The organism is Streptomyces sp. NPDC044704 (genome assembly GCF_056433525.1).
The window spans coordinates 171,344-622,401 of the sequence record NZ_JBWKGY010000003.1 but is presented as its reverse complement, the minus strand read 5'-3'; the positions used below and the strand labels follow the sequence as shown (position 1 = coordinate 622,401).

Annotated in this window: 431 protein-coding genes, 1 tRNA gene, 3 pseudogenes and 1 riboswitch (2 of these 436 running past the window's edge); of the genes and pseudogenes, 271 read left to right on the top strand and 164 right to left on the bottom strand. The window is 71.9% G+C overall.

All coding sequences use genetic code 11. The annotated features are described in order from the left end of the window. The 7 genes from AC07B0_RS10395 to AC07B0_RS10365 form a co-directional block, all read left to right on the top strand. Positions 1-170 carry the 3' portion of a MaoC family dehydratase N-terminal domain-containing protein gene (locus AC07B0_RS10395; RefSeq protein WP_356871060.1) on the top strand. Its footprint begins 283 nt before the window's first position, so the window shows 170 of its 453 coding nt (coding positions 284-453); its start codon lies beyond the left edge, outside the window; its stop codon occupies positions 168-170. Position 171: 1 nt separating this feature from the next. After that, positions 172-600: a MaoC family dehydratase gene (locus AC07B0_RS10390; RefSeq protein WP_356871058.1), complete on the top strand. Its 429-nt coding sequence runs from the start codon at positions 172-174 to the stop codon at positions 598-600. Between the two features lie 1,097 nt (positions 601-1,697). After that, positions 1,698-2,309: a TetR/AcrR family transcriptional regulator gene (locus AC07B0_RS10385; protein WP_478897555.1), complete on the top strand. Its 612-nt coding sequence runs from the start codon at positions 1,698-1,700 to the stop codon at positions 2,307-2,309. Positions 2,310-2,403: 94 nt separating this feature from the next. Then, complete coding sequence (locus tag AC07B0_RS10380; protein ID WP_478897553.1) at positions 2,404-3,903, top strand: DHA2 family efflux MFS transporter permease subunit; 1,500 nt, start codon at positions 2,404-2,406, stop codon at positions 3,901-3,903. Positions 3,904-4,036: 133 nt separating this feature from the next. Next, positions 4,037-4,435, top strand: a complete 399-nt coding sequence (locus AC07B0_RS10375; protein ID WP_356871054.1) for a DUF3291 domain-containing protein — start codon at positions 4,037-4,039, stop codon at positions 4,433-4,435. A gap of 1 nt (position 4,436) precedes the next feature. Further along, positions 4,437-5,537 carry a UDP-N-acetylmuramate dehydrogenase gene (locus AC07B0_RS10370; RefSeq protein WP_478897551.1) on the top strand — a complete coding sequence of 367 codons (1,101 nt, stop codon included), beginning with the start codon at positions 4,437-4,439 and terminating at the stop codon, positions 5,535-5,537. A 1-nt stretch (position 5,538) separates the two neighbouring features. Then, positions 5,539-5,955: a hypothetical protein gene (locus AC07B0_RS10365; RefSeq protein ID WP_478897549.1), complete on the top strand. Its 417-nt coding sequence runs from the start codon at positions 5,539-5,541 to the stop codon at positions 5,953-5,955. Here AC07B0_RS10365 and AC07B0_RS10360 read toward each other — a convergent pair. After that, the gene (locus AC07B0_RS10360; protein WP_356871048.1) at positions 5,945-6,964 is read right to left on the bottom strand and encodes an adenosine deaminase; all 1,020 of its coding nucleotides are present in this window, start codon (positions 6,962-6,964) and stop codon (positions 5,945-5,947) included. The genes AC07B0_RS10365 and AC07B0_RS10360 overlap by 11 nt on opposite strands. Before the next feature lie 188 nt (positions 6,965-7,152). Continuing rightward, positions 7,153-8,379, bottom strand: a complete 1,227-nt coding sequence (locus AC07B0_RS10355; RefSeq protein ID WP_356871046.1) for a pyridoxal phosphate-dependent aminotransferase — start codon at positions 8,377-8,379, stop codon at positions 7,153-7,155. A gap of 191 nt (positions 8,380-8,570) precedes the next feature. Between AC07B0_RS10355 and AC07B0_RS10350 the strand changes: the two genes are divergently transcribed. The 11 genes from AC07B0_RS10350 (at position 8,571) to AC07B0_RS10300 (ending at position 22,962) form a co-directional block, all read left to right on the top strand. Further along, positions 8,571-8,643, top strand: a tRNA-Trp gene (locus tag AC07B0_RS10350). 105 nt (positions 8,644-8,748) lie between these two features. Then, the gene (gene secE / locus AC07B0_RS10345; RefSeq protein ID WP_030298162.1) at positions 8,749-9,030 is read left to right on the top strand and encodes a preprotein translocase subunit SecE; all 282 of its coding nucleotides are present in this window, start codon (positions 8,749-8,751) and stop codon (positions 9,028-9,030) included. A gap of 84 nt (positions 9,031-9,114) precedes the next feature. Next, positions 9,115-10,056 (top strand): transcription termination/antitermination protein NusG, encoded by a 942-nt coding sequence (gene nusG, locus AC07B0_RS10340; RefSeq protein WP_356871044.1) that lies wholly within the window; start codon positions 9,115-9,117, stop codon positions 10,054-10,056. Positions 10,057-10,226: 170 nt separating this feature from the next. Then, on the top strand, positions 10,227-10,661 hold the full coding sequence (gene rplK, locus AC07B0_RS10335) for a 50S ribosomal protein L11 (protein ID WP_030230579.1): 435 nt from the start codon (positions 10,227-10,229) through the stop codon (positions 10,659-10,661). Between the two features lie 86 nt (positions 10,662-10,747). Next, entirely contained in the window at positions 10,748-11,476 is a 729-nt protein-coding gene (gene rplA, locus AC07B0_RS10330; protein WP_356871041.1) for a 50S ribosomal protein L1, read from the top strand. A 192-nt stretch (positions 11,477-11,668) separates the two neighbouring features. Further along, complete coding sequence (locus tag AC07B0_RS10325) at positions 11,669-12,565, top strand: SCO4651 family lipoprotein (RefSeq protein ID WP_478897547.1); 897 nt, start codon at positions 11,669-11,671, stop codon at positions 12,563-12,565. Between the two features lie 71 nt (positions 12,566-12,636). Continuing rightward, positions 12,637-13,581: an SCO4651 family lipoprotein gene (locus AC07B0_RS10320; protein WP_478897545.1), complete on the top strand. Its 945-nt coding sequence runs from the start codon at positions 12,637-12,639 to the stop codon at positions 13,579-13,581. Positions 13,582-13,886: 305 nt separating this feature from the next. Next, positions 13,887-14,417 (top strand): 50S ribosomal protein L10, encoded by a 531-nt coding sequence (gene rplJ, locus AC07B0_RS10315; RefSeq protein ID WP_272259900.1) that lies wholly within the window; start codon positions 13,887-13,889, stop codon positions 14,415-14,417. Between the two features lie 110 nt (positions 14,418-14,527). Next, a complete protein-coding gene (gene rplL, locus AC07B0_RS10310) occupies positions 14,528-14,911 on the top strand; it encodes a 50S ribosomal protein L7/L12 (RefSeq protein ID WP_386505837.1) in 384 nt (127 codons plus the stop codon). A gap of 571 nt (positions 14,912-15,482) precedes the next feature. Further along, a complete protein-coding gene (gene rpoB / locus AC07B0_RS10305) occupies positions 15,483-18,965 on the top strand; it encodes a DNA-directed RNA polymerase subunit beta (RefSeq protein WP_356871034.1) in 3,483 nt (1,160 codons plus the stop codon). Between the two features lie 97 nt (positions 18,966-19,062). Beyond that, positions 19,063-22,962 carry a DNA-directed RNA polymerase subunit beta' gene (locus tag AC07B0_RS10300; RefSeq protein ID WP_356871032.1) on the top strand — a complete coding sequence of 1,300 codons (3,900 nt, stop codon included), beginning with the start codon at positions 19,063-19,065 and terminating at the stop codon, positions 22,960-22,962. An 86-nt stretch (positions 22,963-23,048) separates the two neighbouring features. On the opposite strand, the gene AC07B0_RS10295 is transcribed toward AC07B0_RS10300, so the two are convergent. After that, on the bottom strand, positions 23,049-25,535 hold the full coding sequence (locus tag AC07B0_RS10295; protein WP_478897543.1) for a YfhO family protein: 2,487 nt from the start codon (positions 25,533-25,535) through the stop codon (positions 23,049-23,051). Positions 25,536-25,947: 412 nt separating this feature from the next. Here AC07B0_RS10295 and rpsL point away from each other — a divergent pair, with 412 nt between their 5' ends. The 4 genes from rpsL to tuf all read left to right on the top strand — a co-directional run bounded on the left by rpsL (position 25,948) and on the right by tuf (position 30,308). After that, positions 25,948-26,319, top strand: a complete 372-nt coding sequence (gene rpsL, locus AC07B0_RS10290) for a 30S ribosomal protein S12 (protein WP_007265893.1) — start codon at positions 25,948-25,950, stop codon at positions 26,317-26,319. 2 nt (positions 26,320-26,321) lie between these two features. Beyond that, positions 26,322-26,792, top strand: a complete 471-nt coding sequence (gene rpsG, locus AC07B0_RS10285) for a 30S ribosomal protein S7 (RefSeq protein ID WP_007265894.1) — start codon at positions 26,322-26,324, stop codon at positions 26,790-26,792. A 39-nt stretch (positions 26,793-26,831) separates the two neighbouring features. After that, positions 26,832-28,964, top strand: a complete 2,133-nt coding sequence (gene fusA, locus AC07B0_RS10280; protein ID WP_478897541.1) for an elongation factor G — start codon at positions 26,832-26,834, stop codon at positions 28,962-28,964. 150 nt (positions 28,965-29,114) lie between these two features. Beyond that, a complete protein-coding gene (gene tuf / locus AC07B0_RS10275) occupies positions 29,115-30,308 on the top strand; it encodes an elongation factor Tu (protein WP_356871014.1) in 1,194 nt (397 codons plus the stop codon). Between the two features lie 120 nt (positions 30,309-30,428). On the opposite strand, the gene AC07B0_RS10270 is transcribed toward tuf, so the two are convergent. Further along, positions 30,429-30,884, bottom strand: coding sequence for a hypothetical protein (locus AC07B0_RS10270; RefSeq protein WP_478897539.1), 456 nt, complete (start codon positions 30,882-30,884; stop codon positions 30,429-30,431). Between the two features lie 111 nt (positions 30,885-30,995). Between AC07B0_RS10270 and AC07B0_RS10265 the strand changes: the two genes are divergently transcribed. From AC07B0_RS10265 to glmM, 37 genes are all read left to right on the top strand, one after another. Beyond that, on the top strand, positions 30,996-32,186 hold the full coding sequence (locus tag AC07B0_RS10265) for a hypothetical protein (protein WP_478897537.1): 1,191 nt from the start codon (positions 30,996-30,998) through the stop codon (positions 32,184-32,186). A 468-nt stretch (positions 32,187-32,654) separates the two neighbouring features. Continuing rightward, positions 32,655-32,963, top strand: coding sequence for a 30S ribosomal protein S10 (gene rpsJ / locus AC07B0_RS10260; RefSeq protein ID WP_003948644.1), 309 nt, complete (start codon positions 32,655-32,657; stop codon positions 32,961-32,963). A 14-nt stretch (positions 32,964-32,977) separates the two neighbouring features. Further along, the gene (gene rplC / locus AC07B0_RS10255; protein WP_007265899.1) at positions 32,978-33,622 is read left to right on the top strand and encodes a 50S ribosomal protein L3; all 645 of its coding nucleotides are present in this window, start codon (positions 32,978-32,980) and stop codon (positions 33,620-33,622) included. Between the two features lie 4 nt (positions 33,623-33,626). Next, positions 33,627-34,277 carry a 50S ribosomal protein L4 gene (gene rplD, locus AC07B0_RS10250; protein WP_327254486.1) on the top strand — a complete coding sequence of 217 codons (651 nt, stop codon included), beginning with the start codon at positions 33,627-33,629 and terminating at the stop codon, positions 34,275-34,277. Next, a complete protein-coding gene (gene rplW, locus AC07B0_RS10245) occupies positions 34,277-34,600 on the top strand; it encodes a 50S ribosomal protein L23 (protein WP_007265901.1) in 324 nt (107 codons plus the stop codon). The genes rplD and rplW overlap by 1 nt, the downstream gene beginning before the upstream one ends. Before the next feature lie 39 nt (positions 34,601-34,639). Next, entirely contained in the window at positions 34,640-35,476 is an 837-nt protein-coding gene (rplB, locus tag AC07B0_RS10240; RefSeq protein WP_008739715.1) for a 50S ribosomal protein L2, read from the top strand. Positions 35,477-35,488: 12 nt separating this feature from the next. Then, complete coding sequence (gene rpsS, locus AC07B0_RS10235; protein ID WP_008739713.1) at positions 35,489-35,770, top strand: 30S ribosomal protein S19; 282 nt, start codon at positions 35,489-35,491, stop codon at positions 35,768-35,770. Positions 35,771-35,813: 43 nt separating this feature from the next. Next, entirely contained in the window at positions 35,814-36,161 is a 348-nt protein-coding gene (gene rplV, locus AC07B0_RS10230; protein ID WP_007265904.1) for a 50S ribosomal protein L22, read from the top strand. After that, positions 36,161-37,003, top strand: a complete 843-nt coding sequence (gene rpsC, locus AC07B0_RS10225; protein ID WP_008739710.1) for a 30S ribosomal protein S3 — start codon at positions 36,161-36,163, stop codon at positions 37,001-37,003. The genes rplV and rpsC overlap by 1 nt, the downstream gene beginning before the upstream one ends. A 5-nt stretch (positions 37,004-37,008) precedes the next feature. Continuing rightward, a complete protein-coding gene (gene rplP, locus AC07B0_RS10220) occupies positions 37,009-37,428 on the top strand; it encodes a 50S ribosomal protein L16 (protein WP_030026326.1) in 420 nt (139 codons plus the stop codon). Continuing rightward, a complete protein-coding gene (rpmC, locus tag AC07B0_RS10215) occupies positions 37,428-37,652 on the top strand; it encodes a 50S ribosomal protein L29 (protein ID WP_008739703.1) in 225 nt (74 codons plus the stop codon). Before rplP ends, rpmC begins: the two co-directional genes overlap by 1 nt. After that, positions 37,652-37,933: a 30S ribosomal protein S17 gene (gene rpsQ / locus AC07B0_RS10210; protein ID WP_030008467.1), complete on the top strand. Its 282-nt coding sequence runs from the start codon at positions 37,652-37,654 to the stop codon at positions 37,931-37,933. The genes rpmC and rpsQ overlap by 1 nt, the downstream gene beginning before the upstream one ends. Before the next feature lie 109 nt (positions 37,934-38,042). Continuing rightward, positions 38,043-38,411, top strand: coding sequence for a 50S ribosomal protein L14 (rplN, locus tag AC07B0_RS10205; RefSeq protein ID WP_008739701.1), 369 nt, complete (start codon positions 38,043-38,045; stop codon positions 38,409-38,411). 2 nt (positions 38,412-38,413) lie between these two features. Next, a complete protein-coding gene (gene rplX / locus AC07B0_RS10200; protein WP_150258782.1) occupies positions 38,414-38,725 on the top strand; it encodes a 50S ribosomal protein L24 in 312 nt (103 codons plus the stop codon). Then, positions 38,725-39,276, top strand: a complete 552-nt coding sequence (rplE, locus tag AC07B0_RS10195) for a 50S ribosomal protein L5 (RefSeq protein WP_030388859.1) — start codon at positions 38,725-38,727, stop codon at positions 39,274-39,276. Before rplX ends, rplE begins: the two co-directional genes overlap by 1 nt. A 5-nt stretch (positions 39,277-39,281) precedes the next feature. After that, the gene (locus AC07B0_RS10190) at positions 39,282-39,467 is read left to right on the top strand and encodes a type Z 30S ribosomal protein S14 (RefSeq protein ID WP_003956452.1); all 186 of its coding nucleotides are present in this window, start codon (positions 39,282-39,284) and stop codon (positions 39,465-39,467) included. 223 nt (positions 39,468-39,690) lie between these two features. Beyond that, positions 39,691-40,089, top strand: a complete 399-nt coding sequence (rpsH, locus tag AC07B0_RS10185; RefSeq protein WP_007265911.1) for a 30S ribosomal protein S8 — start codon at positions 39,691-39,693, stop codon at positions 40,087-40,089. Between the two features lie 20 nt (positions 40,090-40,109). Then, a complete protein-coding gene (gene rplF / locus AC07B0_RS10180; protein WP_356871007.1) occupies positions 40,110-40,649 on the top strand; it encodes a 50S ribosomal protein L6 in 540 nt (179 codons plus the stop codon). Between the two features lie 2 nt (positions 40,650-40,651). Then, a complete protein-coding gene (gene rplR / locus AC07B0_RS10175; RefSeq protein ID WP_030026334.1) occupies positions 40,652-41,035 on the top strand; it encodes a 50S ribosomal protein L18 in 384 nt (127 codons plus the stop codon). A 45-nt stretch (positions 41,036-41,080) separates the two neighbouring features. Beyond that, entirely contained in the window at positions 41,081-41,683 is a 603-nt protein-coding gene (gene rpsE / locus AC07B0_RS10170) for a 30S ribosomal protein S5 (protein ID WP_267033226.1), read from the top strand. Then, positions 41,683-41,865, top strand: a complete 183-nt coding sequence (gene rpmD / locus AC07B0_RS10165) for a 50S ribosomal protein L30 (protein WP_053682614.1) — start codon at positions 41,683-41,685, stop codon at positions 41,863-41,865. The genes rpsE and rpmD overlap by 1 nt, the downstream gene beginning before the upstream one ends. 1 nt (position 41,866) lies before the next feature. Next, the gene (rplO, locus tag AC07B0_RS10160; RefSeq protein ID WP_356871005.1) at positions 41,867-42,322 is read left to right on the top strand and encodes a 50S ribosomal protein L15; all 456 of its coding nucleotides are present in this window, start codon (positions 41,867-41,869) and stop codon (positions 42,320-42,322) included. A gap of 187 nt (positions 42,323-42,509) precedes the next feature. Beyond that, a complete protein-coding gene (secY, locus tag AC07B0_RS10155) occupies positions 42,510-43,826 on the top strand; it encodes a preprotein translocase subunit SecY (RefSeq protein ID WP_356871003.1) in 1,317 nt (438 codons plus the stop codon). Next, positions 43,826-44,473 (top strand): adenylate kinase, encoded by a 648-nt coding sequence (locus AC07B0_RS10150; protein WP_356871001.1) that lies wholly within the window; start codon positions 43,826-43,828, stop codon positions 44,471-44,473. The genes secY and AC07B0_RS10150 overlap by 1 nt, the downstream gene beginning before the upstream one ends. Positions 44,474-44,571: 98 nt before the next feature. Further along, positions 44,572-45,423 (top strand): type I methionyl aminopeptidase, encoded by an 852-nt coding sequence (map, locus tag AC07B0_RS10145; protein WP_356870999.1) that lies wholly within the window; start codon positions 44,572-44,574, stop codon positions 45,421-45,423. 138 nt (positions 45,424-45,561) lie between these two features. Continuing rightward, a complete protein-coding gene (gene infA / locus AC07B0_RS10140; protein ID WP_003956442.1) occupies positions 45,562-45,783 on the top strand; it encodes a translation initiation factor IF-1 in 222 nt (73 codons plus the stop codon). Positions 45,784-45,857: 74 nt separating this feature from the next. After that, complete coding sequence (rpmJ, locus tag AC07B0_RS10135) at positions 45,858-45,971, top strand: 50S ribosomal protein L36 (protein ID WP_003956441.1); 114 nt, start codon at positions 45,858-45,860, stop codon at positions 45,969-45,971. A 200-nt stretch (positions 45,972-46,171) separates the two neighbouring features. Next, on the top strand, positions 46,172-46,552 hold the full coding sequence (gene rpsM, locus AC07B0_RS10130; protein ID WP_008739674.1) for a 30S ribosomal protein S13: 381 nt from the start codon (positions 46,172-46,174) through the stop codon (positions 46,550-46,552). Positions 46,553-46,606: 54 nt separating this feature from the next. Continuing rightward, positions 46,607-47,011, top strand: coding sequence for a 30S ribosomal protein S11 (rpsK, locus tag AC07B0_RS10125; protein ID WP_006376016.1), 405 nt, complete (start codon positions 46,607-46,609; stop codon positions 47,009-47,011). A gap of 149 nt (positions 47,012-47,160) precedes the next feature. After that, positions 47,161-48,183 carry a DNA-directed RNA polymerase subunit alpha gene (locus tag AC07B0_RS10120; RefSeq protein ID WP_008739666.1) on the top strand — a complete coding sequence of 341 codons (1,023 nt, stop codon included), beginning with the start codon at positions 47,161-47,163 and terminating at the stop codon, positions 48,181-48,183. Positions 48,184-48,280: 97 nt separating this feature from the next. Next, positions 48,281-48,745: a 50S ribosomal protein L17 gene (gene rplQ / locus AC07B0_RS10115; protein ID WP_250751467.1), complete on the top strand. Its 465-nt coding sequence runs from the start codon at positions 48,281-48,283 to the stop codon at positions 48,743-48,745. A gap of 128 nt (positions 48,746-48,873) precedes the next feature. Further along, positions 48,874-49,725: a tRNA pseudouridine(38-40) synthase TruA gene (gene truA, locus AC07B0_RS10110; protein ID WP_356870996.1), complete on the top strand. Its 852-nt coding sequence runs from the start codon at positions 48,874-48,876 to the stop codon at positions 49,723-49,725. Between the two features lie 44 nt (positions 49,726-49,769). Beyond that, the gene (locus tag AC07B0_RS10105; protein ID WP_356870994.1) at positions 49,770-51,398 is read left to right on the top strand and encodes an ABC-F family ATP-binding cassette domain-containing protein; all 1,629 of its coding nucleotides are present in this window, start codon (positions 49,770-49,772) and stop codon (positions 51,396-51,398) included. 65 nt (positions 51,399-51,463) lie between these two features. Continuing rightward, positions 51,464-52,714: a glycosyltransferase family 87 protein gene (locus AC07B0_RS10100; protein WP_356870992.1), complete on the top strand. Its 1,251-nt coding sequence runs from the start codon at positions 51,464-51,466 to the stop codon at positions 52,712-52,714. A 229-nt stretch (positions 52,715-52,943) separates the two neighbouring features. Continuing rightward, entirely contained in the window at positions 52,944-53,387 is a 444-nt protein-coding gene (gene rplM, locus AC07B0_RS10095; RefSeq protein WP_073912858.1) for a 50S ribosomal protein L13, read from the top strand. 42 nt (positions 53,388-53,429) lie between these two features. Further along, positions 53,430-53,945, top strand: a complete 516-nt coding sequence (rpsI, locus tag AC07B0_RS10090) for a 30S ribosomal protein S9 (protein ID WP_356870990.1) — start codon at positions 53,430-53,432, stop codon at positions 53,943-53,945. Positions 53,946-54,080: 135 nt separating this feature from the next. Further along, complete coding sequence (gene glmM / locus AC07B0_RS10085; protein ID WP_356870988.1) at positions 54,081-55,439, top strand: phosphoglucosamine mutase; 1,359 nt, start codon at positions 54,081-54,083, stop codon at positions 55,437-55,439. Between the two features lie 14 nt (positions 55,440-55,453). Here glmM and AC07B0_RS10080 read toward each other — a convergent pair whose 3' ends face one another. Together AC07B0_RS10080 and coaA are read right to left on the bottom strand one after the other, a co-directional pair. Continuing rightward, entirely contained in the window at positions 55,454-56,416 is a 963-nt protein-coding gene (locus tag AC07B0_RS10080; RefSeq protein WP_478897534.1) for a DUF389 domain-containing protein, read from the bottom strand. A 22-nt stretch (positions 56,417-56,438) separates the two neighbouring features. Continuing rightward, complete coding sequence (coaA, locus tag AC07B0_RS10075) at positions 56,439-57,458, bottom strand: type I pantothenate kinase (protein WP_356870984.1); 1,020 nt, start codon at positions 57,456-57,458, stop codon at positions 56,439-56,441. Positions 57,459-57,768: 310 nt separating this feature from the next. Between coaA and AC07B0_RS10070 the strand changes: the two genes are divergently transcribed. The 8 genes from AC07B0_RS10070 (at position 57,769) to AC07B0_RS10035 (ending at position 65,646) form a co-directional block, all read left to right on the top strand. Next, entirely contained in the window at positions 57,769-58,545 is a 777-nt protein-coding gene (locus AC07B0_RS10070) for a hypothetical protein (RefSeq protein ID WP_469376388.1), read from the top strand. 130 nt (positions 58,546-58,675) lie between these two features. Continuing rightward, a complete protein-coding gene (gene glmS / locus AC07B0_RS10065) occupies positions 58,676-60,523 on the top strand; it encodes a glutamine--fructose-6-phosphate transaminase (isomerizing) (RefSeq protein WP_356870980.1) in 1,848 nt (615 codons plus the stop codon). Positions 60,524-60,549: 26 nt separating this feature from the next. Then, the gene (locus tag AC07B0_RS10060; RefSeq protein ID WP_356870978.1) at positions 60,550-60,918 is read left to right on the top strand and encodes a holo-ACP synthase; all 369 of its coding nucleotides are present in this window, start codon (positions 60,550-60,552) and stop codon (positions 60,916-60,918) included. Positions 60,919-60,935: 17 nt separating this feature from the next. Then, a complete protein-coding gene (locus tag AC07B0_RS10055) occupies positions 60,936-62,348 on the top strand; it encodes an NAD(P)H-hydrate dehydratase (RefSeq protein WP_478897532.1) in 1,413 nt (470 codons plus the stop codon). 112 nt (positions 62,349-62,460) lie between these two features. Continuing rightward, on the top strand, positions 62,461-63,609 hold the full coding sequence (gene alr, locus AC07B0_RS10050) for an alanine racemase (protein WP_478897531.1): 1,149 nt from the start codon (positions 62,461-62,463) through the stop codon (positions 63,607-63,609). A gap of 17 nt (positions 63,610-63,626) precedes the next feature. Then, positions 63,627-64,802: an alpha/beta fold hydrolase gene (locus AC07B0_RS10045; RefSeq protein ID WP_478897529.1), complete on the top strand. Its 1,176-nt coding sequence runs from the start codon at positions 63,627-63,629 to the stop codon at positions 64,800-64,802. Further along, positions 64,759-65,307, top strand: coding sequence for a tRNA (adenosine(37)-N6)-threonylcarbamoyltransferase complex ATPase subunit type 1 TsaE (gene tsaE / locus AC07B0_RS10040; RefSeq protein ID WP_478897605.1), 549 nt, complete (start codon positions 64,759-64,761; stop codon positions 65,305-65,307). Before AC07B0_RS10045 ends, tsaE begins: the two co-directional genes overlap by 44 nt. A 162-nt stretch (positions 65,308-65,469) precedes the next feature. Beyond that, a complete protein-coding gene (locus AC07B0_RS10035; protein ID WP_356870970.1) occupies positions 65,470-65,646 on the top strand; it encodes a hypothetical protein in 177 nt (58 codons plus the stop codon). 53 nt (positions 65,647-65,699) lie between these two features. On the opposite strand, the gene AC07B0_RS10030 is transcribed toward AC07B0_RS10035, so the two are convergent. Continuing rightward, on the bottom strand, positions 65,700-66,260 hold the full coding sequence (locus AC07B0_RS10030; protein ID WP_356870968.1) for a L,D-transpeptidase: 561 nt from the start codon (positions 66,258-66,260) through the stop codon (positions 65,700-65,702). 135 nt (positions 66,261-66,395) lie between these two features. On the opposite strand from AC07B0_RS10030, the gene tsaB reads away from it, so the two are divergent. From tsaB to AC07B0_RS10005, 5 genes are all read left to right on the top strand, one after another. Next, positions 66,396-67,058, top strand: coding sequence for a tRNA (adenosine(37)-N6)-threonylcarbamoyltransferase complex dimerization subunit type 1 TsaB (gene tsaB / locus AC07B0_RS10025; protein ID WP_356870966.1), 663 nt, complete (start codon positions 66,396-66,398; stop codon positions 67,056-67,058). A gap of 26 nt (positions 67,059-67,084) precedes the next feature. After that, positions 67,085-67,567, top strand: coding sequence for a ribosomal protein S18-alanine N-acetyltransferase (gene rimI, locus AC07B0_RS10020; RefSeq protein WP_356871156.1), 483 nt, complete (start codon positions 67,085-67,087; stop codon positions 67,565-67,567). Beyond that, on the top strand, positions 67,560-68,693 hold the full coding sequence (tsaD, locus tag AC07B0_RS10015; RefSeq protein ID WP_478897528.1) for a tRNA (adenosine(37)-N6)-threonylcarbamoyltransferase complex transferase subunit TsaD: 1,134 nt from the start codon (positions 67,560-67,562) through the stop codon (positions 68,691-68,693). The genes rimI and tsaD overlap by 8 nt, the downstream gene beginning before the upstream one ends. After that, positions 68,690-68,962, top strand: coding sequence for a hypothetical protein (locus tag AC07B0_RS10010; RefSeq protein WP_356870962.1), 273 nt, complete (start codon positions 68,690-68,692; stop codon positions 68,960-68,962). Before tsaD ends, AC07B0_RS10010 begins: the two co-directional genes overlap by 4 nt. A gap of 122 nt (positions 68,963-69,084) precedes the next feature. Next, entirely contained in the window at positions 69,085-69,741 is a 657-nt protein-coding gene (locus tag AC07B0_RS10005) for a hypothetical protein (protein ID WP_478863536.1), read from the top strand. Positions 69,742-69,755: 14 nt separating this feature from the next. Here the strand turns inward: AC07B0_RS10005 and AC07B0_RS10000 are convergent, their stop codons facing one another. Then, positions 69,756-70,934 (bottom strand): THUMP-like domain-containing protein, encoded by a 1,179-nt coding sequence (locus tag AC07B0_RS10000; protein ID WP_478863535.1) that lies wholly within the window; start codon positions 70,932-70,934, stop codon positions 69,756-69,758. Positions 70,935-71,024: 90 nt separating this feature from the next. Here AC07B0_RS10000 and AC07B0_RS09995 point away from each other — a divergent pair, with 90 nt between their 5' ends. Both AC07B0_RS09995 and AC07B0_RS09990 read left to right on the top strand, forming a co-directional pair. Beyond that, on the top strand, positions 71,025-71,966 hold the full coding sequence (locus tag AC07B0_RS09995) for a polysaccharide deacetylase family protein (protein WP_478897526.1): 942 nt from the start codon (positions 71,025-71,027) through the stop codon (positions 71,964-71,966). A gap of 17 nt (positions 71,967-71,983) precedes the next feature. Continuing rightward, positions 71,984-72,847, top strand: coding sequence for a polysaccharide deacetylase family protein (locus tag AC07B0_RS09990; protein ID WP_469376920.1), 864 nt, complete (start codon positions 71,984-71,986; stop codon positions 72,845-72,847). Between the two features lie 1,095 nt (positions 72,848-73,942). Here AC07B0_RS09990 and AC07B0_RS09985 read toward each other — a convergent pair. The 5 genes from AC07B0_RS09985 to AC07B0_RS09965 form a co-directional block, all read right to left on the bottom strand. Further along, a complete protein-coding gene (locus AC07B0_RS09985) occupies positions 73,943-75,340 on the bottom strand; it encodes an FtsW/RodA/SpoVE family cell cycle protein (protein ID WP_356870958.1) in 1,398 nt (465 codons plus the stop codon). After that, the gene (locus tag AC07B0_RS09980) at positions 75,328-76,563 is read right to left on the bottom strand and encodes an LCP family protein (RefSeq protein WP_469376403.1); all 1,236 of its coding nucleotides are present in this window, start codon (positions 76,561-76,563) and stop codon (positions 75,328-75,330) included. Before AC07B0_RS09980 ends, AC07B0_RS09985 begins: the two co-directional genes overlap by 13 nt. A gap of 80 nt (positions 76,564-76,643) precedes the next feature. Continuing rightward, complete coding sequence (locus AC07B0_RS09975) at positions 76,644-78,059, bottom strand: sensor histidine kinase (RefSeq protein ID WP_469376404.1); 1,416 nt, start codon at positions 78,057-78,059, stop codon at positions 76,644-76,646. Then, positions 78,052-78,732, bottom strand: coding sequence for a response regulator transcription factor (locus tag AC07B0_RS09970; protein WP_356870952.1), 681 nt, complete (start codon positions 78,730-78,732; stop codon positions 78,052-78,054). Before AC07B0_RS09970 ends, AC07B0_RS09975 begins: the two co-directional genes overlap by 8 nt. Positions 78,733-78,765: 33 nt before the next feature. Then, entirely contained in the window at positions 78,766-79,281 is a 516-nt protein-coding gene (locus tag AC07B0_RS09965; protein ID WP_469376407.1) for a hypothetical protein, read from the bottom strand. A 293-nt stretch (positions 79,282-79,574) separates the two neighbouring features. Here AC07B0_RS09965 and groES point away from each other — a divergent pair, with 293 nt between their 5' ends. Then, on the top strand, positions 79,575-79,883 hold the full coding sequence (gene groES, locus AC07B0_RS09960) for a co-chaperone GroES (RefSeq protein WP_030230757.1): 309 nt from the start codon (positions 79,575-79,577) through the stop codon (positions 79,881-79,883). Between the two features lie 118 nt (positions 79,884-80,001). Next, positions 80,002-81,630: a chaperonin GroEL gene (gene groL, locus AC07B0_RS09955; protein WP_478897523.1), complete on the top strand. Its 1,629-nt coding sequence runs from the start codon at positions 80,002-80,004 to the stop codon at positions 81,628-81,630. A 68-nt stretch (positions 81,631-81,698) separates the two neighbouring features. Here groL and AC07B0_RS09950 read toward each other — a convergent pair whose 3' ends face one another. Continuing rightward, positions 81,699-82,412 (bottom strand): ester cyclase, encoded by a 714-nt coding sequence (locus AC07B0_RS09950; protein WP_469376409.1) that lies wholly within the window; start codon positions 82,410-82,412, stop codon positions 81,699-81,701. Positions 82,413-82,496: 84 nt separating this feature from the next. Further along, positions 82,497-83,270 (bottom strand): SDR family NAD(P)-dependent oxidoreductase, encoded by a 774-nt coding sequence (locus tag AC07B0_RS09945; RefSeq protein ID WP_356870944.1) that lies wholly within the window; start codon positions 83,268-83,270, stop codon positions 82,497-82,499. 193 nt (positions 83,271-83,463) lie between these two features. On the opposite strand from AC07B0_RS09945, the gene AC07B0_RS09940 reads away from it, so the two are divergent. Next, positions 83,464-84,363 carry a LysR family transcriptional regulator gene (locus tag AC07B0_RS09940; protein ID WP_356870942.1) on the top strand — a complete coding sequence of 300 codons (900 nt, stop codon included), beginning with the start codon at positions 83,464-83,466 and terminating at the stop codon, positions 84,361-84,363. Between the two features lie 261 nt (positions 84,364-84,624). Here the strand turns inward: AC07B0_RS09940 and AC07B0_RS09935 are convergent, their stop codons facing one another. Then, complete coding sequence (locus tag AC07B0_RS09935; RefSeq protein ID WP_356870940.1) at positions 84,625-84,951, bottom strand: WhiB family transcriptional regulator; 327 nt, start codon at positions 84,949-84,951, stop codon at positions 84,625-84,627. 380 nt (positions 84,952-85,331) lie between these two features. Here AC07B0_RS09935 and AC07B0_RS09930 point away from each other — a divergent pair, with 380 nt between their 5' ends. The 4 genes from AC07B0_RS09930 (at position 85,332) to AC07B0_RS09915 (ending at position 89,908) form a co-directional block, all read left to right on the top strand. After that, the gene (locus AC07B0_RS09930; RefSeq protein WP_003948568.1) at positions 85,332-85,943 is read left to right on the top strand and encodes a response regulator transcription factor; all 612 of its coding nucleotides are present in this window, start codon (positions 85,332-85,334) and stop codon (positions 85,941-85,943) included. A 370-nt stretch (positions 85,944-86,313) separates the two neighbouring features. Then, complete coding sequence (locus tag AC07B0_RS09925; protein ID WP_356870938.1) at positions 86,314-86,943, top strand: sigma-70 family RNA polymerase sigma factor; 630 nt, start codon at positions 86,314-86,316, stop codon at positions 86,941-86,943. Positions 86,944-87,135: 192 nt separating this feature from the next. Beyond that, positions 87,136-88,635 (top strand): IMP dehydrogenase, encoded by a 1,500-nt coding sequence (guaB, locus tag AC07B0_RS09920; protein ID WP_356870936.1) that lies wholly within the window; start codon positions 87,136-87,138, stop codon positions 88,633-88,635. Positions 88,636-88,783: 148 nt separating this feature from the next. Then, entirely contained in the window at positions 88,784-89,908 is a 1,125-nt protein-coding gene (locus AC07B0_RS09915) for a GuaB3 family IMP dehydrogenase-related protein (RefSeq protein ID WP_356870934.1), read from the top strand. 77 nt (positions 89,909-89,985) lie between these two features. Here the strand turns inward: AC07B0_RS09915 and AC07B0_RS09910 are convergent, their stop codons facing one another. Further along, positions 89,986-90,486, bottom strand: coding sequence for a hypothetical protein (locus AC07B0_RS09910; RefSeq protein ID WP_356870932.1), 501 nt, complete (start codon positions 90,484-90,486; stop codon positions 89,986-89,988). 190 nt (positions 90,487-90,676) lie between these two features. Beyond that, positions 90,677-91,906 (bottom strand): nucleotide sugar dehydrogenase, encoded by a 1,230-nt coding sequence (locus tag AC07B0_RS09905; protein ID WP_469376414.1) that lies wholly within the window; start codon positions 91,904-91,906, stop codon positions 90,677-90,679. A gap of 288 nt (positions 91,907-92,194) precedes the next feature. On the opposite strand from AC07B0_RS09905, the gene AC07B0_RS09900 reads away from it, so the two are divergent. The 7 genes from AC07B0_RS09900 to AC07B0_RS09870 all read left to right on the top strand — a co-directional run bounded on the left by AC07B0_RS09900 (position 92,195) and on the right by AC07B0_RS09870 (position 107,652). Further along, positions 92,195-93,901 carry a glycerol-3-phosphate dehydrogenase/oxidase gene (locus AC07B0_RS09900; RefSeq protein ID WP_356870929.1) on the top strand — a complete coding sequence of 569 codons (1,707 nt, stop codon included), beginning with the start codon at positions 92,195-92,197 and terminating at the stop codon, positions 93,899-93,901. Between the two features lie 1,238 nt (positions 93,902-95,139). Next, positions 95,140-97,476 carry a serine/threonine-protein kinase gene (locus AC07B0_RS09895; RefSeq protein WP_478897520.1) on the top strand — a complete coding sequence of 779 codons (2,337 nt, stop codon included), beginning with the start codon at positions 95,140-95,142 and terminating at the stop codon, positions 97,474-97,476. Positions 97,477-97,568: 92 nt separating this feature from the next. Then, positions 97,569-100,475 carry a hypothetical protein gene (locus tag AC07B0_RS09890; RefSeq protein WP_478897519.1) on the top strand — a complete coding sequence of 969 codons (2,907 nt, stop codon included), beginning with the start codon at positions 97,569-97,571 and terminating at the stop codon, positions 100,473-100,475. Positions 100,476-100,600: 125 nt separating this feature from the next. Then, positions 100,601-102,244: a serine/threonine-protein kinase gene (locus AC07B0_RS09885; RefSeq protein ID WP_478897517.1), complete on the top strand. Its 1,644-nt coding sequence runs from the start codon at positions 100,601-100,603 to the stop codon at positions 102,242-102,244. A gap of 104 nt (positions 102,245-102,348) precedes the next feature. After that, positions 102,349-103,980 carry a succinic semialdehyde dehydrogenase gene (locus tag AC07B0_RS09880; RefSeq protein WP_478897515.1) on the top strand — a complete coding sequence of 544 codons (1,632 nt, stop codon included), beginning with the start codon at positions 102,349-102,351 and terminating at the stop codon, positions 103,978-103,980. A 30-nt stretch (positions 103,981-104,010) separates the two neighbouring features. Continuing rightward, on the top strand, positions 104,011-105,834 hold the full coding sequence (locus AC07B0_RS09875; RefSeq protein WP_469376422.1) for a GMC oxidoreductase: 1,824 nt from the start codon (positions 104,011-104,013) through the stop codon (positions 105,832-105,834). Positions 105,835-105,999: 165 nt separating this feature from the next. Further along, positions 106,000-107,652, top strand: a complete 1,653-nt coding sequence (locus AC07B0_RS09870) for a hypothetical protein (RefSeq protein WP_478897513.1) — start codon at positions 106,000-106,002, stop codon at positions 107,650-107,652. 263 nt (positions 107,653-107,915) lie between these two features. On the opposite strand, the gene AC07B0_RS09865 is transcribed toward AC07B0_RS09870, so the two are convergent. Further along, entirely contained in the window at positions 107,916-108,179 is a 264-nt protein-coding gene (locus AC07B0_RS09865) for a chorismate mutase (RefSeq protein ID WP_356870917.1), read from the bottom strand. A gap of 296 nt (positions 108,180-108,475) precedes the next feature. On the opposite strand from AC07B0_RS09865, the gene guaA reads away from it, so the two are divergent. From guaA to AC07B0_RS09845, 4 genes are all read left to right on the top strand, one after another. Then, entirely contained in the window at positions 108,476-110,068 is a 1,593-nt protein-coding gene (gene guaA, locus AC07B0_RS09860) for a glutamine-hydrolyzing GMP synthase (RefSeq protein WP_356870915.1), read from the top strand. A 121-nt stretch (positions 110,069-110,189) separates the two neighbouring features. Then, the gene (locus tag AC07B0_RS09855; protein ID WP_478897512.1) at positions 110,190-110,951 is read left to right on the top strand and encodes a class II aldolase/adducin family protein; all 762 of its coding nucleotides are present in this window, start codon (positions 110,190-110,192) and stop codon (positions 110,949-110,951) included. A 102-nt stretch (positions 110,952-111,053) separates the two neighbouring features. Then, the gene (locus AC07B0_RS09850) at positions 111,054-112,319 is read left to right on the top strand and encodes a hypothetical protein (RefSeq protein ID WP_356870911.1); all 1,266 of its coding nucleotides are present in this window, start codon (positions 111,054-111,056) and stop codon (positions 112,317-112,319) included. Between the two features lie 24 nt (positions 112,320-112,343). Then, entirely contained in the window at positions 112,344-112,883 is a 540-nt protein-coding gene (locus AC07B0_RS09845) for a DoxX family protein (RefSeq protein WP_478897511.1), read from the top strand. Here AC07B0_RS09845 and AC07B0_RS09840 read toward each other — a convergent pair. Further along, positions 112,805-113,053: a hypothetical protein gene (locus tag AC07B0_RS09840; RefSeq protein WP_356870907.1), complete on the bottom strand. Its 249-nt coding sequence runs from the start codon at positions 113,051-113,053 to the stop codon at positions 112,805-112,807. The two genes, AC07B0_RS09845 and AC07B0_RS09840, sit on opposite strands and share 79 nt — an antisense overlap. Further along, the gene (locus AC07B0_RS09835) at positions 113,040-114,329 is read right to left on the bottom strand and encodes a PspC domain-containing protein (protein ID WP_356870905.1); all 1,290 of its coding nucleotides are present in this window, start codon (positions 114,327-114,329) and stop codon (positions 113,040-113,042) included. Before AC07B0_RS09835 ends, AC07B0_RS09840 begins: the two co-directional genes overlap by 14 nt. 131 nt (positions 114,330-114,460) lie before the next feature. On the opposite strand from AC07B0_RS09835, the gene AC07B0_RS09830 reads away from it, so the two are divergent. From AC07B0_RS09830 to AC07B0_RS09820, 3 genes are all read left to right on the top strand, one after another. Beyond that, positions 114,461-115,756: a PspC domain-containing protein gene (locus AC07B0_RS09830; RefSeq protein ID WP_356870903.1), complete on the top strand. Its 1,296-nt coding sequence runs from the start codon at positions 114,461-114,463 to the stop codon at positions 115,754-115,756. Beyond that, a complete protein-coding gene (locus AC07B0_RS09825; RefSeq protein ID WP_356870901.1) occupies positions 115,753-116,442 on the top strand; it encodes a response regulator transcription factor in 690 nt (229 codons plus the stop codon). The genes AC07B0_RS09830 and AC07B0_RS09825 overlap by 4 nt, the downstream gene beginning before the upstream one ends. Before the next feature lie 91 nt (positions 116,443-116,533). Then, positions 116,534-117,646, top strand: a complete 1,113-nt coding sequence (locus tag AC07B0_RS09820; RefSeq protein ID WP_356870899.1) for an alpha/beta hydrolase — start codon at positions 116,534-116,536, stop codon at positions 117,644-117,646. Positions 117,647-117,658: 12 nt separating this feature from the next. Here the strand turns inward: AC07B0_RS09820 and AC07B0_RS09815 are convergent, their stop codons facing one another. Next, complete coding sequence (locus AC07B0_RS09815) at positions 117,659-118,714, bottom strand: C40 family peptidase (protein WP_478897508.1); 1,056 nt, start codon at positions 118,712-118,714, stop codon at positions 117,659-117,661. Between the two features lie 108 nt (positions 118,715-118,822). Further along, complete coding sequence (locus AC07B0_RS09810) at positions 118,823-119,179, bottom strand: hypothetical protein (protein ID WP_356870895.1); 357 nt, start codon at positions 119,177-119,179, stop codon at positions 118,823-118,825. Between the two features lie 673 nt (positions 119,180-119,852). Here AC07B0_RS09810 and pcrA point away from each other — a divergent pair. Beyond that, positions 119,853-122,378 carry a DNA helicase PcrA gene (pcrA, locus tag AC07B0_RS09805; RefSeq protein ID WP_467294749.1) on the top strand — a complete coding sequence of 842 codons (2,526 nt, stop codon included), beginning with the start codon at positions 119,853-119,855 and terminating at the stop codon, positions 122,376-122,378. Between the two features lie 87 nt (positions 122,379-122,465). Here the strand turns inward: pcrA and AC07B0_RS09800 are convergent, their stop codons facing one another. Then, positions 122,466-124,061: a peptidoglycan DD-metalloendopeptidase family protein gene (locus AC07B0_RS09800; RefSeq protein WP_478897506.1), complete on the bottom strand. Its 1,596-nt coding sequence runs from the start codon at positions 124,059-124,061 to the stop codon at positions 122,466-122,468. Positions 124,062-124,379: 318 nt separating this feature from the next. Beyond that, positions 124,380-125,318 carry an esterase/lipase family protein gene (locus tag AC07B0_RS09795; RefSeq protein ID WP_478897504.1) on the bottom strand — a complete coding sequence of 313 codons (939 nt, stop codon included), beginning with the start codon at positions 125,316-125,318 and terminating at the stop codon, positions 124,380-124,382. Positions 125,319-125,528: 210 nt separating this feature from the next. On the opposite strand from AC07B0_RS09795, the gene AC07B0_RS09790 reads away from it, so the two are divergent. Beyond that, positions 125,529-125,930 (top strand): coenzyme B12-dependent isobutyryl CoA mutase small subunit, encoded by a 402-nt coding sequence (locus AC07B0_RS09790; RefSeq protein ID WP_469376439.1) that lies wholly within the window; start codon positions 125,529-125,531, stop codon positions 125,928-125,930. A 506-nt stretch (positions 125,931-126,436) separates the two neighbouring features. Here AC07B0_RS09790 and AC07B0_RS09785 read toward each other — a convergent pair. After that, positions 126,437-127,987, bottom strand: coding sequence for a DUF5691 domain-containing protein (locus AC07B0_RS09785; protein WP_478897603.1), 1,551 nt, complete (start codon positions 127,985-127,987; stop codon positions 126,437-126,439). Positions 127,988-128,225: 238 nt separating this feature from the next. Then, positions 128,226-129,572 (bottom strand): SWIM zinc finger family protein, encoded by a 1,347-nt coding sequence (locus AC07B0_RS09780; protein ID WP_478897502.1) that lies wholly within the window; start codon positions 129,570-129,572, stop codon positions 128,226-128,228. A 134-nt stretch (positions 129,573-129,706) separates the two neighbouring features. On the opposite strand from AC07B0_RS09780, the gene AC07B0_RS09775 reads away from it, so the two are divergent. The 5 genes from AC07B0_RS09775 to sucD all read left to right on the top strand — a co-directional run bounded on the left by AC07B0_RS09775 (position 129,707) and on the right by sucD (position 137,297). Then, the gene (locus AC07B0_RS09775) at positions 129,707-130,813 is read left to right on the top strand and encodes an ATP-binding protein (RefSeq protein ID WP_356870883.1); all 1,107 of its coding nucleotides are present in this window, start codon (positions 129,707-129,709) and stop codon (positions 130,811-130,813) included. Then, positions 130,810-133,188, top strand: coding sequence for a DUF5682 family protein (locus AC07B0_RS09770; protein WP_478897500.1), 2,379 nt, complete (start codon positions 130,810-130,812; stop codon positions 133,186-133,188). Before AC07B0_RS09775 ends, AC07B0_RS09770 begins: the two co-directional genes overlap by 4 nt. Before the next feature lie 492 nt (positions 133,189-133,680). Then, positions 133,681-134,874, top strand: a complete 1,194-nt coding sequence (locus tag AC07B0_RS09765; RefSeq protein WP_478897498.1) for a VWA domain-containing protein — start codon at positions 133,681-133,683, stop codon at positions 134,872-134,874. Positions 134,875-135,206: 332 nt separating this feature from the next. Beyond that, a complete protein-coding gene (sucC, locus tag AC07B0_RS09760) occupies positions 135,207-136,385 on the top strand; it encodes an ADP-forming succinate--CoA ligase subunit beta (protein WP_356870877.1) in 1,179 nt (392 codons plus the stop codon). Between the two features lie 21 nt (positions 136,386-136,406). Beyond that, the gene (gene sucD / locus AC07B0_RS09755; RefSeq protein WP_356870875.1) at positions 136,407-137,297 is read left to right on the top strand and encodes a succinate--CoA ligase subunit alpha; all 891 of its coding nucleotides are present in this window, start codon (positions 136,407-136,409) and stop codon (positions 137,295-137,297) included. Positions 137,298-137,403: 106 nt separating this feature from the next. On the opposite strand, the gene AC07B0_RS09750 is transcribed toward sucD, so the two are convergent. After that, positions 137,404-139,167 carry a helix-turn-helix domain-containing protein gene (locus AC07B0_RS09750; RefSeq protein WP_469376449.1) on the bottom strand — a complete coding sequence of 588 codons (1,764 nt, stop codon included), beginning with the start codon at positions 139,165-139,167 and terminating at the stop codon, positions 137,404-137,406. Between the two features lie 119 nt (positions 139,168-139,286). Here AC07B0_RS09750 and AC07B0_RS09745 point away from each other — a divergent pair, with 119 nt between their 5' ends. Beyond that, positions 139,287-141,062 carry a cell division protein PerM gene (locus tag AC07B0_RS09745; protein ID WP_469376450.1) on the top strand — a complete coding sequence of 592 codons (1,776 nt, stop codon included), beginning with the start codon at positions 139,287-139,289 and terminating at the stop codon, positions 141,060-141,062. Between the two features lie 828 nt (positions 141,063-141,890). Here the strand turns inward: AC07B0_RS09745 and AC07B0_RS09740 are convergent. Beyond that, a complete protein-coding gene (locus AC07B0_RS09740) occupies positions 141,891-142,361 on the bottom strand; it encodes a hypothetical protein (protein ID WP_356870869.1) in 471 nt (156 codons plus the stop codon). A gap of 3 nt (positions 142,362-142,364) precedes the next feature. Then, the gene (locus tag AC07B0_RS09735) at positions 142,365-143,030 is read right to left on the bottom strand and encodes a hypothetical protein (RefSeq protein ID WP_478897495.1); all 666 of its coding nucleotides are present in this window, start codon (positions 143,028-143,030) and stop codon (positions 142,365-142,367) included. 249 nt (positions 143,031-143,279) lie between these two features. Here AC07B0_RS09735 and purN point away from each other — a divergent pair, with 249 nt between their 5' ends. Together purN and purH are read left to right on the top strand one after the other, a co-directional pair. Continuing rightward, entirely contained in the window at positions 143,280-143,903 is a 624-nt protein-coding gene (gene purN / locus AC07B0_RS09730; RefSeq protein WP_356870865.1) for a phosphoribosylglycinamide formyltransferase, read from the top strand. After that, complete coding sequence (gene purH, locus AC07B0_RS09725) at positions 143,900-145,513, top strand: bifunctional phosphoribosylaminoimidazolecarboxamide formyltransferase/IMP cyclohydrolase (RefSeq protein ID WP_467289913.1); 1,614 nt, start codon at positions 143,900-143,902, stop codon at positions 145,511-145,513. Before purN ends, purH begins: the two co-directional genes overlap by 4 nt. 73 nt (positions 145,514-145,586) lie before the next feature. Here the strand turns inward: purH and AC07B0_RS09720 are convergent, their stop codons facing one another. Then, positions 145,587-146,168, bottom strand: coding sequence for a hypothetical protein (locus tag AC07B0_RS09720; protein WP_478863512.1), 582 nt, complete (start codon positions 146,166-146,168; stop codon positions 145,587-145,589). A gap of 246 nt (positions 146,169-146,414) precedes the next feature. Here AC07B0_RS09720 and AC07B0_RS09715 point away from each other — a divergent pair, with 246 nt between their 5' ends. Further along, positions 146,415-147,275 (top strand): bifunctional methylenetetrahydrofolate dehydrogenase/methenyltetrahydrofolate cyclohydrolase, encoded by an 861-nt coding sequence (locus AC07B0_RS09715; protein WP_356870861.1) that lies wholly within the window; start codon positions 146,415-146,417, stop codon positions 147,273-147,275. Further along, the gene (locus tag AC07B0_RS09710) at positions 147,265-147,912 is read left to right on the top strand and encodes a DUF3017 domain-containing protein (RefSeq protein ID WP_478897493.1); all 648 of its coding nucleotides are present in this window, start codon (positions 147,265-147,267) and stop codon (positions 147,910-147,912) included. Before AC07B0_RS09715 ends, AC07B0_RS09710 begins: the two co-directional genes overlap by 11 nt. 46 nt (positions 147,913-147,958) lie before the next feature. Here AC07B0_RS09710 and AC07B0_RS09705 read toward each other — a convergent pair whose 3' ends face one another. Next, entirely contained in the window at positions 147,959-148,849 is an 891-nt protein-coding gene (locus AC07B0_RS09705; RefSeq protein ID WP_356870857.1) for a LysR family transcriptional regulator, read from the bottom strand. Positions 148,850-148,920: 71 nt separating this feature from the next. Here AC07B0_RS09705 and AC07B0_RS09700 point away from each other — a divergent pair, with 71 nt between their 5' ends. The 3 genes from AC07B0_RS09700 to AC07B0_RS09690 all read left to right on the top strand — a co-directional run bounded on the left by AC07B0_RS09700 (position 148,921) and on the right by AC07B0_RS09690 (position 151,876). After that, on the top strand, positions 148,921-149,577 hold the full coding sequence (locus AC07B0_RS09700; RefSeq protein WP_478897490.1) for a short chain dehydrogenase: 657 nt from the start codon (positions 148,921-148,923) through the stop codon (positions 149,575-149,577). Positions 149,578-149,809: 232 nt separating this feature from the next. Next, positions 149,810-150,799 (top strand): malate dehydrogenase, encoded by a 990-nt coding sequence (locus tag AC07B0_RS09695; RefSeq protein WP_356870853.1) that lies wholly within the window; start codon positions 149,810-149,812, stop codon positions 150,797-150,799. A gap of 216 nt (positions 150,800-151,015) precedes the next feature. Then, the gene (locus tag AC07B0_RS09690; RefSeq protein ID WP_478897488.1) at positions 151,016-151,876 is read left to right on the top strand and encodes a hypothetical protein; all 861 of its coding nucleotides are present in this window, start codon (positions 151,016-151,018) and stop codon (positions 151,874-151,876) included. Positions 151,877-151,891: 15 nt separating this feature from the next. Here the strand turns inward: AC07B0_RS09690 and AC07B0_RS09685 are convergent, their stop codons facing one another. Continuing rightward, on the bottom strand, positions 151,892-152,398 hold the full coding sequence (locus AC07B0_RS09685) for a carboxymuconolactone decarboxylase family protein (RefSeq protein WP_356870850.1): 507 nt from the start codon (positions 152,396-152,398) through the stop codon (positions 151,892-151,894). A 46-nt stretch (positions 152,399-152,444) separates the two neighbouring features. On the opposite strand from AC07B0_RS09685, the gene pdxR reads away from it, so the two are divergent. Further along, a complete protein-coding gene (pdxR, locus tag AC07B0_RS09680) occupies positions 152,445-153,848 on the top strand; it encodes a MocR-like pyridoxine biosynthesis transcription factor PdxR (RefSeq protein ID WP_478897486.1) in 1,404 nt (467 codons plus the stop codon). Positions 153,849-153,857: 9 nt separating this feature from the next. On the opposite strand, the gene AC07B0_RS09675 is transcribed toward pdxR, so the two are convergent. Continuing rightward, on the bottom strand, positions 153,858-154,208 hold the full coding sequence (locus AC07B0_RS09675) for a hypothetical protein (protein WP_356870846.1): 351 nt from the start codon (positions 154,206-154,208) through the stop codon (positions 153,858-153,860). Between the two features lie 126 nt (positions 154,209-154,334). Continuing rightward, positions 154,335-155,171: a DMT family transporter gene (locus tag AC07B0_RS09670; RefSeq protein WP_356871144.1), complete on the bottom strand. Its 837-nt coding sequence runs from the start codon at positions 155,169-155,171 to the stop codon at positions 154,335-154,337. 138 nt (positions 155,172-155,309) lie between these two features. Between AC07B0_RS09670 and AC07B0_RS09665 the strand changes: the two genes are divergently transcribed. Then, the gene (locus AC07B0_RS09665; RefSeq protein ID WP_356870844.1) at positions 155,310-155,612 is read left to right on the top strand and encodes a hypothetical protein; all 303 of its coding nucleotides are present in this window, start codon (positions 155,310-155,312) and stop codon (positions 155,610-155,612) included. A gap of 4 nt (positions 155,613-155,616) precedes the next feature. Then, positions 155,617-156,819, top strand: a complete 1,203-nt coding sequence (locus AC07B0_RS09660) for a glutathionylspermidine synthase family protein (RefSeq protein ID WP_356870842.1) — start codon at positions 155,617-155,619, stop codon at positions 156,817-156,819. 12 nt (positions 156,820-156,831) lie between these two features. Here AC07B0_RS09660 and rocD read toward each other — a convergent pair whose 3' ends face one another. Beyond that, positions 156,832-158,037 (bottom strand): ornithine--oxo-acid transaminase, encoded by a 1,206-nt coding sequence (gene rocD, locus AC07B0_RS09655; RefSeq protein ID WP_356870840.1) that lies wholly within the window; start codon positions 158,035-158,037, stop codon positions 156,832-156,834. A 110-nt stretch (positions 158,038-158,147) separates the two neighbouring features. Beyond that, positions 158,148-158,238: riboswitch (ZMP/ZTP riboswitch) on the top strand. Between the two features lie 33 nt (positions 158,239-158,271). Here rocD and AC07B0_RS09650 point away from each other — a divergent pair. From AC07B0_RS09650 to AC07B0_RS09635, 4 genes are all read left to right on the top strand, one after another. Beyond that, entirely contained in the window at positions 158,272-159,540 is a 1,269-nt protein-coding gene (locus AC07B0_RS09650) for a serine hydroxymethyltransferase (RefSeq protein WP_356870838.1), read from the top strand. A 213-nt stretch (positions 159,541-159,753) separates the two neighbouring features. Then, the gene (trpS, locus tag AC07B0_RS09645) at positions 159,754-160,767 is read left to right on the top strand and encodes a tryptophan--tRNA ligase (protein WP_356870836.1); all 1,014 of its coding nucleotides are present in this window, start codon (positions 159,754-159,756) and stop codon (positions 160,765-160,767) included. Positions 160,768-160,870: 103 nt separating this feature from the next. Beyond that, a complete protein-coding gene (locus AC07B0_RS09640; protein ID WP_356870834.1) occupies positions 160,871-161,467 on the top strand; it encodes a 2'-5' RNA ligase family protein in 597 nt (198 codons plus the stop codon). 157 nt (positions 161,468-161,624) lie between these two features. Beyond that, positions 161,625-162,590 carry a YhjD/YihY/BrkB family envelope integrity protein gene (locus AC07B0_RS09635; protein WP_478897484.1) on the top strand — a complete coding sequence of 322 codons (966 nt, stop codon included), beginning with the start codon at positions 161,625-161,627 and terminating at the stop codon, positions 162,588-162,590. 91 nt (positions 162,591-162,681) lie between these two features. Here the strand turns inward: AC07B0_RS09635 and AC07B0_RS09630 are convergent, their stop codons facing one another. Beyond that, on the bottom strand, positions 162,682-163,890 hold the full coding sequence (locus AC07B0_RS09630; protein WP_467290687.1) for a D-alanyl-D-alanine carboxypeptidase family protein: 1,209 nt from the start codon (positions 163,888-163,890) through the stop codon (positions 162,682-162,684). A 178-nt stretch (positions 163,891-164,068) separates the two neighbouring features. On the opposite strand from AC07B0_RS09630, the gene AC07B0_RS09625 reads away from it, so the two are divergent. From AC07B0_RS09625 to AC07B0_RS09615, 3 genes are all read left to right on the top strand, one after another. Then, the gene (locus tag AC07B0_RS09625; protein WP_356870828.1) at positions 164,069-164,314 is read left to right on the top strand and encodes an SCO4848 family membrane protein; all 246 of its coding nucleotides are present in this window, start codon (positions 164,069-164,071) and stop codon (positions 164,312-164,314) included. Then, on the top strand, positions 164,311-165,660 hold the full coding sequence (locus AC07B0_RS09620) for a metallophosphoesterase (RefSeq protein WP_478897482.1): 1,350 nt from the start codon (positions 164,311-164,313) through the stop codon (positions 165,658-165,660). The genes AC07B0_RS09625 and AC07B0_RS09620 overlap by 4 nt, the downstream gene beginning before the upstream one ends. A 99-nt stretch (positions 165,661-165,759) precedes the next feature. Then, a complete protein-coding gene (locus tag AC07B0_RS09615; RefSeq protein ID WP_469376472.1) occupies positions 165,760-167,316 on the top strand; it encodes an ABC transporter substrate-binding protein in 1,557 nt (518 codons plus the stop codon). A gap of 44 nt (positions 167,317-167,360) precedes the next feature. On the opposite strand, the gene AC07B0_RS09610 is transcribed toward AC07B0_RS09615, so the two are convergent. Next, on the bottom strand, positions 167,361-167,873 hold the full coding sequence (locus AC07B0_RS09610) for a MarR family winged helix-turn-helix transcriptional regulator (protein WP_478897480.1): 513 nt from the start codon (positions 167,871-167,873) through the stop codon (positions 167,361-167,363). 101 nt (positions 167,874-167,974) lie between these two features. On the opposite strand from AC07B0_RS09610, the gene AC07B0_RS09605 reads away from it, so the two are divergent. Then, positions 167,975-169,270 carry an MFS transporter gene (locus tag AC07B0_RS09605; RefSeq protein ID WP_469376475.1) on the top strand — a complete coding sequence of 432 codons (1,296 nt, stop codon included), beginning with the start codon at positions 167,975-167,977 and terminating at the stop codon, positions 169,268-169,270. Positions 169,271-169,298: 28 nt separating this feature from the next. Here AC07B0_RS09605 and AC07B0_RS09600 read toward each other — a convergent pair whose 3' ends face one another. From AC07B0_RS09600 to AC07B0_RS09555, 10 genes are all read right to left on the bottom strand, one after another. Continuing rightward, positions 169,299-170,030, bottom strand: a complete 732-nt coding sequence (locus tag AC07B0_RS09600; RefSeq protein ID WP_356870818.1) for a TetR family transcriptional regulator — start codon at positions 170,028-170,030, stop codon at positions 169,299-169,301. An 11-nt stretch (positions 170,031-170,041) separates the two neighbouring features. Next, positions 170,042-170,467 carry a thiol-disulfide oxidoreductase DCC family protein gene (locus AC07B0_RS09595; RefSeq protein WP_478897477.1) on the bottom strand — a complete coding sequence of 142 codons (426 nt, stop codon included), beginning with the start codon at positions 170,465-170,467 and terminating at the stop codon, positions 170,042-170,044. 3 nt (positions 170,468-170,470) lie between these two features. Further along, positions 170,471-170,875: a hypothetical protein gene (locus tag AC07B0_RS09590; RefSeq protein WP_467289951.1), complete on the bottom strand. Its 405-nt coding sequence runs from the start codon at positions 170,873-170,875 to the stop codon at positions 170,471-170,473. Positions 170,876-170,994: 119 nt separating this feature from the next. Further along, positions 170,995-171,756 (bottom strand): alpha/beta fold hydrolase, encoded by a 762-nt coding sequence (locus tag AC07B0_RS09585; RefSeq protein ID WP_469376479.1) that lies wholly within the window; start codon positions 171,754-171,756, stop codon positions 170,995-170,997. Between the two features lie 74 nt (positions 171,757-171,830). Then, positions 171,831-172,355 (bottom strand): hypothetical protein, encoded by a 525-nt coding sequence (locus AC07B0_RS09580; RefSeq protein WP_356870810.1) that lies wholly within the window; start codon positions 172,353-172,355, stop codon positions 171,831-171,833. A gap of 134 nt (positions 172,356-172,489) precedes the next feature. Next, entirely contained in the window at positions 172,490-173,248 is a 759-nt protein-coding gene (locus AC07B0_RS09575; protein ID WP_189733159.1) for a succinate dehydrogenase iron-sulfur subunit, read from the bottom strand. After that, positions 173,248-175,002: a succinate dehydrogenase flavoprotein subunit gene (gene sdhA, locus AC07B0_RS09570; protein WP_356870807.1), complete on the bottom strand. Its 1,755-nt coding sequence runs from the start codon at positions 175,000-175,002 to the stop codon at positions 173,248-173,250. The genes AC07B0_RS09575 and sdhA overlap by 1 nt, the downstream gene beginning before the upstream one ends. Positions 175,003-175,025: 23 nt before the next feature. Next, the gene (locus tag AC07B0_RS09565) at positions 175,026-175,508 is read right to left on the bottom strand and encodes a succinate dehydrogenase hydrophobic membrane anchor subunit (RefSeq protein ID WP_267012636.1); all 483 of its coding nucleotides are present in this window, start codon (positions 175,506-175,508) and stop codon (positions 175,026-175,028) included. A gap of 5 nt (positions 175,509-175,513) precedes the next feature. After that, entirely contained in the window at positions 175,514-175,894 is a 381-nt protein-coding gene (sdhC, locus tag AC07B0_RS09560) for a succinate dehydrogenase, cytochrome b556 subunit (protein ID WP_266934686.1), read from the bottom strand. Between the two features lie 152 nt (positions 175,895-176,046). Further along, complete coding sequence (locus AC07B0_RS09555; RefSeq protein ID WP_478897475.1) at positions 176,047-176,673, bottom strand: 2-oxo-4-hydroxy-4-carboxy-5-ureidoimidazoline decarboxylase; 627 nt, start codon at positions 176,671-176,673, stop codon at positions 176,047-176,049. A 361-nt stretch (positions 176,674-177,034) separates the two neighbouring features. Here AC07B0_RS09555 and AC07B0_RS09550 point away from each other — a divergent pair, with 361 nt between their 5' ends. After that, on the top strand, positions 177,035-177,745 hold the full coding sequence (locus tag AC07B0_RS09550; RefSeq protein WP_356871140.1) for an RNA polymerase sigma factor: 711 nt from the start codon (positions 177,035-177,037) through the stop codon (positions 177,743-177,745). Continuing rightward, positions 177,745-178,794 (top strand): hypothetical protein, encoded by a 1,050-nt coding sequence (locus AC07B0_RS09545; RefSeq protein WP_478897473.1) that lies wholly within the window; start codon positions 177,745-177,747, stop codon positions 178,792-178,794. The genes AC07B0_RS09550 and AC07B0_RS09545 overlap by 1 nt, the downstream gene beginning before the upstream one ends. Before the next feature lie 215 nt (positions 178,795-179,009). Here the strand turns inward: AC07B0_RS09545 and AC07B0_RS09540 are convergent, their stop codons facing one another. Then, on the bottom strand, positions 179,010-179,888 hold the full coding sequence (locus AC07B0_RS09540) for a L,D-transpeptidase family protein (protein ID WP_356870802.1): 879 nt from the start codon (positions 179,886-179,888) through the stop codon (positions 179,010-179,012). Between the two features lie 163 nt (positions 179,889-180,051). On the opposite strand from AC07B0_RS09540, the gene AC07B0_RS09535 reads away from it, so the two are divergent. Both AC07B0_RS09535 and leuE read left to right on the top strand, forming a co-directional pair. After that, positions 180,052-181,647, top strand: a complete 1,596-nt coding sequence (locus AC07B0_RS09535) for an acyl-CoA mutase large subunit family protein (RefSeq protein ID WP_478897471.1) — start codon at positions 180,052-180,054, stop codon at positions 181,645-181,647. Between the two features lie 45 nt (positions 181,648-181,692). Then, positions 181,693-182,343 (top strand): leucine efflux protein LeuE, encoded by a 651-nt coding sequence (gene leuE / locus AC07B0_RS09530; RefSeq protein ID WP_356870797.1) that lies wholly within the window; start codon positions 181,693-181,695, stop codon positions 182,341-182,343. A gap of 6 nt (positions 182,344-182,349) precedes the next feature. On the opposite strand, the gene AC07B0_RS09525 is transcribed toward leuE, so the two are convergent. Together AC07B0_RS09525 and AC07B0_RS09520 are read right to left on the bottom strand one after the other, a co-directional pair. Further along, complete coding sequence (locus AC07B0_RS09525) at positions 182,350-183,735, bottom strand: polysialyltransferase family glycosyltransferase (RefSeq protein ID WP_478863501.1); 1,386 nt, start codon at positions 183,733-183,735, stop codon at positions 182,350-182,352. Further along, entirely contained in the window at positions 183,732-184,715 is a 984-nt protein-coding gene (locus AC07B0_RS09520) for a glycosyltransferase family 2 protein (protein ID WP_478897469.1), read from the bottom strand. Before AC07B0_RS09520 ends, AC07B0_RS09525 begins: the two co-directional genes overlap by 4 nt. Before the next feature lie 155 nt (positions 184,716-184,870). On the opposite strand from AC07B0_RS09520, the gene AC07B0_RS09515 reads away from it, so the two are divergent. The 12 genes and pseudogenes from AC07B0_RS09515 to AC07B0_RS09460 all read left to right on the top strand — a co-directional run bounded on the left by AC07B0_RS09515 (position 184,871) and on the right by AC07B0_RS09460 (position 198,595). Next, complete coding sequence (locus AC07B0_RS09515) at positions 184,871-186,409, top strand: DUF6716 putative glycosyltransferase (RefSeq protein ID WP_478897467.1); 1,539 nt, start codon at positions 184,871-184,873, stop codon at positions 186,407-186,409. After that, positions 186,406-186,768 (top strand): annotated as a pseudogene (locus AC07B0_RS09510) (acylneuraminate cytidylyltransferase family protein); the annotation flags it as partial. The gene AC07B0_RS09515 and the pseudogene AC07B0_RS09510, both read left to right, overlap by 4 nt. Positions 186,769-187,182: 414 nt before the next feature. Next, complete coding sequence (locus tag AC07B0_RS09505; protein WP_467290691.1) at positions 187,183-188,094, top strand: N-acetylneuraminate synthase family protein; 912 nt, start codon at positions 187,183-187,185, stop codon at positions 188,092-188,094. A 37-nt stretch (positions 188,095-188,131) separates the two neighbouring features. After that, complete coding sequence (locus AC07B0_RS09500; protein WP_478897465.1) at positions 188,132-189,331, top strand: collagen-like triple helix repeat-containing protein; 1,200 nt, start codon at positions 188,132-188,134, stop codon at positions 189,329-189,331. A gap of 137 nt (positions 189,332-189,468) precedes the next feature. Further along, entirely contained in the window at positions 189,469-190,713 is a 1,245-nt protein-coding gene (locus tag AC07B0_RS09495; protein ID WP_356871136.1) for an amidohydrolase, read from the top strand. A 252-nt stretch (positions 190,714-190,965) separates the two neighbouring features. Continuing rightward, positions 190,966-192,030: a BMP family lipoprotein gene (locus AC07B0_RS09490; protein ID WP_356870787.1), complete on the top strand. Its 1,065-nt coding sequence runs from the start codon at positions 190,966-190,968 to the stop codon at positions 192,028-192,030. 253 nt (positions 192,031-192,283) lie between these two features. Then, complete coding sequence (locus AC07B0_RS09485) at positions 192,284-193,951, top strand: ABC transporter ATP-binding protein (protein ID WP_356871134.1); 1,668 nt, start codon at positions 192,284-192,286, stop codon at positions 193,949-193,951. Next, positions 193,948-195,063, top strand: coding sequence for an ABC transporter permease (locus tag AC07B0_RS09480; protein ID WP_356870785.1), 1,116 nt, complete (start codon positions 193,948-193,950; stop codon positions 195,061-195,063). Before AC07B0_RS09485 ends, AC07B0_RS09480 begins: the two co-directional genes overlap by 4 nt. Continuing rightward, positions 195,060-196,325 (top strand): ABC transporter permease, encoded by a 1,266-nt coding sequence (locus tag AC07B0_RS09475; protein WP_356870783.1) that lies wholly within the window; start codon positions 195,060-195,062, stop codon positions 196,323-196,325. The genes AC07B0_RS09480 and AC07B0_RS09475 overlap by 4 nt, the downstream gene beginning before the upstream one ends. Continuing rightward, a complete protein-coding gene (locus AC07B0_RS09470; protein WP_356870781.1) occupies positions 196,322-196,720 on the top strand; it encodes a cytidine deaminase in 399 nt (132 codons plus the stop codon). The genes AC07B0_RS09475 and AC07B0_RS09470 overlap by 4 nt, the downstream gene beginning before the upstream one ends. A gap of 104 nt (positions 196,721-196,824) precedes the next feature. After that, positions 196,825-198,102 carry a thymidine phosphorylase gene (locus AC07B0_RS09465; RefSeq protein ID WP_478897463.1) on the top strand — a complete coding sequence of 426 codons (1,278 nt, stop codon included), beginning with the start codon at positions 196,825-196,827 and terminating at the stop codon, positions 198,100-198,102. Between the two features lie 124 nt (positions 198,103-198,226). Beyond that, the gene (locus AC07B0_RS09460) at positions 198,227-198,595 is read left to right on the top strand and encodes an STAS domain-containing protein (protein WP_478863496.1); all 369 of its coding nucleotides are present in this window, start codon (positions 198,227-198,229) and stop codon (positions 198,593-198,595) included. On the opposite strand, the gene AC07B0_RS09455 is transcribed toward AC07B0_RS09460, so the two are convergent. The 3 genes from AC07B0_RS09455 to AC07B0_RS09445 form a co-directional block, all read right to left on the bottom strand. After that, positions 198,491-199,495 (bottom strand): sigma-70 family RNA polymerase sigma factor, encoded by a 1,005-nt coding sequence (locus AC07B0_RS09455; RefSeq protein ID WP_356870777.1) that lies wholly within the window; start codon positions 199,493-199,495, stop codon positions 198,491-198,493. The genes AC07B0_RS09460 and AC07B0_RS09455 overlap by 105 nt on opposite strands. Before the next feature lie 86 nt (positions 199,496-199,581). Further along, positions 199,582-200,289 (bottom strand): L,D-transpeptidase family protein, encoded by a 708-nt coding sequence (locus AC07B0_RS09450; RefSeq protein WP_467289980.1) that lies wholly within the window; start codon positions 200,287-200,289, stop codon positions 199,582-199,584. 173 nt (positions 200,290-200,462) lie between these two features. Next, positions 200,463-201,776, bottom strand: a complete 1,314-nt coding sequence (locus AC07B0_RS09445; protein WP_467289982.1) for an MFS transporter — start codon at positions 201,774-201,776, stop codon at positions 200,463-200,465. Between the two features lie 98 nt (positions 201,777-201,874). Between AC07B0_RS09445 and AC07B0_RS09440 the strand changes: the two genes are divergently transcribed. Then, a complete protein-coding gene (locus tag AC07B0_RS09440; RefSeq protein WP_356870773.1) occupies positions 201,875-202,813 on the top strand; it encodes a LysR family transcriptional regulator in 939 nt (312 codons plus the stop codon). 11 nt (positions 202,814-202,824) lie between these two features. Here the strand turns inward: AC07B0_RS09440 and AC07B0_RS09435 are convergent, their stop codons facing one another. Then, positions 202,825-203,916 (bottom strand): helix-turn-helix transcriptional regulator, encoded by a 1,092-nt coding sequence (locus AC07B0_RS09435; protein WP_469376500.1) that lies wholly within the window; start codon positions 203,914-203,916, stop codon positions 202,825-202,827. A 138-nt stretch (positions 203,917-204,054) separates the two neighbouring features. Between AC07B0_RS09435 and AC07B0_RS09430 the strand changes: the two genes are divergently transcribed. Next, positions 204,055-205,305: an ATP-grasp domain-containing protein gene (locus AC07B0_RS09430; RefSeq protein ID WP_467289987.1), complete on the top strand. Its 1,251-nt coding sequence runs from the start codon at positions 204,055-204,057 to the stop codon at positions 205,303-205,305. Between the two features lie 16 nt (positions 205,306-205,321). Here the strand turns inward: AC07B0_RS09430 and AC07B0_RS09425 are convergent, their stop codons facing one another. Beyond that, on the bottom strand, positions 205,322-206,041 hold the full coding sequence (locus tag AC07B0_RS09425; protein WP_356870767.1) for an alpha/beta hydrolase: 720 nt from the start codon (positions 206,039-206,041) through the stop codon (positions 205,322-205,324). A gap of 114 nt (positions 206,042-206,155) precedes the next feature. On the opposite strand from AC07B0_RS09425, the gene AC07B0_RS09420 reads away from it, so the two are divergent. From AC07B0_RS09420 to AC07B0_RS09410, 3 genes are all read left to right on the top strand, one after another. After that, the gene (locus AC07B0_RS09420; RefSeq protein WP_467289991.1) at positions 206,156-207,304 is read left to right on the top strand and encodes an adenosine deaminase; all 1,149 of its coding nucleotides are present in this window, start codon (positions 206,156-206,158) and stop codon (positions 207,302-207,304) included. 139 nt (positions 207,305-207,443) lie between these two features. Further along, on the top strand, positions 207,444-207,710 hold the full coding sequence (locus tag AC07B0_RS09415; protein ID WP_356870763.1) for a hypothetical protein: 267 nt from the start codon (positions 207,444-207,446) through the stop codon (positions 207,708-207,710). Between the two features lie 124 nt (positions 207,711-207,834). After that, positions 207,835-208,599: a hypothetical protein gene (locus tag AC07B0_RS09410; protein WP_356870761.1), complete on the top strand. Its 765-nt coding sequence runs from the start codon at positions 207,835-207,837 to the stop codon at positions 208,597-208,599. A gap of 73 nt (positions 208,600-208,672) precedes the next feature. Here AC07B0_RS09410 and AC07B0_RS09405 read toward each other — a convergent pair whose 3' ends face one another. Genes AC07B0_RS09405 through AC07B0_RS09395 form a run of 3 tightly spaced genes read right to left on the bottom strand, consistent with a single transcriptional unit; the run spans position 208,673 to position 210,190 of the window. Further along, positions 208,673-208,891, bottom strand: coding sequence for a PspC domain-containing protein (locus tag AC07B0_RS09405; RefSeq protein ID WP_356870759.1), 219 nt, complete (start codon positions 208,889-208,891; stop codon positions 208,673-208,675). Positions 208,892-208,945: 54 nt separating this feature from the next. Continuing rightward, a complete protein-coding gene (locus AC07B0_RS09400; protein ID WP_467289995.1) occupies positions 208,946-209,512 on the bottom strand; it encodes a VanZ family protein in 567 nt (188 codons plus the stop codon). Between the two features lie 51 nt (positions 209,513-209,563). Beyond that, on the bottom strand, positions 209,564-210,190 hold the full coding sequence (locus tag AC07B0_RS09395) for a PH domain-containing protein (RefSeq protein WP_478897459.1): 627 nt from the start codon (positions 210,188-210,190) through the stop codon (positions 209,564-209,566). 130 nt (positions 210,191-210,320) lie between these two features. Here AC07B0_RS09395 and deoC point away from each other — a divergent pair, with 130 nt between their 5' ends. Genes deoC through AC07B0_RS09380 form a run of 3 tightly spaced genes read left to right on the top strand, consistent with a single transcriptional unit; the run spans position 210,321 to position 213,628 of the window. Further along, positions 210,321-211,283 carry a deoxyribose-phosphate aldolase gene (deoC, locus tag AC07B0_RS09390; RefSeq protein ID WP_356871126.1) on the top strand — a complete coding sequence of 321 codons (963 nt, stop codon included), beginning with the start codon at positions 210,321-210,323 and terminating at the stop codon, positions 211,281-211,283. 16 nt (positions 211,284-211,299) lie between these two features. Further along, a complete protein-coding gene (locus AC07B0_RS09385) occupies positions 211,300-212,739 on the top strand; it encodes an aldehyde dehydrogenase family protein (RefSeq protein WP_478897457.1) in 1,440 nt (479 codons plus the stop codon). Continuing rightward, positions 212,732-213,628: an aldehyde dehydrogenase family protein gene (locus tag AC07B0_RS09380; RefSeq protein ID WP_467290001.1), complete on the top strand. Its 897-nt coding sequence runs from the start codon at positions 212,732-212,734 to the stop codon at positions 213,626-213,628. Before AC07B0_RS09385 ends, AC07B0_RS09380 begins: the two co-directional genes overlap by 8 nt. Positions 213,629-213,706: 78 nt before the next feature. On the opposite strand, the gene AC07B0_RS09375 is transcribed toward AC07B0_RS09380, so the two are convergent. Then, positions 213,707-214,057 carry a hypothetical protein gene (locus AC07B0_RS09375; protein ID WP_356870751.1) on the bottom strand — a complete coding sequence of 117 codons (351 nt, stop codon included), beginning with the start codon at positions 214,055-214,057 and terminating at the stop codon, positions 213,707-213,709. Between the two features lie 154 nt (positions 214,058-214,211). Here AC07B0_RS09375 and AC07B0_RS09370 point away from each other — a divergent pair, with 154 nt between their 5' ends. Then, a complete protein-coding gene (locus AC07B0_RS09370) occupies positions 214,212-214,844 on the top strand; it encodes a uridine kinase family protein (protein WP_356870749.1) in 633 nt (210 codons plus the stop codon). Positions 214,845-214,985: 141 nt separating this feature from the next. On the opposite strand, the gene AC07B0_RS09365 is transcribed toward AC07B0_RS09370, so the two are convergent. Continuing rightward, complete coding sequence (locus tag AC07B0_RS09365) at positions 214,986-215,684, bottom strand: SigE family RNA polymerase sigma factor (RefSeq protein WP_356870747.1); 699 nt, start codon at positions 215,682-215,684, stop codon at positions 214,986-214,988. Positions 215,685-215,859: 175 nt separating this feature from the next. Between AC07B0_RS09365 and afsQ1 the strand changes: the two genes are divergently transcribed. The 3 genes from afsQ1 to AC07B0_RS09350 are packed head-to-tail and all read left to right on the top strand — an operon-like array spanning position 215,860 to position 218,649. Further along, positions 215,860-216,537: a two-component system response regulator AfsQ1 gene (gene afsQ1 / locus AC07B0_RS09360; protein ID WP_180291024.1), complete on the top strand. Its 678-nt coding sequence runs from the start codon at positions 215,860-215,862 to the stop codon at positions 216,535-216,537. Further along, positions 216,435-218,021, top strand: coding sequence for a sensor histidine kinase (locus AC07B0_RS09355; RefSeq protein WP_478897601.1), 1,587 nt, complete (start codon positions 216,435-216,437; stop codon positions 218,019-218,021). The genes afsQ1 and AC07B0_RS09355 overlap by 103 nt, the downstream gene beginning before the upstream one ends. Beyond that, on the top strand, positions 218,005-218,649 hold the full coding sequence (locus tag AC07B0_RS09350) for a hypothetical protein (RefSeq protein WP_356870743.1): 645 nt from the start codon (positions 218,005-218,007) through the stop codon (positions 218,647-218,649). The genes AC07B0_RS09355 and AC07B0_RS09350 overlap by 17 nt, the downstream gene beginning before the upstream one ends. A gap of 91 nt (positions 218,650-218,740) precedes the next feature. On the opposite strand, the gene AC07B0_RS09345 is transcribed toward AC07B0_RS09350, so the two are convergent. The 3 genes from AC07B0_RS09345 to AC07B0_RS09335 form a co-directional block, all read right to left on the bottom strand. Further along, a complete protein-coding gene (locus AC07B0_RS09345) occupies positions 218,741-220,396 on the bottom strand; it encodes a phospho-sugar mutase (protein ID WP_356870741.1) in 1,656 nt (551 codons plus the stop codon). 28 nt (positions 220,397-220,424) lie between these two features. Then, positions 220,425-221,231 carry a purine-nucleoside phosphorylase gene (locus AC07B0_RS09340; RefSeq protein ID WP_356870739.1) on the bottom strand — a complete coding sequence of 269 codons (807 nt, stop codon included), beginning with the start codon at positions 221,229-221,231 and terminating at the stop codon, positions 220,425-220,427. Between the two features lie 147 nt (positions 221,232-221,378). Next, entirely contained in the window at positions 221,379-221,816 is a 438-nt protein-coding gene (locus AC07B0_RS09335; protein WP_356870737.1) for a gamma-glutamylcyclotransferase family protein, read from the bottom strand. Positions 221,817-221,989: 173 nt separating this feature from the next. On the opposite strand from AC07B0_RS09335, the gene AC07B0_RS09330 reads away from it, so the two are divergent. Further along, positions 221,990-223,429 (top strand): NAD(P)H-quinone dehydrogenase, encoded by a 1,440-nt coding sequence (locus AC07B0_RS09330; protein ID WP_356870735.1) that lies wholly within the window; start codon positions 221,990-221,992, stop codon positions 223,427-223,429. A 187-nt stretch (positions 223,430-223,616) separates the two neighbouring features. After that, positions 223,617-224,576: a DeoR/GlpR family DNA-binding transcription regulator gene (locus AC07B0_RS09325; RefSeq protein ID WP_356870733.1), complete on the top strand. Its 960-nt coding sequence runs from the start codon at positions 223,617-223,619 to the stop codon at positions 224,574-224,576. 71 nt (positions 224,577-224,647) lie between these two features. Here the strand turns inward: AC07B0_RS09325 and AC07B0_RS09320 are convergent, their stop codons facing one another. Then, positions 224,648-226,408, bottom strand: coding sequence for an acetyl/propionyl/methylcrotonyl-CoA carboxylase subunit alpha (locus AC07B0_RS09320; protein WP_356870731.1), 1,761 nt, complete (start codon positions 226,406-226,408; stop codon positions 224,648-224,650). A 377-nt stretch (positions 226,409-226,785) separates the two neighbouring features. On the opposite strand from AC07B0_RS09320, the gene AC07B0_RS09315 reads away from it, so the two are divergent. Continuing rightward, complete coding sequence (locus tag AC07B0_RS09315; protein WP_469376517.1) at positions 226,786-227,250, top strand: hypothetical protein; 465 nt, start codon at positions 226,786-226,788, stop codon at positions 227,248-227,250. On the opposite strand, the gene AC07B0_RS09310 is transcribed toward AC07B0_RS09315, so the two are convergent. The 4 genes from AC07B0_RS09310 to AC07B0_RS09295 form a co-directional block, all read right to left on the bottom strand. Further along, positions 227,231-227,863 (bottom strand): nucleoside triphosphate pyrophosphatase, encoded by a 633-nt coding sequence (locus AC07B0_RS09310; protein WP_467290016.1) that lies wholly within the window; start codon positions 227,861-227,863, stop codon positions 227,231-227,233. The genes AC07B0_RS09315 and AC07B0_RS09310 overlap by 20 nt on opposite strands. Before the next feature lie 47 nt (positions 227,864-227,910). Then, entirely contained in the window at positions 227,911-228,045 is a 135-nt protein-coding gene (mmpB, locus tag AC07B0_RS09305) for a morphogenic membrane protein MmpB (protein WP_319188909.1), read from the bottom strand. A gap of 87 nt (positions 228,046-228,132) precedes the next feature. After that, entirely contained in the window at positions 228,133-228,345 is a 213-nt protein-coding gene (locus tag AC07B0_RS09300; protein ID WP_356871124.1) for an acyl-CoA carboxylase epsilon subunit, read from the bottom strand. A 21-nt stretch (positions 228,346-228,366) separates the two neighbouring features. Then, positions 228,367-229,962, bottom strand: a complete 1,596-nt coding sequence (locus AC07B0_RS09295) for an acyl-CoA carboxylase subunit beta (protein ID WP_356870725.1) — start codon at positions 229,960-229,962, stop codon at positions 228,367-228,369. A 131-nt stretch (positions 229,963-230,093) separates the two neighbouring features. Between AC07B0_RS09295 and AC07B0_RS09290 the strand changes: the two genes are divergently transcribed. From AC07B0_RS09290 to hutH, 5 genes are all read left to right on the top strand, one after another. Next, positions 230,094-230,960: a biotin--[acetyl-CoA-carboxylase] ligase gene (locus AC07B0_RS09290; protein ID WP_356870723.1), complete on the top strand. Its 867-nt coding sequence runs from the start codon at positions 230,094-230,096 to the stop codon at positions 230,958-230,960. A gap of 308 nt (positions 230,961-231,268) precedes the next feature. Further along, a complete protein-coding gene (locus AC07B0_RS09285) occupies positions 231,269-232,426 on the top strand; it encodes an adenylate/guanylate cyclase domain-containing protein (protein ID WP_356870721.1) in 1,158 nt (385 codons plus the stop codon). Positions 232,427-232,455: 29 nt separating this feature from the next. Further along, positions 232,456-233,259: an enoyl-CoA hydratase/isomerase family protein gene (locus AC07B0_RS09280; RefSeq protein WP_356871122.1), complete on the top strand. Its 804-nt coding sequence runs from the start codon at positions 232,456-232,458 to the stop codon at positions 233,257-233,259. A gap of 131 nt (positions 233,260-233,390) precedes the next feature. Beyond that, the gene (locus tag AC07B0_RS09275; protein ID WP_478897454.1) at positions 233,391-234,506 is read left to right on the top strand and encodes a GGDEF domain-containing protein; all 1,116 of its coding nucleotides are present in this window, start codon (positions 233,391-233,393) and stop codon (positions 234,504-234,506) included. A 99-nt stretch (positions 234,507-234,605) separates the two neighbouring features. After that, positions 234,606-236,147, top strand: a complete 1,542-nt coding sequence (hutH, locus tag AC07B0_RS09270) for a histidine ammonia-lyase (protein WP_467290700.1) — start codon at positions 234,606-234,608, stop codon at positions 236,145-236,147. Between the two features lie 88 nt (positions 236,148-236,235). Here the strand turns inward: hutH and AC07B0_RS09265 are convergent. After that, positions 236,236-236,352, bottom strand: a pseudogene (locus AC07B0_RS09265) (LPXTG cell wall anchor domain-containing protein); the annotation flags it as partial. 520 nt (positions 236,353-236,872) lie between these two features. Between AC07B0_RS09265 and AC07B0_RS09260 the strand changes: the two are divergent. From AC07B0_RS09260 to AC07B0_RS09250, 3 genes are all read left to right on the top strand, one after another. After that, entirely contained in the window at positions 236,873-237,157 is a 285-nt protein-coding gene (locus tag AC07B0_RS09260; protein WP_356880614.1) for a hypothetical protein, read from the top strand. A 159-nt stretch (positions 237,158-237,316) separates the two neighbouring features. Next, positions 237,317-238,561: a L,D-transpeptidase gene (locus tag AC07B0_RS09255; protein WP_356880618.1), complete on the top strand. Its 1,245-nt coding sequence runs from the start codon at positions 237,317-237,319 to the stop codon at positions 238,559-238,561. A gap of 120 nt (positions 238,562-238,681) precedes the next feature. Continuing rightward, complete coding sequence (locus tag AC07B0_RS09250; protein ID WP_356880612.1) at positions 238,682-239,653, top strand: GNAT family N-acetyltransferase; 972 nt, start codon at positions 238,682-238,684, stop codon at positions 239,651-239,653. Positions 239,654-239,740: 87 nt separating this feature from the next. Here AC07B0_RS09250 and AC07B0_RS09245 read toward each other — a convergent pair whose 3' ends face one another. Beyond that, positions 239,741-240,631, bottom strand: coding sequence for a helix-turn-helix domain-containing protein (locus AC07B0_RS09245; protein ID WP_467290024.1), 891 nt, complete (start codon positions 240,629-240,631; stop codon positions 239,741-239,743). Positions 240,632-240,840: 209 nt separating this feature from the next. Here AC07B0_RS09245 and AC07B0_RS09240 point away from each other — a divergent pair, with 209 nt between their 5' ends. Further along, the gene (locus tag AC07B0_RS09240) at positions 240,841-241,887 is read left to right on the top strand and encodes an NAD(P)-dependent alcohol dehydrogenase (protein WP_356880608.1); all 1,047 of its coding nucleotides are present in this window, start codon (positions 240,841-240,843) and stop codon (positions 241,885-241,887) included. A gap of 55 nt (positions 241,888-241,942) precedes the next feature. Here AC07B0_RS09240 and AC07B0_RS09235 read toward each other — a convergent pair whose 3' ends face one another. Both AC07B0_RS09235 and AC07B0_RS09230 read right to left on the bottom strand, forming a co-directional pair. Further along, positions 241,943-242,287, bottom strand: coding sequence for a MerR family transcriptional regulator (locus AC07B0_RS09235; protein ID WP_478897451.1), 345 nt, complete (start codon positions 242,285-242,287; stop codon positions 241,943-241,945). A gap of 12 nt (positions 242,288-242,299) precedes the next feature. Further along, positions 242,300-243,109 (bottom strand): SDR family NAD(P)-dependent oxidoreductase, encoded by an 810-nt coding sequence (locus tag AC07B0_RS09230; protein ID WP_478897449.1) that lies wholly within the window; start codon positions 243,107-243,109, stop codon positions 242,300-242,302. A gap of 148 nt (positions 243,110-243,257) precedes the next feature. Between AC07B0_RS09230 and AC07B0_RS09225 the strand changes: the two genes are divergently transcribed. Then, positions 243,258-245,432: a sulfatase family protein gene (locus AC07B0_RS09225; protein ID WP_478897447.1), complete on the top strand. Its 2,175-nt coding sequence runs from the start codon at positions 243,258-243,260 to the stop codon at positions 245,430-245,432. Between the two features lie 9 nt (positions 245,433-245,441). Here AC07B0_RS09225 and AC07B0_RS09220 read toward each other — a convergent pair whose 3' ends face one another. From AC07B0_RS09220 to AC07B0_RS09195, 6 genes are all read right to left on the bottom strand, one after another. After that, the gene (locus tag AC07B0_RS09220) at positions 245,442-245,582 is read right to left on the bottom strand and encodes a hypothetical protein (RefSeq protein ID WP_478897445.1); all 141 of its coding nucleotides are present in this window, start codon (positions 245,580-245,582) and stop codon (positions 245,442-245,444) included. Continuing rightward, positions 245,579-246,247 (bottom strand): peptide-methionine (S)-S-oxide reductase MsrA, encoded by a 669-nt coding sequence (msrA, locus tag AC07B0_RS09215; protein WP_478897443.1) that lies wholly within the window; start codon positions 246,245-246,247, stop codon positions 245,579-245,581. Before msrA ends, AC07B0_RS09220 begins: the two co-directional genes overlap by 4 nt. Before the next feature lie 76 nt (positions 246,248-246,323). Then, entirely contained in the window at positions 246,324-247,484 is a 1,161-nt protein-coding gene (locus tag AC07B0_RS09210) for a hypothetical protein (RefSeq protein WP_478897441.1), read from the bottom strand. After that, positions 247,481-249,079 carry a M48 family metallopeptidase gene (locus tag AC07B0_RS09205; RefSeq protein ID WP_478897439.1) on the bottom strand — a complete coding sequence of 533 codons (1,599 nt, stop codon included), beginning with the start codon at positions 249,077-249,079 and terminating at the stop codon, positions 247,481-247,483. Before AC07B0_RS09205 ends, AC07B0_RS09210 begins: the two co-directional genes overlap by 4 nt. 98 nt (positions 249,080-249,177) lie before the next feature. Continuing rightward, entirely contained in the window at positions 249,178-250,209 is a 1,032-nt protein-coding gene (locus tag AC07B0_RS09200) for a DUF4034 domain-containing protein (RefSeq protein ID WP_478897437.1), read from the bottom strand. A 153-nt stretch (positions 250,210-250,362) separates the two neighbouring features. Beyond that, positions 250,363-251,481: a hypothetical protein gene (locus AC07B0_RS09195; RefSeq protein ID WP_478897435.1), complete on the bottom strand. Its 1,119-nt coding sequence runs from the start codon at positions 251,479-251,481 to the stop codon at positions 250,363-250,365. 148 nt (positions 251,482-251,629) lie between these two features. Between AC07B0_RS09195 and AC07B0_RS09190 the strand changes: the two genes are divergently transcribed. Further along, a complete protein-coding gene (locus tag AC07B0_RS09190) occupies positions 251,630-252,787 on the top strand; it encodes a cystathionine gamma-synthase (RefSeq protein ID WP_356880586.1) in 1,158 nt (385 codons plus the stop codon). A 31-nt stretch (positions 252,788-252,818) separates the two neighbouring features. Here the strand turns inward: AC07B0_RS09190 and AC07B0_RS09185 are convergent, their stop codons facing one another. From AC07B0_RS09185 to AC07B0_RS09175, 3 genes are all read right to left on the bottom strand, one after another. After that, positions 252,819-253,070 carry a hypothetical protein gene (locus tag AC07B0_RS09185; protein WP_356880584.1) on the bottom strand — a complete coding sequence of 84 codons (252 nt, stop codon included), beginning with the start codon at positions 253,068-253,070 and terminating at the stop codon, positions 252,819-252,821. Then, positions 253,067-253,564, bottom strand: coding sequence for an RNA polymerase (locus AC07B0_RS09180; RefSeq protein ID WP_469376539.1), 498 nt, complete (start codon positions 253,562-253,564; stop codon positions 253,067-253,069). Before AC07B0_RS09180 ends, AC07B0_RS09185 begins: the two co-directional genes overlap by 4 nt. Before the next feature lie 81 nt (positions 253,565-253,645). Beyond that, positions 253,646-254,167, bottom strand: coding sequence for a MarR family winged helix-turn-helix transcriptional regulator (locus AC07B0_RS09175; RefSeq protein WP_356880580.1), 522 nt, complete (start codon positions 254,165-254,167; stop codon positions 253,646-253,648). A gap of 260 nt (positions 254,168-254,427) precedes the next feature. Here AC07B0_RS09175 and ilvA point away from each other — a divergent pair, with 260 nt between their 5' ends. From ilvA to AC07B0_RS09160, 3 genes are all read left to right on the top strand, one after another. Beyond that, positions 254,428-255,660 carry a threonine ammonia-lyase gene (gene ilvA, locus AC07B0_RS09170; RefSeq protein WP_356880578.1) on the top strand — a complete coding sequence of 411 codons (1,233 nt, stop codon included), beginning with the start codon at positions 254,428-254,430 and terminating at the stop codon, positions 255,658-255,660. 169 nt (positions 255,661-255,829) lie between these two features. After that, positions 255,830-256,885: an ATP-binding cassette domain-containing protein gene (locus AC07B0_RS09165; RefSeq protein WP_478897432.1), complete on the top strand. Its 1,056-nt coding sequence runs from the start codon at positions 255,830-255,832 to the stop codon at positions 256,883-256,885. 2 nt (positions 256,886-256,887) lie between these two features. Next, complete coding sequence (locus tag AC07B0_RS09160) at positions 256,888-257,745, top strand: ABC transporter permease (protein WP_478897599.1); 858 nt, start codon at positions 256,888-256,890, stop codon at positions 257,743-257,745. A gap of 90 nt (positions 257,746-257,835) precedes the next feature. On the opposite strand, the gene greA is transcribed toward AC07B0_RS09160, so the two are convergent. Together greA and AC07B0_RS09150 are read right to left on the bottom strand one after the other, a co-directional pair. Beyond that, on the bottom strand, positions 257,836-258,333 hold the full coding sequence (greA, locus tag AC07B0_RS09155; RefSeq protein WP_356880572.1) for a transcription elongation factor GreA: 498 nt from the start codon (positions 258,331-258,333) through the stop codon (positions 257,836-257,838). Positions 258,334-258,583: 250 nt separating this feature from the next. After that, entirely contained in the window at positions 258,584-259,003 is a 420-nt protein-coding gene (locus AC07B0_RS09150; RefSeq protein ID WP_356880570.1) for a DUF4307 domain-containing protein, read from the bottom strand. A 107-nt stretch (positions 259,004-259,110) separates the two neighbouring features. Between AC07B0_RS09150 and mca the strand changes: the two genes are divergently transcribed. Both mca and AC07B0_RS09140 read left to right on the top strand, forming a co-directional pair. Beyond that, positions 259,111-259,992, top strand: a complete 882-nt coding sequence (gene mca, locus AC07B0_RS09145) for a mycothiol conjugate amidase Mca (protein ID WP_356880568.1) — start codon at positions 259,111-259,113, stop codon at positions 259,990-259,992. A 2-nt stretch (positions 259,993-259,994) separates the two neighbouring features. Further along, positions 259,995-260,234 (top strand): hypothetical protein, encoded by a 240-nt coding sequence (locus tag AC07B0_RS09140; RefSeq protein WP_356880566.1) that lies wholly within the window; start codon positions 259,995-259,997, stop codon positions 260,232-260,234. A 253-nt stretch (positions 260,235-260,487) separates the two neighbouring features. Here the strand turns inward: AC07B0_RS09140 and AC07B0_RS09135 are convergent, their stop codons facing one another. Continuing rightward, a complete protein-coding gene (locus tag AC07B0_RS09135; RefSeq protein WP_478897430.1) occupies positions 260,488-264,045 on the bottom strand; it encodes a tetratricopeptide repeat protein in 3,558 nt (1,185 codons plus the stop codon). Between the two features lie 300 nt (positions 264,046-264,345). Between AC07B0_RS09135 and AC07B0_RS09130 the strand changes: the two genes are divergently transcribed. The 5 genes from AC07B0_RS09130 (at position 264,346) to AC07B0_RS09110 (ending at position 273,291) form a co-directional block, all read left to right on the top strand. Then, positions 264,346-266,400, top strand: coding sequence for a thioredoxin domain-containing protein (locus AC07B0_RS09130; protein WP_478863406.1), 2,055 nt, complete (start codon positions 264,346-264,348; stop codon positions 266,398-266,400). A gap of 239 nt (positions 266,401-266,639) precedes the next feature. Further along, complete coding sequence (locus AC07B0_RS09125; protein WP_356880560.1) at positions 266,640-267,920, top strand: glycosyltransferase; 1,281 nt, start codon at positions 266,640-266,642, stop codon at positions 267,918-267,920. Next, positions 267,917-269,644 (top strand): ArnT family glycosyltransferase, encoded by a 1,728-nt coding sequence (locus tag AC07B0_RS09120; protein ID WP_478897428.1) that lies wholly within the window; start codon positions 267,917-267,919, stop codon positions 269,642-269,644. The genes AC07B0_RS09125 and AC07B0_RS09120 overlap by 4 nt, the downstream gene beginning before the upstream one ends. Positions 269,645-269,650: 6 nt before the next feature. Continuing rightward, positions 269,651-270,850: a glycosyltransferase gene (locus tag AC07B0_RS09115; protein ID WP_469376546.1), complete on the top strand. Its 1,200-nt coding sequence runs from the start codon at positions 269,651-269,653 to the stop codon at positions 270,848-270,850. Between the two features lie 23 nt (positions 270,851-270,873). Further along, a complete protein-coding gene (locus AC07B0_RS09110) occupies positions 270,874-273,291 on the top strand; it encodes a galactose oxidase-like domain-containing protein (protein WP_478897426.1) in 2,418 nt (805 codons plus the stop codon). Between the two features lie 56 nt (positions 273,292-273,347). Here the strand turns inward: AC07B0_RS09110 and trhA are convergent, their stop codons facing one another. After that, entirely contained in the window at positions 273,348-274,094 is a 747-nt protein-coding gene (gene trhA, locus AC07B0_RS09105; protein ID WP_356880554.1) for a PAQR family membrane homeostasis protein TrhA, read from the bottom strand. Positions 274,095-274,313: 219 nt separating this feature from the next. Between trhA and AC07B0_RS09100 the strand changes: the two genes are divergently transcribed. Then, positions 274,314-276,146, top strand: a complete 1,833-nt coding sequence (locus tag AC07B0_RS09100; protein ID WP_469376551.1) for a phosphoenolpyruvate carboxykinase (GTP) — start codon at positions 274,314-274,316, stop codon at positions 276,144-276,146. Positions 276,147-276,235: 89 nt separating this feature from the next. Here the strand turns inward: AC07B0_RS09100 and AC07B0_RS09095 are convergent, their stop codons facing one another. The 4 genes from AC07B0_RS09095 to AC07B0_RS09080 are packed head-to-tail and all read right to left on the bottom strand — an operon-like array spanning position 276,236 to position 280,755. Next, on the bottom strand, positions 276,236-276,841 hold the full coding sequence (locus AC07B0_RS09095; protein WP_356880550.1) for a hypothetical protein: 606 nt from the start codon (positions 276,839-276,841) through the stop codon (positions 276,236-276,238). Continuing rightward, the gene (locus AC07B0_RS09090) at positions 276,828-278,474 is read right to left on the bottom strand and encodes a substrate-binding and vWA domain-containing protein (RefSeq protein WP_478897424.1); all 1,647 of its coding nucleotides are present in this window, start codon (positions 278,472-278,474) and stop codon (positions 276,828-276,830) included. Before AC07B0_RS09090 ends, AC07B0_RS09095 begins: the two co-directional genes overlap by 14 nt. Beyond that, positions 278,471-279,658 carry a toxic anion resistance protein gene (locus AC07B0_RS09085; protein WP_478897422.1) on the bottom strand — a complete coding sequence of 396 codons (1,188 nt, stop codon included), beginning with the start codon at positions 279,656-279,658 and terminating at the stop codon, positions 278,471-278,473. The genes AC07B0_RS09090 and AC07B0_RS09085 overlap by 4 nt, the downstream gene beginning before the upstream one ends. Next, positions 279,655-280,755 carry a hypothetical protein gene (locus tag AC07B0_RS09080; RefSeq protein WP_356880544.1) on the bottom strand — a complete coding sequence of 367 codons (1,101 nt, stop codon included), beginning with the start codon at positions 280,753-280,755 and terminating at the stop codon, positions 279,655-279,657. The genes AC07B0_RS09085 and AC07B0_RS09080 overlap by 4 nt, the downstream gene beginning before the upstream one ends. A gap of 137 nt (positions 280,756-280,892) precedes the next feature. Here AC07B0_RS09080 and AC07B0_RS09075 point away from each other — a divergent pair, with 137 nt between their 5' ends. Continuing rightward, positions 280,893-281,327 (top strand): hypothetical protein, encoded by a 435-nt coding sequence (locus AC07B0_RS09075; RefSeq protein WP_467290074.1) that lies wholly within the window; start codon positions 280,893-280,895, stop codon positions 281,325-281,327. A gap of 100 nt (positions 281,328-281,427) precedes the next feature. Further along, positions 281,428-281,895, top strand: coding sequence for a nuclear transport factor 2 family protein (locus tag AC07B0_RS09070; RefSeq protein ID WP_469376556.1), 468 nt, complete (start codon positions 281,428-281,430; stop codon positions 281,893-281,895). A 139-nt stretch (positions 281,896-282,034) separates the two neighbouring features. On the opposite strand, the gene AC07B0_RS09065 is transcribed toward AC07B0_RS09070, so the two are convergent. Next, positions 282,035-282,427 carry an SCO4983 family protein gene (locus AC07B0_RS09065; RefSeq protein WP_467290078.1) on the bottom strand — a complete coding sequence of 131 codons (393 nt, stop codon included), beginning with the start codon at positions 282,425-282,427 and terminating at the stop codon, positions 282,035-282,037. A gap of 91 nt (positions 282,428-282,518) precedes the next feature. Beyond that, positions 282,519-283,730, bottom strand: coding sequence for a pyridoxal phosphate-dependent aminotransferase (locus AC07B0_RS09060; RefSeq protein WP_356880530.1), 1,212 nt, complete (start codon positions 283,728-283,730; stop codon positions 282,519-282,521). 1,300 nt (positions 283,731-285,030) lie between these two features. On the opposite strand from AC07B0_RS09060, the gene AC07B0_RS09055 reads away from it, so the two are divergent. The 3 genes from AC07B0_RS09055 to AC07B0_RS09045 all read left to right on the top strand — a co-directional run bounded on the left by AC07B0_RS09055 (position 285,031) and on the right by AC07B0_RS09045 (position 286,631). Further along, on the top strand, positions 285,031-285,471 hold the full coding sequence (locus AC07B0_RS09055; RefSeq protein ID WP_478897420.1) for an SgcJ/EcaC family oxidoreductase: 441 nt from the start codon (positions 285,031-285,033) through the stop codon (positions 285,469-285,471). Positions 285,472-285,498: 27 nt separating this feature from the next. Continuing rightward, complete coding sequence (locus tag AC07B0_RS09050; RefSeq protein ID WP_478897418.1) at positions 285,499-286,062, top strand: GNAT family N-acetyltransferase; 564 nt, start codon at positions 285,499-285,501, stop codon at positions 286,060-286,062. A gap of 200 nt (positions 286,063-286,262) precedes the next feature. Further along, positions 286,263-286,631: a hypothetical protein gene (locus AC07B0_RS09045; protein WP_478897416.1), complete on the top strand. Its 369-nt coding sequence runs from the start codon at positions 286,263-286,265 to the stop codon at positions 286,629-286,631. Positions 286,632-286,671: 40 nt separating this feature from the next. Here AC07B0_RS09045 and AC07B0_RS09040 read toward each other — a convergent pair whose 3' ends face one another. Further along, positions 286,672-287,148 (bottom strand): nitroreductase/quinone reductase family protein, encoded by a 477-nt coding sequence (locus tag AC07B0_RS09040; protein ID WP_478897415.1) that lies wholly within the window; start codon positions 287,146-287,148, stop codon positions 286,672-286,674. Between the two features lie 108 nt (positions 287,149-287,256). Here AC07B0_RS09040 and AC07B0_RS09035 point away from each other — a divergent pair, with 108 nt between their 5' ends. Beyond that, positions 287,257-288,381: a LysR family transcriptional regulator gene (locus tag AC07B0_RS09035; RefSeq protein ID WP_478897413.1), complete on the top strand. Its 1,125-nt coding sequence runs from the start codon at positions 287,257-287,259 to the stop codon at positions 288,379-288,381. Here the strand turns inward: AC07B0_RS09035 and AC07B0_RS09030 are convergent. Then, positions 288,318-288,743, bottom strand: a pseudogene (locus tag AC07B0_RS09030) (peptidylprolyl isomerase); the annotation flags it as partial. The gene AC07B0_RS09035 and the pseudogene AC07B0_RS09030 sit on opposite strands and share 64 nt — an antisense overlap. Positions 288,744-288,897: 154 nt before the next feature. Then, positions 288,898-289,083 (bottom strand): hypothetical protein, encoded by a 186-nt coding sequence (locus AC07B0_RS09025; RefSeq protein ID WP_356872679.1) that lies wholly within the window; start codon positions 289,081-289,083, stop codon positions 288,898-288,900. Between the two features lie 178 nt (positions 289,084-289,261). Here AC07B0_RS09025 and AC07B0_RS09020 point away from each other — a divergent pair, with 178 nt between their 5' ends. After that, positions 289,262-290,620 (top strand): carbohydrate-binding protein, encoded by a 1,359-nt coding sequence (locus AC07B0_RS09020; protein ID WP_478897411.1) that lies wholly within the window; start codon positions 289,262-289,264, stop codon positions 290,618-290,620. Between the two features lie 87 nt (positions 290,621-290,707). Here AC07B0_RS09020 and AC07B0_RS09015 read toward each other — a convergent pair whose 3' ends face one another. Genes AC07B0_RS09015 through AC07B0_RS09005 form a run of 3 tightly spaced genes read right to left on the bottom strand, consistent with a single transcriptional unit; the run spans position 290,708 to position 294,615 of the window. After that, positions 290,708-291,727 (bottom strand): YdcF family protein, encoded by a 1,020-nt coding sequence (locus tag AC07B0_RS09015; protein ID WP_478897409.1) that lies wholly within the window; start codon positions 291,725-291,727, stop codon positions 290,708-290,710. Between the two features lie 17 nt (positions 291,728-291,744). Next, entirely contained in the window at positions 291,745-293,325 is a 1,581-nt protein-coding gene (locus AC07B0_RS09010) for an N-acyl-D-amino-acid deacylase family protein (RefSeq protein ID WP_478897407.1), read from the bottom strand. A gap of 9 nt (positions 293,326-293,334) precedes the next feature. Continuing rightward, the gene (locus tag AC07B0_RS09005) at positions 293,335-294,615 is read right to left on the bottom strand and encodes an amino acid deaminase (RefSeq protein WP_478897406.1); all 1,281 of its coding nucleotides are present in this window, start codon (positions 294,613-294,615) and stop codon (positions 293,335-293,337) included. A gap of 159 nt (positions 294,616-294,774) precedes the next feature. Between AC07B0_RS09005 and AC07B0_RS09000 the strand changes: the two genes are divergently transcribed. Together AC07B0_RS09000 and AC07B0_RS08995 are read left to right on the top strand one after the other, a co-directional pair. Further along, positions 294,775-295,536 (top strand): IclR family transcriptional regulator, encoded by a 762-nt coding sequence (locus AC07B0_RS09000; protein ID WP_469376571.1) that lies wholly within the window; start codon positions 294,775-294,777, stop codon positions 295,534-295,536. Next, on the top strand, positions 295,533-295,943 hold the full coding sequence (locus AC07B0_RS08995) for a RidA family protein (protein WP_356872667.1): 411 nt from the start codon (positions 295,533-295,535) through the stop codon (positions 295,941-295,943). The genes AC07B0_RS09000 and AC07B0_RS08995 overlap by 4 nt, the downstream gene beginning before the upstream one ends. An 80-nt stretch (positions 295,944-296,023) precedes the next feature. On the opposite strand, the gene AC07B0_RS08990 is transcribed toward AC07B0_RS08995, so the two are convergent. Beyond that, a complete protein-coding gene (locus AC07B0_RS08990; RefSeq protein WP_356872665.1) occupies positions 296,024-297,358 on the bottom strand; it encodes a M14 family metallopeptidase in 1,335 nt (444 codons plus the stop codon). Positions 297,359-297,483: 125 nt separating this feature from the next. After that, entirely contained in the window at positions 297,484-299,181 is a 1,698-nt protein-coding gene (locus AC07B0_RS08985; RefSeq protein WP_469376574.1) for a chitinase, read from the bottom strand. 350 nt (positions 299,182-299,531) lie between these two features. Between AC07B0_RS08985 and AC07B0_RS08980 the strand changes: the two genes are divergently transcribed. From AC07B0_RS08980 to AC07B0_RS08915, 14 genes are all read left to right on the top strand, one after another. Continuing rightward, positions 299,532-300,413 (top strand): hypothetical protein, encoded by an 882-nt coding sequence (locus tag AC07B0_RS08980; RefSeq protein ID WP_467290099.1) that lies wholly within the window; start codon positions 299,532-299,534, stop codon positions 300,411-300,413. 40 nt (positions 300,414-300,453) lie between these two features. Continuing rightward, on the top strand, positions 300,454-301,155 hold the full coding sequence (cpaB, locus tag AC07B0_RS08975) for a Flp pilus assembly protein CpaB (protein ID WP_478863390.1): 702 nt from the start codon (positions 300,454-300,456) through the stop codon (positions 301,153-301,155). Positions 301,156-301,162: 7 nt separating this feature from the next. Next, positions 301,163-302,422 (top strand): AAA family ATPase, encoded by a 1,260-nt coding sequence (locus AC07B0_RS08970; protein WP_467290101.1) that lies wholly within the window; start codon positions 301,163-301,165, stop codon positions 302,420-302,422. Positions 302,423-302,426: 4 nt separating this feature from the next. After that, entirely contained in the window at positions 302,427-302,801 is a 375-nt protein-coding gene (locus AC07B0_RS08965; RefSeq protein WP_478897403.1) for a TadE/TadG family type IV pilus assembly protein, read from the top strand. A gap of 2 nt (positions 302,802-302,803) precedes the next feature. Next, a complete protein-coding gene (locus tag AC07B0_RS08960; RefSeq protein WP_356872653.1) occupies positions 302,804-303,178 on the top strand; it encodes a TadE/TadG family type IV pilus assembly protein in 375 nt (124 codons plus the stop codon). Then, positions 303,175-304,530: a TadA family conjugal transfer-associated ATPase gene (locus tag AC07B0_RS08955; protein ID WP_356872651.1), complete on the top strand. Its 1,356-nt coding sequence runs from the start codon at positions 303,175-303,177 to the stop codon at positions 304,528-304,530. Before AC07B0_RS08960 ends, AC07B0_RS08955 begins: the two co-directional genes overlap by 4 nt. Further along, positions 304,527-305,465 (top strand): type II secretion system F family protein, encoded by a 939-nt coding sequence (locus AC07B0_RS08950; RefSeq protein WP_469376578.1) that lies wholly within the window; start codon positions 304,527-304,529, stop codon positions 305,463-305,465. Before AC07B0_RS08955 ends, AC07B0_RS08950 begins: the two co-directional genes overlap by 4 nt. 25 nt (positions 305,466-305,490) lie before the next feature. Further along, a complete protein-coding gene (locus AC07B0_RS08945; protein ID WP_469376932.1) occupies positions 305,491-306,381 on the top strand; it encodes a DUF5936 domain-containing protein in 891 nt (296 codons plus the stop codon). 3 nt (positions 306,382-306,384) lie between these two features. Continuing rightward, the gene (locus AC07B0_RS08940; protein ID WP_478897401.1) at positions 306,385-307,605 is read left to right on the top strand and encodes a sensor histidine kinase; all 1,221 of its coding nucleotides are present in this window, start codon (positions 306,385-306,387) and stop codon (positions 307,603-307,605) included. Next, on the top strand, positions 307,602-308,288 hold the full coding sequence (locus AC07B0_RS08935) for a response regulator (RefSeq protein ID WP_469376581.1): 687 nt from the start codon (positions 307,602-307,604) through the stop codon (positions 308,286-308,288). Before AC07B0_RS08940 ends, AC07B0_RS08935 begins: the two co-directional genes overlap by 4 nt. Positions 308,289-308,398: 110 nt before the next feature. After that, complete coding sequence (locus AC07B0_RS08930) at positions 308,399-308,599, top strand: hypothetical protein (RefSeq protein WP_478897400.1); 201 nt, start codon at positions 308,399-308,401, stop codon at positions 308,597-308,599. Continuing rightward, positions 308,596-309,264 (top strand): pilus assembly protein TadG-related protein, encoded by a 669-nt coding sequence (locus AC07B0_RS08925; RefSeq protein ID WP_478897398.1) that lies wholly within the window; start codon positions 308,596-308,598, stop codon positions 309,262-309,264. Before AC07B0_RS08930 ends, AC07B0_RS08925 begins: the two co-directional genes overlap by 4 nt. 30 nt (positions 309,265-309,294) lie before the next feature. Beyond that, on the top strand, positions 309,295-309,885 hold the full coding sequence (locus AC07B0_RS08920) for a hypothetical protein (protein WP_478897396.1): 591 nt from the start codon (positions 309,295-309,297) through the stop codon (positions 309,883-309,885). A gap of 4 nt (positions 309,886-309,889) precedes the next feature. Next, on the top strand, positions 309,890-310,522 hold the full coding sequence (locus AC07B0_RS08915) for an OmpA family protein (protein ID WP_356872638.1): 633 nt from the start codon (positions 309,890-309,892) through the stop codon (positions 310,520-310,522). A 98-nt stretch (positions 310,523-310,620) separates the two neighbouring features. Here AC07B0_RS08915 and AC07B0_RS08910 read toward each other — a convergent pair whose 3' ends face one another. Then, complete coding sequence (locus tag AC07B0_RS08910; protein ID WP_469376587.1) at positions 310,621-311,172, bottom strand: TetR/AcrR family transcriptional regulator; 552 nt, start codon at positions 311,170-311,172, stop codon at positions 310,621-310,623. A 100-nt stretch (positions 311,173-311,272) separates the two neighbouring features. On the opposite strand from AC07B0_RS08910, the gene AC07B0_RS08905 reads away from it, so the two are divergent. From AC07B0_RS08905 to AC07B0_RS08890, 4 genes are all read left to right on the top strand, one after another. Beyond that, on the top strand, positions 311,273-311,701 hold the full coding sequence (locus tag AC07B0_RS08905; RefSeq protein ID WP_478897394.1) for a nuclear transport factor 2 family protein: 429 nt from the start codon (positions 311,273-311,275) through the stop codon (positions 311,699-311,701). 98 nt (positions 311,702-311,799) lie between these two features. Beyond that, complete coding sequence (locus tag AC07B0_RS08900; protein WP_478897392.1) at positions 311,800-312,456, top strand: hypothetical protein; 657 nt, start codon at positions 311,800-311,802, stop codon at positions 312,454-312,456. Between the two features lie 6 nt (positions 312,457-312,462). Continuing rightward, entirely contained in the window at positions 312,463-313,137 is a 675-nt protein-coding gene (locus AC07B0_RS08895; RefSeq protein ID WP_478897391.1) for an RES family NAD+ phosphorylase, read from the top strand. Between the two features lie 197 nt (positions 313,138-313,334). After that, positions 313,335-314,270: a hypothetical protein gene (locus AC07B0_RS08890; RefSeq protein WP_469376595.1), complete on the top strand. Its 936-nt coding sequence runs from the start codon at positions 313,335-313,337 to the stop codon at positions 314,268-314,270. A gap of 57 nt (positions 314,271-314,327) precedes the next feature. On the opposite strand, the gene AC07B0_RS08885 is transcribed toward AC07B0_RS08890, so the two are convergent. Then, complete coding sequence (locus AC07B0_RS08885; RefSeq protein WP_356872627.1) at positions 314,328-314,918, bottom strand: TetR/AcrR family transcriptional regulator; 591 nt, start codon at positions 314,916-314,918, stop codon at positions 314,328-314,330. 148 nt (positions 314,919-315,066) lie between these two features. Between AC07B0_RS08885 and AC07B0_RS08880 the strand changes: the two genes are divergently transcribed. The 4 genes from AC07B0_RS08880 (at position 315,067) to AC07B0_RS08865 (ending at position 319,067) form a co-directional block, all read left to right on the top strand. Then, positions 315,067-316,665 carry an MDR family MFS transporter gene (locus tag AC07B0_RS08880; protein ID WP_478897389.1) on the top strand — a complete coding sequence of 533 codons (1,599 nt, stop codon included), beginning with the start codon at positions 315,067-315,069 and terminating at the stop codon, positions 316,663-316,665. 317 nt (positions 316,666-316,982) lie between these two features. Beyond that, positions 316,983-317,810: a polysaccharide deacetylase family protein gene (locus AC07B0_RS08875; protein ID WP_469376598.1), complete on the top strand. Its 828-nt coding sequence runs from the start codon at positions 316,983-316,985 to the stop codon at positions 317,808-317,810. Between the two features lie 164 nt (positions 317,811-317,974). Beyond that, on the top strand, positions 317,975-318,298 hold the full coding sequence (locus AC07B0_RS08870; protein ID WP_469376601.1) for a nuclear transport factor 2 family protein: 324 nt from the start codon (positions 317,975-317,977) through the stop codon (positions 318,296-318,298). A gap of 145 nt (positions 318,299-318,443) precedes the next feature. Beyond that, positions 318,444-319,067, top strand: a complete 624-nt coding sequence (locus AC07B0_RS08865) for a hypothetical protein (RefSeq protein WP_356872618.1) — start codon at positions 318,444-318,446, stop codon at positions 319,065-319,067. A 187-nt stretch (positions 319,068-319,254) separates the two neighbouring features. Here AC07B0_RS08865 and AC07B0_RS08860 read toward each other — a convergent pair whose 3' ends face one another. From AC07B0_RS08860 to AC07B0_RS08850, 3 genes are all read right to left on the bottom strand, one after another. Continuing rightward, on the bottom strand, positions 319,255-320,541 hold the full coding sequence (locus tag AC07B0_RS08860) for an extracellular solute-binding protein (RefSeq protein WP_356872616.1): 1,287 nt from the start codon (positions 320,539-320,541) through the stop codon (positions 319,255-319,257). Between the two features lie 276 nt (positions 320,542-320,817). Next, positions 320,818-321,435 carry an SMI1/KNR4 family protein gene (locus tag AC07B0_RS08855; protein WP_356872614.1) on the bottom strand — a complete coding sequence of 206 codons (618 nt, stop codon included), beginning with the start codon at positions 321,433-321,435 and terminating at the stop codon, positions 320,818-320,820. Between the two features lie 126 nt (positions 321,436-321,561). After that, a complete protein-coding gene (locus AC07B0_RS08850; protein ID WP_469376605.1) occupies positions 321,562-321,912 on the bottom strand; it encodes a DUF192 domain-containing protein in 351 nt (116 codons plus the stop codon). Positions 321,913-322,005: 93 nt separating this feature from the next. Between AC07B0_RS08850 and AC07B0_RS08845 the strand changes: the two genes are divergently transcribed. Continuing rightward, positions 322,006-322,731 (top strand): prepilin peptidase, encoded by a 726-nt coding sequence (locus tag AC07B0_RS08845; RefSeq protein WP_478897386.1) that lies wholly within the window; start codon positions 322,006-322,008, stop codon positions 322,729-322,731. Between the two features lie 142 nt (positions 322,732-322,873). Here AC07B0_RS08845 and mgrA read toward each other — a convergent pair whose 3' ends face one another. Then, positions 322,874-323,911, bottom strand: a complete 1,038-nt coding sequence (mgrA, locus tag AC07B0_RS08840; RefSeq protein ID WP_356872608.1) for an L-glyceraldehyde 3-phosphate reductase — start codon at positions 323,909-323,911, stop codon at positions 322,874-322,876. A 127-nt stretch (positions 323,912-324,038) separates the two neighbouring features. On the opposite strand from mgrA, the gene AC07B0_RS08835 reads away from it, so the two are divergent. The 5 genes from AC07B0_RS08835 (at position 324,039) to AC07B0_RS08815 (ending at position 329,766) form a co-directional block, all read left to right on the top strand. Beyond that, on the top strand, positions 324,039-324,800 hold the full coding sequence (locus tag AC07B0_RS08835; protein WP_478897384.1) for an isoprenyl transferase: 762 nt from the start codon (positions 324,039-324,041) through the stop codon (positions 324,798-324,800). 353 nt (positions 324,801-325,153) lie between these two features. Then, entirely contained in the window at positions 325,154-326,470 is a 1,317-nt protein-coding gene (locus AC07B0_RS08830) for a PhoH family protein (protein ID WP_356872604.1), read from the top strand. A gap of 413 nt (positions 326,471-326,883) precedes the next feature. After that, complete coding sequence (locus AC07B0_RS08825; protein ID WP_356872602.1) at positions 326,884-327,615, top strand: aggregation-promoting factor C-terminal-like domain-containing protein; 732 nt, start codon at positions 326,884-326,886, stop codon at positions 327,613-327,615. Between the two features lie 128 nt (positions 327,616-327,743). After that, positions 327,744-329,084, top strand: a complete 1,341-nt coding sequence (locus tag AC07B0_RS08820) for an AI-2E family transporter (protein WP_478897382.1) — start codon at positions 327,744-327,746, stop codon at positions 329,082-329,084. Then, on the top strand, positions 329,068-329,766 hold the full coding sequence (locus AC07B0_RS08815) for a hypothetical protein (RefSeq protein WP_478897380.1): 699 nt from the start codon (positions 329,068-329,070) through the stop codon (positions 329,764-329,766). Before AC07B0_RS08820 ends, AC07B0_RS08815 begins: the two co-directional genes overlap by 17 nt. Positions 329,767-329,827: 61 nt before the next feature. Here AC07B0_RS08815 and AC07B0_RS08810 read toward each other — a convergent pair whose 3' ends face one another. Together AC07B0_RS08810 and AC07B0_RS08805 are read right to left on the bottom strand one after the other, a co-directional pair. Further along, positions 329,828-330,376, bottom strand: coding sequence for an alkyl hydroperoxide reductase (locus AC07B0_RS08810; RefSeq protein WP_356872596.1), 549 nt, complete (start codon positions 330,374-330,376; stop codon positions 329,828-329,830). Between the two features lie 3 nt (positions 330,377-330,379). Continuing rightward, the gene (locus AC07B0_RS08805) at positions 330,380-330,934 is read right to left on the bottom strand and encodes a peroxiredoxin (RefSeq protein ID WP_356872594.1); all 555 of its coding nucleotides are present in this window, start codon (positions 330,932-330,934) and stop codon (positions 330,380-330,382) included. A gap of 135 nt (positions 330,935-331,069) precedes the next feature. On the opposite strand from AC07B0_RS08805, the gene AC07B0_RS08800 reads away from it, so the two are divergent. Then, positions 331,070-332,017 carry a hydrogen peroxide-inducible genes activator gene (locus tag AC07B0_RS08800; protein ID WP_356872593.1) on the top strand — a complete coding sequence of 316 codons (948 nt, stop codon included), beginning with the start codon at positions 331,070-331,072 and terminating at the stop codon, positions 332,015-332,017. Positions 332,018-332,088: 71 nt separating this feature from the next. Here AC07B0_RS08800 and AC07B0_RS08795 read toward each other — a convergent pair whose 3' ends face one another. Together AC07B0_RS08795 and AC07B0_RS08790 are read right to left on the bottom strand one after the other, a co-directional pair. Continuing rightward, the gene (locus AC07B0_RS08795) at positions 332,089-332,391 is read right to left on the bottom strand and encodes a type II toxin-antitoxin system antitoxin (protein WP_356872591.1); all 303 of its coding nucleotides are present in this window, start codon (positions 332,389-332,391) and stop codon (positions 332,089-332,091) included. After that, a complete protein-coding gene (locus tag AC07B0_RS08790; protein WP_478897379.1) occupies positions 332,388-333,314 on the bottom strand; it encodes an SPFH domain-containing protein in 927 nt (308 codons plus the stop codon). Before AC07B0_RS08790 ends, AC07B0_RS08795 begins: the two co-directional genes overlap by 4 nt. Before the next feature lie 243 nt (positions 333,315-333,557). Between AC07B0_RS08790 and AC07B0_RS08785 the strand changes: the two genes are divergently transcribed. Then, positions 333,558-335,843, top strand: a complete 2,286-nt coding sequence (locus AC07B0_RS08785) for a transglycosylase domain-containing protein (protein ID WP_469376614.1) — start codon at positions 333,558-333,560, stop codon at positions 335,841-335,843. A gap of 80 nt (positions 335,844-335,923) precedes the next feature. On the opposite strand, the gene AC07B0_RS08780 is transcribed toward AC07B0_RS08785, so the two are convergent. From AC07B0_RS08780 to AC07B0_RS08765, 4 genes are all read right to left on the bottom strand, one after another. After that, complete coding sequence (locus tag AC07B0_RS08780) at positions 335,924-337,387, bottom strand: catalase (protein ID WP_356872586.1); 1,464 nt, start codon at positions 337,385-337,387, stop codon at positions 335,924-335,926. A 79-nt stretch (positions 337,388-337,466) separates the two neighbouring features. Continuing rightward, the gene (locus AC07B0_RS08775) at positions 337,467-339,299 is read right to left on the bottom strand and encodes a SpoIIE family protein phosphatase (protein WP_469376934.1); all 1,833 of its coding nucleotides are present in this window, start codon (positions 339,297-339,299) and stop codon (positions 337,467-337,469) included. A 687-nt stretch (positions 339,300-339,986) separates the two neighbouring features. Next, positions 339,987-340,706 carry a cytidylyl-2-hydroxypropylphosphonate hydrolase gene (fomD, locus tag AC07B0_RS08770; RefSeq protein ID WP_356872583.1) on the bottom strand — a complete coding sequence of 240 codons (720 nt, stop codon included), beginning with the start codon at positions 340,704-340,706 and terminating at the stop codon, positions 339,987-339,989. Between the two features lie 102 nt (positions 340,707-340,808). After that, positions 340,809-342,212 carry a class II fumarate hydratase gene (locus AC07B0_RS08765; protein ID WP_356872581.1) on the bottom strand — a complete coding sequence of 468 codons (1,404 nt, stop codon included), beginning with the start codon at positions 342,210-342,212 and terminating at the stop codon, positions 340,809-340,811. A 107-nt stretch (positions 342,213-342,319) separates the two neighbouring features. Between AC07B0_RS08765 and AC07B0_RS08760 the strand changes: the two genes are divergently transcribed. Further along, positions 342,320-343,849 carry a ricin-type beta-trefoil lectin domain protein gene (locus AC07B0_RS08760; protein ID WP_469376619.1) on the top strand — a complete coding sequence of 510 codons (1,530 nt, stop codon included), beginning with the start codon at positions 342,320-342,322 and terminating at the stop codon, positions 343,847-343,849. Between the two features lie 86 nt (positions 343,850-343,935). Here AC07B0_RS08760 and AC07B0_RS08755 read toward each other — a convergent pair whose 3' ends face one another. The 3 genes from AC07B0_RS08755 to AC07B0_RS08745 form a co-directional block, all read right to left on the bottom strand. Further along, entirely contained in the window at positions 343,936-344,712 is a 777-nt protein-coding gene (locus AC07B0_RS08755; protein ID WP_467290158.1) for a glycerophosphodiester phosphodiesterase, read from the bottom strand. A gap of 117 nt (positions 344,713-344,829) precedes the next feature. Then, entirely contained in the window at positions 344,830-345,450 is a 621-nt protein-coding gene (locus AC07B0_RS08750) for a hypothetical protein (RefSeq protein WP_469376621.1), read from the bottom strand. Positions 345,451-345,589: 139 nt separating this feature from the next. Then, positions 345,590-347,254: a fumarate hydratase gene (locus tag AC07B0_RS08745; RefSeq protein ID WP_356872573.1), complete on the bottom strand. Its 1,665-nt coding sequence runs from the start codon at positions 347,252-347,254 to the stop codon at positions 345,590-345,592. 146 nt (positions 347,255-347,400) lie between these two features. On the opposite strand from AC07B0_RS08745, the gene AC07B0_RS08740 reads away from it, so the two are divergent. Both AC07B0_RS08740 and AC07B0_RS08735 read left to right on the top strand, forming a co-directional pair. After that, positions 347,401-348,066, top strand: a complete 666-nt coding sequence (locus AC07B0_RS08740) for a DUF1707 SHOCT-like domain-containing protein (RefSeq protein WP_356872571.1) — start codon at positions 347,401-347,403, stop codon at positions 348,064-348,066. A 208-nt stretch (positions 348,067-348,274) separates the two neighbouring features. Next, entirely contained in the window at positions 348,275-348,670 is a 396-nt protein-coding gene (locus AC07B0_RS08735) for a WhiB family transcriptional regulator (protein WP_467290165.1), read from the top strand. Positions 348,671-348,803: 133 nt separating this feature from the next. Here the strand turns inward: AC07B0_RS08735 and glpX are convergent, their stop codons facing one another. Then, the gene (gene glpX / locus AC07B0_RS08730; RefSeq protein WP_356872569.1) at positions 348,804-349,835 is read right to left on the bottom strand and encodes a class II fructose-bisphosphatase; all 1,032 of its coding nucleotides are present in this window, start codon (positions 349,833-349,835) and stop codon (positions 348,804-348,806) included. 227 nt (positions 349,836-350,062) lie between these two features. Here glpX and AC07B0_RS08725 point away from each other — a divergent pair, with 227 nt between their 5' ends. Then, positions 350,063-350,590: a DUF4245 domain-containing protein gene (locus AC07B0_RS08725; protein WP_467290711.1), complete on the top strand. Its 528-nt coding sequence runs from the start codon at positions 350,063-350,065 to the stop codon at positions 350,588-350,590. A gap of 78 nt (positions 350,591-350,668) precedes the next feature. On the opposite strand, the gene AC07B0_RS08720 is transcribed toward AC07B0_RS08725, so the two are convergent. From AC07B0_RS08720 to AC07B0_RS08705, 4 genes are all read right to left on the bottom strand, one after another. Next, positions 350,669-351,256: a malonic semialdehyde reductase gene (locus AC07B0_RS08720; protein ID WP_356872567.1), complete on the bottom strand. Its 588-nt coding sequence runs from the start codon at positions 351,254-351,256 to the stop codon at positions 350,669-350,671. Between the two features lie 98 nt (positions 351,257-351,354). Beyond that, the gene (locus AC07B0_RS08715; protein WP_469376626.1) at positions 351,355-351,615 is read right to left on the bottom strand and encodes an exodeoxyribonuclease VII small subunit; all 261 of its coding nucleotides are present in this window, start codon (positions 351,613-351,615) and stop codon (positions 351,355-351,357) included. 64 nt (positions 351,616-351,679) lie between these two features. After that, positions 351,680-352,915: an exodeoxyribonuclease VII large subunit gene (gene xseA / locus AC07B0_RS08710; protein ID WP_356872563.1), complete on the bottom strand. Its 1,236-nt coding sequence runs from the start codon at positions 352,913-352,915 to the stop codon at positions 351,680-351,682. Between the two features lie 9 nt (positions 352,916-352,924). Next, entirely contained in the window at positions 352,925-354,322 is a 1,398-nt protein-coding gene (locus AC07B0_RS08705) for an APC family permease (RefSeq protein WP_478897374.1), read from the bottom strand. A gap of 86 nt (positions 354,323-354,408) precedes the next feature. Here AC07B0_RS08705 and AC07B0_RS08700 point away from each other — a divergent pair, with 86 nt between their 5' ends. Together AC07B0_RS08700 and ppgK are read left to right on the top strand one after the other, a co-directional pair. After that, positions 354,409-355,422, top strand: coding sequence for a 4-hydroxy-3-methylbut-2-enyl diphosphate reductase (locus tag AC07B0_RS08700; RefSeq protein WP_467290175.1), 1,014 nt, complete (start codon positions 354,409-354,411; stop codon positions 355,420-355,422). 132 nt (positions 355,423-355,554) lie between these two features. Further along, the gene (ppgK, locus tag AC07B0_RS08695; protein ID WP_469376630.1) at positions 355,555-356,304 is read left to right on the top strand and encodes a polyphosphate--glucose phosphotransferase; all 750 of its coding nucleotides are present in this window, start codon (positions 355,555-355,557) and stop codon (positions 356,302-356,304) included. 23 nt (positions 356,305-356,327) lie between these two features. Here ppgK and AC07B0_RS08690 read toward each other — a convergent pair whose 3' ends face one another. After that, positions 356,328-356,849, bottom strand: coding sequence for a DUF6542 domain-containing protein (locus AC07B0_RS08690; RefSeq protein WP_356872555.1), 522 nt, complete (start codon positions 356,847-356,849; stop codon positions 356,328-356,330). A gap of 149 nt (positions 356,850-356,998) precedes the next feature. Here AC07B0_RS08690 and ychF point away from each other — a divergent pair, with 149 nt between their 5' ends. Continuing rightward, complete coding sequence (gene ychF / locus AC07B0_RS08685) at positions 356,999-358,087, top strand: redox-regulated ATPase YchF (RefSeq protein ID WP_356872553.1); 1,089 nt, start codon at positions 356,999-357,001, stop codon at positions 358,085-358,087. A gap of 109 nt (positions 358,088-358,196) precedes the next feature. On the opposite strand, the gene AC07B0_RS08680 is transcribed toward ychF, so the two are convergent. Beyond that, positions 358,197-358,640 carry a tyrosine-type recombinase/integrase gene (locus AC07B0_RS08680; protein ID WP_478897372.1) on the bottom strand — a complete coding sequence of 148 codons (444 nt, stop codon included), beginning with the start codon at positions 358,638-358,640 and terminating at the stop codon, positions 358,197-358,199. 90 nt (positions 358,641-358,730) lie between these two features. On the opposite strand from AC07B0_RS08680, the gene mobC reads away from it, so the two are divergent. Then, positions 358,731-359,030, top strand: a complete 300-nt coding sequence (gene mobC, locus AC07B0_RS08675; protein ID WP_469376635.1) for a plasmid mobilization relaxosome protein MobC — start codon at positions 358,731-358,733, stop codon at positions 359,028-359,030. Positions 359,031-359,049: 19 nt separating this feature from the next. Here the strand turns inward: mobC and AC07B0_RS08670 are convergent, their stop codons facing one another. The 4 genes from AC07B0_RS08670 to AC07B0_RS08655 form a co-directional block, all read right to left on the bottom strand. Beyond that, entirely contained in the window at positions 359,050-359,607 is a 558-nt protein-coding gene (locus AC07B0_RS08670) for an HAD domain-containing protein (RefSeq protein ID WP_469376637.1), read from the bottom strand. 14 nt (positions 359,608-359,621) lie between these two features. After that, entirely contained in the window at positions 359,622-360,314 is a 693-nt protein-coding gene (locus tag AC07B0_RS08665) for a class I SAM-dependent methyltransferase (RefSeq protein WP_469376638.1), read from the bottom strand. Beyond that, positions 360,315-361,226, bottom strand: coding sequence for a phosphotransferase family protein (locus tag AC07B0_RS08660; RefSeq protein WP_469376640.1), 912 nt, complete (start codon positions 361,224-361,226; stop codon positions 360,315-360,317). A 77-nt stretch (positions 361,227-361,303) separates the two neighbouring features. Next, positions 361,304-362,053 carry a hypothetical protein gene (locus AC07B0_RS08655; protein ID WP_469376642.1) on the bottom strand — a complete coding sequence of 250 codons (750 nt, stop codon included), beginning with the start codon at positions 362,051-362,053 and terminating at the stop codon, positions 361,304-361,306. A 194-nt stretch (positions 362,054-362,247) separates the two neighbouring features. Between AC07B0_RS08655 and AC07B0_RS08650 the strand changes: the two genes are divergently transcribed. Both AC07B0_RS08650 and AC07B0_RS08645 read left to right on the top strand, forming a co-directional pair. After that, positions 362,248-363,603, top strand: a complete 1,356-nt coding sequence (locus AC07B0_RS08650) for an NsdA family TPR-like regulatory protein (RefSeq protein ID WP_469376644.1) — start codon at positions 362,248-362,250, stop codon at positions 363,601-363,603. Between the two features lies 1 nt (position 363,604). Continuing rightward, positions 363,605-364,135 carry an NUDIX domain-containing protein gene (locus AC07B0_RS08645; RefSeq protein ID WP_469376646.1) on the top strand — a complete coding sequence of 177 codons (531 nt, stop codon included), beginning with the start codon at positions 363,605-363,607 and terminating at the stop codon, positions 364,133-364,135. 73 nt (positions 364,136-364,208) lie between these two features. Here the strand turns inward: AC07B0_RS08645 and AC07B0_RS08640 are convergent, their stop codons facing one another. The 6 genes from AC07B0_RS08640 to AC07B0_RS08615 form a co-directional block, all read right to left on the bottom strand. Beyond that, the gene (locus AC07B0_RS08640) at positions 364,209-366,533 is read right to left on the bottom strand and encodes an RNA-binding domain-containing protein (RefSeq protein ID WP_469376648.1); all 2,325 of its coding nucleotides are present in this window, start codon (positions 366,531-366,533) and stop codon (positions 364,209-364,211) included. Positions 366,534-366,740: 207 nt separating this feature from the next. Further along, positions 366,741-367,370 carry a DUF6000 family protein gene (locus AC07B0_RS08635; protein WP_469376650.1) on the bottom strand — a complete coding sequence of 210 codons (630 nt, stop codon included), beginning with the start codon at positions 367,368-367,370 and terminating at the stop codon, positions 366,741-366,743. 18 nt (positions 367,371-367,388) lie between these two features. Beyond that, a complete protein-coding gene (locus tag AC07B0_RS08630) occupies positions 367,389-367,781 on the bottom strand; it encodes a CPCC family cysteine-rich protein (protein ID WP_469376651.1) in 393 nt (130 codons plus the stop codon). 341 nt (positions 367,782-368,122) lie between these two features. Beyond that, positions 368,123-368,386: a type II toxin-antitoxin system RelE family toxin gene (locus AC07B0_RS08625; protein WP_469376653.1), complete on the bottom strand. Its 264-nt coding sequence runs from the start codon at positions 368,384-368,386 to the stop codon at positions 368,123-368,125. Between the two features lie 7 nt (positions 368,387-368,393). Next, complete coding sequence (locus AC07B0_RS08620) at positions 368,394-368,663, bottom strand: type II toxin-antitoxin system Phd/YefM family antitoxin (protein ID WP_266841967.1); 270 nt, start codon at positions 368,661-368,663, stop codon at positions 368,394-368,396. A gap of 172 nt (positions 368,664-368,835) precedes the next feature. Further along, positions 368,836-369,810: an SMP-30/gluconolactonase/LRE family protein gene (locus AC07B0_RS08615; protein ID WP_469376655.1), complete on the bottom strand. Its 975-nt coding sequence runs from the start codon at positions 369,808-369,810 to the stop codon at positions 368,836-368,838. 77 nt (positions 369,811-369,887) lie between these two features. Between AC07B0_RS08615 and AC07B0_RS08610 the strand changes: the two genes are divergently transcribed. From AC07B0_RS08610 to AC07B0_RS08595, 4 genes are all read left to right on the top strand, one after another. Further along, a complete protein-coding gene (locus tag AC07B0_RS08610) occupies positions 369,888-370,325 on the top strand; it encodes a MarR family winged helix-turn-helix transcriptional regulator (protein ID WP_356872545.1) in 438 nt (145 codons plus the stop codon). A 192-nt stretch (positions 370,326-370,517) separates the two neighbouring features. Next, positions 370,518-371,636 carry an alpha/beta hydrolase gene (locus AC07B0_RS08605; RefSeq protein WP_469376658.1) on the top strand — a complete coding sequence of 373 codons (1,119 nt, stop codon included), beginning with the start codon at positions 370,518-370,520 and terminating at the stop codon, positions 371,634-371,636. A 197-nt stretch (positions 371,637-371,833) separates the two neighbouring features. Continuing rightward, positions 371,834-372,913, top strand: coding sequence for an alpha/beta hydrolase (locus AC07B0_RS08600; RefSeq protein WP_356872541.1), 1,080 nt, complete (start codon positions 371,834-371,836; stop codon positions 372,911-372,913). Positions 372,914-372,918: 5 nt separating this feature from the next. Then, the gene (locus AC07B0_RS08595) at positions 372,919-373,698 is read left to right on the top strand and encodes a trypsin-like serine peptidase (protein ID WP_356872539.1); all 780 of its coding nucleotides are present in this window, start codon (positions 372,919-372,921) and stop codon (positions 373,696-373,698) included. Positions 373,699-373,723: 25 nt separating this feature from the next. On the opposite strand, the gene AC07B0_RS08590 is transcribed toward AC07B0_RS08595, so the two are convergent. From AC07B0_RS08590 to AC07B0_RS08580, 3 genes are all read right to left on the bottom strand, one after another. Continuing rightward, positions 373,724-374,659 carry an EamA family transporter gene (locus tag AC07B0_RS08590; RefSeq protein WP_469376660.1) on the bottom strand — a complete coding sequence of 312 codons (936 nt, stop codon included), beginning with the start codon at positions 374,657-374,659 and terminating at the stop codon, positions 373,724-373,726. A 44-nt stretch (positions 374,660-374,703) separates the two neighbouring features. Further along, the gene (locus AC07B0_RS08585; protein WP_469376662.1) at positions 374,704-375,522 is read right to left on the bottom strand and encodes an isocitrate lyase/PEP mutase family protein; all 819 of its coding nucleotides are present in this window, start codon (positions 375,520-375,522) and stop codon (positions 374,704-374,706) included. Between the two features lie 241 nt (positions 375,523-375,763). Continuing rightward, on the bottom strand, positions 375,764-376,876 hold the full coding sequence (locus AC07B0_RS08580) for a pyridoxal-phosphate dependent enzyme (protein ID WP_356872533.1): 1,113 nt from the start codon (positions 376,874-376,876) through the stop codon (positions 375,764-375,766). Positions 376,877-377,085: 209 nt separating this feature from the next. On the opposite strand from AC07B0_RS08580, the gene AC07B0_RS08575 reads away from it, so the two are divergent. From AC07B0_RS08575 to AC07B0_RS08540, 8 genes are all read left to right on the top strand, one after another. Continuing rightward, a complete protein-coding gene (locus AC07B0_RS08575; protein WP_478897364.1) occupies positions 377,086-378,660 on the top strand; it encodes a S8 family peptidase in 1,575 nt (524 codons plus the stop codon). A 145-nt stretch (positions 378,661-378,805) separates the two neighbouring features. Next, complete coding sequence (locus AC07B0_RS08570) at positions 378,806-379,966, top strand: DUF4190 domain-containing protein (protein WP_478897362.1); 1,161 nt, start codon at positions 378,806-378,808, stop codon at positions 379,964-379,966. A 137-nt stretch (positions 379,967-380,103) separates the two neighbouring features. Further along, positions 380,104-380,856: a GntR family transcriptional regulator gene (locus AC07B0_RS08565; protein ID WP_356872527.1), complete on the top strand. Its 753-nt coding sequence runs from the start codon at positions 380,104-380,106 to the stop codon at positions 380,854-380,856. 203 nt (positions 380,857-381,059) lie between these two features. Then, positions 381,060-382,742: a purine-cytosine permease family protein gene (locus tag AC07B0_RS08560; protein ID WP_356872525.1), complete on the top strand. Its 1,683-nt coding sequence runs from the start codon at positions 381,060-381,062 to the stop codon at positions 382,740-382,742. A gap of 160 nt (positions 382,743-382,902) precedes the next feature. Further along, complete coding sequence (locus tag AC07B0_RS08555; protein ID WP_267012425.1) at positions 382,903-383,097, top strand: SPOR domain-containing protein; 195 nt, start codon at positions 382,903-382,905, stop codon at positions 383,095-383,097. Between the two features lie 66 nt (positions 383,098-383,163). Beyond that, complete coding sequence (locus tag AC07B0_RS08550) at positions 383,164-383,610, top strand: (deoxy)nucleoside triphosphate pyrophosphohydrolase (protein WP_467290204.1); 447 nt, start codon at positions 383,164-383,166, stop codon at positions 383,608-383,610. 154 nt (positions 383,611-383,764) lie between these two features. Beyond that, a complete protein-coding gene (locus AC07B0_RS08545; protein WP_356872521.1) occupies positions 383,765-384,193 on the top strand; it encodes an ATP-binding protein in 429 nt (142 codons plus the stop codon). A gap of 213 nt (positions 384,194-384,406) precedes the next feature. Then, on the top strand, positions 384,407-386,968 hold the full coding sequence (locus AC07B0_RS08540; protein ID WP_356872858.1) for a SpoIIE family protein phosphatase: 2,562 nt from the start codon (positions 384,407-384,409) through the stop codon (positions 386,966-386,968). A gap of 55 nt (positions 386,969-387,023) precedes the next feature. On the opposite strand, the gene AC07B0_RS08535 is transcribed toward AC07B0_RS08540, so the two are convergent. From AC07B0_RS08535 to AC07B0_RS08505, 7 genes are all read right to left on the bottom strand, one after another. After that, positions 387,024-387,767, bottom strand: a complete 744-nt coding sequence (locus AC07B0_RS08535; protein WP_467290210.1) for a PspA/IM30 family protein — start codon at positions 387,765-387,767, stop codon at positions 387,024-387,026. Positions 387,768-387,819: 52 nt separating this feature from the next. Further along, positions 387,820-389,967 (bottom strand): TPM domain-containing protein, encoded by a 2,148-nt coding sequence (locus tag AC07B0_RS08530; protein WP_469376671.1) that lies wholly within the window; start codon positions 389,965-389,967, stop codon positions 387,820-387,822. 49 nt (positions 389,968-390,016) lie between these two features. After that, entirely contained in the window at positions 390,017-392,254 is a 2,238-nt protein-coding gene (locus AC07B0_RS08525) for a protein kinase domain-containing protein (RefSeq protein ID WP_478897359.1), read from the bottom strand. Between the two features lie 68 nt (positions 392,255-392,322). Then, complete coding sequence (locus AC07B0_RS08520) at positions 392,323-393,099, bottom strand: succinate dehydrogenase/fumarate reductase iron-sulfur subunit (RefSeq protein ID WP_356872515.1); 777 nt, start codon at positions 393,097-393,099, stop codon at positions 392,323-392,325. Beyond that, positions 393,096-394,997, bottom strand: coding sequence for a fumarate reductase/succinate dehydrogenase flavoprotein subunit (locus AC07B0_RS08515; protein ID WP_469376675.1), 1,902 nt, complete (start codon positions 394,995-394,997; stop codon positions 393,096-393,098). The genes AC07B0_RS08520 and AC07B0_RS08515 overlap by 4 nt, the downstream gene beginning before the upstream one ends. Position 394,998: 1 nt before the next feature. Next, positions 394,999-395,823, bottom strand: a complete 825-nt coding sequence (locus AC07B0_RS08510) for a hypothetical protein (protein ID WP_356872511.1) — start codon at positions 395,821-395,823, stop codon at positions 394,999-395,001. 112 nt (positions 395,824-395,935) lie between these two features. Beyond that, the gene (locus tag AC07B0_RS08505) at positions 395,936-396,160 is read right to left on the bottom strand and encodes a hypothetical protein (RefSeq protein WP_356872509.1); all 225 of its coding nucleotides are present in this window, start codon (positions 396,158-396,160) and stop codon (positions 395,936-395,938) included. A gap of 365 nt (positions 396,161-396,525) precedes the next feature. On the opposite strand from AC07B0_RS08505, the gene AC07B0_RS08500 reads away from it, so the two are divergent. From AC07B0_RS08500 to AC07B0_RS08440, 13 genes are all read left to right on the top strand, one after another. Beyond that, the gene (locus AC07B0_RS08500) at positions 396,526-398,997 is read left to right on the top strand and encodes an ABC transporter family substrate-binding protein (RefSeq protein WP_478863360.1); all 2,472 of its coding nucleotides are present in this window, start codon (positions 396,526-396,528) and stop codon (positions 398,995-398,997) included. A gap of 370 nt (positions 398,998-399,367) precedes the next feature. Beyond that, the gene (typA, locus tag AC07B0_RS08495) at positions 399,368-401,272 is read left to right on the top strand and encodes a translational GTPase TypA (RefSeq protein ID WP_356872505.1); all 1,905 of its coding nucleotides are present in this window, start codon (positions 399,368-399,370) and stop codon (positions 401,270-401,272) included. A gap of 557 nt (positions 401,273-401,829) precedes the next feature. After that, positions 401,830-403,452 (top strand): peptide ABC transporter substrate-binding protein, encoded by a 1,623-nt coding sequence (locus tag AC07B0_RS08490; RefSeq protein WP_356872503.1) that lies wholly within the window; start codon positions 401,830-401,832, stop codon positions 403,450-403,452. Positions 403,453-403,545: 93 nt separating this feature from the next. After that, positions 403,546-404,490, top strand: a complete 945-nt coding sequence (locus AC07B0_RS08485; protein WP_356872501.1) for an ABC transporter permease — start codon at positions 403,546-403,548, stop codon at positions 404,488-404,490. Further along, positions 404,483-405,445 (top strand): ABC transporter permease, encoded by a 963-nt coding sequence (locus AC07B0_RS08480; protein WP_356872499.1) that lies wholly within the window; start codon positions 404,483-404,485, stop codon positions 405,443-405,445. The genes AC07B0_RS08485 and AC07B0_RS08480 overlap by 8 nt, the downstream gene beginning before the upstream one ends. A 13-nt stretch (positions 405,446-405,458) precedes the next feature. Continuing rightward, positions 405,459-406,517, top strand: coding sequence for an ABC transporter ATP-binding protein (locus AC07B0_RS08475; RefSeq protein ID WP_356872497.1), 1,059 nt, complete (start codon positions 405,459-405,461; stop codon positions 406,515-406,517). After that, positions 406,510-407,556 carry an ABC transporter ATP-binding protein gene (locus AC07B0_RS08470; RefSeq protein ID WP_356872495.1) on the top strand — a complete coding sequence of 349 codons (1,047 nt, stop codon included), beginning with the start codon at positions 406,510-406,512 and terminating at the stop codon, positions 407,554-407,556. Before AC07B0_RS08475 ends, AC07B0_RS08470 begins: the two co-directional genes overlap by 8 nt. 154 nt (positions 407,557-407,710) lie before the next feature. After that, positions 407,711-408,649, top strand: coding sequence for a GNAT family N-acetyltransferase (locus AC07B0_RS08465; protein WP_478897356.1), 939 nt, complete (start codon positions 407,711-407,713; stop codon positions 408,647-408,649). A 106-nt stretch (positions 408,650-408,755) separates the two neighbouring features. Beyond that, complete coding sequence (locus AC07B0_RS08460) at positions 408,756-410,390, top strand: peptide ABC transporter substrate-binding protein (RefSeq protein ID WP_356872491.1); 1,635 nt, start codon at positions 408,756-408,758, stop codon at positions 410,388-410,390. Between the two features lie 34 nt (positions 410,391-410,424). Beyond that, on the top strand, positions 410,425-411,348 hold the full coding sequence (locus AC07B0_RS08455; protein WP_356872489.1) for an ABC transporter permease: 924 nt from the start codon (positions 410,425-410,427) through the stop codon (positions 411,346-411,348). After that, on the top strand, positions 411,341-412,375 hold the full coding sequence (locus tag AC07B0_RS08450) for an ABC transporter permease (protein ID WP_356872487.1): 1,035 nt from the start codon (positions 411,341-411,343) through the stop codon (positions 412,373-412,375). The genes AC07B0_RS08455 and AC07B0_RS08450 overlap by 8 nt, the downstream gene beginning before the upstream one ends. A 15-nt stretch (positions 412,376-412,390) precedes the next feature. Then, complete coding sequence (locus AC07B0_RS08445) at positions 412,391-413,365, top strand: ABC transporter ATP-binding protein (RefSeq protein ID WP_356872485.1); 975 nt, start codon at positions 412,391-412,393, stop codon at positions 413,363-413,365. Further along, positions 413,358-414,437, top strand: coding sequence for an ABC transporter ATP-binding protein (locus AC07B0_RS08440; protein ID WP_469376685.1), 1,080 nt, complete (start codon positions 413,358-413,360; stop codon positions 414,435-414,437). The genes AC07B0_RS08445 and AC07B0_RS08440 overlap by 8 nt, the downstream gene beginning before the upstream one ends. A 60-nt stretch (positions 414,438-414,497) precedes the next feature. Here AC07B0_RS08440 and AC07B0_RS08435 read toward each other — a convergent pair whose 3' ends face one another. Further along, a complete protein-coding gene (locus AC07B0_RS08435) occupies positions 414,498-415,055 on the bottom strand; it encodes a DinB family protein (protein WP_478897353.1) in 558 nt (185 codons plus the stop codon). Between the two features lie 361 nt (positions 415,056-415,416). Here AC07B0_RS08435 and AC07B0_RS08430 point away from each other — a divergent pair, with 361 nt between their 5' ends. From AC07B0_RS08430 to AC07B0_RS08415, 4 genes are all read left to right on the top strand, one after another. Further along, entirely contained in the window at positions 415,417-415,611 is a 195-nt protein-coding gene (locus AC07B0_RS08430) for a hypothetical protein (protein WP_030226073.1), read from the top strand. 23 nt (positions 415,612-415,634) lie between these two features. After that, positions 415,635-416,537: an N-acetyl-1-D-myo-inositol-2-amino-2-deoxy-alpha-D-glucopyranoside deacetylase gene (gene mshB / locus AC07B0_RS08425; RefSeq protein ID WP_478897351.1), complete on the top strand. Its 903-nt coding sequence runs from the start codon at positions 415,635-415,637 to the stop codon at positions 416,535-416,537. Beyond that, positions 416,534-416,917, top strand: a complete 384-nt coding sequence (locus tag AC07B0_RS08420; protein ID WP_356872477.1) for a DUF6113 family protein — start codon at positions 416,534-416,536, stop codon at positions 416,915-416,917. Before mshB ends, AC07B0_RS08420 begins: the two co-directional genes overlap by 4 nt. Positions 416,918-417,122: 205 nt before the next feature. After that, positions 417,123-419,054 (top strand): peptidoglycan binding domain-containing protein, encoded by a 1,932-nt coding sequence (locus tag AC07B0_RS08415; RefSeq protein WP_478897349.1) that lies wholly within the window; start codon positions 417,123-417,125, stop codon positions 419,052-419,054. An 84-nt stretch (positions 419,055-419,138) separates the two neighbouring features. Here AC07B0_RS08415 and AC07B0_RS08410 read toward each other — a convergent pair whose 3' ends face one another. Further along, entirely contained in the window at positions 419,139-419,930 is a 792-nt protein-coding gene (locus tag AC07B0_RS08410; protein ID WP_356874653.1) for a transglutaminase-like domain-containing protein, read from the bottom strand. Continuing rightward, complete coding sequence (locus AC07B0_RS08405) at positions 419,927-420,916, bottom strand: GNAT family N-acetyltransferase (RefSeq protein WP_478897347.1); 990 nt, start codon at positions 420,914-420,916, stop codon at positions 419,927-419,929. The genes AC07B0_RS08410 and AC07B0_RS08405 overlap by 4 nt, the downstream gene beginning before the upstream one ends. Before the next feature lie 116 nt (positions 420,917-421,032). Between AC07B0_RS08405 and fdxA the strand changes: the two genes are divergently transcribed. Both fdxA and dapC read left to right on the top strand, forming a co-directional pair. Next, positions 421,033-421,362: a ferredoxin gene (fdxA, locus tag AC07B0_RS08400; protein WP_281211214.1), complete on the top strand. Its 330-nt coding sequence runs from the start codon at positions 421,033-421,035 to the stop codon at positions 421,360-421,362. Positions 421,363-421,469: 107 nt separating this feature from the next. Further along, positions 421,470-422,564 carry a succinyldiaminopimelate transaminase gene (gene dapC / locus AC07B0_RS08395; RefSeq protein WP_478863355.1) on the top strand — a complete coding sequence of 365 codons (1,095 nt, stop codon included), beginning with the start codon at positions 421,470-421,472 and terminating at the stop codon, positions 422,562-422,564. A gap of 87 nt (positions 422,565-422,651) precedes the next feature. On the opposite strand, the gene AC07B0_RS08390 is transcribed toward dapC, so the two are convergent. Then, a complete protein-coding gene (locus tag AC07B0_RS08390; protein ID WP_356874647.1) occupies positions 422,652-422,960 on the bottom strand; it encodes an ATP-binding protein in 309 nt (102 codons plus the stop codon). A 262-nt stretch (positions 422,961-423,222) separates the two neighbouring features. Further along, a complete protein-coding gene (locus AC07B0_RS08385) occupies positions 423,223-424,161 on the bottom strand; it encodes a hypothetical protein (RefSeq protein ID WP_478897345.1) in 939 nt (312 codons plus the stop codon). An 86-nt stretch (positions 424,162-424,247) separates the two neighbouring features. Between AC07B0_RS08385 and dapE the strand changes: the two genes are divergently transcribed. Both dapE and AC07B0_RS08375 read left to right on the top strand, forming a co-directional pair. Next, entirely contained in the window at positions 424,248-425,327 is a 1,080-nt protein-coding gene (dapE, locus tag AC07B0_RS08380; RefSeq protein WP_356874643.1) for a succinyl-diaminopimelate desuccinylase, read from the top strand. Positions 425,328-425,391: 64 nt separating this feature from the next. Further along, on the top strand, positions 425,392-426,150 hold the full coding sequence (locus AC07B0_RS08375; protein WP_356874641.1) for an LOG family protein: 759 nt from the start codon (positions 425,392-425,394) through the stop codon (positions 426,148-426,150). Positions 426,151-426,192: 42 nt separating this feature from the next. On the opposite strand, the gene folP is transcribed toward AC07B0_RS08375, so the two are convergent. Then, on the bottom strand, positions 426,193-427,053 hold the full coding sequence (gene folP, locus AC07B0_RS08370) for a dihydropteroate synthase (protein ID WP_356874639.1): 861 nt from the start codon (positions 427,051-427,053) through the stop codon (positions 426,193-426,195). A gap of 76 nt (positions 427,054-427,129) precedes the next feature. On the opposite strand from folP, the gene AC07B0_RS08365 reads away from it, so the two are divergent. Continuing rightward, positions 427,130-427,495, top strand: a complete 366-nt coding sequence (locus AC07B0_RS08365) for a DivIVA domain-containing protein (protein WP_469376702.1) — start codon at positions 427,130-427,132, stop codon at positions 427,493-427,495. Beyond that, the gene (locus AC07B0_RS08360; RefSeq protein WP_469376704.1) at positions 427,492-428,070 is read left to right on the top strand and encodes a DNA-3-methyladenine glycosylase I; all 579 of its coding nucleotides are present in this window, start codon (positions 427,492-427,494) and stop codon (positions 428,068-428,070) included. Before AC07B0_RS08365 ends, AC07B0_RS08360 begins: the two co-directional genes overlap by 4 nt. A gap of 40 nt (positions 428,071-428,110) precedes the next feature. Here the strand turns inward: AC07B0_RS08360 and chcB are convergent, their stop codons facing one another. Further along, complete coding sequence (gene chcB, locus AC07B0_RS08355) at positions 428,111-428,914, bottom strand: 2-cyclohexenylcarbonyl CoA isomerase (protein WP_356874633.1); 804 nt, start codon at positions 428,912-428,914, stop codon at positions 428,111-428,113. Between the two features lie 332 nt (positions 428,915-429,246). On the opposite strand from chcB, the gene AC07B0_RS08350 reads away from it, so the two are divergent. Continuing rightward, entirely contained in the window at positions 429,247-429,414 is a 168-nt protein-coding gene (locus AC07B0_RS08350) for a DUF3117 domain-containing protein (protein WP_003966491.1), read from the top strand. Positions 429,415-429,542: 128 nt separating this feature from the next. Here AC07B0_RS08350 and AC07B0_RS08345 read toward each other — a convergent pair whose 3' ends face one another. After that, a complete protein-coding gene (locus AC07B0_RS08345) occupies positions 429,543-430,205 on the bottom strand; it encodes an O-methyltransferase (RefSeq protein WP_356874631.1) in 663 nt (220 codons plus the stop codon). A 167-nt stretch (positions 430,206-430,372) separates the two neighbouring features. Between AC07B0_RS08345 and sigE the strand changes: the two genes are divergently transcribed. From sigE to AC07B0_RS08320, 5 genes are all read left to right on the top strand, one after another. After that, complete coding sequence (gene sigE, locus AC07B0_RS08340; protein WP_356874629.1) at positions 430,373-431,152, top strand: RNA polymerase sigma factor SigE; 780 nt, start codon at positions 430,373-430,375, stop codon at positions 431,150-431,152. Further along, positions 431,149-431,817, top strand: a complete 669-nt coding sequence (locus tag AC07B0_RS08335) for a zf-HC2 domain-containing protein (RefSeq protein WP_469376708.1) — start codon at positions 431,149-431,151, stop codon at positions 431,815-431,817. Before sigE ends, AC07B0_RS08335 begins: the two co-directional genes overlap by 4 nt. A gap of 138 nt (positions 431,818-431,955) precedes the next feature. Then, positions 431,956-433,608: a S1C family serine protease gene (locus AC07B0_RS08330; RefSeq protein ID WP_478897342.1), complete on the top strand. Its 1,653-nt coding sequence runs from the start codon at positions 431,956-431,958 to the stop codon at positions 433,606-433,608. 121 nt (positions 433,609-433,729) lie between these two features. Beyond that, a complete protein-coding gene (locus AC07B0_RS08325; protein WP_356874625.1) occupies positions 433,730-434,167 on the top strand; it encodes a sec-independent translocase in 438 nt (145 codons plus the stop codon). Positions 434,168-434,305: 138 nt separating this feature from the next. Next, the gene (locus AC07B0_RS08320; RefSeq protein WP_356874623.1) at positions 434,306-435,046 is read left to right on the top strand and encodes a hypothetical protein; all 741 of its coding nucleotides are present in this window, start codon (positions 434,306-434,308) and stop codon (positions 435,044-435,046) included. 94 nt (positions 435,047-435,140) lie between these two features. On the opposite strand, the gene AC07B0_RS08315 is transcribed toward AC07B0_RS08320, so the two are convergent. From AC07B0_RS08315 to AC07B0_RS08305, 3 genes are all read right to left on the bottom strand, one after another. Then, entirely contained in the window at positions 435,141-436,301 is a 1,161-nt protein-coding gene (locus AC07B0_RS08315; RefSeq protein WP_356874621.1) for an Mrp/NBP35 family ATP-binding protein, read from the bottom strand. Positions 436,302-436,343: 42 nt separating this feature from the next. Then, positions 436,344-436,850 (bottom strand): DUF1003 domain-containing protein, encoded by a 507-nt coding sequence (locus AC07B0_RS08310; RefSeq protein WP_469376937.1) that lies wholly within the window; start codon positions 436,848-436,850, stop codon positions 436,344-436,346. A gap of 166 nt (positions 436,851-437,016) precedes the next feature. After that, a complete protein-coding gene (locus AC07B0_RS08305; protein WP_356874619.1) occupies positions 437,017-438,288 on the bottom strand; it encodes a magnesium transporter MgtE N-terminal domain-containing protein in 1,272 nt (423 codons plus the stop codon). Between the two features lie 168 nt (positions 438,289-438,456). On the opposite strand from AC07B0_RS08305, the gene AC07B0_RS08300 reads away from it, so the two are divergent. Further along, positions 438,457-439,278, top strand: coding sequence for a hypothetical protein (locus AC07B0_RS08300; protein WP_469376712.1), 822 nt, complete (start codon positions 438,457-438,459; stop codon positions 439,276-439,278). A gap of 21 nt (positions 439,279-439,299) precedes the next feature. Here the strand turns inward: AC07B0_RS08300 and AC07B0_RS08295 are convergent, their stop codons facing one another. Further along, on the bottom strand, positions 439,300-439,815 hold the full coding sequence (locus AC07B0_RS08295; protein ID WP_356874615.1) for a hypothetical protein: 516 nt from the start codon (positions 439,813-439,815) through the stop codon (positions 439,300-439,302). A 31-nt stretch (positions 439,816-439,846) separates the two neighbouring features. Then, complete coding sequence (locus tag AC07B0_RS08290) at positions 439,847-440,971, bottom strand: magnesium and cobalt transport protein CorA (protein WP_356874613.1); 1,125 nt, start codon at positions 440,969-440,971, stop codon at positions 439,847-439,849. Positions 440,972-441,344: 373 nt separating this feature from the next. On the opposite strand from AC07B0_RS08290, the gene AC07B0_RS08285 reads away from it, so the two are divergent. The 4 genes from AC07B0_RS08285 (at position 441,345) to AC07B0_RS08270 (ending at position 444,343) form a co-directional block, all read left to right on the top strand. After that, positions 441,345-441,929, top strand: a complete 585-nt coding sequence (locus AC07B0_RS08285; protein ID WP_356874611.1) for a suppressor of fused domain protein — start codon at positions 441,345-441,347, stop codon at positions 441,927-441,929. A gap of 84 nt (positions 441,930-442,013) precedes the next feature. After that, positions 442,014-442,655 (top strand): DUF6758 family protein, encoded by a 642-nt coding sequence (locus AC07B0_RS08280; RefSeq protein WP_356874609.1) that lies wholly within the window; start codon positions 442,014-442,016, stop codon positions 442,653-442,655. Between the two features lie 150 nt (positions 442,656-442,805). Beyond that, on the top strand, positions 442,806-443,672 hold the full coding sequence (locus tag AC07B0_RS08275) for a PHP domain-containing protein (protein ID WP_478897339.1): 867 nt from the start codon (positions 442,806-442,808) through the stop codon (positions 443,670-443,672). Positions 443,673-443,737: 65 nt separating this feature from the next. Then, complete coding sequence (locus AC07B0_RS08270; protein WP_356874605.1) at positions 443,738-444,343, top strand: MarC family protein; 606 nt, start codon at positions 443,738-443,740, stop codon at positions 444,341-444,343. A gap of 63 nt (positions 444,344-444,406) precedes the next feature. Here the strand turns inward: AC07B0_RS08270 and AC07B0_RS08265 are convergent, their stop codons facing one another. The 3 genes from AC07B0_RS08265 to AC07B0_RS08255 all read right to left on the bottom strand — a co-directional run bounded on the left by AC07B0_RS08265 (position 444,407) and on the right by AC07B0_RS08255 (position 447,677). Beyond that, positions 444,407-444,559: a hypothetical protein gene (locus AC07B0_RS08265; RefSeq protein WP_356874603.1), complete on the bottom strand. Its 153-nt coding sequence runs from the start codon at positions 444,557-444,559 to the stop codon at positions 444,407-444,409. 96 nt (positions 444,560-444,655) lie between these two features. After that, a complete protein-coding gene (locus AC07B0_RS08260; RefSeq protein ID WP_478897337.1) occupies positions 444,656-445,513 on the bottom strand; it encodes an alpha/beta fold hydrolase in 858 nt (285 codons plus the stop codon). A gap of 100 nt (positions 445,514-445,613) precedes the next feature. Next, complete coding sequence (locus tag AC07B0_RS08255; protein WP_478897335.1) at positions 445,614-447,677, bottom strand: DEAD/DEAH box helicase; 2,064 nt, start codon at positions 447,675-447,677, stop codon at positions 445,614-445,616. Positions 447,678-448,126: 449 nt separating this feature from the next. Here AC07B0_RS08255 and AC07B0_RS08250 point away from each other — a divergent pair, with 449 nt between their 5' ends. Then, a complete protein-coding gene (locus AC07B0_RS08250; protein WP_356874597.1) occupies positions 448,127-448,885 on the top strand; it encodes a ferritin-like fold-containing protein in 759 nt (252 codons plus the stop codon). 124 nt (positions 448,886-449,009) lie between these two features. Here the strand turns inward: AC07B0_RS08250 and AC07B0_RS08245 are convergent, their stop codons facing one another. The 4 genes from AC07B0_RS08245 to AC07B0_RS08230 form a co-directional block, all read right to left on the bottom strand. Continuing rightward, positions 449,010-449,312: a hypothetical protein gene (locus tag AC07B0_RS08245; protein WP_356874595.1), complete on the bottom strand. Its 303-nt coding sequence runs from the start codon at positions 449,310-449,312 to the stop codon at positions 449,010-449,012. A 117-nt stretch (positions 449,313-449,429) separates the two neighbouring features. Beyond that, positions 449,430-449,657 (bottom strand): DUF3107 domain-containing protein, encoded by a 228-nt coding sequence (locus AC07B0_RS08240; RefSeq protein ID WP_356874593.1) that lies wholly within the window; start codon positions 449,655-449,657, stop codon positions 449,430-449,432. 120 nt (positions 449,658-449,777) lie between these two features. Further along, the gene (locus AC07B0_RS08235) at positions 449,778-450,416 is read right to left on the bottom strand and encodes a TetR/AcrR family transcriptional regulator (RefSeq protein ID WP_356874591.1); all 639 of its coding nucleotides are present in this window, start codon (positions 450,414-450,416) and stop codon (positions 449,778-449,780) included. Between the two features lie 157 nt (positions 450,417-450,573). Further along, the gene (locus AC07B0_RS08230; protein ID WP_356874589.1) at positions 450,574-450,789 is read right to left on the bottom strand and encodes a hypothetical protein; all 216 of its coding nucleotides are present in this window, start codon (positions 450,787-450,789) and stop codon (positions 450,574-450,576) included. Between the two features lie 133 nt (positions 450,790-450,922). Here AC07B0_RS08230 and AC07B0_RS08225 point away from each other — a divergent pair, with 133 nt between their 5' ends. Then, positions 450,923-451,058, top strand: the beginning of a protein-coding gene (locus tag AC07B0_RS08225; RefSeq protein WP_356874587.1) for an alpha/beta fold hydrolase. The gene runs 845 nt beyond the window's last position; 136 of the gene's 981 nt are visible here — the first part of the coding sequence; it begins with the start codon at positions 450,923-450,925; its stop codon lies beyond the right edge, outside the window.

Here is a 451,058-nt window from a genome sequence, read left to right as displayed (position 1 = left end):
GTCCCGTGCGCGCGGGTGACCGGCTCTCGGTCACGTCGACGATCGAGGCCGTGAAGTCGATGGCGGGCAACGACATCATCGACATCCGCGGCGAGGTCCACGACGCGTCCGGTGAGCACGTGGTGACGGCGTGGACCAAGCTCGTGTCCCGCGCCCCCGAGGAGGCCTGAGATGACTGCCCAGATCCAGTACGCCGACGTCGAGGTCGGCACCGAACTGCCGGCGGCGTCCTTCCCCGTGTCGCGCGCCACGCTCGTCCGCTACGCGGGGGCCTCCGGCGACTTCAACCCGATCCACTGGAACGAGAAGTTCGCCAAGGAGGTCGGACTGCCGGACGTGATCGCGCACGGCATGTTCACCATGGCCGAGGCGATCCGCGTGGTGACCGACTGGGCGGGCGACCCGGGCGCGGTGGTGGAGTACGGAGTCCGCTTCACCAAGCCGGTGGTGGTCCCGAACGACGACAAGGGCGCGCTGATCGAGGTCACCGCGAAGGTCGCCGCCAAGCTGGACGACAACCGCGTACGGGTGGACCTGACGGCGAGAAGCGCGGGCGAGAAGGTCCTCGGCATGTCCCGCGCGGTGGTCAGACTGGCCTGAGGGCGGGCGGTCGGGCGGGGTCGGGGGCGGCGGGGTCTTAGCTGGTCCGTATCGGGGAGGGTTTGGTGGTTTCCCGTCAGTCTCATCGTCTCTCCGGGCTGGACCGGTCCCTCAAGGGCGCTCCCTGCGGTCGCGTCGCTTCGCGATGGCCTACGGCCACCCTTGACCGACCGCCCCACCCCGGAAAGCCGAAGACCGACGGGAACCCCCCAAAAGAACGGTCACGGGGAAGAGGGGGAGGAGCGGGTCTCTCAGCGATGAGCCGAGGGGCCGGGGGTCGGCATGCCGGGCACACGGCCCCCTCGCGGCCCCTTCCGGGACCGGGCTCCTGGCTTACCCACCCGAAATGACGACCAGATCAGCCTGGCGTGCAGTCAGGCGCATCGGATCGCTACGCGCTCCTCTCGGCTTAGCGTCCGACGACCGTCTGGGGCTGGACATAGACCGCCCACACGCCCCACCCATCACCCTTGACGTGCGGCTACCGCCCGCCTGTCCTCCTGCGGTGACATCCCCCGGCAGGAAAGACCCCAGACTGCCCCTGAAAGTGACCACGGCCGGTCGTCGGCCGCTGAGACGGCATCGGGCACAGATGCCTCCTGCGGCCTATGTCCAGCCCCAGACGGGCCGCTGCCGCTGAGCCGAGAGGAGCGCGTAGCGATCTCACGCGCGCCTGACTGCTCCCCAGGTCGTCGTGGTCGTCATTTCGGGTGGGTAGGCGGTGGTCTGGTCCCGGAAGGGGGCGCGAGGGGGCCGTGTGCCCGGTCGGCCGACCCCCGGCCCCTCGTCGCTGCGCTGACGGGGCCGCTCCTGCCGGTCCGTCCCCGTGACCGTTCTTTTGGGGGGTTCCCGTCGGTCTTCGGCTTTCCGGGGTGGGGCGGTCGGTCAAGGGTGGCCGAAGGCCATCGCGTAGCGACGCGAACGAAGTGAGCGCCCTTGAGGGACCGGTCCACCCCGGAGAGACGATGAGACTGACGGGAAACCACCAAACCCTCCCTGACGCGGACCAGCTAGGACCCCGCCGTCCCCCGACCCCGCCAGCGCCAGCACACCCCCACCCCTTGACCAGGTTAGTGATTGAGCACTAACTTAAGGGCATGGCAAGGATGAGTGCGGAAGAGCGGCGCGAGAGCGTCGTGCGGGCCGCCATGCACGAGTTCGCTCGTGGTGGCTACTACGGGACGTCCACCGAGGCGATCGCCAAGCGCGTCGGTGTCTCGCAGCCGTACCTCTTCCGGCTCTTCCCGAACAAGCAGGCCATCTTCCTCGCGGCCACCACCCGCTGCATGGAGGAGATCAGGCTGGTCTTCGAGGAGGCCGCCAAGGGGCTCAGCGGCGAGGAGGCCCTCGACGCCATGGGCGAGGCGTACGGGCGGCTGATCGCCGAGCAGCCCGACAAGTTGCAGATGCAGCTCCAGGTGTACGTGACCGTGGCCGCCGCCGAGGCGGCGGGGGAGCCGGAGTTCGGCAAGCTGGTCCGTGCCGGCTGGATGGATCTGTGGGACACGGTGTGCGCGCCCCTCGGCGGGGACAACGAGCGGGCCGGTGCCTTCATGGCTCACGGAATGCTGATCAACACCCTCGCGGCCCTCGGATTCCCGTCCGACCACCGGGTCTGGCAAGGGTGCTGGCCCTCCAGCGGGGAGGCCCGCGAGGCCAACGAGGCCCACGAAGCCACCGAAGCCACCCAAGCCGCCGACCGCCCGTAACCCCCACCCCACCCCCACCCCACCCCCGCACACCGCTGCGGTCTGCCCGCGAAAGTTAGTAATCAGTCACTAATACAGCTGATCAGGGGACATCGTGAGCACAGAACCCGTCACCGCACCGGCCGGTGAGCCCGTCCAGGGGTCCGGCCTCCGAGGGCCCGCCGTCTGGGCCCTCGTCATCACCGGGGTCGCCAGCTTCATGGCCGCCCTCGACAACCTCGTCGTCACCACGGCCCTCCCCGCCATCCGCGCCGACCTCGGCGGGAAGCTGGAGGACCTGGAGTGGACGGTGAACGCCTACACGCTGACCTTCGCCGTCCTGCTCATGTTCGGCTCCGCCCTCGGGGACCGCTTCGGCCGCCGCAGGCTCTTCATCGTCGGGCTCGGGATATTCACGGCCGCCTCCGCCGCGGCCGCCCTCTCGCCCGGCATCGACGCCCTCATCGCCGCCCGCGCCGTCCAGGGCGTCGGAGCGGCGATCATGATGCCGCTCACCCTCACCCTGCTCACCGTCGCCGTCCCGGCCGCCCGCAGGGGCATGGCCCTCGGCATCTACGGCGCCGTGACCGGGCTCGCCGTCGCCAGTGGCCCCCTGATCGGGGGCAGCCTCACCGAACACGTCTCCTGGCAGTGGATCTTCTGGCTGAACGTGCCGGTCGGCCTCGCCCTGATCCCCCTCGCCCGGCTGCGCCTCGCCGAATCCACCGCGCCGGACTCCCGGCTCGACGTCCCCGGCACCCTGCTCATCAGCGGCGGCCTCTTCGGGATCGTCTACGCCCTGGTCAACGCCAATGCCGAAGGCTGGACCAGCGCCCCCGTCCTGACCGGGCTCATCGCCGGCAGTGCGCTCATCGGCGCCTTCGTCCGCCACGGCTTCCGCCACGCGAACCCCGTGCTCCCCATGCGGCTCTTCCGTGACCGCGGGTTTCTCGGCATCAACATCGCGAGCCTGCTGATGTTCCTGGGGATGTTCGGCTCGATCTTCCTGCTCAGCCAGTTCCTCCAGGGCGTCGCCGGCTATTCGCCCACCGAGGCCGGGCTGCGCATGCTCCCCTGGACCGGCATGCCGATGATCGTCGCCCCGCTCGCCGGGATCCTCTCCGACCGGATCGGCGGGCGGCCCGTCGTCGCCGCCGGGCTGGCGTTCCAGGCCCTCGGGCTCGGCTGGTTCGCGGCGGTCCTGAGCACGGACGTCTCCTACGCCGCTCAGCTGCCGGCCCTGATCCTGAGCGGGATCGGCATGGCCCTCTACTTCGCCCCGGCCGCCAACGTGCTCATGTCCACCGTGCGCCCCGCCGACCAGGGCAAGGCCTCCGGCACCAACAACGCCCTCCGCGAGGTCGGCGGCGCCCTCGGAGTGGCCGTGCTCGCCTCCGTCTTCTCCGCCCAGGGCGGCTACGAGACCCCGCAGGCCTTCACCGACGGGACCGTCCCCGCCCTGTGGATCGGGGCCGTCGCCGTCGCCCTCGCCGCCGGGTTCGCACTGCTCGTGCCGCGCAAGGGCAGCCGCCCGCGGCCCGCGCCGGGGCCCGGGGCCGGGTCCGGGACCGGGTCCGAGGCGGCCGCCGTCCGGAAGGTGCCCGTCTCCGGCTGAGCCCCCCGGCACACCGGTCCCCATTCCACCGGCCCCGCTCGCCGGCCGGGGCCGCGCTCGGGCGCGGCCGGGGTGACCGCAGCACCGCCCGCGCACGAAGTTCCGTACGACTCATCGCGAAGGAGCGCCCGTCATGCCCGACATCCCCTGGTCCACGCCCGTCCAGCCCGCCCCCGACGCCGAGGTCTACGTCATGGCCTCCCGCTTCGAGACCGTCACCCTCCTCGGAGCCTTCAAGTTCTTCCTCAAGGCGCCCGGGATCATCGCGCAGATCCGCAAGGCCCCCGGCGCGCACGGCGTCGCCCTCCGGGCGCGGGTCCTGCGCCGCACCTTCCTCACCCTCTCCGCCTGGGAGGACCGGGACGCCCTCTACCGCTTCGCGGGCAGCGAGCCGCACCGCTCCAGCTCCCGCGCCGCAGCCGCCCACATGAAGGAATCCGAGTTCACCTTCTGGAGCGTGCGCGCCTCGGAACTCCCCCTCACCTGGGCCGAGGCCGAGCGCCGTCTGGCCGAGCGCGAGCAGGCCCACTGAGGTGCCCCGCCGGGATGCGAGGGGGGCGGACCGTACTCTTGTCCACGTGCAGGAACTCCACGACGCCCCCCTCGCCCCGCTGACCACCTTCCGCCTCGGCGGCCCCGCGGCCCGGCTGGTCACCGCGACCACCGACGCCGAGGTCGTCGACGCCGTCCGCGCGGCGGACGCCGCCGGCACTCCGCTGCTGGTCATCGGCGGTGGCAGCAACCTGGTCATCGGCGACGAGGGCTTCGACGGCACCGCCCTGCGCATCGCGACGACCGGGTACGCCCTCGACGGCACCCGCCTGGAACTGGCCGCCGGCGAGAACTGGAGCGACGCCGTCGCCCGTACCGTCGAGGCGGGCCTCGCGGGCATCGAATGCCTCGCCGGCATCCCCGGCTCGGCCGGCGCCACCCCCATCCAGAACGTCGGCGCGTACGGGCAGGAAGTCTGCGACACCATCACCGAGGTCGTCGCCTACGACCGCACCAGCGGCGAAACGGTCACCCTGACCGCCGCCGAGTGCGGCTTCCGGTACCGCAACAGCACCTTCAAGGACCAGCCCGACCGGTACGTCGTCCTGCGCGTGCGCTTCGCCCTGGAGGACGCGGGCGGCCTCTCCGCCCCGATCAAGTACCCCGAGACGGCCCGCGCCCTCGGCGTCGAGGCCGGCGACCGGGTCCCGGCCGCCGCCGCCCGCGAGACCGTCCTGCGGCTGCGCGCGGGCAAGGGCATGGTCCTCGACCCCACCGACCACGACACCTGGTCGGCCGGCTCCTTCTTCCACAACCCGATCCTGACCGACGAGGCCTACGCCGCCTTCCTCGCCCGCGCCCAGGACCGCCTCGGCCCGGACACCACCCCGCCCGCCTACCCCGCGGGCGAGGGCCGTACGAAGACCAGCGCGGCCTGGCTGATCGACAAGGCCGGCTTCACCAAGGGCTACGGCACCGGCCCCGCCCGGATCTCCACCAAGCACACCCTGGCCCTCACCAACCGCGGCCAGGCCACCACCGAGGACCTCCTCGTCCTGGCCCGCGAGGTCGTCGCGGGCGTCCACGAGGCCTTCGGCGTCACGCTCGTGAACGAGCCGGTGACGGTCGGCGTCCGCATCTGACATGCACTGCCCCCTGCACGGGGCCGGTACGGACCCGACGCGCCTGGTGGGACGCGAGATCTGCCGGGTCGTCGCGTCCTGGCACGTCTGCGAAGGCGAACGCTCCGAGGCGCCGCTCGACGTGTGGCTGATCGACAGCGTCGGCGACTCCACGCGGATCACCACCGGGTCGGACCAGTGCCTCATCGTCGAGTCCGCCGCCCCCCACGAGCCCTACGACCTGGGGGAGTGGGGCCGCGTCGAGGTCGGTGAGGACCTCGGCGAGCACCCGTTCCTGCGCCACGTCGGCCATACCATCGCCTCGGTCGCCGAGTTCGCGCTGCCCGCACGGGGCCGCACCCACCTGGAGATCGGCTTCCCGGGCGGCCACCGGGTGCGTGCCGACTGCTACGAGGGGGACCTGCGGCTCACCCGCTGAGCCAGTGGTCGATCCCGTCCAGCAGCTTGGCCTGTACGTCGTCCGGCGCCGCCGAACCGCGGACCGACTGGCGGGCCAGCTCGGCCAGCTCCGCGTCCGTGAACCCGTGGTGGCGGCGGGCGATCTCGTACTGGGCCGCGAGCCGGGACCCGAAGAGCAGCGGGTCGTCCGCGCCCAGGGCCAGCGGTACGCCGGCCTCGAAGAGGGTGCGCAGCGGGACGTCCTCGGGCCGCTCGTACACGCCGAGGGCCACGTTGGAGGCGGGGCAGACCTCACAGGTGATCTGGCGGTCGGCGAGCCGCTTGAGCAGCCGCGGGTCCTCGGCGGCCCGTACGCCGTGGCCGATGCGGGAGGCGTGGAGGTCGTCGAGGCAGTCGCGGACGGAGGACGGGCCGCTGAGTTCGCCGCCGTGCGGGGCCGCGAGGAGGCCGCCGTCGCGGGCGATGGCGAAGGCCCGGTCGAAGTCGCGGGCCATGCCGCGGCGTTCGTCGTTGGAGAGCCCGAAGCCGACGATGCCGCGGTCGGCGTAGCGGACGGCGAGGCGGGCGAGGGTGCGGGCGTCGAGGGGGTGCTTCATGCGGTTGGCGGCGATGACGACCCGCATGCCGAGCCCGGTCTCCCGGGAGGCCGCGTCCACGGCGTCGAGGATGATCTCGACGGCGGGGATCATGCCGCCCAGCAGGGGTGCGTAGGAGGTGGGGTCGACCTGGATCTCCAGCCAGCCGCTGCCGTCGCGGACGTCCTCCTCGGCGGCCTCGCGGACCAGCCGGCGGATGTCGTCGGGCTCGCGCAGGCAGGACCGGGCGGTGTCGTAGAGCCGCTGGAAGCGGAACCAGCCCCGTTCGTCGGTGGCCCGCAGCTTGGGGGGCTCGCCGCCGGTCAGGGCCTCGGGCAGCCGGACGCCGTACTTGTCGGCGAGTTCCAGCAGGGTCGACGGTCGCATCGACCCGGTGAAGTGCAGGTGGAGGTGGGCTTTCGGCAGAAGCGTGAGATCGCGTACGTGCTCCATCTGGTGATCCTGCCGTACTCGTCACCCGATCGGCAGCCGCTTTCCCTGAACGGGACCTTGCCCGAACGTAAATATGAGCTGCCGGAGGCGCGGGGCCGCGAGGGGCGCGGGGCCGTGAAACGCCCGAGCGGCGGCTCCCGGGTGGGGAACCGCCGCTCGGAGGTGCCGGAGCTGCCGGAGGGCTAGGACTAGGCCTTGGCCTCGGCGAGGAGCTTCTGGAGCCGGGACACGCCCTCGACCAGGTCCTCGTCGCCCAGTGCGTACGACAGGCGGAGGTAGCCGGGGGTGCCGAAGGCCTCGCCGGGGACGACCGCGACCTCGGCCTCGTCCAGGATCAGCGCGGCGAGCTCGACCGAGGTCTGCGGGCGCTTGCCGCGGATCTCCTTGCCGAGCAGGTCCTTGACCGACGGGTACGCGTAGAACGCGCCCTCGGGGGTGGGGCAGAAGACGCCCTCGATCTCGTTCAGCATCCGCACGATGGTCTGGCGGCGGCGGTCGAAGGCGGTGCGCATCTCGTGGACGGCGTCCAGGTTGCCGGAGACGGCGGCGAGCGCCGCGACCTGGGCCACGTTGGAGACGTTGGAGGTGGCGTGCGACTGGAGGTTGGTCGCGGCCTTGACGACGTCCTTCGGGCCGACGATCCAGCCCACGCGCCAGCCGGTCATCGCGTACGTCTTGGCGACGCCGTTGACGACGATGCACTTGTCGGCGAGCTCGGGGACGATCGCCGGGAGCGAGACGAACTTGGCGTCGCCGTAGACGAGGTGCTCGTAGATCTCGTCGGTCAGGACCCACAGGCCCTTGTCCGCGGCCCAGCGGCCGATGGCCTCGGCGTCGGCCTCGCTGTAGACGGCGCCGGTCGGGTTGGACGGGGAGACGAAGAGGACGACCTTGGTGCGCTCGGTGCGCGCCGCCTCCAGCTGCTCGACGGAGACCCGGTAGCCGGTGGTCTCGTCGGCGACGACCTCGACCGGGACGCCGCCCGCGAGGCGGATCGACTCCGGGTAGGTGGTCCAGTACGGGGCCGGGACGATGACCTCGTCACCCGGGTCGAGGATGGCCGCGAACGCCTCGTAGATGGCCTGCTTGCCGCCGTTGGTCACCAGGACCTGGGACGCGTCCACCTTGTAGCCGGAGTCGCGCAGCGTCTTCGCGGCGATGGCGGCCTTCAGCTCGGGCAGGCCGCCGGCCGGCGTGTAGCGGTGGTACTTCGGGTTGCGGCAGGCCTCGACCGCGGCCTCGACGATGTAGTCCGGGGTCGGGAAGTCGGGCTCGCCCGCACCGAAACCGATCACCGGACGCCCGGCGGCCTTGAGGGCCTTGGCCTTGGCGTCGACGGCGAGGGTGGCGGACTCGGAAATGGCGCCGATACGGGCGGACACCCGGCGCTCGGAGGAAGGCGTTGCAGAGGTCATGCGGCCAATCGTCCCAGACGGTCCAGAAGGCCCGCACACCGTTTCAGGTACCGGACGGAGCACATCCGGATCTCTTCTGTTCGACGTCAGGGCCTGGACCACGTACACTCACCTGTCGTTGGTCCTCACCAGCCGCCCAGAGCGCGAGCACTCCGTGCACTCGCTCGGATGCGGTAGGTTGGGGAACGCAAAGGGTCGTAGCTCAATTGGTAGAGCACTGGTCTCCAAAACCAGCGGTTGGGGGTTCGAGTCCCTCCGGCCCTGCTTCACACTCCTTCTCGGATGTGTGCGCAGGTACGTACTTCGATGCAACGCCGTGCGGCGCAACCGGGCGCGGCTACGGCCACGACCCGGATTCAGGTGAGAGACATGACGGACGCCCTGGGCTCCATCGACATGCCTGACGCCGAGGACGACACTCGCGAGAAGAAGGCCCGCAAGGGCGGCAAGCGCGGCAAGAAGGGCCCTCTCGGCCGGCTCGCGCTGTTCTACCGCCAGATCGTCGCGGAGCTCCGCAAGGTCGTCTGGCCCACCCGAAACCAGCTCACGACGTACACCACCGTGGTGATTGTCTTCGTCGTCATCATGATCGGTCTGGTGACCGTGATTGACTATGGGTTCCAGGAAGCCATCAAGTTCGTCTTCGGCTGATCCCCGCGGAGGGCGGCGCCTTGATGGGTGCCGCCCGTTTTCGCATGTTCCACCACCTTTTGTATCCAGGAAGAAGCAGCCACCGTGTCTGACCCGAACCTGAACGTGAGCGACGAGTCCGTCGAGTCCGTCGAGTCCGTTGAGGACCAGCTCGACATCGTCGAGGGTGCCGACGCCGTGGACCCCGACGAGGCCGAGCTCGCCGACGCCGACGCGGGCACCGCCGCCGAAGAAGCCGCGCTGCACGTCGAGGACGAGGTCGACGCCGAGGCTGAGGACGACGCCGAGGTCGAAGAGTCCGCCGACTCCGAGGACGACGAGTCCGCCGAGGACGAGGGCGACGTCGAGGCCGCGGACGAGACCGGCGAGGAGGCCGAAGAGGCCGCCCCGGTCGAGCCCGCCGAGCCCGTCGACCCCATCCAGGCCCTGCGCGACGAACTGCGCCTGCTCCCCGGCGAGTGGTACGTGATCCACACCTACGCGGGCTACGAGAAGCGCGTGAAGGCGAACCTGGAGCAGCGTGCCGTCTCGCTGAACGTCGAGGAGTTCATCTACCAGGCCGAGGTGCCCGAGGAAGAGATCGTCCAGATCAAGAACGGCGAGCGCAAGAACGTCCGGCAGAACAAGCTGCCCGGTTACGTTCTCGTCCGCATGGATCTGACGAACGAGTCCTGGGGCGTCGTCCGCAACACCCCCGGTGTCACCGGCTTCGTGGGCAACGCGTACGACCCGTACCCGCTGACCCTGGACGAGATCGTCAAGATGCTCGCGCCGGAGGCCAAGGAGAAGGCCGACAAGGCCGCCGCCGAGGCCGCCGGTCTGCCGGCTCCCGCCGTCAAGCGCACCATCGAGGTCCTCGACTTCGAGGTCGGCGACTCGGTCACCGTCACCGACGGCCCGTTCGCGACGCTCCAGGCGACCATCAACGAGATCAACCCCGACTCGAAGAAGGTCAAGGGCCTCGTGGAGATCTTCGGCCGCGAGACCCCGGTCGAGCTGAGCTTCGACCAGATCCAGAAGAACTGATCCAGATCTTCTGAGCGACGCTTCCGAAGCAGGTCAGATCGCCCCGTAAAGGGTGGTCTGACCTGCTCGGTTTTTAGCCCCGCGCCTGTACCCGTTATCGTGGTGCGGTATGCCTCCATCCGGATGACCGGTTGGCGGCTGAAAACTCTCACTAGGACCCGGAGAGAGCAATGCCTCCCAAGAAGAAGAAGATCACGGGGCTTATCAAGCTCCAGATCAAGGCCGGTGCGGCCAACCCGGCTCCGCCGGTCGGCCCCGCGCTCGGTCAGCACGGCGTCAACATCATGGAGTTCTGCAAGGCCTACAATGCCGCGACCGAGTCGCAGCGTGGCATGGTCGTGCCGGTGGAGATCACGGTCTACGAGGACCGTTCCTTCACCTTCATCACCAAGACTCCGCCGGCCGCGCGCCTCATCCTGAAGAGCGCGGGCGTGGAGAAGGGCTCCGGCGAGCCGCACAAGACCAAGGTCGCGAAGCTCACGCGTGACCAGGTCCGCGAGATCGCCACGATCAAGATGCCCGACCTCAACGCGAACGACATCGACGCCGCCGAGAAGATCATCGCCGGCACCGCGCGTTCGATGGGCATCACGGTCGAAGGCTGATCCAGCCACCCCAGCACGACAGTGGTAGGACCAAGCGCTGGTCCGCACCACGACTCCACGCCTGAAGTCACAACACAGGAGCAGAAGTGAAGCGCAGCAAGACTCTCCGCGCTGCGGACGCCAAGGTCGACCGGGACAAGCTCTACGCCCCGCTCGAGGCCGTCCGTCTCGCCAAGGAGACCTCCGCGACCAAGTTCGACAGCACCGTCGAGATCGCCTTCCGCCTGGGTGTCGACCCGCGCAAGGCCGACCAGATGGTCCGCGGCACCGTGAACCTCCCGCACGGCACCGGCAAGACCGCCCGGGTCCTGGTCTTCGCGACCGGTGACCGTGCAGCGGCCGCGGAAGCCGCCGGCGCCGACATTGTCGGCGACGACGAGCTGATCAACGAGATCGCCAAGGGCAACCGCCTGAACGAGTTCGACGCCGTCGTGGCCACCCCGGACCTCATGGGCAAGGTCGGCCGCCTCGGCCGCGTGCTCGGTCCCCGTGGCCTCATGCCGAACCCGAAGACCGGCACCGTCACGATGGACGTCGCCAAGGCTGTCACCGAGATCAAGGGTGGCAAGATCGAGTTCCGCGTCGACAAGCACTCGAACCTGCACTTCATCATCGGCAAGGTCTCCTTCACCGATGAGCAGCTGGTCGAGAACTACGCGGCGGCCCTGGACGAGATCATCCGTCTGAAGCCGTCCGCCGCGAAGGGCCGCTACATCAAGAAGGCCGCCCTGAGCACCACCATGGGTCCCGGCATCGCCCTGGACTCGAACCGCACCCGGAACCTCCTCGTCGAGGAAGACCCGGCCGCGGTCTGATCAGGCCTCGCCTGATCCACTCCCAGAGTGGCTGAACGGGCCCCTCGCTCCCCTCACCGGGAGCGGGGGGCCCGTTTTCCGTGGTGGTGGTCACATGTGTCCCCCGGGGCGGGGAATGTCCGCGCGCCGGCGGCAGGGGGCCGCGTAGGGTCGTTCCGAACTGACGACCGATCAAAAGGGGTGGGGACCTCCGTGACCGCGAACCGGAAGAGGAACATCGGGGCCGCGCTGGCCGCCGTACTGCTGGTGGCGGGGGCCGCCACGGGGTGCGAGGACGGCGCGAAGGAGAGCTCCGGCCAGAAGACCGTCAAGGCGCTCAACGCGGCGTACGAGAAGACCTCCGCCGCGAAGTCGGCGAAGGTGCGGATGACGATGACCGCGCCCGCGTCGCTCGGCGCGGGCGGCACCGTGGAGATGACCGGTGTCCAGGGCTGGAACCCGCAGGTCATGGACATCACCATGAAGGGCTCGGTCGTACCGGGCGCCGGCGGCGAGTCCATGCGCGTGATCACGGCGAACGACGCCACGTACGTGGAGATACCGCCCGGCTCGGCGATGGCCTCGGGCATGGACGGCAAGCGCTGGATGAAGATGGACCTCCGCGCGGCTGCCGAGGCCGCGGGCGACGCCGGGGCCCTCTCCAAGCTCACCGGTCTGAGCGGCGCGGAACAGAACCAGGACCCGGCCAAGCAGCTCGCCCTCCTGCTCAGCTCCCCGAACGTGGAGCGCGTCGGCTCCGAGAAGGTCGAGGGCAAGGACACCGAGCACTACAAGGGCACCGTGACGCTCGACGAGATGCTCGCCGCGAACGAGTCCTCCGAGGCCCTGACCGAGACCGACCGCAAGCAGCTCGCCGAGGCCATGAAGAAGGCCGGCATCAAGGGCTACGACATGGACGTGTGGGTCAACGGGGACGGCTACCCGGCCCGCATGAAGGTCGGCATCGGGACCGCGCAGGGGCGGATGGACATCGAGGCCTCCTACTCGGACTACGGCTCCGGCACCACCGTCCAGACCCCGCCGGAGGGCGAGACCTTCGACCTCTTCGCGATGCTCGGAAAGCTCGGCCAGGAGGGCGCGGGGGCCTGACCACCCCCACCCCGCACACACACGTTCCACCGTTGCACCAGTACGAAGATCCACCCATGGGGGAGAACAAGATGAACAAGGCTGTCCGGACCCGGGCCGGTATCGCGATCGCGGGTACCGCACTGCTCGTGGGCGGCCTCACGGCCTGCGGGGGCGACAAGGCCGACGCGGGCGGGAGCAAGGGCGCGGACCAGGGCACGGCCGGGCGGGGCGGGGCCGCGCAGGCCGCGGCCCCCGCCCCCGCCGAGGCGGTGAAGGCGGCGTACCTGAAGACGGTCGCCGCCAAGACCGCCAAGGCGGACACGACGCTCACCGAGGGTGACGGCAAGAGCCAGCGGCTCGTCGGCACGCGGGGCTGGTACCCGGCGAGCTCCGACACGACGGACGGGGGCACGGGCGCCGACCGCACGATCATGCTCGGCGACACCGTCTACACCTCCATGGACAAGCCGCTCGAAGGCAAGACCTGGATGCGGATGAACCTGGCGAAGGACGGGAAGCCCGGCGTCCGGATCAACGACGACCCGGTCGAGTACCTCGCGCTGCTGCTGGGCCAGGAAAAGGTCGCGCTGGTGCCCGCGGAAGCGTCCGACGGGGCCGGCACCCGGCACTACAAGGCGGCCCTCACCCACGACGACCTGCTCAGGGCGGACGAGTCGACCAAGGTGATGGACGAGGCGAACCGCCGCTACCTCCACGAGTCGGTCAAGGACGTCACCGGCCAGGAGCTGGACGTGTGGATCGACGAGTCCGGCCGCCCCGTCCGCGTCGACACGTCGAGGACCGACACCAAGGGCAGGACCACCAAGGTCACGGCCCGTTTCTCCGACTTCGGCACGGCCCCGGCACCCGCCGCGCCGCCCGCAGACCAGGTCGTCGACTTCGACCACGTCATGAAGGGCGTCGACGACAAGCTGGCCCAGACCGACCGGGACCTGAAGGATGCCGACCAGACGCTGAAGGACGCCGACCAGACGCTGAAGGACGCCGGGCTGGGCGGGCTGAAGCGTTCCTGAGGGCTTCGCGGGTCGTTCCGGGGGCCCTCCCGGGGTCTCCCCGGGAGGGCCCTCCGGGGCGATTTGCCTCGGCTGGACCCCTTCACGTACTCTTCACCAGAAGCCAAAGACCGCTGGTCGTTGCCGTGCTCGAAAGAGGGCGGTGGCCGAAGGATCCGCTGAATGCGGACGTCCTGCGCAGGTGTTCGTGGAAGGTTCCCGGGTTTACCTGGTTGAGCCACGCCCCGTGCGCATGCGCCGGGGCGTTTCGTAATTTTCAGCCCCTTCTGAGCGGTCCTCATCACCCGGAAGGAGGCCGACGCTCTATGGCAAGGCCCGACAAGGCTGCCGCGGTAGCCGAGCTCACGGACCAGTTCCAGAGCTCGAACGCCGCCGTGCTGACCGAGTACCGGGGTCTCACCGTCGCGCAGCTCAAGACGCTGCGTCGCTCGCTCGGTGAGAACGCCCAGTACGCCGTGGTGAAGAACACGCTGACCAAGATTGCGGCCAACCAGGCCGGGATCACCGCGCTGGACGAGCACTTCGCTGGTCCGACCGCGGTCGCCTTCATCACCGGTGACCCGGTGGAGTCGGCGAAGAGCCTGCGTGACTTCGCCAAGGAAAACCCCAACCTGATCATCAAGGCGGGTGTCCTTGATGGTAAGGCGCTCTCCGCCGATGACATCAAGAAGCTTGCGGACCTCGAGTCCCGCGAGGTTCTGCTCAGCAAGCTGGCCGGCGCGTTCAAGGGCAAGCAGTCCCAGGCTGCCTCGCTCTTCCAGGCGCTGCCGTCGAAGTTCGTCCGCACTGCGGAAGCGCTTCGCGTCAAGCTCGCCGAGCAGGGCGGTGCCGAGTAATTCGGCTCGCGCACTGATCCACGCCGCCTAGTGCGTGGGTCGTAGCGGGCCGTTACGCCCGCCTCTCTATACATCCGGCACCTGCCGATTTAGTGGAAGGATCGCCCATCATGGCGAAGCTCACCCAGGACGAACTCCTCGCCCAGTTCGAGGAGCTCACCCTCATCGAGCTCTCCGAGTTCGTGAAGGCGTTCGAGGAGAAGTTCGACGTCACCGCCGCCGCGGCCGTCGCCGTTGCCGCCCCGGGTCAGGGTGGCGCTGCCCCCGAGGCCGCCGAGGAGCAGGACGAGTTCGACGTCATCCTCACCGGTGCCGGCGACAAGAAGATCCAGGTCATCAAGGTCGTGCGCGAGCTGACCTCCCTGGGTCTGAAGGAGGCCAAGGACCTCGTCGACGGCGCCCCGAAGCCGGTCCTCGAGAAGGTCGCCAAGGAGGCCGCTGAGAAGGCCGCCGAGTCCCTCAAGGCTGCCGGCGCGGCTGTCGAGGTCAAGTAACACCTCTGAGGCCGTCTGACGGCCTCAGCCAAGGGCGATCACCCGTAAGGGTGGTCGCCCTTTGGCGTACCCGCAGTGCCTGACTTGCCCTGGTCTCGTTGGGGAGTAGGGTGATCTTCGTTGCCTCGAAGCTGGGTCCGAAGATGATCCGCTCGGAGCACGGGGCCTTGACGAACGGCTGGCGGCGCGCAATTCTCAGTCCCGTCGCCGACTCGGCCGGTTCGGTCCGAGAAGCCAGGCATGGATCGGTTACGAAGAGGGCAGTACTGATACGCGCTCTGTGTACGAGAGCCGCGCCGTGGGACGCAGGGTTGGTTCGAAACAACATGGGGAAGGCCTGTTGCCGGTTTCCGGAAACCTGGTCTGGACATCAGTGAGCCAAGTGGCTACACTGACCCTTTGCGCTGCCTGTTAGCTGCCCCCTGCCCGTCGCCAGGGGCATGCCCACGCTTGAGCACACTGATTGATCGTCCCTGACCTGGCGTTTTCGCCGGATCGGGAGCGCCCGTCTTCTGTGTCGGCTGGGACCGGTACGCGCGTAGTGAGTCCGAGCCCTCGGAAGGACCCCCTCTTGGCCGCCTCGCGCAACGCCTCGACCAATACGAACAACGGTGCCAGCACCGCCCCGCTGCGCATCTCCTTTGCAAAGATCAAGGAGCCCCTCGAGGTTCCGAACCTCCTGGCGCTGCAGACCGAGAGCTTTGACTGGCTGCTCGGCAACGCCGCCTGGAAGTCTCGCGTCGAGTCGGCGCTTGAGAGTGGACAGGACGTCCCCACCAAGTCCGGTCTGGAAGAGATCTTCGAGGAGATCTCGCCGATCGAGGACTTCTCCGGGTCGATGTCGCTGACCTTCCGCGACCACCGTTTCGAGCCGGCGAAGAACTCCGTCGACGAGTGCAAGGAGCGCGACTTCACGTACGCGGCTCCGCTGTTCGTCACTGCCGAGTTCACGAACAACGAGACCGGAGAGATCAAGTCTCAGACGGTCTTCATGGGCGACTTCCCGCTCATGACCAACAAGGGCACCTTCGTCATCAACGGCACCGAGCGTGTCGTCGTGTCGCAGCTCGTCCGTTCCCCCGGTGTCTACTTCGACTCCTCCATCGACAAGACGTCCGACAAGGACATCTTCTCCGCGAAGATCATCCCGTCCCGGGGTGCCTGGCTGGAGATGGAGGTCGACAAGCGCGACATGGTCGGTGTCCGCATCGACCGCAAGCGCAAGCAGTCCGTCACCGTCCTCCTGAAGGCTCTCGGCTGGACCACCGAGCAGATCCTCGAGGAGTTCGGCGAGTACGAGTCCATGCGCGCCACCCTGGAGAAGGACCACACCCAGGGCCAGGACGACGCGCTGCTCGACATCTACCGCAAGCTGCGTCCGGGCGAGCCGCCGACCCGCGAGGCCGCTCAGACGCTGCTCGAGAACCTCTACTTCAACCCGAAGCGCTACGACCTCGCCAAGGTCGGCCGCTACAAGGTGAACAAGAAGCTCGGCGCCGACGAGCCGCTCGACGCCGGTGTGCTCACCACCGACGACGTGATCGCGACGATCAAGTACCTGGTCAAGCTGCACGCGGGTGAGACCGAGACGACCGGCGAGTCCGGCCGTTCGATCGTCGTCGAGACCGACGACATCGACCACTTCGGCAACCGTCGTCTGCGCAACGTCGGCGAGCTCATCCAGAACCAGGTCCGCACGGGTCTGGCTCGTATGGAGCGCGTCGTCCGCGAGCGGATGACCACGCAGGACGTCGAGGCGATCACGCCGCAGACCCTGATCAACATCCGGCCGGTCGTCGCCTCCATCAAGGAGTTCTTCGGCACCAGCCAGCTGTCGCAGTTCATGGACCAGAACAACCCGCTGTCGGGCCTGACCCACAAGCGCCGCCTGTCGGCGCTGGGCCCCGGTGGTCTGTCCCGTGAGCGGGCCGGCTTCGAGGTCCGAGACGTCCACCCGTCGCACTACGGCCGCATGTGCCCGATCGAGACCCCCGAAGGCCCGAACATCGGTCTGATCGGCTCGCTCGCGTCCTACGGCCGCGTCAACGCGTTCGGTTTCGTCGAGACCCCGTACCGCAAGGTCGTCGACGGTGTCGTCACCGACGACGTCGACTACCTGACGGCCGACGAGGAAGACCGCTTCGTCATCGCCCAGGCCAACGCCGGCCTGAACGACGAGATGCGCTTCACCGAGAACCGCGTACTGGTCCGCCGTCGTGGTGGCGAGATCGACTACATCGCCGGTGACGACGTCGACTACATGGACGTCTCCCCGCGCCAGATGGTGTCCGTCGCGACCGCGATGATCCCCTTCCTCGAGCACGACGACGCCAACCGCGCCCTCATGGGCGCGAACATGATGCGCCAGGCCGTTCCGCTCATCAAGGCGGAGGCGCCGCTCGTCGGCACCGGCATGGAGTACCGCTGTGCGGTCGACGCCGGTGACTCGATCAAGGCGGAGAAGGACGGTGTCGTCCAGGAGGTCTCGGCCGACTACATCACCGTCGCCAACGACGACGGCACGTACACCACGTACCGCGTCGCCAAGTTCTCCCGCTCGAACCAGGGCACCTCGGTCAACCAGAAGGTCATCGTCAACGAGGGTGACCGCATCATCGAGGCGCAGGTCCTCGCCGACGGTCCCGCGACCGAAGAGGGCGAAATGGCCCTCGGCAAGAACCTGCTCGTCGCGTTCATGCCCTGGGAAGGTCACAACTACGAGGACGCGATCATCCTGTCGCAGCGCCTCGTGCAGGACGACGTCCTCTCCTCGATCCACATCGAGGAGCACGAGGTCGACGCCCGTGACACCAAGCTGGGCCCCGAGGAGATCACCCGGGACATCCCGAACGTCTCCGAAGAGGTCCTCGCCGACCTCGACGAGCGCGGCATCATCCGCATCGGTGCGGACGTCGTCGCCGGCGACATCCTGGTCGGCAAGGTCACGCCCAAGGGTGAGACCGAGCTGACCCCGGAGGAGCGTCTGCTCCGCGCGATCTTCGGTGAGAAGGCCCGCGAGGTGCGTGACACCTCGCTCAAGGTCCCTCACGGTGAGATCGGCAAGGTCATCGGCGTCCGCGTCTTCGACCGCGAGGAGGGCGACGAGCTTCCTCCGGGCGTGAACCAGCTGGTCCGCGTCTACGTCGCCCAGAAGCGCAAGATCACCGACGGTGACAAGCTCGCCGGCCGTCACGGCAACAAGGGTGTCATCTCCAAGATCCTTCCGATCGAGGACATGCCCTTCCTTGAGGACGGCACGCCGGTCGACATCATCCTGAACCCCCTGGGTGTCCCGTCCCGAATGAACCCGGGACAGGTCCTGGAGATCCACCTCGGCTGGCTCGCCAGCCGCGGCTGGGACGTCTCGGGTCTCGGCGAGGAGTGGGCCGAGCGCCTGAAGGCAATCGGCGCCGACCGCGTCGAGCCCGGCACCAATGTCGCCACCCCGGTGTTCGACGGTGCCCGCGAGGACGAGCTCGCCGGCCTGTTCGAGCACACGATCCCGAACCGCGACGGCGACCGCCTGGTCCTCCCGTCCGGCAAGGCGCGTCTGTTCGACGGCCGCTCCGGCGAGCCGTTCCCGGACCCGATCTCCATCGGGTACATGTACATCCTCAAGCTCCACCACCTGGTCGACGACAAGCTCCACGCCCGGTCGACCGGTCCGTACTCGATGATCACGCAGCAGCCGCTGGGTGGTAAGGCACAGTTCGGTGGCCAGCGCTTCGGTGAGATGGAGGTGTGGGCGCTCGAGGCTTATGGCGCCGCGTACGCCCTCCAGGAGCTGCTGACCATCAAGTCCGACGACGTCACCGGCCGCGTGAAGGTCTACGAGGCCATCGTCAAGGGCGAGAACATCCCCGAGCCGGGCATTCCCGAGTCCTTCAAGGTGCTCATCAAGGAAATGCAGTCGCTCTGCCTCAACGTGGAGGTGCTGTCCTCGGACGGCATGTCCATCGAGATGCGCGACACCGACGAGGACGTCTTCCGCGCGGCGGAGGAGCTCGGTATCGACCTGTCCCGGCGCGAGCCGAGCAGCGTCGAAGAGGTCTGACGGGCCTGACGGGGGGCTCGCTCAAGAGCCCCCCGTCATCCCCGGGACCGTTCAGACCATGATTGAGACTCGACCCCGAAAGAGGGATTGACGCACAGTGCTCGACGTCAACTTCTTCGACGAGCTGCGGATCGGCCTTGCCACCGCGGACGACATCCGAACCTGGTCGCACGGCGAGGTCAAGAAGCCGGAGACCATCAACTACCGCACCCTCAAGCCCGAGAAGGACGGACTCTTCTGCGAGAAGATCTTCGGTCCGACCCGGGACTGGGAGTGCTACTGCGGCAAGTACAAGCGTGTCCGCTTCAAGGGCATCATCTGTGAGCGCTGTGGCGTCGAGGTCACGCGCGCCAAGGTGCGTCGTGAGCGGATGGGCCACATCGAGCTTGCCGCTCCCGTCACCCACATCTGGTACTTCAAGGGCGTCCCGTCGCGCCTCGGATACCTGCTGGACCTCGCGCCGAAGGACCTCGAAAAGGTCATCTACTTCGCCGCGTACATGATCACGTTCGTGGACGACGAGCGCCGCACCCGCGACCTCCCGTCGCTGGAGGCCCACGTCTCCGTCGAGCGCCAGCAGATCGAGAACCGACGCGACTCGGACCTCGAAGGCCGTGCCAAGAAGCTCGAGACCGACCTGGCCGAGCTCGAGGCCGAGGGCGCGAAGGCCGACGTGCGCCGCAAGGTGCGCGAAGGCGCCGAGCGCGAGATGAAGCAGCTCCGTGACCGCGCCCAGCGCGAGATCGACCGCCTCGACGAGGTGTGGAACCGCTTCAAGAACCTCAAGGTCCAGGACCTCGAGGGCGACGAGCTGCTCTACCGCGAGCTGCGTGACCGCTTCGGCACGTACTTCGACGGCTCGATGGGTGCCGCGGCGCTGCAGAAGCGCCTGGAGTCCTTCGACCTCGAGGAAGAGGCCGAGCGCCTCCGCGAGATCATCCGTACCGGCAAGGGCCAGAAGAAGACCCGTGCGCTCAAGCGCCTCAAGGTCGTCTCCGCGTTCCTGCAGACCAGCAACAGCCCCAAGGGCATGGTTCTGGACTGCGTGCCGGTGATCCCGCCGGACCTGCGTCCGATGGTGCAGCTGGACGGTGGCCGCTTCGCGACCTCCGACCTGAACGACCTGTACCGCCGCGTGATCAACCGCAACAACCGCCTGAAGCGCCTTCTCGACCTCGGTGCCCCCGAGATCATCGTGAACAACGAGAAGCGCATGCTCCAGGAGGCCGTCGACGCCCTCTTCGACAACGGTCGTCGTGGTCGTCCGGTGACCGGTCCCGGTAACCGTCCGCTGAAGTCCCTGAGCGACATGCTCAAGGGCAAGCAGGGTCGATTCCGTCAGAACCTCCTCGGCAAGCGCGTGGACTACTCCGCGCGTTCCGTGATCGTCGTCGGTCCGCAGCTGAAGCTGCACCAGTGTGGTCTGCCCAAGGCCATGGCGCTGGAGCTCTTCAAGCCGTTCGTGATGAAGCGCCTGGTCGACCTGAACCACGCGCAGAACATCAAGTCGGCGAAGCGCATGGTCGAGCGCGGCCGCACGGTCGTCTACGACGTCCTCGAAGAGGTCATCGCCGAGCACCCGGTCCTCCTGAACCGTGCGCCCACGCTGCACCGCCTCGGCATCCAGGCCTTCGAGCCCCAGCTGGTCGAAGGCAAGGCCATCCAGATCCACCCGCTCGTCTGCACCGCGTTCAACGCGGACTTCGACGGTGACCAGATGGCCGTGCACCTGCCGCTCTCCGCGGAGGCGCAGGCCGAGGCCCGCATCCTGATGCTGTCCTCGAACAACATCCTCAAGCCGGCCGACGGCCGTCCGGTCACGATGCCGACCCAGGACATGGTCCTCGGTCTGTTCTTCCTGACCACCGACGGTGAGCTCCGTGACGTCAAGGGCGAGGGCCGCGCGTTCGGCTCCACCGCCGAGGCGATCATGGCGTTCGACGCCGGCGAGCTCGCGCTCCAGTCGTCCGTCGACATCCGCTTCCCGGTGGGCACCATCCCGCCGCGCGGCTGGGTCGCGCCGGTCGCCGAAGAGGGCGAGCAGGAGTTCCAGCCGGGCGACAGCTTCCGTCTGAAGACGACCCTGGGCCGCGCGCTCTTCAACGAGCTGCTGCCCGAGGACTACCCGTTCGTCGACTACTCGGTGGGCAAGAAGCAGCTCTCCGAGATCGTCAACGACCTGGCGGAGCGCTACCCCAAGGTCATCGTGGCGGCGACGCTCGACAACCTGAAGGCGGCCGGCTTCCACTGGGCGACCCGTTCGGGCGTCACCGTGGCCATCTCCGACGTCGTCGTGCCCGAGGCCAAGAAGGCCATCGTCGCGGGCTACGAGGCGATGGACGAGAAGGTCCAGAAGCAGTACGAGCGCGGTCTGATCACCAAGGACGAGCGCACGCAGGAGCTCATCGCGATCTGGACCAAGGCGACCAACGAGGTTGCCGAGGCGATGAACGCGAACTTCCCCAAGACGAACCCCATCTTCATGATGGTTGACTCGGGTGCCCGAGGAAACATGATGCAGATGCGACAGATCGCCGGTATGCGTGGTCTGGTGTCGAACGCGAAGAACGAGACCATCCCGCGTCCGATCAAGGCGTCCTTCCGTGAGGGCCTCACCGTTCTGGAGTACTTCATCTCCACGCACGGTGCCCGTAAGGGTCTGGCGGACACCGCCCTGCGTACCGCCGACTCGGGTTACCTCACCCGTCGTCTGGTGGACGTCTCGCAGGACGTCATCATCCGCGAGGAGGACTGCGGCACCGAGCGCGGCCTCAAGCTCAAGATCGGTGTCAAGGACGAGGCGGGTGTCCTCCGCAAGGCGGACGACGTCGAGACCTCCGTGTACGCCCGCATGCTGGCCGAGGACGTCGTCATCGACGGCAAGGTCATCGCGCCGGCGAACGTGGACCTCGGTGACGTGCTCATCGACGCCCTCATCGCGAACGGCGTCGAGGAGGTCAAGACCCGCTCGGTCCTGACCTGCGAGTCCGCGGTCGGCACCTGTGCCTTCTGCTACGGCCGCTCCCTGGCCACCGGCAAGCTGGTCGACATCGGTGAGGCGGTCGGCATCATCGCCGCCCAGTCCATCGGTGAGCCCGGTACCCAGCTGACGATGCGTACCTTCCACACCGGTGGTGTGGCCGGTGACGACATCACGCAGGGTCTGCCGCGTGTCGTCGAGCTCTTCGAGGCCCGTACCCCGAAGGGTGTCGCCCCGATCTCCGAGGCCGCCGGCCGCGTGCGGATCGAGGAGACCGAGAAGACGAAGAAGATCGTCATCACGCCCGACGACGGCAGCGAGGAGACGGCGTTCCCGATCTCCAAGCGCGCCAAGGTCATCGTGCACGAGGGCGACCACGTCGAGGTGGGCCAGAAGCTCACCATGGGTGCCACCAACCCGCACGACGTGCTGCGCATCCTCGGCCAGCGTGCCGTCCAGGTCCACCTGGTCGGCGAAGTCCAGAAGGTCTACAACTCGCAGGGCGTGTCGATCCACGACAAGCACATCGAGATCATCATCCGGCAGATGCTGCGCCGCGTGACGATCATCGAGTCCGGCGACGCGGAGCTCCTGCCGGGCGAGCTCGTCGAGCGCTCGAAGTTCGAGACCGAGAACCGTCGTGTGGTCACCGAGGGCGGTCACCCCGCCTCCGGCCGTCCGCAGCTGATGGGTATCACCAAGGCCTCGCTGGCGACGGAATCCTGGCTGTCGGCCGCCTCCTTCCAGGAGACGACCCGAGTCCTGACGGATGCGGCGATCAACGCCAAGTCCGACAGCCTCATCGGCCTCAAGGAGAACGTCATCATCGGTAAGCTCATCCCGGCCGGTACGGGTCTGTCCCGCTACCGCAACATCCGGGTCGAGCCCACCGAGGAAGCCAAGGCCGCGATGTACTCGGCCGTCGGTTACGACGACATCGACTACTCGCCCTTCGGCACCGGCTCCGGCCAGGCAGTCCCGCTGGAGGACTACGACTACGGCCCGTACAACGGCTAACAGCTCGTACGAAGAAGCCCCCCGCCGCTCCGAGAGGAGTGGCGGGGGGCTTCTTCGTGTCCGGGGGACGGAGGCGGGGCCGTGCGTCAGCCGCGGCGGCGGCGGAGGTGGGTGGTGGTGGTGACCGAGAGGAGGGTCAGGAGGGCCAGGGCGGCGGCCGCCAGGCCCGGGGTGAGGCCCTTCGGGGTGAAGGTGCAGGAGACCTCGTCCGTGCCCGGGGCCAGGTCCACGGCGACCAGGCCGTGGAACTCGCGCAGCGGGGCGGAGCACTGCCAGCCCGGGACGGCCGTCATGGCGAAGACGGCGCTGCCGGTGGCGCCGGGCGGCAGGGTGGCCTCGATGCCGTGGCCGCCCGCGTCGACGGAGGTGGCGCCGGTGGCCGTCAGCTGCCGGACGGCGGTGTCGAGCCGGCCGCGGTCGAGGCAGCCGACGGGGTGGGCGCCGGCCGTGGCGCCCTCGGTGCGGGTGTCCACGGCCACCTCGACCCGGCCCGACGCCGGGACCGTGCCCAGGGGGAGGACGCCGCTCGTGCGGTCCTCCAGGGGGCGGTGGAGGTCGCCGCTGCGCAGGGTCCCGTAGAGCTCGGGGGAGTACCAGTAGGCCTCGGAGCCGGGGGTGCAGAGGGCGGTGTACGTCTGCGCGGTGGCGGTGCCGCCGGAGGTGACCTCGGGGACCTGGTAGACGGCCGAGCCCAGGACGTTCTCCTGGCGGGCGTAGACGCTGTCCGCGGGGTTGGGGGAGGTGAACGGCGCGCCGGGGCGGACGGTGACCAGCGGGGGAGCGGGGAACTTCGCACCGGTCCACGAGCCGGGGGAGCCGCCCGGGCGGACGCGGGCGCCGATCGAGAAGATCGCGTCGAGCACCGGGTTGTCGGCGCCGAAGAAGGTCCGGCCGTCGTTCTTGTAGCCGTACCCGAGGGGTTCCAGGGCCCGGTACGTGGCCTCCGGGAGGTAGCTGCTGTAGTACTGCGGACCCTGCGCCCGGAGGGCGAGGGCGTCGTTGTACGAGGTCTGCGGTGCGCCCGAATCGGTCCGGTAGGCGGGCCACCCGTCGACCCCGCGGACGGCCTCGAAGTGGCGGGTGATCGATTCGCCGGAGGTCGTGGCCGGCTTCGCCCAGCGTTCGCGGGCCCGCCGGGCGTCGGCGTTGGCCGCGGCGGCGGTGGACTCGGCGAAGACGACGGCGACCATCAGGGCGGCGGCCACCGGGACCAGGAACCGGCGCTTCTCGGCGCGCCCCAGCCCGAGGAGGACCAGGGCCAGCAGCGAGACGGCGCCGCCGCCGAGCACGGCCGGCCAGGTCCAGCCGCCGAAGTCGTCGGTCTTGCGGAGCACGAAGGCGGCCACGACCAGCAGCGCGGCGGCCGCCGCCAGGTGGAGTGACCGCGGCCGGTGGGCCAGGGCCAGCCAGGCCAGGACCACGACCATGCCGCTGAAGACGAAGGCCTCGCGGTACGGATTGCCGTTCGGGACGGCGAGCCCGTGCCACACGTACTGGGTCGGCGGGAACTGGAAGGAGACGAGCACGAGCAGGGTCGCGGCCGCCCACACCAGCCGCGTCCGCTTCGCGATGGCCGTGTTGAAGAGGAAGGTCGCGGCCAGGATCAGGCCGAGGGAGGCGACGTAGAGCCGGGGCCGGCCGCCCCACAGGTGCGTCGCCGGGAGCATGCCGGCGAGGAAGACCTCGATGCGCACGGGGTCGAACGCGCCCGCCTTGGTGGGCTGCGCCGCCCCGCTGGACAGGAACGACGGCAGGAGCAGGGGCAGGGTCAGCAGGATGCCCGTCGCGGCCGCCGTGGCCGCCCGGGCCAGTGCCCGCAGCCGCTGCGCGCCGGTCAGCTCCAGGGTGGCCAGGCGGATGGCCAGGAGCACGCAGGCGGCCATGGTGGCCATCATCGCGGTGTAGAAGTTGCCGAACCAGGCGAGGGCGACCAGCAGGGCCACCCCGGGCCAGCGGCGCCCCTCCAGGCACCACTCGACGGCGATGCCGAGCAGCGGGAGGGCGACCAGGCCCCACAGCCACATCGGGACGTACGAGGCGTCGCTCAGCGCCCAGCCGCACAGCCCGTACGTCGCCCCGAGCACCCCCCGCTGCCACCACGGGCCGGGGTGGAGCTTGCCGAGGTACACGGTCATCAGGGCGGCGGCGGTGCCCATCGTGACCGGGGTGACCGCGAAGACGGCCAGGTCCACGTGCTCGCGCGGGACGAGCACGGCCAGCCAGGAGAACGGGTTGCCGAGGTACGTGTAGTAGTCGGACAGGAACTGCTGGCCGAAGCCCCCGCGCCAGGTGAACAGGAGGTCGCCGGCGGCCTGGCCGTGGACCAGGTCCCAGAGGGCGCGGTGGAAGGGCACGTACTGGTTGGCCTGGTCGTTGATGGCCCGGCCGGTGGTGCCGAAGGGGTACGTGCCGCGGGCGACCCAGGCCGCGCAGAAGGCGCCCGAGGTGACGAGGAACGCCAGCAGGGGGCCGTAGAGGCGGGCCAGGCGGCCGCGCCGGGGGGGCGAGGGGCTCCGTACGTCGTCGCGAGGCGGACTTCCGGCCGTCTTCGGCTCCGAGGTGGCGGTCCCCAATGTCCTGCTCCTGGCGCTCGTACGGTGTTGGGCTGCGTTTGGACTGACTCGCTGGGATTCGCTGGCAGTGTAGTTGGCCCGCCCTACCACGCCGGTGCCCGGTCCGCACGTCCGCCCCGCCCCGGAGGGCGAATGCCCGTGCGGCGCCTGACCTGTGGAGGTGTGCGGGCTGTGGCGGCGGGGCTTATGTTTTGACCGGAGTGGATGCGGTAGGTACGCTCAGACCTTGTGCCTGGGGTGTGCCTGGGCTCCTGTGCGTGTCCATCAACCGCACGCGAGCCCGCATCGGCCACCGCGATCCATGCGTTTCCGTGCTTGCGCGGAGGTCCGCCGGATCCGACACACCCGACCGCGTGGGTCGGCAAAGTTCCAGGTTAGCTTCACTACACGGCACACAGAAACCGGAGAAGTAGTGCCTACGATCCAGCAGCTGGTCCGTAAGGGCCGGCAGGACAAGGTCGAGAAGACAAAGACCCCCGCGCTTGAGGCTTCGCCCCAGCGTCGTGGCGTCTGCACGCGTGTGTTCACGACCACCCCGAAGAAGCCGAACTCGGCGCTGCGTAAGGTCGCGCGTGTGCGTCTGACCTCCGGCATCGAGGTCACCGCTTACATTCCGGGTGAGGGACACAACCTGCAGGAGCACTCGATCGTGCTCGTGCGTGGTGGCCGTGTGAAGGACCTGCCGGGTGTTCGTTACAAGATCATCCGCGGTGCGCTTGACACCCAGGCTGTCAAGAACCGCAAGCAGGCCCGCAGCCGCTACGGCGCCAAGAAGGAGAAGTAAGAATGCCTCGTAAGGGCCCCGCCCCGAAGCGCCCGGTCATCATCGACCCGGTCTACGCATCTCCTCTGGTGACGTCGCTCATCAACAAGATCCTCCTGAACGGCAAGCGCTCCACCGCCGAGCGCATCGTCTACGGCGCCATGGAAGGCCTCCGCGAGAAGACCGGCAACGACCCGGTCATCACGCTGAAGCGCGCGCTGGAGAACGTCAAGCCGTCCCTCGAGGTCAAGTCCCGCCGTGTCGGTGGCGCGACCTACCAGGTCCCCGTCGAGGTCAAGCCGGGTCGCCAGTCGACCCTGGCGCTCCGCTGGCTCGTGGGTTACTCCCGCGCCCGTCGTGAGAAGACCATGACCGAGCGCCTCATGAACGAGCTGCTCGACGCCTCCAACGGTCTTGGCGCTGCCGTCAAGAAGCGCGAGGACACGCACAAGATGGCCGAGTCCAACAAGGCCTTCGCGCACTACCGCTGGTAGTCCCACCCCACATCGAGACCGAGAGAAGACCGAAGCCTTATGGCTACCACTTCGCTTGACCTGGCCAAGGTCCGCAACATCGGGATCATGGCCCACATCGACGCGGGCAAGACGACCACCACCGAGCGCATCCTGTTCTACACCGGTGTGTCGTACAAGATCGGTGAGGTCCACGACGGCGCCGCCACGATGGACTGGATGGAGCAGGAGCAGGAGCGTGGTATCACCATCACGTCTGCCGCCACCACCTGCCACTGGCCGCTCGAAGATGTTGACCACACCATCAACATCATCGACACCCCGGGTCACGTCGACTTCACCGTCGAGGTGGAGCGTTCGCTCCGCGTCCTCGACGGCGCCGTCACCGTGTTCGACGGTGTGGCCGGCGTCGAGCCGCAGTCCGAGACCGTTTGGCGTCAGGCGGACCGCTACGGCGTTCCGCGCATCTGCTTCGTCAACAAGCTCGACCGCACGGGTGCCGAGTTCCACCGCTGCGTCGAGATGATCAAGGACCGCCTCGGTGCGGTTCCGATCGTCATGCAGCTCCCCATCGGTGCCGAGGCCGACTTCCAGGGTGTCGTCGACCTCGTCCGCATGAAGGCGCTCGTCTGGTCCGCCGAGGCGACCAAGGGCGAGATGTACGACGTCGTCGACATCCCCGCCTCCCACGCCGAGGCCGCCGAGGAATGGCGCGCCACGCTCGTGGAGCAGGTCGCGGAGAACGACGAAGAGATGATGGAGCTCTTCCTCGAGGGCATCGAGCCCACCGAGGAGCAGCTGCACGCCGCCGTGCGTCGCATCATCCTCGGCTCCGGCAAGGGCAAGGGCGAAGCCACGATCACCGCGGTGTTCTGCGGTACGGCGTTCAAGAACAAGGGCGTCCAGCCCCTGCTCGACGCCGTCGTGCGCTACCTGCCCTCCCCCCTGGACATCGAGGCCATCGAAGGCCACGACGTCAAGGACGCCGAGGTCGTCGTGAAGCGCAAGCCTTCGGACGAGGAGCCCCTCGCGGCGCTCGCGTTCAAGATCATGAGCGACCCGCACCTCGGTAAGCTCACCTTCGTCCGGGTTTACTCGGGCCGCCTGGAGACCGGCACCGCGGTGCTGAACTCCGTGAAGGGCAAGAAGGAGCGCATCGGCAAGATCTACCGCATGCACGCCAACAAGCGTGAAGAGATCGATGCGGTGGGCGCCGGCGACATCGTCGCCGTCATGGGCCTGAAGCAGACCACCACCGGTGAGACGCTGTGTGACGACAAGGCACCCGTGATCCTGGAGTCCATGGACTTCCCGGCTCCGGTCATCCAGGTCGCCATCGAGCCCAAGTCCAAGGGTGACCAGGAGAAGCTGGGTGTCGCCATCCAGCGTCTCGCGGAGGAGGACCCCTCCTTCCACGTTCACTCGGACGAGGAGACGGGCCAGACCATCCTCGGCGGTATGGGCGAGCTGCACCTCGAGGTGCTGGTCGACCGTATGAAGCGCGAGTTCAAGGTCGAGGCCAACGTCGGCAAGCCGCAGGTCGCGTACCGCGAGACCATCCGCAAGTCGGTCGAGCGTCACGACTACACCCACAAGAAGCAGACCGGTGGTACCGGTCAGTTCGCCAAGGTGCAGATCGCGATCGAGCCCATCACCGAGGCCGACGGTCCGGCGTACGAGTTCGTGAACAAGGTCACCGGTGGCCGCATCCCGAGGGAGTACATTCCTTCGGTCGACGCCGGTGCGCAGGAAGCCATGCAGTTCGGCATCCTGGCCGGCTACGAGATGACCGGCGTTCGCGTCATTCTTCTCGACGGTGGCTACCACGAGGTCGACTCCTCCGAGCTCGCCTTCAAGATCGCCGGTTCGCAGGCCTTCAAGGAGGCCGCGCGCAAGGCTTCTCCCGTGCTCCTCGAGCCGATGATGGCCGTCGAGGTCACCACGCCGGAGGAGTCCATGGGCGACGTCATCGGTGACATCAACTCCCGCCGTGGCCAGATCCAGGCCATGGAGGACCGTCACGGAGCCAAGATCGTCAAGGGCCTCGTGCCGCTTTCGGAGATGTTCGGCTACGTCGGAGACCTCCGCAGCAAGACCTCGGGTCGCGCCAGCTACTCGATGCAGTTCGACTCCTACGCCGAGGTTCCCCGGAACGTCGCTGAGGAGATCATCGCGAAGGCCAAGGGCGAGTAACTCTTCCGAGTACACGCTTTAGGCTTGCCACCGGAGCCTCTGGGGTAACAGGAGCAACCCTCCCGTTGCCCCGGGGGAACCGGCTATCCAGCAAAGATCACCTGGCGCCGATGATTCAAGGCGTACAGAACCACTCTCAGGAGGACCCCCGTGGCGAAGGCGAAGTTCGAGCGGACTAAGCCGCACGTCAACATCGGCACCATCGGTCACATTGACCACGGTAAGACGACCCTCACGGCCGCCATTACCAAGGTGCTGCACGACAAGTACCCGGACCTGAACGCGGCTTCGGCCTTCGATCAGATCGACAAGGCTCCTGAGGAGCGCCAGCGCGGTATCACCATCTCGATCGCGCACGTCGAGTACCAGACCGAGGCGCGTCACTACGCCCACGTCGACTGCCCGGGTCACGCGGACTACATCAAGAACATGATCACCGGTGCCGCGCAGATGGACGGTGCCATCCTCGTGGTCGCCGCCACCGACGGCCCGATGCCGCAGACCAAGGAGCACGTGCTCCTGGCCCGCCAGGTCGGCGTTCCGTACATCGTCGTCGCCCTGAACAAGGCCGACATGGTGGACGACGAGGAGATCCTGGAGCTCGTCGAGCTCGAGGTGCGTGAGCTCCTCTCCGAGTACGACTTCCCGGGCGACGACCTGCCGGTCGTCCAGGTCTCGGCGCTCAAGGCGCTCGAGGGCGACAAGGAGTGGGGCGACAAGCTCCTCGGCCTGATGGACGCCGTCGACGAGGCGATCCCGACCCCGCCGCGTGACACCGACAAGCCGTTCCTGATGCCCGTCGAGGACGTCTTCACGATCACCGGTCGTGGCACCGTCGTCACCGGTCGTATCGAGCGTGGTGTCCTCAAGGTCAACGAGACCGTCGACATCATCGGCATCAAGACCGAGAAGACCACCACCACGGTCACCGGCATCGAGATGTTCCGCAAGCTGCTCGACGAGGGCCAGGCCGGCGAGAACGTCGGTCTGCTCCTCCGTGGCATCAAGCGCGAGGACGTCGAGCGCGGCCAGGTCATCATCAAGCCCGGTTCGGTCACGCCGCACACCGAGTTCGAGGCCGCCGCGTACATCCTGTCGAAGGACGAGGGTGGTCGTCACACCCCGTTCTTCAACAACTACCGCCCGCAGTTCTACTTCCGTACCACGGACGTGACCGGCGTCGTGACCCTCCCCGAGGGCACCGAGATGGTCATGCCGGGCGACAACACCGACATGACGGTCTCGCTGATTCAGCCGGTCGCCATGGAGGAGGGCCTGAAGTTCGCCATCCGTGAGGGTGGTCGTACCGTCGGCGCCGGCCAGGTCACCAAGATCACGAAGTAATTTCGTGCTCTGACCTGGTAGCTCGCGCGAGCGGGCACCATGTTTGACGGAAGGGCCCCTTCCCACCGCTCCGGCGGCGGGAAGGGGCCCTTCTGCGTGCCCGGGGAGCTCCGTGGGGGCTCACTCCGGCGGGAGCGGTGGCAGGGGGGCGTCGGCGAAGGGCGTGACCCCGTCCGGCCAGGTGAAGGCGAAGCGGCGCGAGGGCCCGTCGTACGACACCGAGGCGCCGCACGCGGGGAGTCCGAAGCGGCGGTGGATCCAGCCGTCGAGGGCGAGGGCGGCGGCCTCCGAGCGGAAGTGGGCGTGCGGGTACGTGAGCGCGTCCACGTCGAGGACCAGGACTCCGTCCGCGGCGAGCCGCTCGGCGTGCAGCGACGCCCCGAAGGCGAGCCAGGCCGCGTCCTTCCAGTGGAGGGCGCGGTCCGCGGGCAGCCGCAGGCGCAGCCCGCGGTGGATCTGGAGGCCGGGGGAGCGCGGGACGGTGTCCGTCCCGTACGCGCCGGCGCTCAGGTCGGCGGCCAGGCCCGCGCCGGCGTGGAGGAAGCGGTAGCGGAAGACCTCGTGCATGGCGGTCATCCTCCGTGAGGGCGGTGGGAGGGGCCCGTGGGGGGTGTCGGTGGCGTGTGAGAGGCTCCGCAGCGTAAGGGCGCCGTAAGGGGCGCGGGAACGGCTCGGGGTGGGACAGGCATGGGGCAGCGGGACGACGGCGGGGCGGGCATATCCGACGAGGAGTGGGCCCGGTTCGCCGACCAGGCCGCGGGGGAGCGCGGGGACGCCCCCCAGGAGCCGTCCGCGAGGGCGCGGATGGTGACGGAGCGGCTGCGGCGCGAGGACGCGGAGCGGGAGAGGGCGGCGCGCGGGAGGTTCGGGCGCAGGAGGACCCCGGCCCCGGCGCAGCCGCCGGGCTGGCGGACCGGTCCCGCGTGGCAGGAGATGGAGGGCCGGGGGAGGGGCAAGCGGCGGCTCAAGGCCGCGGGCGCCGTCGTGCTGATCGCGGGGCTGGCCCTGGTCGCGCTGCGGCCGGAGCTGCTCATCGACCGGGTCACGGGGAAGGCGCAGTCCCGCGAGGACGCCAGGAACGCCGCTCCGCTGCCCGCGGAGTCCGCACGGCCCACCGGGGCCCCCGAGGAGCGGTACCCGGACCGGCCGACGCTGAGGGAGCCGTTCCGGGGCTCGCCGGCCGCCCAGTGGGCCGACGGGGCCGCCGGGATCGAGGTACCGCAGGCGCAGTCGGTCGGCGGGGTGTCGAAGGAGGAGGTCGCGGACGCGCTGGCGAAGGCCAAGGAGTTCCTGACCGCGGCCAACCTGGACCCGGCCGTCCTGGCGGGACAGTGGCCGGCCGGGGCGATGTCCCTGCTGGATCCCCGGGACGACCGGACGTCCAAGGACATGACCGAGGCCTACGCGCGGCCCAGCGCCGAGCGCGATCCGCTGAACCTGTTCACCCGGTACGACCCGGCGGAGCTCAAGCCCGTCGGCGACGTGGTCAAGGTCCGGGGCCGGATGTGGGTGGAGGCGGGGAAGGAGCCCGGCCAGGCGTCGGTGAAGTTCGACTACTCCTTCGTCTACCCCTTCGTGAAGCTCAAGGGCAATCCGGAGGACGTCGCGCGGACGATCGTGCGGCGGGAGGGCTCGTTCAGCGCGGTCGACCGGCGCAAGTGGGAGGGGACGCCCGGCAAGCTGTGGATCGAGGAGTACAACGTCGACCTCGCCAACAGCTCCTGTGACCGGTACGACGGCTACCTGCACCCGTCGTTCTTCTCCGACCCGGACGCCGGCGGACCCGAACCGTCCGGAACGCCGGTGGACCCGTACGACCGGTCCAAGCCGGTCAACGACGGATCCGACGGCGGCTGCCGGACCCTTACCCGAAGCTGATCAGCGGCCCCGCCAGGGAGAACCGCCGCGCGCCGCAGTTTGACGTGTCCGCGCGGCGGGGTATTCTCTTCCGCCCGATTGGCCAGGTACGTGTCTCGTATGGCAGACTACTCAAGTTGCTCGGTTGAGTGCCGATGCTGCGCGCCTCCCGCCGGGAGGACCGGAAGCGAGTCCCACAGTACTCGTCGTCCTTAATCTGCCTTTCGGGGCAGCAATGGGGACGGACGTACGGGAATCTTCTGGGAAGTGTCAGCACGGTGCACACCAGGCACTCGGCGGGTGTTTCTCCCCCGACGCGCGGTCCTGGGACCGCACCCCCTTGGAGAGGGAATTTCCGTATGGGAATTTTCTGTAGAGGGAGTGCGACACGCCCGACCGCGTGGGTCGGAGGAAAGACTGCGGGACCCGATCTCGCAGCCGGCCGGGAGCCAGAGCGTTTCCACATACAGACAGGACTACGGAGTAGCCATGGCGGGACAGAAGATCCGCATCCGGCTCAAGGCCTACGACCACGAGGTCATCGATTCCTCGGCGAAGAAGATCGTCGAGACGGTGACGCGCACTGGTGCGTCGGTCGCGGGCCCGGTGCCGCTGCCCACTGAGAAGAACGTGTACTGCGTCATCAAGTCGCCGCACAAGTACAAGGACTCGCGCGAGCACTTCGAGATGCGCACGCACAAGCGCCTGATCGACATCCTCGACCCGACCCCCAAGACCGTTGACTCGCTGATGCGCCTGGACCTTCCGGCCGGCGTTGACATCGAGATCAAGCTCTGAGAGGCGTCGAGAAGATGGCAAAGCAGATCAAGGGCGTCCTGGGCGAGAAGCTCGGCATGACCCAGGTCTGGGACGAGAACAACCGTGTCGTCCCGGTGACCGTGGTCAAGGCCGGACCCTGCGTCGTTACCCAGGTCCGTACGAACGACATCGACGGCTACGAGTCGGTCCAGATCGCCTTCGGCGAGATCGACCCGCGCAAGGTGAACAAGCCCCTCAAGGGCCACTTCGCCAAGGCCGACGTGACCCCCCGCCGCCACCTGGTGGAGCTCCGCACCTCCGACGCCAGCGAGTACACGCTCGGCCAGGAGATCACTGCTGAGGTGTTCGAGTCCGGCGTCAAGGTTGACGTCACGGGCAACAGCAAGGGCAAGGGCTTCGCCGGTGTCATGAAGCGGCACAACTTCCGGGGCCTCGGCGCCGGTCACGGTGTGCAGCGCAAGCACCGCTCCCCCGGTTCGATCGGTGGCTGCGCCACCCCTGGGCGTGTCTTCAAGGGCATGCGCATGGCCGGTCGTATGGGTAACGAGCGCGTCACCACCCAGAACCTGACCATCCACGCGGTTGACGCGGAGAAGGGTCTGCTGCTCATCAAGGGCGCGGTCCCCGGTCCGAACGGCGGCCTCGTCCTGGTCCGTACCGCGGCCAAGGGGGCTTGAGGTAATGAGCACCATTGACATCCTTTCGCCGGCAGGCGACAAGGCCGGTACCGTCGAGCTCCCCGCGGAGATCTTCGACGCGAAGACCAGCGTTCCGCTGATCCACCAGGTCGTTGTCGCCCAGCTGGCTGCTGCCCGTCAGGGCACGCACAAGACCAAGCGTCGTGGCGAAGTCCGTGGTGGTGGCCGCAAGCCGTACCGCCAGAAGGGCACCGGCCGCGCGCGTCAGGGTTCCACCCGTGCGCCGCAGTTCGTCGGCGGTGGCGTCGTCCACGGCCCGCAGCCGCGTGACTACTCCCAGCGGACCCCGAAGAAGATGAAGGCCGCCGCCCTCCGCGGTGCCCTCTCGGACCGTGCGCGTCACTCCCGCATCCACGTCGTCACCGGCGTGGTCGAGGGTGCCGCCTCCACGAAGGCCGCCAAGACGCTGTTCGGCAAGATCTCGGAGCGCAAGAACGTGCTCCTGGTCGTCGAGCGCGCCGACGAGGCCGCGTGGCTGTCCGCCCGCAACCTGCCCCAGGTTCACATCCTGGAGCCGGGCCAGCTGAACACGTACGACGTGATCGTCTCTGACGACGTGGTCTTCACTCAGGCCGCTTTCGAGTCCTTCGTGTCTGGCCCCAAGGCCGATGAGACCGAAGGGAGCGACGCCTGATGTCTGAGGCGACCGTTACCAGCAAGACCTTCACCGACCCGCGCGACCTGCTGATCAAGCCGGTTGTCTCGGAGAAGAGCTACGCGCTGCTGGACGAGAACAAGTACACGTTCATCGTCGCGCCCGGCGCCAACAAGACCCAGATCAAGCAGGCCGTGGAAGCGGTCTTCTCGGTCAAGGTCACCGGGGTCAACACGATCAACCGTCAGGGTAAGCGCAAGCGGACCAAGACCGGTTTCGGCAAGCGTGCGAACACCAAGCGCGCCATCGTGACCCTTGCCGAGGGCAACCGTATCGACATCTTCGGCGGCCAGGCCTCCTAACGGAGGTCTAGTCGTCCGGAATCGGACGAGGACTGAGAAATGGGTATCCGCAAGTACAAGCCGACGACCCCGGGCCGTCGTGGCTCCAGCGTCGCCGACTTTGTCGAGATCACGCGGTCCACGCCGGAGAAGTCGCTGGTTCGCCCCCTGCACAGCAAGGGCGGCCGTAACAACACCGGTCGGATCACCGTTCGCCACCAGGGTGGTGGACACAAGCGCGCCTACCGCGTGATCGACTTCCGTCGTCACGACAAGGACGGCGTGCCGGCCAAGGTCGCGCACATCGAGTACGACCCCAACCGCACCGCGCGCATCGCGCTGCTGCACTACGCCGACGGCGAGAAGCGCTACATCATCGCGCCGAAGGCCCTGAAGCAGGGTGACCGGATTGAGAACGGCCCGACGGCCGACATCAAGCCCGGCAACAACCTGGCGCTCCGCAACATCCCGGTCGGTACCACGATCCACGCGATCGAGCTCCGTCCCGGTGGTGGCGCGAAGTTCGCCCGCTCCGCTGGTGCCTCCGTGCAGCTGCTGGCGAAGGAGGGCACCATGGCCCACCTCCGCATGCCGTCGGGCGAGATCCGTCTCGTCGACGCGCGCTGCCGCGCCACGGTCGGCGAGGTCGGCAACGCCGAGCAGTCGAACATCAACTGGGGCAAGGCCGGCCGTATGCGCTGGAAGGGCGTTCGCCCGTCCGTCCGCGGTGTCGCGATGAACCCGGTTGACCACCCGCACGGTGGTGGTGAGGGCAAGACCAGTGGTGGTCGCCACCCGGTCTCCCCGTGGGGTCAGAAGGAGGGTCGTACTCGCTCGCCGAAGAAGGCTTCGAGCAAGTACATCGTCCGCCGCCGCAAGACGAACAAGAAGCGCTAGGAGCGGGTTTAGATGCCGCGCAGTCTCAAGAAGGGGCCCTTCGTCGACGACCACCTCGTAAAGAAGGTGGACGTCCAGAACGAAGCCGGCACCAAGAACGTCATCAAGACCTGGTCCCGTCGCTCGATGATCATCCCCAGCATGCTGGGTCACACCATCGCGGTGCACAACGGCAAGACCCACGTCCCGGTGTTCGTCACCGAGTCGATGGTCGGCCACAAGCTCGGCGAGTTCTCGCCGACTCGCACCTTCCGCGGCCACGTCAAGGACGACCGGAAGTCGAAGCGCCGCTAAAGGCGGGGTGGTAACGACTATGACTTACACCGAAGGGACAACCATGGAAGCCAGGGCCCAGGCGCGGTACATCCGCGTCACGCCCATGAAGGCCCGCCGAGTGGTGGACCTTATCCGTGGCATGGATGCCACGGAGGCTCAGGCGGTCCTGCGTTTCGCCCCGCAGGCCGCGAGCGTGCCGGTTGGCAAGGTGCTGGACAGCGCCATTGCCAACGCCGCACACAACTACAACCACCCGGACGCCTCCACGCTGGTCATCAGCGAGGCGTACGTGGACGAGGGCCCGACCCTGAAGCGGTTCCGTCCGCGTGCCCAGGGCCGTGCCTACCGGATCCGCAAGCGGACCAGCCACATCACCGTGGTCGTCAGCAGCAAGGAAGGTTCCCGGTAATGGGCCAGAAGGTAAACCCGCACGGGTTCCGGCTCGGCATCACCACCGACTTCAAGTCGCGTTGGTACGCCGACAAGCTGTACAAGGACTACGTCAAGGAAGACGTCGCCATCCGTCGGATGATGACGTCCGGCATGGAGCGCGCCGGCATCTCGAAGGTTGAGATCGAGCGCACCCGTGACCGCGTGCGTGTGGACATCCACACCGCTCGTCCGGGCATCGTCATCGGCCGCCGTGGCGCCGAGGCCGACCGCATCCGCGGTGACCTCGAGAAGCTCACGGGCAAGCAGGTCCAGCTGAACATCCTCGAGGTCAAGAACCCCGAGCTTGACGCTCAGCTGGTTGCCCAGGCCGTTGCCGAGCAGCTCTCCTCCCGCGTCTCCTTCCGTCGTGCCATGCGCAAGAGCATGCAGGGCACGATGAAGGCCGGCGCCAAGGGCATCAAGATCCAGTGTGGCGGCCGTCTCGGCGGCGCCGAGATGTCCCGCTCCGAGTTCTACCGCGAGGGTCGTGTGCCGCTGCACACGCTGCGCGCGAACGTGGACTACGGCTTCTTCGAGGCCAAGACCACCTTCGGCCGTATCGGTGTGAAGGTCTGGATCTACAAGGGCGACGTCAAGAACATCGCCGAGGTTCGCGCCGAGAACGCTGCGGCCCGTGCGGGTAACCGCCCGGCCCGTGGTGCTCAGGGCGCTGGCGACCGTCCCGCCGGCCGTGGTGGCCGTGGTGGCGAGCGCGGCGGCCGTGGTGGCCGCAAGCCGCAGCAGGCTGCTGGTGCCGAGGCCCCCAAGGCCGACGCTCCCGCCGCCGCTCCGGCCGAGAGCACCGGAACGGAGGCCTGACCGACATGCTGATCCCTCGTAGGGTCAAGCACCGCAAGCAGCACCACCCGAAGCGCCGCGGTATGGCCAAGGGCGGTACTGAGGTCTCGTTCGGCGAGTACGGCATCCAGGCGCTGACCCCGGCGTACGTGACGAACCGCCAGATCGAGGCGGCTCGTATTGCGATGACCCGTCACATCAAGCGTGGCGGCAAGGTCTGGATCAACATCTACCCGGACCGTCCGCTCACCAAGAAGCCTGCCGAGACCCGCATGGGTTCCGGTAAGGGTTCTCCCGAGTGGTGGATCGCGAACGTGCACCCGGGCCGGGTCATGTTCGAGCTGTCCTACCCGAACGAGAAGATTGCTCGTGAGGCGCTCACCCGCGCTGCTCACAAGCTTCCGATGAAGTGCCGGATTGTTCGGCGCGAGGCAGGTGAGTCGTGATGGCGACGGGAACCAAGGCGTCCGAGCTGCGTGAGCTCGGCAACGAGGAGCTCGTTGGCAAGCTGCGCGAGGCCAAGGAGGAGCTGTTCAAGCTCCGCTTCCAGGCGGCCACGGGTCAGCTGGAGAACAACGGCCGGCTCAAGTCCGTCCGTAAGGACATCGCTCGCATCTACACCCTGATGCACGAGCGTGAGCTCGGTATCGAGACGGTGGAGAGCGCCTGATGAGCGAGAACAACGTGACTGAGAAGACCGAGCGCGGTTTCCGCAAGACCCGTGAGGGTCTGGTCGTCAGCGACAAGATGGACAAGACCGTCGTCGTCGCCGTCGAGGACCGCGTGAAGCACGCCCTGTACGGCAAGGTCATCCGCCGTACGAACAAGCTCAAGGCGCACGACGAGCAGAACGCTGCCGGCGTCGGCGACCGCGTCCTCATCATGGAGACGCGTCCGCTGTCGGCGAGCAAGCGCTGGCGCATCGTCGAGATCCTCGAGAAGGCCAAGTAATTCGTCCGGGGGGTTTCCCCCGGATTCGTTCCGCCAGGCTCGGTGGGGGCCGCCGCTCTTCGGAGTGTGAGGCCCCCGCCGGGAACCGGCAGACAAACAGGAGATACACGTGATCCAGCAGGAGTCGCGACTGCGTATCGCCGACAACACTGGTGCCAAGGAAATCCTTTGCATCCGTGTTCTCGGTGGTTCCGGTCGCCGCTACGCGGGCATCGGTGACGTCATCGTCGCCACCGTCAAGGACGCGATCCCCGGTGGCAACGTGAAGAAGGGTGACGTCGTCAAGGCGGTCATCGTTCGCACCGTCAAGGAGCGTCGCCGCCAGGACGGCTCGTACATCCGCTTTGACGAGAACGCCGCCGTCATTCTGAAGAACGACGGCGACCCTCGCGGCACCCGTATCTTCGGCCCGGTGGGCCGTGAGCTGCGCGAGAAGAAGTTCATGAAGATCATCTCGCTCGCGCCGGAGGTGCTGTAAGCATGAAGATCAAGAAGGGCGACCTGGTTCAGGTCATCACCGGTAAGGACAAGGGCAAGCAGGGCAAGGTCATCGTTGCCTTCCCCGCTGAGAACCGCGTCCTCGTCGAGGGTGTCAACCGGGTCAAGAAGCACACCAAGGCTGCGCAGAACCAGGCCGGCGGCATCGTGATCACCGAGGCCCCGGTCCACGTGAGCAACGTTCAGCTGGTTGTGGAGAAGGACGGCAAGAAGGTCGTCACCCGCGTCGGCTACCGCTTCGACGACGAGGGCAACAAGATCCGCGTTGCCAAGCGGACGGGTGAGGACATCTGATGGCTACCACTCCGCGTCTCAAGACGAAGTACCGCGAGGACATCGCGGGCAAGCTGCGTGAGGAGTTCTCCTACGAGAACGTCATGCAGATTCCCGGCCTCGTGAAGATCGTGGTCAACATGGGTGTGGGCGACGCCGCCCGCGACTCCAAGCTGATCGACGGCGCCATCAAGGACCTGACGACGATCACCGGTCAGAAGCCGGCCGTCACGAAGGCCCGCAAGTCCATCGCGCAGTTCAAGCTGCGCGAGGGTCAGCCGATCGGCTGCCACGTCACCCTCCGTGGTGACCGCATGTGGGAGTTCCTGGACCGTACGCTGTCGCTCGCGCTGCCGCGTATCCGTGACTTCCGTGGTCTGTCGCCGAAGCAGTTCGACGGCCGTGGCAACTACACCTTCGGTCTCACGGAGCAGGTCATGTTCCACGAGATCGACCAGGACAAGATCGACCGTACCCGGGGTATGGACATCACCGTGGTCACCACGGCGACCAACGACGACGAGGGCCGCGCCCTCCTTCGTCACCTCGGCTTCCCCTTCAAGGAGGCGTAAGCGAGATGGCGAAGAAGGCTCTCATCGCGAAGGCTGCCCGTAAGCCCAAGTTCGGTGTGCGTGCGTACACCCGCTGCCAGCGCTGCGGTCGCCCCCACTCCGTGTACCGCAAGTTCGGCCTGTGCCGCGTGTGCCTTCGTGAGATGGCTCACCGTGGCGAGCTGCCGGGCGTGACCAAGAGCTCCTGGTAATTCCCTCTCGTCCGTAAGGACTTGAGGAGTACCAGGCACTCTCGGTAAGCATCTGGTCGGCGGATGCCCGGCCGCGCATGCCTTAGGCTTGTGTGGTTGGGCGTCCGCCGCCCATAACGACTTACTACGCCGTAGGTCCCCGCACCGCACCCGTCCCGCCTCTGAGTGGGGAGAGGGATGGCGCATACAGGAAACCCCGGCGAGAGAGGCCGAAGGCCACTTCATGACCATGACTGACCCGATCGCAGACATGCTCACGCGTCTGCGTAACGCTAACTCGGCGTACCACGACACCGTCGTGATGCCGCACAGCAAGATCAAGTCGCACATCGCAGAGATCCTCAAGCAGGAGGGTTTCATCACCGGCTGGAAGGTCGAGGACGCCGAGGTCGGCAAGAACCTCGTCCTCGAGCTGAAGTTCGGGCCGAACCGTGAGCGCTCCATCGCGGGCATCAAGCGGATCTCGAAGCCCGGTCTGCGCGTGTACGCGAAGTCCACCAACCTGCCGAAGGTCCTCGGCGGCCTGGGCGTGGCGATCATCTCCACGTCCCACGGTCTCCTGACCGGCCAGCAGGCAGGCAAGAAGGGCGTAGGTGGGGAAGTCCTCGCCTACGTCTGGTAGTCGGGAACGGAGGAAAAGCAATGTCGCGAATCGGCAAGCTCCCCATCCAGGTTCCCGCCGGTGTGGACGTCACCATCGACGGCCAGACGGTCGCAGTGAAGGGCCCCAAGGGCTCCCTCACGCACACCGTCAAGGCGCCGATCGAGATCGTCAAGGGTGAGGAAGGCGTTCTGAACGTCACCCGCCCGAACGACGAGCGTCAGAACAAGGCCCTGCACGGCCTGTCCCGCACGCTGGTGGCGAACATGATCACCGGTGTGACCACGGGGTACGTCAAGGCTCTCGAGATCAGCGGTGTCGGTTACCGCGTCGCCGCGAAGGGCTCCGACCTGGAGTTCCAGCTTGGCTACAGCCACCCGATCCTGATCGAGGCGCCCGAGGGCATCTCGTTCAAGGTCGAGTCGCCCACCAAGTTCTCGGTCGAGGGCATCGACAAGCAGAAGGTCGGCGAGGTCGCCGCCAACATCCGCAAGCTGCGGAAGCCCGACCCGTACAAGGCCAAGGGTGTCAAGTACGCCGGCGAAGTCATCCGCCGCAAGGTCGGAAAGGCTGGTAAGTAGCCATGGCATACGGTGTGAAGATCGCCAAGGGCGACGCGTACAAGCGTGCTGCCAAGGCTCGCCGCCACATCCGCATCCGCAAGAACGTCTCGGGTACGGCGGAGCGTCCGCGCCTCGTCGTGACGCGTTCCAACCGCAACATCGTTGCTCAGGTCATCGACGACCTCCAGGGTCACACCCTGGCGTCGGCGTCGACCCTGGACGCTTCGATCCGCGGTGGCGAAGGCGACAAGAGCGCCCAGGCCCAGGCTGTCGGCGCGCTCGTCGCCGAGCGTGCCAAGGCCGCGGGTGTCGAGACCGTCGTGTTCGACCGCGGTGGCAACCGATACGCCGGGCGCATTGCCGCTCTGGCTGACGCCGCCCGCGAAGCCGGGCTGAAGTTCTAAGCCCCGGTTCCGGGACTCACGGACGTAACAGAGAGAGGTAATCCAATGGCTGGACCCCAGCGCCGCGGAAGCGGTGCCGGTGGCGGCGAGCGGCGGGACCGGAAGGGTCGCGACGGTGGCCCTGCCGCCGAGAAGACCGCTTACGTTGAGCGCGTTGTCGCGATCAACCGCGTCGCCAAGGTTGTCAAGGGTGGTCGCCGCTTCAGCTTCACCGCGCTGGTCGTGGTGGGCGACGGTGACGGCACCGTAGGTGTCGGTTACGGCAAGGCCAAGGAAGTTCCCGCGGCCATCGCCAAGGGTGTCGAGGAAGCCAAGAAGAACTTCTTCAAGGTTCCGCGCATCCAGGGCACCATCCCTCACCCGATCACGGGCGAGCGTGCCGCGGGCGTCGTGCTCCTGAAGCCGGCTTCCCCCGGTACCGGTGTTATCGCCGGTGGTCCGGTGCGCGCCGTTCTGGAGTGCGCCGGCGTTCACGACATCCTGTCGAAGTCGCTCGGCTCTTCGAACGCGATCAACATCGTGCACGCGACCGTGGCGGCCCTCAAGGGCCTGCAGCGTCCCGAGGAGATCGCGGCTCGCCGTGGTCTGCCCCTCGAGGACGTCGCCCCCGCGGCTCTCCTTCGTGCACGTGCCGGGGCGGGTGTCTGATGGCCCGCCTCAAGATCACGCAGACGAAGTCGTACATCGGCAGCAAGCAGAACCACCGCGACACGCTGCGTTCGCTCGGGCTCAAGCGCCTGAACGACGTCGTCGTCAAGGAGGACCGCCCCGAGTTCCGCGGCATGGTGCAGACCGTCCGCCACCTCGTGACGGTTGAGGAGGTTGACTAACATGGCTGAGAGCAGCCCGCTGAAGGCCCACAACCTCCGTCCCGCCCCCGGTGCCAAGACCGCGAAGACCCGTGTCGGTCGTGGTGAGGCGTCGAAGGGTAAGACGGCCGGTCGTGGTACGAAGGGCCAGAAGGCCCGTTACCAGATCCCGCAGCGCTTCGAGGGTGGGCAGATGCCCCTCCACATGCGCCTGCCGAAGCTCAAGGGCTTCAAGAACCCGTTCCGCACCGAGTTCCAGGTCGTGAACCTGGACAAGCTCGGCGCTCTCTACCCCGAGGGTGGAGAAGTCACGGTGGCCGACCTGGTCGCCAAGGGCGCGGTTCGCAAGAACAGCCTCGTCAAGGTCCTGGGCCAGGGCGAGCTCTCCGTGGCGCTGCAGGTTTCGGTTGACGCCGTTTCCGCCTCCGCCAAGGAGAAGATTGCCGCTGCCGGCGGCACCGTCACCGAGCTCGTCTAAGACGAAACTCAGTGACAAATAGCTAGAAACCCGACCGGGGATGCCTCACATATGGGGCATCCCCGGTTGGTCGTTCCACGGGGGGCGCAGTCGCCGGTAAGGTGGCCTGCACCTTTGCTTGTACGTATTCGTCGATCCCTCAGACCGTCACCTCTGACGCAGTAGCGCGGGGGTCGCAGGAGGCACCGTGCTCACCGCGTTCGCCCGGGCGTTCAAGACGCCCGACCTGCGCAAGAAGCTGCTCTTCACGCTCGGCATCATCGTGCTGTATCGGCTCGGGTCCCACATCCCGGTACCCGGCGTGAGCTACAAGAACGTTCAGATCTGTCTCGACCAGATGGGGAATGGCAGCAACAGCCTCTTCGGTCTGGTCAACATGTTCAGCGGCGGTGCGCTGCTGCAGATCACGATCTTCGCGCTCGGCATCATGCCCTACATCACGGCGAGCATCATCCTGCAGCTGCTGACCGTGGTCATCCCGAAGCTGGAGAACCTCAAAAAAGAGGGTCAGTCCGGCACGGCGAAGATCACTCAGTACACGCGCTATTTGACGGTCGCACTCGCGATCCTGCAGGGCACCGGTCTCGTCGCCACCGCCCGCACGGGTGCCCTCTTCGGGGCCTGCCCGGTCGCTCGTGAGATCGTCCCGGACCGGTCGATCTTCACCACAGTCGTCATGGTGCTGACCATGACCGCCGGTACTTGTGTCGTCATGTGGCTCGGTGAGCTCATCACCGACCGCGGCATCGGCAACGGCATGTCGATCCTGATGTTCATCTCGATCGCCGCCGGCTTCGTCGGTTCCCTGTGGACCATCAAGCTCCAGGGCAAGATCGCTGGAGGCTGGGTCGAGTTCGGCGTGGTCATCCTCGTCGGTCTCGCCATGGTGGCCCTGGTGGTCTTCGTCGAGCAGGCGCAGCGCCGCATCCCGGTGCAGTACGCGAAGCGCATGATCGGCCGCCGTGCCTACGGCGGTACCTCTACCTACATCCCGCTCAAGGTGAACCAGGCCGGTGTCATCCCGGTCATCTTCGCCTCGTCGCTGCTGTACATCCCGGCCCTGATCGTGCAGTTCAGCGGCTCGACCGCGGGCTGGGCGACCTGGATCCAGAAGCACTTCGTCAAGGGCGACCACCCGTACTACATCGCCGTCTACTTCCTCCTGATCGTCTTCTTCGCGTTCTTCTACGTGGCGATCTCGTTCAACCCCGAGGAAGTTGCCGACAACATGAAGAAGTATGGTGGCTTCATCCCGGGCATCCGCGCCGGCCGGCCTACCGCCGAGTACCTGAGCTACGTACTCAACCGGATCACCTGGCCCGGCTCGCTGTACCTGGGTCTGATCGCTCTCGTGCCGACAATGGCGTTGGCGGGCTTCGGGGCGAACCAGAACTTCCCGTTCGGCGGGACGAGCATCCTCATCATCGTGGGTGTGGGTCTGGAAACCGTGAAGCAGATCGAGAGCCAGCTCCAGCAGCGCAATTACGAAGGGTTCCTCCGCTGATGCGAATCGTCCTCGTCGGACCGCCCGGTGCGGGCAAGGGCACGCAGGCCGCGTTCCTTGCCAAGAACCTGTCCATCCCGCACATCTCCACGGGCGACCTGTTCCGGGCCAACATCAGCCAGGGCACCGACCTCGGCCGGCGTGCGAAGGCGTTCATGGACGCCGGTGACCTCGTCCCCGACGAGATCACCATCGGCATGGCCAAGGACCGCATGGAGCAGCCGGACGCCGCGAACGGCTTCCTGCTCGACGGCTTCCCGCGCAACGTCTCCCAGGCGCAGGCGCTCGACGCCATGCTGACGTCCGCGGGCATGAAGCTGGACGCCGTCCTCGACCTGGAGGTCGAGGAGGACGAGGTCGTCAAGCGCATCGCCGGCCGCCGGACCTGCCGCAACGACTCGGCGCACGTCTTCCACGTGCTGTACGCCCCGCCGAAGACCGAGGGTGTCTGCGACACCTGCGGGGGCGAGCTGTACCAGCGCGGGGACGACTCCGAGGCCACGGTGCGCAACCGGCTGGAGGTCTACCACACGCAGACCGAGCCGATCATCGACTACTACAAGGCCCAGGGCCTGCTGGTGACGATCTCGGCCCTCGGTGAGGTCGCCGACGTCACGAAGCGCGCGATGGAAGCCCTCAAGAAGTAGTCCCCTGCTGTTCGTAGTGCGGGTACGGCCGCGGTGTCCCCTGGGCATCGCGGCCGTACTGTTGAGAAGACCCGGTTTCGAAGGTGGAAGGCCCGTTCATGGTTCAGATCAAGACCCCCGAGCAGATCGCGAAGATGCGCGAGGCAGGGCTGGTCGTCGCCGCGATCCACGCGGCGACCCGTGAGGCCGCGGTGCCGGGCTCCACCACGCGGGATCTGGACATGGTGGCGCGCAAGGTCATCGCGGACGCCGGAGCCAAGTCGAACTTCCTCGGCTACGGCGGTTTCCCCGCGACGATCTGCACCTCCGTGAACGAGGTCGTCGTCCACGGCATCCCGGACGACAAGACGGTCCTCAAGGACGGCGACATCATCTCCATCGACGCCGGTGCCATCGTGGACGGCTGGCACGGTGACGCGGCCTACACGGCCTTCGTGGGCACCGGGCACGCACCGGAGCTGGTCGAGCTCTCCCGGGTCACCGAGGAGTCGATGTGGGCCGGCATCGCGGCGATGAAGCTCGGCAACCGCCTGGTCGACATCTCGAAGGCGATCGAGACGTACATCAAGCGCCAGCCGCGTCCCACGACGGGTGAGCACAGCCTCGGCAAGTTCGGGATCATCGAGGACTACGGCGGCCACGGCATCGGTTCCGAGATGCACATGGACCCGCACCTGCTGAACTACGTCTCGCGCAAGCGGGGCAAGGGCATCAAGCTCGTCCCGGGCCTGTGCCTGGCGATCGAGCCCATGGTCTCCCTGGGCACCGCCCAGACGGAGGTCCTGGCCGACGACTGGACGGTCATCACGACGGACGGCACCTGGTCCTCGCACTGGGAGCACTCCATCGCGCTGACCGAGGCCGGCCCCATCGTCCTGACCAGCCCGGACTGCGGCAAGGCGAAGCTGGCGGAGTACGGGGTCACCACGGCTCCGGACCCCCTGGCGTAATGATCTACACTCTGGGGCAAACTTTCCGGATTCGTCTTTCTGGGTGCCCTGACGTAGACTGACTCGTCGGCTCTCGTGCACTTCCATGCCTGCATGGGGCGCGAGGCCGATCAAGGTAGCCGATTCGAAAGGCGAAGCGTGGCCAAGAAGCAAGGTGCCATCGAAATCGAGGGCACCGTGATCGAGTCCCTCCCGAACGCGATGTTCAAGGTGGAACTCCAGAACGGTCACAAGGTCCTCGCGCACATCAGCGGCAAGATGCGCATGCACTACATCCGCATCCTCCCTGATGACCGGGTCGTCGTGGAGCTGTCTCCGTACGACCTCACGCGTGGCCGGATCGTCTACCGATACAAGTAGATCTTGTCTTCACTCCCGTCTGGGCGTCTTGTCCCGGCGCGGGTGGTGGCACTGACCCGGAGAACCTCACCAACATGAAGGTCAAGCCGAGCGTCAAGAAGATCTGCGACAAGTGCAAGGTGATCCGCCGTCACGGTCGGGTCATGGTCATCTGCGACAACCTGCGCCACAAGCAGCGCCAGGGCTGACGCACGCCGACCGACCTGCCTTCCGCAGTTCTTCGCGCGACGTAAGAAAACGTACATACGCAGAACCCGCCCAGCCCTGCGAGGGGCCGGCGGTACCTCCGGCGGGGGCCGGGGACCCGGACGTACCACTCACCCACTCAGGGTGGTCGGCGGTCGGGGTCGGTTCTGCTGAAGACCCCCGAACACACAGGAGCCATTGAATGGCACGCGTTTCCGGTGTTGACATCCCGCGCGAAAAGCGCGTGGAGATCGCACTCACCTACGTCTTCGGTGTCGGTCGCACCCGGTCCAAGGAGATCCTTGCGGCCACGGGCGTGAACCCCGACACCCGCGTTCGTGACCTGGCCGAAGAGGACCTGGTCAAGATCCGCGAGTACGTGGACGCCAACCTCCGCACCGAGGGTGACCTCCGCCGCGAGATCCAGGCCGACATCCGCCGCAAGGTCGAGATCCAGTGCTACCAGGGTATCCGCCACCGTCGCGGCCTCCCGGTGCACGGTCAGCGCACCAGCACGAACGCCCGTACCCGCAAGGGTCCGCGTCGCGCGATCGCCGGTAAGAAGAAGCCGGGCAAGAAGTAGTCCTGTTCAGCGGTCTTGCGCTGTAGGACCGACCACCTCCCGTAGGAGAAATAGATGCCCCCCAAGGGTCGTCAGGGCGCTGCCAAGAAGGTGCGCCGCAAGGAAAAGAAGAACGTCGCTCACGGGCACGCCCACATCAAGAGCACGTTCAACAACACGATCGTCTCGATCACGGACCCCGCGGGCAACGTGATCTCCTGGGCCTCCGCCGGCCACGTCGGCTTCAAGGGCTCGCGCAAGTCCACCCCCTTCGCCGCGCAGATGGCCGCCGAGTCGGCCGCCCGTCGCGCGCAGGAGCACGGCATGCGCAAGGTCGACGTCTTCGTCAAGGGTCCCGGCTCCGGCCGTGAGACCGCGATCCGCTCCCTCCAGGCCACCGGCCTCGAGGTCGGCTCGATCCAGGACGTCACCCCCACCCCGCACAACGGCTGCCGTCCGCCGAAGCGCCGCCGCGTCTGACGCAGCGGACGCACCTGTGCGTCTTTGAGTGTCCGGGCGGTACGAACCCCTCGCGGGGGACGTGCCGCCCGTACCCTTGTAGTCCGCAGCACCACGCTGCACCCGTCGGGCGTCAAATAGTGGGCGTCCACGAATGAAGGAACACAGACATGCTTATCGCTCAGCGTCCTTCGCTGACCGAAGAGGTCGTCGACGAGTACCGCTCGCGGTTCGTGATCGAGCCGCTGGAGCCGGGCTTCGGCTACACCCTCGGCAACTCCCTGCGCCGCACCCTGCTCTCCTCGATCCCGGGTGCCGCCGTCACCAGCATCCGCGTGGACGGCGTGCTGCACGAGTTCACCACCGTGCCGGGTGTCAAGGAAGACGTCACCGACATCATCCTCAACATCAAGCAGCTGGTCGTCTCCTCGGAGCACGACGAGCCGGTCGTGATGTACCTGCGCAAGCAGGGTCCCGGCCTGGTCACCGCCGCCGACATCGCGCCCCCGGCCGGTGTCGAGGTGCACAACCCGGACCTGGTCCTCGCCACGCTCAACGGCAAGGGCAAGCTGGAGATGGAGCTGACCGTCGAGCGCGGCCGCGGCTACGTCTCCGCCGTCCAGAACAAGCAGCTGGGCCAGGAGATCGGCCGCATCCCGATCGACTCGATCTACAGCCCGGTCCTCAAGGTCACCTACAAGGTCGAGGCGACCCGAGTCGAGCAGCGCACCGACTTCGACAAGCTGATCGTCGACGTCGAGACCAAGCAGGCCATGCGCCCGCGCGACGCCATGGCGTCCGCCGGCAAGACCCTGGTCGAGCTGTTCGGTCTGGCCCGCGAGCTCAACATCGACGCCGAGGGCATCGACATGGGCCCCTCGCCGACGGACGCGGCCCTGGCCGCCGACCTGGCGCTGCCGATCGAGGAGCTGGAGCTCACGGTCCGCTCCTACAACTGCCTCAAGCGCGAGGGCATCCACTCCGTGGGTGAGCTCGTGGCGCGTTCCGAGGCCGACCTGCTCGACATCCGCAACTTCGGTGCGAAGTCGATCGACGAGGTCAAGGCGAAGCTGGCCGGCATGGGCCTGGCGCTCAAGGACAGCCCGCCCGGATTCGACCCGACCGCCGCCGCCGACGCCTTCGGCGCCGACGACGACGCGGACGCCGGTTTCGTCGAGACCGAGCAGTACTGAGCCTCGGCTCGCAGCACAGACTTTCCCGCGGCGTCCGCCTCGGGGGAACTGACACCGGTACCTGACACGGCCGGTGCAGATATGAAGGAGTAACACCATGCCGCGTCCCGCAAAGGGTGCCCGTCTGGGCGGCAGCGCCGCGCACGAGAAGCACCTCCTCGCGAACCTCGCGAAGTCGCTCTTCGAGCACGGCCGCATCACCACCACCGAGGCCAAGGCCCGTCGCCTGCGTCCCTACGCCGAGCGTCTGGTCACCAAGGCCAAGAAGGGCGACATCCACAACCGTCGCCTGGTGCTGCAGACGATCACGGACAAGAGCATCGTGCACACGCTGTTCACCGAGATCGCCCCGCGCTACGAGAACCGCCCCGGTGGTTACACGCGCATCACCAAGATCGGCAACCGTCGTGGCGACAACGCCCCGATGGCGGTCATCGAGCTGGTCGAGGCCCTGACGGTCGCCCAGCAGGCCACTGGTGAGGCCGAGGCCGCCACCAAGCGCGCCGTGAAGGAGGCGGAGGCCGCCGAGGCTCCCGCCGCCGAGGAGACCAAGGAGGCCTGATCCCCTCCGGGATCACGCCGAACGGCTCTGAACGGGCCCGCCCCCTTCCCGGGGCGGGCCCGTTCCCGCTTTCTCCCGGGAACACAGCCCGGGAACGCAGCCCTGGAACCCCTGAGAGGATCGGTCACGTGAGTGACGAGGTGGAGCCCGGGCACGTCCGGGTGCGGCTGGACCTGTCGTACGACGGCAAGGACTTCTCCGGCTGGGCGAAGCAGCGCGTGCTGCGGACCGTGCAGGGCGAGCTGGAGTCCGCCCTGCAGACCGTGATGCGGCTCCCGGACCCGGTCGAGCTGACCGTCGCCGGACGCACGGACGCCGGGGTGCACGCCCGCGGGCAGGTCGCGCAGTTCGACCTCGCCGAGGAGGTGTGGGCCGAGCACCACGACAAGCTGCTGCGCCGCCTCGCCGGACGCCTCCCGCACGACGTACGGGTCTGGCGGGCCGCCGAGGCCCCCGAGGGCTTCAACGCGCGCTTCTCGGCGATCTGGCGCCGCTACGCCTACCGCGTCGGGGACCACCAGGCCGGCGTGGACCCGCTGCGCCGCGGGCACGTCCTGTGGCACCAGTGGCCGCTCGACGTGGACGCCATGAACGAGGCCGCCGCCGCGCTGCTCGGCGAGCACGACTTCGCCGCGTACTGCAAGAAGCGCGAGGGCGCCACGACCATCCGTACGCTCCAGCAGCTCAGCTGGGAGCGGGCCGAGGACGGCATCGTCACCGCGACCGTCCGCGCCGACGCCTTCTGCCACAACATGGTGCGCTCCCTCGTGGGCGCCCTGCTGCACGTCGGCGACGGGCACCGGCCCGTCGAGTGGCCCGGCCGGATCCTGGCCGCCGGCGTACGGGACTCCTCGGTGCACGTGGTGAAGCCGCACGGGCTCACCCTGGAGGAGGTCGGCTACCCCGCCGACGAGCTGCTGGCCGCCCGCAGCAAGGAAGCGCGCAACGTACGCACCCTGCCGGGAGCCGGCTGCTGCTGAGGGGCCGCTTATCCGTTTGGGCGGATCGCCGGGGGACCGGGACAATGCCCGGCATGGGACATCTCGAAGCCAGCCACCTGGAGTACTACCTTCCCGACGGGCGGGTCCTGCTCCCCGACGTCTCCTTCCGCGTGGGGGAGGGCTCGGTGGTCGCCCTGGTGGGGGCGAACGGGGCCGGCAAGACCACCCTGCTCAAGCTGATCTCCGGCGAGCTCCAGCCGCACGGCGGCGGCGTCGCCATCAGCGGCGGCCTCGGCGTGATGTCGCAGTTCGTGGGCTCGGTCCGGGACGAGACGACCGTACGGGACCTGCTGGTGTCGGTGTCCCAGCCGCGGATCCGGGAGGCCGCCAAGGCCGTCGACCGGGCCGAGCACCTCATCCTCACCGTCGACGACGAGGCCGCGCAGATGGCGTACGCGCAGGCGCTGAGCGACTGGGCCGACGTCCAGGGGTACGAGGCGGAGACCCTGTGGGACGTCTGCACCATGGCCGCCCTGGCCATCCCGTACGACAGTGCCCAGTACCGCGAGGTGCGCACGCTGTCGGGCGGTGAGCAGAAGCGGCTCGTCCTGGAGGCGCTGCTGCGCGGGCCGGACGAGGTGCTGCTGCTCGACGAGCCGGACAACTACCTGGACGTCCCCGGCAAGCGGTGGCTGGAGGAGCAGCTGGCGGCGACCCGCAAGACCGTGCTCTTCGTGTCGCACGACCGGGAGCTGCTCACCCAGGCCGCCGAGAAGATCATCAGCCTGGAGGCGAGCCCGACCGGCAGCGACGTGTGGGTGCACGGTGCCGGTTTCGCCACCTACCACGAGGCCCGCAAGGAGCGCTTCGCGCGCTTCGAGGAGCTCAAGCGGCGCTGGGACGAGGAGCACGCCCGGCTGAAGGCCCTGGTGCTGCGGCTGCGCAACCAGGCCGCGAGCAGCCCCGACATGGCCTCGCGGTACCGGGCGATGCAGACCCGCTTCCAGAAGTTCGAGGAGGCCGGGCCGCCGCCGGAGCCGCCGCGTGAGCAGGACATCCGGATGCGGCTCAAGGGCGGGCGTACGGGCGTGCGCGCGCTGACCGTGGAGAACCTGGAGCTGACCGGCCTGATGAAGCCGTTCTCGCTGGAGGTCTTCTACGGGGAGCGGGTCGCGGTGCTCGGTTCGAACGGTTCCGGCAAGTCGCACTTCCTGCGGCTGCTGGCGGGCGAGGACGTCAAGCACACGGGCGAGTGGAAGCTGGGCGCTCGGGTGCTGCCCGGGCACTTCGCGCAGACCCACGCCCACCCGGAGCTGTTCGGCCGCACGCTCGTCGACATCCTGTGGACGGAGGCGGCGAAGCCGCTCGGCGCGGCGATGGGCGCGCTGCGCCGCTACGAGCTGGAGCGGCAGGGGGACCAGCCCTTCGAGAAGCTCTCGGGCGGTCAGCAGGCACGTTTCCAGATCCTGCTGCTGGAGCTGGCCGGAACCACGGCGCTGCTGCTGGACGAGCCGACGGACAACCTCGACCTGGAATCGGCGGAGGCCTTGCAGGACGGGCTGGAGTCCTACGACGGCACCGTGCTCTGCGTCACCCACGACCGCTGGTTCGCGCGCACATTTGACCGTTACCTGGTCTTCGGTTCGGACGGTGTTGTGCGGGAGACTCAGGAACCCGTCTGGGACGAACGTAGGGTCGAGCGCAAGCGCTAGGGGGCGACCACCTCCTTCGCGGCCGAGGGGGAGGCGTTGTGGGGCTGCGGCCTAGCATCTGGCTCATGAGGTGGGACCGTCCGTCGGCCGGGGAGCGGCGGACCGCCTGGCTGCTGAAGCCGGCGCCCCGGTCGCTCTGGGCGGTCTCCCTCGCGGTCGTCCTGACCGTGTCGGTGTCGACGAGCCTGCGGTCGAACTGGGGCTCCGACAACGCCTTCGTCGTCAAGGCGGCCGAGGCCCTGCTGGACGGCGTCTCCCCGTACGAGGACAAGCGCTTCCTGTACCTGCCGAGTGCCGTGATCATGGCCGTGCCGGAGGCGCTGGTGCCGCGGGAGGTGCTGCGCTGGCTGCTGCCGGCGGGGATCTCGGGGCTGGTCGCGGTCGGGTGGGCGGCCGCGTTGCGGCTGTTCGCGGTGCCGCTGCGGTCCCGGCTGGCGGTGGGCGGCTTCGGGCTGTTCGCGCTGCTCTACAAGCCGTACCTGAACGTCGTGCTGATCGGGAACTGGACGGCGATCTCCGCGGCCGCCCTGCCCGTGGCGCTGCTGCTGGCGCACCGGCGCTCCTGGGGGGCGGCCGGGCTGGTGGTGGGGCTGGCGATCGCCTGCAAGCCGATGCTGGTGCCGGTCGGGCTGCTCTTCGTCCTGGCCCGGCAGTGGCGGGGACTGGCGGTGGCGGTGCTGGTGCCGGTGGGGATGTCGCTGGCGGGGGCGCTGCTGATGCCGAGCCCGACGCTGTTCTTCACCAAGACGCTGCCCTTCCTCTTCCAGGGGCAGGACTCCTACGCGCTGCCGTGGGACGCCTCCCCGATCGCGGTGCTGCCGCGGCTGGGGGTGCCGACGCAGGTGGCGGTGCTGCTGGCCTTCGCGGGGGCGGCGGGCGGGCTGTGGGCGGCGTGGACGCGGTGGCGGCGGCCCGACGAGGACGCGGGGGAGCTGCGGCTGGTGGAGACGTCCTGCATGGTGATGCTCGCCGCATTCCTGGTCTCCCGTCCGTCCTTCGACCACTACCTGCTGGTGGTGCTCCCGCTGCTGCTCGCGTCGGGGGTGCGGCCGGGGTCGATGCCCCGCTCTCCCTGGTTCTGGCTGGCCCTGGTGCCCCAGTCGGGGCTGGTCCCGTGGCCCTCGGAGCTGGCCCGGAAGCGGCGCGCCTTCAGGGACTGCGCCACCCTGTGCGGGCTCGCGGTTCTGCTGGCGCGTCGTGCGTTGCGCTCCGGTGGGGTTACTCTGGACCCCGTAACAACTGCGGGGTCCCCACCCAGGACCGAACCGGAGTGCGCCGCGACGCCAGCAGAATCGGCATCGCGGACCGCGTTTTGACCCGTACGGGTCTGCTGGGTATCCTGCTGGTTTGTTATGCGTATTGGCTTTCTCATTCTCACGTGAAAGGCCTTGCGCCGGTCCACCGGACCGATGACCAGCAGTTCGCGCGGGTTGCGTCCCCGCTGTGAACGAGGGCTGTCGTGATCGTCCGTGGTGACCCTGTCAGGACCTTCCCGTGGGGCTTGCGCCCTTGGGATACCACCACTGAAGAAGCGAAGGCATACGCGTGCGTACGTTCAGCCCCAAGCCCGGCGACATCTCGCGCCAGTGGCTCGTCATCGACGCCCAGGACGTTGTCCTCGGCCGTCTGGCGACCCAGGCCGCTGCCCTCCTGCGGGGTAAGCACAAGCCGACCTACGCCCCCCACATGGACATGGGCGACTTCGTCATCATCGTCAACGCCGACAAGGTTCACCTGTCCGGCAACAAGGCGACCCAGAAGATGGCGTACCGCCACTCGGGTTACCCGGGCGGTCTCCGTTCGGTGCGCTACGACGACCTCCTGGCGAACAACCCGGAGAAGGCCGTCGAGAAGGCCATCAAGGGCATGCTCCCCAAGAACACCCTGGGCCGTCAGATGCTCTCGAAGCTGAAGGTCTACTCGGGCGACCAGCACCCCCACGCTGCCCAGCAGCCGGTGCCGTTCGAGATCACCCAGGTCGCGCAGTAGTTCCGGCCACCCCCTAAGACGTAGAAAATTCTGAGGAGCATCGTGGCCGAGACCACCGCCGAGACCCCCGTCGAAGAGTTCGAGGGCGTCGAGGAGTACACCACCGAGTCCGAGGTTGCGCCCGAGGGCGACTACACCTCCGAGTCGCTTGCCGGTCGCTTCGGTGACCCCCAGCCGGCCGCCGGCCTGGGCCGTCGCAAGAACGCCATCGCCCGCGTCCGGATCGTTCCGGGCACCGGCAAGTGGAAGATCAACGGTCGCACCCTTGAGGACTACTTCCCCAACAAGGTGCACCAGCAGGAAGTCAACGAGCCCTTCAAGCTCCTGGAGCTTGACGGCCGCTACGACGTCATCGCCCGCATCTCGGGTGGCGGCGTCTCCGGCCAGGCCGGTGCCCTGCGCCTCGGTGTCGCCCGTGCGCTGAACGAGGCGGACGTCGACAACAACCGCCCGGCGCTGAAGAAGGCCGGCTTCCTCTCCCGCGACGACCGTGCGGTCGAGCGCAAGAAGGCCGGTCTCAAGAAGGCCCGTAAGGCTCCGCAGTACAGCAAGCGTTAATCTGCGCCTGCTGTTCTGCAACGAAACCGCCCCGGCAGCACTCTCTGTGCTGCCGGGGCGGTTCGTTTACCGCCATAAGCGGCAAATAGATGTCACTAGCGGTCACAAGCGAAGCGTGAACTCGGGAGGACAACAGTGGGACGACTCTTCGGGACGGACGGTGTACGAGGCGTCGCCAACGCGGATCTGACGGCTGAGCTCGCGCTCGGCCTCTCCGTGGCGGCCGCACACGTACTGGCCGAGGCGGGCACCTTCGCGGGCCACCGGGCCACCGCGGTCGTCGGCCGCGATCCGCGTGCGTCGGGCGAGTTCCTGGAGGCCGCGGTCGTCGCGGGCCTCGCGAGTGCCGGCGTGGACGTCCTGCGCGTCGGTGTGCTGCCCACCCCGGCGGTGGCGTATCTCACCGGTGCGCTGGGCGCCGACCTCGGCGTGATGCTCTCCGCCAGCCACAACGCGATGCCGGACAACGGCATCAAGTTCTTCGCGCGCGGCGGGCACAAGCTCGCCGACGACCTGGAGGACCGGATCGAGTCCGTCTACGAGGAGCACCGCACGGGCGCTCCCTGGGACCGGCCCACCGGTTCCGGCGTCGGCCGGGTCTCCGACTACACCGAGGGCTTCGACAAGTACGTCGCCCACCTCATCGGCGTCCTGCCCAACCGTCTCGAAGGCCTCAAGGTCGTCCTCGACGAGGCGCACGGCGCGGCGGCGTTCGTCTCCCCCGAGGCCTTCACCCGGGCGGGTGCGGAGATCGTCACGATCGGCGCCGAGCCCGACGGGCTGAACATCAACGACGGCTGCGGCTCCACCCACCTCGGCCTGCTGAAGCAGGCCGTCGTCGAGCACGGGGCCGACTTCGGCATCGCCCACGACGGTGACGCCGACCGCTGCCTGGCGGTGGACGCCACCGGCGCCGAGGTCGACGGAGACCAGATCCTCGCGGTGCTGGCCCTGGCCATGCGCGAGGCGGGCCAGCTGCGCGAGAACACCGTGGTCGGCACCGTCATGTCGAACCTGGGCTTCAAGCTGGCGATGGAGGCCGAGGGCATCCAGGTCGTGCAGACCGGGGTCGGCGACCGCTACGTGCTGGAGTCGATGAAGGAGAACGGCTACGCGCTGGGCGGCGAGCAGTCCGGCCACGTGATCATCCTCGACCACGCGACGACCGGCGACGGCACCCTGACCGGTCTGCTGCTCGCGGCGCGGGTCGCGGCCACCGGCCGGTCCCTGGGCGAGCTCGCCGGGGTGATGCAGCGGCTGCCGCAGATCCTGATCAACGTGCCCGACGTGGACAAGTCCCGCGTCGCGACCTCGGGCGAGCTGGCCGCGGCCGTCGCCGACGCCGAGCGCGAGCTGGGCGTCACCGGCCGGGTGCTGCTGCGTCCGTCCGGTACGGAGCCGCTCGTACGGGTGATGGTGGAGGCCGCCGACATCGAGCAGGCCCGCGCGGTCGCCGGGCGGCTCGCGGACGTCGTGAAATCGGCGCTCGGCTAGTCCTGCCGCGTGGTTCAGCGGCCGGGGGCTCCGCTCCCGGCCCGGCGGATCCAGCGCCCCCGCTGGGTCCGCCACAGCGCTTTCTGCCCGTACAGGGTCACGATGCCGGCCAGCATGATCCCGCCCAGGTTCAGCAGGAGCTGCTCCGCCGAGCCCCACATCTGGGCGAACTCCCCGTAGCCGAGTGCCACGGCGGCGTTCGCGGCGGCCGGGACGGTGGTCACGGAGATCGCCACGCCGACCAGCGCCCCGGACTTCGCGGAGGTCAGGGAGAGCACCCCGGCCACGCCCGCCAGCAGCGAGACCACGAACGAGAACGAGTCCGGCTGCCAGATGAAGCCGGTGTTCGGACGCGGTCTGTCGAGCGCGCCCGGCTCGAACTGCCCGATCGCGTCCATGAAGAGGCTGAAGACGGTCGTCGCCGCCATCGCCGCGGCGAAACCGATCAGCAGGGCCCCGAGGGAACGCAGTGCGAGCCGCGGCTCCCGCTGCACGACCCCGACGCAGACCCCGGCGAGCGGCCCGAACTCCGGTCCGACCGCCATCGCGCCCACGATCAGGATCGCGTTGTCGAGCACCACGCCACAGGCCGCGATCATGGTCGCGAGGATCATGAACGCGCAGTAGGTGATGGAGAGCGTGGACTCCTCGTGGGTGGCCTCGGTCAGCTGCTTCCACAGCACCGCGTCGGCCCCCTCGCCGGGAGCCTCCTCCTCGGCGGAATCGGCCCGCCGCGACAGCGACAGGTCGATGTTCTCGACGGCGATCGAGCCGTCCTCGTCGATCCCCAGCGCCTGCAGCTCCCGGATCAGCTCGTCCCCGGCCTCGCGCGCGACGTCACACAGCACGAGGTCGCCCGGGGGGACGCGGGCCGCGCCCTTGAGCACGGCCAGATGCGTGGTGCCGACCGTCTTCTCGACGACCGCCACCACCTCCTCCGTCCGGTCGGGCGGGGTGATCATCCGCAGGTGCAGCATGCCCGCACCCTAGCGCGCCGCCCTACAGCTTGCGCAGGCTCAGCTTCTGCACCTTGTGGTCCGGTCCCTTGCGCACGACGAGGGTGGCGCGGCCGCGGGTGGGGGCCACGTTCTCCAGCAGGTTGGGCTTGTTGACGGTCCGCCACATCGTCTGCGCGTACTCCAGCGCCTCCTCCTCGGAGACCTGCGTGTACTTGCGGAAGTACGAGAACGGGTTCTGGAAGGCGGTCGCGCGCAGCTTGCGGAAGCGGCCCAGGTACCAGCGCTCGATGTCCTCGGGGCGGGCGTCCACGTACACGCTGAAGTCGAAGTAGTCGGCGAGACCGACGCGGGTCCGGCCGTCCTTGCCGGGCAGGGCCGGCTGGAGGACGTTCAGCCCTTCGACGATGAGGATGTCGGGGCGGCGCACGACGAGCTGCTCGCCCGGGACGATGTCGTAGATCAGGTGGGAGTAGACGGGGGCCGTGACCTCGTCCTTGCCCGCCTTGATGTCGGCGACGAAGCGGGTGAGCGCACGGCGGTCGTAGGACTCCGGGAAGCCCTTGCGGGAGGTCAGGCCGCGCCGCTGGAGCTCCTTCATCGGGTACAGGAACCCGTCCGTGGTGACCAGCTCCACCCGCGGGTGCTCCGGCCAGCGGGCCAGCAGGGCCTGGAGCAGACGGGCCACGGTGGACTTGCCGACGGCGACCGACCCGGCCACGCCTATGACGAACGGGGTGCCCTGCTGGGCGCCGTGACCGTTGCCCGCGTCGCCGAGGAAGGTGTTCAGGGTGCCGCGGAGGTTGCTGGTGGCGCCGACGTACAGGTTCAGCAGCCGGGAGAGCGGCAGGTAGACGTCGCGCACCTCGTCGAGGTCGATGACGTCGCCCAGGCCGCGCAGCTTCTCCACCTCCTCCGCGGTGAGGGGCAGCGGCGTGCGCTCGCGCAGGGCACTCCACTCGGCCCGGGTGAGGTCGACGTAGGGGGAGGCGTCGGGGACCCGGCGGGGGCCGGTGCGCTCCGTCGCGCGGTCCGGCGTGCAACGCGTCGGCGATGTGATCACACGGCCATTGTCGGGGCTCGGGGGCGGTCGTGGGTGGTGGGGTCGGTCACGTGGTGCGGGGCGGGACGGATCAGGGCAGGTCAGACAGTGTTTCGCCGGGTTGTGGAGGGGTTGTGCGCGAGCGGGTATCGATCGGGGTCCTGTGAAGTCTCGTGAGGATCACGATTTCCCGGGCACCCCCGAATCTCGATCGCTTGATCGATTCGCGCCCGTAGATTGATCGGCACCGCAGCACTGATGCGCGTCCCGCCTGGCGGGGCGCCGCTCGTGCTGCCCTGCCGCTCGTCGTGCCTCATGGGGGAGATCCATCGTGCGTACCGCACTCGTCCGTCGTGCCGTCCTGACCGCTTCCGCGGTGTCCCTGAGCCTGCTGGCCACCGCCTGCGGTTCGGGCGACGCCGACAAGAAGGCGGACGACGCGAAGCCGTCCGCCGGCGCCGCCGCCCCGGCGGCTTCGGAGGCGCCCGCCGCGAAGGGCAAGACGGACGCCGAGGTGACGGCCCTGGTCGTCACCCAGGCGGACCTCCCGGACCAGCTGGTCAAGCCCGAGGGCGCCGCCAAGGCCGCCCTGGTCGCGGCCGAGTCCGACAACGCCGCCTGCAAGCCGCTGGTGCAGGTCCAGTCGACCGCGAAGATCGGTACGGCCACGGGCATCGGCCGCACCGGCACCAAGGTCAAGCCCAAGGAGCTCCCCGCGAGCGCCTCCGCCGAGGAGAAGATCGAGGCCGGTCTGATGGCCATGGGCGGGGCCCAGACCCTGGTGACCGTCGCCTCGTACGACGGCAAGGGCGCCGCGGAGGCCTTCGCCGCCGTCAAGGCCGCGGGCACCGCCTGCGCGGCCGGCTACACGGTCACGTCCGAGGGCGAGAAGGTCAAGTTCAACAACGTCACCCCGGGCGCGGCCGTGACCGGCGGCGACGAGGCCGTGTCCTACACCGCGGACATGGACATGGACGGCGGCGAGAAGTCCACCACCCACTTCGTGATCGTGCGCAAGGGCAACTCCCTGGCCACCTTCTACACCTACGGCCTGAAGACCGAACTGCCGAAGAGCGTCGTCGACGCGCAGGTCAAGAAGCTGGGCTGAGGCCCGCCGCCCGGTCGGGCGCACGTGTTCGAACGGGTCGTCAACCCCGCTCCGGTGGATTCGCCGGGGCGGGGTTTTCGTCCTGTTCGGGTACGGGGCACGGCGCCGACATCGGCGTACGCTGCCGCCTATGTGCGGAATTGTGGGTTACGTAGGAGCGCAATCGGCGCTCGATGTGGTCATCGCCGGACTGAAGCGGCTGGAGTACCGCGGCTACGACTCGGCGGGTGTCGCCGTGCTCGCCGACGGGGAACTCGCCAACGTCAAGAAGGCCGGCAAACTGGTCAACCTGGAGAAGGAACTGGTCGGCAGGCCCCTGCCGGCCGGCTCCACGGGCCTCGGGCACACCCGGTGGGCCACCCACGGAGGGCCCACCGACGTCAACGCCCATCCCCATCTGGACAACTCCGGCCGGGTGGCCGTCGTCCACAACGGCATCATCGAGAACTTCGCCGACCTCCGCGCCGAACTCGCCGAGCGCGGGCACCGGCTGGAGTCCGAGACGGACACCGAGGTCGTCGCGCACCTGCTCGCCGAGAACTTCGCCGCCTGCGCGGACCTCGCCGAGTCGATGCGGCGCGTCTGCCGGCGGCTCCAGGGTGCCTTCACCCTGGTCGCGGTGCACGCCGACCAGCCGGACGTCGTCGTCGGCGCCCGCCGCAACTCCCCCCTGGTCGTGGGCGTCGGCGAGGGCGAGAACTTCCTCGCCTCGGACGTGGCCGCCTTCATCGCCCACACCCGCTCCGCGATCGAGCTGGGCCAGGACCAGGTCGTCGAACTGCGCCGTGAGGGGGTCACGGTGACCGACTTCGCCGGCGCGCCCGCGGACGTGCGGGCGTACCACGTGGACTGGGACGCCTCCGCGGCCGAGAAGGGCGGCTACGACTACTTCATGCTCAAGGAGATCGCCGAGCAGCCGAAGGCCGTCGCCGACACCCTCCTCGGCCGCATCGACGCGAGCGGTCTGCTGACCCTCGACGAGGTCCGCATCCCCGCCTCGGTGCTGCGGGAGGTCGACAAGGTCGTGATCGTGGCCTGCGGCACGGCGTACCACGCGGGCATGATCGCGAAGCTGGCCATCGAGCACTGGACCCGCATCCCCTGCGAGACGGAACTCGCCAGCGAGTTCCGCTACCGCGACCCGATCCTGGACCAGCGCACGCTCGTCATCGCGATCTCGCAGTCCGGCGAGACCATGGACACCCTGATGGCGCTGCGGCACGCCCGCGAGCAGGGCGCCAGGGTGCTGGCCGTCTGCAACACGAACGGCTCCACGATCCCGCGCGAATCGGACGCCGTGCTGTACACGCACGCCGGCCCGGAGGTGGCCGTCGCCTCCACCAAGGCGTTCCTGACGCAGCTGGTGGCCTGCTACCTCGTCGCCCTCTACCTCGGGCAGATCCGCGGCACCAAGTGGGGCGACGAGATCGACGCGGTGATCCGCGAGCTGTCGGACATCGCCGCGGCGGTGGACACCGTCCTGGAGACCATGGAGCCCGTACGGGCCCTCGCCCGGTCCCTGGCCGACAAGAACACCGTGCTCTTCCTCGGCCGGCACGTCGGCTACCCGGTGGCGCTGGAGGGCGCGCTCAAGCTCAAGGAACTGGCGTACATGCACGCCGAGGGCTTCGCGGCGGGCGAGCTCAAGCACGGGCCGATCGCGCTGATCGAACAGGACCTGCCGGTGGTCGTCGTCGTGCCGTCGCCGCGCGGACGCTCGGTCCTGCACGACAAGATCGTGTCGAACATCCAGGAGATCCGGGCCCGCGGGGCCCGGACCATCGTGATCGCGGAGGAGGGCGACGAAGCCGTGGTCCCCTACGCCGACCACCTGATCCGCATCCCCGCCACGCCCACGCTCCTCCAGCCGCTCGTGGCGACGGTGCCGCTCCAGGTCTTCGCCTGCGAGCTGGCGACGGCGCGCGGCAACGAGGTCGACCAGCCGCGTAACCTCGCCAAGTCGGTGACCGTGGAGTGAGCGATCAGTAGGGCTGGTTCGTTGTCGTGATTGTCGGTGTGGGGATTGACGTGGCCGAGATCGAGCGGTTCGGCGCCGCGCTGGAGCGCACGCCGAACATGGCGCAGCGCCTCTTCCTCGACTCCGAGCTGACGCTGCCGAGCGGCGAGCGACGCGGAACCGCCTCGCTCGCCGCCCGGTTCGCGGCCAAGGAGGCCCTCGCCAAGGCCCTCGGCGCGCCCGGCGGGCTGCTGTGGACCGACGCGGAGGTGTACGTGGAGGACACCGGGCAGCCCCGGCTGCGGGTCTCGGGGACGGTCGCCGCCCGCGCCGAGGCCCTCGGGGTGAAGTCCTGGCACATTTCCCTGAGCCACGACGCCGGCGTCGCGTCCGCCGTGGTGATCGCCGAGGGGTGACGGGGCAGGCTGGTGCCATGCGTACTGCTTACAGCGTGGAGACCGTACGGGCCGCCGAACGCGAGCTGATGGCCCGGCTGCCCGAAGGCACCCTGATGGCCCGGGCGGCGGCCGGGCTCGCCGCCGTCTGCGCGGGCCTGCTCACCCGGCGCCGCGGCCGCGTGTACGGGGCCCGGGTCGTCCTGCTGGTCGGGCCCGGCGACAACGGCGGCGACGCCCTGTACGCCGGGGCGCGCCTGGCCCGGCGCGGAGCCGGGGTGACGGCGGTGCCGATGGACCCGGAGCGGGTGCACCCGGGCGGGCTGGCCGCGCTGACGGCCGCCGGGGGGCGGCTCGCGGAGTCCGTACCGGCGCGGGCGGACCTCGTCGTGGACGGGCTGCTGGGGATCGGCGGGCGGGGCGGGCTGCGGCCGGCGGCCGCCGCGCTGGCCGAACGGGTCCCCGAGGGGGCGGTCGTGGTCGCCGCGGACCTGCCCAGCGGGGTCGACGCGGACACCGGGGAGACGGCCGGGCCGGCCGTCACGGCCGGGGTGACGGTGACGTTCGGGGCGTACAAGCCGGGGCTGCTGATCGACCCGGGCGCGTCGAAGGCGGGCGCCGTACGGCTCGTGGACATCGGGCTGGAGCTGCCCGCCCCCGACCTGGAGGCCCTCCAGCACGCCGACGTGGCGCGGCTGCTGCCGGCCCCGACCGCGTCGAGCGACAAGTACCGCAGGGGCGTGGTCGGGATCGTCGCCGGCTCCGACCGCTACCCGGGCGCGGCGGTGCTGGCCGTCGCGGGGGCGCTGCGCGGCGGGGCGGGCGCGGTGCGGTACGTGGGACCCCGGGCGGTCGCGGAGGCCGTACTGGCGCGGTACCCGGAGACGCTGATCGGGCGCGGCCGGGTACAGGCGTGGGTGGTCGGGCCGGGGATCGGCGACGGCCGCGCCGACGAGGTCGCCGAGGCGCTGGCCGACGCGGACGTGCCGGTGCTGGTGGACGCGGACGGGCTGCGCGGGCTGGACGGCGCGGTGGTGCGCGGACGCCGGGCGGCGACCCTGCTGACCCCGCACGCGGGGGAGGCGGCGGCCCTGCTCGGGGTGGACCGGCCGTCGGTGGAGGCGGGCCGGCTGGCCGCCGTACGGGACCTGGCCGGGCGGTACGGGGCGGCGGTGCTGCTGAAGGGGTCGACGACGCTGGTGGCCGCCACCGGCGCGCCGGTACGGGTCAACCCCACCGGAACCCCGTGGCTGGCCACCGCCGGGAGCGGCGACGTGCTGTCGGGGCTCGCCGGGTCGCTGCTGGCGGCCGGGCTGGGCGGGGTGGACGCCGGGTCGGCGGCCGCGTACCTGCACGGCCTGGCCGGGCGGCGGGCGGCGGCCGGGGCGCCCGTGACGGCCCACGAGGTGGCGGGCGCCCTCCCGGACGCGTGGCGGGACGTCCTGCGCTGAGCCCGGGCCGGCGGACGGATCGCCCCGGAGCGCCGGATCGGCCCGGATCGGCCCGGCCCGGCGCGCGGGTGCGGGGCGGGAGCGCCGGGGCGGTTCTGAGAGACTGGGGCCGATGAACGAGACACCGACGCGCGTGTACGCCGAGATCGATCTTGACGCAGTACGGGAGAACGTACGCGCACTGCGCGCGCGGGCGCCCCGGTCCCGGCTGATGGCCGTCGTCAAGGCGAACGCCTACGGGCACGGTGCCGTCCCCTGCGCCCGGGCGGCCCAGGAGGCCGGCGCCGACTGGCTCGGTACCGCGACCCCCGAGGAGGCGCTCGAACTGCGCGCCGCCGGCATCGGGGGGCCCGTCCTGTGCTGGCTGTGGACCCCGGGCGGTCCCTGGCGGGAGGCCATCGAGGCCGGTATCGACGTGTCCGTCAGCGCGATGTGGGCCCTGGACGAGGTCCGCGCCGCGGCCCGCGCCGCGGGCCGCCCCGCGCGCGTCCAGCTCAAGGCCGACACCGGCCTCGGCCGCAACGGCTGCCAGCCCGCCGACTGGGCCGAACTGGTCGGCGCCGCCGTCGCCGCCCAGGCCGAGGGCACCGTCCAGGTCACCGGCGTCTGGTCGCACTTCGCCTGCGCCGACGAGCCCGGCCACCCCTCCATCCAGCTCCAGCTCGCCGCCTTCCGCGACATGCTCGCGTACGCGGAGAAGGAGGGCGTGGAGCCCGAGGTCCGGCACATCGCCAACTCCCCGGCGACGCTCACCCTCCCCGAGAGCCACTTCGACCTGGTCCGGCCCGGCCTCGCCGTCTACGGCGTCTCGCCCGCGCCCGAAATCGGCACCCCCGCCCAGCTCGGCCTGCGCCCCGCCATGACCCTCAAGGCCTCCGTCGCCCTGGTCAAGACGGTTCCCGCCGGGCACGGCGTGAGCTACGGCCACCACCACGTCACCGAGTCGCGGACGACCCTCGCGCTGATCCCCGCCGGATACGCCGACGGCCTGCCGCGCAACGCCTCCGGAGCCGGCCCCGTGCTGGTCGGCGGCCGGATCCGGCACGCGGCCGGGCGGATCGCCATGGACCAGTTCGTCGTCGACCTCGGACCCGGCGCCGCGGACGGCGCGGTCCGCGCCGGCGACGAGGCCGTCCTCCTCGGCGACGCCGAACGCGGCGAACCCACCGCCGAGGACTGGGCTCAAGCGGCGCATACGATCGCGTATGAGATCGTCACCCGTATCGGAGGCCGGGTGCCCCGGGTGTACCTGGGCGGCTGAGTGAGGACGGCGACGTCATGAGCGAGAACTGGCGCAAGGCAGGCTGGGCGGGCGCGGCGATCGGCGTGATGGCGGCTGGCGCCGCGGCCGGTGTCGCGGTCGAACGGATCACCGTCGGACGCGGCATCCGCATGAAGGCGCGCCTCGCGCTCGACGCCGCCGGGGACTACGGCTCCCTGCGCGGCACCGAGGGCAGCTGCCGCGCCGAGGACGGCACCGAGCTGTACTACGAGACCGACGAGCTGCCCGCCGACGGCACGAAGCGGCGCCCGCGCCGCAAGGCCGCCCCCGCCGCCACCGTCGTCTTCTGCCACGGCTACTGCCTCGGCCAGGACTCCTGGCACTTCCAGCGCGCCGCCCTGCGCGGCGTCGTCCGCAGCGTCTACTGGGACCAGCGCAGCCACGGCCGCAGCGCGCGCGGCCCCCTCCCGGCCGACGGCGAGCCGGTGACCATCGACCAGCTCGGCCGCGACCTGAAGGCCGTCATCGACGCCGCCGCCCCCGAGGGCCCCCTCGTGCTCGTCGGCCACTCGATGGGCGGCATGACCGTCATGGCCCTCGCCGAGCAGTTCCCCGACCTCGTGCGCGAACGCGTCGTCGGCGTGGCGTTCGTCGGCACCTCCAGCGGCGGCCTCGGCGAGGTGACGTACGGGCTGCCCTCCGTCGGCCTCGGCGCCGTCCGCCGCCTGCTGCCCGGCGTGCTCAAGGTGCTCGGCTCGCAGGCCGAGCTGGTGGAGAAGGGCCGGCGGGCCACCGCCGACCTCTTCGCGGGCATGATCAAGATGTACTCGTTCGGCTCCCGGGACGTGGACCCGGGCGTCGCCCGCTTCGCCGAGCGGCTGATCGAGGCCACCCCGATCGACGTCGTCGCCGCGTTCTACCCGGCCTTCCAGACCCACGACAAGACCGCCGCGCTCCAGCGGTTCGCGGGCGTCCCCGTGACCGTGATCGCCGGGGACCGGGACATGATCACCCCGCCCGGGCACAGCGTCGCCATCAAGGAGGCCCTGCCGGCCGCCGAACTGGTGGTGCTGGAGAACGCCGGGCACCTGATGATGCTGGAGCACCCGGACACCGTGACCGGCCTGCTGACCGGCCTCCTGACGCGCGCGGGGGCGCTCCCCGCAGCGGCTAACGTTGGGACGCATGATGGAAGAAGTACCGCGGGAAGCGCCGCGCAGCCCGGCCGCTGAGTTCCTCGCCGGGACCGCCGCCGAAACCCTGATCACCGTCGACTCGCCCGCCTCCATGCAGGAGCTGGGCCGCAGGATCGCCGGCCTGCTGCGCCCCGGCGACCTCGTCCTGCTGACCGGCGAGCTCGGCGCGGGCAAGACCACCCTGACGCGCGGCCTCGGCGAGGGGCTCGGCGTCCGCGGGGCGGTGACCTCCCCGACCTTCGTGATCGCCCGCGTGCACCCGTCCCTGGGCGACGGGCCGGCGCTGGTGCACGTGGACGCGTACCGGCTCGGCGGCGGACTCGACGAGATGGAGGACCTGGACCTCGACGTCTCGCTGCCCGAGTCCGTGGTCGTCGTCGAATGGGGCGACGGCAAGGTGGAGGAGCTCTCCGACGACCGGCTGCACGTGGTCATCGGCCGGGCGGTCGGCCACGAGGAGGTCCTGGACGACGTCCGCGAGGTCGCGGTGCGCGGCGTCGGGGCGCGCTGGGCCGGGGCGGGGCTGACGGGGCTGGCGTAGCCCTCCGGGAGCCGCGGGCAGCCGTGCCGGGTGCCGTCGCGCGAAAACATCCCGACAAGTCGTCGGGAAAACGTTGCGCCGGCGGCGGGCGGCGTGGTCACATGGTACCGAGCACTGGTTAGGTTTACCTAAGTACGGTGTCCCGGGGTCCAGGAGGCAGCCATGTCGGCAGCAGGAGCAGAGCGAGCGCCCGTCGTGTCCATGCGGGCCCTGCTCGCGGCGGGCGCGGCCGCCACCGCGGTGTCCACCCCGCCCGCGCGGCCCGCCCGGCAGCCGGAGGCGCGGGCCGCCGTCCCGGCGCACACGGAACAGGCCGCCCCCGAGTCGGAAGCGGCCTGATACCCCCATCGGGTGAAAACGCGGGGCGGGTGAACGCGGGGCGGCGCGTCAGGTCAGGGAACGACGACGACCTTCGCGCCGATCGTCGCGAACGCCCACATCGCGTCGCCGTCGGCGCGCGTCATGCGGATGCCGCCCGTCTTCTTCGACGCGTCCGGGGCCGGCGTCGCGCCGTCCACCCGGGCACTGAAGCCGACGGAGATGCCCTGCTCGCTGGTGAACCGCACGACGTGCTCGATCGGCACCCCGTCGGTGCCGGTGACCGAACCCGAGCGCGAGCCGACCGCGTAACTGCCGACCGCCGGGTTGACCGTACTGGGCATCACCGTGAAGGTCCTGGGCTCCTGCCCGCCCTCCGCCACCAGCCACACGCGCTTCTGGGACAGCGAGTACACCACCCGCGGCCCGTTGCCCGAATCCGCGGGCAGGGCGGCCGGCTTCGCCGGGTCCTGCTTCGCCTGGGCCTGGCCCGGGGACGGCGTCGGCGGGGTCTGCGGGGCCGACTTCGGGGGGAGCGCGGGCGCGGTCGCCGAAGCCTGGTAGCCGAGGAAGCCCACGGCGGCGATCGCCGCGAAGGTGAGCCCGGCCACGATTCCCGAGCTTCTGCTTGCCACCTTGCTCCACCTCTCCGCGCCTGCGTGTGGACCTGCGTCCGGAACTGGGTGCGAACCCTGCGTCGAAAGGTAGCAGCCGGACCGCCCGACGCCCGGCCGCGAGGCCCCGGGGCCCGGGAGTCGTAGGCTGTTCGCGTGCTCTTGCTCGCTGTAGATACCGCCACGCCCGCCGTCACCGTCGCCCTGCACGACGGGGAGTCCGTCCTCGCCGAGTCGAACCAGGTCGACGCCCGCCGCCACGGGGAGCTCCTGCTGCCCTCCGTGGACAAGGTCCTCGCCGAGGCCGGAGTCACGCTCGAAGCCGTCACCGGCATCGTCGTCGGCGTCGGCCCCGGCCCCTACACCGGGCTCCGCGTCGGTCTCGTCACCGCCTCCACCTTCGCCTCCGTCCTCGGCGTCCCGGTCCACGGCCTGTGCACCCTCGACGGCCTCGCGTACGCCGCCGGCGCCGCCGGGATCGAGGGCCCCTTCACCGTCGCCACCGACGCGCGGCGCAAGGAGGTCTACTGGGCACGCTACGAGGACCCCCGCACCCGGACCGGCGAGCCCGCCGTCGACCGCCCGGCCGACATCGCCGAGCGCGTCGCGGGCCTGCCCGCCGTGGGCCAGGGCGCCCACCTCTACCCCGAGGTGTTCCCGGACGCCCGCGCCCCCGAGCACCAGTCGGCCGCCGCCCTCGCGGCCCTCGCCGCCGAACGGCTCGCCGCGGGCGCGGACTTCCTCCCGCCCACCCCGCTCTACCTGCGCCGGCCCGACGCCCAGGTGCCCAAGAACTACAAGGTGGTCACCCCCAAGTGACCCCCGAGACCCCCGCGCTGCGCGAGATGCGCTGGTGGGACATCGAACCGGTGCTGGAACTGGAGCACGAGCTCTTCCCCGACGACGCCTGGTCCGCCGGCATGTTCTGGTCCGAACTCGCCCACGCGCGCGGCCCGCACGCCACCCGCCGCTACGTCGTCGCCGAGGACCCGGACACCGGCCGCCTGGCCGGTTACGCCGGGCTCGCCTCCGCCGGCGACCTGGCCGACGTACAGACCATCGCGGTCGCCCGCGAGCAGTGGGGGACCGGGCTCGGCGCCCGGCTCCTGTCCGAGCTGCTGCGCGCCGCGACCGCCTTCGAATGCGCCGAGGTGCTGCTGGAGGTACGGGTCGACAACACCCGCGCCCAGAAGCTCTACGAGCGCTTCGGCTTCGAGCCCATCGGCTTCCGGCGCGGCTACTACCAGCCCGGGAACGTCGACGCGCTCGTCATGCGACTGACCGACCCCGCACAAGCAAGAACTGAGAGCAGTGAGAGCAATGGCTGACGAACCTCTCGTCCTCGGCATCGAGACCTCCTGCGACGAGACCGGCGTCGGCGTCGTCCGCGGCACGACCCTGCTCGCGGACGCCATCGCGTCGAGCGTCGACGAGCACGCCCGCTTCGGCGGGGTCGTCCCCGAGGTCGCCTCCCGGGCCCACCTGGAGGCCATGGTCCCCACCATCGAACGCGCCCTGAAGGAGGCCGGGGTCAGCGCCCGCGACCTCGACGGCATCGCCGTCACGGCCGGACCGGGCCTGGCCGGCGCCCTCCTGGTGGGCGTCTCGGCGGCGAAGGCGTACGCGTACGCCCTCGGCAAACCGCTCTACGGGGTCAACCACCTCGCCTCGCACATCTGCGTCGACCAGCTGGAGCACGGGCCGCTGCCCGAACCGACCATGGCGCTGCTGGTGTCCGGCGGGCACTCCTCGCTGCTGCTCGCCCCGGACATCACCTCCGACGTCCGCCCGCTCGGCGCGACCATCGACGACGCCGCCGGCGAGGCCTTCGACAAGATCGCCCGGGTGCTCCAGCTCGGCTTCCCCGGCGGCCCGGTCATCGACCGCCTCGCGCGCGAGGGCGACCCGAAGGCGATCAACTTCCCGCGCGGGCTGACGGGGCCGCGCGACGCGGCGTACGACTTCTCCTTCTCCGGCCTCAAGACGGCCGTCGCCCGCTGGATCGAGGCGAAGCGGAAGGCGGGGGAGGAGGTGCCGGTGCGTGACGTGGCGGCGTCCTTCCAGGAAGCCGTGGTCGACGTGCTGACCCGCAAGGCGATCCGCGCCTGCAAGGACGAGGGCGTCGACCACCTGATGATCGGCGGCGGCGTGGCCGCCAACTCCCGGCTCCGCTCGCTCGCGCAGGAACGCTGCGACGACGCCGGGATCATCCTGCGCGTACCGCGGCCGAAGCTGTGCACGGACAACGGCGCGATGGTCGCCGCGCTCGGCGCCGAGATGGTCAAGCGGAACCGGCCGCCTTCCGACTGGGACCTGTCCGCCGACTCCTCGCTGCCGGTGACCGACCCGCACGTGCCGGGGGAGTCCCACACGCACGGCGACGGCCACGGGCACGGTCACAGCCACGACCACGACCACGTCCACGAGCTCAGCAAGGACAACCTCTACTCGTGAGCACCGTCGCGCTGATGTGGGAGGCCCGGGCCGCCGACGGCCGGGGCAACGAACTGCTGGAGTGGGCCCGCTCGCGGGTCCTGGCCCGGGAGCCGGTGCGCCGCGAGGTGCTGCGCGCCGCGCAGGACCGGGTGCTCGTGATCACCTGGTGGGAAGCCGCCGAGGGCGTGGCGGCGGAGCTGCCCGAACTGCCGGAGCCGGCCGCGGACCTGATCGCCCGGGCCGTGCACCGGTGGCGGTTCGAGTCGGTGGAGGTCACGGGCGGCTGAGGCGCCGCGGGCGGGGCGCCCGGCGCGGGCGGAAGCGGCCCGCGGCCCCCGGACCTGCGGCTGGAGCGGTGGTCGAAGGGGACTCCGGCGGGCCTGGACCGGCTGCCGCTATGGTCATGCGCATGCCTAGCCGCGACCTCCCGCCCCCGCCGCCGCCCGCGCACCTGCGCGAATGGCTGGACGAGAGCGCCGTACGGGCCGACCGCGCGCGCTTCCTCGCGGACCTCGGCCGGCGCAGCATGGGCCTGGGGCGGCTGCTGCTCCTGTGGGCCGTCGCCGCGCTCTTCGTGGTCGGCTGGACCTTCGTCGGCATGGCCGTCACCGCCTTCGAATCGGGCGACCCCCTCTCCTGCTTCTTCGGTTTCGTCTTCGGCCTGATCGGGCTGGGCGTGCTGGTGCCGGCCGGGCTCTGGTTGGCCTGGGGCGCCCGGCGGGAACGGCACCTGGGCAGGCTGCTGTGCGCCTGGGCCGAGGCGGCCCGGGACCCCGCCGCCGACGGCCGGCTGCGCGCCCCCGCGCGGAGCCTGGTGTGGCTGGCGGCGTCGCTCGCGGTGGGCGGGGCCGGGCTCTGGGTGGCCTTCGCGGCCGCGGCCGGGGCGCGGCCGGGCGACACGTACGGCGAGGTCGCCTACTTCATGGGGGTCGGCATGATCCTGTGGATCACCGGCCTGCTCGGGCTGGCCAAGGCGGGCGTGCACCAGCGCTGGGTGGCCCGCTCCTTCCGCCCGGTCCCGGGCGCGGCCCCGGCCCGGCCGGCGCTCTCCGACACGCGGGGCTGAGCGGCCCGGGCCCGCTACGCCACCGGCGCCGGCGAGCCGATCAGCATCGAGGGGGCTCCCGCCACCCGCGTCAGGAAGACCGTCGCCGAGTTCGGGCCCTGCGGCTTCACCTTTCTGCGCAGCTCCTCCGGCTCGATGGCCGACCCGCGCTTCTTCACCGTCAGGATGCCGACCTCGCGCTCGCGCAGCAGCGCCTTCAGCTTCTTCAGCCCGAACGGGAGCACGTCGGTGATCTCGTACGCCGTCGCGTACGGCGTCGGACGGAGCTCGTCGGCGGTGACGTAGGCGATGGTCGGGTCGATGAGCCGGCCGCCCACCGCCTCGGCCACCTCGGCGACGAGGTGGGCGCGGATCACGGCGCCGTCGGGCTCGTAGAGCCAGCGCCCGACCGGGCCGGCCTCCGGGTCCGGCAGCGGGTCGGTGGTGTGCAGCCGGCGCGGGCCGGGCAGCAGGGTCGCGCGCACCGTGCCGGGCTCGGTCCCGAACCACAGCACGGCTTCCTTCACGTCCCCGTGATCGGAGATCCACTCCGCCTCGGCCTCCGCCGGGACCGCCTCGTGCGGAATCCCGGGGGCGATCTTGAGGGCCGCGTACTTCGCCGTACGGGCCGTCGCCACGGCCCACGACAGCGGCGGCGAGTAGGACTCCGGGTCGAACACGCGGCCGCGGCCGCCCCGGCGCGCGGGGTCGATGAACACGGCGTCGTACCCGGACACGTCCACGTCCGTCACGTCCGCCTCCCGGACCTCGATCAGGTCCGCCAGCCCCAGCGCCTCGGCGTTGGCCCGCGCGACGGCCACCGTCAGCGGGTCGACGTCCACGGCCAGCACCCGGATCCCGAGCCGGGCCAGGGCCAGGGCGTCCCCGCCGATGCCGCAGCACAGGTCCGCGACGCTGCGTACGCCGAGCTCCGCGAGCCGGCCCGCACGGTACGAGGCCACCGGCGCGCGGGTCGCCATCTCCCCGCCGCCGGGCGTGAAGTACATCCGGAACGCGTCCTCGGCCCCGAACTTCGCCACCGCACGCTGCCGCAGCCGGGCCTGCCCCAGCGCGGCCGACACCAGGGGCGCGGGGTGCTCGCGGCGCAGCCGGGTCGCCAGGGCCAGCTCCTGGGCGGGGTCGTGGTCGCGGAGCGAGTCGAGGAGCGCGCGGCCCTCTGGGGTGAGGAGCGCGGCGAAGTCTTCGGGGGTCACCGCACCATTGTGGGCCAGTCGGTGGAAGGGCGGAGTCCGGCCGTGGTGTCGACGACGGTACGGCTTTGTCCGATGTAAAGATCCGCAGCTATGCAGCTAGTACGACAAAAGGGAAAGACTGCGCACTTGGGTCACCGGTCCGCGGTACGTCCGCGCGGCCGGTACGGGGTGGCCGCGGCCGCGCTGCTGGTGGCCGCCCTCGGAACGGGATGCGGCGCCGGTGAGTCGGCGCCGGCCAAGACGAAGCCCGGCCAGGGAGCCGAGGGCCCCGCGGCCGGCGCGGCCGGCAACCACGCCGACCGCCTCAAGGCCGCCCAGCAGGCCCGGATCGCCGCCGCGAAGAAATGGGGCCTGGCCAAGCTGCCCCTCGCGGCGCCGGCCGGGCCCAAGGAGAAGCCGGAGATCAGCACCCGCGACGGCTTCGAGGTCGAGGACCAGGAGAACCTGCCGCCCGTCTTCACGACCGTCCCGACGGAGGACAAGGTCGTCTTCCTCACGGTCGACGACGGCGCGGAGAAGGACCCCGAGTTCATCAGGATGATGAAGGAACTGAAGATCCCGTACACGGCGTTCCTCAGCGACTACATCGTTCGCGACAACTACCCGTACTTCAAGGAGATGCAGGCCGCCGGCGTCACCTTGAACAACCACACGCTCAACCACCGCTACATGCCCGCGCTGTCGTACGAGAAGCAGCGCCAGGAGATCTGCGGCCAGCAGGACACGATCCAGAAGCAGTTCGGCAAGCGGCCCACGCTCTTCCGCCCGCCGTACGGGAACTACAACCAGGACACGCTCATCGCGGCCAAGTCCTGCGGCATCAAGGCCGTTCCCCTGTGGAACGCCGAGGCCTTCCCGAACCGGATGGACTACCGCGAGTGGGACCGCGACCTCCACCCCGGGGACATCATCCTCACGCACTTCCGGGGACGGGAGGACTGGAAGGGCACGATGCCTGACATGATCCGTCATGTCATGAAGACCGTCACGGACAAGGGGTACGCCGTGGCCCGCCTGGAGGACTACCTGTGAAGTACGCGCGTCGGCTGATGGCCGGGACGCTGACGGCCGGCGCGCTCGCGTTGTCCCTGACGGGGTGCGGGAACAGCGTGGATCCCATCGAACGGCTCGGCCGCAAGGCCACGCAGGACGGGGCGACCCCGACGGCCTCCCCGTCCGCCTCCGCCACGCCCCCCGCCCACGCGGGCGGCGCGGCGTCGGACGAGGCGTACCGCAAGTGGGGGCTGACCGCCCCCGTCCAGTACGCGCCCAAGCCCGACCGCAAACCCCAGCTGCCGAAGGCCGCCCCGGGCAAGGCCGCGGTGGTGGACCGAATACCCGTCGCGCCGCAGGACAAGGTCGTCTTCCTGACCTTCGACGACGGCGCGGAGAAGGACCCGGAATTCCTGCGGATGGCGGCCGACCTCAAGCTGCCGATCAGCATGTTCCTCACCGACAACGTGGCCGCCGCGGACTACGGACACTTCGAGAAGCTCCGCGACAACGGCTCCGGCAGCACCATAAACAACCACACCCTGACCCACCCGAACCTCCGGACCCTGCCCTTCGCGGCGCAGAAGAAGGAGATATGCGGCCAGCAGGACCGCCTGGAGAAGCGCTTCGGACAGCGCCCCCCGCTCTTCCGGCCGCCGTTCGGCAACTACAACGACGACACCCTCAGGGCCGCCTCCGAGTGCGGAATCACCTCGGTCGTCCTGTGGCGCGCGTCGATGCAGATCAACGACTTCCAGTACGCCGAGGGCTCCGCCCTCAAACCGGGCGACATACTCCTGGCCCACTTCCGCGGCCCGTCGGAACTCAAGGGCGCGACGGAAACCCAGATGACCACCCGCATGCTGCGCAGCATCCAGGAACAGGGCTACAGCATCGGGCGCCTGGAGGACTACTTGTAGTGGGGGTGGGGGCTGGGCGGGGTGGGCGGTCGGGGTCGGGGGGCGGGGGGGTTCTAGCTGGTCCGGATCGGGGAGGGTTTGGTGGTTTCCCGTCAGTCTCATCGTCTCTCCGGGGTGGACCGGTCCCTCAAGGGCGCTCCTCCTTCGTCGTCGCGTCGCTTCGCGATGGCCTTCGGCCACCCTTGACCGACCGGCCCACCCCGGAAAGCCGAAGACAGCCGGGAACCCCCCAAAAGAACGGTCACGGGGAAGAGGGGGAGGAGCGGGTCTCTCAGGGACGAGACGACGGGCCGGGGGTCGGTAGGCCGGGCACACGGCCCCCTCGCGGCCCCTTCCGGGACCGGGCTCCTGGCTTACCCACCCGAAATGACGACCAGATCAGCCTGGCGTGCAGTCAGGCGCGCGTGAGATCGCTACGCGCTTCTCTCGGCTTAGCGTCCGGCGACCGTCTGGGGCTGGACATAGACCGCCCACACGGCCTGCCCATCACCCTTGACGTGCGGCTACCGCCCGCCTGTACTCCTGTGGCGACAACCCCCTGGCAGAAAAGACCCCAGACTGCCCGTGAAAGTGACCACGGCCGGTCGTCGGTCGCTGAGACGACACCGGGGAACAGGTGCCTCCTGCGGTCTATGTCCAGCCCTAGACGGGCCGCTGACGCTAAGCAATGAGGAGCGCGTAGCGATCAGATGCGCCTGACTGCACCCCAGGACGTTGTGGTCGTCATTTCGGGTGGGTAGGGCTCGGGTCTGGTCCCGGAAGGGGGCGCGAGGGGGCCGTGTGCCCGGCCTACCGGCCCCCGGCCCCTCGGCTCATCGCTGACGGGGCCGCTCCTGTTTATCCGTCCCCGTGACCGTTCTTTTGGGGGGTTCCCGTCGGTCTTCGGCTTTCCGGGGTGGGGCGGTCGGTCAAGGGTGGCCGAAGGCCATCGCGTAGCGACGCGAACGAAGTGAGCGCCCTTGAGGGACCGGTCCACCCCGGAGAGACGATGAGACTGACGGGAAACCACCAAACCCTCCCTGACGCGGACCAGCTAGGACCCCGCCGCCCCCCGACCCCGACCGACCGACCACCCCACCTCCACTCCCGCCCCCCTCACCCCACCCCGACCCTTGGGGTGAGTGTGGTTTCGGCCGGGTCGCGGGCGTCGGCTTCGCGTTGGCGTTCCGCGCTGTCGCTGATGCGGAGGAGGAGGGCGATCATGATCCAGTTGGCCAGGAGGGACGAGCCGCCCTTCGCCAGGAAGGGGAGGGCCTTGCCGGTGAGGGGGATCAGGCCCGTGACGCCGCCCGCGACCACGAAGACCTGGAGCGCCAGGGCCGCAGCCAGGCCCACCGCCAGCAGCTTGCCGAACGGGTCCCGCGCGGCGAGCGCCATCCGCAGCCCGCGCTGCGCGAGGAGCGCGTAGAGCAGGATGACGGCCATGACCCCGGCCAGGCCGAGTTCCTCGCCCACCGTGGTCAGGATGAAGTCGCTGCGGCCGGCGAAGGCGATCAGTTCGGGGTGGCCCATGCCGAGGCCGGTGCCCGAGACGCCGCCCGTGCCGAAGCTGAACAGGGCCTGGGCGGACTGGTCGGAGTTGATGCCGGGCGGACGGTTCTCCCAGTAGTACGAGAGCGGATTCAGCCAGGCGGCCACGCGCGCCTTGACGTGGGGCTCGGTCGAGCCGACCACGAAGGCGCCCACGGAGGCCATGAGCAGGCCGCACACGATCCAGCTGGTGCGTTCCGTGGCGACGTACAGCATGACGACGAAGACGCCGAAGAAGATCAGCGAGGTGCCCAGGTCGCGCTCGAAGACCAGGACCAGCATCGAGACGATCCACACGGTGATGATGGGACCGAGCTGGCGCATCGGGGGCAGCCGCATGCCGAGGAACTTCCGGCCGGTCAGCGCGAGCGAGTCGCGGTGGACGACCAGGTAGCCCGCGAAGAAGACGGCGATCATGATCTTCACGAACTCGCCGGGCTGGAGCGAGAAACCGAAGAGCTTGATCCACCGCTTCGCGCCGTAGGTGTCGGCGCCGAAGAACGCCGGCGCGATCAGCAGCACCAGCGAGCCGGCCATCGTGATGTAGATGAACCGCTGGAGCAGCCGGTGGTCGCGCAGCAGCGCCACGACGAGGAGGCAGGCGGCGACCCCGACCACCGTCCACATCAGCTGGCCGGGCGCGTTCGCGTCCGAGTTGTACCGCTCGATGTACCCCTGGTCGAGCCGGTGGATCAGCACCAGCCCGAGCCCGGTCAGCAGCATGGCCAGCGGGAAGACCAGCGGATCCGCGTACGCCGCGAACCGCCGGATGCCCAGGTGCCCGACCAGGGACAGCAGGGTCATGCTGATCGTGAAGCTGGTGAGGTGCTGCGGCAGCTCGCCGTTCATGGCCAGCCCGGCGCTCACATGGCCGAAAACGGCGATGCCGACGACGAGGACGAGCAGCAATGCTTCGGTGCGTCGGCGGGCGCCCGCCGACGTCAGGGGCCTCAGTCCACGCACGGGACGCCGCCGCCGTCGATGCTGCCCTTCTGCGGTCCGGAGGGCTGCGGCGGCTCGGCGGCCGGCGGAGGAACGGCGGAGCTGCCTGGTGACGGGGCCCCCGGTGACGGGGCCCCCGCCGATGAGGACGTGGCGCCCGGTGCACTCGGGGTCGCAGTGGTCTGGGGACCGATCTGCTCGGCAATAAGGCGCTTTATCTTCATATCATCTACGACGTTGATGTCCTCCCCATGGTTCCTTCCGAACCCCTCGACGGGGAGTGTCGTGAATTGCACTTCGCCCCCGGACAGGTTCTTCGCCTGCTTCACGAACGACAGCAGGTCCCATCCCGCGTCCGTCACCACGTCCTGTTTCGCCGTGTCGATCAGCTTGACCAGCTTCACCGGATCCGTGAAGGTCCCGGCCGAGTTCAGCTTCTGCGTGGCGCCCGCCAGGAAGGCCTGCTGCCGCTTCGTCCGGTCGAGGTCGCCCATGGTCAGCCCGTGCCGCTGCCGTACGAAGGCCAGCGACTGCCTGCCGTCGAGCTCCTGCCGGCCCGCCGGGAAGTCGGCCCCCGACCAGCGGTCCTTCACCGGCTTGTTCAGGCACACCGGGACCCCGCCCAGCGCGTTCGCGAGGTGGTAGAAACCGGCCAGGTTCAGTTCCGCGAAGTGATCGACCGGTACGCCCAGGAAGTTCCGTACGGTGTCGATCTGCGCCCGGCGCCCCGCCTCGCGGCCCTCCCGCTCCAGCCGCCGCCGGTCCTTGACGCCCTGGGCCGCCAGCTGGTCCTCCTTCGCGGACTTCGCCAGCCCGTACGCCTTCTTGATCTTGTCCTTGCCGTGCCCGGGTATCGCGACGAAGTCGTCGCGCGGGATCGAGAAGGCCTTCGCCCGGCTGCCGTCGCCGGGCACGTGCAGCAGGATCATGGTGTTCGCGTTGTAGCCGCCGATGTCGGAGCTGCCCGCGTGCAGCTTGTCGAGCACCTCTTCCGGCAGCGGGTCGCCGTTCTGGTCGCGGCGGCTGTCCAGCCCCATGAGCAGGATGTTCGCGTCGCCGTGCGCCGACTTCTCGGCGCCCTCCAGGGCCTTGGAGCTGCCGATGCTCGACACCAGGTCCCGGTAGACGTACCAGGCGGTGCCGCCCGCCATCACCGTCAACGCGCAGCCGGTGATCAGCAGCGTGCGGCCGATCCGGCGCGGTGAGGGCTTGCGGCGGCTGGTCTTCCTCCGTTGCGCGCTCATGCCCACCGATGCTGGCGCAGTCCCGCTGAAGGAATCCTGAGGATCCCCGCGGCCAGGGGCCCTGCGGGCGGCCGGGGCGCTCAGCCGCGCCCCGCCGGGATGCGCAGCTGGAGCCGCGCGCCCCCGCCCCGCGCCGGCAGCGCGCGTACGTCGCCCCCGTGCGCCCGCGCGATCTCCCGGGCGATGGCCAGGCCCAGCCCGGTGCCGCCGCCGGCCCGGCCCCGGTCCGCGTCCAGCCGTACGAACCGCTCGAAGATCCGGTCCCGGTCCGCCTCCGGGATCCCCGGACCGTCGTCCACCACCTCCAGCACCGCCCAGTCGCCGCCCGCCCGCGCCCGGACGACGACGCCGCCGCCGGCGTGGCGCAGCGCGTTGTCCACCAGGTTGGCCAGGGCCCGCTCCAGCCGGGCCGGATCCCCGTACGCCGGTACGGGCACCCCCGCCTCCAGCCGCAGCGGCACGCGGGGCGCGGGCCGGCGGGCCGCGTCCTCGGCGGCCAGCAGCGCGAGGTCGACCGGCTCGGGCCGGGGCGCCGGGCCGCCGTCGAGGCGGGCGAGCAGCAGCAGGTCGGCGGCGATCCGCTGGAGGCGCTCGGTCTCGGCCAGCGCGGCGGCGACCGACTCCCGGTCGGGCCGCTCCATGGCCAGGGCCACCTCCAGCCGGGAGCGGACGGCGGCGAGCGGGTTGCGCAGTTCGTGGGAGGCGTCGGCGGTGAACTGCCGCTGCCGCGCGTCGGAGCGCTCCAGCCGGTCCAGGGTGTCGTTGACGGTCCGGGCCAGCTGCGCGATCTCGTCCGCGCCACCCGGGTCGGGGACGCGCCGGTCCAGCTCGCTCGCGGTGACGGCGGCCAGCTCGGTACGGATCGCGGTGGCGGGGCGCAGCGCGTGCCCGGTGACCCACCAGGCCAGCGCGGCGGCGAAGGCGATCAGCGGGGGTGCGCCGGCGAGGAGACCGGCGGCGATGGCGCGGGTGGCGTCGTCGACGTCGCCGAGCACGGTCATGGCGTAGACGACGTGCGGAGCGCGTTCCCCGGCCGGCCGGGCCGCCCCGGCCGCGTCCGGCGCCGCTGGAGCCCCCGCCCCCGCCCCCGGCGCCGCCACCACGACCACCACGCGCCGCTGCCCGCCGGGGTGCGCGGGCGGGAGCACCGCCGAACGGGCCTCTGAGCCGGAGCCGGTGCCGGAGCCGGGGAGCAGTGCGCCGAAGTCGGGGGCGTCCTTCGGGTCCCCGCTGGCGGCGACGGTCCGCCCGGCCGCGTCGCGTACGAGGACCAGGTCGACGCCGCCCTCGGGCGCGGGCAGCCGGCTCCCGGGCGGCCCGGAGCCCGCGTCGAACAGGGCGGCGGCCTTGCGGGCGGCGAGTTCGGTGCGGCCGGTGGTGTTGTCGAGGAGGTTGGCGCGGAGCACGGTGTGCAGCCACAGCCCGCCGACGGCCAGGACGGCGGCCATGGCGAGGGCGGCGGCCAGGGCGGTGCGGGCCCGGAGGCTGCTAACCACCGTCGGGCGCCATCCGGTAGCCGGTGCCGTGGACGGTGAGGATGGAGCGGCGGCCGAAGGGGGCGTCGATCTTCTTGCGCAGGGAGGAGACGTACACCTCGACGATGTTCGGGTCGATGCCGTGCGGGGCGTCCCAGACCTCGTCGAGGACGTCCTGTTTGGCGACGGCCCGGCCGGGCCGTCGCATCAGGCAGGCGAGCACGCCCAGTTCGCGGGCGGTGAGTTCGATCTCCCGGGTGCCGCGGCGGCAGCGCCGGTCATGGGGGTCGAGGACCAGGTCGCCGGCCTGGAGCACGGTGGGCTCGGGGGCGGCGGCCCGGCGGGCGAGGGCACGCAGGCGCGCGCCCAGCACCACGAAGGAGAACGGCTTGGTGAGGTAGTCGTCGGCGCCGGCGTCGAGCCCGTCGGCCTCGTCGTGCTCGCCGTCCCGGGCGGTCAGCATCAGGACGGGGGTGGGGTCGCCGTGGGCGCGCATCCGGGTGCAGATCTCGTGGCCGCCGAGGCCCGGGAGCATCAGGTCCAGGACCACGACGTCGTACGGTCCGCCGGTGAGGGCGAGGTCGAGGCCGCGGTGTCCGTCGTGGGCCACCTCGACGCGGTGGCCGTCGGCGGACAGGCCCTGCCTGAGGGATTCGGCCAGGTTCTCTTCGTCTTCGACCACCAGGATGCGCACCGGTCAAGCGTCACATACCGGGCGGGAACGTCCTCAGGCCGCCGTCGGCTCCGCGGGAGCCGGAGCCGGAGCGGGGTTCGCCGCGGCCGGGCGGCGGGAGTCGCGGACGTGCCGGGCGATGGAGGTGACGTTCCAGACGGCGAAGCCGAGGCAGAGCAGTCCGGTGGCGCCGGGTATCTGCCAGGCCCTGGGGTCGGCGGAGACGATCTCGGTGGCGTCCGGGCCGCTCGCGACGGTGTCGACGGGGGCGGTGGGCGGGGCGTCGAAGGTGGTGTCCACCGAGACCCGGCCGAGAGAGAAGGAGCCGTCCGCGGCGGTGAAGGAGCCGCTGCACATCACGCTCTTGTCGTCTTCGTCGCGCGCGTCGTACGGGGTGCAGGAGACGGCGGTGAACGAGCCCTCGACGCCGGTCAGCTGGGTCGTCATCCGGGGGATGACGAAGTAGAGCAGGATCACCGTGCCGGCGACGGAGATGACGGTTCCGTACAGGCGTCTGAAGCCGATGCCGCGCGCCGCGGCGCCCCGATCCGCCCCCGTTGAAGTGTTCATGATCGGGATACTAGTGTCCGTCAGACCACTGGAACAGGGGGATTTCTGAGCCCCTCAAAAGCCTCTGACCAGCGGCGGGACAGGAATCTGACGGCCTGTTCCGTCCAGCTCCGGTGGAGCGTGTTGGCACTCCGCTTGACCGAGTGCTAATCGCCGGAATAGTCTCGCACCTGGCACTCGCCCCTGGTGAGTGCCAACACAGCGACAGGCAGGTCCGGCACCCGCGACGACGGATCGACCTGGTCGCCACCTCAGACAGTTAACCCCGGATCTCCGAAGGGGGAGGTCGGATCGTGACGACCGCCAGCTCCAAGGTTGCCATCAAGCCGCTTGAGGACCGCATTGTGGTCCAGCCGCTCGACGCCGAGCAGACCACGGCCTCCGGCCTGGTCATCCCGGACACCGCGAAGGAGAAGCCCCAGGAGGGCGTCGTCCTTGCGGTCGGTCCGGGTCGCTTCGAGGACGGCCAGCGTCTCCCGCTGGACGTCAGCGTCGGCGACATCGTGCTGTACAGCAAGTACGGCGGCACCGAAGTGAAGTACAGCGGCGAGGAGTACCTCGTCCTCTCGGCTCGCGACGTGCTCGCGATCGTCGAGAAGTAAGCACCACCGGTACTTCACGTTTTGCTTTGAGCTGCGCCCCTGGTCACCCCGCTGATTGCCGGGCGGCGAGGGGCGCAGTTCGTTAAACCCGAGTTTTCGAGAGGGCTGAACCGCTCCCATGGCGAAGATCCTGAAGTTCGACGAGGACGCCCGTCGCGCCCTCGAGCGCGGCGTCAACAAGCTTGCCGACACGGTCAAGGTGACGATCGGCCCCAAGGGCCGCAACGTCGTCATCGACAAGAAGTTCGGCGCCCCCACCATCACCAACGACGGTGTCACCATCGCTCGCGAGGTCGAGCTGGACGACCCGTACGAGAACCTGGGCGCGCAGCTCGTGAAGGAGGTGGCGACCAAGACCAACGACATCGCGGGCGACGGCACCACCACCGCCACCGTGCTGGCCCAGGCGCTGGTCCGCGAGGGTCTGCGCAACGTCGCCGCGGGTGCTTCCCCGGCCGCCCTGAAGAAGGGCATCGACGCCGCGGTCAAGGCCGTGTCCGAGGAGCTCCTCGCGACCGCCCGCCCGATCGAGGACAAGTCCGACATCGCCGCCGTGGCCGCGCTCTCCGCGCAGGACTCGCAGGTCGGCGAGCTCATCGCCGAGGCGATGGACAAGGTCGGCAAGGACGGTGTCATCACCGTCGAGGAGTCCAACGCCTTCGGCCTGGAGCTCGAGTTCACCGAGGGCATGGCCTTCGACAAGGGCTACCTGTCGCCGTACATGGTGTCCGACCAGGAGCGTATGGAGGCCATCCTCGATGACCCGTACATCCTGATCCACCAGGGCAAGATCTCCTCGATCCAGGACCTGCTGCCGCTGCTGGAGAAGGTCATCCAGGCCGGCGCCTCCAAGCCGCTGCTGATCATCGCCGAGGACGTCGAGGGCGAGGCGCTCTCCACCCTCGTCGTCAACAAGATCCGCGGCACCTTCAACGCGGTCGCCGTCAAGGCCCCCGGCTTCGGTGACCGCCGCAAGGCCATGCTCCAGGACATCGCCACCCTCACCGGTGCGACCGTCATCGCCGAGGAGGTCGGCCTCAAGCTCGACCAGGCCGGTCTGGACGTCCTGGGCTCCGCGCGCCGCGTGACCGTCTCCAAGGACGACACGACCATCGTCGACGGCGGCGGCAACTCCGCCGACGTCGCGGGCCGCGTCAACCAGATCAAGGCCGAGATCGAGTCCACGGACTCCGACTGGGACCGCGAGAAGCTGCAGGAGCGCCTGGCGAAGCTCGCCGGCGGCGTCTGCGTCATCAAGGTCGGCGCCGCCACCGAGGTGGAGCTCAAGGAGAAGAAGCACCGCCTCGAGGACGCCATCTCGGCGACCCGCGCCGCGGTCGAGGAGGGCATCGTCTCCGGCGGTGGCTCCGCGCTCGTCCACGCCGTCAAGGTCCTGGAGGGCAACCTCGGCCTGACCGGCGACGAGGGCACCGGCGTCTCCGTCGTCCGCCGCGCCGCCGTCGAGCCGCTGCGCTGGATCGCCGAGAACGCCGGCCTCGAGGGCTACGTCATCACCTCGAAGGTCGCCGAGCTCGACAAGGGCCAGGGCTTCAACGCCGCCACCGGCGAGTACGGCGACCTGGTCAAGGCCGGCGTCATCGACCCGGTCAAGGTCACCCGCTCCGCGCTGGAGAACGCCGCTTCCATCGCCTCCCTGCTGCTCACGGCCGAGACCCTGGTCGTCGAGAAGCCGGCCGAGGAAGAGGCCGACGCCGGTCACGGCCACGGCCACGGTCACAGCCACTGACCGCACGCACCACGCCGAGGAGGCCCCGTCCCGCAGCCGCGGGGCGGGGCCTTCCCCGTGATGCGGCCTCAGGACCCGTACGGGGAACCCGATCCGCCCATCTGCCGTTGCAGGGAGCCGGGGTTGTAGTGCCACCAGCCCTCGATGATCTCCCCGTCCAGGCAGCGGAACGTGGTGCTCCCGGACATCTCGTACGTCTTCCCGGACGGTGCGACCCCCATGAACGGGCCCTTGGCGTGGGTGCCGCGCCAGTTCCACACCGTGGTGACCATGTCGCCCTCGGCCAGCCGGGCCACCGGCTCGAAGGTCATGTCGAAGGCCGAGCGCCAGGTCTCCACATCGGCGCGCATGGCCTCGCGTCCGATGACGGTGCTCTCCTCCTTGCTGGCGTCGTGGTCGATGTAGTTCGTCGCGAAGCACTCGTCGAGGACGGTCATGTCCCCGCCCATGAGGGCCTCCTGGAACACGCGCTCGACGAGCTGCTTGTTGAGGTGCTCGTCCCGGACCACGTCGAGGTTCACGAACTTCGGCATGCCCTCGCAGAGGGCCACCATCTCCTGGAACATCCGGTCCGTCTCGGGCAGGTGCGAATTGCGCATGGCGTCCTCGTACGAGGGGAACTCCACCATGTCCACGTAGTGGGTCCGCGCGTCCCGGTCCTGGCCGATCATCGTGTGCGTGGCGGTGCGCCTGCCGCTGCTCTGCTCCGCCCAGCGGTCGATGAGCGCGTTCATCTCGTCGAACCGCCTGGTTTCGTAGTCGATCACCTGTACGAATGTCATCGCGTCGCCTCCCAGGCCGGATGGAACACGTCCATTTTAGGGAGATTTCGCCCGGATGGCGGGTTTACCGACGAGTCGGACGGCTTACTGGGGACCGTACTTGCGGCCCGTACGGGACGACACGCCGCCGAGCAGCCCGCGCGGCGTCAGCTTCACGACGCCCATCAGCGCCTTGTACCGCGGGTCCGGGATCGACACGGTCTTGCCGCGCGCCAGGTCGGCCAGCGCCGCGGCCACCAGCTTGTCGGCGTCCAGCCACAGCCAGCCGGGGATGTTGTCCGTTCCCATGCCGGCCCGCTGGTGGAACTCGGTCCGTACGAAGCCGGGGCACAGGGCCATCAGCCGCACCCCGGAGCCCGCCAGGTCCTTGGCCGCGCCCTGGGTGAACTGCACGACCCAGGCCTTGCTGGCCCCGTAGGTCCCGCGCGGCACGAACGCCGCCACCGAGGCCACGTTGACGACCCCGCCGCGCCCGCGCTCGCGCATCGAGGCGGTCGCCGCCGAGGTCAGCCGCAGCACCGCCTCCACATGCACCTTGATCATGGCCAGCTCGTCGGCCATGGAGACTTCGAGGTAGCGGCCCTTGTTGCCGAAGCCGGCGTTGTTGACCAGCAGGTCCACCGGGTGCGTACGGTCCTCCAGGCGGGTCTCGACGGCCGAGATGCCCTCCTCGGTGGACAGGTCCGCGGCCAGTACCTCGGCCTCGATGCCGTGGCGGTCGTGCAGCTCGGTGGCCTGCTCGGCCAGCCGCTTGGTGTCGCGGGCCACCAGCACGAGGTTGTGCCCCTGGGAGGCGAGCCGGCGGGCGAAGGCGGCGCCGATGCCCGCCGTGGATCCCGTAATCAACGCAGTCGTCATAGGCGCAACCTAGCCGCCCGGGTCGGGGGGTGTCCCGTGGGGCGGGGCCGGTGTTGGGCCCGGCCCGCAGAACCCCGGCGCCTCCGCTACCCACCGTGCCGGGGCGGTGCTTCCAGAGCGAGCCCCGCCCCGGCCGCTCAAAGGGACAGGCCCGTACGGGCGTCACGGTCAAAGCCTGGCTTATGCTCAAGGGGTGATAGAGGCACGTCATCTCCGCGTCCTGCGCGCCGTCGCCGGGACCGGCTCCTTCTCCGCCGCCGCACGCGAACTCGGCTGCACCCAGCCCGCCGTCTCCCAGCAGATGAAGGCCCTCGAACAGTCGGCGGGCACCCCGCTGCTGATCCGTACGGGCCGCGAGATGCGGCTGACGCAGGCCGGTGAGGCCCTGGTACGGCACGCCGCCGGGATCCTGGCCGGGCTGACCGCGGCCGAGGAGGAAGTCGCGGCCATCGCCGGCCTGCGCGCCGGCCGGGTACGGCTCGTGTCCTTCCCCAGCGGCAGCTCCACCCTGGTGCCGACCGCGCTCGCGGCGATGCGCGCCGCACACCCCGGTACCCGCATCTCGCTCGTCGAGGCCGAACCCCCGCGGTCGGTGGAGATGCTGCGCGAGGGCGACTGCGACCTGGCCCTGGCCTTCCGCTACGGCGGAGCATCCGGTTCCGCGGCCGAGTGGGAGGACCTCGTGGTCACGCCGCTGCTCACGGACCGGCTCGTCGGGCTGGTCCCGGAGGGGCACCGGCTGGCGGGCGCGGAGCGGGTGGGCATGGCGGAACTGGCCGACGAGCCCTGGATCGCGGGCTGCCCGCGCTGCCGCCGCCATCTGGTGGAGGTGTGCGAGGGGGCCGGCTTCACCCCGCGGATCGATTTCGCCACCGACGACTACCCGGCCGTGGTCGGCCTGGTCGGCGCGGGGCTCGGCGTCGCGGTGCTGCCGGAGCTGGCGGTGGAGTCCGTACGGGCGAAGGGCGTCAGCACCCTCGCCGTGGAGCCGGCCGTCGAGCGGGAGGTCGTGGCCCTGACGCTGCCGGACCTCGCGCGGGTGCCGGCCGTGGCGGCGACCCTGGGCGAACTGGCGCGGGCCGCCACGCGCTGACCGGACGCGGCGGTACGGCCGAACGCGTGACGTGCCGGCCCGGGGCGGGTCCCGGGGGCCGGGATTCGGCACCGATGGTTCCGGCGCCGATGGTTCCGGCACCGGGGACTCCGGTACCGAGGATCCCGGTACCGAGGGGGCCCGCCGGCCGGGCCGGGCTGAGCCGGGCCGACCGGCGGGACGTCCCCGGGCGACGGTGCGGTACGCCGGGGCGGGCCCACGGATCCGAAGAAACGTTCCTTCGGCTCTTTCGCGGGGCGGTCAGTGCGGAGCGATCGGTCCGATCGCGGTGGACGCCGGGATCAGGCGGTGGCGGGCGCGGCCCATCAGCTCCTCGCGTTCGTCCTCGGTGAGGCCGCCCCACACCCCGTAGGGCTCGCGGACGGCGAGTGCGTGCGCGGCACATTCCGCACGCACCGGGCATCTCATGCAGACCTCTTTAGCCGAGGCCTCGCGCGCGCTCCTGGCCGCGCCCCGCTCGCCTTCCGGATGGAAGAAGAGGGAGCTGTCGACCCCGCGGCAGGCAGCGAGGAGCTGCCAGTCCCAGAGGTCGGCGTTCGGTCCGGGGAGGCGGGAGAAATCTGCCATTGGTAGTCCCTCTTGGTGCCGGTACTGAGGCGGATACGGTCCATGTCTCCACACCTACTGTCTGAGTAGATGTAAATATGACTCATTGGGAATCTAGCCTCAGACACGTGCCAAACGGAAGGAAAGCCGCCAAATAGGGCATAGCTCCAGATGGAGGACACGCCCCTCGTGGCTCCGACGCCGTGATCGCTTCCTCACGTAGAGTGCCGAAGGTGTCCGTCCGACCCGTAACTCTTTCGAGTGACCATCGTTGAGAGTGCGAAGGCGGTTGAACCAAGAAGTTCTCGGACAGGTGTCCGGGGATATCGACCGCACAGGTGACGATACGTACCAGCCTGGAGGCTCAAGGTGACGCGCATCAGCAGCTGCGGAGGGCGGTCATGACATCCGTCCTCGTCTGCGACGACTCCCCGCTTGCCCGAGAGGCGCTCCGTCGCGCGGTTGCCACCGTGCCCGGCGTCGAGCGTGTGACGACGGCTGCCAACGGCGAGGAAGTCCTCCGCCGCTGGGGTGCCGACCGATCCGACCTCATCCTGATGGATGTCCGGATGCCCGGCCTCGGCGGTGTCGAGACGGTCCGCCGGCTCCTCTCCGCCGACCCCGGCGCCCGCATCATCATGCTGACGGTCGCCGAGGACCTGGACGGCGTGGCCCTCGCGGTCGCCGCCGGAGCCCGCGGCTACCTGCACAAGGACGCCTCGCGCGCCGAACTGCGGGCCACGGTCACCCAGGCACTCGCCGACCCGACCTGGAGGCTGGCCCCGCGCCGGCTGCGCTCGGCCGAGATGGGCGCCGCGCCCACCCTCACCGCGCGCGAGATCCAGGTGCTGGAGGGCATGAGCCACGGCCGGTCCAACGCGGAGATCGGGCGCGAGCTCTTCCTCTCCGAGGACACGGTCAAGACCCACGCCCGCAGGCTGTTCAAGAAGCTCGGCGCCTCGGACCGGGCGCACGCCGTGGCGCTCGGATTCCGCTGGGGCCTCGTCCGCTGACCGCGAGGCCGGTGGACGGCTGTCGAGAGCGGTCCCGTCCGCCACCGGCGGGCGGGGCGGCGCTTTCCCGGCCGCCCCTCCGGAAGGCGCCCCCTCCAGGGTGGCGCCGCCCCGCCGCCCATGTCCCGCCGAACCCGGTGCGCAGCCGGGGATTGGCGGGGCACAATCGGGGGGACGTGTCGCTTCGGGCGCGATGCCGCATGCTTGAGGTGTGCCGCATTCTGGGAGACGTGCAGTCCTCGGGGAAGATTCGGGCCGAGCGGAGGGGAGGGTGCAGGAGATGACGTCCGGCGCACCCGCTCATAACGCTTCGATGCACAACACGGACCGTGGTGCCGCGAATCCACCGGCGCCAAGGCACCATGGATTGATGCGCGACGACGAGGCCCTGGGGTCACCCGCGGCCACAGGCCCGACCGGCGCCGCCAAGGGCGGCAGTGCCGGGGCCGTCAGCGCGCTCGTGCGCCGCGCCGTCGACGGCGACGAACAGGCCACGCACGACCTGCTCGCCTTCGTGCACCCCCTCGCCATCCGCTACTGCCGCACCCGCCTGTCGCGGCTCCCGGGTGACGCTCGTCACTTCGTGGAGGACCTGGCGCAGGAGGTCTGCGTCGCGGTCCTGATGGCGCTCCCCCGCTACCGGGACACCGGGCGCCCCTTCGAGGCCTTCGTCTTCGCCATCGCCGCGCACAAGGTCGCCGACCTGCAGCGCGCCGCGATGCGCCACCCGGGCAGCACGGCCGTGCCCTCCGACGAGATGCCGGAGCGGCCGGACGACTCCCTGGGCCCGGAGGAGCGGGCACTGCTCAGCAGTGACGCCGCCTGGGCCAAGAAGCTCCTCGCCAACCTGCCCGAGAACCAGCGCGAGCTGCTGGTCCTGCGGGTGGCCGTCGGTCTGACCGCGGAGGAGACCGGGCAGATGCTCGGGATGTCCCCGGGCGCGGTGCGCGTCGCGCAGCACCGTGCGCTCAGCCGGCTCCGCGCCCTCGCGGAGCAGTAAGCCGAGCAGTAAGCACCAAGCGGTGAGCGCTCCCTCCCTCCGGCGGACCGCGCCGCGATCTGCCGTCCCCCGCCGTCCCGCGCGTCGTAGGAAACAACGAAACTTCCGCTCGGCCTTGGTCGTGGAATGAGACGCGTCGGGATCCCGTTAGCATGGACATCCGCGCTGAGCAAGACCATTTGGGAAGGTGTCATGACCGCCGACGGAGTGCCCGACAAATTCGCCACGCTCGGACTGACCTACGACGACGTGCTGCTGCTGCCGGGCGCGTCGGACATGTCGCCTGACGCGATCGACACCTCTTCCCTCATCTCGCGCAACGTCCGTGTGAACGTTCCGCTGCTGTCCGCCGCCATGGACAAGGTCACCGAGGCCCGCATGGCCATCGCGATGGCCCGCCAGGGCGGCGTCGGCGTACTGCACCGCAACCTGTCGATCGCCGACCAGGCCAACCAGGTCGACCTGGTCAAGCGCTCCGAGTCCGGCATGGTCACCGACCCGATCACGGTCCACCCCGACGCGACGCTGCGCGAGGCCGACGAGCTGTGCGCGAAGTTCCGGATCTCCGGCGTCCCGGTCACCGACCCGGCCGGCAAGCTCCTCGGCATCGTCACCAACCGCGACATGGCCTTCGAGTCGGACCGCAGCCGCCAGGTGCGCGAGGTCATGACCCCGATGCCGCTGGTCACCGGCAAGGTCGGCATCTCCGGCGTGGACGCCATGGAGCTGCTGCGCCGCCACAAGATCGAGAAGCTTCCGCTGGTCGACGACTCGGGCATCCTCAAGGGCCTCATCACGGTCAAGGACTTCGTCAAGGCCGAGAAGTACCCGAACGCCGCCAAGGACAAGGACGGCCGCCTGCTCGTCGGCGCGGCCGTCGGCGTCGCCGGGGACGCCTACGAGCGCGCCCAGGCCCTGATCGAGGCGGGCGCCGACTTCATCGTCGTCGACACCGCCCACGGCCACTCCCGCCTCGTCGGCGACATGGTCGCGAAGATCAAGTCGAACTCCACGGTCGACGTCATCGGCGGCAACGTCGCCACCCGCGACGGCGCCCAGGCCCTGATCGACGCCGGCTGCGACGGCATCAAGGTCGGCGTCGGCCCCGGCTCCATCTGCACCACCCGCGTCGTCGCCGGCATCGGCGTCCCGCAGGTCACCGCGATCTACGAGGCCTCGCTCGCCGCCAAGGCCGCGGGCGTCCCCGTCATCGGCGACGGCGGCCTCCAGTACTCCGGCGACATCGCCAAGGCGCTCGTCGCGGGTGCCGACACGGTGATGCTCGGCTCGCTGCTCGCCGGCTGCGAGGAGTCCCCGGGCGAGCTGCTCTTCATCAACGGCAAGCAGTTCAAGTCCTACCGCGGCATGGGCTCGCTCGGCGCGATGCAGTCCCGCGGTGACCAGCGCTCCTTCTCCAAGGACCGCTACTTCCAGGAGGGCGTGGGCGGCGACGACAAGCTCATCCCCGAGGGCATCGAGGGCCAGGTGCCGTACCGCGGTCCGCTGTCGGCGGTCGTGCACCAGCTCGTCGGCGGCCTGCGCCAGTCGATGTTCTACGTCGGCGGCCGCACCGTCCCCGAGCTCCAGGACCGGGGCCGCTTCGTCCGCATCACCTCGGCGGGCCTCAAGGAGAGCCACCCGCACGACATCCAGATGACGGTCGAAGCGCCGAACTACAGCCGCAAGGGCTGAAGCGCGTGAGGTGAGGGGCGGACCCGGCGGAGCAGCCGGGTCCGCCCCTTCGCCGTGTCCGCGTACGTCCGTACAGCGGTCACCGAAACGCAGTCCTCCGCCCGTCGGGGATACTGGACGGGCAGACCCAGAGGAAAGGCCACCACACGTGACTGAGATCGAGATCGGGCGCGGCAAGCGCGGCCGCAGGGCGTACGCGTTCGACGACATCGCCATCGTCCCGAGCCGGCGTACCCGGGACCCGAAGGAGGTCTCGATCGCCTGGCAGATCGACGCGTACCGCTTCGAGCTCCCCTTCCTGGCCGCCCCCATGGACTCGGTCGTCTCCCCGCAGACGGCGATCCGCATCGGCGAGCTCGGCGGCCTCGGCGTGCTGAACCTCGAAGGCCTGTGGACCCGCTACGAGGACCCGCAGCCGCTGCTGGACGAGATCACGGAGCTCGACGAGGAGGCCGCGACCCGCCGCCTCCAGGAGATCTACTCCGCGCCGATCCAGGCGGACCTGATCCGCCGGCGCATCAAGGAGGTGCGCGACTCGGGCGTCGTCACCGCCGCCGCGCTCTCCCCGCAGCGCACCGCCGAGTTCTCCAAGGCCGTCGTCGACGCGGGCGTGGACATCTTCGTGATCCGCGGGACCACGGTCTCCGCCGAGCACGTGTCGGGCGCCGCCGAGCCGCTGAACCTCAAGCAGTTCATCTACGAGCTCGACGTCCCGGTCATCGTGGGCGGCTGCGCCACCTACACCGCGGCCCTGCACCTGATGCGCACCGGCGCCGCGGGCGTCCTGGTCGGCTTCGGCGGCGGCGCCGCGCACACCACGCGCAACGTGCTCGGCATCCAGGTCCCGATGGCTACCGCCGTCGCGGACGTGGCCGCGGCCCGCCGCGACTACATGGACGAGTCCGGCGGCCGCTACGTGCACGTCATCGCCGACGGCGGTGTCGGCTGGTCCGGCGACATCCCGAAGGCCGTCGCCTGCGGCGCCGACGCGGTGATGATGGGCTCCCCGCTGGCCCGTGCCACCGACGCGCCCGGCAAGGGCAACCACTGGGGCATGGAGGCCGTCCACGAGGACGTGCCGCGCGGCAAGAAGGTCGACCTCGGCACGGTCGGCACCACCGAGGAGATCCTCACCGGCCCGTCGCACACCCCGGACGGCTCGATGAACATCTTCGGCGCGCTGCGCCGCTCGATGGCCACCACCGGCTACAGCGAGCTCAAGGAGTTCCAGCGGGTCGAGGTCACGGTCGCGGACTCGCAGCACCGCCGCTGACCGCCTTTTCCGTACGTACGCCGGAGGGCCGGCACCCCGCTCGGGGTGCCGGCCCTCCGGCGTTGCGCTCGTTCGGGTCAGCCGGCGGCGCCGGCCTTCCTGGCCGCTCCGAAGGCGAGGGCGGCGCCGATCACCGGGAAGGCGTAGTCCGTCACCTCGGCGGACTTCCGCCAGATGCCGGCCAGGCCGCCGATGCCCTGGTCGGCGAGGACCTCGGTCAGCCCGGCCGCGTTCACGTCGGCGATGACGAACGCGATGAAGAGCAGCTGGCCGAGGTGGAGGGCGCCGAGCGAGAGGACCGCGCTCACGACGGGCAGCAGCGGGCTGCGCCCGCCGGCCTTCCCCGCGGCGAGGCCGACGAGCAGGCCGACGGCGACGGCGGCGTAGCTCGCCTGGCGGTCGATGGAGTAACCGATGGCGCTGTACGCGACGGCCCCGGTCAGGGCGGTCGCGAAGGCGGCGGCGAGGCCGAGGCCGAGGCCGCGCGGGACGGCGGCCGGGAACGGCGTCGCGGCGGTCGAAGCGGTGGGCGCGGTGGCGCGGGACACGGACGTGGGCGTCTGGTAGCTCTGGGACATTCGGAAATCCCCCCCCAGGGATTCGTACGCGCGTGGGTCCTTCGGTCATAAGCGCGTGATAAGTGACGCCGCAGGCTAACAGGGAGCACTGACATCGCACGGGGGTATTTCGCGCGCCCGACCGAGTCGGGGCAGGACGTGACCGGATAGGGATCGTGCCGTGATCTGAACGGATCGGCGGGGTGCCGGTTCAGAGCCGGTGGGCCGTCCCGGCCGGGCTGGCGCCCCGGGTGTCGAGGAGCAGCTGGGCCTTCACGGCGAGACCTTGCAGGTCGTACGTGCGGTGGTGCTGGAGCAGGATCGTCAGGTCGGCGTTGGCGGCCGCCTCGTACAGCGATTCGGCGCGCGGGACGGGCCGGTCCCGGACCCGCCAGCCGGTGATGTACGGGTCGTGGTAGCTGATCAGGGCCCCGAGGTCGATGAGACGGCTGGCGATCTCGCGGGCCGGGGAGCCCTCCTGGTCGGCGAGGTCCGGCTTGTAGGTGACCCCGAGGAGCAGGACCCGGGCGCCGCGGGCGGATTTGCCGTGCTCGTTCAGCAGGGTGGCGGAGCGCTGGATGACGTACTGCGGCATCCGGTTGTTGATCTCCTGGGCCAGGCCGATCATGCGGAGCGGGTGACCCGGGGTGCGGGTGGTGTGGGGGAGGTAGTTGGGGTCGAGGGGGACGCCGTGGCCGCCGACTCCGGGGCCGGGCCGGAAGGCCTGGAAGCCGTAGGGCTTGGTTTCGGCGCAGCGGATGACGTCCCACAGGTCGACGCCGAGGTCGTGGCACAGGACCGCCATCTCGTTCATGAGGGCGATGTTCACGTGCCGGTAGTTCGTCTCCAGGAGCTGCACGGTCTCGGCCTCGCGCAGGCCGCGGGCGCGGACCACCTTCTCCGTCAGCCGGGCGTAGAAGGCGTGCGCGGACTCGGTGCAGGCGGGGGTGAGGCCGCCGATGACCTTGGGGGTGTTGGCGATGCCGTGGGTGCGGTTGCCCGGGTCGAGGCGGCTGGGGGAGTAGGCCAGGTGGAAGTCGCGGCCGGCGCGCAGCCCGGACCCCTCTTCGAGGATCGGCCGCAGGTAGTCCTCGGTGACGCCCGGGTGGGCGGCGGACTCCAGGATCACGGTGGTGTGCGGGCGCAGCCGGGCCGCGAGGGTGTGGCCGGCCTCGCCGACGGCGGAGAGGTCGAGCGCGCGGTCGGCGCCGAGCTGGGTGGGGGCGCAGATGACGGCGGTGCGGACCCGGCCGAGCTCGGCGGGGTTGGTGGTGATCCGGAAGCCGGCCGCCGACATGCGGCGGATCTCGGCGGCGGTGAGGGTGCTGTCCGTGGCCGGACCGCTGTCGTAGCCGACGGTCTCGATTCCGGCGGCGACGGCCGCCTGGGCGAGGGGGAGGCCGAGGTGGCCGAGTCCGATGACGGCGAGATCTGCGGGCATGGGGGGCCGTCCCTTCCCTTTCCCTGACGTGAGGGGGCGGTGCTTGCTCGTCCGGTGGACAACGGGGGTCCCGAGCCCGACAGGAGCTGGCGCTATGTCAGACTAGGCGTATATATGACAGATATGTCGCATTCTGGGGTGGTGGTCGCCGTTGTGTTGTCCACAGGCGGTGGCTGATGTGGGTGCGGCCGGTCAGAATCGTGAACGGGGGACGTGGGCGGGACCGCCCGCACCGAGCGGATACGGCCCGCGCCGAGCGGGTACGGTCCGCACCAACGGGAGGCAGCCGTGAGGACAGCGACACTGGGACCGGCACAGCGCGCCGAGGCGCTCGCCCGGATGGCCGAACGGGAACTGGACGTCCTGGTCGTGGGCGCGGGCGTGGTCGGCGCCGGCACCGCGCTGGACGCCGTGACCCGGGGCCTGTCGACGGGGCTGGTGGAGGCGCGGGACTGGGCCTCCGGCACGTCGAGCAGGTCGAGCAAGCTCATCCACGGCGGGCTCCGCTATCTGGAGATGCTCGACTTCGCCCTCGTACGGGAGGCCCTGAAGGAGCGCGGCCTGCTGCTGGAGCGGCTCGCCCCGCACCTGGTCAAACCGGTGCCGTTCCTGTACCCCCTCCAGCACAAGGGCTGGGAGCGCCTCTACGCCGGCTCGGGCGTCGCCCTCTACGACGCCATGTCGGTCTCCAGCGGACACGGCCGCGGCCTGCCCACGCACCGGCACCTCTCGCGCAAACGGGCCCTGCGCATCGCACCGGCCCTGCGCAAGGACGCCCTGGTGGGCGCCCTCCAGTACTACGACGCCCAGATGGACGACGCCCGCTACGTCGCCACGCTGGTGCGGACCGCCTCCGCTTACGGGGCGCAGTGCGCCAACCGGGCGAGGGTGGTCGGCTTCCTGCGCGAGGGCGAACGGGTGGTCGGCGCGCGGGTGCGGGACGTGGAGGGCGGCGGCGAGTACGAGATCCGCGCGAAGCAGGTCGTGAACGCCACCGGGGTGTGGACGGACGACACGCAGGCGCTGATCGGCGAGCGCGGGCAGTTCCACGTCCGGGCCTCGAAGGGCATCCATCTGGTCGTACCGAAGGACCGGATCCATTCGAGCACCGGGCTGATCCTGCGGACCGAGAAGTCGGTGCTGTTCGTGATCCCGTGGGGGCGGCACTGGATCGTGGGGACGACGGACACGGACTGGGACCTCGACAAGGCGCATCCGGCGGCGTCCAGCGCGGACATCGACTACCTGCTGGAGCACGTGAACTCGGTGCTGGCCGTGCCCCTGACGCGCGACGACGTCCAGGGCGTCTACGCGGGCCTGCGGCCGCTGCTGGCCGGGGAGTCGGACGCGACGAGCAAGCTGTCGCGCGAGCACACGGTGGCGCATCCGGTGCCGGGGCTCGTGGTGGTGGCGGGCGGCAAGTACACGACGTACCGGGTCATGGCGAAGGACGCGGTCGACGAGGCGGTGCACGGGCTGGACCAGCGGGTGGCGGACTGCGTCACGGAGGACGTGCCGCTGGTGGGGGCGGAGGGCTACCGGGCCCTGTGGAACGGCCGGGCCCGGATCGCCGCCCGGACGGGGCTTCACGTCGTGCGGGTGGAGCACCTGTTGAACCGGTACGGCTCGCTGACGGAGGAACTGCTCGATCTCATCGCGGCGGATCCGGGGCTGGGCGAGCCGGTGTCCGGGGCGGACGACTACCTGCGGGCGGAGATCGTGTACGCGGCCTCGCACGAGGGGGCCCGGCACCTGGACGACGTGCTGACCCGGCGGACCCGGATCTCGATCGAGACGTTCGACCGGGGGACGCGGTCGGCGCGCGAGTGCGCGGAATTGATGGCTCCGGTGCTGGGGTGGGACAAGCAGCAGATCGAGAAGGAAGTGGAGCACTACGAAAAGCGGGTACAGGCGGAACGGGAGTCGCAGCGCCAGCCGGACGACCAGACGGCGGACGCGGCGCGGCTGGGGGCGCCCGACATCGTTCCGTTGTAACTCCGCGATGCGGAAGGCGGAACCGCAGACCCGGGGCGCCCGTCCGTTGCGGAGTGAGCAACAATGAGGTTTCTGCCGGGGCGGGTTACCGTGCCCCCTGGCGGCTGCCGGGGCAGCCGGGGCAGGCTGCACGATCGCAGAGGGGACGCATGTCGAAGCCGGAGCACACCGAGTCGCCCGCCGGGGCGCCTGCGGCGAAGCTGGATGGCGCGGACGAGGCTGCGTCTCCGGCGGTGTCGGAATCGCCCGGGACCGAGTCCGCGACGGCGCGAGGGTCCCTGCCGGGGTCCTCGCCGGACGCGGAGCCGGGTCCTGCGGCGGGCGCCGAGCGCGAAGCCGCCCAGGGCGTACCCGCCCCGAGGTCCGGATCCCGTACCGGATCCCGCACCACGGGCAGGAAGCCCCGCGCGGGGTCCGCCGGCGCGGGTGCGGGCGGCGCGAAGCCGGCCACCAGGCCGGTCGCCGCGGGCCGTGGCGGCGCCGCGAAGCCGGGCGCCGGGGCGACCGCCCCGGGCCGGGGTGGCGCGAAGCCGGGCGCCGGGGCCGTTGCCCCGGGGGCGGATGAGGCGAAGCCGGGTGCCGCCGTGCCCGAGGGTGCGGGACCGGCGGCGGATGAGGCGAAGCCGGGTGCCGCCGTGCCCGAGGGTGCGGGACCGGCCGGGGCCGACGCCCCCGCGACCCCCGTGGACGGCGCGGAGCCGGACACGAAGAAGCCCGCCGCCGGGGCCGGTTCCGCAGCGAAGCGGAAGACCGACGCGCAAGCGCCTGCGGCCCCTAAGGGCGCGCCGGCCGAGGACGCACAGCCGGCCGCCGCCAAGGGCGCGGCCGAGGACGCGAAGCCGGCTCCGGCTGCCGCACCTGCGGCTGCCGCTGCCGCAGGCAAGACGGTGCCCGTGAAGGCGAAGCCGAGCGCTGCCGAAGCCGCGGCAGACGACACGTCTGCTGCCGCTACGGGCAAGCCGGTCGACGACACGGATCCGGCTGACGCCGGGTCCGGTGCGAAGCGGAAGGCTGACGACGCACCTGCGGTTGCTGGGGGCGTGCCGGTTGAGGGGGCGAAGTCGGCTCCGGCCGCCGCCGTTGACGCCGGGTCCGGTGCGAAGCAGAAGGCCGACGACGCACCTGCGGCCGTTGGGGACGTGCCGGTTGAGGACGCGAAGCCGGGTCCGGCTGCCGCCGTTGACGGCGGGTCTGGGGTGACGCGGAAGGCTGACGACGCACCTGCGGTCGTTGCGGACGTGCCGGTTGAGGGGGCGACGTCGGATCCGGCTGCCGCCGTCGGGGCGAAGCAGGAGGGTGACGGGGCTGCGGCGCGCGGCCGCAAGGGCGTGTCCGTGGTCAAGCCGAAGCAGGGCGGCGGGGCCGAGGGCCAGACCCCCGGTGCCGCGTCGCCCGGCGCGGCCCAGGCCGCCTCCCCGCAGCCGTCCGGCAGGGGCGACGACGTAGCCAAGGCCGGTGCCACCGACCCCGGTCCGGGCAGCGGCACGGGCGAGCCCGCCTCCCCGGCGGCGCCCGGCCCGGGCAAGGCCGCCTCCTCCCCGGGTACGCCCGGCCAGGGCAAGGGCAGGGCCGGTTCCGGTCAGGCGCCCGGCCAGGGCAGCGGCCAGGGCAGCGGTAAGGACCAAGGGCGGCTGCTCGCCGGGCGGTACCGGCTCGGAGCCGTGCTCGGCAAGGGCGGCATGGGCACCGTGTGGCGCGCCGAGGACGAAGTCCTCGGCCGGACGGTGGCCGTCAAGGAACTCCGCTTCGGCAGCGGCGTCGACGAGGACGAGAAGCGCCGCCTCATCACCCGTACCCTCCGTGAGGCGAAGGCGATCGCCCGCATCCGCAGCGCGGGCGCCGTCACCGTCTTCGACGTGGTCGACGAGGACGCCCGCCCCTGGATCGTCATGGAGCTCATCGAGGGCGCCTCGCTCGCCGAGTTCGTGCGCGAGAACGGCCCGCTCACCCCGCACCGCGCCGCCGAGGTCGGACTCGCGGTGCTCGACGTCCTGCGCGCCGCGCACCACCAGGGGATCCTGCACCGCGACGTGAAGCCGTCCAACGTGCTCATCGCCGGCAGCGGCCGCGTCGTCCTCACGGACTTCGGCATCGCGCAGGTCGAGGGAGACCCCTCCATCACCTCCACCGGCATGCTCGTCGGCGCCCCCTCGTACATCTCTCCCGAGCGCGCCCGTGGCCAGAAGCCGGGCCCGCCCGCCGACATGTGGTCCCTCGGCGGCCTGCTGTACGCGGCGGTCGAGGGCGTGCCCCCGTACGACAAGGGCTCCGCGCTCGCCACCCTCACCGCGGTGATGACCGAGCCGGTCGACCCGCCGCAGAACGCCGGTCCGCTGACCGAGGTCATCTACGGGCTGCTGGTCAAGGACCCGGCCCGGCGCCTCGACGACGACCAGGCCCGCGCGATGCTGACCTCGGTGCTCAACGCCCCCGAGCCGGCGCCCGTCCCCGTACCCGTCCCGGCCGTGGAGGAGACCCGCCCGATCTCCCTCTCCAAGTCGGACGGGGCCGCGGAGAAGGCCGCCGAGAAGGCGGCGGAGAAGGCGGACCGGGCGGCGAAGAAGGAACGTGAGCGGCGCGAGCGCGAGCAGCGCGAACGGACCCGTGCCGCACTGAAGTCGGCCCGCAAGGCGGCGGCCGCGGAGGCCGCGGCCACGGCGGCGGCGGCTTCCGCCGCCGAGGCCCCCGCGTCCCGGCCGGCTCCCGTGCCGGCGTCGCTCACCGACGTGATGTCGCGCCGCACCATCGTGCTCGCGATAGCCGGCGTCGTCGTGATCCTCGCCGTGATCGGCTCGCTCATCGTCTACGCGGTCCGCGGGGACGACGAGGGCGGTCGCAAGGACGAGGGCAAGGGCGGGCCGGGTCCGGTCTCCTCCGGCAGCCCCTCACCCGGCGCGTCCCCCGGCGCGGGCGCGGGCGGCACCGCCCCGAGCGGGTCCGCGAGCGCCCCCGCACCGGACGGCCAGCCCAGCGGCAGCCCGAGCGGAGCCCCGAGCGGCGGCGCGAGCACGGACCCCGGTCAGGGTCAGAGCCAGGGCCAGGGCCAGGGGCAGGGCCAGGGCCAGAACCAAGGGCAGGGCCAGGGCCAGGGCGCCAGCCCGGGCGGCCCCGGCGGACTGCCCGCCGGATTCGCCATGCTGACGGAACCCCGGTTCCGGTTCGCCATGGCGATGCCCGAGGGCTTCCACCAGACCGGCATAGCCGGCGACAACTCCGGCGGCATATACAGCCGCGACGGCGGCTTCCCGCGGATCCAGGTCGACTTCGGCGGCAAGCCGAAGGACGACGCCCGTCTCGCCTGGGCCCAGCTCGCCCCCTCCGTGTCGGGCAGCAGCAAGAACTACCGCCTCCTCCGCCTGGACACGGTGGACTACCGCGGCTACCCGACCGTCGCCGACTGGGAGTTCGAGCGCGAGCAGCAGGGCGTCAAGGTCCGGGTGCTCAACCGGGGCTTCAAGGTGGACGCCACGCACGGCTACGCCATCATGATCAGCTGCGTCGCCGACCAGTGGGACGGCGCCGAATGCACCCAGCTGCGCAACACCGCGTTCGAATCGTTCCAGGTACTCGGCTGACGAGCCTTGCCAGGCCCGGGACGCGGGCGGCCTGAGCGTCGTATCGTGTCGACGGGGGCCATGGGGGGCCCGACGCACTCGGGGGAGGCGATGTGGAGGACTACGCGGGCCGGATCCTGGCCGACCGCTACCGTCTGCCGCTGCCGCCGTCCGACGAGTACGAGCTGATCGAGACCCGGGCCTTCGACACCCGCAGCGGGCAGGAAGTCCTGGTCCGGCAGGTGCCGTTACCGGAGGTCGTGGACGCGGAGCTGCTCGACGGCACGTACGGGGCGCAGTCCGCGCGGGGGCACCGGGAGGGTGAACTGCCCGCGGTGCGGAGGGCGATCGCCGCCGCGCAGGCGGCCGCGTCCGTACCGGACCACGCGCGCCTGGACCAGGTCTTCGACGTGTTCGCGGAGGGCGGCTCGCTGTGGATAGTGAGCGAACTCGTCTCCGCGAGGCCGCTGGCCGCGCTGATCGCCGAGGAACCGCTGAGCCCGTACCGGGCGGCGGAGGTGGCCTCCGACGTGCTGACCGCGCTGAGGGTGCTGCACGCGCACGGCTGGACGCACCGGAACATCACCGTCCGGACGGTGCTGATATGCGATGACGGCCGCGTCGTCCTGACGGGGCTGGCGGCGGGCGCCGCCGAGGAGGCGCTGTGCGGGTACGACCCCGTACCGCGCCCGGACGCGGAGGACGCCGCGGAACCGGGCACCGGCTGGGGCGCACCGCGGCCGGAGCCGGACTCCCCGTACGCGCGGCCGGAGCCGGGTTCGGGGTACGAGCTGGAGCCGGGCCCCGGGCACGTGCCCGGGGTGCCGGGGTACCTGCTCGCGCCCGAGGCGCCGGAGCCCGGTACCGGGTACGTGCCGGACTCCCCGGAGCCGGGTGCCGGGTACGGGGCCGGGTACGAGCCGGAGCGGCCGGTGCCGGGTTCCGGGTACGCGGCGCAGTCGCCGGCGCCCGGTCCCTCGTACGCGCCGCTGGTCGCCCCGGGGTACGACACCGGGCCGCGGTACACCGACCACATCACCCCGCAGCGCGCGCAGCCGCCGCAGGACGGCGCCGACCTCCAGGCCGCCGCCCGCGCCGGGACCATCGCCGCCTACCGGGCCGGGGCGCGGGCCGCCGCGGCGAAGGTGGCCGAGGAGCGCGGGGCCGCGGAGTTCCCGGGCGGGCTGCCGCCGGTACGGCCGACGGGGGCCAACCTGCCGCAGGGGTACGCGTACCCGTACGGCGGCCCGGACGGCGCCGCCGCCACGCCCTGGCACGGCGCCACCCCGCGCCGCCGGCCGGCGACCGCGCCCGGCGAGGAGCCCGCGCACCCGGAGCCCGGCCACCCGGAGCCCGGTCGGCAGGAGCCCGCGCACCTGGAGCTCGCGCCCCCGGAGCCCCCGCACCCGGATCCGCAGGCCCCGGCGGACGAACCGGCGCGGCGCGCGCTGCCCGCCCAGCTCGCGCTCCCGCAGGGCTACCGGCAGGCCGATTCCCCGAACCCGCCCGCCCGCCCGGGCCCGTCCCTGGACCCGGCCCGCCAGCGCCCCGGCGCCACGGGTACGGACGCCCCCGGCACCGGCCGCCCCGGCGCGCACGCACCCGGCGCCCCGGCCATCGGCCTTCCCGGCGCCCGCGTACCCGGCACTCCCGCCCCCGGCCACCCCGGAACCCCGGCGTTCGGCGCCGCCCCGGGAGCGGCCGTCGCCCGCACCGGCGGTCCCGGCGCCGGCCTTCCGGGCGGATCGGGCGGACAGGTGCGTCCCGAGGGCGTCGCGGCCCCCGGCAGGGCTCCGGGCAGCGGGGGATGGGGTGGGGGCGGGCCGCGGAGCGGGCTGGACGCCGAGAGGGCGCGGCAGACGCGGATGGCCGTCGTCGGAGCCGTCACCGAGCGGTGGGCGCCCGAGCAGGCGGGCCCCGTACACGGCCACTGGCAGCTCGCCGCGCCCGTCGGCCCCGCCACCGACCTCTGGGCGCTCGGCGCGCTGCTGTACCGCGCCGTCCAGGGCCACGCCCCGTACCCCGAGGACAGCGTCGCGGAACTCGTCGAGATGGTGTGCGCCGAGGCCCCCGCCTTCGCCGAGGAGTGCGGCCCGCTGCGCCCGGTCGTGGAGTCGCTGCTGCGCCAGGACCCCACCGAACGCCCCGACTTCGAGGAGCTCCGCGGCTGGCTGCGCTCGCTCGTCCGCTCCGCGCCCGAGCCCGACGGCGACCTCGGCGTGCTCCCGATGCCGGAAGCCGACCCCGCCCGGCTGCCCGTCCCGCGCCGCCGCGGCGAACTGCACGGGCGCCACCGCAACCCCGCCGCCCCCCGCAAGCCGCGCGCCCTCGGCCGGACCCTGCTCGTCGGCATCCTGGCCGTCCTCGCCGGGGCGGTGGCGTACGCGATGCTGTTCATGCCCCGGTCGGGTGATCCGCAGGCCGGGGGGCAGGAGCCCACCGCCGCCCAGAGCCCGAAGCCCTCCGCCCCGGCCCCGTCCCAGCCCGCCGCCTCCCAGCCGGCGCCCGGCCGGACCCCCTCGGGGACCCCCGAGTCCAAGCCCGCCGGGCAGACGGACCCGCCCGCGCCGCAGGGGTACACCGTCCAGCAGGACCCCGCGCACTTCTCGATCGCCGTCCCCGACGGCTGGGAACGGCAGACGATCAACGAGGCCGGGCAGGTGCGGTACGTCCAGGGCCAGTTCACCCTGATCGTGGTGCCCGGCCGGGACCCGGTGGAGGGCCGCGACCCGGATCCGGTGGGTTACCAGAAGGACAAGGAGCCGGAACTGGCCCCGTACCGCAATTCGACCTGGGCCTCCGGCGGCGACGTGAAGTCCACGAAGGTGGGCCAGCAACTGCGCGTCACCGGCCGGTACACGTGGATCGACGCGGCGGGCCGGTCCCTGTTCGCCCGCAACTTCGTCGTCGCGCTGGGCGGCAAGTACCACATCGTCATGGTGACGGGTCCGGAGGACAATCAGGACAAGGTCACCGACGTCTTCGACAAGGCCACGGCGAGTTACCGGTCCGGGGGTTGACAAGAGCCTGACGGTCTGTCAATACGGCAATTGCGTCACAGTGCTGTCTCACCGCCCCCGCGCGGTTACGGCACCGGCCGCATGCTCCGTAATCTGGCCCGAAGTGCACAGAGCGGCGGGGTTTCGTGGAACAGCAGACAGGCGCGGGTGCGGTGCTCGCAGGCCGGTACCGGCTCGTGGAGCCCATCGGCCGCGGCGGCATGGGCAGGGTGTGGCGCGCGCACGACGAGCTGCTGCACCGGACCGTGGCGGTCAAGGAACTGACGGCGGGTCTGTACGTGGCTCAGGCCGACCGTGAGGTCCTGCACGCCCGCACCCAGAAGGAGGCGCGGGCCGCCGCGCGGATCCAGCATCCGGCGGTCGTCACCGTCCACGACGTACTGGAACACGACGACCGGCCGTGGATCGTCATGGAGTACATCGACGGCCCCTCCCTGGCCGAGGCCGCGAAGGCGGCCGGCCGCATCGAGCCCCGCGAGGCGGCCCGGATCGGGCTGCACGTGCTGGGCGCGCTGCGCGCCGCGCACGCGGTCGGCGTGCTGCACCGGGACGTCAAGCCGGGCAACGTGCTGCTCGCCAAGGACGGCCGGGTTCTGCTGACCGACTTCGGCATCGCCGCGATCGAGGGCGACTCGTCCATCACCCGGACCGGCGAACTCGTCGGCTCCATCGACTACCTGGCCCCGGAACGGGTCACCGGCGGGGTCCCCGACCCGTCCTCCGACCTGTGGTCCCTCGGCGCCACCCTCTACACGGCCGTCGAGGCCCTCTCGCCCTTCCGCCGCACGTCGCCCATCTCCAGCCTCCAGGCCGTCGTGAACGACGAGCCGCCCGCCCTGCGCCAGTCCGGCGCCCTGGGCCCCGTCATCACCGCGCTGCTGCGCAAGGACCCCGCCGAGCGGCCCTCGGCGGCCGAGGCCGAGCAGATGCTGCTGGAGGCGATGGAGGGCCGGGAGCCCAAGTCCGCCCATGCGTACGTGCCCACCCGCGCGGTGACCCCCGAGGAGCGCGACCCCCTCGGGAGCGACGCGGCCCAGCCGGAGGCCCAGCCGGAGCCGCCGGCCGGTCCCACCGCGACCACCGCACTCACCGAGCCCCCGGCCGCGCCCGCCGCGTCCGGGCCGGGCCGGCTCAAGCGGGCGGCCGTCGTGGCCGTGGTGGCGGCGCTGCTGGGCGGCGGCGGGGTCTTCGGCGTGCTGACCTACCTCGACGGCCGGGGCGACGGCGAGGCCGGGGACAAGGGCGGAACGGCGTCGCAGGCCAGTTCCCCCGGCGTGCCGGTGTCGGGCGGCGACGCCGCGACCAGGCCGGTGCCCACGGGCTGGAGCAGGGTCCAGGATCCGGAGGGGTTCACCCTCTTCGTCCCGGACGGCTGGCGGCGCCAGATGAACGGCACCCAGATCGACTACACCCCCGACAACGGCCGCCACGTGCTGCGGATCGCCATCGACCCGACCCCGGACTACCCGAACCCGTACATGCACGTCCTCGACATGGAGCGGCAGGTCAAGGAGCGCATGGACTACAAGCGCGAGATCCTGCGCCAGAACAGCTTCCGGGACACGGCCCTGGGGGCCCTGTGGGACTTCACCTGGACCGAGAAGGTGGAGTACCCCGGACCGCGCCGGGCCATCGAGCAGATGTACGTCACCCCGGACGGCGTCGAGTACGCGGTGTACATGGCCGGGCCGGCGGCGGACTGGACGAAGATGCGCCAGCAGTTCGACACGGTGCTCACCGGCTGGCAGGCGGCTCCCAAGAAGGGCTGATCGCGCCACACCGCAGCCAATGCGCCAGCAATCACTGGCAGACTTGGCAAAATCCGGTTACCCACGGGTACCCAAAGGCCCCACGGCGGAATACGCTCACCGCCATGACGGACTCGCAGGCCCCCGCCGCCCCCCTCCGCGCCGCACCCCAGCCCACCAACCCGGTCGCCCCGGCCCCGGCAGGCGTCCGTACCGCCGCCGACGTGGTGACCCCCGACCTGGTCACCCGGCTGACCCGCGGAGTGATCGGCTCCGGCCGGACCGCCAACCACACCCCCTTCACCGGGGACAAGCTGGCGGACCTGCCCGAAGCCACTCCCGAGGACGTGGCGGAGGCCTTCGCGAAGGCCCGCGCCGCCCAGGGCGCCTGGGCCGCCGTCCCCGTACGGCGGCGCGCGGCCGTGCTGCTGCGCTTCCACGACCTGGTACTCGACCGGCAGGCCGAGGTCCTCGACCTCATCCAGCTGGAGACCGGCAAGGCCCGGCTGCACGCCCACGAAGAGGTCCAGGCCGTCGCCGTCGCCGCCCGCCACTACGGCCGCAAGGCGCCCGCCTATCTGCGCCCCAAGGGCCACACCGGTGCCATGCCGACCCTCACCAAGGTGACCGAGCTGCGCCAGCCGCGCGGCGTCGTCGGCCAGATCGCCCCCTGGAACTACCCCCTCGAACTCTCCGTCGGCGACGCGCTGCCCGCCTTCGTCTCCGGCAACGCCGTCGTCATGAAGCCCGACACCGAGACCGCTCTCACCGCCCTGTGGGCCCGTGACCTGCTCATCGAGGCCGGACTGCCCGCCGAGGTCTTCCAGGTCGTCCTCGGTGAAGGCCCCGTCGTCGGCCCCGAGATCGTCCGGCACGCCGACTACGTCTCCTTCACCGGCTCCACCCGCACCGGCCGCGAGGTCGCACAGGGCGCCGCCGCCCGCCTCGTCGGGGTCAGCCTCGAACTCGGCGGCAAGAACGCCATGCTCGTCCTCGCCGACGCCGACGTCGAGAAGGCCGCCGCCGGCGCCGTCCGCGCCTGCTTCTCCTCCGCCGGACAGCTGTGCATCTCCATCGAGCGGCTCTACGTCCACGACTCCGTCGCCGACGCGTTCCTGGAGCGCTTCGCCGCCCGCACCAAGGCCATGCGGCTCGGCAGCGCCCTCGCCTACGGGGCGGACATGGGCTCGCTGGTCGGCGAGCGTCAGCTGGAGACCGTACGGCGCCACGTGGACGAGGCCGTCGCCAAGGGCGCCACCCTCGTCGCCGGCGGCGTCGCCCGCCCCGACATCGGCCCCCTCTTCTACGAACCCACCATCCTCGACGGCGTCGAAGCCCCGATGGCCGTCTGCGGCGAGGAGACCTTCGGCCCGGTCGTCTCGGTCTACCGCTTCAGCGACGAGGACGAGGCCGTCGCCCAGGCCAACGCCACCGCCTACGGCCTCAACTCCAGCGTCTGGACCAAGGACGCCCGCCGCGGCCACTCCGTCGCCGCCCGCCTGCGCACCGGCACCGTCAACATCAACGACGGCTACGCCCCCGCGTACGGCAGCGCCCAGTCGCCCATGGGCGGCATGAAGGACTCCGGCCTCGGCCGCCGCCACGGCTCCGAGGGCATCCTCAAGTACACCGAGGCGCAGACCGTCGCCCATCAGCGGCTGCTCCCCATGGCCCCCTCGCTGGGCATGGACGACGCCCAGTACGCGCAGTTCATGACCCGCAGCCTCAAGGTCCTCAAGGCACTCCGACTCCGCTGAAGCCGGCGCGAACGACTGGGAGGCACGGCAGTGTCGTACGAGAACGACGGCGGACACGACGCACACGACGACGACGGTTACGACTACGACGTCATCGTCATCGGATCGGGCTTCGGCGGTGCCGTCTCGGCACTGCGGCTCACCGAGAAGGGCTACCGGGTCGGCGTCCTGGAGGCAGGACGCCGCTTCACCCGCGAGAGCCTGCCCCGCAACAGCTGGGACCTGCGCAACTACCTGTGGGCACCGGCCCTCGGGCTGTACGGCATCCAGCGCATCCACCTGCTCGGCAACGTGATGGTGCTCGCGGGTGCCGGAGTGGGCGGCGGCTCCCTCAACTACGCCAACACCCTCTACGTGCCGCCCGCGGCCTTCTTCGAGGACCGGCAGTGGGCGTCCATCACCGACTGGCAGGAGGAGCTGGCCCCCTACTACGACCAGGCCAAGCGGATGCTCGGCGTGCGGCTCAACCCGACGCTGACCCCCTCCGACGTCCACCTCAGGGCCGCCGCCGAGAAGATGGGGGTCGCCGACACCTTCCACATGGCCCCGGTCGGCGTCTTCTTCGGCGACGGCGAGGACGCCGGGGGAGAGCGCAGGGTCCGGGCCGGCGAGGAGGCCCCCGACCCGTACTTCGGCGGCGCCGGGCCCGCGCGCAGGGCCTGCACCGAGTGCGGCGAGTGCATGACGGGCTGCCGGCACGGGGCGAAGAACACCCTGAACGAGAACTACCTGCACCTCGCCGAGCGCGCGGGCGCCGTCATCCACCCCATGACCACCGTCACCGCGCTCTCCGAGCACCCGGACGGCGGCCACCGGGTCCGCACCGTCCCCACCGACCACCGCCGCAGCGGCCGGGCCAAGGTGCTCCGCGCCCGGTACGTGGTCGTCGCGGCGGGCACGTACGGCACCCAGACCCTCCTGCACACCATGAAGGACCGGGGCGAGCTGCCCCGGCTCTCGGAGCGGCTCGGCGAGCTGACCCGGACCAACTCCGAAGGCCTGGTCGGCGCCCAGACCGACGACCGCCGCTACCGCAGGCGCCACGGGGCCGACCGCCGCGCGGACTTCACCCGGGGCGTGGCGATCACCTCGTCCGTGCACCCCGACGCCGACACCCACATCGAGCCCGTCCGCTACGGCAAGGGCTCCAACGCCATGGGCTTCATGACCGTCCTCCAGGTGCCGTACGGCCGGCACCGGGTACGGGCCTGGTTCGGCCGCACGGCCCGGCACCCCCTCCAGCTGCTGCGGTCGCTGTCCAACCGCAAGTGGTCGGAGCGCACGATCATCGGCCTCGTCATGCAGTCGCTGGACAACTCCCTGACGACGTACCGCAAGCCCGGCGGCATCGGCAAGGGCCTGCTCACCGCCCGGCAGGGCCACGGAGCCCCCAACCCGGTGCAGATCGAGGAGGCGACGCGGGCCGCGACCCTGCTGGCCGAGGAGATCAACGGCTTCGCGGGGAGCAACGTCGGCGAACTGATGGGGACCCCGCTGACCGCGCACTTCCTCGGCGGCTGCCCCATCGGCGCCTCGCCGCGGGAGGGCGTCGTCGACCCGTACCACCGGCTCTACGGGCACCCGGGCATCTCGGTCGTCGACGGCTCGGCGGTCTCCGCGAACCTCGGGGTCAACCCGTCGCTGACGATCACGGCGCAGGCCGAGCGGGCGATGTCGTACTGGCCCAACAAGGGGGAACCGGACCAGCGGCCCGCGCAGTCGCAGGCGTACGTACGGCTGGCGGCGGTGGAGCCGAACCGGCCGACGGTGCCGAAGGAGGCCTTCGGGGCACTGCGGCTGCCCTTCCTGGCGGTCCCGGACGTGCCGCGCAGGCAATCGGAACCCGGGGAATGACGACGGTGAGTACCGCGCTCCCCCTCCGAGCGCGGTACTCACCGCAGTACATGAGTGACAGGCGGTCGCCGGAGAAGGTTGTACCGGAATCCTCGCTCCGGGGCTGTGGTGTCGGTCACATGGTGAAGTACGCAACTGTGAAGGCGGTCCGGCGGTCAAGGGTGCATGAGACAGCGCATCGCCCTGCTGGCCGTGTGCGGCCTGGTCGCCGCAGGGTCGGTCGTCCCCTCCGCCCACGCCGCGGAAACCGTTCTCCCGCTGACCGGCCCGGCCGCGCTCTCCCTCCCGCCGCACCCGGCGACGGGTGACCCGGTGCCGACGCCGCTGGCCTTCCGCGTGGCCCTGCCGGGCGCGGTCCAGGGGCTCGGGGCGGCCGGGGCGGAGGGCTTCGGGGGCGGTGACGTCACCTTCACCGTCGACCTGAGCGGGATCGCCGGGGTGGCGAGCGTCCGGGAGGGAGGCGGCGCACCCGTGCGGACGTGCACGGCGGTGGGCACCACGCTCGTCTGCACCGTGCGGGAGCCGGCACCGGGCACGAGTACGGGCATCGACCTCGACGTCACCGCCGAGCCGGGCGGCGCGAGGGGCGCGACCGGCACGGTCACGGTCACCGGCAGGGCGGCGGGCGTCACCATCGCGCCGGCCGTCACCCGGATCACGGTCGGCGGACCCGAGCTGGTCGTGGAGGAGATGCGGCTCAAGCGCGATCCGAAACCGGGCGAGAGCCAGCCGCTGCCGCTCGCCTTCGCGAACCGGGGCACCCAGCCGGCGCGGGGCGTGGTCCTGGAACTCACCACCACCCGCGGCCTCGAACTGACGGAACGGTACGACAACTGCTCCTACCGCACCGGCCCGACCTCGACCACGGCCCGGTGCGCCGTCGAGGGCGACTTCGAGGCGGGCGGGACCTACGAGCTGGCCGCGGACAGCCCGCTCCACCTGCGGGCGGCCGCGCACGCCCGCACCGAACTGCTCGGCTACGGCATCGCCCCGGCCCCCGCGCCGCCGGGCCCGGACCGGTCCGGCACGGACCGGCCGGCCGTAGCGGGCCGGAAGCTGACCGCCGTCAGCAGGCCGGCCCCGGCCGCACTGCGCCCGGCACCACCCGCCACGGCCCCCCGGGCCGGCCGGCGCGAGTTCGCCTTCGCCGTGCCGAACACCACGGACCTCGGCGTCGAGCCGCTGTCCGTGCGGGGCGCGGCCGGGGCCCGGGTCAGGGCCGCGGTCGTACTGCGCAACCACGGGCCGGCCTGGCTGTTCGACCCCCGCTCCGAGGCCCCGGCGGCCGTCGTCGACGTCCGCGTGCCCCCGGGCCTGAAGGTCACCAGGGCTCCCGCCGGCTGCCGGGCGGTCGGCTCGCGCGGCCCGGCCCGCTACCTGTGCGCCACCGGACCCTCGGTGCGGGAGGCCGAGCGGATCGAGTTCGTCTTCGAGCTGAAGGTCGAGAAGGCGGTGCGCAACGCGCAGGGCGCCCTCGTCGTGGGAGCGCCCGGCCCCCGGGGCGAACCCCGGCGGCACCCCTCCGACCCGTACCGGGCCAACGACGCCGCACTGTTCCTGGGGAACGCGACGGGCTCCGCCGCCACCACGGCCCCGGGCTCCCCGGCCGCCGCCCCCGGACCGGAGGACTCCGAGACCCCGGCGGGCACGCCGGGCACGGGGGCGGCGACGGCGGCGGCGCCGGGTACGGACGGCGGCGGCCCGCTCGCCCCCACCGGCAGCACGGCCGGCCTGCTCGGTTTCGGCGGGGCCGCGCTCGTCGCGGCGGGCGGCGCGCTGTACGTGGTCTTCCAGCGCCGCCGCGCGGGGCGCGCGTAGGGGGCGCGTACGAGAACGGCCGGCCCGGGGCGTCCCCCGGGCCGGCCGTCCTCACGGGGTGACCGGGCTGCTGTCCCCTGCCGTCCGGTCACGCGAGGGAGCGAGGTCCCACGACGCACGCCGTCGGGCGTCACGTCTCATCGCTCCCGCGGAGCCACGCGTGGTGTTGCGGACCCGCGCCTGGCTGGCACGGACATCCACACCAACGAAGGGCCACGGGGCCGGTCACGGCCCGGACGGGTGACGAACGGGCGCCCGCGGGTTCAGACCCGGCCCCGGCACAGCTCCAGCAGGGTCATCGCGAGCGCCGTACCGGGCTTGCCGAGGGCGTCGCTCCAGTGCGACAGCACCTCCATCTCGCGCGACAGGTGCACCCGGCGGCCCCCGGAGCCGATCCGTGCCTCCTGGATGACGGTCGAAACGGCCATCCGCTCCTGGATCAGGCCGATGATCCGGTCGTCGATGGCGTCGATGCGGACGCGGGAGTCGGCGATCAGCTGCTCGGGGGTGGTGGTGATCGTGGTCATGTCGTCCTCCTGTGGGTGGTGGGACCGGCAGGAGCGGAAACGCCAGAGCGCCCCGGTCCTGTCGGACCGGGGCGCTCTGGGAAGTCAGCGGCTCAAGCGAGCATCACGATGACCCATGGCGACCGGACCGGCCGGTGCCATAGGTAAAGAGGAAGCTCAGCTGCTTGCGCATGGAGGGGATTATTACCTTCCGTTCCCCTCCCGGCCAAGCCGGTTCGGATGGTGAGACGAAGAGGGCCCTACCGCCCCCGTTAGAATCGACAAAACAGCCACCTCTTCCGCCGGAAGGCCGCCCCGTGCCAGAAGCACCCTCCGCCGCCCACGACAGCGCCCCGGACACGGTTCTCGTCGTCGACTTCGGCGCCCAGTACGCCCAGCTCATCGCCCGCCGCGTCCGCGAGGCCCGGGTCTACAGCGAGATCGTGCCCAGCACGATGCCCGTGGCCGAGATGCTCGCCAAGGACCCCAAGGCGATCATCCTCTCCGGCGGCCCGTCCTCCGTGTACGAGGAGGGTGCCCCGCGCCTGGACGACGCCCGTGCCCTGTTCGAGGCCGGCGTACCCGTCTTCGGCATGTGCTACGGCTTCCAGCTGATGGCGACGACCCTCGGCGGCACCGTCGACAACACCGGCGCGCGCGAGTACGGCCGCACTCCGCTGGCCGTCTCCAAGGCCGGCTCGACCCTCTTCGAGGGCACCCCCGAGAACCAGTCGGTGTGGATGTCCCACGGCGACGCCTGCTCCGCCGCCCCCGAGGGCTTCTCCGTCACCGCGTCGACGAACGTCGTCCCGGTCGCGGCCTTCGAGAACGACGAGAAGAAGCTGTACGGGGTCCAGTACCACCCCGAGGTCATGCACTCCACGCACGGCCAGCAGATCCTGGAGCACTTCCTCTACCGCGGCGCCGGTCTGGCCCCCACCTGGACGACCGGCAACATCGTCGAGGAGCAGATCGCGGCCATCCGCGAGCAGGTCGGCGACAAGCGCGCCATCTGCGGCCTCTCCGGCGGCGTGGACTCCGCGGTCGCCGCGGCCCTCGTCCAGAAGGCCATCGGCTCGCAGCTCACCTGCGTCTACGTCGACCACGGCCTGATGCGCAAGGGCGAGACCGAGCAGGTCGAGAAGGACTTCGTCGCCGCGACCGGCGTGCAGCTGAAGGTCGTCGACGCCCAGGAGCGCTTCCTGAACGCGCTGGCCGGCGTCTCCGACCCGGAGACCAAGCGCAAGATCATCGGCCGCGAGTTCATCCGCGTGTTCGAGCAGGCGCAGCTGGAGATCCTCCAGGAGGACGGCCCCGCGGTCGCCTTCCTCGTCCAGGGCACCCTGTACCCGGACGTCGTCGAGTCCGGCGGCGGCACCGGCACCGCGAACATCAAGTCCCACCACAACGTGGGCGGTCTCCCCGACGACATCGAGTTCGAGCTCGTCGAGCCGCTGCGCCAGCTGTTCAAGGACGAGGTCCGGATGGTCGGCCAGGAGCTCGGCCTGCCGGACGAGATCGTCCAGCGCCAGCCGTTCCCGGGCCCCGGCCTCGGTATCCGCATCGTCGGCGAGGTCACCAAGGAGCGCCTGGACCTGCTGCGCGAGGCCGACGCCATCGCCCGCCACGAGCTCACCGCCGCCGGCCTCGACCGGGAGATCTGGCAGTGCCCGGTCGTCCTGCTCGCGGACGTCCGCAGCGTCGGCGTCCAGGGCGACGGCCGCACCTACGGCCACCCCATCGTGCTGCGCCCCGTCTCCTCCGAGGACGCGATGACCGCGGACTGGACGCGCATGCCGTACGAGGTCCTCGCGAAGATCTCCACCCGGATCACCAACGAGGTGCCGGACGTGAACCGCGTGGTCCTGGACTGCACGAGCAAGCCCCCGGGCACCATCGAGTGGGAGTAGGACTCCCCGCCCGCACCACCTGACGGAGCCGCCGCCCCCTTCCCGGGAGCGGCGGCTCCGCCGTGTGTATGGCCACTTGGCGGGGCCGCCGGTACCTTGCGCGGCGAGCGAAGGAGGGGTCATGCCGGATCAGCCCGAGCCCGTACCCGTGGACCGGCTGCGGTTCGAGATGCCGCCCGTCCACGAGGACCCGGCCGCGGAGCGCGCCCACCGCAAGGAGCGGCTCGCCGGGGCGCTGCGGCTGTTCGCGAGGCTCGGGTACGAGGACGGGGTCGCCGGGCACGTCACGGCGCGCGACCCGGAGTTCGAGGACTGCTACTGGGTCAACCCCTTCGGCCGGGCCTTCGCCGGCATCGGCCCCCGGGACCTGCTGCTGGTCGACGGGGACGGGCGGGTCGTCCACGGGGAACGCCGGGTCAACCAGCTGGCCTTCGCCGTGCACGCGGCCGTGCACCGGGCCCGCCCCGAGGCGGTGGCGGTCGTCCGTACGCAGGCCCCGTACGGCCGCGCGCTGGCCTGCCTCGGTGAGCTGCTCGCCCCCGTCACGCACGAGGCCTGTGCCTTCTACGGGGACCACGCCCTCCTCGACGAATACGCGGGAGCCGACGACGCAGGGCGGATCGCCCGCGCGCTCGGCCCGTACAAGGCGCTGATCCTGCGCCACCACGGGCTGCTGACGGTCGGTACCTCGGTGGACGCCGCCGCGTGGTGGTTCGTCGCGGCCGAGCGGGCGGCGCAGGTCCAGCTGATCGCCCGGGCGGCCGGGAAACCGGTACCGATCGAGCACCGCGACGCGGTGGCCACGCACGAGCGGTTCGGCGGCGATCTGGCGGCGTGGGTGAGCTTCCAGCCGCTGTGGCAGACGGTGGCGTCAACATCATGAACGGACAATCACCTGCTCTGACATCGTGCGCAATCCGGAGCACTGCCGCAGTGGTGCACAATTCGCTGGCATTGCACCGGAGTTCAGAGAGGCGGCACGCACGTGGCTGTCCAAGAGATCCCCCGAAGTACCCACGGCGGCGCCTGCACCTGCGACGACTGCCCGCACGGCGCACGGGAGGGACACCGCCGGGCGGTGGCCGCCTTCCTGGAGAAACGCGACGAGTTCGCCGCCGGCCAGGGGGTGCCGGCCGCCGTGGCCCACTCCCTCGGCGCCTCCCGCCAGTGGGTTTCCGACGAACTGACCCTGTCCGCCCGCACGGCCGCCGACCGCGGCCGCGAGGCCGGGCACTCCTGGCTGTACCTGCTCTCCCGGCGGGCCGTCCTCGGGCTGTGGATCGCCGCCGGGGTGCTGCTGGTGGTCCAGGTCGGCACCGCGCTCGGCACCGGCTGGTCCACCGCCCGCACCGCAGGGCTGCTGGCCGTCATCGCCCTGGCCGGGCTGCTCACCGTCGCCGCCCGCGCCCAGTCGCTGCGCGGCGGACTGCTGGCCCCGCTGGTCGGCGAGGACAACCGGCTGTCCACCTCCAAGGCCGTCCCGGCCGCCTGGCTGGTGCTGACGGCGTTCGCCGCGCTGCTGCCCGCGCTGCGGCTCGCCGCCTCCGCACCCGGCCCCGAACGGGACGCCCTCTACGCCGGGCTGGCGCTCGGCCGGGCGCTGCCGCTGCTGGCCGTCCTCGGACTGACCTCCGGTGTCGCGGTGCTGGTGCGCCGGGTGGTCACCGTACGGATCATGAACCAGCGGCTTCAGAAGCTCCCGGCGGACCGGCCCGCGGGCGCCGACCTGCTGACCGACGACGCCGGCCGGGGCAGCTTCCCGGACGCCCAGTACGTCCTGGTCTCCACGGTCGTGCTGGCGTACGCGGCCGTCACGCTGGCCCGCTTCCCCGACCGGCTGCCCCGGCTGCCGTGGTCGCTCGCCCTGCTCGTCGCCCTGTCGGCGGTCGTCTACCTGGCCGCGAAGTACGCCGAGGGCAGCCGCCCGCTCGTGCTGTCGGTGGTGCGCAGACGGGAACCCGGGGACCTGGACGCCGCCGTCCGCCCCGGGGACGACATCGAGATCCGCGGCGTGGGCTTCGTGCCGCCCGGGGCGCAGACCCCCGAGATGCTGGCCCGGCTGGTCGTACGGATCGGGGCGGTGCACGTCCACGTGCCGCTCGTGCCGGTGGCGGGCGGCTTCACCAACCCGTCGGACGCGGTGCTGACGGTGCCGGTCCCCGCCGAAGTGGAACCGGGGCGCACCGACGTCCAGGTGGTCACGGCGGCAGGAGTGGAATCGAACCGCTACAGCATCGACGTGGCGGAGTGAACGGGGACGGGGTATGCATGGGACGTGACCCGAACTGACGTCCTTTCCGATACTCCGTCCGGTACTCCGTCCGGTCTTCGGGACCGCGCCGCGCAGTACGCACTCCTCCCCCTGCGGATCTTCCTCGGCGTGACCTTCGTCTACGCGGGTCTGGACAAGCTGACCGACTCCGCGTTCCTGTCCGCCACCGGCGACGGTTCCATCGGCGACCTGATGCGTGGAGTGCGCGACACCTCCGCGATCCCCGCCCTGGTCGACCTGGCCCTGAAGGCACCCGTCGGCTTCGCCGTGGTGCTGGCCGTCGGCGAACTCCTGGTGGGCCTCGCCACCCTGGCCGGACTGCTGACCCGGGTCGCGGCCGCCGGCGGGGCGCTGATCGCGCTCAGCCTGTGGCTCACGGTCTCCTGGGCGGTCACCCCGTACTACTACGGCAACGACCTCGTCTACCTGATCGCCTGGCTCCCGCTGGTCCTCGCCGGGGCGCCCTACCTGTCGCTGGACGCCCTCCTGCGGCGCTCTCCCGGTTCGGCGAGCCGGTGGCGCCGGTCCCGGCGCACCGCGTAGGTCATCATGCCGACGAGCGCGGCGAGCGACAGCCCGCCGAAGGCCATCGGCACCACCAGGAACCACGGCACGTCGGCCTCGCCGGCCGCGTCGAGGAGGTAGAGCACCCCCGCCGTGATCAGGACCAGCCCGGCCAGCAGCCGTCCCGGCTGGAAGTCATGACGCCGCACGGGTCACCTCCACCTGTCCCACGGCCGCGCTCAGGCGCAGCTCGATCGTCCCCCCGGCCTCGGTGCCGGGGGAGGGTTGCAGCGTCGCCCCGCGGGTCTCGCCGCCGCTCCTGATCCGTACGTCCTCACCGGTGTCCCCGGGGAACTGGATGTCGCCGACCCGGACCGTGACGACGGCCTTCGCGGTGACCTCCCGGGGGAGGACCACCTTCAGCCGTCCTGCCTCGACGGACGCGCGGACGGACACGGTGGTGCCCTTCGGCACGTCCAGCCGGCTCAGGTCGAGCGTGGCCAGGCCGGTGCCCGTCGCGTACGAGGGCCGTACGTCGGCCACCGCGGCCGGCCGCCAGGCGACCTCCCGCCAGTCGGTGCCGATCTCCCGGGGCAGGGCGGTGGCCGCCGCGAGCAGGCCCGCGGTGATCAGTGCCAGCAGGACCGTGCCGAAGCCGGTGCGGCCCTTGACGGAGCTGACGGCGAGGCCCAGCCCGAAGACGGTGAGGGCGCAGGCGAGCCCCACCTGGAGGGCGTGCCCGAGGGCGCTGCCCTCCCACACCGCGGCGGTGCCGATGCCCCCGGCCAGCAGGGCCAGGACGAACACCCGGCCGCCGACGCCGCCGCGCCCCGCCGCCGGGGTGCCCGTTCGCGGCTCCTTCCGCGCCTTCCCCTTGGACGGCGCGGGGGTGTCGTCGGGCCCCCACAGGTAGCCGGTCGCGCCGACCGGACCGGTCGTACCGTCCTTCACCAGCGGGTCCCGCCACCAGGACGGGCTGCCGGGCACGGGCGGGGCCTGCGTCTCGGGCGGCGCCGGCCGGTGCGCTGCCGGCGCCTCGGCCTCGGGGGCGTAGGTGTGCCGGTGCCGCTGGGACCAGTACGAGGCCCCGCCGAGCGCCAGGATGACCAGGACCGAGAAGACCCCCATCACCCCGTTGTCGATCATCGACAGGAACAGGGCGCAGCCCACCAGCGCGCTGAACACCGCCGCCAGCGTGGCGCCTTCGACGCGGCCGGTCAGCAGCCGCTTGCCCTCGCTGTCCTCCTCGCCCTCCTGGGGCAGCAGCAGCCAGGCGAACCCGTAGAAGATCAGGCCGACGCCGCCGGTGACGGCGAGCACGCCGAGCACGATCCGGAACACCAGCGGATCCAGGTCGAAGTACCGGCCGAGGCCGCCGCACACGCCCGCGAGGACCTTGTCGCGCTTGCTGCGGCGCAGGGGAGGCCGTGGGGCCGCGGCGGGGGCCCCGGCATCCGCGGGCGGGGCGTCGTGTACTTCGGTCATGGCTCCATGGTGACGGCCCGCGGAGCCCCGCGGCACCGGGCCCGACCCTGGCGCAACCCTGATATCCCCCGGGCAGAACTGGGGGGATGCCCTGATGCCGCGCGTCCCGCGCACGTGTGACCATCGGTGACATGCCCGCAGCAGCCGCCACCCGCACCCCCCACGCACCGGACCCCGCCGATCCCGCGACCCCGCAGCGCCGCCTTTACCGCAGCGCCGACGGCCGGATGCTCGGCGGCGTCGCGCGCGGCCTCGCCGGGCACCTCGGGCTGCCCGTGCTCTGGGTCCGGCTCGCCTTCCTCGGCATGTTCATGTTCGGAGACGGGCTGGGGGTGCTGCTCTACGCGGCGTTCTGGGTGTTCGTACCGCTCGGCGTGGGCGGCCGCACCGGACACCACTCCTTCTTCGAGACCCTCCCCGACGGCTCCCGCCGGCTGCGCAAGCCCGGCAAGGGGCAGATCTCCGGGCTGATCGCCCTCGCCGTCGGCGCGGGAATCTTCTTCTCCCAGCTCCGCGTCGGCGGCGCGAACGGCCGCTACATCTGGCCGACCCTGCTCGTCGGCGCCGGCGTCGTCCTCGTCTGGCGCCAGGCCGACAACGCCCGCCGCGCCCACTGGAGCGCCGCCGCCGCCGGCCGGCCCGGACGCCTCTTCCAGGCCGTCCGGGCCCTCGCGGGCGTCGCCCTCGTCGGCGTCGGCCTGACCGTCTTCATCGTCGTACGGGGCTCCGCCGCCCAGCTCGGCAACGTCCTCACCGCCACCCTCGCCGTCCTCGTCGGCGTCGCCCTGCTCGCCGGACCCTGGCTGATCCGGATGACCCAGGACCTCTCCGAGGAACGCCTGATGCGCATCCGCGCCCAGGAACGCGCCGAGGTCGCCGCCCACGTACACGACTCCGTGCTGCACACCCTGACCCTGATCCAGCGCAACGCCGAGGACGTCGGCGAGGTCCGCCGCCTCGCCCGCGCCCAGGAACGCGAGCTGCGGAACTGGCTGTACAAGCCCGAGGGCACCGGCAAGGACGAGGCCGAGGAGCCCGCCACCCTCGCGGAGGCCGTGAAGAAGACCGCCGCCGAGGTGGAGGACCACCACGGCGTCCCCATCGAGGTCGTCGTCGTCGGCGACTGCCCCCTCGATGAGAAGCTGGCCGCACAGATCCAGGCCGCGCGCGAGGCGATGGTCAACGCGGCCAAGTACGGTGGCGAGGGGGGCCCGGTACAGGTCTACGCGGAGGTCGAGGGCAACACGGTCTTCGTGTCCGTACGCGACCGCGGACCGGGCTTCGACATCGACGCCGTACCGGACGACCGGATGGGCGTACGAGAATCGATCATCGGCCGGATGCAGCGCAACGGCGGGACCGCACGGCTGCGGTCCGCGCCCGACGGCGGCACGGAAGTCGAGCTGGAGATGGAGAGGGCGGCATGACCGAGGACAACGCGGTGACGGAGACCAGGCGGGTCCGGGTGGTGCTCGTCGACGACCACCGGATGTTCCGCACCGGCGTACAGGCCGAGATCGGGGAGACCGCGCGCACCGGAGTCGAGGTCGTCGGCGAGGCCGCCGACGTCGACCAGGCCGTCACGGTCATCACGGCCACCCGCCCCGAGGTGGTGCTCCTGGACGTGCACCTGCCCGGCGGCGGCGGCGTCGAGGTGCTGCGGCGCTGCGCCCCGCTGATGGCGGCGGCCGAGAACCCGGTGCGGTTCCTGGCCCTGTCGGTGTCGGACGCGGCCGAGGACGTCATCGGCGTCATCCGGGGCGGCGCCCGCGGGTACGTCACCAAGACGATCACCGGCACCGACCTGGTGGACTCGGTGTTCCGGGTGCAGGACGGCGACGCGGTGTTCTCGCCCCGGCTGGCCGGCTTCGTCCTGGACGCCTTCGCGTCGACGGACGCGCCGCCCGTGGACGAGGACATGGACCGGCTCACCCAGCGCGAGCGCGAGGTGCTCCGGCTGATCGCCCGCGGCTACGCGTACAAGGAGATCGCCAAGCAGCTGTTCATCTCGGTGAAGACCGTCGAATCGCACGTCTCGGCCGTCCTGCGCAAGCTCCAGCTGTCCAACCGCCACGAGCTGACCCGCTGGGCCACGGCCCGCCGCCTGGTCTGACGCACCGCCGCGCCGCCCGCCCGCGATGTGATCCACACCGCAGGCGGGCGGCGCAACCGGGGGACGGCGGTCCGCCCTCTTGGGGGGCGTGATGAGCCTGACGGGGACCCCCTTCTTCGCGGTCGCGGTCGCCCTGACCGCGATCGCCGTCGTCCTGCCGCTGGCCGTGTGGAGCAAGGTGCGCGGCCCCGCCGCCGCACGCGTCGCCACCCGCGCCCTGATGGTGGTCTTCGCCCAGGTCACCGCCGTGGTGCTGGTGTTCGTCGCGGTGAACCGGGAGATGAACTTCTACACCTCCTGGAGCGACCTCCTCGGCACCGGCTCCTACGTCACCGCCGCCCCCGACCTCGGCCCCGACGGGCTCGGCGGGAAGAAGGCCGAACAGGTCCGCGAAGAGCCCAAGGTCCGGCAGAAGTTCGAACCCGTCGACGGCCTCGGCGGACGCGTGCAGAAGACCGAGCTCGACGGGAAGATCTCCGGCGTCAAGGGCGACGTCATGGTGTGGCTGCCGCCGCAGTACGACGACCCCGCCTTCAAGGACAAGAAGTTCCCGGTGGTCGAACTGATCCCCGGCATCCCCGGGACGGGCAAGTCCTGGTTCCAGGGGCTCAAGGCCCACGAGGTCCTCGAACCGCTCATGAAGAGCGGCAAGGTCCAGCCGTTCATCCTCGTCTCGCCGCGCGCGATGCTCCTCGGCAACGCCGACACCGGCTGCGCCAACCTCCCCGGCAAGGTCAACGCCGACAGCTGGTTCAGCGTCGACGTCCGCAAGATGGTCACCGACAACTTCCGGACCTCGGACGAGGCCCGCACCTGGGGCGTGGCCGGGTACTCCGCCGGCGCGTACTGCGCCGCCAAGCTGGCGATCCTCCACCCCGACCGCTACGGCGCGGCCGTCTCGCTGTCCGGCTACAACGACCCCGGCCAGGAACCCTCCTCGCTGGTCGCCCAGGACCCGGAACTGCGCCGCACCCACAACCTCAAGCACCTGCTGGGCTCCGCACCCACCCCGCCGCCCGTGTCCCTGTGGATGTCGGGCGCCGAGCACGACGGCTACCTGTCCGGTACGGACCTCAAGGGCATCGCGAAGAACCCGACCGTGGTCCACGCGGAGAAGGTGACCGGCGGCCACAACCTCGACTCCTGGTCGAAGCAGCTCCCGCAGACCTTCGACTGGCTGAGCAGGACCGTCAAGGCGCCGTAGCCGCGGCCGTGTTCACGCGGGGCGGGAGGCGCCCGCCCAGGGCATGGAGTCGACCGGGGCGAGCCGGACGGTGGAACCGGGGCGCGGGGCGTGGATCATCTGGCCGTTGCCGACGTACATGCCGACGTGCGTGACCCCGGAGTAGAAGAAGACCAGGTCACCGGGGGCCAGTTGGCCGCGCGACACGCGCTGCCCGGCGTTGATCTGCGTGTAGGTGGTGCGGGGCAGGGACACCCCGGCCGCACGCCACGCCGCCTGCGTCAGACCGGAGCAGTCGAAGGAGCCCGGCCCCGTCGCGCCCCAGACGTACGGCTTGCCGATCGCCCCGTATGCGAAGGCCACGGCCCGGGCCGCGCGGGAGCCGTCGGCGGGCGCCGGGGGCGGGGGAGTGCCAGGCGTACCGGGCGCACCGGCGGGGGCGGACCCGGTCCCGGTCCGTGCCTCGTACGCGGCCCGCTCCTCGGCGGTGAGCCGGGCCAGCAGGCCCTTCGCGGTGCTGAGCTTGGCCTCGGCGGTGGCCTTGTGCCGGGCGATCTCGCCCTGCCGGGCGCGCAGGTCCGCGAGCCGTCCGGCGGCCTGGTCGCGCAGCCTGCCCACGTCGTCGAGGCCGCGGCGCACCGAGGACACGTGGGCGGCGGTGCGCTCGCCGGCCCGGGTCAGGAGCGAGGCCCGGTCGAGGTAGTCCTGCGGATCGGTGGCCATGGCCAGCTGGAGGGCGGGACCCAGGCCGCCGCTGCGGTACTGGGTGGCGGCGAGCGATCCGAGTGAGGTGCGGGCGGTGTTCAACCGGTCCGCGCGGCGGGCGGACTCCTCGCGCAGGCCGGTCAGCGCCCGCTCGGCCTCGTCGGCCTGCTCCTTCGCCCCGTTGTACCGCTCGGTCGCGGCCTCGGCCTCCTCGTACAGCCGGTCGACGTCCGCCTTGACCTGGGCGGGGGTCGGCGTGGGGTCGGCGTGGGAAGTGCCTTCGAAGGCGGTGGTGGTGGCAGCGCCCGCGAGGGCGAGCGTGGCGGCGGTCCGTACGGTGCCGCCGCTGAACGGGCGCTGCCTGGGCTTTCGATGACTGGCCACGGGGGCCTCACGTCCTTCCGTCGGTCTTGGGGGAGGACGCTAGACCCGAAGGTCACGGGACGATGACGAGATGGTCCGAAGTGGCCGTCTCCGACCGTGCTTGACCGGTCAGTGCCAGAGGACGGCGATAAAGATGTTGACCATGGTCAGTCCGCCGACCGTCGCGAAGAGGCGCTTGTCGACGTGCTCGTCGTCGCGCTTGACGTAGACGAGGGCCAGGATCACGAACAGGACCGCGAGCTTCACGCCGATCTTGACGTTGTTCAGCGCGGGGCCGTCGCCCATCTCGCGGAAGCCGACGAGCAGGACGCCCGTCACGAGCATGGTCAGCGCGCCGTGCAGCATCGCGGGCACGAAGCGGGCCGTGCCGGCGCTCATCGCCTTCATCTGGGTCAGGAAGCCGCCCAGCAGCGAGGCGATCCCGATGATGTGCAGGCCGACGAAGACATCGATGAGTACGTCCATGCGGTCGAGCGTACGGGGTGCCCTCCCGCCTCCCGACGGGGGACCTCGACGCCGGCGGAGGGCCCCCGATGGGGGCCTCGGCGGCCGGGGGAACAGGGCTGCGGGACGGAACTGGCCGTGGCCGCTTCGGTCCCGCCGGCCACCCTTCCGCGGCCTCCGCCGGCAGGCGAAGCTGGTGCACGTCACCGGGGGAAACCCCGCGGACACCACCTCGAAGCCGAAGAGACGTCACCGCGGGACGTACGGCAGGCGACGGGGAGGAATGCCCAGCACCTCACCTCGTACCGGAAGGACACCCTCGTCATGCGCACTGGACTCGTTCGGGCCGCCGCGGTTCTCGCCCTCACCCTCGGCATCACCGCCGTCGCCCCCACCGCCTCCGCGGTTCCCGCCACCAGGATCGTGAACGCCGGCTGACGCGGCGGGCCACCGCCACGCTCCGCCCCACTCGTACCGCCCAGCCCCGCCTCGCCCTGACCCGCCCCGCCCGCCGGTGAACCGCCGGCCGCCGGACGAAGGCCGCCACCCCACCGGACCGCTGTACCTGCAGGACAGCTGTCCCCGGCGACGCCCCGCACCAGGGCCCCACCCCGGCCTGCCGGGACCCAGGAATCCCGCCGGATTCCGGGGGACGGGACCGGCTGTCAGTCCCGCCCCCTAGACTCGGAAGGCGATGAGTAGCCTCTTTGACGACAGTTTCCTGGCGGACCTCACCCCCTCCGACGAGGTCCCGCCGCCGCCCGAGGAGCACGCGGCCCCGGAGCCGGACGCCGACGACCTCTTCGGAGGCCGCTTCGACGTACCCATGAGCGGCGACGCGTACTACCGGGACGGCGCGCCCAAGCCCGTCATCGACCCGGCGACGCTCCTCGAAGGACTGAACGAGGAGCAGGCCGCCGCCGTGGTGCACGCGGGATCGCCCCTGCTCATCGTGGCGGGCGCCGGTTCCGGCAAGACCCGGGTGCTCACCCACCGCATCGGCCACCTGCTGTCCGCGCGGAACGTCCACCCCGGCCAGATCCTGGCGATCACCTTCACCAACAAGGCCGCCGGCGAGATGAAGGAACGCGTCGAAGGCCTCGTCGGACCGCGCGCGAACGCCATGTGGGTGTCCACCTTCCACAGCGCCTGCGTCCGCATCCTGCGCCGCGAGTCCAAGCGCCTCGGCTTCACCTCGTCGTTCTCGATCTACGACGCCGCCGACTCCAAGCGCCTCATGGCGCTCGTCTGCCGCGACCTGGACCTGGACCCGAAGAAGTTCCCGCCCAAGTCCTTCAACGCCAAGATCTCGAACCTGAAGAACGAGCTGATCGACGAGGACGCCTTCGCCGGGCAGGCCGCCGACGGCTTCGAGAAGACCCTCGCCCAGGCGTACGCGATGTACCAGGGCCGGCTGCGCGAGGCCAACGCCCTCGACTTCGACGACATCATCATGACCACGGTCCACCTGCTCCAGGCGTTCCCCGAGGTCGCCGAGCACTACCGCCGCCGGTTCCGCCACGTCCTGGTCGACGAGTACCAGGACACCAACCACGCCCAGTACACGCTCGTGCGCGAGCTGGTCGGCACCGGCTACCCGGACCTGCCGCCCGCCGAACTGTGCGTGGTGGGTGACGCCGACCAGTCGATCTACGCCTTCCGCGGCGCGACCATCCGCAACATCCTCCAGTTCGAGGAGGACTACGCGGACGCGACGACGATCCTGCTGGAGCAGAACTACCGCTCCACCCAGACGATCCTGTCCGCCGCCAACGCGGTCATCGAGCGCAACGAGAACCGCCGCGCCAAGAACCTGTGGACCCAGGCCGGCACCGGCGCCGTGATCACCGGCTACGTCGCCGACACCGAACACGACGAGGCCCAGTTCGTCGCCGACGAGATCGACCGCCTCACCGACGCCGGTGACGCCAAGGCCGGCGACGTCGCGATCTTCTACCGGACCAACGCCCAGTCGCGCGTGTTCGAGGAGATCTTCATCCGTGTCGGACTGCCCTACAAGGTCGTCGGCGGCGTCCGCTTCTACGAGCGCAAGGAGGTCCGGGACGTCCTGGCCTACCTGCGCGTCCTGGCGAACCCCGAGGACAACGTCCCGCTCCGCCGGATCCTCAACGTGCCCAAGCGCGGCATCGGCGAGCGGGCCGAAGCGATGATCGACGCCCTCGCGATGCGCGAGAAGATCACCTTCCCGCAGGCGCTGAAGCGCGTCGACGAGGCCTTCGGCATGGCCGCCCGCTCCACCAACGCCGTCAAGCGGTTCAACGTGCTGATGGAGGAACTCCGCACCATCGTCGACTCGGGCGCCGGCCCGGCCGTGGTGCTGGAGGCCGTACTGGAACGCACCGGGTACCTCGCCGAACTCCAGGCCTCCACCGACCCGCAGGACGAGACCCGCATCGAGAACCTCCAGGAACTGGCGGCCGTCGCCCTCGAATTCGAGCAGGCGCGCGGCGAAGCGGCCGCCCCGGCCGGCGACGACACCGCCACCGCCGCCGCGGGTCCGGGCACCCTCGCCGAGTTCCTGGAGCAGGTCGCGCTCGTCGCGGACTCCGACCAGATCCCCGACGAGGACGAGGACGGCAGCGGCGTCATCACGCTCATGACCCTGCACACCGCCAAGGGCCTCGAATTCCCGGTCGTCTTCCTCACCGGCATGGAGGACGGGGTCTTCCCGCACATGCGCGCGCTGGGCCAGACCAAGGAACTGGAGGAGGAGCGCCGCCTCGCCTACGTCGGCATCACCCGCGCCCGCGAACGGCTGTACCTGACCCGCTCCGGCATGCGCAGCGCCTGGGGCACCCCCTCGTACAACCCGCCGTCGCGGTTCCTGGAGGAGATCCCCGCCGAATACCTCCAGTGGAAGCGGACGGGAGCCACCCAGAAGCCGGCCGGGCCGATGCGCGGCTCCGGGTACGGGTCCTCCGGTTCGAACTCCGGCAAGGCGACCTTCGGGACCTCGCCCGAGGCGTTCCTGTCCTCGTCCCGTACGAAGGGGGGCCCGTCGGGGTTCGCCACGCGCCGCGCCGCCGACAAGCCCGTCATCGCGCTGGCCGTCGGAGACCGGGTCACGCACGACCAGTTCGGCCTGGGCACGGTCATGGAGGTCAGGGGAGCCGGCGCGGACGCGCAGGCCACCATCGATTTCGGTGACGACAAGCCGAAGCGGCTGCTGCTGCGCTACGCACCGGTGCAGAAGCTGTAGCCGAAGGTCCCGCTGACGCGGGTCCCGCCGATGCGGGTCCTGCAGAAGTGGGTCCCGGGGAGCGGCGCCCCCTGCGGGGGGTGTCGGTTACCTCGGGTCCAGGCCGTGGCTGCGCAGCCACGCCAGCGGGTCGATCGCGGACCCGCCGCCCGGCCGGACCTCGAAGTGGAGGTGCGGGCCGGTGGAGTTGCCGGAGTTGCCCGAGTAGGCGATGACCTCGCCGGCCTTGACCTTGCCGGACCGGATCTTGGTGCTGCCGAGGTGGCAGTACCAGGTCTCGGTGCCGTCGGGCGAGGTCACTATGGCCATGTTCCCGTAGGCGCTGTTCCACTGGGTGCGCACGGTGCCGTCGGTGGCGGCCATGACCGGGGTTCCGTAGGAGACCGGGAAGTCGATGCCCGTGTGCACGGACATCCACATGCCGCCCGCCTGCCCGAAGCTGGCACTGAGGCCATGCTGCGCGACGGGGACCGCGAACTTGGGGCGGGCCGCTTCCTTGGCCGCGGCCTCCTCGGCCCGTTTCTTCTTCTCCTCCTCCTGGCGCTGGCGGAGGTCGATGCGTTCCTGGGTGCGGCTCGCGCGGTCCGCGAAGTCACCGGCGTCGGCGCTGAGCGCGGCCAGCTGCGTGTCGAGCTTGTTGTTCGCCGCGACCGGCTTCACCGAGGCGGGATCGGGCGCCGCCATCGTGGTGGTTTCCTCGGCGGGCTTCTCGGCGCCCCCGGTGAGTCCGCCGACCGAGGCGGCGGCCACTCCGGCGACCCCCATCACGCAGGCGGACGGCACGGCGACGGTCAGCAGGGCGGACCGCTTGGCCGGGGTGCGGCGGCGGTTGCTGCCGCCGGCGGCGGCACCCGTCTTGGCGGTGTTCGTCCTGGCGGCGGCCTTGGCCCCGGCCTTGCCGGCGCCCTTCGCAGCGGCCCGGCGCGCGGAGCGCGGCTCGCCCGGGGTGACCGGCATGGCCTGGGTGGGGAGGTCGTGCACGCCGTCGATGAACACCGGCTCGTTCGGGCCCGGCGGGGGCACCGTCTCGAAGACGGCCGTCTCGGCGGCGTGGAGGCCGCCGTCGGCGTACGGGTCGGCGTAGGACCCGCCGTACGGAGCCGCGTACGGATCGGTGTTGTCGGTGTTCTCGGTGTTCTCGGCGTGGTCCGCGGCCGGGACGACCGGGACGACGGTCGTGGCCTCGTAGCCGTAGCCCCCCGCGTCGGCGGTGACGCCCGAGTAGGCGTGGGCCGCGGTACCGGCGGGCGGTTCGGCGCCGCTGCCGTTCCAGGCGGTGGCGTCGTAGGTGCCGGTCTCCTGGCCGTAGCCGGGGAGGGTCCAGTGACCCGTCTGCTCCGAGGAGGCGGCGTCGTAGCCGAAGGGAGCCTGCTGGAAGCCGGAGCCGGACGTGCTCCAGGCGCTCGCGTCCCACTGGCCGGTGCCGTCGTCGGGGACGTTCTGGCTCGGGACGGTCGGCAGGTAGGTCTCCGGAGCGGCCCACGCAGTGGTGTCGTACGAACCGGTCGACTGGTAGGCGCCATAGGCGTCGTAGGTCCCGGCAGCCGCGTAGTCCGCGACGTATTGATAACCCTGACCCTGCGTTTCGTAGGAAACGTATGCCTGGTCACCAGCGAAAGTGGTGGTGGAAAGGCCGTCATACCCGTTCTCGGGGTACTGGCCCGACGTCGGGCGGTCGTTCACCAACTTCTCTTTCGCCTCGGCAGTGGGGGGCCTGGGTGGCCGGGGAACTCAAGGTTCACCGGAGGAGAGCAGTGGCGTGACTGTACCCGGCGGTTACTGGGGACGACAATCTTCGGCGGGTTCCGTTCTCACGGGAACGGGGCATTCGGCTGCCTTTCGGTCGCGGAAACACCGAGCCTTGGCCTTGAGTTCGAAATTCGTTCGACTGAGGTGGGGTGGAGGGCCGAACCCGGCTCCAGCAGCGGTCGTGGGCGGCGGGTCGCGCGCCACGGGTCGCGGGTCGGGGCCGCCGGGATCGCGGCGGGGGCCGTCGGGGAGTCAGATCGCCAGGCTCCGCCCGTCGGTTCCGGTTGAGGCGGTGGTGCCGGTCGTCGCGCCCTGGCCCTCGACGGGAGCGGGGGCGGTCGGGGCGGGGGAGGTGGCGGCCGCGAGGGCCGTGGGGGCCGTGGTGGCTGGCGTGGCTGTGGTGGCTGTGGTGGCCGTGGTGGCCGTGGTGTCGCTGACCGCGCCGTCCAGGGCGCGCCGGACGGCGGTGATGACGGCCGGATGCACCAGCAGGGCCAGGTGTCCGATCCCGGTGACCTGCACGTTCGTCGCATCCAGGTCCGGGTGTTCGATCCTGGCCGTCCCCGTCGGCGCCATCAGCGCGTCGAACTCGCTCCAGAAGGCCACGCACCGGGTCCGGCAGCCCGGCGACGGCGCGGCCAGCTCGGCCAGCACCTCCGATTCCGGGCGCATCTGCCGGACCAGGGGGTGCGCGTCCATGAAGGGCGCCACCCGCGTACCCGAATGAGGGGTGCCGAGCGTGACCAGCGTCCGCACCCGCGCATCGCCACCGAGCCGCTGTACGTAGTACCGGGCGACCAGACCGCCCAGGCTGTGCCCGACCAGGTCCACCCGGTCCTGCCCGCTGCGCTCGCACAGTTCCTCGACGCGGCGGGCGAGGTGGCGGGCGGTGACCCGCAGGTCCCGGGTGAAAGGGGAGTAGTTGTACGTCTCCACCCGGCGCCGGCCGTCCGCCCCGAGGGCGCGGCGCAACAGGACGAAGACCGACCGGTTGTCGGTGAACCCGTGGAGGAGCAGTACGGGCGGCCGCTGGCCGGACGGGTTCTGGGCCCCGCCGGACGCGGGAGGCTCCTCGCGGAGCCCGGTGGGATACAGCAGCAGGTGCCCGGCCAGCACCACGGCCTCCAGGACGGCGGCCCGGAGGGCGGCCCCGGTGCGTGACACGGGCAGCGGCGTGATCGACAGCCCCATGGACGGCCCTCCCCTGGACCTCTCGGGGACACGGCCGTGGCGCCGACGCGGCCCCGCCACCGTGCCGTGCGGCTGTCGGCGCGGTGGCGGGGCGACTCTGCGGTGATGAATCAACGGTGTCCCACGTGTGATTTCCCCCTCGTGATTGACCGCGAAACGGTGGTGTGCGCAATGCTGTACTTAACGTTCGTTCACTCGGGAGGCAGTGCGATGGGTGTGACCGGTCCGATCCGTGTGGTGGTGGCCAAGCCGGGTCTCGACGGCCACGACCGAGGCGCCAAGGTGATCGCACGTGCACTGCGGGACGCGGGCATGGAGGTCATCTATACCGGCCTCCACCAGACCCCCGAGCAGATCGTGGACACCGCCATCCAGGAGGACGCCGATGCGATCGGCCTCTCCATCCTGTCGGGGGCGCACAACACGCTGTTCGCGCGCGTGCTGGAACTCCTGAAGGAGCGGGAGGCGGAGGATATCAAGGTCTTCGGCGGCGGGATCATCCCGGAGGACGACATCGCTCCGCTCAAGGAGAAGGGCGTGGCCGAGATCTTCACCCCGGGCGCGACGACCACGTCGATCGTGGACTGGGTGACGGCGAACGTCCGCCAGTAACCTGGCCGGTTGGGGTTCGGGGTGGTCCTTGCCGTTGCCCTTGCCCTTGCCCTGGCCGGGCGGTTCGGGTGGTCGGGGTGTTGCCCTGGTGGGTCCGGGTGGCTGCGGGTGGGCTGTTGTCTTGGGCCGGGTGGTGGCTGCGGGTGGGGTGGGCGGGGGGGGGGGGGGGGGGGGGGGGGGGGGTTTTTTGGTGGGGGGGGGGGGGGGGGGGGGGGGGGGGGGGGGGGGGGCCGGGGGGGGGGGGTCGTCCGGGGCGGGCATGATTTATGGCGCCTCGTCCGGAGTGCCTTGTCGGGCGGGACAGGGCGCCAACAAATCACGTTTTAGCCCCGGCCGACCCCCCACCCCGTCCCCGCCCCCGGCCCGGGACGGTTCCAGGCCCGTTCAGCCTCCCCGGCCTACCTCGGGCCATATCCAGCCTCGCCGGCGTTTGAGGTGTGGGGGTTGAGTCCTCGGGTGGGGGGGCGGGCTCCGCTACTTCAGCCTCGGGGGTGATTGAGGTGGGGTCAGGGTGGTGGGGTGAGTTCGGTGAGCATGGTTGCGCGGAGGCGGAGGGTGGCGACCAGGCGTTGGAAGGCTTCCGCCCAGTACGCCGCCGCGCCCGGCGACGCGTCCGGCGGGTCCTGCGCGCCGGCGGTCAGCGCCTCCAGGTGCGAGGCCTCCGCAGGGTCCAGGCAGCGTTCCGCCAAGCCCATCACCCCGCTGAAGCTCCACGGGTAGCTGCCCGCCTCCCGCGCGGAGTCCAGCGCCTCCACCACCGCCCGGCCCAGCGCCCCGGACCACGGGACGACGCACACGCCGAGCAGCTGGAAGGCTTCCGAGAGCCCGTGGGCCCGTACGAACTCGGCCACCCACGCGGCCCGTTCCCCCTCGGGCAGGGTTTCGAGGAGTTTCGCCCGTTCGGCCAGCGACGCCGTGCCCGGGCCCGCCGCGGGGGGTGCGGACGCCGAGCCGAGCAGGGCCTTCGACCAGCGGGCGTCACCCTGCCGGACGGCGGCCCGGCACCACGCCGCGTGCAGTTCCTCCGCCCAGCCCTCCGCCACCGGCAGCGCCACGATCTCCGCCGGGCCGAGGCCGCCGAAGCGGTCCCGCCAGCAGTCCAGCGGTGCCGCCTCCACGAGCTGTCCGAGCCACCAGGCCCGTTCGCCCCGGCCGGCCGGAGGGCGCTTGACGACCCCGTCCCGCAGCATCCCGGCATCGCACTCCACGGGCGGGTTCACCGCCCCCGGGCCGACGCAGGCCAGCGCCCGCTCCGCCATCCGCCCGGCCAGCGCGGAGCCCGGCAGCGCGGACAGCAGTTCGGCCGCCGTCGCCCGGACGTTACGGCTCCGGTCGCCGAGAGCTGCCTCCAGGAAGGGCTCGTCCGCCTCCGACAGCCCCGCCCTCAGCGAGTCGAGGAACATCAGCCGGTCCTCGGCCCGTTCGGTGGCCCAGGTGGTGGCCAGCAGCCGCGGCGCGGCCTCCGCTTCGTGCGCCCGTACGGAGCCGAGCAGGGCGACCCGCTCGGCGAACAGCCCCTCCTCCCAGAGCCGGCCCACCGCCTCCCGGTCCGCGGGGTCGGGCAGTTCGCCCGCGCCCCCCGTCCCGCCGCGCAGCGCGAACCGCCAGTCGGGATTGAGCCGGGCCAGCCACAGGCCCCGCGCCCCGGCCAGGGCCAGCGCCTGCGGGCGCAGGTCGGTGCGGGCCCGGGCCGCGTCGAGCAGCGCCGGGACCAGCGCCGACGGCGCCCGGTAGCCGTGCCGGGCGGCCGTGGCGAGCCATTGCGGGAGCAGTTCCGTCAGATCGGGGGCGGCCCCCCGCCGCCCGCCGCCGCTGCCCGCGCCCGTGCGGCCCGCCAGCAGTTGGGCGAGCCGCCGCCGGGCCGCGTCCGGCGGTGCCGGACGCGGGTCCAGGGGCGCCGGCCGGGGCAGCCGGGCGGCCGGGGCCGGCCGGAGTCCGGCGCGGCGCCGCAGCGTCTGCACGGCCGCCGCGTCGAGCAGGGCCTGCGGTGAGCCGCCGCGCCGCTCGGTCCCGAGCAGCGCGGCGGCGACCAGTTCCTCCCAGTCCCCGGACTCCACGGTCCCCTTCCCGTCCTTCTTCTTCTCGTCTGCCTCGGCCGTGCCGTTCACCGGACCCCTCCCTCTTCGTGTTCCGTGCTCCGGTCCCGCCCCCTCCGCGGGACCGGAGCGTCTGCGTTCCGATCGGTCCGTGCCTCAGCTCGCGTGGTTGTCGTTCACAAAGCCCCCCGGCTTTCTCGTTGCTTCGCGGCGGCGCCCCCGCGCCGTCGCCCCCCGTTCCCCCGCGCCCCGCCCCGGGTCACCCCAGGGCGACCGGCTCCGCCCCCTGCGGATGCCATGCCGTCAGCGGGGTGAACCCGCGGTGACCGCACTCGCCGAACACCGTGACCGGGCCGCCGCCCGAAAGGGCGGCCAGCTGCCACAGTCCCGACCGCGAACGGCCTCCGGTGAGGTTCACCGGCAGTGCGGAAGCCCCCTCGGCGTCCGCGAGCTGCCAGCCCCCGTCGCCCGCTTCTCCCGGTATCGGGATCACCGGGCCCAGCACCACCGGCCACGACTCCAGCCACGGGTCCTCCCGCAGCGCGGTGCCGTAGGCCGCCAGCGCCTCCTCCGTGCCCACCCCGGCCGGAACCCGGGTGGCCGGTACCGCTGCCGCGAACCGTTCCCCCAGGTCGGCCCGCAGCCCCGCCGAGCCGGGCCGGAAGCGGGCTTCCGCCTCCAGCACCAGTCCGACCGGCAGCGCCAGCCCCGGCGGCCGGCCGGGCGGTCCGAAGTCCAGCACCAGGGCCGGACGCCCGCTCTCCAGCCCGTGCAGCCATATCCGGCGGGTGGTGAGCCGGCCGTCCGGGGACGCCGAGTCGTACTGGGCCAGTACGAGCCAGTGGTCCCGTACGGTCCGGCCCTCCGCCGAGGACGGCAGCCCCACCCGGCTCCGGACGGTCGCGGCCAGCGGCTCCGGCAGCCCGGACACCCCCAGCCAGGCCCTGTCCAGCAGGTGCAGCAGCGCGAACTCCTCAAGCATCCGGGCGGGCCAGCCGGGGCCGCAACCGGGTATTGTCCCCAACTCCCTTACCCGGGAGGCCAGTCCCGGCGCCTGGGCATCGACCATGCGGGCCGCCGTCTCCTCCCAGCCCGCGTACCCCGCCTGCTCCTGACCGGCCAGACCGCCGCGCAGCAGGTCCACGAGCCGCTGTTCCAGCTCGGTGACGCCCGCGCCGATCCGTTCCGCCCGCCGCTCCGCGCGGCGTCTCGCCCCCTCCTCGTCCACCGGTCTGCCCGTCGCGGCCGCCGGCCGGGTGGCCTTGGCCGCCCGCTCCGCCAGCCATTCCCCGGCCCAGTCCGGCGCCTCGCCCGGATCCCCCGTCCCCTCCGCCGCCCAGAGCAGCAGCAGCCCCAGCGCGTGCTTGCACGGGAACTTCCGGCTCGGGCAGGAGCACTTGTATGCCGGGCCCGTCAGGTCCACGACCGTCCGGTACGGCTTGCTGCCGCTGCCCTTGCACAACCCCCACACCGCACCGGAAGCGGAACCTCCGGTCTGCGACCACGGACCCGCCCCGCCCAGCCTGCCCCCCGCCTTGCGTGACGCATCGTCAGGAGCCAGAGCCAGTACCTGTTCCGCCGTCCAGCGAACCCCCTGCTCAGTCATGGGAACAACCGTAGGGACCCCCACTGACAATCGCTCTGACCTGCAACAACGGCTCAGGCGGGGGGTGTTGTCAGTGGCATGGTGCACCTTGGGTGCAGCAGCCGGAAGCGGCTGGAGAGCATTGGAGGGGGACCATGACCACGCCCGAGAACGAAGGCCGTACAGAAGCCCTGCGACCGCACGCCGAGGACGCCTTCGCCCACGAACTGAAAGCCCTGGCGGTCGCCGACGACCGCCCCCGTCCCACCCGCTGGAAGCTCTCCCCGTGGGCCGTGGCGACCTACCTGCTCGGCGGCACGCTCGACGACGGAACCGTCATCACGCCCAAGTACGTCGGCCCGCGCCGCATCGTCGAGGTCGCCGTCACCACGCTCGCCACCGACCGCGCCCTGCTCCTGCTCGGCGTCCCCGGAACCGCCAAGACATGGGTCTCCGAACACCTCGCCGCGGCCGTCAGCGGAGACTCGACCCTCCTCGTCCAGGGCACCGCCGGCACCCCCGAGGAAGCCATCCGCTACGGCTGGAACTACGCCCGCCTCCTCGCCCACGGACCGAGCCGCGAAGCCCTCGTCCCCAGCCCCGTCATGCGGGCCATGGCCGACGGCATGACCGCCCGCGTCGAGGAACTCACCCGCATCCCCGCCGACGTCCAGGACACCCTCATCACCGTCCTGTCCGAGAAGACGCTCCCGATACCGGAGCTCGGCCAGGAGGTGCAGGCCGTGCGCGGCTTCAACCTCATCGCCACCGCCAACGACCGCGACCGCGGGGTCAACGAGCTCTCCAGCGCGCTGCGCCGCCGCTTCAACACCGTGGTCCTGCCGCTGCCCGCCACCGCGGACGCCGAGGTCGACATCGTCGCCCGCCGCGTCGACCAGATGGGCCGCTCCCTCGACCTGCCGGCCGTGCCCGAGGGCCTGGAGGAGATCCGCCGGGTCGTCACCGTCTTCCGCGAGCTGCGCGACGGGGTGACCGGCGACGGCCGTACGAAGGTGAAGTCGCCCAGCGGCACCCTCTCCACCGCCGAGGCCATCTCCGTCGTCACCGGCGGGCTCGCCCTCGCCGCCCACTTCGGGGACGGCGTCCTGCGCCCGTCCGACGTGGCCGCCGGGATCATGGGCGCCGTCGTCCGCGATCCGGCCGCCGACCGGGTCGTCTGGCAGGAGTACCTGGAGGCCGTGGTCCGCGAGCGGGACGGCTGGAAGGACTTCTACCGCGCCTGCCGGGAGGTCTCGGCATGAGTCCGGCAGCCAAGGGGCCGCTCCTGCTGGGCGTCCGGCACCACGGGCCGGGCTCGGCGCGCGCGGTGCGGGCCGCGCTCGACGCGGCGCAGCCGCGGGCCGTCCTGATCGAGGGCCCGCCCGAGGGGGACGCCTTGCTGCCGCTGGCGGCCGAGCCCGGGATGCGCCCGCCCGTTGCCCTGCTCGCGCACGCCGCCGACGATCCGGGCCGGGCCGCGTTCTGGCCGCTGGCCGCCTTCTCCCCGGAGTGGGTCGCGATCCGCTGGGCGCAGGCCCGGGACGTGCCGGTGCGGTTCATCGACCTGCCGGCCGCGCAGACGCTGGCCGTGCCGGTCCCGGACGCGGAGCCCGGAGGGGAGGGCGGCCCGGAGTCCGGCGGGGTGCCCGGAGGGGAGTCTGGCGGGGAGGGAGTCGGGGACGTCCGGCTGGATCCGCTCGCGGTGCTGGCCGCGACCGCCGGGTACGACGACCCCGAACGCTGGTGGGAGGACGTGGTCGAGCACCGCGGGACCGGGGCGGTCCGGAACCCGTCGGCCGCGTTCGAGGCCCTCGCGGAGGCCATGAGGGCCCTGCGCGAGGCCTACGGGGACGGCGGCCATCCGCGCGACGCGGTCCGCGAGGCGCACATGCGGCAGCGGATGCGGGCCGCCCGCCGGGAGTTCGGCGACGACTACGCCGTGGTCTGCGGGGCCTGGCACGTCCCGGCGCTGGCGGCCCGGACCACGGCGGCCGCCGACAAGGCCCTGCTGGCCGGCCTGCCCAAGGTCAAGGTGGAGACCACCTGGGTGCCCTGGACCCACCGCAGGCTCGCCCGGGCCGGCGGGTACGGCGCGGGCATCACCTCCCCGGGCTGGTACGCCCACCTGTTCGCGGCCCGCGACCGGCCCGTGGAACGCTGGCTGACCAAGGTCGCCGGCCTGCTGCGGGAGGAGGACTTCCAGGTCTCCTCCGCCCACGTCATCGAGGCGGTCCGGCTGGCCGGGACCCTGGCCGCCGTGCGCGGCCGCCCGCTGCCGGGACTCGCGGAGACCCTGGAGGCGGTGAGGGCCGTCATGTGCGACGGCTCCGACGTACCGCTCGCGCTGGTCGAGGACCGGCTCGTGGTCGGGGACGTCCTCGGCGAGGTCCCGGACGCGGCGCCCGTCGTACCGCTCCAGCGGGACCTCACCCGCAGCCTGCGTTCGCTGCGGCTCAAGGCCGAGGCGCAGCAGCGCGAGCTGGAACTCGACCTGCGCAAGGACACCGACGCGGCCAAGTCCCTGCTGCTGCACCGGCTGCGGCTGCTCGGGATCGACTGGGGCGTTCCCGTCGCCTCCCGGGGGAGCACCGGGACCTTCCGGGAGACCTGGCGGCTCCGCTGGGAGCCGGAGCTGTCGGTACGGGTCGCGGAGGCCGGGATCTGGGGCACCACCGTCCTCGGGGCGGCCACCGCCAAGGCCGAGGCCGACGCGGCCGGGGCCGAGGAGCTGGGCGAGGTCACGGCGCTGGCCGAGCGGTGCCTGCTGGCCGGGCTGTCGCGGGCGCTGCCGGCGGTGCTGAAGGCGCTCGCCGACCGGGCGGCGCTCGACACCGATGTGGCGCGGCTCGCCAAGGCGCTGCCCGCGCTGGCCCGTTCACTGCGGTACGGGGACGTACGGGGTACCGACGCGGCGGCTCTCGGCACGGTCGCCGCCGGGCTGGCCGAGCGCATCTGCGTGGCGTTGCCGCCCGCCTGCGGGGCCGGGCTGGACGCCGACGGGGCGGCGGAGCTGCGCCGGCACGTCGACGGGGTGCACGGGGCGGTCGGCCTGCTGGCGGACGCGGAGGAGGCCGGGGGGCTGCGCGAGCGCTGGTCGGCGGTGCTGCGGACGCTGGCCGGCCGGGACAGCGTGCCCGGGCTGATACGCGGCCGGGCCGCGCGGCTGCTGCTGGACGAGGGCCGGCTCGAAGCCGAGGAGACGGCGCGGCTGATGGGGCTCGCCCTGTCACCGGCGTCCGCCCCGGCCGACGCGGCGGGCTGGATCGAGGGGTTCGCCGGGGGGAGCGCGGGCGGCGGCACGCTGCTCGTCCACGACGACCGGCTGCTGGGCCTGATCGACGCGTGGCTGGTGTCGGTGCCGGAGAGCGCCTTCATCGACGTGCTGCCGCTGCTGCGGCGGACGTTCGGGGCGTACGAGCCGGGGGTGAAGCGGACCCTGGGCGAACTGGTGCGGCGCGGTCCCGGGGGCGGACCGTCGGCCGCCGCCGGTCCCGCAGGGGCCCCGGCGGGCTTCGCCCCGGAACTGGACGCCGCCCGCGCGGACGCGGTGGCCGGGCTGGTCCGGATGCTGCTGGCCGCGGCCGAGGAGGGGGCCGCGTCCCCGGCCGGCCCGACCCCGATCCCGGCACCGGCTTGAGGAACGGCCGGCCGGGCGGGACGCGGGCGCTTGCCCCGGCCGTCCCGGATGCGGCCGGGGAAGCGGTGCGGTACGTGGTCGGTGCCGGTGAGGGCCGGCCGGGTGACGGCCGGACCGGGCGGTCGGCGGGCCCCTGACAGCAGTGCAGGGTGCCGAGCGGGGGCGGGGTGAGCGGCGGGGGGCGGGACAGGAAGGGGCCGGTGGCGGGTCGGGGCGGTGACGGATGGGCCCGGTGACGGGCAGAGCGGCCGGTGTGGGGCAAGGCCTCAGGACGGGAGGAGTGGTTGGTGGGCAGGGCCGGCGGAGCCGGTGGCGGCAGGGGTGCGGGAGAGGCGGGGCCGGTGCGAGGAGGCCGGTGAGGCCGGGGCGGGGCCCGTGGCGGACAGGTCCGGCGACGGGCAGATCCGGCGAGGGCAGGTCCGGCGCGGGGCGGGGTCCGTGGCGGGTGGCAGGTGTGGTGGCAGGGCGGAACCAGGAGAGAGGGACGGGGACATGGCGGGAACGGGGCATCAGGTGGCGGCCGGGGTCGCGGAGGGCGGCGGGGACGCGGAGCGGCTGCGGCGGTGGCGGATGGTGCTCGGCGGCGGAGAGGCCGACGGCACCGGCTGCGCGCTGACCGGGCGGGACGCGGCGATGGACGCCGCGCTGGGAGCGCTGTACGGCGGTGGCGGGGGCGCGACCGGCTCCCGCAGGACCTCGGGGGAGCGGTCAGCCGGCCTCGGCGGGAGCGCACCGCACGTGGCGCGCTGGCTCGGGGACATCCGTACGTACTTCCCCGCCCCGGTGGTCCAGGTCATGCAGCGGGACGCGATCGAGCGCCTCGGCCTGTCCGCGCTGCTGCTGGAGCCGGAGATGCTGGAGGCCGTCGAACCCGACGTCCACCTGGTCGGGACCCTGCTCTCCCTCAACAAGGCCATGCCGGACACCACGAAGGAGACGGCGCGGGCCGTCGTCCGCAAGGTGGTGGAGCAGCTGGAGAAGCGCCTCGCGACCCGCACCCGGGCCACCCTCACGGGCGCCCTGGACCGGTCCGCGCGGATCAGCCGGCCCCGGCACCGGGACATCGACTGGGACCGGACGATCCGCGCCAACCTCAAGAACTACCTGCCCGAGTACCGCACGGTCGTCCCCGAACGGCTGGTCGGCTACGGCCGGGCCTCGCAGTCGGTGAAGAAGGAGGTCATCCTCTGCATCGACCAGTCGGGGTCGATGGCGGCGTCCGTCGTCTACGCCTCCGTCTTCGGGGCGGTCCTGGCCTCCATGCGGTCGATCGCGACCCGTCTGGTCGTCTTCGACACCGCGGTCGTCGACCTGACCGACCAGCTCGACGACCCCGTCGACGTGCTCTTCGGCACCCAGCTGGGCGGCGGTACCGACATCAACCGGGCGCTGGCCTACTGCCAGTCGAAGATCACTCGGCCCGCCGACACGGTGGTCGTGCTGATCAGCGACCTCTACGAGGGCGGCATACGCAACGAGATGCTCAAGCGGGTCGCCGCGATGAAGGGCGCCGGGGTCGAGTTCGTGACCCTGCTCGCGCTCTCCGACGAGGGCGCCCCCGCCTACGACCGCGAACACGCGGCGGCGCTCGCGGCCCTCGGCGCCCCCGCCTTCGCCTGCACCCCGGACCTGTTCCCGGACGTGATGGCGGCGGCCCTGGAGAAGCGGCCCCTGCCGGTCCCCTGACCGGCCCGGGCGCGGCTCCGGAGCGGTCCCGGGGCCGCTCCGGAACCGCCGCTGCCGGGCCCCGGGGAACGCGGCCGTAAATCGGCAGATCACACGAAGACGCAGTTCAACCGTGAGGCGATCTGTGACAGGTATCACCGCTCAGGTGTGATCTGCGATTTAGGGACCTACGCCCCCCGGGGATAACCTGCGGGACGGACATGCCGCGTCCACGGTCACCGTGTGCGCCTCCCCTGTGACAGCGCCGTCACGTTGCCCTCCGCGGCACGCCCACGCAGATAGCAGACAACCGCGAATCACTGCGAATCTTTGAAGACAAGGGACGGACGCGCGTGGACCTGTTCGAGTACCAGGCGAGGGACCTCTTCGCCAAGCACGGTGTACCGGTGCTGGCCGGTGAAGTCATCGACACGCCTGAGGCGGCTCGCGAGGCCACCGAGAAGCTGGGCGGCAAGTCGGTAGTCAAGGCGCAGGTGAAGGTCGGCGGCCGCGGCAAGGCCGGCGGCGTCAAGCTCGCCGCCACCCCGGACGAGGCCGTCGCCCGTGCGACGGACATCCTGGGCATGGACATCAAGGGCCACACGGTCCACAAGGTGATGATCGCCGAGACCGCTCCCGAGATCCTCGAGGAGTACTACGTCTCGTACCTCCTCGACCGGACCAACCGCACCTTCCTGGCGATGGCCTCGGTGCAGGGCGGCATGGACATCGAGGAGGTCGCGGAGAAGACCCCCGAGGCCCTCGCGAAGGTCCCGGTCAACGCCAACGAGGGCGTCACCATCGAGAAGGCCCGCGAGATCGTCGCCCTGGCGAAGTTCCCGGCCGAGGTCGCCGAGAAGGTCGCCGAGGTCCTCGTGACCCTGTGGGCCACCTTCATCGCCGAGGACGCGCTCCTCGTCGAGGTCAACCCGCTCGCGAAGGTCGCCAACGGCGACATCATCGCGCTCGACGGCAAGGTCTCCCTCGACGAGAACGCCGAGTTCCGCCAGCCGGGTCACGAGGAGTTCGTGGACCACGCGGCCGCGAACCCGCTCGAGGCCGCCGCCAAGGCGAAGAACCTCAACTACGTGAAGCTCGACGGTGAGGTCGGCATCATCGGCAACGGCGCGGGTCTCGTCATGAGCACCCTCGACGTCGTCGCGTACGCCGGTGAGAACCACGGTGGCGTCAAGCCCGCCAACTTCCTCGACATCGGCGGTGGCGCCTCCGCCGCCGTCATGGCCAACGGCCTCGAGATCATCCTCGGCGACCCGGACGTCAAGTCCGTGTTCGTCAACGTCTTCGGTGGCATCACCGCGTGTGACGAGGTCGCCAACGGCATCGTCCAGGCGCTCCAGCTGCTCGCGGACAAGGGCGAGGCGGTCACCAAGCCGCTCGTCGTCCGCCTCGACGGCAACAACGCCGAGCTGGGTCGCAAGATCCTGTCGGACGCCAACCACCCGCTGGTGCAGCGCGTGGACACCATGGACGGCGCGGCCGACAAGGCCGCCGAGCTCGCGGCTGCGAAGTAAGGGCAGAGGTCACAGACTCACATGGCTATCTTCCTCAACAAGGACAGCAAGGTCATCGTCCAGGGCATGACCGGTGCCACGGGCATGAAGCACACCAAGCTGATGCTGGCTGACGGCACCAACATCGTCGGCGGCGTGAACCCGCGCAAGGCCGGCACCACCGTCGACTTCGACGGCACCGAGGTCCCGGTCTTCGGTTCCGTCGCCGAGGCGATGGAGAAGACGGGCGCCAACGTCTCCGTCCTCTTCGTCCCGCCGGCCTTCGCCAAGGCCGCCGTCGTCGAGGCCATCGACGCCGAGATCCCGCTGGCCGTCGTCATCACCGAGGGCATCGCGGTGCACGACTCCGCCGCCTTCTGGGCGTACGCGACCGCCAAGGGCAACAAGACCCGGATCATCGGCCCGAACTGCCCGGGTCTGATCACCCCCGGCCAGTCCAACGCCGGCATCATCCCGGGCGACATCACCAAGCCCGGCAAGATCGGTCTCGTGTCCAAGTCGGGCACGCTGACCTACCAGATGATGTACGAGCTGCGCGACATCGGCTTCACCTCCGCCGTCGGCATCGGTGGCGACCCGGTCATCGGCACCACGCACATCGACGCCCTGGAGGCCTTCGAGGCCGACCCGGACACCGAGCTCATCGTCATGATCGGCGAGATCGGCGGCGACGCCGAGGAGCGTGCGGCGGACTTCATCGCGAAGAACGTCACCAAGCCGGTCGTCGGCTACGTCGCGGGCTTCACCGCCCCCGAGGGCAAGACCATGGGCCACGCCGGCGCCATCGTCTCCGGTTCTTCCGGCACCGCACAGGCCAAGAAGGAAGCCCTCGAGGCCGCGGGCGTGAAGGTCGGAAAGACGCCGACCGAGACCGCGAAGCTGGCGCGCGAGATCCTGAACGCCGCCAAGTAACCGGTCGCCGGACGGACGTACGGGCGCGCACCGGCGTACGGACGGACGGCAGCGGGACAGCACGGGCGTGGCCCGCACCCCTCGGGGTGCGGGCCACGCCCGTTCCTCATTCCGTACTGGGCGACACCCGTGCGGGCCCGGCCGCAGGATCGGCGCGCAGCTTGTCCTGGAGTTCCCGGCTCTGCTCGGTGAGCCGCTGGGGGCCGCTGTGCGGCGGGACGCCGGTCACGCTCCGCGCGGGCGAGGCCGGGGGCTCGTACTCCCTCGGCGCCGTCGCGGTGGTGTAGGCCGTCGCCACGGCGATCAGCGCGGTCATGACGAGCCCGGCCCGGGTCCAGCGCCGGCCGCGGTTCTCCCCGGCGGCGCGCACGACGGCCGCCGGGCGCGGCTCCAGCCGTACGGAGGGCACGACCGCGCCGAGCCGTTCGCGCAGCAGGGCGGACTGTTCCTCCGGCGGCAGGCCGGCCATCTCGGGGATCCGGCCCGAGAGCTCGGCGTGGGCGTTGAGCAGGCGGTTCCCCGTGGTCGGGGTGCTCGCCTCCGTCTCGGCGGCGGTGTCGGGCAGGTCGAGGCCGACGCCGTCGTAGAGCAGTACGGTCCGGCGGTGCACCGGGGGCAGCGCGAGCAGCGCGTCGAGCACGATCCGGTCGGCGGGCTCGGCCGGCGGTTTGTCGGGGTGCCGGTGGGCGCGGCGGAACCGGTGCCAGGGCGAGAGGGCGTACTCGTACACGGCCGCGCGCACCCAGCCGACCGGGTCGGGGTCGACCGCCACCTCGGGCCAGCGGTCCCAGGCCTGCTGGAAGGCCCGCTCCACCGCCTCGTGGGCGAGGGCGCGGCGGGCCGTCAGCAGGTAGGCCTGCCGGATGAAGGCGGGGGCGGCGTAGGCGTAGAGGGAGTCGAAGGCCTGGACGGGGCCGAGCACCCCCGACCGGTCCGCCTCCGCCGCCCGGGCCTCGGGCGGCTGCGGTTCGAGGGGGTGCGGTTCGAGCGGGTGCGGTTCGGGTGCACCGGCTTCAGGTGCACCGGCCTCGGGCGCTTCGGCTTCGGGTGCCGGGATGTCAGGTTCCGGCGCGTCAGGTTCTGCGGTGTCAGGTGCCGCTGCCTCAGATGCCGGGGCGTCAGGGGCCGGGTGGGCAAGGGTCCGGGCTTCGGGGGCCGGGGCGTCGGCGGTGTGGGGCTCGGGCGCCCGCGGCCCGGATGCCTGGCTTCCGGATCCCGGGTTCGCGGGCGTGCTGGGGGGTGCCCCGGCTGGCGCCGCCGGTCCGGGCGCGTCGGCGGGTCCGGGCGCGTCCGCGGGCGGGGTGGCCGGCCGGGCGGCCGGGGGTGGAGCGGACGGCGGGGGCGAGGGCGGCGGGCCGCCGGCGGAACTGCCGCCTCCGGTCCGGACGGGGGCCTTCGTCTCGTGGCGGGCCGCGCCGGCCGGAGGCTTGGCGGCCCGTTTGGCCGCCGCCTTGGGCCGGGTGCCCGACCCCGCGGGCCGGCCCTGGCCCCCGGCGGCGGAGGCCCGTACGCCGCCGGTGGAACGCGGCGCCCAGCCGGCGAAGGGGGCGGCCGGGGCGCGCCCGGGCGGTGCGGGGGGTTCCGGGGGGTGCGGCGGTGCGGTCGCGACGCGGCGCGCGTCGGGCGGGTCCGCCGCCAGGACGGCGTCGACCGCCGCCAGACGGGCCAGGATCTCGGCGTACACCTCGCGCTTGCGCCCGCGCGGTTCGGTACGGCCCGACTCCCAGGAGCGGACCGTGGCCGCGGTGACCCCCAGGGCCTCCGCGACCTCCTCGTGGGTCAGTTCGCCCGCCTCGCGGAGCCTGCGGCGCTCCTTGGGTGAGGGCAGGCCCAGTTCCGAGCCGGAGGTCGTATCGACGCCTTGTGTCATGCCACACTCCCCGCGACCCGGCAGCCTTGGGCGAAAAAGTACATAAACGTATATTGAGCGACACCACGGGCATTCGCCTGTTACCCGCCCATAGCGCGTGTCGTTGGCACCATGGCGGGGTGACCCAAGTGACCGAACTCGGGACCCCGTTGCCGGCGGCCCCGCGCCCCGGTGTGCGGCGCCGTTCTCCGGCGGCCGCCGCCTGCGTGCTGGGCGGCGCCGTGGCCGCCGGACTGGGGCTCGGCTTCCTCGCCGTGCTCGTGATCGTGCTGTGGATCAGTTCCCCCTATCCGGACAGCGGCCCGGGCGGTGCGCTGCACCTCGCCGCCGGCCTGTGGCTGATGGCCCACGGGACGGAGCTCGTCCGCTACGAAACCCTCTCCGGGGTGCCCGCACCCGTGGGCGTGACGCCGTTGCTGCTGGTGGCGCTGCCCGTCCTGCTGATGCGGCGGGCGGCCCGCCTCGGCAGCGCCTCCGGGGACGCGGCCGGGGCGGACGGGGAGGAGGTGCTGCCGGCCGGCGCCGTGTTCTCCGCGGTGACCTGCGGCTACCTCACCGTGGGGGCGCTGGCCACGGTGTACGCGGCGGGCGGGCCGATGCCGGCCGATCCGCTCAGCGCCGCCTGGCACCTGCCCCTGGTGGCGGTGCTCGCCGCCGCCGTCGGGGTGTGGACCGCCAAGGGGCGGCCGCTGGGGCCGCTGCCCGACTGGGTTCCGAGGAGCGTGCGGAAGGCCGTCACGCGCCCCCGCTACGCGCTGGCGCTGCGCTCCGGGGCGGCCGGGGTCCTGGTCCTGCTGGGCGGCGGCACCCTGCTCGTGGGGGCCTCGCTGGCGTGGCACGGGGCGGAGGTGCAGTCGTCGTTCCTGACGCTGACCGGGGTGTGGTCGGGGCGGTTCGCGGTCCTGCTGCTGGCGTTGGCGCTGATCCCGAACGCGATGGTGTGGGGTGCGGCCTACGGGCTCGGTCCCGGCTTCGCGCTGGGCGCGGGCGCGACGGCGACCCCGCTCGGCTTCGACGGCGCGGCGGCGCTGCCGAGGTTCCCGCTGCTGGCGGCGCTGCCGCCGGAGGGGCCGGGGACGCCGGTGACGTGGGCGGCGGCCGGGGTTCCGGTGGCCGCCGGGCTGGCGGTGGGATGGTTCGCGGTACGGCGGGCCCGGGAGGTCTCGTACGGGGAGACCGCGCTGACGGCGGCGCTGGGTGCGCTGGTGTGCGGGCTGGCGATGGCCGGTCTGGCGGCGGTGTCCGGCGGCCCGATGGGAACGGCGGCGCTGGCGAGCTTCGGGCCCGTGTGGTGGGCGGTCGGGGGTGCGGCGGCGGCGTGGACGCTGGCGCTGGCGGTGCCGTTGGCGGTCGGGGTGCACGCGTGGCGGACGCGGCCGGCCCGGGGGGCGGCCGCCGAGGCGGCGGGGGACACCTGGCACGACTCGGGCGTACGGGAACTCCGCTGGGCGGCCCTCCGCAACGCGTCCCAGCCCCTGGTTCCGCCGACACCGTCCCGCCGCGCACCTGCGGCGCAGCCCCCGCCCCGGCCTCAGCCTGCCCCGGGCGCGGCCCCGGCCCCGGGTTCGCCCGCAGTCCCGGCGGCGGCTTCGTTCCGGGCCCAGGCGCAGCCCCGGGACCAGGCCCCTACCGCGCCGCCTTCCCCCGGGTGGCCCGTGCCCCCGGCCCCGGCGCCCGCTCCGCCCCTGACCCCGGGGCCGGTCCCGGCGCTCCGGGCACCGGAGCCCTCGGACCCGGTGGCGGTGCGGCCGGTGCAGACGGAGCACCGGGCTGCCGCTGACCCGGCGGCCGGTCCGCTCGCGTCCCCGGCCCGTACGGTCGCGGCCCCCTCGGCACCCCTGCTGCCCCCGGTGGCGGGCGCCCGGATCCTGTCGCGCCGGCCCCCCGAGGACTGACGGCCCCGCGCCCCCGGCCGCTCCCGCGCGGGTGGTCGGGGGCGTCCGGCGGCCCGGCCCCCTGGAGGGCGTCCGCGACGCCGCGTCGTCGGGGCGTCCGAGGGGGTCCCGTACTCGGGCGTCCCCTCCGCTGTGCGGGGCGCCGCACCAGGCACTCGCGTCGCCGTCCCCTGCGCCGGTGGCCCGGGCCCGCCCGTGTTTCGGTACCGGGACCTGCCCGGCCCCCGGGCCGCGTCCGCCGGGCCCCCGGGAGCCGGTGTCCGAGCCCGCCGTGACCGCTTCGACCGGGCTCCGGGCGGGGCACCCCCGGTGCCGTCGGCGCCCCCCGGCCGTTCACGCGCCTGTGATCGGTGGAGCCCGGCGCTCCGGGCCCAGGGACGGCCCAGGGGGAGTCCGTGAACTCCCGCCGGGCGTGCGGCGGGGCCCGAGGGATGCCTCCGCTCCGGCCTCGCGCCCCGGGCGCTCACGCCCGTGCGAGGGGGGAGCCCGATCAGGCCGGGCGGGCGTTGCGGTCCACGGCACCGGCCGCGTCCGGCAGGTCGGCACGGTCGGCGCGACCGGCGCGGCCCAGGGGCGTCACGCGGTTGCGGGTGGCCGGGGGCCGGCTCCGGTGCCGGGCCCCTCGGGGTTCCGAACCCGGACGGCCGGGCGGGCGTTGCGGTCCACGGCACCGGCCGCGTCCGGCCGGTCGGCGCGACCCGGGCGACCGGCGCGGCCCAGGGGCGTCACGCGGTCGCGGGTGGCCGGGGGTCGGTGCGCGGGCGGAGGGGTCGGGCCCCTCGGGGCCCGATCCCGGTCGGGCGGTGGCGGCCGCCGTGGGGCGTCCCGTCAGGACGGGCGGGGTGAGGGGCCGTCCTCGGTGGTGAGGAAATGGACGTGGTGCAGTTCGGCGGGCGCCAGGGGGCCGAGGCCGAGGAGGGCGGGGTCGTCCTGGACCCGGTGCCAGAACCCGTCTTCGGTCGGCGCGGTTCCGAGGACCACCCACGGCGCGCCGTACTTCGTCCCCGCCACCCAGACCCCGAGCAGGCGGCCGCCCGGGCCGAAGAGGTCCTCCCCGACCGGTTCCTCCTGCATCTCGGCGACCAGGCTCGACGTGTGCCGGTGCGGGCACGCGGACCGCAGGTGCCGCTGCTCCCACCGGGTGCGGAGACGTTCCGTCGCCGAGTCGGCTTCGTCGTCGGCGGCGTCCAGCGCCCCCTGGGCGGCGTTCGGGGCGGCCGGCCGGGCGACGCGTACGAGCAGCTCGTGTCCGCACGGCTGGTAGCGGAAGAGCCTGAAGATCCTGATCGCGGCGCCCACGGGTCAGCGTTGGACCTTGAGGACGTCACCCACGACGTTGTCCGGGAGCAGGGTGTTGCACTGGAGTTCCGCCGTGCGGGTCAGGGCGTCGTCGCGGCAGACGTAGAAGTCCTTGTACGCGATCTGCAGGGCGTACGAGCTCGCCGCGAGGAGCAGCGCCAGCGAGGCCGTCACCAGGCCGCTGACCGCCGCCGCCCGCTGCGGGCGGGCCGCGGGGCCGAGGGCGGCCAGGCCGTCCGGCTTCGGCGGGGTGCCGGCCACCGCCGCCGAGGCCTTCTCGGCGTCGGTCGCGGGGCGGCCCCGCAGTGCGCTGATGCCCCAGTACATGGCGAGCGCGCCCAGCAGGAGGCCCATCGACGGGATCCCGAAAATGCCGAAGAAGAAGCCCCACATGCCCGCCAGCAGCGCGTACCGGGCCCGCCGCTGGACCGGGTCCATCGGGTCCCAGCGCGCCGGACCGCTCTCGGGGCCGCCGCCCGGACCGCCTCCGGGTCCCTGCCCGGGTCCCTGGCCGGGGCCCCCGGGGCCGCCGCCCGGACCTCCGCCGGGGCCGGGGCCGCCGCCGGGGGCGCCGCCGCGCGGCTTCCACGGCTGGTCGGGCCGGCCCTCGGGGGGCGCCGCGAAGGGGTTGTCGTCGGTCGAGGAGTCGGGCTGACGGCGGTCCGGCATCGAGTGCGTTACTTCCCCTGTGTCGTGGTCGCGGCGCGTGCCGCGCCCTGCGGCGCGCTCCGCGGCGTGCGCGGCTTGTATGCCAGACGCTACCGCTCGCCCGTCCCCCCGTCCCTCGGGGGCGGTCGGGTGTACAGGTATCGTTGCAGGCGGTCGGTGGCTTCGTACGGTTGCCCATGAGTCGGCACGTCGTAGTTTCGTACGACCACACAAGACGAACAACGGCATTCCCGTAAGAAAGGGCCTCCCATGCCCGCCTCCCGCCTGGTCGTGCTGGTCTCCGGCTCCGGCACCAACCTCCAGGCCCTGCTCGACGCCATCGAAGCCCATCCCGGCGGAGCCGAGGGATTCGGCGCCGAGGTCGTCGCCGTCGGCGCGGACCGCGAGAACATCGCCGGCCTGGAACGGGCGGAGAAGGCCGGGATCCCCACCTTCGTGTGCCCCGTCAAGGCCCACGCCAGCCGTGAGGAGTGGGACGCCGCCCTCACAGCCGCGACCGCCGCCCACGCGCCGGACCTCGTGGTGTCCGCCGGGTTCATGAAGATCGTCGGGAAGAGCTTCATCGACCGTTTCGGCGGCCGGTTCATCAACACCCACCCCGCCCTCCTCCCCGCCTTCCCCGGCGCGCACGGCGTACGGGACGCCCTCGCCTACGGCGCGAAGGTCACCGGCTGCACGGTCCACTTCGTGGACGGCGGCGTGGACACCGGGCCGATCATCGCCCAGGGTGTCGTGGAGGTCCGGGACGGGGAGGACGAAGCCGCTCTGCACGAGCGGATCAAGGAAGTCGAGCGTCAGCTGCTCGTCGACGTCGTGGGGCGCCTGGCCCGGCACGGCTACCGCATTGAGGGACGAAAGGTAACAATCCAGTGACCGCCGCAGAGCGCGTAGAGACCGCAGACAGCGCGAACAGCAACGAACCGACCACGACCCAGCGGCCGATCCGTCGTGCGCTCGTCAGCGTCTACGACAAGACGGGACTGGAAGAGCTGGCCCGCGGCCTGCACGAGGCGGGCGTCGCGCTCGTCTCCACCGGCTCCACCGCGTCGAAGATCGCCGCGGCCGGGGTGCCCGTCACCAAGGTCGAGGAGCTCACCGGCTTCCCCGAGTGCCTCGACGGCCGGGTCAAGACCCTGCACCCGCGCGTGCACGCCGGCATCCTCGCCGACCTGCGCCTGGAGGACCACCGCAACCAGCTGGCCGAGCTGGGCGTCGAGCCCTTCGACCTGGTCGTCGTCAACCTCTACCCCTTCCTCGCGACCGTCCAGTCGGGTGCCACCCCGGACGAGTGCGTGGAGCAGATCGACATCGGCGGCCCCTCGATGGTCCGCGCCGCCGCCAAGAACCACCCCTCGGTCGCCGTCGTCACCAGCCCCGCCCGCTACGCCGACGTCCTCGACGCGGCGAAGAACGGCGGCTTCGACCTGACCGCCCGCAAGCGGCTCGCGGCCGAGGCCTTCCAGCACACGGCCGCCTACGACGTGGCCGTGGCCTCCTGGTTCACGAACGCGTACGCGCCCGAGTCCGAGGACGCGGCGCTGCCCGAGTTCCTGGCCGGCGCCTGGGAGCGCAAGTCGACCCTGCGCTACGGCGAGAACCCGCACCAGGCCGCCGCGCTGTACACGGACGGGCAGCCGGGCGGGCTCGCCAACGCCGAGCAGCTGCACGGCAAGGAGATGTCCTTCAACAACTACGTGGACACGGAGGCCGCCCGCCGGGCCGCCTACGACCACGACGAGCCCTGCGTCGCGATCATCAAGCACGCCAACCCGTGCGGGATCGCCGTGGACACCGACGTGGCCGCGGCCCACCGCAAGGCGCACGCCTGCGACCCGCTGTCGGCCTTCGGCGGCGTCATCGCCGTGAACCGCCCGGTGACCGTCGAGCTCGCCGAGCAGGTCGCGGAGATCTTCACCGAGGTCATCGCCGCGCCCGCCTACGAGGACGGCGCGGTCGAGATCCTGGCCAAGAAGAAGAACATCCGCGTCCTGAAGGTGGACGGGACCCCGCACCAGCCGGGCGACCTCAAGCCCGTCAGCGGCGGCGCGCTGCTCCAGCAGAGCGACCTCTTCCAGGCCGAGGGCGACGACCCGGCGAACTGGACCCTGGCCACCGGTGACGCCCTGTCCCCGGCCGAACTCGCCGACCTCGCCTTCGCGTGGAAGGCCTGCCGCGCCGTCAAGTCCAACGCGATCCTGCTCGCCAAGGACGGCGCCTCGGTCGGCGTCGGCATGGGGCAGGTCAACCGCGTCGACTCGGCGAAGCTGGCCGTCGAGCGGGCGGGTGCCGAGCGCGCCCAGGGTTCGTACGCCGCCTCCGACGCCTTCTTCCCGTTCCCGGACGGGCTGGAGATCCTGACCGCCGCGGGCGTCAAGGCCGTCGTCCAGCCGGGCGGTTCGGTCCGTGACGAGCAGGTCGTCGAGGCCGCGAAGAAGGCGGGCGTGACCATGTACTTCACCGGCACCCGCCACTTCTTCCACTGACCGTCCCGGTCCCCGTACGACGAAGGCCGCGCCCCGCACTGCGGGACGCGGCCTTCGACGTACGGGCCGTGGATCAGCGCTGGCGGTTGAACCAGGCCGAGCCGTCCGACTTCGCCACGAAGACGAGGGCCAGGATCAGCAGCACCAGGTGCACCAGGCTGAGCGGGAAGAAGGGGTACAGGCTCAGCAGGATGCCGAGGGCCGCGTACACGATGATGCCGATGCGGACGCCGTTGCCGCCCTTGCCGATCTTGATGGCCAGCACGATCGACGCGACCATGTAGACCACGGCCAGGGCGATCAGCGCGTACAGGACACCGGAGCCGAGCTTGGCCATGTCCTCGAACTGCGCGTTGCCCTGCAGCTCCGGGTCGTCCTTCAGCTGCTGGATCAGGGCGATCGCGGCGAACAGGACGCCGATGCCGACGATCTGGAGGCCGGCGATGACCCAGAGCATGACGCGGGCGGCCTTGACACCACCGGGCATCGTGACCGGCGCGCCCGGGTAGGCGCCGCCCGGGGTGCCCTGCGGGTAGGCGTAGCCGCCCTGCGCCGGGACGCCCTGGGGGGCCTGCTGCGGGTAGCCGTAGCCGGGCTGGCCCTGCGGGGCCTGGGGCTGCTGTCCGTACGGGTTGTTCGGGTCGCCGAAGCTCATCTTGGGTGGTTCCTCCGTGGAAGTGCGGGGACGCACGGCAACACGCGCGGAGGAACTCTGGAACTAGCGGTCCGCCCCCCGGCACTGCCCGCGGCACTCTGGTCGTTGCATCGTCGTCGGGGTGACCACGGCTTGTCCAGTTGGTTCGCACGGCCCCCCTGACTTGTTGTGCAAGTGCAATCAACGGTGGACCCCGCCGAGCGCCTTGACTGGAACCGGGGCCACTCCATCCGGGAGGATGGCCGCATGACCGCCCAGATTCTCGATGGCAAGGCCACCGCAGCCGCGATCAAGTCCGAACTGACCGCCCGAGTGGCGGCGCTGAAGGCCCGGGGGATCACCCCCGGCCTCGGCACCCTGCTCGTCGGCGACGATCCGGGCAGCCGCTGGTACGTCAACGGAAAGCACAAGGACTGCGCCGAGGTGGGCATCGCCTCCATCCAGCGCGAACTGCCCGCCACGGCTTCCCAGGAGGACATCGAGCAGGTCGTCCGGGAGCTCAACGCCGATCCGCACTGCACCGGCTACATCGTCCAACTCCCGCTCCCCAAGGGAATCGACACCAACCGCGTCCTCGAACTGATGGACCCGGCCAAGGACGCCGACGGCCTGCACCCCATGTCGCTGGGCCGCCTGGTGCTGAACGAGCCGGGCCCGCTGCCCTGCACCCCGTACGGCATCGTCGAGCTGCTGCGCCACCACGGGGTCGAGATCAACGGTGCGCACGTGGTCGTCCTCGGCCGCGGCATCACCGTCGGCCGGTCCATCGGGCTGCTGCTCACCCGCAAGTCCGAGAACGCCACCGTGACCCTGTGCCACACCGGTACGCGCGACCTCTCCGGGCTGCTGCGCCAGGCGGACATCGTCGTCGCGGCGGCGGGCGTTCCGCACCTGGTGAAGCCGGAGGACGTGAAGCCGGGCGCGGCGGTGCTCGACGTCGGCGTCAGCCGTGACGAGAACGGCAAGATCGTCGGGGACGTCCACCCGGGCGTCGCCGAGGTGGCGGGCTGGATCTCCCCGAACCCGGGAGGCGTCGGCCCGATGACCCGCGCCCAGCTGCTGGTGAACGTCGTCGAGGCGGCGGAACGGATCACCAGTGCGGGCTGAGCAGGACGCGAACGCGGACGCGGACGCCACGGGCCCGGCCGCCGAAGGGCAGCCGGGGCCGGAGCGCCCGGACGCGGGCACGGAACCGGAGGAGCCCGGGGCGGCCGGGCCGGTACCGGCGCCCGGGGCCGACGGCGCCGGGGCCGACGTGCCCGCGCCCCCGGGGCCGGAGACGCCGGGGACGCCGGGGCCCGCGCGCCCGGCCCGGGCCGGGGACCCGGGTGGTCCCGGCACGGCTGCCGGCGCCGCGGCCAGGTCCCGGCGGTTCCCCGCCGTCACCCAGGACACGGCCCGTCCCGAGGGCGGCGGCCGTGCCATCCCCGGGGCCGTGTCCGCGCCGGCGCGTCAGTGGCCGATGCTCAGCGTCCTGGCCGCCACCGCGGTCGGGCTGCTGGCCACGGCGACGGGCCATCCGCGCGCGGGCTGCCTGGTGATCGGCATCGCCCTGATCGCGGCCTCGGTGCTGCGGCGCCTGCTGCCGTCGGTGGGCATGCTCGCGGTGCGCTCCCGCTTCACGGACATGGTCACGTACGGGCTGCTGGGCGTGGCGATCACACTGCTCGCGCTGGTCATCGGGCCCAAGCCGCTGCTGGAGATCCCGTTCCTGGAGAGCGCGGTCCGCTTCACCGTGCGTTGAGAGGCGTCACCGTGCGCTGAGTCGCGTCACCGTGCGCTGGGACGCGTCACCGTGTTCCCAGGCGCGTCAGGGCGCCGAGGGCCGCCGCGATCGCGGGCCGGGTCTCCGTCCCCGCCCTGACCTGCGCCTCCAGGACCCGCCCCCGGCCCGGCAGCTCCACCACCGCCGTGCCGGGCGGCGGCGCGTCGCACAGCAGCTTCGGCAGGATCGACACGGCCCGCCCGGTGGCGACCAGCCACAGCCCGGCCCGCAGGTCCGCGCACTCGTGCGCGACGCGCGGGGTGAAACCGGCGTTGCGGCAGGCGTGCACGAGCATCTCCCGGCAGCTGCTCGGGGCGGGCGCCGAGACCCAGTCGGCCTCCCGCAGCGCCGCCAGCCCCTGCCTCCCGTACGCGGGCAGGAGCTCCCGGGGCACCGCCAGGCACAGCGGGTCGTCGAAGAGGGGCACCGCCGTGGTGCCGCTCGCGGGAGGTGCGCCGAGCAGCGGGTACGCGTACGTCACCGCCACGTCCAGCCGGCGCTGCCGCAGCAGCGGCAGGGCGTCCTCGGGATCGGCCTGCACGATGCGCGGCCGCAGCCCGGGGTGGCGTGCGGCGAGCGCGGCGAGCAGCGGGGCGGCCACCGTCGCCAGCGCGCTCGGGGCGCAGCCGACGAGCAGGTCCCCGACGGGGCCGTCGTCGAGGGCCCGTACGGCGCCCTCGGCCCGTTCCAGGGCCGCGAGGACCGGCTCGCAGGCGGCGGCCAGGGCCGTTCCGGCGGGGGTGAGCCGCAGTCCGCGGCCCTCCCGCTCGACGAGGGGGGCGCCGGCCTCGGCCTCCAGGGCGCGCAGCTGCTGGGAGACGGCGGAGGGGGTGACCCGGTGCAGGTCGGCGACGACGGTCACCTTCCCGTGCTCCGCCAGGTCCCTGAGGATGACCATCCGCTTCACGTCAAGCATGAGTTCAGCTTAATGGTCCGTGTAGGAGAGGTAGCTGGACTTCACGGTTGCCGGGCGGGGATGCTCGGTCCATGAACACGCTGCACACCACGGACACCGCGGACACCGCGGACACCGCGAACGGCAAGAAGGTCCTCCTCGTCGGGGCGAACGGAACGCTCGGCCGGGCGGTGCTCGACGCCCTGCGCGGGCGCGGCCACGCGGTCGTCACGGCCTCCCGCACGGACGCGGACGTCCACGTCGACATCACCGACCCGGAATCGGTCCGGGCGATGTACGACGCCGTGGGTGCCGTGGACGCGGTGGCCTGCGCGGCGGGCAGCGTGCCGTGGCGGCCGCTCGGGGAGCTCACCGTCGAGGACGTCCGCGCCGGACTGGAGGGCAAGGCCGTCAGCCAGATCGAGCTGGTCCGCCAGGGCGCCCCGCGGCTGCCCGCGCACGCCTCGTTCACCCTGATCACCGGGATCCTGGCGCGCGAGCCGCTGCTCACGGGATCGGTGGCCTCCCTCGTCAACGGCGCGGTCGAGGCCTTCGTACGGGCCGCCGCGATCGAGCTCCCCGGCCGCCAGCGGATCAACGCGGTCAGCCCGACCGTCTTCACCGAGTCCATGGACGCGTACGGGGACACCTTCGCGGGATGCGATCCCGTCCCGGTCGCCCGCGCGGCGAACGCCTACGTCCGGTCCGTGGAGGGGCACCGGACGGGCGAGGTCTTCCGCGTCGAGTAGCGGTGGCGGGGCGGTGGCGGGGCGGAGGAGCGGTGGAGCGGCCCGAAAACGGGGCCCGTGTGCCGTGGACCACAGGGGTCCGGGGGTTGGGGGCCCCGCGGGTCGGATAGCCTGACGGCGGATGTCTCTTCACGTCAAGATTCACAGGCTGCGAAGCGGCGTCCTCCCAGCACTTGGGGCCCAGCACATGGGGCAGGGACGCCCCACCGCCAGCTGTCTAACGGAGAAGGCCATGACCCGCACTCCCGTGAATGTCACCGTGACCGGCGCTGCCGGCCAGATCGGCTACGCGCTGCTCTTCCGCATCGCCTCCGGCCACCTGCTCGGCGCGGACGTGCCGGTCAAGCTCCGCCTCCTGGAGATCCCCCAGGGCATGAAGGCCGCCGAGGGCACCGCCATGGAGCTCGACGACTGCGCCTTCCCGCTCCTCAAGGGCATCGACATCTTCGACGACCCGAACCAGGGCTTCGACGGCGCCAACGTCGCGCTGCTCGTTGGCGCCCGCCCGCGTACCAAGGGCATGGAGCGCGGTGACCTGCTCTCCGCCAACGGCGGCATCTTCAAGCCGCAGGGCGCCGCGATCAACGCGCACGCCGCGGACGACATCAAGGTCCTCGTCGTCGGCAACCCGGCCAACACCAACGCGCTCATCGCGCAGGCCGCCGCCCCGGACGTACCGGCCGAGCGCTTCACCGCGATGACCCGTCTGGACCACAACCGGGCGATCTCGCAGCTCGCCGCGAAGACCGGTGCCGACGTCTCCGACATCAAGCGCCTGACCATCTGGGGCAACCACTCGGCGACCCAGTACCCGGACATCTTCCACGCGGAGATCGCCGGCAAGAACGCCGCCGAGGTCGTCAGCGACGAGCTGTGGCTCGCCGAGACCTTCATCCCGACCGTCGCCAAGCGCGGCGCCGCGATCATCGAGGCCCGTGGCGCGTCCTCGGCCGCCTCGGCCGCCAACGCCGCCATCGACCACGTGCACACCTGGGTCAACGGCACCGCCGCGGGCGACTGGACCTCGATGGGCATCCCGTCGGACGGCTCCTACGGCGTCCCGGAGGGCATCATCTCCTCCTTCCCCGTCACCACCAAGGACGGCAAGTACGAGATCGTCCAGAACCTGGACATCAACGAGTTCTCCCGTGCGCGCATTGACGCGTCCGTGGCGGAGCTCGTCGAGGAGCGCGACGCGGTGCGCGAGCTCGGCCTGATCTGATCCGCCCGTCCGGTTCACCCGGACGGATGATTTCCGCTGTCGTCCGAGCGCCCCGGCCAAACCTGGCCGGGGCGCTTTGGCGTGAATTCGGCTGTCGGGTGGATGTAAGCCGAAAATAAGGTCACCCGGTGACCGAGCCCCTGATGCCCCCGAGCGGTACGCCGGCCGGGCCCACGACTGCGCCGGGTCCTCCTCGCGTCGTTGGGGGGCTGAGCCGTGGCCGCCGGTGACGACGCCCAGGAGAACCCCCCGTCGCAGCGCTGGGAGTGGGGGCCGCGGCCCGCGGACCCGCCGCGGTCCGGACTCCCGTCCCTTCCGCCCCCGCCGCCGCCCGAGTACGTGGCCTGGACCCCGCAGCCGCCGCCGCCCCCGCCGATGCCGCCCCGGTCCTCAAGGCCGGGCGGGCCGTCGGCGCGGCGCGGGCCGCTGGTGGCGGGCGCCGTGGCCGCCGTGGTCGGCGGAGCCTGTGTGGCGGGGTGGTTCGTACTGAGCGGGCAGGGGGACGACGGGAAGGACGCGGCCCCGGCCCCGTCCGTCTCGGCGTCCGGCGCCCCGGAGCCGTCGGCGCCCCCGGCGTCCGCGGTGCCCCCCACCCGTTCGGACGGCCCGAGCGCCGGCGCGAGCCCGTCGGCGAGCGCGGGCGGTTACAGCGTGGTGCGCAACGAGGCGGGCTTCTCGGTCGCCGTCCCGGAGGGCTGGGAGCGCAGCCACGACGAGACCGGCAGCGGATCCTTCTACCGCCTGCCGGGCGACCGCAGCGCGCTCCTCCAGATCTTCCGGGTCGGCGAGTCCGCCTCGACGGGCGCGTGCGAGCTGCTGCGGCTGTCCTCGCAGACCCTGGACGACGCGAACCCCGGCTACCGGCAGGTCTCCCTCGAACCGGTCGACGGCAGTGCCTGCGAGCTGGTCTACGAGTACGACAGCGCGGCGTCCCACGGCCGCCGCCGGGGCGTGGAGCGGATCGTCACCACGCCGGGCGGCGAGCGGTGGGCCCTGCTCGCGGCCGGTCCGGCCACCGACGCCGAGACCGTACGGGCGCACCTGACGGCGGCCCTGGAGTCCTTCCGGCCGGAGTGAACGGGGTCCGCCGCCTCAGCCCTGCTTGTACTGGCCCGGGGTGTAGTGCCCCGGGACGCTACGGGTGGTGACGCCGATCCGGTTCCAGACGTTGATCGTCGCGATCACGGCGATCAGCTGGGCCAGCTCGGCCTCCTCGAAGTGCGCGGCGGCCTTCGCGTACACCTCGTCCGGCACGAAGCCGTCCGTCAGGACGGTGACGGCCTCGGTCAGTTCGATCGCCGCCAGCTCCTTCTCCGTGTAGAAGTGCCGCGATTCCTCCCAGGCGGTGAGCTGCACGATGCGCTCGACGCTCTCGCCCGCCGCGAGGGCGTCCTTGGTGTGCATGTCGAGGCAGAAGGCGCAGTGGTTGACCTGCGAGGCGCGGATCTTGACCAGCTCGACGAGCGCCGGGTCCAGGCCCTTCTTGGCGGCGATCTCCAGGCCGATGACGGCCTTGTAGAACTCGGGGGCCAGCTTGGCCATCTGCATGCGGGGGGCGTGTTCGGCGGCCGGTGCGGTGGTGTGGGTGTGGTTGCTCATGCCTCCACCGTAAGGAGCGGGCGGCCCGCCGGTATGGTCCACATCCATGACCGGATCCTGGGCCACTTTCGGCGCCGACCTGCACCTCGACCTCTCGGCGGGCCGCGGCCTGCGCGCCGCGCTCACCGAGGCGCTGCGGGAGTCCGCGCGCAGCGGACGGCTCGCGCCCGGCACCCGCCTGCCGTCCTCCCGGAGCTTCGCGGCCGACCTCGGGATCGCCCGCAACACGGTCGCGGAGGCGTACGCCGAACTCGTCGCCGAGGGCTGGCTGACGGCCCGGCAGGGCTCCGGTACCCGGGTCGCCGAGCGGGCCCGGCCGCGCCGGGCGGCCGCCGCCGCCCGCGTACGCCGCCCCGCGCGCCGGGGGCCCGCGTACAGCCTGCTGCCCGGCTCGCCGGACCTCGCGGGTTTCCCCCGTGCGGCCTGGCTCGCGGCGGCCCGGCGGGCGCTGACCGACGCCCCGAACGAGGCCTTCGGCTACGCGGTGGACCCCCGCGGCCGGGTGGAGCTGCGCGAGGCGCTCGCCGGCTACCTGGCGCGGGCGCGCGGGGTCTACGCGGACCCCGACCGGATCGTGCTGTGCGCCGGCTTCGCGCACGCCCTGATGCTGCTGGGCCGGGTGCTGCGGGAGCGGCGGGTGCGGGAGGTGGCGGTGGAGGGGTACGGCCTGGACCTCCACCGCGAGCTGCTGACCGGGGCCGGTCTCGGGACGCGGCCGCTGTGGCTGGACGGGGCCGGGGCCCGCACCACGGACCTGCCCGGGTTCGGGTCCCGGACCGGCGCCGTGCTCCTCACCCCCGCGCACCAGTTCCCGACCGGCGCCGCCCTCACCCCCGGCCGGCGGGCGGCGGCGGTGGACTGGGCGCGGACGACCGGCGGGCTGATCCTGGAGGACGACTACGACGGGGAGTTCCGCTACGACCGCCAGCCCGTCGGGGCGCTCCAGGGCCTCGACCCGGACCGGGTGGTCTACCTGGGCACGGCCAGCAAGTCCCTCTCCCCGGCGCTGCGGATGGGCTGGATGGTGGTCCCGCCGGACCTGCTGGACGAGGTACTGGCGGCCAAGGGCCGCACCGACTGGACCTCCAGCGCCCTGGAGCAGCTGACGCTGGCGCGGTTCGTCACCTCGGGGGCCTACGACCGGCACGTGCGCGGCATGCGGCTGCGCTACCGGCGCCGCCGGGACGAGCTGGTGGCCGCCCTGGCCGGAAAGGTCCCCGTCTCCGGCATCGCGGCCGGGCTGCACGCCGTACTGGACCTCCCGGAGGGGACGGAGCGCTCGCTGGTGCAGGCCGCGGCCTGGCAGGACCTGGCCCTGGAGGGGCTCGCGGGCTACCGGCACCCGGACTCCGCCATGCCCGCACGGGAGGCGCTGGTGGTGGGGTACGGCACCCCCTCCGACAGCGCCTGGGCCCCCGCGCTCGCGGCGCTGGTGGCGGCCCTGCCCTGAGCCCGGCGGTCAGTGGATGACGCTGAAGCTGCGCCAGGGCAGGCTGTCGGGGGCGGTGACGTTCGAGAGGGTGGTGGCGACGTAGATGCCGCCCTCCGGGTCCAGCTCCTTGCAGTCCGGCGTCCGGTACAGCACGACGTCGACGAGGGTGTTGTTGTGGACGTGGGTGGCGCCGTGCGGCACGTTGATGCGGTGGCAGCCCTTGACCGGGGTGTTGCTGTAGGTCACTTCGAGCGGCGAGTCGTGGCCGCGGAAGGTGAGGGTGCCGACCGTGCTCCGGCCGAGGCCCGAGCAGGCGGTGGCGGTGAGCAGCAGCGCTGCCGCCCCGGTGATGACGCCGATGCGCCGGAGGTGGGACATGGCACGGGTCCTCGTCTGTGCGGTGGTGGCTGTCCTTGCCCGCAGCCTGCCCCGGCCGGACGCGGGCGGCATCCGTTGCGCGGCCGGCCGGATGAACGGGGCCGGATGCGCCCGGCGGGGCGCCCCCTACGCCGGAGCCCCGGGCTCCGGCGCCGGCGGTTCGCCGAAGCGGGAGAGGGTGAGCGCGCCCGCCACCGCCACGGCGAAGCCGAGGACCGCCAGCCAGGCCAGCCCCTCGCGGGTCCGGTCGCCCAGCCAGGCCACCCCCACCAGCGCCGGGCCGACCGTCTCGCCCAGCACCAGGCCGGCGGTCGCCGCCGTCACCGAGCCCCGCTGGAGCGCGGAGGTGAGCAGCAGGAACCCGGCGGCCCCGCCCAGCAGCAGGGCGTAGAGCGCCGGGTTCGCCAACTCGCCCGGCTCGAAGGAGTCGATGAGCCGGACCGCGACCTCCACCACCCCGAAACCCGTCCCCGCCGCCAGCCCCAGCACCAGTGCGCGCGAGCCGTCCGGCAGCCGCCCCGCCGCCGCCCCCACCAGGAGGACGAGCCCGGCCGCGACCAGCAGCCCCCACCCCAGCGCCGCCGGCCCGGTGCCCGACCCCTCCTCCCCGGAAGCCAGCCCCAGCATCAGCAGCCCCGCGCACACCACGGCCACCGCGCCCCACTCCCGCCCCGACAGCCGTACGTGCAGCAGCCGCGCCGCCACCACGGCCGTCACCGCCAGGCTGGAGGCCATCGCCGCGCCCACCGCGTAGATCGGGATGTGCCGCAGGGCCACGATCTGGAGCACGAAACCGGCCCCGTCCAGGCACAGCCCCACCACGTACCGCCACTGCCGGACCGCCCGCAGGAACAGCGCGGTGTCCACGCCGGACCCCGTCCCCGGCGCCGTCGACCGGGCCGCCACCGCCTGGAGGACCGACGCCGTACCGAAGCAGACCGCCGCACCCAGGGCGCAAATCATCCCAATCAGCACGAAGCGACTCTAGGTCACCACCGTGACAAGGGTGTGACGGCGGCCGGATTCCATCCCCCCGCGCCCCCGCTCTACTCTGTCGGCAGCCGTCGGCAGCACACGCCACACAGGGGGAGCGAAATTCACATGGACACCAGCAACACCAACCGGCGCCGGATGCGGTCGGGCGGGGTCGCCCTGGGCGGCGTGGGACTGCTCGCCGCCAGCCTCGTGGCCTGCGGAAGCTCCGACGAGCCCGACCGGCGCTGCGCGTCCCGCTCCACGCTGGAGCACCTGAACAGCAAGGAGTGCAAGAGCGGCGGCCACGGCTCGTACTACTACGGCGGCTACGTCAGCTCCGGCAAGGTCGCCGGCGGCAGCTTCGACAAGTCGGCGGTCACCCGCGGCGGCATCGGCGGCCACAGCGGCTCCGGCTCCAGCGGCGGCTGATCCCGTGGAGCGCCACACCATCGAACCCCGCCCCGACTGGCAGAAGACCGTCGAGGAACAGGGCCTGATCTACCCCCTCACCCGCTTCCCCGACGACTCCCTGCGCCCCTACTGGGACGAGAGCGCGTACTACTCCTTCACGCTCCCGGAGGTCGAGGCGCTGGAGGGGGTCGTCGAGGAACTGCACGCCATGTGCCTGGCCGCGGCCGCGCACATCGTCGAACAGGACCGCTTCGCGGACCTCGGGATCACCGACCCGAAGCTGGTCACGCTCATCACCGAGTCCTGGCGCAGGCGCGCCGAGCAGCCCTCCCTCTACGGCCGCTTCGACCTGCGCTACGACGGGTCCGGCAGCCCCGCCAAACTGCTGGAGTACAACGCCGACACGCCGACCTCCCTGGTGGAGGCGGCGAGCCCGCAGTGGTTCTGGATGGAGGAGCGCTTCCCCGGCGCCGACCAGTGGAACTCCCTCCACGAGCGCCTCGTCGACGCCTGGCGCCGCCAGGCCGAACTGCTGCCGCCCGGTCCGCTGCACTTCGCGCACTCCGAGACGGACGAGCTGGGCGAGGACCTGATGACGGTCGCCTACCTCCAGGAGACCGCCCAGCAGGCCGGGATCGAGACCCACCACCTGTCGGTGGAGCAGATCGGCTGGGACAGCCTGTCCGGCCGGTTCGTGGACGAGAAGCTCCGCTTCATCCGCGCCTGCTTCAAGCTCTACCCGTGGGAATGGCTGGCCACCGACGAGTTCGGGCCGCAGGTGCTCGGCACCTACGACCAGGGCGGCGGCTCCGGCACCACCGTGTGGATCGAGCCGGTGTGGAAGATGCTGCTCGCCAACAAGGCGCTGCTGGCGGTCCTGTGGGAGCTGTTCCCCGAGCACCCGAACCTGCTCCCCGCCTACCTCGACGGCCCGCGCGAACTCGCCGGAGCGGACTCCACCGGCTACGTGGCCAAGCCGCTGCTGGGCCGCGAGGGCGCCGGGGTCACGCTCCACGAGGCGGGCGAGGACGGCGAGCCGTTCGTCCCGGCCGAGGGGGAGACGTACGTCTTCCAGGCCCTGGCACCCCTGCCCGACTTCGACGGCAACCGCGTCGTCCTCGGCGCGTGGGTCGTCGAGGAGGAGGCGGCCGGGCTCGGCATCCGGGAATCGGCGGGGCCGGTCACGGACGAGTACGCCCGCTTCCTGCCCCACGTCATCCTCTGACCGTTCCGTCCGTCAGCCGGCGAGGACGGTCCTGAGCTGGTCCAGCCCCCAGTCCAGGTCCTCCTTGGAGATCACCAGCGGCGGTGCGATGCGGATCGTGGAGCCGTGGGTGTCCTTCACCAGGACGCCGAGCTCCATCAGCCTCTCGGAGATCTCCCGGCCCGTCCCGCGGGCCGGGTCGATGTCCACGCCGGCCCACAGACCGCGCCCGCGCACGGCGGTCACCGCACCGGCGCCGACCAGCAGGTTCAGCTCGCGGTGCAGGTGGTCGCCGAGTTCGGCGGCCCGCTGCTGGTACTCGCCCGAGCGCAGCATCGCCACCACCTCCAGGGCGACCGCGCAGGCGAGCGGGTTCCCGCCGAAGGTGGACCCGTGCTCGCCGGGCCGGAACACCCCGAGGACGTCCCGGTCGGCCACCACCGCGGACACCGGTACGACACCGCCGCCGAGCGCCTTGCCCAGGATGTACACGTCGGGGACGACCCCCTCGTGCTCGCAGGCGAAGGTCTTCCCGGTCCGCCCGAGGCCCGACTGGATCTCGTCCGCCATGAACAGGACGTTCCGCTCGCGCGTCAGTTCCCGTACGCCGGTCAGGTATCCGGCCGGCGGCACCAGCACCCCCGCCTCGCCCTGGATGGGCTCCAGCAGTACGGCGACCGTGTTCTCGGTGACGGCGTGGGCCAGCGCGGTGAGGTCCCCGTACGGGACGATCTCGAAGCCGGGGGTGTAGGGGCCGAAGTGGTCGCGGGCGTCGTGGTCCGTGGAGAAGGACACGATGGTGGTGGTCCGGCCGTGGAAGTTGTCGGCGGCGACCACGATCTTGGCGTGGCCGTCCGGGACGCCCTTGACCTCGTAGCCCCACTTGCGGGCGGTCTTCACCGCCGTCTCCACGGCCTCCGCGCCCGTGTTCATGGGCAGCACCATCTCCTTGCCGCACAGCGCCGCGAGCTCCGTACAGAAGTCGGCGAAGCGGTCGTGGTGGAAGGCGCGGGAGGTGAGGGTGACCCGCTCCAGCTGGTCCCGGGCGGCATCGATCAGACGCCGGTTGCCGTGGCCGAAGTTGAGGGCCGAGTAGCCGGCGAGCATGTCCAGGAACCTGCGGCCCTCGACGTCGGTCATCCACGCCCCCTCGGCCGACGCGACGACGACGGGCAGGGGGTGGTAGTTGTGCGCGCTGTGCGCGTCGGCGGAGCGGATGGCATCAGCTGTTGTCGACACGGGGTCTCCGATCGTCCGTCAAGTCCTGTGACGAGGGTGGCGTCACTGTGCATCCTCGCTCGCGGGGCGGGAGGAGAAACCTTTCGCGCGGCGCGCCCGCTAAGGTGGGCGGTACGCACGGCGACTGGCGCACGGAGAACCGACTCCGGGGGAGTCGTGCGCGCACGACCGCACACAGGGCCGCTCGCCTGGGCCTCGCGGGGACGAACCGACATCGACCCCGGAGGACCCGCCATGACCGCGCGCCGCCATCCCGCCCTTTTCGCGACCGACCCCGAACTGGCGTCCTTCGTCGCGGCGGAAGAAGTGCTGCAGGCCGAGACCCTGCGCCTGATCCCCAGCGAGAACTACGTGTCCGCCGCCGTGCTCGAAGCCTCCGGCACGGTGCTCCAGAACAAGTACAGCGAGGGCTACCCGGGCCGCCGCTACTACGAGGGCCAGCAGAACGTCGACCGCGTCGAGGCCCTGGCGATCGAGCGGGCGAAGGGCCTGTTCGGGGTCGGCCACGCCAACGTCCAGCCGTACTCCGGCTCCCCCGCCAACCTCGCCGTCTACCTCGCCTTCGCGAAGCCCGGCGACACGGTGATGGGCATGGCCCTGCCGATGGGCGGGCACCTCACCCACGGCTGGGGCGTCTCGGCGACGGGCTCCTGGTTCCGGGGCGTGCAGTACGGCGTCTCCGCCGGTACCGGCCGCATCGACTACGACGCCGTGCGCGAGCAGGCCCTCGCCGAACGACCGAAGATCATCTTCTGTGGCGGTACGGCCCTGCCGCGCACGATCGACTTCGAGGCCTTCGCCTCGATCGCGAAGGAAGCCGGCTCGGTCCTCGTCGCCGACGTGGCCCACATCGCGGGCCTGATCGCGGGCGGGGCGCACCCCTCCCCGGCGGACCACGTCGACGTGATCTCCACGACCACCCACAAGACCCTGCGCGGTCCGCGCGGCGCGATGCTGATGTGCCGCGAGGAGCACGCGAAGGCCATCGACAAGGCGGTCTTCCCCGGTCTCCAGGGCGGCCCGCACAACCAGACCACGGCGGGCATCGCGGTGGCCCTGCACGAGGCCGCGCAGCCCTCCTTCACCGCGTACGCGCACGCGGTGGTGGCCAACGCGAAGGCGCTCGCCGCCGAACTGCTGGCCCGGGGCTTCGACCTGGTGTCGGGCGGCACCGACAACCACCTGATCCTGATGGACCTGACCTCGCGCGGGGTCCCCGGCAAGGTCGCGGCCAAGGCGCTGGACCGCGCGGGCATCGTCGTGAACTACAACACGGTCCCGTTCGACCCGCGCAAGCCGTTCGACCCGTCGGGCATCCGCATCGGCACCCCGTCGCTGACCTCGCGCGGCCTGTCGGCGGAGCACATGCCGCTGGTCGCGGACTGGATCTCCCGGTCGGTCGACGCCGCCGCCAAGGGCGACGAGGCGGCCCTCGCCGCCGTCCGCGCCGAGGTCGGCGACCTCATGGCGGCCTTCCCGGCCCCGGGCCTCCCGCTGTCGTAACTCGGGCCGTCACCCGGCCGGCCTCGCCGCCGCGGGGCCCGGGCAGCGGTACCGCCCGGGCCCCGCGGTAAGCGGTCGCTCGACCGGGGCAAGATCAGGCCGCCCCGCTACCGTCCGGTACCCGTGCGGGGTACGGCCGGTGCCGGGGTCCACCGGCAGGGTTCCGGCCAGCGGCGGGCACGGGCCCGCCCCCGCACCTGAGAGAATGGGGCCATGGCTTCTGATCGTCCTCGCGCGCTCTCCGGTATCCAGCCCACCTCCGGTTCGTTCCACCTCGGGAACTACCTCGGAGCCATCCGCCAGTACGTCGCCCTGCAGGAGACGCACGACGCCTTCTACATGGTGGTCGACCTCCACGCGATCACCATGCCGCAGGATCCGAAGGACCTCCGCGCGAACACCCGCCTCTCCGCCGCCCAGCTCCTCGCGGCCGGCCTGGACCCCGAGCGGTGCACGCTCTTCATCCAGAGCCACGTGCCCGAGCACGCCCAGCTCGGCTGGGTCATGAACTGCATCACCGGCTTCGGCGAGGCCAGCCGGATGACCCAGTTCAAGGACAAGTCCGCCAAGGGCGGCGTCAACAACGCCACCGTCGGCCTGTTCACGTACCCGATCCTCCAGGTCGCCGACATCCTGCTCTACCAGGCGAACGCCGTCCCGGTCGGCGAGGACCAGCGCCAGCACATCGAGCTGACCCGCGACCTGGCCGAGCGCTTCAACACGCGCTTCGGCCAGACGTTCACCCTCCCCGCGGCGCACATCGTCAAGGAGGTCGCGAAGATCTACGACCTCCAGGACCCGACGATCAAGATGTCGAAGTCGGCGTCCTCCCCCAAGGGCCTGATCAACCTCCTCGACGAGCCCAAGGTCACCGAGAAGAAGATCAAGAGCGCCGTCACGGACACCGAGGCGGAGATCCGCTTCGACACCGAGAAGAAGCCCGGCGTCAGCAACCTGCTCACCATCTACTCCACCCTCACGGGCGAGACGATCGCCGAGCTGGAGGCCAAGTACGAGGGCAAGGGCTACGGCGCGCTGAAGACCGACCTGGCCGGCGTGATGGTCGACTTCGTCACACCCTTCAAGCAGCGCACCCAGGAGTACCTGGACGACCCGGAGACCCTGGATTCCCTGCTGGCCAAGGGTGCGGAGAAGGCCCGCGCGGTCGCCGCCGAGACCCTCGCGCAGACGTACGACCGCCTCGGTTTCCTGCCCGCGAAGCACTGACGGACCGAGGCCCCTGGCGGTCGGGGGGGTGCTGCCGCCACACTGAGCGGCAGCACCACCGCCGCCCGGCAACCGCGCACACAGACACACGGAGGAGACAGACGTGGGGACCGTAACGCTCGGCGTTTCGATCGCGGTCCCGGAGCCTTACGGCAGCCGGCTCCAGGAGCTGCGCGCGGGCTTCGGGGACGTCGCCGCGCACGGCATTCCCACGCACGTCACCCTCGTACCGCCCACCGAGGTGGACACGGACCGGCTGCCGCAGATCCGGGCCCACCTGGCCGAGGTCGCGCTGTCCTCCCGTCCCTTCGCGATGCGGCTCGCGGGGACGGGTACCTTCCGTCCCCTCTCGCCGGTCGTCTTCGTCCAGCTCGCCGAGGGCGCCCCGGGCTGCACCCGGCTCCAGGGCCGCGTCCGTGATCCCGAGGGCCCGATCAACCGGGAGCTGGCGTTCCCGTACCACCCGCACGTCACGGTCGCCCACGGGATCTCCGAGGAGGCGATGGACCGGGCCTTCGCCGAGCTCGCCGACTACGCCGCCGAGTGGCTGTGCGAGGGCTTCGCGCTCTACGAGCAGGGCTCGGACGGAGTCTGGCGCAAACTGCGCGAGTACCCGTTCGGCAGCGGTCCGACGGGCGTCCCCGCACAGTCCGGGTCACCCGCCGCCACGGCCGCCGAGGCATCGGCGCGGCGCTCCTGACGCAGCGGGCGCAGGGCCTGGAAGGCGCGGAACCTGAGCCTTCGCAGGACCAGGATGTGGAACGGACGGGCCGTCGGGCGAAAAGTCACAATCGACGACCGTAGTACCCGAAACCGGCAATCCCGGCTATTTGCGGCAGCTCAATTACGGTGGCCCCATGGACTGGCTGACGAAACTCCCGGTGATCGGGCCGCTGGCGTCCGCCGCCATGCGGACGCATGCGTGGCGTTCCTACGAGCGGCTCGACCGGGTGCACTGGACCCGGCTGGCGGCCGCCATCACCTTCATCAGTTTCCTCGCGCTCTTCCCGCTGATCACCGTCGCGGCCGCCGTGGGCGCCGCCCTGCTCAGCCAGGAGCAGCTCGACCGGTTGCAGAAGAACCTCTCCGACCAGGTCCCCGGCATCTCCGACCAGCTCGACATCAACGGGCTCGTCGCGAACGCCGCCACGATCGGTCTCGTCGCTGGCGCCCTGCTGCTCTTCACGGGGATCGGCTGGATCGGCTCGATGCGGGACTGCCTGCGCGCGGTGTGGGACAGGGACGACGAGGACGAGGGCAACCCCTTCGCCCGCAAGGGAAAGGACGCCCTCGTCCTGCTCGGCCTCGGCGGCGCCGGCATCGCCTCGGCCGCGGCGTCGATCATCGGGTCCAGCGCGGTCGGCAAGTCCGGCGAGGCGCTCGGCCTGTCCTCCGCGGGCGCGGGCGGGGCGGTGCTGCGGTCCGCGGCCTTCCTGGTGGGCGTGGTGGCGGCCTTCCTGCTGCTGCTCTACGTCCTGACCCTGCTGCCCGGGGTCGAACCCCCGCGCGGCCGCCTGATCCAGGCGGCCCTGATCGGCGCGGCGGGCTTCGAGCTGCTGAAGCTGCTGCTCAGCGGCTACATGCGGGAGGTCGCGGGCAAGAGCATGTACGGGGCCTTCGGCGTGCCGATCGCCCTGCTGCTGTGGATCAACTTCATGGCCAAGCTGCTGCTGTTCTGCTCCGCCTGGACCGCGACCCGCGACGACGCCGACGGCGACGGCGACGGCGCGCAGGACCCGGAGCCCGGTGACGGGCCGGAAGCCGGGTCCGGGCCGGACGCGGAACCCCGGCCGGACCCGGCGCCCGCACCACGGCCCGCCTGACGCCCCGACCGCCGGGCCGCCCGACCGCCTCACCGCCGGGCCGCCTCACCGCCGACCGCCCGGCCGGCGGGCCCGGCTCCGGCCGGGTGGCTCAGGCGTCCAGGCCGCCCTGGCTGCCCGGGCCCCGGCGGCCGCGCGGCCAACGCCGGTTGACCACGAACGCCCCGCCGGCCAGGACGGCCAGCGCCCCGCCCGCGATGCCCATCGCCGTGCCGATGCCGCTGCTGCCCGAGTCGTCGCCGCCCGCCGTCGGGCTGTTCTCGTGCGACTGGGCGGGGGAGCCGTACGAGGTGGTGTCCGCGCTCTTCGGCGGCACCAGCTCGCCCACCGGCCGGACCTTCCCGGCCGCCGCGAAGCCCCAGTCGAAGAGCGCGGCGGTCTCCTCGTACACCGAGTTGGCCCCGCCGGTGTCCGGGTTCATGACCGTGACCAGCAGCTTCTTCGACCCCTGCTGGGCGGCGCCAGTGAAGGTGGATCCGGCCATGGTGGTGTTGCCGTTCTTCACCCCGGCGATGCCCTTGTAGGGGCTGATGCCGCCCGCGCCCGTCATCAGCCGGTTGGTGTTCTGGATCTCGAAGAAGTCGCGGGGCTTGCCTTCCTCCTGGAGGCCGGGGAACTTCGCCGTCACCGTGCCGCAGTACTCCCGGAAGTCCTCCTTCTGGAGGCCGGAGCGGGCGATGAGGGTGAGGTCGTAGGCGCTCGACACCTGCTCGGGGGCGTCGTAGCCGTCCGGCGACACCACGTGGGTGTCCAGCGCCTGGAGCTCCTCGGCGTGCGCCTGCATGTCCCTGACGGTCTTGTCGATGCCGCCGTTCATGGCCGAAAGCACGTGCACGGCGTCGTTGCCGGACTTCAGGAACACCCCGAGCCACAGGTCGTGGACCGTGTACTCGTGGTCCTCCTTCACCCCGACGAGGCTGCTGCCCGGGCCGACCCCGGACATCTCCTCGTCGGTGACCTTGTGGACCTTGTCCTTGGGCAGGCCCGGCAGCACCGTGTCCGCGAACAGCATCTTCATGGTCGAGGCCGGGGGCAGCCGCCAGTGGGCGTTGTGGGCCGCCAGGACCTCCCCGGTCTCGGCGTCGGCGACGATCCAGGAACGCCCGGTGATGTTCGCCGGCAGGGCGGGCGCGCCGGGCAGCAGGTTCACCTGGGTGCCCGGCTGGCCGAGCGAGGCACCGCCGACGCTGGACATCGCCGCGGGGGGCGCGGGAGCCGCCTTGGCCCTGGGCGGCTGTCCCTTCCCGTCGGCGGCCGGCGGCGGGGGTTCCGGGTCGGCGTGGGCGGGCGGCGCCAGCATCGCGGGAACCAGCAGCGCGGCGGAAAGGACCGTCAGCGCGGTCTTCTTGGCAGACACGCAGGTGAAAGTACATCCTGATGGGCTGTCCGCCGTCGTGGACCGGCCAACCCGCCGCAACCACCGCCGGGACAGCCCACCCCGGCGCGTCCGTCCTGGGTACCGATCCGATACTGGGGTCATGAAACTCAGCCGCACCTCCTCCTGGTTCCTGCTCGCCTTCGGAGTGTGGAGCTGGTTCATCTGGGTGTCCTTCGTCCGGAACCTGTGGAAGAACGCCAGCGGCCTGTCCTTCGACACGGCCGGTGACCCTACGGGGTACTTCTGGGTCCACTTTCTCCTTGCGGTGACGTCCTTTCTCCTGGGGACGGCCGTTGGTGTGATCGGGTTGCGTGGCGTGCTGGCTCTGCGTCGGGAATCACGATGACCGTATTTGTCTTTGTTCTGATCGCTCTGGCGGTCCTGACGCTGCTGGTGTTCGTTCACCGCTGGCTCTGGATCCGGCTGTTCCGCGACACGACGCGGCCGGGCAGCCCGGTCCGCCGCGCGGGCACCGTCGCCGCCTTCCTGCTGCCGGTGCTGGCGCTGGCCGCCCTCACGGCGGGCCGCGCGGGCGCGCCCTTCTGGCTCCAGCGGACCGTCGCCTGGCCGGGCTTCATGTGGCTGGCGGTGCTGCTGTACCTGACGCTGGCCATGCTGGTCGCCGAGGTGGTCCGCCGCGTGTGGCTGCGCCGCCCGGCCCGCACGCCCCTGGCAGCCGGAGCCGGACGGGGCTCCGCCCCGCACGAGCCGGAGCCGCTGGTCCGCGAGGAGGCGGGCCCGGGCGACTCCGGCCGCGGCGACTCCGGCCACGCGGGTGACGCCGGCGCGGCCGGCGCGGGTCCCGGGGACCTGGCCACGGCCGCGGCCCCCGTGGCGCAGGGCGGCCCGGGCGAGGGACCCGAGGGGGTCACCCGCCGGCTGTTCGTGGCGCGGACCCTCGGCGGCGCGGCCCTGGTCGCCACCGCCGCCACCGTCGGCACCGGAACGTACGGGGTGCTGCGCGGGCCGCGCGTGAAGCGGGTCCAGGTCCCCCTGGCCCGGCTGCCGCGCGCGGCGCACGGCTTCCGCATCGCCGTCGTCAGCGACGTGCACCTGGGTGCGGTCCTGGGGCGCGCCCACGCGCAGCGGATCGTCGACACCGTCAACCGCACGCAGCCGGACCTGATCGCGATCGTCGGCGACCTCGTCGACGGTGACGTCCAGGACCTCGGCCCCGCCGCCGAGCCGCTGCGCCGGCTCACGTCCCGGCACGGCACCTTCTTCGTCACCGGCAACCACGAGTACTTCTCCGGCGCCCAGCAGTGGGTCGACCACGTCCGTGAGCTCGGCCTGACCCCGCTGGAGAACGCCCGCCGCGAGCTCCCGTACTTCGACCTCGCCGGGGTCAACGACGTGGCCGGCGAGACCGAGGGCCACGGCCCCGACTTCCAGGCGGCCCTCGGCGACCGCGACCGGTCCCGTACGTCCGTCCTCCTCGCCCACCAGCCGATCGTGATCGACGACGCCGTGCGGCACGGCGTGGACCTCCAGCTCTCCGGGCACACCCACGGCGGACAGCTGTGGCCCGGCAAGTACCTCGCCGAGCTGGCCAATCCCACCGTCGCGGGCCTGGAGCGCTACGGCGACACCCAGTTGTACGTGTCCCGCGGAGCGGGAGCCTGGGGTCCGCCCGTCCGGGTCGGGGCGCCGTCCGACATCACCGTCGTCGAACTTGCCTCATACCAGGCCTGACCAGGGCCGACCGGGCATCGCGGACCTTCCCGTGGCTGCTTTTCCGTGATTGGGTGACCGATTATCGGATAGCGGGTTCGAATATCGGGGGTTCAGGGGATGCGGTCTGTCCGCTCGAAGGCCATCGCGGCCGGGCTGGTCCTGGGGGTGGCGGGCGTCGGCGGGTGGATGCTGCTGCCCACGGGGGACGACGGCAGGCGCGTGATCCGGGTCGGGACGACCGACGTCGTCTCGGCGCTCGACCCGGCCGGGGCCTACGACGCCGGATCCTGGGCGCTGTTCAGCAACGTCTACCAGTCGCTCCTGACCATCAGGACCGGCTCGGACACCCCGGTCCCGGACGCCGCGTCCTCCTGCAAGTTCGTCGGGCAGAAGCTGACCACCTACCAGTGCGAGCTCCGCCCGGACCTGAAGTTCCCCGGGGGCCGGGCGGTCACGGCCGAGGACGTGAAGTTCTCCTTCGACCGGATCAAGCGGATCAACTCCGACCAGGGACCCGCCCCGCTGTTCAACACCCTGGAGTCGGTGAAGGCCGAGGGCCGCACGGTCACCTTCAACCTGTCGGCCCGCGACGCCACCTTCCCCTTCAAGATCGCGACGGGTGCCGCCTCGATCGTCGACAAGGAGAAGTACCCGGCCGGCGCGCTCCGCGAGGGGAACGGGGCCGACGGCACGGGCCCGTACGTCCTGGACGCGTACGAGCCGGGCGAGAGCGCCGAGCTGAAGCCCAACCCGGCCTACAAGGGGCAGGGCAAGCCCGCCCGGGCGAGCGTCACCGTCCGGTACTTCGAGGACTCCGCCGACCTCGACAAGGCCTGGCGGGAGCGGCAGGTCGAGGTCGCGCACCGCGACATGCCGCCCGAGGTCCTCGCGGGCCTGAACCCGGGCATGAAGGACACCCGCTACCAGGCGTCCGGCGGTAGCGAGACCCGCGCCGTGGTCTTCAACGTCCGCCCGGGTTCCGCGGCGGAGAAGCCGGCCGTCCGCCAGGCCGTGGCCGCCGTACTGGACCGCTCGAAGATCTCCGGCGACGTGTACAAGGGCACGGTCACCCCGCTCTACTCCCTCGTCCCGGCGGGCATCGCGGCGCACAGCACGCCCTTCTACGACGCGTACCCGTCGCCCAACGGCACGCTCGCCCGCAAGCTCCTCAAGGACGGCGGGATCACCGCTCCCGTCACGCTGACGCTGGGCGTGAACCAGCGCGGCGCGAACGAGGCCGAGGCCGGGGAGATCAAGCGGCAGCTGGAGTCCACCGGCCTGTTCCAGGTGACCGTGAAGCCGGTCCAGGAGTGGGCGGACTTCCAGAAGGGGTACGCGGCCGGCGCGTACGACGCCTACACGATCGGCTGGATCGCCGACTTCCCGGACGCCGACAACTTCCTCGCCCCGCTGGTCGGCGCCGGGTCCAGCATGAACAACGGCTTCTCCGACAAGACCGTCGACGAGCTGATCACCCGCACCCAGTCCTTCTCGGACCGCGCCGGGGCGGCCGCCGACTTCCGCGAACTCCAGAAGGCCGTCGCCCAGCAGGTCCCGATGCTGCCGATCTGGCAGAAGAAGGACTACGTCATGTCCCGCGAGGCCGTCACCGGCGCGCAGTACCTCTCCGACGGCACGGGCGTCTGGCGCCTGTGGGAGCTGAACTGGCTGTGACGGACCCGGTCTGACGGACCGGTTCCTCCGGGCGACGCCCCCGTTCAGTCGAGCGGGGGCGTGTCCCCGTGCGCCAGCAGGAGCGTGCGCAGGGCCTCGGCGAGGGCGGAGGACCCCTCGCGGCCGAGGGGCTCCAGCAGCCGGGCGTAGTGGTCGAGGTGGGCCTCCATCACCTTCCCGCTGATCTCCAGGCCCCGGTCCGTCAGCCGGATCCGCACCGAGCGCCGGTCGGTCTCGTCGCGCACCCGCTCCACGAGCCCCTTGGCCTCCAGGCGGTCGATGCGGTTGGTGATGGCGCCCGAGGTCACCATGGCGGCGGGGATCAGGGCCCCGGCGGTCAGCGCGTACGGGGGGCCCGAGCGGCGCAGGCTGGCGAGGAGGTCGAACTCGCCGACCTCCAGGCCGTGTTCCGCCATGAAGGTCTTGAGCTGCTTGTCGATGATCCGGGCCATCCGCTGGATCCGGGCCAGCGCTTCGACGGGCCACAGTCCGTCCGTCAGGTCGGGGCGTTCGGCCGTCCACTGTCCGATGACGTGGGCCACCATGTCGTTCTCCATGCCGCGAGAATACCTCAACGTTAAGACACTTGACGTTGAGGTAGTGGGCCTGATTTTATCTCAACGTTGAGATTGTCAAGGTTGAGGAAGTGGGTCGGGCCATGTCTGCCACCACCCGTGCGAGCACCGCGAGCACCCCCGCGGGCACTCCCGCGAACACCCCGTACCCCCCGGTCGCACCGGGCCCGAGCGGGAGCGCCGAGCGCGCCGGGAGCCCGGTCCGGCCCGTTCCCGTCCTGTGGCTCGCCCTGCTGGCCACGCCCCTCGCCGCCGGGGCCAACGCGCCGGTGCTGATCCTTCCCGAGCTGGCGGGCTCCCTCGGCGTCCCCGTCGGCTCCGCCGCCCAGCTGCTCACCGCCTTCGGCTGGGCCGTGGCCGTCGGCACCCCGCTGCTCGCCGGGCTGCTGCGCCGCCGGGGCCTGGCGGCCCTGCTCCACCTGGCCGCCGCGCTGACCCTGGCCGGCGCCGTGCTCGTCGCCGTCTCCCCCTGGCTGCCGCTCACCCTGCTCGGCCGCTGCGCCCAGGCCGCGGGCGGCGCCGGCTTCGTCGCCGCCGCGATCAGCCTCGCCGGGACCGCCCGCCGGATGGGCGTCATCAGCGCCGGCTTCGGCATGCTCGGCGCGACCGGACCGCTGCTCGGCCAGGTCCTCACGCAGGCGGTGTCCTGGCGGCTGGCCCTCGCCGTGCCGGTGGTCACCCTGCTCGCCGTCCCGGCCGTCCTCCGCCACACCGGGCGGGCGCCGGCGGCGCCCGCGCCGGGCCGCTTCGACGCCCGGGGCGCGGCCCTGCTGACCGTGCTCGCGACCGCCCTGGTGCTGCTGGCGACCGCTCCGCTCGCCGCCCTGGGCGCGGCCCTCGCCGCCGCCGCACTGCTCGTCCTGCACGTACGCCGCTGCCCCGACGGCTTCGTACCGGCCGTCCTGCTGCGCTCGCCCGTCTTCCTCGTCTCGGCGCTGCTCGCGCTCGTCCTGTCGACGTCCTACTTCACCGTGCTGCTGTCGGTGCCCCGGCTGCTCGCCGAGCGCGCCGGCTGGGACACGGGCTCCGCCGGGGCCGGACAGCTCGTGGCCCTGCTCGCCGGATCCGCCCTGTCCTGGCCGCTCGCCGCCGCCTCGGCCCGCATGAGCCGCACGGCCGTCCGTACGGTCCTCGTCGCGACCGGCGCCGCCTCGGCCCTCGTCGCGCTCCTCGCGGACTCGGCCCCGCTGCTGCTGGCGGCCACGGCGGCGGGCGTGTTCACCGCCTCCGCCGCCAACGCCGTCCTGTCCACGCACGCCGTGGCCAGTGCCCCCGACGCCGGCCGACGGCCCGCGGCCATCGGCCTGTTCACCCTCTGCTACCAGCTGGGCGGCGCCTTCGGCCCCGCCCTCGCGACCCTCCTGGTGCTCGGAGCCTGAACCGGGCGGTCGCGGCCCGTACTCCTGGCTACTCCTCGCCGGGATGCGGGTCCGAGGCCCGCTTGCCGCGCGCGACCGCCGTCTGGGCCATGCCCGGCAGGAAGTCCGCGAACAGTTCGTGCACCTCGCGCACCAGCGGACGCAGCACCCGGAACCGGGCAAGGACGATGCCCCGCGTCGTCAGCTGTGCCCCGCGCTCCGCGAGCCGCCGGGTCTTCTGGCTGTCCGGCGAGCGGTCGAACACCCAGTACAGGACCAGCCCCATCTGCGAGAGCCACATCAGCTCCGGCAGTACGTCGGCCAGTTCGTCCGGGACCTTCGTCTTCGCGCCGGCGAGCACCTCGCGGTGCATGTCGATCGCCGCCTTGCGCGCCGGTTCCGATTCCGGCGAGAAGGGGCTGAGCGGACTCTCGGGGTCCGCGGCGTTCTTGAAGAACTGCGAGGCGAACTCGTGGTAGGGCGCCGCGATGTCCAGCCAGCTCGTCAGGACCCCCGCGAGCCGCTTCTGAAGGTCGGTCTCCTGGTCCAGGATGGGCCGGACCGCCCTCTGGTGGGCCGCGCCGATCCGGTCGTAGAAGCCCTGGACCAGGTGCTCCTTCGACTCGAAGTAGTAGTACGCGTTGCCGACCGAGACCCCTGCCTCCTTGGCGATGCCCCGCATGGTCGTCTTGTCGAAACCGCGCTCCTGGAAGAGCCGGAGCGCGGTTTCGAGGATGAGCGTCCGGGTCTGCTCGCTCTTGGGCGCCTTCTGATCTGTCACGGTGTCCGACCTTATCGGGGTACGGCGCACTGGTCGTCACAGAGTGGGTCCCCGTGCTCCGCTTCGGGGTTGGTCCGTACCGCGTGGCGCACGGCGGCGGCGGTGTGCATGGCCGCCTTGGCGAAGGGCCGGCCGGCCGGTGTGGCCAGCCAGTTCGCCTTCGGGCGGTGCTCGGCGAGGGCCCACAGGCACACGATGAAGGCGTCGGTACCGCTCCACACCTGGCCCTGGTCGCCGATCACGGTGATCTCCCTGAGGGTCGCCCGGTGGTCGAGCGCCGGGTAGCGGTGCCGGGCCTCGTAGGACGCGGCCGGTACGAGCCGCAGCGGTACGAGCCACCGCTGGGCGAGCAGCCAGTGCCGGATGTGCACGCAGACCGGGCAGTTGGCGTCGTAGAGGACGGTCAGGTGGCGGACGGGCGCCGACCGCGGCCGCACCGCTCAGGCTCCGGCCGGGGCGGTCCACCCCTGCGGGGCGACGGGCGGGGTCTGCTGACGCTCCATGACGCCCCGGCGGCGCATCTTGTTGAGCACCCACACGTTCCCGAGGTGCATGACGCCGAGGACGAGCAGGACGACGCCGAGCTTGACCGACAGTGCCTCGAAGAGGTCGCGGGCCGCGATGATGTCCTCGCTCGACCGCAGGTAGAGGGTCACGAACCCGATGTTCACGAGGTAGAAGCCGACCACCAGGAGCTGGTTGACGGCGTCGGCGAGCTTCTCGTTCCCCTGGAGGACGTCGCCGATGAAGACCCGGCCGTTGCGGCTGAGCGTACGGGCCACCCAGACGGTGAGCCCGATGCTGATGAGCAGGTAGATGACGTACGCGACCACGGTGAGGTCCATTGCCCTCAGCCCCCTTGAACGTGTTCAACTGCTGACGTCCTTGACTGTAGACCTCTTTTTGAACAGGTTCAAGCTTGCTTTTGAACAAGTTCAGGGGGCTGGGGGGATGCGTGCATGTCCTACCGGGCGCCGAGGAACCCGATCAGCAGGTCCGTGATCTCCTCCGGCCGCTCCAGGGAGGGGAGGTGGCCGGCCCAGGGCAGTTCGCGGTACTCGGCGCCCGGGATCAGGGCCGGGAGGCCGGCCGGGATGCGCCGGTAGTCGGGGAGGTCGTGGGCCCCTCCGACGGCGAGCACCGGGGCGGTCACGGACCCCAGGTCGACCTCGGGCTCGGGGAGTTCGTGGCCCCCGGTGGCGGCCAGGGCCCCCTTGAGGTTGCCCAGCTCCATCTCCCGTACGGCGGCGTGCGCGGCCTCGTCGGCCTCCGGGCCGAGCCAGGTGCGGGCGCTCAGCGCCGCCGCTCCCGCCAGGTCCCCGGCCGCCACGAGGGCGTCCTCGGCGGCCCCGTACGCGCGCACCTCCGGGCCGTCCGGCGACAGCCCGGGCCGTCCGGGGCAGAGCAGTGCCACGCGGGCGACCCGCTCGGGGTGCAGGGCGGCGATCAGCAGGGATATCCGGCCGCCGTAGGAGGAGCCGACGAACGAGGCCCGCTCGACGCCCAGCCGGTCCAGCAGGGCCAGTACGTCGCCGTGGTCGCTGTACGGGGCCTCGGCGGCGGGGGAGTCCCCGCAGGTCCGGAAGTCGGCACGGACGACGCGGAAGCCCGCCTCGGCGAGCGGGACCCACTGGGGGTCCCACATGCGCCGGTCGCAGACGGAGGAGTGCAGCAGGACGACGGTGGGCGCGCCGACGGGACCGGTCACGTCATGGGAAAGGATCATCCCGCGATCCTGCCCCGGGCCGGTGCCCACCGCCACCCCGTTTCCCCTGGTCAGGAGTACGGGGTGGGGAGGTGTCAGACGCTCAGGGAGCGGGCGTAGTTGAGCTGGCCCATGACCCACTGCATGGCGTAGGCGTCGGTCGCCGGGATCATCGTCGAGTGGTGGCGGCCGCCGGAGGTGACCGTGACCTGGATGAAGCCGGTGGTGACCTTCTCCTTCATCAGCAGGAACAGCAGGCCGACCAGGCAGAGCAGGGCGAAGACGATCGCCAGCACGATCGCGTGCGTCGGGATCTTCTCCTCGGTGCGCGAGAAGTCGGTGGCGTTCCACATCGCGCCCCGCAGCGGCATCGTCCCCGACGGGGTGATGATCTGGTCGCCGGAGATGGTGATGTCGCCCAGGGCGAACCCGGCGCCGCCCATCGGGCCGGGCACGGGCGCGGGCAGGCCCGCGCCGATGGTCGGCTGGTAGGGCTGGGGCGCCGCCGGGTAGGGCTGCGGGTAGCCGTAACTGGGCTCGCCCGGGCCCCACGTGTAGTCGCCCTGACCGGGCTGCTGCCCCGGACCGCCCGCATAGGGATTCGGCTGCTGCTCACTCATACGGCCGATCTTTCCACAGCGGCCGCCGCCTCCGTACCCCGCGCGCGGGGCCGCGTGGGCCCCGAACGGCCGAGGCCCGCACCCCCGGAGGGGTGCGGGCCTCGGCGCAGGCGGACGGGTCCGCGGCGGGAAGGTCAGAAGCGGCGCGTGATCAGGGCGCGCTTGACTTCCTGGATGGCCTTCGTGACCTCGATGCCACGCGGGCACGCGTCGGTGCAGTTGAAGGTCGTGCGGCAACGCCACACGCCGTCCTTGTCGTTCAGGATCTCCAGCCGCTGCTCACCGGCCTCGTCGCGCGAGTCGAAGATGAAGCGGTGCGCGTTGACGATCGCCGCCGGGCCGAAGTACTGGCCGTCGTTCCAGAACACCGGGCACGAGGACGTGCACGCGGCGCACAGGATGCACTTGGTGGTGTCGTCGAAGCGCTCGCGGTCCTCGGCGGACTGCAGGCGCTCGCGGGTCGGCTCGTTGCCCTTGGTGACCAGGAACGGCATGACGTCCCGGTACGCCTGGAAGAAGGGCTCCATGTCGACCACGAGGTCCTTCATCACCGTGAGGCCCTTGATGGCCTCGACGGTGATCGGCTTCTCCGGGTTGATGTCCTTGATCAGCGTCTTGCAGGCGAGCCTGTTCTTGCCGTTGATCCGCATCGCGTCGGAGCCGCAGATGCCGTGCGCGCACGAGCGGCGGAAGGTCAGCGTGCCGTCCAGGTCCCACTTGATCTTGTGGAGACCGTCGAGCACGCGCTCCTTCGGGTCGATCTCGACCTGGAAGTCCTGCCAGGTCGACTCCTCCGAGATCTCCGGGTTGAAGCGGCGGATCCGGAAGGTGACCGTGATGAACGGCGAGGCGGCGGCCGCCGCCTCCATCTTGTCGAGGGTCGGGGTGGCCATCAGTACTTACGCTCCATCGGCTGGTAGCGGGTGACGACGACGGGCTTGTAGTCCAGCCGGACGGAGTCCTTGCCGTCGGCGCCGACCTCGCGGTACGCCATGGTGTGGCGCATGAAGTTGACGTCGTCGCGGTTCGGGTAGTCCTCGCGGTAGTGACCGCCGCGGGACTCCTTGCGCGCGAGCGCGGACACCGCCATGACCTCGGCCAGGTCGAGCAGGTTGCCCAGCTCGATGGCCTCCAGCAGGTCCGTGTTGAAGCGCTTGCCCTTGTCCTGGACGGACACGTTCTTGTAGCGCTCGCGCAGCTCCGCGATCTTCTCCACCGCGGTCTTGATGGTCTGCTCCGTACGGAACACCATCACGCAGGCGTCCATCGTCTCCTGGAGCTCCAGACGCAGGTCGGCGACCCGCTCGTGGCCCGTGGAGTTGCGCAGGTGCTCGACCAGGTCGGCGACCTGCTGCGCCGGGTTCTCCGGCAGCTCGACGTAGTCGTTCTCGGCCGAGTACTTGGCCGCGGCGATGCCCGAGCGCTTGCCGAAGACGTTGATGTCCAGCAGCGAGTTCGTGCCCAGGCGGTTCGCGCCGTGCACCGACACGCAGGCGACCTCGCCGGCCGCGTACAGGCCGGGGACGACGGTGGTGTTGTCGCGCAGGACCTCACCCTCGACGTTGGTCGGGATGCCGCCCATGGCGTAGTGCGCGGTGGGCTGGATCGGGATCGGGTCCGTGTACGGCTCGATGCCGAGGTACGTACGGGCGAACTCGGTGATGTCCGGGAGCTTCGCGTCGAGCTGCTCCGGCGGCAGGTGCGTCAGGTCCAGGTACACGTGGTCACCGGCGGGACCGCAGCCGCGGCCCTCACGGATCTCGGTGTAGATGGAGCGCGAGACGACGTCGCGGGACGCGAGGTCCTTCATGACGGGCGCGTACTTCTCCATGAAGCGCTCGCCGTCCTTGTTGCGGAGGATGCCGCCCTCACCGCGGGCGCCCTCCGTCAGCAGGATGCCCATGCGCCAGATGCCCGTCGGGTGGAACTGGAAGAACTCCATGTCCTCCAGCGGCAGGCCGCGGCGGTAGCAGGCCGCCTGGCCGTCACCCGTGAGGGTGTGCGCGTTGGAGGTCACCTTGAAGAACTTGCCGGTGCCGCCGGAGGCGTAGATGACGGCCTTCGCCTGGAACACGTGGATCTCGCCAGTGGCGAGCTCGTACGCGACCACGCCGGCCGACTTCGTGACGCCGTCCTCCTCGACCAGCAGCTGGTCCAGGACGTAGAACTCGTTGAAGAACTCCACGCCCTCCTTGACGCAGTTCTGGTACAGCGTCTGGAGGATCATGTGGCCCGTGCGGTCCGCGGCGTAGCAGGACCGGCGGACCGGCGCCTCGCCGTGGTTGCGGGAGTGACCGCCGAAGCGGCGCTGGTCGATGGTGCCGTCCGGGGTGCGGTTGAACGGCAGGCCCATCTTCTCGAGGTCGAGGACCGCGTCGATGGCCTCCTTCGCCAGGATCTCGGCGGCGTCCTGGTCGACCAGGTAGTCACCGCCCTTGACCGTGTCGAAGGTGTGCCACTCCCAGTTGTCGTCCTCCACGTTGGCCAGCGCGGCGGCCATGCCGCCCTGCGCGGCGCCCGTGTGGGAGCGGGTGGGGTACAGCTTCGTCAGCACGGCGGTGCGGCTGCGCTTCGTCGCCTCGATGGCGGCGCGCATGCCGGCGCCACCTGCGCCGACGATGACGGTGTCGTACTTGTGGATCTTCATGGGATTCGCCTCAGCCCCGTTGCCTAGCGGATGTTCGGGTCGAAGGTGAAGATCACCAGCGTGCCCAGAAGGATGGTGAACACCGTGGCGGTGTAGAGCAGGCCCTTCAGCCACAGCCGCGTGTTGGCGCGCTCCGCGTAGTCGTTGATGACGGTACGCAGACCGTTGGCGCCGTGCAGCATGGCCAGCCACAGCATCAGCAGGTCCCAGACCTGCCAGAACGGGGACGCCCAGCGGCCGGCCACGAAGGCGAAGCCGATCTTGGAGACGCCGCCGTCCAGCACCAGCTGGATGAGCAGGTGGCCGATGACGAGCACGACCAGGACGATGCCCGAGAGGCGCATGAAGAGCCACGCGACCATCTCGAAGTTGCCGCGGGTGGAGCGCGGGGTCTTGCCGGTGCGCTTGCGCGGGGCCTCGATGTAAGGCGCCGGGTTGTCGACGTCGTAGAGGGACACGCCCTCCACGTCACCGATGCCCTTTTCGAAAGAAGTGTCAGAAGACATGCGTGTCACTTCCCGAAGAGTTCGAGGTAGGCGTGGCCCAGTACGGGGTACAGGGCCCCGACCATCAGCACGATCCAGACGCCCACGACCGACCAGAGCATCTGCTTCTGGTAGCGGGGGCCCTTGGACCAGAAGTCCACGGCGATGACACGGAGACCGTTGAGCGCGTGGAACAGGATTGCGGCGACGAGGCCGTACTCCAGCAGCGCGACGATCGGAGTCTTGTAGGTAGCCACGACATCGTCGTACGCCTCAGGGGAGACGCGGACGAGAGCGGTGTCGAGGACGTGTACGAACAGGAAGAAGAAAATGAGGACGCCGGTGACTCGATGAGCCACCCAGGACCACATTCCTTCCCGGCCGCGGTACAACGTTCCAGCCGGCACGGAAAACCCTCCGGAAGCGGGGCGGGGGCCAGCCGGCTTCTTTGTCGGTCGGGCCCGGCCGGGTACGGTCCTCCGGCCCCGGACATCGTAGCGACGCTTTGTCGGTTCCCTCGCGCGGGGGCCATCGGTGTGATCAAACAGGCACGGACGGACTATCCCACAGGGGCGAATAGCCCGAAATCGGCCTCAGACAGCCCATCGGCCGAGTCGGTCCCGTCGAGTCCGTCCAGCAGCGAGGGCAGCCGGTCCAGCAGCCGGACCAGCCTGGCCTGCGCGAGCAGGCGCAGCTCGTCGGCCGAGATCGACCGCTCCTCGTCCACCTCGTGAGCCATCCTGCGGCGGATCGCGCCCAGCAGCTGGTCCACCTGCTCCTCGGGCGGATGGCCGTCCAGGCAGATCACGAAGGCGTGCCCGAAGGTCCGCTCGTACTCGGCGCGGGCCGCGTCCAGGGCCAGCAGCGCCGCGTACGGGGCCCCGTGCCCCAGCTCCGCCGAGGACTCCGCGGCCAGGGCCTCGGTGAGGTCGCCCTGGGAGAGGTCGTACGAGGCCTCGTCGGCCGCGGCGAGTAGGGAGGCGGTGTCGGGGTAAGGGCGGTGAGCGGCCACGCGGTGCGCCCAGCGCCGGCTGCCGCAGCAGTGCAGCAGCGCGGCCCGGGCGGCTTCGGGGGGCAGGGAGTCGAATCGCGCCAGCCCGGAGCCGGAGGCTGCGCCGCGGACCTGTGCCGGAAGATGGCTGGACAGCGGAACTCTCCTCGGGGCGTGGCGCGGGTGTACCGCCACGCTAGCGATCTCGGGCGGTGAGTGTCGTACCCATGCGGGGTTTTCACCCGGAAGTGAGCCGAAAGGATGACGTGCGCGCGGAAGGGCTCACCGAAGGACGTACCGGCGGCTGCGCGGGGGGTGTGCCGGAGAGGAGAGCGACCGAGGCCGCCACCCCCCACAGGAGAGGCCCCGGTCGCCATCCGACACGGACTCGTGCGACAAGCCCGTACCCCTGTCAGCGCCGCGAGTGCGTTTTGTGTCACACCTCGCTCCGCGCAGGGTTGGTTGCAGGTTGTACAACTCGTGGACGAGAGGTGCTTGAAAGCCGTAACGTGCGGATTTGCGCCACACGTACAGGACAGTGAACGGGTTGGGGACTTTGCTGGGGGACGACGCGGAGCTGACCGCCGCGGTGCTCGCGGCACAGGACGGCGACGAGAACGCGTTCCGGACTGTGTACCGCGCCGTGCACCCGCGCCTGCTCGGATACGTACGCACGCTCGTCGGGGACGGCGACGCGGAGGACGTGACGTCCGAGGCATGGCTGCAGATCGCCCGCGACCTCGACTCCTTCACCGGCGACGCCGACCGCTTCCGCGGCTGGGCCGCCCGCATCGCCCGCAACCGGGCCCTCGACCACATACGGATGCGCGGCCGCCGCCCCGCCATCGGCGGCGACGACAGCGAGCTGAGCGGCCACGCCGCCGACAGCGACACCGCGAGCGCCGCCATGGAGGCCCTGTCCACCGGCCGCACCATGGCGCTGATAGCCCAGCTCCCGCAGGACCAGGCCGAGGCCGTCGTCCTGCGCGTGGTGGTCGGCCTCGACGCGAAGAGCGCCGCCGAGACCCTGGGCAAGCGCCCCGGCGCGGTCCGCACCGCCGCACACCGGGGACTGAAGAGGCTCGCGGAACTGCTGGGCACTGCCGAACTCGAAGCGGAATTCGGCCCCTGCGTCGGCCATAATGCCGATGACCAGGCACGGGAGCGCGATCTTGACGCCGTACCGGCGCAGCGCGGACGGGCCGGGGGCCTCGTAGAACAAACCGGTGTGACGCATTCACGTTGGCGGACGCAGAAGGACATGTGATGGCCGACGAGCACAACGGGTGGCTGGACGCAGCCGCGGCGGACAGGCTGCTGCGCGGAGAACCCGCCGGCCCGGCCGGAGCGGGCGCCGATCCGCGGGCCCGGGCCGAAGCCGCCCGCCTGCGCGCCGCCCTGGACTCCCTGTCCGTGCCCCGGCAGCCCGGACGGGAACTGCCCGGCGAGGACGCCGCCGTGGCCGCCTTCCGTGCGGCACGGCCCGCCGGCGCCGCCCCGCGGCGGCCCGCCGCCGGCGAGCCCGCCGCCCACGAACCCCTGGTCTCCCTCACCCCGCTGCCCCCCGTACGGGTCCCCGCGCAGCGGCGTACGAGCACCTCCGTGCGCTTCGGCCTCGCGGCGGCCCTGGCCGGCGTCGCGGTCGGCGGGATCGCGGCCGCCGCCGGCAGCGGCCTGCTGGACCGGGCCGCGCGCCACACCGCCGGACCGGCTCCGGCCGTCTCGGTCAGCGCCGACACGGACCGGCCGGCCGGCGGGGAGAACGACGGCCCCGCCCCGCTCATCCCGCGCCCGGACCCCTCCGCGCAACCCGGCGTCGACGGCTTCGCCGCCTCCCCGGGCACATCGCGGATGCCGGGCACGGACACCCGTACGACGCCCGGCACCACCTCGGGCAGCGCCTCCGCCCCGCACCTCCCCGGCGCCGGCACCGGTACGAGTGCCAGCACCGGGTCGGGATCCGGCTCGGGCGTGAACGGCGCCGTGGACGGCGGCCGGGACACGGTCACCGACCGCACCGACAAGACCGAAGGCACCGGCAGCGGCAAGGACCGCGACCGTGACCGCGACAAGCAGGTGCGGGCCGCCGACCTGTGCGAGAGCTACCGGGCGGGGCGGATGAACGACGACCGCCGCGCACGCCTCAGCAAGCTCGCCGGAGCCCTCGCGCTGATCCCGCGGTACTGCGAGGCGGTGCTGGACGGACCCCGCGAGGGCCTCCCGCAGAGCGGTTCCGAAGGGCCGGGCACCGACATCCTCAAGGCGCCGACCCCCAGCCCCCAGGGCAGCTCGCTCGGTTTCCGCAACCGCCGCTGAGCCGGGTCCGGACGGCCCGCGCGACGCCGCCGCGCACTCCGGTAACACTTTTCGAACCGGCGGCGCAGTACATAACGAGCCGACTGGTCATCGGCCGCGCATGAGCCGGGGTTCCCCCCGTACCCCTGGGCTCTGCGCAACCGGCGCGGGCGGGGCACGTTCCCCCGGCCCTGCCCGCGCCCTCAACTTCCCGCCGGTGGATCACCGGCGGCGCGTCACCAGTAGACGACGACCTTGTCGCCCACCTGGACCTGCTCGAACAGGGTCGACAGCCGGGCCTTGTCCCGGACGTTCACGCAGCCGTGCGAGGCGCCGTCGTAGCCGCGGGCCGCGAAGTCGGACGAGTAGTGCACCGCCTGGCCCTGGCTGAAGAACATCGAGTACGGCATCGACGTGTGGTAGATCGTCGACGTCCACTCCTTGGCCTTCCACTCCACCTTGAACTCGCCCTCGCGGGTCGGAGTGTTCTCCGAGCCGAAGCGGACGTCCATCGTGGAGACGACCTTGCCGTCGATCATCCAGGCGAGGGTGCGGCTCTCCTTGCTGATGCACATGACCCGGCCCGTCATGCAGCGCGGGTCCGGCGCGTCGACCTCGTTCGTGGTCGGCGGGCGCAGTTCCTGGTCGGTCGGCTTCTTGCTGGCGCCCTGGATCTTCTGCCAGGTCGCGTCGTCCACGGAACCCGTCGCCGGGAGCCCGTTGTCCGTCTGGAACTTCTTCACCGCGGCGGTGGTCTTCGACCCGTAGAAACCGGTGGGGGCCACCGACACCAGCTTGAGCTGGCGCAGCCGCGCCTGGAGCTCGCGGATCTGGTCGCTCTCGTCGCCGTTCGCCATGATCGGCTTGGGGCCGCCCTGCGCCGACGGCTGCCCCGGCGACGCCGACGCGGACGCCGCGGAGGAGGACGACGGCGCCGGCGAGGACCCGCCCGGCTTGTCGTCCTGGCCGGACGGGGAAGCGGCCGGCGAGCTGCCCGCCGGCGAGGACGGGCCCGGCCCGGCCGCACCCGGATTCTGGGGGCCGCAGGCGGTCGCGGCGAATGCGACAGCTGCGGCAAGGCCGAGCGTGCGGATCATGACTCTCTGGCGGTACATCGCGGTCCCCCGATTTCAACGTCGTGTATCTAGGTGATGCTTCGCGGGCGTGGACAGTTGCAGACCGTCTCCGGATGTTGCGCCATTGTGACCAGCGGCCGTCGCGGGACGGTTGTACCAGCCCGTGGGCCCTCCGGCCCCACGGACACGGAGGGTTCGCACCATGGTCCGTCCCACCGCACGCACCGAGAGCGGCATCCCCATCGAACCGGTCTACGGACCGCGGGCCCTGACGGACTGGGACCCGGCCGTCAGCCTGGGGGCGCCGGGGGAGTACCCGTACACCCGGGGCATCCATCCCACGATGTACACCGGCCGCCCCTGGACCATGCGCCAGTACGCCGGGTTCGGCACGGCCGCCGAGTCCAACGCCCGTTACCGCCGCCTCATCGAAGCGGGCGGCACCGGCCTGTCGGTGGCCTTCGACCTGCCCACGCAGATGGGCCACGACTCCGACGCGCCGCTCGCCCGCGGGGAGGTCGGCAAGGTCGGAGTCGCCGTCGACTCCGTCGAGGACGTGCGGGTGCTGTTCGACGGCATCCCCCTCGACCAGGTCTCCACCTCGATGACCATCAACGCCCCGGCGGCCCTGCTGCTCCTGATGTACCAGCTGGTCGCCGAGGAACGCGGCATCGGCGGGGAGCGGCTGACGGGCACGGTCCAGAACGACGTACTGAAGGAGTACATCGCGCGCGGGACGTACATCTTCCCGCCCGGCCCGTCGCTGCGGCTGACGTCCGACACCTTCCGCTACTGCCGCGCCGAACTCCCGCAGTGGAACACCATCTCGGTCTCCGGCTACCACATGGCCGAGGCCGGGGCCTCGCCCGCGCAGGAGATCGCCTTCACCCTCGCCGACGCGATCGCCTATGTACGGGCCGCGCTCGACGCCGGGATGGACGTCGACGAGTTCGCGCCGAGGCTGTCCTTCTTCTTCGTCGCACGGACCGCGCTGCTGGAGGAGGTCGCCAAGTTCCGGGCGGCCCGCCGCATCTGGGCCCGGGTCATGCGGGAGGAGTTCGGCGCCCGCAACCCCCGGTCGCTGATGCTGCGCTTCCACACCCAGACCGCCGGGGTCCAGCTGACGGCCCAGCAGCCCGAGCTGAACCTCGTACGGGTCACCGTGCAGGCGCTGGCCGCCGTGCTCGGCGGCACCCAGTCGCTGCACACCAACGCCTTCGACGAGGCCATCGCCCTGCCGACGGAGAAGTCCGCCCGCCTCGCCCTGCGCACCCAGCAGGTCCTCGCGTACGAGACGGACGTGCCGCACACCGCGGACCCCTTCGCCGGGTCCTACGCGGTGGAGCGGCTGACCGACGGGGTGGAGGCGGCGGCGCTCGCCCTGATGCGGCGGATCGAGGAGCTCGGCGGGGCGGTGGCCGCCATCGAGGCCGGATTCCAGAAGGAGGAGATCGAGCGGAACGCCTACCGGATCGCGCGGGAGCAGGAGTCCGGAGAACGGGTGGTGGTCGGGGTGAACCGGTTCGCGCTGGAGCGGGAGGAGCCGTACGAACCGCTGCGGGTCGATCCGGCGATCGAGGCCCGCCAGTGCGCGGCCCTCGCCCGGCTGCGGGCCGGACGGGACGGGGAAGCGCTCGCGGCGGCGCTGGCGGACCTGCGCCGGGCGGCGTCCGGGACGGAGCGCAACGTACTCCCCCCGATGAAGGAGGCCCTGCGGGCGCGGGCCACGGTGGGGGAGGTGTGCGGGGTGCTGCGGGAGGTGTGGGGGACGTACGAGCCCTCCGGTTCCAGCTGGTGAAACTCACTGGCGGGACAGGTGCGTACCTGTGCGACACTCCTGCGCATGCTGGGTGTGACAGATCTTCCTACGTACCTCGCCGGCCTGGTGCTGATCATTCTGCTGCCGGGGCCGAACTCGCTCTACGTGCTGTCCGTCGCCGCGCGCGGCGGGGTGCGGGAGGGCTACAAGGCGGCCTCCGGTGTCTTCACCGGGGACACCGTCCTCATGGTGCTGACCGCCGCCGGGGCGGGCGCGCTGCTCCAGGCGAGCCCGGTGGTGTTCACCGTGGTGAAGTTCCTCGGCGCCGGATACCTGGGCTGGCTGGCCGTCGGCATGATGCGGGCCGCCTGGGGCATGTGGCGCGACCGCAAGGCCCGCCAGGAGGAGCTGCTGACCGGCGAGGCGCCGGAGGGCGGCGCCGAGCGGCCCTACCGGCGGGCGCTGCTGGTCAGCCTGGTCAACCCGAAGGCCATCCTGTTCCTGCTGTCGTTCTTCGTGCAGTTCGTCGACCCCGGCTACGCCTACCCGGCGCTGTCGTTCCTGCTGCTCGGGCTGGTGTCGCAGCTGGTCAGCTTCGTCTACCTGTCCACCCTGATCTTCACCGGGACCCGGCTGTCGGCCGCCTTCCGCCGCCGCAAGCGCCTGTCGGCGGGGGCGACCTCGGCGGCCGGCGTGCTCTTCCTGGGCTTCGCCGCCAAGCTCGCCACGAGCTGAACGCGGCTACGGCTTCCCCCCGGCCACCCCGCCGAGCCGGCGCCGCACCCGGTGCACCACCCGGCGCACGGCCGGACTGCGCGGGAGGAACGCCAGCTGGGCGGGGATCCCGCCCGGCAGGCCCAGCGCGGTCAGCCGGCGGCGCTTGAAGTACCGCCAGGTCTGCTCCGTCAGGTGCCGCGCCAGGTAGCGCTCGGCGTCCGCCCGGCGCTCCGCGAGGACCCGCGGCTGCATGGTGAAGCCGACCGCGGCGACCAGACCCGGCAGATCGGCCGGGGGCCCGTCGGGCGCCGGTCCGGCCAGGTCCGGGACGAGGGCGTCCACCAGCGTCAGCGGGATCCGGTTGCTGTTCTGGTACGGGGCCAGGCGGGCCAGTATGGCGCCGGTCCCGGCGCGCGCGACCGGGATCCCGTACAGCGCCCGGGCCGTCAGCAGTCCCGTCGAGAAGCAGCCCACCACCAGCGCCGGGCGCAGCTGCTGGTACAGCGTCTCCGCCAGCACCGGGGCGTCCAGCACCGTCAGGCGCGCCCCGAGGCGCACGGCCTCCTCCTCCGCCCGCCGGGAGTAGGCGGCGGGGGCGCTGGGGTGCGGCTTGAAGACCAGCTCCCGGTGGCCCCACTCACAGGCGCCCCGCACCATCTCCACGTGGAGCTCCTCCTCCTGCGCCGGGGACATCAGGTCCAGCGCGGAGAGGTACTGCCCCAGCAGCAGGGCGGGCGCCTCGGCCCCGGCGTCCTCACCGGACCCCGGGGCGGGGTCCCGGGCGGGCGGTACGGGAAGGGCCGGGCCGGGGAGCTCCGCCAGTTCCGCCAGGACCTTCAGGACGGCCGGTGCGGGGATCACCTCCGCCGGCACCCCGAACTCGGTGAGCAGCAGCGGTTCCAGCCCCGGTACCAGGTCCAGGTGCAGGACCCGCCGCACCCGCATGCCGATCTGCGGATCGAGGCGGAAGCGGGTGGGGCCGTACGACATCAGGCCGTCGGCGTAGACCTCGACCGCGGCGCCCGGGAAGAGCCGGCACAGGCTCTGCGCGGGCGGCACCTGGAGCGACTCCACGACCAGCTCGACCCGGTCCTCGCCGAGCCCCCACAGTGAGCGCAGCTGCCGTTCCCACAGCGGGACGTCCTCCGGGCGCGGGGCCCAGGTGCTGGGGTGCTGCGGGGCGACGACGGCGTTCCAGTCGAGCACCTCGTCGAAGCGGGTGCGCAGCGCGGCGAAGCCGGGCAGACCGGGCAGGCCCGGGGTGATCTCGGGCGCGGGGGAGTGGTTGCTGGTCAGCAGGATCCGCCGGCCGGCCGGGGGGAGGACGCCCGCGTCGAGGGCGGCGGCGAGCGTGGCCGTCCCGTACAGCGTGGAGGCGAGGAAGAGCTGGGTGACGCCGGGGCCGTTCACGCGGCGGCTCCCGCGGCGCGCGCGGAGGTGCGGCGGCGGAGTTTGCGCAGGAGGGCGGCGCGTTCGGCGTCCATCGAGGCCAGGGACCCGTCCAGTACCGCCTGGGGCATGCGGCCGAGCGCGGCCGCGCTCAACGACCGGAGTTTTCTGGCCACGGCAGGTTCGAACCTCTCGATGGACCCGATATGGTGCGCGATAATCGCGCAATACGTTCGGACGGCTTTGGGGAGCAGCAGTTCGGATTCCGGGTCGGCGGCCGTGTCCGCCAGTACTTGATCAAATGCGCGGATGAAATCGAGCTGCCGTTCGTCACCGATCTGCGTCAAGGACGTGGAAATGCCGCGCCGGTAGAAGATCCCGGGCATTCCGACCGCCGCGAAGGACCGTGCCTCCCGGTGCAGCCGCCAGATCCACGGCCGGTCCTCCGCGGTCCGCAGCCCGTCCGTGAAGTGCAGCAGCCCCCGGTCCAGCAGCCGCCGGTGGTACATCCCGGCCCAGGCGTACGGGTAGTCCACCGCGGTGGCCCGCGAGACCGGCAGGATCCCGGCGCGCGGATCGGCCACCACGCCCTGCGGCCCGTACGGGACGCGCTGCACGCTCCGGGCGCGGCCCGTCACCTGGACGTGGTCGGTCCGAACGAAATCGCAGTTCAGGGCCTCGATGGCGGCCAGGGTGCGGGACAGGTGCCCCGGCTCCAGCCAGTCGTCGCCGTCGAGGAACGCGATGTACTCCCCGGAGGCCGCGTCCAGCCCGGTGTTGCGGGCCGTGGCCAGCCCGCCGTTGCGGTCCCGTCTGAGGTGCACCGCCCCGGGCAGCGCGGCGGCCGCCCGCTCCAGCAGCTCGGGCGTCCCGTCCGTGGAACGGTCGTCGACGAGCAGGAACTCGAAATCCTCGCGGGAGTTCAGTTCGAGACTCTTCAGGGCATCCGGTGCGTATGTCTGCACGTTGTAGAACGGCACGACGACAGAGAGCTTGAGCACCCGCGAGACAATAGGGCGCGGGCCGTCATTCACCATGGCCCGGACACGGATTCCATGTGAACGAAGCGCGGCGGGCGCGTTAACCCGCACGCTTTCGCATTTCGTCGACGGGTTGTTAACCCGCCGTTGTGCGTTCGTTGGGCCGAACACCGGAAATGCGGAATAGCTTCTGCCGGGTGCCAGTGCCACTCAGCAGCAGCCGAGCCGATCTTCGCATCGCCGTCATCGCCGATTCCGATACGCGGTGGAAATGGGGCGCCCTCACCGCCCGCCGCCTCGCCCCGGACCCGGAACACCGCCGGGTCACCGGGTACCTGTTGCGCGGCCGGGCCACCCCCACCCCGCGCCAGCTCGGCGAGGCCGGCGTCGTCACGGACGGCCTCCCGACGGAGGTGACCTGCGCGCAGTTCCTCGCCGAACTCGGCCGTGAACGCTTCGACGTGGTCGTCCTCGCCCTCGTCGGCGGCGCCGTCCAGGCCGTCCTGCACGGGGTCCGCGCCCTGTGGCCCGGCCCGGCCGCCCGGCCCGTCCTCGTCACCGGGTACGTCGGCGTCGTCTACGAGAAGCTCGCCGACGGGCTGCTGCTGCGGCACGGAGCCGACCTCGTCCTCGCCAACTCCCGCCACGACGCCGGCCGGTTCCGCGCCGTGTACGAGGGGGTCGGCGCGGACGCGGGCGCCGTCACCGAGACCGCCCTGCCCTTCCTGGGCGGCGCCCCGTACGCCCCCGCGGGCGGCGGCGCCCACACCGTCGTCTTCGCCGTGCAGCCCTCCGTCCCGGAGAGCCGGGCCGACCGTACGTACCTCCTGGAGCGGGCCGCCGGCCACGCCCGGCTCCACCCCGGGCGCGAGGTGCTCGTCAAACTGCGCAGCCGGCCGGGGGAGCACACCACGCACCTGGAGGAGCACCCCTACCAGCGCCTCGCGGAGCGGCTCCCCGGCGGGCTGCCGGCCAACTGCCGGCTGGTCTACGGGAACATGGGCGAGGTGCTGGACGGCACCGACCTGCTGGTCACGGTGTCCTCCACCGCCGCCCTGGAGTCCCTGCACCGGGGCATCCCGACCGCCGTCCTGACCGACCTCGGCGTCCGCGAGGCCCTCGGCAACCACCACTTCCTCGGCTCCGGCTGCCTGACCTCGTGGGACCGCCTCGACGAAGGCCTCCTCCCCCACGGCAACCCCCACTGGCTGGCCACCCACGGCGTGACCCCACCCCACCGGCCCCTGCCCGTCACGCTCCCGGCCCGTCCGGCCGCGGAGGCTGTCCGTCCCGAAGTCCTTGCCTCCGCCCCCGGCGCCGACGGCCCGCCGGGCCTGCTCTCCGTACGGCCCGCCGCCGAGGAGCCCGTCCAGGACAGCGGCCCCCGCACGGACGGTGCCCGCGCCGAAGGCGGCCACGCCGACGCCCACGCCGTCGCCCGGGCCCGGCTCGCCGAGTTGCTCGCCCGCGAGCGGCTCCCGGCCGTCGCCCCGTACTACACCCCCGCCACCGCGCCCGGATACCTGCCCGGCATCCTGGCCCGCCACCACCTCGGCATCGACGGGACCCCGCTCCCCGGCGCGGCCCGCCCGGAGGCGGCGGAGTCCGGGGCGCGCCGCTGGCTCCGGGCCCACCTGCGCGAGGCCGCCCGCGGGGCGTACCGGCACGGCGTCCAGCGCGTCGCCCCCGTCATCCGCAGGCTGGGGGAGCTGTGAGGGTCCTCGCGGTGATCCCGGCCCGCGGCGGTTCCAAGGGGGTTCCGGGCAAGAACACCGCCCCGGTCGGCGGGGTGCCGCTCGTCGCCCGCGCCGTCCTCGCCTGCCTGGCCGCGCCCACCGTCACCGACGTCGCGGTCTCCACCGATTCCGAGGCGGTCGCCGCGGTGGCCCGTACCGCCGGGGCCCAGGTGATCCACCGCCCGGCCGAGCTCTCCGGCGACACCGCGAGCAGCGAAGCCGCGGTCCTGCACGCCCTGGACGTCTTCGAGGCCGCCCGCGCCACCACCGTGGACGTGGTCCTCCTGGTGCAGTGCACCAGCCCCTTCCTGACCCCCTCGGACGTGGAGTCCGTCGCCGTCGCCGTCGCGTCCGGAGCAGCCGACTCGGCCCTGACCGCTGCCCCGTTCCACGGATTCCTCTGGCGGCCCGGACCCGACGGCACCGGAACGGGGGTCAACCACCAGGCCGCGCACCGGCCCCGCCGTCAGGACCGGCCCGTGGAACTGCTGGAGACCGGCGCCGCCTACGCCATGGCCGTACCCGGCTTCCGCGCCGCCCGGCACCGCTTCTTCGGGCGCACCCTCCCCGTCGCCGCCGACCCGGCCCGCGTCCTGGAGGTCGACGACCCCCACGACCTGGCCCGCGCCCGCCTCCTGTCCCCCCTCTTCGACCCCCAGCCCCCAGCCCCCACACCCCGAGCCACCCCCGTACCCGCGGCCCCCGCCGCCCCCGCCGCCTTCCCGCACACCGATCGAAGGACCGTACCCGCCATGACCGTCAGCCCCGACTCCCGCCTCCGCAGCTTCGGTTCGCGCACCGCCGGCCCCGGCCGTCCCGTCTACGTCGTCGGTGAGATCGGCATCAACCACAACGGCGACCTCGGTACCGCCTTCGCCCTCGTCGACGCCGCCGCCGAAGCCGGCTGCGACGCCGTCAAGTTCCAGAAGCGCACCCCCGAGATCTGCACCCCCCGCGACCAGTGGGACATCGAACGGGACACCCCCTGGGGCCGGATGACCTACATCGACTACCGCCACCGCGTCGAGTTCGGCGAGGCCGACTACCTCGCCATCGACGCGCACTGCGCCAAGCGCGGCATCGACTGGTTCGCCTCCCCCTGGGACACCGAGGCCGTCGCCTTCCTGGAGAAGTTCGACGTCCCCGCCCACAAGGTGGCCTCCGCCTGCCTCACCGACGACGAACTGCTGCGCACCCTGCGCGCCACCGGCCGCACCGTCGTCCTGTCCACCGGCATGTCCACCCCGCAGCAGATCCGCCACGCCGTCGAGGTGCTCGGCAGCGCCAACATCCTGCTCTGCCACGCCACTTCGACGTACCCGGCCAAGGCCGAGGAGCTCAACCTGCGGGTGATCAACACCCTCCAGGAGGAGTACCCGAACGTCCCGATCGGCTACTCCGGGCACGAGACGGGCCTCCAGACGACCCTGGCCGCCGTCGCCCTCGGCGCCACCTTCGTCGAACGGCACATCACCCTCGACCGCGCGATGTGGGGCTCCGACCAGGCCGCCTCCGTCGAACCCGGCGGTCTCACCCGCCTCGTCCGCGACATCCGCACCATCGAGACCGCCCTCGGCGACGGCGTCAAGCGGGTCTACGACTCCGAACTGGGCCCGATGAAGAAGCTCCGCCGCGTCCAGGCCCCGGTCCCGGCAGCGGTCTGACCTCCGCTCCGGCCCTCCCCCCGACGAGGAGTACGTGGTGTCTCCCTCAGCCCCCAGCTCCACCCTGGCTTTCGTCGAGAGCCCGGTCCAGCTCCTGAACGTGCTGGAGTGGGCGCACGCCCGCGGCGCCACCCCCGCGGGCCCCGCCGGAACCCCCGGCCCCGCCGGAACCCCCGGCCCCGCCGGAACCCCCGGCACCCCCGCCCCCCTCCTCGACGGCGTACCGCCCCAGCGCGGCCGCCGCCCCCGCCCCGCCCCGCCCGCCGAACCGCCGCGGATCGTGGTGCTGCCCCCCACCGACCCCATGTCCCGCGGCCAGCTGCGCCGGGTCGCCGGGATCGCCCGCGACGAGGGGTACCAGGTCCACTGGCAGGAGGCCCGCGGCGGCTCCGGCACCCCCCTGAAGGCCCTGGCCTCGCTCGCCTCGGCCGTCCGCGCCGCCGAGCGGATCGTCATCGGCGACCCCTTCTCCCGCTTCGTCCAGCTGCTGCTCGCCCCGGCCCGGGCCGCCGAACTGGTGGTCGTCGACGACGGCACCGCCACCATGGAGTTCGTCGCCCAGCTCGGCCGCGGCGAACGCCTGCGCCGCTGGCACCGCACCGGCGGCGGCCCGGCCGCCCGGGTGCGGGAGCTCGCGTACGCCCCGGTGTCCGGCACGGCCCGCCGCCGGCTGACCCCGGGGGAGCGCCGCCGGGTGGAGGTGTTCACGTCGATGCCGGTCACCGCCCTGCCCGGCATGGAGCTGCGGGTCAACGACTTCGCCTGGACGCGCTCCCGCTTCGGCCCGCCCCGCCTGACCAAGGGCACCGACCTGGTCGGCACCTCCCTGGTGGAGACCGGCGTCGTCGATCCGGACCGCTACCTGGACGCCGTCCGCACGCTGACCCTGGAGCACGGCGTGACCCGGTACTTCGCCCACCGCCGGGAGTCCCCGGAGAAGCTGCGCGCGCTGAGCGAGGCGATCGGGCTGGAGATCGTCCGTCCGGACCTGCCGCTGGAGCTGATCGCCCGCCGGGGGCCGATCGGCCGGACCGTCGTCAGCTTTCCGTCCACGGTCGTCCACACGCTGCCGTACGCCCTGTCCGGTACCGGGGTGACCGTGGCCGTCCGCACCGTCGACCCGGCCTGGCTCACCGCCGCCGCCTCGCCGAGGGCCCGCAGCTTCCTCGCCGGGGTCACCGACACCGCCCGTGATGTGCGCAGACTGCCCGCGCAGGCCGCTCCGGCGGCCGGATGAGCGCGCGAGTGTACCCCCGGGCGCATCCGATCATGCGTCCAGAGGCCGGGTTTCTTTCCCCTAACGGCATGAACTTTTTGTGATCTCCAGCCAGTTGACCCGTTCGTGCGCCTACCCTTCAACGGGTGAACCAGTTGATGTCCCGCGAGTCCCAGACCGCCCTGCCCGGCACGCCCGACCGGCCCGAGCTGCCCGGCAAACTTCCGGACCACCTGCGTGCCGAACTGATCGCCTTCCGGCGGGACTTGCACATGCATCCCGAGCTAGGACACCAGGAGTTCCGCACCACGGCGGCGATCAAGGCCCGGCTGGAGAAGGCCGGCCTGCGCCCGCGCGTGCTGAAGTCCGGCACCGGCCTGATCTGTGACGTAGGGACGTGGGACGGCGTACGGCCGATGCTGGCCCTGCGCGCGGACATCGACGCCCTGCCCATCCCGGACGCCAAGACGCACGTCTCGTACCGCTCCACCTTCCCCGACCGCGCCCACGCCTGCGGCCACGACGTGCACACCGCCGTCGTCCTCGGCGCCGGTCTGGTCCTCGCCGAGCTGGAACGCCAGGGCATGCTGCCCCGGCCCGTACGGCTGCTGTTCCAGCCGGCCGAGGAGGTCCTGCCGGGCGGGGCGAGCGACGCCATCGAGTCCGGGGTGCTGGACGGGGTCGGCAAGATCATCGCCGTGCACTGCGACCCGCGCGTCGACGCGGGCCGGATCGGGCTGCGGGCCGGCCCGATCACCTCGGCGTGCGACCGTCTGGAGGTCAGCCTCTCCGGCGCGGGAGGGCACACCGCCCGCCCGCACCTGACCACCGACCTGGTGACGGCCGCCGCCCGCGTGGCCGTCGACGTCCCGGCGCTGCTGACCCGCCGCATGGACGCCCGCTCGGGCATGTCGGTCACCTGGGGCCGGATCGAGGCCGGGCACGCCTGCAACGTGATCCCGATGCACGCCGAGCTGTCCGGGACCGTCCGCTGCCTGGACCTCAACGCCTGGCACGACGCCCCCGACATGCTCCACGCGGCGATCGACGAGGTCGCGACCATGCACGGGGCCAAGTTCGAGATCAACCACGTCCGCGGGGTGCCGCCCGTGGTGAACGACCCGGCCGTCACCGAGCTGCTGCGCGAGGCCATGGCGGTCCGCCTCGGCGCCGACGCGGTCGAGGACACCGAGCAGAGCCTGGGCGGGGAGGACTTCTCCTGGTACCTGGAGCACGTCCCCGGCGCCATGGCCCGCCTCGGCGTCCGCGGGCCCGGGGACACCGCCAAGCGGGACCTGCACCGCGGCGACTTCGACGTGGACGAGTCCGCGATCGGCGTCGGAGTGGAGTTCTTCACCGCCGCGGCGCTCCTCGACGGACTGCGCGCGGCGCCGGTCCGGTAGGACGCGCGGGGGCGTTCGGCCCGGGGACGGGCGGAAGTCCCTACAACACCCGCCGGTCTTCCGGTGGAGGTGTCCAGCCCTTGGTACGCAAGGGCTGGGCGCCCCACCAGTTACCGATCGGTCACTGTCCGGTTCGCGACGATCCGATAACGACTCATGAACGGGCCTTTAACTGACATCTACGCGCGTTACGATCGCCGCGAAACCAGCGCCGGTCGTGGCGCTTCGGTCAGGTTTTGAAGGAGCCTCCCCTTGCGCCGGATCACCAGGATCGCCACCGTGGGCATCGCGTCCGCGGCGCTGGCCCTCTCGGCCACCGCCTGTGGCGGTAAGAAGTCCTCGGACAGCACCGCTTCCTCGTCGAGCTCCGGCTCCTCCGAGGCCAGCGCCGCCATCGCGTACGACATCGGTGGCCGCGGCGACCAGTCGTTCAACGACGCCGCCTACGCGGGCCTCGAGAAGGCCGAGAAGGAACTCAAGATCAAGGGCGCCGAGGCGGAGCCCACGGACGGCGAGGGCGAGGCCGACAAGGTCCAGCGCCTCACCGAGCTGGCCCGCAAGGGCAACAACCCGGTCATCGGCGTCGGTTTCGCCTACGGCCCGGCCATCAAGAAGGTCGCCCCGAAGTTCCCGAACACCACGTTCGGCATCATCGACGACACCTCGGTGCAGGACAAGAACGTCGCCAACCTCGTCTTCAACGAGGAGCAGGGCTCGTACCTGGCCGGCGTCGCCGCCGCCAAGGTCTCGAAGACCGGCACGGTCGGCTTCATCGGCGGTGTCGAGGTTCCGCTGATCAAGAAGTTCCAGGCGGGCTTCGAGCAGGGCGTCAAGGACACCAACCCGAACGCCAAGGTGCTCTCCACCTACCTGACCCAGCCGCCGAACTTCGACGGTTTCGCCAAGCCCGACCTCGGCAAGGCCGCCGCGCAGGGTCAGATCGACGGCGGCGCCGACGTGATCTACGCGGCCGCGGGCCTGGCCGGCTCCGGTGCCATCGAGGCCGCTTCGGCCAAGGGCAAGTGGGCCATCGGCGTCGACTCCGACCAGTACAACCAGGCCGGTCTGTCGAAGTACAAGAACTCCATCCTGACCTCGGTCACGAAGGACGTCTCCGACTCCGTCTACGACCTGATCAAGTCGGTCAAGGACGGCAAGCCGACCACCGGTGAGATCCGCTACGGCCTGGACAAGGACGGCGTCGGCCTGGCCGACTCCAACCCGGAGTACAAGAAGATGACCGACGTCATCACCGCGGTGGACAAGGCGAAGGCCGACATCATCGCCAAGAAGATCACCGTCAAGACCGCCCCGTAGGGTTCCGTCTGACAAGTCCAGCGTGGTTTCCGGGGTTCGGGAAGCGGTCTTCGCCGCTCCCGGACCCCGCACCTCGTCGGACACGTTCCGTGTTGACTCGTGGCCAGTTGGTCGCAAGTTTTCACTTTCGACAGTGCTACGCGCGTAGAGGCATCGGGGACGCGATACCGTCCTGCTCCCGCCCACCCGCCCGGCCGATCGACCGCCCTGTTCCCCCTGCCTCCAGCTCCTTCCGCGCCAAGGAGAGTGCGTCATCAACGCGTCCAGCCCGCCCCCCGCCGTAGAACTGCACGGCATCACCAAGCGCTTCCCCGGCGTCGTCGCCAACAAGGACATCGCGATCACCGTCCGCAAGGGCACGGTCCATGCCTTGATCGGCGAGAACGGCGCCGGCAAGTCGACCCTGATGAAGATCCTCTACGGCATGCAGAAGCCGGACGAGGGCACCATCGCGATCGACGGGGAGCAGGTCACCTTCTCCAGCCCCGGCGACGCCATCGCCCGCGGGATCGGCATGGTGCACCAGCACTTCATGCTCGCCGACAACCTCACCGTCCTGGAGAACGTGGTTCTCGGCGGCGAGAAGCTCTACGGCATCGGCTCCAAGGCCCGCAAGAAGATCCTGGAGATCTCGAAGGCCTACGGCCTCGGCGTGCGCCCCGACGCCCTGGTCGAGGACCTCGGCGTCGCCGACCGGCAGCGCGTGGAGATCCTCAAGGTCCTCTACCGCGGCGCGAAGATCCTCATCCTCGACGAGCCGACCGCAGTGCTCGTGCCGCAGGAGGTGGACGCCCTCTTCGACAACCTGCGCGAGCTCAAGTCCGAGGGCCTGACGGTCATCTTCATCTCGCACAAGCTGGGCGAGGTCAAGAAGGTCGCCGACGACATCACCGTCATCCGGCGCGGCACCACGGTCGGCACCGCCGACCCGAAGACCGCCACCACCAAGCAGCTCGCCGAGCTGATGGTCGGCGCGGAACTGCCCTCGCCGGAGACCCGCGAGTCGACCGTGACGACCGTCCCGATGCTGACGGTGTCGAACCTGACCGTCGCCGCGGGCGACGTCGTGTCCGTCGAGCCGGAGACCATGGCGGGCGCGGACCAGGACGACTCCTCCCTGCGCGAGCACGTCGCGGTCGGACGCCTCCTGCTGGACGACGTCAGCTTCACCATCCACAAGGGCGAGATCCTCGGGATCGCCGGCGTCGAGGGCAACGGCCAGACCGAGCTCATCGAAGCCCTCATGGGCATGAGCGCCGCCGACGCGGGCGTCATCACGCTGGACGGCAGGGACATCACCAAGGAAACGGTGCGCAAGCGCCGCGAGGGCGGCATCGGGTACATCCCCGAGGACCGCCACCGGCACGGCCTGCTGCTGGAGTCCCCGCTGTGGGAGAACCGCATCCTGGGCCACGTCACCGAGACGCCGAACTCCAAGCGCGGCATCCTCGACCCGAAGGCCGCCCGCAAGGACACCGAGCGGATCGTGCGCGAGTACGACGTCCGCACGCCCGGCATCGACGTCACCGCGGCCTCGCTCTCCGGCGGCAACCAGCAGAAGCTGATCGTCGGCCGCGAGATGAGCCACAACCCGAAGTTCCTCATCGCCGCCCACCCCACCCGTGGTGTGGACGTCGGTGCGCAGGCGCAGATCTGGGACGCGATCCGCGAGGCCCGCCGCGAAGGTCTGGCCGTCCTGCTGATCTCCGCGGACCTGGACGAGCTGATCGGCCTGTCCGACACCCTGCGCGTGATCTACCGCGGCCGCCTGGTCGCGGACGCCGACCCCGCGACCGTCAACGCCGAGCAGCTCGGCACCGCCATGACGGGCGCCGCCTCCGGGCACCTGGAAGCCACCGACAACCACTCCGCCGCCGGTACCGACGCGGGTACCGAAGCACCGGAGGACGAGGCCCGATGAAGAAATTCGACAAGGACCGGCTGCTCCTCGGCTTCGCCGGACCCGTGCTCGCCCTGGTGAGCGCCTTCCTGCTGACCGTGATCGTGCTGGCCGCGACGGGCATCGACCCGATCGAGCCGCTGCGCCTCATGGTGGAGAACGCCGGCTACGAAGACGTCCAGGTCCTGATCCTGAACCAGGCCGGTACGTACTACCTGGCGGCCCTGGCCGTGGCCATCGGCTTCCGGATGAACCTCTTCAACATCGGCGTCGACGGCCAGTACCGTCTCGCCGCGATGGTCTCCGCCGTGGTCGGCACCGCCGTCACCCTGCCCGGTCCGCTGCACATCCTGCTGATCGTGCTCGTCGCCATGCTCACCGGTGCGTTCTGGGCCGGCATCGCGGGCGTGCTGAAGGCCAAGCGGGGCGTCAGCGAGGTCGTCTCCACGATCATGCTGAACGCGATCGCGACCAGCCTGATCGCCTGGCTGATCCTGCCGGAGAACCTCGGCGTGCAGCCGGAGGGCTCCAACGACCTGACGACCGGCGACATCGCCGAGTCGGGCTGGTTCCCGTCCCTGTCCATCGGTGACGGCCTGGAGATCTACGGCTTCACCTTCGTGGCCTTCGCGCTCGGCATCGTCTACTGGTTCGTGCTCAACCGCACGCGCTTCGGCTTCGACCTGCGCGCCACCGGCGCCAGCGAGTCCGCCGCCCAGGCCTCCGGCGTGGACGCCAAGAAGATGATCGTCACCGCGATGCTCATCTCGGGCGCGGTCGCCGGTCTGTCCGGCATGCCGCAGCTGCTGGGCGAGACCCACACGTACAACCTGTCCTTCCCCGTCGGCGTCGGCTTCACCGGCATCACCATCGCGCTGCTCGGCCGCAACAGCCCGGTCGGCATCCTCTTCGCCGCGTTCCTGATGGCCTTCATCGACAAGGCCTCGGCCTCGCTCGACACCGAGGGCTACGCGAAGGAGATCGGCACGATCATGAAGGGCCTGATCGTGATCGCCGTCGTCGTCTCGTACGAACTCGTCCGCCGCTACGGAATCCGCCGACAGCAGCAGAAGGTCGGCGCGGAACTGGCCGCGGGCCACGCCATCAAGACCGACAAGGAGGTCGCGGCGTGAGCACCAGCACCGTTTCCGCGACGGCCGCCGCCCCCAAGAAGCCGGGCGGCCGCAAGAAGCTCACCCTGCCCTGGATCATGCTGATCATCGCGGGCGGCCTCGCGCTGGTCTCGCTGGTCCGCGTGATCAGCGGGGCCGACGACCTGACCTCCGTGGGCCAGGTCTCCGGCGCCCTCTCCCTCGCGGTCCCGATCGGCCTCGCCGGCCTCGGCGGCCTGTGGGCCGAGCGCGCGGGCGTCGTCAACATCGGTCTCGAGGGCATGATGATCCTCGGCACCTGGTTCGGTGCCTGGGCCGGCTACCAGTGGGGCCCGTGGACCGGCGTCCTCGTCGGCATCGCCGGCGGCGCCCTCGGCGGCCTGCTGCACGCGATCATCACGGTCACCTTCAACGTCAACCACATCGTCTCCGGTGTGGCCATCAACATCCTCGCGCTGGGCTTCACCCAGTACCTGTCGAACTTCACGTTCGCCGAGGCGCCCGGCGGCTCCTCCAAGCAGTCCCCGCGCGTCGAGGAGATCTACAAGATCACCGTGCCGGGTCTGTCCGACTGGATGGCGGACCTCCAGGGCAAGCACTGGTTCTTCATCTCCGACCTCGCCGGCGTCATCGGCGGCCTGGTCACCGAGCTGTCCCTGCTGACCGTCCTCGCGCTGCTGCTGATCCCCGGCACCTGGTGGGTGCTGTGGCGGACCACCTTCGGTCTGCGACTGCGCTCCTGCGGCGAGAACCCCGTCGCCGCCGAGTCGCTGGGCGTCAACGTCTACAAGTACAAGTACATCGCCGTGATCGTCTCGGGCGCCCTCGCCGGCCTCGGCGGCGTGTTCCTGTCGATCGTCGCCAGCCCCATCTACCAGGAGGGCCAGACCGGCGGCCGCGGCTACATCGGTCTCGCCGCGATGATCTTCGGTAACTGGATGCCGGGCGGCATGGCGCTGGGCGCCGGCCTCTTCGGCTTCACCGACAGCCTCAAGCTGCGCGGCGGCGCGGAGAACGTCCACGCCATGCTGCTGCTGGTCGCGATCCTGCTCACCCTGGTGCTCGCCTGGCAGCTGTACAAGAAGAAGTACGTCCAGGCCGGCATCTCGGCGGCCTTCGCCGTGCTGCTGTACCTCTGGTACGCCTTCACGGACGAGGTGCCCAGCCAGTTCGTGGACGCCGCCCCGTACCTGACGACGCTCTTCGTGCTCGTCCTGTCGGCGCAGCGCCTGCGCATGCCCAAGGCGGACGGCATGCCGTACCGCAAGGGCCAGGGCAAGTGACCCCGCCCGCGGCAGTGGACTGGGAAGCCCTGCGGACGGCCGCCCGGGACGCGATGACCCGGGCGTACGCCCCCTACTCGGGCTTCCCGGTCGGCGTGGCCGCGCGCGTCGACGACGGCCGGGTCGTCACCGGCTGCAACGTCGAGAACGCCAGCTACGGCCTCGGCCTGTGCGCCGAGTGCGGCCTGGTCTCCTCGTTGCAGGCCACGGGCGGCGGCCGCCTCACGCACTTCACGTGCGTGGACGGCAAGGGCGAGATCCTCGTCCCGTGCGGGCGCTGCCGCCAGCTGCTCTACGAGTTCGGCGGCCCGGACCTGCTGGTGGAGACGCCGGACGGGATCCTGCCGCTGAGCGCGATGCTGCCGCAGGCCTTCGGGCCCGACCACCTGAGATAGCCGTGCCGACGGCCCTCCGCCCCTGCCCGGGGCGGAGGGCCGTCGGTTTCTCTTCCTCCCCCGTTACACCCCTCATCTCTATGCGCGTAGAAGGAAGTCACCTCATGGACGTCATCTCCGTCATCCGGACCAAGCGGGACCGCGGTGAGCTGAGCCCCGAGCAGATCGACTGGGTCATCGACGCGTACACGCGCGGTGTCGTCGCCGACGAGCAGATGTCGGCGCTGGCGATGGCCATCCTGCTCAACGGCATGAACCGGGCCGAGATCGCCCGCTGGACCGCCGCGATGATCGCCTCCGGCGAGCGGATGAACTTCGACTCCCTCTCCCGCCCGACCGCCGACAAGCACTCCACCGGCGGCGTCGGCGACAAGATCACCCTCCCGCTCGCCCCGCTCGTCGCCGCCTGCGGCGCGGCCGTCCCGCAGCTCTCGGGCCGCGGCCTCGGCCACACCGGCGGCACCCTGGACAAGCTGGAGTCCATCCCCGGCTGGCGCGCGCTGCTGTCCAACGAGGAGATGCTGCACGTCCTCGACACCACCGGCGCCGTCATCTGCGCGGCCGGCGACGGCCTGGCCCCCGCCGACAAGAAGCTCTACGCCCTGCGCGACGTCACGGGCACCGTCGAGGCCATCCCGCTGATCGCCTCCTCGATCATGTCGAAGAAGATCGCCGAGGGCACGGGCTCGCTCGTCCTCGACGTCAAGGTCGGCAGCGGCGCCTTCATGAAGAACATCGAGGACGCCCGCGAGCTCGCCTCCACGATGGTGGCCCTCGGCACGGACAGCGGCGTCAAGACGATCGCCCTGCTCACCGACATGTCCACCCCGCTCGGCCTCACCGCCGGCAACGCCCTGGAGATCCGCGAGTCCGTCGAGGTCCTCGCCGGCGGCGGCCCCTCCGACGTCGTCGAGCTGACCCTGGCCCTGGCCCGCGAGATGCTGGACGCCGCCGGGGTCAAGGACGCCGACCCGGAGAAGGCCCTGGCCGACGGCTCCGCGATGGACGTGTGGCGCCGGATGATCTCCGCCCAGGGCGGCGACCCGGACGCGGCCCTGCCCGTCGCCCGGGAACAGCACGTGGTCACCGCCTCCGCCTCGGGCGTCCTGACCCGCCTCGACGCGTACGCGGTCGGCGTCGGCGCCTGGCGCCTGGGCGCGGGCCGCGCCCGCAAGGAGGACCCGGTGCAGGCGGGCGCGGGCATCGAGCTCCACGCCAAGCCCGGCGACACGGTCACCGCGGGCCAGCCGCTGATGACCCTGCACACGGACACCCCGGAGAAGTTCGAGTACGCCCTCGCCTCGCTGGACGGCTCCTACGACGTGGCCCCGGCCGGCACGGCCTTCTCCGCCACGCCGATCGTCCTGGACCGCATCGCCTGACCTGCGGCTCCCCTTTCGGATGAACGGGACCGGCGGACCCCCGCCGGTCCCGTTCGCCGTCCCGGGACCGGTCACGCCGGACACCTCCGCCTTCCCCGCGCCGTGAGCCGGGCGGCCGCCGCCGATGAGTTCGGCCGTCCCCGGCAGTCACCCCTGCGTGGAGATCATGCGACTCGTCCTGCCCGGCCCCGCACCGGTCCCGCAGGACGTGCCGGGGCTGTGCGCCCGCCTGGAGCTGCTGTACGAGGCCGGCGCCGCAGCGGTGGTGTGCGACGCCGGGGCCGTCACCGCCCCGGGCCTGGGCGCCGTCGAGGCGCTGGCCCGGCTGCGGCTCACCGCACGGGACCGCCCGTTCCGTGTCACCGGAGCCGGCCCGCCCCTGCGCGGGCTACTGCACCTCGTCGGACTCGTCGAGCTGCTCGGGGAGCCCGAACAGCGGGAACCAGCGGGCGGTGTCGAGGAAGGCGTTCAGGCCGGTGATCCGCCCCTCTGACACCTCCAGCACCTGGAGCGCCCACGGCGTGTGCCCCTTCCCCGAGGGGTCCGGCCGGTACTGGCCGAAGGCCGGCATGCCGTTCGCCGTGGTCGGGACCAGGCGCGAGCCCTTGCAGCCGATGCCCTGGTTGAGGTGCCACGCGGCGATGTCCGCGTGCCCCTGGAGCCACAGGTCGAACGGCGGCATCGACAGCACCGCGTCCTCGTGCAGCAGGGCGGTGAGCCGCGAGATGTCGTAGGCCTCGAAGGCGGACAGGTACTGCTCCAGCAGCTTCGCCTGGTCCGTGTCCAGGGGGTCCGCCGCCTCGCTCTCCCGGATCCGCTGGGCGGCGAGCGTGGCCCGCGCCCGCTGGAGCGCGCTGTTCACCGAGGCCACCGTGGTCTCCAGCAGCACCGCGACCTCGTCCGCCTTCCAGGCCAGCACCTCCCGCAGGATCAGTACGGCCCGCTGCTTCGCCGGCAGGTGCTGGAGCGCCGCGACGAACGCCAGCCGTACGGACTCCTTCGCCAGGGCCATCTCCGCCGGGTCGGCGGTCTGCGGCAGCACCCGCCCGTCGGGCACCGGCTCCAGCCAGGTCACCTCGGGCCGCTCGCTGAGCACGGCCGAGGCCTGGTGCTGCGGGGCGGTGAGGTCCATCGGGCGGGCCCGCTTGTTGCCGGCGCTCAGCAGGTCCAGGCAGACGTTGGTGGCGATCCGGTACAGCCACGAGCGCAGCGAGGAACGGCCCTCGAACTTGTCGAAGCCGCGCCACGCGCGGACGTACGTGTCCTGCACCGCGTCCTCGGCGTCGAAGGCCGAGCCGAGCATCCGGTAGCAGTATCCGGTCAGCTCCACGCGGTAGCGGTCCATCGCGGTGTCGAGGTCCGCTTCCGGTGGTGTCGTCGCGAGGTCACTCATGGCTGCCGTCCGTCCCCCAGAAGGTTTCCGTTGCTTCGGAAACTACCCGAGGGCACCGACAACGGCAGCCGCAGAGCGTCGAGCCGTCACGTTCCGGGCTTGCGCCCGTACACGAACACGTCCTCGCCGTTGCCCAGCATGCTCCAGTACGCCTTGGCGTCCGTGGTGGTCATGTTGACGCAGCCGCCCGACCCCGGCGGGTTCCACATGCTCTTGGGCGTGGAGTGGAAGGCGATGCCGCCGTCGAAGAACTGTGAGTACGGCATCGCGACGTTGTAGATCGTCGACCAGTGGTTGATGCTGCGGTAGTAGATCTTCTTCAGGCCGGTCCGGGTCGGCGTCCCCGCCTTGCCCGTGCGCACCGGCACCGGCCCGTACTTCAGCGTCGCGCCGTCCTGGATCCAGGTCAGCTGCCGCGTCAGGTCGACGCAGGCGATCCGCCCGAGGTTGGTCGGACACTTCTTGTCGGCGTTCGGGTTCTTCCCGGCCGCCCGCTGCGCCAGCATCGTGCTCATCGTCTGCCAGGTCAGCGGGCCCGCGTAGCCGGCGGTCGGGGTGATCCCGTGCGTGGCCTGGAAGGACTGGATGGCTTTGCAGTCGGCCGCGGACTGCACCCCGTCCACCGGCCTGCCGAGGAACTGCTCCACCTGCCGCTGGTACGGCCCGGTCGTCACGTTGCAGGACGCGGCCTGCGCCGCCCCGCCCCCGGCGACCACCATCGGCACGGCCAGGGCCAGCGCCCCGCCGAACACCACCGCCGCCCGCCGCCCCGCGCGCATGCGTATCGAACCCATTCGGTCCCTCCCCGGTTCGCTGTGCGTCCTCCGGGACCACGGCCCGGATGACCGGCGCGATTGCGCTCGGCGGAAGCGTAGTGACGGCGAGCGGGTTCGTCAGCGGGCTGAACAGTACTTTTCCGGACGGATTTCGGCCGGTGGCCCGCCCCGGGCGGACCGCCGACGGCCCGTCAGCGCGCGGTCGCGGCCGGCAGCGCGAGCCGCCGCTCGGCGCGGGCCGCGTGGGACCCGTAGAGGGTGATCGAGGCGACGCCCACCACCGCCAGCAGCGCGATGCCGACCGTGGCCGCCCACCCCGAGGCGTGGTAGGCCAGCGCGCCCAGGGTGCCGCCCGCGCTGGAGCCCAGGTAGTACGCGGACTGGTAGAGCGCCGAAGCCTGCGCCCGGCCCGTCTTCGCGGTCCGGCTCACGGCCGCGGAGGCCACCGCGTGCCCCGCGAAGAACCCCGCGGTGATCAGCACCAGCCCCAGCAGGATCGCGGCCAGCGCGTCCGACAGCGACAGCAGCAGCCCCAGCGCGGTCGTCGTCACGGCCAGGTACAGCGCCCCGCGCCGTCCGGCACGGGCCACCAGCTTCCCGGCGGCCGCCGAGGAGACCGTACCGACCAGGTACACCAGGAACACCGACCCGACGACGCCCTGCCCCAGCGAGAACGGCTCGTCCACCAGGCGGTAGCCGATCACCGTGTACACGGCTCCGAACACCGTCATGAACAGCGCGCCGATCCCGTACAGCCGCAGCAGCAGCGGATCGCGCAGGTGACCGGCGACGGTACGTCCCACCGCGCGCGGCTTCAGCGAAGCCGGCCGGAAGAACCGCGCCCGGGGCAGCAGCACCAGGAAGGCCACCGCGCAGACCAGCGCCATCAGGCCCACGCTCAGCAGCCCGGCCCGCCAGCCCCACAGCTGCGCCGCCCAGCCCGTGACGATGCGGCCGCTCATCCCGCCGATCGAGTTGCCCGCCACGAACAGGCCGATCGCCCCGACCAGCGCCTTCGGCCGGACCTCCTCCGCCAGGTACGCCATCGCGGAGGCGGGGATCCCGGCGATCGCCGCGCCCTGCACCGCGCGGAGCGCCACCAGCCACTCCAGGTTCGGCGCGAACGGCACCAGCAGGCCGACGCCGACCGCCACCACCATCGACCAGGTCATCATCCGGGTCCGCCCGAACCGCTCGGACAGCGCGCTGAGCGGCAGGACGAACAGGGCCAGCGCCCCGGTCGCCGCGGACACCGTCCAGCTGGCCTGACCCGCCGTCACGCCGAACCCGGCGGAGACCGCGGGCAGCAGGGCCTGGGTGGAGTAGAGGAGCGCGAAGGTCGCGAGGCCCGCGGCGAACAGGGCCAGGCTCATCCGGCGGTAGCCGGGGCGGCCGGGCTCGGCGGGAACGTTCACCGGCGAGGGGGCCGCGGCGGGCGGAGCGGAAGGGGACGACAGGGTGGAGGCACCCGAGGTGACGGGTGCCCCGGTATGAGCGGGAGGCATACGACGACCGTAGGCCCGCCTTTTTCATGCGTCCAATGCACAGATTCGCCATAATCGATCCACTCACGCATCACCACAGATCAGGGCGGCGGATGTCAATGAACCGTTACGAAGAAGACATGGCCGTGACACGCCAGCTGGCCCCCCGGCTCGCCCATTTCGTCGTGGTGGCTCGGCACGAGCACGTCACCCGCGCCGCGCACGAGCTGGGCGTCCCGCAGTCCACCCTGTCGCGGGCCATGGTCCGCCTCGAACAGGACCTGGGCGTCACGCTGTTCGCCCGCAAGGGCCGTACCGTCTCCCTCACCACGGCCGGCCGCACCTTCCTGGCCTCCGCCGAACAGGCCCTCGAAGGCATCGCCCGCGCCGCCGAGTCCGTGCAGCAGGACGCCGACCCGGCCTTCGGGAAGGTCGCGTTCGGGTTCCTGCACACCCTGGGCCCCGAGACCGTACCCGGCCTGATCCGCGCCTTCCGCGCCGACCACCCCCGCGTGCGGTTCTCCCTCGTACAGAACTACGGCGAGGCCATGCTGGAGAAGCTCAGGGCCGGCGAACTCGACCTGTGCCTCACCTCGCCACTGCCGGACGCCCCCGACCTGGTCGCCCGCCGGCTCGACGAGCAGCGGCTGCGCCTGGTGGTCCCGGACGACCACCGCCTCGCGGGGCGCAAGCGCATCCGGCTCGCCGAGGCCGCCGAGGAAACCTTCGTCACCCTCGAAGCGGGCTACGGCCTGCGCCGCATCACCGACGACCTGTGCGCGGAGGCCGGGTTCACGCCCAAGGTCGCCTTCGAGGGCGAGGAGGCGGAGACCCTGCGCGGCCTCGTCGCCGCCGGACTGGGCGTGGCCCTGCTGCCGCCCCCGGCGGTACCCCGCCCGGGGGTGGTCGAGCTGACGGTCACCGCCCCGCGCGCGGTCCGCGAGATCGGCGTCGCCTGGCTCGACGGCCACCCGGACACCCCGCCCGTCGCCGAGTTCAAGCGCTTCCTGCTGTCCCGCCGAGGCCGCCTCATCCCGGAACTGGAACCGCCGGCCTGAGGGCGCCGACGCTAGGCCCCCGGCCCCGGCGCCCCAGCCGCCCCCGGCGGCGGCCCGGAGGCCGGCCCCGCCGACAGCAAGTACCCCGCCTGGAAGCGCGACTTGGCGCCGACCGCCCGCATGATCTCCGCGATGTGCCGCTGGCAGGTCCGCTCCGACATGCCCAGCCGGCGCGCGATCACCTTGTCCTCCAGCCCCTCCGACAGCAGCCGCACGATGGTCTGCCGCAGCTCCTCCGAGATCGACCGGGCCGCGTCCGGGCTCACCGTCACCGGGAACGGCTCCGCCCCCAGCCAGGACCGCTCGAAGGCCGCCGTCATGAAGTGCACGACGTTCGGCTCCCGGACCACCAGCGCCGCCCCGTTGCGGTCCGGCACCGCCATCAGCCCCGTGTGCTGGTCGAAGATCAGCATCCGCATCAGCCCGTCGCCGAGCGTCCTGACCTGCGCCCCCAGCGCCGTCACCCGCTCGACGTACGCCGCCGTCGGCCGCGAGTAGCGGGCGGTGTGCTGGTAGATGGTCCGCATCCGCACCCCGCGCGCCAGCAGCGACTCGTCCCGCCCGACCGCGTCCTCCAGCGTCTCCAGCGGCCGGCCCCCGCCCGGCTGCGAGGTCAGCAGCTCCCGCTCGCACCCCGCCGCCAGTTCGGTGATCAGCCCCCGTACCGCGCCCAGGTCGGTCACCAGCTCCAGGTGTCCCGAGCCGCTCAGCTCCCGGTGCGCGGCCCCCGCCTCGTACGCCGGGACCAGCGCCTCCAGCCGCCCCCGCAGCCGGTCCATCTCGTCGTGGGTCTCCCGTACGAGGAGCGCCAGCGGGGCCAGTACCCGGGCCGCCGCCGCCCGGGGCGCCACCGCGCTCCACCGCTCCGGCCCGTCGCCCGGGGCCCGCTGGAGCAGGTGCGCGGCGGCCAGTTCGGTGATCGCGGCGCCGGCCCGGGCGCCCAGGGCCGCCGTGGCCTCCGCCGCGGCGAAGGCGTGCCGCTCCACCGCGTACGCGTACAGGCGCCGCGCGGCGGGACTCAGCTCGCCCCCGTGGCCTCCGTGGAGGCCCTCGGCCCCGTCCACCCCGTGCACCCCATCGGCTCCGTCGGCATCGGCTGGCATATGCGTATTCGTCCCTGCATGTGACCGTTTATAAACCCCTCGTGTTCCCGCAAGGCGGCAACTCGACGCCTGACCGGGCCCCTCCGGCATATGCCGAACCGGCACAGTGGAGCCACGGCGTGACGGGGGGAGCGCGGTATGCGGCAAGGACCGACCGGCCGGCGGCACCAGCCCGTGGCAGTCCTGCTGAGCCCGCGCCCCGCCGAGGTTGCCGCCGCCCGCCGTGCGGGCGCGCGCACCGTGGTGGTCGCGCCGGATCCGTCGGTGCCATCCGACCGTGAGGGGGCGGAGCGGCGGGTACGGACGGACTGGCGCGACCACCCCCGCCTCGTCGAGGCCGTCGGCCGGCTGGCGGAGGTCCGTCACGGCCGGGCCGCCGTCTTCGGCTTCGGCCCCGCCTCGGCGCTGGCCGCCGCCCGGGCCAACGAGGCCCTCGGCCTGCCCGGCACCCCGGCCGCCGCCGTCACCGCCCTCATGGACAAGGCCGCCCTGCGCGCCCGCTCCAACTCCCTGCACCCCGCCGGGCCCGTGTCCTTCGCCCGCTGCGGCCGGGCCTCCCTGATCCCCTTCCTCACCGGCCTCATCGGCTACCCCTGCGTCGTCAAACCCCGCGCGGGCGCCGACGGAGAGGGCGTGCGGTTCGTCGGTGACGCGGCCGGGGCGGAGGCCGCCGCCCCGCACTACCCCGAGGTCACCGACCTGCTGGTGGAGGAGTACCTGGAGGGCCCCGAACTCGCGGTGGCGGCCCTCTCCCGGCAGGGCCGCCACCGGATCCTCGGCTGGACCCGCCGCCTGCCCGGCCCCGGCCTCACCGCCGCCGGCCACGAGCTGCCCGTCGCCCTGGACCCGGCCGCCGCCGAGGCCGTACGGGCCCTCGTACGCGGCGTCCTGGACCTCGCCGGCCACCGCGACGGCCCCTCCCACACCGAGGTCGTCCTCACCCCGCGCGGCCCCCGCCTCGTCGAGGCCCACGCCCGGCCCGGCCCCGAGGAACTGACCCAGCTGCTGCGCCTCGCCCACGGCACCGACGTGCTCGCCCTCGCCCTGGCCGCCGGGCTCGGCCTCCCGGACCCGGTGCGCCGTACGCGCGCGGCCCACGCCGGGCTGCGGTACGTGGACTTCCCGCCCGGCCGGAGCCTGGCCGAGGCCGGCCCCCGCCTCGCGGCGGCCCGCGCCGTCCCCGGCGTGGTCCGGGCGCGGCTGGAGGTCCCGCAGGGCGTCGTCGTCAGGGCCGCCCCGACGGGTGCGCTCCACCACGCCCACCTCCTGGCCACCGCCCCGACCGCCGCGTTACTGAGGAGCGCGCTGGACCGGGCCGCCGATCTGCTCACTTCCGGCCCCCGGGCGCGCGCCCCGCTGCCCCGCCGCCCCGACCGCGGCCTCGCCTGACCCCTCCGGGCGGCCTTCAGCCCCGCAGGGAGCGTCCGAAGCCCGAGGCCAGCGGCATCCGCAGGCCCAGCGGCGGCGGAGCCGCCAGCGCGTCCGTGACCGGGCGCGAGTACCGCCCCGAGACCATCGAGCCCAGGACGAAGTCCACGCCGAGGGCGACCACTTCCGCCTGGTGGTCGCGCAGTCCGTGCCCGTCCGAATGCACCTCGAAGCGGCACGTGGAACGATTCGCCTTCTTCGCCCGGGCCGCCAGCAGGAACGAGGACTCCGGATCGCTGCGCGCGTCGTTGGTGCCGTGCACGATCAGCACCTGCCGCCCCGCGAGGTGTTTCACCGGTTCAGGGGAGCCGTCCCCGGCCGCCCCGCCCAGACAAGGGGCGAGCGCCACGACGGTGTTGACCGCCCCGTGACCGCCCGCGCGCAGGGCCGCGCGGCCGCCCGCCCCGTACCCGGCCAGGCACACGGGCACGTCCCCGTACCTCCGTAAGGCCTCGTCCGCCGCCCAGCCGGCGGCCTCCTCCTGCGGCCCGGACCCGTGCAGGACCGTGTGCGCGACCAGCCCGTCCGTCCCGCCCGCGCGGGCCAGCGCCCGCGCGAGCGGACGCAGGGGGCCGGGGAGGAGTCTGGACGCCCCGGGGAGCAGGAGCACCACACCACTGACCGTCGAGACCGAACCGTTCGCTCCGGCGGCCCGCCCCAAGCGGGCCCCGCGCGCCTGCGGCGCATGCTGTGCCATGGCGGAACAGTCTCAGACCGGGAGGTGTACGCCACCCGTCCGCACGGTCACTGTTACATATCGACGACCGTTGCCGAGGCTACGCTCTACGCGCGTAGGAGCTAGAGTGCCCAGATGACGAGCGAGACCCCCACCCTGCCCACGCCGGACCAGATCCGCCGCTCCCCGAAGGTGCTCCTGCACGACCACCTCGACGGTGGACTGCGCCCCGGGACCATCATCGAGCTGGCCCGTGAGGCCGGCTACGAGAACCTCCCCGAGACCGACGCAGACAAGCTCGGCGTCTGGTTCCGCGAAGCCGCCGACTCCGGCTCCCTGCCGCGCTACCTGGAGACGTTCGCGCACACCTGCGCCGTCATGCAGACCAAGGAGGCGCTCTTCCGGGTCGCCGCCGAGTGCGCCGAGGACCTGGCCGAGGACGGCGTCGTCTACGCCGAGATCCGCTACGCCCCCGAGCAGCACCTGGAAGCCGGCCTGACCCTCGAAGAGGTCGTCGAGGCGGTCAACGACGGCTTCCGCGAGGGTGAGCGCCGCGCCAAGGCCAACGGTCACCGGATCCGCGTCGGCGCCCTGCTGACCGCTATGCGCCACGCGGCCCGCGCGCTGGAGATCGCGGAACTGGCCAACCGCTACCGCGACAACGGCGTGGTCGGCTTCGACATCGCCGGCGCCGAGGCCGGGTTCCCTCCCACCCGCCACCTCGACGCCTTCGAGTACCTCAAGCGCGAGAACAACCACTTCACGATCCACGCGGGCGAGGCCTTCGGCCTGCCGTCGATCTGGCAGGCCCTCCAGTGGTGCGGCGCCGACCGGCTCGGCCACGGCGTGAAGATCATCGACGACATCGAGGTCGCCGAGGACGGCTCGGTCACGCTGGGCCGCCTGGCCTCGTACGTCCGGGACAAGCGCATCCCCCTGGAGATGTGCCCGACCTCGAACCTGCAGACGGCCGCGGCCGCCTCGTACGCCGAGCACCCGATCGGCCTGCTGCGGAAGCTGCACTTCAGGCTCACCGTGAACACCGACAACCGGCTGATGAGCGGCACCAGCATGAGCCGCGAGTTCGAGCACCTGGTCGACACCTTCGGCTATTCGCTCGACGACATGCAGTGGTTCACCGTCAATGCGATGAAGTCCGCGTTCATTCCTTTCGATGAACGACTGGCCATGATCAATGACGTGATCAAGCCGGGGTACGCGGAGCTGAAGTCCGAGTGGCTCTTCCGCCAGACCGCCTCGACCAGCGGTTCCGTCTCAGCCTAGGCCACGGCATGACGGACTGAAAGCGCCCGGGAGGAGCAATTCCCGGGCGCTTTCTCGTATTAGAGGATGTTTGCGGGCGGGGGTTTCAAGTGACTAGCTTGCGGAGCCGCTCAATTCCCCGTCGCAAGGACGATCTTTCATGAAGCAGTCTGCTGCCAAGTCCCTCGGTGTCGCTGTCATTGGTGCCGCCCTCGCCGCGGGTGCCGCCGGCACCGCATCCGCCGCCGCGCTCCCGGCCGCCAGCCTGACGGACGCCCTCGGTTCCGTCACCAGCGCCACCAGCTCGCTCACGAACCAGACCGAGCAGGGCCAGGAGGGCCAGTCGTCCGACCCCGCCGCCCCGGTCACGGGTCTCCTCGGCGGCCTGACCGCGGGCGGCGGCGGCCTGCCCGGCCTCGGCGGCTGACACCCCGCGACGCGTACGCGCGTGCGGTCGGCGCACGCCTCTTCGAGGAGGTGTGCGCCGCGCCGCGCCGTGTGCCACGATCGCCCGTAACTTCCGGTCGACGTACGGGGTATGAGGTTCCGTCATGCGCTTCAAGGCACGATCCACCGCGCCCGTGACGACGGTCGCGCTGCTTCCCGCGCTGCTCCTGGCAGCCGTCGGATGCAGCAGCGCGGGCTCCCCCGCGTCGGGCAGGGCCCCGGACCCCAAGGGCTCCGCCGCCGCCTCCCAGGGCGCGCCCGGCGCGCCCGGGTCCGGCTCCGCCACGCCCAGGGCCGCGGCCACCGGGCTGGAGCGGGCCGCCCTCGAACAGGGCGACCTCGCCGGCTACCAGATCTCCGCGCAGGGCAAGAACCCGAACGCCCCCGACGGCCAGCCGCAGGCCGACAAGAAGGCCTGCCAGCCCCTCGCCGACGTCATGGGCGACAAACCCGACCCCGCCGCGCGCGAGACCGTGAACCGGGGCATCGGCTCCCAGAAGCAGGTCGGCCTCGCCGTCTCCGCCTCCGTCAGCTCGTACGCGGAGGGCGACGCCAAGCGCCTCGTCTCCCGGCTCCGCGACGCCGTCGCCGCCTGCGGCACGGGCTTCTCCGCCACCGTGGAGAAGCAGACCGGAAGCTACCGGGACGTGAAGGCGGTCCCGTACAAGACCGCCGGTGACGAGAGCGTCAGCTGGACCACGATCGCGGCCGCCGGCGGGGTGTCGGCGCAGGTGCACCTGGTCGTCGCCCGGGAGGGCGACACCGTCGTACGGCTGATGGCGCTGAACGTGGCCGGCGCCGGTCAGACGGCGACCGTCCCGCAGGAAGTCGCCGACAAGCAGCTGGACAAGGTCTCCAAGGCCGGCTGACCGGCCCGGCGGCGCGGAACCGGCCCGCGCGGCGGAATTCACCAGGCCGCGCGGCGCGGAACTCCGGCGGAATTCACCAGGCCGCGGAGGCGGAACCGGTGCCCGTCCCGTACTTCTCGTTCGGCAGCAGCAGCCACAGCGCCAGGTAGATCAGGAACTGCGGGCCGGGCAGCAGGCACGAGACCACGAAGATGACGCGCATCGTCTTCGTCTTGATTCCGAAACGTCGCGCGAGGCCGGCGCAGACGCCGCCGATCATCCGTCCGTCACGGGGGCGGGTAATCGCGCTCATGGCTTTCTCCTTCGTAGGGGGACCGCGCCTCGGGAATTCCCCCTGCGCGATGCCTCAATACTCGCGCGGTACCGCCGACAGGACCTCGGTCCAGCGGCCGAGCCCGACCCTGGTAATTCTCGGGGTGGGCCCCTGAGAACGCCGGAGCCTGGCCCTCAGGGCCGGGACGACGGCCACGTGCGCGAGCACCATCCCGGCCGTGTTCAGCAGTACGGAATCCACGTCGACGACCTGTCCGGGGACGGCCGTCTGGAGCATCTCGATGCAGAGGGAGACCAGCATCCCGGCGGCCGCGGTACGGGCCAGGGAGGACCACGCCGACAGTGGCGTCGGCGCGAGCCGCCCCCCGGCCAGCGGCAGCAGCACCCCGAGCGGGGCCAGCAGCGCCAGCCCCTCCCCGATCCGCCGGGCGGCCTCCAGCGGCCCGTACGTCAGGTCCGCCCGGATCCCCTCCAGCGGCGTCAGATTGGCGGCCGCGGCCCAGGGCACGTCCAGGGGCCGCAGGGTCAGCCAGCCCACGACGACCAGATGCGCGGCCAGCAGGACCCCGCTCAGGAGCCGGGGCCGGAGCGGGAGCTGTGTGGCGGTGGCGGCGCTGCCGCTGCCCTCATGACGGTGCACACCTGCGAGGACGCACCCCCCGGCGGCGGCGGTTCCGCTCCGCGGGTGTGGTCAGCCCGTGACGAGCAGCACGATGAGCAGCACCACGCCGGCCACGGCCGGCGCGATGATCTCGAAGGACCACGTGACGCTGACGGAGCCCTGCGCGCCGGGCCGGGCCGCACCCCGCTCGGCGAGCTCGCGCAGTTCGTCCACGACCTTGTCGGCGGCGGCCCGCTCGGGCGCCGCGGGCGCGGCGGCGCCGTCCTTCTCCAGGCCCTTGCCGCTCAGCGCCCCGCGCCGGCTGAACTGCCGGCTGGCCTTCTTGCGCTCGCGCAGCGACACCGGAACCGACCAGAGCTGGTACTTCGCCCCCTCCGCCAGCACCTCCGCCGAGTACCCGGCGCGCACCGCGTCCACGGCGGCCCAGGGCAGCTCGATGACGCGGAACGGATTGCGCACCCGCATCCGGTCGTCATTGGCGAAGACGGCCGGCCGGATGGTGAAGGCCACGGTCAGCGGCACGGCGAAGAGCGCGATGGCCAGCCCGATCCAGCGGCCCACCCCCTCGCCCCGCACGACGGCGTCCCCGCACAGCCACCCGATCATGCCGAGCATCAGCACCCCGGTGACGACGGCCATGGGGGAGCGGTAGACGCGGTCGTCGTAGACCGGCTCGTGGGGGGAGGGCGTAGTCATGCCGCCGATTGTGCCGTACGCACGCGCGAGCGGGGCAAGCGCTCCCGCACCGATGGCGGATGTCACGCCCATATGTGCGCCGTGGGGGGTGACAGGCAGCTACGCGCGTAGATATGCTCATCTGGTGACCATGCCCACCACCCTCACCGCATTCGCTGACGTGACGACGTCCGACAGCGCGCTGCGCCGCTTCCTGCACGGGCTGCCCGGCGTAGACGCAGTCGGCCTGGAGGCCCGCGCGGCCTCCCTCGGCACCCGCTCGATCAAGACGACGGCCAAGGCGTACGCCATCGACCTGGCCATCTCGATGATCGACCTGACGACGCTCGAGGGTGCGGACACCCCGGGCAAGGTCCGGGCGCTCGCCACGAAGGCCGTCCACCCCGACCCGACCGACCGTACGACGCCCATGACCGCCGCGGTCTGCGTCTACCCCGACATGGTGGCCACCGCCAAGGCGGCCCTGAACGGCGCCGACGTCAAGGTCGCCTCCGTCGCCACCGCCTTCCCGGCGGGCCGTGCCGCCCTGCCCGTGAAGATCGCCGACACCCGTGACGCCGTCGCCGCCGGCGCCGACGAGATCGACATGGTCATCGACCGTGGCGCCTTCCTCGCCGGCCGCTACCTCGACACGTACGAGCTGATCAAGGCCGTCAAGGAAGCCTGCGTCCGCGAGGACGGCACGGCGGCCCGGCTCAAGGTGATCTTCGAGACCGGCGAGCTGTCGACCTACGACAACATCCGCCGCGCCTCCTGGATCGGCATGCTCGCGGGCGCCGACTTCATCAAGACCTCCACCGGCAAGGTCGGCGTCAACGCCACCCCCGCCAACACGCTGCTCATGCTCGAAGCCGTCCGCGACTTCAAGGCGCAGACCGGAATCCAGATCGGCGTGAAGCCCGCCGGCGGCATCCGCACCACCAAGGACGCCCTCAAGTTCCTCGTCCTGGTCAACGAGACCGTCGGCGCGGACTGGCTCTCCAACCACTGGTTCCGTTTCGGCGCCTCCAGCCTGCTGAACGACCTGCTCATGCAGCGCCAGAAGCTGAGCACCGGACGCTACTCCGGACCCGACTACGTGACGGTGGACTGAGATCATGGACATGAAGATGCAGTCATCCGCATTCGAGTACGCGCCGGCCCCCGAGTCCCGCTCGGTCGTCGACATCGCCCCCTCCTACGGCCTCTTCATCGACGGCGAGTTCACCGACGCCGCGGACGGCAAGGTCTTCAAGACCGTCTCGCCGTCCTCCGAGGAGGTGCTGGCGGAGATCGCCCAGGCGGGCGCCGCCGACGTCGACCGTGCCGTCAAGGCCGCCCGCAAGGCCTTCGAGAAGTGGTCCGCGCTGCCCGGCTCCGAGCGCGCCAAGTACCTCTTCCGCATCGCCCGGATCATCCAGGAGCGCAGCCGCGAGCTGGCCGTCCTGGAGACCCTGGACAACGGCAAGCCGATCAAGGAGACCCGCGACGCGGACCTCCCCCTGGTCGCCGCGCACTTCTTCTACTACGCCGGCTGGGCCGACAAGCTCGACCACGCGGGCTACGGCGCCAACCCCCGCCCGCTGGGCGTGGCGGGCCAGGTCATCCCCTGGAACTTCCCCCTCCTCATGCTGGCGTGGAAGATCGCCCCGGCGCTCGCCACCGGCAACACGGTCGTGCTCAAGCCGGCGGAGACGACCCCCCTCTCGGCGCTGTTCTTCGCGGACATCTGCCGCCAGGCCGGCCTGCCCAAGGGCGTCGTCAACATCCTGACCGGCTACGGCGACGCGGGCGCCGCCCTCGTCGAGCACCCGGACGTCAACAAGGTCGCCTTCACCGGCTCGACCGCCGTGGGCAAGAAGATCGCCCGCCACGTCGCCGGCACCGACAAGAAGGTCACCCTGGAGCTGGGCGGCAAGGGCGCCAACATCGTCTTCGACGACGCCCCCATCGACCAGGCCGTCGAGGGCATCGTCAACGGCATCTTCTTCAACCAGGGCCAGGTCTGCTGCGCGGGCTCCCGCCTGCTGGTCCAGGAGTCGATCCACGACGAGCTCCTCGACTCCCTCAAGCGCCGCCTCTCCACGCTGCGCCTGGGCGACCCGCTCGACAAGAACACCGACATCGGCGCGATCAACTCCGCCGAGCAGCTCGCCCGGATCACGGCGCTCGCCGAGACCGGCGAGGCCGAGGGCGCCGAGCGCTGGTCCCCGGCGTGCGAGCTGCCGACCGCCGGCTACTGGTTCGCCCCGACGCTCTTCACGAACGTCACCCAGGCGCACACCGTCGCCCGCGACGAGATCTTCGGCCCGGTCCTGTCCGTGCTGACGTTCCGCACCCCGGACGAGGCCGTCGCCAAGGCCAACAACAGCCAGTACGGCCTCTCCGCCGGCATCTGGACGGAGAAGGGTTCGCGCATCCTGGCGGTCGCGAACAAGCTCCGCGCCGGTGTCGTGTGGGCCAACACGTTCAACAAGTTCGACCCGACCTCGCCCTTCGGCGGATACAAGGAATCGGGCTTCGGCCGCGAAGGCGGTCGCCACGGCCTGGAGGGGTACCTCGATGTCTGAGTCCGCGACGCGTCTGAACGTCTTCAAGACCTACAAGCTGTACGTCGGGGGGAAGTTCCCCCGCTCCGAGAGCGGCCGGGTGTACGAAGTGACGGACTCCAAGGGCAAGTGGCTGGCCAACGCCCCGCTCTCCTCCCGCAAGGACGCCCGTGACGCGGTCGTCGCGGCCCGCAAGGCCTTCGGCGGCTGGTCGGGCGCGACCGCCTACAACCGCGGCCAGATCCTCTACCGCATCGCCGAGATGCTGGAGGGCCGCCGGGAGCAGTTCGTCCGCGAGGTCGGCGAGGCCGAGGGCCTGTCCAAGTCGAAGGCGGCCGCCGTCGTCGACGCGGCCATCGACCGCTGGGTCTGGTACGCCGGCTGGACCGACAAGATCGGCCAGATCGTCGGCGGCGCCAACCCCGTCGCGGGCCCGTTCTTCAACCTCTCCACCCCCGAGCCGACCGGTGTGGTCACGGTCGTGGCCCCGCAGGACTCGTCCTTCCTGGGCCTCGTCTCGGTGATCGCCCCGGTCATCGCGACCGGCAACACCGCCGTCGTGATCACCTCGGAGAAGGCCCCGCTCCCCGCCCTGTCCCTGGGCGAGGTGCTGGCCACCTCCGACCTGCCCGGCGGCGTGGTCAACATCCTGTCCGGCAAGGCCTCCGAGATGGGCCCGCACCTGGCGTCCCACCAGGACGTCAACGCGATCGACCTGGCGGGCGCCGACGCGGCCCTCGCCAAGGAACTGGAGATCGCGGCGGCCGACAACCTCAAGCGCGTCCTGCGTCCACAGCCTGTGGACGACTGGAGCGCCGACCCGGGCACGGCGCGCATGACCGCCTTCCTGGAGACCAAGACGGTCTGGCACCCGACGGGTTCGCTCGGCGCGGGCGGCTCCTCGTACTAGACGTACGGGCGGCACCCGCTCATGAACCGGCCCCGGCAGCGACCCCCGCGCTGTCGGGGCCTTCCCGTGCCCACGGCGCTAGGCCTTCGGGAGCACCGGTCCCAGCAGCGAGGACACCGCCGCCGTGGGCAGTTCGCCGACCGACGGGCCCTTGGTCAGGGCGCCCGTCACCATGCCCGTGCCGACGGACGGGAAGTCCGCGACCTGCGTGGCGACGCCGTTGTCGAGGGGGTCCACGCCGGTGTTCGCGAGGGGGTTCACCTTCAGGTTCGTGACCGGGTCGGTCACCCCCGCCAGCGCCGCCGGGACGGAGAGTTCACCGGCCTGGGCCCCGCCGGCCGCCATGGCCAGGGCCGCCCCGGCCATGGACAGGGTCAGACCGGCGGCCCGGAGGCGCTTCGGAGGGGTGGGAGCTGCGTGACGTGCCATGGGTTCCCGCCTGTGGTCGTAGTCGCGTGCGCACACAGGGTAGTCGAGGCGGGTTCCCCGATTCCAACCGGCGGCCCGGCCGCCGTGTGAGGGTTGTCGCAGGGGCCGTCACGGGTGTGCCGTTACGCCCGGTCATGCCTCACACTGGTCTCCCGTGAGCTGCTCTCCTCTGCCTACGCGCGTCGTGCTGCTGACCGGACCCTCGGGATCCGGCAAGTCCTCGCTCGCGGCCCGCTCGGGGCTGCCCGTACTGCGCCTGGACGACTTCTACAAGGAGGGCACCGACCCGACCCTCCCGCTGGTCGGGGGCAGCTCCGACATCGACTGGGACTCCCCGCTCTCGTGGGACGCGGACGCCGCCGTCGCGGCCATCGCGGAACTCTGCGCCACGGGCCGCACGCAGGTGCCGGAGTACTCCATCGCGACCTCTTCGCGGACCGGCACCGAGACCCTGGACATAGCGCGGACCCCGCTGTTCATCGCGGAGGGCATCTTCGCCGCCGACGTCGTGGCCCGCTGCCAGGAGTTGGGTCTCCTCGCCGACGCGATCTGCCTGCGCGGCCGCCCCTCGACCACCTTCCGCCGCCGGCTGGCACGCGACCTGCGCGAGGGCCGCAAGTCCCTGCCGTTCCTGCTGCGCCGCGGCTGGCGCCTGATGCGCTCCGAGCGCGGCATCGTCGCCCGGCACACCGCCCTCGGCGCCCACGCCTGCGGCCGCGACGAGGCCCTCGGCCGCCTGGCCGCCGCCGCGGCGGGCCGCCACCGCACCGCGACCACCCCGGCCTGACCCGGTCCCCCCTCGGACACGCGCAGCCGGACATACGAAGAGGCGGGATCACGCGGACCCCCGACCGCTTGATCCCGCCTCTTCCCCCCGCAGGCCTCCGTCCCACCCCCGTAGGACGGACCCCCTGGCCCATGGTCTGTGTTACGCGACGAGCTCCCCGAAGGACTCCGCCTCGTCACGTCCGAAGCTCAGCGCCTCGTCGTCCCGCAGCCGCCGCAGCGACCGCCAGATGCTCGACTTCACCGTGCCGACGCTGATGCCCAGGATCTCCGCGATCTCCGGGTCGGTGCGGCCCTCGTAGTAGCGCAGCACCAGCATCGTGCGCTGCGGCTCCGGGATGCGGGTCAGCGCCTGCCAGAGCACCGCGCGGAGCTCCGTACCGCGCATCGCGTCCGTGTCGGAGGCCGTCTCCGGCAGCTCCTCGGTCGGGTACTCGTTGAGCTTGCGCCGCCGCCACGCGCTGATGTGCAGGTTCGTCATCGTGCGCCGCAGGTAGCCGCCGACGGCCGCCTTGTCGCTGATCCGGTCCCAGGCGCGGTACGTGGAGAACAGCGCACTCTGCAGCAGGTCCTCGGCCTCGTGACGGTCACCGGTGAGGTGGAAGGCCGTCGCGAAGAGGGCCGCGCGGCGCTCCTGCACGTACGCCGTGAACTCGGCCTCCGAAGCGGAGGAAGGAGTTCGCGGTGCGGCGGGAACCGCCTGGTACTGGTTCGCGTCAATGGCTGTGACGTGCACCGGCCGCGGACGGGCGACCGGCGCCGTACGGACACCCGCCCGGCGGTTCACATCGTGCAGCCGCGTGACAACCGCGCTGGTCGTGGTGCTGTGCAGCGTGTTCATCTCGCGCCCCCCGTCGTGGAGTCTGCTTCGGTCCGTTGGTTCGATGACAGAAGACTGCCCGCCGGACATAACCGGGGTGTCCTTCGACTGTCACAGGCCTGTCACAGCGGCCCGTGGCCCGATCCACGGCGCCCGACGGTCGAAGTCCCGACGGCCGATGGGACAGAATGAGCGCGTGCCTTTCCTGTTGCTGATCGAGGACGACGACGCCATCCGCACGGCCCTCGAACTCTCCCTGTCACGCCAGGGCCACCGTGTGGCCACCGCGGCGACGGGCGAGGACGGCCTGAAACTGCTGCGCGAGCAGCGGCCGGACCTGATCGTGCTCGACGTGATGCTGCCCGGGATCGACGGCTTCGAGGTGTGCCGGCGGATCCGCCGCACCGACCAGCTGCCGATCATCCTCCTCACCGCGCGCAGCGACGACATCGATGTCGTCGTGGGCCTGGAGTCGGGAGCCGACGACTACGTCGTCAAGCCCGTCCAGGGCCGGGTGCTCGACGCCCGGATCCGCGCCGTCCTGCGCCGCGGGGAACGCGAGGCGAGCGACTCCGCCGTCTTCGGCTCCCTGGTCATCGACCGGGCCGCGATGACGGTGACGAAGAACGGCGAGGACCTCCAGCTCACCCCGACCGAGCTGCGGCTGCTGCTCGAACTCAGCCGCCGGCCCGGCCAGGCCCTCTCGCGCCAGCAGTTGCTGCGCCTGGTCTGGGAGCACGACTACCTCGGCGACTCGCGGCTCGTCGACGCCTGCGTGCAGCGGCTCCGCGCCAAGGTCGAGGAAGTGCCCTCCTCGCCCACCCTGATCCGTACCGTCCGCGGCGTCGGCTACCGGCTGGACTCACCGCAGTGATCCGAGCCCTGTTCGCGGGCAGGCGCTGGACCAGCCTGCGGCTGCGGCTCCTCGTCGTGTTCGCCCTGGTCGCGCTGACGGCCGCCGTATCGGCCTCCGGGATCGCCTACTGGCTCAACCGCGAGGCCGTGCTCACCCGTACCCAGGACGCGGCCCTCGGGGACTTCCGTCAGGAGATGCAGCTCCGGGCCGCCGCGCTGCCCGCCGAGCCGACGCCGGAGGAGATGCAGCGGGCCGCCGAGCTGATGGCGGGCAGCAGCCCCGGCTACAGCGTGCTGCTGGTGCACGAGCGCAAGGACGGCCGGAAGGTGTTCGGCGCGGCGGGGGCGGCCTCCTTCGGGCTGAACGACGTACCGAAGTCCCTCCAGCACGCCGTGAACGACCGGCAGAAGACCACGGCCGCCAACGACGCCGAGTACCACATGTACTGGCAGCGGACGAAGCCCCAGGGCAACCCGTACCTGGTGGGCGGGACGCGGATCGTGGGCGGCGGGCCGACCGGTTACATGTACAAGTCGCTGGCCACGGAACGGGACGACCTCAACGCGCTCGGCTGGTCGCTGACGATCGCCACGGGGCTGGCCCTGCTCGGCTCCGCGCTCCTCGCGCAGGCGGCCGCCCGGACGGTGCTGAAGCCCATCCAGCGGCTCGGGGACGCGGCGCGCCGGCTCGGCGAGGGCGAACTGGACCACCGGCTCGACGTGTCGGGCACGGACGAACTCGCCGACCTCTCCCACACGTTCAACAAGACGGCGGAGGCGCTGGAGAAGAAGGTCGCCGACATGAGCGCGCGCGAGGAGGCCAGCCGCCGCTTCGTCGCCGACATGTCGCACGAACTGCGCACCCCGCTGACGGCGTTGACCGCGGTCGCCGAGGTGCTGGAGGAAGAGGTCGACGACCTCGACCCGATGATCGCGCCGGCGGTGGGCCTCGTGGTGAGCGAGACCCGGCGGCTGAACGACCTGGTGGAGAACCTGATGGAGGTCACCCGCTTCGACGCGGGGACGGCGCGGCTGGTGCTGGACGACGTGAACGTCGCCGACCAGGTCACGGCGTGCATCGACGCGCGGGCGTGGCTGGACGCGGTGGAACTCGACGCCGGGCGGGGGATCGTGGCGCGGCTCGACCCGCGGCGGCTCGACGTGATCCTGGCCAACCTGATCGGCAACGCGCTCAAGCACGGCGGTTCGCCGGTGCGGGTGTCGGTGGCCGTCGAGGACGACTGGCTGGTGGTGACCGTCAAGGACAACGGGCCGGGCATCCCCGAGGAGGTCCTGCCGCACGTCTTCGACCGGTTCTACAAGGCGAGCGCGTCCCGGCCGAAGTCGGACGGCAGCGGGCTGGGCCTGTCGATCGCCATGGAGAACGCGCACATCCACGGCGGCGACATCACGGCCGAGAACGGGGCGGACGGCGGGGCCGTCTTCACCCTGCGGCTGCCGGGGGACGTGGGGAAGGTGAGTACGGGTGACGTGGACGCGTAGGGCGGTCCTGCCGGGGGTCGTGGCGGCGCTGCTGCTGGGCGGGACCTCCGCGTGCGGGATCCGGGCGACGACCGTGCCGGTGGACGTGGGGGCGGCGCCCTCGCGGGTGTCCTGCGACACCCCGGAGCGGCCGGAGGGGCAGAGCGGGGTGCAGGGCTTCCGGGCCACGGTGGAACTGGTGTGCGGCTCGCAGCTGGTGGGCGTGGAGCGGATCGTTCCGGTGCCCGAGAAGAGGCCGGTCCGGGACGCGGAGGTCCTGGTCGCCCAGGCGCTGCTGGAACAGCTGGAGCGGCCGCTCTCGGCGGAGGAGCGGGACGCCGGCTTCACGAGCGGGGTCAGGGACGGGCTGACGGCCGCCCCGCCGCGGACGGGCGACCCGGCGGGCACCGTCAGGCTGAGCCGCAAGCCGGAGGACCTGCCGCCGGTGGCGCTGTCGCAGATCGTGTGCACGCTGGCCGGCAGCGACGCCATCTCGGCCGGGCCCGGTCCGGTGGTGCTGGGCGGGCCCGACGCGGATCCGCCGCGCGCCTGGGAGTGCACGGACGCCGTCCGCTCCCGCCCGGAGTCGGTGCCGACGCTGGGCGAGCTGGTCCGCCCCACCCCGGGCCCGTCCCCCTCGGCTTCCTGAGCGCCCGCGCGTCCCCGCGTACGGGAAAGGCCCCCCGGGCCGGAGCTCGGGGGGCCTTCGCCTTGTACGGACGGGCGGCGCGCGGAAGGGATCAGATCCCGGCGGCGGCCGACAGGTCCTTCTTGATCGCGTCCAGGACGCCCTGGCCGCGGCCGCGGGCCGGGGCGAGGTCGGAGGCGTCCTCGACCGGGACGACGACCTCCAGGTAGCACTTCAGCTTCGGCTCCGTACCCGACGGGCGGACGATCACCCGGGCCTTGTAGTCGCCGTCGAGGTGGTACCGCAGGCCGTCCGTGGGCGGCAGCGCGGCCGAACCGACCGACAGGTCCTCCGCCGAGACGACCCGCAGGCCCGCCAGGGACACCGGGGGCTCCGCGCGCAGCGCGGCCATCGCCGAGGCGATCACCGACAGGTCGGAGACGCGGACCGACAGCTGGTCGGTGGCGTGCAGGCCGTGGGCCAGCGCCAGGTCGTCCAGCAGGTCGGTCAGGGTGCGGCCCTGCTCCTTGAGCTCGGAGGCCAGCTCCGCCACCAGCAGGGCGGCGGTGACGCCGTCCTTGTCGCGGACGCCCTCGGGGTCCACGCAGTAGCCGAGCGCCTCCTCGTAGCCGTAGCGCAGGCCCTCGACGCGGGAGATCCACTTGAAGCCCGTCAGGGTCTCTTCGTAGCCCACGCCCGCGGCCTCGGCGATCCGGCCCAGCAGGCTGGAGGACACGATGGACTCCGCGAAGACGCCCCGGGCGCCCTTGTGCACCAGGTGCGCCGCCAGCAGCGCGCCGACCTCGTCGCCGCGCAGCATGCGCCAGCCCGTGGCCGCCGTCGCGTCCGGGACGGCCACCGCGCAGCGGTCGGCGTCCGGGTCGTTGGCGATCACGATGTCCGGGTCCGTCTCGGCGGCCTTCGCGAAGGACAGGTCCATCGCGCCCGGCTCCTCCGGGTTGGGGAAGGCGACCGTCGGGAAGGCCGGGTCCGGCTCCGCCTGCTCGGCGACGAGCACCGGCTCGGGGAACCCGTGCCGGGCGAAGGCCGCCATGACGACGTCCTTGCCGACGCCGTGCATGGCCGTGTAGACGGTCCGCACGCCCCGGGGGGAACCCGGGGTCAGGACGGCGTCCGTACGCTCCAGGTAGGCCTCCAGGACCTCGTCGCCGAGGTCCTGCCAGCCGGCTTCGGGGCGCGGGACGGAGGCGAGGGCCTCGATCCGGTCGATCTCCGCCGCGATCTCGGCGTCCGCCGGGGACACGATCTGGGAGCCGTCGCCGAGGTAGACCTTGTAACCGTTGTCCCGCGGCGGGTTGTGGCTCGCCGTCACCTCGACGCCGGCGACGGCGCCCAGGTGCCTTATGGCGTACGCGAGGACCGGCGTGGGCAGCGGCCGGGGCAGTACGGCCGCGCGCAGTCCGGCACCGGTCATCACGGCGGCGGTGTCACGGGCGAAGTCCGCCGACTTGTAGCGGGCGTCGTAGCCGACGACGACCAGGCCGCCGGCGTGGCCCTGGGCCTTGAGGTAGGCCGCGAGGCCCGCCGCGGCCCGGATGACCACGGCACGGTTCATCCGCATCGGGCCGGCGCCGAGCTCGCCGCGCAGTCCGGCGGTGCCGAACTGGAGCGTGCCGGAGAAACGGTCCGCGAGTTCCGCCGTGTCGCCCGCCTCGACGAGCCGGCCGAGCTCGGCCGCCGTCTCGGGGTCGGGGTCCTCGGCCAGCCAGGCCTGCGCCCGGGTGATCAGGTCGTCCTGTTCCTGCACTGCTTCCGCCTTACCTCTCGTACGTCGATCAGATGCGGGCGAGGACCTGCGTCAGCAGCGTGCCCATGCGGGCGGCCGAGTCGCGGCCGGCCTGGAGGACCTCTTCGTGGTTCAGCGGCTCGCCGGACAGGCCCGCCGCCAGGTTGGTGACCAGGGAGATGCCGAGCACCTCGGCGCCGGCCTCACGGGCGGCGATGGCCTCCAGCACGGTGGACATGCCGACCAGGTCGGCGCCCATGACGCGGATCATGTTGATCTCGGCCGGGGTCTCGTAGTGCGGGCCGGGGAACTGCACGTAGACGCCCTCTTCGAGGGAGGCGTCGATGTCCTTGCACATCGCGCGCAGGCGCGGCGAGTACAGGTCGGTGAGGTCGACGAAGTTCGCGCCGACGATCGGCGAGGTGGCCGTCAGGTTGAGGTGGTCGCTGATCAGGACGGGCTGGCCGGGCTTCATGCCCTCGCGCAGACCGCCGCAGCCGTTGGTCAGGACGACGGTCTTGCAGCCGGCCGCGACGGCCGTGCGGACGCCGTGGGCGACGGCGGCGACGCCGCGGCCCTCGTAGTAGTGGGTCCGGCCGAGGAAGAGCAGCGCGCGCTTGTCGCCGATCTTGTACGAGCGGATCTTGCCGCCGTGGCCTTCGACGGCCGGGGGCGGGAAGCCGGGCAGCTCGGTGACCGGGAACTCGGCCTCGGGGGCGCCGAGCGCCTCTGCGGCGGGGGCCCAGCCGGAGCCCATGACGAGGGCGACATCGTGGGAATCGACGCCGGTCAGCTCGCGCAGGCGGGTGGCGGCGGCGTCGGCGGCGGCGAAGGGGTCGGTAACAGATGCGTTCACGCCGACGAGCGTAGCCGCTCTCGGCCTACGCGCGTAGATGGCACAGCTCACGGTGTTCGGATCGTTGCCTTGTCGTTTCCGCCGAATCGTCCCCGCCGGCCCTTGCGGGGCCCGGGACGTGGCGGGGAGGAGCCGCTGCGGGAGGGCTCAGCAGGGGCGCTTGCGGAGTTCCATCACATAGTCGTGCGGGGCGCCCGCGGACTCGGCGGCGTCGGCGATCTCACCCAGGTAGCGCGCCGAGGGCAGGCCGCCCTCGTAGCCGTTGAGGACGTACACCCAGGCCGCCTCCTCGCCGTCCAGCGTGTGCACGCGCACCCGCATCCGGCGGTAGATGTCCATTCCGACGCCCTCCCACCGGTCCATGGACTCCTCGTCCAGCGGGGCGATGTCGTAGAGGGCGACGAAGACCTGGTGGCGGGGGGCTTCGACGACCGTGGCGAGGGCGCCCTCCCACCCCATCTGCTCGCCGCCGAAGGTCAGCCGCCAGTCGTTGATCCAGCCCGTGCCGCGCAGCGGCGAATGCGGAGCGCGGCGCGTCATCAGCCGCGGGTCGAGGTTGCCGGCGTACGCGGCGTAGAGCGACATGAGCTCGAGGGTACGGGAGGGGCGGCCGGGCACGCGTGCCCGGATGGCGGGACCGGGGGCGAAGCACCTTGAAGCGTGCGGGACAATGGAGCACGGAATGCATCCCCCGGGGAGACCCCCCGGAACGCCGGCCGGGGCGGCAGCCGGCCGGGTAGACGTGAGGCGGACTTTTCGTGACCCGGATCGTGATCATCGGCGGCGGACCCGGCGGGTATGAAGCGGCCCTGGTGGGGGCCCAGCTCGGCGCGGAGGTGACCGTCGTCGACTGCGACGGTCTGGGAGGGGCGTCGGTGCTCACCGACTGCGTGCCCTCGAAGACCCTCATCGCGACCGCCGAGGTCATGACGACCTTCGACTCGTCGTACGAGGAACTGGGGATCGTCGTCGCGGACGACACCCCGCACATCGAGCAGGCCGCGCGCGTCGTGGGCGTCGACCTCGGCAAGGTGAACCGGCGCGTCAAGCGCCTCGCGCTCGCCCAGTCCCACGACATCACCGCCTCCGTGACCCGGGCCGGCGCCCGCGTCATGCGCGGCCGCGGCAAGCTCGGCGGCCCGCAGGGCATCGACGGCACGCGCGACGTCATCGTCACCGCGGCCGACGGCACGGAGACGATCCTGACCGCCGACGCCGTCCTGATCGCCACCGGCGGGCACCCCCGGGAGATCCCGGACGCGATGCCCGACGGGGAGCGGATCCTCAACTGGACCCAGGTCTACGACCTGGAGGAGCTCCCCGAGGAGCTCATCGTCGTCGGCTCCGGCGTCACCGGCGCCGAGTTCGCCGGCGCGTACCAGGCCCTCGGCTCCCGGGTGACCCTGGTGTCCTCGCGCGACCGCGTGCTGCCGGGCGAGGACCCGGACGCGGCCGCCGTCCTGGAGGACGTCTTCCGCCGCCGCGGCATGAACGTCGTCGGCCGCTCCCGCGCCGAGTCCGCCAAGCGGGTCGGCGACCGGGTCGAGGTCACCCTCTCCGACGGCCGCGTCATCACGGGCACGCACTGCCTGATGGCCGTCGGCGCGATCCCGAACACCAAGGACATGAACCTGGAGGAGTCCGGGGTCCGGCTCAAGGAGTCCGGGCACATCTGGACCGACAAGGTCTCCCGCACCTCCTCGCCCGGCGTGTACGCGGCCGGCGACGTCACCGGCATCTTCGCGCTGGCCTCCGTGGCCGCCATGCAGGGCCGGATCGCGATGTACCACTTCCTCGGCGACGCGGTCACCCCGCTCAACCTGAAGACGGTCTCCTCGAACGTCTTCACCGACCCCGAGATCGCGACCGTCGGCTACACCCAGGCCGACGTGGACTCCGGCAAGATCGACGCCCGCGTGGTGAAGCTGCCGCTGCTGCGCAACCCGCGCGCGAAGATGCAGGGCATCCGGGACGGCTTCGTGAAGCTGTTCTGCCGCCCGGGCACCGGCATCGTGGTCGGCGGCGTGGTCGTCGCGCCCCGCGCGAGCGAGCTCATCCACCCCATTTCGATCGCGGTCGACAACAACCTGACGGTCGAGCAGATCGCAAACGCGTTCACCGTGTACCCCTCGCTGTCCGGTTCGATCGCCGAGGTCGCCCGCCAGCTGCACACGCGCAAGGCCGCCGGTGAGGCCTGAGGAACCGTCAACCACCCCTTCCCGTAGGGGGGTTGGGGTGGGCGCCCGGACGGGGTGGGGGCGCGGCGCGGCGGGCCGAGGGTCCACCCGGCCGCGTATACCACTTGTCGACCCGCTTTACGGACAACTTCGGTATTCCGGCGCAAGGAGCTGAAAGCAGACGGTCGTCCGGGTTACTGTCAGTTTCGTGTTCGCTGCAGAACGTCGCCAATTGATCCTCGAAATGGTGCGGGCCAACGGAGCGGTATCGCTCCGGGAGCTCGCCCGCGTCGTCCAGACCTCCGAAGTGACCGTACGGCGGGACGTGCGGGCACTGGAGGCAGAAGGACTCCTCGACCGCCGGCACGGCGGTGCGGTACTGCCGGGCGGTTTCACGCGGGAATCCGGCTTTCCGCAAAAGTCCCATCTCGCCACGGCGGAGAAGACCGCCATCGCCGATGTCGCGGCCGGGCTCGTCGAAGAAGGCGAGGCCATCGTCGTCGGCGCGGGCACCACGACCCAGGAACTGGCCCGCCGGCTGGCGCGGGTGCCCGGGCTGACCGTGGTCACCAACTCGCTGCTCGTCGCCCAGGCGCTCGCGCACGCCAACCGGGTCGAGGTGGTGATGACCGGCGGAACCCTGCGCGGCTCCAACTACGCCCTCGTCGGCAGCGGAGCCGAGCAGTCCCTCCAGGGGCTGCGGGTCTCGCGGGCCTTCCTGTCCGGGAGCGGGCTGACCGCCGAACGCGGGCTGTCCACCTCCAACATGCTCTCCGCGAGCGTGGACCGGGCCCTGGTGCAGGCCGCCGCCGAGGTGGTGGTCCTCGCCGACCACACGAAGCTCGGCACCGACACCATGTTCCAGACCGTGCCGACGGACGTCATGACCCGCCTCGTCACCGACGAGCCGCCCCCGCACGACGACCGGGCGGGTACCGAGCTCCAGGCGCTGGCCGACCAGGGCGTCCAGATCACCGTGGCCGGCGCGGCGGTGGCCTCCGGCGGGGGTCCCGGCGGCGGTGCGGGCGGTGACGGGATGCAGGGGCGCAGGCCCCGGCGGGAGTCCCCCCTCCCGGTCCAGCGGCGCGGCGGACCCGGGGCCCTGAGGCCGGCCGCGATGGCCGAGCCCGGTGAGCGGGCGAGGGTCGCGGACCTGCGCCGGCGGTAGCGGACGCGGATGCGCGAAGGCCCCGCCCGGGCGGACCGGGCGGGGCCTTCGCGTTCGGCGCGTCGCGGACGTCAGTCCTTGATCTCGCAGATGGTGGCGCCGGAGGTGAGGGAGGCGCCGACTTCGGCGGTCAGACCGACGATGGTGCCGGAGCGGTGCGCGTTGAGCGGCTGCTCCATCTTCATGGCTTCCAGGACGACGACCAGGTCTCCCTCGTTGACCTGCTGGCCCTCCTCCACGGCGATCTTGACGATGGTGCCCTGCATCGGGGAGGCGAGGGTGTCGCCGGAGGCGGCCGGGCCGGACTTCTTCGCGGCGCGGCGCTTGGGCTTCGCACCGCCCGCGGCGGCGGTACGGGCCAGGGTCATGCCCAGCGACGACGGGAGGGAGACCTCCAGGCGCTTGCCGCCGACCTCGACCACGACGGTCTCGCGGCCGGGCTCGTCCTCGGTGTCCTCCGCGGCCGGAGCCGTGAACGCCTTGATCTCGTTGACGAACTCGGTCTCGATCCAGCGGGTGTGGACCGTGAAGGGCCCTTCCGCCGGGGCGAAGGCCGGGTCGGTGACGACGGCGCGGTGGAACGGGACGGCCGTGGCCATGCCCTCGATGTTGAACTCGGCGAGGGCGCGGGCGGCCCGCTGGAGGGCCTGCTCGCGGGTGGCACCGGTGACGATCAGCTTGGCGAGCAGGGAGTCCCAGGCCGGGCCGATGACCGAACCGGACTCCACGCCCGCGTCGAGGCGCACGCCCGGGCCGGACGGCGGCTCGAACTTGGTGACGGTGCCGGGCGCGGGCAGGAAGCCGCGGCCCGGGTCCTCGCCGTTGATGCGGAACTCGATGGAGTGGCCGCGCAGGACCGGGTCGCCGTAGCCGAGTTCCTCGCCGTCGGCGATGCGGAACATCTCGCGGACGAGGTCGATGCCCGAGACCTCTTCGGTGACGGGGTGCTCGACCTGGAGGCGGGTGTTGACCTCCAGGAAGGAGATGAGGCCGTCGGCGGCGACGAGGAACTCGACGGTGCCGGCGCCGACGTAGCCGGCTTCCTTCAGGATCGCCTTCGACGCGGCGTACAGCTCGGCGTTCTGCGCCTCCGACAGGAACGGCGCGGGGGCCTCCTCCACCAGCTTCTGGTGGCGGCGCTGGAGGGAGCAGTCGCGGGTGGAGACGACGACGACGTTGCCGTGGGAGTCGGCGAGGCACTGCGTCTCGACGTGCCGCGGCTTGTCGAGGTAGCGCTCGACGAAGCACTCGCCGCGCCCGAAGGCGGCGACGGCCTCGCGGACGGCGGAGTCGTAGAGCTCCGGCACCTCTTCGAGGGTGCGGGCGACCTTGAGGCCGCGGCCGCCGCCGCCGAAGGCGGCCTTGATGGCGATGGGGAGGCCGTGTTCCTTGGCGAACTCGACGACCTCGTCGGCCCCGGAGACGGGGTCGGGGGTACCGGCGACCAGGGGGGCGCCGGCGCGCTGGGCGATGTGGCGGGCGGCGACCTTGTCACCGAGGTCGCGGATCGCCTGCGGCGGCGGTCCGATCCAGGTGAGGCCCGCGTCGATGACGGCCTGGGCGAAGTCGGCGTTCTCCGACAGGAAGCCGTAGCCGGGGTGGATGGCGTCCGCCCCGGAGTCGGCGGCGGCCTGCAGGACCTTCGCGATGTCGAGGTAGCTGGCGGCCGGGGTGTCACCGCCCAGCGCGAAAGCTTCGTCTGCCGCGCGGACGTGCAGGGCATCCCGGTCCGGATCGGCGTAGACGGCTACGCTCGCGATCCCTGCATCCCGGCATGCCCGAGCAACGCGGACAGCGATTTCGCCACGGTTGGCGATGAGCACCTTGCGCACGATGGCTCCCTCCTTGAAACAAGCTGAGTTTAGGGACAGTCGACACGGCCTTTCGACCCTGATCCAGAGGTGAGCTTGCCCACACAGAGCGTGATTCGAGGCAGGCTCGAGTCTGAAAACCCTTGTGTCGCCCCAGGTCAGGGAGATCCCAGACTGCACAGTAACCCTGTTGGACGGCGGAGGTCTCTGTTCACCGGGTCAGCGGCCCCTGCTGATTCTTTGTGGAGTCCCTACGAACGGCCTATGCATTCTTTGCGTGAGAGCCGTCACGGGGGGCCTCCGTAACGAAGCCGCCCCGGCCTCTTGTCCGCAGGTTTACTCGTTAGTAGCCTCCAGGACGTCGAACACGCTTGTGACGTGTGGGGGATGGGGGCGTCGTGCTGCGCAGATTCGTGGCCGGGCTGGCCGCGGTCGTGCTCGTCGCGGAAGCGGCGCTGCTCGTACTCGTCCACCTCGTGCTGGGCAGGACCACCGCGAACCAGTCGATGTCCATCGCGGGCAGCGACCCGGAGCTCATGTCCACGGCCACCTACGTGATGGGCGCCGGCATCGGCGCGTTCCTGCTCCTGTGCGCCGTCCTGCTCGCCGTCGCCGCCGTACGGGACCTGCCGCCCGGCCGCTTCGCCCGCGTCGTGCTCGTCGTCGCGGCCGTCGTCCACGGGCTGCTCGGCACGCTGTCGGTCGGACTCTCCGGCTGGATGGTCTTCGCCGCGCTGATGCTGGTCCTGTGCCTGCTGGTCCTGAGCCTGATCCTCTACGCCGCTCCCGCCGCGGACGCCTCCGACGGCCCGCCGCAGGCGCCCCCGGCGCCGCGCGGGGAGGTCAGGCCCACAAGTCCGTGATGGCCACGTCCAGTTCGCCCAGCAGGGAGCGCAGCAGCGGCAGCGACAGGCCGATCACGTTCCCGGGGTCGCCGTCGATGCCGTCGATGAACGGAGCCGACAGGCCGTCCAGGGTGAACGCGCCGGCGACGTGCAGCGGCTCCCCGCTCGCCACGTACGCCGCCACCTCCGCGTCCGTGGGCTCGCCGAAGCGGACCGTGGTGGAGGCGGTCGCCGAGACCTGACGGCCGTCCGCCGTGTCGATCACGCAGTGCCCGGTGCGCAGCACGCCCGACCGGCCCCGCATCGACTTCCAGCGGGCGGTGGCCTCCGTGGGGTCCGCCGGCTTGCCGAGCGCCTCGCCGTCCAGCTCCAGCACCGAGTCGCAGCCGATCACCAGGGCGCCCGCGGCCTCCTGGAGGCCCGCCACGACGGCGGCCTTGGCCTCGGCCAGGGCCAGTGCCAGGTCGGCCGGGTTGTCGTGGTTCAGCGTGTCCTCGTCGAAGCCGCTGACGATCACGTGCGGGGCGAGCCCGGCCTGCCGCAGCAGGTTCAGCCGGGCGGGGGAGGCGGAGGCGAGGACCAGCGTGCGACGCCGGTTTCCGGGCAGAGGGGTTGCGGTCATGGGGGCCATCGTAGGACGGCCCCGGAGGCCGCACGGTGCCGCGGCCGGTCACGGCACTAGAACGGGGCGACGCCGAGGACGTACACGCCCACGACCATCGCGAGGACGAGGACGACGAGCAGCCGTCGGAGCATCGCCTGCGCGTCCCGCATGTCCTTCGGGGGCTCGTCCTTCGGGTCTGACCAGAGCATGTTCCGATCCTGGCGCCGGTACGGCAGTGGCGCCTGAGTACTCGTACTCAGGCGCCACCGTCCGTTCACGTCATCTTCGGCCGGGCCTCAGCCCTGGCCGGGCCAGTACGTACGGCCCCACGCGCGCGGCCCGGGGCGCGGTACGCGCTGGCGGGCCACCCGGGCGGGTGCGGCCCACTCGTCCGGTACCCGGGGCGCGCCCGACGGGGCCGAGGCCAGCGCCGCCGCGCGCGCTTGGACCACCGCCAGTGCGGCGGCCAGCTCCTCGGGGGTCGGATTGCCCTTGACGACCTTGATCACCACAGAGACCTCCTCGGGGGCTTACAGGGGGATGTTGCCGTGCTTCTTCGGGGGCAGGGACTCCCGCTTGGTGCGCAGCTGGCGCAGGCCCTTCACCACGTGGGCGCGGGTCTCGGACGGCATGACCACCGCGTCGACGTAGCCGCGCTCGGCCGCCGTGTAGGGGTTGAGCAGGGCGTCCTCGTACTCGGTGATGAGCCGTGCGCGGGTCTCGTCGGCGGTGCCGGCGGCCTCCGCCTCGGCGATGGCGCGGCGGTGCAGGATGTTGACCGCGCCCTGGGCGCCCATGACGGCGATCTGGGCGGTCGGCCAGGCCAGGTTCAGGTCCGCGCCGAGGTGCTTGGAGCCCATGACGTCGTAGGCCCCGCCGAAGGCCTTGCGGGTGATGACCGTGATCAGGGGGACGGTGGCCTCGGCGTAGGCGTAGATCAGCTTGGCGCCGCGCCGGATGATTCCGTTGTACTCCTGGTCGGTGCCGGGGAGGAAGCCCGGTACGTCGACGAACGTCAGCACCGGGACATTGAAAGCGTCGCACGTCCGGACGAATCGTGCAGCCTTCTCGGAGGCGTTGATGTCGAGGCAGCCGGCGAACTGCATCGGCTGGTTCGCGACGATGCCGACCGGGTGCCCCTCGACGCGGCCGAAGCCGGTGAGGATGTTCGGGGCGAACAGCGACTGCGTCTCCAGGAACTCCGCGTCGTCGAGCACGTGCTCGATCACGGTGTGCATGTCGTACGGCTGGTTCGCGCTGTCCGGGATGAGCGCGTCGAGTTCGAGGTCGGTGCCGGAGACCTCGGTGTCCGCCTCCTCGGGGAAGGCGGGCGGCTCGGACAGGTTGTTCGACGGCAGGTACGCCAGCAGGGACTTGACGTACTCGATGGCGTCCTTCTCGTCGCCCGCCATGTGGTGGGCGACGCCGGACGTGCTGTTGTGGGTGCGGGCGCCGCCGAGCTCCTCGAAGCCGACGTCCTCTCCGGTGACCGTCTTGATGACGTCCGGTCCGGTGATGAACATGTGCGAGGTCTGGTCGACCATGACGGTGAAGTCGGTGATCGCGGGGGAGTACACCGCGCCGCCGGCGCAGGGGCCGACGACCAGGCTGATCTGCGGGATCACGCCCGACGCGTGGACGTTGCGGCGGAAGATCTCGCCGTACATGCCGAGCGCGCTGACGCCCTCCTGGATGCGGGCGCCGCCGGAGTCGTTGATGCCGACGAGCGGGCAGCCGGTCTTCAGCGCGAAGTCCATGACCTTCATGATCTTCTGTCCGTAGACCTCGCCGAGGGCTCCGCCGAAGACCGTGAAGTCCTGCGAGAAGACGGCCACGGGCCGGCCGTCCACCGTGCCGTAGCCGGTGACGACGCCGTCGCCGTAGGGCCGGGTCTTCTCCAGCCCGAAGTTGGTCGAGCGGTGCCGGGCGAACTCGTCCAGCTCTACGAAGGACCCCTCGTCCAGCAGCAGTGCCACCCGCTCACGGGCCGTCAGCTTGCCCTTGGCGTGCTGCTTCTCCACGGCTCGCTCGGAACCTGCGTGGGTGGCTTCCTCGACTCGGCGCCGCAGGTCCGCGAGCTTGCCCGCGGTCGTGTGGATGTCGATCGGCTCTGAGGGTTGTGACATCGGGGTCGCGGCTCCCTGTGTGGTGTCAACTGCCTGGTCAATTGATTGACTGCTGCTGGCTACTGGTGCGTAGCGTATCGGCGGGCATGGCGCTCGGCAGTGCGGCGTTTGACACACCTACATTGACTTGCATGACGCCATCAGATGCTTCATCCGGAGCTTCCGCGGGACGCTGGTCGAGCCTGGACCGGCCTCCCCTCAACGCCGCCGCCCTCCAGCGGGCCCTCGTCACCGAGGGCGGGCTGTGGACCTCCCTGGAGGTCGTCCCCGCCACGGGGTCCACCAACACCGATCTCGCGGCGCGGGCCGCCGCGCTGCCCGAGGGGGCGGTGCTCGTCGCCGAGGAGCAGACGGCGGGGCGCGGCCGCCTCGACCGCAGCTGGACGGCGCCGGCCCGGTCGGGGCTGTTCTTCTCCGTCCTGCTCAAGCCGGGCCCGGCCGTGCCCGAGGAGCGGTGGGGGTGGCTGACGCTGCTGGCCGGGGTGGCCACCGCGGCCGGCCTGTCCCGGGCGGCGGGCGTGGACACCGCGCTCAAGTGGCCCAACGACCTGCTGGTCACGGTGGACGGTGACGAGCGCAAGACCGGCGGGATCCTCGCGGAGCGGGTCGCGGACGGGGTGGTCGTGGGGATCGGCCTCAACGTCACCCTGACGGAGGACGAGCTGCCCGTACCGGCCGCGGGCTCGCTGCTGCTGGCCAAGGCCTCGGCGACGGACCGGGACCCGCTGCTGAAGAGCGTGCTGCGCTCGCTGGAGCAGTGGTACGGGAACTGGCGCGAGGCCGGGGGCGACCCGGGCGCGAGCGGGCTCCAGGAGGCGTACGCGGCGGGCTGCGCGACCCTCGGCAAGCACGTGCGGGCGGACCTGCCGGGCGGGCGGGCCCTCACCGGAACGGCCGAAGCGGTCGACGCGGACGGGCGGCTGGTGATCCGTACGGCCGACGGCGAGCGGGAGGCGGTGGGGGCGGGCGACGTGGTGCACCTGAGGTCGGTCCACTGACCTTGCCGTCGCCCGGCCGGGCGGGGGCGGGCGCGGGGTCGCGTCGGGGGCGGCCGTCGCCCGGCCGGGCGGGGCGGTCGTCCCCGCGGCTGCGGCTCCGCTGCCGGGGGCGCCGCAGCCGGGGGCCCCGCCCACGGGCCCCCGCGCCCCGGACGCCGGCGGGGCCGGATCGCCGGGTGAATATGCCGGAGCCCGTCCTCCGGAGAGGGAGTGAGGTACGGCACACCTGCCGTATGGTTTAGGCGATCCCGGTCCTCCCGGTGATCACTCGGTTCGGCAGTGCGCACGGAATGGACAGGAGGCGGCCCTTGACCGTCGACGGCTCTTCGTCCAGCGCGTCCGGGTCCGGTTCCGCGAGCGGTCCCGGCACCCCCATCGGGCGGGACCAGCACACGCCGCACCACGAGGTGGACCACACGGCGCAGCCGACGGCCGATCCGCTGGCCATCCGGCTGGAGCAGCTGATCCTGGGCGCCGAGCGCCGGTACACGCCCTTCCAGGCCGCCCGCAGCGCCGGGGTGTCGATGGAGCTGGCCTCGCGCTTCTGGCGGGCCATGGGCTTCGCGGACATCGGGCAGGCCAAGGCGCTGACGGAGGCGGACGTACTGGCGCTGCGGCGTCTGGCGGGTCTGGTGGAGGCGGGGCTGCTGTCCGAGCCGATGGCGGTGCAGGTGGCCCGGTCCACCGGGCAGACGACCGCCCGTCTGGCCGAATGGCAGATCGATTCCTTCCTGGAGGGGCTGACGGAGCCGCCCGAGCCGGGGATGACGCGTACGGAGGTCACGTACCCGCTGGTCGAGCTGCTGCTGCCGGAGCTGGAGGAGTTCCTCGTCTACGTGTGGCGGCGCCAGCTGGCGGCGGCGACGGGGCGGGTCGTGCAGGTCGCGGACGACGAGGAGATGGTCGACCGGCGCCTCGCGGTGGGCTTCGCGGACCTGGTCGGCTTCACGCGGCTGACGCGGCGGCTGGAGGAGGAGGAGCTCGGCGAGCTCGTCGAGGCCTTCGAGACGACGGCGGCGGACCTGGTGGCGGCGCACGGCGGCCGGCTGATCAAGACGCTGGGCGACGAGGTGCTGTACTGCGCCGACGACGCGGCGACGGCGGCGGAGATCGCGCTGCGGCTGATCGAGACGATGGAGGCCGATCCGCAGATGCCCGAGCTGCGGGTGGGCATCGCCTTCGGGACGGTGACGACCCGCATGGGCGACGTGTTCGGGACGACGGTGAACCTGGCGAGCCGGCTCACCTCCATAGCGCCGAAGGACGCGGTGCTGGTGGACGGGGCGATGGCCGAGGAGCTCGGCCGGGTCGGCGCGGCGCCGCTCTCGGAGAAGTCGGCGGAGCTGGAGGAGGGCGGCGGGACCTACCGCTTCGCGCTCCAGCCCATGTGGCAGCGGCCGGTCCGCGGGCTGGGTGTCGTGGAGCCCTGGTCGCTGACGCGGCGGACGCCTAAGATCCCGACGTAACGTTCGTTAACCGGGAGGGTGGCGTGGCTGTGGACGAGGTCCGGTACGGGGAGTTCGTCGCGGTGCGGCGCCATGGCGACGGCGGCGTGGTCGCCGAGCTGGTGCTGGACCGGCCCAAGGCGATGAACGCCGTCTCGACGGAGATGGCCCGGTCGATCGGGGCCGCGTGCGCGGCGCTGGCCGCCGACGCCTCCGTACGGGTCGTGGTGCTGTCCTCGACGCACGAGCGGGCGTTCTGCGTGGGCGCCGACCTCAAGGAGCGCAACTCGCTGTCGGACGCCGAGCTGGTGCGGCAGCGGCCGACCACGCGCGGGGCGTACGGGGGCGTGCTGGAACTGCCGGTGCCCACGGTCGCGGCGGTGCACGGCTTCGCGCTCGGCGGCGGCTTCGAGCTGGCGCTGGCCTGCGACGTGATCGTGGCCGACGAGACGGCGGTGGTCGGCCTGCCCGAGGTGTCGGTCGGCGTGATCCCGGGCGGTGGCGGTACGCAGCTGCTGCCGCGCCGGGTCGGGGCGGCGCGGGCCGCCGAGCTGATCTTCACGGCGCGCCGGGTCGAGGCCGCGGAGGCCCTCGCCCTGGGGCTGGTCGACTCGCTGGCTCCGGCCGGTGAGGACCGTACGCGGGCCCTGGAGCTGGCCGCGCGGATGGCGGCGAACTCCCCGGTCGGGCTGCGCGCGGCCAAGCGGGCCCTGCGGCTGGGGCACGGCATGGACCTGGCGGCCGGGCTGGAGATCGAGGACGCCGCCTGGCGCACGGTCGCCTTCTCCGGGGACCGGGCCGAGGGCGTGGCGGCGTTCAACGAGAAGCGCAAGCCGGAGTGGCCCGGGCAGTGAGGCCGCGTCGCCGGAGTCGTGCCTGCCCGGCGCCGGCGGGGACGGGTGGCGCGGTCACGGTTCGTGGCCGCGTGCCACCGAATGCCGCACCAGCCATCACCGATTCGGACAAAACTCCCTAATCTGGGGTGATGGGAGTTGACGGGCGGCTGCGAGCCGTCGTGGGCCTCGCGCAGGCCATGGCGGCCGCCTGCGCGCCGCGGGACAGCGTCCGGGCGGCCGCGCGCGGGGCGCGCCTGGCGATGGACGGCTCCTTCGCCGCGATCTCCGCCTGGGAGCGCGAGCGGGGCCGGCTGCGGGTCCTCGTGAACGAGGGGGAGCGGCGGGCCGGCGAGGAGGAGTTCCCCGAGGACGAGTCCTACCCCGTGCACGACTTCCCGGAGATCACCGAGTTCCTCCACGAACGCTGGGCCGGCGGCGGCGGACCCCACGCCTGGGTCGAGAGCGCCGTCGGCAGCCGCCCCGGGTGGCGGGGCGAGGCCCTGCGCCGCCGCGGGCGCGGGACCTGCGTGGTCGCTCCGGTCGTGCTCAGCGGCCGCGCCTGGGGGGAGCTGTACGTCGCCCGGGACGAGGGGCTGCCCGACTTCGACGAGGACGACGCCGAGTTCGCGACCGTGCTCGCGGCCGTCGTCGCCGCCGGGCTCGCGCAGAACGAACGCCTCGAAGAGGCGCGGCGGCTCGCCTTCACCGACCCCCTCACCGGGCTCGCCAACCGGCGGGCCGTGGACATGCGCCTCGACGAGGCCCTGGAGGAGCACCGCCGGACCGCGGCCGTCGTCAGCCTCGTCGTGTGCGACCTCAACGGGCTCAAGAAGGTCAACGACACCCTCGGCCACGCCATGGGCGACCGGCTGCTGGAACGGTTCGGGTCCGTCCTGAGCCTGTGCGGGGCCATGCTGGCCGGGACCCTGGTGGCGCGCCTGGGCGGGGACGAGTTCTGCCTCGTCAGCGTCGGGCCGTCCGCCGACGAGGTCGTCCGCGTCACCGAGGAGGTGTGCCGGCGGGCCGCCGCCCTCGAACTCGGGGAGGGCGTGGCCTGCGGGGTCGCCTCCACCGGGGACCCCATCGGGCTCGTGAAGTCCTCGCGGCGGCTGTTCCGGCTCGCCGACGCCGCCCAGTACAAGGCCAAGGCCGCCCGCTCGCCGCTGCCCGTCGTCGCGGGACGCGACACCGCCGTGGTGCGGCTCGCCGACGCGGCCGCCCGGGAGGAGCCGGGGGAGCGGCGGCGCTTCCGCGGCAGGGGCTGAGGCCGACGGGGCGAAGTAAGGGGTGGTCGTGGGGCTTGATCGTGACGAACTCGGCTAGTGACATGAAGGGATTCAGTCCGTAGGGTGCTGAATATGGATATGCACACTGTCGTGGTGGGGACGTCCGGGACCACCGCCGAGGACGTCATCGCCGTCGCCCGCGGCAACGCGCGGGTCGAGCTGTCCGGCGAGGCGCTCGACGCCCTCGGCCGCGCCCGCGAGATCGTCGACGCGCTGGCCGCCAAGCCCGAGCCCGTCTACGGGGTCTCCACCGGATTCGGCGCCCTCGCCTCCCGGCACATCAGCCCCGAGCTGCGCGCGCAGCTCCAGCGCAACATCGTCCGCTCGCACGCCGCCGGCATGGGCCCGCGCGTCGAGCGCGAGGTCGTGCGCGCCCTGATGTTCCTGCGGCTGAAGACCGTGGCCTCCGGGCACACGGGCGTGCGGCCCTCGGTCGCCCAGACCATGGCCGACGTGCTGAACGCCGGGATCACCCCCGTCGTCCACGAGTACGGCTCCCTCGGCTGCTCCGGCGACCTCGCGCCGCTCTCCCACTGCGCGCTCGCGCTCATGGGCGAGGGCGACGCCGAGGGCCCCGACGGCACCGTCCGCCCGGCGGGCGAGCTGCTCGCCGAAGCCGGGATCGAGCCGGTGGAGCTCCGCGAGAAGGAGGGCCTCGCCCTCCTCAACGGGACCGACGGCATGCTCGGCATGCTGGTCATGGCCCTCGCCGACCTCGGCACGCTCTACACCTCCGCCGACATCACGGCCGCCCTCACCCTGGAGGCGCTGCTCGGCACGGAGAAGGTGCTCCAGCCCGAGCTGCACGCCATCCGCCCGCACCCCGGCCAGGGCGCCTCCGCCGCCAACATGGCCGCCGTGCTCAACGGCTCCGGCCTGACCGGGCACTTCCAGGAGGAGTCCGCCCCGCGCGTCCAGGACGCCTACTCGGTGCGCTGCGCCCCGCAGGTCGCGGGCGCCGGCCGGGACACCATGGCGCACGCCGCCCTGGTCGCCTCCCGCGAGCTGGCCGCCGCCGTCGACAACCCGGTGGTCCTGCCCGACGGGCGCGTGGAATCCAACGGCAACTTCCACGGGGCCCCGGTCGCGTACGTACTGGACTTCCTGGCCATCGCCGCCGCCGACCTCGGCTCCATCGCCGAGCGGCGCACCGACCGGCTGCTCGACAAGAACCGCAGCCACGGCCTGCCGCCGTTCCTCGCGGACGACGCCGGCGTGGACTCCGGTCTGATGATCGCCCAGTACACGCAGGCCGCCCTGGTCAGCGAGATGAAGCGGCTCGCGGTTCCGGCGTCCGCCGACTCGATCCCCTCCTCGGCCATGCAGGAGGACCACGTCTCCATGGGCTGGTCGGCCGCGCGCAAGCTGCGCACGGCGATCGACAACCTGACCCGGATCATCGCGATCGAGCTGTACGCGGCCACCCGGGCCATCGAACTGCGCCACGGCCTGACCCCGGCGCCGGCCAGCCGGGCCGCCATCGAGGCGACGCGCGCGGCGGGCGTGCAGGGTCCCGGGCCGGATCGTTTCCTCGCCCCCGACCTGGCCGCCGCCGACGCCTTCGTCCGCGCGGGCGGCCTCGTCGCGGCGGTGGAGCCGGTGACGGGTCCCCTCGCCTGACGGGCCCCGGCCAGAAGTGAAGGGCCGTGCCCCGGGGAGTGATCCCCGGGGCACGGCCCTTCTTCCTGTCTGTGGGTTTCCTGCGCTGCTACAGGGCGCGGGAGCGGCGTACGGAGAAGGCGACGAACCCGGCGCCGAGGCCCAGGCAGAGGGTGCCGCCCATGACGTAGGGGGTGGTGTCCGTACTGCCGGTGTCGGCGAGGGACAGGGTGACGGTGGCTCCGTCGGAGCCAGAGTCGGAGGCGGAGTCCGACGCGGAGTCCGATGCGGAGCCGGAACCGGAATCTGAACCGGAACCGGCGTCGGGTTCCGTGGCACCGCCGTTCACGGTGCCGGTGTTGGCGGAGTCGGGGGGGGGGGGGGGGCCCGCCGGGGGGGGGCCCGGGGGGGGGGGGGGGGGCCCCGGGGGGCCCGGGGGCGGGGGGGGGGGGGGGGGGGGGCGCGGGCGGCCCCCGACGGGTGGTGCCCCGGAGCGGTGGCGTTCGCCGACGGGACGAACCACAGGGCGGCGAGGAGGGTGGTCGCTCCGAGAGCGGTGAGCAGCGGTCGACGTGCGGACACGGGGCGATCCCCCTTGCGGAAGCAGCGAATTGGCCGTGTGCGCAGATGCTAGTGAAAGGGGCGGGTCGTGGGAAAGTCGAGGCTGTCGCGGGCTTACTCTCCGTCGTATGAACCCTTCTGAGACATCACGATTTGTACGACTTCGAGTTGATTTGGTACTTGAGGTGTCCGACTCCGAGGCGCTGATCGGGGCGGCGCTCGGGCACATCAAGGCCGACGAGTTCATGCCGGACGAGGAGCGCGGCCACGCCGAAACCGCCGTCCGGCAGGACGAATCGGAGGCGCTGGCCTACCTGGTGGACCCCACCGACCTGGTCGCGGAGCTGCCCGGAGTCGAGCTGGCGCAGGCCTCCTGGAGCAGCGAACCCGTCGAATACGACCCCGAGTCCTTGGAGTGGGACCTCGACGAGGAAGATGGTGACTTCGAGGAAGAGGCGGACAACGCCTGACCGTGGGGTTGCACACATTCGAACGGAGTGTGGAACCGAACCGCGTCGTTAACGCGTTGTCAGGACGAGCAGGGGGTCATGCCCCCTGCCCGGCCCAATCCCGGGAATGCAGCCTCGGGGTTTCCGGCAACGATGGAGTGACGTGTGAGGACGTACAGCATGCGGCGGAGAAGGTCCCTGGTGGCCGTATCCGCCGTGCTCGGTGGCGTACTGATGCTCTCGGCCTGCAACGACGGGGGTAGCGAGAAGCCTCAGGGCAGCGCGGAGACGGGCAAGGCGCAGGCGGATGTCGACGCGGCGGCGGCCAAGGACGCCTCCAAGGCGAAGATAGCCATCACGCCCAAGGACGGTTCCACCAACATAGGTCTGACCGACGCGGCGAACGTCACCGTCAGCGACGGCAAGCTGACCCAGGTCGAGCTGAAGAGCTCCGAGGGCGCCGTCGTGGCGGGCAAGATAGCCGCCGACGGGAAGAGCTGGAAGCCGGACGGAGCGCTCAAGCGCTCCACGAAGTACGCCCTGGCGGCGACCGCGAAGGACGAGGCCGGGCGCGAGGCGCACGAGAACGCCTCGTTCACCACCCTCTCCCCGGAGAACAGCTTCGTCGGCTCGTTCGTCCCGGACGAGGGCCAGACGGTCGGCGTGGGCATGCCGGTCTCGATCACCTTCAACAAGCCGATCAAGGACCAGAAGGCGGTCCAGGCGGCGATCTCGGTCAGCTCCAGCAGCGGCCAGGAGGTCGTCGGCCACTGGTTCGGCAACCAGCGCCTGGACTTCCGCCCGGAGAAGTACTGGCAGGCGAACTCCACGGTCACCCTGAAGCTCGCGCTCCAGGGCGTGCAGGGCGCGCCCGGCATCCAGGGCGTGCAGAACAAGACCGTCACCTTCAAGATCGGCCGGAGCCAGGTCTCCACCGTCGACGTGAAGGCGAAGACGATGACGGTCTCCCGCGACGGCGCGGTCCTCAAGACCATCCCGATCTCGGCCGGTTCCCCGGAGAACCCCACGTACAACGGCCAGATGGTGATCTCCGAGAAGTTCAAGGAGACCCGGATGGACGGTGCCACCGTCGGCTTCAAGGGCAACGACGGCAAGGGCGAGTACGACATCAAGGACGTCCCGCACGCGATGCGGCTGTCCACCTCCGGAACCTTCATCCACGGCAACTACTGGGGATCGGACTCGATCTTCGGCAAGAGCAACACCAGCCACGGCTGTGTCGGTCTGAACGACGCCAAGGGTGCCAACGACCCGAACCAGCCCGGCGCGTGGTTCTTCGACAACTCGCTGATCGGCGACGTGGTCACCGTGGTGAACTCCCCGGACAAGACCATCAAGCCGGACAACGGCCTCAACGGCTGGAACATGGACTGGGCGGAGTGGAAGGCCGGCTCGGCCTCCTGACGGCCCGCGCCACCACCAGTTGAACCCCGGACGGCGGGGAGCCCGGCAAGGGCTCCCCGCCGTCCGCGCGTTCGGGGCCGGGCGGGCGGGACCGTGACGGCACGGCCTAAGGTCGGGAACATGACGAAGATCGACGTGCTGGCCGTGCCCCCGACCGACGAAGACGTGGACACGTGGTGGGCGGTGCAGGTCGCCGCCCACGCAGCCGACGCCGCCGCACTGCCCGGCGTACCCGCCCCCACCCGGCTGGAGGCCGCCGGGCGGCTGCGCGTACCGCCGGCCCGCGGCCGGTTCCTCCACTGCGCCGAGGCCGACGGCGAGGGCCACGCCGCCCTGCTGCTGTTCACGGAGGAGGGCAACACCCACACCGCCTTCCTCGACGAGCTGACGGTCCGCCCCGACGCCCGCCGCCGCGGCGTCGGCACCGCCCTGTGGGAGCGGGTCCGCGCCGAGCTGATCGCCGACGGCCGGACCTCCGTGTCCACCGGAGCCGACCTCGGCGGCCCCGGGCAGGCCTTCCTGGAGTCCCTCGGCTTCGAGAACGTCCTCCCGATGGCCTGGTACGTCCAGGAACTCGCGGAGGCGACGGAAGCGGAGGCCCCGGACGTCGCCGGGTACGAGCTCCTCACCTGGTCGGGCCTGGTCCCCGACGCCTGGGCCCCGGCCGCCGCCGTGGCCCACGGGGCGATGGAGGAGGCCCCCAGCGGGGATTCCGACGAACGGTTCACGGCTTGGACCCCGGAGCGGGTGCACGCCGCACAGCGGCTCGTCCTGGACCGCGGCGGCAAGATGCTGATGGTCGCGGCCGTCACCCCCGCCGGGGAGATCGCCGCCTACACCGCGCTGGTCCTCCCGGACCCGGACGGGCCGCGCGCCCTCCAGTACGACACCGTCGTCGTACCGGGCCACCGGGGCCGCGGCCTGGGCCGCGCGGTCAAGCTCCGCATGCGGGCGGAAGTCGCGGCACGGCACCCCGGGCTGCGCCGGATCGGTACGACCGTCGCCGACGGGAACGGCCCGATGCTCGCCGTGAACGAGGCCCTGGGCTACCGGCGCGAGCGCGGCGCGGCGATCTTCCAGCTCCAGCTCTGACCCGGGACGACGGACCGCAGACGTCGGACCCGGGACGACGGGCCGCAGACGACTCGGACCGGGGACGACGGGTGGTGCGCCCGCGCCTCAGGCCGGCTCTTCCGCGCGGGCGGCCGGCGCCTCCGTCGGGGCCGGCGCCGACCAGGACGACAGCAGCCGCAGGGCGTCCGCCGAGGGGGAGCCCGGCACGGCGTGGTAGGTCACCAGGAATTGCGCCGGGTCGTCGGGCAGCGCCAGCGTCTCGAAGGGCAGCACCAGCTCGCCCACCAGCGGGTGGCGCAGCCGCTTCACCCCGTGCGTCTTCTTGTCCGCCACCGTGTGCGCCGCCCACAGCCTGCGGAACTCCTCGCTCTTCACGGACAGTTCCCCGACCAGCACCGACAGCTGCTCGTCGTCGGGGAACTGGCCCGCGTACATGCGCAGGTTGCTGACGACCTCGCAGGCCCGGCACTCCCACTCCGCGTACAGCTCGGCCGTCGCCGGGTCCAGGAACACCATCCGCACCAGGTTCCGCTCCGCCGCCGGCAGCGCCCCGAAGTCCCCGAAGACGGCCGCCCCGAGCCGGTTCCAGCCGATGACGTCCTGCCGCCGCCCCACCAGGTACGCCGGTACGCCCTCCATCGCCTCCATCAGGCCGCGCAGCTCCGGGCGGACCCGCTGCGGGCGCCGGGACCGGCTGCGGCCGCGGGTGCGGGGGCTCGCCAGGTGCGTCAGGTGCGCCGACTCCGTGGCGTCCAGCCGCAGCGCCCGCGCGATGGAGTCCAGGACCTCCGCCGACACGTTGTGGCCGTGGCCCTGCTCCAGGCGCGTGTAGTACGCCACTGACACCCCGGCCAGCTGCGCCAGCTCCTCGCGGCGCAGCCCCGGGACCCGGCGGTGGCGCCCGTAGTCGGGCAGGCCCACGTCCTCGGGGCGCAGCCGGGCCCGGCGGGTGCGCAGGAACTCGCCCAGTTCGGCTCGCTGATCAAGCTGGTCCATACCACCAGTATCCCCGTGCGGGGTGCGCGCTGCGGGGGTCATCCTGACCCCGCCAAGGGTAGGTCCGGCAGTCCTAGGCACAGCAGGGGTCTGGGTGGGCCGCGCGGACCGGGGCAAGGTGGAAGTACCGCAGCACCGGATGCCGGCCCCCCGGCGTCGCCCACCGTGCGACGTCACCGCCGGCGTCCTCGTCAGAGGAGATCACCCCCATGTCCGTCACCCAGGTCCCCGCCTACGCCGCCCCCGCCGCCAAGGCCCCGCTGGAGCGCGTCACCGTTCCGCGCCGCCCGGTCGGCGAACACGACGTCCTCATCGACATCAAGTACTCCGGCATCTGCCACTCCGACATCCACCAGGCCCGCGACGGCTGGGGCGAGGGCATCTTCCCGATGGTCCCGGGCCACGAGATCGCCGGGATCGTCACCGAGACCGGTGCGGGCGTGACGAAGTTCGCCGTCGGCGACCGGGTGGGCGTGGGCTGTTTCGTGGACTCCTGCCGGGAGTGCGAGTACTGCCTGCGCGGCCAGGAGCAGTACTGCGTCAAGGGCATGACCGGCACCTACAACGCCCTCGACAAGGACGGCGCGCCCACGTACGGCGGCTACTCCAGCCACATCGTCGTCGACGAGAACTACACCCTCCGCATCCCCGACGGCCTCTCCCTCGACGTCGCCGCGCCGCTGCTGTGCGCCGGCATCACCCTCTACTCCCCGCTGCGGCACTGGCAGGCCGGCCCCGGCAAGAAGGTCGCGATCGTCGGCCTCGGCGGGCTCGGCCACATGGGCGTGAAGATCGCCTCCGCCCTCGGCGCCGAGGTCACCGTCCTGTCGCAGAGCCTGCGCAAGAAGGAGGACGGCCTGAAGCTGGGCGCCTCCCACTACTACGCGACCAGCGACCCGAGCACCTTCGAGGAGCTCGCCGGCACCTTCGACCTCATCGTGTCCACGGTCTCCGCGCCGCTCGGCCTCGACCGCTACCTCGCCCTGCTGAAGGTCGACGGAGCGCTGGTGAACGTCGGCGCGCCGGAGGAGCCGGTCGAGCTGAACCTGTTCTCCGTCATCGGCGGCCGCAAGACCCTCGCCGGGTCGATGATCGGCGGCATCCCCGAGACCCAGGAGATGCTCGACTTCTGCGCCGAGCACGGGCTGGGCGCAGAGATCGAGCTGATCGGCGCCGACCAGATCAACGAGGCCTACGAGCGGGTCCTGTCCAGCGACGTCCGCTACCGCTTCGTGATCGACGCGGCGACGATCTGACCCCGACGGGGTGACCGGGGGCGGTCCTGCGGGTCCAGGGGCCGGCGGGCCGCCCTCAGAGCGCTCCCAGGGCCCTGCGGAGCCGGTCGCGCGCGGCCGTCTGCGCGGCGATCCGGGCCTCCAGGACGGCGAGCCGTTCCCGGGCCACCGCCAGCCCCTTCGGGGAGGGCGGCGCGGCGGCCACGTCCCCGTCCAGGCAGGGCAGGAACACCTCCACGTCGGCGAGGGTGAGCCCCGCGTCGAGCAGGGTGCGGATGTTGCGGACCCGTACGACGGCCGTGGCCCCGTAGACGCGGTAGCCGTTGGCGGCCCGCTCCGACGAGATCAGCCCGGCCCGCTCGTAGTGGCGCAGGGCGCGGGCGCTGGTCCCCGTCGCCGCGGCGAGTTCCCCGATGAGCACGGACCCATCGTCTCAGGCGGGCAACGCGCCCCCGTCGACCGGGAGCACGACGCCCGTCACGAACGAGGCCGCCGGATCGGCGAGCCGGCACACCGCCCAGGCGACCTCCTCCGGCCGTCCCACCCGCCCCAGCGGAGTGCGCGCCACCTGCCAGGCCCTTACCTGGGCGGCCCGCTCCGCGCTCAGCCCCTGGTGCGCGGCGATCGGCGTCTCCACGGCGCCCGGAGCGACCGCGACGACCCGGACGCCGCGCGGGGCGAGCTCCACCGCCCAGCTGCGGGTGAGGCTGTCGAGGGCCGCCTTGGTCGCGGCGTAGACCGAGTTCCCGGGCCAGCCCCGCTGCCCGACGGCGGTGGTGACGTTGACGACGACCCCGGCCCCGGCGGCCTCCAGGGCGGGCAGTGCGGCCCGGGTGAGCAGGACGGGCGCGACGAGGTTGGTGCCCAGCTGGTCGGTGACGTCCCCGTCCGCGAGGCCGTCCAGGGGGCCGCTGCGCACGATCCCCGCGTTGTTCACGAGCACGTCCAGACGCCCGTGGGAGTCCAGGACCTCCCGTACGAGCCGCTCCGGCCCGCCCGGCGCGGCCACGTCCCCCGTCAGGGGGTGGATCCCGGGGTGTCCGGCGGCGGTGTCGGCAAGGGGTCCGGGGCGCCTGCCGACGACGACCACCCGGTGGCCGTCCGCGGCGAAGGCCCGGGCGGTGGCGCGGCCGATGCCGGTGCCGCCGCCGGTGACGAGGACGACGCGCCGGCGGGTGGCGTCGGTGACGGCCGTGGTGCTGTGCGGGGCGCGGGTGGTGTGCGTGGTGTGTGTGGTGTTCATGGGGTCAGGCAACAACCCTGACACCAGGGGCAAGGTCAAGCGGGCCCGGCCCGCCGCGTCACACGTTCTTCACGCCCCGTGCATGGTCTTCGCGCGGCCCGGCTGCCGATGATCTCCTCACCGCCCCGTCGCAGCCAAGGAGTTCACCATGCCCAGCCGCCGCCACTTCCTCGCCGGATCCGCGGCCGCCGTCGGGCTGGCCGCCCTGCCCCAACTGCCCGCGTCCGCACCGGCGTCCGCCGCGGAGAGCGCCGGGGCCGCGGCGGGCTCGGCGCCCCACCTCGTGGTGATCCTGGCCGACGACCTCGGCTACGGCGACCTCGCCCCGTACGGCCAGAAGCTGATCACCACCCCGCGCATCGCCCAACTCGCCGCCGAAGGGCTGAAGTTCACCGACGCCTACGCGGCCGCCGCCGTCTGCGCCCCCTCCCGGGCGGCCCTGCTGACCGGCCTGCACACCGGGCACGCGCCGGTCCGCGCCAACCCGGGCAGCGGCGGCCAGGCCGGTCTCGGCGCCGGGGACACCACCTTCGCGGAAGTGCTCCGGGCGCGCGGCTACCGTACGGGCCTGTTCGGGAAGTGGGGCTTCGGCCCGGAGACCGCGGACCAGCCGAGCCATCCGTCGGCGCGCGGCTTCGAGGAGTTCTACGGGTACATCGACCACAGCCACGCCCACCAGTACTACCCCTCCTACCTGTGGCACAACGGCGCCAAGGAGACGGTGCCGGCGGGCACCTTCGCCCCCGGGGCGATCGCCGAACGCGCCCTCGCCTTCATCGACGAGCACGCGTCCGGACCGGACCCCTTCCTGCTCTTCCTCACCCCGAACCTGCCGCACGCGCCCAGCGAGGTCCCGGACACCACCGCGTACGCGTCGAAGCCCTGGAGCCAGTCGAACAAGGCGCACGCGGCGCAGATCAGCCTCCTCGACGCGCAGGTCGGCGCGGTCGTCGACCGGCTCCGGGCGCGCGGGATCGCCGACCGCACGGTGGTCCTGGTCGCCTCCGACAACGGCCCCCACGAGGAGGGCGGGGTGGACCCCGACCTGTTCGACGCCAACGGTCCGCTGCGCGGCTACAAGCGCAACCTCTACGAGGGCGGCGTACGGGTCCCGCTGATCGCCTGGGCCCCCGGCCGGATCGCCGCGGGCACCACCAGCGCCCGCCCCACCCCGCTCTACGACGTCCTGCCGACCCTCGCCGACCTGGCGGGCGCCCCCGCCCCCTCCGACATCGACGGCCTCTCCGCCGCCCCCGTCCTCGCCGGGGCCGCCGCGCTGGCCCCGCTCCACTCCCACCTGTACTGGTACCGGGACGAGCAGGGTGTCACCTCCCGGGCCAACGCCCAGGACGGCGGCCGGGCCAAGCGGGTCGCCGAGGCGATCCGCAAGGACCGCTGGAAGGGCGTACGGTTCGCCCCCGCACGGGACCGCAACGCCCCGGACGCGCAGTGGCAGTTCGAGCTGTACGACCTGAGCGCCGACATCGGCGAGCAGCGTGACGTGGCGGCCGCGAACCCGGCGACGGTCGCCTCGCTGACGGCGCTGCTGCGCGCGTCCTGGTCGGAGACCTACCCGCGCCGGGCCTGGGGGCTCACGGCGACCGCGGACGGGGTGAACGTGACGACCCGGCTCGCGAACGGCACCGCCAGGGCCTGGCCGGACGTCCGGGTGGAGCTCGCCGTCCCGGCGGGCTGGACGGCGACCCCGGCCGGTCCGGTGTCGGCGGCCTCCCTGGCCCCGGGCGCGTCCCTGACGACGGTGTGGAAGGTGACGTCCCCCGCGGCGGCGCCGGGCGAGGTCACGGCGTCCGCCACGACCTCCGCGTTCCGCTTCACCGCGCCCGCACGGTTCACCCCGCTCCCGGCCCCGCCCGCCCGGGACTCCTACCTCAGCGACTTGCCCTGGGTCTCCGCCGCCAACGGCTGGGGCCCCGTCGAACGGGACCGCTCCAACGGCCGCAAGGAGGCGGGCGACGGCACCCCGATCGCCTTCGGCGGCGTGACGTACGCCAAGGGCCTCGGCGTGCACGCCCCGTCGGAGGTCGTCTACCACCTGGGCGGCCGCGCGGCCCGCTTCACGGCCCTGGTCGGCATCGACGACTTCTCGAAGCAGCAGTCGTCCGCCGGCGCCACCCGCGCCGTGGTCCGCGCGGACGGCCGCACCCTGCACACCACCGCGACCCTGACGGCCGCCGGCGGACCCGCGTCCATCGACCTCGACGTCACCGGCGTCCGCCTCCTCCACCTCGTGGTGGAGGACGCCAACGGCAGTTCCGCCTTCGACCACACCTCGTGGGCCCGCGCCCACGTCACGGTGGTCTGAGCCCCTCCGTCAGTACCCCGAGGAATGGGCGGACAGCCAGGCGGTGTCCCACGGCAGGACCGGCCCGGCGGGCCTGTGGGCCTGCCAGAGCCGGGTCAGGTGCTCGTGCGCCGGGTCGGGGAGCGGGCCGGCCGCCGGCCGGCCGGTCACTCTCCGGGGGCGGCGGCGACGCCGATCGGGCAGGAGACGCCCGTGCCGCCGATGCCGCAGTAGCCGCCCGGGTTCTTGTCGAGGTACTGCTGGTGGTCCGGTTCCGCGGGCCAGAAGGGGCGCTCCGACGCGGGGAGGACGGCGGTGGTGATCTCGCCGTGCCCCGAGGCGGTCAGGACGCGCTGGTAGGCGGTGCGGGAGGCCTCGGCCGTGGCCTGCTGGGCAGGGGAGTGGGTGTAGACCGCCGAGCGGTACTGGGTGCCGACGTCGTTGCCCTGGCGGAAGCCCTGGGTGGGGTCGTGGGACTCCCAGAACAGCTTGAGGAGGGTCTCGTAGGAGACGAGCGCGGGGTCGAAGACCACGCGGACGACCTCGGTGTGCCCGGTCAGGCCGGAGCAGACCTCCTCGTAGGACGGGTTCTCGGTGAAGCCGCCCTGGTAGCCGGCCAGGGTGGTCCACACCCCGGGGGTCTGCCAGAACTTGCGCTCCGCGCCCCAGAAACACCCGAGGCCGAAGTCGGCCACTTCCAGGTGCGCGGGGTACGGGCCGGTCAGGGGGTTGCCGAGGACGGTGTGGCGCTCGGGCAGGGAGAACTGCGGCTGCGGGCGGCCCTTCAGGGCCTCCTCGCGGGTGGGCAGCTCGGGCGTGCGGCGGTACGAGAACATGGATTCCCTCCTTGTAGTCCTGACAACGGCGGGGGGCGGGCCGGGATTCCCCGCCCCCCTGCCCCCGCGCGGCGGGTCAGTCCTCCAGCTCGGTGACGCGGACCGCCCAGTTCCGTGCGTACAGGTAGCGCTCCTTCGGGTTCCCCGCGTAGTACCAGGGCATCGCGCCGATGTGGCCGTCGACGTGCCGGAACTGTTCGACGGCCTCCGCGTCCCGGTCCTGCCAGAACAGCAGGTAGGCCAGCACGTGGCGCAGCTGGACCGCCCGCGGGTCGGCCGGGTCGGCCGCCGCGAGGTCGGCGAGGGCCTCGTCGACGGCCGTGCGGATCTCCGGCCGGGGGTAGAAGTCCTCCGCCTTCAGGTCGTCCTCGTACGTCTCCTGCTCCACGTACGCGATCAGCGGCAGCAGCGACAGCAGGTCGCCGGGCGCCGCCGCGGCGGCGGCGTCGCGGGCGAAGGCGAGGGAGCGCTCGTGCGAGCCGCGCCACTTGCGCGCCCAGTACTGCATGGCGTTGGTGTGGGCGCTCAGGCCCTTCGGGTCGCGCGAGACGATCTCGGTCCACAGCCGCTCGTACCGCTCGTGCGGGTACATCAGGCCGAGCGCGACGGCCTGCTCCACCATGTACGGGACCGGGTCCGCCGGGTCGGCGAGTTCCTGGGCCGTGTGGACGGCCTTCTGGGCGCCGCGCAGCAGGTCGTGGAAGACGTCGAACTGTTCCGCGGAGGTGTGGCGGGCCCAGGCCGACCCCCGGACCTCCCACGCGACGAGGACGGCGTTGTCGGCGTGGACGGTGGCGGCGGACGGGTCCTGCGGGCGGGCGGCGCGCCAGGCCAGCAGCCAGGCGTCGTCCTCGACGGCGGCCTCGGCGAGGGCGCGGACGCGGTGCCAGCGCTCCTCCCAGTCGGTTCCGGCGGCTTCGAGGTGGGCGGCGCCCGCCTCCCAGTCCCCGGCCCGTACGGCGGCCAGGGCGGCGGTCCGTTCGGCCGGGACGGGCGCGGGGTGGTCGGTGTCGAGCCGGTCCTCCGGTACGAAGCCGAGGGCGACGACCCGCTCCGCCTCGTCGGCCTTCGCTTCGGCCTTGAGGCCTTCGGTGCGGGCGCGCAGTTCCGCTCCGGCGGCTTCGAGGCCTTCGATCTTCTCGGTCAGCTTCCTGGCCTTGCGGATCACGTAGAAGCCGCGGGCGACGTAGAGGGCGCCCGCGAGGAGCAGGGTGGCGAGGACGAGGAGGACGATCACGGGGCGAGCACCAGCTTCCGCAGCGGTTCGGTGTCGCACGGGTCGGCGACGGCCGCGTCCAGGGCGGCCTCCAGACGGTCCTCGAAGTCCCCGGCCGGGTAGCGCAGTTCGGCCGAGTCGGACCAGGACAGCTGCCAGCGGGCGGTGCCGCGGGCGGTGAGCTCGGTGGTGACGAGCTGGTTCAGGGCCCGCCGGACGGCCGGGCGGGCGAACTCGCGGGCGGCGCGGCCGGTCGCGGCGGCGGCCTGCTCGGACTTCGGGAGGCGCTCGGCGAGCCGCCAGCGCAGCTGCGGTTCGGCGTCGATCGCGTCCAGCAGCGAGGCCAGGCCGTCGCCCGCGCCCTCGGCGGCGACGGCCTCGCGGATGTCCTGCGAGCCCTGGCCGACGTAGCGGGTCATGCTCTCGTGGACCAGGTCCGCCCAGTCCAGCCGCTTGAGCGCGAGGGCCTCCGGGGTCAGGACGAGGGGCTCCAGGGCGGCCATGGCCGCGTCCGCGTCGGACAGCAGCTCCAGCGACGGGCGGGTGGCCTGGCCGGTGCGGCCGTCGTCGGGGAGGGCCTCGATACGGGCCACGCGCTCGGCGAGCGCGGGGTGGGAGTCGTACGGGGAGGCGGGCTCGTCGGAGAGCTCGGTGCGCAGCTCGTCGAGCTCCTCGGAGCGGGCGTCGAGGAGGTGGCGGAACCCGCCGAAGACCTGGCCGGGCAGGGGCAGCAGGCCGGCGTTCACGCCGAGGGTGGCGTAGGAGCCCATGTAGAAGGAGTGGGCGGACCCGAGGGCGTTGAGTTCGCGCAGCGCGGAGGCGGTGGAGCCGCGGCCCGCGACGCGGACGGCGGCCAGGTCGGCGGCGAGCTCCTGGCGGCGGGAGGCCGTGAGGGTGGCGCGCATGTAGAACTTGGCGTAGGCGGTGTAGATCCCGGCCATGGCGCGGTAGGTGATGCCGTCGCCGCTGGTGTCGACCTCCTTGGCCTTCTTGCCCTTGGCGATGCGCTTCTCGGCCTGCTTCTCCTGCCGGGCGCGTTCCTTGGCCACCTTCTTGTCGGCCCGGTCGTTGAAGTGGCCGATGGTGCGGATCAGCTGGGCGCGGCCGCGGGCGATCAGCGGGGTGAGGCGGGTGTCGAGGTTGGCGTAGTGGCCCATCTCGTGGGCGAGGACGGCGCGCAGCTGCATCTCGTCCAGACCGCTCATCAGGGGCAGGCCGAGGTAGAGGCGGCGGGTGCCGGGCAGCAGGCCCAGCATCCGGGCGTCCTCGGCGACGGCCGCGTTGACCTCGTCGATCAGCAGGATCTCGTCGGGGGCGCGGGTGCCGACCTGGGCGGCGATGTCCCGGACGGCCTGCCACAGGGCGGGTTCCTGCGCCTCGGTGACGGGGATTCCGGGCAGCGGCTCGGACTTGGGGGTGCGGAGCATGAACATGCCGCGCACGATCGGGATCGCGAGGACCACGCAGACGATGAGGATCTTGCCGGCGACGGCGCCGTGCAGCCAGGTGCCGTTGGCCCAGGCCAGGAGGCCGAGGACGGCGAGCAGGACGACGCCGAGCAGGTAGAAGCCGGCGAGCAGGACGAGCGCGCGCAGCGCGCGGAGTGAAGCGCCCATAAGGACAGGTCCCCCCAGGGGATGAAGAGGTGGTGCGGGTGGTGAAGGGTGCCGGAGACGGCCGGTGCCGGGTGTGCGGCGGGGAGGCCGCGGGCGGGTCAGCCGCGGCGTGCGCCGTGGGCGGCGCGCCCCCGGGCGAGGTCGAACGCGGCCACGGGACCGGCGTCGTCGGTGTTCCAGGGCGCGGCGCCGCAGTGGGGTCCGAGGGCGCGGAACTGGGCGAGCGCCGCGGCGTGCAGTCCGGCCTCGTCCAGGCGGTGCGCGAGCCGGTGGCGCAGCCGGGGCAGTCCCTCGTGGCCGGCGGGTACGGTCTCCAGCCGGCGGGCGACGTCGGTGAGCACGGCCCGGTTCCGTTCGGAGCGGGCGGTACGGGAGGCGCGGGAGCCGCGCAGTTCGTCCAGCGCGAGGAGGTAGACCCCGGGCAGGAGGCAGCCGGCGGGGGCCTGGGCGACGGCCCGCTCGGCGAATTCGGTCATCAGGTCGTCGGAGCCGTGCCACTTCGTGCACCAGTACTGCATGGCCTGCCAGTGGGCGGCGGTGTGGTGCGGGGCGCGGCGGGTGAGGTTGCGCCACAGGTCACCGAACTGGCTGTGCGAGTACGACAGGGCCCGCGCGGCCGTGATCATGACGACCCAGGGGGCCGGGTCCTCGGGGGCCAGGTCGGCGGCGCGCTGCGCGGCGGCCACCGCGGCGGGCAGCTGCGCCATGAACCGGTTCATGTCCCCGTCCGGCACCTCGCGGGCGACGGCGGAGCCGCGGACCGCCCAGGCCCGGCTGACCAGCAGGTGGGCGTGCACGGTGGCGGCGTCGCCGTCGGCGGGTTCGGCGGCGCGCCAGTCGGTGAGCCAGCGGTCGTCGGCGCCCGCGAGCCGGATCAGCAGCTCCAGCCGGGTCCAGCGCTCGTCCCAGTCCGTCCCGGCCGCCCGGACGTGGGCGGCGGCGGGCCGCCACTCGCCGGCGTGGGCGGCGGCGGCGACCCGGCCGCGCTCGGCCGCGCGGGCCGGGTCCCCCTCGGGGCCCGCGGTGAGCGGGTCGAGCCGTTCGCGGGGGAGGAGGCCGAAGGCCGCCGGGTCGAAGCGGGTACGGGCCCAGCGGGTGGCGAGCGCGCGGGCGGCGCGATTGACGATCACGGCCGGAATCATGCGGCCTGATCCTCACTTACGGCAACTTTATTGGCCAACGATCTTCCGGGGGTTCCCGGGAGACCTCCCAGGCCGTTCCCCAGAGACCTCCCCGGCCGTTCCGGCGAGACCTCCCCGGCCATCCCGGAGAGACCTCCCAGGTCAGTGCGGCAGCGTCGCCGGAGACCCGCCGTTCGCCTCGTACCCCGCCACCGCCAGCGCCCGGTACACCGCGTACGTCGCCGCCGGGTCCGGAGCCGTCGACCACGGCAGCGCGCCGACGTACCCGTCCACGTGCCGCACCTGCTCGATCGCCTCCGCCCAGCGCTCCATGTTCACGAGGAACACCAGCAGCAGGTGCCGTACGTGCGCCAGCATCGGGTCGTCCGCGCGCGCCGTGCGGACCGCGTACATCGCCCCCTCCACCGCCCGCGTCACGACCGCGCTCTGGTAGAAGCCCTGCACCAGATTGACCTCGGGCAGGTGCTCGTACACCGCGAACAGCGGCAGCGCCGCCAGCAGCGAACCCTGCGGGGCGCGGGCGGCGGCCGCGTGCGCGAACGCGTCGGCCTTCTCCCGCGAACCGTGCCACTTCTCGCACCAGTAGTGCAGGGCAGCCAGGTGCGCGCCCATGTGCTGCGGCGCCACGTCGATGATCTTCGCCCAGAGGGCGTCGAACTCCGCCTCCGAGTAGCCCAGCGCCCGCGCGACCGCCAGCTCCGTGATGTGCGGGACCGGGTCGCCCGGGGCCAGCAGCGCCGCCTTGCGGCACGCGTCCCGGGCCTCCTCCAGGATGATCCGGTGGTCGGTGGAGCCCACGCCGCCCGAGTGCCGCCACGCCTGCTGCACCAGCAGCTCCGCGTGCACCTGCGCACCGCCCGCGTCCTTCTCCGCCTCCAGCCGCCAGGCCTTCAGCCACTGCGCCCCGCCCCCGGGCTGCCGTACGAGCTCCAGCGCCGCCGCCCCGCCGAAGGACTGCACCCGCTGCCAGCGCTGCTCGCCCTCCTTCGGGGTCCCCGCGAGCAGGGCCGAAGCGGCCTGCCAGTGACCGCTGCGCTGGACGTTGCCCAGAGCGTCCATCAGGTCCTGGTCGGGCCCGGGCACCCGGATGTCCAGCTGCTCCTCCTGTACGAAGCCGTAGTCGGACGGGTCGGCGGCGTCGGGGCTGCCGGGCGCCACCCGGCGGATGCCGCCGCCGTAACCGCCCCGCGCGCGGCGCACGATCGGCATCGCGACGGCCACGACCAGGACCACGGCCATCAGGACCAAGAGAATCTCCATACCGCCAAGCGAACCAGACGCACGGGGGCTAAGGCCAATGGTCCGGCTCCCGGACCCCGCTCCAGGTCAGGAGGCCAGGTCAGCGGCCCGTCGCCCACCCGTCAGGCCAGGAGAGGACCACGGCCCGGACGGGGCATAGCATCTGCCCATGAGCGACGACAGCCACGAGCACCAGAGCTTCGAGACCCGCGCGATCCACGCGGGCAACTCGGCGGACCCGCTGACCGGCGCGGTCGTGCCCCCGATCTACCAGGTGTCCACGTACAAGCAGGACGGCGTGGGCGGTCTGCGCGGCGGCTACGAGTACAGCCGCAGCGCCAACCCGACCCGTACCGCGCTGGAGGAGAACCTCGCGGCGCTGGAAGGCGGCCGCCGCGGCCTCGCCTTCGCGTCCGGGCTCGCCGCCGAGGACTGCCTGCTGCGCACCCTGCTCTCCCCGGGCGACCACGTGGTCATCCCCAACGACGCCTACGGCGGCACCTTCCGCCTCTTCGCGAAGGTCGTCTCCCGCTGGGGCGTGGAGTGGTCGGTGGCCGACACCTCGGACCCCGCGTCCGTGCGCGCCGCCCTCACCCCGAAGACGAAGGTCATCTGGGTCGAGACCCCCTCCAACCCGCTGCTCGGCATCACGGACATCGCCGTGGTCGCCGACATCGCGCGCACGGCCGGCGCCAAGCTGGTCGTCGACAACACCTTCGCCTCCCCCTACCTCCAGCAGCCCCTCGCGCTCGGCGCGGACGTGGTCGTGCACTCCCTGACGAAGTACATGGGCGGCCACTCCGACGTCGTCGGCGGCGCCCTGGTCACCGCGGACGAGGCCCTCGGCGAGGAACTGGCCTACCACCAGAACGCGATGGGCGCGGTCGCCGGGCCCTTCGACTCCTGGGTCGTGCTGCGCGGCATCAAGACCCTGGCCGTGCGCATGGACCGGCACGCGGAGAACGCGGGCAAGATCGTGGAGGTGCTCAAGCGCCACCCGAAGGTCACCCAGGTCCTCTACCCGGGCCTGCCCGAGCACCCGGGCCACGAGGTCGCCGCGAAGCAGATGCGCAACTTCGGCGGGATGCTCTCCTTCCGCGTCGAGGGCGGCGAGGAGGAGGCCGTGGCGGTCTGCGGCCGCACCAAGATCTTCACCCTCGCCGAGTCCCTGGGCGGCGTCGAGTCCCTCATCGAGCACCCGGGCCGGATGACCCACGCCTCGGTGGCCGGCTCGGCCCTGGAGGTCCCGGCGGACCTGATCCGCGTCTCCGTCGGCATCGAGAACGCCGACGACCTCATCGCGGACCTGACCCAGGCCCTCGGCTAGTCCGTACCCGGTCCCCTTCGCCCCTGGAGCGCTACCAGCCCTCCAGGGGCGGGGAGATGCCGCTCGGCGGCGTCACCCACGGCCGGGTCAGCGAGGCCCACACCGTGAAGGCCACCGCCGCCGCGAACAGCAGCGACCAGCCCAGGCGGCGCAGGGCCCGGCGGCGGCGCAGCAGCCGCCGGCCGTGCGTGGCGGCAGCCGCCGCGAGACCGGCCGGAACGACCGGATGCGGACCCTCCAGCAGCGCCCTGACCTGGGCCTCCTTACGGTCGAGGGAGCTCATGCCGCCCCTCGCCGGGATGCGCTGTCGGCCCCGTCGGCCGGTCCCGGGCCCCCGCCGGCCCCCGCGCCCGGCCCCGCCCGCATGATCGCGACGGCCCGGTTGCAGACGGCCTCCACCCGCTCGGGCGGCAGCCCCAGCTGGGCGGCCGTGACCTCCTCGGCGACACCCTCGTAGACCCGCATGACCAGCACGAGCCGCTCCAGCGGGCTCAGCCGCGCCAGGACCCCGGTACCGCCCGGGTGCCGCCAGGCCGTGCGGGCGTACGCGGCGCACAGCTCCTGCCGGGTGTGGTCGTACGGATCGTCGCCGCGCAGCCTGCTCCAGTGCGCGTACGTACGGGCCAGCGCCCCCGCGAGCAGCCGGCGCGCCGCCCCGGCCTCGGACGGGGGTTCCGCCGTCAGCAGGACCGCGACGTGCAGCAGCCGCCCCGCCGCGCCCGCGACGAAGGCCTCGAACTCCGGGTCGCGCCCCGAACGCCGGTCCACAGCCCACATACTGCGGCCGGTGCCACCACCCCGGTCAAGGGGTCGGACGGACCCGGATCGCCGCGCGGGCGTCCGGGGGGCGCCAGGGGCTCAGGAAGCCGGACCGCCCTCGACGGCGGCCGCCATCAGCTCCGACAGCGACAGGTTGAAACGGGTCAGCAGCGTCGTGAAGGACTCGCGCTCCTCCTCGGCCCAGTCCTCGGTCACGCGCGCCATCAGCTCGCGCCGCGAGGACCGCACCTCCTCCAGGCGGGCCAGCCCGCGCGGGGACAGCGCGAGGACCACGGCCCGCCCGTCCTCGGGGTGCGAGGTCCGCTTGACGAGACCGCTGTCGACGAGCGGGGCGACCTGCCGGGTGACCGTCGACGAGTCGATGCCCATCCCGCCCGCGAGGGCCTTGACGCCCATCGGGCCTTCCAGGTCGAGCCGGTTCAGCAGCAGGTACGCGGCGCGGTCCATCGAGTTGCGCGCCTGTCCGACGCCGCCGAGACGGGTCTGCTCCGCCCGCCGGGCGAACACCGCGACCTGGTGCTGGAGCGCGTCGAGGAGACCCGCTCCGGCGGGCGCTTCGGCCGCCGTGGGCAGGTCGGAACTGGCCGGGATGGAGGGCATGGCCGTGGGCTCTCTTCGCATGGGGCCGACAAGGATGGGGGACAGAGTACGCGGCCGTGCGGCGGCTCGTACGCCGCGTACGAGAACTGGTACGGCCCACGGGCCCGGCCGCGCCGGGGCCGTCCCGGATGGCGAGATTTCGCCCCTTCCGCCCGTGCCCCGCGGCGGCCCGCCTAACCCGTGCCGTCCGCCCCCGCCCGGCCGGTCCCGGCCCCGGCCGTCCATGAGCCGTGACCTGCGGGGGCTGCGAGACTGGCCGTATGAACTACCGCGTGCCCCAGCCCGTCCCCCAGGTCATGCTCGACGACGTCCGCGGGGCCCAGAAGATGCTCTCCGGCGTTTCCCGGGTCACCCCGATGGAAGGCAGCCGGCACCTCTCCTCGCTCACCGGCTCCCCGGTCCACCTCAAGTGCGAGAACCTCCAGCGGACCGGCTCCTTCAAGCTGCGCGGCGCGTACGTGCGCATCGCGGGCCTGCGCCCCGAGCAACGGGCGGCCGGGGTCGTCGCCGCGAGCGCCGGCAACCACGCGCAGGGCGTCGCCCTGGCCTCCTCGCTCCTCGGGGTCCGCTCCACGGTGTTCATGCCCGTCGGCGCCCCGCTGCCGAAGGTGGCCGCGACCCAGGAGTACGGCGCAGAGGTCCGCCTGCACGGCCAGGTCGTCGACGAGACCCTCGCGGCCGCCCAGGACCACGCGGACCGCACCGGGGCGGTGTTCATCCACCCCTTCGACCACCGCGACATCATCGCCGGCCAGGGCACGGTCGGACTGGAGATCCTGGAGCAGTGCCCCGAGGTCCGCACGATCCTCGTCGGCATCGGCGGCGGCGGACTCGCCGCGGGCGTCGCGGTCGCCGTGAAGGCCCTGCGCCCCGACGTCAAGGTCATCGGCGTGCAGGCGGCGGGCGCGGCCGCGTACCCGCCCTCGCTGAAGGTCGGCCACCCGGTGTCGGTCGACAACCCGGTCACCATGGCCGACGGCATCAAGGTCGGCCGCCCCGGCGACATCCCCTTCCACATCATCGGCGAGCTCATCGACGACGTGCGCACCGTCTCCGAGGACGCCCTCTCCAGTGCCCTGCTCCTGTGCCTGGAGCGGGCGAAGCTGGTGGTCGAGCCGGCCGGGTGCAGCCCCGTCGCGGCGCTGCTGAGCGAGCCCGAACTGTACGGTGCCGGGCCGGTGGTCGCCGTCCTGTCCGGCGGGAACGTCGACCCCCTGCTGCTCCAGCGGATCCTGCGCCACGGCATGGCCGCCGCGGGCCGCTACCTGTCGCTGCGGCTGCGGGTCGCCGACCGGCCGGGCGCCCTGGCGGGCCTGCTCGGGGTGCTGTCCGAGCTGGACGCGAACGTGCTGGACGTCAGCCACGTACGGACCGACCCGCGCCTCGGGCTCACCGAGGTCGAGGTGGAACTGCACCTGGAGACGAAGGGGCCCAAGCACTGCGCGGAGGTGGCGCGCTCGCTGCACGGGGCCGGGTACACGGTCATCGGCTGACACCCGCGGGCCGGAAGACGGGTGGCCAAAAAGGCGTGGCACGGCTCGATATGACGCGTACCGTGAGGGGCGCCGGGCGCGGCTCGTCCGGCGCCCCTAGGATTTGCGTAGGAAAGTCCTGATTTTCCGGCCCGAAACCATCTGGCCTGATTGCTCTGGGAGAATCCGTATGCCAGGCGCCATCTACGCCGAAGGACTCGTCAAGACCTTCGGTGACGTACGGGCACTGGACGGCGTGGACCTCGACGTCCCCGAAGGCACCGTGCTGGGCCTCCTCGGCCCCAACGGCGCGGGCAAGACCACGACCGTGCGTGTCCTGACCACCCTCCTCCAGCCCGACAGCGGCCGGGCCGTCGTCGCCGGGATCGACGTCCTCAAACATCCCAACGAAGTCCGCCGCTCCATAGGCCTCTCCGGCCAGTTCGCCGCCGTCGACGAATACCTCACCGGCCGCGAGAACCTCCACATGGTCGGCCAGCTCTACCAGATGAGCGCCAAGCAGGCCAAGGCCCGGGCCGTCGAACTCCTCGACCGCTTCAACCTCGCCGAAGCCGCCGACCGCCCCGCCAAGACCTACTCCGGCGGCATGCGCAGGCGCCTCGACCTCGCCGCCGCCCTCGTCGTCAGCCCGCCCGTCATGTTCATGGACGAACCGACCACCGGCCTCGACCCCCGCAACCGCCAGGCCCTGTGGGACGTCATCGAGGAACTCGTCGCCGGCGGCACCACGCTGCTCCTCACCACCCAGTACCTGGAAGAGGCCGACCGCCTCGCCCACGACATCTGCGTGGTCGACCACGGCAAGGTCATCGCACGCGGCACCTCCGACCAGCTCAAGGCCCGCACCGGCGGCGAACGCGTCGAGGTCGTCGTGCACGACCCCGGCCACATCACCACCGCGCGCGAGGTCCTCGCCGGCTTCGGCAAGGGCGAGGCCACCGTCGAGGCGCACACCCGCAAGCTCACCGTGCCGGTCGCGGGCGGCGCCAAGCTCCTCGCCGAGGTCATCCGCGAACTCGACGGCCGGGGCGTCGAGATCGACGACATCGGCCTGCGCCGGCCCACCCTCGACGACGTCTTCATCTCCCTCACCGGCCACGCGGCCGAACTCAAGGCGGACGAGAACGGCGACGGCCGGGCCCCCGGGGCCGGCCCCGACGCCCCGGCCGCGCCCGCGACCGACGCCAAGGGCCGCAAGGCGACGCGCAAGGAGGCCGCGCAGTGACCATCACCTCCCCCACGCGGGAACTCGCCGCCCCCCGCCCGCGCGGCGGCATCGCCCAGAGCGTCAAGGACTCCCTGGTGATCGCCAAGCGGAACCTGATCCGCATGACCCGGATCCCCGAGATGGTGCTGTTCGGGCTGATCCAGCCCGTGATGTTCGTGATCCTCTTCACGTACGTCTTCGGCGGCTCCATGCAGATCGGCACCAGCACCGACCCGGCCGTCTACACGAACTTCCTCATGGCCGGCATCTTCGCGCAGACCGTCACCTTCGCCACCGCCGGCGCGGGCGCCGGCATCGCCGACGACATGCACAAGGGCCTCATCGACCGCTTCCGCTCCCTGCCCATGGCACGCGGCGCCGTCCTCACCGGCCGCACCATCGCGGACTCCGTACAGACCGCGCTGACCCTGTTCGTCCTCGCGATCGTCGCGCTGATCGTGGGCTGGCGCCCCGGCTACGCGGAGCCGACCAACATCGGCAAGGTCCTCGGCGGCTTCGGACTGCTGCTCCTGCTGGGGTACGCCTTCACCTGGATCGGCGCGCTCATCGGCCTGTCCGTGCGCACCCCCGAGGCGGCCACCTCCGGCGGGCTGATCTGGCTCTTCCCGGTCACGTTCATCTCGAACGCGTTCGTGGACACCAGCAACATGACCCCCTGGCTGCGCCACATCGCGGAGTGGAACCCCTTCAGCGCCACCGTGCAGGCCTGCCGCAAGCTCTTCGGCGACCCGGGCCTGTCCACCTCCGAGGCCTGGCCGATGCAGAACCCGGTCTGGGCGTCCCTGATCTACTCCCTCGTGATCATCGTCATCTTCCGCACGCTCGCGGTCCGCAAGTACCGCTCGGCGGCGGTCTGAGACACCGGCACCGCGCTCACGACCTCGCGCGCGCACGACAGAGCCCCCGCCCGGACGGATCCGGACGGGGGCTCTCGCGGGAAGGGGTGATCAGCCGTTGAAGGGCTTGACGGCCAGGATCTTCACGGTGGCCTGCTTGCCGTTCGGCAGCTCGTACTGCGCGTCCTCACCGATCTTCTTGCCGTTCACGCCGCTGCCCAGCGGGGACTGCGGGGAGTACGTCTCGAAGTCGGACGACGCGTACTCGCGGGACGCGAGCAGGAACTCCAGGGTGTCGTCCTCGTCGCCGTCGAAGGCGATCGTCACGAGGGTGCCGGGGGCGACCACACCGTCCGAAGCGGGCGCGGTGCCGACCTTCGCCTTCTCCAGGAGCTGCGTCAGCTGGCGCACGCGGAGCTCCTGCTTGCCCTGCTCCTCCTTGGCCGCGTGGTAACCGCCGTTCTCACGCAGGTCGCCCTCCTCGCGGGCGGCTGCGATCTTCGTGGCGATCTCCGTGCGTGCGGGACCAGAGAGGTAGTCCAGCTCGGCCTTCAGCTGGTCGTACGCCGCCTGGGTCAGCCAGGTGACGCTCTCGCTCGTCTGGGTCACGGGTGCTCCTCGTCGGTACAGGGGACTACAAAGCCGCCAGCGGCGGGCGAAACCACGAGCCTAACAATTCGGGAAGAAAAGGGGGAGGACACCATGTGTATGAAGTGTGTCATTGCGCTCCGGACGGACGCCGTCCCCGACCACGCCGCTCCCGCCACGGGAGTGCTCGCACCGCTCGGCGCGGGAGGTCGTCACCCCCAGGATATCGGCGCCCCCGCCCGGGCGCGGCGCCGAAGGCGCGGTCCCCGGATCAGCCGGCGGACGGCCCCGAGGCGGCCTGGCAGCCGACCAGCTCGACCGTCGTCGCGCGCCCGGTGGTCTTCAGGGTGACGAGCTCGTCCACCCGCGTGTCGCGCTGCCCGAAGGTGAAGTCCGCACGGCCGACCTCGCCGTGCTGCTCGTCCTGGGAACTGAGGGTGCAGACACCGGTCACCGAGGACTCCTTGCGGACCTCCAGGTGCACCTTGACCTCGGAGTCCGACACGATCTGGAACTTGATCACCTCGGCGCTCACGCTCTGCCCGCCGACGTAGTCCCAGCCGATCCACCCGACCACGGCCAGCAGCCCCACGCCGAGCACCGATCCGACCACCTTGAGCTTGCGGTCCGAACGCTCGTCCTCGGACCGGCCGTACCGGCCCGAGGGGACCCCTTCGCGCACCGCGCTCATGATCGTTCCTCTCGGCGGGGAGGGGTGGGTCACCCCTGGAATTTTCAGTGCCCCCGTTCGGTCACTATAGGAGTCGTCCCGCGCGCCGAATCACAGAGGATCCCGCCTTGACCGAGCAGCTTCGACTGATGGCCGTCCACGCCCACCCCGACGACGAGTCGAGCAAGGGCGCGGCCACCATGGCCAAGTACGTGTCCGAGGGGGTGCCCGTCCTCGTCGTGACCTGCACCGGCGGTGAGCGCGGCTCCGTGCTGAACCCCAAGCTCCAGGGCGACAAGTACATCGAGGAGAACATCCACGAGGTCCGAGCCAAGGAGATGGACGAGGCCCGCGAGATCCTCGGCATCGAGCAGGAGTGGCTCGGCTACGTCGACTCCGGCCTGCCCGAGGGCGACCCGCTGCCGCCGCTGCCCGAGGGCTGCTTCGCCCTCGCGGACGTGGAGGAGGCGGCGGGCGAGCTGGTGAAGAAGATCCGCGCCTTCAAGCCGCAGGTCATCACGACCTACGACGAGAACGGCGGCTACCCGCACCCCGACCACATCATGACCCACAAGATCACGATGGTGGCCTTCGACGGCGCGGCCGACACCGAGAAGTTCCCCGAGGCCGAGTACGGCCCCGCCTACCAGCCGCAGAAGCTCTACTACAACCAGGGCTTCAACAAGCCGCGCACCGTCGCCCTCCACGAGGCGCTCCTCGCGCGCGGCCTGGAGTCGCCGTACGGGGAGTGGCTGGAGCGCTGGAAGGAGTTCGAGCGCACCGAGCGCACGCTGACCACGCACGTGCCCTGCGCCGACTTCTTCGAGATCCGCGACAAGGCGCTCATCGCGCACGCCACGCAGATCGACCCGGACGGCGGCTGGTTCCGCGTCCCGATGGAGATCCAGAAGGAGGTCTGGCCGACGGAGGAGTACGAGCTGGCGAAGTCGCTCGTCGACACCTCCCTCCCCGAGTCCGACCTCTTCGCGGGCATCCGGGAGAATGCGTAGCTATGAGCGCTACGCAGTCAGCCCTGACCCAGCTCCTCCCCCTGGCCGGCGACACCTTCGACAAGAACAAGGTGACCCCCGGAATCCTGGGCTTCATCGTCTTCGCGGCCCTCGCCCTCGGCGTGTGGTTCCTGATGAAGTCGATGAGCCGGCACATGGGCCGGGTCAACTTCCAGGAGGCCCCGGCGCCGGGCGCGGCGCCCACGCCGAAGGACCCGTCCACCCCGGACCGCACCAGCTGACACCCCACGCGAACGCCGCCCCGCGGAGCCCGGGCAGGCCCGTCCCCGGACGGGCCTGACGGCCGGGGCGGCCGTTCCGGACGGGGCCTGACACCGGGGCTGTCCCGCACGGGCCCTGACCGCCGGGGCGGCGCCCCGCCGGTGAGCCCGAGCGAGGGCGGGGGCCGCGCCCCCTGGGCCTGCGGGCGGGCCGGCGTGCCCGCCGGGGGCGGCCGCGCCGCCGGCCCGCCGAGTACGCGGTACGGCCCGCCGGTCACGCCGGGAGCGGCGGTACCGGCACCCCCATGACCTCCCGGGAGCGGAGGTTCGGGACCATCCCCAGCCGCCACGCCTGCCAGCCCTCCGCCGGGTCCACGCCCCGTCCCAGGATCACCCCGTACGTCTCCAGGCAGTCCTCCAGCCGGCCGTCGCGCAGCGGATGCGGGGCCGCCACCAGCCGGCCCACCTCCGCGCGCGCCTCGTCCGCGCCCGCCCCATCCGTGCCCGCCGCGCCCGCGTACGGCAGCAGCGTGCACCGCAGGAAACGGGCCCAGTCCTCGCCGCGCAGGTCCCCGTACGAGGCGAACAGGCCCGCCGCCTCCTCGCACAGCCCCAGCGCCTGCGCGGTCCGCGCGTTGCCCGCGTCGACCACCGCCAGCTCCAGGCAGGTCCACGCCTCGCCGTGCGCGAGCCCGATCCGCCGGAAATCCGCCCGCGCGTCCACCAGCAGCTGACGGGCGAAACCCGAGTTCTTCAGGTTCCCCGTCTGCGCCGCCCGCTGGTCACGCGTGACCCGGCCCGAATGGTGCCGGGCGTACGCCAGCCCGTACACGTCCCGCATCCGCGAGAACATGGTCCGCGCCCGCTCCAGCTCCCGCACCGCCCGGTCCCGCTCACCGCCCTCCTCCAGCGCCTGCCCGAGGTAGTACAGCGTCCACGCCTCCCCCCGCGTGTCCTCCGCCAGCCGGTGACGCGCCAGCGCGTCCCGCAGCCGCTCCTGCGCCGGCCCCGGATCCCCGTCCACCACCCGGGCCCGGCCCAGCTGCGTCAGCGCCCACGCCCGGCCCCGGTCGTCCCGCGTACGCCCGTACAGCTCCAGTGCCCGGCCCAGCTCCGCCTCCGCCCGCGGCACGTCCCCGAGCCGCAGGTACACCTGACCCAGCTGGAAGTGCGCCCACGCCTCCCCGTGCACGCTCTCGTTCTCCCGGTGCAGCTCCGACGACCGCTCCAGCAGCGCCAGCGCCTCCGCCAGGTGCGCCCGGTCGCGCTCCACCGCCGCCAGCGCGTGCAGTCCCCACGCCCGGTCACCCGCCAGCTCCGGCGCCTCCTGCAGCGCCAGCGCCTCCCGGATGCGGGCCGCCGCCTCGGGCAGGTTCCCCTGGTGGTGCAGCGTGATGCCCAGCGAGACCAGGGCCATCCCCGCCCCCGCCTCCTGCCGCGCCTCCTTGTACTGGTCGACCAGGGAGCTCAGCGACGTACGCGCCTTGTCCAGCTCGCCCAGCTGACGCGCCGCGATGCCCGTGCGCCACTGCACCGAACGCGCGAGCCGCCCCTGGTCGGCCGGCGCCGGCTCCTCGGCCCCGGCCGGCCGGGCCCGGCCCACCGCCCGCGTCAGCTCGTCGATCTCACCCAGCCGGTACAGGTCCCCGCGCAGCAGACAGAAATCGCACAGCGCCCCCAACAGGTCCAGGACCGCCTGCTGGTCCACCCCCTCCGCGTGCCGCAGGGCCGCCGTGATGAAGCTGGACTCCTCGTCCAGCCAGCGCAGCGCCGCGTCGAGGGACGCGAAACCGTGCCCCCCGAAGCGGTTCGCCCGCGTGGACATCTTCCCGTCGACCATCCGGATCACCGCGTCCGCGAGCTGCGCGTAGTCGCGGACCAGCCGCTCCTGCGCCGCCGCGACCTCCCCCCGCTCCTCCTCGGCCGCCAGCCGCGCCGCCGCGTACGCGCGCACCGCGTCGTGCATCCGGTACCGCTCCCCGCGCACGAGGTCCAGCAGCCCCGCATGCGCCAGCTCCCGCAGCAGCCGCCCCGCCTCCGCCCGGTCCGCGCCCGTCAGCGCCGCCGCCGCGGCCGCGCCCAGCGAGGCCCGCCCGGCCAGCGGCAGCCGCCGCAGCAGCCGGCGCCGCTCCTCGGGCAGCCGTACGTACGCCAGGTCCAGGGCGTGCTCCAGCGAACCGTCCCCGCTGTCGGTCGCCCGCGCCGCCCCGAGCGGAGCCAGCACGCGCAGCGCCAGCGGCAGCCCCGCCCCCAGCTCCAGCAGCCCCGCCTCCGCCGCCGGCCCCGGCGCGGCCTCGCCCGCCGCCCGCGCCCCGGACCGCAGCATCTCGGCCGCCTCCGGCCCCGCCAGCCGCACCACCGGCAACTGGTGCACCCACGCCGCCAGGTCCCCGGGCAGCTCCAGCGGCTCCCGCGCCGTGACCAGCACCAGGCTCTCGGAACGCTCCGGCACGAGCGTGCGCACCTGCGCCGCGTCCACCGCGTCGTCCAGCACCACCGTCACCGGCAGCCCCCGCAGGTGCTGGTGGTACAGCTCGCCGAGCCGGCGGACCTGCTGCTCCGCCGAGGCCCCTTCGCGGAACAGCAGCTGCTCGCGCGGGGCGCCGAGCCGGTTCAGCAGGTGCAGCAGCGCCTCCCGGGTGGGCAGCGGGGCCTCCGAGGGCGCCGACCCGCCCCGCAGGTCCACCAGGCAGGCCCCCCGGAACTGGTCCCGCAGCGCGTGCGCCGCCCGCAGGGCCAGGGCTGTCCGGCCGGATCCGGGCTCGCCGTGCAGCACCACGACCACCGGCCGGGTCTCGGTGCTGGCCCGCGCCGCCTGCACCCACTGTGCGATCCGGGTCAGCTCCGTGCGCCGGCCCGTGAACAGGGCGCCCGAGTCCGGGAGCTGCCCGAACGACTGCTCCAGCATCCCGCGCCGCCGCGCCTCCGCGCTCCGGTCCGTCCCGCGCAGCGGAGCGGCCCCGCCCGCGGGCTGCTTCCCGAGTCCCGTCCGTCCGGGTCCGGCCCCGGCGGGTGCGGTTCCACCGGGTCCGGCCGCGTCACGCCCCGCCCCACCGCGCCCGACTCCGGCCCCGGCGGGGGAGGTTCCGCCCGCCCCGGCCGCCGCCCCAGGTCCGGTTCCGGCGGAACCGCCCGGGCCGAGCCCGTTCCCGTTACCGCTCCCGCTCCCGCCCGCCGTCCGGGTACCGGCACCGGCCCCGGCCCCGAGCCCGTTGCCGTTCCCGCCCGGGCCTCCGGCACCGGCGCCCACCCCGCAGTCGGCTCCGGCTCCGGCGCGCGGGGGGATCCGTACCGCCGTCGCCAGGGCGCGCTGGTGTTCCAGGAAGGGACGTATGCCGCGCACCTCCAGCGCCGACAGCCATTGCAGACGCAGCTGTTCGGGGCCGCCCGGGCGGCCCGCGGCCCCGGCCCGCCGGTTCGCGGCCGGGACGTGCACCGCGGTCACCTTCGCCACGGTCGTGGCCGCCCCCGCGACGCCCACGACGAGTCCGGCCCCCAGCGCCGTCCCGGAGGGAACGCCGAGGGCCAGGTCCGCGCCCGCCGCCGCGACCGCGGCGACCGCCGTCACCAGCAGGGCCGTCGAGGTGCTCCCGCTCCGGAAGGCCTCTCCGAGGGTCCGCTGCCCGACCGCGGCCTCGTCCAGCGCCCGGACGTACGCCGCGTACTCCTCGCCCGCCACGGCCGCGAGCCCGTCCAGGGCCTCCAGCCCGCGCCCCAGCAGCGCCTCCCGGTCGGCGGCGGAAACGGGCGAGCCCGCCACACCGCGCCGGGCCTCCTCGTCGACGGCCCGGGCCAGCAGACCCTCGGCCTCGACACGATGGCTGTCCCGCATCGGCATCCTCCTCGCAGAGCTCCGCAAACGTGCGCCAAGTGTCCTGCGGGACGGTCGGGAGCGCGAGTGAATCTGAGCTAGTTCAGAGGGAGTTGACACCCTGGCGATCACATCGGACCCGTCCGCACCCGGCTTCGGTCTTCACCCGCCCCGTGATCGAGCCGGGGCGAAAGGGGGGCCGGAGCCGGGACCCCTCCCGTGGGGCGCGGTGTGGAAATGGGCCGATCGGATCAAGGCCGCACCGGCGGCCCGACGGCCCCGTAACGAGGCACGGACCGAGCGGTGCGGCAGGATGGGCCCATGCCGAACCGCCTCGCGAACGAGACCTCGCCGTACCTGCTCCAGCACGCCGGCAACCCCGTGGACTGGTGGCCGTGGTCGCCGGAGGCCTTTGCGGAGGCGCGGGAGCGGGGCGTTCCCGTGTTCCTGAGCGTCGGGTATTCGAGCTGCCACTGGTGTCATGTTCTCGCCACCGAAAGCTTCGAGGACGAGCTGACCGCCGCGTACATGAACGAGCACTTCGTGAACGTCAAGGTCGACCGCGAAGAGCGCCCCGACATCGACGCCGTCTACATGGAAGCCGTGCAGGCCGCGACCGGGCAGGGCGGCTGGCCCATGTCCGTGTTCCTCACCGCCGACGCCGAACCCTTCTACTTCGGCACCTACTTCCCGCCCGAGCCCCGCCACGGGATGCCCTCCTTCATGCAGGTGCTCGAAGGAGTGCGGACCGCGTGGGTCGGGCGGCCCGAGGAGGTCGCCGAGGTCGCGCAGCGGATCGTACGGGACCTGGCCGGCCGTCAGCTGGACTACGGGAAGGCCGGCACGCCCGGTCCCGAGGAGCTCGCGCACGCCCTGCTCGGCCTGACCCGCGACTACGACGCCGCGCGCGGCGGGTTCGGGGGCGCGCCGAAGTTCCCGCCGTCGATGGTGCTGGAGTTCCTGCTGCGCCACCACGCCCGTACGGGTTCCGAGGGCGCCCTGCAGATGGCCGCCGACACCTGCGAGGCCATGGCCCGGGGCGGCATCTACGACCAGCTCGGCGGCGGGTTCGCGCGGTACTCCGTGGACCGCGAGTGGGTCGTGCCCCATTTCGAGAAGATGCTGTACGACAACGCGCTGCTCTGCCGGGTCTACGCACACCTGTGGCGGGCCACCGGGTCCGATCTCGCCCGGCGGGTCGCGTTGGAGACCGCCGACTTCATGGTCCGCGAACTGCGCACCGACCAGGGCGGTTTCGCCTCCGCCCTCGACGCCGACAGCGAGGACCCGGTCAGCGGCGAGCACGTCGAGGGGGCGTACTACGCGTGGACGCCCGCGCAGCTGGCCGAGGTGCTCGGCGCGGAGGACGGGGCGCTGGCGCAGGCGTACTTCGGGGTGACCGAGGAGGGCACCTTCGAACACGGGACGTCGGTCCTCCAGCTGCCGCAGGAGGGCCCGGCCCTCGACGCCGAGCGGCTCGCCGGGATCAAGGAGCGGCTGCTGGCCGCCCGCGCCGGCCGGCCCGCGCCCGGGCGGGACGACAAGGTCGTGGCCGCCTGGAACGGTCTCGCGATCGCCGCGCTCGCCGAGTGCGGGGCGTACTTCGAGCGCCCGGACCTGGTCGAGCGGGCCACCGAGGCCGCGGACCTGCTCGTACGGGTCCACATGGACGGCAAGGCCCGCCTGGCCCGCACCAGCCGGGACGGGCGGGTCGGTCCGAACGCCGGGGTGCTGGAGGACTACGGGGACGTCGCCGAGGGCTTCCTCGCGCTGGCCGCCGTGACGGGCGAGGGGGTGTGGCTGGAATTCGCCGGCTTCCTCGTCGACCTGGTCATGGCCCGGTTCACCGCCGAGGACGGTTCGCTGTACGACACCGCGCACGACGCCGAGCAGCTCATCCGGCGGCCGCAGGATCCCACCGACACGGCGGCGCCGTCCGGCTGGACGGCCGCCGCCGGGGCGCTGCTGTCGTACGCCGCGCACACCGGTTCGGAGCCCCACCGCACGGCGGCCGAGCGGGCGCTCGGGGTGGTGCACGCGCTCGGGCCGCGCGCCCCGCGCTTCATCGGGCACGGTCTGGCGGTCGCCGAGGCGCTCGTCGACGGGCCGCGCGAGGTGGCCGTCGTGGGTCATCCGGAGGATCCGGCCCGGGCCGCGCTGCACCGTACGGCGTTGCTGGGGACGGCTCCCGGGGCGGTGGTGGCGGTCGGTCCGCCGCGCGCGGCGGACGGCAGCGGAGGCGAGTTCCCCCTTCTGGCCGAGCGCACACTGGTGCACGACCTTCCGACGGCGTACGTGTGCCGCCACTTCGTCTGCGCGCGGCCTACGACCGAACCGGTCGAGCTGGCCGAGCAGTTGGGCACGGTTCGTCCCTGAAGTACCCGGAGTACCGTCAATTCCGGTTGGCATACATCAACTCGGAAACGTGGTTTTTATCTGGGCAGTGCCTCCGCTTCATCTTCCCTGCCTAATCTCATGGCTTCGGGAGAAACCGAGACCGCGCACTGGGGGGTGCGCGACAGGGGGAAGCGGAGGCGGTGGGCCGGGGGGCCCGCGCGTCGCCTCCGGGGGTTCCGATCGCCGCCTGGGGTTGCGGCATGTCTGTGGGGGACAGTTTGTACACGTCTGTGTTCATTTCTGCCATTTCACTGGCGCTCTTCTGGATGGCCGCGTTCACCCTGTGGTGGCAGATGCACGCGTGGCGCACGCCGGAAACGCTGGCCTCTACGCGCTTCGACCGGCCCGACGGCGGCGGCCGGCTGGCGTTCTCGCTGCTGCTGCCGGCCCGTCACGAACAGGCCGTCCTGGAACACACCATCGACCGGCTGCTCGAATCGGGCCACGCCGACTACGAGATCATCGTGATCGTCGGCCACGACGACCCGGAGACGGCGGCGGTCGCCGAGCGGGCCGCGGCCGGGGCGCCGGGCCGCGTGCGCGTCGTCGTCGACCACCACGAGACGAAGAACAAGCCGAAGGCCCTCAACACCGCCCTGCCGCACTGCCGGGGCGACGTCGTCGGCGTCTTCGACGCCGAGGACCAGGTCCATCCGGAGCTGCTCTCGCACGTGGACCACGCCTTCCGGGCCACCGGGGCGGACGTGGTCCAGGGCGGGGTCCAGCTCATCAACTTCCACTCCAGCTGGTACAGCCTGCGCAACTGCCTGGAGTATTTCTTCTGGTTCCGTTCCCGGCTGCACCTGCACGCCGAGAAGGGCTTCATACCGCTCGGCGGCAACACGGTCTTCGTGCGGACCGAGGTGCTGCGCGAGGCGGGGGGCTGGGACCAGAACTGCCTCGCCGAGGACTGCGACCTGGGCGTGCGGCTGTCCTCGGTCGGCAAGAAGGTCGTCGTCGCGTACGACTCCGACATGGTCACCCGGGAGGAGACCCCGGGCTCGCTGATGAGCCTGCTCAAGCAGCGGACCCGCTGGAACCAGGGCTTCCTCCAGGTCTACCGGAAGAAGGACTGGCAGCAGCTGCCCGGGCGCGGGCAGCGCTGGCTGGCCCGCTACACGCTGATGACGCCGTTCATGCAGGCGGCTTCCGGGGTGATCATCCCGGTGAACTTCGCCGTGGCCGTCCTGCTCGACGTACCGGTCGGGGTCGCCATCATCACCTTCCTCCCCATGATCACGGCGATGGTGACCTTCGTGTTCGAGATCGTCGGCCTGCACGACTTCGGCCGTCAGTACGGCCTGCGCGTGCGGTTCGTGCACTACCTCAAGCTCGTCGTCGGCGGCCCGTTCTACCAGGTGATGCTGGCCGGCGCCGCGATCCGCGCGGTATGGCGCGAGCAGCGCGGCCGCAACGAGTGGGAACTGACCAGCCACACCGGCGCCCACCTCACCGGGGCGACGGCTTCCACCGCGATCCGAGAGGACAGCCACCAGTGACCGCCACCCTGCCCACGGCCACTGATCCCCAGCCCGGCGCGGCCGGCACCGCGCCCGCGCCCGGAACCGCCTCCGCCACGACCACCGCGACCGCCACCGCCGCCCCGCCGCGCGTCCCCGCCCAGCGCAGCCGCGGCGGCCTGGGAGTCCGGCCGCCCGCCCCGGCCCGCCCGCTCGTCCGCTTCCGCTCCTCGCGGCCCGATCTGCTGCTCTGCGGGACCCTGCTGCTGGCGATCGTCCTCGTCCAGGGCTGGAACATCACCAACTTCCCGACCCTGAGCGACGACGAGGGCACTTACCTCGCCCAGGCGTGGGCCGTCCAGCAGGGCGAGGGCCTCGCGCACTACACGTACTGGTACGACCACCCGCCGCTGGGCTGGATCCAGGTCGCGGGACTGACCTACCTGCCGTCCCTCTTCGTCCCCGGGTCGATGACCGTCGCGCCGATGCGGTTCTCGATGCTCGCCGTCTCCGCGGCGAGCTCCGTGCTGATCTACGTCCTCGCCCGCCGCCTGTGGCTGCCGCGCTGGGCGGCCGGACTGGCGATGGGGCTGTTCGGGCTGTCCCCGCTCTCCGTGGTGCTCCAGCGGGAGATCTTCCTCGACAACCTCGCCGTCCTGTGGATGCTGCTGGCCTTCTGCCTCGCCGCGTCCCCCAGCCGCCACCTGTGGCACCACTTCGGGTCGGGACTGGCGGCCGCCACCGCAGTCCTGACCAAGGAGACGATGCTGGTGGTGCTCCCGGCGCTGCTGGTGACGATGTGGCGTCACAGCCACCGCGACACCCGTAAGTTCGCCGTCACCGGAGCGATCACCGCCTGCGCCCTGATAGGGCTCTCGTACCCGCTGTTCGCCCTCCTCAACGGCGAGCTGCTGCCCGGCGCCGGGCACGTCTCCCTGATCGACGGCATCACCTACCAGATGGGCCGCCCCGGCTCCGGCTTCATCCTCGACCCCGGTTCCGGTGCGCACGGCGTCTTCCGGTCCTGGCTCTACTACGACACCGTCCTGCCGCTCGGCGGACTGGCCGGCGCGGTCCTGCTGCTGGTCACCACCCGCTGGTCGGTCACCGCCCGCGCGCTGGCCGGCCCCGCCCTGGCCGCCGTGATCCTCGCGGCCGTCGCGATGCGGCCCTCGGGCTACCTGCCCGCGATGTACGTGATCCAGGCCCTGCCGTTCCTCGCCCTGGTCCTCGCCGCCGCCGCGGCCAGCGTCACCCACGCCGTCCTGCGCCGCCGCCGCGCACCCGGCGAGCGGCGGGCACGGGTGTACGCGCGCCGGGCGCTGGTCGGCGTACTCGCCGCGGCCGCGGCGCTCTACGTCCTGCCGCGCTGGTACGAGGGCAACCGCACCGCGCTGACCGTCGACGCCAACGCCCCCTACCGGCAGGCCGCCGCCTGGCTCGGCAGCGAGGTCGCCGACCCGGCGAACACCCGCGTCCTCGTCGACGACGCGCTCTGGCTCGACGCTGTTCACCACGGATTTGAACCCGGACCGGGCGCCATCTGGTTCTACAAGGCGGACCTCGACCCGGCCGTTACCAAGACCCTGCCGCGCGGCTGGCGGGACATCGACTACGTCGTCTCCTCGCCGACCGTGCGTCGTGACGCCACGGACCTGCCCACCGTGAAGGCTGCACTGGAGCACTCGACCGCGGTGGCCGTCTTCGGTACGGGCGAGGACCGCATCGAGATCCGTCGCACCGACCGCGAGAGTGGGAGCTGAACCACCATGAGCGAGGACCTGTGGCCCCCGCACGCCCTGGACGCCCCGCACGTTCCGGATGACGCGGAGGCCCCGGCCCCACGGGCGTGCGGGACCGGCAGCGTCACCCTGATCATCCCGACGTTCAACGAGTCCGGGAACGTCGCGGAACTCCTGAGACGACTCACGGCCTCCCTGCCCGCCCGTCCGCCCTGCGAGGTGCTGTTCGTCGACGACTCCACCGACGACACCCCCGCCGTCATCGAGAAGGCCGCCGCCGGCTGTCCCTTCCCCGTCACCGTCCTGCACCGCGAGCGCCCGGACGGCGGCCTCGGCGGAGCCGTCGTCGAAGGGATCCAACGGGCCGGCTCGGACTGGATCGTCGTCATGGACGCCGACCTCCAGCACCCGCCGCACCTGGTCCCCGAACTCGTCGGCGAGGGCACCCGCACCGGCGCCGACCTCGTCGTCGCCTCCCGCTACATCAGCGGCGGCAGCCGGGCCGGGCTCGCCGGCGGCTACCGCGTCGCCGTGTCCCGGGGCGCGACGTGGCTGGCCAAGGGCCTCTTCCCGCGCGCCCTGCACGGGATCAGCGACCCCATGAGCGGCTTCTTCGCGATGCGCCGCACGGCCGTGACCGCCGACGCCCTGCGCCCCCTCGGCTACAAGATCCTGCTGGAGCTCGCCGTCCGCTGCCGCCCGGCACGGACCGCCGAGGTGCCCTTCGTGTTCCAGGACCGGTACGCGGGGGAGTCCAAGTCCACCGCCCGCGAGGGCCTGCGGTTCCTCACGCACCTGGCCGCCCTGCGCTCGGCGGCCCCGCTCGCCCGGATGATCGGCTTCGGTCTGATCGGGCTCTCCGGGTTCGTCCCCAACCTGCTCGCGCTGTGGCTGCTGACCCACGCCGGGATGCACTACCTCCCGGCCGAGATCGTCGCCAACCAGGCCGGGGTCCTGTGGAACTTCCTCCTCATCGAACAGCTCCTCTTCCGCGACCGCCGCCACCGCCACTGGGCCGACCGGCTCGGCCGCTTCGCGCTCCTCGCCAACGCCGACCTGCTGCTGCGCATCCCGCTGATCGCGCTCTTCGTCGGACGGCTCGGCCTGGACGTCCTGCCCGCCACCGCCCTGGCCCTCGTCACCACCTTCGTCCTGCGCTTCGCCGCCACCGAAGCGCTCGTCTACCTGCCGCGCGGCTCCCGCGCGGCGACCGTCACCAGGAGCTGAGCCGCACCGAAAGGACACCCCTCATGCGAAGGAAGATCCGCCGGAGGGCAGGGCGCCGGGCCGCCCTGCTCGCCGTCGGGGCGATGACCGCGGGCCTGCTGCTCACCGCACCGCAGCAGGCCACGGCCGGACCGCCCAACCTGCTCAGCAATCCCGGGTTCGAGACGGCCGGCGCGGCCGGCTCCGACATGCCGTCCTGCTGGTCCAAATCGGGCTGGGGCGACAACGACTTCACCTTCGCCACCGTCGCCGACGCGCACACCGGTACCAAGGCGATGAAGGTCTCCCTCACCCGCCGCGTGGACGGCGACCGCAAGGCGCTGGTCACCGAGAACACCACCTGCGCCCCCACCGTCGTGCCGGGCCGCCAGTACGACCTGTCCGCCTGGTACAAGTCGAACACCCCGGACGTGTCGGTGACCGTCTTCCGGCACGACACCACCGCCGGCTGGCAGTACTGGACCGACCTGCAGAATCCGCCGGTCAGCGCCGCGTGGGCGCGCACGGAGGTCCGTACGCCCGCCGTCCCGCCGAACACCGACAAGATCGCGTGGGGGCTGTCCGTGTACGGGGTGGGCTCCCTGACCACCGACGACTACGCGCTGGAGGAGGTCGGCGCCGTCCCGCCCCAGCCGGCCTGTACGGGGACGGCCGAGCAGTGCGCGAAGGGCGCGTGGGAGGTGATACCGGCGCAGAACCCGGTGCGTTCGATGCACGCCGTCGTCCTGAAGAACGGCAAGGTGCTGCTGATCGCGGGCTCCGGCAACGACATCGCCCAGTTCAACGCGGGGACCTTCACCTCCGCCGTGTACGACCCGGTGGCCGGCACCTTCAAGACCGTCCCGACGCCCGTGGACATGTTCTGCTCCGGGCACGTGCAGCTGTCGGACGGCCGGGTGCTCGTGATGAGCGGCAACAAGGGCTACCCCTCCGCGGACGGCACGGTCGGCTACCAGGGCCTGAAGGACAGCTACGTCTTCGACCCGGCGACCGAGCAGTACACGAAGACCAACGACATGAACGGCGGCCACTGGTACCCGTCCGCCACCGTCCTCGGCAACGGTGACGTCATCTCCTTCGGCGGCCTCAAGGAGGACTCCACGGGCAACGTCACCGCGGAGAAGTTCTCGGCCGCGCAGCACAAGTGGCTGCCGATGAACCAGGTCAACCAGACCTGGTCGTACTGGGGCCTGTACCCGTCGATGATCCTCATGCAGGACGGCCGGCTCTTCTACTCGGGCAGCCACACCTTCGGCAACGGCACCCCCGGCACCGGCGCCTCCGTCTACGACTACGACGCCAACACCATCACCGACGTGCCCGGCCTGCGCAACAAGGACCAGCGCGACGAGTCGGCGAGCGTCCTGCTGCCCCCCGCCCAGGACCAGCGGGTCCTCACCGTCGGCGGCGGCAACAACGAGACCAACCCGGCCGCCAACCGGCTCACCGACATCATTGACCTCAAACAGCCCGCTCCCGCCTACACCGCTGGCCCCGACCTCCCGCAGGGCCTCGTCGACACCGGCGCGGGCAAGCGCCCGCAGACCGGAGCCGAAGGCAAGATGTACGTGTCCGCCGTACTGCTGCCCGACGGGAAGGTGCTGGAGACCGGCGGCGGCCTCCACGACCGCGCCGACCCGGTCTTCGAGGCCTCCTTCTTCGACCCCACGAACAACACCTACCAGGCGGGCCTGGCCGCCGACCCGATCCCGCGCACGTACCACTCGGGCGCGTTCCTGCTGCCCGACGGCCGCGTCATGTCCGTCGGCGACAACCCCGGCAACGGCACGTACAACCACGCCGTCTTGGTCTACACCCCGCCCTACCTCTTCAAGGGGCCGCGCCCGCGGCTCACTTCGGTGATCGACACGCAGTGGGTGTACGGGGACACGCAGCGGATCACCGTCGACCGGCCCATCGCCAAGGCGGAACTGATCCGCCCGGCCGCGGTCACCCACTCCTCCGACCCGAACCAGCGGTTCGTGGACCTGCCCATGACCGTGGTCAACGGCACCACCGTCGACCTCAACGTCACCAGCAACCCCAACCTGGCGCCGCCCGGCTGGTACATGCTCTTCGGCGTCGACGCGGCCGGCGTCCCCTCGGTGGCGACCTGGGTCCACCTGGGCGGCGCCCCGGCGCTCGCGGCCCGCGGGGAACAGCCCGCCGCGCACGAGCACACCTTCGCGAACGAGCTCGGCGCCCCGAAGAAGAACCCCGCCCGGCGGGACTCGGTGCCCGTCGCGCCGAGCGTGGCCGGCTGCGACCGGCACTACGGAACGGCCAGTGTGTGCGTACCGACCCGGTTCCCGGCGGAGGTGAAACCGACGACGAAGGCCCGCTGCGAGTGGCTGGCCTCCCACCGGTACCCGAAACGCATGAAGGTCAACGGCAGCGACCCGCTGCGCCTCGACCAGGACGGGGACGGTCACACCTGCTGAACGGCTCCGGCCCCCGGCGTGCTGCCGGGGGCCGGAGTCGTACGCGCCGTCGGGCGTCAGTGCTGGTAGGCGGCCAGGGAGATGCCGACGTAGTGGGCGACGAAGGCGGCCAGGGTCAGCGAGTGGAAGACCTCGTGGAAGCCGAAGAAGCGCGGGGAGGGGTTGGGGCGCTTCATGCCGTAGATGACGCCGCCGACGCTGTAGAGCAGCCCGCCCACGATCACCAGGACGAGGACGGCGATGCCGCCGGTGCGCATGAAGTCCGGGAGGAAGAAGACGGCGGCCCAGCCCATGGCGATGTAGCAGGGGGTGTAGAGCCAGCGCGGGGCGCCGACCCAGAAGACGCGGAAGGCGATGCCGGCCGCGGCCGCGATCCACACCGCCCACAGCAGGGTCCGCCCGGTGGACGGGGGCAGCAGCAGGACGGTGAGCGGGGTGTAGGTGCCCGCGATGATCAGGAAGATGTTGGCGTGGTCGAGGCGGCGCAGGATGGCCTCGCCGCGCGGGCCCCAGGTGCCGCGGTGGTAGACGGCGCTGACGCCGAAGAGCAGGCAGGCCGTGAGGATGTACACCCCGCAGGCGACGCGCGCCTCGGTCGTGTCGGTGAAGGCCATCAGTACGAGGCCCGCGACGATCACGGCGGGGAACATGCCCAGGTGGAGCCAGCCGCGCAGCAGCGGCTTGGCTTCCAGGGCGGACTCGACGGCCTCCGCGGCCTGGGCGACCGGGGAGGCCGTCGAGTCCGGGGCGGCCTTGACGGCCGGAGCGGGCTCGGCGGCCGGGACGGCGGCGTCAGAAGTCATGGCCAACATGCTACCTACGGGTCCGTAGGTTTCCGTCAGTCCTCTTTACGGAAGATTGACGGACGTGGCGATGCTCACGTGAGAGGCCCCCTGGACATATGGGCACATGCACCGGATGATCAGATGAGTGCGGTCGGCACCGGATGAGCGGAGCGCGAAGCGTCCGGGTCGCAGCCCCCACGGGGCAACACCAAACAAACCCCTCAACAAGGAGCAATCGTGGCGCGCGACAACGCGGCTCCCACTTCCATCCCGACGACTCACCAGGAACTGATCTCCTGGGTGGACGAGATCGCCGCCCTGACCCAGCCGGACCGCGTCGTCTGGTGCGACGGGTCCGAGGCCGAGTACGAGCGCCTGTGCGAGGAGCTCGTCACCAAGGGCACGTTCACGAAGCTCGACGAGACCAAGCGCCCGAACTCGTACTACGCCGCCTCCGACCCCTCCGACGTCGCGCGCGTCGAGGACCGGACCTTCATCTGCTCCGAGAAGGAGGAGGACGCGGGCCCGACCAACCACTGGAAGGCCCCGGCGGAGATGAAGGACATCTTCGCGGGCGAACAGGGCATCTTCCGCGGCTCCATGAAGGGCCGCACGATGTACGTCGTCCCCTTCTGCATGGGCCCCCTCGGCTCCGAGCTCTCCGCGATCGGCGTCGAGATCACCGACTCCGCCTACGTCGCCGTCGCCATGCGCACCATGACCCGCATGGGCAAGGCCGTCCTCGACGAACTCGGCACCGACGGCTTCTTCGTCAAGGCCGTCCACACCCTCGGCGCTCCGCTCGCCGAGGGCCAGGAAGACGTGCCGTGGCCCTGCAACACCACCAAGTACATCTCGCACTTCCCCGAGACCCGCGAGATCTGGTCCTACGGCTCCGGCTACGGCGGCAACGCCCTCCTCGGCAAGAAGTGCTACGCCCTGCGCATCGCGTCCGTCATGGCCCGCGACGAGGGCTGGCTCGCCGAGCACATGCTGATCCTCAAGCTCACCCCGCCGCAGGGCGAGGCCGCCGGCCCGAAGTACATCGCCGCCGCCTTCCCCTCCGCCTGCGGCAAGACGAACCTCGCCATGCTGGAGCCCACGATCCCCGGCTGGACCGTCGAGACCGTCGGTGACGACATCGCCTGGATGCGCTTCGGCGAGGACGGCCGCCTCTACGCGATCAACCCCGAGGCCGGCTTCTTCGGCGTCGCCCCCGGCACCGGCGAGCACACCAACGCCAACGCCATGAAGACGATGTACGCCAACACCGTCTTCACCAACGTCGCGCTCACCGACGACGGCGACGTGTGGTGGGAGGGCATGACCGAGGAGTCGCCCGCCCACCTCACCGACTGGAAGGGCAACGACTGGACCCCTGAGTCCCCGACCCCGGCGGCCCACCCCAACGCCCGCTTCGCCGTCCCGGCCTCCCAGTGCCCGACGATCGCCCCCGAGTGGGAGGACCCCAAGGGCGTCCCGATCTCCGCGATCCTCTTCGGCGGCCGCCGCGCCTCCGCCGTCCCGCTGGTCACCGAGTCCTTCGACTGGAACCACGGCGTCTTCATCGGCTCGAACATCGCCTCCGAGAAGACCGCCGCCGCCGAGGGCAAGGTCGGCGAACTGCGCCGCGACCCCTTCGCCATGCTGCCGTTCTGCGGCTACAACATGGGCGACTACATGGCCCACTGGGTGAAGGTCGCCGCCGACAAGGACCAGGCCAAGCTCCCGAAGATCTACTACGTGAACTGGTTCCGCAAGAACGACGCGGGCAAGTTCGTGTGGCCCGGCTTCGGCGAGAACAGCCGCGTCCTGAAGTGGATCGTCGGCCGCCTCGAAGGCACCGCCGAAGGCGTCGAGACCCCCATCGGCATCCTGCCGACCAAGGACTCCCTCGACCTCGACGGCCTGGACCTGCCGGCCGCCGACCTCGACTTCCTCCTCACCGTCGACAAGGAGGTCTGGCGCGAGGAGGCCGCCCTGGTCCCCGAGCACCTGAACACCTACGGCGACCACACCCCGAAGGAACTGTGGGACCAGTACCACGCGCTCGTCGAGCGCCTGGGCTGACCCGCCCGCCCCGCCACTGCCGGGGCCGACGAACGTGGGAGCCCCCGACCAAGCGGTTCCCACCGCTGCACACCGACCCGTCTGGTCTGTCAGGAGCGTCCGCGCTCTTCCAGATAGGTCGTGTGCGTCTGCTGACGGCGGGCCTCTGCTTCGCGGAGGTCCGCCGTCAGGCGTTCCGCCTCGTCGTACAGCACCGACACCTGCCGCTCCAGATGCCGTTCCGGCGGCTCGCCGCCCGCCGCCAGCCGCGTCCACCACCGCGTCCGGCTGTACGTGTCCACGCACTCCGGCACGTCCCCGCGGATCGCCCGCGACAGCGCGTGCACCGCCTCCGGATCACCCGCCAGCACGTCGGTCACCCACCCCGGCGCCAGCAGCGCCCCGTACAGCTCCGTCAGCTCGCCCAGCTTCGCCCCGGCCTCCGCCGGCAGCTCGACCTCCGCCAGGTACTCCCGCAGCCGCCCGAAGTCCTCCCGCAGCACCCCCAGCTGCTCGGCCGGATCCGGGACCGGCGGCAGCGGCACCCGCTCCGGCGGGGCGATCAGGGCCCCCGCCCCGTACAGCCCGGCGACCACCACCGGCCAGTACGCGCCGGCCGCCCCGGCCAGGGCGAGCCCCACCCCCAGCACCCCGCAGGCCGAACCGGCCAGGTTCTTCTTCGACTCCAGGTAGCCGAGGACCCTACTGGTAGCCACGGATCTCCTCGAAGGCACCGTCGAGCGAGCCGTTCCCGTCGGTCGCGTCGAACAGCCGCCCGCCGGTCAGCTCCGTGATGTGGGTCAGTTCCTTGCGGTCCGAGTCGCCGAACAGCACCGCGAAGACCGGCGTGTGCCGCTGGCCTTCCGGAAGCCCGGCGTAGAAGGAGTCGAAGTCCTGCACCTTGTCCCCGCTCTGCCCGTCCGTCATCAGGACGATCGAGGTGAACGCGTCCGCGTTCCCCTGCCCCAGGTGCTGGTACGCGGCCTTCAGACTGCCGTACACGGCCGTGCCCCCCTCCGGCCGGAGGGACGCCACGTCACCGCGGATCGCCTCCAGGGAAGCCCCCGGACCACCCGGCTCGACGACGTGCGTCAACACCTTCTTCACCTTGTCACCGAAGGGCAGCAGCGTCACCTCCTCGCGGTCCCGGAATCTCTCCCCGGTTCCCGAACTACCCGTCCCCGTAAGGTCGGTGAGCGCCGACTTCAGCCGCCCGATCCGGTCACCCTCCGCCATCGACCCCGAGGTGTCCAGTACGTACACCGTCCGCGACGGCCGCCGCAGCTCGTTCTCGTACGAGGCCAGCAGCCCGTCCGCGACCGCCCGCGAACCGGGGAAGGGCAGCTCCCGCCGCACCGAGGCGTCCAGCCCCGCCGCCGGAGCCACCCCGGCCGCCACCGGACGCCGGAACGTCCCCTCGGTGATCGCCTTCTGCGCCCCGGCACCCCGCAGGTACTCCGTCAGCGCCCGGCCCGACTCCCGAGCCCCCTCCGGGGCCGAGGTCAGCAGCGTCAGCGGATAGTGCGCCGTGACCACCCCGTCCTTCGGCCGGATCACCGTCAGCGGCTCCTTGGCCCGGTCGTTCATGGACATCAGCACCGACTCGTAGTTCACCAGCGCGTCCACGTCGTCGCGCTTCCGGTAGGCCGTCACCAGCCAGCCCGAGGAACCCGACGTCAGCTTCTGCCCGTTGAAGAACCCCTTCAGCCGCGGCCGCGCCGCCCGCACGTTCTCCTCCGTCAGCGCCGCCTGCGCCCCCGACAGCCCGGAAGCCACCGACACCAGCGCGGAGAAACCGGAGTTGGAACGCACCGGATCCGTCATCCCGTACGTCAGCTTCCCGGCGGCCACCGCCTCCTCGACCGCCGACCAGGTCACCTCCTGCGGCTTCCACCCCAGCCGGGCCAGCGCCTGCGGCTTCACCCCGACCGCCACCGGCGAGGACATCACCGGCGTCTCGTTGGCGAGCTTCGCGGCCGCCTCCGGCCGCAGCCGCAGGTAGTCGTTGGACGACAGCCAGATCGCGTCGTACCGCCCGTCCGCCTTCCCCGACGCGACCTGCTCGACCGCGTCGAGGGTCCCCGACCAGGTGAACTCCACCGACACCCCGGTCGCGGCCTTCGCCGCCTTCAGCACCGGCTCCATGTCACCGAGCTCACTGGACGCCAGCACCCGCAGCCGGCCCTCCTTGTACTCCGTCCGCTGCGGCCCCCCGGACCCGCCCGGCCCCCCGGAGGAATCCCCGGAGGTACAGGCCGAGGCCCCCAGCAGGGCCGCCGCGAGCGCCACCGCCGCCGCCAGCCGTCCGCGCAGGCGCGCCGCGCGCAGGTGTCCCGCTCGGGGGCTCATCGTTCTCCGCCTTCCAGGGCGCTCGTCGTACGGGTACGGGACAGGTACGCCGACGCCGACCGCAGCTCCCCGGTCAGGGACTCCACCGTCGCGGCCATGTTCTCGGTCGCCTGCACCTTGAAGGAGTCGATCGCGTCGAGCGTCTTGTAGATCTGCGCGAAGGCCGTCCGCAGCGTCTCCGCCCCGACCGCCGGATCCGCCGCGATCCGCTGGATCTCCCCGCTCTGCGTCGCCAGCATCTCCGCGTTGCCCCGGATCAGGTCCTCGGTGGTCCCCCGCAGCGCGTTGACCTGCTCGGTGACCTGGCGCTGGTGGTCCAGCGCCGAAGCCAGCATCACCGCGATCCGCAGCGCCGAGACGGTCGTCGTCGCGGCCCGGTCCACGCCCTTGATCAGCTCGTCGTTGTTGCGCCGCACCACGTCCATCGCCAGATAGCCCTGCGCGCACACCGCCAGCTGGGTCAGCAGGTCCTGGTGCTTCTGCCGCACCGGGAACAGCACGTCCGCCCGCAGCACGTCGGCCGCCTGCGGATCCGTGTGCCCGGCCTCGGCGATCCGCTGCTCGACGGCCGCGTCCAGGGCCTCGGTGAGCACCGCGTACTCCTGGAGCTTGCCCATCGTCTCCCAGAGCCGGGCCCGCTCCGTGTGCAGGGCCGCGTTGTCACGGCGCAGCTCGTCCTGACCGCCGCGCAGCGCCCCGACGATCCGGTTGAGCGTCGCCTGCGAGGAGGCGTACCGGGCCACGTGGTCCCGCAGCCTGTTGCCGCCCGGCAGCCGCGACAGCAGCCGGCGGGCCCCCTTCGCGGGCGCGTCCCGCGGGTCGAGGTCCTCCACGGTGCGGCGCAGCTCCACCAAGGAAGACGCGACCCGGGCCTGGGCGTCGCCGCCGCCGTCCGAACCGAGCGAGCGCACGGCCCGCTCCAGCATCCGGTTCGACTGCTGCGCGGCGCTGCGGACGTCGACGGAGCCGAGGCCGGCGATCTCCCCGATCCGTTGCGCGAACTCGGGGGAGCGGGCGTCGATCGCGGCGAGCGAACCGACGTACTCCCCGGCCCGGCGGGTCATCTCCTCGCGGACGCCGTCCTGCAACGGGACGAGGCCGGCCGCCTGTTCCCGGCGGACGGGGGCGACGGGCCCGGGCGCGGTGAGGACGAGCGGGCCGTTCTCGGGCGGTGTCAGTGTCATGGCGTGTCCCCCTGGCCCTTGGCGCGGGCGGCCAGCGCCATCAGGACCTTGACGGTCGGTGCGCCGACCTGCCGGATGCCGGTCAGCCCCGGGTTGAGGTAGCCGGAGTGCGGCGCGGTCGCCGCGGTGAACTCGGCCACGCCCTCCTGCGGGCGGAAACCGTGGCGCACCGTCAGCCCGCGCAGCTTCGGGTCGGTGGCCAGGAGCGTGCCGAGCTCCCGGGCCCCCTCGCTGATCGGCACGAAGGTGTGCGGGGAGTTGACGGTGGTGTCCGGGTAGAGCACGACCATGTCGGCGGCTCCCCCCACCGCCTGCTTCTGCAGCAGCAGCGAGGCCACCTGCGATTCGTACGCCAGGATCAGCGGTTCGCCGCTGCCGCTGATGAACGCCCGGAAGGGGTCGTCGGTGCTCTGCTCCAGCGCGCCCTGTACGGAGATCAGCTTGCGCAGCAGCGGTGCGGTCCGGGCGATCCCCGCGTCGTCGGCGACCACACTGTTGCCGTTGGCGACGTTGGAGGTGGCGGCGATGAACAGGGCGCCGGAGTTCGAGGTGGCGGGGTCGGTGGTCTTGATGAACACCGTGCCGGTCAGCTCCGCGTGGGCGGCGGAACCGGGCAGCTGCTGCCAGGTCCGGTCCTCACCGGCGGCCTTCAGGTACGGGCCCATCAGGAGCGTGCCGGAGTTCTTCCCGGTCATCTTCGCGAGCCCGTTGTCGGCGAGCACCCGGGCGGCGTCGGCCCGGGCGATGACGACGAGCGGGGAGAAGAAGGGCCGGGTCGTCTGCGCGCCCTTGACCCCGGCCGCGGCCTCGATTTCCTGCGCGGGTTCACTGCTGCTGGGGAAGGCGAAGTCGAATTCCTTGAGGGCGAGTTGGTCCATCGCCCAGGAGCCCGAAGTCTCCGCCTTCACGGTGTAGCCCTTGTCGGCAAGGGCCTTGACGACGTCAGGGTCGCGGAAGAAGTCGGACTTCTCCGATCCGATGACGCCACGCACGGTCTTCGTTGCCGTGCCCTCTGCTTCGCGGCTCCCGATGACGATGACGGCGATCACGCCGCCGATCAGGAGGACCGCCAGAGCGATTCCCAGGATGCGTCTCACGGGTGCAGCGTGCTCGCGGAAACCCACATTCCGCGACGGGTTGAGTGAACGTCGGGTGTCCAGGCGGTCCCACTTCGAAATGCTGTGTGGGCCCGTGGGTGCTGGTGGGCCGGGCGGGGCGGCGGGAGGATCGTCCCATGGGTGCGACGGCATTGAAGTGGCAGGGCTGGCTCGTCGGCCTGGTGGGGCTGGCCGGTCTGCTGGTGTTCGCCCCGCTGGGGCTGTACGTGTGGGCCAGCGGCGGGGACCGGGATCCCGCCGCGCCCCCGCCGGGCCCCGTGGTCCAGGACGTACGGGTCACCGCGTGCCGCGTCGATCCGGTGAGCCGGCGGGTGGTCGGCGTCGTCGAGGTGACGGGCCGCCCGGACGCCGGGCCGGGGAGCTACGTCGTCACGGTGGAGTTCCGCGACCGCGAGGAAGCCGGCGGCCGGGCGGCCCAGGCCCTGGTGAAGATCCCCGGCGTGGCCCCCGGCGCCACGGAACGCGGCGAAGCCCTCGGCCCGGTCTGGCCCCCGGCCACGGTCCCCTGGTGCGGAGTCGCGGCGGCGGAACCCGCCCCGGAGTCCCGCTAGTCCTGCTGGTGCCGCTGGTTCGGCTGGTCCCGTGGGGCCTTGTGACATATTCCGGTTGTCGTCCGGCCCCGGCCGCGCTCCAGGCAGCAGGATCGCGTGCATGGACAGCCAGACCTTGTACACGGAAATCCAGGCCCTGACCGACCGCGCCGAGATCGCCGACCTGTTCGACCGCTATCTCCGTTCCCTCGACGACCGGAAGTTCGACGGGTCGTGGGCGGCGGCGTACTTCACCGAGGACGCCAGCACCGAAACCCCCGCGGGACACGTGCGGGGACGCGAGGCCGTCCTCGACAACGTCCGCACCGCCCTGAGCCTCTTCGACCGGACCGTGCACTTCGGATCCAACTACGTCATCGAGGTGGACGGCGACCGCGCGACCCTGCGCGGCAACCAGCTCAGCACCCACGTACTCGCCGGTGACGGAGGGCTGTTCCTCTCCGGCGGCCGCACGGACAACGAACTGCTGCGCACCGGCGCCGGCTGGCGGCTCCACCGCGCGGACCTGACCATCACCTGGACGCAGGGCAACCCGCCGACCCTCCCGCCCGAACTCACCGCTCCCTGACCCCGCCCCCGGCACACGAAAGACCCGCCCCCCTTCCGGTAACCCCGGAAGGGGGACGGGCCCTGGAAGCGTGCCGCGGCTGGGCCGCGGGGATTCGTGGCGCCCGGTCCGGAGCCTCCGCGGCCCCGGACCGGGGCCGTCAGTGGGCGCCGGCCAGGTCGACGGAGTCGAGGGCGGCGGCGTGCGCGTCCATCTGCTGGGCGGCGAGGATCGCGGCGGCGGTGTCGGCGCGGGACGCGGCGACGACGAGGGCGCGGGCGGCGAGGTCGTGGGCCCGGCGGTGCAGCGCGGCGGTGTCGGCGGCGGGGCCGTGAGCGGCCCGGGTGGGCCGGGACCCGCGCAGCCGGGCCACCTGGTCGGCGATGCGCGCGGCGCTCTCGTCGAGCCCGAGCTCGTCGGTGACGGCGAGCAGCGCGGAGAGGTGTCCGGCCAGCTGCGTGTCGAGGGCTTCGCCGCGACTGCTGTGCGGGTAGTCGGTCCGGTTGCCGCCCATGCGGTGGACGACCGGCTTCGTGCGGATCGGCTCGTACATGAGGAGGCCTCCTGCGTGGTCAGGAGACCATCCTACATTGGATCCCGTCTAAAGTTGAGCTGAATCCGGAACTGTGGTCCCGGGCGGCCCGCTACGGCTGGCCGTACCCGTCCAGGAAGTTCCCGATCCGGGTCACCGCGTCCGCCAGGTCCTTGGCGTTCGGCAGCGTCACGATCCGGAAGTGGTCCGGCTCCGGCCAGTTGAAGCCCGTACCGTGCACGACCATGATCTTCTCGGCCCGGAGCAGGTCCAGGACCATCTGCCGGTCGTCCTTGATCTTGTAGACGGACGGGTCGAGCCGCGGGAAGGCGTACAGCGCGCCCTTCGGCTTCACGCACGTCACGCCCGGGATCTGGGTCAGCAGGTCGTAGGCGACGTTGCGCTGCTCCAGGATCCGCCCGCCCGGCAGGACCAGGTCCTCGATCGACTGCCGGCCGCCGAGGGCGGTGGCCACGGCGTGCTGCGAGGGCATGTTCGCGCACAGGCGCATGTTCGCGAGGATCGTGAGGCCCTCGATGTACGAGGAGGCGTGCTTCTTCGGCCCGCAGACCGCCAGCCAGCCGGACCGGAAGCCGGCGACGCGGTAGTTCTTCGACAGCCCGTTGAAGGTGAGCGTCAGCAGGTCCGGGGCGATGGCGGCCGTGTTGGTGTGCGTGGTGCCGTCGTAGAGGATCCGGTCGTAGATCTCGTCCGAGCAGACGACCAGGTCGTGGCGCCGGGCGATGTCCGTCAGCCCGCGCAGCATCTCGTCGTCGTAGACGGCGCCGGTCGGGTTGTTCGGATTGATGATCACGATCGCGCGGGTGCGGTCGGTGATCTTGCGCTCGATGTCGGCGAGGTCCGGCATCCAGTCGGACTGCTCGTCGCAGCGGTAGTGCACGGCCGTACCGCCGGCCAGCGAGACGGAGGCGGTCCACAGCGGGTAGTCCGGCGCGGGGACCAGCACCTCGTCGCCGTCGTCGAGTAGCGCCTGCATCGACATCTGGATCAGCTCGGAGACGCCGTTGCCGAGGTAGATGTCCTCGACGTCCAGCTCGATGCCCTTGGTCTGGTAGTGCTGCATGACCGCGCGGCGCGCGGAGAGCAGCCCCTTCGCGTCCCCGTAGCCGTGGGCGGTGCCCAGGTTGCGGAGCATGTCCTCAAGGATCTCCGGCGGGCACTCGAAGCCGAAGGCCGCGGGGTTGCCGGTGTTCAGCTTGAGGATGCGATGACCTGCCGCTTCGAGCCGCATCGCCTCTTCGAGGACGGGTCCGCGGATCTCGTAGCAGACATTGGCGAGTTTCGTTGACTGGATCACCTGCATGACGGGAGCTTACGGGGCTCCGCGCCACCCCGCTCTGCCTTTCGAGCGGGACCCGAGGGAGGGAAATGTCCCGTTTCGCGCGATGGGAGGGTGGCAACCCGCTCCACCCTTGGAAACGGCGGCCACGCCGTCGCTACGACCTACGGAATGGGTGGGGCGGGCGGAGCGCCCGAAGGGGGTGTTGCGCTCGTCACGCTGGGGGTGCTGGGAGGGGTCGGGGGTGGGCGGTGCTCCCTTGATGGGGTCGGGTGTGTGTCGGGGGCTGCCCGTCAGTCCACTGTCCTTCCGTTTCGGTCCGGTCCCTCAAGGGCGCTCCCTGCGGTCGCGTCGCTTCGCGATGGCCTTCGGCCACCCTTGACCGACCGGCCCGAAACGAAATGCCAAAGACTGCCGGGAAGCCCCCGAAGGAGGGCAGGGGGGAGCTCAAGCCTCAAGGGTTCCGTCAGCGATGAGACGACGGGCCGGGGGCCGCCCGACCGGGCACACGGCCCCCTCGCGCCCCCTTCCGGGACCACAACCACTCCTTACCCACCCGAAATGACGACCACATCAGCCTGGGGCGCCGTCAGGCGCATCTGATCGCTACGCGCTCCTCTCGGCTTAGCGTCCGGCGACCGTCTGGGGCTGGACATAGGCCGCCCACACGCCCCACCCATGGCCCTTGACGTGCGGCTTCCGCCCGCCTGCACTCCTGCGACGCCAACCCCCGGCAGAAAAGACCCCAGACTGCCCGTGAAAGTGACCACGGCCGGTCGTCGGCCGCTGAGACGACACCGGGCCCAGATGCCTCCTGCGGCCTATGTCCAGCCCCAGACGGGCCGCTGCCGCTGAGCCGAGAGGAGCGCGTAGCGATCTGACGCGCGTCTGACTGCATCCCAGGACGTTCTGGTCGTCATTTCGGGTGGGTAGGCGGCGGTCTGGTCCCGGAAGGGGCCGCGAGGGGGCCGTGTGCCCGGTCGGGCGGCCCCCGGCCCCTCGGCTCTTCGCTGGCGGAACCTTTGGGCAGTCGGTCCCCCCTGCCCTCCTTCGGGGGCTTCCCGGCAGTCTTTGGCATTTCGTTTCGGGCCGGTCGGTCAAGGGTGGCCGAAGGCCATCGCGAAGCGACGCGAACGAAGTGAGCGCCCTTGAGGGACCGGACCGAAACGGAAGGACAGTGGACTGACGGGCAGCCCCCGACACACACCCGACCCCATCGAGTGGGTACCGCCCACCCCCGACCCCGACCGCCCGACACCCCCCGCCCCACCCCCGCCCCACTGAGGCTTGACCTCAACTCGGGTTGAGGTATGAGTATTTCGGCATGACGACGGAATCCCAGCCCCAGTCCCAGTCCCAGCCCCACCCCCAGACCACGTCGCACGCGGCGGACATGGAAGCGATCCACCGGCTCGTCGCCACCGTCGAGCGTTCCCAGCGGAACAAGGACCCCGAGGAGTTCCTCGCCCTCTTCCACCCGGAGGCGATCTGGACGACCGCCCACGGCAAGGTCCTCATCGGGTTCGACGCCATCGCGGAGTTCACCCGCAAGGTCCTCCCCGACGCGAGCTGGGACGGTGAGGTCACCTACGAGGTCGCCCACGTGCTCTTCATCCGTCCCGACGTCGCGGCCGTCAAGGTCAGGCAGGTCTACCGGTCGCCGGAGGGCGAGAGCAAGGGCGCCCCGCTGTACGTGATCTCCAAGCAGGACGACGGCCGCTGGCTGCTCACCGCCTGCCAGAACACGGGTGTCGTCGCCGACTAGCCCCGGCGGCGGTGGGAGCATCGGCCCATGCGCTACCGATACGCCACCGAGGCCGACGCGCCCGCCATGGCCGCGCTCTTCGCGGCCAACCACCACGACGCCCTGACGCCGGAGCAGCGCTCCCGTCAGGGCTTTGTGCAGGGGGCCTTCGGCGTCGGGGCCCTGCGGGCCATGGCCCGGGGCGGGGAGCTCCTCGTGGCGGACGACGGCGACGGGGACGCGGCGGTCGTGGGGCTGCTGGCCCTCTCGGTGGCCGGGGACCTGCCCGACCCGCCGGCTGCGGTCCTGGGGCTGCTCCGGGCCCAGGACGTGCTCCTGTGGGAGGGCCGTCCGCTGCGCGAGGTGCGGTGGCTGCTCTACGGGCCGGTCGTCGTCGATGCCGCCCACCGCGGGCGCGGGGTGGCCCGGGGGCTGTTCACGATGGCCGTCGCGGCGGCGGCGGAGCGTGCCGAGGCGGTGGTGGCGTTCATCGAGGCGGGCAACGTCCCGTCCTGGAAGGTGCACGTCGACGGGTTCGGCATGACCCCGCTGGGCGACTACGTCGCGGAGGGCCGCACCTACAGCGCGGTGGCCGCCGCGACCGGGGTGTAGGGCGCCGTCCGGTCCGGCGCCGTTCGCGTGCCCGGCCGGGGCGGCATGAGGTGACGCGCGGCCGGGGTCCTGCCCGAACGGGTGATGGTGCGCGGCGCGCCGTGCCCGGTGGTCGTGGCGGATCGATTCTCCTCGGCGGGCGCTCCTAGGGTCGGGCCCGCAACACCTCTTGATCATCTTCGGAAGGGACCCACCCCGTCATGAAGCTCCGCAGCACCGTCGCCGCCGCCCTCGGCGCCCTCACCCTGGTCCTCGCGCTGCCCGGCTCGGCCGTCGCGGCCACGGGCGAGTTCTCGTACAAGTACGTCACCGACCTCGGACACGAGGAGGTCATCGTCCTGACCGACCCGCACAGCGGCAAGTGCATCAACCTCCGTGCCGTCGGCGACGACAAGCTGCTCCCGGGCTACGCCCCGCACAACCGGACCGACACCCCCGTGGTCGTCTACCGCGGCGCGAGCTGCACGGGTGCCGAGTGGCGGCTGCGGGCGAACGGCAACCCCACCCGCGACGACCTCCTCGTGCGCTCCGTGCGCTTCGAGGACCCGAGCACCGCGCAGGCGTCCTAGCCGACGCCCTCGGCAGCCCTGGCCGCCGCGCTCGGCAGCCCTAGCCGACGCCCCCGGCGCCCCCGTCGCGCTCGACGATCACCAGCGGCAACTCGCGCGGCCACGCCGTCGCCTGGTGGTCGTCGAAGAGCGGCCACAGGGCCGTCATCGCCTCCCAGTACGTCTCCCGTTCCGCCCGGTCCGCCGTGCGCGCCCGGCCGGGGAAGACGGCCGGGCCCACCTGGAGGCGGACCTCCGGGTGGGCGGTGAGGTTCAGGTACCAGGCGGGATGGCGCGGTCCGCCCGAGGCGGCGGCCACGAGGAGGTGGCGGCCCGCGTCCGTCCCGTAGATCAGCGGGGTGCGCACCGTCCGCCCGGTGGCGCGGTCGAGGGTGGTCAGCAGGAGGGTCGGGACCCCGTGCCACAACTGGCCGTCGGCGCCGCCGCTGGTCACGTAGGTGCGGACGTGGTCGAGGCGCGGGCCGGGGCGCGGGTCGGTGGGGTGGTCCCAGTCGACGGCGACGGTGACGCTGTGCATTTTTCCTGACCTCCGTAGGGCGGCCCCCGGACGGCTAACGAGCCTCCCTCGATTCTGGATGCGGCAGACCCGTAGCGCATGCGCACAGGTCTGGACCAAGCTCGGAGCATGGATCTGGAGCTGAGACACCTCAAGATCGTCCGGGCCGTCGCCGACGCCGGGAGCCTGACCCGCGCCGCCACCGTGCTCGGACTCGCGCAGCCCGCGCTGAGCGCCCAGCTCAAGCGGATCGAGCGGGCGCTGGGCGGCGCGCTCTTCGTGCGCGGGCGCGACGGCGTACGGGCCACCGCGCTCGGCGAGCTGGTGCTGGAGCGGGCCCGGGTGGTGCTGCCCGCGGTGTGCGAGCTCCAGGAGGAAGCGGTGCGCTTCGCCCGGCAGGGGGCGGCCGGCTACCGGCTCGGGGGGACGCACGGGCCGCTGCTCGGCGGGCTCGTCGACCGGATCGCCCGGCAGGAGCCCGGGGTCTCCGTGACCACGTACACCTCCTGGTCGGAGCGCGAGGTCGCGGGCGGCGTCGCCGCCGGGCGGCTGGACTTCGCGCTGGTGGGGGTGTGCGGGGAGAGCCCGCCGCCCGAGCCGGGGCGGCTCGCCTGGATGGAGGTGGCCCGGGATCCGGTGCACGTGATGCTGGCCGAGGACCACCCCCTCGCCCACCGGGCCGAGATCGAGCTGGCGGAACTGGCCGCCGAGGCCTGGACCGACGTACCGGGCGACGGCTGCTTCGGGGACTGCTTCGCGGCGGCGTGCGTGCGCGCCGGGTTCGCGCCCGCCTGCGTGTACGAGACGGACACCGCTTCGTGCGTGCACCTCGTCCAGGTCGGGCGGGCCGTCGGCCTGTGCCGGGCGACGTTCCCGGTGACCCCCGGGGTGCTGACCAGGCCGCTCGCCGGGAGCCCGCTCGTGTGGCGGCACCTGCTGGGCTGGCATCCGGCCGCGCCCGCGGCGGTCCGGGCCCCGGCCGTCCTGGAGCAGGCCCGGGCGGCGCACGCGGACGCCCTGGCCCGGTCGGCGGCGGCAGCGGCAGCGCCCCCGGTCAGGGCCCCCGCCGCGGGCGCCCCGGTCAGGGCCCCCGCCGCGGGCGCCGCCGTCACGGCTCAGCCCAGCAGCGCGGCCTTCTCGATCACGACCGGGACCAGCGGGACGTCCCCGTGCCCGCCGGCGCGGCCGGTGCGCACCCCGGCGATCGAGTCGACCACGTCCTGGCCCTCCGTGACCACGCCGAAGACGGCGTAGCCGTAGCCGCCCGGGGTGGCGGAGGTGTGGTCCAGCGCCGGATTGTCGGCGGTGTTGACGAAGAACTGCGAGGTCGCCGAGTGCGGAACGCTCGTACGGGCCATCGCGACCGAGTACCGGGTGTTCTTCAGGCCGTTGTCGGCCTCGTTGCGGACGGGCTCGCGGGTCGGCTTCTGCCGCATGTCCGCGGTGAAGCCGCCGCCCTGGTTCATGAAGCCGGGGATCACCCGGTGGAAGACCGTGCCGTCGTAGTGGCCGCTCTCCACGTAGGCGAGGAAGTTCGCGACCGAGGCCGGGGCCTGCTGCTCGTAGAGGTCGATGACGATGGCGCCGAGGCTGGTGGTCAGCTTCACCTGAGGCATGCGGGTCGGGTCCCTTCTGGGGCTGGAACGTGCCACACAGCATCGCAGAGGGTGACGAACAGGCCACGGCCCGGGGTGTCCGCCCCGGGCCGTGGACCACAGCAGCGTCATCGGCCGCCCGACCGGTGCTCCGGCTTAGGCCGAAAGAGGCGACCTAGGGCAGGTAGCGCTCGATGACCTGCGGACCCTCCTTCTCGATCATCTGGCGCGCCTTCTCGACCCGCTCCGGAGTCGGGTCGTGGCCGGTCGCCATCACAAGGTCCTCAGGGTCGTAAGGCCGCTCACCGCCGGTGAAGAGCTTGTCCGACCGGGTGGGCTGCTGGTCCGATTCACTGTCCATCGCGTACCCCTTCCACTGCCCCCTTGGCCCCCATCCTCCGGCGGCCGGCCCAAGAACGCACCTCGGCCGGACGCCCGGCCCGGCCATACCACCGGGGGAGGGGCCAACCGACGGCTCCCGTACGCCGGTTCGGATTCCTACGGTGTCGAACACCCCCACCGAACCGAGGAGATCCCCCATGCTCAAGCGACACGCCCGCGCGGCGTGTACCGCCCTGGCCGCCGCCGGGCTGCTGCTGGCCGGCACCGGCGGAGCCACCGCCGCGGACGCGCCGCAGCCCCCCGCCGCCGCCTCGGCCGCGGAAACCCTGCGCACCGCCGACGCCCAGCCCGAACTGCTCGCCGCCATGCAGCGCGATCTCGGCCTGACCCCCACGCAGGCCCGGACGCGGCTCGCCCACGAGGCCGAAGCCGGGGCCACCGCCGCCCGGCTCCGGGCCCGGCTCGGCTCCGCCTTCGCCGGAGCCTGGCTCGACGGGGCCGACGCGGGCACCCTGACCGTCGCCACCACCCGCGCCGCCGACACCGCCGCGATACGCGCCGCCGGCGCCGAGGCGAAGCTCGTGGGCCGCTCGCTGGCCGACCTGGACGCCGCGAAGGCCGCGCTGGACCGGGCCGCCACCGCCGAGACCCCGGTGCGCTACGTCGACACCCGCACCAACACCGTCGTCGTCGAGGAGACCCGGCCGGGCGCGGCCGCGCGGCTGCTCGCGGCCACCGGTACCGCCGCGGCGCCGGTCAGGGTCGTCGCTATCGCCGAGGCTCCGCGCCCGCTGTACGACCTGCGGGGCGGGGACGCGTACTACATGAACGGCAGCGGCCGCTGCTCCGTCGGTTTCCCGGTCACCAAGGGCACCACCCAGGGCTTCGCGACGGCCGGCCACTGCGGCCGGGCCGGGACCACGACGAGCGGCTTCAACCAGGTCGCGCAGGGCTCGTTCCAGGCGTCCGTGTTCCCCGGCAATGACATGGCCTGGGTCGCCGCGAACAGCAGCTGGACGGCGACCCCGTTCGTCAAGGGCAGTGGCGGGGCGAACGTCCAGGTCACCGGCTCGGTGTTGCAGCCCGTCGGCTCCTCCGTCTGCCGCTCCGGCTCGACCACCGGCTGGCACTGCGGGACCGTCCAGCAGCACAACACCAGCGTCACCTACCCGGAGGGCACGATCTCGGGCGTGACCCGGACGACGGTCTGCGCCGAGCCCGGCGACTCGGGCGGCTCCTACATCTCCGGCAGCCAGGCCCAGGGCGTGACCTCGGGCGGCTCCGGGAACTGCTCCAGCGGCGGGACCACCTTCTTCCAGCCGCTGAACCCGATCCTGTCGGCGTACGGCCTCACCCTCAAGGTCAGCGGCAGCGACCCGGGCCCCGGCCCCGGCCCCGGCGAGCCCGAGCCGGGCGGTACCTGGAAGGCCGGCGCCGTGTACGCGACCGGCGCCACCGTCACCTACGGCGGCGCGAGCTACCGCTGCCTCCAGGGCCACCAGGCCCAGACGGGCTGGGAGCCGCCCGCGGTCCCGGCGCTCTGGCAGCGGCTGTAGCCGCCCCCGCGCGACCCGCGTGAACAGGAGGTGCCGTGACTGCCGAGGGGGGAGTCACGGCACCTCCGCACGCCCGCCCCCGTGCCGTCAGACGGTCAGGGCCGCCGTCACGGTGGCCGCGGCGCCGACGGCGACCAGCGCCCCGCAGATCCCCAGGTTCACGGCCCGGTGCTCCCAGAACACGGCGACGAACTCGCGCAGCGTGGCGGTCGGCAGGAAGTAGCGGGCCGTCGGCGACCCCAGCACCTGCCCGTTGACCCCGGCCTTGCGGGCCATCATCGCGGCGCGGAAGGCGTGGAAGTTGTTGGTGACGACCACGCACCGGTACCTGGGGTCGTCCGCCTCCATGATCTCCCGGCTGAACAGCATGTTCTCCTCGGTCGTCCGCGAGCGGTCCTCCAGCCGGACGTGCTCGGGCGCGACGCCCTCCGCGATCAGCCAGTCCGCCATCGCGCGCGCCTCGGAGACCTTCTCGTCGGAGCCCTTGCCGCCGGAGACGAGCAGCACCGGCGGCCGTCCGCCGCGCGCCACCTGGGCCTCGTGGATCTGCTGCCCCTTGCGCAGGCGCGAGGCCAGCAGCGGCGGCACCCGGTCCCCGCCGATCAGGCCCGAACCCAGCATCACCACGTGGTCGACGTCGCCGCGCACCTTGATCCGGCCGTAGAGGAAGGCGTAGCCGAGGAAGGACAGGAAGACGAAGGTGACGTACCCGACGACCAGCGCCAGGGTCCCCACCGCCCCGGCGAGCACCGCGGATCCGGAACGCCCCACGACGACGAGCAGCGCGATCATCGCGAAGATCCCGAGGCCGGCGAGCAGCGACAGGAGGTTCGGCAGCCGGGTGCCCTCCCTGCGGACCATCGTCACGCCGTTGGCGACGAGGAAGACCCCGGCGGCCACGAGGCCGAGGGTGGGCACCGCGAAGACCAGCAGCAGGGCGACGGGGGCCAGCCAGCCCGGCAGCGTCGCGACCTTGAGGAGCAGGGCGAAGGAGAAGGCGATGCCGGTCAGTCCGAGCAGTACGGCGTTGCGGAAACGGCGGCGGTCCCTCCGGGCGCTTATGCACAGGACGAGGAAGAGCAGGGCGGCGGGGGCGAAGGCGACCATGGCGCCCATCGTAGGTGTCAGCCGCGAACGGCCGTACGGCGTACGGAACGCCCGGCCAGGACCTGGGTCCTGCGGCCGTCCCGCATGACGAAGCGTCCGTCGACCAGGACGTGCGGGATGCCGGTGGGCAGCGCCCGCGGCTGCTCGAATGTGGAGCCGGCCGCGACCGTGTCCGGGTCGAAGAGCACCAGGTCGGCGCGGTACCCCACGCGCACCAGGCCCCGGTCGGGCAGCCGCAGCCGGGCCGCGGGGCGGCCGGAGAGGTGGGCGACGCACTCCTCCAGGCCGAGCACGCCCAGTTCGCGGACGTACCGGCCGAGGTAGTGCGGGAAGGTGCCGTAGGCGCGGGGGTGGGGCTTGGCCCCCTGGAGGATGCCGTCGGAGCCGCCGGTGTGGACGCGGTGGCGCATGATCGCCCGGACGTTGTCCTCGTGGCCGACATGCTGGAGGACGGTCGGCGCGAGCCGGTCCCGCAGGAGCAGTGCGCGGGCGGTGTCCCAGCCGTCGAGGCGGGTGCCGACGTGTCCGGCGAGGGCCGGGTCGGTGACGCCCGAGATCTCGATCGTGGACCAGTCGACGGGGACGCCGTGGCAGCCGTCCGATCCCTCCACCTCCATTGCGTGGCGGATCCGTCCGGCCTCGGCGTCGTCGCGCAGCCGGGTGAGGACGGCCTGCGGGCCGCCCTCGCCCGCCCAGCTGGGCAGGAGCGCGACGAGGGTGGTGCAGCCCGGGGTGTACGGGTACGTGTCGAGGGTGATGTCGGCGCCGTCGGCGAGCGCCGCGTCCAGCAGGGCCAGGAGTTCGGGGGCGCGGCCCTCGTTCTCGCCGAAGTTCATCGTGGCGTGCGCGAGGTGCAGGGCGCAGCCGGCCCGCCGGGTGAGTTCGACCATCTCGGCGTAGGCGGCGAGGGCGCCGTGGCCGTAGCTGCGGTGGTGGGGGCAGTAGTAGCCGCCGTACGAGGCCACGACCCGGCACAGTTCGGTCAGTTCGGAGCCGGAGGCGTACATGCCGGGGGTGTAGGTGAGGCCGGAGGACATGCCGACGGCGCCCTGGGCGAGGCCGTCGGCGACGAGCTGCCGCATCCGGTCGAGTTCGGCGGGGGTGGCGGGCCGGTCGTCCCAGCCGACGGCGTACGCGCGGACCGTGCCCTGGGGGACGAGGTAGGCGGCGTTCACGGCGCAGCCCTGCCCGCCGTGGGCCCGGTCGAGGCGGTCGAGGTAGCCGCCGACGGTGTGCCAGTCGAAGTCGACGTCGTCGCCGGGGCCGTTCCAGCCGGCGATGGCGGCCCGTACCCCGGCCAGGGTGCGGTCGTCGGCGGGCGCGTACGAGAGGCCGTCCTGGCCGAGGACTTCTAGGGTCACGCCCTGGGCGGCCTTCGCGCTGTGGTCCGGGTCGCGGAGCAGCGCGAGGTCGCTGTGGGCGTGCATGTCGACGAAGCCGGGGGCCAGGACGAGGCCGTGGGCGTCGAGGGTGTGCCGTCCGCCGCCGGGGATCCGGCCGATCTCGGCGATCCGCCCCTCGTGCACGCCGACGTCCGCGGTGTACGAGGGGCCGCCCGTGCCGTCGGCGACGCGGGCGCCCCGGATGACCAGGTCCACGGCCGCCGCCTAGAAGAAGGTGCGGACGTAGTCGGTGACCGTTCCGTCGGCCTGCACGACCGGGATCAGTGGCCACTTCTCGAAGATGGTGCAGGGGTGGGACATGCCGAGCGCCACCCAGTCGCCGACCTGTACGTCTTCGGCCGAGTCGGTCTCCAGCCAGGTGTGCTGGTCGGAGAGCTTGACGACGCGTACCCCGGTCGCGGGCCGCTCCTCGCCGGTGAGGGCGTCGCGGACCAGCTCGGCCTCGGGCAGGCCGAGGTCGTAGGCGACGTCGCGCTTGCCGGCGTTCACGAAGGCCTGGGTGGGGGTGGGGCGGGAGACGACCTGGGTCCACAGCCGGAAGGCGGGGCGCAGGCCGCCTTCCTCCGGGATCCGGTTGAAGGGGGTCAGGCGGGTGTACCAGCCGTGGTCGTGGGAGACGTACGCGCCGGAGCGCAGCAGCTTCAGGACGGGCCGGGAGAGCTCCGGCAGTTCGGCGAACACGTCGGCGACGGCGTCGAACCAGGCGGAGCCGCCCGCGCTGACGACGATCTCCTCGACGTCGGGGGAGTAGCGCCCGGCCTTGTCGAACTCGACGGCGAGGGAGGTGAGGCGGCGCAGGTAGGCGTGGACGCTCGAAGGGTCGGCGCCGGGCACCTCGGCCTCGTAGCCGGCGATGCCGACGAGGCGCAGGGCGTCGGCGTCGGCGACGGCGTCGGCGACGGCGCGGCAGTCCTCGTCGGTACGGGCGCCGGTGCGGGCGCCTTCGCCGGCGCCGAGTTCGACGACGACGTCGATGACGGACGGCTGGCCGCGCAGGGCCCGGTCCATGAGCTGGACGCCGCGCACGGAGTCGACGTAGCAGACGAACCGGAACGCGGGGTCGGCGGCGAGTTCGGCGGCGACCCAGCGCAGGGCGGCGGGGTCGACGAGCTCGTTGGCGAGGAAGATCCGCTGGATGCCGAAGGCGCGGTAGACGCGGGCCTGGTGGGGGACGGCGGCGGTGATGCCCCAGGCGCCGTGTTCCAGCTGGCGCCGGAAGAGCTGCGGGGACATACAGGTCTTGCCGTGCGGGGCGAAGGCGAGGTGGTGGCGGCTCGAGTACGCCCCGAGTGCGGTGAGGTTGTGTTCCAGCGCGTCCGCGTCGAGGGTGAGCACGGGCGTGGTGAACCCGCCGGTGTACAGGTCGCGGGCCTCGGCGGCGAGGGCGCCGACGGTCAGGCCGGCGTGCTCGGCGTCCGGGGGGAGGCCCTTGAACCGGTGGTCGACCGGTTCGTCGGCGAGGGCCTGGACGGGGTCGCTGGGCATGTGCGGGTGCCTCCCGGAGCTGTTGCGCGTACCGCAACGGTCGTTGCGTATGCCGCTGCATGCTGTCTAACATCCCGGATGACGGCGGGTCAACGGGCGGAGCCCGGTGCGCCGCCGGAGCCGGTCATCCCGCAGACGGACGGTAGGAGAGGACACGGCGTGAGCCAGTCGGTGGAGCGGGCGCTGCAGATCCTGCCGGCCCTCGCGAAGGGCCCCGCCGGGCTCGGGGACGTGGCCGACGGGCTCGGCGTGCACAAGAGCACCGCGCTGCGGCTGCTGCGGACCCTGCACGCGCACGGCTTCGTGTACCGGCAGCCGGACGGCCGCTACCGGCTCGGCGCGGGCCTGTTCGCGCTGGCCGCCGAGGCGGTGGAGAACCTGGACGTGCGCGAGGTCGCGCACCCGCACCTGGTCGAGCTGAACCGGCTCACCGGGCACACGGTCCACCTGGCGCTGCACCAGGACGACGAGGTCGTCTACATCGACAAGGTCGACAGCCGCTACCCGGTGCGGATGTACTCCCGCATCGGCCGGCCCGTCCCGCTGACCGTGGCCGCCGTCGCGAAGGTGATCCTCGCCGACCTGCCGGAGGCCGACCGGCGGAGCCTGGCCGCGCGCATCGAATACCCCCGCTACACCGCCCGCTCGACCGCGGACGCGGAGGCGTTCCTGACCGAGCTGGCCCTCGTGCGCCGGCAGGGCTGGGCCGCCGACCTGGGCGGTCACGAGGAGGCGCTCAACTGCGTGGGCGCGCCCGTGCGCGGCCCGGGCGGGCGGGTCGTCGCCGCGATGTCCGTCTCGGCGCCCGGCGTGGTCGCGGGCCCCGACGAACTGCTCGAACTGCTGCCCCTGGTACGCCGTACCGCCGACACCATCAGCCGGGAGTACTCCGGCTCCGAACCCAGCAAGGACGCCTCGTGACCGAGAAGACCGCCGTCACCCCCGGTACCCACACCGCGCCGCCCGCGAAGTTCTCGCACGGCGTGCGCAAGGGCAACATCCTCCAGGTAGCCGGCCAGGTCGGTTTCCTGCCGCACGTCGAGGGCCGGGCGCCCACCCCGGCGGGCCCGACGCTGCGCGAGCAGACCCTCCAGACGCTGGAGAACGTCCGGTCCGTGCTGGAGGCGGGCGGCGCGGAATGGGACGACGTGATGATGATCCGCGTGTACCTGACGGACACGGGCCACTTCGCCGAGATGAACGAGATCTACAACGCGTACTTCGAGGAGCAGGGCCTCAAGGAGGCCCCGGCCGCCCGCACCACGGTCTACGTGGGCCTGCCGGCCGGGCTGCTGGTCGAGATCGACGCCCTCGCCGTCCTGGGCTGAGCGCGCCGAGGGGGCGCCCCCCTGGCGGTGGGGCGCCCCCGGCCGGCGACCGGCCGGCCTTCCGGCCGGTCAGCCGGGGATCACGTGCAGTACTGGGCTTCCTTGCCGATCGAGCGGTACATGCAGTCCGCGTTCTCCAGGAGCTGGAGCACCGCCTCCTTGTTGCGGGAGGTCTCGCGGTCGATCACCTCGTCGGGCGGGTAGAAGCCGCCCGCGCCCGCGCTCGACGGGTACATCTCGAAGGTGTAGGCGAAGATCTTCTGGTTGCCCCACAGCCAGTCGTCGATCGTGCCGTCGGTGATGTACAGGTCGCTCGACTGCTCGGGCGTGTAGCCGTTGCTCGCCGCCATGCCGGTGCCGACCTTCTTGAAGGCGGCGAGGTCGTCGGCGGTCAGGCCGGGCGCGGTGTCGTTGTAGGTCCAGCCGAAGGGCCACAGGACCAGCTGGCTGTAGGTGTGGAAGTCGATCGAGGCCTTGATCTGCTGCTTGCCGCCGATCACGCGGCTGCGGACGAAGTCGGAGACCACCTTCACCTCGGGGGCGGACTCGGCGGCCGCGCCGCGGTAGGTCTCGGAGCTCTTGCTGCCGCTGGAGCCGCCGCAGCAGCCCCACTTGTAGTTCCAGTTGCGGTTCTGGTCCGTGCCGACGTAGGAGGAGCCGGAGTTCGGCTGCCGGTTCTTGCGCCAGGAGCGGTAGGAGCCGGTGGCGATGTCGTACTCGCCGCCGTCCGGGTTGAGGTCCGGGACGATCCAGATCTCGCGGCCGTTGACGGCGTTGGTGATCCGGGACTCGGTGCCGTACTTGGAGCCGAACTCCTTGAGCAGGTACAGCGCCATCTCGACGGTGAGGTGCTCGCGGGCGTGCTGGTGCGCGGTGAAGAGCACCTCGGGTTCGGCCTCGTCGGTGGCGACGTTGTCACTGATCTTGATCGCGAAGAGGTCGCGGCCCTGGTAGGACTTCCCGATGACCTTCTTGCTCATGATCCCGGGGTACTGGGCGATGCGCTGGTCGATCTCCGCGGTCGCCTCGGCGTAGTTGTGGTACTTCGAGTCGGCGGACGGGAAGTCCATGGTGCCGGCGGCGATGCCCGGCTCGGAGCGGTCCGGGGGCCCGGGCAGGGCGGTCAACTGGTAGCCGCGCTTGCGGAGGTCCTTGGCCTGCATGGTGTCGGCGCTGACGACCACGGTGTGGTCGTCCACCTCGTCGATCGACACGCCGGTGCGCAGCAGCGCGGTCCGGTCTTCGGCGGTGGACGGGCCGTGGATCCGGTACTGGACGATCGCCTCGTCCTGGGTGGCGGTGGACGGGGTGGGCGGCGGGGCTGCCGTGGCACTCATGCCGTAGGCGGGTGCGCCGAGCGCGAGCGCCAGCAGGGCCGCCGTGACGGCGGCCCTCCGGCGGGTGTGGAGCCGCATGCGTTCTCCTGGGTCGGGAGTGTGGGGGTAGCCGTGCGGACGCGCACAGCGTGCTCTCGTGGCATGTACTGGTCAAGAGCCCGCTGGCTGCGCCGACCCGAACCGGCCACCCCCACACGTACCGCCTACGGGAGCCCGTGGACCTTCGGACCCACCGCGTTGGACCAAGCGCTACCCGCCTTGGCGTCCCAGTTGGTCGACCAGGTCATCGCCCCGCGCAGACCCGGGTAGGTCTTCGACGGCTTGAAGGATCCGCAGTTCGTCCCCCGGGCCAGGCAGTCCAGGGCGTTGTTCACGACCGTCGGCGAGACGTAGCCGCTGCCCGCGCCGCTCGGCGAGGCCGGGACCCCGATGCCCACCTGGGACGGGTCGAGGCCGCCCTCCAGCTGGATGCAGGCCAGGGCGGTCAGGAAGTCGACGGAGCCCTGGGAGTAGACCTTGCCGTCGCAGCCGTTCATCGAGCCGCTGTTGTAGTACTGCATGTTGACGACGGTGAGGATGTCCTTCACGTTGAGCGCCGTCTTGAAGTAGCCGCCCTGCGTGGACTGCATGTCGATCGTCTGCGGCGCCATGGTCAGGACCATCGAGGGGCCGGCCTTCGCCGACAGGGCGCGCAGCGCCTGTGTCATGTACGTCGGGTTGAGGCCGTTCTCCAGGTCGATGTCGATGCCGTTGAAGCCGTACTCCTGCATCAGCGCCCAGGCCGAGTTGGCCAGGTTGTTCGCCGAGGTGGAGTCGTTGACCGTGATCGTGCCCTTCTCGCCGCCGATGGAGAGGACGACCGACTTGCCGGCCGCCTTCTTCGCGGCGACGTCCGCCTTGAACTGGGCGACGGTGTAGCCGTTCAGGCCCGCCGAGTCGAGGTTGAAGGTGATGGCGCCGGGCGTGGTCGTGGCGTCGGCGAAGGAGACGGCGATGATGTCGTACTGGTCGGAGACGTCGGAGACCTTCTGGACGGTCGCGCCGTTGTTGAAGTTCTGCCAGTAGCCGGTCAGCGCGTGCTTGGGGACCGAGGGGTTCGGGCCGGGGCCGGGGCCGCCGCCCGTCGTCGTCCCCGTCACGGCCGCGGACTTCGGGCCCTCGCCGGCCGCGTTGTACGCGCTGACCTGGAAGGAGTACGAGGTCGAGGCGGCGAGCCCGGTGATCTGGGCGGAGGCCTCCGTCACCGTCCTGACGCGCACCCCGTCCTGGTAGACGTGGTAGCCGGCGGCGCCGCTGACCGCGTTCCACGAAAGGGTGAGCGCGCTCGCGCTCTGGCCGGAAACGGCGGTCCCCGCGGGGGCGCCGGGGATGCCCGGACCGGGGTCGGTGCCACCGCCCCCGTCGGGGCCGAACACGCTGAACTCGTCGATCACGTAAGGGCTCTGGCCGTACCAGCCGTGCGTGTAGACGGTGACCTGGGTGGTGTTCGGACCGGTGGAGAAGGTCGTGGAGAGCTTCTGCCAGCCCGAACCCGAGCCGGGGGTCCAGGTGGAGACGTCCTGCGTGCCGGTGCCGGTCGCGCCGAGGTAGACGTAACCGCCCTGGACCTGGGTGCTCAGCGTGTACGTCGAATTCGGCTTGACCGTGACGGTCTGGCTGCACCGGGCGTTGTCCTGGCCCGCCGGAGCGGCGCGCAGCGCACCGGACCCGGCGTAGACCGGGGAGGAGACGGAGGCGCCGGTGCCGCCGGAACAGGACCAGTTGGCCAGGCCGGACTCGAAGCCGCCGTTGCGCGCGACGTTGACGTCGGCGGCCTGGGCGGTGCCGGAGGCGAGGGCCGTCAGGCCGCCCGCGGCGAGGGTGGCCGCGCCCAGCAGGGCGAGGGAGCGTATGCGGTTCACGTGGGCTCCGTGGGGGGAGGAAGGGGTAAGCGGAATGAGGGGGAGTGGGGGGTCCCGGCAACCATGTGCTGGCGCAGCCAAGTTGGTCCAGACCAATCCCCGTGTCAAGGGTCTTTGCAATGTGGCTTGAAATGGACGGGCCCCGAATCCCGGTTGTCCGGGTTTCCCGCCACCTGTGACATGTGCTTCCGGCACGGGAATCCGCAAGGCCCTGCCCCACCAGGGAGGTCGCGGATATGGTGCTGGGGCAAGGGGGAAGGCGCGTCGGGAGTTTGCGGTCGCGCAGTACGTGCGCGTACGTGACGGCCGCGGGAACGTGCGCGGCGTACCGGGTGAACGGGGGGATTCGCGTGCCGACCGCCATCGCTGTCACCAGCGCCGATCTGGTGCTGCCGGCCCCCGACCGGCACACCCCGGGCGCCGCCGTACTGCGCCCGCCCGGCGAGGCGGACCTGGAGGGCGCGCTCGCCGAGACCTCCGCCCTGCTCGACCGGCACGGCCACCTCGTGGTCGTCGTACCGAGCTGGCTGCCGGCGGCCACCTCGCGCCGCCTGCACACCGTACGGGCCATCCTGGAGACCGACCGGATCGCGCTCCTCGACATCGACCTCCCGCCGCTGGGCACCGCCGTGCTGGTCCGTCAGCTCCGCCAGCTCAGCGTCTGCGACTTCAGCCCCGGGGTCATCGCCTCGGCCGCCCGGCTGCTCTCCCACTACATCTACGCGGGCGCCCTGCTCGGCACGGTCGCGAAGCTCGACCGGGTCCCCGTCGGCCTCAAGGCGCACGCCAGGTCCTGGTCGCCGAGCGCCCAGTTCGCCGTACTGGCCCACCCGTCCGCGCACCTCGCGAAACTCGGGTCGTCGGGAGCGGCCGGCGCCCACGGCGGCGTACTGCCGCCCGGACCCGGCTTCGCCACCCACCTCACCTTCGCCCGCGGACAGCTGTCCTCCGACTGGGTCACCGCCGAACTCGCCCCGGCCTGGCAGGTGCAGGGCGTCATGGAGAACCCCCTGCCGGCCGACTCGCCCCTCTGGTGGGCGACCCAGAAGCTCGTCGAGTTCGCCGCGGCCATCCCCGACCCCGCCGTGCTCTACCAGCTGGTCTCCTCCGTACGCCGCGAGGAGTGCCGCTGGTGCGGATTCGAACTCATCGGCGACCGCTGCGGATTCTGCTCCGCCCCCCTGGCCGCCCCGCCGCCCGAGGCGGCCGCCCGTTCCAGATCCAGCTCCTGACCGGCCCGAACGAACGAAGAACGGCGAGGTAGTACGGCTCATGAACTCACGCCAGCGCCGCGGCGTCATCCTGCTCCTGCTGTCGGTCCTGTGCGCCCTGGCGGCGTTCGGCGGGGTCCTCGTGGTCATCGGCGACGTCAATTCGAAGGTCGGGGCCGAAGTCGTCGCCTACCGGGTCAAGGGAGACATCGCCCCCTACAGCGCCCTCGGCGCGGGCCAGTTCGAAGAGGTCACGGTCCCCCGACGCTGGCTGTCCGACACCGCCGTCACCGACCTCGGCACCCTCAAGGACAAGATCGCGCTCACCACCCTGAAGAAGGGCTCGCTGCTCCAGACGGACATGTTCGTCGACAAGCCGCAGCTCCAGGCCGGGGAGCAGGAGATCGCCATCATGATCGACGCGGCGACGGGCGTGGCCGGCAAGATCACCTCCGGCGCCAAGGTCAACATCATCGCCACCTTCAAGGGCGCCAAGGACACCGACCCGTCCCGGTCGGTCATCATCGTCGCCAACGCCCGCGTCCTCGGCGTCGGCAAGCTCACCGCCCTGGAGAAGAACAGCGACCGCAACGGCCCCGCCGAAGCCGTCCCGATCACCTTCGCCCTGAACACCAAGGACACCCAGCGCGTCGCGTACGCCGAATCCTTCGCGGAGCACGTACGCCTGGCCCTGGTCGCCCCCGGCACCGACTCGGCGCCCAGCCCGAGCGACCGCACGTACACCCTCGACGGGGACAAGTGAGGCGCGGATGACCACCCGGATCCTGCCCGCCGCCGGTGACGCGGACGCCGCCCGCGCCATCGTGGCCCTGCTCAGCCAGCTCCCGGACGCCGAGCCGGCCCCTCCCGTCCCCGACTCCACCTCCCTCCTCGACACCCTCGGCCGGATGGCCGCCGAGTCCGTCGACGAACTCCCCGAGGTCGTCCTCGTCCACGAGCGGATCGGCCCCGCCCCGGCCCTGGAACTCGTCCGCGAGGTCGCCCTGCGCTTCCCGGCCGTCGGCGTGGTCCTGCTCTCCTCCGACGCCGGCCCCGGCCTGTTCTCCGCCGCCATGGACTCCGGCGCGCGGGGCCTCGTCGGCCTGCCCCTCGGCTACGAGGAACTCGCCGCCCGCGTCCAGGCCGCCGCCCAGTGGTCCGCCGGCGTACGCCGCCACCTCGGGCGGGGCGCCGACGCCCCCACCGGCCCCGGCGGCCGGCTCGTCACCGTCACCGGCGCCAAGGGCGGCGTCGGCACCACCTTCACCGCCGTCCAGTTCGCCCTCGCCGCGGCCGCCTCCGGGCGCCGCACCGCCCTCGTGGACCTCGACCTCCAGGCCGGGGACGTGGGCTCGTACCTCGACGTCCAGTTCCGGCGCTCCATCGCCGACCTCGCCGGGATCCAGGACATCTCCCCGCGCGTCCTCCAGGACGCCGTCTACGACGACCGCACCGGCCTGGCCCTGCTGCTGGCCCCGGCCGAGGGCGAACGCGGCGAGGAGGTCGACGACCGGGCCGCCCGGCACGTCATCGGCGCCCTGCGCGCCCGCTACGAACTCGTCGTCGTCGACTGCGGGACCCAGGTGACCGGCGCGAACGCCACCGCCGTGGAGATGGCCGACGTGGCGGTGCTCGTCGCCACCCCGGACGTCGTCTCCGTACGCGCGGCCAAGCGGATGGTCCGCCTGTGGGAACGGCTCCAGGTGCGCAAGGCCGAGGACACCACCGTGGTCGTCAACCGCTGGAGCAAGCACACCGAGATCCAGCCCGCCCTGATAGAGAAGATCACCAAGACCCGCGTCGCCCGCACCCCCGTCCCGGCCGCCTTCAAGGAACTCCAGGGCGTCGTGGACGCCGGCCGCGTCCAGGACCTCGACAACCGCTCCACCGTCAAACAGGCCCTGTGGACCCTGGCGGGCGAACTGGGCCTCCTCGCCGTCCCCGACGACCCCAAGGCCGCCCCGGGCAGCGCCCTCGCCGTCCGCGCCCCCGGCCCCGTGGCCCGGCTCCGCCGCGGCCGGGAGGGCTGACCCGATGGCCGCCCCGCGGTCCGCGCGCACCGGCTCCGACCGGGGGCAGGTCGCCGTCGAGTTCGTCGGCATGGTCCCGCTGATCCTGCTGCTCGTGGCGGCGGTGTGGGAGTGCGTACTGATCGGCTACGCCTTCTCCCTGGTCGGCAACGCGGCCGACGAGGCGGCGCGGGCGGGGGCGGTGCGCGACGACCAGGCCTGCGCGGCGGCGGCGGGGGAGCACATCGGGGGCGCCTGGGACATGGAAGTGGAATGCGGACCACCGTCCAGCGGCGTCTACAAGGCGACCGTGACGGTCCAGATCCCCGTCCTGTTCCCCGGCCTCAACTTCGGCTCCCTGGACGGCACGGCCGGTGCGGCCATGGAGAGGGAGGAGTAGTCATGAGACGGCGCATCCGCTCGGACCGGGGCCAAGTGGCCCTGGAGTACATCGGATTCGTACCGATCCTGCTGTTCGTCGCGCTGTGCGGGATCCAGCTGGGCTGGATCGCCTACGTCCACGAACAGGCGGACAGTGCCGCCCGCACCGCGGCCCGGGTGGAGGCCCGCAAGGGCTCAGGCGGGGCCGCGGCGGGCCGGGCCGCCGTACGGGGCGGTCTGACTGCCGACGTCACCGTCAGCAAGGACGCCGACGCCGTCACCGCGAATGTTTCCATCCGGATCAACTCGATCATCCCGGGACTGAACCCCGACCCGGCCAGGGCAACCGCCGTGATGCCCAACGACGACCCGAACCCGAACGGAGCCCGCCCATGAGCCTGCGTTCCCGGGTCAGCACCCCCGACGACCGCCACAGCCCCCGCGAGGACGGCCGCCTGGTCTCCGCGTACCGCGCCAAGCTCCTCGAAGAGATCGACCTCGCCGAGATGTCCGCGCTCGCGCCCGCCGAGCGCCGCGCGCGCCTGGAACGCGTACTCGGGCACATCATCAGCCGCGAGGGCCCGGTCCTGTCCACCGCCGAGCGCGCCCAGCTGATCCGCCGGGTCGTCGACGAAGCCCTCGGCCTCGGCGTGCTCGAACCCCTCCTCGAAGACGCCTCCATCTCCGAGATCATGGTCAACGGACCCGACCAGATCTTCGTCGAGCGGTCCGGTCGCGTCGAGCAGCTCCCCCTGCGCTTCGCCTCGCACGAGCAGCTGATGCAGACCATCGAGCGGATCGTGTCCACCGTGAACCGCCGCGTGGACGAGGCCAACCCGATGGTCGACGCCCGCCTCCCCAGCGGCGAGCGCGTCAACGTCATCATCCCGCCGCTCTCCCTGACCGGCGCCACCCTCACCATCCGCCGCTTCCCGCGCGCCTTCACCCTCCACGAGATGATCGCCCTCGGCTCCCTCGACGAGCAGATGCTCCTGCTGCTGTCCGGGCTGGTCCAGGCGAAGATGAACGTGATCGTCTCCGGAGCCACCGGCACCGGCAAGACCACCCTCCTCAACGCCCTCTCCGGACTCATCCCGGAGGGCGAGCGCGTCATCACCATCGAGGACTCCGCCGAGCTCCAGCTCCAGCAGGCGCACGTCATCCGCCTCGAATCCCGGCCGCCGAACGTCGAGGGCAAGGGCCAGATCACCATCCGCGACCTCGTGCGCAACTCCCTGCGCATGCGTCCCGACCGCATCATCGTCGGCGAGGTCCGCGGCGGCGAGACCCTCGACATGCTCCAGGCGATGTCCACCGGCCACGACGGCTCCCTCGCGACCGTCCACGCCAACAGCTCCCAGGACGCCCTGATGCGCCTCCAGACCCTCGCCTCCATGTCGGAGGTCGAGATCCCCTTCGAAGCCCTCCAGGACCAGATCAACAGCGCCGTCAACGTCATCGTCCAGCTGACCCGCTTCGGCGACGGCTCGCGCCGCATCACGGAGATCTCCATCCTCGACTCCCACGGCCGGGAGCCCTTCCGCATCACCACCGTCTGCCGCTACGTCGCCCAGCCCATGGGCGCCGACGGGCGCGTCCACGGCCACTTCACGTACCACCCGCTGCCGCGCCGGATCGCGGAGCGCCTCTACATGAACAGCCAGCCGATTCCCCAGGCCTTCGGGGTCGCCCTGTCGGACGAGCGGTACGACCCGCTCGACCCGCTCACCTCTCGGACCGTCCTGTGAACCATCTCGTCCTCCTCACCCTCGGCGCCACCCTCCTGGCCGGCCTCTTCGTGTCCCTCGGCGTACACGTCTACGCCGCCGGACAGGCCCAGCGCGCCGCCCTCATCGAACGCCTGTCGGCGAGCGGCGCCCCCGAGCCGGCCGGCCGCCGACGCCGCTTCCGTGGCGTGGACCGCCGCCTGCGCGGGACCCGGCTCGGCCGCGGCATCGAACTGAAGCTGGCCACCACCGGCCTCGACCTCACCCCGGGCGAGTTCTTCGTCTACATGTTCATGGCGATCGCCGGCGTCTGGCTGGTCTCCGCCTCCCTGCTGGCCCCCTTCTTCGGCCCCGTCGCCGGCCTCATCGGCATCTGGGCCGCCAACGCCTTCCTCAACTGGCAGCGCGCCCGCCGCACCGAACGCTTCATCAACCAGCTCCCCGAACTCGCCCGCATCCTGGCCAACGCCACCCAGGCCGGCCTGGCCCTGCGCACGGCCATCGGCATCGCCGCCGAGGAACTGGAGGCCCCGGCCGGCGAGGAACTCTCCCGCGTCGCCGACCGCCTGGCCGTCGGACACTCCATCGAGGAGGCCCTCGGCGAGATCGTGGACCGGCTGCCCTCCCGCGAACTCGTCGTCCTGGTCTCCACCCTCGTCCTGTCCGCCCGGGCCGGCGGAGCGATCGTGGGAAGCCTGCGGAACCTGACCGTGACCCTGGAACAGCGCAAGGAGACCCGCCGGGAGATCCGTACCCAGCTCTCCCAGGTCACCGTCACCGCCTACCTCGTCCCCGCCATCGGGCTCGGCTCGCTGCTGCTGGTGAACGCGATGATGCCCGGAGCCCTGGACCGCATGACGGGAGCACTCGTCGGACAGGTGGCGGTGCTGGTCTCCCTCGGCCTCTTCGCCCTCGGCTTCGTCCTCATCCGCCGCCTCTCGAAGATCGACGTGTGAGGGGGACGACCACATGACCGCCCTGCTGCCCCTGGCCCTCGCCCTGGCCCTCGGCCTCTCCGTCTTCGGGATCCTCCACGGCATCCGGCTCTACCGCGCCGACGTCAAACTCCCCACCGACCTCGCCCTGGCCCTGGAGGTCGGCGCCACCCGTACGACGGCCGTCGGCTCGCTCGTCGACCGCCTCGGCATCCGCTGGGCACCGCTCGTGCTGCGCCTGATGGGCCCCAAGCAGGTGGCCCGCAAACGACGCCAGATCGACATGGCCGGCAACCCGTCCGGCCTGACCATCGACCGCTACGCCGCCCGCCGCGCGGTGTACGGGTTCCTCGGCGGCCTCGGCGCCGTCGCCATGCTGATGAACGGGCAGCTGGTGCCCGCCCTCCTGATGGTCGCCTTCGGACTGTTCTGGATCGAGGCGGGCCTGTGGTCCGCGATCCGCGTCCGCCGCGACAACATCGAGCGGACCCTGCCCGACTTCCTCGACGTGCTCGCCGTCGTCGTCAGCGCCGGACTCGGCTTCCGGCAGGCCCTGGAACGCGTGGCGCACAAGTACGAGGGCCCCTGGGCCGACGAAGTGCGCATCACCCTCCAGCAGATGGACATGGGCGTCAGCCGCCGCCAGGCCTTCGACGAACTGCGCCGGCGCAACGACTCCGAACAGGTCGCCCAGTTCGTCACCGCCCTCCAGCAGGGCGAGGAACTCGGCTCCCCCATCGTCGAGACCCTCATCGCCATCGCCGAGGACATGCGCCGCACGGACGCCCAGAACGCCCGCAGGCGCGCCGCCCGGGCCGTCCCCAAAGCCACCTTCGCCGTCACCATGTTCATGCTGCCCGGCACGCTGATCCTGCTCGTCTGCGGCTTCGTCTACGGCGCGAACGTCGACTTCGGCGCCCTCCTCGGAGGCGGGTGAGCCATGACCACGCTGGGCTTCGAAGCGTTCGCCGCACGGGACCCCCGTACGGCGGAACCCTCCCTGCGCCTGCGCTCCAACGCCCTCCAGTCGCTGTGCCGGCAGGTCTTCGCGTTCCGTCTGGTGATGATCGGCCTCGGCGCCCCGCTGGCCCTGGCCAACACCGCGCCGGGCGGACCCACCTACCTCGTCGGCGCGGCCGTCCTGCTCACCTTCATGCTCTCGTACGTCCTCTTCCGCGACTGGGAGCGCTTCGGGCCGCTGCTGCTGCGCCACCGCTGGCTCCTCGCCCCCGACACCGCCCTCGGCCTCCTGCTGCTGATCACCGCCACCGCTGCCTCCCCCCTCGGCTTCGTCTGCCTGTGCACCCCCCTCCTCGCCGGGCTGGTCCACGGCTGGCGCGGCTCCGCCCTGTACGCGGCCGCCCAGGCGATCGCCGTCGCGGCCGTCGGCGGCGGCTTCGTCCTGATCCTGCTCTGCCTCCTCGCCGGAGCCGCCGGAGCCTCCCTGCAAGACCTCCTCCTGCGCTTCGGCCGCGCCGGGCAGGACCTGACCGAGACCCGGGCCCGCCTCGCCGTCGCCGAAGCCGTCCGCGCCGAACGGGAACGCCTCGCCCGCGACATGCACGACTCCGTCTCGAAGACCCTGCACGGCCTGGCCCTGGCCGCCGACGCCCTCTCCCGCATGTCCGACCCCGCCGCGATCCGCGGCCAGGCCGAGCTGGTGGCCGCGGCCGCCCGGCGGGCCTCCGGCGAGTCCCGGGACCTGCTGACCGACCTGCGGCGCGACCTCCTCGCCCCCGGCGTCTGCCTGCTGGGCGGACTGCGCGAGCTGGTGGCCGCCACCCCCGGCGCCGGACTCCGGGCGGCCGCTGCGCTCCCCGTCCTCCCCTCGGCGGTGGCACGCCAGCTGCTGGCCGTGGCCTCGGAAGCCGTCGAGAACGCCCGCCGCCACGCCGGCGCCGCCCGCATCGTCGTGGCCGTCGCGGCCGACGGGACCCACCTGACGCTCGACGTCGAGGACGACGGCCCCGGCCTGCCGCCCGGGCTCTGCGTCGCCGCCCTTCCCCGGACGGGCCACTTCGGCCTCCTCGGCATGACGGAACGCGCCGCCGCCGTCGGCGCCCGCCTCGACCTCGGCCCGCGCACCGGCGGCCCCGGCACGCGGGTCCGCCTCACCCTGCCCCTGGGCGCCCTGACCCCCGAGGGGAGCGCGAGCCCGTGACCCCGATCCACGTCCTGATCGCCGACGACAACCCCGTCGTCCGGGCCGGCCTGAGCACCCTGCTGGCCACGACGGAGGACCTCCGCGTCGTCGCCGAGGCCCGCGACGGCCACGAAGCCCTCCACCTCACCCGGCGCCACGCCCCCGACGTGATCCTGCTGGACGTCCGCATGCCGGGCGTGGACGGCATCTCGGCACTCCCGCACCTGGTCCGGCTGGCGCCGGTCCTGATGCTCACGTACAGCAGGGAGTCGGAGATCGTCCGCGAAGCGCTGCTGCTGGGTGCGGGGGGCTACCTCGTCCACGGCGAGTTCACCGCCGACGACCTGCTCCGCGCCGTCCGCGACGTCCGCGAAGGCCGCCCCCACTTCACCCCGTCGTCGGCGACCGCCCTCCTCACGGAACTCCGCGCCTCTTCGCAACAGCAACGAACTATGGCACCCTCGACGGAGCGGATGCCCAACTCCGAAGGATTCGGGCTGAGTTCGCGGGAGGTGGAAATCATGGACCTGATCGCGTCCGGCATGAACAACCAGCAGATCGCCGGCGCCTGCTTCATCAGCGAGAAGACGGTCAAGAACCACATCAACCGCATCTTCGCGAAGCTCCACAGCACCTCCCGCAGCGAAGCCATAGCCCGCTGGCTGGGAACCGCCCGTCCAGGGATGGCCGGTCATGGCTAGACGCAGTGCGCAATGGGTCCGTATTTGGGCCCCGGGACCCTTGGTGACGAGCCGTAACCCGGCGTACCGTCCGCAAATCAACAGCGGCACCGGCCCGGGAGGGAACCCCCATGTTGCAGAACACCCTGGCGAGGATGCGGAACCGGTACGGAAACAAGAGCGCGAGCGACCGAGGCCAGACAGCTTTCGAGTACCTGGGCATCATCCTGGTGGTCGTGGTCATCATCGGCGCGATCGTCGGCACGGGCGTCGGTCAGGCGATCACCACCAAGATTACGGGGGCGGTCGCAAGCATCACCGCTGGCAAGTGACGGACAAGCGGGTCGGTGACGCTGGGCAGGCCTTCCCCATTTACATCGTGGTGGTGGCGGGCCTGCTCTTCGCCGCACTCGCCTATTTCGTCGTCGGAATGGCCGGGGTCAAGCGCAGCGACGCGCAAGGTGCTGCCGACGCCGCTGCGCTGGCAGCCGCTCGTGACGCGAGGGACAACGCGTTCACCGGTCTCGACCTGGCCGCCCTGAAGCCGGCGGATTGGAAGGCGGTCCTCCGGCTCGAACGGCTCGATGGCGTGGGTGCCTGTGGCGCGGCAGGTCGCTTCGCCGGGTTGAACGATGCGAGCGTGCAGTGCAGTGCAGCCCTTCCGGAGTTTGCCGTCACCGTGAAGACCAATGGGACGGTGGGGGATTCAGTCGTTCCAGGCACTGGAGAGGTACATGCCACGGCCAATGCGACCGCCGTCATCGAATCGCGTTGCTCGCTCGCAAATGTTGTAACTCCGACTCCCACACCGAGCTCTACTCCGACACCGAGCTCTTCTCCCAACCCGGGTGTCACACCCCCTCCGGTGGAGCCCGCGACGCCGAGTTCGGTCGGCTTCGTGTGCAAGGGGGGCGGTTCTTTCGACGTCGACCCCTTGAAGCCGGGCCCGTTGTCCCAGCTGACGAGGAAGCTCTTCAGTGTGCGGCTGGTCAAATGACAGTGAACGACAGACAAGGAAGCGACCTAGATGAGCATTCGGCACACGGCGAAGGTCCGTGGGGGAGCGGTTGGAGCGGCCGCGGCAGCCTTGACCCTTGTGCTGGCCGGGTGCGGCGGCGGCGAGGACGGAAAGTCGAAGGAGCCGACCCAGCCGTCCGCCTCGCAGCCCCAGGCGCCGGGAAACGCGGCTCCCGGACCTAGTGGGTCGAAGAGCGCCACTCCGGTCGAGGTGATCGCAACCGTGAAGGGCGAGGCCGGCATGGTCTTGACCCTCAACAGAGCTGCTCGCGACGCCGGCGGATTTGTCACCGTCGAAGGGCAGTTGCAGAACACCGGCGGTACTCCCTACGTGAACACCGCGCCATGGAGGGGAAACGAACTCAACGCCAGCGGCGTATCCGTTGCCGGCGTGACCTTGGTCGACAAGGCGGGGAAGAAGCGGTACTACGTGCTTCGAGACACGGAAGGCCGGTGTCTGTGCACCACCGGCCTGGCCATCATCGAGGCAGGCCAGACGATTCCGTTCTTCGCCCAGTTCCCGGCGCCGCCGGCCGGTGCCACCGAGGTCGACTTCAATCTGCCCACCTTCGCCACGGCCACCGTCAAAATCTCTGGGTGACCCCATGACAACACGCCACCGCGTAGCCGCAGCCACAGCCGTCTCCGCCCTCGTGATCGCGGGGGTCCACATGATCGGTGCGACGGCGGCCCACGCCGACGACAAGCCCACCGCTCCCCCCGGGACGGAGCCGTCCGCCGCCGCGCCCGTGGCGATCGACTCCGCTTCGCCGGGGCTCAAGATCCCGCAGGGCGGTACCCTCGCGCCCGTCAAGGTGCTCGACATCGCCGAGGTCGTCGAGGACCTCGGCGGGGAGCAGCGGCGGCAGGAGACCAACCAGACCGTCATGATGGCGCTGCAGTCCGAGGTGCTCTTCCCCGAGAACAGCGCGGTCTTCAACGCCCAGGCGGCGGCCCGCATACAGGCCATCGCCAACGAGATCAACCAGCAGAAGGCGACCCGCGTGCGGGTCTTCGGGTTCACCGACGACCAGGGCAGCTACGAGCACGGCAAGGAACTGTCCAAGCAGCGGGCCGACGCCGTGCAGACGGAGCTGGCCAAGACCGTCACCAACCCGGGCGTGACGTTCGACGTGCGGGGTTACAGCGAGGACTACCCGATCGCCGACAACAGCACCGAGGAAGGCCGCAAGAAGAACCGCCGGGTCGAGATCACCTTCCCGCGCGGCGCGAGCTAGCCCGCTCCTCTGCCCCGGCCCAAGCGCGCGCACCCCGGGCGGGCCCGCACCCGCCCCGGGCGTCGGTCAGGGGCCGGGCGCCGGGGGCCGGCTGCGGTTCAGGGGTGTTCCCGTAGCGTGCGGGCCGCTTCGGCGGCGCGGTGGGCCGGGGCCGGGCCGGGGTCGAGGGACGCGACCGCCGTCGCGCCCTCGACCAGGATCAGCAGCTGGTCGGCGAGTCCCGGCGGGCCGTCGGGGCCGACCAGGCCGGCCAGGAGGTCCCGCAGCTCCGCCTTGTGGCGGTGGACGACGTCCAGGACCCCGGCGGGGCCCGCGCCCAGTTCCCCGTAGGCGTTCTGGAACGCGCAGCCCCGGAAGCCCGGCTCCGCGAACCAGGTCGCCAGCCAGTCGAAGACCGCCGTGACCGGGTCCGGTGCCCCGGCGACCGCTTCCCTCAGGCCGGCCATCCAGCGCTGGTCCCGCCGCTCCAGGTAGGCCGTGACCAGGGCTTCCTTCGCGGGGAAGATCCGGTAGAGCCGCTTGAGCGCGACGCCCGACTCCGCGCGGATGCGGTCCATGCCGACGGCCTGGATGCCATCGGCGTAGAACAGTGCCTCCGCTGCGTCCAGCAGCCTGGTCCGGGCTTCGTCATCGGTCACGGGGGAGTCCATGAAGGCAGCGTAACCGAGTTCCGCTTGCGTGGAAAACGCTCGTTCTCTACGGTGAGAACGCCCGTTCTCCCCGATCGGGCCAACCCCTGAAAGGCTCGCCATGTCAGCAACCGACACCGCCGTACGTCCGCCCCTGCCGCCCTTCACCGAGGAGTCAGCCCGCGCCAAGGTCCGGGCGGCGGAGGACGCCTGGAACAGCCGCGACCCCGAGCGCGTCGCCCTCGCCTACACCGAGGACTCCGTCTGGCGGAACCGCGACCGCTTCCTCACCGGCCGTACCGAGATCCGCGCCTTCCTCGCGGACAAGTGGGAACGCGAGCTGGACTACCGGCTGCGCAAGGAGCTCTGGGCCTACACCGGCAACCGCATCTCCGTCCGCTTCGAGTACGAGTGGCACGACGCCTCCGGCCAGTGGTGGCGCAGCCACGGCAACGAGCAGTGGGAGTTCGACGAGGCCGGCCTGATGCGCCGCCGCGAGGCCAGCATCAACGACGTCCCCATCGAGGCCCGGGACCGCCGCCTCGGGTAGCCGTAGGCGATCCGTCAAGCAGCGGACAGGCGCGGGGCGCACGCATACCGTGGGCCACGGGAGCGGCCGGTGCACGCCGCGGGGGGAGACGGGTGCGGATGGATTCCACGGCGATGCTGGCGGCCTTCGCCGCCGACTGGGCCAGGCTGTCGGCCCTCGTGCCCCCGAGTGCCCGGGAAGCGCTGCGGCGGCGGCTCGCGGAGCTGCGGACGGCCCCCGACCGGGCCGCCGTCGCGGACGGGGCCGTACGGGGCGTGCTCGACGCCCTGCCCGCCCGGGAGGCCGCCCGGCTGCTCGGCGACGGAGGCGGCGACGGAGACGGTACGCGGTTGGCCGGCGCGTCCCCGCCCCCGCCCGCGCACGGGTACCGCGCCCTCGACCTGTGCCTCCTCCTCGTCGACGGGAACCCGATGGTCGGCCCGGTACTCGGCCCGGTCCGCGACCGCCTGCTCGCCGCACCCGCGATACCGGCGGAGGCGGAGGGGGAGGAAGGTGCGGGCGACCCCGGGCTGATCGTCCTCACGGACGTGGACGGCCGACGCCGCCTGCCCGCCTTCCAGTTCGAGGCCGCGGCGCTGCCCTGGGCGGTCGTACGGGAGGTCAACGGTCTGCTCGGCGCCGCCTGCGACCCGTGGGGCGCGGCCGACTGGTGGCTGTCCGCCAACGCCTGGACGGGCACCGCACCCGCCGCCCTCCTCGGGCGCGGCCGCGACCCGGAGCTGCTGGGCGCCGCGCGGACGCTCGGGGAGGGGTGAGGGGCCGTGCCGAAGTACCCGCCGCCGGACGCCCCGCCCGGTGAGCCGAACCGTGCCACGCTGCCGGCGGGCACGCCCGTCTACCGCGTCCACGGCACGCACCGCGCCCCGACCGCCTTCAACTCCCGTCCGGCCCACCCCTTCTACTACGGCGGCCGTTTCGACGGCACGCCCTACGACCCGTACGGCTACCTGTACCTGGGCCTCGGCGCGGGCGCGGCGGTGTGCGAGGTACTGCTGCGGTCGATCCCGTTCGACAGCGACGGTTCCGTACGGCTCCTGCCCCGCACCGCGTTCGAACGCCGCAGCCTGTCCCTCCTGCGGCTCACCGCCGACGTCGACGTCGTCCCGCTGGTGTCCGGCGCGGACCTGGCCTCCGTCGCCCAGGACCCGTGGCTCGTCCACGCCGAGGCGGCGGACTATCCCCAGACCCGGGACTGGGGCCACTGGATCCGGCGCCGTCGCGCGCCCTGGGCGCAGGGCTTCGTCTGGCCGTCCAAGCGCGAGCCGGCCGACCGGGTCGCCGTCCTCTTCGAGGACCGCTGCGGCACCGCGCCGCCGCTGGAGGAAGTGGCCGCGGGGAGGGTCGACTTCGGTACGCCCGAGGGGGAGGAGTGGCTGAACGCCATCCTCGCCCCGTACCGGACACGGGCCGCGCCACGGCCGGGAGGGCCGGCCTGACCGGGCCGCCGCCGACGCCCAGCACCCCGCCCGGCCCCCGCCCGGATCAGGCCGGGGCGGCCGGGCGGGGCGTTTCCCGGGCGAGGTCGGGGCGATGGTGGTCCGGCCGTACTTCCCTTGCCGCCGCCGGGAGTTGACTGGAGGAAGGGCCCTCCGGAGACTCCGGCGGCGCCCGCGGCACAGGAAGGGGACCCCGTGTGACCAGTCCCGGTGGCGGACGCCATCCGTACGGCCCGGCATGGCACCCGGGCGGGGTGCCGCCCCGGCCGGGCCACCCTCCGCGCGCGCCGCGCCGCGCGCGGTGGGAGCAGCTCCGCGAGGGCGACTGGCCGCCACTGTGGGAGGTGCTGAAGGGCGTGCGCCTGCCCGGGTGCATCTGGGTGCTGTTCCTGGTCTTCATCGGGCCGCCGCTGCTGCTGCTCCTGGCCTATCCGCTGGCCCGCACGGCCTGTCGGCAGTCGCACCGGCTGTTCCCCGTACACGCCTATCCCCGCGTACTGGACCCGTTCATGGCGCGGGTGCAGGGCGCCAGGGCGTGGACCGCCCTGGCGGCGAGCACCGTGATCCTCGCCGTCTACGGAACGGCCACGGACTGGGCCGAGATCCAGGAGCGGTACTTCCTCCGCGTCGCGATGACGCCGTGGCTGCTGCTGCTCACGGGGCCGCTCGTGGCCCTGGTCGTCATCCGGCTCGCACCCCCGGCGGCCCGGCCGGGCCTGCGCGCGCGCCTGCGGCCCGCCGGGCGGGCGGCGCTGTGGTACTTCGGCGCGTTCACCGCCGTGCCGCTGCTCTTCGCGGCGATGGTGCTCCTGGGCGAGAGTTCCGGGATGGCGGGGCCGCTGGTCCTGCTCGGCCCGCTGCTGTGGACGCTGTTCTTCGTGGCCTTCGCCTCCCTGACGCTGATCCCCTCCGTGTTCGGGGTGTCCCGCGTCCACGCCGCCCTTCCGGCGCTGATCACCGGCGTCCTGGTGTGGGAGCTCGCGGCCGTCAGCCTGGCGGTCGGCGGGCTGCCGCCGGGCCCGCCCCTCGTCCAGGCGTGCGCCCTCCTGGGCGGCCCGGCGTCGGTCACGGCCGTGGCGTGCTGGGAGATCGCCCGCCTGCGCGCGCGGTACGGGGTCACGTTGCGCGTGTAGGACGCCCGGGGTGCGCAGCCCGGCGGGCCGGCCGGATCGCCCGGCCGGCCGGGCCCGTCACTCCCCCCGCTGGTGGGCCCGGGTGATGAGGTCCGTCGCGACCTCCAGGGCCGCCTGCCGGGTCTCCTCCGGGTCGCCCTCCACGTGCTGGAGGAACATCATTCCCGCGTGCAGCGTGAACAGGGCGCTCACGCACCGGACCTGGTCCGTCAGCGGACCCTCCTCCGTGCGCAGCAGTTCCACCAGCGTGAACAGCCGCCGCTTGACGGTCTCGCCGATGCTCAGCTCCCGCATCGTCGCCTGGTTCTCCTGCATGAAGCGGTACAGCTGCGCGCCCGCCGCCATCGCCTCGCTGTAGCGGCGCAGCACTTCCCGCTTCGTCTCCAGCGTCGGCGGCTGCTCCTGCGCCCACTCGATGAGCTCGTCGATCGGCCGGGTCACGTCGTCGAAGACGCTGATGATGATGTCTTCCTTGGTCTTGAAGTGGTAGTACAGCGCCGCCTTCGTGACCTCCAGCCGCTCCGCGATCTCGCGCAGCGACGTCTTCTCGTACCCCTGCTCGGCGAACAGCTCCAGCGCGACGTCCTGAATGCGCTGGCGCGTGTTGCCGCGCCGCTGCTGCGGACCGCCGCTGGAGCTGTTGGACATGGCTCTCCCCACACTTACGTACGACATATGTACTTACTTGACGACCGGCTAGTGGCAGGTCTACCGTCCCCATTGTAGTGAACTAGCCGGGCGGCAAGTAAGTGCCCGGCCAGGCGTGAGACGAAGTGCCGGTGCCAGGGGAGTGGACATGAGCGAGACAGTCAAGACGGCCGGACCCGCGGGGGAGGTGGATCCGGGGGTGAAGCCGCGCAGCGTGCGCGTCGTCCTCATGGCGCTCATGATCGCGATGCTGCTCGCCATGCTCGACAACATGATCATCGGCACCGCGATGCCGACGATCGTCGGCGAGCTCGGCGGCCTGGAGCACCTGTCCTGGGTGGTCACCGCCTACACCCTCGCCACCGCCGCCTCGACCCCCATCTGGGGCAAGATCGGCGACATGTACGGGCGGAAGGGTTCCTTCCTCACCTCGATCGTCATCTTCCTCATCGGCTCCGTGCTCAGCGGCATGGCCCAGGACATGGGCCAGCTCATCGGCTTCCGTGCCGTCCAGGGCCTGGGCGCCGGCGGTCTGATGGTCGGCGTCATGGCGATCATCGGGGACCTCATCCCGCCCCGTGAGCGCGGCAAGTACCAGGGCATGATGGCCGGCGTGATGGCCCTCGCCATGATCGGCGGCCCGCTGGTCGGCGGCACCATCACCGACCACATGGGCTGGCGCTGGTCCTTCTACATCAACCTGCCGCTGGGCGCCGTGGCCCTCGCCATGGTCACCGCCGTGCTGCACCTGCCCAAGAAGCGGGCCAAGAGCAAGATCGACTACCTGGGCGCGGTACTGCTGACCATCGCCATCACCTCGACCGTCCTCGTCACCACCTGGGGCGGCACCGAGTACGCCTGGGGCTCCGCCGAGATCATCGGCCTGATCGCCGTCGGCGTCGTGTCGACCGCCGCCTTCCTCTTCGCCGAGACCAGGGCCGCCGAGCCGATCATGCCGCTGCACATCTTCCGCAGCCGCAACTTCACCCTCATGTCCGTGATCGGCTTCCTCGTCGGCTTCGCGATGTTCGGCGGCGTGCTCTACCTCCCGCTCTTCCAGCAGGCGGTCCAGGGCGCCTCCGCCACCAACTCGGGCCTGCTGCTCCTGCCCATGCTGCTCTCGATGATGCTCGTCTCGCTGATCGCGGGCCGCGTCACCACCAGCAGCGGCAAGTACAAGATCTTCCCGATCGTCGGCGGCGCCCTCATGGTCGTCGGGCTGTTCCTCCTCGCGACGATGGACACCGGCACCTCGCGCCTGGTCTCCGGCGTGTACATGGCCGTCCTCGGCGCCGGCCTCGGCTTCCTGATGCAGATCACCATGCTCGTCGCCCAGAACAGCGTCGACATGAAGGACATGGGCGTGGCCTCGTCCTCGGCCACCCTCTTCCGCACGCTCGGCGGCTCCTTCGGCGTCGCCCTGATGGGCTCCCTGTTCACCACCCAGGTCACCGAGACCATGGTCGAGCGCCAAGGCGCCCAGGCCGCCGCCGCGGCGGGCTCCGCCCAGCTCGACGCGGCGAGCCTGGCCAAGCTGCCCGAGGCGATGCGCGAGGCCTACCAGCACGCGGTGGCCGCCGGTACGCACTCGGCCTTCCTCCTCGGCGCGGCCGTCGCCGTACTGGGCTTCGTGGCGGCCTGGTTCGTCAAGGAGGTCCCGCTGCAGGGCGCGGGCCCGGCCCCCGCCGGAGCGGGCGGTGACGCCGAGAAGTCCGCGCCGTCCCCCCAGGACTCGCTGGCCCACTGAGCCCCGCGCCCCGAAGGCGCACGCACCACCACGGACACCGCCACGGCGGGTCCGGCACCGGACTAACCCCCGGCGCCGGGCCCGCCGTTCGCGTGGGGGCGGTGCGGCGGTGAAGCCGCTGCGGCGCCCGCGTCCCGTGCGCGCCGGTGGGCCGGGAGGGGCTCAAGAGGCAGTCGCCCCCTGTCGTGCCATCTGGGGCTATGAAGGTCTAAACACCTCATTACCTGCAATTTATGGGGCAACTTGGCGGAACCCCTCCCCGTCCGAAGGCGTCATGACCCACAGGACCCTTTCAAGGGCGGATGGGGAGTGGACACATGACGCGTACGCAGAAGCTCGGCCTCCGGGCCGGGATAGCCGTCGCGGCCTCGGCCGCGGCCGTCACAGCGACCGTGTGGGGAGTCACCGCACTCGTCGGAACGGACGGCCACCACGCCGCCCCCCACGAGAACGTGGCCCGGCCGAACGGCACCGGGCCCGGCGGCGCACCCGCCGCGCCGGGCGCCCCCGGCGCACCCGCCACGCCCGAGAGCATCGCGCACGCGTCGGAGAGCGGCGGCAACGCCGTCAACATCACCATCGACGACGGCCCCGACCCCCGCTGGACCCCCCAGGTCCTCGACGTCCTGGCCGAGCACGGCGTGAAGGCGACCTTCTGCATGGTCGGCCCGCAGGCCAAGGCCCACCCGGACCTGGTCAAAAGGGTCGTCGCGGCCGGCCACCGGCTCTGCGACCACTCCATGGACCACGACACGAAGATGGACAAGAAGCCCGTCGCCTACCAGCAGGCGCAGATCCTCGAAGCGAAGAAGCTGATCGAGGAAGCCGCCGGAGCCGGCGCGAAGGTCGAGTACTACCGCGCCCCGGGCGGGGCCTTCACCCCCGACAGCCGCCGCATCGCCGCCGCCAACGGGATGCGCCCGCTCGGCTGGAACGTGGACACCAAGGACTTCGGCAAGCCCGGCACGGCCGCCATCGTCGAGGCCGTGAAGCGCGGGCTCGGCAACGGCCCCACCGTGCTCTTCCACGACGGGGGAGGCGACCGCCGCCAGACCGTCGCCGCCCTCGACCAGGTGCTGGCCTGGCTGGCGGAGCAGGGCCGGCCCACCGGCTTCCCGGTCCGCACCGCACCCGACGCGTCCTGAAGACCTGCCCCGACCGGCACGCCCCCTGACACGCCGTCCGGCGGCGAACGGGTGAAGGTCGGCGCCCATCCGCCGCCCGGGGTGTTCCCTGGTCGCGCACGACGGACCGTACGAGCCCGTACGGGACCGGCGCACACGACCGTACGCACGACCAGGAGGCTCACGTGATCGACCCCGCCCAGCTCACCGACCCCACCGTCCGCGCCTTCGTCAACGCCGTCAACGCCGGGGACCGGGCCGCCCTCCGGGCGGTCCTCACCCCCGGAGCGACCATGTCCGACGACGGCTCGGACCGCGACCTCGCCGACTGGACCGAGCGGGAGGTCTTCTCCTCCGGCGGCCACATGACCGTCGCGTCCGAGGCCGACGGCGGCCGCTCCCTCGTCGTCGACTACCGCAACGACACCTGGGGCGAGATGCGCACCGCCTGGCGCTTCGACGTCACCCCCGACGGCCGCGTCAGCCGCTTCGAAACCGGCCAGGCCTGACCGGCGGACCCGACCCGCCCGCGCATCCTCGCGCCTTCCCCGCCGGAACGCGGTTCGTCACCTGTGCGGCCCCCGCCCGCTCCCGTACGGGTGAACGCGCCCGGGCCGTCGTTCCGGCCCGCCACGGGCCCCCGTTGGACCCGGCATGAACCGCACCCGTACCGCAGCCCTCGCCCTCGCCGCCGCCACGGCGGCCCTCGCCCCAGCCCTCGGCCAGAGCGCCGCCACGGCCGCCCCGGGCACCTCCTACCTCCAGGACCCGGCCGGCGGCGAGAAGGCCATGAAGTCGATGTGGACGAAGGACGAGATGCACAAGGTGGAGGGCCAGGTGCGCTTCCACCCGGGCGTCCAGTACAAGACGGTGACCGCCCCCGGCCCCGAGGGCGCCCGCGAGTACGAACGGCAGGTCCCCGACCCGAAGACCCTGGCCTGGCAGCCCTCGTACGAGTTCGCCTGGTCGGTGTCCGACTCGACACTGGTGAAGAAGGCGCTCACCACCAAGGACGGAAAGCACCCGATCGTCGTGCACGCCGTACTGCGCACCGCGAAGGGGGCCAAGGCGGGGGAGGTGCGCCGCGAACTGACCGGACAGCCGGCGACGGGGCGTCAGAAGGTCGAGGGGGGCAAGCGGATCGCGTGCGACACCGGCGAGTACACGGTGGAGTGGTCGGTGACCCGCACGGGCTACGGGACGCTCACGGGCACGCTGCGCTGGGATTCCGACTGCGGTCAGTACCGCACGGCCTTCGACCCGAAGATCAGCGGGTAGGACCGGAGAAGGGGGCCGGCGGGGCCGGGCCGGAGGTGGGGGCCGGCCGCCCCGCGCACCTTGTGGGTGCTCGGCGGGCGACTGGGCCGCGGCCTTGGATCAAGTGCCGTCAGCCATTCTGCCGCACGGGATGCGGTGGGGCAGGGAGGCGAAGGTCCCGTGTCAGCGGGCCTTCCGTACGGGTACCTCAGTGCTTCTTGCCGGCCTGGGTCGCCTTCGCGGCGATCTCGTCCAGGACGGTCTTCGGGTCGACGGAAGGCTCCACGGCCCGGCCGATGCTCCGCTTGATGGTGTCGCTGACCGTCACCCAGGACGGGTCGTTCACCGGGTAGAGCTGCGCGCCGCGCAGGGCGGTCAGGAACGCCTCGTCGGTGTTGCCGAGTCCGCCGCCCGCCGGGGTGCGGGACGCGGTGACCGTCGACGGCAGCAGGTGGTAGCGGTTCGCGAAGTCCGTCAGGTTCTTGTCCTGGTAGAGGAAGTCCAGGAACGTGCCGATCTGCTTGCCCTTGCCGTTCTGCTTGAAGGCCATCATCCAGTCGGCCACGCCCACGGTCGGCGTGCTCTCCCCGGCACCCAGGTCGTCGGAGACCGGCATCGGCACGGCCTTGACGTTGATCCCCTTGGCGTTCGCCTCGTGGAGCAGCGACGGGTAGCCGTTGACCATGCCGACCTCGCCGCGCAGGAACGCGGCGAAGGCGTCGGCGCGGTTCAGCTTCGCCGGCGGGGTCGGGCCGACCAGACCGGGAGCGATCATGTGCTCCTTGATCCAGCGGAACGTCTCGACGTTCTGCTCGGAGGCCAGGCTGTAGTTGCCGCTGTTGTCCGCGTACCCGCCGCCGTTGCTCAGCTCCCAGATCAGCGCCTCCGCGTGCGCCTCCTCCGGGCCCAGGGGCATCGCGTACGGGTACTTCACGCCCTTGTCCTTGAGCGCCTTCGCGTCGTTCCTCAGGTCCGTCCACGTCTTGGGGGCCGCGGTGATGCCGGCCTTGGAGAACAGGGAGTCGTTGTAGAAGAGCAGGCGGCTGCTGGCCACGAACGGCAGGCCGTAGAGGGTGCTGCCGACCGAACCGGCCTCCGCCAGCGGCTGGAGGAAGTTCGCCTCCGCGGTGATGGAAAGCAGCTCGTCCGCGGCGTACAGCTGCCCCTGCGCGGCGAAGTCCGAGTACGAACCCATGAGGGCCATGTCCGGCGCTTTGCCGGCCTTCACCATGCGCGAGACCTCGCGGTCGATGTCGGCCCAGGGGAGGAGCTGGACCTCGACCTTGATGCCCGGGTTGGCGGCGGTGAAATCACCCGTCACCTTGTCCCAGTAGGCCTTGGAACTGGTGGCCGGGGTGTCGCCGTATTCGGCGGCCACCAGGCGCAGCGTGCCGCCGTCCCCGGAGCCGCCGTCGGAACCTCCGCAGCCGGACAGCGGTACCAGCAGACCGAGCACGGCGGCCGAGGCGGCCGGGCCGAACAATTTTCTTCGCACGGGTGGATTCCCCTGATTTTCTTTTGAGTCCCGTTATTACTTATGAGTTGCTCCGGGCTGGGGTGTCCCGCCGTGGCCCGTTGGCCGGAATTCTCTCCTGACCGTGGGGTGGCTGATTCCATTGGGGCGGCAGTTGTGTTCAATGCTCCAAGCGCGGCTATTCCCTCTGGTGTTTTCCGATATGTGATCGTCAAATCGGACGCGCGTAGACATGGGGAGACATGCCGAAAAGCCCGTTTCCGGCCAGGAAACGGGCTGAAGGGTGTCCGGAAATATCTAGTCGGCGAACTCGCCCGCGTACGGGTCGGGCTCACCCGTTTCGGGGTTGCGGCCCTCCTGCCAGCGGCGCTGGGCCTTGCGCCAGTGCACGAAGCTCAGGTGCCCGGCGTCCCAGAAGGTGATGCTGACCGGGCTCACGTCGAACTCGTCCGAGCACAGCAGCAGCAGGAACTCGGCCATGCCGTACGGGTGCACCGCGAAGGAATCGGCGGTGTGCCGCCCGACGACCAGGACCGGCCACCGGTCCGGATCGGCGTCGGAGGTCAGCCAGCACAGGATGTCCGACCCGCCGGTCACCCCCCAGGCGATGATCGACTCCGGGTCCACGTCGAAGGCGGCCCGGCCGCCCTCCGCCTCCCACACCTGACGGGCGTTGGCGGTCTCCTCGGCCATCTCCGCCGGATCCCACTGGAGCCCCGGCTTCGGCAGCGGCAGCAGCACGCTGGCCTCGCCGTTGATGGAACCCGCGCCGAACCGCCCCATGAAGGCGATGTAGTCCGCCGGGAACCGGGTCCCCCAGACGGCCTCCGCCGCCTGCCAGTCGATGTCCTCGTCGGCGCCGTGCGTCGCCGGCATGATCTGCTCCAGCGCCTTGATCCGCGCGTTCTCCGTCATGCCGCTCCCCTGCCACCCCAGCTCAACCGCCCCAACCTACCGCCCGTGAGCCCCTGCCCCTAGATCGTGTCGCCAAAGTCCTGTCCCAGGGGGAGTCGCGCGGGCCGGCGAGGGCTCAGCGCGGGTTCAGCGCGGGCTCAGGTCCACGCGGACGCCCGGGCGCAGTCCCCAGCGCGCCATCGCGCCCGCCTCGGCCTCCAGGACGTGCCGGGCCCGCGGCCGGGGCAGGCCGAGCCGCCCCGGCACCATCGTCCGTACGGCGAGCACCCCGAAGTTCCGGTCGAGGTAGGCCACGTCGATCGGGAAGCGCATCCGGAAGGTGTGCACGCTCGCCGCCGGCGTCAGCAGCAGGGCCCCCTCGATCCCGTCCCGCCCCAGCAGCCCCCGCGTCCGTGCCCGGTACGAGGCCGCCACCTCCAGACCCACCGTCACGTCCCCGGCCCGCAGCGTCCCGTGGCCGTCCGTCCAGTTCCCCATGCGGCCACCTTGCCGGGTCCGGGGGCGGCAGGGCCAGGGCGCGTGGGCCCCCGGGCCCATCCCCGCACCCCCGGTACGGCCTAACGTCACCGGATGGGCATCCTCGCGGCCATCCTCGCCGCCACCTACGGCGCGGCCGCCGGGCTCCTGCTGCCCCGCGCCGCGTACCGGCTCTCCGTACCGTCGCAGGAGCCCTGGCGGACGCACTGCCCGGACGGGCACCCCGTCCCCGGCTGGCTGGGCCCCGCCCGGTGCGCGGAACACCGCTGCGGCGCCCTCCGGAACCGGGCCGCCACGGCCGCCGCCGTCACCGCCGCGGTCTGCGCCGCCCTCGCCGCCGCCGCGGGACCCCGCCCCGAGACCGGCGTCTTCGTCGCCCTCGCGCCGGTGCTCGTCCTGCTGGCCCTCGTCGACCTCGCGGTGCACCGGCTCCCCGACGTCCTCACCCTCCCGCTCGCCGCCGCCACCGCCGCCCTCCTCGGGGCGGCGGCCCTGCTTCCCGGCGCCGCCGGATCGTGGCGGCTCGCGCTGCTGGGCGGGGGCGCGCTCGCGGCGGCGTACCTCGTGCTGTTCCTGATCAACCCCGCCGGGATGGGCCTCGGCGACGTCAAGCTCGCGCTTCCCCTGGGGGTCGCTCTTGGGTGGTACGGGTGGGGGGTATGGGCGGCCGGGGCGTTCCTGGGCTTCCTCTACGGGGCCCTGTACGGGCTCGCCCTAGTGCTGCGGGGGCGCGCGACCCGGAAGGCGGGCTTCGCGTTCGGGCCCTTCATGACGGCCGGAGCACTCACCGGAGTGCTGCTGGGCGGATTCGGAGCGTAATCATCTCGCGCCAATGCACGCAGCATGCTTTACGAAGGGTTATGGTGGAACCCCCCCCTCGGGCCGGTCCGTATCCCCCCCACGGACCGGCCCGTTTTTCGTTCCCGCCGCCCCGCGGTCAAGCGGGCGACATCGCCGCAGGTCAGCCGCGTTGGGCCCAGATGTTGGTGCCGGGGGTGGAAACGGCGAAGGAGTCGATCTCCTTCAACTCCTGCTCCGACAGCGGCGCACCCGCCAGCGCGGCCAGGTTCTCCTCCAGCTGCTTCACGCTCGACGCGCCGATCAGCGCCGACGTCATCCGGTCGTCCCGCAGCACCCACTTGAGCGCCAGCTGCGCCAGCGACTGCCCGCGCCGCGCGGCGATCTCGTTCAGCCCGTTCAGGCGCCGGACGACGTCTTCCGAGAGCAGCGCCGGGTTCAGGGACTTGCCCTGGGTGGCCCGCGAGCCCTCCGGGATCTCCTTCAGGTACTTGCCGGTCAGCAGCCCCTGCGCGAGCGGCGCGAAGGAGATGCAGCCCATGCCGGCCTCCTCCAGGGTGTCCAGCAGCGCGTCCTCCTCCGTCCAGCGGTTGATCATGGAGTACGAGGGCTGGTGGATCAGCGGCCGCACGCCCATGCCGGTCAGGATCCGGGCGGCCTCGGCCGTCTGCTCGGCGGTGTAGGAGGAGACGCCCACGTACAGCGCCTTGCCCTGCTGGACCGCGGACGCGAGCGCGCCCATGGTCTCCTCCAGCGGGGTCTCCGGGTCGAAGCGGTGCGAGTAGAAGACGTCGACGTAGTCCACGCCCATCCGCTTCAGCGAGGCGTCGAGCGAGCCGAGCAGGTACTTGCGGCTGCCCCACTCGCCGTAGGGGCCGGGGTGCATGAAGTAGCCGGCCTTGGTGGAGAGCACCAGTTCCTCGCGGTGGGCCGCGAAGTCCTGGGCGAAGATCTTGCCGAAGTTCAGCTCGGCCGAGCCCGGGGGCGGGCCGTAGTTGTTGGCCAGGTCGAAGTGGGTCACACCGAGGTCGAAGGCGCGCCGCAGGATCGCCCGCTGGGACTCCAGGGACCGGTCGTCACCGAAGTTGTGCCAGAGGCCGAGGGAGACGGCGGGGAGCTTGAGGCCGCTGCGGCCGGTGCGGCGGTACTCCATGGAGTCGTAGCGCGAGGGCTCTGCCCGATAGGGATTGGTATCAGTCACGATGTCCTCCCTATCACGGACTTGTGACAGACCGAGTTGGGTACCCGATCCCGCCGCGCAGTAATGTGGCCGACTCGGGGGAGACCGCAATTCGCACGGGGGCATTGCACGGAGGGGCTCGAAGATCGTGAAGCTGCGCGACCTGGTGTACAGGCTCTACGCACGCCGGGTGGAAGGCCGCCTCGACCATGACGCGTCGCCCAAGCACATCGGCGTCATCCTGGACGGGAACCGGCGCTGGGCCAAGGCGTCCGGAGGCACGACGGAGCAGGGCCACCAGGCCGGGGCCGACAAGATCTCGGAGATGCTGGGCTGGTGCACCGAGACGGACGTCGAGGTCGTCACCCTGTGGATGCTCTCCACGGACAACCTGGACCGGCCGGAGGTCGAGCTCCGCCCGCTGCTCAACATCATCGAGAACACGGTCCGGGGCCTCGCGGCGGACGGCCGCTGGCGCGTCCACCACGTCGGCAACCTGGACATCCTGCCCGCCCGGACCCAGTCCGTGCTGAAGGAGGCCGAGCAGGCCACGCACGACGTCAGCGGGATACTCGTCAACGTCGCCGTCGGCTACGGCGGCCGCCAGGAGATCGCCGACGCGGTCCGCTCGCTGCTGCTGGAGCACGCCGAGAAGGGCACCTCCTTCGAGGAGCTCGCCGAGGTCCTGGACATCGACCACATCGCGGAGCACCTGTACACCCGCGGCCAGCCCGACCCGGACCTGGTCATCCGCACCAGCGGCGAGCAGCGGCTGTCCGGATTCATGCTGTGGCAGAGCGCCCACTCCGAGTACTACTTCTGCGAAGTCTTCTGGCCGGCCTTCCGCAAGGTCGACTTCCTGCGCGCGCTGCGCGACTACGCCGCCCGGCACCGGCGCTACGGCACCTGATCCCCGGGCGGCAGGTTCCCCGGCGGCTGACGCCCCCTCGGTCCGCCGGTATCCCCTCTGTCCCCGTTCGTCCCCCGCGCAAGGCCTTCACCAGGACTTCACCGAGCGTCCGTCATATGCCATGGCATGGCCGCGCACGTTCGAGGGCATAACCCTGGCAGGTCGACGTCCGATCCACGGGTGTCGAGTCTCAGCGGACGGCACAGGGCCGTCCGCCCGGGAGGCCCTTTGCACCAGGACGCGCGTGCGGTTCGCACGGACGGATTGGAGGGCCGGAAAACGGCCCTTGCACTGGCGCCGTTGACCGGTCCGGTCTTCATGGCCCGACCTCTTCCGAGGGGGTACGTCCTTCCGTGGTGACCAGCACAAAGCGCCGCCTGCCCGACAGGCGGACCTACGTCCTCGACACCAGCGTCCTGCTGGCAGACCCCAACGCGATCAAGCGCTTCGACGAGCACGAGGTCGTGCTCCCGATCGTGGTGATCACCGAGCTGGAGGCAAAGAGGCACCATCCCGAACTCGGCTACTTCGCGCGCCAGGCCCTGCGCCTGCTCGACGACTTCCGGGTCCGGTACGGACGTCTCGACGCCCCCATCCCGCTGGGCGATCTGGGTGGCACGCTGCGCGTCGAGCTCAACCACTCCGACCCGGGCGTCCTGCCCGCCGGCTTCCGGCTGGGGGACAACGACTCGCGGATCCTCGCGGTCGCCCGCAACCTCCAGGCCGAGGGCTACGACGTCACGGTCGTGTCGAAGGACCTCCCCCTGCGCATCAAGGCCTCCTCCGTGGGGCTGCTCGCGGAGGAGTACCGGGCCGAGCTCGCCATCACGGACGCCGGCTGGACCGGCATGAGCGAGCTCGCCCTCTCCGGGGAGCAGGTCGACCTCCTCTACTCCGAGGAACGGCTCTACGTACCGGAGGCCGCGGAGCTGCCCGTGCACACCGGGCTGGTCCTCCAGTCCGAGCGCGGCAAGGCCCTGGGCCGGGTCACCGCCGACGGCAACGTACGGCTCGTGAAGGGAGACCGCGAGGCCTTCGGGCTGCACGGCCGCAGTGCCGAGCAGCGCATCGCCCTCGACCTGCTGCTCGACCCGGAGATCGGGATCATCTCCATGGGCGGCCGGGCCGGCACCGGCAAGTCGGCGCTGGCCCTGTGCGCCGGCCTGGAGGCGGTGCTGGAGCGGAGGCAGCATCAGAAGGTGATGGTCTTCCGGCCGCTGTACGCGGTCGGCGGCCAGGACCTCGGCTACCTGCCCGGGGACGCCTCCGAGAAGATGAGCCCCTGGGCGCAGGCGGTCTTCGACACCCTCTCGGCGGTCGCCGGGCGCGACGTCATCGAGGAAGTGCTGGGCCGCGGCATGCTGGAGGTCCTGCCGCTCACCCACATCCGCGGCCGTTCCCTGCACGACGCCTTCGTGATCGTGGACGAGGCCCAGTCCCTGGAGCGCAACGTCCTCCTGACGGTGCTCTCCAGGATCGGCGCCAACTCGCGGGTCGTCCTGACCCACGACGTCGCCCAGCGGGACAACCTGAGGGTCGGCCGGTACGACGGAGTCGTCGCCGTCGTCGAGAAGCTGAAGGGGCATCCGCTGTTCGCGCACATCACGCTGACCCGCTCCGAGCGCTCCCCGATCGCCGCGCTGGTCACGGAAATGCTGGAGACACTCTGATACCGAACGGGTCAAAAACCCCATAGCGGAGAGATGAGTTGGCGCCGCCCGGCAAAAGGCCCAGAGCCTAGCCGGGCGGCGCCGCGCTGCACAGCCCTTTGTCCGAAACAGCGGAGCCCCCGCAGGTGTGACCTTTCCCACGCAACGCGGAATTGCCCTGCGGCGTCGAGGTCCGGCAGAGTCTGTTTTCCGTCAGGCCCCGCATACGGCACACCTGTATCTCTCGTGAGGTACGCGCAGCACCACAACTCCAGAACCGTTGGCCGTATGCCGCCCGAGCACCACGCGGCAGCTCCCGCAGGGGAGTTGCCCACGGGCCCGCGCCTCCAGTGACCGCACCACCACGGAGGCCAGTGTCGAGGGGCACTCTTGCGCCCGCTCGGTCACTGCGGACGCTGCTGGAAGGACACCGTGTGAGCCGGATCTCGGTCCGGGGGTTCGCAGTGGCTTCGGCCACCGCGGTCACCACCGTCGGCGCAGTCGTGGGCGTTGCCACGGGCGACTCCTCCTCGAACGACCTCGAGACGACCGCTTCCGGCGCGACTCTCCTCGCTGAAATCCCGGTCGGCGACCAGGCCGAGGTCCAGAGCGCCTCCCTGGCCCAGCAGGCCGACTCCATCGCCCACGCCGCCGACGCCGACGCCAAGCGCTCGACGGAGGAGGCCGCCCGTCTCCAGGCCGCCGAGGACGCCAAGTCCAAGAAGGCGGAGGCCGAGAAGGCCGACAAGGCGAAGAAGGACAAGGAGAAGGCCGACCTCGAAGCGAAGGCGAAGGCCGAGCGCGACGAGGAGGGCGAGACCGCGAGCCGGTCCGCCTCCCGTGACGCGGGCGACTTCCCCGTCCAGGGCTCCTACACGGTCGCCCAGGTCAAGGCCATGGCCCAGCAGATGGTCCCGGCCGGGCAGTTCCAGTGCTTCTCCAACATCATCAACCACGAGTCCACCTGGAACTACAAGGCGGTGAACGCCTCCTCGGGCGCTTACGGTCTGGTCCAGGCGCTCCCCGGTACGAAGATGGCCTCGGCCGGTGCCGACTGGCGCACCAACCCGGCCACCCAGATCAAGTGGGGCCTGAACTACATGAACGAGCGCTACGGCAGCCCCTGCGGCGCCTGGAGCTTCTGGCAGGCCAACAACTGGTACTAGGTCACAGGCCGCCACCCGGCTCCGGGGAGCCCCGCACCGTCCTACGGTGCGGGGCTCCTCGCGTGTACGGTCGTGCGGGGCGGCCGAACAGGGCGCGCCGACGCGGTGGGCGGGGGGAAGGGAACGACATGGCGAAGAGGGCAGGCTGGCTCGGCCGGCTCGGGAGCAGACTGAGCCGGATGGAGGCACGGCTGGACGAACGGCGTGCCGAGGTCGAGGCCGAGGCCGCCGGAGACCCGCCGCTGCCCACCCCCGTGGTGACCGCCGGGACGCCCGTCCCCGCGGCGCGGGTCACGGCCGGTCAGCCGGGGCCGCCCGAACGTCCCGACCCGGTCAGCGTCATCCCGTGGGGGGTGCGCGTCGCCGCCGAGGCCAGCTGGCGGCTGCTGCTGCTCGCCGGGCTGCTGTGGGTGCTGATGAAGGTGATCAGCGAAGTGCGCCTGGTCGTCCTCGCCTTCGCCGCCGCGATGCTGGTGACCGCGCTCCTCCAGCCGTTCGTGGTCCGGCTGCGCCGGCTCGGGCTGCCGCGCGGGCTGGCCACCGCCGTGACGGCGATCCTCGGGTTCGTCGTGATCGGCCTCGTGGGCTGGTTCGTGGTCTGGCAGGTGATGGAGAACCTCGACGACCTGTCCAACCGGGTTCGCGAGGGGATCAACGAACTCAAGACCTGGGCACTGGACAGTCCGTTCCACGTGACCGAGAAGCAGATCAACGACATCGCGAAGAACCTCAGCGAGACCATCGGCACGAACACCGAGCAGATCACCTCCGCCGGGCTCCAGGGCGTGACGGTGCTCGTCGAGGTGCTGACGGGCATGCTGCTCGCGATGTTCTCCACGCTCTTCCTGCTCTACGACGGCAAGAAGATCTGGACCTGGGTGCTCGGACTGGTCCCGGCCGCGGCGCGTCCCGGAGTCGCGGGCGCAGGTCCCCGCGCCTGGCGCACGCTGACCGCGTACGTGCGCGGCACGGTGCTGGTGGCCCTCATCGACGCCGTCTTCATCGGCCTCGGGCTGTACTTCCTGAACGTCACCATGGCCGTGCCGCTGGCCGTGTTCATCTTCCTGTTCGCCTTCATCCCGCTGGTCGGCGCCGTGATCTCCGGGGCGCTGGCGGTGGTCGTGGCGCTGGTGACGGAGGGTCCGTTCACCGCGCTGATGGTCGTCCTCGTGGTGCTGGCGGTGCAGCAGATCGAGGGGCACGTCCTGCAGCCCTTCATCCTGGGCCGGGCGGTACGGGTGCACCCCCTCGCGGTGGTGCTCGCGGTCGCGGCGGGCGGGATGGTCGCGGGCATCGGCGGAGCGGTGGTCGCCGTACCGCTGGCCGCCGTCACCAACACGGTGGTCGGCTACCTGAAGGCCTACTCCCGCGAGCAGCGCGGGCTGGTGGCCTCCGTCGGCCCGGCGCCGCACGGGGCCACGGCGGTGGAGGTGGCCGTACGGGAGGCCGGGGATGATCAGCGAGCCTGAGCTCGAAGGGGAGTGGACCTCCGACCGCCCGGCCGAGGTGGCCCGGCCGCCCGGGGCCGGGGCCGGGGACGGGGCCGGGAACGGTCCGGACGGCGGGCGGGGGACCGGCCGGCCCTGGCTGTGGGCCCTGGGCGGGGCGGTGCTGGCCTCTGCGGTGTGGGCGGGGACCCTGGTCGCACAGGATCGTTTCTCCAACGGGCCGCCGATTGCCTACCGGCACGCGGAGGACCTGTGCAAGGAGGCCCCGATGAAGGCGCTCGGCGGGGTGGCCGGAGGGTTCGACGACAGCAGGCCTGCCCACGGCGAGGGCCCCGCCCTGGACTGGGCGTACTGCGGGCTCTCCACCCGGTGGGACGAGGGGCGGGTCTCCTACCAGGCCCAGCTGATGGTCGAGTTGCACAAGAAGACGGACCCGGGGACGGAGTTCGGGGCGGGCCCCGGGGGCGACCCCGACCGGAGCCGGGAGCTCGTCGAGGTCCAGCAGGTCCCCGGGCTCGGGGAGCGGGCGCTGTTCTACCGGCACGTGGACGTGCCCCGGCTCCAGGTGCTCGACGGCGGCGCGGTCTTCACGCTCAGCGTCGCCACGTGGCGGGAGACCGACGAACCCGAGCCCGACGAGGACGCGGTCACCGCCGCGATGATCGAGGACGTACGGGCGCTCATGGCCCGGCTGAAGAAGTGAACGCACGGGGCCCCCGCGGCCGGGAAACGGCTGCGGGGGCCCCGTCGCGTACGGTGCGAGGTCACTCGGCGGCGAGGACGGCCTCCGCGTCGAGGGTGACGGCGACGGCCTGGATCACCGAGGCGATCTTGAAGGCCTCCTGGACCGTCTCGCGGTCGACACCGGCCTTGCGCAGGACCTGCTCGTGCGAGTCCAGGCACTGGCCGCAGCCGTTGACCGCGGAGACCGCGAGCGACCACAGCTCGAAGTCGACCTTCTCCACGCCGGGGTTGCCGATGACGTTCATCCGCAGGCCCGCGCGCAGCGTGCCGTACTCCGGGTCGGAGAGCAGGTGGCGCGTCCGGTAGAAGACGTTGTTCATCGCCATGACCGCCGCGGCGGACTTGGCGGCGGTGTACGCCTCCGGGGACAGCGCCGCCTTCGCCTCCGGCTCCAGCTCACGCAGGACGCGCGGGGAGCGGGCCGCGATGGCGCAGGCGAGGACGGTGCCCCACAGCTGCTGCTGCGAGAGCTTGCCGTTGCTGTCGGCGTTCCCGATGACCGAACCGAGGTTCAGCTTCAGGTCCTTGGCGAAGTCCGGTATGGCCGACTTGAGGGAGTCGAGGGACATCCGTCACTCACCGGCCAGCAGCGCGCCGGCGTCGAGGGTGTTCTCGCCCTTGGTCCAGTTGCAGGGGCACAGCTCGTCGGTCTGCAGGGCGTCGAGGACCCGCAGGACCTCCTTGGGGTTACGGCCGACGGAACCGGCGGTCACCATCGAGAACTGGATCTCGTTGTTCTGGTCGACGATGAAGACGGCGCGCTGGGCGAAGCCGTCCTCGCCCTGGACGCCGCAGGCCTGCATGAGCTCGTGCTTCGAGTCGGCCAGCATCGGGAAGGGCAGGTCACGCAGGTCGGCGTGGTCCTTGCGCCAGGCGTGGTGGACGAACTCGGAGTCGCCGGAGACGCCGAGCACCTGGGCGTCGCGGTCGAGGAACTCCTCGTTCAGCTTGCCGAAGGCGGCGATCTCGGTCGGGCAGACGAAGGTGAAGTCCTTCGGCCAGAAGAACACCACGCGCCACTTGCCCTCGTAGGTCTTGTGGTCGATCTGGGCGAACTCGTCACCGGCGTCGAGCGAGACGCAGGCGGTCAGATCGTAGGTGGGGAACTTGTCACCGACAGTGAGCACGAACTCTCCTTGCGAAATGGAAAGTGACCCTTTTGGGGGCTTTCCGAAGGGGTTGGACGGATCTCACATGCTGGCACAGCTGCATTGATTACGGAAATAGCTAGTCTTGTGTCGGGTGATCGGAGGTACCTATCAGTGGCTGTCAGTAGTAGAGGACCGAAGCAGCCGACGCTGGCGCAGCTGCGCGCCTTCGCGGCGGTGGCGGAGCACCTGCACTTCCGGGACGCCGCCGCGGCCATCGGCATGAGCCAGCCCGCGCTGTCCGGGGCCGTCTCCGCGCTGGAGGAGGCCCTCGGGGTGCAGCTGCTGGAGCGCACCACCCGCAAGGTGCTGCTCTCCCCGGCGGGCGAGCGGATCGCCGTCCGGGCGCGGGGCGTGCTCGACGCGATGGGCGGGCTGCTGGAGGAGGCCGAGGCGGTACGGGCCCCCTTCACCGGGATCCTGCGGCTCGGGGTGATCCCCACGGTGGCCCCGTACCTCCTGCCGACCGTGCTCGGGCTGTTCCAGCGCCGCTACCCCCGGATGGACCTCCAGGTGCACGAGGAGCAGACGGCCTCGCTGCTGGAGGGCCTCTCGGGCGGCCGGCTGGACCTGCTGCTGCTCGCGGTCCCGCTCGGCGTCCCCGGGGTCACCGAACTGCCCGTGTTCGACGAGGACTTCGTCCTGCTCGCGCCCCGGGACCATCCGCTGGCCGGGCGCCGGGACATCCCGCGCGAGGAACTGCGCGGGCTCCAGCTGCTGCTGCTCGACGAGGGGCACTGCCTGCGCGACCAGGCCCTGGACATCTGCCGCGACGCCGGCCGTACGGTCGGGGCCGACGTCACCACGACCGCCGCCGGGCTGTCCACGCTCGTCCAGCTGGTCGCGGGCGGGCTGGGGGTGACCCTGCTGCCCCGCACCGCGCTGCGGCTGGAGACCGCCCGCAACGAGCACCTGTCCACGGGGTACTTCGCCGAGCCGGCCCCCTCGCGGCGCATCGCCCTGGCCATCCGCACCGGCACGGCCCGCCAGGAGGAGTTCCGGGCGATCGCGGCCGCGCTGCGCGAGGCGGTGCGCCCGCTCCCGGTGTGGCCCACCGACTGAGGGGCCGGCCGGTGGGCCCGGGGACCGGCGTCCGGGCTCGCGGTCGGGACTCCGCGGTCGGCACTCCGCGGTCAGGAGTCCGGTGTGCTGCGCGGGCGGCCGCGCGGGCGGATCGGGGCCGCTCCGCCCGGCAGCCGGCCGGAGTCGGCGAGCGCCCTGCGCAGCAGGAACTCGATCTGCGCGTTCGCGCTGCGCAGTTCCTCCCCCGCCCAGCGGGCGAGGGCGTCGTACACCTGGGGGTCGAGGCGCAGCAGCACCTGCTTGCGCGCCTGCTTGCCGGCCCGGGGTGGCTGCTCCTGGCTCCCGGCCCGGCCCCGGTCCGGCTCCGGGGCGTCCGGCTCGCCGCCGGGCCGCGTGCCGCCGGCGGGGCTCACTGGTAGAGGGTGCCCGCGTTGATGACCGGCTGGGCCGCGCGGTCGCCGCACAGGACCACCATCAGGTTCGACACCATGGAGGCCTTGCGTTCGGGGTCCAGGTCCACGATCTCCTCCTCCGCCAGGCGGGTGAGGGCGAGCTCCACCATCCCGACGGCGCCCTCGACGATCTGCTTGCGGGCCGCCACGACCGCCCCGGCCTGCTGGCGCTGGAGCATCGCGGAGGCGATCTCCGGAGCGTACGCGAGATGCGTGAACCGGGACTCGATGATGTGCACGCCGGCGGCCTCGACGCGGGTCGCCAGCTCGGCGGCGAGCTTCTCGGTGATCTCCTCGGCGTTGCCGCGCAGGGAGAGGCCGCCCTCGTCGTGGGAGTCGTAGGGGTACTCGATGGCGATGTGGCGCACGGCCGCCTCGGTCTGCGTCTCGACGAACTCGGTGAAGTCCTCGACCTCGAAGACCGCCCGGGCGGTGTCGGCGACCCGCCAGACCACGACCGCCGCCAGCTCGATCGGATTGCCGTACGCGTCGTTGACCTTCAGGACGGCCGTCTCGTGGTTGCGCACCCGGGTGGAGATCTTCTCGCGGGAGGTGAACGGGTTGACCCAGCGCAGTCCGTCCGCCCGGATGGTGCCCCGGTAGCGGCCGAACAGCTGGACCACCCGGGCCTCGCCCGGAGCCACGGTGTTCAGTCCGCTCATGGCGATGATCGAGGCGAGGACCAGCAGGACGCCCAGCGGGATCACGGAGGCCTGGACCGCGACGGCGCCGGCCGTCGCGCCGAGGACGATCACCCCCACCCCGGCGGCCACGCCCACCAGACCGCCCAGCAGGGCCAGCCCGCCGCCGACGCTGTGTGCCGGGAACTCCCGTACGTCGCTCGGTCGCGTGCCCACGGCCGTCGCGTCCACTGTCGCTGTCATGGATTACCCCCGTTTGTCATTCCGCGTCCGGTCGAGGCCGACCGAAGCGCCTAGCAAAGTGATATCACTTTTTGCGGAGTCCGCAACCCTTCAGGCATCGTGAGCGTCGGTTCCATTGGAGTGGGTGCTGATTCTCACGTCCGAATTGACCGGTATTGATCAGGGTTGACCAACCTTTGTCACAGCCTGCGGTGTTAGTTTTCTGAGCTGACGTCGGGGGGGTAATCGAGCGGAGCGGGAGCGATGGGCCGAGCAGAAGCGCGACGAGCGCAGCAGCAGCGCGGTGCGCGGAAAACGCCGCGCGGGCGCGCCAATGGCAGCGCCGGCAGACCAACCGGCATACGCCGCTTCTTCACCTGGAAGAAGATCCTCGGCACGTTCCTCGGGCTGATCCTGCTCGGCATAGTCGGGGTGGTCATCCTCTACTTCTCCGTGGACGAGCCCACCGACCCGAACAAGACGGCGACGCTCCAGAGCAACACCTACAAGTTCGCCGACGGCTCCGTCATGGCCCGCACGGGCGACGTGAACCGCGAGATCCTCCCGATCGACAAGATCCCGGAGGACGTGCGCACCGCGTTCATCGCCATCGAGAACAAGTCCTTCTACAGCGACCGCGGCATCGACGTGATGGGCGTGGGCCGGGGCCTGTTCAACACCCTCCGGGGCAAGGGCACCGCGGGCGGCTCGACGATCACCCAGCAGTACGTCAAGAACTACTACCTGACGCAGGACCAGTCGCCCACCCGCAAGGTCCGGGAGCTCATCATCTCCCTCAAGGTCGACCAGCGCATGGAGAAGGACGACATCCTCGCCGGTTACCTCAACACCAACTTCTACGGCCGCAACGCCTACGGCATCCAGGCCGCCGCCCAGGCCTTCTACGGCGTGGACGCCGAGAAGCTCACCCTGGAACAGGGCGCCTACCTCGCCGCCGTCATCCAGGCCCCCAGCCAGTACGACTGGGCGACCGCCGGGCCCAACGGCAAGCGGCTCGTCATGATCCGCTTCAACGCCGTCCTCGACAACATGGTCGAGATGGGCAAGCTGGACGAGGCCAAGCGCAAGACCCTGAAGTTCCAGGAGCCCATCAAGCCGAAGACCCGCCCGGGCCTGGAAGGCCAGAAGGGCTACCTGGTCCAGGCCGCCGAGGCCGAGATGAACAAGCAGAACATCACGGACGCCGACATCGCGGCCGGCGGCTGGACGATCACGCTCAACATCGACAAGAAGAAGCAGGCCGCGCTGGAGAAGGCGGTCCAGGACGAGCTGGAGTCCAAGCTCGACCGCAAGGACCCCAAGAGCCGTCCCCAGGACCAGAGCGTCCAGGCCGGCGCCACCTCCGTCGACCCCAAGACCGGCGCGATCGTCGCGATGTACGGCGGTACGGGACTGGCCGACAAGGACCAGAGCAACGCCCTGCGCACCGACTACCAGCCGGGCTCGACCTTCAAGCCGATCGTGCTGGCCTCCGCCATGGAGACCGGGGCGACGACGCAGGACGGCAAGGAGATCACTCCCAACGCCCTGTACGACGGCACCAGCAAGCGCAAGGTGGTCGGCAGCGACGTCCCGTTCAACCCGCAGAACCAGGACGACATCAACTACGGCGAGCCGATGATGACGGTGCAGGAGGCCACGAACTCCTCCGTCAACTCGGTGTACGCGCAGATGATCGTCGACGCCAAGCCGAAGAACGTGAAGAAGACCGCGCTCCAGCTCGGCATGGTGGACCGCAAGGGCTGGCCGGACGACCAGCCGGCCATGTCGCTGGGCACGATGAGCGCCAACACCGTCGAGATGGCCGCCGTCTACGCCACCTTCGACAACCACGGCAAGAAGGTCACCCCGACCATCATCAAGACGGCCGAGCACAAGGACGGCGAGTTCAAGCCGGTCCAGCCCATCGGCGGCCAGGCGATCTCCCGCCAGACCGCCGACACGGTCACCAAGGTGCTCACCGGCGTCGTCGCCGAGGGTTCGGGCCAGGCCGTGCGCAGCGGCGCCTACGAGGCCGCCGGCAAGACCGGTACCGCCGAGCTGAACGTCGCCGCCTGGTTCACCGGGTACACCCCGGAACTGGTCACCGTCGTCGCGATGTTCGGCGAGGACCCCAACAGCCACAAGCAGGTCACCCTGACGGGTACGGCCGGCAAGGGCCGCGCGGGCGGTTCCAGCTTCCCCGCCGAGATCTGGAAGGCCTACACGCTCGCCGCGCTCAAGGGCGTCGACACGGCCGAGTTCCAGCTGACGGAGGCCCGGATGGGCGTCCCGGTCGCCCCGAGCCGCAGCGCGACCACGCCCGCCCCCTCCGGCTCGTCCTCCTCGCCGGCGCCGAGCACCAGCTCCAGCCGGCCGTCGAACACCCCGGACCCGACGCGCAGCAGCGGCAAGCCGGATCCCTCGGGCAGCAAGGACCCGACGGCGCCGACGAAGGACCCGACGAAGACCGCCGACCCGACGAAGACGGCGGATCCGACGAGGTCGTTCATCTTCCCGCCCAACAGGCCGAACCCGCCGCAGCAGTAGCGGTACCGGCCCGCGGACACCGCCGCCCCGCAGCGATCACGCTGCGGGGCGGCGGTGCGTCCGGACGCCGTCGGCGCGGGTCAGGAGTCCTCGAACCGGGCGGCGATCCGGTCGCCGACGCCCTTGTCGACGTTGCGCCAGTACCGCAGGGCCCGCTCCAGGACGGGGCCGCTGACGCCGTCCGCCAAGTGCCCGGCGACGTTCGACACCAGCCGCTCCCGGGCCGCGTCGTCCAGCACCTCCCGGACCATCGTGCCCGGCTGGCCCCAGTCGTCGTCCTCCGCGCGCAGGGTGTACGCCTCCCGCACCATCTCGCCCGCCGTCGCCCAGCCGGCCGGCTCCCCGAAGCGGGCGGTGTCCGCCGCGGGGCCGCCGTAGGAGTTGGGAGCGTACGGGCGGGCCGCCGCCGAGGCCTCGAAGCGCATCGCGCCGTCCTTCGCGTACGAGGACACCTGCGACCGGGCCCGGTTCGGCGGCAGCTGGGCGTAGTTCGCGCCGATCCGGTACCGGTGCGTGTCCGGGTACGAGAACAGCCGGCCCAGCAGCATCTTGTCCGGCGACGGGCCGATGCCCGGCACCAGGTTCGAGGGCTCGAACGCGGCCTGCTCTATGTGGACGAAGTAGTCGTCCGGGTTCTTGTCCAGGGTCATCCGCCCGACCTCGATCAGCGGATAGTCCGCGTGCGGCCACACCTTGGTCAGGTCGAACGGGTTGAAGCGGTAGTCCGGCGCGTCCTCGAAGGGCATGACCTGCACCTTCAGGGTCCAGCTGGGCGGTTCGCCGCCCGCGATCGCCTCGGACAGGTCCCGCCGGTGGAAGTCGGGGTCCTCGCCCGCGATCCGGTCGGCGTCCGCCTGCGTCAGGAACTCGATGCCCTGGTCCGTCGTGAAGTGGTACTTCACCCAGAACTTCTGGCCGCCGCCGTTGACCCACAGGTAGGTGTGCGAGCCGTAACCGTTCATGTGCCGGTAGGACTTGGGGATCCCGCGGTCGCCCATCAGCCACGTCACCATGTGCGCGGACTCCGGGGACAGGGTCCAGAAGTCCCACTGCATGTCGTGGTCGCGCAGCCCGTTGTCGGGCCGGCGCTTCTGCGAGCGGATGAAGTCCTGGAACTTGCTCGGGTCACGGACGAAGAAGACCGGCGTGTTGTTGCCGACCAGGTCGTAGTTGCCGAACTCCGTGTAGAACTTCAGGGCGAACCCGCGCGGGTCCCGCCAGGTGTCGGGGGAGCCCTGCTCCCCGGCGACGGTGGAGAACCGGGCCAGCACCGGGGTCCGCCGCCCCGGCTGGAACAGGTCGGCCCGGGTGAACTGGCTGACGTCGTTGGTCACCTGGAAGACGCCGTACGCGCCCGACCCCTTGGCGTGCACCACCCGTTCGGGGACCCGTTCGCGGTTGAACTGGGCCATCTTCTCGATCAGGTAGTGGTCCTGGAGCAGGACCGGACCGTCCGGGCCGACGGTGAGCGAGTGCTCGTCGCTCTCCACCGGGATCCCGGCGTTGTTGGTCGTGTACGGGACCCTCTGCGCGTCCTGGGTCACGAGCGGCCTCCCCTGGGGGTCGGTGGGATCGGGCAGCCCCCCGGCTCACGCCGGAAGGCACCCTCCCGCGCCTACCCAGTCAACGCCGGTCATGCGCACCCGGCAACGGGAGCTCGAACCAGACGACCTTTCCGCTGCTCAGGCGGGTGGCGCCCCAGCGCCGGGCCAGCCGGTTGACGAGGAACAGGCCGCGCCCGCCCTCGTCGGTGTCCCGGGCCCGCCGCTGGCGCGGCAGCTGCGGCGAATCGTCCCCGACCTCGCAGCGCAACACGTCCGTGCGCAGCAGGCGCAGCGTCACGGGCCGCTCGGCGTACCGGACGGCGTTCGTGACCACCTCGCTCACCAGCAGCTCCAGGGAGTCGCTGAGGTCCTCCAGACCCCACCGGGTCAGCGCGCGCCGGGCGAACCGGCGCGCCCGGCCCGGAGCGGTCTCCTCCGGGTCCAGGAACCAGTACGCGACGTCGCTGGGCGCGATCCCGTCGAAGCGGGCCGCCAGCAGGGCGATGTCGTCGTCCCGGTCTCCGGGGCCGAGCATGTCCAGGACGTCGTCGCAGAGGGCCTCCAGCGGCGGCGGGTGGTCCAGCCCGGTCAGCTGGGCGGTGGTCGCCAGGCGTTCGCGGAGCTGCTCGATGCCGGTCCACACGTCCCGCAGCCGGGACTCCACCAGCCCGTCCGTGTACAGCAGCAGGGTGGCCCCGGCCGGGGCGTCCAGCTCCACGGCCTCGAAGTCCACGCCGCCTACGCCGATCGGGGCACCGGGCGGCACCCGCAGCACCTCGGCGCGGCCGCCCAGGTGCAGCAGCACCGGCGGCGGGTGGCCGGCGTTGGCGATGGTGATGCGGTGCGAGACCGGGTCGTAGACCGCGTACAGGCAGGTGGCCATCCGGTCCGAGCCCAGCCGCTGGGCCTGTTCGTCCAGGTGGTGCAGGACCTCCGCGGGCGGCAGGTCCAGCTGCGCCAGGGTCTGCGCGGTCGTACGGAGCTGGCCCATGATCGCGGCGGAGGTCATGGAGTGGCCCATGACGTCGCCGACGACCAGCGCCACCCGGCTGCCGGGCAGCGGTATGGCGTCGTACCAGTCCCCGCCGACCCGGGCCGTCTCGGCGGCCGGGAGGTAGCGGGAGGCGAGCCGGACCCCGGTGGGCTGGGGCAGGCTGTCGGGCAGCATCGTGCGCTGGAGCTCGTCGGCGATGTACGCCTCGCGGCCGTAGAGGACGGCCTTGTCGATGCCGAGCGCGGTGTGGGTGGCCAGCTGCGCGGCGACCAGCAGGTCGTTCTGCTCGAAGGCGTCCCGGTCCGGGGTGCGCAGGAAGACCGCCGCGCCGATCACCCGGCGGCGGCCCCGCAGGGGGGCCAGGATGGCCCGCTGGCCGCGCGGCACGGGGTGTTCGGACCCCAGCAGCTCCGGCAGCGCGTCCTTGGCGCCGGCGGCGGACCCGAAGACGGGGCGTACGCCGCGCAGCACCTCGGCGAGGGCCCCGCCGGGGCGGATCTCGCACAACTCGGCGGCCGGCAGGTCACCCTGCGGGCCGACCAGCGGGAGCTGGCTGAAGTCGAGCTCCCCGGCGGCTCCCGGGGCTCCCGCGCTCTCGCTCGCCCCGCTGTCGGTGAGATCGTCGATCGGCCGCAGCCGGTCGGTGCGCCGGAGCCTTAAAACGACCGGTCCGACGGGCCGCTCGTCGCCGACCGGGAGCGGGTCGCGCAGGTAGACGAGGATCGCGTCCGAGAACGTCGGCACGGTGGCCCGGCACAGGCCGAGCACGATCTCGTCGAGGTCGATGCCGCGCGCGATGCGGCGCGTCGCGGCGCCGACGAACCGCAGCCGGTCGCCCTCCCGGCGCGCCACGCCCGCCTCCGGGCCGGAGCCCGGTACCGGCGTACCGCCGCCGTGCCGTCCGGCGCCGACGGGCAGGGCGGTACCCGGCTCCCGGGGGGCCTCGGGAGCGCCCGGGGGCAGCAGGGGGGCCGTCCCGAGGGGAGCGCGGGGGCCGGGCGGCCCGCCGTGCCCCGGGACGGTGTCGGCCGGGTCGCGCCGGCCCGCGTTGCGGGCGGCCTCGCCGTCGCGGGTCCGCGCACCGCCGCCCGGACCCGGACCCGGGTCCGCCGCGCCGTGGCCGGCCGCGCGGGAGGCCCCGTCGGGCTGCCCGGAGCCGCCCGGGCCGGCCGCGGCGGTGCCGCGCGGCCGGGGGAGCTCGGCGCCGCCCTGGCCGGAGACCGGAACCTGCGCATGCGTGCGTACGGCCTCGGCGGCCGCGATCGGGGCCTTGCCGTGGCCTGCCTCGTCCGAACCTCCGCCGGAGGCACCGGCGGGCTGCGGGCCCTCCTGGGAGGTGGGATACTCCGTCACGCGTGGAATTCCGTCCGTTTGCGCTGGATGTGCGCTGCACTCAACTCGGTCAGTCGCGGTATACCCGCTCAGCGGCGGGGACACCTTCGCCCCCTGGTTCCGCGTCCCGCTCGTTACCTCTCGTTCTGCGTTGACCTCCGGTCAAGTCCCGGTCGCCGCAGGTCATTTGCGGTTGCGGGACCTGATGGCGGCCGCGCGCGCGACCGGCGGAGGACGATCCTACGTTTCAACCCCGGGGGCGCATCAAGGGTCTCATGAGGTCATATGCGCCGGGGTGCGGTCCCAGTCCTCGGGAAGAGGGGGGACGCCCCAGGCCGGATCGGGCCGCCATTCGGGCCAGCCGCCGGAGAACGGAGCCCCCCACGCCCGGATCACCTCCACCGCGGCGTGCCCCGCCTCCCGCACCCGCCGTGCCTGCTCCGGGTCCATCAGGCCGATCCGCTGCGCCTGCGCGAACTCGTCCTCGTCCAGCCACTTCCAGCTGCGGTCCGGGTAGACGGCGATGTCGAGGAAGTGGTCCTCGGAGTCGACCCCGCCGGCCCACCGGGCGCGGGGTTCCTCCAGGTTCACGTACCAGTTCTTGAACTGCCAGTCATGGTCCCAGAACAGCCACACCGACCACGGTTCCCCGGGCCGGGCCAGCTTCAGCACGCCCCCGCCGAACCAGCGCGACCGTACGGTGGTCCGCGGTGCGGTGTAGCGGGTGGCGAGCGGCTCCGCGTGCACGGAGGTGCCGTCCGCGAGGACCGGCTTGACGCATTCGGTGCCGGGCGCCATCCACACGGCCAGCAGCTCGTCGGTGTCCTGCACGACGGTCACCGGGCGGCAGATGTGGACCGGGCCCTTCAGGCCCGGGGCGTGGTCGCGGTAGCGCCAGAGGATCTGCTCTCCGGGCGTCCAGTGCGTGCCCCGCGTCCCGTCGCGCGCCTCGCCTCGCGCCGGGCCGCCCCCGGGCCTGAAGGTACCTGTCATGCGCAGATCTTAGGGCTGGCGCCCGTACGGTTGCTGCGGTGCAGGTCACGGAGGTGCCCGGGGACGGTAAACGACCGGATTCGGCCCCTGTCCGGGAACCGGTCAGGGCCGGGTCATCCGCAGGACGTCGAGCGCCTCGTCGAGTTGTCCGAGGGTGAGGTCGCCGCGCTCGACGTAGCCGGACTCCAGCACGACCTCGCGGATGGTCTTCCGTTCCGCGAGCGCCTTCTTGGCGACCTTGGCGGCCTCCTCGTAGCCGATCCAGCGGTTCAGCGGGGTCACCACGGAGGGCGAGGATTCGGCGTACTCCCTGGCACGCTCGGAGTTGGCGGTGATCCCGTCCACCGTGCGGTCGGCCAGGAGGCGGCTTCCGTTTCCGAGCAGGCGGATCGATTCGAGCAGGTTCCGGGCCATCACCGGGAGCATCACGTTGAGCTCGAAGTTGCCGGCGGCGCCCGCCACGGCGACCGTCGCGTCGTTCCCCATCACCTGGGCGGCGATCATCAGGACGGCCTCGGGGACGACCGGATTGACCTTTCCGGGCATGATCGAGGACCCCGGTTGCAGATCCGGGAGATTGATTTCGGCCAATCCCGTGCGCGGCCCGGAGGCCATCCAGCGCAGATCGTTGGAAATCTTGGTGAGTGATACGGCGACCGTCCGCAGCATTCCGGAGGTTTCCACGAGCGCGTCCCGCGCGCCCTGCGCCTCGAAGTGGTTGCGGGCCTCGGTCAGCGGCAGCCCCGTGGCCGCGGCCACTTCCGCGATCACGGCGGCGGAGAAACCGGGCGGGGTGTTGATCCCGGTGCCGACGGCCGTGCCGCCCAGCGGCAGTTCGGCCAGCCGGGGCAGCGCCGACCGCAGTCGCTCGATGCCGTAGCGGACCTGGATGGCGTACCCGCCGAACTCCTGGCCCAGGGTGACGGGAGTGGCGTCCATCAGGTGCGTGCGCCCGGCCTTGACCACGGTGGCGAACTCGGCCTCCTTGCGCTCCAGCGCCTCCGCGAGGTGCTCCAGCGCCGGGATCAGCTCGCCGGTGACGGCGGCGGTGGCGGCGATGTGGATGGAGGACGGGAAGACGTCGTTGGAGCTCTGCGAGGCGTTGACGTGGTCGTTGGGGTGCACCTCGCGGCCCAGCCGCTCCGTGGCGAGGGTGGCGATCACCTCGTTCGCGTTCATGTTGGACGAGGTCCCGGAGCCCGTCTGGAAGACGTCGACGGGGAAATGGGCGTCCCAACGGCCGTCCGCGACCTCCACGGCGGCGGACCGGACGGCCTCCGCGAGCTCCGCGTCCACCACGCCCAGGCGGGCGTTCACCACGGCGGCGGCGGCCTTGATCCGGGCCAGGGCGGCGATGTGGGCGCGCTCCAGACGCTGGCCCGAGAGCGGGAAGTTCTCCACCGCGCGCTGGGTCTGCGCGCGCCACTTGGCGTGGGCGGGTACCCGTACGTCACCCATCGAGTCGTGTTCGATCCGGAACGCTTCGGGCTGCTGATCTTCGGTCATGTTCGTGACCTCCTCAAAAAGTTGAGCAATTGTCTTGTTCGAAGTGTTCCCAACTCCCCTACCCACCAGTAAATACCGTGGGTAACACCGACTTCGGGGAGGCGTTCATGGCACGTGCGCGTACGAAATCCAGGCTCAGATCTACCGTCGTCTCGGTCGCGGCGATCGCGGCCGCCCTCGGGGGCGTCACCGCCGTCACCCCCATGGCCCAGGCGGCCCCGGCCGCCGGAGTCTCCGTCACCCCCCTGCCGCCGGAGCTGGAGGCGGTCCGGGCCGCCGAGGCCACCCGGATCTACGGCGACCCGGCGATCCGCCCGCCCGCCCAGCGCAAGACCGGTCTCATCTCGCTCGGCGACAGCGAGATCTCCGGCGAGGGCGTCGGCAACTACGACCCCGCGACGAACACGCCGTCCAACCAGTGCCACCGCTCGCCCGACGCGGCGATCCACCGCACCGGCATCCAGGCCGACCTGACCTTCAACGTGGCCTGCTCCGGCGGCTACACGGGCAACATCAGGATCGGCGGCAGCAAGCAGTACGCGGACGAGCTGGTCCAGAGCGACAGCCTGGCCATCAAAGCACGCAACACGAAGATCAAGATGGTGTTGCTGGTCGCCGGTGCCAACGACGACCTCCAGTTCGGCCCCGTCATGACCGACTGCGTGACCCGCTGGGTGCTCAGCCAGGGCACCTGCGAACCCAAGTACGCCCCCGGCTGGCAGGCCCGTGTCGACGGCCTCAAGCCCAAGGTGGAGTCCACCGTCGCGGACCTGAAGACCGTCATGCGCGACGCGGGCTACGCCGACTCCGACTACAAGCTCGTCGTCATGGGCTACCCCAGCCCCATCGGCCCCGACTTCAACGACAACCCGAACTTCCCCGGCAAGCTCCCCGGCGGCTGCGCCGGCTACGACTCCGACGCCACCTGGGGCCGCAACCACGCCGTGCCCACCTTCGAGAAGGGCATGCGCGCGGCCGCCCGCGACGCGGGCGCGCTCTACCTGGACAACTCGCGCCTCTTCCACGGCCACGAGGTGTGCATGGAGGACACCTGGGCCCGCGGGCTCTACCTGGACCTCGGCGACCACTTCCCGTGGGACGAGAACACCGCCCGGCAGTCCTTCCACCCCAACTACCGCGGCCACGGCGCCTTCGCGTCCTGCCTCACCCAGTTCTACGCCTCCGGCCTGCGCGAGGCCTCCTGCGCCGACCCGGCGAGCACCGGGACCCCCGTCCTCCAGGCCGGGGCCTGGGACGACCTGTACGCGCCCCTGAAGAGCGAGGCGACGGGCAACTGCCTCGACGCCTTCGGCGGCTCCAGCGCCAACGGCACCAAGGTGGTGGGCTGGGACTGCCACGGCGGCCGCAACCAGGGATGGTGGTACGACACCGTCCGCAAGTCGGTCCGCGTCGAGCTGACCCACGACCGCTGCCTGGACGTCCCCGGCGCCTCCTACGGCAACGGCACCGGCCTGGTCCTGTGGAACTGCCACGGCGGCGCCAACCAGCAGTTCGTCCGGGACGGCGCCACCCTGCGCCCCTCCGCCGCCCCGGGCATGTGCCTGACGGTGGCCGCCGCGCACGAGCAGCTGCGCCTGCAACCCTGCAACGGCTCCGCGAACCAGCGCTTCGCGTAACCGCCCTCCGCCCGCCCCTCCGCCCACCCCGGGGCCCCTGCGGGCCCCCGACCCCCCACGCCCGGCCGGCGCACCCCGGCCGGGTGTCACACGTCGCGCAGCAGTTTCCGTACGTCGCGGGGCCGGTTGGTGATGATCGCGTCCACGCCGAGCCGGACGCACAGCTCCACGTCCTCGGGCTCGTCCACGGTCCACACCCGCACCGCCAGCCCCTTCGCCTTCAGCCGCCCCACCAGCCCCGGATCCCGGCGTACGAGCTCGATCCCCGGGCCCGCGTGGGTGGCGTACGGGGGCCGGGCCGGCCTGACCCGGCGTTCCATCAGGTAGACGGCGGGCAGCCCGGGCGCCAGCCGGTGCATCCGGGTCAGCGCGTTCCGCGAGAAGCTCATCACCTCGACGCGCCCCGACGCCCCGTCCGCCAGCCCGTACTCCCGCAGCAGCCGGACCAGTTCGGCCTCCAGCCGGCCGCCCGCCCGCGACGGGTGCTTCGTCTCGACGGCCAGCCCGACGGGCCGGTCCGCGGCCAGCGCCTCGCGCAGCAGGTCCTCGAAGAGCAGTACCCGCGCGCCCGCGTGCCCGTCCCCCTTCCACGCCCCGAAGTCGAGGGCGGACAGCTCCTCGTAGGTCAGGGCGGAGACGACCCCGCGCCCGTCCGAGGTCCGCTCGACCCGCCGGTCGTGCACGCACACGAGCCGCCGGTCGGCACTCAGCCGGACGTCGCACTCCAGCGCGTCGGCCCCGTCGGCGATGGCCTGCCGGTAGGCGGCGAGCGTGTGCTCGGGGTGCTCGTGGGAGGCGCCCCGGTGGGCGATGACCCGCACGGTGCGGGCGGGGGAGAGGGAAGAGGTGGACTGCCGGTTCATGCGTCAGACGTTAACCGGACGGGGTGGACGGGCGGCCACCGCGTGACGCTCGGGGGCTGAACGCGTCGTGACCTCGCGCCGCGTCCCCTGCGGCCCCCGCCACGGCTACGGCTACGGCTACGGCTTCGGGAGCGGGGGGAGCGGGGGGAGGGGGGCCGGAGTGACCTTGAAACCGCCCTTCGTCACCGTCGTGAAGGGGGCGGGGGCCATGCAGGTGCCCACCGTGGCCTGGGCGGCCCCGCCGTCCGGCTCCTGCCTCGGGGGGTCGATGTTCGCGACGCCCCAGGAGAAGCCCACGCGGTCCGGCGCGCCGTGCTCGCCGTCCTGGACGCTGATCCCGATCCGCTTGCCCACCCAGCCGGTGTTCGACTTGGTGACCACGGCGGTGACCGTAGCCGTCCTGCCGCCCGTGACCAGGCAGTCCACCTCGGCCTCGGACGTGCCGGTGACGTCGTGCTCGGGGGAGTGGTGGTACACGGTCACCTTGCCCCGGGCGTCCGTCGGCATGCCCCGGTTCGGTTCGGTGTCCGGGAACGGCTTGCTGAACGGGACCGCGTCGGCGTCGACGGTGAAGCGGATGTCGTCGCCCGGGGAGTACGCGTACAGGACCGTGGCCCCGCCGTGCACGGCCGCGAGCTTCGCCCCCGCCGGGGCGGCGGGGGCGGGGCCCGCCCCGATCAGGGTGGCGAGCAGGGCGGCCGCCCCGGCGGCGGCGAGGGCGCGCGTACGGTTCTTCATCGTGGAACTCCCGGTCGGAGAGGGCTGTTCGGGCAGGGCACCAGCCTCGCCGGGAGTCAGCCCGTGATCCATCTGCCGATCGGCGGACATGCGCGGGGGCCCCTCTGCCGATCGGCAGAGGGGCCCCCGGGAACGCGCGCTACAGGCCCGGGCCGCGGACCGGGATGTGGGTGAACGTCGGCTCCGGGGCCGGGTTCTGGAAGAAGTCGTTGCCCTTGTCGTCCACGACGATGAAGGCCGGGAAGTCCTCGACCTCGATCTTCCAGACCGCCTCCATGCCGAGCTCCTCGTACTCCAGGACCTCGACCTTCTTGATGCAGTCCTGCGCCAGGCGCGCCGCCGGGCCGCCGATCGAGCCGAGGTAGAAGCCGCCGTGCGTGCCGCACGCGTCCGTCACCTGCTGCGAGCGGTTGCCCTTGGCCAGCATGACCTTGGAGCCGCCCGCCGCCTGGAACTGCTCGACGTAGGAGTCCATGCGGCCGGCCGTGGTCGGGCCGAAGGAGCCGGAGGCGTAGCCCTCGGGGGTCTTCGCGGGGCCCGCGTAGTAGACGGGGTGGTCCTTCAGGTACTGCGGCATCGGCGCGCCCGAGTCCAGCAGCTCCTTGATCTTGGCGTGCGCGATGTCGCGCGCCACGACCAGGGGTCCGGTCAGGCTCAGCCGGGTCTTGACCGGGTGCTTGGTCAGGGTCGCCAGGATGTCGTCCATCGGCTGGTTCAGGTCGATGGAGACCACGTCCGCGGACTCGTTCAGCTGCTCGTCGGTGGTCTCCGGCAGGAAGCGCGCCGGGTCCGTCTCCAGCTGCTCCAGGAAGACGCCCTCGGCGGTGATCTTCGCGGTGGCCTGGCGGTCGGCCGAGCAGGACACGGCGATGGCGACGGGCAGCGAGGCGCCGTGGCGCGGCAGGCGCACGACCCGCACGTCGTGGCAGAAGTACTTGCCGCCGAACTGGGCGCCGATGCCGATCTTCTGGGTCAGCTCGAAGACCTGCTGCTCCAGGGCCTCGTCGCGGAAGCCGTGGCCCAGCGGGGAGCCCTCGCGCGGCAGCTCGTCCAGGTAGTGGGCGGAGGCGTACTTCGCGGTCTTGAGGGCGTGCTCGGCGGAGGTGCCGCCGACCACGATCGCCAGGTGGTACGGCGGGCAGGCCGCGGTGCCGAGCGAGCGGATCTTCTCTTCCAGGAACTTCATCATGGAGGCCTCGTTGAGGACCGCCTTGGTCTCCTGGTAGAGGAAGGACTTGTTGGCCGAGCCGCCGCCCTTGGCCATGAAGAGGAACTTGTACGCGCCGCCGTCGGTCGCGTACAGCTCGATCTGCGCGGGCAGGTTCGAGCCGGTGTTCTTCTCCTCCCACATGGTGATCGGGGCCATCTGCGAGTAGCGCAGGTTGAGGCGGGTGTACGCGTCGAAGATGCCGCGGGAGAGGGCCGCCTCGTCGCCGCCTTCGGTGAGCACGTTCTGGCCGCGCTTGCCCATGACGATCGCCGTGCCCGTGTCCTGGCACATCGGCAGGACGCCGGCCGCCGCGATGTTCGCGTTCTTCAGCAGGTCGAGCGCGACGAACTTGTCGTTCGAGGAGGCCTCGGGGTCGTCGATGATGCGGCGCAGCTGCGCGAGGTGCGCGGGGCGCAGGAAGTGCTGGATGTCGTGGATGGCCTCTTCGGCGAGCTTGCGCAGCGCCTCCGGCTCGACCTTGAGGAACGTACGGCCGTCCGCCTCGAAGGTGGACACGCCCTCGGCGGTCACCAGCCGGTACGGGGTGGTGTCCTCGCCCAGGGGCAGCAGGTCGGTGTACGCGAACTCCGGCATTGGGGGCATTCCTCACTCGGCAGACAGCGCTGGCGACCAATTGGCAGCGCGGTTGTCCAGCGTAGGACCTCCCGGCCGTGCGATGTTTGTGAGGTAAGGCTCACTCAGTCGTATCGCGATCTATCGTGTCTCGCTATGCTGACCCCGTGGACCTGGAAAAGCACCCCGCCGCCCCCGCCGCTCCCGCGGCCGCCGCCCCCGCCGAGCTGCGTGCCTCCGACGCCGACCGGGACCGGATCGCGCAGATCCTCTCCGACGCCCTCGCCGAGGGCCGGCTGACGCCCGAGGAGCACTCCGAGCGCCTGGACTCCCTCTACGCCCTCAAGACGGTCGGCGAGCTGGACGTCCTCGTACGGGACCTCCCGGCGGCCCCCGGCGCCGCCGCCGGCCCGGCCGCCGTGAGCGCCGCGCCCGGCGCGTACACGGAGACCGTCGTCGCCGTGTGCAGCAGCTCGGCCCGCAAGGGCCGCTGGCGCCCCGGAGCCCGCACCCGGGCGGTCTCGGTCATGGGCGACATCAACATCGACCTGACCGAAGCCGTCTTCGAGCAGCAGGTCACCGAGATCAACGTGACCTCCGTACTCGGCAACGTCGAGATCATCGTCCCGGAGAACGTCACCCTGCGCGGCTACGGCAGCGGGGTCCTCGGCAACTTCGAGGTGCGCGGACAGGGCCGCGGCGCCACCGACCCGCAGGCGCCGGTCGTGATCGTCCGCGGCTTCGCGCTGCTCGGCAACATCGAGGCCCACCCCAAGCTCGGGGCCCGCCTGGTCGACCTGGCGCTCAAGCTCCGCAAACGCCTGGAGGGCTGAACGCCGGGCGGACGGGCGGGGCCGACGGGCAGGGTCGACGGGCAGGGTCGACGGGCGGGGCGGAACGGCACGCACACGGCCCCGGTGCCTGCGTCGTATTTCGGTCGAACCTGGCGCCCCCGGCGCCAGGCGGCGCATAGGGGCACGCGCAGCGGGTAGGGACTGGTGCATCGTCTCTCGCTCGCGTATACGTCGTCAGGAGTAGACCGTGCCGCATCCGCCGCATCAGTCCCTGCAGGCAGCCGTCGTCCAGAGCCTTCCGACGCGGACGGCCGCCGTGCCGAAGCCACGGGTGCCGGCCAGGGAAGAGGACGGCCCCTGGCACGCGGAGGCGGTGTGCCGCAGGGACGAGGCGGGACTCTTCTTCGCCCCCTCCAAGGAGCCCACCGCGGCCCGGCTCGCCCGCGAGGAGGCCGCCAAGCGGGTCTGCGCGCGCTGCCCCGTCATGGTCGCCTGCCGGGAACACGCCCTGCTCCAGCCCGAGCCCTACGGGGTCTGGGGCGGTCTCACCGCCGCCGAGCGGCGCGTGGTGCTGGGCCGCCGCAGGCGCCGCGCCGCCGAACTCCTGCCCGGTGCGCCCGGGCCGATCGCCGCGGCGGGCTGAGCCCGGCCCGCCGCGCCACCGGCCCCGCCGGGCGCGCGGTACGACGTACGGACGCGAGAGGGGCGGTCCCGCCGCACACGGGACCGCCCCTCACGTCATGCCGCCCTCCGGGCCGGCCGCTCCCGCCGCGCTCCTACTGGGCGCGGTCGAAGTCGATGCCGCTGTAGGCGCGCAGCTTCGACAGCCGGTGGGTGGAGTCGATCTGCCGGATCGTGCCCGACTTCGAGCGCATGACCAGCGAGGACGTGGTCGCGGTCTCCGAGCGGTAGTGGACGCCGCGCAGCAGCTCGCCGTCCGTGATGCCGGTGGCGACGAAGAAGACGTTCTCGCCGGACACCAGGTCGTGCGTGGTCAGGACGCGGTCCAGGTCGTGGCCGGCGTCGAGAGCGCGCTGGCGCTCGGCGTCGTCCTTCGGCCACAGCTTGCCCTGGATCGTGCCGCCGAGGCACTTGATCGCGCAGGCCGAGATGATGCCCTCGGGGGTGCCGCCGATGCCGAGGAGCAGGTCCACGCCGGTGCCCTCGCGCACCGCCATGACCGAGCCCGCGACGTCGCCGTCCGAGATGAACTTGATGCGGGCGCCCGTCTCGCGGATCTCCTTGACGATGCCCTCGTGGCGGGGGCGGTCCAGGATGACCACGGTGACGTCCTCGACGGCGATGTTCTTCGCCTTGGCGACGCGGCGGATGTTCACCGAGACGGGGGCGTTGATGTCGACGAAGTCGGCGGCCTCGGGGCCGGTGACGAGCTTGTCCATGTAGAAGACCGCGGACGGGTCGAACATGGTGCCGCGGTCGGCGGCCGCCAGGACGGCGATCGCGTTGGGCATGCCCTTGGCGTTGAGCGTGGTCCCGTCGATCGGGTCCACGGCGATGTCGACCTCGGCACCGGTGCCGTCGCCGACCCGCTCCCCGTTGAAGAGCATGGGGGCTTCGTCCTTCTCCCCCTCGCCGATGACGACGACGCCGTTCATCGAGACGGTGGAGATCAGGGTGCGCATCGCGTTGACGGCGGCGCCGTCGGCGCCGATCTTGTCGCCGCGGCCGACCCACCGGCCGGCGGCCAGGGCCGCGGCCTCGGTGACCCGGACGAGCTCCAGGGCGAGGTTGCGGTCGGGGGAGTCGGGATGTACTTCGAGCTGGGGCGGCAGGTTGTGCTCGGTCATCGGAGCGCACCTTTCTGTACGACGACGGCCGGGATGTGAGGGTGCTGGAACTCTATCGGTACGTCGACATATTGAGCAGAGCGGGTCACGTATGAGCGGAATATCGGTCAAGGCGTTGGCGTGAGCGGACGTCTTGCGTCCCACCGTGCGCCTACCCGCGCACCGACACGGCACCCCCCGGCGGTGATCGCCCCCCTGGGATGCGGGACGATGGTGCCGTGGCAGGTATGAAGGGCAAGCAGACGGTCTGGGACATGGTCCGGTCGCTGGCGGTGATCGGCATCGTCGTGGCGGGGATCTACCTCTTCGTCCCGCACGACGAGGACGCGGATCCCACGCGCACCGTCGACTACCGGGTGGAGACGCTCACGGCCCGGCGCGCGGCGCCGTACCCGGTGGCGGCCCCCGCGGGGCTCTCCGGGGAGTGGCGGGCGACCTCGGTGACGTACGAGCGCAAGAACGCCAACGCCTGGCACCTGGGCTTCCTCGGCCCCGGCAAGGAGTACGTGGCGGTGGAGCAGTCCACCGACGTCTCGCCGAAGTACCTCGCGAAGGTGACCCAGGGCGCGAAGGCCGGCGGGAAGACCGAGCAGGTCGGCGACCGGGCGTGGGAGCGCTGGGAGGGCGAGAAGTACGACGCGCTCGTGCGGCAGGAACAGGGCTACGTCACGGTCGTGACCGGCACGGCCCCCTTCGAGCAGCTCGCGCAGATGGCGGCGGCGCTGGAGTTCAAGCAGGGCCCGGACGCCCCGTAGTCCCCCTGACGCACGTGGAAGAGGCCGCCCGCCCCGGGATTCCGGGCGGGCGGCCTCTTCGTGTGTCCGGGCGGCTGCTCAGACGGTGGTGACGACCTGGTCGAAGTCCAGGCGCGGGCTGCGCGGGAACCAGGCGTCCTCGCCCGGCTTGCCGATGTTGACGACCATGATCGGGGTGTGGTCGTCGTCCAGGAACTCCTTCTGGAGGCCCGCGAAGTCCACGCCCGTCATCGGACCGGCGGCGAGGCCGGCGGCGCGGACGCCGACGATGAAGTACGCGGCCTGGAGCGAGGCGTTCACCAGCGCGCTGTGCTCGCGGACCGGACGCTCGGTGAAGAAGTCCTTGGCCTGCGGGTAGTGCGGCAGCAGCTGCGGGATCTCCTCGTGGAACTCGTTGTCCGCGGAGAGGATCGCGACCAGCGGCGCGGCGGCGGTCTTGGCCTGGTTGCCCTGGGCCATGTGCCGGACGAGGCGCTCGCGGGCCTCGGGGGAGCGGACCAGGGTCACGCGCAGCGGGGTGGCGTTGAACGCGGTGGGGCCGAACTTCACCAGGTCGTAAATGGCCTGGACCTGCTCCTCGGTCACCGGCTCGTCGGAGAAGGTGTTGGCGGTGCGGGCCTCGCGGAACAGCAGGTCCTGAGCGGCGGCGTCGAGAACGAGAGACATCGGAAAGCCTTCTTCTGTAAAGAGGTGAAGCGCGATGTCTCCGACTCTACGGCGAAAGTAGATGAAATTTCAACTAAATTGGCGTGGGGTGGTCCAGATCACTCCGGCCGGCCCGCACCGTCCCCGTCCGGCCCGTCCCCGTACGCCCCGGCCCCGTCGTTCCGGGCGGCCAGCGCCGAATCCAGCCGGGCCCGGGCCCCCTCCAGCCAGTGCCGGCAGACCTTCGCCAGCTCCTCGCCGCGCTCCCAGAGCGCCAGCGACTCCTCCAGCGAGGTTCCGCCGGCCTCCAGCTTGCGGACGACCTCGATGAGCTCGTCGCGGGCCTGCTCGTAGCCCAGCGCCGTATCGGTGTCAGTCATTCCCGTATCCCGTTCCCATCGTATGTGTGTGGTACATCGAATTTGTTGCCGGAGTGTGTCGTCTTCAGCCCGCCCCGCCGGTGTCCGCCGGACCGTCCACGACCTCCACCGAGAACGCGCCCGCCGCCACCCGCGCCCGCAGCACCTCGCCCGCCGCCACCTCCTCCGGCGCGCGCACCACGTGCCCGTCCGCCCGCTGGAGCACCGCGTACCCGCGCTCCAAGGTCGCCGCCGGGGACAGCGCGACCACCCGGGCCAGGGTGTGCTCCAGCTCCGAGTCCGCCCGGTCCAGCAGGTGGCCGAGCGTGCGCCGGCCGCGCGCCAGCAGGGCCTCCACCTCGGCCTCCCGGGTCTCCACCATCCGCTGCGGATGCACGAAGACCGGCCGCGCCAGCGCGTGCGCCAGCCCCCGCTCCTCCCGGTCCAGCAGCCCCCGCAGCGCCCGCAGCCCCCGGCCCTGGAGCTGGCGCACCCGCTCCAGCTCCTCCCCGACGTCCGGGACGACCTTCTTCGCCGCGTCCGTGGGCGTCGAGGCCCGCAGGTCCGCGACCAGGTCCAGCAGCGGGGAGTCCGGCTCGTGCCCGATCGCCGAGACCACCGGCGTACGGGCCGCCGCGACGGTCCGCACGACCTCCTCGTCGGAGAACGGCAGCAGGTCCTCCACGCTGCCCCCGCCGCGCGCCACGATGATCACGTCCACCCCGGGCAGCGCGTCCAGCTCCTTGACCGCCCGCACCACCTGGGGCACCGCGTGCACCCCCTGCACGGCGACGTTGCGGACCTCGAAGCGGACCGCCGGCCAGCGCCGCCGGGCGTTCTCCAGCACGTCCCGCTCGGCCGCCGACGCGCGCCCCACGACCAGCCCGATCAGCTGCGGCAGGAACGGCAGCGGCTTCTTGCGGTCCAGCGCGAACAGCCCCTCCGAGGCCAGGGACCGCTTGAGCCGCTCCAGCCGCGCCAGCAGCTCCCCGATGCCGACCGGCCGGATCTCCGTCACCCGCAGGGACAGCTGCCCGCGCGGGGCGTACCACTCCGGCTTCGCCAGGACGACGACCCGCGCGCCCTCCGTCACCGCGTCCGCGACCTCCTCGTAGACCTGGCGGAAGCAGGTCACGCTCACGGAGATGTCGTGCGACGGGTCGCGCAGCGTCAGGAAGACCACCCCCGCACCCGGCCGCCGGGACAGCTGCGTGATCTGCCCCTCCACCCACACCTGACCGAGCCGGTCGATCCAGCCCCCGATGAGCCGGGACACCTGACCGACCGGCAGCGGCGCATCAGCCGACGTATTCAGAGCCATGCACGCAGGCTAGCCGCCGGGGCCGACACCGGTAGCGGGCCCGTCGGACCGGTCCGCGGCGCGTCGGCCACGCTGGGCCACCAGCACGCACAGCCCCACCACCAGCCACACGGCCCCCACGACCTGAGCCTCCCACGAGGCCTCGACGATCACCGCCACGGTCACCGCCGCCCCCAGCACCGGCGCCACCAGGTGCTTCCACCAGTTCGGCGGGCCCTCCGCGCGCCGCACCACGAACCAGCCGACCACCGAGGCGTGCAGCAGGGTGAACGCCACCAGCGCCCCCACGTCCACCACCGACACCAGGTGGTCGAGCCCGTCGTCGCGCCGGGCCGCCCACACCGCCGCCACCAGCGTCATCGTCGCCGCCACCAGCAGCGCGGCCCGCGGAGTGCCGTCCGAGGTACGCGCCAGGAACCGCGGCAGCCGCCGCTCCCGGGCCATCGCGAACAGCAGCCGCCCGGCCGCCGCCTGCCCGGCGAGCGCCGCGAAGGCCGCCCCGATCGCCTTGCTGACCGCCACCAGGTCGTGCAGCCACGTCCCGGTCGAGGACTCGACGGTGTCGTAGAACGCGGGCCCCTGGAGCGCCGGGTCCGCGGCCAGCTCCGCCGAGGACACCGGCGCCAGCAGCGCCGCCAGATAGGTCTGGGCGACGAACAGCACCCCGGTCAGCGCCAGACAGAACAACACCGCCCGCGCCACCCGCGCCGAGCCGCCCGTCACCTCCTCGGCGAACGAGGCGATCGCGTCGAAGCCCAGGTACGACAGCACCGCCACCGACACCGCGCCCAGCACGGCCGCCGCCGAGAAGCCGAGCGGGCCGTCACCGGTCAGCGGCGAGAGCCAGCCGCGCCGCGCCCCGCCGTCCGCCAGCGCCACCACCGCCGCGACCAGGAACACGAGCAGGACCACGATCTCCATCGCCAGCACGGCGAACCCCACCCGCGCGGCCGCCCGTACGCCCCACAGGTTCAGCAGGGTCGTGATCACGACGGCGAGGGCCGTCCACACCCACCGCGACACCTCCGGGACCAGCGCGTTCATCGCGATCCCGGAGAACAGGTACGCCACGGCCGGGATCAGCAGGTAGTCGAGCATCGCCATCCACCCGGCGATCAGCCCCGGCCCCTCCCCGAGCCCCTTGCGGGCGTACGTGAACACCGAACCGGCCTGCGGGGCCACCCGCACCATCTGGGCGTAGCTGAAGGCCGTGAAGGCCATCGCGACCGTCGCGACGAGGTAGACGAGCGCGACCGCCCCCTGCGACTTCGCGTCCAGGGTCCCGAACACCCCGACGGGCGCCATCGGGGCGATGAAGAGCAGACCGTAGACGACCAGGTCCCGGAAGCCGAGGCTCCGCCGCAGGGCGGTGGGCGCGGGCGTACCGGAATCCGTGACGGACGCCATCCGTCCTCCGAGGGATAGGCGGGACAGGCTTTCGGGCAAGTGTGTGCCGGACGGGGGACGTACGGCCTGCTGGAGCCCCCCGTACGATGGAGGACATGACTGCACCCGCCCCCGCTCCCGCATCCCGCCGCGTCCTGCTCGCCGCCCCCCGCGGCTACTGCGCGGGCGTGGACCGAGCCGTGATCGCCGTCGAGAAGGCCCTGGAGCAGTACGGTGCGCCGGTCTACGTACGCCACGAGATCGTGCACAACAAGTACGTCGTCCAGACCCTGGAGAAGAAGGGCGCCATCTTCGTCGAGCGGACGGAGGAGGTCCCCGAGGGCTCCATCGTGATGTTCTCCGCGCACGGCGTGGCCCCCGTCGTCCACGAGGAGGCGGCGCGCGGCAAGCTCGCGACGATCGACGCGACGTGCCCCCTGGTCACCAAGGTGCACAAGGAAGCCATCCGCTACGCGAACGAGGACTTCGACATCCTCCTCATCGGCCACGAGGGCCACGAGGAGGTCATCGGCACCTCCGGCGAGGCACCGGACCACATCACCATCGTGGACGGCCCCGACGACGTCGCGAACGTGACGGTGCGGGACGAGTCGAAGGTCGTCTGGCTGTCGCAGACCACCCTCTCCGTCGACGAGACGATGGAGACGGTCGACGCCCTGAAGACCAAGTTCCCGCTCCTCGTCTCCCCGCCGAGCGACGACATCTGCTACGCCACCTCCAACCGCCAGGCCGCCGTCAAGGTGATGGGCGCCGACTCCGACCTCGTCATCGTCGTCGGGTCGAAGAACTCCTCGAACTCCATCCGCCTCGTCGAGGTCGCCCTCGACGCGGGCGCGCGCGCCGCCCACCTGGTCGACTTCGCGAGCGAGATCGACGAGGCCTGGCTGGAGGGCGTCACCACCGTCGGCCTCACCTCGGGCGCCTCCGTGCCGGAGGTCCTGGTCGAGGAGGTCCTGGAGTGGCTTACCCAGCGCGGCTACGCGGACGTCGAGATCGTCAAGACCGCCGAGGAGTCGATCGTCTTCTCGCTCCCGAAGGAACTGCGCCGCGACCTGCGCGCCGAGGCGGCGGGGCTGGTGGCGGGCGGGCCGGACGCCTGACGGCCTGACGGCCGGACCCTGACCGCCTGACGGCCGGGAGCCGGACCGACTGACGGCCTCGCCCCGGCTCGCGCGGTCCCGGCCCCGGCGACTGGCTCGCGCGGCGGCTCGTTCGTTTCGTACGGTGATTCCATGCAGATCTTCGGTGTGGACATCGGCGGTTCCGGGATCAAGGGCGCTCCCGTGGACCTGGACCGCGGCGAGCTGGCGCAGGAGCGCCACAAAGTACTGACACCGCAACCGGCCACCCCCGAGGGGGTGGCCGACTGCGTTGCCGAGGTGGTCGGCGCCTTCTCGTGGACGGGGCCGATCGGGGTCACCTTCCCCGGCGTGGTCACGCACGGCATCACCCGGACGGCCGCCAACGTGGACAAGGGATGGGTCGGCCTCGACGCGGCGGCCCTGCTGTCCTCCCGGCTCGACGGCCGCAAGGTCACCGTCCTCAACGACGCCGACGCGGCCGGGGTCGCGGAGATCACCTACGGGGCGGGGCGCGGGGTCGCCGGCACGGTCATCCTGCTCACCCTCGGCACGGGCATCGGCAGCGCCGTCTTCCGGGACGGGCGGCTCGTACCGAACACCGAGCTCGGCCACCTCGAACTGAAGGGCCACGACGCGGAGACCCGCGCCTCCGTCAAGGCCAAGGAGGACGAGGACCTCAGCTGGCACCACTGGGCGCGGCGGCTGGAGAAGTACCTGGCCCACGTCGAGATGCTGTTCTCCCCGGACCTCTTCGTCCTCGGCGGCGGCGTCAGCCGCAAGCCCGAGAAGTTCCTCCCGCTGATCGAGGGCGTCCGGGCGGAGATCGTCCCGGCGAAGCTCCAGAACGACGCCGGGATCGTCGGGGCGGCCATGGCGGCCCGCGACGACCAGGCGGGGTAGCCCCCACGCACTCGGGGGAGCGGCTAGTACGCCGCCGTGCTGCGGCGGGCGGCGCGCCGGCGTCCGCTCAGCGCGGCGCGCCGCGCCAGCGCGATGAGGGCGGCGACCAGGGTGCCCGCGTAGAGCCACCCGGCGTGCAGGGAGAGCGCGGAGACCACCCCCATGAGCTGCCCGGCGAAGCCGCTGGAGCCGCCCGAGACGGGCCACACCCCGGCGGCGAAGGCGATGGGGACGGAGACCGGCGCCGTGATCAGGTCGGCGGGCCGCACCCACAGGGCCGTCGCGGCGGCGACCGGCAGGAAGAGCAGCCCGTACACGAAGAGCGAGGAGCCGAAGAGCAGCCAGGAGATCCCGGCGGCCAGCAGCATGCCGGTGCACGCGAGCAGCCCGCCGCCCAGCCCGGTCAGCCGGGGCCGGGGCATCCGGCGGGCCATCGGCGGCCGGGGCCGGGGCCGCTGGGCCTGTGCGGGTACGCCGCCGCCCGGGACCGGGCGGCGGGGCGCCTGGGGCGACTGGGGCGCCTGAGGGTGACGTACCGAACGCATCCTGTATTGCTCCACCCCACCAAACTAGGCGGGAGGCCCCCCGTACGGGGCCCTGGACACGCGTACATCCAGTGCCACTCATCTGAAAGTAAACTGTCCGGTGGCCCACTCCGGGCCGCCGCCCCCTCCAGCTACGGGAAGTCGCCAACGTGTCGCTCACGATCGGAATCGTCGGCCTGCCGAATGTCGGCAAGTCGACCCTGTTCAACGCCCTGACCAAGAACGACGTGCTGGCGGCCAACTACCCGTTCGCCACCATCGAGCCGAACGTCGGCGTCGTCGGCGTCCCGGACCCGCGCCTGGCCGTCCTCGCGGGCATCTTCGGTTCGCAGAAGGTCCTCCCTGCGACGGTCGACTTCGTCGACATCGCGGGCATCGTGCGCGGCGCCTCCGAGGGCGAGGGCCTGGGCAACAAGTTCCTCGCGAACATCCGCGAGTCGGACGCGATCTGCCAGGTCATCCGTGCCTTCAAGGACGAGAACGTCGTCCACGTCGACGGCAAGGTCTCGCCGAAGGACGACATCGAGACGATCAACACCGAGCTGATCCTCGCCGACCTCCAGTCCATCGAGAAGGCGGAGCCGCGCCTGACGAAGGAGTCCCGCCTCCAGAAGGAGAAGGTCGCGGTCCTCGCGGCCGTCGTCGAGGCGAAGAAGATCCTCGAAGCCGGCGACACCCTCTTCTCGAAGGGCATCACCAAGGGCACCGAGCGTGGCGACCTCCTGCACGAGCTGCACCTCCTCACCACGAAGCCGTTCCTGTACGTCTTCAACGTGGACGAGGACGAGCTCACGGACGAGGCCTTCAAGGACGAGCAGCGCGCGCTGGTCGCCCCCGCCGAGGCGATCTTCCTGAACGCCAAGCTGGAGCAGGAGCTCATCGAGCTGGAGGACGACGAGGCCCTCGAACTCCTCCAGTCGGTCGGCCAGGAGGAGCCCGGCATGGCCACCCTCGGCCGCGTCGGCTTCACGACCCTCGGCCTTCAGACGTACCTGACGGCCGGCCCGAAGGAAACCCGCGCCTGGACCATCAAGAAGGGCGCCACCGCCCCCGAGGCCGCGGGCGTCATCCACACCGACTTCCAGCGCGGCTTCATCAAGGCCGAGGTCATCTCCTTCGCCGACCTGGTCGAGTGCGGCTCGGTCGCCGAAGCCCGCGCGAAGGGCAAGGCCCGCATGGAGGGCAAGGAGTACGTCATGCAGGACGGCGACGTGGTGGAATTCCGCTTCAACGTCTAATACGTTCGGCGAAAGGCCGCCTGACCTGCGACGGAGCGGGTTGGGCGGCCTTTGCAGTCCGCACAGAGTCCGCAGCGCGCTGGATGAGTCCGGCACGCGGGGGGAGCGGCTACGCCGCTTCGTCGACCTGTGTCTGGGCATCGGCGGACTGGTCCGCGTACGCCTTGTCGACAGCAGCCCGGGTCCGCTCCTCGGAGTCGGGCCACAGGTGGGTGTAGATGTTCAGCGTCATGGCCGCATTGGTGTGGCCGAGGCGCTCGGAGACGGTCTTCACCGACTCGCCGTGCTTGATCAGCAAGCTGGCGTAGTGGTGCCGGAGGGAGTGGGGTCCGGTGCCCTTCGCTATTCCGGCCTTCGCGCAGGCGGGCCGCCAGGACCCGTCCATGAAGTGCGTGTAGACCACGGGTCCGCCTTGCGGCGCCGTGAAGATCCAGCTCTCGGGCCCATCGGCGGGGAAGTCCCGCAGGTGTGCCTTCAAGAGGGCCGACAGCTGGCCCAACGGGCCAGCGCGAGAGATCGCGCAGAGCCGCTCTCCCGAATCCGGAGGCGTCACCGGAAGCCCCCGCAGCGCAAGATCGTCTGCACGGTCCGCCTGAGTGAAGAGGAGCTGGTCGAGATCAGCGCGGGCGCCCAGGTCTCCAACATGACGAACGCCGGCTTCCTCGCGCACTGCGCGCTTGCCGCGTCGAGTGACCTGAACCGCACAGCCGCTGAGGTTGCCGGTGAACGAGAGACCGTTGTCGAGATCTTCGCCGCGCGACGTCAGCTCGGGTGCATCGGCAACAACCTGAACCAGGTTGCCAAGGCACTGAACTCGGGGGCTGATGGTGTTGCTGCCCACTCCGTGCTGGAAGCCGTCCATCGCACGGCGAAGAGGCTGGACGATGCCGTGACGCGGCTGATTGATCATCGGAACGCCCGGTCGGATCGATCCGCTTCGTAGACCGGACGCGAGGCCCACGCTATGCGGCTGCCGGCGTTCCACCCGCTGCGTCCAGGAGGACCGCCCAGTCCCGCACCTCGGCGACGTGGCTCGGCTGGAGACCGGTGTAAGGGTCCGGCTGGACGAGGAGGGTGGGGTAGCCGCGGGCGGTGCGTTCGGCGGCCCAGGTGTGGTCGGCGGCGGCGAAGTCGTCGTCGATCCAGACGGCGGGGGCCTTGCCGAGCCAGGGGTCGACGTGGTCGCGCTTCCAGAGGTATCCGTCGGGATGGCTGGTGGTGATCTGTGGGCGGGGGAGGTCGAGGTAGGGGAAGTCCGGCAGTCCCACAAGCGGCCCGATGATCGTGGTGGCGTCCTTGCGCCAGCTCGTGCACCAAACCGGGGTGAGGAGGCTGCTGGCCAGGAGATCGGTGAGCACCGGGCCGTGGCTGGGGTCGAGCCAGATGGGGACGGGATCGTCGGGGTGCCGGCCAGTGGGCAGGACGGTGTGGCGGACGTGGGTGGGTGGGGTGCTGCCATCTGCCGCCGGGAACGGGATGAGGACGCCGTCGATGTCCAAGAGCAGGTAGGGCAGGGTCATCGGTGCCTCCGGGGTCAGCGTTTGCGGGCGGTGATCAGGAGGGTGGTCGGCCACGGGTCGCGGCGAGGGTGACGCAGCTCCAACGCCGAGGTGATGCGCAGGCCGCTATGCACGAGGTGTGCGCCCCAGCGGCGGGCATCGAACTCCCATCGGGCGATGGGTAGCCGGGTGTGGTCGGGCATGGTGACGTAGTCCTCGCGCGGACGGTCGTCCGTGGATGGATGTCTTCCGGCCCGTGCCGGGTGCGGGACGGAGAAAGCCAGGACTCCAGCTGGCTTGAGGCGGCGGGAGATCGCGGCGAGCAGGAGCTCGGGGGCGACGAGGCCGACGGCGCCGAAGACGGAGTAGATCGCGTCGAAGCTCTGGCCGGTGGCCTGCAGGTGGTGCAGCGCGTGCCCGGCAGCGAAGGTGGCACCGTCGAGTTGGCCGTAGTGGGACCGGGCGCGGCGTATCTGGAGTCCGACCAGGTCGACACCGGTTACGCGGGCCTGGTGGAGCTTGGCGAGGTGGGCGACGTTGTGGCCGGGGCCGCAGCCCAGCTCCAGGAGGCGCTTGCCGCGCAGGTCCCGTCCCAGAATTTCTGCTCCGGGACCGAGGCCCGCGTGGGTGCTCCACTCCATCCGGGCTGGTGCGGTGAGCGCATGGGCGGGGGAAGCGGCTATGCGCTGGGCTGCGTGGGCGTACCAGGGGGAGACCTGGGCGAGCACCTAGACCTCCAGGAGTTGGACCACGTCGTTCAGGTGGCGGCGGACGACGGGGATGTATGCGGGGTCCTTGGCCGGGTCGTTGATCCAGCGGATGGCCTGCTCCATGAACCATTCGACGGCCCACATGCGGTGCCAGCCCAGGGCCCATGCCTCGGCAGCCAGGCCGCCCCGGGCGGCGAGGGCGTCTTCGTGGCCGCCTGCGGTGACGTATTGCTCCAGGAACACGCGCAGCCGGACGGGGCTCGGCGTGTCGGTGGTGCCGTGGTAGGAGGCGAGGTCGATCAGGCCGGGGCCGGTGAAGGCGCGGGCGAAGTCGAGGAGGTGCCAGCCGTCTTCCCCGATGTGGATGCTCGTGGGGTGAAACTCGGAGTGGACCCAGCCGAACGGGTCGAGTGTCGCCCCCTGGACGCGGGCCTCAGCCGACGCGGAGATCTTCCCCAGAGCGGTCTCGATGTCGTCGCAGTCCGTCCACCGGTCGGCCTTCCGTAGCCGCTGGAGGTGATCGAGGGCCCGGCCGGGCATGGATGCCAGGCCAGCACCGTCGAGGAGGGGCAGGCCGCCCGCAGGGCGGGCGGCGTGGAGCATCACGGCGGCGGCCACGCCATCGAGGTCGTCGGCATCCCGTACCGGGGTGCCGAGGTCGTCCATGAGCATCCCGAGCCACTTGTCCTGCATGGCGGTGGCGTGGAGCTCGGGGACCGGGAGTCCGCGCTGGTGGGCCACCCGCAGAGCCTGGGCCTCGCGGTCGAAGGGCTCCTTGGCGTACTTGAAGACGGCCGTGGTGCCGTCGGGGAAGGTGACGCGTTCGACGCCGGACATGCCCCAGACGCGGATCTCGGCGCGTTCGGGGATGGGCTTGCCGACGAGAGTGCACAGGTCGTCCAGCAGGGCGGCGGTGAGGCTCTGGTCCATGGAGGTCTCCAGGGGCTGGTGTGCTCCGGGGCGGGCGAGCGGGTCAGCCCGCCCCGGAGCCGTGCGGGGGTTTGGCGTTACTCGGCCGCGGTCACGCGGTGGGCGTAGACCTGCTCGATCCAGCCCGCCTTGAACTCGGCCAGGTCGTCACGGAAGTTCGCCATCGAGGCACCGTAGGGCGCGACGACCCCGCCGGACTGGTTCGGCACCGACTGGCAGCCGTGCACGAGCCGGCCGCCGAGGGCGGTGTGGGCCTTGATGGACTCGATCCGGCGGTGCTCGTTGAACCAGCCGCCGTGGTAGACCTCGTCCAGCATTCCGCCCATCTCGTCGTCCAGGTCGAAGACGACGGAAGTGGCGGCCGGGAAGAACCAGCACGGGCCGACGTTGGAGATGTGCCCGTCCAGCTCGACCTTGTTGAGCGCCATCAGCGTGGCCGCCTCGCGCAGCATGCGCAGGTGATCGGCGGTGATCTGCGGCAGGCCGAGGCCGGCCAGGTGCTCCTCGCGGAAGAGGTACGAGTAGACCCCGTACGCCGTCGCCAGCACGCGGGCGGCATCCGACGTGGACTCGCCGTGGTACTTGATGAAGTCGAGCGCGAGCTGCTCGACCGCGCTCTCGGTCGTCTCGTCCACTTCGAGGAGCTGGGCCTTGACCAGCTCCCAGTCGGCGACGAGCCAGGTATTGGACTCGAAGCGGAAGAAGTACTCGGCCGGGTCGATGGTGATGCGCCGGTCGTCCACCTGGATGCCGGGCAGGCGGCTCCAGCGCGGGTCGAAGGCGTCGGGCAGCTCGACCGTGATGGTCGCGGTGTCGATGGTGGTCACCGTGTCTCCGTCTCTGATCGTCCGGACCGGGGCATAGGAATGCCCGAGCCCGGTAGGGCGTACGGAACTTGGGGGCCGCCCGGCCCGAGAGTGGGGCGGCTGTCGATAAGTGAACCGCCCGCTACACAGAGTGGGTACGGTGTGACCGAGGCCAAGCGGTATACGCGGTTTACAGCTCCGGAGCGGAGGAGATCGTGCCAGCGCCGACCAACCCCAACTCCCGCCTGCGCGAAACGATCAACGCCGCCGGGTGCACGTACGAGGCACTCGCCAAGGATGTGCGCCGCATCGCCGCCGAGAACGGCGACCTGCTCCAGACCAACAAATCGGCCGTTTCCCACTGGGCGCATGGCACCCGCGCGCCGTCCGGCCGGACAGGGCAGTACCTCGCCGAAGCCCTCTCCCGCAGACTGGGCCGCGTCGTCACTCAAACCGAGCTCGGTCTCCACTCACCCGACACGGAGTCGCCACCGGACACCGACCCCGTCACCGCAGTCACCGACCTCGGCCGGGCGGACGTCGAACGCCGCCGCTTCCTCGCCATCGCCGCCTTCACCACAGCCGGCGTAGCCATGCCGCTCCTGCACGACCACGAAGCCACCTCCCGCATGCTCCGCGCTCGCACCGCCCGCTCCCTCGTCGGCAGCGACGACATCGACGTCGTACGGCAGATCACCGCAGCCTTCAGCGCTGCCGACGAACGCCTCGGAGGCGGCCACGGTCTGACGACCGTCACCGCCTACCTCGCTGACACCGCAGCCCCCATGCTCCGCGGACGTTTCCCCTCAGAACCCTTACGCCAGGCCGCCTTCGGCGCCGTCGCCGAACTCGCCTACCTCGCAGGCTGGAAACACCACGACCTCGGCCACGAAGGCGCCGCCCAGCGCTACTACCAGGTCGGCTACCAGCTCGCCTGCGAAGCCGACCCCCACGGCCATGCCGCCTGGATGATGCGCGCCCTCGCCCACCAGGCCCTCAGCCTCAAACAGCCCCACCACTGCGTCGACCTCGTCGAAGGCGCCCTCACCCGCGGCCTCGGCCACGTAGACGGCCAGACCGAAGCCCTCCTCCACATCACCCACGCCCGCGCCTACGCCGCCACCGGCGAGAACCCCTCGGCCGCCCGTGCCCTCCTCGCCGCCGAAGACGCTCTCCTACGGGACGACGGCCCACAGCCCAGCTTCTCCCGCGTCAGCGGCCCAGCCGCCGGCACCGTGGCCAGCCACACCGCCCGCACGCTCACCGACCTCGCCGACCACATCGGCACCGAGCAACAACACCGCGACGCCCTCACCCGCTGGGACCCGGAGAAATACAAGCGCGTCCACGCCCTCACCCACGCCGACCTCGGTGACAGCCTCGCCGCCCAGGCCCGAGCCGACGAAGCGGTCGCCGCCTGGACCCAGGCCCTCGTCCTCATGGAGGGCATGACATCCGACCGCACCCGCAAGGCGATCTCCTCCATCCGCTCCACCCTCGAGGTCTACCAGCGCCGCCGCGTCCCCGGCGCCGCTGATCTCGCCCGCCGCGCCCGCGAGGCCCTCGCCTAACATGCCCAACAACCCGCCCGACGAAGGGAACCCCGTGGCTCAGCAGACCGACGACCGCTCCCAAGCCCTCAAGCCGGCGCTCGAATCGATGACCCTGCTGGTCGCGGCCGTCATCGTCCACGACAAGGCCACCAACCGCGTCGTGCTCCTCCAGCGCAGCGAGAACGCCAAGTTCGCCCAGGGCATGTGGGACCTGCCCGTCGGCAAGAGCGAGCCGGGCGAGCCCATCACCGAAACCGCGGTCCGCGAGCTCTACGAGGAAACGGGCCTCACGGTGAAGCCGGAGTCCCTCAAGGTCGCCCACATCATCCACGGCGCCTGGGGCGTCGAGGCCCCCAACGGCTTCCTCACGGTCGTCTTCGCCGCCCACGAATGGACCGGCGAACCCGAAAACCGCGAACCCCGCAAGCACTCCCAGGTCCGCTGGGTCGACGCCAACGCCATCCCCGAAGCCTTCGTCGACACCACGGCCAGCGCCCTCCGCTATTTCCTGGCTGGGGGCGCACAAGTGTCCCTTGACGGTTGGCGCTGAGCAGTGCCGCCCTATCAGGCGGGCTGAACACCCGTGAAGGAAACCCGCTATATCGGGTAGGTAGAGATGCTGATTATTCAAGCTCCGCGATATGGTGCGCCTGAGAGCTCAGGTGAGGATGTCGTGCTAGTAGGTCCTTTGCTAGAGCCAGGTCTTCCTGTGCCTGCTGTGTGAATCCTGCCCGTCGATAGTTAATGATCCGAGTCTTGAGGGCCATGAGTAGAGTCTCGCTTGGGATATCTCGCGCGGACTCGACGGTGATGATTTCCGTGAATTTGGCGATAGCTTCACTGGTTTCCCCAGCCCGACTCAGCGCAACGCCAAGCTGGTGGAGCAGTACCAGGTCTGTGGGGGCGAACTCCACGGCGCGCCGAAGGGCATTGACGCGGCCATATTTGTCTCTCTGGGCGTCGCATACCCTCGCCTTGGTGCTGTACGCGAGACTGCCAGTAAACCGGTTCGCGCGAGCGCATGCGACTTCTGCAAACTTTATTGCTTGCCCAATCCGCTTCCGCGCGAGCTCGTAGCTTGCGCTCATTGCGAATACGTACGCACTGGTCGGTGCGACGTCGCGTGCCTGCTTGAAGAGGGCGTCGGCTGCATCCATATTCCCAGAGAATGTTTCAGACTCGCCTCGTCGGCAGAGGATCGCTCCTCGTTTTTCATTGTCGGCTTGAATTCCGTAACGCTCGAAGATTCCGACAAACCTGTCTACTTCCCAGGACTTCAATTCCATTTGCTGGGTGTACTGTTGGACGCGGCGTCGGGCAGCCGTCTCCAGGTCGCCAAAACGTGCTAGTTGGTTCGCTGCGAACGATAGGGTAATGGGAAGGCTGGTGTATGTCGCTTGGCCGTCGGCAGGGTGAACCTGGCGGCTCACCAATGTGGCCTCCTCTAGCTCGCGTAGGGCTGAATCCAGTCGTTCGCGAGAAATCTCTGCAGCTAGGGCGAGAAGCTGATCTCCAGGTGGTGCGTCGAAGATGGACATGACGCTTAGGACGCGCTTAGCGTCTGAGGAAAGCACGTCCCAGATGTTGCGGAAACTGAATTCGAGGACTGGCGAGTCCTCGCCTTTCACTTCACCTAGGGCGTCATTTAGATCGCCGCACAGCTTGTATCGGCCGAGGGCCCACTGGATTGCGAGTGGTAGCCCTCCACACGCGTTGTTGATTTCTCCGATTCGCCGTTCCGTGAGTGAGAGGTCGATTCGGAGTTCACCCGACTTTACTGCCACGAAGTCGCGAGTCTCCTCGTGGTTCAGCTCCGGGACCGTGACGGGATATTCCCATCCGCCGGTCTTGCGGCGGCTGGTAATGATTACCTTGGCTTGTGAAGCCGGCGGTAGATCCTGAATGAAGGAGATGATTCTCCCGTCGTCGACAGTCTCGAGATTGTCGAGGACGATAAGGGTCGGCCAAACAGATAGCCATTCCAGGACCAGCTGCTTCTTTTCGTCAAGAGTAGCTGGCGGCTCCTCCCCGAATAGCAACAGGATCTGGTCGAGGAGTCCTTCGAGGGAATACAGTGTCCGGGTCTGAGAGCGAGAGATTCCGCCAGACGTCAGGACCGTCTCCTTGGCTGTTAGCTGCAGGATCGCTTCAAAATCCCTCTGGTCGTAGAAGTGGTAAGCGGCCCAGGTTGCGAGAGCGGACTTTCCGACACCACCAGGTCCGTGGACGTTGATGATCCAGATCCGGGGATCCTTCGTGACGGCCGTGACCAACTGGTCCCTCAGTCGATCTCGCCCCACGAAGTACTGGTAATCCTTCTCTAGGAGCCGATAGGTTCCTGTGTCCACTGCAAACGGGGTTTTTGGTTGGTCCCGTTCGAGACTGTCCCGGTCTGCCCTTTCCTCGAGATCGTCGAGGAGTTCCTCGAGCTCCTCTGCGCTATCAAGGCGTACAGTTGAATCGCCGCGACGAAAATAGATCTCGCCGCGTCGTAGTCCGTATGACTCTTTCGGGTGGAAGTCACTCTTGACTAGGGAAGGAGTACGCCTCTTCTTCCTCTTGGCTGCGGCTCTCACGAGGATAACGGCGAACCATCGCGGCTCTCCCGCGTATCGGAGTTGATGCTGGACGATATCCACGGAAATGTCGAGCCCAGTCGCGCGGCGAATCTTATCGCGAAGGAGTTTTGCGTCGTACGGGAGCTCGGACGCGAGACCGACCGGAACCCAGGTCTTGTCTTGGACCCCAATAACGAGGTAACCACCCCCCGTATTCTTCATCGCAAGCGCATCTTTGGCGAAGGCGGAAGTTTCGTATCCACTCTCAAGCCGGAGGAGCTGCTTAAAATCTAGCCACTCGCACTCGCCACGGCAATCAACAAGATATTTGAGCGCATCGAGGCTTAGATCTCCGTCTCGCACCATTCGTTCGATTGTGGCGAGGTTCATCTTGGCTACTCGCTCTCTGGCCAATGGCCGGACGTCCGCAGGTTCAGCATCGTATCGGCACGGCTCGCACAGGGGGTACTGTCTTGCTAGCTAAGGCAGTTGACCATCCAGCAAGCTCCCGCGACAGCCTTGAGGTGACGGGCTGTTAGATGTCAGCGGCAGCCTGGGGCGAGGCTTCCCTCCGTCTTGCCTGCTACCAACGGACAATCAGGAGCAGGTCCAGCCCTCGGCGAAGTCACACTGGAGGTCCATCCATCGGCGCTGCTCGTCCGGGGTGTAACCCGGCTGGTTGCGGAGGTGCACCAAGGCCTGGACCCAGTGGTCCCAGAGGCCGTCGGGCTCCGTGAAGCGGTCGGCGTGGTGGGTGCCGAGCTGGGCGTCGAGGCGGAGAAGGGCGCCGAGGGCCTCGGGCTGGTCGTAGCGGAGGTCGGTTCGGGGCAGGTAGCGGTCGAGGTAGGAGCTCAGGATCTCGGCGTCTGCGTGGGTGCCGAGGCGGGCCAGGGCGAAGCAGTAGCCCTTGCCGGAGTAGCAGACCTCGCTGTCCAGGAGCAGGCCGCCGATGCGCTCGCGGAACGAGGTACGTCGGCCCACGCCGACCAGCCATGCTGCGGTGACGCGTGAGCGCCATTCATAGGAGAAGAGGGCTTCCAGTTCCTCGTCCGTGATCGTGACCGCGTCCTCGATGAGGCTGCGGGCGAATCGTTCGCGGTGTGGCCACCCCGGCCGGAGGAAGCGTGAGCCGAGTTCGAGATAGCGCGGATGATCCGAATCCATCGTCGTCACGTAGCGCTCGATGACGTGGCCGTAGCCGGTGTTCTCCGGGTGCTGGAACGGCATGCGATTGCCCTTCTCGGCTCAGGTGGTAGTAGGCCGGCGGTGGCGGCGCCAGAAGGTGGGGAGCCACCAGCAGAGCACCGAGCGGTCGTCGGGCCACGGGGTGTGTTGGTCCGCGTCCCAGTCCTCGAAGGAGTCCCGCGTTGGGTCGATGGGGCGCCAGGCGGGGTCGAGTGGCTCGTCCTCGGCCGGTGGGCGGATGTACTGCCGGCCGTGCTGGTCGCAGGCGCCGAAGTCCTGGTAGTTGCGCTGGGCCTCGATCAAGCAGACCTTGTTCGCTCCGCCGTCCATGGTCGGCCAGCGGAACTGGACTCCGTCGTCCTCCCAGAAGCAGACGGGGCAGATCTCGTAGGAGCCGGGCATGGCGTCGAGCACGCGGTGCCCGCAGCAGGGACAGGGGTAGGGGTCGCTCACCTGCGCAGTCTCGTTGGAGGTCCGTCCGGTGCGCCATGGATTTCTCCGCCTCGGCACCCCCGGCCAGTCCGCAGCCAGTCCGCAGGACACTCGTAAACAGTCATCGGGAGCCAACGCATGCCAACCGAGAAATGGCTGGTCAGAGCCCTGGATGGGGCTCCGCCGCAGGTCAGGATCGGGCTTCAGGCATTCTGCTTCAACGTCTGAGCGGATGAAATGACACCACGTCACTGACGTGGCAAACATGCAGGTCAGAAGGGGTCGGACTCTGTCGAGTCCGACCCCTTCGCCGTCGCCGTGCTGGATGGGTGCTGGATATTCTGACGCGGGGTCAGCGGCAATCAGGTCTCGTAAACGGTGGACCGGTGTCCGACATGAACGTCGCAGACCACCAGCTCTCCGTTGTCGAGGGTGTAGACGAAGCGGTAGTCGCCGACGCGCAGGCGGCGTCGCTCGGGCTGGGACACGAGTGCGGTGGTGTTGAAGCCGAGAGGGTCGGTCTCCAGCTCGGTCAGCTTGGCCAGGATGCGCAGCGCCATGTCGCGAGGGATCTTCCGAAGCTCGGCCTGCGCCTCCGGTCGGAAGACGGTCCGGTACTCACTCACGCGGTGCTCATTCACTGCGTGCCAGCGTCTCCCTCATGATGTCCTCGATCGGGATGCCGGGTGCCGGGTTGGCCATGCGCTCGTCGATGATCCGGTTGATCTCGCGCTCTTCCCACTCCTGGTACTTGCGCAGCACTTCGATGGAGACGACGGCGGCGACTTCCTTGCCCCGGCGCGTGATGACCGTGGGTACGTCGTCGCGGTCCGCACGCTCCACGACTTCCGCCAGGTGGGCGCGCACGTCGCGGATGGACTCTACGGGTAGCGGCTGCGTCATGCGCTCAAGCGTACCGAGTGTGCCATGTGTACACAGCCTTCGGTCGGGTCGGGTCGGGTCGTGTGGTGCTGGAGGTGCTGGACGGGGTCCTCTTCGTTGACGAGGCGTACGCCCTGGTCAACGCGGGGTACTCGGGTGGGCGCTCGTCCGGCCGACCGGTCGGCCCCCGGTGTCAGAGGCCGCGGACCGCGGCCACCGTGAAGGTGGTCGGGGTGCCCGTGGAGGGGGTCAGGGGGCCGCCCTTGTCGAACTGGGAGCGGACCACCAGGGTGCGGCCCGGGCGGTGGGTCAGGGTGGTGGGGATCTGGAGGGACGGGTCCGTCAGGGTGCGGGTCAGGCGGGCGCGGGTGCCGTCCGGGGTGAGCTGCCAGCGCGTCAGGGTGTTCGGGGTGTTGTGGGCCACCCGCAGGGCGCCGTCGGCGGAGAGGTCGAGCCCGTCGGCGGCCTTGAGGTCCCCGCCGGTCAGGGTGACGCGGCTGACGGCTCCGCCGCGCAGGTCGACGCGGTAGAGGTCGCCCTCCGGCATGTCGACGGCGAGGAGGTAGCGCCCGGCCGGGTCCGAGACGATGCCGTTGAGGCTGAAGGCGCCCGCAGGGCGGGGGCGCAGGGCGGGCGTCAGGTCGTACGCGGTGAGCAGCGGGCCGTCGCCGGCGGCCAGCTGGGCGGGGGTGACGCGGTAGATCACCCCGCGCACGCTGTCCGTCAGGTAGGCGGTGCCGTCGGGGGTGACGGTCAGGTCGTTGACGAAGCGCGGGGCGTCGTCCGGGATCTCGAACCGGGCCAGGCGGGAGCCGGTCCGGGTGTCGTACACCGTGACGCCCTTGGTGGAGTCGGTGACCCACAGGCGGCCCCGGGCGTCGACGCGGAGGCCGTTCGCGGTGGTGCGGCCGTCGGCGCCGGCCGGCAGGAAGACCTCGGCGGTACGGGCGCCGGGGCGGGCGCGGTAGACGGTGCCGTCCGCGTACGAGCCCACGTAGACCGTGCCGGTACGGGCGTCGGCGGCTATGCCCTCGGGGTAGACCTTCGCGCCGGGCAGCGTGAAGGCGGTCGCGACGCGGGCGTCCGTGCCGGGCTGTGCGGCGCCCAGCGACAGTGCCGCCGCGGTCAGCGTCAGGGTGAGGGGCAGGAGCTTCGGCAGCTTCGGCATGGGTGTTCCCTTTCGATCAGGTGTAGGCGAAGAGTAGTTAGAGCTCTAATGATTGGCAAGGGTCGTAGGATGCCCGCATGACCTCCATGCCCGCCGAGGAGCGCATCGGCTCGCACATCAAGCGCGCCGAGCAGGCGCTCCTCGCGGCGAAGAACACCGCCTGCAAACCGGCCGCAGTAACGGTTCCGCAGTACGCCGCCCTGCTCTGGCTCGGCGAGAAGCCGGGCATCTCGGCGGCCGCCCTCTCCCGGCTCTGCGGGGTCACCCCGCCGACCATGAACACCGTGCTGAAGAACCTCCAGGAGCGCGGGCTCATCGAACGGACGCCGCACGAGTGGCACCGCAACGTCCTGGAGACCCGCCTCACCGAGGAGGGCCGGGCCGTGATGGAGCAGGCCGACGCCGGCGCCGTACGCGTCGAGCGGGCGCTCGCCGCCGCCTTCTCCGCGGAGGAACGGGAGCGGCTCATCGAGCTGCTGGGGCGCTGCGCGGAGGTGCTCGACGCCCTGAAGTGACCGCCCGCGGCCGCGGGGCGCCCGGGGGCGGTCCGCGTGGGCGTCCGGGAGGCGTCCGGGCCGGCACCAGAGGTTCAGCGCAAGTTTTTGCCGTGTTTTGGAACTCCCCGGGGCGTTCGCCCATCAGGACTAAGGGGATGTCCAGCCGTTCTGTCCCGCCCGGGACAGGCATGACCGTTCGGAGCGAAGTCCGTGCACCAGTACCCGCAGCAGCCGTCCAGCCGCGAGCCCGGGCGCGCGCCCAGGCGGTCCCGGCGCGCGGTGTGGATCAGCGCGGGCGTCGCCTGCGCGCTGCTCGCCGCCGGCGGTGGCTTCGCCGCCTGGAAGTACGAGTGGTTCTCCGGGAACGGGGAGGCCGTCAGCTTCGGCAAGAACCCGGCGCCCGCCGCCGACACCGGGGCCAAGAAGAAGTCCCCGGAGACCGCGGCCACGCCCACGCCGAGCGGCGACCCGGACGTGCTCATGCCCTCCGGACCGAAGTCCGCCTTCAAGCAGACCGCCAAGCTCGACGACGGCACGGTCATCGCCAAGACCCGGCTGACCGGCGCCAAGTCGGGCTTCGAGGGGGACGTCTGGGTGTGGGCCCCCAAGGAGTACGACGACCCCAAGTACGCCAAGAGCGCCTTCCCGGTCCTCATCGCGCTCCCCGGCGGCAACGGCTACCCGGCGAACTACTGGTCCGACCGCAGCCTGGGCCTCCAGAAGGCCGTCAGCGAAGGCGTCAAGGCCGGCACCAGCCTGCCGTTCATCCTGGTCATGCCCGTCCTGAACCCGGACGCCAAGTACTACTACGACGGCTCCGACATACCCGGCCAGGCCAAGATGGGCACCTGGATGGCCGAGGACGTGCCGGACTTCGCCCGCGCGAACTTCCGTACGTACAAGTCCCGCGACGGCTGGGCCTTCATGGGCAACTCCTCCGGCGCCTTCGTCGGCCTCAAGCACGTCATGCAGCACCCGGACAAGTTCAAGGCCGTGATCGCCAACGGCGGCGAGATCGTCCCGGACTCCCCGCTGTGGAAGGGCCACCAGGCGGAGATGGACGCCAACAATCCGGAGAAGCTGGCCCAGAAACTGATCGACACCAAGGGCCCCGAGGTCCTCGTCGCCTTCCAGTACGGGACCAAGGAGGGCGGCCGCGCCCGCCTGGACAAGTTCCAGCAGCAGTTCGGCAAGGGGCCCGTCAAGGTCACCATCCACGAGATCGTGGGCGGCGACCACAACGGCTGGGACTACGTCCGCGGCATGAAGGAGAGCGCCTTGCAGGAGGTCAGCAAGGTGCTGAAGGCTCCGAAGCCCGACGCGGGCTGATCCGGGACCCCGGCCCGGCCGGACCGTCCCGCCCCCGTTCCCGCCCCGTTCCCGCCCGGGGCCACGTGGCCCTCGCCACGTCGCCCCGGTCCCAGGCAACCCATACGGTCGTTCACACCTCTGTCAGGTGTGTAAGGGGGACCTATCGGTCCGACTCGCGCCCAACCAGGGCGCCGGAGAAGGAACGGGAACAATCCGTGCAGCATGACCAGCAAGGCGACGAAGGCCCCGCGACCGGGGGCCACCGTCGCCCGAAGCGCCTGCGTCCGCTCCTGATCGGCGGACTCGTCTTCGTCCTCGCCGCCGGGGGCGGCGCGGCGGCCTACAAGGCGGGCCTCTTCTCGGACATAGGGGATCCGGTGTCCTTCGGGAAGATCCAGGAGTCGGCGGCGGCCGAGGACATCCGGCCGGGGGTGCTCATGCCCACCGGCCCGAAGGCCGAGTTCACGCGCGCCAGCCGGCTGCCGGACGGCACGCAGATCGCGATGACCACGCTGACCGGGGCGAAGTCCGGTTTCACCGGTGACGTGTGGGTGTGGGTGCCGAAGGAGTACGACGAGCCGCGGTACGCCAAGAGCGGCTTCCCGGTGCTGATCTCCCTGCCCGGAGGCCGCGGCTACCCCAAGAACTACTGGGGCACCGGGCCCGGCCTCGGCCTCCAGCAGGCCGTGATCGACGGGGTCAAGGACGGCACCAGCCTGCCCTTCATCCTCGTCATGCCGGTGATCAACGCCGACACCAAGCACCACTTCGACGGCTCGGACATCCCCGGCCAGCCGAAGATGGGCACCTGGATGGCCGATGACGTCCCGGATTTCACGAAGGCCAATTTCCGCACCTTCACCTCCCGCGACGGCTGGGCCTTCATGGGCTCCTCCTCGGGCGGCTTCGGTGCCTTCAAGCACGTCCTGAAGCACCCCGAACGCTTCAAGGCGGCCATCGCGAGCGGCGTCGACATCGTCCCGGACTCCCCGCTGTGGAAGGGGAACCGGCAGGCCATGGACGAGAACAACCCCGAGAAGCTCGCCGAGAAGCTGATCAGGGCGGGCGGCCCGGACGTCTACGTCAACTTCCAGATCGGCACCAAGGAGAGCGGCCGGGACCTCGCCGAGAAGTTCATGAAGGAGTACGGGAAGGGCCCCGTGCACACCCGGCTCCAGGTGATCCAGGATGGTGAGCACAACGGAAAGTCGTACGTACGCGGCATGAGGGAGGGTTCGCTGGCGTGGATCAGCAAGGTGTTGCAAGCGCCGACCCCCGACCCCGCCGTGCCCTGAGCCCGGTGCTGAGGGGCGCTTCGGCGGCCGCCGCCGCGGGGATCGCGGCGGTGGCGGGACTCGTGCTCCTCAAGGCGTCCGAGGACCGGGCGGTGCATCCGTTCCCCACCGTCGGCGTGCTCATGGCGGGCGGGGAGCACTGGTGCACGGCGAGCGTGGTCGACAGCCCTGAGGGCAACGTCGTCGCCACCGCCGCGCACTGCGTGGCCCCGGCCGGTGAGGACGGTCAGCCGGGCGAGGTCGCGCACGACGGCCTCGCCATCGGCGAGCTCGCCTTCGCCCCCGCCTTCTCGGGCGAGGGCGCCGGCACCCAGCCGCTCGGCGTGTGGAAGGTCCGCTCGATCCACGTGGACGAGCGCTGGACGAAGTGGGGCGAGGACACCGCCGACTTCGCCTTCCTCACCGTCGAACCGGACGAGGACGGCCGCAGCGTGCAGGAACGGGTCGGCGGCGGCGAGGCGCCGAAGCCCGACTGGACCTCCGGGTACGAACGCGAGGTGACCGTCGTCGGCTACCCGGAGTCCGAGCACAACCCGCAGAACAAGCCGGTCTCCTGCACCACCCAGACCCGCCACGACGACGAGGACCCCGACATGCTGTACATCAGCTGCTCGGGCTTCTGGACGGGCACCAGCGGCAGCCCCTGGATCGCCGACCGGGGCGGCACGGGCCAGCCCGGCCGGCTGATCGGGGTGCTCAGCGGCGGCGACACGGACGTGGACTCCACGGCCGCGCTGTACGACGAGCGCGCCAAGGCCCTCTACGAGCGGGCGGCCCGGGGCTGAGCCCCGCCGTCCCCGGCGCCCGCCGCTACTTCTTGCGCTCCGTGCTGACGATCACGCCGACCGCCGCCACCACGATGCCGCCGCCGAGCAGGATCGGCCAGGTCAGCGCCTCGTCGAGGATCAGCGCCCCGAGCGCGACGGCGACGACCGGATTGACGTACGCGTACGTGGACACCAGCGACAGCGGCGCCGCCTGGAGCAGCCACGCGTACGCGGTGAAACCGACCACCGACCCGATCAGCACGAGGTAGGCCAGCGCCAGCCAGGAGGCGGTGGAGAAGGAGCCGGGATCCAGGCCGTGCTGCTCGCCGCGCAACAGGCCGACGACGACCCCGCCGACCCCGCCCGCGAGCATCTGGTAGGCGCTGCCCGTGAAGGGGTTGCCCGGCAGCGGCAGCTTCGACGCGGAGAACGAGCCCAGGGACCACAGCACCGCCGCCACGACGACCAGCAGGACGCCCGACAGCCGGACGGCCCCGCTGAGCCCGGGACCGGTCAGCACCGCCAGCCCGGCGAGACCGACCAGTACGCCGCCCAGGGTCCGCGCAGGCGGCCGGTCCCCGGTGGCCGTCCGCAGCAGGACCACCCACATCGGCACGCTCGCCACCAGCAGGGCGGCCAGTCCGGACGGCACGCTGGTCTCGGCCAGCACCACCAGGCCGTTGCCGCCCAGGATCAGCAGGAGGCCGACCAGGACCGCCGAGCGGACCTGCGCGCCGGTGGCCTTGAGGGCGGCCGGCCCGAACCGCCAGGCGACGATCCCGGTCAGCACCAGGCCGGCGGTGATGAAGCGGGCCCCGGCCGAGAGGAACGGCGGCATGGTCTCGACGACGATCCGGATGCCGAGGTAGGTCGAGCCCCAGACCACGTACACGAGGGCGAGCGCGGTCCAGACGGCGCCGGTGATCTTGCGGTGCGGGGGCGCGGCGGGGCCGCTCTCGACCGGGGTTGAGGTGCGCATGTCCGGATCCTAGGGTCGTTGGCCCTTGCAGGCTTCTGGATTTCTCAGCCCTTGAGCAGGCCGTTCAGCTCGCCGTACGGGAGCGCGTCCGCGAGCGGGCCGTACGTGCCGCCGGCCAGCAGCTCCTCGGTGGCGCGGCGGACCAGGGCGTACGCGGCCTCCGCGACCCAGGACCCGAGGCTGACCCGCGCCACCCCGAGGGCGCCGAGCTCGGCCACGGACGGCGCGGCGGGGCCGACGAGGACGTTGAGCGGGGCGTCGATGCCCTTGGCGAGTTCGGAGACGGTGGCCGGGTCGACCACGCCGGGCACGAAGATGCCGGAGGCCCCGGCTTCGAGGTACGCGGCGGCGCGGGCCAGGGTCTCGTCGAGCCGGGTCTCGGGGGCGCCGAGGCCGAAGAGGTAGGTGTCGATGCGGGCGTTGACGAAGAGCGGGACCCCGGCGGCATCGGCGGCGGCGCGGGCCGCGGCGAGGCGCTCCGCGTGGTCGGCGGGGGCGCGGTTGCCGTCCTCGATGTTGACGCCGACCGCGCCGGCGGCGAGGACCCCGGTGACGGTCTCGCCGACGGCGGCGGCGTCGGCTCCGAAGCCGCCCTCGATGTCGGCGGTCACGGGGACGGACACGGCGCCGGCCACGCGGGCGATCAGGTCGAGGGCGCGGTCGCGGGCGAGGGCGTCGCCGTCGGGGGAACCGAGGGACCAGGCCACGCCCGCGCTCGTGGTGGCCACGGCGCGGGAGCCGGCGGCCTCGACGACGCGGGCGCTGGCGACGTCCCAGGCGTTGGCGAGGGCGAGCGGGGAGGCGGGGGTGTGCAGCGCGGCGAAGGCGGCGGCGCGGGCGGCGAGGTCACGGGAGTCGGTCATGGGTGCAGTCCATCAGACCGCCCCGCCCGGGGCTGGCGAATTTCCGACACCATGTCACCTGGCCCCCGCCGGCGCCGCTGGTGCGGACCGTCCACCGGGGTCCCCCGCCCGGGCTCTTGCCCGACCCGCCGACCCGCCCGGCCCTCTGCTCGGGCCGCCGGGCCGCCCGCCCGCCCGTTTGGGCCGTCTGTCCGCGCGTGCCCCGGCCGGAGGCCCCTCCCCGGTGCCGCCCCGGCAGGGGTTACGTGGCCAGGCCCGTCTTCGCGCCCGCGCCGCACAGGGGGAGGACCGCGGTGCGGCCCTGGAGGGGGTCGCCGGGGGCGCCGGGGCGCACCGCCGCCCAGCAGGCCGCGGCGGTCGGCTCGACGAAGAGGCCGCGGCGGGCGAGGTCCCGCTGGGCCTCGCGCAGCCGGTCGTCGGGGACGGTCAGGAAGGTGCCGCCGGACTTCCGTACCGCCGCCAGGATCTGCCGGGCCCGCGGCGGGGCCGGGATCGCGATTCCCTCGGCCAGGGTCGGCAGCTGGGGCACCGGCCCCGCGTCCTCGGCGCCCGCCGCGAACGCGGAGGCCAGCGGGGCCACCGCCGCCGACTGCACCGCGATCAGCGCGGGCGGCCGCACCCCGCGCCGGGCCAGCTCCTCCACCGCCAGCGCGGCGCCGAGCAGCAGCGTGCCGTTGCCGACCGGGACGACCAGTACCTCGGGCAGCCGTCCGGCCATGGCCTCCCAGACCTCGTACACGTACGTCTTCGTGCCCTGGAGGAAGTACGGGTTGAAGACGTGGCTCGCGTAGAAGACGCCGGGTTCGTCGGCGGCGGCCCGGGCGGCCGTGGCGGCGGCCTCGCGGCCGCCCGGCACGATCCGTACGGCGGCCCCGTGGGCCCGCATCTGCCCGGTCTTCTTCTCCGAAGTGCCCTCGGGCACGAAAACTTCACAATTCAGTCCGGCCCGCGCGCAGTACGCCGCGACGGAGGTTCCGGCGTTGCCGCTGCTGTCCGCGACCACCCGCTCCGGGGCCAGCCGCCGGGCCACCTCGGCGAGCATCACCGCGCCCCGGTCCTTGAACGACAGCGTCGGCATCAGGAAGTCGAGTTTGGCGTGAACGCGCTCCGCCAGCGGCACCAGCGGGGTGTGCCCTTCGGACAGCGTCACCGAGAATGCCCCCGGCAGGGGCAGTGCGGCCGCGAAACGCCACAGGGAGTGGGGTCCGGCGGACGGTTCCAGGGCGGTGGCCGGATCAGGTGCGAAGTCGAGGTCCCAGGGGCCACCGCAGACCGGACAGCACCACGGGGCGGTCCGCACGTCCGCGCGCGTGCCGTCCTCGGGGCAGAGGTAACCAGGGAGTGCGTGCGTCATGTGCGGAACGCCTTTGCTCAATCATGGCCGTTGTATGGCACGGATGTTACGCGTCCGTTGTCCTCTTGTCGGATGCCGCACAGGTGGGTCAACCTTTCGGGAGCGACGGCCTGTTGGGCACCGCTCATTGTCATGAGCATGCCTTTTGGTGCCTTCGTGCGCCGTCGCACACCCCCCGCAGCGCACCACCTATGAGGAGGAACCCTCACATGTCCGTGATGCGTCACACCCGCCGGAAAATCGCCGGCATCAGCGCGACCGCCGTCGTGGCCCTCGCGCTCGGCGCGGCCGCCGCCTTACCCGCCTCGGCGGCCGACCACGGCGCACTGGGCGTCATTCAGAACGCAGGCGCCGAGGGAGCGATCCCGGGCAGCTACATCGTGACCCTGAACGACTCCGCCGCCCGCTCCACCGCGGACAGCGGCAAGGCCGTGGCCAAGCGGTACGGCGCGAAGATCGACCGGACCTACAGCGCCGCCCTCAACGGCTACTCCGTCGAGGTCTCCGAGCCGCAGGCCAGAAAGCTCGCCGGCGACCCCGCCGTCAAGTCGGTCGTGCAGAACCGCCTCTTCACGGTCGACGCCACCCAGCCCAACCCGCCGTCCTGGGGCCTGGACCGCATCGACCAGCGCTCGCTCCCGCTGGACAACAGCTACACGTACCCGGACAAGGCCGGTGAGGGCGTCACCGCCTACGTCATCGACACCGGCGTCCGCATCACGCACCAGGACTTCGGCGGCCGCGCCTCCTACGGCTACGACGCCATCGACAACGACAACACCGCCCAGGACGGCCACGGCCACGGCACCCACGTCGCGGGCACCGTCGGCGGCACGGCGCACGGCGTCGCCAAGAAGGCCAAGATCGTCGGCGTCCGCGTGCTCAACAACCAGGGCTCCGGCACCACGGCCCAGGTCGTCGCCGGCATCGACTGGGTGACGCGCAACGCCGTCAAGCCGGCCGTGGCCAACATGTCGCTCGGCGGCGGGGCGGACCCCGCGCTCGACACCGCCGTACGCAACTCCATAGCCGCCGGCATCACCTACGCCGTCGCGGCGGGCAACGAGTCGACCGACGCCAGCACCAAGTCGCCGGCGCGCGTCGCGGAGGCCATCACCGTCGGCTCCACCACCAACACCGACGCCAAGTCCAGCTTCTCCAACTACGGCAGCATCCTGGACATCTTCGCGCCGGGCTCCAACATCACCTCGACGTGGGGCACCGGCGACACCGCCACGAACACCATCTCGGGCACGTCGATGGCCTCCCCGCACGTGGCGGGCGCGGCCGCGGTCTACCTCTCGCAGAACCCGGCCAGCACCCCGGCCCAGGTCTCCGCGGGCCTGGTCGCCGCGGCCACCCCGAACGTGGTGACCGGTCCCGGTTCCGGTTCCCCGAACCGGCTGCTGAACGTGGGCGGGGGTACCACCCCGCCGAACCCGGGCACCCGCTTCGAGAACCTGAACGACTACGCGATCAACGACAACGCCACCGTCGAGTCGCCGGTCACCGTCAGCGGGATCTCCGGCAACGCCCCGGCCACGCTGAGCGTGCCGGTCGACATCAAGCACACCTACGTCGGTGACCTCAAGGTCGACCTGGTCGCGCCCGACGGCACCGTCTACAACCTGCGCAACCGCACCGGCGGCAGCGCGGACAACATCGTCCAGACCTTCACCGTGAACGCCTCCTCCGAGGTCGCCAACGGAGTCTGGAAGCTGCGGGTCGCCGACCTCGCGAACGCCGACGTCGGCAAGATCGACTCGTGGGCGCTGCAGTTCTGACGACCCCCCGGGAGACCGGGAGGCAAGGGGCGCGATAACAGGCTGGATCGCGCGATGAACGCGGGGGCGACCGAGGACTCGGTCGCCCCCGCTGCGTACTATTCGCGCATTCGTTCGCGCCCCCCGTGATGGAGCACCTCACCCCGTGAGCACCCCGCCCCCGCCGCGGCCTCCCGCCGGCCCCGGCCACCACTGGCCTCCGCCGTCCCCGCAGCCGCCGTGGGGGCCGCCCGCCCGGGCGCTGCCGCCCGAGCTCAACGGGTTCGCCCTGGCCTCCCTGCTGGTCGGGCTGCTCTGCTTCCCGCCGCTGGGCATCGTCTTCGCCGTGGTGGCGCTGGTGCAGATCGCGCGCAAGGGGGAGCGCGGCAAGGTCCTGGCGGTCGTGGGCCTGGTGGTCTCCGTGGGGATGACCGCCGCCGTCGTGGCCGGCGCCGGGGCGTACGGCAGGGAGTTCCTCGACCGGCTGGGCCCGTCCCGTTCCCCCGAGGTGACCGAGGGCGAGCTGACCGTCATGGAGGAACTCCGGGCGGGGGAGTGCTTCAACGTCCCCGGCGGCGACCTCCTCGACGAGGACCCCCTGGTCTACCGGATCGGCTGCGCTTCGGTCCACGACGCCGAGGTGACCTCCGCGACCCTGCTCGGCACGGACTCCTTCCCGGGCACGCAGGAGCTCCAGCGGTCCGTCACGGACATGTGCTGGAAGGCGCAGGACGCGTACGCGATGGACACGTGGGCGCTGCCCGGGTACGCGGAGATGTTCTACTTCGCGCCCTCGCGCGAGTCCTGGCTGGCGGGCGACCGGCGTCTGATCTGCGTGATCGGAACCTCCGAGGAGGAGCACGAGGGGAGCCTGCGCCGGGACGAGGGGATGCTGACGCCCGAACAGGTCACCCTGCTGCGCGCGCTGAACGCCGCGGACCAGGCGCTGGGGCGCGGACCGGACGCCGAGGTCGCCGACGCCCTGCCCGAGTACCGGGCGTGGGCGCGGGAGGTCGAGGAGTCGCTGGGCGCGGAGGAGCGGATGCTCCGGGACGTGACGCGCCGTCCGGGGACGGGTCCGGCGGCGGCCGCGCAGCTGAAGGAGGTCGAGGCGGCGCGCAAGGCGTGGCAGCGGGCCGCGCGGGCGACGAAGCCGGCCGAGTTCCAGGCCGCGTGGGACGGGGCACTGGCGGCGATATCGGTCGATACCGAACAGGCGCTGCGCGGCGCCTACGGTTTGGCGACCGTGGTTCCGGAGTGGCTGGAGGACTACCCGGGGGATGCGGGCGAGGATTCCGGGGGCGGACCCTCGGCGGAATCCGTCTGAGGCCTTGTGGGTAACGCGCGGTAACGGGTTTGAGTGACCTGCCTTCATCACTTCGGGTGAAACTCTGGCCCGTGCTTGCGCTGCACAACCGTCGGTTGCCAGGGTGTAGCTGTCTGTCAACCTGATGGGAGTGGCCAGTGACTTTCGGTGAGCAGCCGGCCTATCTGCGCGTCGCCGGGGATCTGCGACGGAAGATCGTCGATGGGTCCCTGCCCCCGCACGCCCGGCTGCCTTCACAGGCCCGGATCCGCGAGGAGTACGGGGTCTCCGACACGGTGGCGCTGGAGGCCCGCAAGGTCCTCATGGCGGAGGGGCTGGTCGAGGGCCGCTCCGGCTCCGGCACGTACGTGCGCGAGCAGCCCGTACCGCGCAGGGTCGCGCGCTCCGGCTACCGCACGGGCGGCTCGTCGACGCCGTTCCGGCAGGAGCAGGCGGAGACGGGCGCGCGCGGCACGTGGGAGTCGAACAGCGAACAGGCGGAGGCGCCGACCGAGATCGCGAAGCGGCTCGGCATCGAACCGGGCGACCGGGTCATGCGCACGCGGTACGTCTTCCGCGACGCGGGGGAGGCGATGATGCTCTCCACCTCCTGGGAGCCCCTCGCCGTGACCGGCCGGACCCCGGTGATGCTGCCGGAGGAAGGGCCGCTCGGCGGCTCCGGGGTGGTCGACCGGATGGCCGCCATCGACGTCGTCGTGGACAACGTGGTCGAGGAGGTCGGCGCGAGACCGGGGCTGGCCGAGGAGATCATGTCGCTCGGCGGGGTCCCGGGGCACGTGGTCCTCGTGGTGAGCCGCACCTACTTCGCCTCCGGACGGGCGGTGGAGACGGCCGACGTCGTCGTCCCGGCCGACCGCTACCGCCTCGCGTACCACCTGCCGGTGAAGTGACCCCGCCCCGCCCGGCCCGCCCGGCCCGGCGGTGTCCCCGGGGGCCCGCGCCCCGGGCCGACGCGGCCGGGGCCGGGTACCGCTGAGCGGACGGGGGGTCGCGGGGGAGTTCACACCGCGGTGACGCGGGGCGGGCGGGCGTTACGCCCGGGCAACGCCGGGGAGTGACGGGCCGTCACGTGGCGGCCCTACCGTCGGGCGCCATGACCGACACCGCCACCACCCCCGCTCCCGCGCCGCCGGCCCGCAGCTACGCCAAGCTCGCCGCCGACGAGAGCCGCGAGGACTATTCGCTGAGGTACGCCCCGCACGCGTTCCGCCGGTGGGGACCCGGCACCGTCGCCGGCACCGCCCTCGGCGGGATCGCCTACCTCGCCGACTTCGCGATCGGCGCGTCCATCGTCTTCGCCTACGGCTTCACCAGCGGCGCCGCCGCGATCCTGGCCGCCGCGGCCGTCATCTTCCTGACCGGCATCCCCATCGCGCGCGCGTGCGCGACGTACGGGCTGGACATGGACCTGGTGACGCGCGGCGCCGGCTTCGGGTACTTCGGGTCGACCCTGACCTCGCTCATCTACGCCTCCTTCACCTTCATCTTCTTCGCCCTCGAAGGCTCGATCATGGCCCAGGCCATGCACCAGGCCTTCGGCCTGCCGGTCGAGATCGGCTACCTGGTCACCACCCTCATCGTGATCCCGGTCGTCTTCCGCGGCATGGGCGCCCTCGCGAAGGTGCAGGCCTGGACCCAGCCGGTCTGGCTCGTCGGGCTGGCGCTGCCCTTCCTGGTGCTCGCCTTCGAGGCCCCCGGCAGCTGGGGCGCCTTCACCCACTTCGGCGGTACGGAAGGAGCCGGCCCGGGCTTCTCCTGGATCGGCTTCGGCTTCGGGACCGGCATCGCCCTCTCGCTCATCGCGCAGATCGGCGAGCAGGCCGACTACCTGCGCTTCATGCCCGCCAGAACCACCGCCAACAGCCGCCGGTGGAACCTCGCCGTGCTCGCGGCGGGCCCCGGCTGGGTGGTCATCGGCGCCGCCAAGCAGCTCGGCGGCGCCTTCCTCGCGTTCGTCGCACTGGAGGCGGTCGGCAAGACCCACGCCCTGGAGCCGATCGCCCCTCAGATCGAGGCGCTGCGCCCCTGGCTCGGCGGGTTCGCGCTGCCCGCCGCCGCGCTGTTCGTGATCGTCTCCCAGATCAAGATCAACGTCACCAACGCCTACAGCGGCTCGCTCTCCTGGTCCAACTTCTTCTCCCGCATCACCCACCGCCACCCCGGCCGGGTCTGGTACATCTTCCTCAACCTCGGCATCGCGCTGACGCTGATGGAGCTGAACATGTTCGCGATGCTCGGCAAGCTGCTGGGCTTCTACTCCAACGTCGGCATCGCCTGGATCGCCGCCGTGGCCGCCGACCTCGTGATCAACAAGCGGCTCGGACTGAGCCCGCCGTACATCGAGTTCAAGCGGGCCTACCTCCACGCCGTCAACCCGGCGGGTTTCGGCGCGATGGTGATCGCCTCCACGGTGTCGATCCTCGCCTTCTTCGGACTCTTCGGGACGTACGCCGAGGCCTTCTCCACCTTCATCGCGGCCGGACTCGCCCTCCTCCTGTGCCCGTTGATCGCCTGGGCGACCCGTGGGAAGTACTACCTGGCCAGGCCGAACACCGTGAACGGCCCCGGGGTGGAGGTCGCGGACGTCACCGCCACGCACACCTGCTCGGTGTGCGAGACCGCGTACGAGCTCCCGGACATCGCCGACTGCCCGGCCCAGGCCGGACCGATCTGCTCGCTGTGCTGCTCCCTCGACGCCACCTGCGGCGACGTCTGCCGCAAGGCGCCGGAGGCCGGGGCGGTGATCCTGCCGATGCCCTCCGTACGCCGGGTCTGAACCGGCGTACGCGGCCCGTTCGTACGCCTGGCCGGATGCGTACGCCCCCTAGGTACCTCTTCGTGAAAAACCGTATCCGCTCAGTAAAGGTCGGGCGTAAGCTCGGGCATATGCGCAATGCGGTTTCCTGGGCAGGTACATCGGCGGAGGGTGAAGCGCGATGAACGACAGCGGTGCCCTGCTCCCATGGCTGGTCATACGTCAGGACGACAACGGCAACCGCTACCGGGTGGGCCGGTACCCCACCCGGGCCGAGGCCCAGAAGGTGGTCGACAGCCTCGACGACCGGGGACACAAGCAGCTCTACTGGGTCGAGCGGATCGGGCAGGGCAGCCAGACGGCCACGACGAACTAGGCCGGGCGGCCGGGCGGCGGAGACCGGGCCGCCGGAACGCCGACAGCACTGGCATAGGCTCCGCCCATGACTGAACGCGTGGTCGTGGGCGGAGCCCTTTGTCATGACGGGCGCCTGCTGGCCGCCCGGCGCAGTGCGCCTCCCGAGCTGGCCGGCCGGTGGGAACTGCCCGGCGGGAAGGCCGAGCCCGGTGAATCCGTCCCCGAGGCGCTGGTGCGCGAACTGCGCGAGGAGCTCGGCGTCGAGACCGAGGCGCTGGAGCGCATCCCGGGGGAGTGGCCGCTGAAGCCCGGTCTCGTGCTGCACGTGTGGACGGCCCGGCTGGTGTCGGGGGAGCCCGCCCCGCTGGAGGACCACGACGAGCTGCGCTGGCTGGGGCCCGGGGAGCTCGACTCCGTCGACTGGCTCGACCAGGACCGGCCCGCCGTCGCCGAGGCCGGGCGCCGACTGCGCGCCGGGCTGCGCGCCGCGACGCCACCGGAGCCGCACGACGGGGCGCACCGGGGCGCGTGAGGCTCCCGCTGTAGGCCGTCTGCGCCACAGTGCGCCGGTGCGTGGGGGATCGAGTGGTACGACGCCCCGAATATCGGGTATGTCGCTATTAATCCCTATCTCGTCCCCCTTTCGTCACCGACGAACCGGACTGGGGTCGCTGCTGGCCCGGGAAGTGATCGGCGTGATCGACGCAGACGGTGAACGTGCCGAATGGGCCTTCCCCGCCGAACCCGGTGCCGTCCGCACCGCCCGCCACGCCGTGCGCGGCACCCTGCGCTCCTGGGGCCTGGACTCCGTCGGCGACGTGACCGTCCTGCTGGTCAGTGAGCTGGTGACCAACTCCCTGCGCTACGCCTCCGGCCCCATCGGGGTCCGTCTGGTACGGCGCAAACCGGCCGCCGGGGACCAGCCCGGCGCCGACGCGCTGCTCGTGGAAGTTTCCGATCCGCTTCCGGATCCGCCCCGCGAGCGGGTCGCGCAACCGGACGACGAGGGGGGCCGGGGACTGCACCTCGTGGCGGTCTCCGCACAGCGCTGGGGAACCCGGCACGGGAAATCGGGCAAGACTGTGTGGTTCGAGTTGGCTCTTCCTGGTGAGTAACAAGGTGAAGGGTGGCCGACGATCACCGGACGTGGCTCGAAAACAACGGGACCTTTTTGTGATCGTGAACGCCGTGCCGTCCGGGGCCGTGGTGCTGAATACTTCGGTCCATGGCCGGTCCGGTTGCGGTGAGCTGGAGGGGACGGTCGCGTGAGCGAGATACCTGCGCAGGCACATCAGGCCCGAGTGCCCAGGGAGACATGGCACGACTCCTTGTGGCACAGCAGCCCGCCTGGCTCGATATATGACTACATAAAGGTCGCGTCGTTCTCGATCGGTCCGGACGGGCTCGTCGACCAATGGAGCCTGCGCGCCGAGGAACTGTTCGGGCTCACCGCCGCCCAGGCGGTCGGGCGCGATCCGGTCGAGGCCTTCATGCCGCCCGAGCTGCGGGCCGACGGGCACCGCAAGGTCGCGGAGATCCTCGACGGCAAGGAGTGGACGGGCCTGATCCCCTTCCGGATCCCGGACGGGGACGGCGCGCACGGCGTGGCCGAGATCTACGTGATGCCGACCCTGACCGAGACCGCCGAGCGGGCCGCGCTGTGCGTCGTCGTCGACGTCCGAGCGCTGCGGCGGATCGAATCCGATCTTGCCGCCTCGCAGGCGATATTCGGCCAATCTCCTTTCGGCTTCCTGCTCTTTGGTACGGACTTCACCGTGCAGCGCGCGAACCGCCGCTTCGCCACCGTCTTCGGCGGCGCCGTGGAGGAGCACCGCGGCCGCACCGTGCACGACTACCTGCCGCCCCACGAGGCCGACCGGATGGCCGAAGCCCTGCGCCGGGTCCTGGAGACCGGCGAATCCGTCACCGACCTGCGGATCACCGGCGCGGCCCCGGGCAGCCGCGAGAAGCGGCACTGGTCCATCAACCTCTACCGGGTCCACGGCGGCACCGGCCTGCCCATCGGCATCGCCGGCCTCGGCACCGACGTCACCCGCCGCCACCTCGCCGCCCGCGAGGCCGCCGGGGTGCGCCGCAACCTCGCCCTCCTCAACGAGGCAGGGCACCGGATCGGGAACTCCCTCGACCTGGAGACCACCGCCCGGGAACTCCTCGACGTCACCGTCCCCGGCTTCTGCGACCTGGCCGCCGTCGACCTCTACCAGGGGCTGCTCCTCGGCGACGACGACCGGCCCGCACGCCCGCAGGGCCCCGGGGTGCCCTCCCTGCCCGGCCAGGGCGCCGGGCGGGCGCCGTCCGCGCCGCTGCGCCGGGTGGCCTTCGCCTCGGCCGTGTCGGACGCCCCGCTGTCGGGGCCCGGCGCGCTGGTCTCCGTAGGGGAGATCCACCGCTATCCGGCCGCCTCGCCGGGCGCGCTGGCCCTGCGCACGGCACGGCCCCGGCTCGCCCCGGCCGCCGGACCGGACGACCTGGTGCAGTCCACGCTGATCGTGCCGATGGTCGCCCACGACACGGTGGTGGGCCTCGCCCAGTTCTCCCGTACCAAGGGCAGCGAGCCCTTCGGGGAACGGGACCGGGCCGTCGCCGTGGAACTGGCCGCACGGGCCGCCGTATGCATCGACAACGCCCGCCTCTACCGGCGGGAGCACGAAAGGGCACTGATACTGCAACGCAGCCTGCTTCCCCCCGGCGACCCGGAAGCCGCCGGACTCGACATCGCCTGCCGCTACCTGCCGGGGAACGCGGCGACCGAGGTCGGCGGCGACTGGTTCGACGTCATCGAACTCCCCGGGCACCGCACGGCGCTCGTCGTCGGCGACGTCATGGGCCGCGGACTGCGGGCCGCCGTCGCCATGGGCGAGCTGCGGACCGCCGTGCGCACCCTGGCCCTGCTGGACCTCGAACCGGCCGAGGTGCTCACCGCCCTCGACGAGGTCGCGCGCGGCCTCGGCGCCCCCGGCGGCTCCCAGCAGGCCTCCCGGGCCGCCCTGCACTCCCGGGACGCCGACCGCTCCGAGGTGTACCTCGCCACCTGCGTGTACGCCGTCTACGACCCGGTCACCCGACGCTGCACCATCGCCAACGCGGGCCACATGCCGCCCGTGCTGGTCGAACCGGCGGAGGAGGGCGGCACCCCCCGCCCCGGACTGCTGCTGGAAATCCCGACCGGGATGCCCCTCGGCGTCGGCGGGGAGCCGTTCGAGGAGGTCGAGGTGGAACTGCCGGAGGGCGCGCTGCTGGCCCTGTACACCGACGGACTGGTCGAATCCCGCGACCACCCGCTGGAGGAGGGGCTGCGCGGACTCCGCGACGCCCTCGCGGACCCGGTGCGCCCGCTGGAGGACGTCTGCGACCACGTCCTCAACACCCTGGACACCCGGCACGGCGAGGACGACATCGCCCTGCTCATGGCCCGCGTCCAGGGGCTGCCCGTCGACGCCGTCGGCGACTGGCAGCTGCCCCGCGAGGCCCGCTCGGTGGGCCGCGCCCGGGAACTGGCCCGGGCGAAGTTGCCGGCCTGGGGACTGGAAGGACTCCTCGACACCACGGAACTGCTGGTCAGCGAGCTGGTGACGAACGCCCTGCGGTACGGAGAGGGCGAGATCAGGCTGCGCCTGCTGCTGGACCGGACCCTGGTGTGCGAGGTGTGGGACGCGAACCTGGCCCAGCCGCGCCGCCGCCGCGCCCGCGACACCGACGAGGGCGGGCGCGGACTCCAGCTGGTCGGCCTGCTCTCCGCGGGCTGGGGCACCCGGCGCACCCACCGGGGCAAGACCGTCTGGTTCGAACTCCCGCTGCCCATGCCGGGCGGCGTGGGAGAGGCCGTCACCGAACTGTCCGCGGAGCAGCTCCTCGGCATGTACGGGTAGCCGGCGCCCGGGGGTGCGCGGCCGGTCGCGGCCGGCGCACCCCCGGGGCCGGGCCTCAGGCCGCCCTGCCCGCCCCGCCCGCCCCGCCCGCCTTCAGCGCGGCCAGGCGGGCCTCGATCTCCGAGGTCTTGCCCAGGTCCTCCAGCGATTCGAACTGCGCGTCCAGCGAGGACGCCGCCAGTTCCTGCTTCCCCATCGCCATGGCCTCCTCCCGCCGGACCTTCTCCTCGAAGCGGTTCAGGTCGCTGGTCGGGTCCATGACGTCGATGTTCTTCACCGCGTCCATCATCGTGTTCTGCGCCTGCGCCGTCTTCGCCCGGGACACCAGCTCGTCCCGCTTCGCCTGGAGCTCCGTCAGCTTGTTCTTCATCGAGTCCAGGCCCGACTTGAGCTTGTCCACGACCTCCGTCTGGGCGGCGATCGTCGGCTCCGCCGTCCTCGCCTCCTTCTCCGACTGGAGCTGCCGGCCGAGGGCCACCTTCGCGAGGTTGTCGAACTTGTCGGCGCTGTCGGCGTCACCCGCACCAGACGCCCGCAGCTCGTCCGCCTTCCGGCTGGCGGCCAGCGCCTTGCCGCCCCATTCGGCGGCCGCGTCCACGTCCTCCCTGTGGTCCGCCTCCAGCATCCGCAGGTTGCCGATGGTCGTGGCCACCGCCTGCTCGGCCTCCGAGATGTTGTTCGTGTAGTCGCGGATCAGCTGGTCGAGCATCTTCTGCGGATCCTCCGCCTGGTCCAGCAGCGCGTTGATGTTCGCCTTCGCGAGCTGGGTGACACGGCCGAGGATGGTCTGCTTGCTCATGTGGGTCTCTCCTGGTGAGGGAACGTCGGGTGCGGCCGGGCCGCCTCGTCGGTCAGAAACGGCCGCCACCGCCCATCCGGCCGCGCGTGCCGCCGCCGCCGAAGGAACCGGGGCCGCGGCCGCCCCCGCCTCCGCCGAAGCCGCCCCCGCCGCCGAAGCCGCCCCCGCCGCCGAAGCCGCCGCCGAAGCCGCCCCCGCCGCGCCCGCCGCCCCGCAGGATCTCGCCGAGGATGATCCCGCCGAGTACGGCGCCGCCCCGGCCGCCGCCGGCGCGCGGGCCGGAGTACGGGTTCTGGTAGCCGCGTACGTCCTGTTCCGCCAGCTGCTGCGCCTGCCGGGCCAGGGAGTCCGCCTGCTGGGCCTCCGACAGCGCGCCCGCCGGGTCCGTCCCGGCCAGCGACACCGAGCGCTCCAGGTGCCGCTGTGCCTCCGCCAGCCGGGTCCGGGCCTGACTGCCGACCGCGCCCCGGCTGGTGGTGACGTAGTCCGTCGCCGCGCCGATCGCGCTGCGGGCCGACAGCAGGGCCTGGTCCAGCAGGGCCGCCGCGCGCCGCCGGCCCGTCTCCTGCTCCCGCGCCCCGGCCAGGGAGTCGTCGAGGGCCGCGTCGGCCTCCTCCACGCGGCGCAGGGCGTCGATCGGGTCGTACCGTCCGGCCGCCTGCTCCTGGCGTACGTCCGCCAGTACGGCCTCCGCCCGGCCGATGCGGCCGCGCAGGTCCGCCGTCGAGGTGCCCTCCGTGGTGCCCGTGAGGAGCCCGCGGGCGTCCGCGAGGTCGGTCTCCGTCTCCGTCAGCGCGCCCGGCAGCTTCCCCGCGGCCTCCGCGAGCTCCTGCGCCCGCCGCTCGACCGCGTCCACCAGCGTCGCCGCCTGGTCCACCGCGCCCTCGGCCGCCCGTACGTGCACGGCCGCCCTGCCGTTCTCCCCGTCGTGCAGCGCCGCCCGGGCCTCGCCGAGGTGGGTCGTCGCGAACAGCAGCCGGTCCTTGGCCTGTTCCGGGTTGGAGGCCACCGGCGCCGCCGCCGAATCCGCGTACCGCCCGGTCAACGCCGTCACGGTCGCCGTCGCCGTCGTCGTACGTCCGGTCAGCTCCCGGAAGTGCGCCTCGACGGTCTCCACCGCCTGCGGGGCGTTCTTCTCCAGGTCCCGGAGCCGGTCGAAGGCCTCCGACTCGGCGTCGAGGCGCCGGTTCGCCTCCGTGCACCGGGACACGATCTCGTCCAGCATCCGGCGTCGCGTCGCGTCGTCCTCCGGATAGGCGTCGTCGAGCTGCTGGCGCAGCCGGAACGCGTGCGTCAGCTCGTCCTTCGCGTACGCCACGGCCTCCGTGAAGGTGCCGACGGCCTCGTCGCCGAACTGCGCCGAGGCGAAGCCGAGTTCCTCGGTGCTGGTGCGGACCGCGTCGTCCGTCGCGACCAGCAGCGCCTTCGCCCGGGCGTCGAGCGCCGGCAGCGGCTCCGGTTCCGCCCTCCGGCCGTCCCAGCCCGTGTGCGTCGTCTCCGTACCGCGGCCGCCGCCCTTGCCGCGCTTGCGGCGCCGGTACGCGTACGCGCCCAGCGCCCCGGCCGCGCCGACGGCGACCACCGGCAGCACGAAGTCGCCCGCGCCGCTCTCCCCGCCCGTCCCGCCCGGGTCGGCCTCGCCGGGGGTGATGGCCGGTACCGGGACCGGCTGCCCGCCGAGCACCGCGGCGTACCCGTCGGCCGCGCCGATCGCGGCGCCCGCCCAGTCGTTCTGCTTCAGGGCGGGCTCGATGGCCGTCCGGGCGACGTCGTCGAGCTGCTGCTGCGTGAAACCGGACTGGGTGTCGGCCGAATAGGCGTACTGCCGGGCCCCGGTCGCCACCGCCAGCAGGACGTCGTTCTGGCCGAGGCCGTTCTTCTGCGCCGTGGCGTCCGCCCAGCTCTGCGCGGAGCGCCCGGAGAAGTCGCGCACGTACGTCACGAAGAGCTGGATCCGCCGCTGCGCGTACAGCTCGTCCAGCGCGGCCGTCACCGCGGGCAGCCGGTCGCCCAGCGCGCCCACGCGGTCGGTGACCTGCCCCTGCTGCGACAGGGTGACGGGATCCTCGGCGCGGGCCGCGGGCGCCCCGGCCACGCCCCACCCGCCGAACGCCAGCAGCGCGGCGGCCAGGACCAGTCCGGTGCGCAGGGATATGCGGGCGGCGGAGCGCCTCGTCGTCCTGCAGGGGGGCGGAGTCACATTTCGGAGATTATGGGCGGATCGGCGTGCCCGCACCCGGAGTCGCGGCCTACGGGACCGCCACCGCCGTCAGTTCCGGGAGCGCCACGGCGACGGCGTCGGCGGTCAGTACCGCGCTCCCGAGAGCGGCGTGCTCCCACTGCCACCGCAGCTCCCCGCTCGCCGCGTCCAGCCCGGCCAGGAACGGCGGCCGGGGCGTGCGGCCGAGCAGCCCGCCGCGGCCGCCGTCCGCGGACCTCACGTACAGCAGGTCCCGCCGGACCCCCAGCAGTTCCACCGCGCAGGACGGGCCCTGACGCCGCACCAGGGGACGGTGCCACCGCACCGCGCCGCTCTCCGCGTCCAGCGCGGACACCGTGTCCCAGCCCTCCCGGGCGCGGTGGGCGGCCACGTGGACCGTGCCGTCCAGGCAGAGCAGCCCGGTCGGCGCCGGAGTGCCCGCCTCGACGTGCCAGACGACGTGCCCCTCGCGCCGGTGCAGCGCGCGCACCGTCTTCCCGTCCGTCACGTGCACGGGACCGCCGGGCAGCCCCGGCGCGTCCCGGTACGGGTTGCGCGGCCAGGCCCACAGGGGCCGCCCGGTGGCCAGGTGCAGGGCGGTGAGCAGCAGCCCGTCGGCCAGGACCAGGCAGTCCCCCGAGACGGTCGGCCTGCGGGAGCCCGCGCCCTGGACCGGGTACCGCCACACGGTGTCCCCGGTCGCCCCGTCCAGCGCGGTGAGACCGCCCCGCGCCCCGTACAGCACCAGCCCCCCGGCCACGGTCAGCGGCGGGGTCCGCCCGGCGGGGGGTTCCGGCAGGTCCCGCCACCAGCGCACGCGGCCGTCCCCCGCCTCCCGGGCCAGCACCCGCACGCCCCCGCCCTCCTGCCCGGCGACGGCGACGTACACCGAGCCCGCGTCCGCCGCGCAGGACACGGCCGCGGCGGCGGGCCGCCCGGAGGCGGGCACGCCCTCGTCGGCGCGGGCCGTCCACAGGGCCGCCCCCGTGCCGGCCCACACCGAGCCCACCTCCTGGCCGGCCCGCCACACCACGCTGTCCCCGGCGGCGTACAGCGCCTGCGGCCGGACGGGGGACCGCCACAGCCGCTCCCCGGGCGCGACGGCGGTCCGCGGGGCCCCGGCCGTGCCCCCTCGGCCCGAGCGGCCCCCCACGGCGGCCCCCACCCGGTCCCGCGCCGCCGCCGTACCCCCGCCCAGGCCGGGCCCCGCCGACTCCGCCCCCTCCCGGCCGGGCTCCGCCCGGTCCGCGCCCACCCGGGCCGGCTCCGGCCGTGTCCGTGTCGGGGTCGCCGCCGTGAGGCCGTCGTCGGCGGGGCTTTCCCCGGCGGGGTCCCCTTCGGCAGGAGTCGCCCGTACGGGGTCGCCGGGGGAGCCGCCGGGGGACCCCGGGTCAGGTCCCCCGGGGGCCCGGCCCGCCCCCGGCGCCTGTGCCGGGTCCGCGTCAGCCGCGGGCCCCGCCGGGTCCCCCGCCCACGCGGCGGCCCCCGCCGCCAGCGCCCGCAGGGCCCGGGCCACCTCCGCCGCCGACCCCGGCCGGTCCGCCGGGGCCTTAGCCAGCAGTGACCGCGCCAGCGCCGCCAGCCGCGGCTCCACCCGCAGCTCCGGCGGCGCCTCCTCGACGTGCCGGAGCATCAGGGCGTACGGGCCCTGCGCCGAGCGGAAGGGCGGCGCCCCGCGCAGCAGCGCGTACAGCACGCACCCCAGCGCGTACAGGTCGCACCGGGCGTCCACCGGCTCGCCCCGCCACTGCTCGGGCGCCATGTACTCCGGGGTGCCGAACACGCGGCCCGTGACCGTCCAGCCCGCCGTCGCGTCCGAGGAGTGGGCGATGCCGAAGTCGCAGATCTTGAGCCGGCCGCCGGGCAGCAGGAAGAGGTTGGCCGGTTTCAGGTCCCGGTGGACCACCGCCTGTTCGTGCGCGGCGGCCAGCGCCTCCGCCGTCTGGGCCGCCAGGTCGACCGCCCGCGCCGCGGGCAGCCCGCCCGGCGAACGCGCCAGCGCCGACGCCAGGTCCTCGCCGGGCAGCAGCTCCATCACGATGAAGAGCCGCCCGTCGTGCACGCCCACGTCGTGCACCACGGTGATCCCGGGATGCTGGAGCCGCGCCCCGATGGTCGCCTCGCGCCGGAACCGCGCGGCCACCTCGTCGTTCGCCGCCGCCTCCAGCAGCAGCTTCACCGCCACGGACCGCCCCAGGCTCAGGTCGTGCCCGCGCCACACCTCGCCCATGCCGCCCTGGCCGAGCCGCCGGTCCAGCCGGTAGCGGCCCGCCAGATGATCCCCCACACGCACCGCGCATGCCCCCTGACTCCACGTCAACGCGTCCCAGGGGGCATTGTGTACGGCGAAGTGAACTACAGGGGGTCGGAGCGGCGGCGGATCCTGCTGCCCAGCCACACGAGCGGGTCGTACTTGCGGTCGACGGCCCGTTCCTTCAGCGGGATGAGCGCATTGTCGGTGATCTTGATGCCTTCGGGGCAGACCTCCGTGCAGCACTTGGTGATGTTGCAGTAGCCGAGCCCGTGCTCCTCCTGGGCCGTGCGCTTGCGGTCCAGGCCCGTCTCGGCGGCCGCGTCCAGGGGGTGCATGTCCAGTTCCGCGACCCGCATCAGGAAGCGCGGACCCGCGAAGGCCTCCTTGTTCTCCTCGTGGTCGCGCACCACGTGACAGGTGTCCTGGCACAGGAAGCACTCGATGCACTTGCGGAACTCCTGCGAGCGTTCCACGTCCACCTGCTGCATCCGGTACGCGCCCGCCGCCACCCCCCGCGGCGGTACGAACGCCGGAACCTCCCGCGCCTTCGCGTAGTTGAAGGACACGTCCGTGACCAGGTCGCGGACGACGGGGAAGGCCCGCAGCGGGGTGATGGTGATCGTCTCCGACCGCTCGAAGGTCGACATCCGCGTCATGCACATCAGCCGGGGCCGGCCGTTGACCTCGGCGCTGCACGAGCCGCACTTGCCCGCCTTGCAGTTCCAGCGCACCGCGAGGTCGGGGGTCTGGGTGGCCTGGAGCCGGTGCACGATGTCCAGGACCACCTCGCCGTCGTGGACCTCGACGGTGAAGTCCCGCAGTTCCCCGCCCTCCGCGTCGCCGCGCCAGACCCGGAAGGCGGCATCGTAGGTAGTCACTCGTAGAGCTCCTCTTCGGCGAGGTACTTGACCAGCTCTTCCTTCTCGAACAGCGCGAGCAGGTCGGGCCGGATGGGGTCCGTGCGGGTGCGTACGAGGGCGATCCGGCCGGCCGCGGGATCCGCGGGCTCCGGGTCCACCGGCCGGCACAGCAGGTTCACGGGCCGCCAGCTCCGCTCCATCGCCGGGCAGTCCTCGCGGGTGTGCCCGCCCCGGCTCTCGGTGCGTTCCAGGGCCGCGCGGGCCACGCACTCGCTGACCAGCAGCATGTTGCGCAGGTCCAGCGCCAGGTGCCAGCCCGGGTTGAACTGCCGGTGCCCCTCGACCCCGGCGCGCGCGGCCCGTACGCGCAGTCCCGCGAGCTTCTCCAGCGCCTCGGCCATCTCCCCTTCGCGGCGGATGATCCCGACCAGGTCGTTCATCGTCGTCTGGAGCTCCTGGTGGAGCGTGTACGGGTTCTCCGCGCCCCCGTCGGCGTGGAAGGGGGCCAGCGCCTCCGCCGCGGCGGCGTCGACCTGCGCCTGGGAGACGGCCGGACGCGCGGCGGAGCCCGCGGCGTGCTCCGCCGCGTGCAGCCCGGCCCGCCGGCCGAAGACCAGCAGGTCGGACAGGGAGTTGCCGCCGAGCCGGTTCGAGCCGTGCATGCCGCCGGCGACCTCGCCCGCCGCGAACAGGCCCGGTACCCCGACCGTCGCGGCGGTGTCCGAGTCGACGGCGATCCCGCCCATCACGTAGTGGCAGGTCGGGCCGACCTCCATCGGCTCGGCGGTGATGTCCACGTCCGCCAGCTCCTTGAACTGGTGGTACATGGAGGGCAGGCGCCGCCGGATCCGTTCCGCCGGCATCCGGGTGGACACGTCGAGGAACACCCCGCCGTGCGGCGAGCCGCGGCCCGCCTTGACCTCGGAGTTGATGGCCCGGGCCACCTCGTCGCGGGGCAGGAGTTCGGGCGGCCGCCGGTTGTGGTCGGGGTCCTCGTACCAGCGGTCGCCCTCCTCCTCCGACTCGGCGTACTTCTCCTTGAAGACGTCCGGGACGTAGTCGAACATGAACCGCTTGCCCTCGCTGTTGCGCAGCACCCCGCCGTCGCCGCGCACCGATTCGGTGACGAGGATGCCCTTGACCGAGGGCGGCCAGACCATGCCGGTCGGATGGAACTGCACGAACTCCATGTTCAGCAGCGGTGCGCCCGCGAGCAGTGCCAGCGCGTGCCCGTCGCCCGTGTACTCCCAGGAGTTGGAGGTGGTCTTGAAGGACTTGCCGATCCCGCCCGTGGCGAGCACCACTGCCGGGGCCTCCAGGACGAAGAAGCGGCCGGACTCGCGTTCGTAGCAGAAGGTCCCCGAGACGCGGTCCCCGTCCTTGAGCACCCGGGTGACCGTGCACTCCTGGAAGACCTTGAGCCGGGCCTCGTGGTCCCCGTACTCCTTGAAGTCCTCCTGCTGGAGGCCGACGATCTTCTGCTGGAGGGTGCGGATCAGCTCCAGGCCGGTGCGGTCGCCGACGTGCGCGAGGCGCGGGTACTCGTGCCCGCCGAAGTTGCGCTGCGAGATCCGCCCGTCGGGGGTGCGGTCGAAGAGCGCGCCCCAGGTCTCCAGCTCCCAGACCCGGTCCGGGGCCTCCTTGGCGTGCAGTTCGGCCATCCGCCACTGGTTGAGGAACTTGCCCCCGCGCATGGTGTCGCGGAAGTGGACCTGCCAGTTGTCGTGGTCGTTGACGTTGCCCATGGAAGCCGCGATGCCGCCCTCGGCCATCACCGTGTGGGCCTTGCCGAAGAGGGACTTGCAGATCACGGCCGTACGGGCGCCCCGCTCGCGGGCCTCGATCGCGGCCCGCAGCCCGGCGCCGCCCGCGCCGACCACGACCACGTCCCACTGCTGCCGGTCGACTTGAGCCATGTCAGAAGATCCTCGGGTCGTCGAAGGTGCCGGTGGCCAGCAGGTACACGTAGAAGTCGCACAGCGCCACGCTGATCAGGGAGGCCCAGGCCAGCTGCATGTGGCGGGTGTTGAGCCGGCTGACCCAGCCCCACAGGCGGTAGCGCACCGGGTGCTTCGAGAAGTGCTTCAGGCGGCCGCCCATGATGTGCCGGCAGGAGTGGCAGGACAGGGTGTACGCCCAGATCAGCACGGTGTTGACGAGGAACAGCAGCGTTCCCAGGCCCATGTGGCCCCAGTCGTACCGCGCGTCGCGGAAGGTCAGCACCGTGTCGTAGGTGAGGATCGCCGCGACCGGCACCGCCGCGTAGAAGAAGTAGCGGTGGGCGTTCTGAAGGATCAGCGGGAAGCGGGTCTCACCCGTGTACGAGGCGTGCGGCTCGGCGACGGCGCAGGCGGGCGGCGAGGCCCAGAAGCCGCGGTAGTAGGCCTTCCGGTAGTAGTAGCAGGTCAGCCGGAAGCCGAGCGGGAAGACCAGGATCAGCAGGGCGGGGGACAGGCCCCACCAGCTTCCGAAGAGGTCGAGGTTGGGGCCGCCGCGCATCCGCTCGCAGTTCTCCGCCAGACAGGGGGAGTAGAAGGGGGACACGTACGGGGCCGCGTAGTAGTGGGCGTTGGCGAAGGCCCGCCAGGTCGAGTAGGCGATGAAGGCGAGCAGCCCGGCCGCGGTGCCGGCGGGCGACAGCCACCACCGGTCGGTCCGCAGGTGCCGGGCCGCGATCGCGGCCCGGGAGGGGCCGTGGACCCCGCCGGGCCGCTGTTGGGGTGGTTCCGTGCCTGTGGCCAAGGAGAACTCCGGGTGGAGTGTCGAGGGGTGGCCCAGGAGACCCGGCGCCGCGCGTACGGGCGCCGCCGGGCCAGATGGGGTGGGTACGGGGTACGGGCGGTCCGGCGGCGCGTCAGGGAGCGCGGCGGTCGCGGGCTCCGAGGCCCTCGTCGTCGGAGTCCGTCCAGAGCGTGCTGTCGTACGGGGTGTCCGGGACGGTGACCATCGCGGACCGGTCGGGCTGCCTGGAGGCGGCGGCCGGACCCTGCCGGGCCACGTCCCGCTCCAGCCGCTCCACCGAGCGGACGAGCTCGTCCAGGTTGCGTCGTACGGCGCTCAGATCATCTTGCAGGGACATGATGTGCCCTCACTTCCGCGGGTGCGGTGACCGTGACCGTGCTCATGGGCGCCTGAGAGTGTCGCGCCTCCCGTCCCCGGTTGTGAAGAGACGTGCAGCGATTCCGGGCGTGCAGGCGTGAACCGTGCGCCCCCTCCCCGACCCCGTTTTCATCCCTCGTGCGGGGGAACGCCGCTCGCGCCGCAAGCCGGATTGGTCCGCCCGGGTGGGGTTCGCGGCGTGGCGCGCTCCGGCTGCGGGGCACCCGGGGGGCCGTCTATTTCAGTGGGTTTCGGCACCAGTGTGATCAGCTCCATATACCGCCGAACGTGATCTTGACCCCCATCTTTCGCGTCCCACCACGCCCCGCTCCGGAGGTACCACCCATGTCCCAGAGAACGCGCAGGTCCTTGGCGCTCCTGACCTCGGGCGTCCTCGCACTGCCGCTCCTCGCGGGCTGCGGCGCGGGCGACGAGGAAGGCGGACCGGCCGCAGCGGGACCGGACATCGCGACGACGGCCCGTGACCGGGTCACCGACGGCGGCGTCCTGCGCTGGGCCGTGGACGGCCTCCCGGACACCCTGAACACCTTCCAGGCCGACGCGGACGCCACCACCTCGCGGATCGCCGGCGCCGTCCTGCCCCACCTGTTCGTCCTGGACGGGAAGGGCCGCCCCGTGGCCAATCCCGACTACCTGGAGAAGGCCGAGGTCGTCGAGCGGGAGCCCAAGCAGGTCGTCCTGTACAAGCTGCACCAGCAGGCGGTCTGGAGCGACGGCCGGGAGATCGGCGCCCCCGACTTCGTGGCCCAGTGGCGGGCCCTGAACGGCAAGGACTCGGCGTACTGGACGGCCCGCAACGCCGGCTACGACCGGATCGAGAAGATCGAGAAGGGCAAGACCGACCTGGAGGTCAAGGTCACCTTCTCCAAGCCGTACGCGGACTGGCGCTCCCTGTTCAGCCCGCTGTACCCGAAGCAGGTCACCGGCTCCCCGGACGCCTTCAACGAGGGCGCCCGCGGCACCCTCAAGGTCACCGCCGGGCCCTTCGCCCTCGGGGCCATCGACAAGAAGACCGGCACCGCCGCGCTGACCCGCAACCCGCGCTGGTGGGGCCACCCCGCGAAGCTCGACACCCTCGTGCTGACGGCGGTGCCCCGCGCGGAGCGGCCGGCCGCGCTGGCCGCCGGCAAGATCGACCTGGGGGAGATCGACCGTGCCGGCGCCGACCGGATCGCCCTGGCCCACCGCGACGCCGGGCGCGTGAACGGCTCGCACGGCCCCGGCGCGGCCCTGACGCCGGCGCAGGCCACCCTGTCCTGGGCGCTGGCCCACGGCGCGGACGAGACCAAGGCCCGCGAGGAGCAGGAGCTCCGGCAGAAGAGCGCCGACGCCACCAAGAAGTACGCCGACGAGCAGGCCGCCCTGCGCACCTTCAAGGTCCGCAAGTCCCTGGAGCCCGTCTACACCCAGCTGGCCATGAACGGCGCCTCCGGCCCGCTGTCGGACGAGCGGGTCCGGCGCGCGGTGGCCCGGGCCCTGGACCGCAAGGCGCTGGCCGAGGCCGTGCTCAAGCCGCTCGGCCTGCCCGCGAAGCCGGTCGGCAGCCACCTGGCCCTGGCCGGGCAGCAGGCGTACGCCGACAACAGCGAGGCCCTCGGCGGCCAGGACCCCCAGGCCTCCCAGGCCCTCCTCGCCGACGCGGGCTGGCGCCGGGGCGGCAAGCTCACCGAACCGGCCGGAGCGAAGGCGGGACCGGAGGGCTCCGGACAGGACGACTCGAAGACCCCCTCGACGTCCTCGGGCCCGGGCACCGGCAACGACGGCCTCTACATCGTCGGCCAGGACGACGGGCGCAACGGCGACCTGCGCTCGGCGACCGCGCAGCTGGCGGCCCGCGCCCGGCTCCGCCCGGCCCAGGCCGCCCCCGGCGACCACGAGGCCGCCCACGGCAGGCCCGGTGGCCCCGCCGCGGACCTGCCGGCGCTCCCGGACGGATCCGCGTACGGCCTCGACGGGGAGATCGTCGACGCCGACGCCTTCGCCCCGGGAGGACCCGGAGCCGAGGGAGCCCCCGGCGCCCCCGGGAGCCGGCCCGCCGCCGCCCTCGCCCCGGCCTCCCTCGCAGCCCAGCAGGAGAACGCGCTGCTGGCTCAGGCCGAGGCCGTCGACGACGCCAAGAGCACCGCGGACGCGGAGGCGGACGGCGACGCCGAGGCCGCCGACGACGGCAAGGAGCCCGCCGAGGCCAGCCCGGCCCCCGCCCCCGTCAAGCAGACGGCGCGCACCTCGGGCCGCATGCTCGCCAAGGACGGCAAGCAGCTCACCCTGCGCTTCGTCCTCCCGGCCGGACCGGGCTCGGAGTCCCTGCGCACGGTCGGCGAGCGGATCGCCCAGATGCTCCAGAAGATCGGCGTGGGCACCGAGATCACCAAGGTCGCGGACGAGAGCTTCTTCAAGGACCACATCGCCTCGGGCCAGTACGACCTGGCCCTGTACTCCTGGCCCGCGACGGCCTACCCGGCCACCGACGCCCGGCCGATCTTCGCCAAGCCGGAGCCGGCCGCCGACGGTTCGCTCCTCGTCGAACAGAACTACACCCGCGTCGGCACGGACCACATCGACCAGCTCTTCGACCAGGCCCTGGGCGAACTGGACGAGAAGCAGGCCCGCGAGCTGATGCGCAAGGCCGACGCCCGCATCTGGGCCGCCGCCGGATCCGTACCCCTCTACCAGCGCCCCGAGCTGGTGGCGGCCAAGCCCGGCCTGGTCAACGCCGGCGCCTTCGGCCTCGGAGCGCCGAGGTACCAGGACATCGGCTGGAAGAAGCCCGCCTCGGCGAAGGACAAGAAGAAGTAGCGGAGTGCGGCGGACGTACCTTCGCAGAATGCGTACCTACGGAGAAGAAGTGGTGACAAAGGGGTGGAGTACCGGGTGACCCACGGGTCACAAGCTCAGAAGTGACTCAAGTCCCTTGCCCGCCGGAGACCCGGCGGGCAAGGTCGTGGATACCCGTTGACCCGCATGAACACAGGCTCCACCGACAGCCGGGACTCCCCACCCCACACCCGGCCGTCCTCAGTCGTCCGGCCTCTTGACAGACCCCCCGGCAGGCGGTTCCCGCCAGCCGACGTACGATGGGGTAAGGCCGTGGCAGGTTTTCGCCCGGTCGAGGCGCGCGTGCCAGGCCGTACGCGACGCCATCCACGATCCCGGGAGAAGCGCCGAAGTGCCCACGCGCCACGACATCCGTAACGTCGCCATCGTCGCCCACGTCGACCATGGCAAGACGACCATCGTCGATGCCATGCTCAAGCAGGCCGGTGCCTTCGCCGCCCACCAGCACCTCGACGACCGCATGATGGACTCGAACGACCTGGAGCGTGAGAAGGGCATCACGATCCTCGCCAAGAACACGGCGGTGAAGTACCACCCCAAGGACGGCGGGGCGCCCATCACGATCAACATCATCGACACCCCCGGCCACGCCGACTTCGGTGGTGAGGTCGAGCGCGGTCTGTCGATGGTGGACGCCGTCGTCCTGCTGGTGGACGCCTCCGAGGGTCCGCTGCCCCAGACCCGCTTCGTCCTGCGCAAGGCCCTGCAGGCGAAGATGCCGGTCATCCTCTGCATCAACAAGACGGACCGCCCGGACTCCCGGATCGACGAGGTCGTCAACGAGACCTACGACCTGTTCCTGGACCTGGACGCGGACGAGGACCAGATCGAGTTCCCGATCGTCTACGCCTGCGGCCGTGACGGCGTGGCCTCGCTGACCAAGCCGGAGGACGGCACCGTCCCCGCGGACAGCGACAACCTGGAGCCGTTCTTCTCCACCATCCTGGAGCACGTCCCCGCCCCGGTGTACGACGACGAGGCGCCCCTCCAGGCCCACGTCACCAACCTGGACGCCGACAACTTCCTCGGCCGCATCGCGCTGCTCCGCGTCGAGCAGGGCGAGCTCCGCAAGGGCCAGACCGTCACGTGGATCAAGCGCGACGGCACCCAGTCCAACGTCCGCATCACCGAGCTGATGATGACCGAGGCGCTCACCCGCAAGCCGGCCGAGGTGGCGGGCCCCGGTGACATCTGCGCCGTCGCCGGTATCCCCGACATCATGATCGGCGAGACCCTGGCGGACCCGGAGAACCCGATCGCGCTGCCGCTGATCTCGGTGGACGAGCCGGCGATCTCCATGACCATCGGTACGAACACCTCCCCGATGGTCGGCCGCGGCGGCAGCGGCAAGGGCGCGGACGCCAAGTCCGCCGTCAAGGACCGCAAGGTCACCGCCCGCCAGGTCAAGGACCGCCTCGACCGCGAGCTGGTCGGTAACGTCTCCCTCCGCGTGCTCGACACCGAGCGCCCGGACGCCTGGGAGGTCCAGGGCCGTGGTGAGCTCGCGCTCGCCATCCTGGTCGAGCAGATGCGCCGCGAGGGCTTCGAGCTGACCATCGGCAAGCCGCAGGTGGTCACGCAGGAGATCGACGGCAAGGTGCACGAGCCGGTCGAGCGCATGACGATCGACGTCCCCGAGGAGCACATGGGCGCGGTCACGCAGCTCATGGGCGTCCGCAAGGGCCGCATGGACAACATGTCGAACCACGGCTCCGGCTGGGTCCGCATGGAGTTCGTCGTCCCGTCGCGCGGTCTCATCGGTTTCCGTACCGAGTTCCTGACCGGTACGCGCGGCACCGGCATCGCCCACTCGATCCACGAGGGCCACGAGCCGTGGTTCGGCCCGCTGGTCACCCGCAACAACGGTTCGCTGGTCGCCGACCGCGCCGGTGCGGTCACGCCGTTCGCCATGATCAACCTTCAGGAGCGCGGCGTCCTGTTCACCGACCCCGGCACCGAGGTGTACGAGGGCATGATCGTCGGCGAGAACTCGCGCTCCGACGACATGGACGTGAACATCACCAAGGAGAAGAAGCTCACCAACATGCGTGCGGCTTCCGCGGACAACACCGAGAACGTGGTGCCGCCGCGCAAGCTCTCCCTGGAGCAGTCCCTGGAGTTCTGCCGCGACGACGAGTGCGTCGAGGTGACCCCGGAGGCGGTCCGCATCCGTAAGGTCGTCCTGGACCAGAAGGACCGTTCGCGCACCGCGTCGCGCGCCAAGTCCGCCAAGTAGCGGGCGGGGCCCGCCAAGTAGCGGGCGAGGTCCGCCGAGTGGCGGGCGAGCAGGACCAGTAGGACCCCAGCGGGACCCGAGCGGGACCCGAGGGTGCTCCGGTACCGTCGGCGCGGTACCGCAGCGGGAGCGCGGCCGCCCGATCGACTGTCGAAAAGTCGTACGGCTGGAAACGGCCCCTCCCCATACCGACACGGTGTGGGGAGGGGCCGTTCGCGTTTGTCAAGCGGATTGTTGCGTTCTGGTGTCCGCATACCGACCGTGACACTCCGGAAGGTGAGCTAACCGTCCGTTTCGCACGTGTCTGTCTCCTATCCGTTTGTCCGGATTTCGGGTTTTCGCCATGCGGTGATGTTGTGAAAACGAGACCACTTAAGTGTGGTTTACGGTCTGGGCGTCCCCGAGGATGGCTCCATTGAGCTCGGGTCAATGGGTCACACGCTGTGGGGAGCGTCGACTCACGAGCACACACGATGGGACCGGATTTCGCTGTCAGGGGTGTCAGCGGAGCCGGGTCCTTCACGAATCGACAGTGACTCCTGAGGAGGCAATTACCCATGCGCGGAGCAACGAGCGCCAAGTGGGTCGCGGGTGCCGTCATCGTGGCGATGGCTGCCACGGCCTGCAGCACCAGCAAGGACAACGCGGGCGGCGCCGGTGGCAACATCACCGTGCTGCTCGGCGAGCCGCAGCACGGCCTGGTGGGTCAGAACACCGCCGAGTCCGAGGGCGCCGAGGTCCTCAACGCGCTCTTCACCGGTCTGGTCGACTACGACAACAAGACCAACGAGCCGAAGCTCGCGGTCGCGGAGTCCATCGACACCACGGACTCGAAGACCTGGACCGTCAAGATCAAGGACGGCTACACCTTCCACAACGGCGAGAAGGTCGACGCGCAGTCGTTCGTCCGCGCCTGGAACTGGGGTGCCAACCAGGACAACGCCGCCGAGGGCATGCCGTTCTTCTCGAAGATCGAGGGCTCCGAGGAGCTCGCGCCGGGCAAGGACAAGAAGCCCACCTCCAAGGAGCTCAAGGGCCTCAAGGTCGTTGACGAGAAGACCTTCACCGTCACGCTGAAGGAGCCCTTCTCCCAGTTCAAGACCATGCTGGGCTACAACGCCTTCTACCCGCTGCCCAAGGCGTTCGAGGCCGACCCGAAGAAGTTCGGCGAGAACCCGATCGGCAACGGCGCCTTCCAGATGGACGGCGCGTGGGAGCACAACAAGCAGATCAAGGTCAAGCGGTACGACAAGTACCCGGCCGAGGGTCGCGCCAAGCTGGCCGGCGTCACCTTCAAGATCTACGACAACCTGGACACGGCGTACAACGACCTGCGCGCCGACAACCTCCAGATCGTCGACAAGCTCCCGATCTCCGCGATGGCCAACGTCTCGCAGGAGTTCGGCGACCGCTACCTGTACAAGCCCGAGTCGGGCGTCGGCTACCTCGGTCTCCCGCTGGAGCAGAACCCCGAGACGTTCGGCAAGCTGGAGATCCGTCAGGCCATCTCCATGGCCATCGACCGGGACGCCATCACGAAGACCATCTTCAACGGCACCCGCAAGCCGGCCGACGACTTCATCAGCCCGATCATCCCGGGCTACCGCAAGGGCGCCCTGGGCGAGTTCGGTACGTACAACCCGACCAAGGCCAAGGAGCTCTTCGAGAAGGCCGGCGGCGTTCCCGGCAACAAGATCGAGCTCGGCTACAACGCCGACGGCGGTCACAAGGAGTGGATGGAGGCCGTCGCGAACCAGCTGAAGGCCAACCTCGGCATCGAGGTCACCACCAAGCCCTACGCCAAGTTCGGCGAGATGCTGGACGACCTGGGCGCCTCGAAGTACAAGGGTGCCTTCCGCATGGCGTGGTCCATGGACTACCCGGCGGCGGAGAACTACCTGCGTCCGATCTTCTCGAAGGTCGCGATCGACAACGGCTCCAACTACGGCCACTACAAGAACGAAGAGTTCGAGAAGGTCATGGCGGAGGCCGACAAGGCCACCGACGCCGCCGAGGGCCTGAAGCTGTACCAGAAGGCCGATGACATCATCATCAAGGACCTTCCGTACATCCCGGTGTTCACGTACATGTCTTCTGCGGCCTACTCCCAGTCCGTGAAGAACGTCGAGGTCGACGCCCAGGGCCGCATGGACCTGGCGAACGTCGAGCTCAACAAATAACACCCCTCTTCACTAAGGGGATTCAGGGGGCGGGCAGGCGGAGGCAGGTCTCCGCCTGCCTGCCCTTTCCCCCTGTTCTTTGCTGGAGGTCTGATGGGCCGCTACCTCATCCGCCGACTCATACAGGCGATCCCTGTTCTGATCGGTGCCACGTTCCTCATCTACTGGCTGGCGTTCAAGCTCCCCGGTGACCCGATCCAGGCTCTCGCCGGAGAGAAGAAGGCCGACCCGATCGTCGCGGCGATGCTGCGCGAGAAGTACCACCTCAACGACTCGTTCCTGTCGCAGTACTGGAACTACATAACCAACCTCTTCCAGGGCAACTTCGGCGAGACCCTGACCGGCCGCTCCGTCTGGGACAAGATCACCGAAGCCTTCCCCTACACGATGAACCTCGCGATCGTCGCGTTCGTCATCGAGGCCGTCGTCGGTGTCCTCGCCGGCATCATGGCCGCCCTGCGCCGGGGCAAGTTCCTCGACCAGCTCGTCCTGCTCTCCACCCTGCTCGTCATCTCGATCCCGGTCTTCGTGAGCGGTTTCGTCCTCCAGCTGACGCTGGGCGTGCAGCTCAAGAAGAGCTGGGGCATCGACTTCTTCTCCGTCTCCTTCAACGAGAACGACGGCATCCGCGCCTACCTCCTCCCGGCGCTGGTACTCGCTTCGACCTCGCTCGCGTACGTGGCCCGACTGACCCGTACGTCGATGATGGAGACCATGCGCGCCGACTACGTGCGCACCGCGACCGCGAAGGGCCTGCCCCGCCGGCGCGTCGTCGCGAACCACGCGCTGCGCAACGCGCTCATCCCGATCGTCACCTTCCTCGGCGCCGACCTCGGATCCCTGATGGGCGGCGCGGTCATCACCGAGAAGATCTTCAACATCCACGGGATCGGCGGCCTGCTGGCCGAGTCGGTGTACCGCAAGGAGGGCACCGTGATCGTGGGCGTCGTCTCGCTCCTGATCATCGTGTACCTCGTCGCCAACCTGATCGTGGACCTGCTCTACGCAGTGCTCGACCCGAGGATCCGCTATGCGTGACACAACTACGGTGGGGGATGAGTTGACCGACACCCAGACCGCCGAAGCTCCCTCCGCGAGCGGACCGGCCGCCGCCAAGCCCGGCAAGCCGAAGAAGGAGCGCGAGGCCAGCCTCTGGTCCGACGCCGTCTCGGACCTCCGGCGCAACCCGATCTTCCTGATCGGCGGCACGCTCGTCGTCATCCTGCTCGTGCTCTCCGCGGTCCCGCAGTGGTTCACGCCCGGCAGCCCCTTCGACGCCGCCGCCTGCAAGCTCGAGGACTCGCTGAAGACCCCGAGCTCCGACCACTGGTTCGGCTTCGACGTCCAGGGCTGTGACGTCTACACGCGTACGGTCTGGGCCGCCCGGAACTCGATCATCGTCGGTGTCGTCACCACCACCCTGGTGCTCCTCGTCGGCGGCGCGCTCGGCCTGGTCGCCGGCTGGGTCGGCGGATTCATCGACAGCGTCCTGTCCCGCTTCACCGAGATCTTCTTCGCCATCCCGCTGCTCCTCGGCGGCATGCTGATCATGTCGGGCCTCGGCAAGGGCAACGCCTGGACGGTCTCCGTCGTACTGGCCACCCTCGGCTGGCCGCAGATCTTCCGCATCATGCGTTCCTCGGTGCTGCAGAACAAGAACAACGACTACGTCGTCGCCGCCCGCGCCCTGGGCGCCGGCACGATGCGCATCACGCTGCGGCACATCCTGCCCAACGCGATCGCGCCCGTCATCGTGGTCGGTGCGATCAGCCTCGGTGTGTACATCGGCGCCGAGTCCGCGCTGTCGTACCTCGGCATCGGCGTCCAGCCGCCCGGCATCTCCTGGGGCCTGATGGTCAGCGACGCCTCCGTCCGCTGGCTCCAGGCACCTCACGTGCTCCTCTTCCCGGCCGCCGCGCTGAGCATCACCGTGCTCGCGTTCATCATGGTCGGCGACGCGGTGCGCGACGCCCTCGACCCGAAGCTGCGCTGAGGAAGGGCGTACGTTGACCATCATCGACAAGACCTCGAACGTCCCCGCGCCCCGCTCGGCGCCGGAGGGCACCACCCCCCTGCTGGACGTGCGGAACCTGCACGTCGAGTTCCACACCCGCGACGGCGTGGCCAAGGCCGTCAACGGCGTCTCGTACTCGGTGAACGCCGGCGAGACCCTCGCCGTCCTCGGCGAGTCCGGCTCGGGCAAGTCCGTGACGGCGCAGGCCATCATGGGCATCCTCGACATGCCCCCCGGCAAGATCCCGCACGGCGAGATCCTGTTCCAGGGCACCGACCTGCTCAAGCTCCCCGCCGAGGAGTTCCGCAAGATCCGCGGCTCGAAGATCGCCATGATCTTCCAGGACGCGCTCTCCTCGCTGAACCCCGTGCACACCGTGGGCGCCCAGCTCGGCGAGATGTTCCGCGTCCACCGCGGGATGTCGAAGAAGGACGCCACGGCCAAGGCCATCGAGCTCATGGACCGCGTGAAGATCCCCGCCGCCAAGGCGCGCGTGGGGGACTACCCGCACCAGTTCTCCGGCGGCATGCGCCAGCGCATCATGATCGCCATGGCGATGGCCCTGGAGCCGGACCTGATCATCGCCGACGAGCCGACCACGGCCCTCGACGTGACGGTCCAGGCCCAGGTCATGGACCTCCTCGCGGAGCTCCAGCGCGAGATGAACATGGGCCTGATCCTGATCACCCACGACCTCGGCGTCGTCGCCGACGTCGCGGACAAGATCGCCGTCATGTACGGCGGCCGGATCGTCGAGAACGCCCCGGTCCACGAGATCTACAAGCGCCCCGCGCACCCGTACACCCGCGGCCTGCTCGACTCGATCCCGCGCCTGGACCAGAAGGGCCAGGAGCTCTACGCGATCAAGGGCCTGCCGCCCAACCTGCTCAACATCCCCTCGGGCTGCGCCTTCAACCCGCGCTGCCCCAAGGCTCAGGACATCTGCCGCACCGACGTGCCGGTCCTGCACCAGGTGACCGAGCAGGACGGCACCGAGCTGCCCGGCCGCGGCAGCGCGTGCCACTTCTGGAAGGAGCAGATCCATGGCTGACCTCACCAAGCCCAAGGGCGAGCCGATCCTTCAGGTGCGCAACCTGGTCAAGCACTTCCCGCTGACCCAGGGCATCCTGTTCAAGAAGCAGGTCGGCGCGGTCAAGGCCGTGGACGGCGTCTCCTTCGACCTGTACCAGGGCGAGACCCTCGGCATCGTCGGCGAGTCCGGCTGTGGCAAGTCCACCGTCGCCAAGCTGCTGATGAACCTGGAGAAGGCCACCGCCGGCGAGGTCCTCTACAAGGGCCAGGACATCACCAAGCTGTCCGGCAAGGCCCTCAAGGCCGTCCGCCGCAACATCCAGATGGTGTTCCAGGACCCGTACACCTCGCTGAACCCGCGCATGACGGTCGGCGACATCATCGGGGAGCCCTTCGAGATCCACCCCGAGGTGGCTCCCAAGGGCGGCCGGCGCCGCAAGGTCCAGGAACTCCTGGACGTCGTGGGCCTGAACCCGGAGTACATCAACCGCTACCCGCACCAGTTCTCCGGCGGCCAGCGCCAGCGCATCGGCATCGCCCGCGGCCTCGCGCTCAACCCGGAGATCATCATCTGCGACGAGCCGGTCTCCGCGCTCGACGTGTCGGTGCAGGCGCAGGTCATCAACCTGATGGGCAAGCTCCAGGACGAGTTCGACCTGTCCTACGTGTTCATCGCGCACGACCTCTCGATCGTCCGGCACATCTCGGACCGCGTGGGCGTCATGTACCTGGGCAAGATGGCCGAGATCGGCTCCGACGCCGAGATCTACGAGCACCCGACCCACCCGTACACCCAGGCACTGCTCTCCGCCGTGCCGGTGCCGGACCCGGAGGTCCGCGAGGCCCGCGAGCGCATCATCCTCACCGGTGACGTGCCGTCCCCCGCCAACCCGCCGTCGGGCTGCCGCTTCCGCACCCGCTGCTGGAAGGCCGAGGAGCGCTGCGCCACGGAGGAGCCGCTGCTGGCGATCCCGACGCGCTTCCAGGGCGTGACCACCCCGGCCGCGCACGAGTCGGCGTGCCACTTCGCGGAGGAGCGGGCCGTCCTGGCCGTCTGATCCCCGCCGTACGACGCCCAGGGCGCCCGGTACCGGAAGTTCCCTCCGGTCCGGGCGCCCTGGCGCGTGTACGGGCCCGACCCGCGCCGCCCGCCCCCCGCCGTGCCGGGAAAGCCGGTTGCGGCGGCACCCCGGCGCCGCCGAGAGTGGCCGGATGACCGACTTGCTGACCGTCCGTCCGGCGGGGCCCGGGGACGCGTCCGACATCTGCGCACTGCTCAACGCCGTCGACGTCATCGAGATCGGCAGACCGGAGACGGACCTCGCCGCCGTCGAGGCCGACCTGCACCACCCCGACGTGGACCTCGCGACCGACTCCTGGCTCGCCTTCCGCGGCGGCCGCCTCGTCGCCTACGCCCTGGTCTGGGCCGACTCGGGACCCGGCCGCGTCGACGGCGACCACTACGTCCTGCCCGGCGAGGACGAGGCCGCCCTGCGGCTGCTGACCCTGATGGAGGCCCGGGCCCGGGCCCTCGCCGCCGGCGCCCCCGGGGCCCGGCTGCGCATCCAGCTCAACGTCGAACCCACCCTCGACCTCACGCTGCTCGCCGGCCGCGGCTACCGCACCGTCCGCCGCTACCAGGTCATGACCCGCGCCCTCGCCCCCGGCACGGACCTGCCGCCCGCCCCGCCCGCCGGGCTCGTCCTGCGCGACTGCGCCGCCGACGAGGCCGACCGGCGCCGGGCCCACGCCCTCGTCGAGGAGACCTTCGCCGCGCACTTCGGCCACGTGGAACGCGCCTACGAACCGTGGCTGGACCACATCGACGCACGCGCCCTCGACTGGTCGCTGGTCTGGATCGCCTCCCTGCCGGCCGAGGGAGACGTCGCCGTCCTCCTCACCCGGGACGACCGCACCAGCATGGGCTGGCTCAGCCACATCGGCGTCCGCGCCGACGTCCGCGGCCGGGGCATCGGGGGCCACCTGCTGCGCCACGGCTTCGCCGTCTTCGCGGCCCGCGGCCGCCGGTCGGTGGGGCTGGGCGTGGACACCCTCAACGCGACCGGCGCGCTCGGTCTGTACGAGGCGCACGGCATGGCCCTGCACTACGCGGTGGACACCTGGGAGCTGCCTTTGCACTCGCAGGGGTGACAGCGGCGTGACGCGCGGGTGCAATCGGGCCAACCGGAGTGTGGGGGACCGCTCAAAGGGTGACATTGGCCCCTAAGCGAGTCCAGGGACCCCTAGGAGGCACTCCATGCGCGGAGCCACCCACGCCAAGTGGGCCGCATGCGCGGCGGCCGTCGCCCTCGCGGCGACGGCCTGCGGCGGCGGCAGCGACAGCGGCGCGGACGCCGGCGGCGGCGCGGGGGTCGTCAGCTCCTCGTGGGGTGACCCGCAGAACCCGCTGGAGCCCGCCAACACCAACGAGGTGCAGGGCGGCAAGGTCCTCGACATGCTCTTCCGCGGTCTCAAGCGCTACGACGCCAAGACCGGCGCGGCCGAGAACATGCTCGCGGAGAAGATCGAGACCACCGACAGCCAGAACTTCACCGTCACGCTGAAGGACGGCTGGAAGTTCAGCAACGACGAGCCGGTCACCGCCCAGTCCTTCGTGGACGCCTGGAACTACGGCGCCGACGTGCGCAACAAGCAGAACAACGCGCCGTTCTTCTCCGACATCGTCGGCTACGACGACGTGCACCCCGCCTCCGGCGAGCCCAAGGCGAAGACGATGTCCGGGCTGGTCGTCAAGGACCCGAAGACCTTCACCGTCGCCCTCAAGGAGAAGTTCTCCACCTGGCCCGAGACCCTCGGCTACCAGGCCTTCTCCCCGCTGCCCAAGTCCTTCTTCAGCGACCACTCCGGCTGGCTCGCCAAGCCCGTCGGCAACGGCCCGTACACGGTGGACTCGTACACCAAGGGCACCGGCATGAAGCTGCGCAAGTGGGAGGGCTACCCGGGCGCGGACAAGGCGCAGAACAGCGGCGTCGACCTCAAGGTGTACACCGACAACAACACGGCCTACACCGACCTGATCTCCGGCAACCTCGACCTCGTCGACGATGTCCCGGCGCAGCAGCTGAAGAACGTCAAGAACGACCTCGGGGACCGGTACATCAACCAGCCGGCCCTCATCATCCAGACCCTCACCTTCCCGATGTACGACCCGCAGTGGGGCAAGGAGGGCATGGAGAAGGTCCGCCGGGGCATCTCCATGGCGATCAACCGCGACGAGATCACCAAGCAGATCTTCCGCGAGACCCGCACCCCGGCCAAGGACTGGACCTCCCCGGCCCTCGGCGCCCAGGGCGGCTTCTCCGCGACGGCCTGCGGCGACGCCTGCGTCTACGACCCGGCCGAGGCCAAGAAGCTCATCCAGGAGGCCGGCGGCCTGCCCGGCGGCAAGGTCACGCTGACCTCCAACGTGGACACCGGCTCGCACCGCGACTGGATGGACGCCGTCTGCAACAGCGTCAACAACGCGCTCGGCGAGGGCCCCGTCTGCACGGTCAACCCGGTCGGCACCTTCGCGGACTTCCGCAACCAGCAGAGCTCCTTCAAGCTGACCGGCCCGTTCCGTTCCGGCTGGCAGGCCGACTACCCGCTGATCCAGAACTTCCTGGAGCCGCTGTACTACACCGGCGCCTCCTCCAACTACGGGAAGTTCAGCAACAAGGACTTCGACAAGCTCGTCGACGACGCCAACCAGGAGAGCGACGCGGCGAAGGCGACCGGGATCTTCCAGGAAGCCGAGAAGATCCTCGCCGAGCAGATGCCCTCCATCCCCCTCTGGTACCAGAACGGCAGCGCCGGCTACTCCGAGCGGCTCACCGACGTGACCCTGAACCAGTTCAGCGTCCCGGTGTACGACGAGATCAAGGTCAGCTGACCGATCCCCACGGAACGAAAGCACGGAGCAGTCCATGGGACGTTACGTGATCCGGCGGCTGCTCCAGATGATCCCCGTGTTCATCGGCAGCACGTTCCTGATCTTCTTCATGGTGTACGCGCTCGGGGATCCGGTGGCCGCCCTCTTCGGGGACAAGGCGCCGGACCCCGCCACCGCGGCCCGCATCCGCAAGGACCTGTACCTCGACCAGCCCCTGTGGAAGCAGTACCTCCACTACATGGGGCAGATCTTCCAGGGCGACTTCGGCACGGCCTTCAACGGCCAGCCCGTCACCGAGCTCATGGCCAGCGCGTTCCCCGTCACCCTGCGCCTGACCATCGTCGCGATCGTCATCGAGGTCCTCGTCGGCATCACCCTCGGCGTGGTCAGCGGCCTGCGCCGGGGGAAGTCCGTCGACACCGGCGTCCTGGTGCTCACCCTCGTCGTCATCTCGGTGCCGACCTTCGTGACCGGCTACCTCCTCCAGTACCTCTTCGGCGTCAAATGGGGCTGGGTCCGGCCCACCGTCTCCCCGGACGCCCCCTTCAGCGAACTGATCCTGCCCGGCATCGTCCTCGCCCTCGTCTCCCTCGCGTACGTCACCCGCCTCTCGCGCACCTCGATCGCCGAGAACACCAAGGCCGACTACGTCCGCACCGCCACCGCCAAGGGCCTCCCGCGCCACAGGGTCATCACCCGCCACCTGCTGCGCAACTCCCTGATCCCGGTCGTCACCTTCATCGGCACCGACATCGGCGCCCTCATGGGCGGCGCCATCGTCACCGAGCGGATCTTCAACATCCACGGCGTCGGCTACCAGCTCTACCAGGGCATCCTGCGCAACAACTCGCCCACCGTGGTCGGCTTCGTGACCATCCTCGTGATCGTCTTCCTGCTGGCGAACCTGCTCGTCGACCTGCTCTACGCGGTCCTGGACCCGAGGATCCGTTATGCCTGAGCCCGAGCACCCGGAGCGCCCCGAGCACCCCGACAACCCCGGCGGGTACGACCCCGTCGGCCCCCGAGGGGAAGAGGCCATGTCACCCACCGGCCAGGGCGGCGCCATGGACCTCGCGCTACAGGAGGCCGAGAGCGTCGAGGGCGTCGAGCAGGACGCCGGCCCCGAGGGCCCCCGCGAGAAGGCCCGCTCCCTGTGGTCCGACGCCTGGCACCAGTTGCGCCGCAACCCCGTCTTCGTCGTCTCCTCGCTGCTGATCCTCTTCCTCGTCGTCATCTCCATCTGGCCGCAGCTCATCGCGAGCGGCGACCCCCTCCAGTGCGACCTGTCCAAGTCCCAGGAGGGCTCCTCCCCGGGGCACCCCTTCGGCTACGACACCCAGGGCTGCGACGTCTACACCCGCACCGTCTACGGGGCCCGCGCCTCCATCACCGTCGGCATCTGCGCGACCGTCGGAGCCGCCCTGCTCGGCTCCGCACTCGGCGGCCTCGCCGGATTCTTCGGCGGCTGGGGAGACTCGCTGCTCTCCCGGGTCGCCGACATCTTCTTCGGCATCCCCGTCGTCCTCGGCGGCCTCGTCTTCCTGTCCGTGGTCACCAGCACCACCGTCTGGCCCGTCGTCGGCTTCATCGTGCTGCTCGGCTGGCCGCAGCTCGCCCGCATCGCGCGCGGCTCGGTCATCACCGCCAAACAGAACGACTACGTCCAGGCCGCCCGCGCCCTCGGAGCCGGCAACGGCCGGATGCTGCTGCGGCACGTGGCCCCCAACGCCGTCGCCCCCGTCATCGTCGTCGCCACCATCGCGCTGGGCACCTACATCGCCCTCGAAGCCACCCTGTCGTTCCTCGGCGTCGGCCTGCGCCCGCCGACGGTCTCCTGGGGCATCGACATCTCCAACGCCGCCCCGCAGATCCGCAACGCCCCGCACATGCTGCTCTACCCGGCGGGCGCGCTCAGCATCACCGTGCTCGCCTTCATCATGCTCGGCGACGCGGTGCGCGACGCCCTCGACCCCAAGCTGCGCTGAGGAGAGTGCCGTCAGATGCTGCTCGAAGTCCGCGACCTGCACGTGGAGTTCAAGACCCGCGACGGCGTCGCGAAGGCCGTCAACGGCGTGAACTACTCGGTCGACGAGGGCGAGACCCTCGCCGTCCTCGGCGAGTCCGGCTCCGGCAAGTCCGTGACCGCCCAGGCCGTGATGGGCATCCTCGAAACCCCTCCGGGCCGGATCGCGGGCGGCGAGATCCTCTTCCAGGGCAAGGACCTGCTGAAGATGAAGGAGGACGAACGGCGCAAGATCCGCGGCGCGCGCATGGCCATGATCTTCCAGGACGCCCTGTCCTCCCTCAACCCCGTCCTCAGCGTGGGCGCCCAGCTCGGCGAGATGTACGAGGTGCACCGCGGGATGTCCCGCAAGGCCTCCCGGGCCAAGGCCGTCGAGCTGATGGACCGGGTGAAGATCCCGGCCGCGAAGGACCGGGTGGGGGACTACCCGCACCAGTTCTCGGGCGGCATGCGCCAGCGCATCATGATCGCCATGGCGCTGGCCCTGGAACCCTCCCTCATCATCGCCGACGAGCCGACCACCGCCCTGGACGTCACCGTGCAGGCCCAGGTCATGGACCTGCTCGCGGAGCTCCAGCGCGAACTCAACATGGGCCTGATCCTGATCACCCACGACCTCGGCGTCGTCGCCGACGTCGCCGACAAGATCGCCGTCATGTACGCGGGCCGGATCGTCGAGGCCGCCCCGGTCCACGAGATCTACCGCGCCCCCGCGCACCCGTACACCCGCGGCCTGCTCGACTCGATCCCGCGCCTGGACCAGAAGGGCCAGGAGCTCTACGCGATCAAGGGCCTGCCGCCCAACCTGCTCGCCATCCCGCCCGGCTGCGCCTTCAACCCGCGCTGCCCGATGGCCCGGGCCGCCTGCCGGGCCGAGGTCCCGCCGCTCGCCGCGGTCGCCCCGGACCGGACGAGCGCGTGCTTCTTCTGGAAGGAGTGCCTCGGTGCCTGAAGCCATCCTGGAGGTCCGCGACCTCGTCAAGCACTACCCGCTGACCCAGGGCGTCCTCTTCAAGAAGCAGGTCGGCGCGGTCAAGGCCGTCGACGGGGTCTCCTTCGGCCTGGCCCAGGGCGAGACCCTCGGCATCGTCGGCGAGTCCGGCTGCGGCAAGTCCACCGTCGCCAAGATGCTGGTCCACTTGGAACGCCCGACCGCCGGATCCATCGCGTACAAGGGCGAGGACCTCACCAAGCTGTCCGGCAAGGCCCTCAAAACCGTCCGCCGCAACATCCAGATGGTCTTCCAGGACCCGTACACCTCGCTGAACCCGCGCATGACGGTCGGTGACATCATCGGCGAGCCCTACGAGATCCACCCCGAGGTCGCCCCGAAGGGCGACCGCCGCCGCAGGGTCCAGGACCTCCTCGACGTGGTCGGCCTGAACCCGGAGTACATCAACCGCTACCCGCACCAGTTCTCCGGCGGCCAGCGCCAGCGCATCGGCATCGCCCGCGGCCTCGCCCTCCAGCCGGAGATCATCGTCGCCGACGAGCCCGTCTCCGCCCTCGACGTCTCCGTCCAGGCCCAGGTGGTCAACCTGCTGGAACGGCTCCAGGACGAGTTCGACCTGTCCTACGTGTTCATCGCGCACGACCTCTCGATCGTCCGGCACATCTCCGACCGGGTCGGCGTCATGTACCTGGGCCGGATCGTCGAGATCGGCTCCGACACCCAGATCTACGACCACCCCACCCACCCGTACACCCAGGCGCTGCTCTCCGCCGTCCCCGTCCCGGACCCGCGGGCCCGCGCCCACCGGGAGCGGATCATCCTCTCCGGCGACGTGCCCTCCCCGGCCAACCCGCCCTCGGGCTGCCGCTTCCGCACCCGCTGCTGGAAGGCCCAGGCGCGCTGCGCGTCGGAGGTCCCGCTGCTGGCCGTGCCGCAGGTCTTCGCCTCGGGGCCCGCCGCGCACCCGTCGGCCTGTCACTTCGCCGCCGAGAAGCAGGTGGTCCCGCCCGCCTCCGAACTGCCCCCGCCGCCCGCCCCGCCGCCGGCCGCCCCGCCGCCCGCGAAGGAGTAGCGGGGACGGGTCCCGCTCGTGGCGGGAAGTACGGCGGCCGCACCAGGGTGTTCGAACGAATCAGGACGCCCCGGCCGGCTGCCCCGGCGCGGCCGACGGTCCCGGCAGTCCCGGCAGTCCCGGCAGCCCCAGCAGCAGGCCCAGCTGGCCCGCGTGGGCGAGGGAGTCCGCCACCTGCCCGGCCAGCCGGACCCCGACCGGTTCGGCCGTGCCCAGCGTCGGGCTCGGGGCGGTACGGGTGAGGTCCGCGTCCGGGGCGGAGGCGAGGTACGGGGCCACCCGCTGCCCGTGTACGGCCTCCAGGTACTCCAGGAGCAGCGCGGCCGCCGGGGCCCCGGACCCGGTGAAGGCGGCCGCCTGGGCCGGCGTGTGGCCGTAGCCGGTGTCACCGGGGTCGGCCGGGCGGCCGAAGCGCTCCGCCCAGCCCTGGGAAACGTACAGCTGGGGGAGTCCGGCGATCTCGGACAGGTTCCGGTCCTCGCCGCGCGCCACGTGCCACAGCAGCCAGGCCGGGCTGTTGGCGCCGGGGTGCGGGACGCGGCCCAGCCCCCCGGCCGGGAAGGCCCCGGCCAGGGACCGCAGGTCCTCGTGCGCCCTGCCGAAAAGACATGCCGCCATGTCCCGTCCACCGATCATTTTTGGCCACCCCCGTGCCTCGACTGCCGATCGCGCCCGCGTTACCGCCGTAACGGTAACGCGCTTTACACGGGGGCAACTTGACCGTTTCTGACCCGAGATCCGGTCCCGGCACTCTGGGCGGGTGCGGCCGTGCGGGCGCCCACAGTCGGCCGGGGAGGCGCGGAGCCTGCCCGGCCGGCGTTTTCGTGCCCCCGGCCGTGCGCGCCGTGCGCCCCTCGTGCTGCCGGAATTCGATCGATGCGCTGGTACGGATAGTTATGATCCGTAGCGCACGGTGGGTATGACTTCGCCGAGCACGAGTACGCGTACCGATGTCCGCTCGACGTGGAGGTGAAACGCCGTGGCACTCTCGATCTCGGCCGTGGTGCTGCTGGCGATCGTCGTCTTCCTTCTGGTCCGGAGGTCGGGACTGAAGGCGGGCCACGCGTTCGTCTGCGTGCTGCTCGGGTTCTATCTGGCGAGCTCGACGATCGCTCCGACACTCAGCCAGCTCACGTCCAACGTGGCGAGCATGATCAGTGGCCTCAAGTTGTAGGTCCTGCTCGTAGGCTGAACCCCATGAACGGTCTTCCCGCCCGTCGTCTGCTCCTCGTGCACGCGCACCCGGACGACGAGTCCATCAACAATGGCGTCACCATGGCCAAGTACGCGGCCGAGGGCGCCCACGTCGCGTTGGTGACCTGCACGCTCGGCGAGGAGGGCGAGGTCATCCCGGCCGGACTGGCCCACCTGACGGCCGACCGCGACGACGCGCTGGGCCCCCACCGGATCGGCGAGCTCGCCGCCGCCATGAAGGAGCTCGGGGTCGCCGACCACCGCTTCCTCGGCGGCCCGGGCCGCTTCCGGGACTCCGGGATGATGGGCGCGCCCCAGAACGGCCGCCCCGGCGCCTTCTGGTCCGCCGACGTCGACGAGGCCGCCGGGTACCTCGTGGAGGTGATCCGGGAGCTGCGGCCGCAGGTCCTCGTCACCTACGACCCGGACGGCGGGTACGGCCACCCCGACCACATCCAGGCCCACCGCGTCGCCATGCGCGGCGCGGAACTCGCCGCCGACCCCGCGTACCGGCCGGAGCTCGGCGCCCCGCACGCCGTCGGCAAGGTCTACTGGAACCGGGTCCCGCGCTCGGTCGTCGACGAGGGCTTCGCCCGGCTCCGCGCGGCCGGTGACACGACCCCCTTCCCCGGGCTCGCGAGCCCCGGGGACGTTCCCGGAGTGGTCGCCGACGAGCTGATCACCGCCGAGATCGGCGACGAGGCCGGACAGGAGTTCGCCGCGGCCAAGGCGGCCGCCATGCGGGAGCACGTCACCCAGATCGCCGTGGACGGGCCCTTCTTCGCCCTCTCGAACGACCTGGCCCAGCCCCTGTTCGCCCGCGAGTACTACGAGTTGGCCGCCGGTGAGCCCGGCGCCCCGGCGGGCGTCCGCGAACGCGACCTCTTCGCGGGGGTGGACGCGTGAGCGCCGCCTGGACGCCCGGGCGGATCGCCGTCCTGCTCGGCCTGCTGGTCCTGGGCGCGGTCACCGGCGCGGCCGGCTGGCTCGTGGTGGACCTGTGGTTCCCCGGCGGGCTGCTGCTCGCGCTGCTGGCCCTCTTCGGGCTCTTCCTCGGCGGCCGGATCTCGACCGGCACCGGCATCGGAGTGGGTGCGGCGGCGGTCGGCTGGTTCCTCTCCTACGTGGTCCTCAGCCTGCCGAGGCCGGAGGGCGATTTCGTGCTCGGTTCCTCCGCAATCGGTACGTACGCATACCTTTTGGGTGGGAGTGCGATCGCTGTGATGTGCGCCACGATGCGACTGTCCGCGGACCGTCCCGTTTCGGCCGCGCGGCCGCGCGCTTGACAGGCCGTCGAACTCGGACGGACTCCGATCGGGGACGGCTTGCGCCGGTTTGACGGGCCCTCGGAAGGGGGCGTGCGGGAGCTCAAGAGGAACCATTGATTCCCGGTGGACAGTTGCGCCCGGGCGACGGCCAGTATGGTGGACGGGCCGCCGAGCTGCCCGCGCACGGTATGACGGGCGGCGGAGCCAACCGGGAGAACCTGCCTTGAGTCGTGAAACCGACAGTTCGTCCCCCGGGCCCCAAGGGCACGGTGGAGCCGTCTACCCCTCGGGTACGCCGCCGTACGGAACCGGCCATTACCCGTCCACGGACGCCGCGGCGACCGCCCCGGAGGAGAACCCTGTGACGTCGAACCCGTCCACGCCCGACACCGACGGGCCGAAGACCGAGACCACCCTGACGACCCGTATCCGGATCAACATTCCGGGTTCGCGGCCGATCCCGCCCGTGGTCGTGCGCAAGCCGGTGAAGGACACCGCCCAGCCCGCCGGGCCGGAGCCGACCGAGGCCGCGCCCGCGCCGGCCCCCGCACCGGTGCGGCCCGCGCCGCCCGTGCGCTCGGCCCTGCCCCCGGCGGCCCCGGCGGCGCCCGCACCGGCCCCGGCCGCGCCGGCCCCCGAGCCGGAGGAGGCGGCCAGCAACTGGTTCGCCCCGCGCAAGGCCACCCCGCCCCCCGCGGCGGGCGGCCCGCCGCCCGTGACGGGCGCGGGCTACGGCTCCGAGCCCGCCGGGCCGGGCGGCCCCGGCGCTCCGGGCGCTCCGGGTGCTCCGGGTGCTCCGGGCAGCGGCGGGGGCTTCGCGCCCCCGGCAGCCCCCGGCCGGCCGCAGCCCCCCGCCGCGCACGGCAGCGGCGCCGGCTTCGCGCCGCCCCCGCACGTGGGCGGCCCCGGCGTCGGCACCCCGCCGCAGGGCTACCCGGCGTACGACGCCGGGCCCGTCACCGAGGCGTTCCCCGCCTTCACGGAGCCCGCCGGGCCGACGGGCGGGCCCGCGATGGGGACCGTACCCGTACACGCCGACGAGGCGCCGCGCTGGCCGGGCCCCGAGGCCGCGCACGCTCCCGCCCCGGCGCCCGCCCCCGTCGCGCCGGCCCCCGGGCCGCAGCCGCCGAGGCAGCCCCTGCCGACGCCGCCCGGCCCGGCGGGCAAGCAGACCAAGGGGGCGGGGCCGGCCGCGAAGCCCGCCAAGCCCGCCAAGAAGGGCCGCTCCAAGCTGGTCCTCCTCGGCGGTGGCCTGGTCACGCTGGTCTGCGTGGCCTACGGCGCCGGGCTGCTGCTGAACCACTCCGACGTCCCCAAGGGCACCACCGTCCTCGGCGTCGACATCAGCGGCAGCCGCGACGAGGCCGTCAACAAGCTGGAGCAGGCCTTCGGCACCCGCGCCGCGGCCCCGCTCCAGCTCAGCGTCGGCGGCAAGCAGGTCGAGCTGAAGCCCGACAAGGCGGGCCTGACCCTCGACGCGCAGACCACCGTCCGCAACGCCGCGGGCAGCGACTACAACCCCGTCACCGTCATCGGCACCCTCTTCGGCGTCGAGCGCACGGCAGAGGCCGTCATGCCGGTCGACGAGGAGAAGCTGCGCGTCGCGCTCCAGGAGCTGGGCGGCAGCGCCGGCACCGCCACCGAGGCCACCATCAAGTTCGACACCGGCAAGCCCGTCGCGGTCCCCGGCAAGGCGGGCGAGGGCCTCGACGTCGACGGCTCGGTGGACCGGGTCAGGAAGGCCTTCGGCGAGCTCGTCGGCAGCGGCAAGGCCGCCCCCGTCGAACTTCCGGTCACCACCCGGGAGCCCACCGTCACCCAGGCCGAACTGGACCGGGCGATGAAGGAGTTCGCGGAGCCCGCCATGTCCGGCACCGTGACGGTCAAGGCGGGCGCCAAGTCCCTCCCCTTCGGCGCCAAGTCCCTGCCGAAGATCATCAGCATGACGGCCGTGGACGGACGCCTCGTCGAGAAGTACGACCTGGAGGCCCTCAAGGCCACCTACGGGAACACCTTCGACGGCGTCATGATCACCCGCGGCACCGGGGCGAAGACCGCCGTCACCCCGCAGGACGTCGCGGGAGCCCTCGGCAAGGCCCTGATCGGAAAGACCCCCGCCGAGCGGATCGTCGTCATCGACACCAACGCCGGCTGATCCGGGTCCGCCCTGCCCGAAGCCCCTCTCCCCGCCTGGGGAAAGGGGCTTCGGCGTACCCCGCCCGGTCCGGGCGCACCCCGCTCAGTTCAGCAGCGCGCGGGCGGAGACGGCCTCGCCGCGGATGCGGGACGCCGCTTCCTTGTCCACCGCGTCCATCACCTCGGCGTACGCCTCCAGTTCGGCCGCGCCCGCCGTGAAGGCGCCGCGCTCCACCAGCAGCCGCGCCCGCTCGTAGCGCAGCGCCGCCGGGTGCGAGGGCAGCAGCAGCGCCAGGTCCAGCGACCAGAGGGCCACCGCCGAGTGCTCCGGCCGGCCCGACGCCCAGGCCCGCACGTTGTTCAGGATCCGCAGCACGATGTCCAGGGTCCGGGCCGGCGTCCGCGGCCCCGAGGCCAGCTCCGCCGGACCCGCGCCGAGCGAGGCCCCGCCCGCGAACGGGTCCGCGACCACACCCTCCTCCGGATCCCCGAAACCCACCACGAAGTGCCCGGGCAGCCCCAGCCCGTACACGGGCGCGCCCGCCCGCCGCGCCACCTCCATCCAGACGACGGAGAGCAGGATCGGCAGCCCCCGGCGGCGCCGCAGCACCTCGTGGAGCAGCGAGGAGGTGAGGCGGTCGTAGTCCGCCGGGGTGCCGTGGAAGCCCAGCCGGCCCCCCAGCAGCTCCGTCAGGGCCGATGCCCAGGCCCGCCCGCCGCTCAGCCCGTACGGCAGCATCCCCGCGAGCCGGTCCAGCTCGATCTGCGCCCAGTCCATGGCGCGTTCGTCCAGGTCCGGGTCGGCCTCCGCGGCCAGCAGCAGGCACAGCTGCGCCAGGTCGGGCCGCTCCGCGCGGGCCTCCGCCGCGAACAGCTCCCGCGTCCGCGCGCTCACCGCGCCGCCCGGGCCCGGAAGTGGTGGTAGGCGTGGTGCGTCGCGAAGCCCATCCCGTCGTACAGGGCGCGGGCCCCGGGATTGTCGCTCTCCACCTGGAGCCAGGCCGCCGAGGCGCCCTCCTCCAGCGCCCGCCGGGCCAGGGCCGCCATGACCGCCGTCGCCAGGCCCCGCCGCCGGTGCTCCGGGGCGACCGTGACCGCGCCGAACCCGGCCCAGCGCCCGTCCACCACGCAGCGTCCGACCGCGCGGCCGTCGGCGAGGGAGGCGAACCACACCGAGGGGCCCTCCACGAGCATCCGCCGGGCCAGGTCCGGGTCCCGGACCTTCCCGTAGCGGCCGAGCCACGCCTCGTCCGGGGTGCGGGTCAGGCGTACGTCCGTCACGTCGGCGTCCAGGTCGGCGACCGGGGCCAGGCCCCCGACGCGGACCTCCGCCGAGACCTCGTTGACCCAGCCGCGCCGTTCCAGTTCCGCGCAGAGCAGCTCCTGCGTGCTGGCCGCGCCGGTCGCGGTCTGCACGTACGCCGGAAGGTCACGTTCCGCGTACCAGGAGGTCACCCGGGCGAGTGCTTCGTCCAGGGGTATGCCGGGATCGCCGAGCGGCAGTACCGAGTTGGCCCGGCGGGTGAAGCCCCCGGCGGCCCTCAGCGTCCACTCCCCGAGCGGTTCGCTCTCCAGCGGCACCCAGGCCCGCGCCGTGACCCTCGCCAGCTCCTGGAAGGAGGCCGCCGGACCCCTGCGGCGGGCCGGCGCGGGCGGCACCGTCTTGCCCGCGACCAGCAGGGATTCCGGGATGTGGACGGACACGCCGTCCTTGCGTGTGATCGTCAGCACACCCTGGTTCCAGGATGTGAGAACCCCGACGGCGTCCACGAAGGCGGGGGACCGCCCCGACTCCGCCTCCACCCGTCGTACAGAGACTCGTTTACCCACGTCAGCCGGGGTGATACGGATCTCCAGCAGCCCACCGGCAGTGATTTCCACAGCTCTGTCCGCCCCTCCTGTTCGGATCGTGCCCGGGAACGGAGATACTAGGTGCGGGCATCGACGACGCCGCGCTCCCGCGCGAATGGACAGCCCTACCGAGGAGGAACGAGAGCGTGACCTACGTCATCGCGGAGCCTTGTGTCGACGTCAAGGACAAGGCATGCATCGAAGAGTGCCCCGTCGACTGCATCTACGAGGGCCAGCGGTCCTTGTACATCCACCCGGACGAGTGCGTCGACTGCGGCGCGTGTGAGCCGGTCTGCCCGGTCGAGGCCATCTTCTACGAGGACGACACCCCGGAGGAGTGGAAGGACTACTACAAGGCGAACGTCGAGTTCTTCGACGAGCTCGGTTCGCCCGGTGGTGCCTCCAAGCTGGGCCTGATCGAGCGCGACCACCCCTTCGTCGCGGCGCTGCCGGCGGACATCAACCCGCAGCACTGACCGTTCACGGCAGACGCTCCTCGGTCCCGTACGGCACTCCTGCCGCGCGGGACCGAGCCGTTTACCCACCCGAACCGAGCGCGTACCCAGAGAGAGCAGAGACCACCGTGGCCGCAGTATCCGACCGTCTTCCCGTCTTTCCCTGGGACAAGCTGGAGCCGTACAAGAAGACGGCCGCGGCCCACCCGGACGGCATCGTCGACCTGTCGGTCGGCACGCCCGTCGACCCGGTCCCGGAGCTGATCCAGCGCGCCCTGGTCGCCGCCGCCGACTCCCCGGGCTACCCGACGGTGTGGGGGACGCCCGCCCTGCGCGACGCGATCACCGGCTGGCTGCGCGGCCGGCTCGGAGCGAGCGCCGCCGGACACCGCAACGTCCTGCCGGTCGTCGGCTCCAAGGAACTCGTGGCCTGGCTGCCGACCCAGCTGGGCCTGGGCGCCGGCGACAAGGTCGCCTACCCCCGCCTCGCCTACCCGACGTACGAGGTCGGCGCCCGCCTGTGCGGCGCCGAGCCGGTCGTCTACGACGACCCCACCGACCTCGACCCGGCCGGCGTGAAGCTCCTGTGGCTCAACTCCCCGTCCAACCCCACCGGCAGGGTCCTGCCCAAGGAGGACCTGGTCCGGATCGTGGCCTGGGCGCGCGAGCACGGCATCCTGCTCTTCAGCGACGAGTGCTACCTGGAACTGGGCTGGGAGGCGGAGCCCGTCTCCGTCCTCCACGACGAGGTCTGCGGCGGCTCCTACGAGGGCATCGTCGCCGTCCACTCCCTCTCCAAGCGGTCCAACCTGGCCGGCTACCGGGCCGCGTTCATCGCCGGTGACGCCGACGTGCTCGGCGAGCTGCTCCAGATCCGCAAGCACGGCGGCATGATGACCTCCGCCCCCGTCCAGGCGGCCACCGTCGTGGCCCTGGGCGACGACGCCCACGTCGCCGAGCAGCGCGGCCGCTACGCCGCCCGCCGCGAGGCGCTCCGCGCGGCCCTGGAGGCGCACGGCTTCCGCGTCGAGCACAGCGAGGCCAGCCTGTACCTGTGGGTGACCCGCGACGAGCCCTGCTGGGACACCGTCGCCCGCCTCGCGGAGCTCGGCATCCTCGTCGCGCCCGGCGACTTCTACGGCGAGGCCGGCGCCGAGTTCGTCCGCGTCGCCTTCACGGCCACCGACGAGCGGGTCGCGGCCGCCGTCAAGCGCCTGGGCTGAGCCCGGGGCCCGGGCCCTCCCTGACCCCGAACGGCCCGAGGGGCCGGGAGCGTGCGCTCCCGGCCCCTCGGCGTTCCCGCGGCGGTGTCAGCCGCCCAGCACGGGCAGCGTGCCCACCGGCAGGGTGTTCACGGGCAGCCCGCCGAGCGTCTTGGTCGCCGTGCCGGCCAGTTCGCCGGCGGGACCGGCGGCCGGAACGGCACCGGTGACGGTGCCCGCGGCGTCCGTGGCCGCGGCCGTGGCGTCCGCGGAGTCCGGCGCCGTGAGCGCGCCCAGCTGCGGCACGGACTCCAGGCCCGCGGCGCTGGCCGCGCCGGCCGCACCGACCACGGGCGCGGTACCGGCGGCCAGGAGCAGCGCGGCACGGGCGATCCGACGGGTCAGGGGGAGGGACATGTTGCTCCTAAGCGGTAGCGGCTGAGTACGCCGTGTACAACCGCTCCCGGGGTGGATCAAGTTGCGGATGCCCCGGGTAAAGGATCGGTAATGCGTCGGCTTATCGGCTTCGGCGACAAGCGCATGAGATACCCGTACGCCCTCACGGAACCCGCTCCGACCAGCGGATCCGCGACCCCCCGCCGACCGGCCGCAGCCGGCGCGCGCCCCTCCCCCTGCGGGTGACGGTTCGTACGCCTGCCCGCCCGTCCCGGATCCGCGGCTACCTGGGGCGGGTCAGGAAGATCCGTACGTCCTCCGGGCCCGCGGCGCGCGGATCACCGGCGGCGGAGGGGACGCCCGGGACCCACGCGCCCCGGTGCTCGCCCGCGATCCACGCCATCCCGTCGTAGGAGACCCGCTGTATCCCGAGCTCCGAGGCGTGCGCGACGGCCCAGTGCGCCAGCTCCCACCCGCGCCGCTGCTCCTTCACCCGCAGGGCCACCTCGGCCGCGTCCCGGGGCGCCGCATTGCCGCGCGGGGCACCGGCCTTCGGCAGCACGGCCGGCCCGAAGTCCCGGCTCAGCCCCTCCCGCACCCGGGCCGGATCGCCCTCGGGACCGTCCTTCGGGCCGGCGCACTCCAGGACGGAGCGGGCCCGCCCGGTGAAGGCCGCCGTCAGCAGCACCGCGTCCGGCTCGTGCTTCGCGTAGGCGTCCGGGAAACCGCTGCGCTGCACCTTCTGCGCGGCGACCGTCAGCGGCATCCCCGCGTACCCGGGAACGTCCTCCAGCCGGTCGTAGAAGATCCCGGCCGAGTACACCGGGTCCATGATCTGTTCCGGGGTTCCCCAGCCCTGCGAGGGGCGTTGCTGGAACAGACCCAGCGAATCCCGGTCGCCGTGGTCCAGGTTGCGCAGCGCCGACTCCTGCATGGCCGTGGCCACCGCGATCGTCACCGCCCGCTCCGGCATCCCCTTCGTCGTCCCCACCGCCGCTATGGTCGCCGCGTAGCGGGCCTGTTCCGGGCTCAGGGAGAACGAACGCCCCCCGCCCCCGCCGGCTTCCGCCGCGCGCACCGTGCAGTGCGGGGCGCCGGCCCCGCCGATGGACTCGTTCTGGACGACGCCGTACCCGATCAGGCCGAGCAGCGCGAGCAGCGCCGCGGCCAGGCGTATCGGGCGTCGGCGGCGTCGGGGACGGGAGCGATCGGTCTCGGACACGCGGCTACCGTACTTGAGGCAGATGACGCGTCCACCGGCCGGACGCACCCGGTACCGGCGCATCCCGGGGCGTTAGGGTCGGGTCCATGTCCGAATCCGAGCTGGACCTCACCCTGGACGCTGCCGAGCTGACCGCCCGGCTCGTCGACATCCCTTCCGTGAGCGGCGACGAGAAGGTCCTCGCCGACCTCGTGGAAAACGCGCTGCGCGGCCTCCCGCACCTCACCGTCGACCGCCACGGCAACAACGTCGTCGCCCGCACGAACCTCGGCCGCGCCGAGCGCGTCGTACTCGCCGGCCACCTCGACACCGTGCCGATCGCCGACAACGTGCCCTCCCGCCTGGACGAGAACGACGTCCTGTGGGGCTGCGGCACGACGGACATGAAGTCCGGGGTCGCCGTGCAGCTGCGCATCGCCGCGACCGTCCCCGAGCCGAACCGCGACCTCACCTTCGTCTTCTACGACCAGGAAGAGGTCGCCGCCGACCTCAACGGCCTCGGCAAGGTCGCCGAGGCCCACCCCGACTGGCTCACCGGCGACTTCGCCGTCCTGCTGGAACCCTCCAACGCCGAGGTCGAGGGCGGCTGCCAGGGCACCCTGCGGGTCCTGCTCCGCACGGCCGGCGAGCGCGCGCACTCCGCGCGCAGCTGGATGGGCTCCAACGCCATCCACGGCGCCGCCCCGATCCTGGCGAAGCTGGCCGCCTACGAGGCCCGCAAGCCGGTCATCGACGGCCTGGAGTACCACGAGGGCCTCAACGCGGTCGCCATCCAGGGCGGCGTCGCCAACAACGTCATCCCGGACGCGTGCACGGTCACCGTGAACTTCCGCTACGCCCCCGACCGCACCGTCGAGGACGCCGTCGCCCACGTGCGGGAGGTGTTCGCGGACTGCGGGATCTCCGAGTTCGTGGTCGACGACTTCTCCGGCGGCGCCCTGCCCGGCCTCTCCCACCCCGCCGCCGCGGCCTTCATGGAAGCCGTCGGGGGCCGCGCCATGCCGAAGTTCGGCTGGACGGACGTGGCCCGCTTCAGCGCCCTCGGCGTCCCGGCGGTCAACTACGGCCCGGGAGACGCCCTGCTGGCCCACAAGGTCGACGAGCGCGTCGAGACGAAGGCGATCCTCCACTGCGAGGAACGACTCCGCGCCTGGCTGACCTCGTAAATTCCCCTTCTGGCCACCTTTGTGCGCCTAACCTGATCCAACGATCAGCAGGAGGGAGCACATCATGGGCAACCCCGAAGGTTCGTCTCGTCGTCGGCCCGAGGAGCAGCAGCTCGGGCCGGTGCTGCGCAGGCGGAGCCAGGTGCAGGCGGGCAGTACGACGGACCAGCGGCTGCTGGACTCGGCCGGGCCCTCCGAGTGGGTGCACACCGATCCCTGGCGGGTCCTGCGCATCCAGTCGGAGTTCATCGAGGGCTTCGGCACGCTCGCCGAGCTGCCGCCCGCGATCAGCGTGTTCGGCTCGGCCCGCACCCCGGTCGACTCGCCGGAGTACGACGCCGGCGTACGGATCGGGCGGGCCCTCGTCGACGCGGGCTTCGCCGTCATCACCGGCGGCGGCCCGGGCGCGATGGAGGCGGCCAACAAGGGCGCCCGCGAGGGCGGCGGCATCTCCGTCGGCCTCGGCATCGAACTGCCCTTCGAGCAGGGGCTCAACGAGCACGTCGACCTCGGGCTGAACTTCCGGTACTTCTTCGTCCGCAAGACGATGTTCGTGAAGTACAGCCAGGGCTTCGTGGTCCTGCCGGGCGGCCTCGGCACGCTCGACGAGATGTTCGAGGCGCTGACCCTGGTGCAGACCCAGAAGATCACCCGCTTCCCGATCGTGCTCTTCGGCACGGAGTACTGGGGCGGCCTGATCGACTGGCTGCGCAACACGGTGATCGCCCAGGGCAAGGCTTCGGAGAAGGACCTCTACCTCTTCCACGTCACGGACGACGTGGACGAGGCGATCGCCCTGGTGACGAAGGAAGTCGGCAAGTAGGACCCGCTCCCCCCGGCGGCCGGCCGCCGGGGGAAGGCCGGCTCAGGCCAGGCCGCGGCGGGCGACCGCCGGCGGGCGGTGCCCCTGGATCGACGCCACCATGTCGAGGACCTGCTTCGTCTCCGCGACCTCGTGGACCCGGTAGACCTGGGCGCCCAGCCACGCCGAGACGGCGGTGGTCGCCAGGGTGCCCAGCAGGCGCTCCTTGACCGGCTTGTCGAGGGTCTCGCCGACGAAGTCCTTGTTGGACAGGGACACCAGCACCGGCCAGCCCGTATCGGTCATCTCCGAGAGCCGGCGGGTGGCCTCCAGCGAGTGGCGGGTGTTCTTCCCGAAGTCGTGCCCCGGGTCGATCATGATCGACTCCCGGGGGACGCCGAGGGCCGCAGCCCGCTCAGCCAGCCCGACCGTGACGCGCAGGACGTCCTCCATCACGTCCCCGTACACGGTCCGGTGCGGCCGGGTCCGCGGCTCGACCCCGCCCGCGTGGGTGCAGACCAGACCGGCGCCGTAGCGCGCGGCGACCTCCGCGAGCTTGGGGTCCACCCCGCCCCACGCGTCGTTCAGCACGTCCGCCCCGGCCTCGCACACCGCCTCGCCGACCTCGTGCCGCCAGGTGTCGACGCTGATCACCACGTCCGGGTGGCGGCGCCGCACCTCCGCCACGAAACCGACCGTGCGCCGGGCCTCCTCGGCGGCGTCCACGTGCTCCCCGGGACCCGCCTTCACCCCGCCGACGTCGATGATGGCCGCGCCCTCGGCGACCGCCCGCTCGACCCGGTCCAGCGCGGGCTCGTCGCGGAACGTCGCGCCCTGGTCGTAGAAGGAGTCGGGAGTCCGGTTCACGATGGCCATGATCACCGGCTCGTGGGTGTCGAACTCGCGCCTGCCCAGTCGCAGCATCCTGCTCTTTCCTCCTTCGGCGACCCTCTCGCCTCGTCTGCGACCTTAACCTGGTGGCCGGAGTCTCTCAGGGGAGTTGATCGTGTTCTGGTTCTTGCTGATCGCGCTGGTCGTGGTCGTGGCCGCGGTCACCCTCGCGGTGGTCGGCGGAGGTTCGGAGGCCGTCCTGCCCGAGGCCGAGCCGGACCGGGTGACCGACGGGCTCCCGGAGAGCCGTCCCGTGGTGCGGGCGGACATCGACGCCCTGCGGCTGCCCGTCGCACCGCGCGGCTACCGGATGGCCGAGGTGGACGACGTACTGGACCGCCTGGCGGCCGAGCTGGCGGAACGGGACGCGCGGATCGCGGAGCTCTCGGCCGCCGCGGCCGGCGCCGCCGGTGCGGGGCGCCCCCCGGAGGCGGCCCCGGCCCCCGCGATCGACCTGACCAAGGACACCCCGTGAGCGGCGGGCCCGTCGCCGGCCCGGACGGCCGCCCGCGCTGCCCGTGGGGCCTGTCCACCGAGGACTACGTCACCTACCACGACACCGAGTGGGGCCGGCCGGTCCACGGCGACGACGCCCTGTACGAGCGGCTGTGCCTGGAGGCCTTCCAGTCGGGCCTGTCGTGGCTGACGATCCTGCGCCGCCGCGAGGGCTTCCGTACCGCCTTCGCGGGATTCGCGATCGCCGAGGTCGCCCGCTTCGGCGAGGCCGACGTACTGCGGCTGATGGCGGACGAGGGGATCATCCGCAACCGGGCCAAGATCGAGGCCACCCTCGCCAACGCGAAGGAGCTCGCGGGCTGGAAGCCGGGCGAGCTGGACGCGCTGATCTGGTCCCACGCCCCGGGAGAGCCCGGCCCGGCGCCGGAGGACGTGGCCGACGTGCCGGCGGTCACCCCGGAGTCCACGGCCCTGGCCAAGGCCCTGAAGAAGGCCGGGATCCGCTTCGTCGGCCCCACGACCGCCTACGCCCTGATGCAGGCCTGCGGCCTGGTCAACGACCACCTGGCGGGCTGCGTCTCCCGCGAGGCCTGAGCCCCGCGGGAGGCGGCCGCCCCGCCGGGCGGCCCCGCCGTCAGCGGCCCAGGTACTTCGGGGGCTGCTTGGCGAGGAAGGCCTGGACGGCGATGGCGTGGTCCTCGGAGGCACCCGCGCGGGCCTGCAGCGCCTCCTCGCGCTCCAGGGCCTCGGGGAGCGAGGCGCAGGCCCCGTAGGCCAGGGACTCCTTCAGCGCCGCGTAGGCCACCGTGGGGCCCTGCGCGAGGGTGCGGGCCAGCGACTCGGCCTCCGCGTGCAGGGACTCCGCGGGCACCAGACGGTTCGCGATGCCCAGCTCGTACGCCTCGCGGGCCTTGACCGAGCGCGGGAAGAGCAGGAGGTCGGAGGCGCGCGAGGCACCGATCAGGCGGGGCAGGGTCCAGGAGACGCCCGAGTCCGCGGTCAGCGCCACCCCCGCGAAGGAGGTGTTGAAGGAGGCGTCCTCCGAGACGATCCGGTAGTCCGCCGCCAGGGCGAAACCGAAGCCCGCGCCGGCCGCGACGCCGTTGACTCCGGCCACCACGGGCTTGGGCATCTCGGTCAGGGCCCGGACGATCGGGTTGTAGTGCTCGGAGACGGTGTCCATCGTCAGGGACGAGCCGTTCTCGCGGTCCGCCGCCAGGTTCCCGATGTGTTCCTTGAGGTCCTGGCCCACGCAGAACGCCCGGGTGCCCGCCGCGGTGAGCAGCACGGCCCGCACCCCGGTGTCCGCGGCCGCCGCCAGGGCCGCGTCGCGCAGGGCGACCTTGGCCTCCGTGTTCATGGCGTTCATCGCGTCGGGCCGGTTGATCGTGATGGTCGCGAGTCCGTCGGATACTTCGTAGAGCACGCTGTCGGCCATGGCGGGGGTCCCCCTTCGTCGCGGGCTTGGCTACCGGCCGGTACCGGCCGGTGCAAGGGTCAGCATGGCGGACGCCGCCACCACCGGTCATGTGATGTGCGTCAAACACGGCGGAGGCGGTCTCCCGGTCGCAGCGGCGAAGTATCGCAGGCGGATCCCCGAAATGAGTGGTTTTGGCCGAGCGCGTTGCGCAAGCGTTCCCATCCGATGTTGGTCATCGGGTCCTGACATGCGGGATAATGGCCGGGAAGCAATGTGTTCGATGCCGGGTACTAGGCGCCTGAACGGGGCCGTCGGCTGACGATGAGCTGGTTTCAGGAAGGGGAACGAGCATGGCGGCCATGAAGCCGCGGACGGGCGACGGCCCGCTCGAGGTCACCAAGGAGGGGCGGGGCATCGTCATGCGCGTACCGCTCGAGGGCGGCGGTCGGCTCGTCGTCGAGCTGACTCCGGACGAAGCGGACGCCCTGGGTGACGCCCTGAAGAAGGTCGTCGGCTGAAGCAGCGGCACCATCTGATCATCTCTGCACCGCCCCGGCCGCTCCTCGCGTCCGGGGCGGTGTTGCGTCCGCACCCGGACGGGGCCGTCGCCGGCCCCCGCCGCGTCCCGACGGGCTCCGCTCGCTCCTCAGCGACGGACCGCGCACAGCAGCCCGTCACCCACCGGGAGCAGCGCGGCCTCCAGAGCCGGGCTCTCGCGGACGGTGCGCAGCAGCTCGCGGACCCGGATCACCTCGATGGCGACGGCCGTGGAGTCGACCGTACGGCCGTCGGAGAACACTCCCTCGAAGCACACCAGGCCCCCGGGCCGCAGCAGGCGCAACGATTCGGCGAGGTAGTCGAGGGACTCGGCGGGGTCGCCGTCGCAGAAGACGAGGTCGTACCCGCCGTCCGCGAGGCGGGGCAGCACGTCGAGCGCGCGGCCCGGGATGAAGCGCGCCCGGTTGCCGGCGAAGCCCGCGGCGCGGAAGGCCTGGCGGGCGAAGGCCTGCCGGTCGGGCTCGGGATCCACGGTGGTCAGGACCCCGTCCGGGCGCATTCCGTGGAGCAGGTGGATGCCGGAGACACCGGTGCCGGTGCCGATCTCGGCGACCGCCTTGGCGTCCGCGGTGGCGGCGAGCAGGCGCAGCGCGGCCCCGGTGCCGGGGGAGACGGAGCGCAGGCCCGCTTCCCTGGACCGGTCGCGGGCCCATCGCAGAGCGTCGTCCTCGGCGACAAACGCGTCGGCGAACGCCCAGCTCGTCTGCCGGTTGCCGCTAATGACCCTCTCCTGTCCCCATAGTTGGCGCAACGGTGACTGTATCCGCTGACGTCGGGAACCCGCAGATGGGACCGGGCGTTGGGAGGGGTAGACGCGGGATAGAGGGGACGGCAGCGGGCAGATCGGCGGCCGGGGACCCAAGGCCCGTGCAAAGTTAGCGTAAAAACGTTTATCCGGAGCTGACGGGAGGGGTGGCTATGGTAGGGGCTCCACTGGACACCACCAGAGCCGACAGGGGAGGTGCGGCTGCGCCTGTGGATCGTGGGGGCGTCCTCAGACGCTTCTTCTGGTCGGCGGGTGAGCCGAAATCCGTGACCGACATTGCTGACCGCTTCCACACCGCCGACACCGCAACCACCGCGACCTTTGCCGCCGATGCGGGCTCCCAGGCGTGGACCCCTCCCACGTGGGAGGAGATCGTCAGCACGCACAGTGCGCGGGTCTACCGCCTCGCCTACCGTCTGACGGGCAACCAGCACGACGCCGAGGACCTGACCCAGGAAGTGTTCGTCCGGGTCTTCCGCTCGCTGTCCACGTACACCCCGGGCACCTTCGAGGGCTGGCTGCACCGCATCACCACCAACCTCTTCCTGGACATGGTGCGCCGCAAGCAGCGGATCCGCTTCGACGCGCTCGCCGACGACGCCGCCGAGCGGCTGCCGAGCCGTGAGCCGTCCCCCCAGCAGGTGCTCCACGACACCCACTTCGACGCGGACGTGCAGCAGGCGCTGGACACCCTCGCGCCGGAGTTCCGTGCCGCCGTGGTGCTGTGCGACATCGAGGGCCTGTCCTACGAGGAGATCGCCGCCACCCTCGGCGTGAAGCTCGGCACCGTCCGCAGCCGGATCCACCGCGGCCGTTCGCACCTGCGCAAGGCGCTCAAGCACCGGTCCCCCGAAGCCCGCGCCGAACAGCGTGCGCTGGCCGGGGTGGCGGTGGGCGCCCCGGGCGCCGGGGGAGAGGGCGGACCCGAGTGAGCGGAGCCAGTCCGTCCCCTGCCGAACAGCACCTGGGTGACCGGCTCGCCGCCCTGGTGGACGGGGAGCTGAACCACGACGCGCGCGAGCGGGTCCTGGCCCACCTGGCGACCTGCGCCAAGTGCAAGGCCGAGGCCGATGCCCAGCGCCGCCTGAAGACCATGTTCGTGGAGAGTGCGCCGCCGCCGCTGTCCGCCGGGCTGCTGGCCCGGCTCCAGGGGCTGCCCGGAGGCGCTTCCGAGGGCCCGTCAGGTCCGCCGGGATCGTCGGGACCGCCCGGCGCCTCCCGTGGGCCGGGTCTCGCTCCCGCGCCCGGCGCCGAGCCCTTCGGGGGTTTCGCGTACGCGGCCCCGGCCGCTGCGCGCGAGGGCTTCCGGATCCACGAGATGGGGCGGCCCAGACGCCGCCTCGCGTTCGTCGCGGCGGGAGCCGTGTCGCTGGCCGCGATCGCGCTCGGCGGCTCGCTGCCGCTGGAAGCGGTCGAGCCGAACGCCCGCGGTGAGGCGCCGGCCTCCCGGCCCGGCCCCTCGGTGCCGCTGACGGCCGTCGTCCGCGACCGGCTGCCCACCCCCGCGGGCGTACCCGGCCTGGGCCCGTCCGGTCAGCTGCCCCTGGCCGCCACCTCGGCCCCGGCGTCCGCCCAGCCGGTCTCCCTCACCCGCTGAGGCCCGCGAAGGCCCGGGAGGCCCCCGGGAGGCCCGGCGGATCGGGCCGGGGCCCGGGCCCCCGGCGGGCCCGGGCACCTGGTTGAATCTGCGGCAGATGCGCCGCCGTGCGGTGCGACAGGCCCGCGGGGAGCGTCCATGTCCGACAGCCAGCAGTCCGCCAGCCCGTCCGACGGCCGGCCGTCCGACGGTCAGGAGCCTGGCGGCCGGCCTTCCGACGGCCGCAAGGCCGTCCCCGCTCCGATGTGGTGGAGCCGGCCCGGGAGCCGGGCGGATGCGTCCGGCTCCGCCGTGGACGCCTCCCCGCAGCCGGAGCCCGGCGCGGACTCCCGGGACGCCGCCACCCTTGCCAAGGCCACTCCGCCCGGGCCGGCCCCCTCCGGGACCGGCCCGGACACGGGTACCCCTTCCGACGCCCCGACCACGGGTACCCCTTCCGGGACCGGCCCGGGCACGGGTACCCCTTCCGACGCCCCGGAGACGGAAAGCCCCTCCGCCGCCCTGGACGCGGACGCCCGGTCCGGAGCCGCCCCGCAGGGGGAACACCCTGCCGGGGCGCACCCGGGCGCGGGCGCGGACACGCGTGCGGCGGATCCCTTCGACTTCCCCGACACCGTCCCCGGCCCGCGCTACGACCCCTGGGCCGACCGCCCGCTCCACGTGGCGGACCACGGCCAGGCCCCCCGACCGCCCCGGCTCTGGCAGCTGGCCGCCTTCGGCGCCGTGATCGCCCTCCTCGCGGGCGGCGTGGGCGGCTACCTCGGGATCATCGCGGAGCGCCGCGCCGCCACCCGTCTGGAACTGCCGCAGGCGGCCGCCGAGAACAAGGGGCGGGCCCCGGACAGCGTCGCCGGGATCGCCGCGACCGCCCTGCCCGGAGTGGTCACCCTGCACGTCAACGGCGGCGGGGGCGGCGGCACGGGTACGGGCTTCGTCCTCGACGACCAGGGCCACATCCTGACCAACAACCACGTCGTCGCGGGCGCCAAGGACATAACGGTCACCTTCAGCACCGGCGAGAGCGTGCCCGCCACCCTGGTCGGCCGCGACGGGGGCTACGACCTGGCCGTCGTCAAGGTCACCGGCGTACGGGGCCTGCGGCCGCTTGCCCTCGGGAACTCGGAGAACGTCAAGGTCGGGGACCCGGTCGTGGCCATCGGCGCCCCCTTCGACCTGTCCAACACGGTCACCGCGGGCATCATCAGCGCCACCGGCCGCCCCATCACGGCGGGCGGCGACAAGGGCGACGGCAGCGACATCAGCTACGTGGACGCCCTCCAGACCGACGCCCCCATCAACCCGGGGAACTCCGGCGGCCCGCTCCTGGACTCACGCGCCCACGTCATCGGCATCAACAGCGCCATCCGCGGCGCCGACCAGGGCGACGACGAGGAGGACGGCGCCCGCCAGAGCGGCAGCATCGGCCTGGGTTTCGCCATCCCGGTGAACCAGGGCAAGCGGGTGGCCGAGGAACTGATCCGCACCGGCCGCGCCACCCACCCCGTCATCGGCGTCACCCTGGACATGCAGTTCAAGGGCGACGGGGCCCGCGTCGGCACCAAGGGCGAGGACGGCAAGCCCCCGGTGGTCGCCGACGGGCCCGGCGCCCGCGCCGGCATCCGCCCCGGCGACGTGATCACGAAGGTCGACGGGGTCCGCGTACACGGCGGCGACGAGCTCATCATCAAGATCCGGGCCCACCGTCCCGGAGATCCGCTGCGCCTGACCGTGCTCCGCGACGGCAAGGAGCGCACGCTGGACGTGGTGCTCGGTTCCGCGAACGGTTCCTGACGCGAATGCGGAGTGACGGCGGGGTGAATCCGGGAAAGGGGCGGCACTGGCGTAGGGGACCGCGGACATCGCCGGGTACCGTTGTCCAGGCCCGAAGTGGAGAGAGCCGAGGAGCGGCAAGGTGTTCAACGACATAGGCGCACTCGAGCTGGTCGCGATCGTGGTGCTCGCCATTCTCATCTTCGGCCCGGACAAACTGCCGAAGGTGATCCAGGACGTTTCCGGCGTGATCCGCAAGATCCGGTCGTTCTCCGACAGCGCCAAGCAGGACATCCGCTCCGAACTCGGCCCGGAATTCAAGGACTTCGAGTTCGAGGACCTGAATCCGAAGACCTTCATCCGCAAGCAGCTCACGGAGAACGAGGACCTCAAGGAGATCCGCACCAGCTTCGATCTCCGCAAGGAACTCGACGACGTCACGGACGCCGTGAACGGCAAGGAGACCGCCGCCGCCGAAGCGGCCGCCACGCCCGCCGCCGGCACCGGTCCCGACCTGCTGAAGAAGGCCCCCGCCCCGGCCCCGGAGCCCCGTACGCCCTTCGACGCCGACGCCACCTGAGCCGCGGCCTGCCCGGGGATCGGGGGTCGGATGGCTATCCTCCATCTGTCCGGACCGAAGACGCCCGAGGGAGGGGGTCCCCCCAGCGAAGCGAGGGGGAGGGCCGTTCCGGACCCCACGGAACGAGAGGCCGCCCAGATGGAGACGACGCGCAGTAGTAGCCGGGTGGGCGCACAGCCCGCCGAAATCCCTGCCGCCGCACCCCCGCAGACCGAGCACACCGCCCCGGCGCCCCAGGAGACGCCCCCCGGGCAGCCCCAGGAGGCCACCGCGCCCGTCCCGGCGGCCCGCCGGACGGCCGAGGGGTACCTGAGGGCCGACTTCCCCTGGTACGGGCTGGACGGGGCCTTCACCGGCCCCCGCTGGCTCATGCAGGTCGGCACCGGCGCCGACGGCACCGTGGAGCACGGCTCCACCGGCCACGGCGACGAGCCCTCCGCCCGGGGCGAGATCGCCACCGGCGAGAAGGAACGCTTCGCGGTGGTGATCACCGTGGCCAGCAACCCGCTGCGCCGCAGCGGCGACGGCACCGGCACCCTGGAGGCCACCTCGGTCTCCTCGGCGGCCTGGCTGGCCGGCTCCGGGCTCCTCGCCTACAGCTGGCCCGGGCAGATGGACCACTCCCTGCGCAGCGACTGGCTGGACCAGCAGACCGAGGCCGCCTGGGAACTCGCCGACGACCTCGGCGGCGAGGACTGGTCCACGCTGTCCCTGCCGGTCGACGGGGAGCCGACGCCCTTCCACTACCGCGAGTCCGAGTTCGGCTGGGTCCTCGCCGGGTCCACCCCCGCGGGCGTCCACCTGGGCGCCTACGGCCGGGGCATGAGCGCCTACGGGCTCGGCTTCTCCGTCATCGGGGACCTCGCGTCCTACGAGTAGCCGCGCGGCGGGGCCGCAACGCGAAGGAGGGGGTCACCGCCGGCCGGCGGTGACCCCCTCCTTCGCGTACGTGCCCCGGTCCCGGGGCCCGGCGCTAGAACTTGTTGCGCGGGGTGATGCCCAGCGACATGCCCGACAGGCCGCGGGCGCGGCCGCCCAGCTTGCCCGCGATCGCGCGCAGGGCCGCACCGGCCGGGGAGTCCGGGTCGGACAGGACCACGGGCTTGCCGTCGTCGCCGCCCTCGCGCAGCCGCACGTCGATGGGGATCGAGCCGAGCACCGGCACCGACGCGCCGACCGTCTTCGTCAGCCCGTCGGCGACCTTCTGGCCACCGCCCGAGCCGAAGACGTCGACCATCTCGTCGCAGTGCGGGCACGGCAGGCCCGACATGTTCTCGACCACGCCGACGATCTTCTGGTGGGTCTGCACGGCGATCGAGCCGGCCCGCTCGGCGACCTCGGCCGCCGCCTGCTGCGGGGTGGTCACCACGAGGATCTCGGCGTTCGGCACCAGCTGCGCCACCGAGATCGCGATGTCACCGGTGCCCGGCGGCAGGTCCAGCAGCAGCACGTCCAGGTCGCCCCAGAACACGTCCGCGAGGAACTGCTGGAGCGCGCGGTGCAGCATCGGACCGCGCCACACGACCGGCGCGTTGCCCGGGGTGAACATGCCGATGGAGATGACCTTCACGCCGTGCGAGGACGGCGGCATGATCATGTTCTCGACCTGGGTCGGACGGCCCTCGACGCCGAGCATGCGCGGCACGCTGTGGCCGTAGATGTCCGCGTCGACCACGCCGACCTTCAGGCCGTCGGCCGCCATCGCCGCGGCCAGGTTGACCGTCACCGACGACTTGCCGACACCGCCCTTGCCGGACGCGACCGCGTACACGCGGGTCAGCGAGCCGGGCTTCGCGAAGGGCACCTCGCGCTCGGCCGTGCCGCCGCGCAGGGTGGCCGCCAGGTCCTTGCGCTGCTCGTCGCTCATCACGTCGAGGGAGACCGCGACGGAGGTGACGCCCGCGACCTTCTCGACGGCCTCGGTGACGTTCTTGGTGATGGTCTCGCGCATGGGACAGCCCGACACCGTCAGGTACACCGTGACGGCCACCGCGCCGCCGTCGCCGATCTCCACCGATTTGACCATGCCGAGCTCGGTGATCGGCCGGTGGATCTCGGGGTCGTTCACCGTCGCCAGCGCGTCCAGGATCGCGTCCTGCTCAGGCACGGCGGCGGAGCTTGTGTCGGTAGCCATGCCCCGATGGTACGGCTCGGTAGCACGGCTCAGGAAAGCTCCTCAGCGGTCGCCTTCATCACGTTCCGGCGGGAATAGCCGCCGCTCGTCCATCTCCTTGATCAGATCCTGGAACTCGGACCTGATCCAGTCGCGCGTGGCGACCTCGCCCAGGCCCATCCGCAGCGCGGCGATCTCCCGGGTCAGGTACTCGGTGTCCGCGATGGACCGCTCGTTCTGCTTGCGGTCCTGCTCCAGGTTGACCCGGTCCCGGTCGTCCTGCCGGTTCTGCGCGAGCAGGATCAGCGGGGCGGCGTACGAGGCCTGGAGCGACAGCATCAGCGTCAGGAAGATGAACGGGTACTGGTCGAAGCGCAGGTGGTCCGGGGCGAAGATGTTCCACAGCACCCACACCACGATGACCAGCGTCATCCAGACGATGAACCGGCCCGTGCCGAGGAACCGCGCCACCTTCTCCGACAGCCGCCCGAACGCCTCCGGGTCGTACTCGGGCAGCAGCCGCCGGCGCGCCGGGCGCGGCACGTCCAGCCGGACGCGGGAACGCGACAGGGCGCTCGCCCCGGACGGCGCGGTGCTCTTCGCCCGCTCGGCGGAACGTTCCGGCCGCTCGTGCCGCAGCCGCTCCGCCGCCTCCTCCAGCCGGTCGGACAGCCCCTCCCGGGCATGCTCGCGCCGCTCCCGGCGCCGTTCGCGCGCCGCTTCGCCGCGTCCCCGCTCAGTGGCCACGCACGGCCTCCTCGGAATGGAAGTCCGTCTCGCGCCAGTCGTCGGGCAGCAGGTGGTCCAGTACGTCGTCGACCGTGACCGCGCCCAGCAGCGAACCGCTCTCGTCGACCACCGGCACCGCCACCATGTTGTACGCGGCGAGGTAGCTCGTCACCACCGGCAGCGACGCGTCCGGCCGCAGCGGCGGCAGGTCGGTGTCCACGATCGAACTGACCAGGGTGAACGGCGGATCCCGCAGCAGCCGTTGGAAGTGCACCGTCCCCAGGTACTTGCCCGTCGGGGTCTCGTCCGGCGGCCGGCACACGTACACCTGCGCCGCCAGCGCCGGCGACAGGTCCGACTGCCGTACGCGGGCCAGCGCGTCCGCGACCGTCGCGTCCGGCCGCAGCACGATCGGCTCGGTCGTCATCAGACCGCCCGCCGTGCGCTCCTCGTAGGACAGCAGGCGCCGCACGTCCGCCGCGTCGTCCGGCTGCATCAGGGTCAGCAGCCGCTCCTTGTCGTCCTCCGGCAGCTCGGACAGCAGGTCGGCCGCGTCGTCGGGGTCCATCGCCTCCAGGACGTCCGCCGCGCGCTCCTCCTTCAGCTTGCCGAGGATCTCCACCTGGTCGTCCTCGGGGAGCTCCTCCAGGACGTCCGCGAGCCGGTCGTCGTCCAGGGCGTTGGCCACCTCGGCGCGCCGCTTCGGCGTCAGGTGGTGCAGGACGTTCGCCAGGTCCGCCGGACGCATCTGCTCGAAGGTCGCCACCAGGCTCTCGGCGCCCTGCCCGTGCTCCTCCAGCGAGAAGCCGGTCACCGCGGACCACTCGACCGTCAGGGTCTCGCCGCGCCGGCGCAGCGCGCCCGCCTTGCCCTTGCGGACGAAGATCCGGTCGATCTCCCAGTCCCGGCGGGCCGGCAGCTGCTGGATGGCCACGTCCAGGACGGTGACCTCCTCGCCGGTCGCCCCGAGCGTCACGCGCCGGTCCAGCAGCTCGCCGAGGATCAGCCGCTCGGTCGGGCGCTGCTCGAAGCGCCGCATGTTGACGACGCCGGTGGTGATGACCTGTCCCGATTCCACGCCCGTCACCCGGGTCATCGGCACGAAGATCCGGCGGCGGCTGACCACCTCGACGACCAGACCCAGCAGCCGGGGCGGCCGGCCGCCCACGCGCAGCATCGCGACCAGGTCGCGGACCCGGCCGACCTGATCGCCGTTGGGATCGAAGACGGGCACACCCGACAGATGCGAGACGAAGATCCGCGGGGCGCCTGCAGCCATCCGAGCGCCTCCTAGAGCGTCAATCGACAGTCCTGCCGTGCCTCAGGCTAGCCCGTGCCGCGCGCAACCGTCCTGGTGGGGCCGTCCGCCCGGGGGTCCGGAGGGAGCCGGGCCACGTGCGGGTACGCTGCCTGCTGCCCGCAGCCGCACGAAGAGAGGCACCCGACCGTGACCGCCTACCCCTCCGCCGCACGGCTGCGCCGGGCGGCCTTCATCGGCGCCCTGTGCACGGGCCTCGCCGTCACCGGTACGGGCTGCGGCGAGAAGAAGGACCCCGACAAGGGGACGAACGGGATCGGCAAGCTCACCGCCGAGAAGATCGAGGCGCAGGCGAAGGCGGCCGCCACCGCGGCCGAATCGGTCCACCTGTCCGGGACCCTGGTCACCGGCGGCAAGACGTACGCCCTCGACATGCGGCTGAAGTCCGACGGCGGAACCGGCGAGGTCAAGTCGCAGGAGGACACCTTCCAGCTGCTGCGGGTCGGCGAGCAGCTCTACCTGAAGGCGAGCGCCGCCTTCTGGGGGAAGTCGGACTCGGCCGGCAAGCTCGGCGACAAGTACGTGAAGGTGCCCGAGAACGACCCCTCCTACAAGCAGTTCCGCGGGTTCACCGACATGGACGTCCTGCTCGACGGACTGCTCGGCCTCGACGGCAAGCTCACCAAGGGCCCCTACGGCACCGTCGGCCAGACCCGCGCGGTCCCGGTCCTGGCGGAGGGCGGCAAGGGCGGCCGGCTCTCGGTCTCCCTGACGGGAACCCCGTACCCGCTGCTGATGGAGCGCGCGGGCGGCGCGGGCCGGGTGGAGCTCGCCGAGTGGGGCCAGGCCTTCCCGCTGGACCCGCCCCAGGAGGACCAGACCGTGGAACTCCCCACGGCCAAGGACGGCCAGGGCGCGGGCGGCCAGGGCACCGGCAGCCAGGACACCGGCACCTCCCCGGCCCCGTCCAAGAGCCAGGGCTCCGGCCAGGGCTCGGGCACCACGGGCTGACGGGCGCGCCGAAGAAACGGCCTAGCGCCCGCTCTTCTTCTTCCGCTTCAGCAGCAGCTTCGGCAGCCCCGCGGGAATCGCCCGGCGGGTCGTCGCCGGGGACTGGAGCGGAACCGCGGCCAGCGAGCCCTCCGGCAGCCGCGCCGACACCGCGACCGGCTCCAGACGCAGCAGCCGGCACTCCCGCGCCCAGCGCTCCGTCATGTGCTCCGAGTCGGGCGCGTTCAACCGCTTGCCCTTGAGCTCGGCCACCGCCGCCTCCCACGCCTCACCGTGCGGCTCCAGCTCCCGCACGGCCGCCGTCCAGGCGACGAGACGGCCGCCCTTGTCCTTGCTGCGCACGGTCACCTCGGCGGAGGAACCGTCGGCGAGCCCCGGGAACGGCTGCTCGCCGGGCCCGTCCCCGAGGACGTGCGCGGCGCCGTCCACCCAGGCGTGCCACAGGGCCCGGTCGGCGCCGGCGCCACGGACCCAGATCAGGCCGGACTTCTTGGAGGCCTCCTCGACGAGGGCGAGGTCGAGCGCGCTGAGAGTCATGCGCACAGGGTAGGCCGTCGGCTCCGCCCGGCTACAGCCAGCCGTGGCGCCGCAGCGCGCGGTGGATGGTGAAGCAGATCCCGACGATCGAGGCCATCACCATCGGGTAGCCGTACTTCCACTGGAGCTCGGGCATGTGCTCGAAGTTCATCCCGTACACCCCGCAGATCATCGTCGGCACCGCGATGATCGCCGCCCAGGAGGTGATCTTGCGCATGTCCTCGTTCTGGGCGACGGTCGCCTGCGCGAGGTTGGCCTGGAGGATCGAGTTCAGCAGCTCGTCGAAGCCCACGACCTGCTCGTGCACCCGCGCCAGGTGGTCGGCGACGTCACGGAAGTACTTCTGGACGGCCGGGTCCACCAGCCGCATCGGGCGCTCGCTCAGCAGTTCCATCGGCCGCAGCAGCGGCGCCACCGCCCGCTTGAACTCCAGCACCTCGCGCTTGAGCTGGTAGATCCGGCCCGCGTCACCGCCCCGGCTCACACCCTTGGCGGGCGCGGCGAACACCTCGCTCTCCACCTCGTCGATGTCGTCCTGCACGGCCGCGGCGACCGCGATGTACCCGTCGACCACGTGGTCGGCGATCGAGTGCAGCACCGCCGAGGGGCCGCGCGAGAGCAGGTCCGGGTCGTCCTGGAGGCGGTGGCGCAGGCCCTTCAGGGAGCCCTGGCCGCCGTGCCGGACGGTGATGACGAAGTCCGGGCCGGTGAAGCACATCACCTCGCCGGTCTCCACCACCTCGCTGGTCGCGGTGAGTTCGGCGTGGTCGACGTAGTGGATGGTCTTGAAGACGGTGAAGAGGGTGTCGTCGTAGCGCTCCAGCTTCGGCCGCTGGTGCGCGTGCACCGCGTCCTCCACGGCGAGCGGGTGCAGACCGAAGGTGGCGGCGATCCCCGCGAACTCGGCCTCGGTCGGCTCGTGGAGGCCGATCCAGGCGAAACCGCCGTCCTCACGGACCCGGCGGATCGCCTCGCGCGGCGTCAGACACGCCGCCCCGGGCCCGCGCAGGTCGCGCCGGCCGTCGCGGTACACGGCGCAGTCGACCACCGCACTGCTGGCGGAGGGGTCGCGGGTGGCGTCGTAGCCGGGCTGTACGGGGGTGGACTTGCGCAGTGCCGGACGGACGGCGGCACGGAGGTAGGGCAGCATCGACATGGCAGGCTCCTTCGCGCGCACGGCTGCGGACCGTACGGGTGGGAGGCCTTCCGCGGCCACGGGCGGGCAGACCCGGGCGGTTCGGAAGGAAGCAGGACGGGAGGACAAAGTTCTGCCGTCGCTCTTCTACTGATCAGAAGATCACAGCGGGCGGGAAGCGTCCGCCGGACAAGTGGAAGAGCGATTGGTACTGCACGATCGACTTCGATCCACCGCAGCCCCACCTCCTCCGGCCGGTCCCCCGTAGGGGACGTCCTCTCACCGCTGGGAGGGGCCCTGCTGCGCGCGGCCCCGACCAGCTGTCCACACTAACAGCCGACGGATGGTCAGGACCCGCCCTTTACCCGCGCGATACGAGTTCTATGCTCGCTCCATGGCAGAAATTCTGGCCCTCGTGGAAGCCCGGCTCCGCAGCACGTTCGGCGAACCCGACGCCCGCGCCGCCGTCACCTTCCTGGGCACCGACCGCATCGAGGTCCTCCGCTTCGCCGAGGGAGACCTCCTGCGGTACGCGACCCTCGGCATGTCCGCGCACCCCATGGCCGATCCGACCGACGTCGTCGCCGACCCGGTCCGCGGCCCGCGCGCCGAGCTGGTCCTGACCGTACGGGCCGGGCTCGCCCCGACCGACAAACTGCTGCGCCCGCTCGCGGTGCTGGCCGCCTCCCCGATGGTCGAGGGGCTGATCGTGGCCCCCGGCGCCTCCCTCGACGTCGGCGAACCGCTCTGGGACGGGGCCCCGTTCACCTCCGTGCTCGTCGCCGAGCCGGGCGGCCTCGTCGGGGACCTCGACCTGGACGACCCCATGGACCCGGTCCGCTTCCTCCCCCTCCTGCCGATGACGGCGAACGAGGCCGCCTGGAAGCGCGTCCACGGCGCCGCCGCCCTCCAGGAACGCTGGCTCGCGCGCGGCACCGATCTGCGGGACCCTCTGCGTACGGCCGTCGCACTGGACTGAGCGCCCGCGCCCGCGGGTACGGATGACATCCGGACGGGTGATCGTGCCTTGACGGGGCGCCGGGCGGGGAGGAGCGTGCTTCCTATGAGGGGCGAACCGAGTTGCCCGAAGTGCGGTGGCCGGGTGCGCGCGCCCGGTCTTTTCGCCGATTCCTGGCAGTGCGCCGACCACGGAGCCGTCCACCCGCTGCAACCGGTCATCCCGCCCAGTGTCGAAGGGCTGAGCGTGGTCGTCCACCGGGCGCAGGTGCCGGTGTGGATGCCGTGGCCCCTGCCGGTGGGGTGGCTGTTCACCGGGGTCGCCTCCGCCGGGGACGACCGCAGCGGCGGCCGCGCCACCGCCGTCGCCTGCTCGGGGCCGGGGCCGCTGGGGGGCATCGGCGAGCTGCTGCTGGTCGCGGAGGAACTCGGCGTCGGCCTCGGCGCGCGGTTCGCCGGCATCGACGACCCCGACCCCGGTTCGCGCATCGACGTCTCGGCGCCGCCCCACGCCAAGGTCGTCGCGGCGGGCCGGCCGACGCCGCTGTGGCACGTCTCCGGGGTCCCGGACGACAGGGCCGTCTTCGCGGGCGAGGCGCGGGGGCTGTGGCTGTGGGCCGTGGTCTGGCCGGAGCAGTCCGGCCTCCTGATGTACGACGAACTGGTCCTCACCGACCTCCGCGACGCGGGCTCCGAGGTGGAACTGCTCCCCTGCGGAGCGCTGAGCCCCCGCATCCTGACTCCCTGAGCCGGCCCCGGCCCACCCGCAGCCCCCGCACGACCCCGGCACGGGCGGAGCCGAACCCGCCCCCGTCCCCGCCCGGCCGGGGCAGGGGCAAGGGGGAAGCGCGGTTATCCTGGAGTGTCCCCCCGCCCCCGTGAGCCCTGGAGTTCGGCTGTGCGCATCGACCTGCACGCCCACTCCACCGCCTCCGACGGTACGGACACCCCCGCCGAGCTGGTGCGCAACGCCGCCGCGGCCGGGCTGGACGTGGTCGCGCTGACCGACCACGACACCGTCGGCGGATACGCGGAGGCGCTCGCCGCCCTCCCCGCCGGGCTGACCCTGGTCACGGGCGCCGAGCTGTCGTGCCGCCTCGACGGAGTCGGCCTGCACATGCTCGCGTACCTCTTCGACCCGCTGGAGCCCGAGCTCTCCCGCGAGCGGGAGCTCGTCCGCGACGACCGCACCCCCCGCGCCCAGGCGATGGTCGGCAAGCTGCGCGCGCTCGGCGTGGACATCACCTGGGAGCAGGTGGCCCGCATCGCGGGCGACGGCTCCGTCGGCCGCCCGCACATCGCCACCGCCCTCGTCGAGCTGGGCGTCGTCCCCACCGTCTCCGACGCGTTCACCGCGGACTGGCTCGCCAACGGCGGCCGCGCGTACGCGGAGAAGCACGAGCTGGACCCCTTCGACGCCGTCCGCCTGGTCAAGGCGGCCGGCGGGGTCACCGTCGTCGCGCACCCCGCCGCCGTCAAGCGCGGCACCTGCGTGCCCGAGTCCGCGATAGCCGCCCTGGCGGCCGCCGGCCTGGACGGCATCGAGGTGGACCACATGGACCACGACCCGGACACCCGTGTCCGGCTGCGCGGTCTGGCCGCGGACCTCGGCCTGCTGACGACCGGGTCCAGCGACTACCACGGCAGCCGCAAGACCTGCCGCCTCGGGGAGTACACGACCGACCCCGAGATCTACGGCGAGATCACGCGCCGTGCGACCGGCGCCTTCCCCGTGCCCGGCGCCGGCGGAGACGCCCGCGCGTAAGCGCCGCCCCCCGCGCTCCGCCCGCCCCCCTTTCGCGTCACACCCCTCACCTGCAAGGCATCACTGTGTTCGACTTCGCCGTCTTCGGATCCCTTTTTCTCACGCTTTTTGTGATTATGGACCCCCCGGGGATCACGCCGATCTTCCTCGCCCTGACCTCCGGACGCCCCGCCAAGGTGCAGCGCCGCATGGCCTGGCAGGCGGTCTGCGTGGCCTTCGGCGTCATCGCCGTCTTCGGGATCTGCGGTCAGCAGATCCTGGACTACCTGCACGTCTCCGTCCCCGCGCTGATGATCGCGGGCGGTCTGCTGCTCCTGCTGATCGCGCTCGACCTGCTCACGGGCAAGACGGACGAGCCCAAGCAGACCAAGGACGTGAACGTCGCCCTCGTCCCGCTGGGCATGCCGCTGCTGGCCGGCCCCGGTGCGATCGTGTCCGTCATCCTCGCCGTGCAGAAGGCCGACGGTGTGACCGGTCAGGTCTCGGTCTGGTGCGCGATCGTCGCCATGCACGTGGTGCTGTGGCTGACCATGCGCTACTCGCTCGTGATCATCCGGATCATCAAGGACGGCGGCGTGGTCCTCGTCACCCGGCTCGCCGGCATGATGCTGTCCGCCATCGCCGTCCAGCAGATCATCAACGGCGTGCTCCAGGTCGTCCGCGGAAGCTGACGTCCCGCCCCGGACGCGCGAACGCCCCCGCACCGTGATCGGTGCGGGGGCGTTCGTCGAAGATCAGGAGGACGCCGTCTCGGCCGGTCGGATCAGAATGCGCTGGCCCACAGAGGCGGCCTGCTGCACGATCCGGTTGACGGAGGCCGCGTCCACGACGGTGCTGTCCACGGCGGTTCCGTCGACGTCGTCCAGGCGCAGAATCTCGAAGCGCATCGGCTTCTCCCTTCGTCGGTGTTTCTCCTTGCACAGGGTTAACGAAGTGTAAGCGGCAAACATTCCCTACGCTAAGGAAATTTTTTCATTGGCTAACTACCTCTGGAGGGCGCTCTCCCAGAAGGACGCCAGCGCACCGGCCGTGACCTGCGGGTTCTCGGCATTGGGGGAGTGCTCGGCGCCCTCGACCACGACTCGCGCCGCGCTCAAGCGGACGGCCATGTCGTCCATCAGAGGCACCGGCCAGGCGTAGTCGACGGTTCCGGACAGCACCAGCTTGGGCAGCGGGACGGCCGCGAGCTCCTCCACCCGGTCCGGCTCGGCGATCAGCACCCGGCCGGTCGTGATCAACTGCTCCGGGACGGTCGCCAGCCAGCGCTCCCGCAGGAACTCCGCCATCTCGGGGGAGTCCGGGACGGCGTCCTCCGGATCCTGGGAGCGCATCGCCGCCCAGAGGGCCGGCATGTCGTCCCGCAGCGCTTCCAGCCCGGCGACCAGCAGCTTCGTCCGGGCCTGCTGGACCTCCGTGATCGCGGCGGGCCCGCTGCTCAGCAGGGTGAGCGAGGCGAAGGGCGCGGCGTCGCGCAACACGGCCGCGCGGGCGATCAGGCCGCCGAGGGAGTGCCCGACCAGGTGCAGCGGGCCCCCGCCGAGCGCGGCGGCCTGGGCCAGGACGTCGCGGGCCAGCTCCGGCAGCTCGTACGCGGCCTCGTCGCGCGGGCCGGGGCTCTCGTACTGTCCGCGCCCGTCGACGGCGACCACCCGGTACCCGGCGGTGGCCAGGGGATCCAGCAGGCCGACGAAGTCCTCCTTGCTGCCCGTGAACCCCGGGACCAGCAGGGCGGTGCCGCGCACGGCCTCCCCGGCCTCGTGCACGGCGAAGACGCCGCGGGCGGTGGACAGGCGGTACGCGCGGGCGACGGAGGGCAGCGTGAGGCGCGGCGGCTTGCTCATGGCCCGAGGCTACCGGCCCGTAGGGGAGTCCTCATCCCGGGTACGCGGACGGCCCCGGCCCCCTCGAAAGGGGACCGGGGCCGTTCGCGGGGTGTGAGCCCTACGCCTCCGGGGCGGTCTCCGCGACCTTGCGGGCGCGGGTACGGCGCGGCTTGGCCGGGGCCTCCTCGGCCACCGCAGCGGCGGCCTCGGCGGCCGGGGCGGCCTTACGGGTCCGGGTGCGCTTCGGCTTCGCCGGAGCCTCCTCGGCCGGCGCGGCGGCCTCGGCGACCGGAGCCGCCTCCACCACCTTGCGCGGCCGGGTACGGCGGGCCTTGACCGGCTCCACCAGCGGGGCCATCTGGAAGTCCGGCTCGTCGGCGGCGGGCGCCACGACCTTGCGGACGCGGGGACGGCGCGGCGCGACCGGAGCCTCCTCGGCCACGGCCGGAGCCGGGACGACGACGGCCTCGGCGGCCGGCGCCACGGCCTTGCGGGCCCGGCTGCGACGCGGCGCGGCCGGGGCCTCCTCGGCCGGGGCCGGGATGACGGCCGCTTCGGCGACCGGCGCGGCGGCCTTGCGGGTCCGGGTGCGGCGCGCCTTGACCGGGGCCTCCTCGGCCACGACCGCAGCCTCGGCCGGGGCCGGGGCGACGACCGGAGCCGCGGCGGGGGCGACCACCGGGGCCTCGGCGACCGGCGCCTCGACGACGGCGGCCTCGGCCACCGCGGCGGCGGCGGCCGAGGCGGACACGCGGGTCCGGCGGCGGCGCGGCCTGCGCGGCTCGTCGCCCGCCGGAGCGGCCTCGGAGACGGCCGGGGCCGCCGGGGCGTCCACGGTCTCGGAGCCCAGGTCCGCACCACCACGGGTGCGGCGGCGCTGACGCGGCGTACGGGTGCGCGCGGGGCGCTCCTCGGTCACCACGGCGGCGGCAGCGGGGCCGCGGCCGCCACGGGCACCGCGCCCGCCGGTCTCGCCCAGGTCTTCCAGGTCCTCGGCCTTCAGGCCGGCCCGGGTGCGCTCGGCGCGGGGCAGGACGCCCTTGGTGCCGGCCGGGATGTTCATTTCCTCGAACAGGTGCGGGGACGTGGAGTACGTCTCGACCGGGTCGTGGAAGTCCAGCTCCAGCGCCTTGTTGATCAGCTGCCAGCGCGGGATGTCGTCCCAGTCGACCAGGGTGACGGCGATGCCCTTGTTGCCCGCGCGGCCGGTGCGGCCCACGCGGTGCAGGAAGGTCTTCTCGTCCTCCGGCGTCTGGTAGTTGATGACGTGGGTCACACCCTCGACGTCGATGCCGCGCGCGGCGACGTCGGTGCACACCAGCACGTCGACCTTGCCGTTGCGGAACGCGCGCAGCGCCTGCTCGCGGGCGCCCTGGCCCAGGTCGCCGTGGACGGCGCCGGAGGCGAAGCCGCGCTTCTCCAGCTGCTCGGCGATGTCGGCCGCGGTGCGCTTGGTGCGGCAGAAGATCATGGCGAGGCCACGGCCCTCGGCCTGGAGGATGCGGGAGACGAGCTCCGGCTTGTCCATGTTGTGCGCACGGAAGACGTGCTGCTTGATGTTGGCGACGGTCGCGCCCTCGCCGTCCTCGGAGACGGCGCGGATGTGCGTGGGCTGCGTCATGTACCGGCGGGCCAGCCCGATGACGGCGCCCGGCATGGTCGCCGAGAACAGCATCGTCTGACGCTTGACGGGCAGGTAGCCCATGATCTTCTCGACGTCGGGCAGGAAGCCCAGGTCGAGCATCTCGTCGGCCTCGTCGAGGACGAGGGCCTTGACCTTGGACAGGTCGAGCTTCTTCTGGCCGGCCAGGTCGAGCAGGCGGCCCGGGGTGCCGACGATCACGTCGACGCCCTTCTTGAGCGCCTCGACCTGCGGCTCGTACGCGCGGCCGCCGTATATGGCGAGGACGCGGACGTTGCGGACCTTGCCCGCGGTCAGGAGGTCGTTGGTGACCTGGGTGCACAGCTCGCGGGTCGGAACCACCACGAGGGCCTGCGGAGCGTCGGTCAGCTGCTCGGGCGTCGCCCGGCCCGCCTCGACGTCCGCGGGGACGACGACCCGCTCCAGCAGGGGGAGACCGAAGCCCAGCGTCTTGCCGGTACCGGTCTTGGCCTGGCCGATGACGTCCGTGCCGGAAAGGGCGACGGGGAGGGTCATCTCCTGGATCGGGAAGGGGGACACGATGCCGACGGCCTCAAGGGCCTCGGCCGTCTCGGGAAAGATCCCGAGGTCTCGGAACGTAGTCAGGGTGCTGCCTCTTCTGTGAGACGCGGCGCGAGGCGGCGAGGGGGGTCGTACCGTGCCGTGCTTGCAGTACTGCTACGTACGAAGCTGCGCGGGACCACTAGCCTTCGCTCAAGCGCTTCTGCCGCTGAGGGGGCCCCTCGTGCGGAGGCGGTACGCATGGACGTACGCACCACACCGAGGGCGGTCGGGTTGGAGCCGATCGGGCCACCGACCGGGCATCCTCATTCGGATGGCCCGCCGAGTATTCGGCAGGCGCATTACCACTGTACCCCGGAATCGCGCAGCTGTGTCGGGTGAATTCACCGGGTAGGCGCGTTTACGTGGACTGACAGTGTGCGGGAGTGGTGCCTTGTGCGGCCTTTCGGGCGGCTATTGTGCGGAGCATGTCGACCGTAGAAAACGCATCTCCCGCCGACGACGGCACCCCCGCCGAGGCGCACGGTATCGCCGCCCAGGACTGGGCGACCGCCTCGGCGTCGCCGCAGTACCGGGCCGCCGTCGTGGACCTCCTCGGCGCGCTGGCGTACGGAGAGCTCGCGGCCTTCGAGCGGCTCGCGGAGGACGCGAAGCTCGCACCCACCCTCGGTGACAAGGCCGAACTCGCGAAGATGGCCTCCGCCGAGTTCCACCACTTCGAGCGGCTGCGCGACCGGCTCGCCGCGATCGACACCGAGCCGACGGCCGCAATGGAGCCCTTCGCCAAGGGCGTCGACGACTTCCACCGCCAGACGGCCCCGTCGGACTGGCTGGAGGGCCTGGTCAAGGCGTACGTCGGCGACTCGATCGCCAGCGACTTCTACCGCGAGGTCGCCACCCACCTCGACACCGACACCCGCGCCCTGGTCGTCGGCGTGCTCGACGACACCGGCCACGGCGGCTTCGCCGTCGAGAAGGTCCGCGCCGCGATCGAGGCCGACCCGCGCTGCGGCGGCCGCCTCGCGCTGTGGGCGCGCCGGCTGATGGGCGAGGCCCTCTCGCAGGCACAGCGGGTCGTCGCGGAACGCGACGCGCTGTCGACGATGCTGGTCGGCGGCGTCGACGGAATGGCGGCGGGCTTCGACCTGGCGGCCGTCGGCGAGATGTTCACCCGGATCACGAAGGCGCACACCAAGCGGATGGCCGCGCTGGGCCTGGCGGCCTGACCCCGGTCACGCACCGGATCACAGGTCACGCACCGGATCACGACTCAGGGGCCCTGTCCGTCAGGGCCCCTGCTCTCGTCCGGGGGTCGGCTCTCGTCCGGGGGTCGGCTCTCGTCCGGGGGTCTCAGCCCCGCGACGGGAGCGAAAACGGAGCCCGGCGGGGCGGCCTCCCGGAGTGCTGGGCCGGACGCAGGAGCAGCGAGAGCACGACGGCCGACACCAGGCCGGCGCCGACGAACGTGGCGGCCAGGGTGTTGTGCCCCGGACCCAGCGCCGTGTGCGTGAGGTAGGCCCCGAAGAGCGCCCCCGCCACACCGCTGACCAGGACCGTTCTGGGAGACGGCAGCCGCCTGGCGAGTCCGCGCACGGCCGCGCCGGACAGGGCGAGGCCCAGCAGGCCGGAGCCGAGCGCCTCCATCAGCAGCATCTGGTCACTCCCATACGTCAGGGCAAACCGGGTCACTGCGGTCCTACCCGAAGGGGACGAAAGGGAAACGGCCCGGCGGGGTCAACCGCCGGGCCGTTCCTCTCAGTTCCCGGTGCTTCAGAGCGCTCCGAAACCGACCTTGCGCGCGCTCGGCTCACCCAGGTCGACGTACGACAGGCGGTCCGACGGCACCAGGACCTTGCGGCCCTTGATGTCGGTGAGGCTGAGCAGCGGCGCCGTGCCCGACAGAGCGGCCGAGACGATGCTCTCCAGCTCCTCGGCGCTCAGGTCGCTCTCCAGCACGATCTCCCGGGGTGCGTGCTGCACGCCGATCTTGACCTCCACGGCTTTGTCCCTCCGACGGTCCGGTTCGCGCGATCAGCCGCGCCGTACCCGGTCCACATTAGCCCGGAGAGGGGACACGATCGGCTCGCGGCGGACACGCTCGCAGCGAACAGCCGCCGGTCAGGCGTCGGTGCCGTGCAGCGGGAAGCCGGCGATGCCCCGCCAGGCCAGCGAGGTCAGCAGGCCGACCGCGGTGTCCCGGGCGACCGGGCTCTCGCTGGACAGCCAGTACCGGGCCACGACCTGAGAGACCCCGCCCAGGCCCACGGCCAGCAGCATCGACTCGTCCTTCGACAGGCCCGTGTCCTCGGCGATGACGTCGGAGATCGCCTCGGCGCACTGGAGCGAGACGCGGTCGACGCGCTCGCGCACCGCGGGCTCGTTCGTCAGGTCCGACTCGAAGACGAGCCGGAAGGCGCCGCCCTCGTCCTCGACGTACGCGAAGTAGGCGTCCATCGTCGCCGCCACGCGCAGCTTGTTGTCGCTGGTCGACTCCAGCGCCGTGCGCACCGCCAGCAGCAGTGCCTCGCAGTGCTGGTCCAGCAGCGCCAGGTAGAGGTCGAGCTTGCCGGGGAAGTGCTGGTAGAGCACCGGCTTGCTGACTCCGGCGCGTTCCGCGATGTCGTCCATCGCGGCGGCGTGGTAGCCCTGCGCGACGAACACCTCCTGGGCCGCGCCCAGGAGCTGGTTGCGCCGGGCGCGGCGCGGCAGTCGCGTGCCCCGCGGACGCGCTGCCTCGGTCTGCTCGATGGCTGTCACGCCGCCTCCCACTTTCTTTCAGTACACAGTGCGCTCTGCGCCGCGCCGCCATCGTACTTTTCGGTAACCCGATCTGGTGGGTTCAAGCCGAGTTTTCTCGCGGTACGGACCAGCCGGACACGCTGGTCAGCGGCGGGCGGGCGGTGCGTGCGGGCCGTCAGCGGTAGTCCTCCTCGTCGAGCGGGACCACCCGGGCCTGTTCGGCGGCGTCCGCCTCGGGTGCCTCTCCCGGCTCCAGGCCGGACAGCGGGTCGTCCTCCTGCGGCTGGAGTTCGGCCAGTTGTTCCGCGGCGTCCGCTTCGGGCGCCTCGGGGTCGGTGATCTCCGGAATCCTCCCCCGGAAGGTGTCCGGTTCCGCAGGGTCGACAGTCATCGCGCTCCCCTCGCCTTCGCTCGTACCTCACTACGAGCCTAGGAGGATCGGGGATGCGCCGCCAGGCGGTCCTGTGACCGCCAACACAAGGGAAGACAGGGGGGTGAGCGTGATCCTCTCGTAACATTGCCCCATGTCTTCGACCGAGCTGCCGGGTGTGCGGTCCACCCCCGAGCCGAACTCCCAGGTGGGAGCGGTGCGGGTGGCCGAAGGAGAGCAGCTGCGCACCGTCGCGCTGCCGGGCCTGGAGCTGAACGTACGTTTCCGGC

What these genes read in the sequence shown, in the direction of transcription:
- AC07B0_RS08705 (WP_478897374.1), bottom strand. Translation starts at nt 354,322, where the DNA reads ATGGCGTCCGTCACGGATTCCGGTACGCCCGCGCCCACCGCCCTGCGG.
- AC07B0_RS09995 (WP_478897526.1), top strand. Translation starts at nt 71,025, where the DNA reads ATGCAGCTAGTACGACAAAAGGGAAAGACTGCGCACTTGGGTCACCGG.
- AC07B0_RS10055 (WP_478897532.1), top strand. Translation starts at nt 60,936, where the DNA reads ATGCGTACTGCTTACAGCGTGGAGACCGTACGGGCCGCCGAACGCGAG.
- AC07B0_RS08485 (WP_356872501.1), top strand. Translation starts at nt 403,546, where the DNA reads ATGGGCCGCTACCTCATCCGCCGACTCATACAGGCGATCCCTGTTCTG.
- rplX (WP_150258782.1), top strand. Translation starts at nt 38,414, where the DNA reads ATGAAGATCAAGAAGGGCGACCTGGTTCAGGTCATCACCGGTAAGGAC.
- AC07B0_RS08900 (WP_478897392.1), top strand. Translation starts at nt 311,800, where the DNA reads ATGGATTCCACGGCGATGCTGGCGGCCTTCGCCGCCGACTGGGCCAGG.
- msrA (WP_478897443.1), bottom strand. Translation starts at nt 246,247, where the DNA reads ATGTTCTCGTACCGCCGCACGCCCGAGCTGCCCACCCGCGAGGAGGCC.
- AC07B0_RS09610 (WP_478897480.1), bottom strand. Translation starts at nt 167,873, where the DNA reads ATGGAGAACGACATGGTGGCCCACGTCATCGGACAGTGGACGGCCGAA.
- AC07B0_RS10320 (WP_478897545.1), top strand. Translation starts at nt 12,637, where the DNA reads ATGAACAAGGCTGTCCGGACCCGGGCCGGTATCGCGATCGCGGGTACC.
- AC07B0_RS08660 (WP_469376640.1), bottom strand. Translation starts at nt 361,226, where the DNA reads ATGGACCAGAGCCTCACCGCCGCCCTGCTGGACGACCTGTGCACTCTC.
- AC07B0_RS09630 (WP_467290687.1), bottom strand. Translation starts at nt 163,890, where the DNA reads ATGCTGGCGCCGCCCGCCCACGCCGACCCGGAACCCCCGCCGCCGGCC.
- AC07B0_RS09190 (WP_356880586.1), top strand. Translation starts at nt 251,630, where the DNA reads ATGAGCGACGACAGCCACGAGCACCAGAGCTTCGAGACCCGCGCGATC.
- AC07B0_RS09040 (WP_478897415.1), bottom strand. Translation starts at nt 287,148, where the DNA reads ATGCACAGCGTCACCGTCGCCGTCGACTGGGACCACCCCACCGACCCG.
- AC07B0_RS09175 (WP_356880580.1), bottom strand. Translation starts at nt 254,167, where the DNA reads ATGCCCTCCATCCCGGCCAGTTCCGACCTGCCCACGGCGGCCGAAGCG.
- rimI (WP_356871156.1), top strand. Translation starts at nt 67,085, where the DNA reads ATGCGCTGGTGGGACATCGAACCGGTGCTGGAACTGGAGCACGAGCTC.
- AC07B0_RS09245 (WP_467290024.1), bottom strand. Translation starts at nt 240,631, where the DNA reads ATGGACCAGCTTGATCAGCGAGCCGAACTGGGCGAGTTCCTGCGCACC.
- AC07B0_RS08810 (WP_356872596.1), bottom strand. Translation starts at nt 330,376, where the DNA reads ATGTCCCTCGACTCCCTCAAGTCGGCCATACCGGACTTCGCCAAGGAC.
- AC07B0_RS08755 (WP_467290158.1), bottom strand. Translation starts at nt 344,712, where the DNA reads ATGAACCGGCAGTCCACCTCTTCCCTCTCCCCCGCCCGCACCGTGCGG.
- AC07B0_RS09380 (WP_467290001.1), top strand. Translation starts at nt 212,732, where the DNA reads ATGTCTGAGTCCGCGACGCGTCTGAACGTCTTCAAGACCTACAAGCTG.
- AC07B0_RS09045 (WP_478897416.1), top strand. Translation starts at nt 286,263, where the DNA reads ATGAAGCTCCGCAGCACCGTCGCCGCCGCCCTCGGCGCCCTCACCCTG.
- AC07B0_RS09385 (WP_478897457.1), top strand. Translation starts at nt 211,300, where the DNA reads ATGCAGTCATCCGCATTCGAGTACGCGCCGGCCCCCGAGTCCCGCTCG.
- AC07B0_RS08930 (WP_478897400.1), top strand. Translation starts at nt 308,399, where the DNA reads ATGTTGCAGAACACCCTGGCGAGGATGCGGAACCGGTACGGAAACAAG.
- AC07B0_RS10360 (WP_356871048.1), bottom strand. Translation starts at nt 6,964, where the DNA reads ATGGAGCACGTACGCGATCTCACGCTTCTGCCGAAAGCCCACCTCCAC.
- AC07B0_RS09375 (WP_356870751.1), bottom strand. Translation starts at nt 214,057, where the DNA reads ATGGCACGTCACGCAGCTCCCACCCCTCCGAAGCGCCTCCGGGCCGCC.
- AC07B0_RS09935 (WP_356870940.1), bottom strand. Translation starts at nt 84,951, where the DNA reads ATGGCAGATTTCTCCCGCCTCCCCGGACCGAACGCCGACCTCTGGGAC.
- AC07B0_RS09635 (WP_478897484.1), top strand. Translation starts at nt 161,625, where the DNA reads ATGGACTGGCTGACGAAACTCCCGGTGATCGGGCCGCTGGCGTCCGCC.
- AC07B0_RS09585 (WP_469376479.1), bottom strand. Translation starts at nt 171,756, where the DNA reads ATGATCCTTTCCCATGACGTGACCGGTCCCGTCGGCGCGCCCACCGTC.
- AC07B0_RS09405 (WP_356870759.1), bottom strand. Translation starts at nt 208,891, where the DNA reads ATGAGCGCGATTACCCGCCCCCGTGACGGACGGATGATCGGCGGCGTC.
- AC07B0_RS08580 (WP_356872533.1), bottom strand. Translation starts at nt 376,876, where the DNA reads ATGACGCACGCACTCCCTGGTTACCTCTGCCCCGAGGACGGCACGCGC.
- AC07B0_RS09085 (WP_478897422.1), bottom strand. Translation starts at nt 279,658, where the DNA reads ATGACACTGACACCGCCCGAGAACGGCCCGCTCGTCCTCACCGCGCCC.
- AC07B0_RS09445 (WP_467289982.1), bottom strand. Translation starts at nt 201,776, where the DNA reads ATGCCTCCCGCTCATACCGGGGCACCCGTCACCTCGGGTGCCTCCACC.
- AC07B0_RS10120 (WP_008739666.1), top strand. Translation starts at nt 47,161, where the DNA reads ATGCTTATCGCTCAGCGTCCTTCGCTGACCGAAGAGGTCGTCGACGAG.
- AC07B0_RS09905 (WP_469376414.1), bottom strand. Translation starts at nt 91,906, where the DNA reads ATGCCCGCAGATCTCGCCGTCATCGGACTCGGCCACCTCGGCCTCCCC.
- AC07B0_RS08435 (WP_478897353.1), bottom strand. Translation starts at nt 415,055, where the DNA reads ATGGCGGCATGTCTTTTCGGCAGGGCGCACGAGGACCTGCGGTCCCTG.
- AC07B0_RS09255 (WP_356880618.1), top strand. Translation starts at nt 237,317, where the DNA reads ATGCGGCGGAGAAGGTCCCTGGTGGCCGTATCCGCCGTGCTCGGTGGC.
- AC07B0_RS08965 (WP_478897403.1), top strand. Translation starts at nt 302,427, where the DNA reads ATGGCCGCCCCGCGGTCCGCGCGCACCGGCTCCGACCGGGGGCAGGTC.
- leuE (WP_356870797.1), top strand. Translation starts at nt 181,693, where the DNA reads ATGCTGGGTGTGACAGATCTTCCTACGTACCTCGCCGGCCTGGTGCTG.
- AC07B0_RS08765 (WP_356872581.1), bottom strand. Translation starts at nt 342,212, where the DNA reads ATGACCGAAGATCAGCAGCCCGAAGCGTTCCGGATCGAACACGACTCG.
- AC07B0_RS09700 (WP_478897490.1), top strand. Translation starts at nt 148,921, where the DNA reads ATGAACACGCTGCACACCACGGACACCGCGGACACCGCGGACACCGCG.
- folP (WP_356874639.1), bottom strand. Translation starts at nt 427,053, where the DNA reads ATGCTGCGACTGGGCAGGCGCGAGTTCGACACCCACGAGCCGGTGATC.
- purN (WP_356870865.1), top strand. Translation starts at nt 143,280, where the DNA reads ATGCCCGCCTCCCGCCTGGTCGTGCTGGTCTCCGGCTCCGGCACCAAC.
- AC07B0_RS09455 (WP_356870777.1), bottom strand. Translation starts at nt 199,495, where the DNA reads ATGAGTGACCTCGCGACGACACCACCGGAAGCGGACCTCGACACCGCG.
- AC07B0_RS09435 (WP_469376500.1), bottom strand. Translation starts at nt 203,916, where the DNA reads ATGCCAGCCGATGCCGACGGAGCCGATGGGGTGCACGGGGTGGACGGG.
- AC07B0_RS10045 (WP_478897529.1), top strand. Translation starts at nt 63,627, where the DNA reads ATGAGCGAGAACTGGCGCAAGGCAGGCTGGGCGGGCGCGGCGATCGGC.
- AC07B0_RS08815 (WP_478897380.1), top strand. Translation starts at nt 329,068, where the DNA reads ATGATCAGCGAGCCTGAGCTCGAAGGGGAGTGGACCTCCGACCGCCCG.
- AC07B0_RS09695 (WP_356870853.1), top strand. Translation starts at nt 149,810, where the DNA reads ATGACCCGCACTCCCGTGAATGTCACCGTGACCGGCGCTGCCGGCCAG.
- AC07B0_RS08910 (WP_469376587.1), bottom strand. Translation starts at nt 311,172, where the DNA reads ATGGACTCCCCCGTGACCGATGACGAAGCCCGGACCAGGCTGCTGGAC.
- AC07B0_RS09865 (WP_356870917.1), bottom strand. Translation starts at nt 108,179, where the DNA reads ATGACCACGATCACCACCACCCCCGAGCAGCTGATCGCCGACTCCCGC.
- AC07B0_RS09910 (WP_356870932.1), bottom strand. Translation starts at nt 90,486, where the DNA reads ATGTCCCAGAGCTACCAGACGCCCACGTCCGTGTCCCGCGCCACCGCG.
- AC07B0_RS09165 (WP_478897432.1), top strand. Translation starts at nt 255,830, where the DNA reads ATGCCAGGCGCCATCTACGCCGAAGGACTCGTCAAGACCTTCGGTGAC.
- AC07B0_RS10035 (WP_356870970.1), top strand. Translation starts at nt 65,470, where the DNA reads ATGTCGGCAGCAGGAGCAGAGCGAGCGCCCGTCGTGTCCATGCGGGCC.
- mobC (WP_469376635.1), top strand. Translation starts at nt 358,731, where the DNA reads ATGACGAACGCCGGCTTCCTCGCGCACTGCGCGCTTGCCGCGTCGAGT.
- hutH (WP_467290700.1), top strand. Translation starts at nt 234,606, where the DNA reads ATGCACACTGTCGTGGTGGGGACGTCCGGGACCACCGCCGAGGACGTC.
- AC07B0_RS08960 (WP_356872653.1), top strand. Translation starts at nt 302,804, where the DNA reads ATGAGACGGCGCATCCGCTCGGACCGGGGCCAAGTGGCCCTGGAGTAC.
- AC07B0_RS08915 (WP_356872638.1), top strand. Translation starts at nt 309,890, where the DNA reads ATGACAACACGCCACCGCGTAGCCGCAGCCACAGCCGTCTCCGCCCTC.
- AC07B0_RS10365 (WP_478897549.1), top strand. Translation starts at nt 5,539, where the DNA reads ATGCACTGCCCCCTGCACGGGGCCGGTACGGACCCGACGCGCCTGGTG.
- AC07B0_RS09505 (WP_467290691.1), top strand. Translation starts at nt 187,183, where the DNA reads ATGACCGTCAGCCCCGACTCCCGCCTCCGCAGCTTCGGTTCGCGCACC.
- AC07B0_RS09835 (WP_356870905.1), bottom strand. Translation starts at nt 114,329, where the DNA reads ATGACCGAAGTACACGACGCCCCGCCCGCGGATGCCGGGGCCCCCGCC.
- AC07B0_RS09780 (WP_478897502.1), bottom strand. Translation starts at nt 129,572, where the DNA reads ATGACTGAGCAGGGGGTTCGCTGGACGGCGGAACAGGTACTGGCTCTG.
- rplJ (WP_272259900.1), top strand. Translation starts at nt 13,887, where the DNA reads ATGGCAAGGCCCGACAAGGCTGCCGCGGTAGCCGAGCTCACGGACCAG.
- cpaB (WP_478863390.1), top strand. Translation starts at nt 300,454, where the DNA reads ATGAACTCACGCCAGCGCCGCGGCGTCATCCTGCTCCTGCTGTCGGTC.
- AC07B0_RS09790 (WP_469376439.1), top strand. Translation starts at nt 125,529, where the DNA reads ATGGGTGTGACCGGTCCGATCCGTGTGGTGGTGGCCAAGCCGGGTCTC.
- tsaD (WP_478897528.1), top strand. Translation starts at nt 67,560, where the DNA reads ATGGCTGACGAACCTCTCGTCCTCGGCATCGAGACCTCCTGCGACGAG.
- AC07B0_RS08645 (WP_469376646.1), top strand. Translation starts at nt 363,605, where the DNA reads ATGCCCAACAACCCGCCCGACGAAGGGAACCCCGTGGCTCAGCAGACC.
- ppgK (WP_469376630.1), top strand. Translation starts at nt 355,555, where the DNA reads ATGCAGATCTTCGGTGTGGACATCGGCGGTTCCGGGATCAAGGGCGCT.
- AC07B0_RS09065 (WP_467290078.1), bottom strand. Translation starts at nt 282,427, where the DNA reads ATGTACGAGCCGATCCGCACGAAGCCGGTCGTCCACCGCATGGGCGGC.
- AC07B0_RS09310 (WP_467290016.1), bottom strand. Translation starts at nt 227,863, where the DNA reads ATGGCCCCCATGACCGCAACCCCTCTGCCCGGAAACCGGCGTCGCACG.
- AC07B0_RS08865 (WP_356872618.1), top strand. Translation starts at nt 318,444, where the DNA reads ATGAACCGCACCCGTACCGCAGCCCTCGCCCTCGCCGCCGCCACGGCG.
- AC07B0_RS09250 (WP_356880612.1), top strand. Translation starts at nt 238,682, where the DNA reads ATGACGAAGATCGACGTGCTGGCCGTGCCCCCGACCGACGAAGACGTG.
- trpS (WP_356870836.1), top strand. Translation starts at nt 159,754, where the DNA reads ATGGCTTCTGATCGTCCTCGCGCGCTCTCCGGTATCCAGCCCACCTCC.
- AC07B0_RS09450 (WP_467289980.1), bottom strand. Translation starts at nt 200,289, where the DNA reads ATGGGTTCGATACGCATGCGCGCGGGGCGGCGGGCGGCGGTGGTGTTC.
- fusA (WP_478897541.1), top strand. Translation starts at nt 26,832, where the DNA reads ATGGCTACCACTTCGCTTGACCTGGCCAAGGTCCGCAACATCGGGATC.
- AC07B0_RS08575 (WP_478897364.1), top strand. Translation starts at nt 377,086, where the DNA reads ATGTCCGTGATGCGTCACACCCGCCGGAAAATCGCCGGCATCAGCGCG.
- AC07B0_RS09930 (WP_003948568.1), top strand. Translation starts at nt 85,332, where the DNA reads ATGACATCCGTCCTCGTCTGCGACGACTCCCCGCTTGCCCGAGAGGCG.
- AC07B0_RS09050 (WP_478897418.1), top strand. Translation starts at nt 285,499, where the DNA reads ATGCGCTACCGATACGCCACCGAGGCCGACGCGCCCGCCATGGCCGCG.
- AC07B0_RS09925 (WP_356870938.1), top strand. Translation starts at nt 86,314, where the DNA reads ATGCGCGACGACGAGGCCCTGGGGTCACCCGCGGCCACAGGCCCGACC.
- AC07B0_RS09625 (WP_356870828.1), top strand. Translation starts at nt 164,069, where the DNA reads ATGAAACTCAGCCGCACCTCCTCCTGGTTCCTGCTCGCCTTCGGAGTG.
- AC07B0_RS09225 (WP_478897447.1), top strand. Translation starts at nt 243,258, where the DNA reads ATGCCCAGCCGCCGCCACTTCCTCGCCGGATCCGCGGCCGCCGTCGGG.
- AC07B0_RS09950 (WP_469376409.1), bottom strand. Translation starts at nt 82,412, where the DNA reads ATGACATTCGTACAGGTGATCGACTACGAAACCAGGCGGTTCGACGAG.
- secE (WP_030298162.1), top strand. Translation starts at nt 8,749, where the DNA reads ATGACGGACGCCCTGGGCTCCATCGACATGCCTGACGCCGAGGACGAC.
- AC07B0_RS09810 (WP_356870895.1), bottom strand. Translation starts at nt 119,179, where the DNA reads ATGGACGTACTCATCGATGTCTTCGTCGGCCTGCACATCATCGGGATC.
- AC07B0_RS10190 (WP_003956452.1), top strand. Translation starts at nt 39,282, where the DNA reads ATGGCGAAGAAGGCTCTCATCGCGAAGGCTGCCCGTAAGCCCAAGTTC.
- AC07B0_RS08480 (WP_356872499.1), top strand. Translation starts at nt 404,483, where the DNA reads ATGCGTGACACAACTACGGTGGGGGATGAGTTGACCGACACCCAGACC.
- AC07B0_RS09060 (WP_356880530.1), bottom strand. Translation starts at nt 283,730, where the DNA reads ATGCAGGTGATCCAGTCAACGAAACTCGCCAATGTCTGCTACGAGATC.
- AC07B0_RS09825 (WP_356870901.1), top strand. Translation starts at nt 115,753, where the DNA reads ATGACCGAGGACAACGCGGTGACGGAGACCAGGCGGGTCCGGGTGGTG.
- AC07B0_RS09110 (WP_478897426.1), top strand. Translation starts at nt 270,874, where the DNA reads ATGCGAAGGAAGATCCGCCGGAGGGCAGGGCGCCGGGCCGCCCTGCTC.
- AC07B0_RS09090 (WP_478897424.1), bottom strand. Translation starts at nt 278,474, where the DNA reads ATGAGCCCCCGAGCGGGACACCTGCGCGCGGCGCGCCTGCGCGGACGG.
- AC07B0_RS10375 (WP_356871054.1), top strand. Translation starts at nt 4,037, where the DNA reads ATGCCCGACATCCCCTGGTCCACGCCCGTCCAGCCCGCCCCCGACGCC.
- AC07B0_RS09665 (WP_356870844.1), top strand. Translation starts at nt 155,310, where the DNA reads ATGGACACCAGCAACACCAACCGGCGCCGGATGCGGTCGGGCGGGGTC.
- AC07B0_RS08850 (WP_469376605.1), bottom strand. Translation starts at nt 321,912, where the DNA reads ATGGGGAACTGGACGGACGGCCACGGGACGCTGCGGGCCGGGGACGTG.
- sigE (WP_356874629.1), top strand. Translation starts at nt 430,373, where the DNA reads ATGGTAGGGGCTCCACTGGACACCACCAGAGCCGACAGGGGAGGTGCG.
- AC07B0_RS08490 (WP_356872503.1), top strand. Translation starts at nt 401,830, where the DNA reads ATGCGCGGAGCAACGAGCGCCAAGTGGGTCGCGGGTGCCGTCATCGTG.
- AC07B0_RS10385 (WP_478897555.1), top strand. Translation starts at nt 1,698, where the DNA reads ATGGCAAGGATGAGTGCGGAAGAGCGGCGCGAGAGCGTCGTGCGGGCC.
- mshB (WP_478897351.1), top strand. Translation starts at nt 415,635, where the DNA reads ATGAACGGTCTTCCCGCCCGTCGTCTGCTCCTCGTGCACGCGCACCCG.
- AC07B0_RS09870 (WP_478897513.1), top strand. Translation starts at nt 106,000, where the DNA reads ATGAGACAGCGCATCGCCCTGCTGGCCGTGTGCGGCCTGGTCGCCGCA.
- AC07B0_RS08920 (WP_478897396.1), top strand. Translation starts at nt 309,295, where the DNA reads ATGAGCATTCGGCACACGGCGAAGGTCCGTGGGGGAGCGGTTGGAGCG.
- AC07B0_RS08470 (WP_356872495.1), top strand. Translation starts at nt 406,510, where the DNA reads ATGGCTGACCTCACCAAGCCCAAGGGCGAGCCGATCCTTCAGGTGCGC.
- AC07B0_RS09855 (WP_478897512.1), top strand. Translation starts at nt 110,190, where the DNA reads ATGCCGGATCAGCCCGAGCCCGTACCCGTGGACCGGCTGCGGTTCGAG.
- AC07B0_RS08460 (WP_356872491.1), top strand. Translation starts at nt 408,756, where the DNA reads ATGCGCGGAGCCACCCACGCCAAGTGGGCCGCATGCGCGGCGGCCGTC.
- AC07B0_RS09770 (WP_478897500.1), top strand. Translation starts at nt 130,810, where the DNA reads ATGAGTCCGGCAGCCAAGGGGCCGCTCCTGCTGGGCGTCCGGCACCAC.
- AC07B0_RS08280 (WP_356874609.1), top strand. Translation starts at nt 442,014, where the DNA reads ATGAGGGGCGAACCGAGTTGCCCGAAGTGCGGTGGCCGGGTGCGCGCG.
- AC07B0_RS08245 (WP_356874595.1), bottom strand. Translation starts at nt 449,312, where the DNA reads ATGCTGCTGATGGAGGCGCTCGGCTCCGGCCTGCTGGGCCTCGCCCTG.
- AC07B0_RS08760 (WP_469376619.1), top strand. Translation starts at nt 342,320, where the DNA reads ATGGCACGTGCGCGTACGAAATCCAGGCTCAGATCTACCGTCGTCTCG.
- rplL (WP_386505837.1), top strand. Translation starts at nt 14,528, where the DNA reads ATGGCGAAGCTCACCCAGGACGAACTCCTCGCCCAGTTCGAGGAGCTC.
- AC07B0_RS09545 (WP_478897473.1), top strand. Translation starts at nt 177,745, where the DNA reads ATGGCCGACGAGCACAACGGGTGGCTGGACGCAGCCGCGGCGGACAGG.
- AC07B0_RS08585 (WP_469376662.1), bottom strand. Translation starts at nt 375,522, where the DNA reads ATGACCGACTCCCGTGACCTCGCCGCCCGCGCCGCCGCCTTCGCCGCG.
- AC07B0_RS09820 (WP_356870899.1), top strand. Translation starts at nt 116,534, where the DNA reads ATGAGCCTGACGGGGACCCCCTTCTTCGCGGTCGCGGTCGCCCTGACC.
- rplC (WP_007265899.1), top strand. Translation starts at nt 32,978, where the DNA reads ATGGCAAAGCAGATCAAGGGCGTCCTGGGCGAGAAGCTCGGCATGACC.
- AC07B0_RS09965 (WP_469376407.1), bottom strand. Translation starts at nt 79,281, where the DNA reads ATGAACACTTCAACGGGGGCGGATCGGGGCGCCGCGGCGCGCGGCATC.
- rplB (WP_008739715.1), top strand. Translation starts at nt 34,640, where the DNA reads ATGGGTATCCGCAAGTACAAGCCGACGACCCCGGGCCGTCGTGGCTCC.
- AC07B0_RS09565 (WP_267012636.1), bottom strand. Translation starts at nt 175,508, where the DNA reads ATGTCTTCTGACACTTCTTTCGAAAAGGGCATCGGTGACGTGGAGGGC.
- AC07B0_RS09670 (WP_356871144.1), bottom strand. Translation starts at nt 155,171, where the DNA reads ATGATTTGCGCCCTGGGTGCGGCGGTCTGCTTCGGTACGGCGTCGGTC.
- AC07B0_RS09515 (WP_478897467.1), top strand. Translation starts at nt 184,871, where the DNA reads ATGCGGAATAGCTTCTGCCGGGTGCCAGTGCCACTCAGCAGCAGCCGA.
- AC07B0_RS08230 (WP_356874589.1), bottom strand. Translation starts at nt 450,789, where the DNA reads ATGACTGTCGACCCTGCGGAACCGGACACCTTCCGGGGGAGGATTCCG.
- ilvA (WP_356880578.1), top strand. Translation starts at nt 254,428, where the DNA reads ATGAACTACCGCGTGCCCCAGCCCGTCCCCCAGGTCATGCTCGACGAC.
- rpsH (WP_007265911.1), top strand. Translation starts at nt 39,691, where the DNA reads ATGACCATGACTGACCCGATCGCAGACATGCTCACGCGTCTGCGTAAC.
- rpmC (WP_008739703.1), top strand. Translation starts at nt 37,428, where the DNA reads ATGGCGACGGGAACCAAGGCGTCCGAGCTGCGTGAGCTCGGCAACGAG.
- AC07B0_RS08555 (WP_267012425.1), top strand. Translation starts at nt 382,903, where the DNA reads ATGAACGACAGCGGTGCCCTGCTCCCATGGCTGGTCATACGTCAGGAC.
- rpmJ (WP_003956441.1), top strand. Translation starts at nt 45,858, where the DNA reads ATGAAGGTCAAGCCGAGCGTCAAGAAGATCTGCGACAAGTGCAAGGTG.
- xseA (WP_356872563.1), bottom strand. Translation starts at nt 352,915, where the DNA reads ATGGCTCTGAATACGTCGGCTGATGCGCCGCTGCCGGTCGGTCAGGTG.
- AC07B0_RS08940 (WP_478897401.1), top strand. Translation starts at nt 306,385, where the DNA reads ATGACCACGCTGGGCTTCGAAGCGTTCGCCGCACGGGACCCCCGTACG.
- AC07B0_RS09765 (WP_478897498.1), top strand. Translation starts at nt 133,681, where the DNA reads ATGGCGGGAACGGGGCATCAGGTGGCGGCCGGGGTCGCGGAGGGCGGC.
- AC07B0_RS08290 (WP_356874613.1), bottom strand. Translation starts at nt 440,971, where the DNA reads ATGTCGATGCTGCCCTACCTCCGTGCCGCCGTCCGTCCGGCACTGCGC.
- AC07B0_RS08615 (WP_469376655.1), bottom strand. Translation starts at nt 369,810, where the DNA reads ATGCCGAAGCTGCCGAAGCTCCTGCCCCTCACCCTGACGCTGACCGCG.
- AC07B0_RS09715 (WP_356870861.1), top strand. Translation starts at nt 146,415, where the DNA reads ATGACCGCCCAGATTCTCGATGGCAAGGCCACCGCAGCCGCGATCAAG.
- AC07B0_RS09425 (WP_356870767.1), bottom strand. Translation starts at nt 206,041, where the DNA reads ATGGCACAGCATGCGCCGCAGGCGCGCGGGGCCCGCTTGGGGCGGGCC.
- AC07B0_RS10005 (WP_478863536.1), top strand. Translation starts at nt 69,085, where the DNA reads ATGCCTAGCCGCGACCTCCCGCCCCCGCCGCCGCCCGCGCACCTGCGC.
- AC07B0_RS09480 (WP_356870785.1), top strand. Translation starts at nt 193,948, where the DNA reads ATGAAGAAATTCGACAAGGACCGGCTGCTCCTCGGCTTCGCCGGACCC.
- AC07B0_RS09275 (WP_478897454.1), top strand. Translation starts at nt 233,391, where the DNA reads ATGGGAGTTGACGGGCGGCTGCGAGCCGTCGTGGGCCTCGCGCAGGCC.
- glmS (WP_356870980.1), top strand. Translation starts at nt 58,676, where the DNA reads ATGTGCGGAATTGTGGGTTACGTAGGAGCGCAATCGGCGCTCGATGTG.
- rplQ (WP_250751467.1), top strand. Translation starts at nt 48,281, where the DNA reads ATGCCGCGTCCCGCAAAGGGTGCCCGTCTGGGCGGCAGCGCCGCGCAC.
- AC07B0_RS09735 (WP_478897495.1), bottom strand. Translation starts at nt 143,030, where the DNA reads ATGCCGGACCGCCGTCAGCCCGACTCCTCGACCGACGACAACCCCTTC.
- AC07B0_RS08690 (WP_356872555.1), bottom strand. Translation starts at nt 356,849, where the DNA reads ATGCGTTCGGTACGTCACCCTCAGGCGCCCCAGTCGCCCCAGGCGCCC.
- rplO (WP_356871005.1), top strand. Translation starts at nt 41,867, where the DNA reads ATGGCTGAGAGCAGCCCGCTGAAGGCCCACAACCTCCGTCCCGCCCCC.
- AC07B0_RS08390 (WP_356874647.1), bottom strand. Translation starts at nt 422,960, where the DNA reads ATGTCCCTCCCCCTGACCCGTCGGATCGCCCGTGCCGCGCTGCTCCTG.
- AC07B0_RS09365 (WP_356870747.1), bottom strand. Translation starts at nt 215,684, where the DNA reads ATGAACACGCTGCACAGCACCACGACCAGCGCGGTTGTCACGCGGCTG.
- AC07B0_RS08590 (WP_469376660.1), bottom strand. Translation starts at nt 374,659, where the DNA reads ATGCGCACCTCAACCCCGGTCGAGAGCGGCCCCGCCGCGCCCCCGCAC.
- AC07B0_RS08990 (WP_356872665.1), bottom strand. Translation starts at nt 297,358, where the DNA reads ATGCGGCTCCACACCCGCCGGAGGGCCGCCGTCACGGCGGCCCTGCTG.
- AC07B0_RS09415 (WP_356870763.1), top strand. Translation starts at nt 207,444, where the DNA reads ATGAAGCAGTCTGCTGCCAAGTCCCTCGGTGTCGCTGTCATTGGTGCC.
- AC07B0_RS08670 (WP_469376637.1), bottom strand. Translation starts at nt 359,607, where the DNA reads ATGACCCTGCCCTACCTGCTCTTGGACATCGACGGCGTCCTCATCCCG.
- AC07B0_RS09005 (WP_478897406.1), bottom strand. Translation starts at nt 294,615, where the DNA reads ATGCCCAGCGACCCCGTCCAGGCCCTCGCCGACGAACCGGTCGACCAC.
- rplK (WP_030230579.1), top strand. Translation starts at nt 10,227, where the DNA reads ATGCCTCCCAAGAAGAAGAAGATCACGGGGCTTATCAAGCTCCAGATC.
- AC07B0_RS09775 (WP_356870883.1), top strand. Translation starts at nt 129,707, where the DNA reads ATGACCACGCCCGAGAACGAAGGCCGTACAGAAGCCCTGCGACCGCAC.
- rpsM (WP_008739674.1), top strand. Translation starts at nt 46,172, where the DNA reads ATGGCACGCGTTTCCGGTGTTGACATCCCGCGCGAAAAGCGCGTGGAG.
- AC07B0_RS08515 (WP_469376675.1), bottom strand. Translation starts at nt 394,997, where the DNA reads ATGGCTCAAGTCGACCGGCAGCAGTGGGACGTGGTCGTGGTCGGCGCG.
- AC07B0_RS08265 (WP_356874603.1), bottom strand. Translation starts at nt 444,559, where the DNA reads ATGCGCTTCGAGATTCTGCGCCTGGACGACGTCGACGGAACCGCCGTG.
- AC07B0_RS08350 (WP_003966491.1), top strand. Translation starts at nt 429,247, where the DNA reads ATGGCGGCCATGAAGCCGCGGACGGGCGACGGCCCGCTCGAGGTCACC.
- rpsG (WP_007265894.1), top strand. Translation starts at nt 26,322, where the DNA reads ATGCCTCGTAAGGGCCCCGCCCCGAAGCGCCCGGTCATCATCGACCCG.
- AC07B0_RS08955 (WP_356872651.1), top strand. Translation starts at nt 303,175, where the DNA reads ATGAGCCTGCGTTCCCGGGTCAGCACCCCCGACGACCGCCACAGCCCC.
- AC07B0_RS08375 (WP_356874641.1), top strand. Translation starts at nt 425,392, where the DNA reads ATGGGCAACCCCGAAGGTTCGTCTCGTCGTCGGCCCGAGGAGCAGCAG.
- AC07B0_RS08610 (WP_356872545.1), top strand. Translation starts at nt 369,888, where the DNA reads ATGACCTCCATGCCCGCCGAGGAGCGCATCGGCTCGCACATCAAGCGC.
- AC07B0_RS08855 (WP_356872614.1), bottom strand. Translation starts at nt 321,435, where the DNA reads ATGACGGAGAACGCGCGGATCAAGGCGCTGGAGCAGATCATGCCGGCG.
- AC07B0_RS09705 (WP_356870857.1), bottom strand. Translation starts at nt 148,849, where the DNA reads ATGCTTGACGTGAAGCGGATGGTCATCCTCAGGGACCTGGCGGAGCAC.
- fomD (WP_356872583.1), bottom strand. Translation starts at nt 340,706, where the DNA reads ATGACAGGTACCTTCAGGCCCGGGGGCGGCCCGGCGCGAGGCGAGGCG.
- sucD (WP_356870875.1), top strand. Translation starts at nt 136,407, where the DNA reads ATGGCTATCTTCCTCAACAAGGACAGCAAGGTCATCGTCCAGGGCATG.
- AC07B0_RS09590 (WP_467289951.1), bottom strand. Translation starts at nt 170,875, where the DNA reads ATGGACCTCACCGTGGTCGCGTACGTCATCTACCTGCTCATCAGCATC.
- AC07B0_RS08725 (WP_467290711.1), top strand. Translation starts at nt 350,063, where the DNA reads ATGAAGGGCAAGCAGACGGTCTGGGACATGGTCCGGTCGCTGGCGGTG.
- AC07B0_RS09240 (WP_356880608.1), top strand. Translation starts at nt 240,841, where the DNA reads ATGTCCGTCACCCAGGTCCCCGCCTACGCCGCCCCCGCCGCCAAGGCC.
- AC07B0_RS08715 (WP_469376626.1), bottom strand. Translation starts at nt 351,615, where the DNA reads ATGACTGACACCGATACGGCGCTGGGCTACGAGCAGGCCCGCGACGAG.
- AC07B0_RS09575 (WP_189733159.1), bottom strand. Translation starts at nt 173,248, where the DNA reads ATGGCCACCCCGACCCTCGACAAGATGGAGGCGGCGGCCGCCGCCTCG.
- AC07B0_RS09070 (WP_469376556.1), top strand. Translation starts at nt 281,428, where the DNA reads ATGGACAGCCAGACCTTGTACACGGAAATCCAGGCCCTGACCGACCGC.
- AC07B0_RS08820 (WP_478897382.1), top strand. Translation starts at nt 327,744, where the DNA reads ATGGCGAAGAGGGCAGGCTGGCTCGGCCGGCTCGGGAGCAGACTGAGC.
- rplE (WP_030388859.1), top strand. Translation starts at nt 38,725, where the DNA reads ATGGCTACCACTCCGCGTCTCAAGACGAAGTACCGCGAGGACATCGCG.
- AC07B0_RS08880 (WP_478897389.1), top strand. Translation starts at nt 315,067, where the DNA reads ATGAGCGAGACAGTCAAGACGGCCGGACCCGCGGGGGAGGTGGATCCG.
- AC07B0_RS08750 (WP_469376621.1), bottom strand. Translation starts at nt 345,450, where the DNA reads ATGAAGAACCGTACGCGCGCCCTCGCCGCCGCCGGGGCGGCCGCCCTG.
- AC07B0_RS09580 (WP_356870810.1), bottom strand. Translation starts at nt 172,355, where the DNA reads ATGAGTGAGCAGCAGCCGAATCCCTATGCGGGCGGTCCGGGGCAGCAG.
- AC07B0_RS09035 (WP_478897413.1), top strand. Translation starts at nt 287,257, where the DNA reads ATGGATCTGGAGCTGAGACACCTCAAGATCGTCCGGGCCGTCGCCGAC.
- rplV (WP_007265904.1), top strand. Translation starts at nt 35,814, where the DNA reads ATGGAAGCCAGGGCCCAGGCGCGGTACATCCGCGTCACGCCCATGAAG.
- AC07B0_RS08465 (WP_478897356.1), top strand. Translation starts at nt 407,711, where the DNA reads ATGACCGACTTGCTGACCGTCCGTCCGGCGGGGCCCGGGGACGCGTCC.
- rpsE (WP_267033226.1), top strand. Translation starts at nt 41,081, where the DNA reads ATGGCTGGACCCCAGCGCCGCGGAAGCGGTGCCGGTGGCGGCGAGCGG.
- AC07B0_RS09135 (WP_478897430.1), bottom strand. Translation starts at nt 264,045, where the DNA reads ATGCGGGACAGCCATCGTGTCGAGGCCGAGGGTCTGCTGGCCCGGGCC.
- sdhA (WP_356870807.1), bottom strand. Translation starts at nt 175,002, where the DNA reads ATGAAGATCCACAAGTACGACACCGTCATCGTCGGCGCAGGTGGCGCC.
- AC07B0_RS09430 (WP_467289987.1), top strand. Translation starts at nt 204,055, where the DNA reads ATGCGGCAAGGACCGACCGGCCGGCGGCACCAGCCCGTGGCAGTCCTG.
- AC07B0_RS09460 (WP_478863496.1), top strand. Translation starts at nt 198,227, where the DNA reads ATGAGTTCGGCCGTCCCCGGCAGTCACCCCTGCGTGGAGATCATGCGA.
- AC07B0_RS09675 (WP_356870846.1), bottom strand. Translation starts at nt 154,208, where the DNA reads ATGTCCCACCTCCGGCGCATCGGCGTCATCACCGGGGCGGCAGCGCTG.
- rplD (WP_327254486.1), top strand. Translation starts at nt 33,627, where the DNA reads ATGAGCACCATTGACATCCTTTCGCCGGCAGGCGACAAGGCCGGTACC.
- AC07B0_RS10080 (WP_478897534.1), bottom strand. Translation starts at nt 56,416, where the DNA reads ATGCTGCACCTGCGGATGATCACCCCGCCCGACCGGACGGAGGAGGTG.
- trhA (WP_356880554.1), bottom strand. Translation starts at nt 274,094, where the DNA reads ATGACTTCTGACGCCGCCGTCCCGGCCGCCGAGCCCGCTCCGGCCGTC.
- AC07B0_RS09205 (WP_478897439.1), bottom strand. Translation starts at nt 249,079, where the DNA reads ATGGGCGCTTCACTCCGCGCGCTGCGCGCGCTCGTCCTGCTCGCCGGC.
- AC07B0_RS09605 (WP_469376475.1), top strand. Translation starts at nt 167,975, where the DNA reads ATGTCTGCCACCACCCGTGCGAGCACCGCGAGCACCCCCGCGGGCACT.
- mmpB (WP_319188909.1), bottom strand. Translation starts at nt 228,045, where the DNA reads ATGCTCTGGTCAGACCCGAAGGACGAGCCCCCGAAGGACATGCGGGAC.
- AC07B0_RS09980 (WP_469376403.1), bottom strand. Translation starts at nt 76,563, where the DNA reads ATGAGCGCGCAACGGAGGAAGACCAGCCGCCGCAAGCCCTCACCGCGC.
- AC07B0_RS09990 (WP_469376920.1), top strand. Translation starts at nt 71,984, where the DNA reads ATGGCCGGGACGCTGACGGCCGGCGCGCTCGCGTTGTCCCTGACGGGG.
- AC07B0_RS08455 (WP_356872489.1), top strand. Translation starts at nt 410,425, where the DNA reads ATGGGACGTTACGTGATCCGGCGGCTGCTCCAGATGATCCCCGTGTTC.
- AC07B0_RS08320 (WP_356874623.1), top strand. Translation starts at nt 434,306, where the DNA reads ATGGAGACGACGCGCAGTAGTAGCCGGGTGGGCGCACAGCCCGCCGAA.
- AC07B0_RS08785 (WP_469376614.1), top strand. Translation starts at nt 333,558, where the DNA reads ATGGGCCGAGCAGAAGCGCGACGAGCGCAGCAGCAGCGCGGTGCGCGG.
- AC07B0_RS09620 (WP_478897482.1), top strand. Translation starts at nt 164,311, where the DNA reads ATGACCGTATTTGTCTTTGTTCTGATCGCTCTGGCGGTCCTGACGCTG.
- AC07B0_RS08450 (WP_356872487.1), top strand. Translation starts at nt 411,341, where the DNA reads ATGCCTGAGCCCGAGCACCCGGAGCGCCCCGAGCACCCCGACAACCCC.
- AC07B0_RS09440 (WP_356870773.1), top strand. Translation starts at nt 201,875, where the DNA reads ATGAACCGTTACGAAGAAGACATGGCCGTGACACGCCAGCTGGCCCCC.
- AC07B0_RS08315 (WP_356874621.1), bottom strand. Translation starts at nt 436,301, where the DNA reads ATGGCTACCGACACAAGCTCCGCCGCCGTGCCTGAGCAGGACGCGATC.
- AC07B0_RS09535 (WP_478897471.1), top strand. Translation starts at nt 180,052, where the DNA reads ATGGTCCGTCCCACCGCACGCACCGAGAGCGGCATCCCCATCGAACCG.
- rpsK (WP_006376016.1), top strand. Translation starts at nt 46,607, where the DNA reads ATGCCCCCCAAGGGTCGTCAGGGCGCTGCCAAGAAGGTGCGCCGCAAG.
- AC07B0_RS08635 (WP_469376650.1), bottom strand. Translation starts at nt 367,370, where the DNA reads ATGCCGTTCCAGCACCCGGAGAACACCGGCTACGGCCACGTCATCGAG.
- AC07B0_RS09650 (WP_356870838.1), top strand. Translation starts at nt 158,272, where the DNA reads ATGACCGCGCGCCGCCATCCCGCCCTTTTCGCGACCGACCCCGAACTG.
- AC07B0_RS09420 (WP_467289991.1), top strand. Translation starts at nt 206,156, where the DNA reads ATGACGAGCGAGACCCCCACCCTGCCCACGCCGGACCAGATCCGCCGC.
- AC07B0_RS10270 (WP_478897539.1), bottom strand. Translation starts at nt 30,884, where the DNA reads ATGACCGCCATGCACGAGGTCTTCCGCTACCGCTTCCTCCACGCCGGC.
- AC07B0_RS08875 (WP_469376598.1), top strand. Translation starts at nt 316,983, where the DNA reads ATGACGCGTACGCAGAAGCTCGGCCTCCGGGCCGGGATAGCCGTCGCG.
- tsaE (WP_478897605.1), top strand. Translation starts at nt 64,759, where the DNA reads ATGGAAGAAGTACCGCGGGAAGCGCCGCGCAGCCCGGCCGCTGAGTTC.
- AC07B0_RS09180 (WP_469376539.1), bottom strand. Translation starts at nt 253,564, where the DNA reads ATGTGGGCTGTGGACCGGCGTTCGGGGCGCGACCCGGAGTTCGAGGCC.
- AC07B0_RS09795 (WP_478897504.1), bottom strand. Translation starts at nt 125,318, where the DNA reads ATGGGGCTGTCGATCACGCCGCTGCCCGTGTCACGCACCGGGGCCGCC.
- AC07B0_RS08700 (WP_467290175.1), top strand. Translation starts at nt 354,409, where the DNA reads ATGGAGGACATGACTGCACCCGCCCCCGCTCCCGCATCCCGCCGCGTC.
- AC07B0_RS08970 (WP_467290101.1), top strand. Translation starts at nt 301,163, where the DNA reads ATGACCACCCGGATCCTGCCCGCCGCCGGTGACGCGGACGCCGCCCGC.
- map (WP_356870999.1), top strand. Translation starts at nt 44,572, where the DNA reads ATGGTTCAGATCAAGACCCCCGAGCAGATCGCGAAGATGCGCGAGGCA.
- rplP (WP_030026326.1), top strand. Translation starts at nt 37,009, where the DNA reads ATGCTGATCCCTCGTAGGGTCAAGCACCGCAAGCAGCACCACCCGAAG.
- AC07B0_RS08500 (WP_478863360.1), top strand. Translation starts at nt 396,526, where the DNA reads ATGTCCCAGAGAACGCGCAGGTCCTTGGCGCTCCTGACCTCGGGCGTC.
- AC07B0_RS08250 (WP_356874597.1), top strand. Translation starts at nt 448,127, where the DNA reads ATGTCGACCGTAGAAAACGCATCTCCCGCCGACGACGGCACCCCCGCC.
- AC07B0_RS09015 (WP_478897409.1), bottom strand. Translation starts at nt 291,727, where the DNA reads ATGGTCGCCTTCGCCCCCGCCGCCCTGCTCTTCCTCGTCCTGTGCATA.
- AC07B0_RS08505 (WP_356872509.1), bottom strand. Translation starts at nt 396,160, where the DNA reads ATGTCCCTGCAAGATGATCTGAGCGCCGTACGACGCAACCTGGACGAG.
- AC07B0_RS09130 (WP_478863406.1), top strand. Translation starts at nt 264,346, where the DNA reads ATGCCGAACCGCCTCGCGAACGAGACCTCGCCGTACCTGCTCCAGCAC.
- AC07B0_RS09880 (WP_478897515.1), top strand. Translation starts at nt 102,349, where the DNA reads ATGACGGACTCGCAGGCCCCCGCCGCCCCCCTCCGCGCCGCACCCCAG.
- AC07B0_RS08285 (WP_356874611.1), top strand. Translation starts at nt 441,345, where the DNA reads ATGGCAGAAATTCTGGCCCTCGTGGAAGCCCGGCTCCGCAGCACGTTC.
- AC07B0_RS09020 (WP_478897411.1), top strand. Translation starts at nt 289,262, where the DNA reads ATGCTCAAGCGACACGCCCGCGCGGCGTGTACCGCCCTGGCCGCCGCC.
- AC07B0_RS09945 (WP_356870944.1), bottom strand. Translation starts at nt 83,270, where the DNA reads ATGACGACTGCGTTGATTACGGGATCCACGGCGGGCATCGGCGCCGCC.
- rpsQ (WP_030008467.1), top strand. Translation starts at nt 37,652, where the DNA reads ATGAGCGAGAACAACGTGACTGAGAAGACCGAGCGCGGTTTCCGCAAG.
- AC07B0_RS09540 (WP_356870802.1), bottom strand. Translation starts at nt 179,888, where the DNA reads ATGTACCGCCAGAGAGTCATGATCCGCACGCTCGGCCTTGCCGCAGCT.
- rpsJ (WP_003948644.1), top strand. Translation starts at nt 32,655, where the DNA reads ATGGCGGGACAGAAGATCCGCATCCGGCTCAAGGCCTACGACCACGAG.
- guaB (WP_356870936.1), top strand. Translation starts at nt 87,136, where the DNA reads ATGACCGCCGACGGAGTGCCCGACAAATTCGCCACGCTCGGACTGACC.
- rpmD (WP_053682614.1), top strand. Translation starts at nt 41,683, where the DNA reads ATGGCCCGCCTCAAGATCACGCAGACGAAGTCGTACATCGGCAGCAAG.
- AC07B0_RS08640 (WP_469376648.1), bottom strand. Translation starts at nt 366,533, where the DNA reads ATGAACCTCGCCACAATCGAACGAATGGTGCGAGACGGAGATCTAAGC.
- AC07B0_RS08845 (WP_478897386.1), top strand. Translation starts at nt 322,006, where the DNA reads ATGGGCATCCTCGCGGCCATCCTCGCCGCCACCTACGGCGCGGCCGCC.
- pdxR (WP_478897486.1), top strand. Translation starts at nt 152,445, where the DNA reads ATGACCGGATCCTGGGCCACTTTCGGCGCCGACCTGCACCTCGACCTC.
- AC07B0_RS08535 (WP_467290210.1), bottom strand. Translation starts at nt 387,767, where the DNA reads ATGAGCAAGCAGACCATCCTCGGCCGTGTCACCCAGCTCGCGAAGGCG.
- AC07B0_RS08305 (WP_356874619.1), bottom strand. Translation starts at nt 438,288, where the DNA reads ATGGCTGCAGGCGCCCCGCGGATCTTCGTCTCGCATCTGTCGGGTGTG.
- AC07B0_RS09290 (WP_356870723.1), top strand. Translation starts at nt 230,094, where the DNA reads ATGACGCCATCAGATGCTTCATCCGGAGCTTCCGCGGGACGCTGGTCG.
- AC07B0_RS09055 (WP_478897420.1), top strand. Translation starts at nt 285,031, where the DNA reads ATGACGACGGAATCCCAGCCCCAGTCCCAGTCCCAGCCCCACCCCCAG.
- rplR (WP_030026334.1), top strand. Translation starts at nt 40,652, where the DNA reads ATGGCATACGGTGTGAAGATCGCCAAGGGCGACGCGTACAAGCGTGCT.
- AC07B0_RS09395 (WP_478897459.1), bottom strand. Translation starts at nt 210,190, where the DNA reads ATGACTACGCCCTCCCCCCACGAGCCGGTCTACGACGACCGCGTCTAC.
- AC07B0_RS09615 (WP_469376472.1), top strand. Translation starts at nt 165,760, where the DNA reads ATGCGGTCTGTCCGCTCGAAGGCCATCGCGGCCGGGCTGGTCCTGGGG.
- AC07B0_RS10150 (WP_356871001.1), top strand. Translation starts at nt 43,826, where the DNA reads ATGCGAATCGTCCTCGTCGGACCGCCCGGTGCGGGCAAGGGCACGCAG.
- rplF (WP_356871007.1), top strand. Translation starts at nt 40,110, where the DNA reads ATGTCGCGAATCGGCAAGCTCCCCATCCAGGTTCCCGCCGGTGTGGAC.
- AC07B0_RS08560 (WP_356872525.1), top strand. Translation starts at nt 381,060, where the DNA reads ATGACCGACACCGCCACCACCCCCGCTCCCGCGCCGCCGGCCCGCAGC.
- AC07B0_RS10265 (WP_478897537.1), top strand. Translation starts at nt 30,996, where the DNA reads ATGGGGCAGCGGGACGACGGCGGGGCGGGCATATCCGACGAGGAGTGG.
- AC07B0_RS09230 (WP_478897449.1), bottom strand. Translation starts at nt 243,109, where the DNA reads ATGAACACCACACACACCACGCACACCACCCGCGCCCCGCACAGCACC.
- AC07B0_RS09295 (WP_356870725.1), bottom strand. Translation starts at nt 229,962, where the DNA reads ATGTCACAACCCTCAGAGCCGATCGACATCCACACGACCGCGGGCAAG.
- AC07B0_RS09410 (WP_356870761.1), top strand. Translation starts at nt 207,835, where the DNA reads ATGCGCTTCAAGGCACGATCCACCGCGCCCGTGACGACGGTCGCGCTG.
- AC07B0_RS08905 (WP_478897394.1), top strand. Translation starts at nt 311,273, where the DNA reads ATGTCAGCAACCGACACCGCCGTACGTCCGCCCCTGCCGCCCTTCACC.
- AC07B0_RS09185 (WP_356880584.1), bottom strand. Translation starts at nt 253,070, where the DNA reads ATGAGCTCCCTCGACCGTAAGGAGGCCCAGGTCAGGGCGCTGCTGGAG.
- AC07B0_RS09140 (WP_356880566.1), top strand. Translation starts at nt 259,995, where the DNA reads ATGAGCGCTACGCAGTCAGCCCTGACCCAGCTCCTCCCCCTGGCCGGC.
- AC07B0_RS08885 (WP_356872627.1), bottom strand. Translation starts at nt 314,918, where the DNA reads ATGTCCAACAGCTCCAGCGGCGGTCCGCAGCAGCGGCGCGGCAACACG.
- AC07B0_RS08745 (WP_356872573.1), bottom strand. Translation starts at nt 347,254, where the DNA reads ATGCCGGAGTTCGCGTACACCGACCTGCTGCCCCTGGGCGAGGACACC.
- AC07B0_RS09720 (WP_478863512.1), bottom strand. Translation starts at nt 146,168, where the DNA reads ATGAGCTTCGGCGACCCGAACAACCCGTACGGACAGCAGCCCCAGGCC.
- AC07B0_RS09150 (WP_356880570.1), bottom strand. Translation starts at nt 259,003, where the DNA reads ATGAGCGCGGTGCGCGAAGGGGTCCCCTCGGGCCGGTACGGCCGGTCC.
- AC07B0_RS09195 (WP_478897435.1), bottom strand. Translation starts at nt 251,481, where the DNA reads ATGGAGATTCTCTTGGTCCTGATGGCCGTGGTCCTGGTCGTGGCCGTC.
- AC07B0_RS09115 (WP_469376546.1), top strand. Translation starts at nt 269,651, where the DNA reads ATGAGCGAGGACCTGTGGCCCCCGCACGCCCTGGACGCCCCGCACGTT.
- AC07B0_RS10100 (WP_356870992.1), top strand. Translation starts at nt 51,464, where the DNA reads ATGAGGTGGGACCGTCCGTCGGCCGGGGAGCGGCGGACCGCCTGGCTG.
- groL (WP_478897523.1), top strand. Translation starts at nt 80,002, where the DNA reads ATGGCGAAGATCCTGAAGTTCGACGAGGACGCCCGTCGCGCCCTCGAG.
- AC07B0_RS10105 (WP_356870994.1), top strand. Translation starts at nt 49,770, where the DNA reads ATGCCCGGCATGGGACATCTCGAAGCCAGCCACCTGGAGTACTACCTT.
- AC07B0_RS08720 (WP_356872567.1), bottom strand. Translation starts at nt 351,256, where the DNA reads ATGTCTCTCGTTCTCGACGCCGCCGCTCAGGACCTGCTGTTCCGCGAG.
- rpsS (WP_008739713.1), top strand. Translation starts at nt 35,489, where the DNA reads ATGCCGCGCAGTCTCAAGAAGGGGCCCTTCGTCGACGACCACCTCGTA.
- deoC (WP_356871126.1), top strand. Translation starts at nt 210,321, where the DNA reads ATGCCCACCACCCTCACCGCATTCGCTGACGTGACGACGTCCGACAGC.
- rpsC (WP_008739710.1), top strand. Translation starts at nt 36,161, where the DNA reads ATGGGCCAGAAGGTAAACCCGCACGGGTTCCGGCTCGGCATCACCACC.
- AC07B0_RS08445 (WP_356872485.1), top strand. Translation starts at nt 412,391, where the DNA reads ATGCTGCTCGAAGTCCGCGACCTGCACGTGGAGTTCAAGACCCGCGAC.
- AC07B0_RS09465 (WP_478897463.1), top strand. Translation starts at nt 196,825, where the DNA reads ATGGACGTCATCTCCGTCATCCGGACCAAGCGGGACCGCGGTGAGCTG.
- pcrA (WP_467294749.1), top strand. Translation starts at nt 119,853, where the DNA reads ATGAGTAGCCTCTTTGACGACAGTTTCCTGGCGGACCTCACCCCCTCC.
- AC07B0_RS08790 (WP_478897379.1), bottom strand. Translation starts at nt 333,314, where the DNA reads ATGACAGCGACAGTGGACGCGACGGCCGTGGGCACGCGACCGAGCGAC.
- dapE (WP_356874643.1), top strand. Translation starts at nt 424,248, where the DNA reads ATGTCCGAATCCGAGCTGGACCTCACCCTGGACGCTGCCGAGCTGACC.
- AC07B0_RS09335 (WP_356870737.1), bottom strand. Translation starts at nt 221,816, where the DNA reads ATGTCGCTCTACGCCGCGTACGCCGGCAACCTCGACCCGCGGCTGATG.
- AC07B0_RS08330 (WP_478897342.1), top strand. Translation starts at nt 431,956, where the DNA reads ATGTCCGACAGCCAGCAGTCCGCCAGCCCGTCCGACGGCCGGCCGTCC.
- alr (WP_478897531.1), top strand. Translation starts at nt 62,461, where the DNA reads ATGAACGAGACACCGACGCGCGTGTACGCCGAGATCGATCTTGACGCA.
- chcB (WP_356874633.1), bottom strand. Translation starts at nt 428,914, where the DNA reads ATGGCCGACAGCGTGCTCTACGAAGTATCCGACGGACTCGCGACCATC.
- AC07B0_RS10390 (WP_356871058.1), top strand. Translation starts at nt 172, where the DNA reads ATGACTGCCCAGATCCAGTACGCCGACGTCGAGGTCGGCACCGAACTG.
- AC07B0_RS08620 (WP_266841967.1), bottom strand. Translation starts at nt 368,663, where the DNA reads ATGACGCAGCCGCTACCCGTAGAGTCCATCCGCGACGTGCGCGCCCAC.
- AC07B0_RS09075 (WP_467290074.1), top strand. Translation starts at nt 280,893, where the DNA reads ATGGGTGCGACGGCATTGAAGTGGCAGGGCTGGCTCGTCGGCCTGGTG.
- glpX (WP_356872569.1), bottom strand. Translation starts at nt 349,835, where the DNA reads ATGACCGAGCACAACCTGCCGCCCCAGCTCGAAGTACATCCCGACTCC.
- AC07B0_RS09025 (WP_356872679.1), bottom strand. Translation starts at nt 289,083, where the DNA reads ATGGACAGTGAATCGGACCAGCAGCCCACCCGGTCGGACAAGCTCTTC.
- AC07B0_RS08295 (WP_356874615.1), bottom strand. Translation starts at nt 439,815, where the DNA reads ATGACTCTCAGCGCGCTCGACCTCGCCCTCGTCGAGGAGGCCTCCAAG.
- AC07B0_RS09830 (WP_356870903.1), top strand. Translation starts at nt 114,461, where the DNA reads ATGCCCGCAGCAGCCGCCACCCGCACCCCCCACGCACCGGACCCCGCC.
- AC07B0_RS09685 (WP_356870850.1), bottom strand. Translation starts at nt 152,398, where the DNA reads ATGAGCAACCACACCCACACCACCGCACCGGCCGCCGAACACGCCCCC.
- AC07B0_RS10355 (WP_356871046.1), bottom strand. Translation starts at nt 8,379, where the DNA reads ATGACCTCTGCAACGCCTTCCTCCGAGCGCCGGGTGTCCGCCCGTATC.
- AC07B0_RS09495 (WP_356871136.1), top strand. Translation starts at nt 189,469, where the DNA reads ATGTCCCGCGAGTCCCAGACCGCCCTGCCCGGCACGCCCGACCGGCCC.
- AC07B0_RS08550 (WP_467290204.1), top strand. Translation starts at nt 383,164, where the DNA reads ATGACTGAACGCGTGGTCGTGGGCGGAGCCCTTTGTCATGACGGGCGC.
- AC07B0_RS09750 (WP_469376449.1), bottom strand. Translation starts at nt 139,167, where the DNA reads ATGACACAAGGCGTCGATACGACCTCCGGCTCGGAACTGGGCCTGCCC.
- rplW (WP_007265901.1), top strand. Translation starts at nt 34,277, where the DNA reads ATGTCTGAGGCGACCGTTACCAGCAAGACCTTCACCGACCCGCGCGAC.
- AC07B0_RS08260 (WP_478897337.1), bottom strand. Translation starts at nt 445,513, where the DNA reads ATGAGCAAGCCGCCGCGCCTCACGCTGCCCTCCGTCGCCCGCGCGTAC.